This window comes from Pseudomonas sp. fls2-241-TYG-175, assembly GCF_030209155.1.
In the GTDB taxonomy this organism is placed as follows: domain Bacteria; phylum Pseudomonadota; class Gammaproteobacteria; order Pseudomonadales; family Pseudomonadaceae; genus Aquipseudomonas; species Aquipseudomonas viridiflava.
Genome location: NZ_JARVSO010000004.1, coordinates 1 through 343,331 on the forward strand (window position 1 = coordinate 1; position 343,331 = coordinate 343,331).

Sequence of the window (343,331 nt, forward strand, 5' to 3'; positions counted from 1 at the left end):
GCGTCACGGGAGGCATGCCCACGCGGAGCGATGGGCACGATCAGTGTCGAGGCAGGCCTTGCTGACAGCCATATGAATTGCGACACCTGCCATCACCGCACTATCATCGTCGGCTATCGACTCGAGAACCGCCATGCTCATCCCCTACGACCAGCTTGAACCCGATACCCTCACCCGCCTGATCGAAGACTTCGTCACCCGCGAAGGCACTGACAATGGCGACGAAACGCCATTGCAGACCCGCGTGCTGCGGGTGCGGCACGCGCTGACCAAGGGACAAGCGGTGATTTTCTTCGACCTGGAAAGCCAGCAATGTCAGTTGATGCTCAAGCACGACGTGCCCAAGGAATTCTTCGACTGAGTATCAGGCAGCGGGCGATCCCGGCTGCTGCTCTGCCAGCTTGTTGGCAATGCGACGAAACACCTCGGCGCGGTGGATCTTGATGTCCTTGGGTGCGTCGATACCCAGGCGGACCTGATTGCCATTCACACCCAGGATCTGCACGGTGATGTCATCACCGATCGAAAAGGTCTCGCCAATTTCCCGCGTCAGTACCAGCATTTTTCTACTCTCGTGTTGTTACAAAAGAGTCAGGGTGCAGGGCAGAATCGAGGGCTTCAATACGATGATGGCAAATCAGTAACGTCCTTCACGTGCGCCGGAGCGCACTGAAGGAAACGTCCTACCTACGGGTCAAAAAAGCTGAAAAACTCACGCTGAACAGTCGGACACCGTCAATTTGTCTGCCGTGCCTTGGCGCGCATCTTGCCGCACATGACCGTCATTTCCTCATACATGGCCTCGGGGTGTTTGCGCTTGAGCTCCCACGCCATGCGTCCTTCTTCGTGAGGCAGGATCATGAACTCGCCTTTGCCGACCTGCTCGAAGATGTGGTTGGCGATGTCGCTGGCCGTGATCGGGGATTTTTCCAGCAGCCTGCCGATCTGCGCCTTCATCGACGGTGTAGGTCCGCGAAAGGAATCCAGCAGGTTGGTCTGGAAGAACGATGGGCAGACGACATGCACACCGACCTCCTGATCACGCAGTTCAACCAGCAGACTTTCTGACAGGGCAACCACGCCCGCCTTGGCCACGTTGTAGTTGCTCATGGCCGGCGCCTGCATCAGCGCAGCCATTGAGGCGATGTTGATGATCTTGCCCTTGCTTGCCTGCAGCATCGGCAGGAACGCCTTGCAGCCCTTGACCACGCCCATGAGATTGATCGCGATCTGCCAGTCCCAGTCTTCCAGCGACAGCTCGTTGAAGAAACCGCCCGAGGCGACACCTGCATTATTGACGATGATGTCGATACCACCGAAACGCTCTTCGCACGCCTGAGCGAAGGCGGTCAACTGGCTGTAGTCGCGCACATCGCAGCGCTGAACGAAACCGTCACCGCCTGCTTCGCGTACCAGGCTCAGGGTTTCCTGCAAACCGGCGTCATTGACGTCCGACAGCGCCAGACGCCAGCCTTCGCGCGCCCAGCGCAGTGCAATTTCACGGCCCAGACCCGAACCGGCGCCAGTAATCATGATGCGGTTTTGCATAGCGGAATGCCTTGTGATGTGCAGGAATAGACGGAGTGTAATCACTGCCGGAGCCGGACAACCCCAACATCAGAACGCTGAATACCCGGAGCAAACCTGTGTGTTATCCGCGCCTGAACCTGCGCACGCCACGGACGAGCAATGCCCCGTATACCGATGCGTTGATCAGCAGAACGATACCGCCCAGCCAGAGCTGAATCTGTGGGGTCAGCCCTGCGGGATAGATCAGCGGGATCAGGTAATGCTCGATGAAACCGCCGTCGTAACCCTGATCGCCCGCTCTGCTGCGCAAGGCATTCTCCAGCGGCGTCAACGGGCAGTATAAATGCAGGAATTCGACTGCAGCCCCCCAGGTCATGGCAGGAAGGTGCAACAGCGCTGCCCACGGCCAACGCAGAACCAGCAAGCCGCCCAGCAGCACGAACAAAATGAACAGCAGGTGAAACGTGACAACTGCATCTGCAGCCAGGCGGAAGATCATCGGTACACCTTTGAAGTAGTGAATCGAGCGGGCGGATTTATAAACCGCCCGTTAGTTCAATCTTTTAACACCCTTTATTAATCCGTTTTGAACTATCAAATCCAAAAATAATCGACGCAACTCATTGTTTTTCATGACTTTTAAAAATTGTAAGATTTTATTCAACGACGATAGAACCTTTCATGAACGGCCAGAGTCGGATGTTTCAAGCAGCTAAAACTCAAGGCTTCAGAGCCAAGAGCTTTTAACTGCAGGAACTCTAACCGGAATTACAAGAAGGAACTCACGTCATGGGCATCGGCACTATTCTTATCATCGTTCTGATTCTGCTGCTGGTCGGCGGTCTGCCGGTCTTCCCGCACTCGCGCAGCTGGGGCTACGGTCCATCGGGCGTGATCGGTACGATCCTGGTCATTCTGCTGATTCTGGTATTGCTCGGCAGAATATAACGTTCCTGCCAAAGCCCCGCCCTCACCCGCGGGGCTTTTTATTGCACAAAAAAAGCAGCCCGAGGGCTGCTTTTTTCATGAAGCGTACTGCTTAGTGTGACACCGCACCGCTGGCACCCAAGCCAGTCTGCGAACGTACGAACTGCGGGAAGAACAAGGCGCGCTCGCCCTCTGCCGCTTTCGACTTGTCGGTGATGGAGAAGAACCAGATGCCCACGAATGCGATGGCGATGGAGAACAGCGCCGGGTATTCGTAAGGGAAGATGGCTTTCGGGTTGTGCAGGATCTGCACCCAAATGGTAGGACCCAGCACCATCAGCACGACCGCACTGATCAGACCCATCCAGCCGCCGATCATGGCGCCACGGGTGGTCAGGTTTTTCCAGTACATGGAAAGCAGCAGGATCGGGAAGTTGCAGCTTGCCGCTACCGAGAACGCCAGACCTACCATGAACGCGATGTTCTGGCTTTCGAAGGCGATACCCAACAGGATGGCCACGACCGCCAGCGCAATGGTGGTGATCTTAGAGATACGAATCTCGTCCTTCTCGTTGGCCTTGCCTGCCTTGATCACACTGGCGTACAGGTCATGAGACACCGCCGATGCACCGGCAAGGGTCAGACCGGCAACCACGGCCAGGATGGTGGCGAACGCAACCGCCGAGATGAAGCCCAGGAACAGACTGCCGCCCACTGCGTCGGCCAGATGCACCGCTGCCATGTTGTTACCGCCCAACAGAGCACCTGCCGCGTCCTTGAACATCGGGTTGGTGCTGACCAGCAGGATCGCGCCGAAACCAATGATGAAGGTCAGGATGTAGAAGTAGCCGATGAAACCGGTGGCGTAGAGCACCGACTTGCGGGCTTCCTTGGCGTCGCTCACGGTGAAGAAGCGCATCAGGATGTGAGGCAGGCCTGCAGTACCGAACATCAGGGCCAGACCCAGCGAGAACGCCGAGATAGGATCCTTCACCAGCCCGCCGGGGCTCATGATCGCTTCACCTTTGGGGTGAACCTTGATGGCCTCGGAGAACAGCATGTTGAAGTCGAAGTTGACGTGCTTCATCACCATCAGCGCCATGAACGAGGCACCGGACAGCAGCATCACCGCTTTGATGATCTGTACCCAGGTGGTGGCCAGCATGCCGCCAAACAGCACGTACAGGCACATCAGGATACCGACCAGCACCACGGCCACGGTGTAATCCAGACCGAACAGCAGCTGGATCAGCTTGCCGGCACCGACCATCTGGGCAATCAGGTAGAACGCAACCACGACCAGCGAACCGCAGGCCGACAGGGTACGAATCTCTTTCTGCTTGAGGCGGTAGGAAGCAACGTCAGCGAAGGTGTATTTGCCCAGGTTACGCAGGCGCTCGGCGATCAGGAACAGAATGATCGGCCAGCCCACCAGGAAGCCGATCGAGTAGATCAGGCCATCGTAGCCGGAGGTGTACACCAGTGCGGAAATACCCAGGAAGGACGCCGCCGACATGTAGTCGCCCGCGATGGCCAGACCGTTCTGAAAACCGGTGATCTTGCCGCCCGCCGAGTAGTAGTCCGACGCTGTCTTGTTTTTCTTCGAGGCCCAGTAGGTGATGTAGAGCGTAAAGCCCACGAATGCCAGGAACATCACGATCGCCGAGACGTTCAGGGGTTGTTTCTGTACCGCCCCGGTGAGGGCATCTGCCGCCATGAGGGCCGGCGCACAGATAGACAGGCCGATGGCCAGGGATAGACGACGGATCATTGCTGAGCCTCCTTGAGAATCGCATTGTTCAAGTCGTCGAATTCACCGTTGGCGCGGCGCACGTAGATGGCCGTCAAGACGAATGCCGAGACAATCAGGCCAACCCCGATCGGCATTCCCCAGGTAATAGAAGAGGTCGCGCTCAGTTTGGCACCCAGGATATGTGGCCCGTACGCAATCATCAGGATGAATGCGGCATAGAGCCCAAGCATGATCGCCGAGAGAATCCAGGCGAAACGCTCTCTCTTGGAAACCAGCTCCTTGAATCGCGGGCTGTTTTGAATCGAGAGGTAAATGCTGTCGTTCATTGTTTTTGTCCTCGCAGCACAGATGAGATGTCACGTATTCCACTTTAGTCAGGTCCGGCGCGCACTCCAGACGACCTTAGTATTAGAACGACATTAGTCGTAGATTCGTGATGCTGCTCTCAATCAGCAGGCGAAGACGCTCAAGGCGCTTGAAAACTTTATCGCGGGCAAACAAAAGGCCGTCTGACGAGAACGCCAGACGGCCTTGAAAGCATTGAAACAGAGGCCTTGCGGTTATTTACCTGTCCAGGCGGCAACACGATCCGGGTGTTTGGCGACCCAGTCCTTGGCAGCCGCTTCAGGCTTGGCGCCGTCCTGGATGGCCAGCATCACCTCGCCAATTTCGTCTTTCGACGCCCACTGGAATTTTTTCAGGAAGGCCACGGCGTCCGGTGCCTTTTTCTCGAGGCCCAGGCTTGCGACGTTGTCGACGGTTTCAGCCGCGCCGTAGACGCCCTTCGGGTCTTCCAGGAATCGCAGCTTCCATTTGGCGAACATCCAGTGCGGCACCCAGCCGGTCACGGCAATCGATTCCTTGCGCTCTTCGGCCCGGGTCAACGCGGAAATCATGCCCGCGCCGGAACTGGCCTGCAGCTTGTAACCTTCAAGCCCGTAGTCCTTGATGGCCTGATCGGTCTTGATCATCACGCCCGACCCTGCGTCGATACCCGTGATCTTCTTCTTGAAGGACTCATCGGTCTTGAGGTCTTCAATGCTCTTGGCCTTCACGTATTCCGGCACGATCAGGCCGATCTTGGCGTCCTTGAAGTTGGGGCCGTAGTTGACGACCTGATCCTTGTACTTGGCGTAATACTCCCCATGGGTGCTCGGCAGCCAGGCGGACAGGATCATGTCGAGCTTGTCGGTGGCCACCGCCTGCCACATGATTCCGGCCGCAACGGACTGCAGTTTGACGTCATAACCAAGCTTCTGCTTGAGCACTTCGGATGCCACGAAGGTGGTGGCTACGCTGTCGGACCAGCCTTCTACATAGCCAATGGTCAGCGTCTTGGTTTCAGCAAGGGCCAGCGTGGAGCTGACAGCAAGTACCAGCGCGGCACCCGCCCCCAGGATTTTTCGCATCTTCATCGTCACTTCCCCGGAAGTCCTGCGCCGACGGCTGTCGGACAGGGTTAACGTTGTTTTTCATGCCGCATGCCCACCCGAATCCGGAGCGAGCTGCGACCTGCACGTCTTGATCGCTCCTGCGCGCAACGCACGCACCGTAACGCACACTGATCATCGGCCTGCTCCGCGATCCGGCATGCTCTGCCTGCGACACCGGGACAACGGGAAACGACATCACACAGCCATCAGCGACACCACGTTCCGAAAAACGTCTTGACGAGGTTCACACCGGCATAGAAACAGGATGTGTTACCGAAGACTCACTTCCGAAAGCCTTTTCGGGTAACACGGAAACATTACCGCAAAAAGACAGGGCTTCGATTTGCACCTATTTTCAGCAAGTCATTGTTTTTTAATGACTTTAAAAAGTTGGCATGGCAACTGCTATCTCTCAGGCACAACAAAAACAAGAAATGTGCAGCAAACCAATAAAAACAAGACGTAACGGCTCTGACATAACAAGAACAACACGGACAGAGACGCAGCTAACAGATTTTTTTGGAGTGGATCAGCTTTACAGGGACTTCGCCTCGCGAGGCCCCGCAATCGGACAGAGAACAATAAAACTACCCTCAGGTAGCTCCAGAACCGGTTGGACCCCGATGTTGTGCAGACAAAGGGTTGAAGCGAGTCAGCGCTCAAAAAAATACGTTTGCTCTTGACCCCGCATGGGGGTCGCACTGAAACGCGGTAAAGGTCAGGTCACCAAAAACAACAACAGACCGCCTATAACAATAAGAAGAGCACGTGAAACACATTAGAAGGAGAGCCCCGGCTCTCCTTTGTGCTGTCTGGCATTCGGGATTTATTTTCCAGATCGTCGAATCTTTGCCCGTAACGGCCCTCAAACCCCCTCTGACAGGTCAGTCTGCCTCCTGAAACAGGGTGTCGGCATGCCGGACGTGAACCAAATTCGACTTGTTCGAAAAAAAAGCACAGATCTGCATTGCAAAATCCACAGACCGTGTATTGTTCCGTCAGGTTTACAAGGTTCGCACTCGCAATGCGGCACTTTGGCATTACGCCAGTTGTCATAGCCTGCGTACCTCATCAGCACTTCTTTCCCAAGGGATTTAGTCATGCTCCGTTTTCTGCGCTTCGCTACCGTTATTGGTGGCCTGTGTTTAAGTGCGTCCGCTCTGGCGACGAATGTCGACCCCGCCACTTATGGCTACCCGCTGACTAATCCGTTCGAAGCGACCATTGCTACAACACCTCCCGACCTGCGTCCCGACCTGCCCGATGACGAAGACATCGATCAGGATGTGTACACGCTCAATCTGCACCCTGAGCGAGAATTCACCCTGCCCGATAACTTCTGGGCGGTAAAAAAGCTTCACTATCGACTGGCCAAACAGGATCACGCCGCACCACTGATCTTCCTGATCGCGGGCACTGGCGCCCCCTACAACAGCACGATCAATGAATTCCTGAAGAAACTGTATTACGGCGCGGGTTATCACGTCGTTCAGTTGTCGTCGCCCACCAGCTACGACTTCATGAGTTCGGCTTCACGTTTCGCAACGCCTGGCATCTCCAAGGATGACGCCGAAGACCTGTACCGCGTGATGCAGGCCATTCGTGCACAACAGGCGCAACTTCCAGTGACAGACTACTACCTGACCGGCTACAGCCTCGGGGCACTGAACGCCGCGTTCGTCAGCCAACTGGATGAAACCCGTCGCAGCTTCAACTTCAAGAAAGTGCTGTTGCTCAATCCGCCGGTCAACCTTTACACCTCGATCACCAACCTCGACAAAATGGTCCAGACCAACGTCAAGGGCATCAACAACACCACCACGTTCTACGAACTGGTACTGGCCAAGTTGACGCGTTACTTCCGCCAGAAGGGTTACATCGACCTGAACGACGCCCTGCTTTTCGACTTCCAGCAGTCCAAGCAGCACCTGACCAATGAACAGATGGCGATGCTGATCGGCACCTCGTTCCGCTTCTCCTCGGCTGACATCGCGTTCACGTCCGACCTGATCAACCGTCGCGGTCTGATCACCCCACCGAAATTCCCGATCACTGAAGGCACCAGCCTGACGCCGTTTCTCAAGCGTGCCCTGCAGTGCGACTTCGACTGCTACCTGACCGAACAGGTCATCCCGATGTGGCGTGCCCGCACCGACGGTGGCAGCCTGCTGCAGCTGGTCGATCAGGTCAGCCTGTATGCACTGAAGGATTACCTGCACAACAGCAGCAAGATTTCAGTCATGCACAACGCAGACGACGTGATTCTGGGTTCGGGTGATCTGGGCTTTCTGCGCAAGACTTTCGGCGATCGCCTGACCGTTTATCCTTACGGCGGCCATTGCGGCAACATCAATTACCGCGTCAACAGCGACGCCATGCTGGAGTTCTTCCGTGGCTAAACGTCTTTTACTCCTTGCCGCCCTGCTCTGTGCCGGTACGGTTCACGCCGCTGACGCGGTCACCAGCAACAAGGCCGAGCACCCGGCGACCGTCCTGCGCCAGGTAGATGCGGATGGCTTCACCCAGCCGCTCAAGTCCCTGCAGTTCAACCCGGGCCTTGATCAGCGTGAGTTCGAGCGCGCCTCCATCAACGCGCTGGAAGTCTACGATCCGCTGGAGTCCTGGAACCGCCGGGTCTATCACTTCAACTACCGTTTCGACGAGTGGGTATTCCTGCCGGTCGTGAACGGCTATCGCTACATTACGCCTGGATTTGTGCGCAGTGGTGTGAGCAACTTCTTCAGCAACCTGGGCGACGTGCCCAACCTGCTGAACAGCCTGTTCCAGTTCAAGGGCCAGCGTTCGCTGGAAACCACCGGACGCCTGCTGCTCAACACCACCATCGGTGTCGCCGGCCTGTGGGATCCTGCCACCATGATGGGCCTGCCACGTCAGAGCGAAGACTTCGGTCAGACGCTGGGCTTCTACGGCGTGCCGGCAGGCCCGTATCTGGTGCTGCCACTGTTTGGTCCGTCCAACCTGCGTGATACCGGCGGGCTGGTGTTCGACTTCGCCGCCGAAATGCAGATCAACTTCCTCAACGTAGCCGACGTCAGTAATGACCATCCGGAAATCATGCTGTTGCGAGCCATTGACAGGCGTTATGTGACCAGCTTCCGATACGGCCAGCTGAACTCGCCGTTCGAATACGAGAAGGTGCGCTACGTCTACACCGAGTCGCGCAAGCTGCAGATCGCCGAATAAGCGAAACCTGTAGAAAAACGGCCAGCCCGAGTGATCGGGCTGGCCGTTTTTGTTTAAAACGTGTCTCGCATGGACCTGCACCCGGAGCACCCGGAGCACTCCAAACATCGATCAATTCGATTGATACACCCCACTATTCAAATCCATCCATCGATTGAACAGGCATACCATGCCGTCATTGTTACCTTACAAGAGTGCCTTTTTTCATGACTCAGTTTCGTAAAGTACTGGCGATCCAGGCAGGCCAGCCGACGTCGGATGGTGCCGGTGTGCGCCTGACCCGGGTATTTGGTGGTCAGGGTGTGGAGCAGTTCGATCCTTTTCTGATGCTCGACGAGTTTGGTTCGGACAAACCCGACGATTACATCGCAGGCTTCCCGCCACATCCGCACCGCGGCTTTGAAACCGTGACCTACATGCTCGAAGGCCGTATGCGCCACGAAGACCACATGGGTAACGTCGGCCTTCTGCAAGGCGGTGGCGTGCAGTGGATGACCGCAGCGCGCGGGATCATTCACAGCGAGATGCCAGAGCAGGAAGAAGGCGTGATGCGCGGTTTCCAGCTGTGGCTGAACCTGCCCGGCAAGAACAAACTGGCCGATGCCAGCTATCAGGACATTCAGCCGGAAAATATTCCGCACCTGACCACGCAGGAAGGCGTCGAGGTGGTGCTGATCGCCGGTCAGTTCGATGACGGCCGGATTCAACAGGTCGGTGCCGTACAGCGTCCTGACACCGAACCGTTGTATTTCGACTTCCATATGCCGACTGGCAGCCACATCAGCCCGCGTATCCCGCAAGGCCATCGTGCGCTGCTGTATGTGTACGAAGGCAGCATCGAGGTCGAAGGCTGCGCACAATCCATCGGCGCCAGCCGCATGGTGCGGCTGGGCGATGAAGGTGAGCTGCGGATCAAGAGCGCCGACGGCGCACGGGTATTGCTGATTGCCGGCAAACCCCTGCGTGAGCCGATCGTGCAGTACGGGCCATTCGTGATGAACACCCGTGAGGAAATCGAACAGGCATTGCGCGACTTCCGGGATGACCGTCTGACGGCATGATGCATCGCGCGTCCACGTGTACAGCGAAGCGTGGCTGCGCTGTACACGGAAGCGGCATTACACCAGAACCGGGTTTTGCTTCTGCGGGTTGATCTTGTAGCGTTCGATCGCCTCGGCTACCCGCGTGCGCTCGATTTTGCCGTCATCCGCGAGCGCCTTCAGGGCTGCCAAGGCCACGAAATAGCGATCGACCTCAAAGAAGTGCCTGAGCGATTCACGCGTATCGGACTGACCGAAGCCGTCAGTGCCTAGAGCCACGAAACGGCGCATCGGTACGAAAGGACGGATCTGGTCAGCAAAGATTTTCATGTAATCGGTCGCAACGATGACCGGCCCCTCCCTGTCCGCCAGACAGCTTTCCACGTAACTCATGCGCGGTTCCTGCGCAGGGTTCAACAGGTTCCAGCGCTCGACGTCCTGCCCTTCGCGGCGCAGTTCGGTGAGGCTGGTGACACTCCAGATTTCACTGCTCACACCGAAGTCTTCTTCAAGCAGCCTGGCTGCCGCAATGACTTCCAGCAGAATCGAACCGCATCCCATCAACTGCACATGTCGCCCAGCGTTGTTCGAAGCGCTGGCCTTCAGCGGGTACATGCCTTTGATGATGCCGGCCTCGGCGCCTTCGGGCAGATCGGGGTGCGGGTAGTTCTCGTTGAGCAGCGTGATGTAGTAGTAGATGTCTTCGTTTTCCGCAAACATGCGCCGCATGCCATCCTGAATGATGACCGCCAGTTCGAAGGCAAAGGTCGGGTCGTAGGACACGCAGCAAGGGATGGTCGAGGACATGACATGGCTGTGGCCGTCATCATGCTGCAGACCTTCGCCCATCAGGGTCGTACGTCCGGACGTGGCGCCCAGCAGGAACCCGCGCGCCCGGGCATCACCCGCCGCCCAGGCAAGATCGCCGACACGCTGGAAACCGAACATCGAATAGAAGATGTAAAACGGCACGGTCATCACGCCGTGGTTGGCGTACGACGTACTGGCTGCGATCCAGGAAGAGATGGCACCGGACTCGTTGAGCCCTTCCTGCATGATCTGCCCGTCCTTGCTTTCCTTGTAGTAGCTCAGTTGCCCGGCATCCTGCGGCGTGTACAACTGACCGACGTGGGAATGGATGCCGATCTGCCGAAACAGGTTTTCCATGCCGAACGTTCGCGACTCGTCAGGCACGATCGGCACGATGAGTTTGCCGATGTTCGGGTCCTTGAGCAGCGTCGACAGGATGCGCACGAATGCCATGGTCGTCGATATCTCGCGCTCACCCGTACCCTTGAGCTGAGTTTCCAGGGTTGAAAGTGGCGGGATCTGCAAGGTTTGTGCATCACTGAACCGGGCCGGTATGTAGCCGCCCAGTTGCGCGCGTCGGGCCTTGAGATACAACGCCTCCGTACTGCCTTCGGCGGGCTTGAGGTAAGGCAGATCGCCCAGTTGCTCGTCCGTGATCTCCAGCGAGAAGCGGTCACGGAATGCCTTGACGGCTTCTGCACCAAGCTTCTTCAACTGGTGATTGATGTTCTGCCCTTCACCCGCCTCGCCCATGCCGAATCCTTTGACGGTCTTAGCCAGAATCACCGTCGGTCCGCCCTTGTGCCGCATGGCGGCGGCGTAAGCGTTATGGACCTTCTCCGGGTCATGACCGCCACGGGAGAGCTTCCAGATTTCGTCGTCGGTCATGTCGCTGACCAGCTCCAGCAACTGCGGATATTTGCCGAAGAAGTGCTCGCGCACATAGGCGCCGTTCTGGGATTTGTAATTCTGATAGTCGCCGTCCACGCATTCCATCATGCGCTGACGCAACAGACCGCTCTTGTCCTTCTCAAGCAATGCATCCCAGCCACTGCCCCAGATAACCTTGATCACGTTCCAGCCGGCGGCGCGATACAGGCTTTCGAACTCCTGAATGACCTTGCTGTTACCGCGGACCGGGCCGTCCAGACGCTGCAGATTGCAGTTGACCACGAAGATGATGTTATCGAGCTTCTCACGCCCGGCCAGTGCGATGGCAGCCTGCGACTCGGGCTGATCCATCTCGCCGTCGCCCAGGAATGCCCAGACCTTGCGGCCCTGATGCTCCTTGAGACCACGGTTTTCAAGATAACGCATGAAGCGCGCCTGATACGCCGCCGTGATCGGGCCAAGCCCCATGGACACGGTCGGGAACTGCCAGAAGTCTGGCATCAGACGCGGGTGCGGGTAGGAGGAGATACCGTCGCGGTCGGTTTCACGACGGAAGTTGTCCAGTTGCTCCTCGCTCAGGCGGCCTTCCAGATACGCCCGGCCATAGATTCCCGGCGAAGAATGGCCCTGGATGTAAACCAGATCACCGGCAAACTGCTCGGTGCGACCACGAAAAAAATGGTCGAAACCCACGTCATAAAGCACCGCCGCCGAAGCGTAGGAGGCGATGTGTCCGCCCACACCCGAGTGCTTGCCAGCGCGCAGCACCATGGCCAGCGCGTTCCAGCGGATAAAGGCATTGATCCGTTTTTCGACCTGCAGATCGCCCGGGTAAGGCTGCTGGCGATCACTGGGGATGGTGTTGACGTAGGGCGTCGTGACCCGGCCGTAGAAGTCGCCGTGCTGCGCGACATCGAAATCCAGCAACTGATCGATCAGGTAATGCGCGCGCGAGCGCCCCTCGCTGTGAAGGACAGACTCAATCGATTCGATCCATTCGCGGGTTTCCTGCGGATCCTCGTCAAGATACCGGGGTTGCTGTGCCATCGTCGTCTCCTACTGGTGATGCGGCAGTGGGCGCCGGACCTTTCGGCGCCATGGCGAAGGGTCGCTGGATAAGCGCCCACTTCGAAAATCTGATTGCAATTGCAATCACATACCTGAATTTATCTCGTGCTCAGTTACAATTGCAACCCAATCAAATTTCAGCGAAAGGTGATTCATGTCGTCAGTCGAACCGGATACGTGGTTCAGATTCGTCAGGGCGCACCGCTGTCTGATTCGCGAAATCGAACGGCGCCTGGCTGCAGCCGAACTGCCTCCGTACGCGTGGTATGACGCGCTCTGGGGCGTGGAAAGCGGTGCCGAGGGCACGCGACGCATGCATGAACTGGCCGACGTCATGGCGATTGAGCGCTACAACCTGACGCGCCTGATCGACCGACTTGAAAGCGAAGGCTTGGTCGAACGCCATCGGTCCGACAGTGACGGCCGGGGTGCGGTCGCAACCATTACCGACAAAGGTCGGACGTTGCGTAAACGCATGTGGACGATCTACGAAGCGGCAGTTGATGAGTTGTTTCTGGCGCAGTTCGACACGCAACAGCGTCAGGTTTTCGCCGACGCACTGGAGCGCGCCGCACTGGCGGCCCGTCAAAGTGGCAAGGGCTGACATCAGGTCAGCCAGTAGCGTTGCAGGGCGCTTTTCACGAACCGGTAATCGATCTGCCCGCCTTGCGGAGACTTGCAGGTCAGGCGGTTGAAATAGCGGGTATTTCAACAGCAGGCACCCAACCTGCCGGGGAGCCACTCAAGGCAGTCGCAGAAACCGCTTCAACTCCGCCCCTTGTGCAATCGCGTCATGCCGTCCCAGTTCGATCAGTTCGCTGCAATAGCCCGATTCGAACAGCAGATAGCTCAAGACGCTGGCACCACTGGTCTTGGTTGCACCCGGTCCGCGCAGGAACGTGCGCAAGGCAGGTGGCAGCTCGCGGCGGTGACGGGCGGCGATTTCATCCAGCGGCCGGCTCGGGGAAATCACCAGCACCTCGACAGGAGCCAGTCCTGGCTGACTCCGGGCCTCCTCGTCCTTGATCAGCGAACTGGCCATGTTCAGCCGCTCGAGCAGTTCGATATCGCTTTCCAGATTGTCGATGAAGGTGCTGTTGAGCATGTGGCCGCTGATCTGCGCCATGCTGGGTTGCGCGCCACTGGTGGGACGCGGGGCCAGCTTCGTGGCGTGCAAGCCATGCGGATTGCCACTGACGCCGACCACCAGCACGCGATTGGCGCCCAGATGAAGCGCCGGACTGATCGGTGCCGACTGACGCACGGCACCATCACCGAAGTACTCATCCTCAAGCTTGATCGGCGCGAACAGCAGTGGAATGGCGGAGCTGGCCAGCAGGTGTTCGATCGTCAACCGAGTAGGCTTTCCAACGCGCCGGTGACGCAGCCAGGGCTCGATAGTGCCGCGCCCCTGATAGAACGTGACCGCCTGACCGGACTCGTAACCAAATGCGGTGACGGCGACCGCACGCAGGTGATGCGCTTCGATGGCCGCCTCGATTCCGCCAAGGTCCAGCCGTTCGGTCAACAGATCACGCAAAGGCGAGCTGTTGAGCAGCGCAACCGGAATGTTGCGACCCAGGCCAGTCATGCTGCGCCCAAAGAATCGTCCGGCCTGCCGAATCACCCCCGGCCAGTCGCTGCGCAGTACCTGATGGCTGCGAAACGACTGCCAGAACTCGGTCAGCTGATGGATGGCGATACGAAAGTGCAGCGCGCCGCTGGCCAGTTTCACGGCATTGATCGCGCCAGCCGACGTGCCGACGATAACGGGAAAGGGATTGGGTGAGCCGGGAGGCAACAGATCGGCAATGCCTGCCAGTACTCCCACCTGATACGCGGCACGTGCGCCGCCGCCTGAAAGAATGAGCCCGGTGACAGGCTCGACATCGTGTGCAGCAGGTGTCGCTACGGCGGATTCTGGCATCTACAACTGACCTCGGTGATCAACGACGCTTTTTATTTATGCTTCCTGTATAGCTTCGGTTCACCGGCTGGTCGACTCTTGAAGCGTCGATGGGCCCAAAGATATTGCGATGGGCATTCAGTGATAGCACTTTCTACCCATTGATTGATGCGCAGGCAATCGGCTTCGTCGCTCTCGCCGGGAAAATCCTGCATCGGCGGATGGATCACCAGCCGATAGCCACTGCCGTCCGCCAGACGCTGCTGAGTGAACGGTACGACTTGGGCGCGGCCCAGCTTGGCGAATTTGCTCGTCGCCGTCACAGTCGCGGCCTGGATGCCGAACAGCGGCACGAACACGCTCTGCTTGGCGCCATAGTCCTGATCCGGTGCATACCAGATCGCCCTGCCCGCACGCAGCAGTTTGAGCATGCCGCGCACGTCTTCGCGCTCGACCGCCAACGAATCCAGGTTGTGGCGCTCACGTCCGCGACGCTGGACGAAGTCGAACAACGGGTTGCGGTGTTCGCGGTACATGCCGTCGATGGTGTGTTGCTGACCGAGCAGCGCGGCGCCGATTTCCAGCGTCGTGAAATGCAAGGCCATCAGAATCACGCCCTCACCCTTCTGTTGCGCGTTCTGCAGGTGCTCCAGCCCTTCGACATGGGCCAGTCTGGCCAGTCGCTGTTTCGACCACCACCAGCTCATGGCCATTTCGAAGAAGGCGATGCCGGTGGAGGCAAAGTTTTCCTTGAGCAGGCGCTTGCGTTCAGCGGCGGACATCCGAGGGAAACACAGCTCCAGATTGCGCGAGGCAATATATTTTCGATCAGTGGCGACCCGGTACATGACCGCCCCAAGCAGCCGACCGATGACCAGCAGCACACGAAACGGCAGCTGCACGATCAGCCACAGAAGCCCCAGCCCCAGCCATAGCGGCCAGAAACGAGGGTGAAGGAAACGGGCGTTAAAGCGCGGGCGATCCATTTGGGCTTCCGTCAGAACAAAGGCCGCGCATTCTACATCGGTTCGACCGGCTTGCGGCCTGCGGGCGTTCTCGTTATAAGTCTCGGCACTTTTAGCGACAAGCTGTTGTGTAAGCCGACCATGAGCCAGATTGAATCGCAAAACCCGGAACCTGTATTTCAGCTCAAGGGCAGCATGCTTGCCATCACAGTGATGGAGCTGGCCCGAACCAATCTTGAAGCGCTTGACCGGCAACTGGCGGCCAAGGTCGCGCAGGCGCCCAACTTCTTCAGCAACACGCCGCTGATCCTGGCTCTGGACAAACTTGCGCCCAACGAGGGCTCGGTCGACCTGCCGGGGCTGGTGCGCATCTGTCGCCAGCATGGCTTGCGTACCCTGGCGATCCGCGCCAACCGCATCGAAGACATCGCCGCCGCCATCGCAGTCGATCTGCCGGTGCTGCCGCCGTCCGGTGCCCGTGAGCGCGTGCTGGACCCTGTCGAAGCCGAAGCGCCGAAAAAAATTCCGGAAAAACCGCCTGAACCGACCATCAAGCCAACCCGCGTAATCACGGCGCCGGTACGTGGTGGCCAGCAGATTTATGCCCAGGGTGGCGATCTGGTAGTGGTTGCTCCGGTCAGTCCCGGTGCGGAACTTCTGGCCGATGGAAACATCCATGTGTACGGCCCAATGCGCGGTAGAGCACTGGCAGGTATCAAGGGCGATACCAAGGCACGGATTTTCTGCCAGCAGTTGAGCGCTGAACTCATTTCAATCGCCGGGCAGTACAAGGTGTCTGAAGACCTGCGCAGGGACCCGCTTTGGGGCTCGCCGGTCCAGGTCAGCCTTTCCGGTGATGTGTTGAACATCATTCGGCTTTAACGGATACTGCCGCAATTTTCAAAGTATCCCTGATTCGTCGCGAAAACGTAGTAAAGGTTGTAGGAAATCCTGGGGAGCGCTGCTCTTCAGCCGGTAAATGAGTCGAAAGTTGCAGCGTCCAGCTCTCTTTCCAGGACCAGGCCATACGATTTCCTTGATTCTTCGACTGACGCCGCGTCAAGGGATGCTCTTCAGGGACCAAAAGTCCTTTTCCTCTAGGGGTGATTCACCTTGGCCAAGATTCTCGTTGTTACATCCGGCAAGGGTGGTGTGGGCAAGACCACCACCAGCGCCGCTATCGGTACAGGCCTCGCCATGCGCGGCCACAAGACTGTCATCGTCGACTTCGACGTCGGCCTGCGTAACCTCGACCTGATCATGGGTTGCGAACGTCGTGTCGTTTACGACTTCGTCAACGTGGTCAACGGCGAGGCCAATCTGCAGCAGGCGCTGATCAAGGACAAGAAGATCGAAGGTCTGTTCGTACTTGCAGCCAGCCAGACCCGTGACAAGGAAGCACTGACCAAGGAAGGCGTCGAAAGAGTCCTGATGGAACTCAAAGAAACGTTCGAATACATCGTCTGCGATTCTCCGGCAGGTATCGAAACCGGCGCGCACCTGGCGATGTACTTCGCCGACGAAGCGATCGTCGTGACCAACCCTGAAGTGTCGTCGGTCCGTGACTCCGATCGCATGCTGGGCCTGCTGGCCAGCAAATCCCGCCGCGCCGAGAACGGCGAAGACCCGATCAAGGAACACCTGCTGTTGACTCGCTACAACCCTGAGCGCGTCAGCAAGGGCGAGATGCTCGGTGTTGAAGACGTCAAGGAAATCCTTGCTGTCACGCTGCTGGGCGTCATTCCCGAGTCGCAAGCGGTACTCAAGGCCTCCAACCAGGGCGTGCCCGTTATCCTCGACGACCAGAGCGACGCAGGTCAGGCGTACAGTGACGCCGTTGACCGCCTGCTGGGCAAGACGGTGGACCACCGGTTCCTGGATATGAAGAAGAAAGGATTGTTTGAACGCCTGTTCGGGAGCAATTAATGAACATTTTTGACTTCTTTCGTGACCGCAAAAAAGAAAGCACGGCCTCGGTAGCGAAAGAGCGTCTGCAGATCATCGTTGCCCACGAACGTGGCCAGCGCAGCACACCGGACTACCTTCCTGCACTGCAGAAGGAACTGGTGGAAGTGATCCGCAAATACGTCAATATCGAGTCCGATCAGGTACAGGTCGCTCTGGAAAACCAGGGCAGTTGTTCGATTCTGGAACTCAATATCACTCTGCCCGATCGCTGATCAGGCAGTCGTCTTCGGCGGTATCGGTGCCCTCATCAAGAGGTAGCGCCTTTACCGCCGTTGGCGTTTCTCGCGTTTCGAGGCCGTTGCATGCCGTTGTCGAACATCCGCATCATTCATCAGGACGCCGCCGTTCTGGTGATCGATAAGCCTACCCTGCTGCTGTCCGTTCCCGGTCGTGCCGACGACAACAAGGACTGCCTGATTACCCGTCTGCAGGAAAACGGCTACCCCGAAGCCCGCATTGTCCATCGTCTGGACTGGGAAACCTCGGGCATCATTCTGCTGGCCCGCGATGCCGACACCCATCGCGAGCTGTCGCGTCAGTTTCATGACCGTGAAACCGAAAAGGCCTACACCGCGCTGTGCTGGGGTCAGCCTGCGCTGGACAGCGGCAGTATCGACCTGCCATTGCGCTACGATCCGCCGACCAAACCGCGTCACGTGGTGGACCACGAGGCGGGCAAGCACGCGCTGACGTTCTGGAAGATCATCGAGCGCTACGATACGCACTGCCGTGTCGAGCTGACACCGATCACCGGTCGCTCGCACCAGTTGCGGGTGCACATGCTGTCCATCGGGCACCCGCTGCTCGGCGACGGCCTGTATGCACATCCCGAGGCGCTGGCGGCATACCCGCGTCTGTGCCTGCATGCCAGCATGCTGAGTTTCACGCATCCGGTGACCGGCGAGCGTCTGACCTTTGAGTGCCCTGCTCCGTTTTGATGTCGACATTCGCAGACAAGCGTTCGCGTATAAAGCATTTAGCTCGCTGAACAAGCGCAGCTCTGGTGGGAGCGGAGGCAGCTTGCCGAAATCTCGTATGGCTGCGAGCGATAGCGGCGTTTCCCACGTACAGAGTTCGCGGCCAATGCGGTAAACTCGCGCCATTGCTGTCTGGAGCTAGTTATGCGCGAAGAGTTGAATAAAGGCCTGATCGATTTCCTCAAGGCCTCTCCTACACCGTTCCATGCCACCGCCACCCTCGTACAACACCTTGAAGCTGCCGGTTTTCAGCGTCTGGACGAGCGCGACACCTGGTCCATCGAGACCGGCGGGCGTTACTACGTCACGCGCAATGACTCCTCCATCGTCGCCGTCCGCATGGGCCGTCAGTCGCCACTGACCGGCGGTATCCGCATGGTCGGCGCGCACACCGACAGCCCGTGCCTGCGGGTCAAGCCGCAACCCGAGCTGCAACGTCAGGGTTTCTGGCAACTGGGCGTGGAAGTCTACGGCGGCGCACTGCTGGCCCCGTGGTTCGACCGCGACCTGTCGCTGGCCGGCCGTGTCACTTTCCGTCGTGACGGCAAGGTCGAAAGCCAGCTGATCGACTTCAAGTTGCCGATCGCGATCATTCCCAATCTGGCGATCCACCTGAACCGGACCGCCAACGAAGGCTGGGCGATCAATCCGCAGAACGAACTGCCACCGATCCTGGCCCAGGTGGCCGGTGACGAACGTGCAGACTTCCGCGCCCTGCTGACCGATCAACTGGCGCGCGAACATGGCCTGAACGCCGACGTGGTGCTGGATTACGAGTTGAGCTTCTACGACACCCAAAGCGCTGCAGTGGTCGGCCTGAACGGCGACTTCCTGGCCGGTGCGCGTCTGGACAACCTGTTGTCCTGTTTCGCCGGACTGCAGGCGCTGCTCAACAGCGACAGCGATGAAACCGCCCTGCTGGTGTGCACCGACCATGAAGAAGTCGGCTCGTCGTCAGCCTGCGGTGCGGACAGCGCGATGCTGGAACAGATCGTTCAGCGCCTGCTGCCTAGCAGCGAAGACTACGTGCGTACCATCCAGAGATCGCTGCTGATCTCGGCTGACAACGCCCACGGCATTCACCCCAACTATGCCGACAAGCACGACGCCAACCACGGACCGAAGCTCAACGCCGGGCCGGTGATCAAGGTCAACAGCAACCAGCGTTACGCCACCAACAGCGAAACCGCCGGTTTCTTCCGCCATCTGTGCATGGCCGAAGAAGTGCCGGTACAGAGTTTTGTGGTGCGCAGCGACATGGCGTGCGGCTCGACCATCGGACCGATCACCGCCAGCCATCTGGGTATCCGCACCGTCGACATCGGTCTGCCGACCTTCGCCATGCACTCGATTCGCGAACTGGCCGGCAGCCATGACCTCGCGCATCTGGTCAAGGTACTCACCGCCTTCTACGCCAGCCACGAGCTGCCGTAACCCCGCGCATGGTGTTCGCGGGCCTCGGCGGCCCGCGGACAACAGGCTTCATCCCTCAGATATCCCGCACCATTGCGCTCACGTGAATGGCATCGTGACGCCAGTACTCCAGGTCGCAATCGATCAGACGGCCCTGCTGGTCGTAATTGATCCGCGCAATGCGCAAACCCGGACTGCCGACAGATACTTTCAGAGCGGCTGCGGCTTCGGCGTGCAACGCGGTGGGCACCATCTCGAAGCGGACCTGCCCGTAACGCAGGTCGTACTGGCGGGCATACAGTTCGGTCAGTGACTGCTCCATGTCGAAATCCAGAATCCCCGGAAAGAACTCCGGCTTCAGGTAGTGCTCGACGTACAGCACCAACCGCTGATCGATGCGACGTGCGCGGCAGATCTGGATGACGCTGGACAACGCAGGCAACTCCAGCATGGCGCAGATCATTGCCGAGGCAGGCTGCAGACGTGCCGACAGGACCTGGGTGTGCGCCACTCGCCCCTGCGCCGAGACCATCGCGTGAAAGTGACTGCGACGAATCAGGTCATAGGCCAGTCGCGGAGGCGAGATGAACCAGCCACGACGTTCCTCGCGATACACCAGCCCCATGGCCTCCAGCTGTACAAGCGCCTCACGCAAGGTAATACGCGTGGTGTCGAACACCTCGCTGAGCTTGCGCTCGGCAGGCAATTTGCTGCCAGGCGGCAACAGGCCGTGCTCGATCTGCTCTTGCAGGGCGTGGCAAATGGTTGTTACCGCTCGTGGCACATCTTCGCGCATTCAGCTACCTGTCTGGACTAGACCAGCCCTGTCGTGGGGCACGCTTTCACCCCTGCCGTTGTCGTCAGCCGTGTTGCAGCAAGCCTAGGCCGGGTCTATGACCGTCCTGTGACACGTTGCTACAGGATCCATGCCAATCCCCGCTCAGACAGCCCTCAAGCCCTTGAACAGCAAGCACTTGAGTCTGGTCTACGCTTAGCGCCAGGCAGTGCCCGAATGCAGGCAATGTGGAATCAACCACGCGGCCCGACACGAAAATGTCATGCAACAGGCCTAACTTGGCTCAGGTATTGCTGATCTAGACCAAACCATCCGCAACGAACACTTCCAGTAAAGAAGTGCACTAGGAGCTTCGAATGAAACATCTTTTGTTGGCATCACTCCTCGGCTCGGCCATCGCCATGAGCGCGTCAGTCATGGCTGCGGACACAGACCTCAAGACCCTGGAAGCCGCAGCCAAGGCTGAAGGCGCCATCAACAGCCTCGGCATGCCGGATGACTGGGCGAACTGGGGCGGCATCTGGACCGATCTGGAAGCCAAATACGGTCTCAAGCACACCGACACCGACATGAGTTCGGCGCAGGAAGTGGCCAAGTTCGATGCGGAAAAAGACAACGCGAGCGGCGATATCGGTGACGTAGGCGCAGCCTTCGGCCCCATCGCTGTCGCCAAGGGCGTTACCCAGCCTTACAAACCAAGCACCTGGAACCAGATTCCAGACTGGGCCAAGGACAAGGAAGGCCACTGGGCATTGGCCTACACCGGCACCATTGCGTTCATTGTGAACAAGAACCTGCTGCACGGATCCGAAATCCCGAAAACCTGGGCCGACCTGAAAACTGGCAAATACAAAGTCTCCATCGGTGACGTGAGTTCTGCTGCCCAGGCGTCCAACGGTGTGCTGGCCGCCGCCTTCGCCATGAAAGGCGACGAGGCCAACATCGAACCAGGCCTGCAACTGTTCACCGAACTGGCCAAACAGAAGCGCCTGTCGCTCGCCAACCCGACCATCCAGACCATCGAAAAGGGTGAAGTCGAAGTGGGCGTGGTCTGGGACTTCAACGGCCTGAACTATCGCGCCAAGATGACCAAGCCTGATGATTACGTGGTGCTGATTCCATCGGACGGCTCGGTGATCTCCGGCTACACCACCATCATCAACAAATACGCCAAGCACCCGAACGCCGCCAAACTGGCGCGTGAGTACGTGTTCAGCGACGCGGGCCAGATCCAGCTGGCCAAAGGCAACGCACGTCCGATTCGTGCCGAGCACATCACCCTGCCTGAAGACGTGAAAGCCAAGCTGCTGCCAAACGAGCAGTACAAGAACGTCACGCCGATCAAGGACGCAGAAGCCTGGGAAAAGACCTCCAAGGCCCTGCCTCAGAAGTGGAACGAGCAAGTCATCATCGAGATGAACTGATGCTCTGCGCGACTCAAGGATGATGTCGCATCTCATGCACGGTCGAGTCCTCCTCGCCCGTGCCGGGTCATGCCATATCCGCACCCAAGCGAGTTGCCCATGAAACACAATGTCATCCTCATCGTGCTCGACGGCCTCAATTACGAAGTGGCACGGCATGCGATGGGCCATCTTCAGGCCTGGCACGCCGCCGGACGCGCAGCGCTGTACAAGCTGGAATGCGAACTGCCCGCGCTGTCACGCCCGCTCTACGAATGCATCCTGACCGGCGTCGCGCCCATCGAAAGCGGCATCGTGCACAACAACGTGTCGCGCCTGTCCCGTGAACGCAGCGTGTTTCACTATGCACGCGACGCCGGGCTGAGCACGGCGGCTGCGGCCTATCACTGGTTCAGCGAGCTGTACAACCGCACGCCGTTCGAGGCGGCACGCGACCGAAACACCGAGGCACCGGAGTTGCCGATTCAGCACGGGCTGTTCTACTGGGCAGACCATTATCCGGATTCACATCTGTTCGCCGACGCAGAAAGCCTGCGCCTGAAACACGCGCCGAATTTTCTGTTGATTCACCCCATGAACATCGACGACGCCGGGCACAAGCACGGCCTCGACACCCCGCAGTACCGCAACAGCGCGCGCAGCGCCGACATCATTCTGGCCGACTACCTGCAGGGCTGGCTGGACGCGGGCTATCAGGTGCTGATCACCGCAGACCACGGCATGAACAACGACCGCTCGCACAACGGCCTGCTGCCCGAAGAGCGCGAAGTACCGCTGTTCGTGCTGGGTGAGGCATTCAGCCTGGACCCAGACGCCAGACCGCGCCAGACCGATCTGTGCGGCACGATCTGCGAACTGCTCGGCGTGCCCCACGACAAACCCGTGTGCCGGGAGATCCTCAATTGACCACCTTTACCCGAGGCAAATGGCTGGCGCTGTTGTGCCTGGTGCCGTTTGCACTGTTCTTCATCGTGTTCCAGATCGCCCCGCTGTTCTGGGTGGCAATCCACAGCGTGCAGAGCGACAGCGGCTGGGGCCTGGAGAACTTCAGCAAGGCGTTCAATTCGCGCTTCTATCGCCAGGCCATGCAGTTCAGCCTGGAGATCAGTTTCTGGTCGAGCCTGTTCGGCATTCTGATTTCGATCCTCGGCGCCTATTCGTTGCGCAAGGTCGATTCGCGACTGCGGGACTTCGTCAATTCATTCGCCAACATGACCAGCAACTTCGCCGGTGTCCCGCTGGCATTCGCCTTCATCATCCTGTTGGGCTTCAACGGCGCGCTGACGTTGATCCTCAAGGACGCCGGGATCATCGATGACTTCAACCTGTACTCCAAGACCGGGCTGATCATCCTCTACACCTACTTCCAGATTCCGCTCGGCGTCCTGCTGTTGTACCCGGCGTTCGATGCCGTGCGCGAGGACTGGAACGAGTCGGCCGCCCTGCTGGGCGCCAGCAGCTTCCAGTTCTGGCGCTATATCGGCCTGCCCGTGCTGACACCTGCCCTGCTCGGCACCTTTGTCATCCTGCTGGCCAATGCCCTGGGTGCGTACGCTACGGTCTACGCGCTGACCACCGGCAACTTCAACGTACTGCCGATCCGCATCGCCGCCATGGTGGCGGGCGACATCACGCTCGACCCGAACATGGCCAGTGCGCTGGCGATGATTCTGGTAGGACTCATGACCCTGGTGACGGTCATCCATCAGTGGCTGTTGAAAAGGAGCTACCATGTCGCGCGTTGAAAAAGGGCCTGCCGGCGTCTACCACAAGACCGTGGTGTGCCTGCTGTTCCTCACTCTGCTGCTGCCCCTGGCGGGCACCTTTGTGTATTCGATATCGACCAGTTGGTCGGCAACCATTCTGCCCAGCGGACTGACCTTCAAGTGGTACGTGGCGCTGTGGAGCGATCCACGCTTTCTGGCTGCATTCAGCCAGTCACTGCTGGTCTGCGTCGGCGCGCTGATGCTGTCGGTGGTGCTGATTCTGCCGCTGCTGTTCGTGGTGCATTATCACTTTCCGCGCCTCGACGGACTGATGAACATCCTGATCCTGCTGCCCTTCGCCGTGCCGCCCGTGGTGTCGTCGGTGGGCCTGCTGCAGTTGTATGGTTCAGGCCCGATGGCGATGGTCGGTACGCCGTGGATTCTGATCGGCTGCTATTTCACCGTCGCCCTGCCCTTCATGTACCGCGCCATCACCAACAACCTGCAGGCAATCAACCTGACCGACCTGATGGACAGCGCGCAGCTGCTGGGTGCCAGCACCTGGCAGGCGGCCTTCATCGTGGTGCTGCCGAACCTGCGCAAGGGCCTGATGATCGCCCTGCTGCTGTCGTTCTCCTTCCTGTTCGGCGAGTTCGTGTTCGCCAACCTGCTGGTCGGCACGCGTTACGAAACCCTGCAGGTCTACCTCAACAACATGCGCAACAGCAGTGGCCACTTCAACAGCGCACTGGTGATTTCCTACTTCCTCTTCGTGCTGGTGCTGACCTGGGCCGCCAATCGACTGAACAAGGACAAAGACTGAGATGAGTTTTGTCAGCATTGAAAACCTGCAGAAGAGCTACGCCAGCACGGCGGTGTTCAGCGACATCAACTGCGCCATCGAAAAGGGCGAGTTCGTCACCCTGCTCGGCCCGTCCGGCTGCGGCAAGTCCACCCTGCTGCGCTGCATCGCGGGCCTGACGTCAGTGAACAGCGGCAGCATCCTGCTTGACGGTCAGAACCTGGTACCGCTGGCCCCGCAGAAGCGCAACATCGGCATGGTGTTCCAGAGTTACGCGCTGTTTCCCAACATGACGGTCGAGCAGAACGTCGCCTTCGGCCTGCGCATGCAGAAGGTCAGCCCTGACGACAGCCAGAAACGGGTCGCCGAGATTCTCAAGCTCGTCGAACTGCAGGACTACGCCAAGCGCTATCCGCATCAGATGTCCGGCGGTCAGTGCCAGCGCGTGGCGCTGGCCCGCTCGCTGGTGACACGTCCGCGACTGCTGCTGCTGGATGAGCCGCTGTCGGCACTGGATGCACGGATCCGCAAGCACCTGCGTGAACAGATCCGGGCGATCCAGCGCGAACTGGGCCTGACCACCATTTTCGTGACCCACGATCAGGAAGAGGCGCTGACCATGTCGGACCGCATCTTCCTGATGAACCAGGGTCGTATTGTGCAGAGCGGCGATGCGGAAACCCTCTACACCGCGCCAGTGGACGTGTTCGCGGCAGGCTTCATCGGCAACTACAACCTGCTGGAAGCCGACGACGCCAGCCGCCTGATGCAGCGCCCGATCAACAGCCGCATCGCGATTCGGCCTGAATCCATTCAACTGAGCCTCACCGGCGAACTGGAAGGCGAAGTGCGCAGTCACAGCCTGCTGGGCAACGTCATTCGCTACCGCGTGCAGGCGCGCGGCGTGGAATTGGTGGTCGACGTACTCAACCGCAGCGCGGATGATCTGCACCCTGACGGCCGCCGGGTGACGTTGAATATCGAGCCCTCGGCTCTGTGCCCGGTGGCTTGACCGACAAATGATTTAAGGATGCACGCAATGGCTTTAGCAATTTTCGACCTGGACGAAACCCTGATCGGCGGTGACTGCGCCACCCTGTGGAGCGAGCAGATGGGCCGCCTCGGCTGGGTCGATCCGGTTTCGTTCATGCAGCGCAACGACGAGCTGATGGCCGCCTACAGCGCCGGTGAGCTGGCGATGGAAGACTACATGGCGTTCAGCCTTGAACCGATGGCAGGTCGCACGCCGGAAGAAATCGATCACCTCGTAGGCCCGTGGGTGGAAGACGTGATCGAGCCGATCATCTACAGCGACGCCTGCAAATGCATCGCCCAGCATCGCGCCAAGGGTGACCGAATTCTGGTGATCTCTGCATCGGGCGTGCATCTGGTCAAGCCGATTGCCGAACGTCTTGGCATCGACGAAGTGCTGGGTATCGACCTGGACGTGCAACACGGTGTTTACAGCGGTGGCACGGTCGGTGTGATGACCTATCGCGAAGGCAAGATCACCCGACTGATGGACTGGCTGGATGCCGAAGGGGAAAACCTGGAGGGAGCGAGTTTCTATTCGGATTCGCGCAACGATTTGCCGTTGCTGCTCAAGGTTGACCACCCGAATGTGGTCAATCCGGATCCGGTGCTGCTGGAGCATGCGCAGAAGGCCGGATGGCCAGTGCACAGCTGGACCTGAAGCATTTCACCCGGGACTCAGCCTGCTGAAGAAACATTATCCATTGTGGGAGGCGCCACCACGTCTTCGACGTAGCGCTGTTGCGCCGCAAACACCGGACCGTGGGAGGCGGCTTGCCGGCGATGAACGATGACGCGATTTTCCTGACACACCGCGTCGAATGCATCGCCGGCAAGCCGCCTCCCACAGTCAGGTGGTTACCAACGCGCAACCCGTAAAGGCCGCGGTCATCACTTCAGACTTTCGTCGATCACCACCACGATCTTGCCGGAGACCTGATTGGTCGCCAGCTCTTCGAACGCGGCTTCTGCGTCGTTGATCGAAAAGGTTTTGGCCAGTTGCGGTTTCAGGCGACCTTCCGTGAACAGCGGCCAGACGAACTGCCCCAGATCACGCAGCAGATCGGCCTTGAACGTTTCATCACGGCTGCGCAGGGTCGAACCCATCAAATGGATACGCTTGCCCAGCACATGCGCCAGATCCACTTGTGCTTCGCGCCCGCCCATCGTGCCGATCAGCACCCAGCGGCTGTCCAGCCCCAGCAGCTTGACGTTCAGCTCGGCGTAGTTGCCGCCGACCGGATCAAGGATGACGTCGAATGGTGCGAAATCGCTCAAAGCCTCCAGACTTTCGCTGCGCACCACGCCGCCCTGCGCACCCAATTCGACGCAATACGCCAGCCGCTCGGCCGAGCCGACACTGACCCATACCGGGCTGCCGAACGCTTTGCAAAGCTGAATACCGGCTGAACCAACGCCACTTGCGCCCGCGTGCAGCAACACCTTTTCGCCAGGTTTGAGACCCGCGAGCTGAAACAGGTTCAGCCAGGCTGTGGCGTAAACCTCGGGGATCGCAGCGGCTTCGTGCAGCGACAGGCCTTCCGGCACCGGCAACACATGACGCGCATCGACCACCACTTCTTCGGCCATCGCCCCGCCTGCCAACAGCGCGCAGACGCGGTCTCCGACCAGCCAGGACGTACCCGGACCGACTTCGGCAATGACGCCGGAGCACTCCAGCCCCAGCACGGTGGTAACACCCGGCGGCGGCGGATATTTGCCCGCGCGCTGCAACAGATCGGCCCGATTCAAACCCGCCGCAGCGACTTTGATGCGAACCTGCCCCACATCGAGAGCCGGACTTGGCTCTTCGACCCATTCCACATGTCCTTCCACGCCTTGCAATGCCTTCACAGTGCCTCCATAGTGAGTCCAGACTGAGCCCGTGGCTGTTTGCCCGGGCTTTTGCATTATGCGGCCGGGTTCAAAGGAACCGGCGACCTCAAAGACGGCCTAATATGCGTTATCAATTGTCCTCGCGTCGAATCAGCATGAAGCAACTATTCCCTAGCACCGCCCTCGCCCTGTTTGTCGGCCTCAGCGTTCTGCCGATGTCAGCCAGCACTTTCGCCGCCAACAGCTGGGATAATCTTCAGCCGGACCGCGACGAAGTGGTCGCCAGCCTGAACGTGGTCGAACTGCTAAAGCGGCACCACTACAGCAAGCCGCCACTGGACGACAAACGTTCAGCGATCATCTACCAGAGCTACATCAAGCAACTGGACCCGTCGCGCAGCTATTTCATGGCCAGCGATATTGCCGAATTCGACAAATGGCAGTTCCAGTTCGACGACTTCCTTAAGAGTGGCGACCTGAACCCGGGGTTCACTATTTACAAACGCTATCTGGACCGCATCAAGGCGCGTCTGGACTTTGCGCTTGCAGAACTGGCCAAGGGTGTCGACAAGATCGACCTCACCACCAAGGAAACCCTGCTGGTGGACCGCAAGGACGCCGCATGGCCCAAGGACACCGCCGAACTCGACGACCTGTGGCGCAAACGCGTCAAGGATGAGGTTCTGCGTCTGAAGATTGCAGGCAAGGACCCGGCGAAAATCCAGGAAACCCTGACCAAGCGTTACAAGAATCAACTGGCACGTCTGGGCCAGACACGCGCCGAAGATGTCTTCCAGGCGTACATCAACACCTTCGCCATGTCCTACGATCCGCACACCAACTACCTGTCGCCCGACAGCGCGGAAAACTTCGACATCAACATGAGCCTGTCGCTGGAAGGCATCGGCGCCGTGTTGCAGAGCGACAACGACAACGTGAAGATCGTGCGTCTGGTGCCGGCAGGTCCTGCGGCCAAGACCAAGCAGGTCGCTCCGGCCGACAAGATCGTTTCGGTCGCTCAGGGCGACAAGGAGATGGTCGACGTCATCGGCTGGCGTCTGGATGAAGTGGTCAAGCTGATCCGTGGTCCGAAAGGCTCCGTGGTCCGCCTGGAAATCATTCCGGCCAGCAATGCGCCGAATGACCAGACCACCAAGATCGTAGCCATCACCCGTGAAGCGGTGAAGCTTGAAGAGCAGGCAGCGAAGAAGTCGATCCTGCACATCAAGCAGGATGGCAAGGATTACAAACTGGGCGTCATCGATATTCCCGCCTTCTACCTGGACTTCAAGGCCTACCGTGCCGGCGATCCTGAGTACAAGAGCACCACCCGTGACGTGAAGAAACTGCTGACCGAGCTGCAGGCCGAGAAGGTCGATGGCGTGGTGCTGGATCTGCGTAATAACGGCGGTGGTTCGCTGCAGGAAGCCACCGAGCTGACCAGCCTGTTCATCGACCGCGGCCCGACCGTGCTGGTGCGCAACGCGGACGGCAAGGTCGATGTGCTGGAAGACGAAGCCAAGGGCGCGTTCTATAAAGGTCCGATGGCGCTGCTGGTTAACCGCCTGTCTGCGTCGGCGTCGGAAATTTTCGCGGGCGCCATGCAGGACTACCATCGCGCGCTGGTGATTGGTGGACAGACCTTCGGCAAGGGCACCGTGCAGACCATTCAGCCGCTCAACCATGGCGAGCTGAAACTGACCCTGGCCAAGTTCTACCGGGTGTCCGGACAGAGCACCCAGCATCAGGGCGTCGTGCCGGACATCACCTATCCGTCGCTGATCGACACCAAGGAAATCGGCGAGAGCGCACTGCCTGAAGCCATGCCTTGGGACAGCATCAAGCCGGCGATCAAGCCTGCCATTGATCCGTTCAAGCCATTCCTGGCGCAACTTCAGGCACGGCATGAAGCGCGCTCTTCCAAGGATGCCGAGTTCGTGTTCATCGAGGATCGTCTGGCCCTGGCCAAGAAACTCATGAACGAGAAGACCGTCAGCCTCAACGAGGCAGACCGTCGTGCCGAGCACGCGTCCATCGAGAGCAAGCAGCTTGCGCTGGAAAACACCCGCCGCAAGGCCAAGGGTGAAGAGCCGCTCAAGGAACTGAAGAAAGAAGACGAAGACGCGTTGCCGGTGGAAGACGAGAAGACCAAGCCGGAAGACGATGCTTACCTGTCTGAAACCGGTCGCATTCTGATCGATTACCTCGGTCTGAGCGCTTCGGTTGCCAAGAAGTAAGCCGCAGATGACGGTTGATGGCCAATTAGCAGCAACGGTCATCAAACAGTCATGAATCTGTCGTGAAATGACGGGCTGAACGCTAACGCGTTCAGCCCTTTTTATTGCCATCGAGACCATCATGACTGTAACTGAACAGCTGGGCGCACTGAGTTCCATTCTGGCTCGCGGCGACTTGCACAGCCTGTTTCAGCCAATTGTCTCGCTCTCGGAGCGCAGCATTCTGGGTTACGAAGCGTTGACCCGCGGCCCGTCCAACAGCCCGCTGCATTCGCCTCTGAATCTGTTCGCGGTCGCCCGACAGGCCGGCCGTCTCAGTGAGCTGGAACTGACCTGCCGCGAAAGCGCCTGTCGCCGGTTCAGCCAGCAGCAGTTGCCCGGCAAGCTGTTTCTCAACGTGTCTCCGGAATCCCTGCTCGAAGCCTCGCACCCGCCGGGCCGCACGCTTGAAATGCTGCGTCGCTACAACATCGCGCCCAAGAATGTAGTGATCGAACTGACCGAGCAAATGCCAACCGACGATTTCGATTTGCTCTACAACGCACTGCATCACTATCGGGACATGGGTTTTTCCATTGCGCTGGACGATCTGGGCGCAGGCTATTCCAGTCTGCGACTGTGGTCAGAGCTGCGCCCGGATTACGTGAAGATCGACCGGCACTTCATCGACGGCATTCACCAGGACGCCGTGAAGCGAGAGTTTGTCGGTTCCATGCTGCAAATGGCCAGAGCGTCCAGAGCCATCGTGATCGCCGAAGGCATCGAGCTGCCCGAAGAACTCGCGGCCCTGACCGACATGGGCGTGGATCTGGTGCAGGGCTACCTGCTGGCACGTCCTCAGGAACGCCCGTCACGCGACACGCGCGCCATGCTGCCCAAGGCAGAAGCACCGCCACCGGCACTGAACGAAGACGCCGCCGACCTCTCTGCCCTGCTCAGTCCACAGCCTTCAGTGAGTCAGTCCACCCCGACGGCTGATGTACTGGAAGCCTTTCGCAAGCAGGCCAACCTCAACTCACTGGCGGTGCTGGACGACGACGCAAGGCCTTGCGGTATCGTCCATCGCCATTCGCTCTCAGAAGCCCTGCTGAAGCCGTTTGGCACCGAACTGTTCGCCCGCAAGCCGATCAGCCGTTTGATGAGCGATGATTTTTTGGCTGTGGAAGTCAGCCAGTCGCTGCAGCAGGTCAGCCGCCTGCTTACCAGTCGGGCGCGGCAGCGCATCGAAGAGGATTTCATCATCACCCTCAACGGCGCTTATCTGGGACTGGGCCGGGTAATCGACGTGCTCAAGCTGATCACCGAGATGAAGATCCAGCAGGCGCGCTACGCCAACCCACTGACCCTGCTGCCGGGCAACGTGCCGATTCAGCAGTGTCTGACACGCCTGTTGCAGCAAGGTCGCGAGTCGATGATCTGTTACGTGGACATCGACAGCTTCAAGCCCTTCAACGACATCTATGGCTATGCACGCGGTGATGAAGTGCTGCTGTGTCTGGCGCAATGCCTCAACGACCGGGTGGACCCGAGCAGGGACTTCGTCGGCCATATCGGCGGCGATGATTTTCTGATGGTGCTGGGTTTCGACGACTGGGAAAGGCGTCTGAACAACCTACTCGAGGACTTCCAGAACCAGTGCCGCCGCTTCTACCGGGCCGAACACCTGGAAGCCGGCTGCTTCGTCGCACTCAACCGTCAGGGACAGCGTCAGGAGTTTGCGCTGCTGTCACTGTCGATTGGCGTGGTGCACCTGCGGGAAGAGAGCTGCGCTCAGATCAACGCCAGCCAACTGGCCGACCTGGCCTCGCAAGCCAAGCACTTCGCCAAGGACGTGGCGGGCGCCAGCATTCATGTCATCGACTCGTCGCGACTGGATCTGCTGGTGGATGCATGAGGTATTAACAGGCGGGACGGGGAGCCTCGTCACATTTGGCACAGGCTAGAAGTCTGATGAACCCTGCGCTTGAAAGCTGCCAATCAAACGCTACCCGCCTGCACTTCCACTTCCGGATAGCTGTACTCGAATACCCGCACTACTTCGGCGGCGTGCCATGACGCGGCAGCCACTCCGTCGGACGGACCGGAGAAACGACCCAGTCGTTCGACGCATTCGAAGAAGCCGGGCCGCGGCAGGCGGCTCGCGCCCTGACTGATCACCAGTGAACTGCGCAGTGGCTGTTCGGCACGGGCATCCATGGCGGCCAGATGCTCGAGCGCTGCGGTCAGTGTCTGCATGGCCGGGCTTGGCAACTGCAAGCGCTCCAGCAAGGCACGGTAGGTCACCAGATGCCGTTGACGACGCGCATGGTTCAGTTCGTTCAACAATCCGTCCCAGTGCTGACGACTGATGCGCACGCTCATGACTCACCCCGCCAGCCCGGCACGCCCAGCTCCCAGGCAAGGCTGCGCTTGATGGCCGCGTCGGGTTCACGCGTGCCGTTTTCGATCAATTCCAGGTATGAAGGGCTGATACCGACCGCGCGTGCCAGCGTGGCGACTTCCAGGCCCTTGGCAGTGCGCAACGCACCCAACTGGTCGAACGCAGGATGTTCAGCAACTTCAGGTGCTGGCTGAGCAGTCTCAGGGCGGAGCTTTTCGGCAAAGCCAGCGGCTTTGAGCAGCGCCTGATATTGAGCCCAGGGGAGGACTGCGTACTCCGGCTCACCATCACGAGATATCACTTGAAGATCCATAGACTCCCCTTGCAGGAAAACGCCACAGGTTGGAAGGCCTGTTCCATAGGGTGGCATCTTAACAGCGGAACGCTACGGGTTGCTCAAACGCTTCACTCGATGCGTTTCTCTTTCTCCAGCAATGCCTGGGTTTCGGGCAGTCGCTCGACCACCACCAGTTTTTCAGGTGGCTGCTGATCACGCCAGGCGCGGAACGCGTCGAGTTCGTCGGTCAGGTGCTTCATCACCCAGGCCAGCACGGCGATGTCGTCGAACATCCCCAGCCCCGGAATCCAGTCAGGTATCGCATCCAGCGGACTGAGGAAGTACATCAGGCCCGCCACGATGGACAGAATGGCCTTGGGGCTGATGTCACGGTACTCACCGCGCCAGTAAGCCAGGCACAGGCTCTGGAGAAGGCGCAGGTCATCCTTGAGCTTGCCCAGGCGACTGCCTTCACTGTTGCCCTTGCGCGCCACGGCGAACAACAGCCCCGGCAGGCGCCCCGCCGCGAGAAGTCGGCGCGCTCCTGGCAGGTAACGGATCAGGTTCCACGGTGCTTTCATGTTCACTCCCGCTCAGAAAAGGTGACGGTGCACATCGGTTCGATAACCTGCCGGTGGGGATGCCGCAAGGTTATCCACATTTGTTGTGGATAACCTTGTGAACAGCCGCCCTTTTTTACCTTGAAGTCCCCGTTTTCAGGGGCTTTGGGTTAGATCGGGCGTTTTTTACTCACATAAAAAAACCCACGAATTCGTTGACTTGGAACACTGTTGAGGCTAGCCCATCAGGCAAAACGGACTGTCAGACAATATTCTTCTCACGATCATGATAGTGGGACTGTAAGCGCCGCCAAGCGTTCGGCAAATAACCCACACACAAAAACGCCCTGTCGAGACAGGGCGTTTTCAGTAGCCAGGTGTTGCGTTACTTCTTGGCGGGAGCAGCCGGTTTGGCCGGAGCCGCCTCTTCTTCATCTGCATCAGGCGCCTGAGCAGCTGCCGGATCCTTGATGCCCAGCAGTTCCAGGTCGAAGACCAGAACCGAGTTGGCAGGGATCAGCGGGCTCGGGCTCTGCGCACCGTAAGCCAGGTCGCTAGGGATGAAGAGTTTGATCTTCTCGCCTACGTGCATCAGTTGCAGGCCTTCAACCCAACCCGGGATCACACCGCCAACCGGCAGATCGATCGGGCTGCCGCGCTCGACGGAGCTGTCGAACACCTTGCCGTCAGTCAGCTTGCCTTCGTAATGAACGGTTACGACATCAGTCGGCTTGGGCTGAGCGCCATCACCCTTCTTGATGATCTGATACTGCAGACCCGAAGCGGTGGTGACGACACCTTCTTTCTTGCCATTTTCTTCGAGGAATTTCTTGCCGGCAGCTGCCGACTCTTCACTCATCTTGGCCATACGCTCTTCGGCACGCTTCTGCAGCGCGGCGAAAGCTTCAACCAGTTCTTCGTCTTTCAGTTTCTGATCTTTCTTGCCGACAGCGTCTTCGATACCCAGGGCCACAGCCTTGGAATCCAGATCATCCATGCCTTCCTGAGCCAGGCTTTTGCCCATGTTCAGACCGATGCCATAAGACGCTTTTTGTGCCGGAGTTTTCAGCTCGACAGTGCTGGCTTGCTTGTCACAACCTGCGAGTACCAGACCGACCAGGGCAATCGCCGCTGCCAACCGATGCTGTTTCATGCTAATTCCTTGTTCATGCGCCAAAAGGGCAAACGAGTAAAGCCGCGAGCTTATCAGGCCGCCGCGATCAATGGCTACCGGCATCAGAGAGACAAAAGGCCGATAAGTTCAGGTATCCAAAGGTTTTACCGCCCTGGCACATGACCGTTCAGTTGCAGTTCAGCTCTGGAACCTCCTGCATACCCGCTCATCGTTATACACAAGTCAGCCTCAACACTGATCGTGCCCATCGTTCCGCGTGGGCATGCCGCCCGTGACGCTCCGCGTCACACATGGCACAGACTGTGGATTCAGTGAGCCGAGCGCATGGCTCAGGTCACCTTTGCGCCCTTACGGCGCGCTCTGCGGTGTTCATGCCATCGCGCTACAAAAGCGCATCAGCGCTGCTGCCTCACTGGATAGCCAGATGACTTGTGCATAACGATGAGTGCATACCCGGGGTCGATGCAGATCGCGACGGGCTCGATGTGTGGCACGGGAACGTCGAGCTCATCGATGGAGCGCGCAGCGGCTTCCAATTGGTATCCCGACAACCAATTCATATGAAGGACGACATGAAATTAAAGATAATTTTTAACTTTACCGCGATGTGGTTCGATTCTTTGCGCGGGGCATCACTGCCCTGAACTGCCACGGCCATCGATCGACGCCCGAGGCTTCATGCAGTTTTCAGTTATCAGGTAGGCCATATGCAACATCAGCAATGCTCGACTTCCAAAGCCTCGGCTCGCTTATCTCGCAAACCCACATGCCAGTGGGCCGTTCTCGCTGCAGCGATCCTGCTGCCTATGAGTAGCGGAGCATTTGCCACCGCATCACCTGCACCGCCAGCGCAAGGCATCAAGGCCTTCAGGTTATGCACCGGTCCTGACAACCTGTCGCACGTTATCCAGGGAACGCTGGATCAGAGCGCAGTGGCGGATGTGAGCGCACTCAACTTCAAGGAAACGCCGGCGCATGCAACCTATGACTGGCACCCAGCGCCGCAGGAGCAGTACGTGATCACGCTGTCAGGCACGCTGGAGTTTTCCACCACCGGCGGCGAGAATTTCGTACTGCACCCCGGCGAAGTCTTGCTCGCACAGGACACCACGGGACTTGGCCATCGCTGGAAGCTCATCGACGATCAGCCATGGCGCCGCGCTTATATCCTTACAAAATCGAATGCCGCGAAAGCGTTCATTGCAAAACCAGGCAGCTATGACAAGGGCGGGTGTCAGGTCTGAGTTGATCGTTGCGCGACCGGCACAGGCTCGGACATCTGGATCAGGTTCAATCGGTGATGAAACAGTCAGATGATCCCGAGCTTGCGCCACTGCACCCGGGTATCAGCGTCAATGCCGTGCGCTTCCAGCACCGCATCCGTGTGTTCGCCGAGGGCCGGAGCCGCCGAGCGCACCTGGCCCGGCGTGTCCTGCAACTTGGGCAGGATGCCCGGCAGCGTTACAGGTGTGCCGTCGTCCAGGGTGCTTTGCAGCAGCATGTCCCGCTCCAGATAGTGCGGGTCGCTGGCGATGTCGGCGGCGTCGTAGATCTTGCCTGCCGGGATCCGCGCCTCATTCAAGGCATTGAGCACTTCGTCCAGCGAACGCTCGGCGGTCCATGTCGAGATCGCTGCATCGATACGCGCCACATGTCGGACCCGACCATCGTTGTGAGCAAGGTCGGGATCATTGGCGAGGTCCATGCGGCCAATCTTTTCCATCAGCCTTCTATAGATGCTGTCGCCATTGCCTGCCACGAGCGCGTATTTGCCGTCATTGCAGCGATAGGCATTGGTGGGGGCGATGCCAGGCATGCTGCTGCCAGCCGGCTCGCGAACGACGTTGAACACTGAATATTCGGGAATCAGGCTTTCCATCATGTTGAACACCGACTCGTACAGCGCAACGTCGATCTGCTGCCCTGCCCCGCCGTTCTGATCGCGATGGCGCAGAGCGAGCAGAATACCGATCACCCCGTGCAGCGCCGACAGCGAATCGCCAATCGACACACCGACCCGAACAGGCGTACGCCCTGCTTCGCCCGACAGATGCCGCAGACCGCCCATGGCTTCGCCTATCACCCCAAACCCCGGTCGGTCGCGGTAGGGGCCGGTCTGTCCGTAACCGGAAACCCTCAGCATGATCAGCCTTGGATTGAGCGCATGCAGTTCTTCCCAGCTCAGCCCCCAGCTTTCGAGGGTGCCAGGACGGAAGTTTTCGATGAGTACGTCGGCATCGCGAATCAGACGGCGAACCGCTTCCTGCGCCTGCGGCTGACGCAGATCGAGGGTGACCGACTTCTTGTTACGTGACTGCACCGCCCACCACACCGAAGTGCCGTTGTGCAGCAAACGCCATTTACGCAGCGGGTCGCCCGTCAGCGGCGGCTCGACCTTGATGACCTCCGCGCCGAACTCGCCGAGCATTTTCGCGGCAAACGGCCCGGCGATCAGTTGCCCCAGTTCTACGACCTTGATGCCCTGAAGAGGTAAGTTCATGACGCTTCCACTCTGGTTCGAGAACACCGGATGATCCGCGCAAATGCAAGGAATGAAAAGTCACTGATCAAAAGCAGGCAAAAAGCCCCGCAATGGCGGGGCTCCTGTTGCTCGCTTGACTTACTGAGTGCAGGCCAGTTGAAAACTCATGGCCGAATCACCAGCAGGTTCGTTCTTGCCCACCATAAGGCCCAGCACATTGACCTTTTCAGTTGTCGCCGCGCCGCCCAACTTGGCGTGACCGTATAACAGACGATCATAGTCGGAGGTATCAATCGAAGACACCGAGCAGAAACCAGGTGCCTGTTTGAACAGCCCTTCCGCGAACAGAACGTCATAAGTTGCGAAGTAATCTTTCTGATTGGTCAGCTTCACCGCCTTGATCCATGCAGAAGATTGCGCTACGACGCGACCTTGTTGATCAATGGTCGCCGTATGCAGCGCTGGAGAGGCCATGACACCGGCAGAAACCGCCATGGCGCACGAGACCAGTAGTCCTTTGATACAGTTATTCATATAAATCCCTTTATAGTTTCCAACGACATAAAATGTATTTTTTTACGAACCGATTATTTCCTATAAGACAATCGATCCATAGTCAGTGCCAGCCCTTGAAAGCGCCAGCCAACGCAATGCAGCTAATACCAGAGAAATGCGAAAATCAAGCTCAATACAGGCGCTTTAACTTATAACTAACCAATTACAAAACACCCGGACAATTCGTACAACACTCAGAATCGATAACTGACAGGATCGATAAACTTTAACCCGCATAAGAAAACCGTATTGATGAGGTCGTTGCTATCAGGAATTTCATCAAGACATGTCTATCTGCCATCGACAAACCTGCTATCTTCGCGGCGCGAATAACGGTTCCCGTCATTTCCTCGTCATTAACCGTCGGTAGGGTCTGCGCAAAATTGGAACCTTCCCATTCCAGCCTTTACCGAACGCACTGATGGAAACTCCTACGTGACAAACGTAAAACTGCTGCGCCGCGCGTTCCTGCTTCAAGCCTGTGCCATGACCACCGGTGTCGCACTTGCCGCTTCGCCTGCGTCGCCCCTGCTTACAATGCCGCAACACAAGGGCACCAGGCCCTCTGACGTCAATCGCAAATTCTTCGAGAACGGCAAGGCGCGGCCGTTCGCCGGGAATACGATCATCAGTCAGATTCCGTTGCGAACACCGCTGAGCGACGCGCTCACCACTGTCAGGAATACACTGGCCGCCCAGGAGTTCAGTCAGTGCCTGAGCCTGCTGCCGCCCTCCAGCTACCACATGACGGTCTTCGAAGGCGTGATCGACGAACAGCGCAAACCGCCGTTCTGGCCCGTTGAGGTCGCCAAAGACGGCAGTGTTCAAACCTGCACGGATTACTTCACCGAACGCTTGATTGACTTCGATCTCGACGATGAATTCGAGCTGCGGATGCAGGTAGACGACTTCAATGTTCACAAGGACAGCGGCGCTACGATTCGGCTTGTTCCGGCCAGCGTGCAGGAAAACAAAAAAATCCGTGACCTGCGTGATCGCCTGGCTCAGCGCCTGGGTATCCGCGCACCGGATCATGATCAGTACGGGTTTCACATCTCATTGGGCTATCTGGTGAAGTGGATGACCGACGCACAAACCCTTGAATATGCGGCCGTTCAGCAGAAATGCCTGACGTTCCTGCGCGAGACCCTCGAGGTGTTCGCGCTGGATGCACCCAGATTCTGCACCTTCAACGACATGCTGACGTTCGACGACAAGTTCGCCATTGGCAAGCAGCCTGAAACGATTTGAAACGGCGCCTTTTGAATGCGCCCCCCTCAAGCAGAACGCATCATCCACAGCAGCACCGTGCGTTGATTCATCGCAGTCCTGAAGATTCAGAGGCGGGAGATACCAGCACCCGCGACGTACCGTCAAAGTGAACTGGATGACCTGATTGATACCGATATCGCGACGATTGAAGCGGTACTTCAAGCCTTGCAAACAGTGCCAGCGGCGACCGAGAAAAAGCAGAAGCCCAAGCGCACTGAATTGCATTGCCAGCAGAGGTTCCACGCACGGTGATCAGAATGCTTAAATTGATGTCCGCAATTCACGTGGCGACAGGCCATAGTGTGAGCGAAAGCGCACCGCATCGGCGATGTAGTGACCGGGAAGGCCGGGGAAGTTTGAGATACCAAGCTCGCGCCCGGCCGGCATCAAAATCAGATGCTGCGGCCCTGCACGCATCTCCCGATCATCCCATTGCAACAGTTTTTCCCCCTGTCGCACTCGACACAGGGTGGTCACGAACACCGGTACCCTTGGCAGGGCAAGGGGCTGTCGCGCCCGTATGACACACGCATCGATAATGTTTTCCCGGTGCTGTATGCCGTCACAAGGGCGCATCGTTCTTAACGTCCGTAAGTTGAAGTAATGGTCGCTTTGGCCAGGGCGTTGGCATTGAGCATGAACCCAACCAAGGCGCCACTGGCCTCACCGTCGAGAGGTAGCTTATCTACTTTCAATGCCCATACGGTGAATTGATAGCGATGGGGTTTATCCCCTACAGGTGGGCAAACCCCGCCAAATCCCGGCAGGCCATAATCGGTTCGCCCTTGTACCGCACCGGCAGGCAGGTTCGCCCCCACGCCTCTTGGCAAACTATTGGTAGAAGCTGGAAGGTTAACCACCGTCCAATGCCACCAACCGCTACCGGTCGGTGCATCGCGATCGTAGACCGTGATCGCGTAGCTTTTAGTGCCTACGGGGGCGTTTGTCCAAGAAAGCTCAGGAGAAGTGTTTCCACCTTCGCAACCGAAGCCTTGGAACACTTCGCGATTGTTCAGCGAGCGGTTGTCAGCAATATCCCGGCTGGTCAGTGAGAAGTCGGCAGCGTATCCACTGAGTGCTACTGCCATGGAAAGTGCAGGCAGGATTAACCTGATGCTCATTGAGGCTCCATCCGAGTCTTAAAGTGAAGCCCGATTCTAGGTTGAATAAAGAGTAAGGACTGTGCCGAAATGCTCGACAACAGTGCCGAAACGCTCGATTGCTTCAGGCAAACTATTGACTCCCGACCTGTGTGGGCCAGACGCTTACCAAACAATGCGGGACGATAACTAAATAATAATTGAAGGCGCGTACAGGCTTAGAGAGTCGGAGGATGACCTGCCCCATAAACCTGCCACGCTCAGACCAGGGTTCACCGTGAGTGACTCACCAAAGCGCTAAATCATAGGTCAAATAAAGCCGGTTATCGTCATGATTGGCTGAGTAATCCGTACGAAATGTAGCCCCACGATATTCAAGACCGAGCCCTTTGAACGCTCCGCTCTGCACCACGTACCTCAGTGTAGAGTCACGTTCCCACTCACTGGCTGCGCGTTTTTTGTACTCTCCGCCACCGGCGGTGTAATACCGACTCATAAAGGAGAGCCCCGGAAATCCTAGCCCGACAAAGTCATAATCATAGCGAAGCATAGCGGTATGCTCGTTAGCCTGAACAAATTTACCGACGTTGGCATTAGTGAACGAGTAGACTGAACCGCCATTAATATAGGGCAATGATGTCTCGCCCGTTACTTTCTGATAACCCAGGCCGACGGCATGATTTCCATACCCCAGTGTCCATAACCCACTGAACATCGTAGCGTCGACATTTCCGGCCCAAGCGCTACCCGACTTGTCACTCGAAAAATATCGCAGATCCGACGTCAATGAAAGCGAACCAAAATTCAGCTTGTGATTCAGCCCCAAAAACGTCTGACTGTAGAAATCCTCCATCGTCCCGTAGTAATACGACAGACTGAGCTGCTTACCTAAACTGTACCGCCCCCCCGCAAAATCAAAATCGGCATCTTTGGCACCGCCATAACCAACGGGTGTAAAACCTTCATTATTAGAAGAGTTGCGCAGTTTTTCTTGATCCAGATGGCCGGCTTGAACATAGAGCCCCTCAATCCCCCTGTACTCAATCTGACTGCCAGTGACTGTTTGCGGCAGGATACGCCCGTCATTGGTTACCAACACGGGAATTTTAAGCTCCGATGTCCCCTGACTGAACAACGCATCCCGGTATCTTGCTTTACCGGTCAGGCCAACACTGGAGAACTCCGACACCGCATGCCCGTCAGAATTGACGGGCAGCAAACCTGTATTGGTGTGCGCCGGACTTGAATCCAGACGAAGGGCCGCCAACCCTTGACCTTCCAATGCAAAGCCAACCGTCCCAGGCGTAAAACCGGATTTTACATTCAATAACACCCCTTGCGCCCACTCACGGCGGTCATTGGCACCTTCATGATAGTCATCATTAAAATAATAGTTTCGAAACTGTACGTTTGCATGCGAGCTGTCTGAAAACCCTTCTGCATTACTTTTCGGAACCAGGCCAATCATTAATGACGCACACAGAAACCCACCACGTCTATAAACACAACGCATACGATCCTCCACGCTTTTTTGGATTTTTTTTAGCAGTCGGAGAGCCCGAGAAAAAAGCAAACCCTTTATTGTTTTTCTAGACACACGTTCGTCCAGACACGACACTATTAGGGAAATTACAAGCCCACAAGAGTATGAGTATCACGCATACATCTATGCGAATTTTCGCGAGGCCGAGTCAGCTACAACAATCGATGAAAGAGAGGAGTAGCAGCATGAACTTCAAGCAACTCGAAGCCCTTCAGGCAATCATCGCGACAGGCTCCACCACGGGAGCCGGCTCCAGAATGGGCCTATCACAATCTGCCGTCAGTCGGCTTCTAGGGCAGCTTGAGGAGTCTCTGGGAATAATCCTGTTCGCACGGAAGAAAGGACGCCTGATCGCGACACCCGAAGCTGCTGAACTACTGGCAGAAATAAGCAAGGTCGTGGATCAGATCCAGAGAGTCCAACGTCTGGCGGATGAGATTCGATTAGGAGGCGTGCGCAAGACGTTGATCAAAGTTGGGGTGCCCACGAGCATGGCCCAGCAGATGATGCCTCGTGTGGTGTCTGGTTTCCTGAAGCAGCATGAAGACTCTGTTGTGGAGATCGTATCGGGCTCCTACGAAACGATCGAGCGGGCCATTCTGGATCGCTCGGTCGACCTTGGAATTATTCGGATGCCCAGCGAGATAGCTGACTTCGAGATCGATTACACCGTCACCACGGAGGCCGTTTGTGTAATGCCTGCCGAGCACCCCCTGAGCAAGCAATCGTTTGTTTCAATCGAAGACCTGAGAAACACCCCCCTCGTCCTGCTGGGGCGACAACGCACACTGCGCACCGATTTAGACCTGGCCTTTCGCGCCGCCAATTTGAGACCACAGGTCAGAGTAGAGGTCCACTCGGCAGCTGTTGCCTGCGGGTTTGTAGCAGAGGGGTTAGGCGTATCGATCATCAACTCCCTGCTGGCGTCCCATTTCGAACAGCTTCCCATCGTATCTCGCCCGTTGAAACCATTGATTGAATATACATTTGGATTAGCCTTTCACCCCAGCCAGCCTCGTTCCACGGTGGTGGACGATTTTGCCAGGCACCTTATCGCCTACCTAAGCGACCGGAGCGCCACATAAAAAGCCATAAACGCATAAGGGTATCTCGATAAGTCATAATCTTGCGGACCCAAACAGTTGCTTGATAAGGTCAGTTTGAATCAAATCGATAACAGAAAAATAAAAAAGAGATCCCCTCATGAGCGTAAACATCGAGCACCTCATAACCCACAACAAGAAACAGTCGACTGACCCACACCCAGAAAAATAAACGGTACTTTTGCACCCACTGCCAATGAGCCAGAACCGTGTTCTGTTTTATAAAAGTTAGCGCCTGTGCGCGAGCAAGAGTGTTCTACCATGACAGTCATCACCCCACACAACACCCCTGTCGACGGGACCGTTTCTGACAACAAGCCCTCGACATCCAGCACGCAAATAAATCCGGCAGTTATTTTATTGGCCATCGTCTTCGTGGCTGTGCTGCTCACGTATATCGTCGATTCCGGGGAATACACGCGAAAAGGCGAGCTTGTATTACCTGGCACTTTCCAGTCGCTCGAAAAAAACAGTTCTCCCCTCCACCTGTTCAGCGTCGATGGCCGTAAGGAGACTGATGTCAAACCCGTTTCGATCATTGAGGGACTCATGGCAATCCCAAGGGGGCTGGTTAAGCAGTCCGGCTTGATTTTCATGGTCATCTTGATCGGCGGTATGTTTGGTGTGCTCAACAAGTCAGGGACAATAGATTCCGGCTTGACCCGCATGTTGGCCCTTGCCAGGGGAAATATATACCTATTGGTCCCCTCCATCATGCTGATACTTTCATTGGGCAGTTCGTGTCTCGGGATGGCCAAAGAATACGTCATGGTCGTCCCTCTGATGGTGGCCATGGCCCATAGAATGGGACTACCTACCATTATCGGACTGGCCATTGTGGTCATCTCGGTCAAGATTGGCTTTCTTTCATCCATTTCCAATCCCGTCGCGTTAGGCATTGCTCAACCTATTGTCGGCCTGCCCGTATTCAGCGGGATGGGAATGCGCGCGGCGACCTTCGTTGTATTCATGCTGGTGGGTACCGCGTTCGTCCTGATGTGCATTCGCCGCACGGGAGTCGACGTCAGAGCCCATGTCATCAATGACGACAAACGCCTTTCCGTTCGACATGTAGTCACCCTGATTGCCCTGCTGGCAGGCGTAAGTTTTCTCGTTTATGCCTCCAATACGTGGAAATGGAAATTCACTGAACTCAGTGCCTACTACATCGGGATGAGCATTGTTTTCGCGGCCATCAGTGGTATCGGCGCAACAGCGGCGGCAGATGCGTTCCTGAGCGGTATGAAGAAGGTCATGATGGCGGGCCTCCTGATTGGAATGGCCACTGCGGTAGAGGACGTTCTTTCCACCGGGAAGATTCTGGACTCCGTAGTGAATGGCCTGGCGGGCCTGATTGGTGGGCACAGCCCCGTTGTTTCAGCTTTCGGTATGTTTTTTTCCCAGCTGTTTCTCGATGTATTGATTCCGTCTACTTCGGGAGGCGCTGCAGTCACGATGCCCATTTTTGGTCCACTTGGCCAACTGACCGGTGTGACGGCTCAGACAAGCGTCTACGCGTTTTTACTGGGGCATGGGCTGACCAACATGATCACGCCGACATCCAGTGGCTTGCTGGTACTGCTCGCCACTGCGCAAGTAGGTTGGGGACAATGGGCGCGTTTTATTCTTCCACTGTTCGTTACTTTCTTCTGCATCGCACTCGTCATGCTCGCCATCGCGGTCTCCATTGGTTATTGATTAAGCCGCCGTGTTCTTCGAACAGGGCGCTTCAAAGGGTCTATTGATGAACACTACTTCCGTATCCGGTTTTGATGCGCTGGAGGTTCTGCACGATCAGCGGATAACCGTGCGCGACGGCATTGCCCTGGCAACGGATATCTATTTTCCTCGTGATCGAAGCGGCGCACTGCCGGTCATTATCGAACGCACCCCCTACGACAAAACCCGTCCGTCTCGATCGGAACTTAACATTGACGGACATTTGCTAACGCGTGAAGAAATGGCGGCCCGTTTTGCCGCCGCAGGGTTCATTACCGTGTTCCAGGATTGCCGAGGCCGATACGCATCAGAGGGAGAGTTCGTCAAATACTTGTCCGAAGGCGAGGATGGATTCGACACCTTGGTCTGGTTGCTTGAGCAGCCATGGTGTAACGGCAGGATTGGCAGCATGGGACTTTCTTATGCGGCACATACTCAGCTGGCAATGGCATGCCTGAATCCACCCGGGCTCATGACAATGGTGCTGGACTCCGGTGGTTTTTCCAACGCTTATCACTGTGGTATCCGACAAGGCGGCGCCTTCGAGCTCAAACAGGCAACCTGGGCTTATAAACAAGCGCTGCAAAGTCCAGCGGCGCTGGCAAACCCCGCTGTATTAAAAGCGCTCAAAGGGGAAGATATTCGGCACTGGTTTACACATATGCCATGGGTACGAGGTCAATCGCCGCTGCGCCACGTCCCGGAATATGAGGACTATTTGTTCGAGCAATGGGGCAAGGGAAGTTTCGGTCCTTATTGGGAGCAGATCGGGATCAACGCCGAGCACCATTACCACAATGTGCCGGATATCCCGATCCTGCACATGTCCAGTTGGTATGACGCCTATGTCGGCTCCACGCTGAAGAATCGAACCTCACTGAGTGAATCCAAACGCGCCCCACAACACTTGATAATGGGACCGTGGCTACACGGTGATCGCAACATCACTCACAGCGGCAACGTCGATTTCGGCCCATCTGCAGCGTTTGATGGCCAGGTAGACACTGACTGGTTGACCTGCCGTATACGCTGGTTCGAACAGTGGCTGACACCCAACGATGAACACCACTCCACTGCCGCTGTTCAAGTGTTCCTGATGGGGGGCGGCACCGGTCAGCGCGGTGAGGATGGGCGGCTGCAACACGGAGGCAATTGGTTGAGTGGCGAAACGTGGCCTCTGCAAGGCAGCCGGGAAAAGGTGCTTTACCTGCACCACAACCTCAGCCTGACATTGCAGTCGCCAACCGACACTGACGCGAGCATGAGTTACATATGCGACCCGGAACAGCCGGTTCCAACCATCGGCGGAGCCCTGACCTCCGGCGCCCCTGTGTTCTTTGGTGGGGCTTTTGATCAACGTGAAACGCCCGAGTTTTTCGCCAGCCAAGGCAACAATCTTCCGCTGTGCGCCAGACCGGACGTGCTGTCTTTTCAAACAGCGCCGCTGGAAGAAGATCTCATCGTGGCCGGTCCGCTGTCGATTGAACTCTGGGTGGAAAGCGATGGACTGGACACCGACTTCACCGCCAAGTTGGTCGATGTGTACCCTGCCTCTGCTGACTATCCACAGGGTTATGCCATGAATATTACCGATGGCATCTTGCGCTGCCGTTATCGGGACGACTGGTCGACCCCCTCACTGATGACGCCAGGGGAACGCGTAAACATTCGGATCGAACCGTTCGCGACCTGCAACCGATTTGCCAAGGGGCACAGGCTGCGACTGGATATCGCCAGCAGTAACTTCCCTCATTTTGACGTAAATCCCAACAGCGGTGAGCCTGAGGGCCAGGGCCTGCGAAAAATGAAAGTACTCAACACAGTGCACATGTCCAGGCACTGCCCTTCCCGCTTGATATTAACTGTTCTGGAGGGCCCTGAGCAGCTTCGATAACACCCCTGAACTGTTGGGTACATTTTAAGATTCCAATCACCTTTTCAACGACGCTCCTCTTCAACCAAGCCGTGTTTAACCGAGCTATGAAGAGCGCTCACACTCGCCTCGGAGTCAGCATGCGAACCGTGATAAACCAACTCAATACTATCTGCGAAGAACAGCCTTATATCACCGCCTGGTACTTCAAGAACCTGATCACCGGGGAAGTTGCACACCGATTCGGTCATATTCCATTCGTGGCGGGAAGTACGCGCAAGACGTCGATTTTGATGGCGGTACTTCGTGAAGTACACAGAGGACATCTCGATCTCAACGAACCCATACGGTATGAGGAGCGACTCCGTGAGGGCGTGATGTCCGGAACATTCAAATACCTGACACCGGGGTTCAGCATCAGCCTGCGAGATGCGCTGGTCCAGATGATTATCGTCAGCGACAACGTATGCACTCGCATGGTGTTGGAGCGTATCAGCCTCGCCCGGATCAACGACTTTTGCCAGTCATTGGATATGGGCAATACCTCCCATCGAAATACAATTCCTCGTCCCGACCTGGCCATCGACCACAAACTTGAAGAAGTCACCACTACGTCTGCCTTCGATCAAGGCCTGCTATACGACCTGATCCTCCAAGGCAGTGTGAACCCTGCAACTGCGACCTTGCTCGGTTGCTCGTCTGAACAATGCGCCTTCGCTCTGGATGTTCTCAGCTGGCAGAAGCTTCGTACCAAGATGGCCTCATTACTACCGGCGGATACGAAGATCGCACACAAGGGAGGGACCGGTAAGCGCGGTCGAATGGATGGCGGCATCGTCTTTCGTGACGGAGCTCCGCTGTTTATTTTCACGGGCTACACCGATCAGGTTCCGCTCGTCATGCCTGACGGATTGCCCGGCTATGCGTCAGCGTTCTCGACCTTGGGAAGATTGGCACGAACCTGTTGGGATTCCATCCCGGCAACCGGAGCACTGACGCATGGATAAGCAACTTGATAAAAGCGCAAACGCCAATAAAACGCCTGGAGAACTCTCATCCTCCTGGACTTCGGCCAATGTCGAAGAAGGCTTCACCTTGGTAGCAGTGGGCGACCTGATCATTTCCGATGCCATCCATGCGCGCGTGCACCGTCGCTCCCCGGATCTACTAAATGTGCTGAAAAACGCTGACGTGACCTTCGGTAATTTCGAAGGCACCGCCATTGATCTTCAGCAGTACTCAGGCTATCCATCGGCCTTGTCAGGGGGCTCTTGGTTGATCAGTACACCCGCTGTGGCCGAGGATCTGAAGACGATGGGCTTCAATCTGGTCAGCCGGGCAAACAATCACAGCACCGACTGGGGCGTTCAGGGTATGCGCAGCACAGACGAACTGTTTCGTCGTGCCGGCGTCGTGCAGGCAGGGACAGGGGAAACACTCGCCCAGGCCAGCGCACCCGCGATGTTGAACACCCCTGCCGGGCGAGTCTCACTGGTAGCCGCAGCCTCCCGCTTCGAGGCCGATGCTCGTGCCATCGATCCACTGGGTCAGATCCAGGGGCGGCCTGGCCTCAACGCTCTGCGTACCACCCGATTCGTGCTGGTCTCCGAAGAGCGCCTGCATCAACTGGCCGAACTGCGTGACTCTCTCCCTAAAGGGATGATGCGACGCTCAGTGCTGGCGAGCGATGCTAAAAACCAGCTCGTGACGCTGTTCGACACCAAGTATCGGGCCCGTACTCAACTGGATAAGGAGGTCGAGTTCTCTTTCACGCCGGATGAACGAGACAGGCTCCGTATCTTGCATAGCATCCGGCAGGCCAAACAGACGTCTGACTTCTCGGTGTTTTCGCTGCACACCCATGAGCCGGGCAACTATTGTGAAACACCACCTGACTTCATGCCGACCATCGCTCGCCAAGCTATTGATAACGGTGCCGATGCGGTGATTGGACATGGTCCGCATCAACTCCGGGGTATCGAAATCTACAAGGGGAAGCCTATCTATTATTCGTTGGGCAATTTCTTTTTCATGGAAAATCAACAATTCCCTATTACGCGGGATGAGTACGAAAAAGACCGTGTCGAGCCCGGTGCCATGACGGAAGCCGAATTCATGGAGCACCGTCGGGTACACGGTGTGTTCAAGGAGCAGATCTGGTACGAGAGCGTGATCGCGGTAAATAGATTCAGCTCGACCGGCACATTGCAAGAAGTGGTGCTGCACCCGGTGGAAATGCATTGGCAAGACGAGCGAGACGCGGATAGAGGCATTCCACGACTGGCTTATGGCGCTGATGCCCAGCGAATTCTGACACGTTTGCAGCGACTCTCTGCGGCCTACGGAACATCGCTCGAAATCGCGGGAGACCAGGGGGTTATCCGATTCTAAATGCCAGGTTGAAGGTGCCATTTCCGGGTGCCTCCAACTGCACAAAGCAACCTGGACGGCATAGGTACTCAGTTGGTTGGCATGCAGACGATATCCGCACCCTGCATGGCCAACAGCCGATAGACTTCCGGTAACCAGACGCCATAGTTGCGGCTCACCAACTCGGGTACTACAGCAATCTTCGCACCGGCGCCGGATGCTTCCTTGATCGAGCGCAGCGACACTTTCAGGGTTTCAGCCTTGTAGGCAACTCGTGGCTCCATTTGTAATGGCCGCCACCGTAGTGCTCGGAAATCTCTGGGGTTCATCAGAGGTTCGCGGCGCTGACATTTTATTTTTTCCAAAAAAAGCCCCCGAATGCGCATCTGTAGAAAAACCTGTTTCGCCGAAAAACTGAACAGGTTCCGACTACCCGAAACGCGCCTCTGTAATGTTCCTGTCACGAGTGATCAGTAGATTCACTAAAAATTAGAACGTTCTAATTTTAGAAAATATCTCAAGCTGTCAGTCCCCACGCACCAATGGAATTAGCCCGATGACGGACGTCAATACGTTTCGCCGTGTCTTTTTGCTGCAGGCCTGCACTCTGACTGCCAGTGCTGCATTTGCTGCATCCCCTGCGTCAACCATCCTCACAATGCCTCGGACCAAGGGCGACAAACCCTATGACGTCGACCGTAAATTTCATCCGGACGGGACGGCTCGTTCGTTCGCCGGAAATACCATCATCAGTCAAATACCCTTGCGCACTCCCATCAACGATGCGCTCACGGTAGTCAGAAATACCCTCGCGACCCACGGATTCAACCGGTGCCTGAGCCTGCTCCCCCCTTCCAGCTATCACATGACTGTATTTGAAGGGGTCATTGACGAACAACGCAAGGCACCGCTGTGGCCCACTGACGTTCCCCGCGACGCATCGGTGCAAACATGCACACAACACTTCACCGAACGCTTGAAGGACTTCGTGTTGGACGAGAACTTCCAGCTCCGGATGCAGATCGACGATTTCAATGTTTACAAAGACAGCGGTGCCACGGTGCGACTGGTTCCAGCCAACATGCACGAGCGCAATAAACTTCGTGATTTGCGAGATCGTTTAGCGCAATGCCTGGGCATTCGCTCCGCGGATCATGACAACTACGGATTCCACATCACACTGGGCTATCTAGTGCAGTGGATGGACGCTCGACAAACCCAAGACTATGCGACGGTTCAACACGATTGTCTGGCTTATCTGCACAAAACCCTCGGCGTGTTGGAGCTGGATGCGCCCCGCTTCTGCACCTTCAACGACATGCTGGCTTTCGATGACAAGTTCGCCATCGGTCAGCGCCCAGACACGCTTTGAACGCGCACACCCACGTCTCTACAGCGAGCATGCATATGCCATCGTTCAGTCCATGCCGGCGCCCCAGCCCGGATTATTATCAAGCGCCCATTGTGGCCAAGGCAGCGTTCGTCCTGGCGAATAACGAACCGACAAAACTATCAACGACGGTCGTGACGCACTACCACCGCAGGGAGATTTTGCTGTGTCTGCTGTTGGCGATGGCAGGCCACGGTTTAGTGGGATGGTTTTTGTTCCAAAGTCCTGCCGACAGTGAAGTCATCCCGGCACCGCTACCCGTGGTCATGCAATTAGTAGCGCCACCCATAGCGCCACCCATAAACGCATCAGCGCCAACTGAACCGGCGGCGGCCCCCCCGCCTCCCGAAGCGACACCGGCGGTCTCGACTCCGGCACCGCAACCCGCAAAACCGACGCCGAAGCCTGCCGCGAAAAAGCCCGCTGCAGCCAATAAAGCACCGCCACAAAGCCAGCACACAGAGCAGCCCGGCAAAGAGGTGGCGGCTCCGCAACAGACAGCCATCGCCAAGCCTCCCGCCCCCGCGCCGGAGCAGGCGCTGGTGGGGCCTTACGGACGCGCGGGTTACCTGAATAACCCACCACCGACTTATCCCCCCATTGCAGCTCGATTGCACCAGCAAGGTGTTGTGGTGCTGCGAGTTCATGTACGGGCCGACGGTCATCCTGAGCAAGTCCAGGTGTTCACATCGAGCGGATTCGACAGCCTGGATCAGGCGGCAATCAAGGCCGTCAATCAATGGACATTCATGCCCGCCAAGCGCGGAGAAGTCGCCACGGATGGCTGGGTCAACGTTCCTCTCGCCTTCAAACTTTCAAACTGAGGTTCCTTATGAATAACGCCTACGCCACCCTCATTACCCAGACATCCCTCGGGATCCTGCTGTTCTTCTCCGTGATCACCTGGCTATTGCTGATGCTCAAGGGCCTGAACCAATGGAAGCAAAGTCGAAAGAGCCGCGACTATATACGAGCGTTCAAAGCCGCCGGCAGCCTTGAAAACGCACTGAACCTAGAGCAGAACGGTAGTGCCGCCGCACGCTTGGGAACCACTGGCGCACAGGTGCTGACGACTCGACAAGGCATGAGCGAACTGGGTCACCCCTGGAATCGCCAGGACTTGCTGGAGCGTAATCTGCACCAATTGATTGTCGATGAACGACGAGAGATGGAAAGCGGCCTCGGCTGGCTGGCAAGCATTGGCAGCACCGCACCTTTTATCGGCTTGTTTGGTACGGTCTTCGGCATCATTCATGCGCTGAGCGCTATCAGCACGGCCAAGTCCGCGAGTATAGCGGTCGTCGCAGGGCCTATTGGCGAAGCCTTGATTGCCACCGGGGTCGGTATCGCCGTCGCGGTACCCGCAGTACTTGCGTACAACTTCTTCATGCGTCGCGTGAAACTGCTGGTTGCTGATCTGGATAAATTTGCGGTCGAGTTTCTCAATCTCTCACAGGTGCATGCATTTCAACTGCAGCGGCCAACCTCAATAAACCGCAGCACAGAAAACAGCGCATTAAGCGGGGTTATATAAAATGGCGTTTTCAAACAATCAAACTGACGATGTCATCAGTGATATCAATATCACTCCGCTGGTCGACGTCATGCTGGTCTTGCTGGTGACCTTTATCGTCACTGCCCCCCTGCTGACCAACGCTATTGCCTTGAACCTGCCAGAGACTGTCGCTACCGGGGAGGCGACGCAACAACATGCGGTCGCCGTTAGCGTGGATGCGACGGGCCAGGTATTTCTGGACGCAAACATTACGTCGATGGATCAGCTACCGGCGACATTGCTAAACCTGCATCAACAGGAGCCTGACATCGCGATCACCTTGCGCGCGGACCGCAGCGCTGAATATGGAAAGGTTGCCCAGGTATTAGCGGACGTTCGCAATGCCGGTATTACCCAGTTGTCGGTGATAACAGAAACACCCTGACGCCAACCCCAAGCCAGCACTTCGTCGCTGTCCAGCGACCTGAAAGGACACGAGTAACATGAATGTTAAACCGATGCTGAATTGGCAACGGCTACCCGCCGCTTGCCTGAAAATCGCCCTGATCCTGCCTATATTTCAAGTTAGCCATGTGAAAGCCGACGCCGTTGATACTGCGCAAGAGCCCGGCGCAACGGCCACTACCCTGGGCACCGTGTCGGTCATCGGCCAGGGCGAAACCCGTCAGGTTCATCGCGTCACTGAACAAGACACCAAAGCCTACGCGGCGGGCAGCAACCCAATGAAAGTGCTGCAACGCCTGCCGGGCGTCAACTTCCAATCCAGCGACCCACTGGGTCGAGAGTTGGGAAGTCAACGTATCAGTCTGCGCGGTTTCGACATGCATCACCTGGGCTACACACTAGATGGCGTGACCTTGGGTGATATGAGCTTTGGCAACTTCAACGGTCTGACGATCAACCGCGCAATCATTCCGGAAAACATCGCAAGTACCGAAGTTGCCGAAGGCACAGGGGCGTTAGGCACGGCCTCCAACAGCGATCTGGGCGGGACCCTGCAATTCACCAGTGCCAACCCTGATCAAACGCCGGGCCTGCGCTTGTCGCAAACCTTGGGCAGCTACGACACCACGCGTACTTTTCTGCGCGCCGATACGGGCCAGTACAAAGGCCTGGCCGCTTACGTTGCCGCCGAGAACTATGACGCCAACGCCTGGAAAGGTGACAGCCCACAACGCTCCAACGCACTGAACGCCAAATTCACCTACGACGTTGACGGTCACCATTTGAGTTTTTATCACAGCCGATCGGAATATAAAGAGTCCACGATTCCGTCGCTGTCAAAAAGTCAGATCGACAGACTCGGCTACAACTGGACCAACTACGCCCCCGATTGGCAGCGTGCGGTCAACGCGGCCAATGGCAAATTCAGCGGTGGCGTCACCAGTGTGAGCGATGCCTTGTACAACTCAAGCAACTTGCGAAATGACGAACTCGATATCCTCAGTGGCACGTTTACATTAAGCGACGCCCTGATACTGGATACGACCGTGTACCACCATCACGATTCGGGTGCCGGTAACTCCTACTACCCGTTTGTCTATACCAGCGGGTCGACCACGGTTCCCAGCAACTCAATCCGAAGCACTTTTTATGGCATCGACCGGACCGGCTTTCAAAGCGCCTTGTCTTACTACGTCGGAGAACACGTAGTACAAGCCGGAGTCTGGGTACAATCCAACAAGAACTCAGCCGACCGTTACTTGTTCGATACGACGGGCGCAGCCCCGCAGAGCGGTATTGTGGAAGTCACGGGCCTGCCCCTCGCAGCAACGATCCAGTCCCAAGACTATAACGACCTGACCCGTCAATTCTATATTCGTGACACCTGGACGCTACTGGACGACCGCCTCAAACTTGAATACGGCGCCAAACACGTTGTGACCCATTCAACGGTCAAAGGCTCGGGCACTTCGGCCAGCGGTTCGCTCCAGGCCAAGGACAATTTTCTTCCGCAGATCGGTGCCACCTACAAGCTTAATGATCAAGATGAAATATTCGCCTCCTATGCGCAAAACATGGCGGCCTTCCCCAGCGGTACATCCAGCCCGCTGTACACCAGCCAGACCACGTTGAATGCACTGAATGGCTTCAAGGACCTGAAACCGGAAACCTCGAAAACCGTCGAGTTGGGTATGCGCCGTAGCACCCCGCTCTACGCCGCTTCCGCCGCACTTTATGGGACCCGCTTCGATAACCGTTTACTGGCCATTGCCAACTGCACAGGTATCGTGATTTGCCAAAACGGCGTCGCCAACGTCGGTGCCGTCAGCAGCCGTGGTGTTGAACTCTCGCTGGCATTGACCCCCGACCCGAACTGGCGCTGGTCTAACACCATGACCTATAACCGTAGCCTTTATGAAGATAACTACAGCAGCAACGGCACGGTGGTCGCAGTCAAGGGCAAAGACGTGATCGACGCACCACGATGGATGCTCTCAAGTAGCCTTGACTGGCAATGGGATCGTTGGAACGCAGGGGTGCAAACCAATTACATGGACAAGCGCTATTACACCTATACCAACGACTCCAGCGTCGACGCCTATTGGGTCACCAACGCCAACATGGGGTATGACTTCGGCAGGTTCGGTGACTTGAAAGACACAACGCTGTCACTCAATCTCGTCAACCTCTTTGATCGTCGCTATATCTCGACGATCAATACCGACTCCAGCGCCGCCACCGACCCGGCCGGCAATCTACAGATTTTAAAAGTGGGCTCGCCGCGCAGTGCCTTCGTCACGTTGAGTACCCGCCTGTAACGCTGCTCCTGAGTACAGGTTGCACACAAGGCGTGCTTCGGTAGAATTGCGCCTTGCGTCAAGCCTGGCCGTTTAAGATCAGAGCCTCTGCCAAGACGGCGTCTACCAGGGAACAGCAATGCAAAGCAAAGTAAAAAGGATCACCATAAAGGACGTGGCGCAAGCAGCCGGGGTGAGCTTCCAGACCGTATCGCTGGTTATAAACCATCCTGAAAAAGTCGCCAAGAGAACCCTGGCAAAGGTTCAGGACGTGATCCGCGAATTGAATTTCGTACCCAGCGTGGCTGCTCGTTCCCTGAGAAATATTCCAATAAAAACGGTCGCATGTATATTTTTCGGCGAGCGCGCCGCCTATGACAATCGTTCGCCACAGATTCAGGACACCTACTGGAACAGCGTGATTCAGTCGCTTGGCCTGGCTGCGGACGAGGTGGGTTATTCGCTTCTGCAACGTAAACCCTCAGCACATCAAGCACCGGCAGTCGAAGAAATACTCGAGCTTTACCGTTCAGGCAGCATCGTCGGCATCGTTGCGGTGGTTGAGCAGCCCGATCATCCCGTTCTGATAGAACTCAGCCGCAACAATGTACCGATTGTTCTTTTTGGCACCATAGACCCGAACTTTATGTATGTTGCGCAGGCCAACAGGCTCGCCACTGCGCAACTCGTTGACCACCTTCACAGTGTTGGGTGTCGCAAGATCGCTTTCATCGCGGGTGAAAGAGAGGGTCACACCAATCAAGATATCGACGAACGCTATCTGGGTTATCAGGAGGGGGTGAGCAAACATAACCTGTTGGTAAACGAACACTGGAACATCGCCGGTGACTGGTCCATGGCCAGTGGACTTCGCGTAGCGCAACAGTTATGCGCGGGCATCACCCGTCCGGATGCAATGATTTTTGCCAGCGATCGTATGGCACTGGGGGCCCTCAAAGGCTTGTACGATTTAGGCCTGCGAGTCCCCCACGATATCTGCGTGGTCGGATTCGACAATATGCAATATGACGACTTCAGCATCCCCACCCTCACCAGCGTCGACTCGCCACTGTTTGAGATGGCCACGACAGCGATAGAACTTCTGCTTAAAACGCTTACCGGACTTTCCGTCAACGACTCCGCGCAGATGATTTTCCCGGCAAAAATCATCATCAGGGACAGCACACGACGTTTGATCGGCTGATTTTTAATAAAGACCAGCGTTTTGGAGCAGGTACCCGCATGCCGTTGCGCTCAGTTTTTCCTGAGCGTCACCACGAAAGCTGGCGATTAAAAATCGTTTCAAATATGTTGTTGGCGGTCCGTTAGACCTGCTGGTGAGCTTGGCTTGCTCAATCAAGAAATCATCTAAGATGATTGCGCCAGCGGTGTACTTGAAGGGGTACTTAAAAAACCGTGGACAGTGGAAAGACAGAAAGCAAAAAGCCCGCACTAGGCGGGCTTTCTGTTTGCTTCAAGGAGTTCAAGGGCCTTGAAGCGGAATATGGCGCAGCGGACGGGACTCGAACCCGCGACCCCCGGCGTGACAGGCCGGTATTCTAACCGACTGAACTACCGCTGCGCGTAACACTAAGAGAGAGTTTGGTGGGTGATGACGGGATCGAACCGCCGACCCGCTGCTTGTAAGGCAGCTGCTCTCCCAGCTGAGCTAATCACCCTTCACTCTCGGTGTGGCGCGCATTCTACGGAGCGACCCTAGGTCTGGCAAGTAATTTTTTAAATAATTTTTATAATCCTTCCAAAGGCTTACAAAGGCTCCGTGCAGGCTTGGCCCCGGAGGCAGAGCAGCGAATAATGCCCCCCTTTGTATGGAAGGAGAGATTCACCTCATGTGGTTCAAAAACCTGCTTGTCTATCGCCTGACCCAGGATCTGCCTTTTGACGCCGAGGCGCTGGAGACTGCACTGGCGACCAAACCGGCTCGCGCCTGTGCCAGCCAGGAGTTGACCACTTACGGTTTCGTCGCGCCATTCGGCAAGGGCGAAGAGGCTCCATTGGTACACGTCAGCCAGGACTTCCTGCTGATCGCTGCACGCAAGGAAGAACGCATTCTGCCGGGCAGCGTCGTACGTGACGCGCTCAAGGAAAAGGTCGAAGAGATCGAAGCCGAGCAGATGCGCAAGGTCTACAAGAAGGAACGTGATCAGCTCAAGGATGAAATCATCCAGGCTTTCCTGCCGCGCGCCTTTATTCGTCGCTCGGCTACCTTCGCCGCCATCGCGCCCAAGCAAGGCCTGATTCTGGTCAATGCTTCCAGCCCGAAACGCGCCGAAGACCTGCTGTCGACATTGCGCGAAGTCATCGGCTCGCTGCCGGTTCGCCCATTGACCGTCAAGGTATCGCCAAGCGCGACCATGACCGACTGGGTCAAAACCCAGAAAGCGGCCGACAACTTCTTCGTGCTGGACGAGTGCGAACTGCGCGACACCCACGAAGACGGCGGCATCGTGCGCTGCAAGCGTCAGGACCTGACTGGCGACGAAATCCAGCTGCACCTGAGCACTGGCAAGGTCGTCACTCAACTGTCGCTGGCCTGGCAGGACAAACTGTCGTTCGTGCTGGACGACAAAATGGTCGTCAAGCGTCTGAAGTTCGAAGATCTGTTGCAGGATCAGGCTGAACAGGACGGCGGCGACGAGGCACTGGGACAACTGGATGCCAGCTTCACCCTGATGATGCTGACCTTTGGCGAGTTCCTGCCAGAGCTGTTCGAAGCGCTGGGCGGCGAAGAAATACCTCAGGGTATCTGACACCTCCCGCGAATGAACCGAAGCACGGCGCCGTCTTGATAGACGGCGCATTCATTTGGCACTCATAAAAAGAAGGAGCAGACCATGCGCGCCCTCGCCGCCTTGAGTCGTTTTGTCGGTAACACCTTTGCGTACTGGGTGCTGCTGTTCGCCATTCTGGCGTTTGTGTTTCCTCAGGTATTCATCGGCCTCAAGGGCTGGATCGTCCCGTTATTGGGTCTGGTGATGTTCGGCATGGGTCTGACCCTGAAGCTCGAAGATTTCTCCGAAGTCGCCCGCAACCCTTGGCGCGTGGCGCTGGGTGTGGTCGCGCACTTTGTCATCATGCCCGGCGTGGCATGGCTGTTGTGCAAAGTGTTCCAGCTGCCGCCCGAAATCGCAGTCGGTGTGATTCTGGTGGGTTGCTGCCCGAGTGGCACATCGTCCAACGTCATGGCGTGGCTGGCCAGGGGTGACCTGGCGCTGGCGGTAGCCATTGCCGCTGTCACCACCCTGCTCGCCCCGCTGCTGACCCCAACGCTGATCTGGTTCCTGGCGTCTGCCTGGTTGCCGGTGTCCTTCATGGATATGTTCTGGTCGATCCTGCAACTGGTGATGCTGCCGATCGTGCTGGGTGTTCTGGCGCAGCGCCTGCTGGGCGCGCGGGTCAGCTACGCGGTGGACGTGCTGCCGCTGGTGTCGGTGGTGAGCATCGTGATGATCGTCTGCGCGGTGGTCGCCGCCAGTCAGGCGAAGATCGCCGAGTCAGGCCTGCTGATCATGGCTGTGGTGATTCTGCACAATACGTTCGGCTTTCTGCTGGGCTACTTCACCGGCAAGGTGTTCAAGCTGCCGTTGCCACAGCGCAAGTCGCTGGCGCTGGAAGTCGGCATGCAGAACTCAGGGCTCGGCGCCGCACTGGCCAGCGCCCACTTCTCGCCACTGGCGGCAGTGCCGAGCGCGCTGTTCAGCGTCTGGCACAACATTTCCGGTGCGTTGCTCTCGACGTATTTCAGGAAGATGCCGGAGGAAGAAAGCGAGGTGGTAGCGCGCAAAACGGGACCAAACGAAAGTGTCTGACTGAACACATACCTCTGTGGGAGGCGGCTTGCCGGCGATGCAGTCGACGCGGTGTATCAGGAAAATCGCGTCATCGTTCATCGCCGGCAAGCCGCCTCTTATCAAACAACCTGTAACCCACTGAAGGAACGCGATTTTGTGGGAGCGGACCGGGCGGCGTTCCGTTTGTCCGCGAATACTGTATTTCGGGCGATGAATATTCGTCGGATGTGCTGGCCTTTTCGCGGACAAGTCCGCTCCCACTGAGTTTGCTGCGCGACAGCGCTACGTCGAAGACGTGGTGGTGCCTCCCACAGTCCGTTAACGGACTGCAAACCCTACCGCTCCGCTCCTCTCAACGCCTTCACCTGCTCCCGCACATCCACCGGCGCGGCGGCATCTGCAGCGATAGGCGCACCGGCCACGAGCACGACGCGTGACCACAGACGGCGAAACACTCCCTTCTCCGGGTCGCGACTGAAGAAGCTGCCCCACAGTCCCTGAAGTGCCATCGGGATCACCGGCACCGACGTTTCCTGAAGAATGCGCGTCATGCCGCTCTTGAAGCCGCTGATTTCACCATCCGTGGTCAGCTTGCCTTCCGGGAAGATGCACACCAGTTCGCCTTCAGCCAGATACTGCGCAATGCGCTTGAAGGACTGCTCGTAGATTTCCATGTCTTCGTTACGACCGGCAATCGGAATGGTACCGGCCGTGCGGAAGATGAAGTTGAGCACCGGCAATTGATAGATTTTGTAGTACATGACGAAACGGATCGGCCGTCTGACCGACCCCGCGATCAACAGCGCATCGACAAATGAAACGTGGTTGCAGACCAGCAGCGCCGCGCCTTCATCGGGAATCAGGTTCAGGTTGCGGTGCTCGACCCGATACATCGAATGACCCAGCAGCCAGATCAGGAAGCGCATGGTGAACTCAGGCACGATCCTGAAGATGTAGACGTTGACCGCCACGTTCAGCAACGACACCACCAGAAACAGGTGTGGAATCGTCAGCTTGGCGAAGCTGAGCAACAGGATGGAGACAATCGCCGACACCACCATGAACAACGCGTTGAGAATATTGTTGGCCGCAATGACCCGTGAACGCTCTTTTTCCGGGGTGCGCGACTGAATCAGGGCATACAGCGGCACGATATAGAAACCGCCAAAAACGCCGATACCGAGGATGTCGAACAACACCCACCAGCCTTGCCCGTCACTCAGGATAGCCAGCCAGTCGTTAGCCTGTACGCTTTGCGGAAAGCCGCCCGAATGCCACCACAGCAGCAGACCGAAAATCGTGATCCCCATGGAGCCGAACGGCACCAGACCAATCTCGACCTTGTGCCCGGAAAGGCGCTCGCAGAGCAACGAACCCAGTGCGATGCCAACCGAGAAAACCGTCAGGATCAGCGTCACCACGGTTTCATCGCCGTACATCCATTCCTGGGCGTACGCCGGGATTTGCGTCAGGTAGATCGCCCCGACGAACCAAAACCATGAGTTGCCGACAATCGAGCGCGACACCGCAGGCGTCTGCCCCAATCCCATGCGCAACGTGGCCCAGGACTGGGTGAAGATATTCCAGTTGAGCTTCATTTCAGGCGAGGCAGCCGCCGCCTTCGGGATACCGAAACTGGCCAGAAAGCCCAGGCAGGCGATCAGCACGATGGCCGCCGAGACGATCCATGCGTAGTGCGTGGCAGACATCATCACCCCGGCACTGATCGTGCCTGCGAGAATCGCCAGGAAGGTGCCCATCTCCACCAGCGCGTTGCCGCCGACCAGCTCGGTCTCACGCAGGTGCTGCGGCAGAATCGAATACTTCACCGGGCCGAACAGCGCGGAATGCGTGCCCATCGCGAACAACGCCGCCAGCATCATCCACAGGTGATTGAACAGAAAGCCTGCGGCTCCCACCGCCATGATCACGATTTCACCGAACTTGATGATCCTGATCAGCGCGTCCTTCGGGTATTTTTCGCCGAATTGCCCGGCCAGCGCCGAGAACAGAAAGAACGGCAGAATGAACAGCAAGGCGCACAGATTGACGTAGATCGAACGATCACCGTCGATGGCCAGTTTGTAGAGAATGGCAAGGATCAATGACTGCTTGAACACATTGTCATTGAACGCCCCGAGGGACTGCGTAACGAAAAACGGCAGGAAGCGCCGTTTCCCTAGAAGGCTGAATTGTGACTGCTGGCTCATCGTCCGTGGTCCTGAGAGGCTTGGGCACACTGGCGTCGCCGCCAATCCGAGGCACATTGAAGACGCAACGCCTGAGAATGTCGATAGGATATTTCCTGCTTTGAAGCGCGCCGAGGCGATTGCCTCGGCTGCGACACCCCGCCACGCTCGACCTTGGTCGAGAAAGACGAAGTGCAGCCGTCGTGCGAGACTGCGTGCTGTCGATACATTCTGGAATCCGATATGTCGCTGTCCAGCGGGCTGATCGCCGCCGTTGCCCTGTCCTATATGGCAATCATGTTTGCCATTGCCTTCTATGGCGACCGCTACAGCGCATCGCTGCGCCCGACCATGCGTGCCTGGGTCTACAGCCTGTCGCTGGCGGTCTATTGCACCAGCTGGACGTTCTTTGGCGCCGTGGGTCAGGCAGCCGAACAGTTGTGGTCGTTCCTGCCGATTTACCTGGGTCCGATCGTGCTGATGGTGCTGGCGCCGTGGGTGCTGCAAAAGATGGTGCTGATCAGCAAACAGGAAAACATCACGTCGATTGCCGACTTCATTGCGGCGCGCTACGGCAAGTCCCAGTCGCTGGCAGTCATGGTCGCGCTGATCTGCCTGATCGGCATGCTGCCGTACATTGCGCTGCAGCTGAAAGGCATTGTGCTGGGGGTGAATATTCTGATCGGAGCCGTGGCCGACTCCACCGGCACCCGCGCACAGGACACGGCTCTGGTGGTTTCTCTGATTCTGGCGCTGTTCACCATCGTGTTCGGTGCACGCAATCTGGACGTGACCGAACACCATCGCGGCATGGTGCTGGCGATTGCCTTCGAGGCGCTGGTGAAACTGTTCGCGTTCATGGCCGTCGGAGTGTTCGTGACCTTCGGGCTGTACGACGGCTTCGATGACTTGTTCAACCAGGCCAAGCTGGCGCCGCGCCTTGAAGAATACTGGCAGGACACGATCAACTGGCCGTCGATGTTCGTGCAGACCGGCGTCGCGATGATGGCGATTGTCTGCCTGCCCCGGCAGTTTCACGTCACGGTGGTGGAGAACATCGAGCCGCAGGATCTGAATCTGGCCAAGTGGGTGTTTCCGGCCTATCTGGCGCTGGCCGCGCTGTTCGTGGTGCCTATCGCGCTGGCCGGGCAGATGCTGCTGCCTGACTCGATGCTGCCCGACTCCTTCGTGATCAGCCTGCCGCTGGCCCATGCACATCCTTCGCTGGCACTGCTGGCATTCATCGGCGGCGCGTCGGCTGCAACCGGCATGGTGATCGTGGCTTGCGTCGCCCTCTCGACCATGATTTCCAACGACATGCTGTTGCCATGGCTGCTACGCCGCAAGAATACCGAGCGACCGTTCGAAGCGTTCCGGCACTGGATGCTCTCGGTGCGCCGTATCAGCATCGTGATGATTCTGCTGCTCGCCTACGTCAGTTACCGGATGCTCGGCTCCACCGCCAGCCTGGCGACCATCGGCCAGATCGCCTTTGCGGCCATCACCCAGCTCGCGCCTGCGATGTTCGGCGCGCTGTACTGGAAGCAGGCCAACCGCCGCGGTGTGTTCGCGGGTCTGGCTGCCGGGATTTTCATCTGGTTCTATACGCTGGTCCTGCCGGTCGCTGCCCACGGTATGGGCTGGTCGCTGCACGCTTTTCCACTGCTGGCCTGGCTGCACAGCAACCCGCTGGATTTGCCGATCACGCCAATGACCCAGGGCGTACTGCTGTCGATGGCTGGCAACTGCACGCTGTTCGCCTGGGTGTCGATGCTGTCGCGCACGCGGGTGACCGAACACTGGCAGGCAGGTCGCTTCATCGGTCAGGAAACCCAGGGGCGCGCCTACATGCGGCCATTGCTGGCGGTGCAGATCGAGGACCTGCTCAGCCTGTCAGCACGCTTTGTCGGGGAAGAACGTGCCCGACAGAGCTTCACCCGTTTTGCCTACCGTCAGGGCAAGAGCTTCAACCCCAACCAGAACGCCACGGGCGACTGGATCGCCCACACCGAACGTCTGCTGGCCGGTGTGCTCGGCACCTCGTCGACCCGTGCGGTGGTCAAGGCAGCCATCGAAGGTCGGGACATGCAGCTCGAAGACGTGGTGCGCATCGCCGACGAAGCCTCCGAGGTACTGCAGTTCAACCGTGCTCTGCTGCAAGGCGCCATCGAGAACATTACCCAGGGCATCAGCGTGGTCGATCAGTCGCTGCGACTGGTGGCCTGGAATCATCGCTATCTGGAGCTGTTCAACTACCCGGAAGGCCTGATTGGCGTGGGCCGACCGATTGCCGACATCATCCGCTACAACGCCGAACGCGGGTTGTGCGGGCCGGGTGAGGCCGAAGTGCACGTGGCGCGGCGTCTGCACTGGATGCGTCAGGGTCGGGCGCACACGTCAGAGCGATTGTTCCCCAACGGACAGGTCATCGAGCTGATTGGCAATCCGATGCCCGGTGGCGGTTTTGTCATGAGCTTTACCGACATTACCGCGTTCCGCGCGGCCGAACAGGCGCTCAAGGGCGTCAATGAAAGCCTTGAGCAGCGAGTGACCGAACGTACTCAGGAACTCTCGCAATTGAACCAGGCACTGACCGAAGCAAAAGGCACGGCCGAAGCGGCCAACGAATCGAAGACCCGTTTTCTGGCAGCAGTCAGCCATGACCTGATGCAACCACTGAATGCCGCCCGCCTGTTCTCCGCCGCGCTCTCGCATCAGGAAGACGGCATTTCCAGCGACGCCCAGCAGTTGATCCAGCATCTGGACAGCTCGTTGCGTTCAGCCGAAGACCTGATCAGCGACCTGCTGGATATCTCGCGCATCGAAAACGGCAAGATCGCCCCGGACCGCCAGCCCTTCCCGCTCAACGCGCTGTTCGACACGCTCGGCGCGGAATTCAAGGCACTGGCGCAGGAGCAAGGCCTGAAGTTTCGGGTCAGGGGCAGTGCGTTGCGGGTGGACAGCGATATCAAGCTGCTGCGCCGCGTGCTGCAAAACTTCCTGACCAATGCATTTCGTTATGCCAGCGGGCCGATCCTGCTGGGTGTGAGGCGTCAGGGTGAACACCTGAGCCTGGAGGTATGGGATCGCGGACCGGGAATTCCCGAAGACAAGCGCCAGGTGATTTTCGAGGAGTTCAAGCGTCTGGACAGCCATCAGACTCACGCCGCCAAAGGCCTTGGGTTGGGCCTGGCGATTGCTGATGGCCTGTGTCGCATTCTCGAGCATCCGTTGCAGGTTCGTTCCTGGACCGGGAAAGGTAGCGTGTTCAGCGTGCAGGTGCCGCTCGCGTCGGCACAGACGCCGATGCCTGCAAAGCGGGTCGAGATCAATCGTCCGGCCTTGAATGGCACGCAGGTGCTCTGCGTCGATAACGAAGACAGCATCCTGATCGGCATGAACAGCCTGCTGTCACGCTGGGGCTGTCAGGTATGGACTGCGCGCAATCGTCAGGAATGTGAGGTCTTGCTGAACAACGGCGTCCATCCGCAGATCGCGCTGGTGGACTATCACCTGGACGACGGAGAAACCGGCACCGAGCTGATGGCCTGGCTGAGAACCCGCCTCGGCCAACCGGTGCCGGGCGTGTTGATCAGCGCCGACGGGCGCCCCGAACTGATCGCTCAGGTGCACGCCGCCGGGCTCGATTATCTGCCCAAGCCGGTCAAGCCTGCGGCATTGCGCGCGTTGTTGAGTCGGCATGTGAGCTTGAGTTGAGATCGAAAAGATGAATTGAGCCATGTGTTCGGCTCACTGATTACGGCATCTGTGCCATTTGTGACGCGGAGCGTCACGGGCGGCATGCCCACGCGGAGCGATGGGCACGATCAGTGTAGAGGCGGACTGATCACACCCATCAACTGCCGCTGCGCCGATCTGATCGTTCCCACGCTCTGGAATGCCTCCCAGGACGCTCCGCGTCCGCTCTCGAATGTGGCGCAGGGTCATGTCGGCAAACAGAAACGGTGCAAACTCTACGGGAAACACGTCCAGCGGACCGATGGAATACCAGGGCTCGGAAACCATTTCATCCTCCGGGGCGCGGGTTCCAGAATGCGCCGGAAGTGGACGTCGATCAGTGGGATTTCGTCGTCATCGTAGAGATCCGTCCCACCAGATACGCACCCTTGTTGCGGTAGAACACCGACGAGAACAGCTCGACGGTCAGCGCCGGGTCCTTGCACACCCAGTCCGGCAGGCTGGCATGCAACTGGGCATCGAGGCGCGGCAGATCGTTCGCGAGATCGGCATGGGTCTGAGGCTGCAACATGGAAGGACCTCCACATGAGCATCAATCTGTAACCCGCGCCGACCTCTGACTGGACAGGCGTTTTTTCAACCGAACAGCCAGTACCCCAACAAGGTCAGGACCAGCACCGCCAGCACAGGGCGCAGCACGCGGTAGGCCTTGGGGTTGCTGCGTTTGAACTGCTTGACCTTGCCACTGAAGCCATCGCTGAAACGCTTGCTGAACGCGTACGCCTGATTGATGCCACCAACGCGCTCGTCGTCCAGGTTCTGCGGTGCGGTGGCACGGCCCAGAAAGGCGCTGACGCTGCGGTTCAGGCGGGTCATCAGACGGTTGGTCAGCGGACGCTCAATGTCACAGAAAAGAATCACGCGGGTCTGGGTCGTTTCATTCTTGACCCAGTGCACGTAAGTCTCGTCGAACATGACGTCTTCGCCGTCACGCCACGAGTATTCCTTGCCATCAACGAAGATCCGGCAATCATCGGAGTTGGGCGTGGAAAGGCCCAGGTGATAGCGCAGGGAACCGGCAAACGGGTCGCGGTGTGGATTGAGGTGGCTGTCACCCGGCAACAGGGCAAACATCGCACCCTTGACGTTGGGAATGCTGTTGACCAGCGCAACGGTCTTCGGACACAGCGCTTCGGCCGAAGGCAGCGCCTTGTCGTACCATTTCAGGTAGAAACGCTTCCAGCCTTTCTTGAAGAACGAACCGAAACCGGCATCGTTGTTCTTCTCGGCGGCGCGGATATAGCCTTCGTCGAACAGATGCATCGCTTCATCACGGATGGTTTCCCAGTTGTCCTTGAGCACATCGAGCTCGGGAAACTTGCTGCGATCCAGGTATGGCTTGGACGGCACGCGGGAAAACAGGTACATCAGCGCGTTATAGGGCGCAAACAGCGCCGAATGGTTCACGAACTGACGCAGCAACGGCAACCGGGCCTGCCCGCGCAGATGCACGTACAGCGTGCTGCCCAGGAAAAGCATCAGGATCAATGCCTTGGCAGCAAATGAAAGGGTCATGAAACTCTCCTTGGAGCGGGCAGACAACGCTGAACGTAACGCCAACAGTCGGTCAATGTGAAGGACCAGAAACGCCAGATGACCTGTAACGATCATCTGGCGCTGAAAAGGTGGCCATCATAAACCCTTGAACCGTCCGCATGAAGCACGCACTGCCCAAGATGTGTTACTGCGACAGCTCCTGGTCAGTGAACAGGTCGCTGAACAGCATGCTCGACAGGTAGCGTTCGCCGGAATCCGGCAGGATCACCACGATGGTCTTGCCCTGCATTTCCGGTTTCTCGGCCAGACGCACGGCCGCGGCCATCGCCGCACCACAGGAAATACCGCACAGGATGCCTTCTTCCTGCATCAGGCGACGTGCCATGGCTTTGGACTCGTCATCGGTCACCCGTTCAACCCGGTCGACCAGTGACAGGTCGAGGTTTTTCGGGATGAAACCGGCACCGATGCCCTGAATCTTGTGCGGACTGGGCTTGATCTCCTCACCGGCCATGGCCTGGGTGATGATCGGCGAGCTGTCCGGCTCGACCGCCACCGACAGAATCGGCTTGCGTGCGGTGTGCTTGATGTAGCGCGACACGCCGGTGATCGTACCGCCCGTGCCCACGCCCGCCACCAGCACGTCGATCGCGCCGTCGGTGTCGTTCCAGATTTCAGGGCCGGTGGTCTTCTCGTGAATCGCCGGGTTGGCCGGGTTCTCGAACTGACCGGGCATGAAGTACTGCTCAGGGTTGCCAGCGAGCAGTTCCTCAGCCTTGGCGATGGCACCTTTCATGCCTTTGGCAGGCTCGGTCAGGACCAGTTCGGCACCCAGCGCCTTGAGCACCTTGCGACGCTCTATGCTCATGGAGGCAGGCATGGTCAGCATCAGCTTATAGCCCCGCGCCGCCGCGACGAACGCCAGACCAATACCGGTATTGCCAGAGGTTGGCTCGACGATGGTCATGCCCGGCTTGAGTTTGCCGCTGCTTTCAGCGTCCCAGATCATGTTGGCGCCGATGCGGCATTTTACCGAGTAGCCCGGATTACGCCCTTCGATCTTGGCCAGAATCGTGACACCGCGCGGTGCGATGCGGTTGATCTGCACCAGCGGCGTGTTACCGATGGAATGGGCGTTATCAGCGTAAATACGGCTCATGAAGATGTCCTTGTGCACATCGGTTAAATAAATAAAGCCTATGCCGCCAGCGGTTGGGCGTCCAGTATCACCGAACCGATGCTGCCGAACGCAGTCAACCCTTCACTGCAACCGGAGACTCGTGTCATGAAACGTCGCTACAGTTGGCCGCTATGGACGCTGGCCGCTCTGGTCATTCTGCTGATCGGGATCAACATTGCCCTGCCCTATCTGGTGCGTGACTACCTGAATGACAAACTCGCCGACATGGGTGATTACCGCGGTCAGGTCACTGACGTGGATCTGGCCCTTTGGCGGGGTGCGTATCGGATCAAAGGGCTGAACATCGTCAAAGTCGACGGCAAAGTGCCCGTGCCGTTCGTGAAAGCGCCGATCATCGAGCTGGCGGTCAGCTGGCATTCACTCTGGTACGACCACGCCGTCGTCGCCGAGGTTTTATTTATCGACCCGGAAATCAACTTCGTCGATGGCGGCAACAACAAGCAGGCGTCCCAGACCGGTCAGGGCACAGACTGGCGCACCCAGTTGAACAAGCTCCTGCCTGTAACCCTCAACGAAGTGCGCATTGGCAACGGACGGATTACCTTCAACAACTTCAACTCCACGCCCAAGGTGAAAATCGAGGCCGACCAGGTCAACGCCAGCTTCTATAACCTGACCAACGTGGTAGATGTCGAAGGCAATCGTGACGCCAGCTTCGAAGGCAAGGCGCGCCTGCTGGGGCACGCCAAGCTGGAAAGCACCGCCCGCTTCGACCCGTTCAACAACTTTCAGGATTTCGACTTTCGCCTCAGAGCGACCGGCATTCAGCTGAAAAGGCTCAACGACTTCTCATCGGCCTACGGCAAGTTCGACTTCAATGCGGGCAACGGTGACCTCGTGATTGAGGCTCAGGCCGACAAAGGCCAGTTGAGCGGCTACATCAAACCGCTGCTGCGCAACGTCGACGTGTTCAACTGGCACCAGGACGTCGAAGACAAGGACAAGGGCGTGTTTCGCTCGATCTGGGAAGCGCTGGTCGGTACCAGCGAAACCGTGCTGAAAAACCAGCGCCAGAACCAGTTCGCCACCCGTGTCGACCTGAGCGGCAGCGTCAACCAGCAGGACATCAGCGGCCTTCAGGCGTTCTGGCAGATTCTGCGTAACGCATTCGTACAGGCGTTCAATGCGCGTTATGAGAGCAGCAAGGATTCCTAGTCTTTCTTGTCCGCACGATAAACGCCTGTATTTTCGGCAGCCTTTGAGGGCTGCTGGAGCGCGTCCCATCCAAGGCATGCGAGCGCCAGTGTACGAGGTGTCGCTTCGCGCGCATTGCTGTAACGAGTGATGCTCCGCGTGCTGACACCCAGCGCTTGCGCGGCCTGCGACAAAGGCAAACCGGTACGCGCACGCCAGCCTATGAAAATTCGTGTGTTCTCATCAGTTGCAGCCTGCGCCTGAGCGTCAAGATACAAAGTATCCGCACCTATCTGGATGTCGGGCTCCGGCCACTCGACCGTCCAGCCATCATCGCCCACCTGCGCGCTGGCGAATGCATCGGGATCCTTCAAGAGATGAAGCCCTGGCCAGGCATGCAGGTCCTGACTCATATCGAGTATCAACTGCTGATCATTGATAAATGTCAGGGCAAGACGGTAATCGGGCAAGGCCTGAACATGTTTGAGACGGGGTCGTTTCATGGATGCCATCGTCTCCAGTCCTCCATCAGTGCTTCACGGTGAATACGTATCCATTCGAGCGCTTCCTTCAAAACAGCAGCCGGGGCGTGACCTTTAAGGACTTCTATCCTTTCCAGACCGATCAGTACATCCAGCCCACCTCCAGTCAAATGGACGTGCGGTGGCAAATGATCTTTCTCCCTGAGCTGAATTCTGTATTTATCCCTGAATCTGTGCTTGGTAGACATGCCGCATGGTATCGCCAAATTAGCGATACCTGAAGCCTGCGTTACAATTTTGCGCAGTCAAACCGTGACGCCCCATTCAAGAACTGAATGGGGCGTCTGCGTTCACAGGGGTCCGGTACGCACGTTATAGTCTGGGCATATTCGCCACTATTACAGCGTGCGGGCTCTTCGCCCCGCATGGCCTGCGAGAGGATTCATCGATGAAGTTTGAAGGCACCCCGGCATACGTCGCCACCGACGATCTGAAGCTTGCGGTCAACGCGGCGATTACTCTGGAGCGTCCGCTGCTGGTCAAGGGTGAGCCCGGCACCGGCAAGACCATGCTTGCCGAGCAACTGGCCGAGTCATTCGGTGCCCGGCTGATCACCTGGCACATCAAGTCGACCACCAAGGCCCATCAGGGGCTTTACGAATACGATGCCGTCAGCCGCCTGCGTGACTCGCAACTGGGCGTGGACAAGGTTCACGACGTGCGCAACTACTTGAAGAAGGGCAAGCTCTGGGAAGCCTTCGAGTCCGAAGAGCGCGTGATCCTGCTGATCGACGAAATCGACAAGGCCGACATCGAGTTTCCCAACGATCTGTTGCAGGAACTCGACAAGATGGAGTTCTACGTTTACGAAATCGACGAGACCATCAAGGCGAAGCAGCGCCCGATCATCATCATTACCTCGAACAACGAAAAAGAGCTGCCGGACGCCTTTCTGCGTCGCTGCTTCTTTCATTACATCGCCTTTCCGGACCGCGCAACGCTGCAGCGCATCGTCGATGTCCACTATCCCACTATCAAGAAAGACCTGGTCAGCGAAGCACTGGACGTGTTCTTCGACGTGCGCAAGGTGCCTGGCCTGAAGAAAAAGCCTTCGACCTCTGAACTGGTGGACTGGCTCAAGCTGCTGATGGCCGACAACATCGGCGAAGCGGTGCTGCGCGAGCGCGATCCGACCAAAGCCATTCCGCCGCTGGCCGGCGCCCTGGTCAAGAACGAACAGGACGTACAATTGCTGGAGCGACTGGCGTTCATGAGCCGTCGCGGCAATCGCTGATCCTCTTCATTTACCCTGCTACGAAAAAGGGCGACAGCCATGCTGCTCAACCTGTTCAACGAAATGCGTGCGGCCAAGGTGCCGGTGTCCCTGCGCGAGTTGCTGGACCTGATCAATGCGCTGAAACAGCGGGTCATTTTTGCCGACATTGACGAGTTCTACTTTCTGGCGCGCACGATTCTGGTCAAGGACGAGCGCCATTTCGACAAGTTCGACCGGGCGTTCGGTGCCTACTTCAATGGCCTGGAAAAGCTCGACGATCACTTGCAGGCGCTGATCCCTGAAGACTGGCTGCGCAAGGAGTTCGAGCGTTCTCTGAGCGAAGAAGAGCGGGCGCAAATCCAGTCACTGGGCGGCCTCGACAAGTTGATCGAAGAGTTCAAGAAACGTCTGGAAGAACAGAAGGAACGCCATGCCGGTGGCAATAAATGGATCGGCACCGGTGGCACCAGCCCGTTCGGCTCGGGCGGTTACAACCCTGAAGGCATCCGGGTCGGCGACGCTGGTGAACGCAAGGGCAAGGCCGTCAAGGTCTGGGACCAGCGCGAGTACAAGAACCTGGACGATCAGGTGGAACTGGGCACGCGCAATATCAAGGTTGCCTTGCGCCGCCTGCGCAAGTTCGCTCGTCAGGGCGCAGCGGACGAGCTGGACATCGACGGCACCATCGACCACACCGCCCGCGATGCCGGCCTGCTGAACATCCAGATGCGCCCCGAGCGGCGCAATACCATCAAGTTGCTGCTGCTGTTCGACATCGGCGGCTCGATGGACGCACACGTCAAGGTCTGCGAAGAGCTGTTCTCGGCCTGCAAGACCGAGTTCAAGCACATGGAGTATTTCTACTTCCACAATTTCGTGTACGAATCGGTGTGGAAGAACAACCTGCGCCGCGGCTCGGAGCGGACCTCGACCCAGGACCTGCTGCACAAGTACGGCGCGGACTACAAAGTGATCTTCATCGGCGACGCTTCGATGGCGCCTTACGAAATCACCCAGCCCGGCGGCAGTGTCGAGCACTGGAACGAAGAAGCAGGCTATGTGTGGATGCAGCGTTTCATGGCCAAATTCAAGAAGATCGTCTGGATCAATCCTTACCCGAAAGACACGTGGGGCTACACAGCCTCGACCCATATCGTCCGCGATCTGGTGGAAGACCACATGTATCCGCTGACACTCCGCGGCCTGGAAGAAAGCATGCGCTACCTGGCCAAATAAGCGGATGTCAGTGTAAAAAAGCCAGTCATCGACTGGCTTTTTTCAACCCGACCAACAGCACGTTCATTTTGTAACTTCGAACTACGCTCAGGTTTCTGACATCCATTCAGACGGTCATGTGCTGACTGAGTAAGTCGTTCTGCCGTTACTCCATCGTTTTGCCTGAGCAACCGTCGCGACTTCGCGGGTTACTTATGATTGAAACGCTCGGGATCATGCAACCTTATTTTTTTCCGTATATTGGTTACTTCCAGCTTATTGCCGCAGTGGAGCGCGGACTGGTCTTCGACATCGTCAAATACAAACGCAAGAGCTGGATGAACCGCAACCGGGTACTGGACGGCTACGGGGGGTGGCAGTACATAAAGGTCCCGGTCAGCGCCAGAGACGGGACGCTGATCAAGGACGCCACGATCACCGATTGCAGCGCCGCCCACACACGCATCAGAAACCAGCTGGAACACTATCGCTGCAAGGCGCCGTACTTCAGGCAGGTGATACAGTTGATCGACCTTACCTTCGACTCACCGGACATTACTCATATCAGCGATTTGAATACACGCTCATTGAAAGTGGTGTGTGATTATCTGGGTCTGCCGTTCAACTGGAAAGCCTGTTCCGAGATGAAGTTTGACTTGCCAGTCATTGAGCATGCAGGACAGTGGGCACTGGAAATCAGCACCTTGATGGAAGCTCGCCAATATATCAACGCCACGGGCGGCCGCGATATATTTGTTCCTGGCGAATGGCAGGAACGCAGTATCGAACTTCGCTTCCTGGAGCCCTCTTCACTCAGTTATAACGTGGTGGCACCTTTCGACTTTATCGAGAATCTTTCGATACTGGACGTTTTGATGTGGAACGATCCTGAAACAGTGCTGGCTTATATACGCAATGAAACAAGGGCCGCCCCATGATCGGCCCAGCAGCATCACCCATGTTTCATGTGTTTTACAGTTTGATGCGGTTCTGCTCAGCCGACGGCTCGCCAAGGGCTGCGCAGATACGCTGGACGCCGACATCACAGTTCAATAACAGGCTGCCCATGGGCTTTCTCCTGTTTGGGTGAGAACCAGACTGACGCCTAGCGCCAGTCCCTTTCCAGCTGCGGCTTGCGACGTCCGCCGTTCACGACCCAGCCGAGCAACAGCACAAGGCTTTCGATCATCAGCGCCAGCAGCAATGCGCTGATGATGCCCCAGGCGATGACTTCAGGGGCCAGCAGGACTTGCCAGGTGTAGCCGTTGAAGGTCTCGCGACGGATATCGGGATCGGACGAAGTGGCGACATAGAAGGCCCGCGAATACCACGGTCCCTGCAGCCCCAGCCACTGACGCTCCAGCACGTGGGTGCGGGTCAGCAAGGTCTCGATGTTATCGGCATCGCTACGAAACACCGGATCCTCACTGCTGCGGTAATGCTGAATCAGCGCCTGGATATCACCCTTGAAGAACTGCGCAGCGGTGTTGTTGTAGCCCTTGATCGCTTGCTGGGCTTCGATCAGGTGCGCTTCTACACGCTTGCTGTAGTCACTGATGAAGCCGGGCACTTGAACGCCGAACAGCAGACCCGCCGTGAACAGGACCAATCGCAGATAACTTCGCAGCATGAACATCCCTCTTGCGTTGAATTCCGTGTGACCGTGCGCTTATGGCATGACCGGTTCGGTCGAACCCTTGCAGACACATTCGCCCTTGCGCCACAGACTCCACTGGCCCGGCTCGTAAGCGTTCCAGTTTTCGTTCGCGGTCAACGGCTCGGTGGCAATGACTGTGACCACATCATGCGGCGTGGTTTCCGCCTGAAAATCGACAATCACGTCAACGTCCTTCAATCGGGCCGGACCGAAGGGTGCGCGTCGGGTGATCTGGACCAGTTTGGTGCTGCAGAAGCAGAACAGCCAGTCGCCGTCGCTCAACAGGCAATTGAACACGCCTTTGCTGCGGTATTCGGTGCAGGCCTGGATCAGCGTCGGCAGCAGTTGCTCGACTTCGACCGGCTCGGGAAACGCTTCACGCACACGGTTGAGCAGGTCGCAGAATGCCGCTTCGCTGTCAGTATCACCCACGGGTCGATAGAAGGTGACACTCGGACTGAATTCGGCCAATTGGCCGTTGTGAGCGAAACACCAGTTCCGGCCCCACAGCTCGCGCACGAAAGGATGCGTGTTGGACAGGCAGACCTTGCCGACGTTGGCCTGACGAATGTGGCCAATCACGACTTCGCTTTTGATGGGGTAACGTTGCACCAGTTGCGCGACTTCCGACTCGCAGCTGGCGGCCGGGTCCTGAAAAAGGCGCAGGCCTCGGCCTTCGTAGAAAGCAATGCCCCAGCCGTCACGATGCGGGCCGGTCTTGCCGCCCCGCTGCATCAGCCCGGTAAAGCTGAAAACGATGTCGGTCGGGACATTGGCGCTCATGCCCAGTAGTTCACACATGTTCAGGTTCTCGCTTCAGGACGTTTTGCAGCAGTCATGCGCTGCACGTTGCAGCGCAGGCCAACGAAGCGGGACGCTACAGACGCGGCTCGACCCGTGCGCCGCGTGCCGACGTGGCAGGAGACGGTGCAGCGGGCTTGCGAGCGTAACGCTCGTCACTGGCAAACGGATCGTCTTCGGCGTCTGTATCGACAGGTTCTGCAACCGGCGCGGGTTGACGCGCCTTGCGGCTTCTTTCGATCGGCCAGCGAATGAGCACGAACAGCAGGTAAGCACCGAAGGCGAACATGCCGTACATCGCCAGATCGGAAACGGCGGTCCAGACGTTACTGCCTACCTTGAACATCAGGTCCAGCGCAGTGATGGCAACTGCCGGAGCGTAAGCGTCCTTGAGAGGATCAACCAGCGTCGGTGTGAGCAGCAACACGGCGGCGATGACACGCAGCGGCTCCTTGAGGTAGCGCCACATCCAGCCGGTCATCAGAAACCATACCAACAGGCAGCCCAGCGCGGCGAAGGCGTAGAGGCTCCAGGCGATCAGATAGTCGTTCTCGGTCATGTCGTCCGTTGGCAAGGCAGGTAAAGAGGCGCTTATGATAACGGCTTTTCACTGGCCCGGCTTGCCTGGGTTGTTCAATCGGCGCAGCGTGTCTTCATAATTCATCTGATTGCCACTTTAAAAGAGAGCCCCGCATGTCCTTTTCGAATGCCACCTCACGCGCCCCGATCGCTCGCAAGGCCGAAGGCTCGGATCCCTACGCCTGGCTGCAGAACCGCGACACCGAAGAGGTGCTCGACTATCTGAAAGCTGAAAACCAGTACCAGGAAGAGCAACTGGCGGACCAGCGCGCGCTGCGTGAAACGCTGTTTCAGGAAATCAAAAGCCGGATTCTGGAAACCGACCTGTCACTGCCCTCGCCCTGGGGTCCGTATCTGTATTACACGCGCACCACAGAGGGCGACGAGTACGCACGCCACTACCGTTGCCCGCGTCCGGCGGACGACTCGAACACAGTCGACGAAAGTCGGGAAGAACTGCTGCTGGACCCCAACGTGCTGGCCGACGGCGGATTCTTTTCACTCGGCGCTTTCAGCATCAGCCCCGACCATCAGCGCCTCGCCTACAGCCTGGACACCAGTGGCGACGAGGTTTATCTGCTCTACGTCAAGGAACTGAGCAATGGCCAGGTCAGCAGCCTGCCGTTCGAGGATTGCGACGGCAGCATGACCTGGGCCAACGACAGCCAGACGCTGTTCTTTGGCGAGCTGGACGACACGCATCGTCCCCACAAGCTGTATCGCCACACACTCGGTAACGGGACCGCTGACCTGGTGTTCAGCGAGCCGGACGGCCGCTTCTTTCTGCACTGCTTCCGCACCAGTTCCGAACGTCAACTGGTGCTGCTGCTGAACAGCAAGACCACCAGCGAAGCCTGGGTGCTGGACGCCGAGCATCCCGAGCAGGCTTTCGTCTGCCTCGCGCCACGCGTCGAAGGCCATGAATACTTTCCTGATCACGGCCTGCTCGATGGCATCTGGAGCTGGTTCATTCGAAGCAACCAGAGCGGCATCAATTTCGCGCTGTACCACGCTCCCGAGAAGGCGACCGGCGTTCCGACCCGTGATGACTGGCAGACGCTCATCCCGCACAGCGATTCGGTGATGCTCGAAGGCGTCGGCCTCAACGCAAGAGGTCTCAGCCTGAGCTTGCGCGAAGGCGGCCTGCCGATCATCGAAATCCGCCCTCAGGATCTGCCCGCCTATCGGGTGCAACTGCCAGACGCGGCGTACAGCCTTTACGTGCAGGACTCGCTGGAGTTCGACAGCCCGCGGATTCGCCTGCGTTACCAGTCGCTGAACCGTCCGCCGCAGGTCCGGCAGCTGGAGCTGGCAACCGGCGAGCAGGTTGTGCTCAAGGAAACGCCGGTGCTGGGCACCTTCGATGCCGATGCCTACGTCAGCCAGCGCCTGTGGGCGACTGCTGCTGATGGAACCCAGGTGCCGATCAGTCTGGTGGTCAAACGCGAATTGGCCGGTCAGGCGACGCCGCTTTATCTGTACGGCTACGGTGCCTACGGCGAAAGTCTGGACCCATGGTTCTCCCACGCTCGCCTGAGCCTGCTGGACCGGGGCGTGGCGTTCGCCATCGCGCATGTGCGCGGCGGCGGAGAGTTGGGTGAAGCCTGGTATCGCAACGGCAAGCAGGAACACAAACAGAACACCTTCGGTGACTTCATTGCCTGTGCCGAACACCTGATTGCCGAGGGGCTGACCCGCTCCGAGCAACTGGTGATCAGTGGCGGCAGCGCGGGCGGCCTGTTGATGGGCGCGGTGCTCAATCAGCGTCCGGACCTGTTCAAGGCGGCGATTGCCGAAGTGCCGTTCGTGGACGTGCTCAACACCATGCTTGATCCCGAGTTGCCGCTGACCGTCACCGAATATGACGAATGGGGCAACCCGCAGGAGTCCGAGGTCTACGAGCGCATCAAGGCCTACGCGCCTTATGAAAATGTCAGCGCCCAGGCGTATCCGGCCATGCTGGTGATCGCCGGTTACAACGACAGCCGTGTGCAGTATTGGGAAGCGGCCAAGTGGGTCGCGAAATTGCGGGCCACGAAGACCGACGACAACCTCTTGCTGCTCAAAACCGAACTGGGTGCCGGGCACGGCGGGATGAGCGGCCGCTATCAAGGCTTGCGCGATGTGGCGCTGGAATACGGATTCATCTTCAAGGTATTGCAAACCGGCGAATGAACTTGGCATCCAACGCCTGTCTTACTAGCATCGGGGGCAAGGATCTGCCCCCCTCACTGAAGCCTGAACACAAGACCGAACCATGTCAGAACAACTGTCCAACCTGAACAACGCCATACGCGACATGCTGCTGGACTGCGGCCTGTTCGACACCCTGTTGCCGAGCGATTTCCTCGCCGTGGCGGGCTACTTCAGCATCACCGACATCGAAAAGGGCGAAGCAGTGTTTGCCGAAGGTGATGCCGGAACGTTCATGTGCATCATCCATCAAGGCACGGTGTCCGTGCAGAAGCTCAACAGTGAAGGCCAGCAGGTCGAAATCGCCACCCTGCGCCGTGGCCGGGCATTCGGCGAGATGGCGGTGCTGGACGGCGAACGTCGTTCGGCCAGCTGCATCGCGGCGACCAGTTGCCAGTTATTGAACCTGGGGCGCGACTCGTTGGACAAGATGCTCGATGAAGCACCGAAGATCGCCGCCAAGATCATTCGCGCCCTGGCCATTTCGCTGTCGCGACGTCTGCGCATGGTCGACGGCCAATTGCTCTCGCAACAGGTGTGAGTTTGTTCATCCGGCGCTAAACTTGCCGATATTCCGCTTTCAATGCGCACACGAACAGGTGACACCATGAGCACGGCCAACCCGCCTTCCAACACTGCCAAGCTGGACCGTATTCTGGCCGACGCCCAGCGCGACCGCGAAATGGGCTACCGCGACAAGGCCCTGCGCATGTATCCGCATGTCTGCGGGCGCTGTGCCCGTGAGTTCGCCGGCAAGCGCCTGAGCGAACTGACCGTTCACCACCGCGACCACAACCACGACAACAACCCGCAGGACGGCTCAAACTGGGAACTGCTCTGCCTGTACTGCCACGACAACGAACACTCCCGTTATACCGATCAGCAGTACTTCTCCGACAGCTCCCTCAGCTCGCCGAAAGCGTCCAAGGCGACGCACAACCCGTTTGCTGCGCTGGCAGGGTTGATGAAAAAGGACGAGTGACGGGAACGGCTGCCCTGGTCGTTCACAAAGCATCTGCGTCATCAGACCCATTTGGGACGCAGAGCGTCCTGGGATGCATGCCCACGCAGAGCGTAGGCACGATCATCGTCTATTCCTCGCACTGATCGTTCCCACGCGATGGCACGATCAGTGGTGAGGCGGATTTGACGTGGCGCAACCTGACTGAAATGTAATCCCCTCGCCTTCCGCCTTGTGGCATCTTTTCGCCAGATCCGCAGGCTGTCCGGCCTGCGCCGAACCGACCGAACGGATACGCCATCATGCTTCCCGGAACTTCAAGACGCACCTTCGTGAAAGGACTGACCGCAGGGGGTCTGCTGGGCGGGCTCGGGCTCTGGCGCAGTCCGGTCTGGGCCGCGCCGCGTCAAGGTGAATTGCTGGAACTGTCAGGCACTGAATTCGAGCTGCTCATCGGCGAAACTCCCGTCAACCTCACCGGCAGCCCGCGCACCGCCATGACCGTCAACGGCGGCCTACCCGGCCCTCTGCTGCGCTGGCGCGAAGGCGATACCGTCACGCTGCGGGTGAAGAACCGGCTCAAGGACAACACGTCCATTCACTGGCACGGCATCATCCTGCCCGCCAACATGGACGGCGTTCCCGGCCTGAGCTTTGACGGCATCGCCCCGGACGGCCTGTACGTTTACCGTTTCAAGGTCAGACAGAACGGCACCTACTGGTACCACAGTCACTCGGGCTTTCAGGAACAGGCCGGGGTCTACGGGCCGCTGATCATCGACGCCAAAGACCCGGAGCCGTTCAGCTACGAGCGCGAGCACGTCGTCATGCTCACCGACTGGACGGATGAAGACCCGACGCGCTTGATGAAAAAGCTCAAGAAGCAGTCCGACTACTACAACCAGAACAAGCGCACCGTGGGCGACTTCATCAACGATGTCAGCGACAAGGGCTGGAGCAAAACCGTTGCAGACCGTGCGATGTGGGCGCAGATGCAGATGGATCCGACCGATCTGGCTGACGTCAGCGGCGCCACTTACACCTACCTGATGAACGGCCAGGCGCCGGACATGAACTGGACGGGCCTTTTCAAACCGGGCGAGCGAATCCGTCTGCGCTTCATCAACGGCTCGTCCATGACCTACTTCGATGTGCGTATTCCCGGCCTGAAGATGACTGTCGTTGCCAGCGACGGCCAGCACGTCAAACCGGTGAGCGTCGACGAGTTACGCATCGCAGTGGCCGAAACCTTCGACGTGATCGTTGAACCTGCCGACGGCGCCTACACGCTATTCGCCCAGTCGATGGACCGCAGCGGTTTTGCGCGAGGCACACTCACCAGCAGGCCAGGCATGAAAGCAGATGTGCCGTCCCTCGACCCGCGCCCATTGTTGAGCATGGACGACATGGGCATGGGCGGCATGGATCATGGTGCAATAAACCACGGCAGCATGAATCACGACAGCATGCAGGGCATGGACCACAGCCAGATGGGTCACGACATGCAAGGCATGGATCACAACGCCATGCCCACGAACACCCCACAGTCGCACCCGGACAGCGAAACCGACAACCCGCTGGTCGACATGCAGGCCATGAGCACCTCACCCAAACTCGAAGATCCGGGTATCGGCCTGAGAAACAACGGCCGCAAGGTACTGACCTACGCCGACCTGTACAGCACGTTCGACGACCCGGACGGCCGCGAGCCGAGCCGCACGATCGAGTTGCACCTCACCGGTCACATGGAGAAATTCGCCTGGTCGTTCGACGGCGTGAAGTTCTCCGATGCAGCGCCCCTGAAACTCAAATATGGCGAACGAGTTCGTGTGGTGCTGGTCAACGACACGATGATGACGCATCCGATCCACCTGCACGGCATGTGGAGCGATCTGGAAGACGAGCACGGCAGGTTCAAGGTGCGCAAACACACCATCGACATGCCACCGGGCTCAAAACGCAGCTATCGCGTGACCGCCGATGCCCTCGGGCGCTGGGCGTATCACTGCCATATGCTTTATCACATGGAAATGGGCATGTTTCGCGAAGTGCGGGTAGAAGAATGAAGACTCAAATGTTGACCCAGGTTCCGGGCCACCCTCGCCTGCCGATGGTGCTGATGGGCCTCGGCATGATTCTAACGGCGCAGGCCAGCGCTGCCGACATGCAGGGCATGGACCACGGGATGGATCACTCCAGCCACGCCATGCCAGAGACAAAACCAGTGCAGTCCACGCCCGACCAGAGTCGAACGCCGATTCCGGCTATCACCGATGCAGACCGGGCGGCGCTCTATACCAGCCACGACGGGCATCAGGTACACGACGCAGCCATCAATTCCTACTTTCTGGCCGAGAAGCTGGAATGGCAGAACGCAAACGACGGCAGTGCGCTGGCCTGGGATCTGTCCGGCTGGATTGGTGGCGACATCGACAGGCTGGTGCTTCGCTCGGAGGGCGAACGCGTGAACGGCAAGACCGAGGAAGCGGAACTGCAGGCGCTATGGGGACACGCTGTCACCTCGTCGTGGGACGTGGTCGTCGGTGCGCGCCAGGATTTCAAACCAGGCGCTCCACAGAGCTGGGCGGCGTTTGGCGTGCAAGGCTCGGCGATTTCCGATCTCGACGTTCAGGCCACCGCCTTTCTCGGTGAAGCCGGCCAGAGCGCTGCACGGCTTGAGGGCGATTACGACCTGACGCTGACCAATCAACTGATCCTGCAGCCCACTGCCGAAATCAACGCCTATGGCAAGGACGATCCGCAGCGCGGCATCGGCTCCGGCCTGTCGAGCACTGAACTCGGGCTGCGGCTGCGCTACGAACTGCGTCCGGAGTTTGCGCCTTACATCGGCGTGACCTGGAATCGTACCTACGGTAAGACGGCCGACTATGCCCGAGAGGAGGGTGAGGACGTCAACGACGCGCGGCTGGTGGTTGGGGTACGCATGTGGTTCTGACGCCGGGCAGTCTTGTATAATCGGCGGTTTTCCCCAGAGCACCCTTCCTGTGGCCAACAAACGTTATGCCTGCATCGGTCTGTACAACCCCAAGTCCCCGGAAAACGTCGGCTCCGTGATGCGCGCCGCTGGCTGCTACGGCGTGGCTTCGGTGTTCTACACCGGCAAGCGTTACGAGCGGGCGCGGGACTTCATCACCGACACCAAGAAGATCCATCAGGACATCCCGCTGATCGGCATCGAAGACCTCAAGAGCATTCTGCCGCTGGGTTGCATCCCAGTGGCCGTCGAGCTGGTCGACGGTGCCAGGGCGCTGCCGGAATACACGCATCCTGACCGGGCGCTGTATATCTTCGGCCCGGAGGACGGTTCGCTGGATCAGGACATTCGTGACTGGTGCGAAGACGTGGTCTACATCCCCACCGAGGGTTGCATGAATCTGGCAGCCACGGTCAATGTCGTGCTGTACGACCGTATGGCAAAGGGTATCAATACCCGCTCCGGCCCGCAGTTCGGTCGTGAGAAGGTCGATCCGTCCAGCGAAGGTTGAAGCAAAAGCATTGAACCAGTCTCGCTGGCGGGCAGTCAGTTTCTCTGAACCGACTTACACCACTCTGGAGAGCCACCATGCGCGACACCCCGATTATCGAGCGTATCGACACACCCGAGCCGTTTCAGCCGCATCCCGATCAGAACGTCCAGGGCTGGGAGCGTATCGGCTCGCTGGCAGGCGGCGTCCTGATGATGGGTAAAGGCGTGCGTCGCGGCGGATTCCTGGGTCTGATTCAACTGGCCATTGGCGGCGCGGTTCTGGCACGCGGCATCACCGGTCACTGTTCGGCCAAGAGCCTGATGGAAAAAGGTCGCAGCGACCTGCAAAGCGCACGCTCCACCATCGAACGTGCCGGCGCAGAGCTGAGCGAGCTACAAGCCAATGCCGAGAAAGCCGTGAAAACCGCGACCGTCAACGGCATCGACGCACTCACCGAGCCCAAGTCCGGCGTCTGATCACTCAGCCCGCACGAAAGATCAGGTGATCCTCCCAGTCGTCCTCGGCCACGCTCAGCTCACTGAGCATGCGTCCTGACTGGGAGATACGCTCGTGATGTACCGCATCGCGATCACCGCATACCAAGTGATGCCAGAGCGGCAAGTCCTTGCCCTCGCTCACCAGCCGATAGCCACAGGTCGGCGGTAACCATTTGAATTCATCTGCCTGACCGGGCGTGAGCTGAATACAGTCCGGCACCGAAGCACGGCGGTTTTCGTAGTCCGAACACTGGCAGGTCTTCAGGTCCAGCAGCTTGCAGGCGATACGCGTGTAATACACGCTGTTGTCTTCTTCATCTTCCAGCTTTTGCAGGCAGCACAATCCGCAGCCATCGCACAACGACTCCCACTCGGTGCTGTCGAGCTGGTCGAGTGTCTTGCGGATCCAGAAGGGTTCAACTTTGGCGGCCATGGTTCGGACAACGGTATCGGCTGTGGAAAAGGCCGCCAGTCTAGTGGCACATCGAGTGCGGGCCAAGCACTTGCGACTGCCGGTAGCGAAGCCCTTGTCAGCAGGAAGGCAAAACAGTAGCGTTAGAGCGCTTTCAATGCGCCTACGCGATGCCTGCCGACAACGGCCCATCGAGTCACGCTCCCTTTGCCCTTCTCTTCTTCAGGACTCTCATGAGCACAAACTCTCGCGTCGCAGAACATGCCATCGACCCGCAATTCACCGAGCGCTGGTCGCCCCGCGCCTTTACCGGCGAAAGCATTCCCGAGGAAACCCTGCTGAGCTTTTTCGAAGCCGCACGCTGGGCACCTTCGGCCTACAACTCGCAGCCGTGGCGGTTTCTGTACGCGCGTCGCGATACGCCGAACTGGGAGCGTTTCCTGACCCTGCTGAACGAGTTCAACCGCGGCTGGGCACAGCATGCTTCGGCACTCGTGATTGTCATCTCCAAGACCACCTTTACCGCACCCGGCGCGACCGAAGAAGGCCCGGCGCTGTGGCACACCTTCGACACTGGTTCTGCGTGGGGTTATCTGGCGCTGCAGGCCAGCCTGAGCGGCTGGCATACCCACGGCATGGCCGGGTTTGATCAGGATCTGACCCGCAAGGAACTGAAAATACCCGAAGGCTATGCCCTGCATGCCGCCGTTGCAGTGGGCAAACTGGGCGACAAGTCGACCCTGCCTGAATACCTGCAAGGCCGCGAAGCCCCAAGCCCGCGCCTGCCGGTTGCACAGCTGGTGGCAGAAGGTGATTTTTCGCTGTAAGGGAATCTGGCGCCTCTGTCCTGGACGCGGAGCGTCCTTAGAGGCATTCCCACGCAGAGCGTGAGGAACGATCCTGGTCCGTATGCTGATCGTGCCGACGCTCTGCGTCGGCATGCAGCCCGGGACGCTCTGCGTCCCATCAATACCCGCGTGAAAAATCCACTTCCCCGCGCAACGCCTCACCGGCGTTGAACGCTTTCAGGTTTTCGACGAACAGGTCGGTCATGGCCACCGGTGATGTCGGTGCGGAGCTGTGTCCGGTCAACAGCAGGCCATAGGCCGTCCAGAACGGATGACGCTGGGGCAACGGCTCCTGCCGGCAGACGTCAATCACAGCCCCCGCCAGATGCCCTTCCTTCAGGGCTTCAACCAGATCGGCATCGACCACGGCTGCGCCACGTCCAACGTTGAGGAACAACGCTGTAGGCTTGAAGCTGGCAAACAGCTTGGCGTCATACAGGTCCTGAGTGTCAGGCGTATTGGGCAGCAGGTTGATGACGTAATCCATGTCGCCAACCAGATTGTCGATATCGGTCAGCGCCGACACCTCGACAAAAGGCGCCTGGGTACGCGCCTCGGAGGCCACACCGAACACCTGCACACCGAACGGCACCAGAAACTCGGCCACGCGCTGACCGATATCACCGGCACCGACGATCAGCGCCTTGCGTCCGGCCAGGCTCTGGCCCGGACGATTGTCCCACTTGCGTTCGACCTGACTCATCAGACGCGCCAGCACTTCACGCTCGTGACCGAGCATGTACGTCAGCACAAACTCAGCCATGACCTGCCCGAAGATCCCAACGGCACGGGTCAGGCGATAGTCACGGGAAAGGCCCGGGATCAGCAGCGGCGTGATGCCCGCCCAAGTGGATTGCAGCCACTGGGGTTTGTGCCCCTGGCGCAGCAGGTTGGCCATCAGATCGGGCTGTCCCAGCCAGACCGGACAGTCGCTGGCCATGCGGGACAGCTCAGCCGAATCGCCGCTGCTCAGGACTTCCAGATCAGGCGCAGCCTTGCGCAGCAACTGGGTGTAAAGGGGGTAATCGTGCTCGGCAATCAGGACGCGCATGCTTCAGAAACCTTAAAAACGGGACAGACGACCCACGCCAGACGCGGGCCGCTTCAAACGTGGAGACCGATCACATCGGATCGTTGCGACGCAGCAGCTCTTCGGGCAGATGCTCGATGTACTCATCTTCGGCCGGTGGCATCTGCAAGTGATAGCCCTGAGCGTCGAGGTTTTCCAGCACCTTGTGGATGTCCTCACGCGCCAGCGCCCGCTCGGGGCTGAGCACCAGATCGAACGCGTGATGCGGCGTGCCAAACGCGGCCAGCAGTTCTGGCGGTACACGCTTGAGCACGTCGCTTTTCAGGACATACAGGTACATTTCATTCTTTTTCGGACTGCGGTAGATCGAGCAGATACGCTTCAAGGCTGTTCTCCCGGCGTTGCCAGGCTGTCGAGCAGCGCCTGGCCCATCAGTTCGCGACGCCAGCCACGCAGCGAATCAGGCAATTGGTAAGGACCATCGGGGTAGCCGCTCTTGAGCAGGGCTTCGAGGGTCTTCTTGCGCAACATCAGCTCGGGCGCCATGTCCAGTCGTTCGGCGAACTCCTGGCCAATGGCACGCAGGCGCTTGAGCGAACCGGCAGCATCGACAGGCAGAGGCTCGGGCAACGCCGGTGGCCACTCTTCGGGCGGCACGCTGGCGGCGGTCTTGATCAGTTCGAGCAGGAATTCGCCATCCTGACGCACGGTGCGCGGGTGCATGTCTTCGATGCGGGCCAGCGCGCCGAGGTTATCCGGCTGGGTCTTGGCCAGCGGCCAGAGCGAGTGTTCACGCACGATGCGGTTGCGCGGCACGTTGCGGGCACGGGCCTGCACTTCGCGCCAGGCACACAAGCCACGCAATACTGCCAACTGGGCACGGGACAGCTTCCAGGCCAGCTTGGCTTCGCGATAGACCTCATAAGGATCGATTTCACGACGCAGGTTGGCAACCAGCTCCGCGCCATCCTCGAGCAGCCACGCGAACTTCTCGTCGGAAAGACGCGGACGCAGGATCGTGAACAGCTCGGCAAGATGCACCGCATCTTCGGCGGCATAACTGATCTGGGTCTCGGACAGCGGACGCTGCAGCCAGTCCGAACGGGTCTCGCCCTTGGGCAGGTCGATGTTGAGGACTTCCTGCACCAGACGCGAGTAGCCCATGGAAAACCCGAGGTTCAGGTAGGCGGCTGCCAGCTGGGTGTCGAACAGCGGAACCGGCAGGCTGCCGGTCAGGCGCAACAGCACCTCGAGGTCTTCGCTGCACGCGTGAACGACCTTGATGACGTCAGGGTTCTCAAGCAGCGCAGACAGCGGCGCCCAGTCGTTGATCAACAACGGATCAATCAGCCAGGCACGCGAGCCGTCGCCGATCTGCAGCAAGGCAGCGATGGGGTAAAAAGTGTCGACCCGCATGAATTCGGTGTCGAGCGCAACGAACGGCAGAGACTGCCACTGAGCGCAATGCAGGGCGAGGCTGTCGTCGTCGCGAATCCAGTGAATATCGATGGCCACACGGCTCTCCCTTGAACAATGGCGCGCAGTATATATCGCCGCCGGGTGTTATCGCGCATCTGTCGTCCCGGTCATGCGCATCTTGATGAAAATGATTGCAGTAATGCCGCAAACCCGAGGCTGACTGCGCAGTGATCGGCCTCATTGAGCGCTGGCTGCCACCTCGCTGCGGCAGCCGGCAAACAGGTCCAGCGCGGGGTTGTAGACCTTGGTGTCGACTTTCAACAGGCCCAACATGGAATGAAAGAGATTGTCCTGGCTGAGCGGCGTATTGCGTTCCTTGGCCAGGCATTGTGGCGTGACCGCGTAAGAACGCTGGTAGCTTTCCGACAGCCAGATGAGCATGGGCACATGTTTTTGCTGGTCAGGCGCCAGCAGATACGGCGTGCCGTGCAGAAACAGGTTGTATTCGCCCAGCGATTCGCCATGGTCGGACAGATAGATCATCGCGGTGTCGACCTTGTCCTGATGGGCGCGCAATACGTCGATCAATTTCGATAGCACGTGGTCGGTGTACAGCAGCGTGTTGTCGTAGCCGTTGACGATACTGTCGCGGCTGCAGTTGTTCAGCGCGTTGCTTTCACACACCGGCGTGAATTTTTCATATTCCTTCGGATAGCGCTTGTAGTATTCCGGCCCGTGACTGCCCATCTGGTGCAGGACCAGCACCGTATCCTTGTCCAGACTGTTGATGAAGCCTTCCAAACCCTGCAGCAGAATCTCGTCGCGGCATTCGTGGTTATTGCACAGCAGCGGGTCCTTCAGATTGCTGACATCCTGAAAGGCGACACGATCGCAGGTGCCTTTGCAGCCGGCCTGGTTGTCGCGCCACACCACTTGGATTCCGGCGCGCTGGAGCACATCCAGCAGCCCTTCCTGATTATGGGCCTTAGTGCCGTCGTAATCCTTGCGCCCCATGTTGGAAAACATGCACGGCACTGACACAGCCGTTTCGGTGCCGCACGAATACACGTCGGTAAACGCCACGAGGTCGCGCTCGTTGCTCAGGTTGGGTGTGGTATTTCGCCCATAACCCAGGATGCCGAAGTTTTCGGCCCTCGCACTTTCACCGACCACCAGTACGGTCAGTGACTTGCGGGTATGCGCGGCCATTTCTGCAGGGCGCTTCGCGTCCTCGCCGAGCTTGACGAACGGCCGTCGGGCAGACATGACCTGCTCATTCAGATAACCCACCGATGCGCCAATATAGTTGCTGGGCACCACCATCAGGCGAAGTTCATGGTGGTTGCGAAACAGTGAAGAAAGCCCTTGGTAGTTGGCCAGTGCAGCCCCCCCGATGGCGAGACTGCAAACGACGCCCACGACCAGTTTGCTGAACAGTTCACGGTGCCAGCGGCGGTAATTGATCGGGGTTTTCCACAATAGCAGGGACGGCAGGATGCCCAGTAAAAGGATGTAGCCAATCAGCTTGAGAGACAGCAGGCCCTGTACCTCGGTGACATTGGTTTCGGCAAAGTTGCGAAACATGCCTGCATCGATCATCACACCGTATTCGGTCATGAAATAGGCGACGCCTGCGCTGATCATGAACATCAGAATCAGCACGGGTTTCAAGACGCGTCTGAACGCCACCAGCGTCAGGCATATATTGAACACACAGAAGAGCATGACGACGAAGGCCACGCGCATTGCGATGCCTTTAGTGTCAGAGCTGGTGATTGCAATCAGATGCTGCCAGAGATTGAGATTGAAGAACGACAGTAAAAAAACGCTGGCCAGTAATGTGACGGCCTCTGGTCTGACACTTCTGATTTTCGACATCGCACTCTGCTTATCTGATTGATATGTACCGGGTGATACCTGAGCCCGCCAACTTCCCCGGTCGGGCGGACTGTAAGCAGCGCCCTATCAATTTTATGTGAAAAGTGTGCGAACGCCCGGTTGGATTAAGTTTATTTCACGGCGAGACAGGCAGGATTCAGGCAAACCGCTGATTACCCTCATAAAAAAACGCCCCCGCAAGCAGGCTTGCGGGGGCGTAGTTGACACCTTCCAGTCAATCAGACCGAACGGCGGCGATAGGCCCGGTAGTCCGGCAGCCAGAAGTTGCGTTCGATAGAGGCCAGCAACACCTCTTCGGTGGTTTCCAGCGCCAGCCCTTCAGCCTGAGCCTCTTTGGCGACTGCCAGCGCGATCTTGCGGCTGACCTGCTGGATTTCCTTGAGCGGCGGCAGCACCGCGTCGCCCTGCCCTGTCACCATCGGCGAGCATTCGGCCAATGCGTTGGACGCCGCCATCAACATGCGATCAGTGATGCGCGTGGCTTTACAGGCCACTACGCCCAGACCGATGCCAGGAAAGATGTAAGAGTTGTTGCACTGTGCGATATGCACGGTGCGTCCGTTGATCTCGACCGGAGCGAATGGACTGCCGGTGGCGACCAATGCGTTGCCGTCGGTCCAGCGCAGGATTTCTTCCGGCGTGGCTTCGACCTTGGAGGTCGGGTTCGACAGTGGCATCACCAGCGGTTTGGCGCAGTGCTTGTGTACTTCGCGAATGACCTGCTCGGTGAACAGACCCCGCTGGCCCGACACACCGATCAATACGGTGGCGCCAGCGTGGGTGACCACGTCGAGCAGCGTCGGGAACGCGTCGGAGCCCGAGATCCAGCCAGACACGTCGGCCGTCTTCTGCGCCAGACGTTTCTGGAAGTCCAACAGGTTGTCCATGCCATCGGTCAATAGGCCAAAGCGATCGACCATGAAGATGCGCTGACGGGCTTCGCTTTCGCTCAGGCCTTCGATCTGCATCGCCGCGATGATGTGCTCGGCGATCCCGCAACCGGCGGAACCTGCACCGACAAACACGACTTTCTGCTGCCCGAGGCTTTCACCCTTGGCCTTGCAGGCCGCCAGCAAGGTGCCCACGGCGACCGATGCGGTGCCCTGGATGTCGTCGTTGAAGCAGCAGAGCTCGTCACGGTATTTCTCCAGCAACGGCATCGCATTGGACTGGGCGAAGTCCTCGAACTGCAACAGTACGTCCGGCCAGCGACGCTGGACAGCATCGATGAACAGGGCGATGAAGTCTTCGTACTCCTTGCCCGACACGCGCTCGTGACGCCAGCCCATGTACATCGGGTCATCGAGCAGTTCGCGATTATTGGTGCCTACGTCGAGCACGATCGGCAGGGTGTAGGCCGGGCTTATGCCACCGCAGGCGGTGTATAGCGACAGCTTGCCAATCGGGATGCCCATGCCGCCGATACCCTGATCACCCAGGCCAAGAATGCGCTCGCTGTCGGTAACCACGATAATCTTGATGCGGTCCTTGGTGGCGCTGCGCAGGATATCGTCGATGCGGTCGCGTTCAGGGTAGGAGATGAACAGGCCGCGGTGCGTGCGGTAGATCTTGGAGAATTCCTGACAGGCCTGACCAACCGTCGGGGTGTAAATGATCGGCAGCATTTCGTCCAGATGCGAGTCCAGCAGCCGGAAAAACAACGTTTCGTTGTTGTCCTGAATCGAGCGCAGGTAGATATGTTTGTCCAGATCGGTCGCACATTGCTTGTACTGACTGTAGACCCGGGTGACTTGCTCTTCGATCGTCTCTACGTTCTGCGGCAGCAGCCCGATCAAATTGAATTCGACCCGCTCTTGCGGGGTAAAGGCACTGCCCTTGTTCAGCAGGGGCATTTCCAGCAGTGAAGGTCCTGCGTAGGAAATATACAAAGGTCGCGAAGTGTTGGTCATTTTTTCTAATCGCCTTTTTCGTCTACTCATTGATTCTGTGCGTCGACCGGGGCGGGCAGCCTGGCTTTTCTTCTTTTCTTTATGTGCCAGTTCTTTCAGGCCATACCGGACAGGATTCGGTGTTTTAAGTCAGGGCCACATCTTACTCGCCTGAAGGCCGATTGCGGCATTTTGTCACGCAGAGAATGGCAAGATGATGCTACCGGCTCAACAAACAGACATGCTTTCGCGCCTTGCGCAGAGATGGCGCTGCCGGGCATCTTTAACGCTCATTCGATGATTGCGAGACCAGCATGCCTGACCATAAACCCTTCGCCGCCTTTCTGTTCGACATGGACGGCACCCTGCTCAATTCCGTGATTGCCGCCGAGCGCGTGTGGGCGAAGTGGGCACAGAAACACGGGCTGGATGTGGACCGCTTCCTGCCGACGATTCACGGCGTAAGAAGCATCGACACGGTCCGCAAGCAGAACATTCCAGGGATCGACGTGCAGCAGGAAGCGGATGCCATTTCACAGGCCGAGATCGAAGATGTGGAAGGTGTGGTCGCCATAGAAGGCGTGGCTGATTTCCTGGCCTCGTTGCCCGCCGACCGCTGGGCAGTCGTCACCTCCGCCCCGCTCGCGCTGGCGCAAGCGCGCATGAAAGCTGCAGGTCTGGCACTGCCTGAAGTCGTCATCACCGCCGAGGATGTGACGCAGGGCAAACCTGCGCCGGATGGATTTCTGCTCGCAGCACAGCGGCTGGGCGTGGAACCCGCGCAATGCCTGGTGTTCGAGGACGCGCCGGCCGGTATCGCGGCGGGCAAGGCTGCGGGCGCGCGAGTGGTAGTGATCACGGCGGCTCATCTGCATCCCTACGAAGCACAGGACTGGAGCTTGCCCAATTATCTGGGCCTGCAGGTCAGTATCGAGAACGGACAACTCACTTTGATTTCCTGACGCGTGCAGCGGGTCGGCTCACTGATCGAAAATACTGAACCATGGTTTTCACTATCGGCTCAGAAATAGCGAATACGAGAGGTATCTGATTATTGGAGACAAGCATGTCCGACCCAACGAGTAACACATTCATGTCCAATCTCGCGTTCTTCGACCTCCTGCTTGAACAGTTCAGAGGTGCTGAAGGCGAGCTGCCGATGGCAACGGCCTATCTGAGCCAGGCGATTACTGAAGATGATCCTGTCCACAAGGCAGCGCTCATCCGGATCGCCAAGGAAAAGATCAAGAATGCACGGGTTCTTGCGTCGATTCTGCTGGAGCTGGCCAAAGGTCACACATCGAATCTTTCCGGTGGACCTGACAGCGCCGATTTCGGTGCCTTGCTCAAGGGCAAGGGGATTATCAGCAACCCACTGGAAGCGACTGAAGCTTCGGCAGAGCAGATGGACGACAATCCGCAGCAACCCTCAGACAAAGTTCCTGACGCCGCGCAGCTTGGTCACTATCTGCGCTCGAACATTGCCACAGAGGAAAAGCAGATAGCCGTGTATGAGCAACTCACGTCACTCACTTCAGACACACACTTCATCAGCGCCCTTAATCAAGCCAAACGGCGTCAGGTGAAGCACCTGAATGAATTCGAAGCGATGCTGAAAAAAATCAGACGCTGAGCGATCCATCACCAGAGGCCCCGGTATTACCGGGGCGTTGTGCACTGTCTGGAAACTCCCAAAAAGCGCTACTTCTTGGCGATCAGGCCGATGGTGAACCCATCTACCGCAGCAATCCTGCCACGCCACAGGACTCCGGATTCGCAAATCGGATTTCCGTCGCTTGAGTAGGTCTGGCAATCCTTGAGGTGAATAAAGTGAAAGGCGGGTGTGTCTTCGGAGGAGTCGCCAGGCTTGAACGAAAGGATCATTTCCTTCATCGAGGCGTCGGCACCGTTCGCAAACTGGCTAAACGGAGCGGAAATGTCCTCGGCCAATTGTTCGAAATAGGCATCATGGGAAATAAGATTACCTGACACAAGATTGCCACCGACCGTCAGGGTGACGCCCATTTCGACTTTGGTGTTGGCAACAAATTTGACCAGCCACTGCAGCAGCCAATCGATCTGCTTGCCCTGCCACTTGATCTGGGCAACGACATCGTCGTGGTTCTGGTTGGGAGAAGGTTGCGCTTGCTGGGTTTGATCGACGTCCGACATCTGAAAGCTCCTGGCTTCACATAACGTGAACCCAAGGTATAGATCACATCGGCTGAAAGCGAAACCCGGACAGCAGGTAATTCCTCTTTGCATCGCGATACATCACGCATCACTTGAACTGGCGAGTTGGGAAATTACATCAGGACAGTCTCGACACTCGATTTTCCTGCCATTGCACAACCGCGACTTCAGCCAAAACCTGTGAAAAATTAACTGCGACACAACGCCGCATTCGGGTATCGTTTGATAAATTGCAACAAATTGTATCAATACCCGCCAGGCAAGCCTTGGCCAGAACCCGTATAGAAACCGATTGATAAGGGGGGTCCGCGTTGGATCTGTCGTCTGCTGCCTGGGTGTTTCACGACACCCGTCTGATTGTCTGCTGCCTGATTGCAATCGCTACGATCATCGTGTTGATCAGTGCCACCAAACTCCCGCCTTTTCTGTCGATTCTGGTCGGTACGTTCATCGCCGGGATAGGCGCAGGGCTGCCCGCCGAAGCCGTCGCCAAAGCGTTCAGCAAGGGCGCGGGTGGTATTTTGGGCGAGGCCGGCATCATCATCGCCCTGGGTGCCATGCTCGGCGCACTGATGGCCGAGTCCGGGGCTGCGGACCGCATCGCATCTACCCTGCTCGGCCTGGGCAAGGGCAAGATGCTGCCGTGGGTCATGGCTGTGGTGGCGATGGTCATCGGCCTGCCGCTGTTCTTCGAAGTCGGCCTGGTGATGATGGTGCCGATCATCTTCGTCATGGCGCGCCAGTCGGGTCAGCCATTGCTGAAGATCGCCATCCCGGCGCTGGCCGGTATGACGACGCTGCACGCGCTGATGCCTCCCCATCCCGGTCCGCTGATCGCGGTCAGTGCGCTGCACGCCGATCTGGGGCTGACCATGCTGCTGGGGCTTTGCGTCGCGATTCCCGCAGTCATTCTTGCAGGGCCCCTTTACGGTAACTGGCTGTCAAAACGCATGCACATCGAAGAGCCTGCCGATCTGGGCAAGCTGTTCAGCGCCAAGCCTGACGTCAGCCGCCAGCCAGGCTTTGGCACGTCGTTGCTGATCATTCTGTTGCCGGTGATTCTGATGCTGGGCAGCACACTGGCCAAAGTGGCGATGGAGCCCGAAAGCAGCGTTGCGCTGACCTTGAAATTTCTCGGTGAACCGCTGGTTGCACTGAGCATCGCCGTGCTGGCGGCAACCGTGTGCCTGGGCTGGGCCAATGGTCTTTCTCGTGAACACGTCGGCGGCACCTTGCGCAAAAGCCTGGCGCCGATTGCCGTGTTGCTGCTGACCATCGGTGCCGGTGGAGGCCTGAAGCAAACGCTGCTGGATGCGGGTGTCAGCCAGACCATCAGCAAAGTGGCCGAAGGCGCGCACATGCCGTATCTGCTGCTGGCCTGGCTGATTGCCGTTGCGCTGCGCCAGGCCACCGGCTCCGCCACCGTGGCAACGACTACGACAGCAGGCATCCTGGCTCCGATGATGGCAGGTCTTGCCCCTGTCGAGGCCTCGCTGGTGGCGCTGGTGATCGGCGCAGGCTCGGTGTTCTTCTGCCACGTCAACGATGCAGGGTTCTGGATGGTCCGCGAATATTTCGGCCTGCAGCTGAAACAGACGCTGTGGGTCTGGTCGGTGCTGCAGACCATCGTCTCGGTGGTCGGACTGGTGGGCACGTCGCTGCTGTGGTATTGGCTGACGTAAGAGATGACGGTATGACCGCTCAGCTTGTGCCATGTCAGACGGACACCAGCCTTTCATTCCCACCCTGCTGATACTCCCTCGGCGTGCAGCCGAACTCGCGGCGGAACACGGTGTGCAGGTACTGCGCCGAGGTGAAGCCGCAATCGCGGGCAATGTCGGCAATGGCCGAATCGGTATTCTCCAGCCCGCTGGCCGCTGCGGCGAGCTTGAAGCGCAGGATTTCGTCGTGGACGCTGCAGCCCCGCACCTTGCGAAAGTGCGACTCCAGCGAAGAGCGCGAAATTCCGACATAGGCTGCCACCTGCGCAGTCTTGATGCCTTGGCACGCGTACTGGCGGATGAACAGCAGCGCCTGCATCACGTATGGATCGCCCAGAGGTTGGTGCAGGCTTGAAGCCTGAACGTTGATCGCATCGGGTGGTATCAGAATCTGCGTCCCGGCGGACGGCATGCCGTGCAGCATTTGATGCAGCAGGTGCGCAGCCGTCCGGCCCATGGTTTCGGTGCCCTGGATCACCGAACTCAGCGGCACTCGGGTCAGAGTGCGGGTCAGCGGGTCGTTGTCGATGCCGATCAGCGCCACCTGCTCCGGCACGGCAATGCCCGCTGTCAGGCAGGCTTGCAGCAACTGTCGGGCGCGGGCATCACTAACCGCGATGATGCCAATCGGCTTGGGCAGGCTTTGCAGCCAGGCGATCTGCTGCTCGACGGCGCTGTCCCAGAGCGGCGCGCTGGTGCCCATGCCACGATAGATATCGACGTGCAGCCCGTCGCGCTGCAGCAGCCTGCGAAACGCCTTCTCACGCTCCTGCGCCCAGCGATTGGCCTGTGACTCCGGCAGGCTGAAGCAGGCGAAACGGGTCAGCCCCGCTTCTATCAAGTGCTCGTACGCCAGCTTCATCAGCGCGTCATTGTCGGTCGCGACGTAAGGAATCCCCTTCGGATACGCTCTGGCGTCCTGATAACTGCCGCCCACGGCCACGACAGGCAACTTGATCCCGGCCAGCGCCTCGCCAATCAACGGATCGTCGAAGTCGGCAATGATCCCGTCACCCTGCCAGCGCTCGATACCACGCAACCGACAAAGGAAGTCCTCCTCAAGGAAAAGGTCCCAGGACGCACGGGTGCTGCTCAGGTAATTGCCGATGCCGCTGATGATGCCGCGGTCGTAGATCTTGCTGCCATTGAACAACAGGGCAATGCGGTGAACAGGAGGGACGGTCTTCATTGTTTTTATAGTGATCCGGTAGCGGAGCCATGAGCTGAGACTAGGCGCGTGGTCGCCATATCTCAACTCAAAATCGCACTGCCTGTTGGTGACTTTCATAATCCATGGCGACAGGGCCATTGCTAGTATCGGAAAACCGCCAAGAACAATAAGGAACACGCCCATGTCGTACTTCCCCACTGTCGACAGGATCGTTTATGAAGGTCCTGCCAGCGATTCGCCCTTTGCTTTCCAACACTACGACGCCGACAAGCTGATCCTCGGCAAACCCATGCGCGAGCACCTGCGCATGGCCGTCTGCTACTGGCATACCTTCGTCTGGCCAGGCTCGGACGTATTCGGTGCAAGCACCTTCAAGCGCCCCTGGCAGCACGCCGCAGGCCCGATGGAGCAAGCCATCGGCAAGGCTGAAGCGGCCTTCGAGTTCTTCTCCAAGCTGGGCATCGACTACTACTGTTTCCACGACACTGACGTGGCGCCGGAAGGCAGCTCGCTGAAGGAATACCGCAACAACTTCTCGCAGATGATCGATCACCTGGAGCGCCATCAGGAAGAGACCGGCATCAAACTGCTGTGGGGCACAGCCAACTGTTTCAGCAACCCGCGCTTTGCCGCCGGAGCCGCCAGCAACCCGGACCCTGAAGTGTTCGCCTTCGCCGCCGCTCAAGTGTTCAGCGCCATGAACGCCACCCAGCGCCTCAAAGGCTCGAACTACGTACTGTGGGGCGGCCGCGAAGGCTATGAAACCCTGCTCAACACCGACCTCAAACAGGAACGCGAACAACTGGGCCGCTTCATGCGCATGGTGGTCGAGCACAAGCACAAGATCGGTTTCAAGGGCGATCTGCTGATCGAACCCAAGCCGCAGGAGCCGACCAAGCATCAATACGATTACGACAGCGCCACGGTTTTCGGTTTCCTCCAGCAGTTCGGCCTGGAGAACGAGATCAAGGTCAACATCGAAGCCAACCACGCAACCCTCGCCGGGCATAGCTTCCACCACGAAATTGCCACGGCGGTCTCGCTCGGGATCTTCGGCAGCATCGACGCCAACCGCGGCGATCCGCAGAACGGTTGGGACACAGATCAGTTTCCAAACAGTGTCGAAGAAATGACCCTCGCCACGTACGAGATTCTGAAAGCAGGCGGCTTCAAGAATGGCGGCTTCAACTTCGACTCCAAGGTTCGTCGCCAGAGCCTGGATGAAGTTGATCTGTTCCACGGCCATATCGCGGCCATGGATGTCCTGGCCCTGTCACTGGAGCGTGCAGCCGCGATGGTGCAGAACGACCAGCTTCAGAAATTCAAGGATCAACGCTACGCAGGTTGGCAGCAGCCGTTTGGCAAAGCTGTGCTGGCGGGCGATTTCAGCCTGGAGTCGCTGGCGCAGAAAGCGTTCGCCGACGAACTGAATCCTCAGGCAGTCAGCGGTCGACAGGAGATGCTCGAAAACGTGGTCAATCGGTTCATCTACCGCTGATCAAACGCTGTAATGGCTAGACTTTGGAGAGAGCTGCAGGCCCGGCGCAGCGGTTACATTCTCGCGACAAATCTCTGCTCGCAGCGTCTCGCAACTCTCTACAGTTTTACCGGCAACCTGCTCCACGTCATGCAGTGTCTTTCAAACAACAATAAAAGGACGCACCACCATGAAAAAACTACGGCTCACGTTACTCGCCAGTGCGCTGGCCCTGCTCTCGCTTCCGGCCATGGCCGATTCCGCCAATCCGAAAATCGGTTTTTCCATCGACGACCTGCGCCTTGAACGCTGGTCCCGGGACCGTGACTATTTCGTCGCGGCAGCGGAAAAGATGAACGCCAAGGTCTATGTGCAATCCGCAGACGCCAATGAGCAGAAGCAGATTTCGCAGATTGAAAACCTCATTTCCCGCGGCGTCGATGTGATCGTCATCGTGCCCTTCAACGCCACCGTACTGACCAATGCCGTCGCCGAGGCCAAGAAAGCCGGGATCAAGGTGGTGTCCTACGACCGGCTGATCCTCAACGCCGACATCGACGCCTACATCTCCTTCGATAACGAAAAGGTCGGCGAGATGCAGGCCAACGGTGTGCTGCAAGCTGCGCCGAAGGGCAACTACTTCCTGCTCGGCGGCGCGCCCACCGACAACAACGCCAAGATCCTGCGCGAAGGCCAGATGAAAGTGCTGCAACCGGCCATCGACAAGGGCGACATCAAGATTGTCGGCCAGCAGTGGGTCAAGGAATGGAACCCGACCGAAGCCCTCGCCATCGTCGAAAACGCCCTGACCCGTAACAACAACAAGATCGACGGCATCGTCGCCTCCAACGATGCCACGGCAGGCGGCGCCATTCAGGCCCTTGCTGCGCAGAAACTGGCGGGCAAGGTACCTATCTCCGGTCAGGACGCCGACCTGGCAGCAGTCAAGCGCGTGATCGACGGCACCCAGACCATGACCGTCTACAAGCCGCTCAAACTGATCGCCTCGGAAGCCGCCAAACTCTCGGTGCAACTGGCACGCAATGAGAAGCCGACCTATAGCTCGCAGTACGACAACGGCAACAAGAAGGTCGACACCATCCTGCTCACGCCTACTCCGTTGACCAAGGACAACATCGACTTGCTGGAAAAGGACGGCTTCTACACCAAGGCGCAGATCGCCGGGCAATGACCGATCAGGCTCGCTTGAACGCCTGAGGATGAACCGCAGGACCGGATGAGACCTGTCCTGCGATACGTCTTGTGTTGCCTCTGTGTGAGTGCCTCGCCATGTCCGATTATCTGCTGCAAATGAACGGCATCGTCAAAACCTTCGACGGCGTCAAAGCCCTGAACGGCATCGACATCAAGGTCCGCGCCGGTGAGTGCGTCGGTCTGTGCGGCGAAAACGGTGCAGGTAAATCCACGCTGATGAAAGTCCTGTCAGCGGTTTATCCCTACGGCACCTGGGAAGGTGAAATCCTCTGGGACGGCCAGCCGCTCAAGGCGCAATCGATCAGCGAAACGGAAGCCGCAGGCATCGTCATCATCCATCAGGAACTGACGCTGGTGCCTGACCTGTCGGTGGCCGAAAACATCTTCATGGGCCACGAACTGACCCTGCGCGGTGGACGCATGAACTACCCGGCGATGATCCATCGCGCCGAAGCCCTGATGCGTGAACTGAAAGTGCCGGACATGAACGTCGCCCTGCCAGTGTCACAGTACGGTGGCGGCTACCAGCAACTGGTGGAGATCGCCAAGGCGCTGAACAAACAGGCGCGGCTGCTTATCCTGGACGAGCCCTCCTCGGCCCTGACACGCTCGGAAATCGACGTGCTGCTGGACATCATTCGCGACCTCAAGGCCAAGGGCGTGGCGTGCGTTTATATCTCCCATAAGCTCGATGAAGTCGCTGCGGTATGCGACACCATTTCGGTGATTCGCGACGGCAAACACATCGCCACCACCGCGATGGCCGACATGGACATCCCGAAGATCATCACCCAGATGGTCGGCCGGGAAATGAGCAACCTCTACCCCACCGAACCGCACGACGTGGGCGAAGTGATGTTCGAAGCGCGCCACTTCACTTGCTACGACGTCGACAACCCGAAGCGCAAACGTGTAGACGATATTTCATTCGAGCTCAAGCGCGGCGAGATTCTGGGCGTTGCCGGGCTGGTCGGTGCCGGACGCACGGAACTGGTCTCTGCGCTGTTCGGTGCCTATCCCGGTCGCTACGAAGGCGAGGTCTGGCTGGAGGGGCGGCAGATCGACACGCGCACGCCACTCAAATCGATTCGCGCCGGGCTGTGCATGGTCCCGGAAGACCGCAAGCGTCAGGGCATCATTCCGGACCTGGGCGTGGGCCAAAACATCACCCTCGCCGTGCTGGACAGCTACTCGAAGATGACCCGTATCGACGCTGAAGCCGAACTGGGCAGCATCGACCGGGAAATCTCGCGCATGCACCTCAAGACCGCGAGCCCGTTCCTGCCGATCACCAGCCTGTCCGGCGGTAATCAACAGAAGGCTGTTCTGGCCAAGATGCTGCTCACCAAGCCGCGCGTGCTGATCCTCGATGAGCCGACCCGAGGCGTCGATGTCGGAGCCAAATACGAGATCTACAAGCTGATGGGCGCGCTGGCAGCTGCTGGTGTGTCGATCATCATGGTGTCCTCGGAGCTGGCCGAAGTGCTGGGCGTCTCCGACCGCGTGCTGGTGATCGGCGAAGGTCAGTTGCGCGGCGACTTCATCAATCAGGATCTCACCCAGGAACAGGTGCTCGCCGCCGCGCTCAGCCATCCCGATGGCCATAACAATAATGATCGGAAGACCGCGTAGATGAATCAGGTCAAACAGCTCTTTTCCCGCTACAAAATGCTCGCACTGGTCATCGCCGTGGCGATCATCTGGCTGTTCTTCAGCTGGCAGACCGAAGGCGGCTTTCTGACCCCGCGCAACCTGTCCAACCTGCTGCGGCAAATGTCGATCACCGGCATCCTCGCCTGCGGTATGGTGCTGGTAATCATCAGCGGCGAGATCGACCTGTCGGTAGGCTCATTGCTCGGGCTGCTGGGCGGCCTGGCGGCGATTCTCGACGTGATCTATCACATACCGCTGCTCGCCAACCTGAGCATCGTTGCCTTGTGCGGACTGATGATCGGCCTGGCCAACGGCTACATGACCGCCTACCTGCGCATCCCGTCGTTCATCGTCGGCCTGGGCGGCATGCTGGCGTTCCGCGGCATTCTGCTGGGCATCACCGGCGGCACCACCATCGCGCCGGTCTCGCCGGAGTTGGTGTACGTCGGCCAGGGCTACCTGCCACATGCGGTCGGCACGGGCCTGGGCATCGTCCTCTTCGCCCTCACCTTGTTCCTCACCTGGCGACAACGCCGCAACCGCGCCCTGCACGGCCTGGCCGCCCACTCCATGGCTCGTGACGCCACCCGCGTCGTGCTGATCGGCGCCGTGGTGGCAGGCTTCGTCTACACCCTCAACAGCTACGACGGCATTCCGGTGCCCGTGCTGCTTCTGCTGGTCCTGCTGGGCGTATTCAGCTACGTCACCAGCCAGACCGTGTTCGGCCGCCGCGTCTACTCGGTGGGCAGCAACATGGAAGCCACACGCCTGTCCGGCATCAACGTACAAGCCGTCAAACTGTGGATCTTCGGCATCATGGGCGTCATGTGCGCCCTTGCCGGCATGGTCAACACCGCCCGCCTCGCGGCAGGCTCGCCGTCGGCCGGCAACATGGGCGAACTCGACGCCATCGCTGCCTGCTTCATCGGCGGCACCTCCATGCGCGGCGGCTCCGGCACAGTCTACGGCGCACTGCTGGGGGCACTGGTGATCACGAGTCTGGACAACGGCATGTCCATGCTGGATGTGGACAGTTACTGGCAGATGATCGTGAAGGGCAGCATTCTGGTGCTGGCGGTCTGGGTGGATGTGAGTACGCGGACGGGGCGGCGGTAGCCGGAGTTGGGGCTCTATGAAGGGCTAGGAATTAAAGCTTCGCAGTAGGCGTGGATTATGTTCCGACCCGAGCATCCACCTGCTGGTTGAATTTCACCATCTCTGCGCTGACCCGGGCAGATTCAGTGGCGTCCAGCACTACCTCACCACAGATCAGGCAGTGATTGCCTGAGACCGATGAGATGACCATCGATTCTGATTTATACGAGTGCGGGATGTTGCGGGTGCAAGACGTCAAGTCAGCGGTACGACACGTTGGACAGTTCATGTCATGGTTACTCGATAGGAGCAGTGAGCGTTATCTAAATCGGTAAGCGTCACGCAGGGTCGCTTTGATAGCAGCATCCTTACGCAGAATTGCCGAACTGAACAACATAAAATCACCTAAATGCTGGGTGATCATAAAAACCACTGTTGGCAATTGCAGCGTCTGGTAATCATGCACAGCGATGTTGCGAAACCCCACCATATTTTTCATCCTCGGCAGCAACAGTGCTTCCAGCCAGCCACCACGATGAAGCAATTCGAAAACATCGCGAGCGTCTTCCGGGACGCCAAGGCCTTCCCGTCGGATCAGATGCTGGCCCATGTCGAGAGCGGCCACGCAGGCACGTTGGATGTTGAAAATAGCGGCATCCTGGCGCGTGATGTCAGCTCCGAACGTACCGGGTTCTTTTTCGTATTCATCTCGTGCTCTTGATACAGAGCGCTCGATGGAGGCTGCTTTGAAGGTCAGCACATCATCGCTCATCACCAGTCCCTCTAGATTTTTTGAGCGCCCGTCAGCACAGCGTTTATTCAAAATTGCTCCCATATTGCTATCGCCCCTTCACTTAGCCCGACTCGCGGCACGAGCAATCCATCTGGCTTTGACCGATTCCAGATCGACTGTCCTATCTGCCTTGACTTCGGCAAGGCCCTCATCCGTGGCATTGAGATTGTGCGTTTCGACTTCAACGTAGCGAGACAGAGTTCGTCTCAAGTGGTGATGCCGATCACAACCTGTGGCGAAGGCCAGCTGGTCGAGCATTTCGACCAACTCATCTTCAACATGAATGACAAAACAGACAATTTAAGCAAAACCTCCAAGCCATCAAATTCATAAAAATCCCTGGCCTTAGAAGAATTGAAAGCCGGGTACGCGATCACATCAACCGTTTTTGTCCTTTTCTGTGGCCGCGTGCTCAGTCTGAACAATGGTCCATGCAAAACCTGGCTCATCGTTTGGCGGTGCATCTCGTCAAGAATGATCTTGCGCGCCCCTCAAGGTAATTTTTCTGAACGAGTCTGATACAGTCGTTTCCGTTAGATTCATCGACAAGGAGTCAAAAATGGCAAAGCCCGCTGCGCGTGTCACAGATCCGACCAGTTGCCCGATGCCTGGGCACGGTCCGCAATCTATAGCCTACGGATCTCCAGCTTGCGCCACAGGCGTTGTTCTGACAGGAAGCGGCATCACGACGAAGGGCGCTGCAACTACATTCGACGCAGAACTAGAGAAGCTGATCCATTGGTACTGACTTCTACGGAACGAGCGAGAATACAAATCGCGCTAGCAGAGGCTTTTGTAGACAACAATGTCGATTATGCGTCCATCGCGGAACGGGTCAGGGGTTACGATTCAGGGGTTATCGAAGAAATTTTGTATTCGGAAGTCGCACCGGTTTGCTTCAGCAACCTCGAAACGCCCGTACCTTCTGTTTGGACCGGATTCAAGGATGAGTGGTTATTGGATGAAATAGCCAAAGAGCTGAAGTCGCGCGAGAACAGCCGGCTACGGCGTAGCTTCGACTTGGTGAAGGTTAGATGGTTACGGTATAGCTACGGGTATATTTGGGAGGAAATTATGGCGTTTCGTCAGCTAGAGTGAACTGATTGCAGAAACTACGGGATACAGATATCCAGGGCCATAATTACTCAGCACGTGTACCGACGTGTGGGGGAAGTCGTAAATCCGACCAAATGAAGCAAGCACGCGGAAATGATCATTATTTTGACCACAAAAAAACCCGTAGCTGGATCAGCTACGGGTCTTTATTTGTATGGCGGAGAGATAGGGATTCGAACCCTAGGTACCGGTGAAGGTACAACGGATTTCGAATCCGTCCCATTCGGCCACTCTGGCATCTCTCCAACGGCGCGCATCATAACAGCATCGAGACGTAACGCGAAGCCCTAAGGCCATTTTTTTTCGTGCTATCAAACGCTTGCGTCGTTTTTTCAGCTTAAAGCGGTACGCCCAGACGGTTGGCGACTTCTTCGTAGGCTTCGATGACGTCACCGAGGCCCTGGCGGAAGCGGTCCTTGTCCATTTTCTTGCGGGTGTCCTTGTCCCACAGGCGGCAGCCGTCGGGGCTGAATTCGTCGCCCAGAACGATTTCGCCGTGGAACACACCGAATTCAAGCTTGAAGTCGACCAGCAGCAGGCCTGCGTCGTCGAACAGCTTCTTCAGAACTTCGTTGACCTTGAGCGACAGCTCTTTCATGCGGACCAGTTGCTCGGCGGTGCCCCAACCGAATGCCACAACGTGGGATTCGTTGATGAACGGGTCGCCCTTGGCGTCGTCCTTGAGGAACAGTTCGAAGGTGTACGGATCGAGCTTTGTACCCTCTTCGATGCCCAGGCGCTTGACCAGGCTGCCCGCGGCGTAGTTACGCACAACGCACTCGACCGGGATCATGTCCAGTTTCTTGACCAGGCACTCGTTGTCGCCCAGCAGCTTGTCGAATTGGGTCGGAACGCCCGCTTCTTCCAGCTTCTGCATGATGAAGGCGTTGAACTTGTTGTTCACCATGCCTTTGCGGTCCAGCTGTTCGATGCGCTTGCCGTCGAACGCCGAGGTGTCGTTACGGAACAGCAGGATCAAGCGGTCAGCGTCGTCGGTCTTGTAAACCGATTTGGCTTTGCCGCGGTAGAGTTCTTCACGTTTTTCCATGATGGGCTCCGCTTGCTAAGTAGTTGGGCTAGGCGATGTGTCGCCAGTCGAGCCCTGAATCTTGATCGGCCAGTTGCAGCCAGTCCGGGTCGCACCCAAGGGTGTCGACAAAACATTGCCGGGCCAGATGCGGCAGGTTGTTCTTGCTGCTGAGATGAGCCAGCACGAGGTGCTGCAAGCTTTGCCATCCCAGCTCGCTCACCAGGTTGGCGGCCTGATGGTTGTTCAAATGTCCTGTTTCACAGCCTACACGCTGCTTGAGAAAGACCGGGTAATGGCCTCGGGCAAGCATGTCGCGGCAGTGGTTGGCTTCGATCATCAAGGCATCCAGGCCGTGATAACGCTGCAGCACGTTCGGGCAATACGACCCCAGATCGGTCAACAGGCCAAAGCGGCGTCGCCCGTCATTGAAGACGAATTGCGTGGGTTCGAGCGCATCGTGCGAGACGGACACCACATCGATGTCCAGCGCGCCGACCTGCAATCGCTCGCCACCTGTGAGCAATCCGGCCGCCTCGACCGGCTTGCGCATCCCGCGCAAGGTGCCACCACTGAGGTAAACCGGCAAATTGTAACGCCGAGACAGCAAACCCACGCCATGCACGTGATCGGCATGTTCGTGGGTCACCAGAATTGCGCTCAGTTGCTCGCCCGCGACACCCAGGCGAGCCAGGCGTCGCTCGGTTTCCCGCAGGGAGAAACCGCAATCGACCAGCACGTACGTATCGTTGCTTGCGACCAGCGTGCCGTTGCCACGGCTGCCGCTGCCCAGAACCGCGAAGCGCACTTAACCCAGGTTGTCTTGAATAACGCTCAATACGCGGCGGGCAACATCTGCCGGCGCAACGGTATTGATGTTCTTCTCGACCGTGACCTGAACGTTGTCACCCACCTTGCTCAGGCGAACCTGATAGCGCTCGGCGCGTGCATCGATCTCTTCCTTGCTGCTCTTGCTGCCGAACATGCGGCCGAAGAAGCCAGGCTCGTTTTCAGGCTTCTGGGCCTTCTCTGCGAGGTTGATGTAGTACAGGCCCAGGCTGCGGTTGATGTCTTCGACACGCCAGTCACCCTGATCCAGCGCACGGCCAACACTCGACCATGCACGATCCAGATCGGCACCCAGGTTCAGGACCGGGTTGCCGCTGCCGTCTTCGCTCAGGGCGACACGGCTCGGGGTGTCGAAGTCACGCGCAGCCAGCAGGGAGATGGAACCGCCCTTCTCGGCGTTGCGGCTCATGCTGGCCAGCAGATCGTCGGTCAGCGCTGCGTCCAGACCCAGGTTGGTGGTGCGATTCGGGAACGCCACATCAGAAGTGCTGCCTGCAGGGCGTTCGACGCTGACCACATAGACTTCGCTGGTGTTGCGCTGTACGCCCGGTTCGATACGGACCCGCACGCGGGTTTCCGAGTCGGCCGACACGCCGCTTGCAGTCAGGCGTTTGGCCACCGAAGCGGACAGTTCGTCGAGGCGCTGCCAGGATGAGCTGAATTCACCGGTCTGCGGACGCTCTTCAGCGATGCGGAAACCGTTGTCTTCGAAGTACTGATGCGCAACCGGCCAGACTTCGGCAGGCTGGCGCTGAGCCAGAATCCAGTGAGCGTCACCGCTCTTCTGCAGACTGAAGTCGCTGGACTCGGAGGCGGTTCCCAGCGGCAACGGACGCGGAACGACGTATTCGCCGTCCTTCTGCGTGCTGTCGGCGACGTTGCGCGGGATCGGCAGCAGCGGGTCAAGGCGCTTGACGCCGGAGACGTCGGCAGGCACCTGCATCGGTGCTGTCTGGGACGCTTGAAGGTAATCACTGCCGCGATCACGGAAATAACCGTCTTCGCCCCAGAGCCAACCGCAACCGCTGGTGCTGGAGATAATCAAGGCAAGTGCAGAAAGTCCGGCCAATCGCTTCATTGCGTAGTACTTCCTCAATTAAACCAGGACGCCGGACTGGCGCATGGCCTGTCGCAGCGGTTCGTGACAGGCTTCGCTGAGCCAGGTGAGCGGCAGACGGATACCGTCCGGCATCAGACCCATTTCATGCAACGCCCACTTCACGGGGATAGGGTTGGATTCGATAAACAGTGTGTTGTTGAGCGGCATCAGCTTTTCGTGGATCGCACGGGCCGCTTCGGCATCGCCACGCATGGCCGCAGCGCACAGATCGCTCATGGCGCGCGGTGCAACGTTAGCGGTGACGGAGATATTGCCCTTTCCACCCAGCAGCATCAATTCGACGGCAGTGGCGTCGTCGCCGGAGTAGACCAGGAAGTCGCTGCTGACGCCTGCAAGGATGTCACGGGCGCGCTGCAGGTTACCGGTGGCTTCCTTGATGCCGATGATGTTCTTCACGGCAGACAGGCGCACCACGGTCTCTGGCAGCATGTCGCAGGCAGTACGGCCCGGCACGTTGTAGAGAATCTGCGGAATGTCGACCGCATTGGCGATATGGCTGAAATGCTGGAACAGGCCTTCCTGGGTCGGCTTGTTGTAGTAAGGCGTCACCAGCAGGCACGCGTCGGCACCTGCGGTCTTGGCGTTGGTGGTCAGTTCGACCGCTTCACGCGTCGAATTGGCGCCTGTGCCGGCAATCACCGGAATGCGTCCAGCCACCTGATCGACCACGCGACGGATGACTTCGATGTGTTCGTTCACATCAAGCGTCGCCGACTCGCCTGTGGTGCCGACGGCAACAATGGCGTTGGTGCCCTCTTGCAAGTGGAAGTCCACCAGTTTGCTCAGGCTGTCCCAGTCCAGACGACCTTGTGCATCCATGGGTGTGACCAGTGCCACCATACTGCCCGCAATCATGCAACCGCTCCTGCCGGAAAAAGAGAGCCGTAATGGTACTGGCGCTATCATGCTTGTACAAGCGAAGTACCGCGCTCTGAGCATTCCCCTGAGCGATGGTTTTCGCTACCCTTCGTCCTTTGATCGGTACTGGTCACCTGCGCACCTCGCTCAATCGGTCGAATTTGTCGCCAGAAGCCCCGCCCCAGCGCGTTCCAGCCCAGCCATGGCCAGGCCATGCACGCCAGACGCACCGGGGCTCAGGTCGGTGTCTCGCGCTCTCGATTGTCGAAAAAGCCCCGCAAGACCAAAAAAGTACCGACCGCTCATCGTCTAGGAATGCTGCATGTCGTCCACCCCCACAGTTCGCGAACAATTCCTTGTCATCAGTGCCCTTGGCGCAAACCCCATGGAGCTGACCAACGTCCTGTGCCGAGCCAGCCATGAAAATCGCTGCTCGGTGGTTACCTCGCGCCTGACCCGCCACGGCGAGTGCAGCGCACTGATCCTTCAGGTTGCAGGCAGCTGGGATGCCTTGGCGCGCCTTGAGACCGGTCTGCCGGGCCTTGCCAAGAAGCATGCGTTCACGATCAGCGTCGTGCGCAGTGCCACCTCCGAGAGCCGCCCGGAAGCCCTGCCCTACGTGGCCTACGTCAGCTCGGCGTACCGCCCGGACATCATCAATGAGCTGTGCCAGTTCTTCATCGACCATAACGTCGAACTGGAAAACCTGATCTGCGACACCTATCAGGCCCCGCAGACAGGCGGCACCATGCTCAACGCCACCTTCACCGTCACGTTGCCTGCCGGCACGCAAATCAGCTGGCTGCGTGATCAGTTCCTCGATTTTGCCGACGCACTGAATCTCGACGCGCTGATCGAACCCTGGCGCCCACAAGCCCCGATGTAAGGAATCCTCATGGCCGTTGCAGTAGATCAATCCGTTCCCGACTTCCAGGCAGCCGCCACCAGCGGCCAGACCGTCACCCTGTCAGAGCTCAAGGGCCAGCAGGTGGTGATCTATTTCTATCCGAAAGACAACACGCCGGGCTGCACCACGCAGGGCCAGGACTTTCGCGATCACATCGCGCAGTTCCAGGCTGCCAACACCGTCGTGCTGGGCGTGTCCCGCGACAGCCTGAAGACCCACGAGAATTTCAAGGCCAAGCAATCGTTCCCGTTCGAGCTGATTTCGGACAAGGACGAGGCGGTCTGCCAACTGTTCGACGTGATCAAGCTCAAGAAGCTGTACGGCAAGGAATACCTTGGCGTTGATCGCAGCACCTTCCTGATCGACAAGGAAGGCGTGCTGCGTCAGGAATGGCGTGGTGTGAAAGTGCCGGGCCACGTGGCCGAAGTGCTGGCCCAGGCTGAAGCCCTGAACAAGGCCTGATGTGACACATCGCTGCGGCGCGCAATGCACCGCAGCGACATTCGCCCGACGCTACAGCAGTGGGGCCACTGTCGGCTCATTGCGCGGCCAGGCATCGAGGACGGCCTTGAACAGGGTCGCCAGCGGAATCGCGAAGAAAATCCCCCAGAAGCCCCACAAACCGCCGAACAGCAATACGGCGCAGATGATTGCGACCGGATGCAGGTTGACCGCCTCGGAGAACAGCAGCGGCACCAACACGTTGCCATCCAGCGCCTGAATGATGCCGTGCACCATCATCAGGTAGATGAACTGATCACCCCAGCCCCACTGAAACAGACCGATCAGCGCAACAGGCACGGTCACCACCACCGCGCCCACATAAGGCACGACCACTGAAATACCGACCAGCATCGCCAGCAGCGCGGCGTAATTGAGCCCCAGCGCGACAAACGCGATGTAGGTCACGCCGCCACAGATGAAGATCTCGATCACCTTGCCACGGATATAGTTGGCGATCTGGCGATTCATTTCTTCGGCAACGCGAGTGAGCAGCGCCCGCTCGCGCGGCAGATAACCCCGCGCCCAACGCCCGATCATGCGGCGGTCCTTGAGAAAGAAGAACACCAGAATCGGCACCAGCACCAAGTAGATCATCAGGTTGACCACCAGCGGCAGACTCGACAGGGACAAGGTGACTGCCAGTTGGCCGAACTTGCCGATCTCGCCGCGCGCCACCTCGATGGCCTGCAGTACCTGCTCGTCGGACACCAGATGCGGGTAGCGCTCCGGCAGCAACAACAGGAGGGACTGCCATTTGGCAAGCATGCCCGGCAGTTCGTTGAACAGCGTGATGAGCTGGTGCCAGAGCAGTGGCACCAGCACCAGCAGGAACACCAGCAGTGCGCCGATGAACAGGGCGAACACGAACCCTACTGCGGCAACCTCCGGAATGCGAAAGCGCTCCAGAAAATTGACCACGCCCTGCATCAGGAACGCCAGGACCAGCCCGGCCAGGACTGGCGCCAGCATGCCGCCCAGCGTGAGCACCAGAGTGAACGCCAAGAACAAAAGAACAGCCAGCACCACGGCTTCTTCATCAGAGAAGTAGCGCTGCACCCAACCGCGAAGCACATTGAACATCAAACATCCTTTTCGAAAAAATCGCGGCAATCAGGCTTTGCGCAGCCAGTAACGATAGACACCCGCCTCCACTTCTTCATGCACAAGTTCATGGCCAGCCAGTCGGGCAAACGTACGGAAATCACGCTGGGAACCGGCATCGGTCGCGATGACTTTCAGCACGGCACCACTGGCCAGACGGTTGAGCTCCATCTTGGCCTTGAGCAGGGGCAACGGACAGTTGAGTCCGCTCGCATCAAGCTCGGCGTCACACGCCTCGGGGCGCGCTACTGGGTCAGACATCGTTTCTCTCCTAGCAGACACATCGAATTACAAAGCAGGCTGCGAAAGGCATCGCTGGCCAGCCAGCAAGAATACCTCACTCTGGTCAGCACGCCATTTAGCCAGCTACAGTACAGGCTCTTCAGAAAAGAGCTCCGTGCATGAATTTTTTGCGTCCTACACTGCTCACGCTCGCCTGCCTGTTTTCCGTACCGAGCATGGCCGATGACCTGCCATCCCTTGGCGACGCGAGTTCTTCCATCGTTTCTCCCGAGCAGGAACACAAACTGGGCCGTGCCTGGCTGGGCCTGCTGCGTGGCCAGGTCAGCCAACTGTCGGACCCGCAGCTCAAGGATTACGTCGAGACGACAGTCTATCGCCTGGCCGAAACCAGCCAAGTCCAGGACCGGCGCCTCGAATTCATTTTGATCAACAGCCCCCAGTTGAACGCCTTCGCCGCACCCGGCGGGATCATCGGCGTCAACGGCGGTCTGTTTCTCAATGCCCAGACCGAAGGCGAATACGCTTCGGTGCTCGCTCACGAACTCGCCCACTTGTCGCAGCGTCACTTTGCCCGAGGCATCGAAGCACAGCAGCGCATGCAGGTGCCGGTCATGGCCGCCATGCTGGCCGGTATCGTGATGGCTGCCGCAGGAGCCGGTGACGCAGGTATCGCCGCCATTGCAGGTTCACAAGCTGCCGCCATCCAGGAACAGCGCCGTTTCTCACGCCAGAACGAGCAGGAGGCCGACCGTATCGGCATTCTCAACCTGGAAAAGGCGGGTTATGACCCGCGCAACATGCCGACCATGTTCGAGCGCCTGATGCGTCAGTATCGGTTCGATGCCAGGCCGCCTGAGTTTCTGCTGACTCACCCGGTCAGTGAATCGCGGATTGCCGATACCCGCAACCGCGCCGAACAGGCCAAACCGGGCGGCAAGGAAGACAGCGTGCTGTATCAACTGATGCGGGCACGGGTTGCGTTGATCTATGAGGAAACACCCGGCATTGCCGCCAAACGCTTCCGCGCCCAGTTGGTTGAAAACCCGAAATCCGAAGCCGCGCGCTATGGCCTGGCCATCGCACAGATCAAGGGTGGCCAGCTCAATGAGGCCCGCGAGAGCCTCAAGCCACTGCTGGAGAAGTCACCGAATGACATCACCTACAACCTGACGCAGATCGAACTGGACATCACCAACAACCGCCTGCCCGACGCGCAGCAACGGGTCGACCGCATGCTGACGCTGTACCCGAACAACTACCCGCTCAACGATGTGCGTATCGACGTGTTGCTTAAGCAGAATCGCACCGCCGAAGCCGAAAAAAGCCTTGAGGCGCTGCTGAAGACGCGTCCCGATGATCCGGACATCTGGTATGTCGTGGCCGAAACACGTGGCCTGAATGGCAACACGGTCGGCCTGCATCAGGCTCGCGCCGAGTACTTCGCGCTGGTCGGTGACTTCCGTCAGGCCATTCAGCAACTCGATTTCGCCAAGCGTCGCTCGGCCAACAACTTTCAGCTGGCTTCACGCATCGATGCGCGGCAGAAGGACCTGATCGAGCAGGAACGCATGGTCAAGGAAATGATGAACTGACTGCGCTGTAACACCAGTACCGAAAACGAAAAGCCCGACAGTCGAGTCGGGCTTTTTGTTTGCGTTTGTCAGCCCTGTCAGGCATTGCCCGCCTGTCTCATGCGCGCTGCGTGAGTGAAATCCAGCATGCGCTGCAAAGGACGCACTGCATTGGGAATGACTGCAGGATCGACGAATATCTCGTTGGAGCCCTCTCTCAGGCACTGCAACGTGCGTTCAAGGGTGTTCATCGCCATCCACGGACAGTGCGCGCAACTGCGGCACGCCGCGCCATTACCGGCCGTTGGCGCTTCGATGAATATCTTGTCCGGGCACAGCTGCTGCATCTTGTAGAAGATGCCGCGGTCGGTGGCCACGATGAAGGTCTTGTTCGGCAAGCGTTGCGCGGCGGCGATCATCTGGCTGGTCGAGCCCACGACGTCAGCGAGTTCGATGACGGCTTCCGGCGACTCCGGGTGGACCAGAATCGCCGCCTCGGGATACAGCGCCTTCATGTCCTCGAGCTGCTTGGATTTGAATTCCTCGTGGACGATACAGGCTCCGTCCCAGAGCAGCATGTCGGCACCGGTTTCGCGCTGGATATAACGACCCAGGTGCTTGTCCGGTGCCCAGATGATCTTCTCGCCGTTGTCCATCAGGCTCTCGACGATTTCCAGAGCGCAGCCCGAGGTCACGACCCAGTCAGCGCGGGCTTTGACCGCTGCGGAGGTGTTGGCGTAGACGACAACAGTACGCTCCGGATGCTGATCGCAGAACGCCGAGAACTCGTCCACCGGGCAACCGACATCCAGCGAGCACGTCGCTTCCAGCGTCGGCATGAACACGCGCTTTTCCGGGTTGAGGATCTTGGCCGTCTCGCCCATGAAACGCACGCCAGCCACCAGCACGGTACTGGCTTTGTGATTGTTGCTGAAACGCGCCATTTCCAGCGAGTCAGCTACACAGCCGCCGGTTTCCTCGGCCAGCGCCTGAATCACTGGATCGCAGTAATAGTGAGCGACCAGCACCGCGTCCTGCTTCTTGAGCTCGGCTGCGATTTCGGCGCGGTAATGCGCCTGCTCTTCCGGGCTCAGCGTCTTGGGCTGCTTGGCATCAAGATGCGCTTGTACCAGAAAGCGTTCGGAAATCTGTGTCATGTTCGCGGGACCTGAGGGCGCTTGAGCGCGAAAGGCAAGTTTACACCCGAAAGACAGGCATTGAAAAAGCCGGCGGCGCTCATTGTGAGGAGGCCTTCCGGCTTTTGCGCAGGCGGCAGTCCTGCATGTGAAGGCGGGGCCGATTCTAACTTTAAAAAGCTGATTTAACAGCAGTTTTAAAAACAGCCCGAATGATGAGAATGACTCTCGTTTTTTTATTGCGGTATACCGATCATCACTGCGAATCGACTTTCTGGATGCGCGGTATAACAGCTTTGCAGTTACCCGTTATGTCCTCGCCTGAAAAAGCCTTGCGAACAAACTTCAGCGAATCGGCCAGCGAGCCATTTACCGTGCCCGAATGGTCTAACTGCGGATAAAAATGCCATTCGATTCGGCTGCCCGCTTTACAGGCATCAGCCACCAAAGCGGCCTGCTGGGCAACGGAGACTTCATGATCTCGCCCGCCTGTCCCAATAAAGATCGGAATGTCCGACCTCAGCGTCGGATAGGCTGACGCGAGGTTTATCCTGTCCAGAACAGACGCGGGTGAACGTTTGAAACTGTTGTCGAAGGTGAGATTATCCGAAATGACCCTGCGTTCAATGGCATGCAGACAGGCACTCTGGCTGAGTTCGAATGCGGGAATTGCGCGATCGCTCAAATAGTCGGTGGGTACGAAGGATGGGTCAAGCAGCACGCCGGTGCTGAGCCTCAACAGGTTATAGGAAAGTGTCGAAGGCGTTGACCCACCTGCCCCGCCAAGTCGTTTTTGCACGCCGGCGTAAGGCGTACCTGTCGCCACTACGCCGACGATCTTCAGCTCCGGCGCATACGTTCCGGCATAAACCGCGGTCGCGAAAGCCGCGCGGCCACCCTGCGATTGGCCGAACACGACAACCTGACCGGAAAGGTCGAAGCCGGAACTCATGACCGCTCGAATACTGTCAATGATATTGAACGCGAGGGGACGGCTAAGCCCGTAAGGATGGGGCCCAGGCGTGCCGAGCCCTTGATAGTCAGTCGCAACCACCGCGTAGCCTTGCGCAAGCCATTCATTCAAATAACGAATGTCACGCGGACTGCGCCCGGAGAAAGATGGAGCACAGAGATCAGCACTGCCCACCGTGCCATGCGCCCATGCCATCAGCGGCCAGCCATGCGGTGGCGGGCTTCCTGGGGGGATAAATAAGGCGGCGGAGACGACAACCTGCCTTGCGCTATCAAGGCCATCGGTCGAGGTGTACAGGAACCGAATGTTTATCACTGCATTGCCAAGGTTTTCTGCCATGGGCAATGGCTCGGATCGAAGCACCGTTCCCGGTACGTCTGGTACGCCGTCGGTCCATGTATAGAAGTCAGGAACCACAGCCCCGCCTGGAGGCATAACGGCTGCAACAGCACATCCGCCTTCCAGCGTCAGAAACAACACGAATAAAGCACTGATCGAGCGAAGGAGTAATAACCGAAAACGATGCATGGCCAATCCTCTAAATGCCCAAGCGTGGGCGTTTCGACGTCAGTTGAGGATTAATAATATTTAATGCCCTTCTCCTTTGATGAGTCGGCATCATGTCCGGCCCTGATTCCATGGCTATCCACATTTGCATGGACATCAAGCAACACCCGACTAACATCGCGATCTGGACGGGACACTCGACATGAAAAAGCGTATTTGTCTGCTCACCCTGCTACTTGCCTCCAGCGGTGCAATGGCCGGATCGACGTTGGACGAACAGAATATCGTTTCCTATATCGATAGCCGCAGTGCAGAACAGATAGCGCTACTTGAACAACTGGTGAACATCAACAGCGGCACCGACAACGCCGAGGGTGTCATTCGGGTCGGCAACATCATGAAGCAGAAACTCGAAGCCCTGGGTTTCGACACCCGTTGGCACGAACTTCCGGCGGAAATGAAACATGCGGGAAGCCTCGTCGCACTGCATGAAGGAAACAGGTCCGCCAAACGACTGTTACTGATCGGTCACCTGGATACCGTTTTCCCTGAAAACAGCAACTTTCAGACGTTCACCTACACCGAAGGCGGCAAAAAAGCCAAAGGCCCTGGCGTGATCGATGACAAAGGCGGCATGGTAACGATGCTCTATGCGCTGCAAGCCCTGAAGAGTACTGGCGCGCTCGACACCATGAACATTGCAGTCGTGCTGGTCGGCGACGAAGAGTTCGCCGCCAAGCCGACGTCCATCTCAAGAAGCGTCCTGATAGATGAAGCCAAAAAAAGCGATATTGCACTGGGTTTCGAATTCGCCCTGTCTCCCAACCAGTTGGTGACCGATCGCAGAGGCTTGAGCGAGTGGTTTCTGACCAGCACCGGTCTGGACAACCATTCCGCGACCATCTTTCAACCTAAAACCGGCTATGGCGCAGTGTACGAATCGGCTCGTGTGCTTGATGAGATCCGCTCGAAGCTTTCCGAAGAGGATGGTTTAACCATCAACCCCGGTCTGATTCTGGGTGGTTCCACCGCAAACGAGGACGTCGCAAGCGGGCAAGGCACGGCTTCCGGCAGAAAGACCACGGTGGCCAAATCAGTACTCGTGCATGGCGACCTGCGCTTCAAGACCGAAGAGCAACGACAATCGGCAGAAACCAGGCTGAAGGAAATCGTCAGCCGCCCATTGCCACAGACCAGCAGCGAAATCACGATCAAGGCGATAATGCCCGTCATGGCCGAGCGCGACAGCAACCTGAAGCTGCTGGCAGCCTACAGCCGCGTGAGTCGAGACCTGGACGGCCCGGCGCTGGAGTCCGCCCCGTCTGCTGATCGAGGTGGCGCAGACGTGTCCTATGTAAACCCTTACGTGAGTGCAAGTCTCGACGGACTGGGCGCATGGGGCACCGGCGCGCACAGCGAGAACGAAACGCTCGACGTGAGTTCTCTGCCAATCGCGACCAAACGGGCTGCGATTTTCATGAGCCGTTATTGAAGAGGCATGTGTGCAGCGTCAGCATCCGGTAGTTCAGCTGCACACCTATAGACTGCCGGCCTAGGCCGCTTTCGATTTAAGCGTAAACAGGCTGGCGCCAAGCAGCATGAAAGACGCTCCGAAGACTCGATTCATCTTTTGCATGCGCGCCGGCGAGTTCAGATACTTTTTGATGACCTGCGCAAACATGGCGTACAGGAAGTGGGAAGTCACAGCGCAGGCAGCGAACGTGGCGACCATCAAGGCAAGTTGACTGACGGCTGGGTCAGTGCCATGAATGAACTGCGGCAGAAAGGCGGCGAAGAACAGTATGGCTTTGGGATTGGTGATCGCCACGGACACGCCGTGCAGAATCAACTTGCCCACGGACGCCGTTTGTACCGCTTTTTTATCGATACCGTAATAAGCACTGTCGCGGTTGCGCCATTGCTTGATACCCAAAAAGACCAGGTACGCCGCGCCCGCCACTTTAAGCACCACGAATGCCGTTGCGGAGGCTGCCAGCAACGCTCCAAGCCCGGCGATTGTCGCGGTAGACACGACCAGCAATCCAAGAGCATTGCCCAGCGAACCAATCATCGCCCGACCAGGACCATAGGCCAGTGAATTGGAAAGCGCCATGATCACGGCAGGTCCGGGCGTCAAGGTGATCAACATCGCAACCAGCGTAAATACCAACCACTCATGCAGGGTCATGACGCAGTGCTCCAGATTTTTTTGAGGAGGTTAAAGCGGCTTTAAAACGTTGAAATCATAAGCTGCCACGTTGCCTACCTGCCACAACGCGGTCAACTGCTGTAAATTTTCACGGACAGCATTGACGGCGTCGATTTTCAGCGCTGGTTAATTCCTCTCCCAATGCAGCAGCCATGGAGTCAATAAGACACAACCCGATTGAGGACAGTCTTTATGACCTAGTCAAAAAGACCCGAAACGGTTCTGCACTCCCGTTTAACAAGCGCCATTTCAGTGGCATGCCTGTTGCTCTATACATGACATCATCCCATCGAAGCAGCCATCGAACGACAACTTTCAATGGCACCGACATCGGGATTCAGTGTGTGCAACGAAGCATAAGGCAGGTTAATCCATGTCACGAACAGGCTTATCGTCCCTGTTGGAAATCGAACATCCCATCATTCAGGCGCCCATGGTGGGCGTTTCGACGCCTGAGCTGGCTGCAGCCGTATCCAACGCAGGCGCTCTGGGTTCTATAGGCCTCGGAGCCAGTAACCCTGAGCAGGGGCGCGAGCTGATCAGACGGACAAGGGCACTCACCGCCAGACCTTTCAACGTCAACCTGTTCTGCCACACGCCGGCAGCGTTCGACGAGACAAGGAACCAGGCATGGTTGACGTACATGGCCGAAACGTTTGCCGAGTTTGACGCCAACCCACCACGCGCTTTAAAAGAGATTTACCAGAGCTTCGTCAATGATCGAGCGATGCTCGACATGCTGCTGGAGGAGCGTCCGCCGGTCGTCAGCTTCCACTTTGGCGTACCGCCAAAAGAATGGATCGCCGAACTCAAGATGGCCGGGATATTTACCCTGGGATGTGCAACAACATTGCTCGAAGCCAGACAGCTCGAGCAGGCGGGTATTCAGGCCATCGTTGCGCAGGGCTATGAGGCAGGCGGGCATCGTGGCGTTTTTGACGATGCACCCGGGCAGGATGACGAACTGGGATTATTCGCACTCTTGCGGATCATCCGCTCGTCAGTAGACCTGCCCGTTATTGCTGCCGGAGGCATCATGGACGGGGCCGGTATCAACGCAGCCATGGCGCTCGGGGCAAGCGGCTGCCAACTGGGCACCGCGTTTATCCTGTGCCCGGAATCATCAGCAACGCAGGAACATCGAGACGTACTCAAAACCGCCAAAGCCCATGAGACACGCGTTACCTGCTGTATTTCGGGACGGCCCGCCCGTGGGATCTCCAACCGTCTCTACCTGGAGGCGCTGGACGCCAACCTGCCCCGCCCGGCGGAATACCCACTCGCTTACGACCTCGCAAAGGCGTTGCACTCGGCCGCTGCAGCCAAGGGCTGTCATGATTTTGCTGCTCAATGGGCAGGACAAGGTGCACCGTTGGCCAGAGAGCTTTCCGCTGCAATGCTTATTCAGACGCTTGTTCAGGAAATGCTTGAACATCAAATCTCACACGCTGTTTAAAAGGTAGTCGACATGCCGCTGCTCAAAATCGATGTCATCCAAGGTCGCTCTGACGAAGCACTGGCGACGCTGCTGGACACCGTCCACAACGCGATGGTTGAAGCATTTCAGGTCCCTGTCAGGGATCGCTACCAGATCGTGACCGAGCATGCGCCGTCACGATTGATCGTTCAGGACACCGGGCTCGGGTTTGCCCGAACGCAGAATGTTGTCGTGATTACAGCGATCAGCAGACCACGCTCTGCCGAAATGAAGCAGACATTTTATAAGCTGGTCGCCGAGGGCCTGGAGGCAAACTGTGGAATATCACCGCAGGACTTGATGATCTCCATGGTCATCAACAGCGACGAGGACTGGAGCTTCGGGCTGGGCAGAGCACAGTTTCTGACTGGGGAGCTGTAAGCCAGGCACAGACAGCGCACGTAGTCGAAGTCCAGAGTGCTGCGCTGCCTGACCGGTGGAAAAAAACTTCACCTGTGGTCTGTGTCTGATTCTCTTAAACAAACATTCACCGCAAAACGACCCAAAAGCCTGCAACATGCCAGACAGGCTTGATATACATGCGGGCGAAGGTTGATGGCGAAGTGGATCAGCTGGTTGATGCTCCACTTCGACATCCCCTTTTTCCGAATGCCCTCCATAACGTTCCGACACGGTCGGCTCGCGCCGTCATGGCCGTGATGAGCTGCTGGCAGGTAAGAAATCAATCATCATGCGAAAAACAGTTCTGTTGGCCTTAACATCCTTCTTGCTGCCGGGATGTGCCGTTTCTGAAACCAAAGCACTGAATAATCCCTCCAGTCACCTTATAGCGACACCACAGCCTGTCAGTTTGAAACTGGATGATTACACCTCATCGAAAGTCGACACCGTCCTGAAGCATCAAACCAGCCCCATGGATACGGGTCAGAGAACCAACGCCATTTCAGCGTTTTTCATGGGTACGCCTTACCGTGCCAATATGCTGCGCGGCACGGACAGCATGGCAGAACAACTGGTCATTGATTTTAGAGGACTGGATTGTTTTACCTATCTCGAATATGTGGAAGCCCTGAGGAAATCGTCATCAGAATCCGATTTCGAGAAGAATCTGATCGAGACCCGTTATAAAAACGGCACCGTTGGTTTTTTGAACCGCAGGCATTTCTTCAGCGACTGGGCGAACGATAAAGACCACGCCCTGGCGGACGATTTTACGTCTCGGATAACCCCCCACGCGGTCAGCATTGAAAAGAACCTGAATGCAAAGAGCGATGGCACGGCCTACCTTCCCGGTTTGCCCACGGTCAGGCGTACCATTACGTATATCCCCAGCAAATTCGTCGACAAGGAAGTGGTCAGTCACTTGCAAACGGGCGACTACATCGGCCTCTACACGGAGCTTCCGGGGCTTGACGTGACCCACGTCGGTTTCTTCATAAGAACGGACAAAGGTCCGGTCTTGAGGCATGCATCGCTGAAAAAAGGAAAGGTTGTCGACCTGCCCTTTCTGGACTACGTGTCCCAGAAACCCGGAATCGTTGTTTACAGACCCAAAGCTCAAGCTTACCCATCACCTCCCCTCCCGACACATCCTCAACGGGATGGCGCAAGAAGTTTTCCTATCACGCCTTAACGTTCTTTCTATTAGAAATCTTCTCGAAGAAGGCTAATCTGGGTGAGCGTGGCGAAAGCCGTGTGGTTTTACCCTGATGATAAGAATGCGCTCAAACCTGCGTTGCGCGTTGTGAGACTGTCTCGCAGCAATCTGTTCACCGCAACGCAACGTATCCGTGGAGCTGGCCTGATCATTGATCAAGCGGCTGGCATGAACGCAGCGCCAATGAGTTCCATCCCTACTGTCTGAAGTCCCGCGAGTGGACCGGATGGCCGCACGCATTGACAAAAAGGTGTACCAAGCATGTCAACTGAATCGAAATGCCCCTTCAACCACGCTGCTGGCGGCGGCACCACCAACCGTGACTGGTGGCCCAAGCAGCTGAACCTGAAGATCCTGCATCAGCATTCCGCCCTCTCCGACCCGATGGGCGAGAGTTTCGACTATGCCAAAGAATTCAAAAGCCTCGACTTCGAAGCGGTCAAACAGGACCTGCGCGCGGTCATGACCCAGTCTCAGGACTGGTGGCCGGCAGACTTCGGCCATTACGGCCCGCTGTTCATTCGCATGGCCTGGCACAGCGCCGGGACTTACCGTACAGGTGACGGCCGTGGTGGTGCAGGTGCCGGTCAGCAACGCTTTGCGCCGCTCAACAGCTGGCCTGACAACGTCAGCCTGGACAAGGCGCGTCGCCTGATCTGGCCGGTCAAGCAAAAGTACGGCCGCAAGATTTCCTGGGCTGACCTGATCGTGCTGACCGGTAACGTCGCGCTGGAGTCGATGGGCTTCAAGACGTTCGGTTTCTCTGGCGGTCGCCCTGATGTATGGGAACCGGAAGAAGATGTGTACTGGGGCTCCGAAACCACCTGGCTGGGTGGTGAAGAGCGCTACGGCGCGCAGAAGAAAATGCAGCAGCCGGGCGACGGCACGTTGGTGGCCGAGCCGGAGAATCACGCTAACGAAGAAAGCCGCACCGATAAAGGCGAGCGAAATCTGGAAAACCCGCTGGCCGCCGTGCAGATGGGCTTGATCTACGTCAACCCTGAAGGCCCCGAAGGCGTTCCTGATCCGGTTGCGTCAGCGAAGGATATCCGTGAAACCTTCGGTCGCATGGCGATGAATGATGAAGAGACCGTGGCCCTGATCGCGGGCGGTCACGCCTTCGGCAAGACCCACGGTGCAGGCCCCGCCGACAACGTCGGTCCGGAGCCGGAAGCCGCAGGCCTTGAAGCGCAGGGCTTCGGCTGGAGCAACAAATTCGGCACAGGCAAAGGTGGCGACACCATTACCAGCGGCTTGGAAGTCACCTGGACATCGACGCCCACCAAGTGGAGCAACGAGTACCTCGAAAACCTGTTTGGCTTCGAATGGGAACTGACCAAGAGCCCGGCCGGCGCGCATCAATGGACGCCGAAGAACGGCGCAGGCGCTGGCAAGATTCCGGATGCCCACGACCCGGCCAAGCGTCATGCGCCCAGCATGCTGACGTCTGACCTGGCGCTGCGCTTCGACCCGGCCTACGAGCAGATCTCTCGCCGTTTCCTGGCCAATCCCGATCAACTGGCCGACGCGTTTGCCCGCGCCTGGTTCAAACTGACCCACCGCGACATGGGCCCGCTGGCCCGCTACCTCGGCCCGGAAATGCCGACCGAAGAATTGCTGTGGCAGGACCCGATTCCGAACGTTGATCACGCGCTTATAGACGATCAGGACGTCGCTGCCCTCAAGGCAAAGATTCTTGCTTCGGGCCTTTCGGTCTCGCAGCTGGTTTCGACTGCATGGGCTGCAGCCTCTACCTTCCGTGGTTCGGACAAACGCGGCGGTGCCAATGGCGGTCGTCTACGTCTCGCTCCGCAGAAGGATTGGGCGGTGAACCAGCCTGAGCATCTGGCGGGTGTTCTGAAGACGCTTGAGGGCATTCAGAGCGAATTCAACGCCGCCCAGTCGAGCGGCAAGAAGGTTTCAGTCGCCGACCTGATCGTCCTGGCTGGCAGTGCAGGCGTCGAACAGGCTGCGAAGAACGCAGGCCAGCACGTCACGGTTCCTTTCACACCGGGCCGCGCAGATGCGTCTCAGGAGCAGACCGACGTTGAATCGTTCAGCTTCCTTGAGCCGATTGCCGATGGCTTCCGCAACTACCAGAAGGGGCACTACAAAGTCTCGGCAGAGTCGTTGCTGGTCGACAAGGCGCAACTGCTGACCCTGACTGCACCGGAGATGAGTGTGCTGCTGGGCGGCCTGCGGGTCCTGAACATCAATGTCGGCCAGAGCACGCATGGCGTGTTCACTGACAAGCCAGGCACCTTGACCAACGACTTCTTCAAGAACCTGCTGGACATGGGCGTCGAGTGGAAAGCGACCTCGGGTGCCAACGACACCTTCGAGGCCCGTGATCGCAAGACCGGTGCCGTCAAATGGACCGGCACCCGTGTCGATCTGGTCTTCGGTTCCCACGCTCAACTGCGTGCGATTTCCGAGGTTTACGGCAGTGCGGATGCACAGGAGAAGTTTGTCAGAGACTTCGTGGCGGCGTGGACCAAGGTGATGAACCTGGATCGTTTCGATCTGGTTTGATGTATTGGGTACAACGTGACAAAAAACGCCTCCGTTAGTGGAGGCGTTTTTTTGGCTATCAGGTTTTGAGCACTGCCCATACCGTTTGCATATTGCGATCTGCAACGCAAAAAAAAATCTGGAAATCCGCATTTTCATGGGCCTTCCAGATTTTCGAAATGGTGGGTCGTGTGGGATTCGAACCTACGACCAATTGGTTAAAAGCCAACTGCTCTACCAACTGAGCTAACGACCCTCTGTTGTGTGGCGCGTATCTTACTGATTTTTATGAGTAATACAACACCTATTTTAAAAAAACTTAAAAATAACGCGTCGGGTCTGCTACGCCAGCAGCGGCGAAGCCTTCTGCACGCAGGCGGCAGCTGTCGCATTTGCCGCACGCACGGCCCTGATCGTCGGCCTGGTAGCAGGAAACCGTCAGCGCGTAATCGACGCCCAGCGCAGTGCCTGCCTTGACGATGTCGGATTTGCTCAGGTTCTGCAGCGGTGCGCGGATGGTGAAGCCCTGCCCTTCCACACCGGCCTTGGTCGCCAGATTCGCCATGCGCTCAAAAGACTCGACGAACTCGGGACGGCAATCCGGGTAGCCCGAATAATCCACAGCGTTCACGCCGATGAAGATGTCGCGTGCGCCCAGCACTTCTGCCCAGCCCAGGGCCAACGACAGGAAGACAGTGTTGCGGGCCGGCACGTACGTTACCGGAATGCCTTCAGAGGGCGTCTCAGGGACTGCAATGGAGCTGTCGGTCAACGCCGAGCCGCCAATGCCATTGAGATTCAAGCCGATCACCTTGTGCTCGATCGCACCGAGGTCGCGAGCTACCTGCGCGGCTGCGTCGAGCTCGGCGCGATGACGCTGACCGTAGTCGAAACTCATGGTGTAGCAGGCGTAGCCTTCAGCACGGGCCATGGCGACGACAGTTGCGGAGTCGAGGCCACCGGACAGCAGGATTACGGCTCTTTTCTCGGTCATGTTCAATTCAGTCATCTCAGCGCCCCGGCTCGTCGTCCCAAAGAAATTTATGCAGCTGCATCTGCAAGCGTACAGGCAGGTTGTCCGCCACTATCCAGTCGGCCAGATCACGGCCTTTCAGCTCATGATGACTGGCAGAGAACAGAACCTCGCCAGCACGGCGATCAAGCCCATACTGAATGAGCTTGGAAACCGCCCAGTCGTAATCCTCCCGCGAACAGATCACGAATTTGACCTGATCGTTGGGCGTGAGCAGCTCCATGTTTTCGTAGCGGTTGCGCGTGACCTCTTTCGACCCGGGGGTCTTGAGGTCAACGACTCGACTGACCCGGGGGTCGACCGCCGAGATATCCAGTGCGCCGCTGGTTTCCAGCGACACTTCATAACCCTCGTCACAGAGGCGCTTGAGCAATGGAATCGCATTGGGCTGGGCCAGTGGCTCGCCGCCGGTCACGCATACGTAGCGAGGACGATAGGTCGCGACCTGGCCCATGATGTCGTCGAGCGTATGGATGGTGCCGCCAGTGAATGCGTAGGCGCTGTCACAGTACTGGCAGCGCAAGGGGCAACCAGTGAGGCGTACAAATACTGTGGGTAGCCCAGCCGTACGGGTTTCACCCTGCAACGAGTGAAATATTTCGGTGATGCGTAATGTGTCTTGCATATCAGCCACGGGCGTAACAGCTAAACAGGCCGTCCGCCTCCGTCAGGCACTTCAAGGAACCCTGCACTCGCAGAATCCAGAGAAGCGTAATGTATGTACCGGAATTTCGGGTGCGAGATTCTAACGAAAAAAGCCGCGACGAGCGCGGCTTTCTTGATTTGCGAGTCAGGACATCAAAGTCGCTGAAGGTCTCGCTGCGCCAGCTGGGCGGCAGAGGTACCCGGATACTGGGCAACAACCTGCTGCAGAATGCCTTTTACCTTGTCATTGTGACCCAGGCGGCGCTCTACATCGGCCAGCTTGTACAGCGAATCAGGCACCTTGGCGTGCTTCGGGTATTGCTGACTCACCTTGGCGAATGCCTGACCTGCGCCTTGAAGATCGCCTTTGGCCAGATTCACTTCACCCAGCCAGTATTGGGCATTGCCCGCATACGAACTGTTGGGATACTTGCGCAGGAATGCGGTGAAGGCCTGACTGGCCTTGTCGAAATCCTTTGCCTTGATCAAATCGAAGGCTGCTTCGTAATAAAGCTTTTCCTTCGCCGGGTCAGGAGGCTCGGTGCCTGCTGCCGGTGCCTGAGCGGCTTGAGCCGACGGCGTCCCACTGGCGTCTACAGCGCCACCAGAAGGTTGTGAATTATTGGTAGCCGGAGCGGCTGCGCCACTGGCTATGCGCTGATCGAGTTCCTGATAACGCTCCAGAGCTTCCTGCTTCATGCGCTGGATATCGTTCTGCTGAACCTCGACAAGCCCGCGCAAACGCGCGATTTCTTCCTGCATTTGCTGCAACTGCATGAACAGCTGACCTTGTGCCGAGGGAGGAGGTGTTACCCCTCCCCCGGCATAGGCGCCGGACGTGCCATAACCCGCTGGCGGATAACTGCTGCTGCCAGAGCCAGAATTGTTATCGACCACAGGAGCCGCACCCAACGCTGAAAGCGGAAGGGCGAGGGCCAAAACGGTTAGAGCACGTCGGCACGTTCGCATGTCAAATTACTTACGCAGTTCGACGCGACGGTTCTGAGCCCACGACTGCTCGTCGTTGCCGGTAGCAACTGGACGCTCTTCGCCGTAGGAAACCAGTTCCAGCTGAGCTGGGGAAACACCTTGCAGTACCAGGTAACGCTGAACGGCTTTCGCACGACGCTCGCCCAGTGCCATGTTGTACTCACGAGTACCACGTTCGTCGGTGTTGCCTTCCAGAACAACGCGAGCGCCGTTGGATTTCAGGTCTTTAGCGTGCACGTCCAGGGAGCGCATGGCTTCTGGCTTCAGGTCCGAACTGTCGTATTCGAAGTAGAAGGTGGTGATTGCGCGCAGAGCAGCTTCTTCGCTCAGGGAACCGTCAACAGCACCAGTGTTGGCGCCGTAACCAGCGTTAGGGTCGACAGCGCCAGCACCGGCATTGTCGCCGCCTTTGGACGAGCAACCTACAGCTACAGCCATGGCCAGAGCCAGCGCAGCAAACTTACCAAACTTCAGCATTTCCATCTTGAAACTCCTAATGAACCCCAGTGTGTTAAGCAAATCGTGTAGCGCCGCGTCAGTTCAGGTAAGGGGACCAGGAAGGTTCTCTGACTTCGCCTTGAGCGGTAGGAAGCGGGAGCCTTACGCGTCCGTTAATGGACACGAGCATCAAGACTCCCCGGCCCTGCTGGCGGGTGGCGTAGATTACCATGGTGCCGTTGGGCGCAACAGTAGGCGACTCATCAAGGTTGCTATCTGTGAGGATTTTTACGCTTCCGCGGGCCAAATCCTGCACTGCGACCTTGAAATTAGTGAAGCCGTCCTGCCTGTGAATCATCACCAGCGTCTTTTCATCGGCTGACAATTTCGGATTGGCGTTGTAGTTACCCACGAACGTAACACGTTCGGCACCACCGCCGTTGATATTGGTTTTATAGATTTGCGGCTTTCCACCACGGTCCGACGTGAAGTAGATCGTCGAGCCATCCTTGCCGAAGAACGGTTCGGTGTCGATGGAAGAGTCATTGGTCACACGGCTCAACTGACGCGAAGCCAGGTTGATCACGTAGATCTCCGGGTTGCCGTCCTTGGACAGCACGAATGCCAGCTTGGTGCCATCCGGCGACCACGCAGGCGCGCCGTTCAGGCCTTCGAAGTTGGTGATCTGCTCACGACGACCGGTATCGATGTGTTGAACGAAGATGCGCGGACGCTTCTGTTCGAACGACACATAGGCAATACGCTTGCCGTCCGGCGCAAAGCGCGGCGACAGGATCGGCTCACGGGATTGCAACAGCGTTACCGCACGCGCACCGTCGTAGTCCGAACGTTGCAGGGTATAGCGCGTATTGTTTTCCGAGAAACGCTCTGCCGTGACGTACAGCATGCGCGTCGAGAACGCACCCTTGATGCCCACGAGCTTCTCGAACGACTGGTCTGCAATGTAGTGCGCCATGTCGCGCAGCTGGTCATTGGTACCGGATACGTTACCGGTCAGTACCTGTTGTTCGGTGGCTACGTTGAACAGCGCGTATTGAATCTGCAGACGACCGCCTGCAGGAACAATGTTGCCGACCATGACGTACTGGGCACCCAGCGCTTTCCAGTCACGGAAAATGACTTCGCTGGCCTGGGTCGGCAAGCTGATCATGTTCTGCTTCGGGATCGGCGAGTAGTAGCCGGAGTTGCGCAGGTCGTTGCCGATTATCTCCGCCATGTCTTCCGGCAGCACGTTGCCGCCCTGCCAGCCGAACGGCACGACAGCGATCGGTGTGGCACGGTCACTGCCGCTGGTGACCAGAATGTTCTTTTCTTCTGCGGCCGCCACTCCGGCTGCACAGCAGAGAACGAAAAGCAGTCCTCGAAAAAGGTTGATCACAAGGCTAGATCTCCAGGTGTGAATGTCATCTTGAATGAACGATAGGGAGCGAAGTCAGCGGGCTTCAGACCCTGCATTTCTGTCAAACGCCCAATGTTTTTCACCGCAGCAACCGCAGAGCTGTCAAATGGCCCGTCACCGCTGGACTTGGCAATCGACACGGAGGCGATTGTACCGTCCGGCAGCATGCCGATCTGCAACGTTACCGACATGTTGTTACGTGCCGATGGAGGACGACTCCAGCCTTCGGATGCACGCACGCGAATCAGATCGTCGAAGCTGCCAGCGGTTTCGTCGCCACGTTCGTCTGCCAGAGCCTGTTGCCGTTCCGGTTTATCGGACAGCAGATCGGCCAGTGCCTGCGCCTTCTTGTCTTCAGCAGATTTACGGGCAGCTTCCTGCGCTTTCTTGGCGGAGTCGGCAGCGGCTTTCTTCTTCGCGTCCTCGGCAGCCTTCTTCTTGGCGTCTTCTGCGGCCTTTTTCTTGGCCTCGTCAGCCGCCTGCTTCTTGGCTTCCTCGGCAGCAGCCTTCTTGGCGTCTTCCTCGGCTTTCTTCTTCGCTTCGTCTTCGGCTTTTTTCTTGGCTATGTCGGCCAGTTGTTTCTCTTCAGCCTTCTTGGCGTCGGCAACCTTCTTGGCCTCATCAGCTTTCTTGGCGTCGTCAGCCTTTTTGGCCTCTTCCGCTTTCTGCTCGGCCTTCTTGGCTTCGTCCGCCGCCTTTTGTTCTTCCGCTTTTTGAGCGGACTCTTCTTTCTTTTGTTCCGCAGCTTTAACAGCTTCCTGCTTCAACTGCTCGATTTTCTTCTGCTCCAACTGCTCGACTTCAGTCTGTCGTGCAGCCGTCTTTTTTGCCTCGCCAGCAATTTTCTGGTTGGTCTGGGTCGTCGCCTGACTCTTGGACTTGAGCTGATAGAGCGTTGCCTGAACGATAGGCTTGGCTTCAGGCAGATCGGGCGTCATCGCAAAGCTCACAAAGAGCATGCCGAAAATCAGGATGTGCAACGCCACAGCCCAGACACTGGGCCAGAAATAGCTTTCCGAGGCTGTCGGCTCTCGAATCGGCTGCATCAGGGGGCCTCGGTAATCAAGCCAACATTCCCGACCCCGGCTTTCTGCAACCCACCCATCGTGCCCATGACCGAACCGTAATCAACGGTCTTGTCACCACGGATGAACACCTGCGTCTGCTTGCCGGCATCACGCCCGGCAGCGACGATCTTGGTGACGGCGGCAGTCAGCTGCGGCAAGGTCATTGCCTTGTCCATCTGCTTGTCGGTATCGACTTCGCTGCCAAGGTTCCAGTAATAGGTCTTGTCAGCCTTGATCGAAATGGTCAGGACCTGATTGTTGTTGTCCTGCGGCAAAGCCTCGCTGGAGACCTTGGGCAAGTCGACCTTCACGCCCTGGTTGATCATGGGAGCCGTCACCATGAAAATCACGAGCAGCACCAGCATCACGTCGATGTAGGGCACTACGTTCATTTCGGCGACCGGCTTGCGTTTTCTGCGTCGATCTCGAGCGATTAAAGCCATGGGGAATTACCTGCTCACTCTTCGCTGGTGTGCACTTTACGGTGCAGGATGGCCTGGAACTCTTCAGCGAACGTGTAGTAACGGCTGATCAGAGTCTCGCTGCGCGCGGAGAAACGGTTGTAGGCAATAACGGCCGGGATTGCCGCGAACAGGCCAATGGCTGTTGCGATAAGGGCTTCGGCAATACCTGGCGCCACAGTGGCGAGAGTCGCCTGCTGAGCGGTTGCCAGACCACGGAAGGAGTTCATGATCCCCCAGACGGTACCGAACAGACCGACATACGGGCTGGTGGAACCCACGGTCGCCAGGAACGACAGACCGGACTCAAGTTTTTCTTCCTCACGGGAAATGGCAACACGCATGGCACGGGCCACACCTTCCATCACCGCATCAGGATCGACACCTGACTGCTGACGCAGACGGGAAAACTCCTTGAAGCCTGCACGGAAGATCTGCTCGACGCCCGAGTCAGGATCAGGATTGCTGCCTGCCTGACGGTACAGCTTGGACAAATCGATACCGGACCAGAAACGCTCTTCGAAGCTGTCCAGTGCACGCCGACCTGCACGCAGCATGTTGCTGCGCTGAAAAATCACGATCCATGAAGTGACCGAGGCGGCCACCAGAATCAGCATCACCAACTGAACAACAATGCTGGCATTGCTGACCAAACTCCACATGGAGGAATGGTCGACGACGTTAGCTTCCACGCTTTATCTCCTGCTCTGAATGTGTGCCCGCGCCGCTCTGATCGGCAAAGGCCGCTCGCAGAGCTTCGGGAATGGCCCGGGGTTTCAAACTATCGGCGCTTACACACGCCACCAAGAACTGCCCCTCGCAGAGCAGCGTTGCATCCGACGCCCGCCTGACTTGCTGTTGAAAGCGCAGGCTGACACGGTTCAATTCGGTTACCTGTGCACTGACGAGCAATTCGTCATCCAGCCGCGCCGGCTTGTGATAACGCGCCTCGCTGGAGTGCACGACAAACAGCAGGTTGTCCTGCGCCATTGCTGACTGGGCGAAACCAAGATCGCGCAGCCGCTCGGTACGAGCCCGTTCCATGAATTTCAGATAATTGACGTAGTAGACGATGCCGCCAGCATCGGTGTCCTCGTAATAAACGCGACAGCGATGTGCGAACGACTGAACCCCGTTTTGCGCGCGCATACTCTAGTGCTTACTCCTCACGTTGCCAATCGGGTCAGGCAACTGTTTTTCAACGATTTGCCGCTCGCCGCCTGTAACGCCGATGAGACTGGCAATGTGACACACAGACGGCGATTAAATTGCATGACGTCACATTTAATCAGCCGGATCATCGATAAATTCCTCGGCGGCCGGCAGCTCTCCCATCCGGGAAGGGATGTTGAGACCGAAGTGCAGATAGGCATGACGGGTCACGACCCTGCCGCGCGGTGTGCGCATCATATAGCCTTGCTGGATCAAATAGGGCTCCAGTACGTCTTCAATCGTATGGCGCTCTTCGCTGATGGCCGCCGCGAGGCTGTCGACACCCACCGGACCGCCATCGAACTTCTCGATCATGGTCAACAGCAGGCGCCTGTCCTGATGGTCGAAACCGTGCTCGTCAACGTCCAGAAGGTTCAGGGCCTTATCGGCGGTCTGCCGGGTAATCTGCCCGTTACCGCGCACTTCGGCGAAGTCACGCACACGGCGCAACAGGCGGTTGGCGATACGCGGGGTGCCACGGGCACGGCGTGCAATTTCAAACGCGCCTTCAGGCTCGATGACCAGCCCCAGAATGCCGGCTGAACGGGTCACAATCGTCGACAGATCGGCGATGCTGTAGAACTCCAGACGCTGGACGATACCGAAACGGTCACGCAACGGATTGGTCAGCATACCCGCACGGGTGGTCGCACCAACCAGCGTGAACGGCGGCAGGTCGAGCTTGATGGACCGTGCAGCAGGCCCCTCCCCGATCATGATGTCCAGCTGAAAGTCTTCCATCGCCGGGTACAGGACTTCTTCCACAATGGGCGACAGCCTGTGAATCTCGTCGATGAAAAGCACGTCGTTGGGTTCAAGATTGGTCAGAATTGCGGCCAGATCACCGGGCCTTTCGAGCACCGGCCCGGACGTGCTCTTGATCGAGACCCCCATTTCCTGAGCAATGATATTGGCCAGTGTGGTCTTGCCCAGACCCGGAGGCCCGAAGATCAGGGTGTGATCCAGAGATTCATTGCGCCCTCGTGCAGCCTGGATGAACAACTCCATCTGCTCGCGAACCGTTGGCTGACCAATGTAGTCGGCCAGGCTGAGCGGGCGAATCGCACGGTCCAGCTGTTCGTCGCGATCACGGCCGCCGGTAGCGGTTATCAAGCGGTCGGCATCTATCACTTAGCCCATCCCCTTCAATGCACGCCGGATGAGATCGGCACTGCTCAAATCTTTTTCCTTGATGGCGGAAACGGCCTTGCTTGCTTCCTGAGGTTTGTAGCCCAGCGATATCAACGCACTGACCGCATCGGACTCGGCCGACGCCACGGGTTCAGCCTGATTCGGACCACTGGAAACCAGTGTGAACGTGCCCGGCAGCGACTCCCAGGCCTTGAAGCGATCCTTGAGCTCAACCAGCAGACGCTCGGCGGTCTTCTTGCCGACACCAGGAATGCGGGTCAGCGCAGAGGTGTCCTGAGCCTGAACGCAGCGTACCAGCTCATCGACTTCAAGACCGGACATCAATGCCAGTGCCAACTTGGGGCCGACGCCATTGAGACGGATCAGCTCTCGAAACAGTTCGCGCTCGCGCTTTTCATAAAAGCCATACAGCAGGTGCGCGTCCTCTCGGACCACAAGATGCGTATGCAGGGTCACGGGTTCACCGACGTGGGGTAGCCGGTACAGCGTAGTCATCGGCACCTCCAGCTCATAACCGACGCCATTGACGTCCAGCACCAGATGCGGAGGCTGTTTTTCGGCGAGAAAGCCGCGTAAACGTCCAATCACGTTTCAGATCCTTTCGTGTTGCCTGTCGCTTGCGCGAAAAAGTTGGTAACAATCATCACAGAGCCAGCCAGCCCTGCAAGTAAAAAAATGCGTGCGAATGATGCAGTCACAGACGCAGCCTGCCGCCCCGGCTACGTGCCGTGCTCAAACCGTGAGGAAGAAGACTGGAACGGGTGTGCGCATGGCATAACGCAATGGCCAGCGCATCGGAAGCATCTATCTGTGGCTTCTGAGTCAGCTTGAGCAGGTGCATGACCATCATCATCACCTGCTCCTTATTGGCACCGCCGGTACCGGCCACAGCCTGCTTGACCTGGGTCGCCGTATATTCGGCAATCTCGAGTTCTTCTTCGGCTCCCGCCACGATGGCCGCGCCCCGGGCCTGGCCGAGCTTGAGCGCGGAATCAGCGTTTTTTGCCATGAAGACCTTTTCGATCCCCATCGTCACAGGGCCATAGGTCTTGATCACCTCGCGAACACCGCGATAGACGATTTGCAGACGTTCATGCAGCTCACCGCTGCCGGTGCGAATACAGCCCGACGCCACGTAGACGCAGCCGCGGCCGGTGTCACGCACCACGCCGTAGCCTGTGATTCGCGAACCGGGGTCAATACCAAGAATAAGAGTCATAACGCCTGCAGCAAGAAAAGATGACGCAACACAATGAGCGCAGCATAAAGGCAGAAGCCGGAGGCCGATAGCCGCAATCACTCACGGCTTCGTTCCCCCGGCTTCCAGTGCAGCTTGTCTGACGAGAGTCAGCCCAGTTGCTCCATGACCTCGTCCGGAATTTCTGCGTTCGAATAGACGTTCTGCACGTCATCCAGGTCTTCAAGCATGTCGATCAGCTTGAGCACCTTTTCGGCGGTTTCCAGATCAAGCACGGCACTGGTGGTCGGTAGCATGACGATTTCCGCATCCGACGCCTTGAAACCCGCCGCTTCCAGCGCGTTACGCACGGCATAGAACCCGGAAAAGGATGTGAAGACATCAATGGAGCCGTCTTCATTGGTCACGACGTCATCGGCATCCGCTTCCATTGCCGCTTCGATCAAGGCGTCTTCATCGACACCCGCAGCGAAGGATATCTGCCCCTTGCGGTCGAACAGGTAGGCAACGGAACCGTCGGTGCCCAGGTTGCCACCACATTTGGTAAACGCGTGACGCACAGCGGCGGCAGTCCGGTTGCGGTTGTCAGTCATGGTTTCGACCATGATCGCCACGCCGCCCGGACCGTAGCCCTCGTAACCCAGCTCTTCGACATCATCGCCATCGGAAGCGCCCACGCCACGCGCCACAGCACGATCAATGGTGTCACGGGTCATGTTCGCGCCAAGCGCCTTGTCCAGCGCCAGACGCAGACGCGGGTTGGAGCCAGGATCGCCGCCACCCTGACGAGCGGCAACGGTCAGCTCACGAATCCATTTGGTGAAGATCTTGCCTTTTTTGGCATCCTGACGCTCTTTGCGGTGCTTGATGTTCGCCCACTTAGAATGACCTGCCATTTCTCGCTCCAGATTCTTTTCGAAACACCTTCACCTTTCGCCCATGCAACAGGCAAAAAGTTTCACTCGATTCGGGCAATGCAGGGCGTACCCAGGATACGCCCTGCCCGGCATCACTCGGCCTTTGGCTGCTCGCGCAGGCGAATGTGCAGTTCACGCAGGGCCTTGGCGTCAACGACACCCGGCGCCTGGGTCATGACGTCCGCAGCGCTCTGGGTTTTCGGGAAGGCAATGACTTCACGAATCGACTGAGCGCCAGTCATCAGCATCACCAGACGATCCAGACCGAACGCCAGACCACCGTGCGGTGGCGCGCCGTATTTCAGAGCGTCCAGCAGGAAGCCGAACTTCTCCTGCTGCTCATCTTCGGCGATGCCCAGCAGACGGAATACCGCCTGTTGCATTTCCTTGCGATGAATACGGATCGAACCGCCACCCAGCTCGGTGCCGTTCAGAACCATGTCGTAGGCGCGGGACAACGCAGTGGCCGGGTTGGCTTCCAACTCTTCAGGCGTGCACTTGGGTGCAGTGAAGGGGTGGTGCAACGCGGTGAAACTGCCGTCGTCGTTCTCTTCGAACATCGGGAAGTCGACGACCCACATCGGAGCCCATTCGCAGGTGTGCAGCTTCAGATCGTTACCGACCTTGATGCGCAGTGCGCCCAGCGCTTCGCTGACGATCTTGGCCTTGTCAGCACCGAAGAACACGATATCGCCATCCACCGCACCTACGCGATCAAGGATCACGTTGAGGTTGGCTTCAGGGATGTTCTTGACGATCGGCGACTGCAGGCCGTCCACGCCATTGGCGCGCTCGTTGACCTTGATGTACGCCAGACCCTTGGCACCGTAGATGCCGACGAACTTGGTGTAATCGTCGATCTGCTTGCGCGGCATGCTCGCGCCGCCTGGAACACGCAGCGCAGCGATGCGGCACTTCGGATCGTTTGCCGGACCGCTGAATACCTTGAACTCGACTTCCTTGAGCTGATCGGCCACGTCGACCAGTTCCAGCGGGTTACGCAGGTCCGGCTTGTCGGAACCATAGCGACGCATGGCTTCTTCGAAGGTCATGTGCGGGAATTCGCCGAATTCCAGATCAAGGACTTCCTTGAACAGCTGACGAACCATCTTCTCGGTCAGACCGATGATGTCCTTCTCGTCGAGGAAGCTGGTCTCGATGTCGATCTGGGTGAATTCCGGCTGGCGGTCGGCACGCAGGTCTTCGTCGCGGAAGCACTTGGCAATCTGGTAGTAACGGTCGAAACCGGCAACCATCAGCAGTTGCTTGAACAACTGAGGCGATTGCGGCAACGCGAAGAAGCTGCCCGGGTGTGTGCGGCTCGGGACCAGATAGTCGCGAGCGCCTTCCGGCGTGGCACGCGTCAGGATCGGCGTCTCGACATCGAGGAAGCCGTTGTCATCCAGATAACGACGGATGCTGGTGGTGATGCGCGAACGCAGACGCAGCTTTTCAGCCATCTCCGGACGACGCAGGTCGATGAAGCGATACCGCAGGCGGGTTTCTTCGCCGACATCGGAGTATTCGTTCAGCGGGAACGGCGGGGTTTCCGACTCGTTCAGCACTTCCAGCTCATAGCCCAGCACTTCGATGGCACCCGAGGCCATGTTGGGGTTCACGGCACCGGCAGGACGCGCACGGACCTTGCCGACAACCTTGACCACATATTCGCTGCGAACACGGTCGGCAGCGGCGAAGGTGTCTGCACGATCAGGGTCGAACACCACTTGAGCCATGCCTTCACGGTCGCGGATATCGAGGAAGATAACGCCTCCATGGTCACGGCGACGGTGGACCCATCCGCAAAGGGTAATTTCCTGACCTTCCAGGCTCTCGTTCAGTTGGCCGCAATAATGGCTGCGCATCATGATGGTGGTTTCACTTCTCGTAATTCGAAAATTCGGTGGGGCTTTCGCTCCTGGCTTGCGCTCAATAGTGCAAGGCACCGGCACACAGTTCAAGCCAGCCCTCGCCCACGCAGAGTCATGCCCGTTAGCAAGGCGGAGGATTATATAGAGTTAATCGATGCCGTGCAGCCGAACGAACCTATCCCGCCAGGATAAGTTCGTGGCTGCCCCGTGCGCTGAAGCAGTTCGCTCGCGACACCGGGAAGGCGCGGCCCCGCCAGAGGCGAGCCCGCAGAATGAGGGGGTCAAGCTAGGCCTGGTAGATGCCCTGACGATCGGTCTTCAAGAGATGCGCCACACAGACGACGCGAATCAGACCGCTGAAATTCTTTACACCGCCATGGCGCAGATGAACCTCTCTATCAATATAGGAAAGCACGGCATTCACCGAGCAGTTATTGGAGTTCGCAATACCGGACAGTATGTTCCAGTACACGTTCTCGAGACGCAGACACGTTGCCAGACCGTTGAGCCGGACAGACTTGGAATGGGGTTGTGCCAGCGTCATGTTGAAATCCTCGACAAAAGGATCATCACGTATCGTCGCATGACGACTTAAATCCTTGACCTCGCGTTCGACACCGTGTGCCATCATCTTGATAACCTCTGTTAGTTAAATTCGGAACAGAAAAAGGGAAACATTTATAAACAAGTGACTACCTGACCTATAAAGCCCGATCCATGAATTTATATCCAGCAGCGGTTGTACTTGCTCACCGTAGGACATGACTACAAGAGACTAAGGAATATCAAGACGTGCAACAGCGATAACTCAAAACGCCACCTTGGACGCCCTTGATAGTTATATGACTGCAGGAAAAGAACGGAATCGGTCACACCGAAGGCAGGCGACCCAGACGCAGAGGAGGTAGCGCAGAGGGTGGTGCTGGCGAGCGGCACAGGGTGCCACCCGCCGATATCATTACTTCGACTCAAGCATCGAGCGCAACATCCATGCAGTTTTTTCATGAACCTGCATGCGCTGCGTCAACAGATCCGCAGTAGGTTCATCACTGACTTTATCCAACAACGGAAAAATACTACGTGCCGTGCGGACAACAGCCTCTTGACCCTGAACCAGACTTTTGATCATATCTTCAGCACTTGGCACGCCCTCTTCTTCCTTGATGGTAGAAAGACGCGCATAGGTCGAATAAGTACCCGGTGCAGGAAAACCCAACGCACGAATACGCTCGGCGATGGAGTCGACTGCCAGAGCCAGTTCGTTGTATTGCTCTTCAAACATCAGATGGAGCGTACGAAACATTGGCCCACTGACGTTCCAGTGAAAGTTGTGGGTCTTGAGATAGAGCACATAAGTATCCGAAAGCAGATGCGAAAGACCGTCAACGATCGATTTGCGATCTTCTTCACTGATACCAATATCGATTGCCATGTTTCATGTCCTTTTAGTGAGGATTGGAAAGCAGTAACAGCCGCTACTCTATCAAGAGAAGAGGAGCCGTGCAGCTTTCTGTCGACGTGCAGCCCGACGCTGACGTACGCGCAGGAGAAATACCGGTGGCGTCAGCCAGGCCTTTTCATGACACCCGCGAGGGCCGGAAGCGCCAAACCCGCCAGAAAGCCTTTCGAAGGCTCTGTTTCGGCACTTGCAGGAGGACTGATCATGCAGCTCACGCTGCGGCCCACACGCTGTTTTTGACTGCGTAAACGACTGATTTGAGTAGCATCGGGCTTTGCTGTTAAATACACCGCGTGTCGCTGAAGCGTTGTCATCCGGCTTGGCGCATAGGCTGGCCCATCGCTCGTGTATCACGCCTCCTCCTGTTCAGAAGCGTACCGGGCGTTACCCGCTATTTCTTGTAATCCTTCTTGACCTGTGAGCTTTTTAAAAATGTTGAAAATTGTCCACCTGGTAACGGGAGCAGCAGCTCTGTTGCTTTCTTTCATCCCCAGCCTGCGTAGCGAAGCGGTCGCTCCCTACCTGCAACAGCCTGACGCGCTTTTTCTGGCTTTTCTGGGGCTACTCAACCTGATTCTCGCTCCGGTAATTCCCTACTGGAATCGAGGCACCCGTCACACACTGCAAAATCTGGTCAGTGCATTGCTCGTTCTTGCCGTCGTGCTGCAAATCCTCACGCTACTTGTTCCGCTGCAATATATAGCAGGCCAGCCAGCGATCATTGCCGGCCTGGTAACCGCCATCGTAGCTGTCGCCCTGCATCTTGGGGTGAGCTTCTACAGACCGTCCCCTTCGCCCGCACCACAGAGCCATGACATGGGTAACCGTGATACCGGCACCGTAAAGTGGTTCAACACCTCGAAGGGCTTCGGTTTTATCTCGCGTGACTCCGGCGACGATATCTTTGTGCATTTTCGCGCCATTCGCGGTGAAGGTCATCGCGTGCTGGTCGAAGGTCAGCGCGTCGAGTTCTCGGTGATGAATCGAGACAAAGGCCTGCAAGCCGAAGACGTTATCGCAGCTCTGCCTCGCCGCTGATTTCTAACGGCGATAAAAAACCGCGACCTCCATGGGAGGCCGCGGTTTTTTTATGTCTGTCAGTAATGAGGTGGTGGCGCATCTTCCTCGAAGGTTTCGAACTGATTGCCCAACTCCTCCTGCCGCTTGAGCATAGCGGTCACCTGCAGTTGTAACTGGTCAAGCTCGCGTCGTTGAGCCACCAGCACGTCATTCAATGCCTGAATGGTATCGTCCTGAAAGGTCAGACGGCTCTCAAGCTCCATGACTCGCTCATCAAGGTTCATGATTATTCCCCCTCAAATCGGAAATCAGTCGTTAACACAGGCTTCAGCCTTTCACGAATGGCAGCAAACGCCTCATCCGTATAAGGAACCGCCTGATGCTTGCCCCACACCGGTGCAGGCCAGGCAGCGTCGTCGCGCTTACGCACGATTACATGCATATGGAGCTGGCTGACGACATTGCCAAGCGCTGCAACATTGAGCTTATCAGCGCTGAACAGATCCTTGAGAATCTTCGACAGAGTGGTGGTTTCCTGCCAGAGCTGCAGCTGATCCTGCGCGGAAAGCTCAAATACCTCACTGATGTCGGCGCGACGAGGCACAAGAATGAACCACGGGTAGTTCGAGTCATTGGAGAGCAAAAGCCGACATAGCGGAAAGTCGCCCAAGGGCCGGGTGTCTTGCAGCAGACGTGAATCCAGAACGAACACGATAAAAGCTCCTGATTGCCAGATTAGGTAGTCGCCCTGCCCTGTGACAGCAGGATGCCTGACGTTTTGAAAGGATACGCGTGATCGGGCAAGGCTTCACCCCGGGGCGGTCGCAGCATCTTACCGACGTAGTGAACAACGGCTGACCACGCCTCGGCCCCGCTCGCACCAGAATGCAGCTGAAATCCTTGAAACCGCACTGAATTGAACCGCGTGCGAGCCTCAGGAACAGCGCTGGGTGCAGGGATACCCATCACTTGAATTGCTTTGATCGCTCAAAAACCTGAATCCGGGTCATGAAAATGAAACAGGGTCTCGATCAACATGAACCGCGCACAAGCGTCGCTCCAGAGTCAGGCAGTCACATCGACCGGTGCCCCAAAACCACACACTGATGTTGCGTCGCCAACACTGAGGGTGCGCGATTTACACAAATACAGGTGGGAAACGGTAACAAATCCGGGGCCTGCGGCTAACCTGATACCTGCCGGGCATCGCATGTGAAAATTTTCTTATGGAAATTTTCACGTTAAAACAATCGGATACAGCGTAAAGTCGACGCTGATTCTGATTTTTCACAAATTTTTTTCATACGATGGAATTTTGTGCACGCTTGTTGCTATATCACCCATATGGTCACGCTGCTTCTGGCGGAAAACAGAAGCGAAAATGACCAAGGGAAAACAGTTCGTGCCGCGCAATGACGCTGTCGACCAGCCAGACCGCGCAGAGTCTCTCCCTGAGGCCTTTGCCTGGAACAGCCCGAAACAGCTCAAGCGAAGCACCAACAAGGATGACGCACTCAGCGACACCGCCGTAAAGATTCTGAAAGGATAGGGCTGCACCTATCGCAAGCATCGTCAGCGTGAGGTAGTTTTTCCGCCGACATAAAAATAGAAAAGGCCGCCCAGATAAAAAAACAGGTGGGACGGCTTGAGTACCTTCTAAAAACCAAAGGAGCAATCACGATGAGAGTGATGAAGTGGAGCGCAATCGCACTGGCCGTTACTGCAGCCAGCGCCCAACTGGCAACAGCGGCACCGTTCGTCAGTGATCAGGCTGAGGCCAAGGGTTTTGTTGAAGGCAGCACGCTTGACCTGAAGTTGCGCAATTATTATTTCAACCGCGACAACAAAGGCGACGGCAACCAGGATCAGCGTGACTGGACCCAAGGTTTGTGGACGAACTTCAGCTCTGGCTACACTCAGGGTACTGTCGGCGTAGGTGTGGAAGCGTTCGGCTATTTTGGGTTGAAGCTCTGGGGGCCAGACACTTATTCCGGATCCACCAACCTGGTTACCGACCGAAATGGCGGTAACGAAGATACGCTTGGCAAACTGGGCGGCGCAGTAAAATTCCGCGTATCTAAGACCGAGCTTAAAATCGGCGACATGCAGCCTACCAGCCCGGTATTTGCAGTCGGCGGATCTCGACTACTGCCACAGACAGCCAGCGGCATAAGCCTGCAAAGCAGTGAGATCAAAGGCCTTGATCTTGAGGGTGGTCACTTCTATTCCGGCACCAGTCAGAACGACACAAGTCATGACGGAAGCATCTGGGCGAACTACGCCGGGGTGCGGGCTAATAGTGCAGACTTCGCTGGCGGCAAATACGCAATTAACGACGCTCTGGGCGTTGCGTTCTATGCAGCCAAGCTTGAAGACGTGTGGAATCAGTACTACGGAAACGTTAACTACGCGCTTCCGCTGGGTAACGAGCAGTCTCTTGCTTTCGACGCCAACCTCTACCGCACTACGGATGAGGGCAGCGCAAAAGCAGGCTCGATCAGCAACACCACCTACTCCCTCTCCGCAGCCTACTCTTTTCTGGCTGCGCACACAGTTACCGTTGCCTTCCAAAAAGTTAACGGCGATACGCCTTTCGATTACATAGGCATTGGCGATAACAACCGCGGCGGCGACTCGATTTTCCTAGCGAACTCCGTCCAGTATTCTGACTTCAACGGTCCTGGGGAGAAGTCCTGGCAGGTGCGTTACGACCTGAACATGGCACCCTATGGCGTTCCTGGTCTGAGCTTCATGACGCGTTACCTCAATGGTGACAACATCGACGGCACCGGCCTGGCTGCAAACTCGACTTACCGCAAAAATGACGGCAGCCCAATTTATGGCGCTGACGGCAAACACCACGAGACCAACCTGGAAGCCAAGTACGTCGTACAGACAGGCCCTGCAAAAGACCTGTCCTTCCGCATGCGTCAAGCATGGCACCGTGGCAACGACGCTCAGGCTGACGGCGACGTCAACGAGTTCCGCCTGATCGTCGATTACCCTATTTCGATCCTGTAATCACGGTTCTGCACTCGGCAATACGAAAAGCCCGGCTCATGCCGGGCTTTTTCTTACCTGCGCGAAAGCTCGGCCGCACACCCCGAACGACCGCCCTGCCCTGTACGCCACCGGCACATCACCGTACAATCCCGAGTCATTTCCAGTCTCAGCAACCGACAACGGCCAACCATGCGCACCAGTCAATTTTTGCTCGCCACACAGAAAGAAACCCCTTCCGATGCGGTCGTGGTCAGCCATCAGCTGATGCTGCGCGCCGGCATGATCCGCAAGCTCGCCTCCGGCCTGTACACCTGGCTGCCGATGGGCCTTCGCGTGCTGCGCAAGGTAGAAGCCATCGTTCGCGAGGAGATGGACGCTGCAGGCGCACTCGAAATCCTGATGCCGGGTATTCAGCCCGCAGAACTATGGCAGGAGTCCGGCCGCTGGGTGCAGTACGGCCCTGAATTGATGCGTCTGGTCGACCGCCACCAACGTGATTTCTGCCTGGGCCCGACCCACGAAGAAGTCATCACCGATCTGGCCCGCAACGAGCTGAACAGCTACAAGCAGTTGCCGATTAATATGTACCAGATCCAGACCAAATTCCGTGACGAGATCCGCCCACGCTTCGGCCTGATGCGCGGTCGCGAGTTCGTCATGAAGGATGCCTACTCGTTCCACGCCGATCATGCTTCGTTGCAGGAAACCTACGACCGCATGCATCAGGCGTACAGCAATGTCTTTACCCGCCTGGGGCTGAAATTCCGCCCGGTCGAGGCAGATAACGGTTCGATAGGTGGTGCAGGCTCGCACGAGTTCCACGTACTGGCCGAATCCGGCGAAGACGACATCGTGTTCAGTGATGGTTCCGACTACGCCGCCAACATTGAAAAAGCCGAAGCGGTGCCACGCGAAACGTCGCGCCCTGCTCCGACCGAAGAGCTGCGTCTGGTCGACACACCGAACACCAAGACCATCGCGCAACTGGTCGAAGGCTTCGATCTGCCGATCGAAAAGACCGTCAAGACCCTGGTGGTGCATGCTGCCGAAGAAGGCAAGCTGGTTGCACTGATCATTCGTGGCGACCACGAACTCAACGAAATCAAGGCCACCAGACTGGAGCAGGTCGCAGACCCTCTGGTCATGGCGTCCGAAGCCGAACTGCGTGACGCCATCGGCGCAGGCGCAGGCTCACTGGGCCCGCTCAACCTGCCACTGCCTTGCATCATTGATCGCTCGGTCGCGCTGATGAGCGATTTCAGTGTCGGTGCCAACATCGACGACAAGCACTACTTCGGCGTCAACTGGGAGCGTGATCTGCCGGTTCCGGCCATTGCCGATCTGCGCAATGTGGTTGCTGGCGACCCAAGCCCCGATGGCAAGGGCACCCTGGAAATCAAGCGTGGCATCGAAGTCGGCCATATCTTCCAGCTGGGCACCAAGTACAGCGAAGCCATGAAGTGCCAGGTACTGGGCGAGAATGGCAAGCCGGTCAACCTGTCCATGGGTTGCTATGGCATCGGCGTGTCCCGCGTGGTTGCTGCGGCCATCGAACAGAACAGCGACGAGAACGGCATTATCTGGAACGATACACTGGCACCCTTCCAGATCGCCCTGATCCCGCTGCGCTACGAAACCGACGCCGTACGTGAAGCGACAGACAAACTGTACGCCGAGCTGAAAGCCGCCGGTTTTGAAGTGCTGCTCGATGACCGCGACAAGAAAACCAGCCCGGGCATCAAGTTCGCAGACATGGAACTGATCGGCATCCCGCATCGCATCGTGGTCAGTGATCGGGGTCTGGCCGAAGGGAATCTGGAATACAAGAGCCGTACCGAGTCGCAACCGCAAGCCCTTGCAGTTGCTGACGTGCTGTCGTTCATTCAGGGCCGCGTGAAACGCTGAGTCAAAAGGCGCATCGGCATCTGTCGATGCGCCACTCATCACAGGCCCCATCCGCATCAAGAGATCCCATGTTCAAACGAAGCACCTTAAGCCTCGGCAGCGCCGTTCTCTGCGGCACGTTCCTCGTCGGTGGCTGTGCCAATCAGTTGTCACAGCGCAGCGAACATGAGGAACGTGTCGAGCGAAAACTGCTTGAACACACCTTGCAGGTCGATATCGGCGAACCCAAGACACTGGAGTTGCCGCAACGACGTGTGCGCATCCACGAACACAAGTCGTTCGAGGTCACCGACTTCGAAGTCACACGTCACTACGACCGCTACACGCCCTATCAGCCCTGGCGGGAGATCTATGAAATACCGCTCGGTGCAGTCGCGGTCGTGGCTGGCGTAGGCGCCAACGTGGTCAATGTCTTCGCACTGGGCAGTCTGCCGGAAAGCGTGACCAAGGACTGGATCAGCTACGGCGTTGCCGGGATGAACCCGTTCATGAACGCGCCCTCGCATGGCCGCGCCGAGCAAAACCTGGCGGGTATCGATGAGGTTCAGAAAGACAAGCGCATCGAGAATTCCACCCTGCCGTGGAGCGAGCGCTCGGTCATGGTCAAGGCGGGTAACGACACCCACGAGATGACCACAGACCGCAACGGCGTACTGAGGCTCAATCTGCTGGACAGCCCGTTTGCAGAACAGGATCTGAGCCGTGTCACTCGTATCTACATCAATGTGGAAGACGAACAGGACAACGCACACGCCAATGAGAGCCTGCCAATCAGCCACTCACTGCGCGGCAAACTCCTGGAAGCACATGCGCTGATTTACGATGATCTGGAAGACGACGAAGTAAGCCAGTGGGTGCATCGAGTCAAGCGCCTGTCGGATCTTGGTCTTGAAGAAGAAGCCAGTGAACTGGAACAGAGCCTCATCGAACTGACGCGCAATGATCCACAGCTGCAGAACGAGTTTCTGAAGTCGCTGGCCAGGGATGCCGGTCGTCTGGTTGCGGTTCCTGCACAAGCGCAATGAACATTGGGCTCCGTGATCGCACGGAGCCGCCTGTTAGCGCGTGAACAATTCCAGTTGCTCGTGTGCCGCACGCAAGTCGTGCAGCCGCATCCCTACGCCCAATAACCGAACCGGCTTCCCACCCCGCGCGAAAGCCTGCGCCAGTAACTGCTCATAGCTGCCCAGATCCCTGCCTGCGCCGGTCTGTTCCAGCGTGGTCTGAGTGAAGTCATGGAATTTCACTTTGACGAAGGGTTTGCCCGGCCGGTACTGGCCTTCCATTCGCGCCATGCGGTGGGTCAGCGTCTCCAGCAAGGCAGGCAGCTTTTCCAGGCAACTGGCCAGATCAGGCAGATCCTTGTCGTAAGTATTCTCGACACTGACCGACTGACGCCGACTGTCATTCTGCACAGGCCGGTCATCGATGCCATGCGCAAGACTCCAGAGCCGTTCGCCGAAACTGCCGAACTCACGCACCAGCGCCAGCTTGCTACGGCTGCGCAGATCCGCACAGTCGACAATCCCCAGACGCCCCAGCTTGTCGGCCGTGACCTTGCCCACCCCGTGCAGCTTGTTGACAGGCAGCGATGCGACAAAGTCCTCGACCTGATCCGGGGTAATGACAAACAGCCCGTTCGGCTTTTTCCAGTCGCTGGCGATTTTGGCCAGAAACTTGTTGGGCGCAACGCCCGCCGATACGGTGATGTGCAGCTGATTCGAAACCCTGCGCCGGATATCCTGAGCAATGCGCGTCGCACTCCCCGAGAAGTGGCTCGCATCGGATACGTCCAGAAACGCCTCATCCAGAGACAGCGGCTCGATCAGGTCGGTGTAATCGCGAAATATCGTCTGGATTTCCTTCGATGCTTCTTTATAGGCATCCATACGCGGCTTGACGATGGTCAGGTCCGGACAGAGCTTGAGGGCATGTCGAGAGGACATGGCAGAACGCACACCGTACGCACGCGCCTCGTAGTTGCAGGTGGCGATAACCCCCCGCCGCTCTGCCGAGCCCCCTACTGCCAAAGGCTTGGCCGCCAGACTCGGGTCGTCGCGCATTTCGATGGCTGCGTAAAAGCAGTCACAGTCGATGTGGATGATTTTGCGCTGCGTCATGACCTGATGAGATTTTGATATCCATGGTCAGGCAGTATCTCACTGCTATCAACCCGTGACACGCACGTCCTGAAAATGCGCGATGAAAAGGCCGCATTTGCATCGCTGCTCGTAGGTAAACACCACCCGAAGCCCGGCGGGCCGGGCGTCAAAGGTCGTTCACACCCCCGCTTCGCCTCGCTAACCACTTGAAGGAGAAGCACTTTTTTGAAACTAATCATTGACACCCCGACAACTCTCTGTAGAATGCCGCCACACAGACGCGGGATGGAGCAGTCTGGTAGCTCGTCGGGCTCATAACCCGAAGGTCGTCGGTTCAAATCCGGCTCCCGCAACCAAACATCAAGAAAGGCTACTCGAAAGAGTGGCCTTTTTTGTGCGCGCTCATAAAGCGTCGCCTCCTGCTTCTATGTCGCCTCCTGCTTCTATGTCGCCTCCTGCTTCTATATAGAAGAGCTGGGCCAGCCCGGAACGCGTAGGTGGATCCAAGCATTAAGCGAGGTTATTTTCAGCTTTCGAGCATTAAGGGTTGACACTTTTGCGTTCGGCTGTAGAATGCCGCCACACAGACGCGGGATGGAGCAGTCTGGTAGCTCGTCGGGCTCATAACCCGAAGGTCGTCGGTTCAAATCCGGCTCCCGCAACCAAACATCGAAGAAGGCTGCTCGAAAGAGTGGCCTTTTTTGTGCCTGATGAAAACCCCCCTCCTCGATATCAGTAACTGTCTGACAAAAAAGACTATTTGCTCCAGACACTGAAGCCCTATCATCACGAACGTCACGTAATGTTTCCATTTACGACAGTTTTTTCACATGCGGCCGATAGGCTTATGGCTAAGCTGAATCAGACCTGAATCACGGCTGAACAGCATTGACCCGTTCTATTCGCTATTCGCTCGTTAGGCGTTGACGCGCTAACATCCTGAAATATTTTTTGCGTAGGGATTGGTAACTTGGCTGTATACCTCCATCCTGTCGCGCACGATCCAAGGAGTGATTGATGCGCGACAACACGTCAGATTCCAATGAAACAGTGAATGCCGACCAACCCGGCAAACCCGCACGCCTGCAGTGGCGCGAGTTGCTGAGCAAGTATCGCCAGCCTATCGGGCTGGCCGTGATGCTGCTGCTGTTCGGCCTGGCATTGATCGCCTGCCGGCACATGCTCATCGAGATGGACTGGTACGCGCTGCACGATTCCCTGTTCGCAGTGCCCCTGGCCTCTCTGGGCGGCGCGCTGCTGGCCGCGATAATCGGCTACGTCATCCTGATGGGTTACGAGCTGTCGGCCAGTCGCTACGCCAACGTCGACCTGCCGACCAAAACGCTGATCCTTGGTGGTTTCACGTCGTTTGCGATTGGCAATGCGGTAGGTCTGTCGATGCTGTCCGGCGGCTCGGTCCGTTATCGCCTGTACTCGCGACATGGTATCGGCGCGATTGAAATTGCCCGAATGACCGTGTTCGCCAGCCTCTCGCTGGGCTGTGCGCTGCCGCCACTCGCTGCGCTGGCGACCTTGAGCAACCTGTCCGGCGCATCGCTCGCATTGAAGCTTCCCGTCGAGATTCTCGCGGTCATTGCGACTGCGGTATTGGTCGGCAGCATTTTACTGGCGGTCGCCATCTATCGCCGTCGCCTGCCGGAACAGGATATCCCCCACAACATTCTGGTACGCCTTGGTCGCCGCACCCTGCGCCTTCCGAACCTGCGTCTGACCCTGATCCAACTGGTGATCACCGCGCTGGACGTGGCCGCCGCGGCTCTGGTGCTTTACCTACTGCTGCCCCAGGCGCCACCGCTGGGCGCATTCATGCTGATCTACCTGCTGGCGCTCGCCGCTGGCGTACTCAGTCATGTACCCGGTGGCGTCGGCGTCTTCGAAGCGATTCTGCTGGCTGCGTTTGCCAATGAGCTGGGCGCTGCGCCGCTGGCGGCCGCCCTGTTGCTGTATCGCCTGATCTACGTCGTGCTGCCGCTGCTGCTGGCATGCCTGACGTTGTTGTTCACCGAAGCCCAACGATTGCTTCCGACCCGACAGGCGATGCGCGTCGCGTCAGGTCTGGCAGCACCGATCCTGGCACTACTGGTTTTCTTGTCGGGGGTGGTGCTGCTCTTCTCTGGTGCCACCCCTGAAATCGATACCCGATTGGAAAACGTCGGCTTCATGATTCCCCATCGCCTGATCGATGCCTCGCACTTCGGTGCGAGCCTGGTCGGCGTACTCTGCCTGCTGCTGGCGCAAGGGCTGCGCCGACGACTGTCCGCTGCCTGGGTGCTCACCGTGATCCTGTTGCTGGTGGGTGCCGTGCTGTCGATGCTCAAGGGCTTCGACTGGGAAGAAGCCAGCCTTCTGCTGCTGACTGCGGTCCTGCTGATGACCTTCCGCCGCTCGTTCTATCGCCCAAGCCGCCTTCTGGAAGTGCCGTTTTCTCCGCTTTATCTGATCGCCAGCGTCTGCGTGGTCGGTGCGTCGATCTGGCTGCTGCTGTTTGCTTATCAGGACGTGCCTTACAGCCACCAGCTGTGGTGGCAGTTCACGCTGGACGCCGATGCTCCTCGCGGCCTGCGCTCGGCGCTGGGCAGCGCGGTTCTTCTGGTGGTGGTCTCCCTGACCTGGCTGCTGCGCACTGCACGTCCCGTGATCAAGCTGCCTGACGCAGCCGACCTGGACAAGGCGGCCGAGATTCTCAAAGCTTCCAGCCAGCCGGACGGCGGGCTGGTACTGACCGGCGACAAGGCCATTCTGTTTCATCCGGCCGGCAACGCTTTCCTGATGTATTCGCACCGCGGCCGCAGTCTCGTTGCGCTTTATGACCCTATCGGCCCGACACAACAGCGTGCCGAACTGATCTGGCAATTCCGTGACCTGTGCGATGTTCACCATGCACGTCCAGTGTTCTATCAGGTACGCGCTGAAAACCTGCCGTTCTACATGGACATTGGCCTGACCGCGATCAAGCTGGGCGAAGAAGCACGAGTCAACCTGCTGAAGTTCGATATCGAAGCCAAAGGCAAGGAGATGAAAGACCTGCGCTACACCTGGAACCGTGGTGGTCGTGATGGTCTTTCGCTGGAGATCTACGAGCAGGGCGAAGCGCCAATCGACGAACTCAAAGCGATCTCCGATGCCTGGCTGACCGGCAAGAATGTGCGAGAGAAAGGCTTTTCTCTGGGACGCTTCAACCCCGAATACCTCAAGTATTTCCGCATTGCGATCGTTCACTTCCAGGGCAAGCCGGTGGCGTTTTCCAACCTGCTGGAAACCACCAGCCACGAACTGGCCAGCCTCGACCTGATGCGCTCGCATCCGGACGCGCCCAAATTGACCATGGAATTCATGATGGTCGGGTTGATTCTGCATTATAAGGCGCAGGGCTATTCCCGCTTCAGCCTGGGTATGGTGCCGCTGTCCGGCCTGCAGCCGAGACGCGGCGCACCACTGACCCAGCGTCTGGGCTCGATGATCTTCCGCCGTGGAGAACAGCTCTACAACTTCCAGGGGCTGCGCCGCTTCAAGGACAAGTTCCAGCCCGACTGGGAACCTCGTTATATGGCCGTGCCTGCCGGACTCGATCCGCTCGTGGCACTGGCTGACACTGCCGCCCTGATTGCGGGCGGCCTGACTGGATTGGTGAAACGCTGATGATTCGACGCTCCTGGCGCCTTTTGCTCGCAGCTCTGGTAATTTTTCTTTTGGTCGCACTGGGAGTCTGGATCTGGAACCGCCCCGCTCCACCCGCCACACTTGAGCACTCGAATCTGGATGACGGGGCCGCGCTGACCAGCGTGACACCCGCCACCAGCATCAAGACCCGTATCGCACTGGCTGTCACTGCCGAGGAAATGCTCACCGACAAGCAATTGCTGGCCATCAGCAAAGACGCGTCGGCGCGCATCGTTCAGGTTGTTCTGCCGAAAGACGATTGCGTCATGCAGCAGAAGACGTTCCAGAGCGCCCTCGAAAAACTGGACGGCCCTGCACTGGTCGTCGGCGGCATAGGCCCCGGCGCAACGCTGGCCTGGCGCTGGCTGGCCGGACAGACTGACGACAAGGCTCAGGCCATCTCCGTGGGCTTCGCCCTTGAGCACGTGTCCAATCCGCCACCGGTGGTGGACGAAGGCGACACGCCGCCACGCATCTGTGACGTGCCGCTGCCGCAGAAAGCGCCGCACGGTCACTGGCTGGCGGCCTGGAATGACGCGCCGGATGACCCGAGCGCAGCGTTCGTAAGGGATCAGACCAACGCCGATACCAGCATCAGCGACTACGATATCCCGCTGCCACAGGTTCTGAACACCGAACTGCGTCATCTGCTGCTGGGTGAAAACGACAGCGGGGGTCTGGGTATTCCAGTCGTTGAAGTACCGGCCAGCCAACCATCCGACACCGTCACGCTGTTCATGTCCGGTGATGGCGGCTGGCGCGATCTGGACAAGGTTGTCGCAGGCGATATGGCGAAAATGGGCTATCCGGTGGTCGGCATCGACGTGCTGCGTTACTACTGGGAGCACAAGACGCCCGAGCAGACCGCCGTCGACCTCACCGACCTGATGAACCACTACCGTCAGAAATGGGGCACCAAGCGCTTCATTCTTGCCGGTTACTCGTTCGGCGCTGACGTCATGCCTGCGATCTACAACCGTCTGGCGACGGACGATCAGAACCGCGTAGACGCAATCATCCTGCTGGCATTCGCCCGCTCGGGCAGTTTCGAGATCCACGTGGATGGCTGGCTGGGCAACGCAGGCAAGGAAGCAACGACCGGACCTGAGATGGCCAAGCTGCCTGCCGCCAAGGTGTTCTGCGTCTATGGCATCGAAGAGAAGAAGGACAGCGGTTGCACCGACACCACAGCAGTGGGTGAAGCGGTCCAGTTGCCCGGCGGTCATCACTTCGATGAAGACTACCCCGCGCTGGCCAAACGCCTGATCGACGCCATCAACAAGCGTCAGGGCAAGACCGGCGCTCAATAACCGGTCAGTTGTCAGAGCCAAAAAAATCCCGGCACCGTAAGGTCGCCGGGATTTTTGTTTGCGGGCAGTATATTTGCCAGCTTACATCTCGACTTGCGTACCCAGCTCGATCACGCGGTTGAACGGCAGCTTGAAGAAGCGCAGGTTGCCGTTGGCGTTCTTGAGCATGAAGGCGAACAGTGCCTCGCGCCAGCGAGCCATGCCGACCATCTTCGACGGAATGACCGTCTCGCGACTCAGGAAGTAGGTGGTGCGCATCGGGCTGAAGTCCAGTTCGGCCAAGTGACACAGGGCGAGCGCAGCGGGCACGTCAGGCTCGTCGATGAACCCGAAGTGCAGAATCACGCGGTAGAACCCTTCTCCGTATGACTCGACCTCGAAACGCTGCTGAGCGGGAACCCTCGGAGTGTCCTCGTAGACAACCGTCAACAGCACGACCTGCTCGTGTAACACCTGGTTGTGCAGCATGTTGTGCAACAGCGCATGCGGCACGGCATCGGAACGGGCCGTCAGGAACACCGCCGTACCCTGCACACGATGTGGCGGCTGCACGCGAATGCTGCCGATGAAGATCGGCAGCGGTAGACCGCCTTCGTCGATACGCTCGGCGAGCAACTGCTTGCCGCGCTTCCAGGTGGTCATGAGGATGAACAGCACCGCGCCCGCCAGCACCGGAAAGGCACCGCCCTGAAAAATCTTCGGCACGTTGGCAGCAAAGAACAGACCGTCTACCAGCAACAGCCCTATCAATAGCGGAACGGCCAGCAATGGCGGCCATTTCCACAGCAGCAGCATCACCGAAGACACCAGAATCGTGGTGCAGAGCATGGTCCCGGTCACCGCCACGCCGTAGGCAGAAGCCAGCGCGCCGGAAGACTCGAAGCCGATCACCAGCATGATCACGCCCGCCATCAGTGCCCAGTTTACGGCGCCGATGTAAATCTGGCCCTGTGCATCACTGGAGGTGTGCTGGATGTACATGCGTGGGATGTAGCCAAGCTGGATGGCCTGCAGCGTCATGGAGAACGCACCGGAAATCACCGCTTGAGAGGCAATGATCGTCGCCATGGTCGACAGGCCGATCAGTGGCAGCAGCGCCCAACCCGGCGCCAGCAGATAAAACGGATTGCGCACGGTCTCGGGATTGCCCAGCACCAGCGCACCCTGACCGAAATAGTTGAGCAGCAACGCTGGCAACACGAGGATGAACCACGCCCGCGAAATCGGCTTGCGGCCGAAGTGCCCCATGTCTGCATACAGGGCTTCGGCGCCCGTCAACGCCAGCACCACTGCGCCAAGAATGGCGACACCGATGCCAGGGTGAATAATGAAAAAGTGCACGCCCCAGGCAGGATTCACCGCCTTGAGCACTTCCGGCGACTGCATGATGCCGTAGACACCCAGCGCCCCCAGCACCACAAACCAGGTGACCATCACCGGACCGAACAGCACACCGATGCGCGCCGTGCCGTGCCTCTGAATCAGGAACAGACCGATCAACACCACCAGCGCCATTGGCACGATCCAATGCTCCAGCCCGTCGAACGCCAGCTCGAGACCTTCCATCGCCGACAACACGGATACGGCAGGCGTGATCATGCTGTCTCCGTAAAACAGCGCCGCACCGAACAGGCCGAACACCACCATCAACATCTGCAGCCTGGGGTACTTGGCCGTAGCCCGTCGCGCCAGTGCCGTCAGGGCCATGATGCCGCCCTCGCCCTGGTTATCGGCACGCAGGATGAAGACCATGTACTTGAAGGACACCACCCAGATCAGCGACCAGAAAATCAGCGACAGAACGCCCAGAATCGCGTCATGCGTGACCTCGACCCCGTAGCCGCCCTGAAATACCTCCTTGAGCGTATACAGCGGGCTGGTACCGATATCGCCATACACCACGCCCACCGCTGCGATCAGCAGCCCAACAGGCCTGGCCGCCTTTCCAGAACCTTCATGACTGTTTGTTTGACTCATCCACTACTCCCGGAAACCAGACATGAGGTTCAAAGCACTATGAACTTCACAACGCGTAACAATTCAGATCCGCCCAGACATTGACATGCCGGGATGCGATGGCGCGAAGCATAACGCAGCGGTGGGTGTAATTCTCTTTCTACGATGGGCACATCATGTCAACGCCCAAGAAAAAGCCCACCGACAGATGGGCCTTAGACCTATTCAGTGCCTTTAAGCAAAGACAACCTCAACTCGCCCTTCACCACCACGCGAGCGCGGCGCTGTCTTTACAACTATCTGGACATCACGCCCAAGGCGAGAGAGGCAATCGATCATCTTGGACTCGCTGATACCTCTGAATTTTCCCCTGAGCATTTCCGACACCTTGGGTTGAGGCATCGCAAGGATTCGAGCAGCTTCGACCTGAGTAAGATGTCGAGCCTTGATAATGGCGCCTATCTTGGTGGCTAGTTGGGCCTTGATCAACATTTCTCTGGCGTCGCCTCGGCCGAGGTCTGCGTAGACATTGCCGCTACTTTCTTCGATATCAGTCATTTTTAGCCCCCTTGGCATGCTCTTCTGCTGCTTTGAGTCGAGATTTGATCAGATCAATGTCGTGCTGCGCCGTCTTGATGCCTGAGGTCGACTTCTTCTGAAAGCAATGCAAGGCATAGACCGCATTTCCAAACTTGACGGTATAAGCCGCCCGGTAAGTATCCCCGTCATAATCCTCAACAACCTCAAGCACACCAGCCCCGGAAAAGCCTTTCAAGGGTACGGCTTGAGTGTGCTTGTTTCCCTGCTGAGCCTGATGGAGCGCATACCCGAATACATCCTGCACATCCTCGGGCATCGCCAACAGGTCTTTCTTACTGCCAAACAACCAATACAATGGCTTCACTGCGAGATCGCCTATCCTTGCCAACACGGACAAAATATACCCGTTTGGGTATAGGATCAATTGACAATCCTGTTTCAAACCTTGAAGACGTTCCGCACTCGTCGTAAATCTCGCCCAGACACTGGTCATCACGCCCGCTCATCGCTAGAATTGCGCACTTTTTGATCAGAGGCGCAACCAAGCGCCCAATCGGTGCCTGCACGTAGTGTCCAGGCCCCATCACGCCGAGGTTCGCCATGTCCACCGTCACCACGCCATCCGCCCCCAAGGTTGGATTCGTCTCTCTGGGTTGTCCGAAAGCGCTCGTTGACTCCGAACGCATCCTGACTCAGCTGCGCATGGAAGGTTACGAAGTCGTTCCGACTTACGAAGACGCCGACGTGGTTGTCGTCAATACCTGCGGCTTCATTGACTCGGCCAAGGCTGAGTCGCTGGAAGTGATCGGTGAGGCACTGGCGGAAAACGGCAAGGTGATCGTGACCGGCTGCATGGGCGTGGATGAAAGCGTCATTCGCAAGGTCCACCCGAGCGTGTTGTCGGTGACCGGTCCTCAACAGTACGAGCAGGTCGTCAATGCCGTGCACGAAGTCGTGCCGCCTCGCCACGATCACAATCCGCTGATCGATCTGGTTCCGCCGCAAGGCATCAAGCTCACACCGCGTCACTACGCGTACCTGAAAATTTCCGAAGGCTGTAACCACAGCTGCAGCTTCTGCATCATTCCGTCGATGCGCGGCAAGCTGGTCAGCCGTCCGGTAGGCGATGTGCTCGACGAAGCCAAGCGTCTGGTCAAATCCGGCGTGAAGGAATTGCTGGTGATCTCGCAGGACACCAGTGCCTACGGCGTTGACGTCAAGTACCGCACCGGTTTCTGGGACGGCCAGCCAGTCAAGACCCGCATGACCGAGCTGTGTCAGGCGCTGGGTTCCATGGGCGTCTGGGTCCGCCTGCATTACGTTTATCCGTACCCGCACGTTGACGAGCTGATCCCGCTGATGGCGGCCGGCAAGATCCTGCCGTACCTGGACATCCCGTTCCAGCACGCCAGCCCCAAGGTCCTCAAGCTGATGAAGCGCCCTGCCTTCGAGGACAAGACCCTGGCCCGCATCAAGAACTGGCGCGAGCAGTGCCCTGACCTGATCATCCGCTCGACCTTTATCGTCGGCTTCCCTGGCGAAACCGAAGAAGACTTCCAGTACCTGCTGGACTGGCTGACCGATGCCCAACTGGACCGTGTCGGCTGCTTCCAGTACTCCCCGGTCGAAGGTGCGCCCGCGAACCTGCTGGACGCCGCCATTGTGCCGGATGATGTCAAACAGGACCGTTGGGACCGTTTCATGGCGCACCAGCAGGCCATCAGCGCCGCTCGTCTGCAGATGAAAATCGGTCGCGAGATCGAAGTGCTGATCGACGAAGTCGATGAACGCGGTGCGGTTGGCCGCTGCTTCTTCGATGCCCCTGAAATCGACGGTAATGTGTTCATCGGTCTGGAAGACGACAGCACGGTCAAGCCGGGTGACAAGATCATGTGCCGCGTGACCGACGCCGATGAATACGACCTATGGGCCGAAATCATCTGACGCTGGCTCCACCTGCCGGAAAAAGCCCTGCCCTTCAAAACGGCAGGGCTTTTTCGTTGAGTTTTGCGGTCTATGCACAGACTGGACACTGGGAGCGCTGGCCGATGGAATTCTACATTCCAGACAAGAACGACTACCCGGATTTGGTAGACCTGTGGGAGCGCTCGGTACGCGCCACTCATGACTTTCTGCCAGACGCCTACATCACGCTGTTGAAAGATCTGCTGCTCAGGCAATACCTGGACAGTGTGACCCTGTTCTGTACCCGTGACGCGCAACTGGACATCACCGGCTTCGCAGGCGTCAACCGGAGCAAACTCGACATGCTGTTCATCGACCCCGAGCACCGGGGAGAAGGACTGGGCTCACAGCTGCTGACCCATGCGATCTCACAATTCCACATCTACGAGCTGGATGTGAACGAACAGAATCCGCAGGCGCTGGGCTTTTACCTCAAGCACGGTTTCGAAGTGGTCAGCCGTTCCGAAGTCGATGGCCTGGGCAGCCCCTATCCAATGCTCAGGATGCATTTGAGCCGCCGCAATTGACGTGACTGAAGGCGCAATTGCAATGTTGCCGCGATTAACCCGGCGCAGGCGGTTACAATGGCGCCTTTCTCATCAGTAAACGGCTTCTTTCATGACAGACCCCATTCGCCTCTCCAAACGCCTCATCGACCTGGTCGGCTGCTCCCGCCGGGAGGCCGAACTGTTCATCGAGGGCGGCTGGGTCACCGTGGATGGCGTGGTGGTCGAAGAGCCGCAATTCAAGGTCGATAACCAGAAGGTCGAGCTGAGCCCTGATGCCAAGGCGGATTCACCGGAGCCGGTCACGATCATCTTTCACACGCCCGCCTCGGTGACTGCCGAAACCGCTCTGCAGATGATCACGCCGGGCACCCTGTCCGAAGAACACAGCTATGGCAAGCGCCCGCTCAAAGGGCACTTTCTGCGGCTTGAAGCGATCTCCAGCCTGCAGGCCAACGCCAGCGGCCTGATGGTGTTCAGCCAGGACTGGAAAATCCTGCGCAAACTCACCGACGACCGCAGCAAGATCGAGCAGGAGTACGTGGTGGAGATCTCCGGCGAGATAGTCCCTCATGGGCTGAACCGCCTGAACCACGGCCTGACCTACAAGGGCAAGGAGCTGCCGAAGGTCAAAGCCAGCTGGCAGAACGAGAACCGCCTGCGTTTCGCCATGAAGAATCCGCAGCCAGGCATCATCGCCCAGCTCTGCGAGGCCGTCGGCCTGAAAATCGTCTCCGTTCGCCGCATCCGCATTGGCGGCGTGTCCATGGGCAAGCTGCCCGAAGGGCAATGGCGCTACATGACAACCAAGGAAAAGTTCTAACTTCCCCTCATTACCGGGCGTATGCATTTGCTCGTGCGCCGTCAAAAGACTTACAGGACTCACCGCTCATGATGAACAACGATGTATTGCGCAGCGTGCGCTACATGCTCGATATCAGCGACAGCAAGATTGTCGAAATCACAAAGCTGACCGGTTTTGAGGTCTCCAAGAGCGACGTCATTGCGTTCATGAAGAAAGAGGAAGAAGAAGGCTATCTGGATTGCAGCGATGAGATCATGGCGCACTTCCTGGATGGTCTGGTCTACTTCAAGCGCGGCAAGGACGAGAGCCGCCCACCTCAAGCCATCGATCTGCCGATCACCAACAACATTGTGCTGAAAAAGCTGCGCGTGGCCTTCGAACTGAAAGAGGACGACATGCACGCAATCCTCAAGTCCGTCGACTTCCCGGTCTCCAAGCCGGAGCTGAGCGCGCTGTTTCGCAAGGTGGGTCATACCAATTACCGCGAATGCGGCGACCAGCTGCTGCGTAACTTCCTCAAGGGCCTGACCCTGCGCGTTCGCGGCTGAGTCGGCGGGCATGACCCATACCGTTTCACCGGTCGGCTACGTGCGCTCCTGCTTCAAGGAGAAGTTCGCCATTCCGCGTCAGCCACACCTGGCGCCAGCCGCGCGCGGCGTACTGGAACTGGTCGCCCCTTTCGATCAGGGCGATGCGGTACAGGGTCTGGAGCAGGTCAGCCATGTCTGGCTGCTGTTCCTGTTCCATCTGGCGCTTGAAGACAAGCCACGCTTGAAAGTGCGCCCGCCTCGCCTGGGCGGCAATCAATCGATGGGCGTGTTCGCCACTCGCGCGACTCATCGCCCCAACGGTATCGGTCAATCAGTGGTCAGGCTGGATAAAATCGAAGCCGGACGCCTCTGGTTGTCGGGTATCGACCTGCTTGACGGCACGCCGGTGCTGGACATCAAGCCCTACGTGCCATACGCCGACGCTGTCGAGAGCGCGACCAACTCGATGGCCAGCGCCGCACCCGAGCTGATTCCGGTGCACTGGCAGGACGCCGCGCTGGTTCAGGCGCACGAGCATGCGTTGAGACTGGGCGAACCGCTGGTGGAACTGATTGAGCAGTGCCTGGCTCAGGACCCCAGGCCTGCCTATCAGGTGCCCACGCCCGAACGTCGCTACGGTGCGCAGTTCTGGGATCTGGATGTTCGCTGGCATTACCCTCAGGCAGGCGTCATTTGCGTGCTGGAAGTGGTCCCGGCACAAGTTTCCGGCCAATAAAAAACCGCCTCATCCTGCGCAAGGGTGAGGCGGTTTTTTCAACCCGGCTTACTTCTCGACGAATGCACGCTCGATCAGGTAATCGCCAGGCTCACGCATGCGTGGGGACACGGTCAGGCCGAAGCTGTTGAGCACTTCGCTGGTCTCGTCCAGCATGCTCGGGCTGCCGCACAGCATGGCGCGGTCGTCCTGAGGATTGATCGGCGGCAGACCGATGTCGCTGAACAGCTTGCCGCTGCGCATCAGGTCAGTCAGGCGGCCTTCGTTCTCGAACGGCTCACGGGTTACGGTCGGGTAGTAGATCAGCTTGTCACGCAGCGCCTCACCGAAGAACTCGTTCTGCGGCAAGTGCTCGGTGATGAACTCGCGGTAGGCGACTTCGTTCACGTAACGCACGCCGTGGCACAGGATGACCTTTTCGAAACGCTCGTAGGTCTCGGGGTCCTGGATCACGCTCATGAACGGCGCCAGGCCTGTGCCAGTGCTGAGCAGATAAAGATGCTTGCCCGGCTTGAGGTCGTCCAGCACCAGCGTGCCTGTAGGCTTCTTGCTGATGATGATCTCGTCGCCTTCCTTGAGGTGCTGCAGCTGCGAGGTCAGCGGACCGTCAGGCACCTTGATGCTGAAAAACTCCAGATGCTCTTCCCAGTTAGGGCTGGCAATCGAATACGCACGCATGAGCGGACGACCGTTTGGCTGCTGCAGACCGATCATGACGAACTGACCGTTCTCGAAACGCAGACCAGGGTCGCGGGTGCACTTGAAACTGAAGAGGGTGTCGTTCCAGTGATGGACGCTGAGGACACGCTCGTGGTTCATGTTGCTCATGTACGTGGGAACTCCTGAAAATTTCGTGCGCGCAGGGGCACGGCGCTATTGCGCGACATTCTAGTGGCAGACACAATATCTGTTAAATGAATTATCAAGATATGGGTTATCGGTTATATAGATATGCGATTCACTCTTCGTCAACTTCAGGTCTTTGTCGCCGTCGCCCAGCAGGAAAGCGTCTCGCGCGCTGCCGTGCTGCTTTCACTCTCCCAGTCGGCTGCCAGTACATCGATCACCGAACTGGAGCGTCAGTCCAGCTGCCAGCTCTTCGACCGCGCCGGCAAACGACTGAGCCTCAATGCCACGGGACGCCAGTTGTTGCCCCAGGCGGTTGCCCTGCTCGATCAGGCCAAGGAAATCGAAGACCTGCTCAACGGCAAGTCAGGTTTCGGCTCGTTGGCCGTTGGCGCGACGCTGACCATCGGCAACTATCTGGCGACGCTGTTGATCGGTGGCTACATGCAGCGTCATCCGGAAAGCCAGGTGAAACTGCATGTGCAGAATACCGCGCACATCGTGCAACAGGTGGCGCATTACGAAATCGACCTGGGTTTGATCGAGGGCGATTGCAGCCACCCCGACATTGAAGTGCAATCCTGGGTCGAAGATGAACTGGTGGTGTTCTGTGCGCCGCAGCATCCGCTGGCCAAACGCGGCCAGGCCACACTGGAGGAACTGACGCGTGAAGCCTGGATTCTGCGCGAGCAGGGATCCGGCACTCGGCTGACGTTCGATCAGGCCATGCGTCATCACCGTAACGGTCTGAATGTGAAGCTGGAACTGGAGCACACCGAGGCCATAAAACGGGCGGTGGAATCGGGGCTCGGCATTGGCTGCATTTCCAGACTTGCACTGCGCGATGCGTTTCGTCGTGGCAATCTGGTGGAATTGACCACCCCGGATCTGGACCTGTCCCGGCAGTTCTACTTCATCTGGCACAAACAGAAGTACCAGACCTCCGCCATGCGCGAATTTCTCGACCTCTGCCGGGCATTTACCGCCGGCGTGCAGCGCAGCGACGAAATCGTGCTCCCGAGCCTGTACTGATCAACGATTCAGGTTCAGCCCAGCAGAACGATGCCCCACACCAGACCGATCATGGTCAAGGCAATGAACTGCGCAGCGCTGCCCATATCCTTGGCGTTCTTGGACAGCGGATGCAGGTCCAGCGAGATCCGGTCGATGGCCGCCTCGACAGCGGAGTTGAGCAACTCGACGATCAACGCCAACAGACAAACTGCAACCAGCAATGCGTGCTCGCCTTTACTGACCGTCAGAAAAAACGACAGCGGAATCAGCACCACATTGAGCAGCACCAACTGACGGAAAGCGGCTTCGCCCTTGAAAGCGGCGGTCAGGCCATCCAGGGAATAACCTGCGGCGTTAAGGATTCGTTTCAGACCGGTTTGGCCTTTGAAGGGCGACATAGAGAGGCTGCTGTACTGTAAGGAAGAGGAAAGCTAAGGGAACGCAGGTCAAAAAAGCGTGAACATTTCTGTGACTGGCGGTTAGCTGGCTGAGATGGATTCGAGTTGTTGCAGCAGCAACGCTGCCTGGGTCCGGGTGCGCACACCGAGCTTGCGGAAGATCGCCGTCACGTGAGCCTTGATGGTGGCTTCAGAGACGCTCAGCTCAAAAGCGATCTGCTTGTTCAACAGTCCCTCACACACCATGGTCAACACCCTGAACTGCTGCGGCGTCAGGCTGGCGAGCCCGGCACTGGCGGCTTTGGCCTCATCCGACACGCTGATGGTTTCGTTGACCTGCGGCGGCCACCACACGTCGCCCTCCAGAACGGTACGCACCGCATGCTGAATGGCCTCAAGCGAACTGGACTTGGGAATGAAACCGCTGGCACCGAATTCTCTGGAGCGAACAACGATGGACGCCTCTTCCTGCGCCGACACCATGACGACAGGGATCTGCGGGTATTGCCCCCGCAACAGCACAAGACCGGAAAAGCCATAGGCACCGGGCATGTTCAGATCAAGCAACACCAGGTCCCAGTCTGTCTTCTGCTCCAGATGTGATTCCAGTTGCGCGATGCTTTCTGCCTCGACCAGCCGTGCATCAGGCCCCAGACCGATGCTCAACGCCTGCCGCAGCGCACTGCGAAACAGAGGATGATCGTCGGCGATCAGGATGTCGTAGGTCATGTGTTGATCCTGTTTTCATAGTGAGGGCCAGCAACGCAGGCCGCTCGCCAGGGCATCCGGAAATGCCGGCAAATTCACGTTGCCCGACCGGGCAGGTGCAGCGCCAAACCCGGTGAATCGGCGTCCAAGCGGCGCCAAGCATGCCCAGCAACACCATGACGGTCAAGCATGAAGCGCCCCGGAGCCGAGGATAAGATGGCAATCAGCCAACCACCGAAGCAGTAAACGCCGGGCAGGCTATATAAAAGCCTTCAAATGGTTATGCGCTGCGTCGTCCGGATCAATCGGTCGCTGGTACTTGGCCCCCAGATAATGAGCGCTGAACACATCCAGATAAGCATCAAGCACGCCACTGGCGCTGACATCGTCGGCCAATTCCAGGCACAGCGCAGCCACTTCTGCCGTACAGAAATGGTCATCACGCCTGGACCGCCGCAGTCGGTAGCGGGATATCTGCTCGGGCTCCAGGCTCAGCACCGGAAACTTCTCCAGATACGGGCTTTTGCGAAACATCTTGCGTGCTTCGGTCCAGGTGGCGTCCAGCAGAATGAACAACGGCCGCTTGCCGTCTTCGCGTGACACCTGGGTCACTACCCGTTCCCTGGCGACGAACTCACCCGGGAACACGATGTACGGTTGCCACTGCGGATCATCCAGCAACGCCAGCAGTTGTTCGTCGACCTCGATGCGCGACCAGCCGAACGCGTGCGTGTCTTCGATGACATCGGCAATCAGCCAGCCGGTATTGGTCGGCTTCAACGGCTCGGTGTCGTACATCAGCAGGCACATGCCCGAATCAGCCGCGACCTTGGGTCGCCATGCACATAAACAGTAGCTGGAGATGACCCGGCAATCCGGGCAACGTGGCGCACGCGAGCCTCGGGCGATGAACGGTTTGGTACTGCGTGCCAGTCGCTCATCGCGCAGGCGGGAGACAGCGTGGCTCATTGCAGCACGCACCAACTGAGGGAATACATCGACACCACGAGAACTCGGCAGGAATAAAGTGTGCGCAGTTTATCAGAGCACTGACCGTTCAACCCTAGGCTGTGTGAAGAGTCCTGTCTTATACTGCTGCGCCATCCAGACCCGCAGTCGGCAGGTTATCCCGGAACGCACTTTGAAGTCGCTGGTCCAACGGCCAGCTACTTAATCAGGAGAGTTTAATGCTGCGCCTCATCGCCCCTACCCTTACGCTTTTGCTCGTTGCTCCGCTGTGCGCCCAGGCGGCGTCGAAGCAGGAGTTCGAACTCAGCAAGATGCTGGAAAAAGTCGCGAAGGAAAGCAGCGTCGGTACGCCTCGAGCGATCAACGAAGACATTCTGGATCAGGGCTACACCGTCGATGGTAACGCACTGATCAACCACCTGAGCGTACGTGAAGGCCAGGCGCAGCAAATGCGCGCCAACCCGGACGCCATGCGCAACCAACTGGGCAACAGCGTCTGCCATAACAATGGCTACCGTCAGTTGATGACCAAAGGTGCCGTGCTCAAGTATCAGTTCACCGAGTACAAGACTAACAAAGCGATCGCGACCCAGACCTTCCAGGCCTCGGACTGCACGGTCAAACCCAAGAAATAAGCCGCTCTGCCCTTCCAGTGCGCCTGCCCCTCAGGCGCACACTGTTCTCGTTTCGAGACATCCTGCAACGCCTCCAACCTGAAGACGAACCGAGAACCGATGGCCTTTTTGAAGGCTTCGGCACATCATCGATTCGACACACAAGCCAGACTGGCGCTATAAACTTCTGACAGCCAACCGGTACTTTCAGGCACGTGGACAACAGGAGCGACACGTTCATGTGCACCCATCGTTTCTTGTGAACCAGTGAAACAGACAGAATCCATACGATCCGGTATCGCTCAGCTCATCTTTTTGACGATCAGGCTGGAGCGGATCAAGGAAACTGCAGGAGGAGACATCTTGAATGCCGTATGTACCTAACGATCTTCTGTCCAGACACTTTCAAAGCAATGGCCTGGACCTGACCGGCAAGATTGAAGAACACATTCATCAGGTCGCCCCAGGCAGCCCCAATCTTGCGCTTTACCGAGACATGATGCTGACCGTGCTGCGCATGGCTCAGGATGATCGCAATCGCTGGAATGCCAAGATAACCCTGCAGACCCTGCGCGAGCTGGACAACGCCTTCCGAGTGCTTGAGCGATTCAAGGGTCGGCGCAAGGTAACAGTGTTCGGCTCGGCCCGAACGCCACTGGAACATCCTCTGTATGCGCAGGCCACGGACCTGGGCGCTAAACTGGCGCAGTCCGACATGATGGTGATCACCGGAGCAGGCGGCGGCATCATGGCTGCGGCTCATGCGGGAGCAGGCCTCAAGCACAGCCTGGGCTTCAACATCACCCTGCCCTTCGAGCAACATGCCAACGCAACGGTAGAGGGCACGGAAAACCTGCTGCCCTTCCACTTCTTCTTTACCCGCAAGCTGTTCTTCGTCAAGGAAGCCGACGCGCTGGTGCTGTGCCCGGGCGGTTTCGGCACGCTGGATGAAGCACTGGAAGTGCTCACGCTGGTTCAAACCGGGAAAAGCCCGCTGGTGCCTATCGTATTGCTGGATACGCCGGGCGGCAGCTTCTGGCAAAGCGCGCTGGACTTCATCAAGACGCAACTGGAAGACAATCACTACATTCTTCCCGCCGACATGAAGCTGATGCGCCTGGTGTATAGCACCGACGAAGCTGTGGATGAAATCAAACGGTTCTACAGCAACTACCACTCCAGCCGCTGGCTGAAGAGCAAGTTCGTGATTCGCATGCACCATGCGCTCAGCGAGCAGGCGCTTGCGCACATGCAGGAGACATTTGCCGACTTGTGTGTCAACGAGGGATTTCACCAGCACGGTTATCAGGGTGAGGAACACGATGAGGCTCAATTCAGCCATCTCACGCGGCTGGCTTTCACCTTTACCGGACGTAATCAGGGTCGGCTTCGAGAGCTGGTGGACTACATCAACTCGCCGGAGAACTGGTCGAAACCCTCAGGCGAACAACAGTCAGCGCATCAACGCGAACCGCTGAACGTCTGATATCAATCGTCCATGCCTCGGCCGCTCAACAGGCGGCCGATCATGTCCAGCGGATAGCCTCGGTAACTCAGGAAGCGACCCTGCTGAGCACGTTCACGCGCGTCAACAGGCATGCGCCCGGCAAACTTGCGCTGCCAGGTTTCCTGAAGCTTTTCCTGCCAGTCCACGCCGCACTCTTTCAGCGCCTGCTCGATATCGGCACGCTGCAAGCCGCGTTGGCTCAGCTCTTCACGGATACGCACAGGCCCGTAGCCCGAACGAGACCGATAGGAAACAAAGCTTTCAAGATAACGGGATTCAGAGAGCAGGCCTTCCTCGATCAGACGATCAAGAGCGGCTTCGATATGCTCAGGGGAGGCGCCGCGCTGACGCAGCTTTCGCGTCAGCTCGACTCGACCATGCTCGCGTCGCGCGAGCAGGTCCATTGCAGTTCGCCTGACGGCGACGGGCGTATCAAGCACGGCAGACATGGATATCAGCTATCGGCGTCTGCTTCAGCCATGTCGTCAGCCACTGCAGGCTCGCGGGAACCAACGGCTTTGGTATCAACGCCAGGCGTCAGCAGCTTGTCGCGAATCTGCTTCTCGAGGGCGTTACCGATTTCCGGGTTATCTGCCAGGAACTTGGCCGAGTTGGCCTTGCCCTGACCGATCTTGCTGCCCTGATAGCTGTACCAGGCACCGGACTTCTCGAGGAAACCGTGCAGTACGGCCAGATCGATGATTTCGCCGTTGAGGTAGATGCCCTTGCCGTAAAGGATCTGGAACTCGGCCTGACGGAACGGCGGAGCCACCTTGTTCTTGACGACCTTGACGCGGGTCTCGCTGCCGACCACTTCGTCGCCTTCTTTCACAGCACCAGTACGACGGATGTCCAGACGTACCGAGGCGTAGAATTTCAGTGCGTTACCACCGGTGGTGGTTTCCGGGCTACCGAACATCACACCGATCTTCATGCGGATCTGGTTGATGAAAATCACCAGGCAGTTGGCGTTCTTGATGTTACCGGTGATCTTGCGCAGCGCCTGAGACATCAGACGTGCCTGCAGACCCACGTGCATGTCACCCATCTCGCCTTCGATCTCGGCCTTCGGAACCAGAGCGGCAACGGAGTCGACCACGATCACGTCGATGGCGTTGGAGCGCACCAGCATGTCGGTGATTTCCAGAGCCTGTTCACCGGTGTCCGGCTGCGAGACCAACAGGTCGTCGACGTTGACGCCCAGCTTGCCTGCGTACTCGGGATCAAGTGCGTGTTCGGCATCGACGAATGCACAGGTCGCGCCCATTTTCTGGGCCTGAGCGATGACAGACAGTGTCAGCGTGGTTTTACCGGAAGACTCGGGACCGTAGATTTCAACGATCCGGCCTTTTGGCAGACCACCAATACCGAGTGCGATATCCAGACCGAGCGAACCGGTGGAAATGGCAGGAATCGCCTGACGGTCATGGTCGCCCATGCGCATCACGGCACCTTTACCGAACTGACGCTCGATCTGACCCAAGGCCGCAGCCAAGGCTTTCTTCTTGTTGTCGTCCATTGAAGTCCTCACGTAATCAAATTCAATTAGGGCCTTGATGGCCACAACACCTGTATAAGTAGACAGTATTATTCCACAGGGATCGACGCTCGCCTACCCCTGTTTTGGCATTTCTCCGCATGCGAGCGCGATGAGCCCCTCCAGCGCGGCTTTTACCGTTTGTCGGCGCACCTGCTCGCGGTCGCCAGCGAACCAGCGGCGCTGAGCGATGAGCCTGTCGCCGTCACCCCAGCAGATCCAGACCGTACCGACCGGCTTTTCGACCGAACCGCCGCCAGGTCCCGCCACGCCGCTGACCGCGACGCCGAACCTTGCACCGCTGTTGCGCTGAGCGCCGCGGGTCATGGCTTCGACGACAGCCTGGCTGACCGCGCCAACGCTGTCGAACAAGCCTTGCGGGACATCCAGCTGTCGCGTTTTCTGATTATTGGAATAAGTGACGTAGCCAGCCTCGAACCAGCCAGAGCTGCCGCCTATACGCGTGATCGCTTCGGCGATGCCGCCGCCCGTGCAGGACTCGGCAGTCGTGACCTGCGCACCTATCGTTTGCAGAAGCTCGCCAAGCGAGGCGGCAAGCCGGGTTAAGTCATCCACAGTATATTCCCCTTCAAATCTGCTGATCCTTGAAATCCGACCTGCTGAAACAAACGGCTTTATGGAAAGCCGCTTGCCCGATCATGTACGTTGCTTCTTTTTCGAAACAGGCTTTCTGACCGTTTCGACCGTCGTTTCCCTTGGCCTGCGTTTCGCCTCATCCAAGGGAATGAAGCGCCCGGTGACCGAATCCCTTGCTCGTTTAAGTGCCATATAAAAGTCCTTTTTCATAGCCACCACTCACAGACGGTGGTGGTTCCAGGAGTCTATACAGCAATCACGAAGCTGTGGGCCTGCGGAAACCCGGGGTCACGATTGAGCCTTCACCAAACCCGGGACTGCAGCCGCGCAACGTGCGTGATAACCTTGCGCCCATCGCAAACACTCGGCAGACATCCCTCGGTAAACGGAGGGATCACACGTCGCACCCCGAGGTTTACTCACTCTTCTCAAGAACTTGCCCAAACCACTGATGAATAAAGCAATTTCCGACCTCTCTTCGCACACTCCCATGATGCAGCAGTACTGGAAGCTGAAGAACCAGCATCTGGATCAGTTGATGTTCTATCGCATGGGCGACTTTTACGAGATCTTCTATGAAGACGCCAAAAAAGCCGCCAAGTTGCTGGATATTACGCTGACGGCACGCGGTCAGTCGGCGGGCCAGAGCATTCCCATGTGCGGCATCCCCTACCATGCGGCGGAAGGCTACCTGGCGAAGCTGGTGAAGCTGGGCGAGTCGGTGGTGATCTGCGAGCAGATCGGTGATCCGGCGACCAGCAAGGGGCCGGTTGATCGTCAAGTCGTGCGCATCATTACGCCGGGCACCATCAGCGACGAAGCCCTGCTCGACGAGCGGCGCGACAACCTGATCGCCGCCGTGCTCGGCGACGAACGTCTGTTCGGTCTTGCCGTGCTTGACATCACCAGCGGCAACTTCAGCGTGCTGGAGATCAAGGGCTGGGAGAACCTGCTGGCCGAGCTCGAACGCATCAATCCGGTCGAACTGCTCATCCCGGATGACTGGCCTCAGGGCCTGCCGGCTGAAAAACGTCGCGGCTCACGTCGTCGCGCCCCTTGGGATTTCGAGCGCGACTCGGCGCACAAAAGTCTGTGTCAGCAGTTCGCGACTCAGGACCTAAAGGGCTTTGGCTGTGAAATGCTGACCCTGGCGATCGGCGCGGCGGGCTGCCTGTTGAGCTATGCCAAGGAAACCCAGCGCACCGCCTTGCCGCACCTGCGCAGCCTGCGTCACGAGCGTCTGGACGATACCGTGATTCTGGACGGCGCGAGCCGCCGCAACCTGGAACTGGACACCAACCTGTCGGGCGGGCGCGACAACACGCTGCAATCGGTCATGGACCGCTGCCAGACAGCCATGGGCACGCGCCTGCTGACCCGCTGGCTGAATCGCCCGCTGCGCGACCTGACCATTCTGCAGGCGCGTCAGACATCGATTACCTGCTTTCTGGAACGCTACCGTTTCGAAAACCTGCAGCCGCAACTGAAAGAAATCGGTGACATCGAGCGGATCCTGGCCCGTATCGGCCTGCGCAATGCGCGTCCTCGTGACCTGGCACGCCTGCGCGACGCCTTGAGCGCACTGCCCGAATTGCAACAGGCGATGAGCGAGCTGGAAGCGCCACACCTGCAACAACTGGCGCGCACCGCCAGCACTTACCCTGAGCTGGCTGAACTGCTGCAGCGGGCAATCATCGATAACCCGCCTGCGGTGATTCGTGATGGCGGCGTACTCAAGACCGGTTACGACGCGGAGTTGGACGAGCTGCAATCGCTGAGCGAGAACGCCGGCCAGTTCCTGATTGATCTGGAAGCACGCGAGAAATCCCGAACCGGCCTGGCCAACCTGAAAGTTGGCTACAACCGGGTTCATGGCTACTTCATCGAGCTGCCCAGCAAACAGGCTGAACAGGCGCCCGCCGATTACATCCGCCGCCAGACCCTAAAGGGCGCCGAGCGCTTCATCACACCGGAACTCAAGGAGTTCGAAGACAAGGCGTTGTCGGCCAAAAGTCGCGCACTGGCTCGGGAGAAAATGCTTTACGAGGCATTGCTCGAAGACCTGATCGGCCATCTTGCCCCACTGCAGGATACGGCGGCTGCGCTGGCCGAGCTGGACGTGCTGAGCAACCTTGCCGAACGTGCACTGAATCTGGACCTCAATTGCCCGCGCTTTGTGGCAGAGCCCTGCATGCGCATCGAGCAGGGTCGTCACCCGGTGGTCGAGCAGGTGTTGTCGACACCGTTCGTGGCCAACGATCTGGCACTGGACGACAGCACCCGCATGCTGGTCATCACCGGTCCGAACATGGGCGGTAAATCGACTTACATGCGCCAGACGGCGCTGATTGTCCTGCTGGCGCACATCGGTAGCTTCGTGCCCGCCGCTCAATGCGAACTGTCGCTTGTCGACCGGATATTCACCCGGATCGGCTCCAGCGATGACCTGGCGGGTGGGCGCTCGACGTTCATGGTGGAAATGAGCGAAACAGCCAATATTCTGCACAACGCGACCGACCGCAGCCTGGTGCTGATGGACGAAGTCGGCCGCGGGACCAGCACCTTCGATGGTCTGTCCCTCGCCTGGGCTGCGGCAGAATGCCTCGCCCAACTGCGCGCCTACACCCTGTTCGCCACGCACTATTTCGAGCTGACCGTTCTGCCAGAAAGCGAACCTCTGGTCAGCAACGTGCATCTGAACGCTACCGAGCACAACGAGCGGATCGTATTCCTGCACCGTGTCCTGCCAGGGCCTGCCAGCCAGAGCTACGGCCTGGCGGTCGCCCAGTTGGCGGGGGTTCCGGGCAAGGTCATTACGCGTGCCAAAGAGCATTTGCAGCGCCTGGAGACCACCAGCCTGCCCCACGAGCAGCCGCGCACCAAACCGGGCAAACAGGCAGCGCCGATGCAGAGCGATCTGTTTGCCAGCTTGCCGCACCCGGTGCTTGATGAACTGTCGAAGGTCAAGGTCGACGATCTCACACCGCGTCAGGCACTGGATTTGCTATACACATTGCAAACTCGACTGTGACGTAAGCCGTTACATGCTGTTAGAATCCCGCGCGGTCTGGGATGCGCTCAGCTTTTAGCCTGGCTGAGCAGCCGTTCGAGCCGCGTGAAGACGCAGCGAACCAAGGGTGAGTGGCAGGCGATGCAGTCAAACTGCTTCAAGGCCTTCATCAAAAGCACGTGTTTTCATAGGGCCGGGAACCGTCCCGAACCTGGCAACCCTGTCTGGAAGGGCTCTGCCGCAGCCGCCTGAGGAGAGAATTAGAAATGACCTTCGTCGTCACCGACAACTGCATCAAGTGCAAGTACACCGACTGTGTGGAAGTCTGTCCGGTGGACTGCTTCTACGAGGGCCCGAACTTCCTGGTGATTCACCCGGACGAGTGCATCGACTGCGCACTGTGCGAGCCTGAGTGCCCTGCACAGGCCATTTTCTCCGAAGACGAGATTCCGGCCGGCATGGAAAACTTCATCGAGCTCAACGCAGAGCTTGCCGAGGTATGGCCGAATATCACAGAGAAAAAAGACGCACTGCCGGATGCGGCAGAGTGGGACGGCAAGAAAGACAAGATTGCAGATCTGGAACGCTAGAATCCAGACTCAAAAAAAAGGCCCTCTTGAGGGCCTTTTTTCATTCTGAATGAGATGAAGCTACTGAGCTGATGAAGTCTCGATAAAAAAGGGGCGGTATGACCCGCCCACATTTTTTCCTGATCCCTGTAATCCCTTTTCATCATCCTGATGAATCGCCTCATGCGATGTCCCTGACTTTCATCCTTGAAAGCCTGTACCGGTCCGTTGGTACAGCCCTGATAGTAGAGATTTGGCGCAGCACAGCAACCCGCCAAGCGCGCCAAAATATTTCCGCTTCTACCTTAATGATTTTATAAACTCATAGGGATCAAGGGGTTAAGAGGCATATCAATCGAATGTTTGGTAAATCTCACTTACAAAGCCTGGATAACTTACAGGTTGTGTACGCAATGACGTACATGGCATGTGTCTCATGGGGACGCTTTCGGGAACGGGGCTCCAGACTTTCGAGCAGTCTTTGAATGATGACGACCATATAAAAAGCCGACATGAACAGGTTGCTCAGGTCGGCTCTTGTAACGCGGCTGGAGTTTTTTACTGGAAGAGCGATTCGCTCGAAAGACCGTTTTTCTCGAGGATTTCACGAAGACGCTTGAGGCCCTCGACCTGGATCTGTCGAACACGCTCACGCGTGAGTCCGATTTCCAGACCTACATCTTCAAGCGTGCTGCTTTCATGTCCCCGCAGTCCGAAACGGCGTATGACAACTTCGCGCTGCTTTTCGGTCAGTTCGCACAGCCACTGATCAATACTTTGCGAAAGATCGACATCCTGCAGAAGCTCACAAGGGTCTGTAGGACGATCGTCCGTGAGCGTATCGAGCAACGTCTTGTCCGAATCCGGCCCAAGCGATACATCAACCGAAGATACCCGCTCGTTGAGACCCAGCATGCGCTTGACCTCGCCTACCGGTTTTTCCAGCAGGTTGGCGATCTCTTCAGGAGACGGTTCGTGGTCGAGCTTCTGAGTCAGCTCTCTGGCCGCACGCAAGTAGACGTTCAGTTCCTTGACGACATGAATCGGCAACCGGATGGTCCGGGTCTGATTCATGATGGCTCGTTCAATGGTCTGGCGAATCCACCACGTGGCGTAGGTAGAAAAACGGAAACCGCGTTCAGGATCGAATTTTTCGACAGCCCGGATCAGGCCCAGGTTGCCCTCTTCGATCAGATCAAGCAATGACAGACCACGATTGACGTAGCGTCGGGCGATTTTCACCACCAGCCGCAGATTGCTTTCAATCATGCGTTTGCGCCCAGCCGGATCCCCACGTTGCGACAAACGCGCAAAGTGAACTTCTTCTTCCGGAGACAACAGCGGAGAGAACCCTATTTCATTGAGATACAACTGGGTAGCGTCGAGCGCCCGAGTGTAATCAATATATTTGTGTTGTTTGAGCGATGACGACGGCTTGGCCTTCGCGCGACCCGAGGCGGCAGTAGACGGCTGCTTCTCGTTCGGCGATTGCTCCAGGACAATGCCAGCTTCCATGAGAAGCACGTCATCATCGATGTCAAACTCCGGCGCTTCGTTGCTAAGAGCCATTGTTATAGTCCTTTGGTGAGTTCGACCTCAAGCTCCAGCGACGCCTATATCCGTGGCAACGCTTGAGCCTGTTCCTTCTGCGTCAGGAACAGGCGGCAACAATCAACGACGTGGCAAAAATTCCAGTGGGTCTACAGGTTTACCTTGTCGGCGAATCTCAAAATGCAGTTTCACCCGGTCAGTTCCTGTTGACCCCATTTCGGCAATCGTCTGCCCAGCCTTGACCTGCTGTCCTTCCCGTACCAAAAGCCTGCGGTTGTGACCGTAGGCGCTGACGTAGGTATCGCTGTGTTTGATGATGATCAATTCGCCGTAGCCCCGTAATCCACTTCCGGCGTAAACAACTGAACCATCAGACGCTGCCAAAACAGGCTGTCCCAAATCACCGGCGATATCAATTCCTTTATTCAAACTACCGTTTGAAGAAAATTTTCCTATCAATATGCCACTCGAAGGCCAGGTCCAACCGCTGGGAGACTTGCCTGCAGGCCCCGTTGCAGTAGTTGCAGACGGCGGTATGACAACCGGTACAACCGCGACCGGCTTGGACATCACAGTCGTTTTCACCGATCCCGAATTGCTGGTCGTCGTTGAAGTACTGGTCACCGGACGACCCGATGCAGGTGCCGACGCTACGCTCTGCGTTGAAGAGGAGCGCCCGTCAAAGCGAATCGTCTGACCAGGTTTGATGGTGAACGGTTCGGGGATCTGGTTGCGGGCAGCCAGCGCTTTCCAGTCCCAGCCATAGCGGAACGCAATGGAAAACAGCGTATCGCCGCGTTTGACGACGTACTGACCGGTCGTGACCGTAGGACGCTGGGCCACAGCGTTGCCGTTGCGGTCGACCACGCGAACACCGCCTGAAGGCGAACTTGAGCAGCCGACCAAGAGGACACTGAGCGCAATGCCAATCAACAGACGCTGATAACTTCTCGAAGACCTGAGCTGCTGAATGACTGTGTGACTCACCCGCCACTCCCTTTACTGGTGACTGAATTCAAAGATGCCCATTGTGCCGCAAGAACGGCGGGCAGCCAGTGCTTAAAACGCATCAAAAACGGTGTAATGGAAGATCCGCCTCATGATTCGATGCAATTTTGCCATCGTTCTCATGAACAGACGGTTGTAGACCGATGACAGGCGCCAGAATTCACTCGTGACCTCTGGCGTTTTTCAGGCAAGAGGGCCGTTCAACAGCGGCACGAACCGCACGGCTCCCAATACGTGTCGGGAAAAGCCGTTTTCCTCTCGAATGATCAGCATCAATTGCTGGACCTCGCCCGCGCCGACCGGAATGACCAGCCGTCCACCGGGTGCCAGTTGATCAAGCAATGCCTGCGGCACGTCGGTGGCCACTGCCGTGACGATGATGCCATTGTATGGAGCCAGCGCCGGCCATCCTTCCCAGCCATCACCCCAGCGGAAAACCACGTTGCGCAGGTTGAGTTCCACCAGACGCTCCTTGGCACGGTCCTGCAGGACCTTGATGCGCTCGACCGAGAACACCCTCTCCACCAGTTGCGCCAGTACGGCAGTCTGGTAGCCCGAGCCGGTACCAATCTCCATCACCTTGTCCAGCGGCCCCGCCGCCAGCAGAAGCTCGCTCATGCGAGCCACCATGTAAGGCTGGGAAATCGTCTGGTTATGTCCGATGGGCAATGCAGTGTCTTCATAGGCGCGATGCGCCAGCGCTTCGTCGACGAACAGGTGACGTGGCGTCTTGCGGATCACATCCAGCACATGATTGTTCGACACACCTTCTTCGTACAGGCGTTGAATCAAGCGCTCGCGAGTACGTTGCGAGGTCATCCCGATCCCGCGACGTAACAGATCATCTTGCTCGCGTGACATCAGCGCAGTCCCTCCAGCCAGGTGTTCAGGCTGCTGAAACCATCCTGATAGGTACGGTCCAGTTGCAACGGCGTAATCGATACGTAGCCCTGCATGACCGCATGAAAGTCAGTCCCGGCGCCGCCATCCTCGGCATCGCCTGCGGCCGCTATCCAGTAACCGGCACGTCCGCGGGGATCAACGACCCTGATCGGCGCTGCGGCTCTGGCGCGATGGCCCAGCCTGGTCAATTGAATGCCGCGGATGTGCTCCAGCGGCAGATTCGGGATGTTCACGTTCAACACCGTACGCGGCGGAAGATCGAGTTGCTCGTGGGCCTCGACCAGCAGGCGTGCGTAATGCGCGGCCGTGGCGAGGTTGTCCGGCTGGCGCGACAGAAACGAGAAGGCGAACGACGGCCGTTGCAGAAAACGGCCTTCCAGTGCCGCGGCGACCGTACCTGAGTACAGCACATCATCGCCCAGGTTGGCGCCCAGATTGATCCCTGAAACCACCATGTCCGGTTCACGCTCCAACAGGCCGTTGAGCCCCAGATGCACGCAGTCGGTCGGCGTACCGTTCAGACTGATAAAACCATTGGCCAGCGTCTGCGGATGCAGAGGCCGGTCGAGTGTCAGCGAACTGCTGGCACCACTCTTGTCTTGATCGGGGGCAATCACCACGCATTCAGTGTAGTCCGCCAGCGCGCCATAGAGCGCCGCAAGGCCGGGCGCGCTGACCCCGTCATCGTTTGAAATCAGAATACGCATGGGCTGTCCGTCTGCCCAACCGGCACCAGATCGACAAGCTCGCGCACCAATACGGTGGCAAAGCATCCAGGCGGAAGGACGAATTCCAGTTGCAGAATGTCAGGCTCGGGATAATGCCACGTCAGCCGCCCAATGGGCAGCCGCAGGATGCGACGTTCGTGTTCCATTCCCGCCCTGATCAACCAGTCGCGAAGCGCCGGATGCTCAGCTGCGATAGCGTTTTCAAGCTCTGCAGTCTTGCCCAGCGCCGGAGAAGGACCTGCGCCCCACTGCGGGCCGGTCGGGTGCAGGTCCAGAATGGCCAGCCGCGGATCGCTGCACTCCTCGACACCCGCCGGGAAAAAGCTGCGGCTGTCGGTGAACGCCAGCAGATCACCGACCTGAGCGTGCTGCCAGTTGCCATCGGCAACGCGTGCGGCGAGAACCTGATTGAACAGGTAGCTGCGGGCCGTTGACAGCAGACGCGAGCGGACCGCGCGCTGCTCGGGCAGCGCCTGACGGGACGCGTAGTCGCGAGCCTCGCCCAGATTGCCACCCTGATAGCCGAAGCGCTGAGCGCCGAAGTAGTTGGGAATCCCGAGCCGGGCGATCGACTCGAGCCGCTGATTCAGCGCGTCCTTGTCAGCCGCCAATTGAGTCAGGCGCAAGGTGAAACCATTGGCTGCGTGCGCGCCACGCTGCAGTTTGCGCTTGTGGCGGCTCATCTTGAGGATCTGCAGCGTCTCGTCCTGCGCGGCGGACAGATCGGGGTCGGCCTTGCCGGGCAACTGAATACTGAACCATTGACGGGTGAGCGCCTGACGGTCTTTCAAACCGGCATAGCTGACCGTACGCAATTGAACACCGGCAGCCCGGGCCAGACGGCGTGCGGCTTCTTCGGTATTGAGGCCACGTTTCTCGACCCATAGCCATAGATGCTCGCCATCGCCCGAAAGCGGAATATCGAGCACTTCATCGACCTGAAAATCTTCGGCAGTTGCCTTGAGAACAGCGCTTCCCAGTGCCTTGCCCCAGGCCGTCGGGCCCAATAATTCAAGTTCGGTCATGCGCGCAGCAACAACGCGACGGCATGCACAGCGATGCCTTCTTCGCGGCCGGTGAAGCCGAGTTTTTCAGTGGTGGTGGCCTTGACGTTGACCTGATCCAGTTCGACCTGCAGGTCTTCGGCAATGAGCGCGCGCATGGCATCGATATGAGGCGCCATTTTAGGTGCCTGGGCGACGATGGTGGCATCGACGTTACCGACCTTCCAGCCCTTGGCCTGCACTTGCTTGAGCACGTGACGCAGCAGCACGCGGCTGTCCGCGCCCTTGAACTGCGGATCCGTGTCCGGAAAATGCTTGCCGATGTCGCCCAGCGCCGCAGCGCCCAGCAATGCGTCGCTCAGAGCGTGCAGCAAAACGTCGCCATCGGAGTGGGCCAGAAGACCGAAACCGTGCGCAATCCGCACACCGCCCAAGGTGATGAAGTCGCCTTCAGCGAAACGGTGCACATCATAGCCGTGGCCAATACGCATAAAAAAACGCCCTGAAAAAAGTCAGGGCGTGATTCTACCTGCTTTGGCACGGCTTGGGTTTGTCAGAGACGCCGCACATCAACAGGACGGCCAGTCAAACCCGCTCAGCTATCGAACAACGCGCGGGCATGATGGCGAAGGTGGTCTTCGATGAAGCTGGCGATGAAGAAATAACTGTGGTCATAACCGGGCTGCATCCTCAGTGTCAGAGACTGCTGTGCCGATTTGGCGGCCTGAACTAGTGTCTCGGGCTTGAGCTGATTGACGAGAAAATCATCCCGGTCGCCCTGGTCCACCAGAATCGGCAGTTTTTCCGTCGCCTCGGCCATCAGCACACTGGCATCCCACTCGCGCCAGCGTGAACGGTCTTCGCCCAGAAAACGGGAAAACGCTTTCTGCCCCCAGGGGCAATCCATCGGGTTGCTGATCGGCGAGAACGCCGAGATCGATTTGTAGCGACCCGGATTGCGCAAGGCACACACCAGCGCGCCGTGCCCGCCCATCGAATGACCGCTGATGCTGCGTGCCTGCGAAGCCGGGAAATGCGCTTCGATCAGCGCAGGCAGTTCGGTAACCACGTAATCATGCATCTGGTAATGACGGGCGTAGGGCTGTTCGGTGGCGTTGAGATAGAAGCCTGCGCCCAGACCGAAATCCCACGCACCGTCCGGATCGCCCGGCACGTCGGGGCCACGCGGACTGGTGTCCGGCGCGACGATGATGATGCCCAGTTCGGCGGCCACTCGCTGGGCCGCTGCCTTCTGCATGAAATTCTCGTCGGTACAGGTCAGGCCGGACAGCCAGTAAAGCACCGGCAGTTTGCTGCCCTGCTCTGCCTGCGGCGGCAGGTAGACGGCAAACACCATGTCGCAGCCCAGTACTTGAGAGTGATGCTTGTATCGCTTGTGCCAGCCGCCGAAGCTTTTCTGACAGGAAATGTTTTCCAGGCTCATGGTCGACTCCCAACGACGGGCAGCAGCCCTGATTGGCGCACGCTGCCCATCGTCACTGTTTAGAAGTGGATGACAGTACGAATGCTTTTGCCTTCGTGCATCAGGTCAAACGCCTTGTTGATGTCTTCCAGACCCATGGTGTGAGTGATGAAGGTGTCCAGCGGGATCTCACCGGTCTGAGCCATGTCGACATAGCTCGGCAACTCGGTACGACCCCGCACGCCGCCGAACGCCGAACCGCGCCAGACGCGACCGGTCACCAGCTGGAAAGGACGGGTGGAGATTTCCTGACCGGCGCCGGCCACGCCGATGACGACCGACTCGCCCCAGCCCTTGTGGCAGCACTCGAGTGCTGCACGCATCAGCTGCACGTTGCCAATGCACTCGAACGAAAAATCCACGCCGCCGTCGGTCATGTCGACGATGACTTCCTGGATCGGACGATCAAAGTCCTTCGGGTTCACGCATTCGGTGGCGCCCAACTGTTTGGCGATCTCGAACTTGGCCGGATTGATATCGATGGCGATGATCCGGGAAGCCTTGGCTTTCACCGCACCGATCACAGCCGACAGACCAATGCCGCCCAGGCCGAAGATGGCCACGGTGTCGCCTGGCTTGACCTTGGCGGTATTGAGCACTGCGCCGATACCGGTGGTGACGCCGCAACCGAGCAGGCAGACCTTTTCCAGCGGTGCCTGCTTGTCGATTTTGGCGACCGAGATTTCCGGCAGCACGGTGTATTCGGAGAAGGTCGAAGTGCCCATGTAATGGAAAATCGGCTCACCCTTGTAGGAGAAGCGAGTAGTGCCATCCGGCATCAAACCCTTGCCCTGCGTGGAGCGGATTGCCTGACACAGGTTGGTCTTGCCCGAGCGGCAGAATTTGCACTGGCGGCATTCTGGGGTGTAAAGCGGGATGACGTGATCACCGACCACGACAGAGGTGACACCCTCACCCACCGCTTCGACGATAGCCCCGCCTTCATGCCCCAGAATCGAAGGGAAGATCCCTTCAGGATCAGCACCGGATAGCGTGTAGGCGTCGGTATGGCAAACGCCGGACGCCACGACACGCAGCAGCACCTCGCCCGCCTTGGGCATGGCGACATCCACTTCCACGATTTCCAGTGGTTTCTTGGCCTCAAAGGCGACAGCAGCACGTGACTTGATCATCAATCTTCTCCGGCGAACTAAAACAAGGTGTGCAGTGTAGTACAGTGCCAAAAGGCGAGTAATAGAGCCAAAAGCAAAACATTAATGCTGTACAGGGATAATCGATGTACACCAATCGCTGGGAAGGCCTCGATGAGTTCGTTGCGGTGGCCGAATGTGGCCAGTTCACTGCGGCAGCGCAGCGTCTGGGGGTGTCCTCTTCACACGTCAGCCGTCAGATCGTCCGGCTTGAAGAACGACTGCAGACTCGCCTGCTGTACCGCAGCACACGCAAGGTGGCGTTGACTGAAGCCGGTCAGACGTTCCTGCATCATTGCCAGCGTCTGCAGGATGGACGCGAAGAAGCACTGCGCGCGGTGGGCGACCTCACCAGTGAACCCAAGGGACTGTTGCGCATGACCTGCGCCGTGGCTTACGGCGAGCGTTTCATCACGCCACTGGTGACTCGCTTCATGGACGTTTATCCGCATCTGCGGGTCGACATCGAGTTGAGCAACGACACACTCGATCTGGTCCACGAAGGCATGGACCTGGCGATACGGCTGGGACGCCTGCAGGACTCACGCATGGTGGCCACGCGCCTTGCACCCCGCCAGATGTACCTGTGCGCAGCACCGTCCTACATCGCACGCTACGGCCGTCCTCACAGCCTGTCGGAACTGAGTCGCCACAACTGCCTGATCGGCGGCAGCGATACCTGGTTGCTGCAACAGAACGGCCGGGAGTTCTCTCAGCGCGTGCAGGGCAATTGGCGGTGCAACAGCGGCCAGGCTGTACTCGATGCGGCGTTGCACGGCGTGGGTCTGTGCCAGCTTCCGGATTATTACGTGCAGAAACACCTTAAGAGCGGCGCGCTGATTTCGTTGCTGGAGATGCATCAGCCGCCCAACACGGCTGTCTGGGCGCTGTATCCACAGCAACGCCACCTTTCGCCCAAGGTGCGCAAGCTGGTGGACTATTTGAAGGAAGGTTTGTTGATGCGAGACGAATACCGGCAGTAGCCGGTGAGCCTCTCAGCGACCGAACTCACCCCGACGCAAACGCAGCCATTCGAGGTCTTCAGGTCGGGTGACCTTGATGTTGTCGGATCGTCCTTCGATCAGACGCGGCGACTGACCCGCCCACTCGATGGCTGAAGCCTCATCCGTGATGCTGACATCAGAGACCAGGCTGTCCGCCAGCGCGCGATGGAGCGCTCCAAGGCGGAACATCTGCGGCGTATAGGCCTGCCATATCATGCTGCGATCAACGGTTTCAGTTACGCGACCATGGCTGTCAGCGCGTTTGAGCGTGTCTCGCGCCGGAACGGCCAGCAGGCCTCCGACCGGGTCATCCGCCAGTTCGCTGAGCAGGTTGTCCAGGTCGCTACGGGCCAGATTCGGACGCGCCGCGTCGTGAACCAGCACCCAGTCATCATCACTGGCGCCCTGCGCATGCAGATGCAGCAAAGCGTTGAGTACCGAACCTGAGCGCTCCTTGCCACCGTCCACGCGCTGGATCCGGGAATCCAGCGCACAGGGCAAAGCGGGCCAGTAAGGGTCGTCCACGGCAAGGCTGATCACCAGACCCTTGAGACGGGGGTGATCCAGAAAACTTAACAGGCTGTGTTCGAGAATGGTCAGGCTGCCCAGTTGCAGGTACTGCTTGGGCCGATCTGCTGCCATGCGGGCGCCAATGCCCGCTGCAGGTATCACCGCCCAGAAGGCAGGGAGAAAGTCTTTCATGACACCTACTTTTTATTATTGCGCGAGCTGATAAAGGGTTTCGCCGTCCTTGACCATGCCCAGCTCATGGCGTGCACGTTCCTCGACGGTTTCAAGCCCTTTCTTCAATTCCATGACTTCAGCATCCAGCACGCGATTGCGCTCCAGCAACACCTGATTCTCGGCATGCTGATCCGCGATCTGCTGGTTCAGGCTGGCCACTTGCGCAAGGCTGCCATTACCCACCCACAGGCGATATTGCAGACCGGCAAGCAACAAAAGCAGGATGAGGAACAACCAGTTAGGACTGCGCATTGAAATATCAGGTACCCAGTAGAAAAGACGGCAGAGCCAACACAACAAACAAATGACTGAGGGCATTGAGCCTGACATAAGCCAGGCTCAATCACTCCAGGTTACAGCGGAGCGTCAGCATCGGCAGGGCGGGCGAAACCGGATGAACCGTTTTTCCCGCAACGCCCTGCGTCTTTTACCATCTATGGATCAACCGCGAAACTCGGCGCGGCCGTTATAAACGGCTTTGGAACCCAGTTGCTCTTCGATACGCAGCAGCTGGTTGTACTTGGATACACGATCGGAACGGCACAGCGAACCGGTCTTGATCTGGCCGGCAGACGTGCCCACGGCCAGATCGGCAATGGTCGAATCTTCGGTTTCACCGGAACGGTGCGAGATCACGGCAGTGTAACCGGCAGCCTTGGCCATCTGAATGGCTTCCAGCGTTTCGGTCAGTGTACCGATCTGGTTGAACTTGATCAGGATCGAGTTGGCGATCTTCTTGTCGATGCCTTCCTTCAGGATCTTGGTGTTGGTCACGAACAGGTCGTCACCCACCAGCTGGATCTTGTCGCCGATCTTGTCGGTGAGAATCTTCCAGCCTGCCCAGTCGGATTCGTCCAGACCGTCTTCGATAGAGATGATCGGGTGCTTGCTGACCAGATCAGCCAGATAGTCGGCGAAACCGGCAGAATCGTATTCGCCTTCTTCGCTGAGCTTGTACTTGCCGTCCTTGTAGAACTCGCTGGCCGCGCAATCCAGGGCCAGGGTCACATCGGTGCCCAGCTTGTAACCGGCGTTGGAAACGGCTTCGGCGATGGCGCTGAGCGCTTCTTCGTTGGAGGCCAGGTTAGGCGCAAAACCACCTTCGTCACCCACGGCGGTGTTCAGGCCACGGGCCTTCAGTACAGCCTTGAGGTGGTGAAAAATCTCGGTCCCCCAACGCAGGCCTTCAGCGAACGACTTGGCGCCCACCGGCTGAACCATGAATTCCTGAATGTCGATGTTGTTATCGGCGTGCTCGCCACCGTTGATGATGTTCATCATCGGGACTGGCATCGAGTAGACGCCCGGCGTGCCGTTCAGATTGGCGATGTGCGCGTACAGCGGCAGATCCTGATCCTGGGCAGCGGCCTTGGCGGCAGCCAGGGATACAGCGAGGATCGCGTTGGCGCCCAGGCTTGCCTTGTTCTCGGTCGCGTCCAGCGCGATCATCGCGTGGTCCAGCGCCTTCTGGTCTACCGGGTCCTTGCCCAGCAGCAGGTCGCGGATCGGACCGTTGATGTTGGCGACTGCCTTCAGAACGCCCTTGCCCATGTAACGGCTCTTGTCGCCATCACGCAGCTCCAGCGCTTCGCGCGAGCCGGTTGAAGCACCGGACGGCGCGCAGGCGCTGCCAATGATGCCGTTATCGAGGAGCACATCTGCTTCCACGGTGGGATTGCCACGGGAGTCGAGAACTTCACGACCTTTGATGTCGACGATTTTTGCCATTGTTGTAAACACTCCAAGATTGACGAAAACGACGCAGCTGGGAAACGATATTCGCAATCAGACGCAAAAAACGGCAGGCCTGAATGCGACAACCCCGTCACGAATGACGGGGAACGGCACTTTACCGGAGAACCCTGCTCAAGCGGTCTCTACGATCGGAAAACTTTTCACAAGTTCATCCAGCGACTTGAGCTGAGCCAGGAAGGGCTCCAGCTTGTCCAGGCGCAATGCGCAGGGACCGTCGCATTTGGCGTTGTCAGGATCCGGGTGGGCCTCGAGGAACAGACCGGCCAGATTCTGGCTGATACCGGCCTTGGCCAGGTCAAGCACTTGAGCGCGGCGACCGCCGGCGGAATCGGAGCGACCACCCGGCATTTGCAACGCGTGGGTCACGTCGAAAAGGATCGGGTACTCGAACTGCTTCATGATGCCGAAGCCGAGCATGTCCACCACCAGGTTGTTGTAACCGAAGCTGGAACCGCGCTCGCACAGGATCAACTGATCGTTCCCGGCTTCTTCGCACTTGGTCAGGATGTGTTTCATCTCCTGAGGCGCGAGAAACTGGGCCTTCTTGATGTTGATGACAGCACCGGTCTTCGCCATCGCGACCACCAGGTCGGTCTGGCGCGACAGGAAAGCCGGCAGCTGGATGATGTCGCACACTTCGGCAACCACAGCAGCCTGCTCGGGCTCATGCACATCAGTGATCAACGGCACGTTGAAGGTGCGCTTGATCTCTTCGAAAATGCGCATGCCCTCTTCCAGTCCGGGACCACGGTAGGAAGTCACCGAGGAACGGTTGGCCTTGTCGAAGCTGGCCTTGAACACGTAAGGGATACCAAGCTTTTCGGTAACCCGCACATATTCTTCGCAGACCTGCATGGCCATGTCGCGGGACTCCAGCACGTTCATGCCACCGAACAGAACCATTGGTTTGTCGTTGGCGATCTCGATGGAGCCGACGCGGATGATTTTCTGAGCCATGTGCTTATCTTCCCTGTCAGGCGTTCTTTTGGCGTTGAGCCAGTGCGGCTTTCACGAAACCGCTGAACAGCGGGTGACCGTCGCGCGGCGTCGAAGTGAACTCCGGGTGGAACTGGCAAGCCACGAACCATGGATGATCAGGCGCTTCGACCACTTCGACCAGCGCACCGTCGCCGGAGCGGCCGGAAATCTTGAGACCGGCTTCGATCAACTGCGGCAGCAGGTTGTTGTTCACTTCGTAGCGATGGCGATGACGCTCGACAATCACGTCATTCTGGTAGCAATCGTGAACCAGCGAGCCCGATTCCAGTTGGCATTCCTGTGCGCCGAGACGCATGGTGCCACCCAGATCGGAGCTCTCGGTGCGGGTTTCCACAGCGCCGGTCGCGTCTTCCCACTCGGTGATCAGGCCCACGACAGCGTGCGCGCTGGTGCGATCGAACTCGGTGGAGTTGGCGTCTTTCCAGCCCAGCACGTTACGGGCGAACTCGATGACCGCCACTTGCATGCCCAGGCAGATACCCAGGTACGGAACCTTGTTTTCACGAGCGAACTGAACAGCCGTGATCTTGCCTTCAACGCCGCGCAGGCCGAAACCGCCCGGAACCAGAATCGCGTCCACGCCTTCGAGCAGGCCAGTGCCCTGATTCTCGATGTCTTCGGAATCGATATAGCGCAGGTTGACCTTGGTGCGGTTGGTGATACCAGCGTGACTCATGGCTTCGATCAACGACTTATAGGCGTCGAGCAGTTCCATGTACTTGCCGACCATCGCGATGGTGACTTCGTGTTCAGGGTTGAGCTTGGCATCGACGACCTTGTCCCACTCGGACAGATCGGCGCCGCCACACTGAAGACCGAAACGCTCGACGACGAAATCGTCCAGACCCTGCGAATGCAGGATGCCAGGGATCTTGTAGATGGTGTCGGCGTCTTCCAGCGCAATGACTGCGCGCTCTTCAACGTTGGTGAACTGGGCAATCTTGCGACGCGACGAGGTGTCGATCGGGTGATCGGAGCGGCAGACCAGGACATCAGGCTGCAGGCCGATGGAACGCAGTTCCTTGACGGAGTGCTGGGTCGGCTTGGTCTTGGTTTCACCGGCGGTGGCGATGTACGGCACCAGTGTCAGGTGCATCAACATCGCGCGGCGTGCGCCGACTTCGAAGCGCAGCTGGCGAATGGCTTCGAGGAACGGTTGCGACTCGATGTCGCCGACCGTGCCGCCGATTTCGACCAATGCCACGTCGGCATCGCCTGCACCCTTGATGATGCGGCGCTTGATCTCGTCGGTGATGTGCGGAATGACCTGGATGGTCGCGCCCAGATAATCACCACGGCGCTCTTTGCGCAGGACGTGTTCGTACACACGGCCAGTGGTGAAGTTGTTGTTCTGGGTCATGGTGGTGCGGATGAACCGCTCGTAGTGACCCAGGTCCAGGTCGGTTTCAGCGCCGTCGTGGGTGACGAACACTTCACCGTGCTGGAACGGGCTCATGGTGCCTGGGTCCACGTTAATGTAGGGATCCAGTTTGAGCATGGTGACTTTAAGCCCCCTCGCCTCCAGGATGGCCGCCAATGAAGCCGAGGCAATGCCTTTCCCCAATGAAGAAACAACACCGCCCGTGACGAAGATGTAGCGCGTCATGAAAAACCCTAGAAGTCTGCGTTAAAGCGGTCAGAGCCGCCGGGGAAAGCGAAGGAAGGCCGAAGCCCCCGATTACCGACAAAATTCACGGTGCACTCCCGAAACTGCTGCGTTGAAACCGACCGGCCGAAAGCCTGCCTATTACGCGCTACATTTTAAGAAATCGCCCCGTAAATACGGGTTGGTAACCGGCAACTTGTGTTGTTTCAAAAGAACCAACAGAAGCTGTATCAAGAAGGGAGCGTAGTCTACCTGAAAGGCCCTTTCAGCTCAAACTTTGGTCGCTGGTCGGTGCTGCCCAGCGCAATTGCCAGCTTCCATTGGGTGAAGCGTCCAGTCCAGCCAGCCCGGCGACTGCCAGCAGCTGGTCATCGCAGTACAGCAGCGGCAATCTGCCGCGGACGAACGTAGGCACACCGTGCTCGTTGAACAGGCGCTTGAGATCGCGATGACCTCGCCGTGCCACTTGCATGACTTCGGATCCCTGACGATAACGCACCTCGAGCGGCCCTTGCGGCGCGTCGCCCTGTATCGAGATACGCCCGTTACCGGGAAGGCTCAACGGCTGGTGAGGATCAGGCCAGGTGAATACGCCTTCGACGGGGCGAAGCCAGGGCCCGGGCAGCCACCAGATATGCCCCTGAGTACGATGCAGTTCTCCATCGGCCAATCGCCAGACCGGCTGCGCACCCTCCACCGCATCCCGCAAGGTGTCCCAGCCCGCCCAGTGATCGGTATCAGGCAAGCGTGTCAGGGGCGCAAGCCAGTGACGCAGCGCGTTGCGTTGCCGAGTGACAGACAATCCCGCGAGAGCCCCGATAGCCAACACGGGAAGGCCGAGCCAGGCAAAAGGCGTAGTGGCTTGAGAGGCGGCCAGATCCTGCTCGGCAAGCTCGCCAAGGAGTTCCTGGGCTTCACCGAGATGACGGGCCGTGCGCGCCATGCTGGAAACAGCCTGCGGCCACCTGGAGTTCAGCAACGGCATGACCTGTGCGCGCAGGAAATTACGGGAAAAGCGGACATCGTCGTTGCTGGGGTCTTCGATCCAGCCAAGGCCGTGCTCGCGGGCGTAGCCTTCGAGTTCGCCACGCGAACAGTCAAGCAATGGCCTGACCAGATGCCCTTTTCCGAGCGCACGAGACTCCGGCATCGCCGCAAGCCCTCGAACACCTGCACCGCGCATCAGACGAAACAGCAATGTTTCAGCCTGATCGTCGCGGTGCTGCCCCGTCAGCAACACCTCACCCTCGCCCACCTGCGCCGAGAACGCTGCATACCGAGCCTCGCGTGCTGCCTGCTCGAGGCTGGCGCCTGACTCCACATTCACCCTGATCATCTGCAGCGGCATATCGAGCGCCTGACAGACCTGCCGACAATGCTCAGGCCAGTCATCGGCAGCAGCCTGCAGACCGTGATGAACATGAATCGCTTTAAGAGCGGGCAAACGTTCGCGCCTGGCCAGCTCAGCCAGAAGATGCAACAGAACAGTGGAATCGAGACCGCCGGAGAAACCGACGTGCCAGACAGGCGCATCGCGCCAGGGCGCCAGGGCTTGGAGCAGCCTGGCGGGGAGATCATGACCGCTATGGCTTGAATGGGTCATTGATAAGGCCATTAGACAAGTGTTGCTACAAACAGGAGACAGGTTGCGCTACCAAGGCCAACGCCAAATCCCTGAAGCGACAAAACTGTGGGAGGCGCCTCCCACAGTTTTGCGTTTGCCTAGAGGGGTGCGGCATCAGCAACACAGCGCCCTCTCCACGATCACCTTACAAGCCGTAGCTCATCAGACGATCGTAACGACGGGCCAGCAGCGCGTCGTTGTCGAACTTCTTGAGCATTGCCAACTGGCTGCTCAGCTCTTCACGAATCGAAGCCGAGGCCGCAACCGGGTCACGGTGCGCGCCGCCCAATGGCTCGGTGATCACCTTGTCGACGATGCCCAGGCCTTTCAGGCGCTCGGCGGTAATACCCATGGCTTCGGCGGCATCCGGCGCTTTCTCGGCGGTTTTCCACAGAATCGATGCGCAACCTTCCGGCGAGATCACCGCGTAAGTCGAGTATTGCAGCATGTTCAACTGGTCGCACACGCCGATGGCCAATGCGCCGCCCGAGCCGCCTTCGCCGATGACCGTGGCGATGATCGGGGTTTTCAGACGCGCCATGACACGCAGGTTCCAGGCAATCGCTTCACTCTGGTTGCGCTCTTCAGCGTCAATGCCAGGGTAGGCGCCCGGTGTGTCGATGAAGGTCAGGATCGGCATTTTGAAACGCTCGGCCATCTCCATCAGACGGCAGGCCTTGCGATAGCCTTCAGGACGCGGCATGCCGAAGTTACGACGTACCTTTTCGCGCACTTCACGACCTTTCTGATGACCGATCACCATCACAGGCTGACCTTCCAGACGCGCAACGCCGCCCACGATAGCCGCGTCGTCGGAGAAGTGACGATCACCGTGCAGCTCATCGAACTCGGTGAAAATGTTCTGGATGTAATCCAGTGTGTACGGGCGACGGGGATGACGCGCCATGCGCGCAATCTGCCAGCTGGTCAGGTTGCCGAAGATACTTTCGGTCAGAGTCCTGCTCTTGTCCTGCAACCGGGAGATCTCGTCACCGATGTTCAGCGAGTTATCGTTGCCCACCAGGCGCAGTTCTTCGATTTTGGCTTGCAAGTCAGCGATAGGCTGTTCGAAATCCAGAAAATTCGGGTTCATAGGCATCCGTCTTGGGTCGACGGCCAAGAGGCCGGCCGGTTGATCCGTCTGCGCCTTTCCCTCAGGGAACAGGCGCGGTCAGGTCGAAATTAAAATTCAGGGCTGAGCGCAGATCTAGCCTGCGGCCTTCAGCGATACTGGAGAAAGACGTTCTCACGTCCGAACTGGTCACGCAGCGCTTGAATCAAGCTGTCTGCGGGATCGATTCGCCATGCTTCTCCGAACTGCAGCAACGCTTTGGCATCCTTACCGGTGTAATCCACCGTGATCGGACAGGCGCCACGATGGCGCTTGCACAGATCGCCGAGCCAGCGCAGCCGGTCACCCTTGAGTGCATCGGCATGCACCGTCACTCGCAGGCTTTCGGCCAGATTGGTCCGCGCATCCTCGATGCTCATGACGCGCTTGGCACGCAGCCTCAAGCCGCCGGAGAAGTCATCATTACTTACTTCGCCTTCAACCACCACCATAGCATCGGTCTGCAACAGTGACTGAGCCGAATGGAAGGCTTCGGCAAACAGTGACGCTTCGATGCGCGCCGAGCGGTCATCCAGGGTAATGAACCCCATCTTGTCGCCCTTCTTGTTCTTCATCACCCGCAGGGCAATGATCAGACCTGCCACCGTCTGCGTGTCCCTCGCCGGTTTCAGGTCGATGATGCGCTGCCGGGCGAAACGACGAATCTCGCCTTCGTATTCATCAATCGGGTGCCCGGTCAGGTAGAGACCGAGGGTTTCCTTCTCGCCACGCAAACGATCCTTGAGGCTCAGCTCGCGGGTCTTGCGATGATTGGCGTAGACGTCTGCGTCTTCTTCGACGAACAGGCCACCAAACAGGTCCGAGTGACCGCTGTCGCGGCTGCGCGCAGTCTGCTCGGCGGCCTGAATGGCTTCTTCGAGGGCCGCAAGCAACACCGAACGGTTACGGTCGATGTTGGCCTGATAGGCCTTGGGCTCCAGTTCGAAGTACGGGCCGAGACGATCCAGCGCACCACTGCGGATCAGACCATCAAGGGTCCGCTTGTTCACACGCTTGAGATCGACACGGGCGCAGAAATCGAACAGGTCCTTGAAAGGCCCTTTCGAACGCGCCTCGGTGATTGCCTCGACCGGCCCCTCGCCCACGCCCTTGATCGCGCCCAGACCATACAGAATCCGGCCATCGTCGCTGACGGTGAACTTGAACTCGGACGTGTTCACGTCCGGCGCGTCGAGGCGCAGCTTCATGGTGCGCACTTCTTCGATCAAGGTCACGACCTTGTCGGTGTTGTGCATGTCCGCCGACAACACGGCGGCCATGAACGGCGCCGGGTAGTGGGTCTTCAGCCAGGCGGTCTGATACGACACCAGACCGTACGCGGCGGAGTGGGACTTGTTGAAGCCGTAACCGGCGAATTTTTCCACCAGGTCGAAAATGTTACCCGCCAGATCCGGGTCGATATTGTTGGTCTTGCAGCCATCGATGAAACCGCCGCGCTGCTTGGCCATTTCCTCGGGCTTTTTCTTACCCATCGCACGACGCAGCATGTCTGCACCGCCGAGGGTATAGCCGGCCATGACCTGCGCAATCTGCATCACCTGTTCCTGATACAGAATGATGCCGTAGGTCGGTGCCAGTACAGGCTTCAAGCCTTCGTACTGATAGTCGACGTGCGGATAGGACAGCTCGGCGCGACCGTGCTTACGGTTGATGAAGTCGTCCACCATGCCCGATTGCAGCGGCCCCGGACGGAACAGGGCCACCAGTGCGATGAGGTCTTCCAGGCAGTCGGGCTTGAGCTTTTTGATCAGCTCTTTCATGCCCCGCGACTCGAGCTGGAACACGGCCGTGGTCTCGGCGCGCTGCAACAGCTGATAGGTCGGCATGTCATCCAGCGGGATGAACGCGATGTCCAGCGGCGCTTCGTTGACCTTGGCGCGGTCGCGGTTGATGGTTTTCAGCGCCCAGTCGATGATGGTCAGGGTTCGCAGACCGAGGAAGTCGAACTTCACCAGACCTGCCGCCTCGACGTCATCCTTGTCGAACTGGGTTACCAGACCGTCACCGGCTTCGTCGCAATAGATCGGCGAGAAATCCGTCAGCTTGGTGGGCGCAATCACCACGCCCCCGGCGTGCTTGCCCACGTTACGCACGACGCCCTCGAGCTTGAGGGCCATCTCCCAGATTTCAGCCGCCTCTTCATCGACCTTTAGGAAGTCGCGCAGGATCTCTTCCTGCTCGTAGGCCTTCTCGAGTGTCATGCCGACTTCGAACGGGATCATTTTCGACAGGCGATCCGCAAGCCCGTAGGACTTGCCCTGGACCCGCGCCACGTCCCGCACCACCGCCTTGGCGGCCATGGAACCGAAGGTGATGATCTGGCTCACTGCGTTGCGGCCGTATTTCTCGGCCACATAGTCGATAACCCGATCACGACCGTCCATGCAGAAGTCGACGTCGAAGTCGGGCATCGAAACCCGCTCCGGGTTCAGGAAGCGTTCGAACAGCAGGTCGTATTCAAGCGGATCGAGGTCAGTAATCTTCTGTACGTACGCCACCAGCGAACCGGCACCCGATCCACGGCCGGGACCTACCGGCACGCCGTTGCTCTTGGCCCACTGGATAAAGTCCATCACGATCAGGAAGTAACCGGGGAACCCCATCTGGATGATGATATCCAGCTCGAAATTCAGCCGGTCGACATAGACCTGGCGCCTGGCTTCGTAATCTTCGGTGGTGTCCTTGGGCAGCAGGACCGACAGGCGCTCCTCCAGACCGTCGAAGGATACCTTGCGGAAATATTCATCGATGGTCATGCCATCGGGGATCGGGAAGTTGGGCAGAAAGTGCGTGCCCAGCTTCACGTCGATGTTGCAGCGCTTGGCGATTTCGACGCTGTTGGTCAGCGCCTCGGGCAGGTCGCTGAACAGCTCGGCCATTTCTTCCGGACTTTTCAGGTACTGCTGATCGCTGTAGTTGTGCGAACGCCGAGGGTCATCCAGTGCGCGACCTTCACCAATGCAGACGCGGGTTTCATGCGCCTCGAAATCGGTCTGCTTGATGAAACGCACATCGTTGGTCGCGACCAGCGGCGCGCCGTGGCGGTCAGCCAGGGCAACAGCGGCGTGCAGATGTTCTTCATCGTTGGCGCGGTTGGTGCGCTGCACTTCGATGTAGAAACGATCCGGAAAGACCGTCATCCACTCACGCAGCAGCTCGTCCGCCTCGCCCGGATTACCGCCGAGCAACGCCATGCCAATCTCGCCTTCTTTCGCTGCCGACAGAGCGATCAGACCATCACTGGCCTGAGCGACCCATTCACGCTGGATCACGATCTGGCCGTTGCGCTGCCCTTCGATGAAGCCGCGCGAGATAAGCTCTGTCAGGTTGCGATAGCCCTGGGCATTCATGACCAGCAGACTGATACGGCTGAGTGCTGCGTCCTGGTCTCGGCCCGCCAGCCAAAGGTCGGCGCCACAGATCGGCTTGATGCCTGCGCCCTGAGCTGCCTTGTAGAACTTGACCAGCGAGCACATGTTGTTCTGATCGGTCACCGCGACGGCAGGCATGTTCATGCCGGTCAGCGCCTTGATCAGCGGCTTGACCCGGACCAGACCGTCGACCAGAGAGTATTCGGTGTGCAGGCGTAGATGAACGAAAGAAGCCGGCATGGTGATCCTATAGCGCGAAAACTGAAAACGAGGGCGCGATTGTAGCGAGACCTGACTGAAACGTCAGTCCTGCAACAACCCGATCGACGATGAAACCTGCGCCATCATGATGGCCGCTCGCGCCTCATGAGCGGCACGGACCGGCGCGAAGGAGCGCCGATGAATGGGGGTTGGCCCCAGACGAGCCAGAGCTTCGAGGTGTACCGGCGTCGGATAGCCCTTGTGACCGCCCATGCCATACCCCGGATAAATGAGCTCGAACGCGGCCATTTCCCGGTCGCGGCTGACCTTGGCAAGGATCGAGGCTGCTGCAATCGCAGGCACTTTTGCGTCGCCCTGCACCACGGGCGCCGAAGGCACTGACAACTGCGGGCAACGATTACCGTCAATCAAGGCCAGTTTCGGGATGATGCTCAGGCCTTCGACAGCCCGTTTCATGGCAAGCATCGTGGCGTGCAGAATATTCAGCTCGTCGATTTCCTCGACTTCAGCCCGGGCGATGAACCAGCACAGGGCCTTTTCCTGAATTTCGTCGAACAGTTTCTCCCGGCGGGCTTCGGTCAGTTTCTTGGAGTCGTTGAGCCCCAGGATAGGCCTCGTCGGGTCCAGAATCACGGCAGCGGTGACCACAGCGCCGCACAGGGGGCCACGCCCCACTTCATCGACGCCTGCGACAAGGTCCTCGACCAGCGTGAAATCCAGACCTGTCTGTATCATCGGTTTACTCACAGTGAAGACGTTTGCCCAAGCAGACTCAGAACCGCATCGGCAGCCTGATTCGAGGCATCGCGGCGCAACGTCCGGTGAATCTCGTCGAAGCCCTGAGTCTGCTCCTGACCTTCATCGATCAGCGGCAGCAGCGTTTCTGCCAGCGCTTCGGGCGTGGCCGCATCCTGCAGCAGTTCCGGCACCAGCAGGCGCTGAGCCAGCAGGTTGGGCAACGACACATAGGGGCTTTTGACCAGTCGCTTGAGAATCCAGAAAGTAACCGGCGCCATACGATAGGCAACCACCATCGGTCGTTTGTAAAGCAGCGCTTCAAGCGTCGCCGTGCCGGAGGCTATCAAGACCGCATTGCACGCAGCGAGGGCCGTATGCGACCGACCGTCGAGCAGCGTGATCGGCAGGTCGCGCCCCTTCAGCAGTTCTTCAATCTGGGTCCGACGCTGGGGGCTGGCACAGGGGAGCACGAAACGCAGGGTCGGACGCTGGGCGAGAAGGCGCTCGGCGGCATCGAAGAACAAGCCTCCCAGACGCCCTACTTCGCCACCGCGGCTGCCTGGCATGAGGGCAACAACTGGCACATCACCCGCCAGACCAAGCTCGCCACGAGCAACTGCACGGTCAGACTCAAGAGGAATCGTGTCAGCAAGTGGATGCCCGACAAAGCGGACCGGCACGCCTTTCTCTTCATAGAATCGGGCTTCGAACGGCAGAAGGGTCAGCATCAGATCGCAACCTTCGCGAATCTTCAGGACACGCTTCTGACGCCACGCCCAGACCGAAGGACTGACGTAGTGGACCGTCTTGATCCCGGCACGGCGCAGTTGAAGTTCGATATTGAGGGTGAAATCCGGGGCATCGATACCGATGAAGACATCGGGCTTTTCATTGATCAGCGTCTGAACCAGCAGCTTGCGTCTGGCGAGCAACTCGCGCAATCGGCCGAGCACTTCGACCAGCCCCATGACCGACAGGCGCTCCATGGGAAAGTACGACTGCATGCCCTGCGCTTCCATGAGCGGGCCGCCTACACCGATGAACTCGGCATCGGGATGTCGCGCCTTGATGGCACGCATCAGGCCTGACCCGAGGATATCGCCGGAGGCCTCACCGGCCACCAGCGCGATACGCAATGGGTTCGCCATGGTCAGCGGGTAATGCCGCGGGTCGACGCCTGGATCGACTCGAGGAACACTGCCACTTCAGGGAAGAGCGCGGCAGGCTCGGCCAGATCGGCAACGGCCTGATCAATGGTCAGCCCCTGGCGGTAGACAGTCTTGTAGGCCCGGCGCAGCGCATGAATCGCCTCTTCGGAGAAACCCCGGCGGCGCATGCCTTCGAAGTTCATGCTGCGCGCTTCGGCAGGGTTGCCGAACACGGTCACGAACGCCGGAACGTCCTTGCCGATGGCGGTGCCCATGCCGGAAAAGCTGTGCGCGCCGATATGGCAGAACTGATGCACCAGGGTGAATCCCGAAAGAATCGCCCAGTCATCAACATGCACATGACCGGCCAGCGCGGTGTTGTTGACCAGAATCACATGATTGCCGATCACGCTGTCGTGACCGATGTGCGCGTACGCCATGATCAGATTGTGATCGCCCAGCGTGGTCTCGGCGCGATCCTGGACCGTACCGCGGTGAATCGTCACGCCTTCACGGATCACATTGTGATCCCCGATCACAAGGCGAGTCTCCTCGCCCTTGTACTTGAGGTCGGGTGTATCTTCGCCTACCGATGAGAACTGGTAGATGCGATTGTGCTTGCCGATCCGGGTCGGTCCCTTGAGGACGACATGAGGACCGACCACTGTACCCTCGCCAATTTCCACACCGGGTCCGATGATCGACCAGGGGCCGACCTCCACGTTGTCGGCCAGAACGGCCGTCGGATCGATGATTGCGCGAGGGTCAATCAAACTCATAGCTTGCGTTCCGCACAGATGATTTCAGCGGAGCATACCGCTTTACCGTCAACAGTGGCCTTGCATTCGAACTTCCAGATCTGGCGCTTGGAGCTCAGAAAGTTGGCTTCCAGAACCAGTTTGTCACCCGGCAGCACAGGCTGACGGAAGCGCAGCTTGTCCGAACCCACAAAGTAATAAAGGGTGCCGTCGGAAGGCTTCGCGTTCAACATCTTGAACGCCAGAATGCCTGCCGCCTGGGCCATGGCCTCAATGATCAGCACGCCCGGCATGATCGGATGCTGAGGAAAGTGGCCATTGAAAAAAGGCTCGTTGACGCTGACATTCTTGTAAGCGCGAATGGTCTTGTTCTCGATATCCAGTTCCGTGACGCGATCCACCAACAGGAACGGATAACGATGAGGCAGGTATTCGCGAATTTCTTTGATGTCCATCATTTCGAGGGGAAGCCTGTAGTAAAGATTAGGGGTGCTTCGCGATGGCGCAGCACCCCTCTACATCAAGGGGGCAGTTTATCGACTGTGCACGCTTGATATTAAAAAGGTATCAGCCATCAGATGGAGGATTACCGGCGCTGGTCACGGTCTCGACCATCTTTTCCAGTTTTTGCAGACGCCGGGCCATGTCATCGATCTTGCGCAGACGTGCCGCACTTTTGCGCCACTCGGCGGCCGGCTGCATTGCAGTGCCCGAAGAATAGGAGCCTGGTTCGGTGATGGAATGGGTCACCATCGTCATGCCCGTGATGAAAACACCATCACAGATCTCGATATGCCCCACCAGCCCCACGCCGCCGGCCAGCATGCAGTGCTTGCCGATCTTCGTGCTTCCGGAGATCCCTACGCAGGCCGCCATGGCCGTGTGATCACCGATCTGAACGTTGTGAGCGATCTGAATCTGGTTGTCCAGCTTGACCCCGTTACCGATCCGGGTGTCTGCCAGCGCACCACGGTCGATGGCGGTATTCACGCCGATCTCCACGTCGTCGCCAATGGAAACACCGCCGATCTGGGCAATCTTCTGCCAGACACCTTTCTCATTGGCAAAGCCGAAACCTTCTCCGCCCAGCACGGCCCCGGACTGAATGACCACACGCTTGCCAATGCGAACGTCGTGGTAAAGCGTCACACGGGGCGCCAGCCAGCCACCTTCGCCGATCTCGCAACGGGCACCGATGAAGCAATGAGCACCCACGGTGACCTGCGCAGCAATCCGTGCGCCGCTTTCGACGATGGCGAAAGCACCGATGCTGGCCGCAGGATCGACGACAGCATCGTCAGCGATGACCGCTGTCGGGTGGATACCGGCTGCAGCCTTCGGCTTGGGATCGAACAGATGGGAGATTCGGGCATACGCCAGATAAGGATCGGGCACCAACAGCGCGTCCCCGGCGAAACTGTCGGCATCTGCGGGCTTGAGCAGCACGGCAGCGGCCTGAGTGTCGATCAGGAATTTACGGTATTGGGGATTTGCCAAGAAGCTGATCTGATCAGGGCCGGCCTCTTGTAAAGTGGCCAGCCCATTGATGTCCTTGTCCTTGTCGCCACGTAGCGTGGCGCCCAGGAACTCGGCCAACTGGCCGAGCTTGATGGTCGCGCTCATATTACTTCAGCTGATTCATGCGCTCGATGACCTGGCGAGTAACGTCATACTGAGGTTTGACGTCAATCACCGCACCGCGCTCGAATACCAGGTCGAAACCACCTTTCTTGATGACTTCTTCAACGGCCTGATCCAGCTTCGGCTTGAGCTGCTTCAGCATTTCACGGTCAGCAACGGCCTTGGCTTCGTTCAGCTCCTTGGACTGGAACTGGAAATCACGTGCTTTCTGCTTGAATTCAAGCTCCAGACGCTCGCGCTCAGGCTGAGCCATCTTGTCGCCGCCGCTTACCAGACGATCCTGGATGCCCTTGGCGCTGCTTTCCAGGCTCTTCAGCTTGGTCAGTTGCGGACCGAATTTCTTCTCGGCATCAACCGCGTATTTCTTGGCGGCGTCAGACTCCAGCAGCGCCATCTGATAGTTCAGTACAGCGATCTTCATGTCAGCAAAAGCAGGGCTTGCAACCAGAACGGTGGCCAGCAGTACCAATTGAGTCAACTTACGCACAATACAACTCCTACAGAATTCGTTGCGTTATCAAAGATCAGGCGCTTAGAAGGTCTGACCCAGGGAGAATTGGAAAACCTGTGTTTCGGAATCGTCGTCCGGCTTCTTGATCGGCATCGCCAGGGCGAAGCTCAAAGGACCAAGAGCGGTGATCCAGGTCACGCCAACACCGACCGAACTGGCCATGCCGGACAAATCGACGTTGTTGCATTCGACACGCTGACCATTGCGCGTTCTGCTGGAATCGCAATTGCTGTCGAAAACGTTACCCACGTCCCAGAAAACCGAAGTGCGCAACGAACGCTGATCCTTGACGAACGGCAGCGGGAACATGACCTCTACGCCGCCCTGAACCAGTATGTTGCCGCCGAACGGCAGTGGATCCTGATCCGGGTCAGGTTGCGTGCCAGGATTGCGACCCGAACTCGGCGTACTGCGAGGACCCAGCGTGCTGTCCTTGAAACCACGGACCGAGTTGAAGCCACCGGCGTAGTAGTTTTCATAGAATGGCAGGCCCGAGGTCGAACCGTAACCGTCGCCATAACCCAGTTCGGTGTGCAGGCGCAGTGTGTAGTTGTCGGTGATCGGGTGGAAATACTGGGCACGGTAGTCAAGCTTGTAGAACGACAGGTCGCTTCCCGGCAGCGTGGTTTCGAACACCAGACTCTGGGAATGACCACGGGTCGGCAGTACGCCCTTGTTCAGGGTGGACTCGGACCAGCCGGCGGACGCCTTGAAGTTCAGGAACTTGTCGCCTTCGCGGTTAGTGAAATCGAAGATTTCGTCAACGGTGTACGTACCGGTCTTGATCTCGTCCTGCTGTACGGTCAGGCCGTAGGTCAGACGGGAAGTTTCGCTGATCGGATAACCCAGGCTCACACCGGCGCCAAGGCTGTCGACCGCATAGCTCGCAACGTCCACGTCGAGATCGTCGTAGTCGGTGGTGCGATAGAAGGCGTTGTAACCCAAGCTGACACCGTCCGGCGTGTAGTACGGATCGACGTAGCTGAAGTTGTAACGGCTCTGGTACTCGGAACGGGTCAGACCGATGCTGACCTTGTTGCCGGTACCCAGGAAGTTGTTCTGGCTGATCGAACCACCCAGAATCAGACCGGCACTCTGTGCAAAGCCGACGCTGGCGGTGATCGAACCGGACGCCTGCTCCTCGACCGCGTAGTTCACGTCCACCTGATCGTCGGTGCCCGGCACGGCCGGCGTTTCGACGTTGACTTCCTTGAAGAAGCCCAGACGATCCAGACGGGTCTTGGACTGATCGATCAGGTAAGTGGAAGCCCAACCGCCTTCCATCTGACGCATTTCACGACGCAGCACTTCGTCCGCAGACTTGGTGTTGCCGCGGAAGTTAATACGGTTCACATAGGCGCGCTTGCCGGGATCGACCACGAAAGTGATATCGACCGTGTGATCTTCGTTATTCGGCGTCGGCACGCCGTTCACGTTGGCGAAGGTGTAGCCTTCGTTACCCAGACGACGGGTAATCAGCTCGGAGGTCGTGGTCATGACCTTGCGCGAGAACACCTGACCTGGCTGAACCAGCATCAGGGACTTGACCTGATCTTCAGGGACTTTCAGGTCACCGCTGAGCTTGACCGACTTGACGCTGTATTTCTCGCCTTCGTTGACGTTCACAGTGATGTAGACGTTTTTCTTGTCAGGCGTGATCGAGACCTGGGTCGAGGCGATATCCATGTTGATATAGCCACGGTCGAGGTAGTACGAACGCAGACGTTCCAGGTCGCCGGAGAGCTTCTCACGGGCGTACTTGTCGTCGTTCTTGAAGAAGGACAGCCAGTTGGAGGTCTTGAGTTCGAACAGGTCGATCAGATCCTCGTCGGGGAACACGGTGTTGCCCACGACGTTGATGTGCTGAATGGAGGCGACGGTGCCTTCATTGATGTTGATCTTGAGGCCGACACGGTTGCGAGGTTGCGGCACGACTTCGGCGGCAACCTCGGCAGAGTATCGACCCTGGGCCACGTACTGACGCTGCAGTTCGTTACGCACGCCCTCGAGCGTGGCGCGCTGGAAAATTTCACCTTCAGCCAGACCCGATTGTTTGAGGCCTTTCATGAGGTCTTCGGTGGAGATCGCCTTGTTGCCTTCGATCTCGATGCTGGCAACAGAAGGACGCTCGACAACGGAGATGACGAGTACGTTGCCATCGCGACCCAGCTGGATATCTTGAAAGAAGCCGGTCTTGAACAACGCACGAGTGGCATCGACCAGACGACCGTCGTCCGCCTGCTCGCCCACGTTGAGCGGCAGTGCGCCAAAGACACTGCCGGCGGAAACCCGCTGGAGGCCGTTGACACGGATATCGGAGATGGTGAAGGACTCGGCGTGAACTTCAGCGATCATCAGTGCGGCAAGAACCGCAGTTAGCAGCAGACGTTTCATGAAGTCCTTTCTTATTCCAACTGGCAATAAACAAACTGCCGCAAAATGCGGCAGATTCGCAACTCGGCAACGCTTTACAGTCGACCCAGATCGTTGACCAGCGCGAGCAACATAACGCCCACAACCAGACTGATACCGATCTGCGCCCCCCAACCTTGAACCTTTTCCGAAAGGGGACGACCACGCGCCCACTCGATCAGATAAAACAGCAAATGCCCCCCGTCCAGGACGGGAATGGGCAGCAAATTCAGAACCCCGAGGCTTATGCTCAGATAAGCGAGGAAGTTCAGAAAGTCTCCGATACCCGACTGGGCCGAAGCGCCCGCCACTTTAGCAATGGTTATCGGTCCACTCAAGTTTTTTACCGAGAGCTCACCGAACAACATTTTCTTGAGTGAATCCAGCGTCAGCACGCTCATGGTCCAGGTACGCTTCACGCCCTCCGCCATGGCGGCGAAAGGACCGTAGCTGACCTCGCGGACCATTTCGGCTGGCCAGTCTACACCTTTGACGCCTGCACCCAGGTAACCGGCTGCCGCCTGACCTTCGCCACGCGCAGCCAGAGTGACAGGAATATCGAGTTGCGCACCATCACGCTCGATACGCAACGAAACCTTTGCCCCCGGACGCTCACGCACCCAGTCGACGACCTGCTGCCACTCATTGAGCGGCTGACCATCCACCGAGATCAGACGATCTCCCATTCTGAGACCCGCTGCCTGAGCGGGTCCCTTCGGATCAAGCTCTTCCAGCACCGGCGGCAAGGCAGGTCGCCATGGGCGAATACCCAGGGACTTGATCGGATCGGGCTCTTCCGCACCTTTCAACCAGTTATCCAGAACCAGCTCGCGGGAAGTATCGGCCGTGGAGCCAGGCTCCCGAAGAGTGACAGCGATCGTGCCGCTTTCGCCCAGCCGACGTACCAGCTGCAGATTGACCGCGGACCAACCCGAAACAGGCTCGCCGTCGATGGACATGATTTCCTGCCCTGCTGCCAGACCGGCGTGCTGGGCGATACTTCCGGCTTCAACTGCGCCGATCACAGGACGAACCTGCTGGGTGCCCAGCATCGCCAGGACCCAGAAGAACGCAATGGCCAGAAGGAAATTGGCAACAGGACCTGCCGCGACGATGGCGAAACGCTGATACACCGTCTTGCGGTTGAAGGACTGGTCGGCGAGCTCGGGCGGAACATTGCCTTCGCGCTCATCGAGCATCTTCACATAGCCGCCCAGAGGAATGGCCGCAACGACGTACTCGGTGCCCTGACGGTCGTGCCAGCGCACCAGCGGCGTGCCGAAGCCTACGGAAAACCGCAGAACCTTCACGCCACAGCGCCGCGCCACCCAGAAGTGACCGAACTCGTGAAAAGTGACCAGCACGCCCAGCGCAACCAGGGTGCCGACAATCATGTATAACGCACTCATCGACTTTCTCCGGGTACCGACTCATCGGCAAGTGTGTTTATCATCGCAGACCTTGGGACCTGCACGTGACGCACCACATCAATCCCTTCACTGATTCCTGCAGCTTCAACGACCGTGTCGTTCCAGCCACTGAGTGGCAAGCATTCGAGCCCGGCCATCTGCTGCGAATACCGCTTCGAGGTCTTCGACCTGAATGGCCGGCTCGAGATTCAACACATCCTCGATGATAGCGGCGATCTCCAGATAACGAATACGCCCGTCCAGAAACGCAGCCACCGCAACTTCGTTCGCCGCATTGAGCATCGCGGGAGCACTGCCGCCCGCCTCCGCCGCCTGACGAGCCAGTCGCAGGCACGGAAAACGCTCTTCATCGGGCTCCTGAAAGTCCAGTTGGCCGATGCGAAACAGATCCAGCGGCGCCACACCCGATTCTACACGCGCAGGCCAGGCCAGCGCATTGGCGATTGGCGTACGCATGTCAGGATTGCCAAGCTGGGCGAGCACCGAGCCGTCCACGTAGTCCACCAGCGAGTGGATCACACTCTGCGGATGAATCACGACTTCCACCTGAGAAGGACGAGCATCGAACAGCCAGCAGGCCTCGATGAGCTCAAGCCCCTTGTTCATCATGGTGGCGGAGTCGACGGAAATCTTGCGTCCCATGGACCACACCGGATGGGCGCACGCCTGATCGGGTGTCACATGGTGCAGTTGATCCAGAGGCGTCTGACGAAACGGGCCGCCCGAGGCAGTCAGCATGATGCGCCTGACACCGACCGCACCCAGACCGCGTGCAAAGTCCGCAGGCAGGCACTGAAAGATCGCATTGTGTTCGCTGTCGATGGGCAGCAGGACCGCTCCGCTGTGACGGACCGCCTGCATGAACAGCGCGCCGGACATGACCAGCGCCTCCTTGTTGGCCAGCAGCACCTTCTTGCCCGCCTCGACAGCCGCCAGTGTCGGGCGCAGACCTGCTGCACCGACAATGGCTGCCATGACCGCATCGACCTGAGGGTGAGCCGACACCTGGCAAAGCCCCTCCTCGCCCACCAGCACACGGGTATCGAGCCCGGCAGCAGCGAGATCATCCTGCAGCTTGCGCGCAGCAGCCTGCTCGGGCACCACGGCAAATTGCGGCGTATGCCTGATGCACAACGCCAGCAGCTCGCTCAGACGCGTGAAACCCGTCAGGGCAAACACCTGATAAAGCGAAGGATGACGAGCAACCACATCCAGCGTACTCAACCCGATGGAGCCGGTCGCACCCAGAACAGTGATCTGTTGCACACGACTCACATGACACCCCAGTCAGCAGCCCAGAGCAGCACTGCAAACACCGGGATGGCCGCGGTCAGACTGTCGATACGGTCCAGCACGCCGCCGTGACCCGGAAGCAGGTTGCTGCTGTCCTTCACGCCCGACTGACGCTTGAACATGCTCTCGGTCAGATCACCGATCACCGAAATGAACACCACAACGGCAGCGCCCAGCAGACCGCCAACGAACTGAGCGACCGTCCAGTCGCGGGAAATGCCTACTGCCGCTGTGATACCAAGACTGACTGCCAGGCCACCGTATACGCCTTCCCAGCTTTTACCCGGACTCACCTTGGGTGCCAGCTTGCGCTTGCCGAATGCCTTGCCCGAGAAATAGGCGCCGATATCGGCCGCCCATACCAGAACCATTACTGCAAGAATCAACCAATTGCCCAGCGGCCACTGTTTGATCAAGACCAACCCCTGCCAAGCAGGCAGCAGGATGAGAAGACCGATTACCAGCTTGCAGGCGGCACTGGCCCAGTGCTCGCTGGAGTCAGGGTAGGTCAGCACCAGGAATGTGGCTAACGCCCACCAGATGACAGCAGCAACCAGAACCCAGGGCTCAAGCCCAGGCAGCAGGTACATGAGAAAAAGCAGCACAGCCACCACGGCGGCGTAGCCGACGCGCATCGACTGAGCGGCAAAGCCTGCAAGTCGAGCCCATTCCCATGCGCCCAGCACGACCACGAAACCGATGAACAGCGCGAAGTACGCACCGGTCAGCAGAAAAAAGCCGCAAAGGGCGATCGGCAACAGAATGAGTGCCGTGATGATTCGTTGTTTCAGCATTAAGCCCGGGCTCCAGCTTCTACCTGTTCGCTCGTTTTACCGAAGCGACGTTGGCGGGAAGCGAAATCAGCCAGCGCAGCGCGCATGGCATCGTGTTTGAAGTCCGGCCAGAACAGGTCGGAGAAATACAGCTCGGCATACGCCAGCTGCCAAAGCAGAAAATTGCTGATGCGGTGTTCGCCGCCCGTGCGAATACACAGGTCCGGCAAAGGCAGATCGCCTGTCGCCAGGCAGGTCTGCAACAAATCCGGCGTGATGTCTTCCGGCTGCAGGTGACCAGCCTGAACTTCACGCGCCAGACGTTGAGCGGCCTGAGCTATATCCCACTGTCCGCCATAGTTGGCGGCGATCTGAAGAACAAAGCGGCTGTTACCGGCCGTCCGCAACTCCGCCTCACGCATTGCTGCCTGAAGCTCGGGATGAAAGCGCGAGCGATCGCCGATGATTCGCAGACTGATCTCGTTTTCGTTCAGGCGCTTGGTCTCACGGCGTAACGCCGTGAAGAACAGCTCCATCAGCGCCCCAACCTCATCGGCCGGACGCTGCCAGTTTTCACTGGAGAACGCGAACAGTGTCAGCACCTCGACCTTGGCTTCCGCACAGACCTCGATAACGGCACGCACGGCATCAACGCCCGCCTTGTGACCGGCAACACCCGGCAACAGGCGTTTCTTGGCCCAGCGATTATTGCCATCCATGATGATCGCAACGTGGCGCGGCACCGATGACGGCCCGGTCGGTTTTGTCTTTTCCATTAAAGCGCCCCGAACCTTATACGGCCATCAGGTCTGCTTCTTTTGTCTTGGTTGCAGCATCGATATCCGCTTCAGCCTTGTCGGTCAGCTTCTGGATATCGGCAGCGGCACGACGCTCTTCGTCTTCGCTGATTTCCTTATCCTTGACCAGCTTTTTCAGATCACCCAGCGCATCGCGGCGAATGTTGCGCACGGCAACGCGAGCATCTTCAGCAGCGCTGCGCGCCTGCTTGGTGAAGCCCTTGCGGGTCTCCTCGGTCAGGGCCGGCATGGAGATCAGCAGCATCTCACCGAGGTTGGTCGGATTGAGATTCAGACCCGCGCTCTGGATCGCCTTGTCGACGGCTGCCAGCATGTTGCGCTCGAAAGCCACGACCTGCAGGGTACGAGAGTCTTTCACAGTAACGTTGGCCACACCACTCAACGGGGTGTCGGCGCCGTAGTAAGGCACCATCACGCTACCCAGGATACTCGGGTGGGCCTTGCCGGTACGAATCTGGCCAAAGGCATGGCTCAGGGATTCGAGCGATTTCTGCATGCGCGCCTGAGCATCTTTCTTGATTTCGTTGATCATTGTTGAACTTCCTCGATCAGGGTTCCTTCGGCGCCACCGTGGACAATATTCAGGAGGGCACCGGGTTTGTTCATATTGAAAACGCGCAACGGCATCTTGTGGTCGCGGCACAGGCAGATTGCGGTGAGATCCATGACGCCCAGCTTTCGATCCAGCACTTCATCATAAGAGAGACGATCGAACTTCTCGGCATTGGGGTCTTTGAACGGATCTGCGGTATATACGCCGTCAACCTTGGTTGCCTTGAGCACCACGTCAGCGTCGATTTCGATAGCACGCAGACAAGCGGCCGAATCTGTCGTGAAGAACGGATTACCCGTACCCGCAGCGAAGATCACCACTTCCTTGGCGCTCAGGTGACGCATGGCCTTGCGGCGATCGTAATGATCCGTCACACCGACCATCGAGATGGCGGACATCACGATAGCAGTAATGTTAGCCCGCTCCAGCGCGTCGCGCATGGCCAGCGCGTTCATCACAGTGGCCAGCATGCCCATGTGATCGCCAGTGACGCGGTCCATGCCGGCAGCACTCAGTGCCGCGCCACGGAACAGGTTGCCCCCGCCAATGACCAGCCCGACCTGAACGCCAATACCGACCAGCTGGCCGACTTCCAGCGCCATGCGATCCAGCACCTTGGGGTCGATGCCGAACTCTTCCGACCCCATCAGGGCCTCGCCGCTGAGCTTGAGTAGAATGCGTTTATAGCGAGCCTGATAACCACTGCCCTGCTGAGCCATTGCGAATCTCTCCTGCGGCGTTTTCTGAAAAAAATCTGTGCGGGCTATATAGAGCCTGCGCTTACTCTAGCCTGACGCTCCGTGAGCGTCGGGAGAATGCAGCCTTGTGAGCCGATTCTCAAAGGAAATTATTCCTTTTCTCTTTCGACAAAGAGGCCGCACGCGTGAGCGGGCAGCCTCTTTGGGGCGACGTATGGAAAACCGTCTTACTTCTTGCTTGCAGCTACCTGGGCAGCTACTTCTTCAGCGAAGTTGTCGACTGGCTTCTCGATGCCTTCGCCTACCTTGTAGTAGGTGAACGATACGATTTCAGCGCCAGCTTTCTTCGCCAGAGCACCCACGGTCAGCTCAGGGTTCTTGACGAACGCCTGCTCTACCAGGCTTGCTTCAGCCAGGAACTTGGAGATACGACCGGCAACCATCTTCTCGACGATTTCATCAGGCTTGCCTTTGATCTTGTCTTCGTTCAGTTGCAGGAAGACGCCCTTCTCGCGCTCGATCGCTTCGGCCGAAACTTCCGAAGGCAGCAGGAATTCAGGGTTGCTGGCAGCAACGTGCATCGCGATGTCTTTGGCCAGTTCAGCGTCGCCGCCTTTCAGGACAACCACAACGCCGATCTTGTTACCGTGCAGGTAAGCATTGACCACGTCGCCTTCGATACGCGCCAGACGACGGATGTTGACGTTCTCACCAACCTTGGCAACCAGAGCGGTACGCTCGACTTCCTGAGCTTCGATCAGCGGAGCTGCGTCGGTCAGTTTGTCAGCGAATGCCTTCTCGATGCTGCTGGTCACGAAGTTCTTGAAGTCGTCCTGCAGAGCCAGGAAGTCGGTCTGCGAGTTCACTTCGATGATGACAGCGGACTTGTTGTCTTCAGCAACCTTGACAGCAATGGCGCCTTCAGCAGCAACGTTGCCTGCTTTCTTGGCGGCCTTGATCGCGCCGGAAGCACGCATGTCGTCGATTGCCTTTTCGATGTCGCCGCCAGCCTTGGTCAAGGCCTTTTTGCAATCCATCATGCCTTCGCCGGTACGCTCGCGCAGTTCTTTGACCAACGCTGCAGTAATCTCTGCCATTTCAAAATCCTCTTGGATAGGTCTTCAACCATTCCACCCGACTGAACGGGCGTGCAATTCTTGAAAATTCAGGGTGGCAGCGGCACATGACACTAAATCCATGCTCGCCCACCAACAAATCATTTCCTAGGTGGCAAAAAGGGGGCTAAGCCCCCTTTTCGCGTACTGAGTAAACGCCAGGCGTTTTTACTCAGCCTTCTACAGCTGCTGCAGCTGGAGCTTCTTCGACGAATACGTCGGTGCCGCCAGCAACATTGTTACGACCACGGATTACAGCGTCAGCCATCGAACCCATGTACAGCTGGATGGCGCGGATTGCGTCATCGTTGCCCGGGATGATGTAGTCAACGCCTTCAGGGCTGCTGTTGGTATCGACAACGCCGATGACCGGGATGCCCAGCTTGTTGGCTTCGGTGATCGCGATGCGCTCGTGATCAACGTCGATAACGAACAGAGCGTCTGGCAGACCGCCCATGTCCTTGATACCACCCAGGCTGCGATCCAGTTTTTCCAGATCACGGGTGCGCATCAGGGCTTCTTTCTTGGTCAGCTTGGCGAAAGTACCGTCTTCTGCCTGTACTTCCAGCTCGCGCAGACGCTTGATCGACTGACGGATGGTCTTGAAGTTGGTCAGCATGCCGCCCAACCAGCGATGGTCGACGTACGGCGAACCGCAACGTGCTGCTTCTTCAGCGACGATCTTGCCAGCGGAACGCTTGGTGCCGACGAATAGAATCTTGTTTTTGCCCGACGCCAGGCGCTCAACGAAAGTCAGAGCTTCGTTGAACATCGGCAGGGTTTTTTCAAGGTTGATGATGTGAATCTTGTTACGCGCACCGAAAATGTATTTACCCATTTTCGGGTTCCAGTAACGGGTTTGGTGACCGAAGTGGACGCCGCACTTCAGCATATCGCGCATGGTGACTTGGGACATGATAGTTCCTTGATAAGTCGGGTTAGGCCTCCACGTATCCCAATGACCAACCAGTGGCATGAGCCAAAGGCACCCAGGTCATCGTGTCGACACGTGTGTGGGTTTAAGCTTTCAGGACGGACCTTGGAAAGCGGCGCATTTTATATCACAAAAGGAAAGAGAACGGAACTCCAATCAAGTGCTTGTTTCGCCACGTCTTTGCCGCCGTCTCGCGTGCATATAAAGGAAGCGATGATCACTCGCCGCGCGGCGGTCTGGTAGAATCGCGCCTTTGCGCACAGAACGCGCACACGACATGCCGAGAGACCCTGTATGACTATTACCCTCAAAACCCCGGAAGACATCGAAAAGATGCGCATTGCCGGCCGTCTGGCCGCCGAGGTCCTGGAAATGATCGGCCCTCACGTCAAGCCCGGTGTCACTACTGAAGAGCTGGATCGCCTCTGCCACGACTATATCGTCAACGAGCAACAGGCCATCCCCGCCCCGCTGAACTACAAGGGCTTCCCCAAGTCGATCTGCACCTCGATCAATCAGGTGGTCTGCCACGGTATTCCCGGTGAAAAGCCGCTCAAGAACGGCGACACCCTGAACATCGACGTCACGGTCATCAAGGATGGCTATCACGGCGACACCAGCAAGATGTTTCATGTAGGCACCGTACCGGTATGGGCCGAGCGCCTCTCGCAGGTCACTCAGGAGTGCCTGTACAAGGCCATCGAGATCGTGCGCCCGGGCACCAAACTGGGTGACATCGGCGCAGTCATTCAGAAACACGCGGAAAAGAACGGCTTTTCGGTGGTTCGCGAGTTCTGCGGCCACGGCATCGGCAAGGTGTTTCATGAAGAGCCGCAGGTCATGCACTTCGGCGAAGCGGGCACCGGCATCGAGTTGCTTGAAGGCATGACCTTCACCATCGAGCCGATGATCAATCAGGGCAAGGCCGACACAAAAATTCTCGGCGATGGCTGGACGGCGATCACCAAGGACCGCAAGCTCTCTGCCCAGTGGGAGCACACGATTCTGGTGACTGCCGATGGATACGAGATTTTCACCCTGCGCAGCGACGACACCATCGCGCACAAATCGCCATGAGTGATCGATAGACCCGCCCAACCGTCCGACACGAGGAAACCCGCTCCATGCCGCAGGTAGATCCTGATTTGTTCGACCGCGGCCAGTTCCAGGCCGAACTGGCACTGAAGGCAAGCCCCATCGCTGCCTTCAAGAAAGTCATCCGCAACGCGCGCGACGTGCTGGACGCGCGCTTCAGGTCGGGACGCGACATTCGTCGCCTGATCGAGGATCGCGCCTGGTTCGTGGACAACATCCTGTGCCAGGCATGGGACCAGTTCGACTGGAGCGAAGACGCCGACATCGCGCTGCTGGCGGTCGGCGGTTATGGGCGGGGTGAGTTGCACCCCTATTCCGATATCGACCTGCTCATCCTGCTGGACAGCGCCGACCACGAAATCTTTCGCGAGCCCATCGAGCGGTTTCTGACCCTGCTGTGGGACATCGGCCTGGAAGTCGGACAAAGCGTGCGTTCGGTGGACGAATGCGCACAGGAAGGTCTGGCCGACCTGACCGTCATCACCAACCTGATGGAAAGCCGGACCATTGCCGGCCCCGAGCGCCTGCGCCAGCGCATGCTGGAAGTCACCAGCCCGCGCCACATGTGGCCCAGCAAGGATTTCTTTCTGGCCAAACGTGCCGAGCAGAAAAGCCGTCACCACAAATACAACGACACCGAATACAACCTTGAGCCGAACGTCAAAGGCTCGCCCGGTGGCCTGCGCGATATCCAGACCATCCTCTGGGTGGCCCGACGCCAATACGGCACCCTGAACCTGCATGCCCTGGCAGGCGAAGGCTTTCTGCTGGAGAGCGAGAACAACCTGCTGGCCTCTTCCCAGGAATTCCTGTGGAAGGTCCGCTATGCCCTGCACATGCTGGCCGGACGCTCCGAAGACCGCCTGCTGTTCGACTACCAGCGCAGCATTGCCAGCCTGCTGGGTTATGAAGACAGCGACGCCAAGCTCGCCATCGAACGCTTCATGCAGAAGTACTACCGCGTGGTCATGAGCATCGCCGAATTGAGCGACCTTATCATCCAGCACTTCGAAGAAGTCATCCTGTCGGACGACGACAGCGGTACGCCGCAGCCACTCAATTCCCGCTTCCAGCTGCACGACGGTTATATAGAAGCGACACACCCAAACGTATTCAAGCGCACCCCGTTCGCCATGATCGAGATTTTCGTGCTGATGGCCCAGCATCCGGAGATCAAGGGCGTGCGCGCCGACACCATTCGCCTGCTGCGCGAACACCGGCACCTGATCAACGACGACTTCCGCAACGATATTCGCAACACCAGCCTGTTCATCGAGCTGTTCAAGTGCGAAATCGGCATTCACCGCAATCTGCGTCGCATGAACCGCTACGGCATTCTGGGCCTGTACCTGCCGGAGTTCGGCCACATTGTCGGCCAGATGCAGCACGACCTGTTCCACATCTATACCGTCGATGCGCACACGCTGAACCTGATCAAGCACCTGCGCAAACTGCAGTACACCGAGGTGTCGGAGAAATTTCCGCTGGCCAGCAAGATCATGGGCCGCCTGCCAAAACCCGAACTGATCTACCTGGCCGGGCTGTATCACGACATCGGCAAGGGCCGTGGCGGCGATCACTCCGAACTGGGCGCGGTGGATGCCGAAGCCTTCGGCGTGCGTCACCACTTGCCGAACTGGGACACCCGCCTGATCGTCTGGCTGGTGAGCCATCACCTGGTGATGTCGACCACCGCGCAGCGCAAGGACTTGTCCGACCCGCAGGTCATCCACGATTTTGCCCAGTTCGTAGGCGACGAAGTACATCTGGACTATCTGTACGTGCTGACTGTCGCCGATATCAATGCGACCAATCCCACACTCTGGAACTCGTGGCGTGCCAGCCTGCTGCGCCAGCTGTACACCGAGACCAAACGTGCGCTGCGCCGTGGCCTCGAGAACCCGGTCGATCGCGAGGAACAGATCCGTCGCACGCAGATTGCAGCACTGGACATTCTGGTGCGCAACGGCACTGACCCCGATGACGTCGAGCAACTCTGGTCGGCACTGGGTGATGACTACTTCCTGCGCCATACCGCAGGCGACGTGGCCTGGCACAGCGATGCCATCCTGCAGCAACCCGCCGATGGCGGCCCGCTGGTGCTGATCAAGGAAACCACGCAGCGGGAATTCGAAGGCGGCACGCAGATCTTCATCTACGCACCGGACCAGCATGACTTCTTCGCCGTGACCGTGGCAGCGATGGATCAGTTGAACCTGAACATTCACGACGCACGCATTATTACCTCCAGCAGCAAGTTCACACTCGACACCTACATTGTGCTGGACAACGAAGGCGGTTCGATCGGCGACAATCCGGTACGCGTTCAGGAAATCCGTGAGGGCCTGACCGAAGCACTGCGCAATCCGGATGACTACCCGACCATCATCAAGCGGCGTGTGCCCAGGCAGCTCAAGCATTTCGCCTTTGCACCGCAGGTCACGATTCACAACGATGCACAGCGTCCGGTCACCGTGCTCGAACTGCTGGCCCCGGATCGTCCGGGCCTGCTGGCGCGCATCGGCAAGATTTTCCTGGAGTTCGACCTGTCGCTACAGAATGCCAAGATTGCGACACTGGGTGAGCGGGTGGAGGACGTGTTCTTTATCACGGATGCCGACAATCATCCGCTGTCCGATCCGCAACTGTGCAGCCGATTGCAGGAGGCGATCATCAAGCAACTGAGTGTCAATTCGCAGCCCAGCGGCGAGATGCGGCTCAGTATTTAACCTTCGACGCAGTCCTTGAGAGCCTTTACCTCATGAACAACGCCATGCAACTGCTTCAACCTTACCCGTTCGAGAAGCTCCGTGCCCTGCTCGGCGGCGTGACGCCCAACCCGGAAAAGCGTCCGGTTGCGCTGTCCATTGGTGAGCCCAAGCATCGCTCTCCCGATTTTGTCGCCAAAACCCTGGCCGACAACCTGGACCAGATGGCGGTCTATCCGACCACGCTCGGCATTCCGGCACTGCGCGAGGCGATTGCGGGCTGGTGCACGCGCAGGTTCGACCTGCCTGAAGGCTGGATGGACCCGGCGCGCAACGTTCTGCCGGTCAACGGCACTCGCGAGGCGCTGTTTGCCTTCACTCAGACCGTGGTCAACCGCAGCGACGATGGACTGGTCATCAGCCCAAACCCGTTCTATCAGATTTACGAAGGCGCAGCCTTTCTGGCGGGCGCACAGCCTTACTACCTGCCGTGCCTGAGCGAAAACGGTTTCAACCCGGATTTCGATGCGGTGACGCCGGATATATGGAAGCGCTGCCAGATTCTGTTTCTGTGCTCGCCGGGCAACCCGACCGGTGCATTGATTCCGGTGGACACCCTTAAGAAGCTGATCGCCCTGGCTGACGAACACGACTTCGTGATCGCCGCCGACGAATGCTACAGCGAACTGTACTTCGACGAGCAGACGCCGCCACCCGGTCTGCTCAGCGCCTGCGTGGAACTGGGTCGCAAGGATTTCAAACGCTGTGTGGTGTTCCACAGCCTGTCCAAGCGCTCCAACCTGCCAGGCCTGCGCTCGGGCTTCGTGGCGGGCGATGCGGACATTCTCAAGGCATTTCTGCTGTATCGCACCTACCACGGCTGCGCCATGCCGGTTCAAACCCAACTGGCCAGCATCGCAGCCTGGAACGACGAAGCGCATGTTCGTGCGAACCGCGACCTGTACCGTGAGAAGTTCGATGCCGTGCTGGACATCCTCGCACCCGTGCTGGATGTACAGCGCCCGGACGGCGGCTTCTATCTGTGGCCGAACGTCGGCACCGACGACGCTGCCTTTTGCCGCGACCTGTTCGTCGACCAGCATGTGACCGTTGTGCCCGGCTCGTACCTCTCGCGTGAAGTCGACGGCGTCAATCCGGGCGCCGGCAGGGTTCGTCTGGCGCTGGTTGCGCCGCTGGCCGAATGCATCGAGGCCGCCGAACGCATTCGTGATTTCGTGCGCAAATAAGCCAGCCACTGCGTCGCGCGCAATGCGCGGCGCAGTATTTACCTAATACCTGTACCGCCTTTCAGCTGTTTATCTTCGTGGTCCATTTATTACGCATCCCGACACGGATGCGCCTCACACGAAGATGACCCACATGATCGAATCACAGACCCGAGAAAACCTGCCACTGCTCTGTTCGATGCGCGACGCAGAGGACTATCAGGCGTCCTACGAGACAGCCATTCGCGAAAACCCGGCCAACGCTTCCATCACACCGACCTACGAATCGGAAACGGGTTACGCCTCGGACGTCACCGAGCGCGAACCACGCATTCTGGTTGCTTTCAACAAGTACTGGGCGCGTGGCAGAACCCTGAAGATCGAATTCCTCAAGAATCCACCCGCCCCGCTGACTCAGCCAATCATCGATGCAGCTCGCAAGTGGCTGCCGCACGTGAACCTGAAGTTCGAATTCGTCACCAGCGGCCCCAGCGACATTCGTATCGGTCTCAACACCCACCTGAACTGGAGCGAGCTGGGCACCGACGCCCTGCTGGTCGCGCAGGACAAGGCCACGATGGAATTCAATGTCGGGGAAATATTCGAAAGCGATCTACGGCCAAAAGCCGAACTGGAACGCATCGTCCTGCACGAGTTCGGACATGCGCTGGGCGCCGTTCATGAGCATCAGCATCCGGATGCGAGGATTCCGTGGAACGAACCGGTGTTGCGTCGCCTGCTGGCACAGGCAGGCTACAGCGATGAACTGGTGGCCAGAAATTTTCTCGATCAATACGAAGCGGCTGACTTTCACTATTCAGCCTATGACAAGGATTCGATCATGCACTTCGATGTTCCGAACGGCCTGACACTGGGCGATTTCGAAATCATCAATACCGGCAAGACACTGAGTGCAAAAGACATCGAGTTCATGCAGTCGATCTACCCTGACCGCAGCAATTCGAAATTTGAAAAGCCGTAACACAGCCTGACTCTGAGCTGATTGGCGCGTCGCCGCTTGCCCAAGGCTTACGTGACGCGCCTTTAAGAGAACGCCTAATCCCGAACCCTCAACGTTTCAGCAATCCATCCCACAGCCCAACTGACAGGATCATGAGACCGCATCGGCAACAGCGGTTTTCCTTCCCGCGCTGCCATCCGCCCTTCTATCTCGGCCTGGCTGTGTATCCAGATTGTGTTCTGCTTGAAGCCTTCCGCGCGTTGACGTTCCCTGTAATAACGTTGTCGGATAAGCGCCGCTTCCCTCTTCTTTTCCTGTTCAGACATAACGCACCCGATCTTACATGTGGTACATCATCATTACTCTTCACCGCCCATCGCTCAAGAGTAAGACGGGTGAAATGTTCTTCACCTAAAGTGGTCAGGGCGCCTGTGCCAGACAGCCAAAGCGCTAAATGCGCTGACGTGGCATAATCACCGGCCAAAATTCACGGGAGGCAACAGGGAACATCCGGCAACGCCCGTCTCCCTGCACAATTCAATGACTTACACCCTGTTCGGCATCAAAGCCTGCGACACCATGAAAAAAGCACGTACCTGGCTCGACGAGCATTCCGTCAGCTACGATTTTCATGATTACAAGACGCAAGGCATCGACCGCGAGCACCTGACCCAGTGGTGCAATGAGCATGGCTGGCAAGTGGTGCTGAACCGGGCGGGCACGACTTTCCGCAAGCTCGACGATGCGCAGAAAGCCGATATCGACCAGCCCAAGGCCATTGAATTGATGCTCGCCCAGCCGTCCATGATCAAGCGCCCTGTGCTTGATCTGGGCGACAAGACCCTGATTGGCTTCAAACCCGATTTGTATGCAGCGGCCGTTCAGTAAGCCGGGACGCTACTGACAGCCCTTAGATAAGTTACGAGGTATTCGCATGTCCACTACCCTGTTCAGCCTGGCCTTCGGCGTTGGCACTCAAAATCGCGAAGGCGCCTGGCTGGAAGTGTTCTACGCACAGCCTGTGATCAACCCTTCGGCCGAGCTGATTGCGGCCATCGCGCCGGCGCTGGGCTACACCGGCGGCAATCAGGCGATCACGTTCAATGTTGATCAGTCCTACAAGCTGGCCGATGCCGTCAAATCGATCGACGCCACCCAGGCTGCATTGCTCAACCGTCTGGCCGAGAGCCACAAGCCGCTGGTTGCCACGCTGCTGGCTGAAGATGCGCCGCTGACGTCGACCCCTGAGGCGTACCTCAAGCTGCACCTGCTGTCCCACCGTCTGGTCAAGCCGCACGGCCTGAACCTGACCGGCATTTTCCCGTTGTTGCCGAACGTGGCCTGGACCAGCCAGGGCGCTGTGGACCTGAGCGAACTGGCCGAGCGTCAGTTGGAAGCCCGCCTGAAAGGCGAACTGCTGGAAGTGTTCTCGGTGGACAAGTTCCCGAAAATGACCGACTACGTCGTGCCGAGCGGCGTTCGTATCGCTGACAGCGCACGTGTACGCCTGGGCGCCTACGTCGGCGAAGGCACTACCGTGATGCATGAAGGTTTCGTCAACTTCAACGGCGGCACCGAAGGTCCGGGCATGATCGAAGGTCGTGTGTCGGCTGGCGTCTTCGTCGGCAAGGGTTCCGACCTGGGCGGCGGCTGCTCCACCATGGGCACCCTGTCCGGCGGCGGCAACATTGTCATCAAGGTCGGCGAAGGCTGCCTGATCGGCGCCAACGCAGGTATCGGTATTCCGTTGGGCGATCGCAACACCGTGGAATCGGGTCTGTACGTGACGGCCGGTACCAAGGTTGCCCTGCTCGACGAGAACAACGAGCTGGTCAAAATCGTCAAGGCGCGTGAGCTGGCCGGTCAGAACGACCTGCTGTTTCGTCGCAACTCGCAGACCGGCGCTGTGGAATGCAAGACCCACAAGTCGGCCATTGAGCTGAACGAAGCCCTGCACGCTCACAACTGATGCCGTGTGCGGGTTCGGAACGCCGCGTTCCGAACCCGCTTCACCCAGCCGGATGAATCATGCCCCTCCTTTCCCCCTGGCGCGCTGACTTTCCTGCCATCGCCGCCCTGCAACGGCAAGGCCAGACCTATCTGGACAATGCCGCCACCACGCAAAAACCCCAGGCATTGATCGATGCCCTGACTCATTACTACGCCAACGGTGCCGCCAATGTGCATCGTGCGCAGCATCTGCCCGGCGCACACGCCACCCAGGCATTCGAAGACAGCCGCAGCAAGACGGCCCACTGGCTCAATGCGGGCGACTCGGGACAGATCATTTTTACCCACGGCGCGACCTCGGCGCTGAACCTGCTCGCTTACGGTCTGGCACACGAGTTCGCGGCGGGTGACGAAATTGTCATCAGTGCGCTGGAACATCACGCCAACCTGCTGCCCTGGCAGCAACTGACGCAACGCCTGGACCTCAAGCTGGTGGTTCTGCCGCTGGACACCAACGGGGTCATCGACTGCGTGGCCGCCGCTCACCTGATCGGGTCCCGCACGCGGCTGCTGGCGATCAGTCAGCTGTCCAATGTGCTCGGCACCTGGCAGCCACTGCAGCGGCTCATTACACTAGCCAAGGCACAGGGCGCCCTGACGGTCGTGGACGGTTCACAAGGCGTGGTCCATGGAAGCCATGACGTTCAGGCGCTGGGCTGCGACTTCTATGTGTTTTCGAGCCACAAGTTGTACGGCCCCGAAGGCCTCGGCGTGCTGTTCGGCCGCAACGACGCGCTGCCCAGCCTCGCGCACTGGCAGTACGGCGGCGAGATGGTGTTGACCGCCGATTATCATCATTCGAAGTTTCGCCCTGCCCCGCTGGGTTTCGAAGCCGGTACGCCGCCTATCGCCAGTGTGATCGGCCTCGGTGCGACGCTGGACTACCTCGACAGCCTGGACCATCAGGCGGTGGCAGAACATGAACTCAAACTGCATCGCCGCCTGCTCGAAGGTCTGCAACAACGTGACGGCATTCAAGTGCTCGGTTCCCCGGACCTGGCGCTGGTCAGCTTCGTGGTCGAAGGCGTGCACAATGCCGATCTGGCGCACCTGCTGACCGAACAGGGCATTGCCGTGCGTGCTGGTCATCACTGCGCCATGCCGTTGCTCAAGAGCCTGGGGCTGCCGGGCGCCATCCGGGCTTCGCTGGCGCTGTACAACGACTCCGATGACCTTGTTCATTTTTTCAATGCACTGGATCAGGCACTGGAGCTGCTCAGATGAGTCTTCCTCCGCTTGCCCGGACCGCACTCGATATCTTCAGCCAGCAGCAAGGCTGGGAGCAACGCGCGCGCCTGCTGATGCAGTGGGGCGACCAACTGCCGCCGTTGAGCGATGACGAAAAATCGGATGAGCATCTGGTGCATGGCTGTGAAAGCAGGGTCTGGTTGAACGGCGATGTCGACGCAGGACACTGGCAGTTCCGCGCCAGCAGCGATGCGCGCCTGATACGCGGTCTGGTTGCTCTGCTGCTGGCAAGAGTGAACGGCCTTTCGGCAGAGCAACTGCAGGCTGTTGACTTGCCGGACTGGTTCAGTCAGTTGGGGTTGAGCCGCCAGCTGTCACCCTCGCGCAGCAACGGCCTGAACGCCGTACTGCAGAAGATGCGAACGCTTACTCAAGCCTGATCGGAAACTGCCGCGGCAGGTTTGACCCGCTCTGAAGGGCGTCGTGTGCCCGCCACCAGCTTGTCGACCGCGCGCGTGGCGGCAATCATGCCGAACGATGCGGTGACCATCATCACTGCGCCAAAGCCGCCCGCGCAGTCCAGCTTGACCCCTTCGCCGACAAACTTCTTCTCAAGGCAAATGCTGCCATCCGGCTTCGGATAACGCAGTTGCTCGGTGGAGAACACGCACGGAACGCTGTAGTGGCGGTTCGGGGTTCGCGAAAAGCCATAGTCGCGGCGCAGGGTCGAACGCACCTTGGAAGCCAGCGGATCATTGAAGGTACGGTTCAGGTCGGCGATCTGGATCAGCGTCGGATCGATCTGCCCGCCTGCGCCACCGGTGGTGACCATCTGGATCTTGCGCCGTTTGCACCAGGAGATCAGCGCCGCCTTGGCGTTGACGCTGTCGATGCAATCGATGACGAAATCCAGCTCCGGCGTGATGCACTCGGCCATGGTATCGCGGGTCACGAAGTCAGCCACCGCATGCACCACGCAGTCTGGGTTGATGGATCGAATACGCTCGGCCATCACCTCGACCTTCGCACGACCCACGGTGCTGTCCAGCGCATGCAACTGGCGATTGGTGTTGCTCACGCAGACATCGTCCATGTCGAACAGCGAAATCTCGCCCACACCGCTGCGCGCCAGCGCTTCCGCCGCCCACGACCCCACGCCGCCGATACCGACCACCGCCACGTGCGCGGCACGCAGACGCTCCAGCCCCTCGATGCCGTACAACCGGGCGATGCCTGCGAAACGTGGATCTTCTGCGCTCATGACCAATACCTCAAAAACCGGCGCGCATTATAGGGGTTTGCGGGCCTGGCGCCACCTTCAACATCCCGGACGGTGATCAGCAAAAAGCTGCCTGAATCAAACAGACTAAAAAGTTACGCCGCCTCAACAAAATCTTCTGAATGCGAAAAACGACTTCACCTGTAAACCGCTAAAGTTAACCCAAGGACATGGAAACGCCGCATCAATAAGGACATTGCTGCATGGATCGCAACCCATCGCGCCCTACCAAAAGCATGGCGGCTCTTTTTTCAGCCCACCTGCTTAAAAAGAACTTACAGGGCATACCCGACTGGCCAACGAAGGTTTCCGGCTTTACATATGCGCCTTTTCGCCCCGGACAAAGCCCTTCCAGAAAGCGCTATCCGTCACGCGTCCAGATTGAGGAAGACCTTTTACTCATCAGGCCTTTCACTCGAAACGTACGCACTTACTCAGTCGAGGGCTCGCTGGCCTGGATTCCCGAAGTGGCTCAGACGCTGGGGATGACCGTCACGTTGGGCGCATGGATATCCCAGGATGAGAAACACAACGATGCAGAGCTGAACACGGCCATTGAGCTGGTCAGGCGTTATACCAATATTGATCGACTGTTGATTGGAAACGAGGCCCTCTATCGCGAAGATACTACGCTCGCCCGTTTGGTGGACTACATGACGTTAGCCAGGCGGCAGGTCAGCGTGCCAGTTTCCACCTCCGAAGCCTGGAGTACATGGGTATATATACCGGAACTGGCACGCCAGTCGGATTTCATAGCTGCCCATGTCTTACCGTTCTGGCAAACGATTACGGCAGAGTACGCAACCTCCGAGGTCATGGCGCGGGCAGAACAATTGCACCAGCTATTCCCGGACAAACCGATATTGCTGTCCGAGGTCGGCTGGCCCAGCAGAGGCAGCGCCACCAGAAGGACGTTCAGCTCTCGGGCCGAACAATCCGCTTGCGTGCGCAGCCAACTGCACGCGCTCAATCATCACGGATACGACTATTTTGTGGTTGAAGCATTCGATCAACCCTGGAAAACACACGAGGGACCACCAGGACCTCATTGGGGCCTATTTGATACCCAACGCAAGCTGAAGATCCAGCTCAATGGGCCGGTGCAAGAGTCGCTCGACTGGCGATTGGAATATCACCGCCTGATAGCCGCTCTGCGGCCCCGATCTCGGCACTGCGCCATCGCAGTGATTGCGCCGATTTACTGCATTCTGGTAGCGGCAGGCATGGCAGGCAGCACATCACTGCCCTCATGGGTCGCGCTACCGTTGAGCCTGAGCTGGGCTTGCTCACTGCTGATCAGTGTCGCGCTGGAGGTGCATGAATGGATGGAGGCGTGCTGGGGTTCGGAGCACAACCGGGTATTTCCTTCCAGGCTCATGCAGGACAGTTACTCGCCAAAGGTTTCGCTGCACGTTCCCTGCTACAACGAACCTTCAGACATGGTCATCCTGACGCTTGATGCGTTACAGCGCCTGGACTATCCAGACTTTGAAGTGCTGGTCATCGACAACAACACCCAGGATCCTGGGGTCTGGAAACCTGTCGAGCGACACTGCCATAAACTGGGTACTCATTTCAGATTCTTTCACGTTGACCCACTATCAGGGTTCAAGGCGGGGGCCTTGAATTACCTGCTGGACCGTACCGCCGCAGACGCCGAAATAATCGCCGTGATTGACGCGGACTACTGCGTCAATCGCCTATGGCTAAGGCACATGGTGCCGCACTTCGCAGACCCACGGATTGGCGTGATTCAGTCACCACAGGATTATCGCGACGGTGATGAGAGTTTTTTCAAACGCTGCTGCAAGGCCGAGTATCGGGGTTTCTTCAATATCGGCATGGTAATTCGCAACGACCACGACGCAATCATTCAGCACGGCACTATGACAATGATCAGGCGTTCGCTACTGCAACGACTGCGTTGGGCACATTGGTCAATCAGCGAGGATGCCGAACTGGGTCTGCGGATCATTGAAAATGACTTCTCCACCGGCTACAACGCTACCAGCTACGGCAAAGGACTTATTCCTGATACGTTCATTCACTTCAAGAAGCAGCGTTATCGCTGGGCCTACGGTGCGGTTCAGATACTCAAACACCACGCCAACAGCCTGATCACAGGCAACTGCAGCTCACTGAATGCCACACAGCGTTATTACTATCTTGCGGGGTGGGCTCCATGGGCTGCGGAGGGTATCAACTTCGTGCTGACGTTGATCGTCTTACCATGGACGATGGCGATGATTCTCGCACCCGAGCTGTTCGGTCCTTTGCCATGGATCTTTACTTCTACACTGCTGCTGATTTTCATTTTACGAAGCTTCAAGATCATATTGCTCTATCTGCGAGTGATCGGCTGCGATATCCAGGAGGCACTGGCATCAGCTCTGGCTGGTATGGCGCTGCATCCAACTATTGGAAAAGCGGTTATCTCAGGCATTTTCACCTCACGACTACCGTTTTTTCGAACCCCCAAACAGATCGCTGGCAGTCATTACACGCAGGCACTGTCCGAGGCGGGTAGCGACCTCGGAATACTATTGCTGTTCTGGATGACGGCAATCGGGCTTTGTTTCAGCGATGTACCTGGTGATGCCGACCTGTTGGCATGGATCGCAATACTGGCGGTGAAATCGCTGCCGTATCTGGCGGCGGTAGTGATGGCAGCGCTATCTGCTCACGCGCGTCGCACAACACACGCCGCAACGTGACATCTTCGATATGCATTGATAAACGACGGCCTCACACCGTCGTTTGATATAAGATAACGGCCTTTTCGCGCCCCCAGTCTTGCTACCGGAGTTCTGTACATGACGGCCCCTTCCGATCTTTCGCCTACCCTGCAGCTTGCCTGCGACCTGATCCGTCGACCGTCGGTCACACCAGTCGATGCCGACTGCCAGACCGTGATGATGCAGCGCCTGGGCGATGCCGGTTTCAAGCTTGAGCCGATGCGTATCGAAGACGTGGACAATTTCTGGGCGACCCATGGCAACCACGAAGGTCCGGTGCTGTGTTTTGCCGGTCACACCGATGTGGTGCCGACCGGCCCGGTCACGGCCTGGGAGAACGACCCGTTCGATGCGTTGATCGACGAGCACGGCATGCTGTGCGGACGTGGCGCAGCGGACATGAAGGGCAGTCTGGCGGCCATGCTAGTGGCGGCCGAGCGTTTCGTGGCTGACCATCCGGACCACCGTGGTTCGGTTGCATTTCTGATCACCAGCGATGAAGAGGGTCCGGCGCATCACGGCACCAAGGCGGTCGTCGAGCGTCTGGCGGCGCGCAAGGAGCGTCTGGACTGGTGCATCGTCGGCGAGCCGTCGAGCACCACGCTGGTGGGCGATGTGGTCAAGAACGGTCGTCGCGGTTCGCTGGGCGCCAAACTCACGGTGCGTGGCAAGCAGGGTCATGTTGCCTATCCGCATCTGGCGAAGAACCCGATTCACCTGACTGCAGGCGCGCTGGCCGAGCTGGCTGCCGAGCACTGGGATAACGGCAACGACTTCTTTCCACCGACCAGCTTCCAGATTTCCAACCTCAATTCTGGCACCGGCGCGACCAACGTGATTCCGGGCGATCTGGTGGCGGTGTTCAATTTCCGCTTCTCCACCGAGTCGACCGTCGAAGGACTGCAGCAACGGGTAGCCGACATTCTCGACAAGCATGAACTGGACTGGCACATCGATTGGGCGCTGTCCGGCCTGCCATTCCTGACCGAACCGGGTGCCCTGCTGGACGCTGTGTCTGCGAGCATCAAGAGCGTGACCGGCCGCGACACCAAGGCTTCGACCAGTGGCGGTACCTCCGATGGGCGCTTCATCGCGACGCTGGGCACTCAGGTCGTCGAACTGGGCCCGGTCAACGCGACGATCCATCAGGTCAACGAGCGCATTCTGGCCAGCGATCTTGATGTATTGACCGAGATCTACTACCAGACACTGGTCAAGTTGCTCGCCAGATGCTGACTTGTCCTATCTGCTCAGGGCCGCTCGCTTCGGCCGACAATGGCGTGGTCTGTCCCGCCAATCATCGCTTTGACCGTGCGCGGCAGGGTTATCTGAACCTGTTGCCGGTGCAGCACAAGAACAGCCGCGACCCTGGCGACAATCAGGCGATGGTCGAGGCGCGGCGTGATTTTCTCAACGCGGGCCATTACGCACCGGTAGCCCGCAGGCTCGCTGAACTCGCGGCTGAACGTATGCCCGCTCACTGGCTGGACATCGGCTGTGGCGAGGGTTATTACACCGCGCAAATTGCCGAAGCCCTGCCAAGGTCCGACGGGTATGCGCTGGATATCTCCCGCGAAGCCGTGAAGCGCGCCTGCCGTCGCGATCCGAAAGTGACGTGGATGGTGGCGAGCATGGCCCGCGTGCCGTTGCCGGACGCCAGTTGTCAGTTTCTGGCCAGCGTCTTCAGCCCGCTGGACTGGACAGAAGCCAAGCGCCTGTTGACACCCGGTGGCGGGCTGATGCGCGTCGGGCCGACCAACGACCACCTGATGGAGCTGCGCCAGCGTCTGTATGACGAAGTGCGCGATTACGCGGATGACAAACACTTGGCGCTGGTCCCCGAAGGCATGCAACTCCAGCACAGCGAAACGTTGCGCTATACCCTGAAGCTGATCGACGGTCAGTCACGCGCCGATCTGCTGGCCATGACGCCTCATGGCTGGCGCGCCAGTGCCGAACGTCGCACCGCTGTCATCGAACAGCCCGGACCATTCAAGGTCACCGTTTCCATGCGCTACGATTATTTCGTGCTGCAATAAGCATTCAAAAAGAGGCACCCATGCGCCAACCCGATATCGAGATTTATCTGAAAGACGAAGACGTCGACCACAAGGCCATCGCCCAGTGGCTCGGCGACGCCATTGGCCCCTGCAGCGAGTGGGCACAGAAAGGCCAGACCTGGAAGTGCAAGGCAGGCAACGTGCCTGTGACCTGGCTGCCGAAGGCCGTGGGCAAGTGGAACAGCCTGTACCTGGAAAGCGACCAGACGCCATGGGACGACGACATCGCCTGCGCCCGCGCCGCGTTTGCTGCGCTGAACGTGGAAGTGCGCTGCGCACCCGGGACATGGGTGGAAGAGGAAAGCGACGATACCGCCGATCGCTGGATGCGCATCAGCGCCGACGGTGAAGAGGAGATCACCTGGAAGACGTCGTAAGCGACAGGATTGCAGCGGACTCAACAACAGTCACAAACCCTGCCGAACTGATCATGCCGACGCATAGCGTTGACCTGCAGCCCGGACGCGGAGCGTCCTGAGAGGCGTTACCACGCTGGAGCGTGGGAACGATCAGGGATATCAAGCACACTGATCGTGCCCATCGCGTGGGCATTTAGCCCGTGAAGCTCTGCATCACTTCACCGCTTTTGCCCATAGTCTCCGGATGCGTCACACTGACGCCATCTCGGGCAGTCGCCCTTTATTCAGCAGAAGCCGTATGACCCGCTCTCCGTTCCGCCGTCTTGTATTCGGCACGCTGCGCCGTTTGCTGTACCTCTGGGTTCGCTCGGAAACCATCAATCAATCGTCTTTCACGCTCAATCTGGATCGCAGCCGGCCGGTGTTCTACGCCCTGCAATCGCCGTCGATCAGCGATCTGGCCGTGCTCGACACCGAATGCCGCAAGGCCGGTCTGCCTCGCCCGGTGTTGTCGGTGTCGGTCGGCGATCTGATGGAGCCTGCTGCGTTCTTCTACCTGACGCCCTCTCCCGACTGGCTAGGCCGTCACGACAAGCGCGGTGCGCCACCGACGCTGGAGCGGCTGGTGGCTGCGGTCGGTCAGAACCCGACCGAGGATGCGCAGATCATTCCAGTCAGCGTGTTCTGGGGCCAGTCGCCTGATCGCGAGTCGAGCGCCTGGAAGCTGCTGTTCGCCGACAGCTGGGCGGTCACAGGACGCCTGCGTCGTCTGGTGAGCATTCTGATTCTGGGCCGCAAGACCCGTGTGCAGTTTTCCGCCCCCATCCACCTGCGTGAGCTGGTCGACGAGAACAAGGGCTACGAGCTGACCCTGCGCATGACCCAACGTCTGCTGCGCGTGCACTTTCGCAACCTGAAGAGCGCAGTGATCGGACCCGACGTGTCGCACCGGCGCAACGTGGTCAAGGGGCTGCTGGACGAGCCGCTGGTCAAGCAGGCAATTCTTGAGGAAGCCCAGCGCGAAAAGATTTCCCAGGAAAAGGCTCGCGAGCTGGCACTGCGTTACGGCAACGAGATCGCTTCGGACTACACCTATTCGGCGATCCGTTTTCTGGAAGTGGTGCTGAGCTGGTTCTGGAACAAGATTTACGACGGCATCAAGGTCAGCCACATCGAAGGCGTGCAGGAAGTCGCGCCGGGTCATGAAGTGATTTATGTGCCTTGCCATCGCAGCCATATCGATTACCTGCTGCTCTCCTACCTGCTGTTTCGCAATGGTCTGACGCCCCCGCACATTGCTGCGGGCATCAACCTCAACATGCCGGTCATCGGCAGTCTGTTGCGGCGCGGCGGCGCGTTTTTCATGCGTCGCACGTTCAAGGGCAACCCGCTGTACACCGCAGTGTTCAATGAATACCTGCACACCCTGTTCACCAAGGGTTTCCCGGTCGAGTATTTCGTGGAAGGCGGCCGCTCGCGTACCGGGCGCATGCTGCAACCCAAGACTGGCATGCTGGCCATCACGATGCGCAGCTTCTTGCGCAATTCGCGCATGCCCATCGTGTTCATCCCGGTGTACATCGGTTACGAGCGCGTACTTGAAGGCCGTACGTACCTGGGCGAACTGCGCGGTGCGACCAAAAAGAAAGAATCGATCTTCGACATCTTCAAAGTCATCGGCGCGCTCAAGCAGCGCTTCGGTCAGGTGTCGGTGAACTTCGGCGAACCGATCAAGCTGGCAGAGTTTCTCGACTCCGAACAGCCGGACTGGCGTGAACAGGAGCTGGCCCCGCAATTCAAACCGGACTGGCTGAGCGGCACCACCCATCGTCTGGGTGAGCGCGTGGCTCAGCACTTGAACGAAGCGGCTGCCGTCAACCCGATGAATCTGGTAGCCGTGGCGTTGCTGTCGACGCATCGTCTGGCGCTGGATGACCAGGCCATGGAACGGGTGCTCGACCTGTACCTGACGCTGCTGCGCGCAGTCCCGTATTCCCCTCACACCACGCTGCCGGAAGGCGACGGCCGTGCGTTGATCGAGCACGTGAAAGGCATGGACCTGCTGGCCGAACAGAAGGATGCGCTGGGCAAGATCCTGTACCTGAACGAACAGAACGCGGTGCTGATGACCTACTACCGCAACAACGTGCTGCACATTTTTGCGCTGCCGTCGTTGCTGGCCAGTTTCTTCCAGAGTTCTTCGCGCATGAGCCGGGAGCTGGTCCTGCGCTACACACGGGCGCTGTATCCATACCTTCAATCCGAGCTGTTCATCCGCTGGCCGCTCAACGAGCTGGATGAGGTCGTGGATCAGTGGCTGGCCGCCTTTGTCGAGCAGGGCCTGCTGCGTCGCAAGGACGACGTGTACATCCGCCCGGAGCCAAGCTCGCGCGAGTTCGTGCTGTTGACCCTGCTGTCCCGCGCCATCGCCCAGACCCTGCAGCGCTTTTACATGGCCATCGCTCTGCTGCTCAACAGCGGTCAGAAAAGCCTGACTCCCGAAGAGCTGGAAGACCTGTGTACGGTCATGGCCCAGCGACTGTCGATTCTGCACGGCCTCAACGCGCCGGAATTCTTCGACAAGAGCCTGTTCCGCCACTTCATCCAGACCCTGCTCGACCTGGGCGTATTGCGCAAGGACACAGCGGGCAAGCTGAGTTACCACCCGCTGCTGGGTGAACTGGCTGAAGGCGCCGCGAAACGCGTATTGCCAGCCGAAATCAGGTTGTCGATCCGTCAGGTGGCATTGCATAGCGGTGAAGATGAGCAAAACATCAGCGCCGAGGAAGGAGCGGCGTAGTTCTCACTTGAAGAAGCCTGTGTCAGCGGGGCATTTTCGTGCCCCGCTGTCCGTCCAGCAGCCGTGCCCCCTCGCTCGCCCCATATAGGGTCCGCCTGATGCTCGTTTGAGCCTCGCTCATTTTCCCGGTGTCAAACACCCGCACCGACTTCCTGATACGCTCAATGCATACAGCGCCGATATCTGCCTCGACGCTGCTTCCAAGACCTCACCAAAAAGGATGCTGCCATGCTTCGCCCCACGTTTTCCTTTGCCGGCCTCTGTGCAGGCCTGCTGCTGTCGGCCAACGTCTTCGCCCTGTCGCTGGGTGATCTGTCGCAATCCGATGCTACGGGCGGCCTCAAGGATGCCCTGACCCAGGGCGCACAGGTTGCGGTCAAGCAACTGGGCGTGCCGGGTGGTTTCAGCAAGAACGAGGAAGTGCGTATCGAACTACCAGGCAAACTGGGTCAGGTCGCCAAGAAAATGAAAATGCTCGGCATGGGCACTCAGGTCGATCAGCTGGAAACCAGCATGAACCAGGCAGCAGAAGCTGCCGTCCCACAAGCCCAGGCGCTGCTGGTGGATGCGGTGAAGAAGATGAGCGTGACCGACGCCAAGTCGATTCTCAGCGGTGGCAAGGATTCGGCAACGCAATACTTGAGCAGTAGCAGCCGCGAGCAGATCCGTACCAAATTCCTGCCCATCGTCAAGAAAGCCACCGATCAGGTCGGTCTGGCGCAGAAGTACAACGCGTTCGCAGGCAAGGCGTCATCACTGGGCCTGCTGGACACCAAAAGCGCGAACATCGAAAGCTACGTGACAGAGCAGGCGCTCAATGGCCTGTTCGAGATGATCGCCAAGCAGGAAGAAAGCATCCGCGCCAACCCGGCCGCCGCCGCAACAGGACTGGCGAAGAAAGTGTTTGGCGCGTTGTAAGTACGTCGTCATGAACTCGTGGGAGGCGGGTTGCCGGCGATGAGGTCGACGCGGTATGCCAGAAAAAACGCGTCATCGTTCATCGCCGGCAAGCCGCCTCTTATCGAACAACCTGTAAGCCACTGAAGAAACTGGATTTTGTGGGAGCGGACCGGGCGGCGTTCCGTTTGTCCGCGAATGCTGCATTTCAGTCGCTGAACTTTCATCGGCTGTACCACCTCTTCGCGGACAAGTCCGCGCCCACAGTCCGGTGTTTGCTGCGCGGCAGCGCTACGTCGAAGACGTAGTGACGCCTCCCACGGCCCGATACTCGCCTCGATGTCAGCCGACTTACATGCCCTCAACCTTCTTCACCCTGAACCACGCCGCATACAGCGCGGGCAGAAACAGCAACGTCAGCGCAGTGGCGACGATCAGGCCGCCCATGATGGCCACGGCCATCGGGCCGAAGAACAGGCTGCGCGACAGCGGGATCATTGCCAGTACGGCCGCAAGAGCCGTCAATACAATGGGCCGGAAGCGACGCACTGTGGCTTCGATGATCGCGTACCACTGATCCAGGCCTGCGGCGATGTCCTGCTCGATCTGATCCACCAGAATCACCGAGTTGCGCATGATCATCCCCGACAGCGCAATGGTGCCCAGCATGGCCACGAAGCCGAACGGTTGATTGAAGATCAGCAGGAACAGCGTCACCCCGATCAGGCCAAGCGGTGCGGTCACGAACACCATGAGCATGCGTGAGAAGCTGCGCAACTGGATCATCAGCAGGGTCAACACGACCACGATGAACAAGGGAACGCCTGCGTTCACCGAGTTCTGTCCGCGTGCGGAATCCTCCACCGTACCGCCAACCTCCAGCAGATAACCGTCCGGCAACTCGGCGCGTACCCCATCCAGGGTCGGCATGATCTGCTTCACCAGCGTCGCCGGTTGATCCTTGCCATAGATGTCAGCACGCACGGTCACACTGGGCAGGCGGTTGCGGTGCCAGATCACGCCTTCTTCAAATCCGTACTCCAGCGTCGCCACCTGAGACAGCGCGACGCTGGCGCCGTTTTGCGTCGGAACGGCCAGACTGGACAGCGCTTCCAGCTGCTCGCGCTCATTGCGTGTGCCGCGCACCATGATGTCTACCAGTTCGTCGTCTTCGCGATACTGACTGACGGTTGAACCGGTGAGCGAGTTGCGCAGGAAGGCCGAGAGGTCGGCGGTGGTCACGCCCAGCGCCCGTGCGCGATCCTGATCGATGTTCAGGTGCACGACTTTGCTCGGCTCCTCCCAGTCCAGGTGGACATTGGACACATGAGGATTCTCGCGAACCTTGTCCTGCACCTTGCGCGCCAGCGCCCTGACCACTTCGATGTGCTCGCCAGTGACGCGAAACTGCACCGGATAGCCCACAGGCGGGCCGTTTTCCAGACGCGTCACCCTGGAGCGCAGGGTCGGAAACTGCTCATTGAGATGAGTGATCAACCAGCTGCGCAGCGCCTCGCGATCTTCGATGCTGCGGGTGAGCACCACGAACTGGGCGAAGCTGGGCGCAGGCAGTTGCTGGTCCAGTGGCAGGTAGAAACGCGGCGAGCCGGTGCCCACGTAAGCGACGTAATTGTCGATGCCTTCGTGGCCCTTGAGCATCTGTTCCAGACGCTTGACCTGCTCGCCGGTATTGACCAGCGACGAGCCTTCGGCCAGCTTCAGGTCCACCATCAGTTCCAGACGCCCGGAAGCCGGGAAGAACTGCTGCGGGACAAACTTGAACATCACCACCGACAGGACGAACAAACCGACCGTGGCGACAATAACGGTCTTGCGGCGCCGTACGCACCAGCCCACCAGTGCGCGGACACGTTTGTAGAACGGCGTCGCATAGGGATCGGGGGCATGGCTGCCATGCTTGGCTGCATGCCGCTTGGCGAGATCCGGCAACAGGCGGTCGCCCAGATAAGGCACGAACATGACTGCCGCGATCCACGAGGCGATGAGCGCGATGGTCACCACCTGAAAGATCGAACGTGTGTACTCACCGGTACTCGATTGCGCGGTGGCAATCGGCAAGAAGCCCGCTGCCGTGATCAGCGTGCCGGTCAGCATCGGGAATGCCGTACTGGTCCAGGCGAAGCTGGCGGCCTTGAGCCGGTCGTAGCCCTGCTCCATTTTGATCGCCATCATTTCCACGGCAATGATCGCGTCGTCCACCAACAGACCCAGGGCAAGCACCAGCGCCCCCAGCGAAATCTTGTGCAGGCCGATGCCCAGGTAATACATGGTCGCAAAGGTCATCGCCAGCACCAGCGGAATGGCCAGCGCGACGACCATGCCGGTGCGGACACCCAGCGAGAAGAAGCTCACAAGCAACACGATGATCAACGCTTCGGCCAGTACCTGAACGAACTCGCCGACACCGGTCTTCACCGCAGCTGGCTGATCGGACACCTTGCGCAACTGCATGCCGACCGGAAGGTTTTTCTGTAACCGGGCGAACTCGGTTTCCAGCGCTCGTCCCAGCACCAGAATGTCGCCGCCGTCCTTCATGGCCACTGCCAGACCAATCGCATCCTCGTCCATGAAGCGCATGCGCGGCGCAGGCGGGTCGTTGAAGCCACGGTGTACATCCGCCAGATCGCTGATTCGAAACGTGCGGTCGCCCACGCGGATCGGGAAGTTACGGATCTCGTCCACGCTTTGAAACTGCCCGCTGACCCGCAGCTGGATGCGTTCGCTGGAAGTCTCGAAGAAGCTTGCCGAGGACACCGCGTTCTGCGCCTGCAGTGCCTGTTGCACCTGCTGCAACGGCAAGCCCAGCGTGGCCAGCTTGACGTTGGACAGCTCGATCCAGATCTTCTCGTCCTGCAGGCCGATCAGCTCGACCTTGCCGACATCCTTGACCCGTTGCAGCTGAATCTGAATCCGGTCGGCGTAATCCTTGAGTACCGCGTAATCAAAACCCTGGCCGGTCAGCGCATAGATATTGCCGAAGGTCGTACCAAACTCATCGTTGAAAAACGGCCCCTGAACGTCGGGCGGCAGGCTCTGGCGAATATCACCGACCTTCTTGCGGATCTGATACCAGAGATCAGGCAGGTAGGCGGAAAAGATCGAGTCACGCGCCACGAAGGTGACGGTGGATTCTCCCGGCCGCGAGAACGACGCAATGCGCTCGTACTCACCGGTTTCCATCAGTTTCTTTTCGATGCGATCCGTGACCTGCCGCGCCACTTCTTCGGCGCTGGCGCCCGGCCACAAAGTGCGGATCACCATGGCCTTGAAGGTGAAGGGCGGGTCTTCGCTCTGTCCCAGTTTGGTGTAAGACAGCGCACCGACGATGGCCAGAACGATCATCAGGTACAGCACAACCTGGCGGTGACGCAGTGCCCATTCGGAAAGATTGAAGTGCATCGGGCCTACTCCTTGGCAGCCAGTTTCACGGCCCGATTGCTGCGATCCACCGGACGGACACGCTCACCCTCACGCAATACATGCCCACCCGCGGCCACGATCCAGTCGGTTTCCTGAACACCCTGAACGATTGGCACCGACTCCTGACCGTACGGGCCAACCTGGACCGGGACTCGCGTCACAGTGCTGTCAGGGCTGACACGCCAGACATACGTCGCTCCGTTCTCGGCGGTGACTGCCGAGAGCGGCACCGCCAGCGGCACGGCATGCTCGGCCGCAATGAATACCCGCGCGCTCTGGCCAAGCTCTGCGGGAACCTGCCCGCTGGCAAACGCCACCCGCGCCGCAAAGGTGCGCGAACGGGGATCAGCGGACGGTGACAGCTCACGAATACGGCCTGGGAAGCGCTGATCACGCAGTGTCCAGAGTTCGACAGAGACCGGCTGACCGACCTTGAAGCGGGCAAAATTCTGTTCCGGAAGGCTGATCAGCACTTCTCGCTCACCGTCGGTGGCCAGGGTGAAGACCGTCTGCCCTGCAGCAACCACCTGCCCGACCTCGACCGAGCGCCTGGCGATCACGCCGTCCTGAGACGCACGCAGCACGGCGTAAGCCGTCTGATTGTCAGCCACCGTCAGCTCGGCCTTGATCTGCTTGAGTCGGGCTTCGCCTGCGCGATAGAGGTTTTCGGCGTTGTCGTATTGCGAGCGGCTGACCATCTGCCGATCAAGCAGGGTCTTGTACCGATCCCGCTCGGAACGCACCAGTTGCAGGTTGGCTTCGGCGGCAGCGACCTGTGCACGAGTGGCGTCCAGTTGCAGGCGTACGTCCTGCGCATCCAGTTCGGCAAGGGGCTGGTTGGCCTTGACCCGCTGCCCCTCCTCGACCAGCCGCTTGCTGACCTTGCCGGCAATACGAAACGCCAGCTCAGGCTCAAAGCGGGCACGCACTTCGCCAGGGTAGCTGTCCATGGATTGAGCGGAAGGCAGCGGCTGCACCACCATCGCGGGGCGCACGAAAACCGGGGCGGTGGTTTCCTGACCGCACGCTGTCAGCAGCGAGACCAGACACAGTGGCACGAGAAGCGGCATGACATCGCGGAGCATGATGTAAACCTTCATCAAAACAGGCTTGGAATAATTGTACTGGCGAGTATATTAAAAATTATCAAACTCACCAGTACATTATTTGAACCTTATGCCTGATACCCCATCCAACAGCGGCCCCGGCCGTCCCAAGGACCTCGAGAAGCGCAAGGCCATTCTCGAATCCGCGAAGAATCTGTTTGTCAGCAATGGCTACGTGAACACCAGCATGGATGCGATCGCCAGCGAAGCCGGCGTCTCCAAACTCACGGTCTACAGCCATTTCACCGACAAGGAAACGCTGTTTTCAGCCGCCGTGGTGGCGCGTTGCGAAGAGCAGATGCCTGCCGCGCTGTTTCATCTGGCAGAAGGCGCGACGGTCGAGACAGCGCTGCTGAATATCGCCCGTGCCTTTCAGTGTCTGGTCAACAGCCCGGAATCCCTCGACCTGCATCGCTTGATGGTGACGCTGGGCACTCAGGACCCGCAGCTGTCGATGATCTTCTTCGAGGCCGGTCCGCAAAAGCTCGTCAGCGAGATGGAACGCGTGCTGGTCGAGATCGACGCAACCGGCAGCCTGCGCATCGAAAGCCCGCGCAGGGCTGCCGAGCACTTTCTGAACATGGTCAAAGGCATTCACAACTTCCGGCTGCTGGTGGGATGCAGCACACCGCCGGACGCGGATACCGCTGAGCGGCATGTGCAGGAAGTCGTGAAACTGTTCATGCGGGCCTATCAGCCTGAACAGTGACGGACAGGCACGACCGGGTTAATCCACAGCCTTGGGCTTGAGGGCTTTCTTCGGATAGATGTCATAACGGCTGGATTTGCCATCCAGCGCATAACCCGGCTTGGGCCCGTCGATGCAGGGCGCCTTGCGCGGACGCTTGACGACCACACGGTGACTGGCCAGTGCCAGCGCGGCTTCCAGCAAGGCAGGCGCGTCCATGTCATCGCCTACCAGCGGACGGAACAGGCGCATCTCTTTTTTGACCAGTGCGGTTTTTTCCCGGTGCGGGAACATCGGATCGAGGTAGATCACCTGCGGCGCCTCGCCCTGCCAGTCACGAATCAGCTCAATCGAGTTGCCGGTCAGCAAACGCATCTGACCGATGATCGAACCCACGTCGCGGTCATGGCGCCCGCGTGACAGCCCGTCTTCCAGCAACGCAGCGATAATCGGTTGCCGCTCGATCAGGCTCATCTCGCAGCCCAGGCTCGCCAGTACGAACGCATCCTTGCCCAGCCCCGCCGTGGCATCCAGCACGCTGGGGCGGATACCCGGCTGAATGCCGACAGCCTTGGCAATCATCTGCCCGGTGCCACCGCCGAACAGCCTGCGATGGGCCACCGCTCCTTCGACAAAATCGACCCGCACCGCGCCGGGCGCATCGTCACCCAGCTGTTGCAATTGCAGGCCATCGTCGGTCACCTGCAGCGCAAAATCAGCCTGTTCGTCCTGCAAGGGCAGGCCCAGACGCTCGGCCCATGTGGTCGCCTGATCCTGCCCGTCCGCTGTCAGGGCTTCGACCCGGATACGACTGCCTGCCTGCTGTTCACTCATTACGTCTACACACTCAAAAAATGTTAATGATCAGCAAAATCTGCCGATAACCAAGTATCCGGCATTTTGCCAGACCCAAGGCCAGTACTGATCGCTATGTCAGACATTGTTCAAACATCCATTGGCTATTTGTCGCACTCAGGCGACTTTAGCGTCCGTAACAGCCGCACCCTCGGTGGTGTCACGCAGTTGTGGTCGGATGCTTTTGCACGCGCGATGGCTGATCAGGTTGCCGACAGCACACCGATTCCCGTCCACCCAAGCAGTGTGGAAGTGGACGTCGAGACCGGCGAACCCGTCGCAGGCGCCAAGACCCTGAGCAAGATCGTCGAGCAGCGCGCCTGCCCGGTGGCCGACACCGAGGTCAAGCCGCCAGAGCCGCTGTTCCTGCCAATCGCCGAATTCGAACTCGACCTGCTGCCACCGCCAGCCGAGCCATTCAGCATTGCCGACATGATCGAGCAACAACGTCATCTGGAATTCGAAAGCAACTGGGTGCGCCCTACCGTCCTCAATGCTCACAGCGATGTGACACCTGGCCCGGCACCACAGACCCGTCCACTGCACCTGCCTATCGCAGAGCTCGAATGGGACCTGGCTGACAAGCCTGCCCTGCCCCTCGACGAAAAGACCATCGCCACCCAACAGCGCCAGTTCGATTACGAGAACGTCTGGGCTCGTCCGCTGATTCTGCAAAACCTGCGCATGGCAGCCTGATCAGCGACACACCTGCCAACGCCCCATGTCCACATGAAAATGATCCCGGTGCGCCGCGTTGTATTCCGGCCCCAGCACCGTGCTGAAACTCCTGCAGGCTCCGTCGCGAACCAGCCTCAGAAAACGCCCCTTGTCCCCTGCGTCATTCCAGTCCTTGAGCAGGTTGATGCGCTGACCATCCGCCAGACGAAAACCGGCGATGTCCAGCGCATTGGCCGTCGCATGCTGGCTGAGCCGGCTATTGGCGCGGTTATAGATATTGCGGCAGGCAAAACTGCCCAAGTGATCAATACGTGCAACGCGCTGACCGAACACTGTCTCGGCCGCCGGCTGCAGCGTGTGAATGTCGAACAGCACGTAGGCCACCGCCAGCGGACAACTGGCCAGAAAGCTGCTGCTCAGTGCCACATCGCCGCCCTGCACACGCAAGGTGTTCTCCAGCGGACATCGCGCCGACGCCGGGCTGTCCGCCTGCCGGCTGAAACGCAGACCCGACGCACTCAACACCTGATCACACAGCGCCGGATCATCCCGCAGGCGTGACAGCTTGAACGGCGTCAGCAGATTCGGTTCGGCGCGCACATCCAGCGGTGCCCAGGGATTCCATTGCGGCGGTACGTCGATCCAGCCACGCCAAACCGCAACCACTCCGACCGCACACAGAACCAGCAACAACAGAAACACACGCATGCTCAGCCCTTGAACAGATCGTTCAGTTGATCGAAGGGCAGCGCCTGTCCTGCGTAGTTAAAGGTGCCGTAGTTGCGGATTTCCTCGGCAGCGCGATAAAGGCCCCCAAATGCCGCACGGGCAAGCGAGGAGCCGACGCTGATGCGCTTGACGCCACACTCGCTCAGATCCGCCACGGAAAGTGTCACGCCGCCCAGCCCCATCAGGATATTCACAGGCCTGGGCGCTACAGCACGCACCACTGCGATGACTTCTTCACGGGTACGAAGGCCAGGAGCGTAAAGTACATCCGCCCCGGCTTCGGCGTAAGCCTCGAGCCTGCGAAGGGTGTCAGCGAAATCCATCCGACCGTTCAACAGGTTTTCGGCCCGCGCGGTGAGCATGAACGGGAACGGCAGGCTGCGCACCGCAGCGACCGAAGCCCGGACGCGTTCTACCGCCAGATCGAAGTCGTAAATCGGATGGTCTGCCCGCCCGCTGGCATCTTCGATGGAGCCACCCACGATTCCCGCCGCTGCCGCCTTGAGCAGCGTTTGCGCGCAGCCTTCGGGGCTGTCGGCGAAGCAGTTTTCCAGATCGGCAGCGACAGGAAGCGAGGTGGCCGCCACGATATCCGCCACGTTGGCGAGCGTGTCATCACGGCTTATCGCACCCTCGGCGTCCGGACGACCCAAGGTAAACGCGAGGCCCGCGCTGGTCGTCGCCAACGCTTCGAACCCCATCGAGGCCAGCAGTTTTGCCGAACCGGCATCCCAGGGATTGGGCATCACGAAGGCGCCACCGCGTTCATGCAAGGCCTTGAACGTCTGCGCTTTGAGAAGTTGTTGCGAGTCCATGTGCGTGCTCTCCGGGTGACGGGCTTCAATCAACCCACACCTATCGACCTCAGAGCAAGCCCAACTGCTCCACCTGCGGACCTCGATCCAGTTCAGGCAGCGGTGGCAGCCCTGGCAGGCGCACCCTCAATTGCTCATGAAAACGTCGCGCCAGCTCGGGCGCGCGCAGGTTGTCCGGTGTGTGCAGGAACACGTAAGGCACCCGCCCTTCTTCGATCCAGACCGCGACTTTTTCCACCCACTGCACCAGAAACGGGTCATTGGCCTCAAGCTCGGGGCGGCCAATGAATCGGACCTGAGGATGCTGAGTGAGCGCTGCCGGACGTGCAGGCACCTTGGGTTTCTTGGACTGCGCGTGCAGGACCGCGAGGTCGCTGGATACGCAACTGAACAAGGCACGCGAATCCAGACAGATGCGCTCGATACCGCGATCCAGCAGCAGACGATTGAGCATGCGCTCCTCATCGCCCTTCATGAAAAACGCCATGTTGCGGACTTCCACAGCAAGCGGCACATTCAGTTCATCAATGAAACCGACCAGTTCAGCCAGGCGTTGCGGCGTGAAACTGGCCGACAGTTGCAACCAGAACGGTGCAACTCGCTGACCCAGCGGAGCCATCAATTGAATGAACATCTCAGCAGCGGTTACTTGGGCGCGCAGGTCACCGTCGTGGCTGATGTCGCGGGGAAATTTAGCGGTGAAGCGAAAGTCTTCAGGCATCACTTCAGCCCAACGCTGCACGGTGGAGGCCGCGGGACGGGCATAGAAAGTGGTATTGCCTTCGACAACATTGAAAACCTGCGAGTACAGGCTCAGGAAATCAGTCGGGCGGGCGTCATCGGGATACAGCGAATCGCGCCAGGCGTTTTCGCTCCAGGACGGACAGCCGAGGTAATAAGGCAGGTCGGACACAATCAGACGTGAAGATCGAGCCCCGATACTTCAAGGTCCCAATCCACAAAGCTGGCCGTGGTCAGGTAACTGGCCAAGGCATTGGCGACACGAGAGCTCATGGAGCGGGGAAAGATGATGTCCTGAGGACGTGCAGGTACGTTGCCAGTACTGCCGATCGGACCCTGGTCAGCGTCGCGACGGGACGCGCGCGCAGGCACCGGCAGATCAATGTCGGTGGTGACTTCTTCGAAAGAACCCTCAACCGTCGAAGGCTGCTTCTGCGGCTTTCGCTTGATGGGGTAAGAACGTTGTGATGGTCCGTCGATGCGCATCAATATTTACTCGGCTTCTGTAGTGGCAATTTAACGTTACAGTCCGGATACTGGCAAACTCCCTAACGTTAACTAGACCACACATATTGCAAATTGTTTGAGCTCGAGCGTTTTAAGTCACACTAAAACGATAAACGGTAGATGGCGAATTGATACAACCGTTGCAATCGCCATAACTTGCGAGTTGCCGCGCGAGTACTAACGCGCCTTCGGCGTGGCAACCTTGTCACGCAGATACACCGGCTGCGCATCATCGGCCTGAACGGCTTCGCCGCGCTGCCAGGCAAAGGCGGCCAGTGTCAGCAGATCCTGTGCGTGAGGCAACAGGCTTGCATCATGCCCGGCCAACGCGACCGGGATACGCTCGGCGTAGCCCCACCCCGTACCGGCACCGAACCATTCACCCGTTATGTCAGCGGGCAATGCGGCCAGCTCCGGCGCCATCACCGCTTCGGCACCGACCAGACGCATCTCGCCTGCTGTTTCGCGATAACAGCCCCAATAGACTTCATCCATTCGCGCATCGATGGCGGCCGCCACCTGCGACACGCCCCGCTCGCGAAAGGCTCGCTGTGCCAGCACCGCCAGATTGGAGACCGGCAATACCGGACGCTCCAGCGCGAATGCCAGCCCCTGAACCACGCCAATAGCAATCCGTACGCCGGTGAATGCACCCGGACCACGGCCGAACGCAATGGCATCCAGCGCCGACATCGCAATACCTGCCTCGGCCAGAAGGTCCTTGATCATCGGCAACAGGCGCTGGGCATGCAGGCGCGGAATCACCTCGTAGTGGCTCAGTACCTTGCCGTCATGCAGCAAAGCGACCGAGCAGGCTTCAGTGGCGGTGTCCAGGGCCAGCAAGGTGGTCATCGGTTTGTCCGTCGTCGTTGAAAAGTGGCGCAGTATAAATGACAAATGGCCCGCAAGCGGGCCATTGTCGAGAAGCGATGTCGAATCAGCTCAGTGCATTCAGCACTTTGGCGGTGATCTCTTCGACAGTACCGACGCCAGGGATGTGGCTGCACTTTGGCTTGCCATTCTGAGCGCTCAGTTTGCTGTAGAACTCCACCAGCGGCTTGGTCTGCTCGTGGTAGACAGCAAGGCGATGACGCACGGTCTCTGCCACATCGTCAGGGCGCTGAACCAGATCTTCGCCAGTCGCATCGTCCTTGCCTTCAACCTTGGGCGGGTTGTAAACCAGATGATAGGTGCGACCGGATGCCGGGTGGACACGGCGACCGGACATACGCTGGACGATTTCTTCGTCATCAACAGCGATTTCCAGCACATGGTCGATTTCCAGACCGGCTTTCAGCAATGCCTCGGCCTGTGGAATGGTGCGCGGGAAGCCGTCGAACAGCACGCCGTTCTGGCAGTCCGGCTCAGCCAGACGGTCCTTGATCAGACCGATGATCAGATCATCGGAGACCAGACCGCCCGAATCCATGACGCTCTTGGCCTTGATGCCCAGTTCTGTACCGGCCTTGACCGCTGCGCGCAGCATGTCGCCTGTCGAAATTTGCGGGATGCCGAACTTTTCAGTGATGAATTTTGCCTGAGTACCTTTACCGGCCCCGGGAGCTCCCAGCAGAATCACGCGCATCGTCATGCTCCTCAAATTTTTTATATGGAAATCATCGGATTCGCCTCAGGGGCCAATCTAAAAAATGAATCAGGCCAATAGGCCAAAAGGCTGATCAAGATACACAGCAGACCGTAGCCGCACAAGCCGCCAAAAGTCGCAGTAACCGCAGGGGCACTGGCGTGCAGACCGAGGTCACTAAACGCTGCGACCTGCTGCAGCCCCTCCGGCAGGTTAGCCTTTAAACGCTTCACCTGCCGTGATCCTGATCAAACCCAGCGCCTGCCACTCGGGCCAAGCCGTCAGCCGGTGTTGCGCAGCCCGGCGGCAATTCCCGCCACAGACACCAGCAACGCCAGTTCCAGAGGGCTGTCCAGATGCGCCTCACGGTGGCGCGAGCGCGACAGCAGTTCAGCCTGAAGCAGATGCAACGGATCCAGATAGGTATTGCGCAGGCTGATGAACTCGAGAGTTTCGGGGCTGTGTGCCAGCAATTGCGTCTGCCCGGTCAGCCCCAGCACCACGTCGCACGCCTGCGACAATAGGTCGCGCAAATGTGAGCCTAAATGTTGCAGCTCTCCGCTGACCAGACGTTCGTCATATAGTCGCGCAATATCTGAATCTGCCTTGGCCAGTACCATTTCCAGCATGTCGATGCGGGTTCTGAAGAACGGCCAGCGCTCGCGCATCTGCGCCAGCACGTCGCCGTCGCCACGCTCCAGCGCCTTGGTCAGCGCCGCTTCCCAGCCCAGCCAGGCGGGCAGCATCAGGCGTGTCTGGGTCCAGGCGAAAATCCACGGGATGGCGCGCAGACTCTCCACACCGCCTTCGCGGCGTTTGGCTGGTCGGCTGCCCAACGGCAGGCGACCCAGTTCCTGCTCGGGCGTGGCCTGGCGGAAATACTCGACGAACTCCGGATTTTCCCTGACCACCGCACGATAGGCGCTGACGCCATCACTGGCCAACTGGTCCATCATCGTGCGCCACGCCGGCTCGGGCAGCGGCGGCGGCAACAGCGTCGCTTCCAGTACAGCAGCCAGATAAAGGTTGAGGTTCTGCTCGGCAATGTCCGGCAGGCCGAACTTGAAGCGGATCATCTCGCCCTGCTCGGTGGTGCGGAAACGCCCGGCCACCGAACCTGGCGGCTGCGACAGAATGGCCGCGTGCGCCGGGCCACCGCCGCGTCCGACCGTACCGCCACGGCCGTGGAACAGCAGCAGTTCGACCTGTTGATCGCGACAGATCTGCACCAGTTTTTCCTGCGCCCGGTACTGCGCCCAGGCCGCTGCAGTCGTGCCAGCGTCCTTGGCCGAGTCGGAATAACCGATCATCACTTCCTGAGGACCGTGCAGACGTGACCGATAACCCGGCAAACCCAGCAGTGTTTCGATGACCGGTCCGGCGTTGTCCAGATCCGCCAGTGTTTCGAACAACGGCACGACGCGCATGGGCCGTTGCAGCCCGGACTCTTTAAGCAGCAACTGCACCGCCAGCACATCCGACGCAGCGCCCGCCATGGAGATGACATAAGAGCCCAGCGATGCGGCCGGTGCCGCCGCCACTTCGCGACAGGTTGCCAATACTTCGGCTGTGTCTGCGGCGGGTTTGAAATAGCCGGGCAGCAGCGGACGACGGTTGTTCAGTTCACGCAGCAGAAACTCGATGCGGGTCTGCTCATCCCATTCCTCGTAACGGCCCAGCCCCAGGTAATCAGTGATTTCAGTCATGGCGGCGCAGTGGCGGCTGGAATCCTGACGCACGTCCAGACGCACCAGGAACAGACCGAAGGTCACGGCGCGACGCAGGCAATCCAGCAGCGGACCGTCAGCAATCACGCCCATGCCGCACTCATGCAGCGACTGGAAGCAGAGCATCAAGGGTTCGATCAGCTCGCGATTGTCATGCAGCACGGACTCAGGCGCAGGCTGAGTGATGGCCAGCGAAGCATTGGCCCAGTTGCGGGTCGCTCGCAGGCGTTCGCGCAGGCGCTTGAGTTCGGTGCGATAGGGCTCGGCACTGTCGCCGACACGGGCACGCAACGCATCGCTGGCCTGCTGCATCGACAGGTCGGCGGCCAGACTGTCCACATCGCGCAGATACAGGTCGGCCGCCATCCAGCGCGCCAGCAGCAATACTTCACGGGTGACAGCCGCCGTTACATTCGGGTTGCCGTCCCGGTCGCCGCCCATCCACGAGGCGAAGCGGATCGGCGCAGCTTCGAGGGGCAAGTGCAGACCGGTCGCAGCCTGCAGCGCCAGATCGGCCTTGCGCAGGTAGTTGGGAATGGCATGCCACAGCGAATGCTCGATGACCGCAAAGCCCCACTTGGCTTCATCGACCGGGGTCGGGCGGATACGACGGATCTCTTCGGTGTGCCAGGCTTCGGCGATCAACCGCTGCAGACGCGAGGTGATCTGTTCACGCTCCAGGCTGTTGAGATCACGATGATCCAGCGCGGCCAGCTGCGCGGCAATGGCGTCGTATTTCTGAATCAGTGTGCGTCGGGCCACTTCGGTGGGGTGCGCGGTGAGCACCAGCTCGATCTCCAGCTTGCCCAACTGTCTCGCCAGTGCATCAGGGGCATGACCTTCGGCCTTCAAGCGCTCCAGCAGTTCGGGCAGTACCCGGGATTCGAACGGTTGCGGCTGCGAGTCGTCGCGGCGATGCATGAGCTGGTATTGCTCGGCGATGTTCGCCAGGTTGAGGAACTGGTTGAACGCGCGCGCCACTGGCAGCAGCTCATCGTCTTCCAGGCCATCGACACTGGAGCTGAGGGCTTCGGCACCTTCAGCAGAGCCACGTCTGCCTGCCTTGGCGCTCTTGCGAATACGCTCGATCTTGTCGAGAAAATCAGCCCCGCGCTGTTCGCGAATCGTATTGCCCAGCAGCTCACCCAGCAGGTGAACGTCTTCGCGCAGTCGCGCATCGATATCGGCCATCGTTCCCTCTCCCGGTTTTTTATTGGGGCTTTTTGTCTGATCGCTTACCCGAACTGAACGGGTGTATTGAAATCCGCTTTGCCAACAGTGCATCAAAAGCGCGCTCGCCGACAAATCCTTGTGCATGAAATTATCTGTCCGTGCCACGAATGCCATACAGGCTAATCTCATGCATGAGCCACACAACGACTCCATCACGCAACAGACTCGCCACAAGCGAGCCCATCGAGAAGACAGTCAGGAGAAGTCACCATGAAAATCCGCGAACTGGCCCGCCACTGGGAAAATAATGCCAAGGGTCGCCTGACCAGGACCCGCTATGCGATTCATCTGGATATCGAATCCGCCGCGCGACTGGCCGCACTGTGCGAGATGTACCCCAAACATCACCCTGAAGAGTTGCTGGGCGAGCTGATCGGCGCGGCAATGGAAGAACTGGAAGCCAGCTTTCCTTACGTCAAAGGGCCGCATGTCGTGGCGACGGATGAGGAAGGCGACCCCCTTTATGAAGACATCGGCGCCACGCCCCGCTTCCTGGCACTGTCCAAACGTTACCTGCATGAACTGTCTGAGGAGCTGGACACACCAGTCGATGAACCCGGCCAGGTGTAACACCGCCGATTCTGCCAGGGCCCACGCCCGTAAAGGGCCGGGCCTGACGGCTCGCTCTGTATGCGCACCATATTCAGTACGACATATAAAACGTTCCCGCCCGCTCACGAAATATTTATGTGAACTATTCAAAAACCCCGCAGGTCCGAGCCATTAACCATTACAGGAAAGCCTGAAGAGCATCAGGTGGTTGCATGACCCGATGCCCGGCCTGAATAAAAACTGTCATGGATAACCACGTTCGGAGTCAGACAATGGAGTTGATCACCATGAACACCCCTACTGCCAATACCACGTTCAAAGGCCTGCGCGGGCTGAAACTCGCTGCGCTGGCGCTGGGTAGCACCTTCATCTTGGCCGGCTGTGCGGGCAACCCGCCGTCGGAGCAGTACGCGGTCTCTCAGTCGGCCGTCAACAGCGCAGTGAGCGCCGGCGGTACTGAGTTCGCAGCGGTGGAAATGAAGTCGGCTCAGGACAAGCTCAAAGAAGCTGACCTCGCCATGCAGGACAAAAAGTACGACGAAGCGCGCAAGCTGGCCGAACAGGCCGAGTGGGATGCCCGAGTGGCAGAGCGTAAGTCTCAGGCCGCCAAGGCTGCCAAAGCCGTGCAGGATGCTCGTCAGGGCGTCAACGAACTACGTGACGAAGGCATGCGCCAGGTGCAGTGAGCACCGCCATCAACCTTTGGTTTTCATGCATTCGTAATCGATTAAAGGACGACCCTAATTATGCGTAAACAATTGATGATCCCTGCCCTGCTGGCCATGAGTGTTGCACTGGCTGCCTGTGCCACCAAGCCGAACCCTAACCTGGAGCAGGCGCGTACCAACTTCACGTCGCTGCAGACCAACCCGGACGCCACCAAGGTTGCCGCGCTGGAAACCAAGGACGCGAGCGAATGGCTGGCCAAGGCTGAACAGGCGTTCCGTGATGACGCCGACGCCAAGAAAGTCGACCAGCTGTCTTACCTGACCAACCAGCGCGTTGAACTGGCCAAGCAGACCATCGCCCTGCGCAACTCCGAAGCCGCTCTGCAGAACGCTTCTGCCGACCGTGCCAAGGCTCGTCTGGAAGCGCGTGACGCACAGATCGCAGCACTGAAGAACAGCCTGAACGCCAAGCAGACCGAACGCGGTACTCTGGTGACTTTCGGTGACGTGCTGTTCGACTACAACAAGGCCGAGCTGAAGCCAGGCGCCCAGGGCGACATCGGCAAGCTGGCTGCTTTCCTTCAGGAAAACCCTGATCGCAAAGTGATCGTTGAAGGCTACACCGACAGCACCGGTTCGGCTTCCTACAACCAGTCGCTGTCCGAGCGCCGCGCCAATTCGGTTCGCATGGCGCTGACCCGCATGGGTGTAGATCCAACTCGCATCGTTGCGATGGGCTACGGCAAGGAATATCCGGTTGCTGACAACACCAGCAATTCGGGCCGTGCCATGAACCGTCGTGTGGAAGTGACCATTTCCAACGACAACCAGCCGGTTGCTCCACGCTCCTCGATGAAATAATCGACTGAGCGGCTGCACCGAAGCCCCGCCTGCGCATACAGGCGGGGCTTTTTCATGGGCGCTTCACGGGCGTGTCGACGCCTGCTTAGCAATACAGCGCACGGCCTGCCTGCGATCATCGACCAGCACGCCGGACAGCCCGGTGCGCGACGTGTCGAACAGCACCAATACCCCATTGACGCACTGCGCCACTTCTGCCGCAGGCGTGGCGGCGATCTTGTAGTCCTCTCCGGGTACGGTCTTGAGCAGCGTGAACTCGCTCAGTAACAGCGCATCCTCGGGTCTCGCGAAATGCAGGTAGCCGTAGTACCACAGGCAGCCGACCGTACCGATGATGCTCGCGATGCCGGTCAGGATCATGCCCCTGACGTTCCGCTCATCACTCATTCCTGCGTCTCGGGTTGCTTTGAGGTTACCGGGTAATTGGGTACTTCGGCGAGGCGGCGCAGCCCGTTGAAATGCTGTGGATCCTCCAGATAACGGAGCATGACCTGCCGCCATAACGGATCAGCGAAGGTCTGCACATGTCCGCCGCGGGTCAGTTGCAGCACACGAGGCGGCGGCGCGGCCTTGTAGACACTGATTCCGTTGACCAGCGGCACAAGGGTGTCATCCATGCTGTGAAAGATCAGCATCGGGGTGCCAGCCATCCTGGGCAGACCGTTGACGGCACTGTCGCCATCAGGAATGAACCAGGACAATGGCGTCCTGAACGGCAACGTCAGCCAGGAGTTGCTGAGTGAATTGCGCGCGACGTCTCTGTAGCTCGCAGGCACACCGTCGAGAACCAGCGCCTTGATTCTGGATCGCTCGTCGGGATGCTCCGCCAGGTAGTGCACAGCCAACGCGCCGCCGATGCTCTGACCCAGCACCACCAGCGGTTTGCCTTGCACCTCGGGCGCAGCTTTCAACCAGTCGAAGGCGGCCTGAATGTCCTGATAGATCGCCGGCAGGCTCGGCTCGCCCTGCGACTGGCCATAGCCGCGGTAGTCGAGCATCAGCACCTGATAGCCCTGTTCGGGCAGCCACCAGCTTCCGCCCAGATGCCAGGACATATTGCCGCCATTGCCATGCAGGTGCAGCACCGTGCCCTTGACCGGCACGCCCGCCTTCGCCGGGAGCCACCAGCCGTGCAGGCGGGTGCCGTCTGCAGCAGTCAGATTGACGTCGCGGTACTCCAGACGCGCCTTGTCCGGGGTGAACGGCAGACCCGGTTCCGGGTAGAACAGCATCGAACTGCAGCCGGCAAGACTGAGGAGCAAGGCAAGGATGCTGATCAGTTTCAAATGTGGGGTTCCTTGAGAGAGTCAAAATGGTGCCCGTGACGCCCTGCGTCACCTTCCAGAGCGGACGCGGAGCGTCCTGGGAGGCATTCCCACGCAGAGCGTGGGAACGATCATCAGGCCACATCACAGGGCTAAAGAATATTCGAGTAATCCGCTTCGATGCGATCCAGGCTCAGGTGGTTGAGGAAGTTGGAGAAGCACATCCAGGCTGACAGGGCGTTCATGTCTCGGAACTGCTCGGGCAGGTATTTGGGTGCGACCACCAGGCCTTCATCGACCAGTTGGCGAAGGGTGCGCATGTCTTCCAGCGTGGTCTTGCCGCAGAACAACAGGGGCACCTGTTCCAGCTTGCCCTTGCGCACGGCCAACTGAATGTAGTTGTAGACCATGATGAAGCCTTTCAGGTACGACAGGTCCTTGGTGAACGGCAGCCCGTTGGGCACCGAACCTCGGAACACCCGGCTGGCGTTGCCGTAGCTTTCCGGCATGCCGAAGCCCTGCTCGCGATAGAACTCGAACACCTGCAGAAAGTCCGCGCCCTCTTCGGCCATGTGAATGGCTCGCGTGCGGTTGGTGAGCTTGCGCAGACGGCTGGGGTAGGACGCGAAGGCGATGACTTCCATGAGAATCGCCAACCCTTCCTGAGTCACGGTCGATGACGGCGGGCCTTTGGAGAGGAAGGTGCAGATCGGCTGGTTCTGCCCGTTCAGCGTTGTGCCTACATGCACGAGGCCTTCATGGACTTCCAAAGCGCGCACATCGCGCTCGTTGAACATCGCGTCGCTGCGAATCTTGATGTAATCCGCGCCCGCCGCCGCGTCTGCCACGATGCCGTCGGACTCGAAGACACGAATGGTTTCCTCGGCCTCGCCGAACACCCGGTTCAGACGCGACTGCAGCAAGGCCACGGCGTCCTTGGCGGTCAGGGTCTTCGGTTCGTCCTTGAGATCGCCACGCCCGGCGATGTTATTCAAGTAATCGGACAGCATCAGCCCCAGATCGGCCAGTGTTGGATCGCCCGCGTGAAAGGCATCGGAGGCCGCACCATACAGTTCCTGGGAAATCAGCCCGAAGTCAGGTGTGCCCCGCGCTTCGAGCATGCGGATCACCATTCGGTATTCCCTGCACATCCGGCGCATGATCTGCCCGACCGGATTGAACTGGCCCAGCTGGCGCGTGACGTCGCGCTCGATGTTCTGGAATTCCTGCTTGAGGGCGCTTGAATCGAAGCCCAGCGGGCGATTCTCGTAATAGGCACGGTCCACGGCAGGCAGGGCCTTGCCCTTGGCGGCGAGGAAATCCCGGCGAACCGTGTCGTCCCACTTCACTGCATCCAGCACGCGAATCGGTGTCTGCGCGGCAACGATCCGATCCGATAAAACACGAATAGTCTGCTGGTACTCGTCCACCCGGTACTCCTTGGCTGGCGGGCTATCGCCCTGCTACTTGGCAACGCGCCTGTAACGCGCGACTTCCTGAAAAACATCTGAGTTGGCGGGATCGTCGAGGTACCCGAATACCTGCTCCAGAGGGCTGGTAATCAGGAGACCCTTGCCCGTTTCATTTTCGACCGGCTGACCGGCCAGACTGCCTTGCTCGACCCACTGACCGACGCGGTCCATGTCCAGACTATAGACAACCAGCTCACCGCTGCGGGTCAGCTCGAAACCTCCAATGCCATAGTCAGCGCCATATTTGGCCGGAAGCTTCGCCGAGAGGTACCAGCGACTGCCGTGGTGCGTCACCGTCACGGTGTACTCATCGCCGTGACGTCGGTCGCCCTTGCGGTAGCTGACGGCCTTGTAACGGTTGGCCCCGGCGCGCGTAATGTCCAGTTCCAGCGGCTCGCCCCAGGCGTTCTTGCTGGTCCACTGACCCAGCAAACCGGCGGGCGCAGCATCGCGGGGGGGTATCGGGTCCTTGAAGGTCACCAGACAACCGCTCAACAACAGCAACGACAGCGCCATTATCACGCGCCAGGTCTTCATGGGATTCTCCTGAACAGAGGCAGCGTCACCCTCGAACCGGTTGAGGGGTTCCCAGCACCAGACGCATCTGGCGGGTGAGCATACAGAGGATTTCTTCGTCCGCCTGACGCAGCGGGCCATGAAGCAGGCCCTGATATTCCATCCGGCGGATGAGCCCCGTCAACACTTGCGCGTCCTGATAGGGCTGCAACGAGCCAATCACCTGAAAAAACTGACAACTGCCCTGCAGCAGGATTTCCTGATGCGCCATGACCAGCGGGGTCAGACGCGGGTTGATCAGCGCCTCATGGTAGAACGCATGTTCGGCAATCAGGTAATCGCGCCGGGTCAGCAACTGGTGGCGAATGTGCTCCATCACCATTTTGGCAATGTCGTCGGCCAGCTTGAAACGGTCGCTGGGACTGCCGGAACTGCGGGCCATCATGTCGCGCAGGATGACTTCGGTGTTCTGCCACAACCTGGCCAGGTAGTCTGCGCTGCGCTGCACGTACTGGGCGAAGGCATCGGTGAGCAGGTCGTCGATGTCCTTGAAGTAATAGGTCGTCGCCGACAGCGGTACGCCCGCCTCCGCAGCCACGGCCCGGTGGCGCACGGCACGCACGCCGTCACGCACCACAATGCGCATGGCGGCATCGAGAATCACCTGCCTGCGCTGCTCGCTCCCCTCTCGACTGGCCTTGCGACCCTGATACTTGACACTTCTGGCCACCGCGCTCGCTACCCCGGCAGCCCCTTCTCTGGCAATCGTCACACTATCGTCCTTATAAACTCGTCCTGAAAAAGACCCAAAAAAAAGCCGCCCATTCGAGGCGGCTTTCTTTTTTTTCGTTACGCCTGCGGGCGCATGTGCGGAAACAGGATCACATCCCGGATCGACGGCGAGTTGGTGAGCAGCATCACCAGGCGGTCGATACCGATCCCCTCACCGGCTGTCGGCGGCATGCCGTACTCCAGCGCACGTACGAAATCGGCGTCATAGTGCATGGCCTCGTCGTCACCGGCGTCCTTGTCGGCAACCTGAGCCTGGAAGCGCTCGGCCTGGTCTTCCGCGTCATTGAGCTCGGAATAGGCGTTGGCGATTTCGCGGCCGCCGATGAACAGTTCGAAGCGGTCGGTGACGCTCGGATTGTCATCGTTGCGACGTGCCAGTGGCGAAACTTCGAACGGGTACTGGGTGATGAAGTGCGGCTGTTCCAGCTTGTGCTCGACCAGTTCTTCGAAAATCATCACCTGCAGCTTGCCCAAACCTTCGAAGCCCAGGACCTTGGCACCGGCCTTCTTGGCGATGGCGCGTGCCTTGTCGATGTCCTGCAGATCGGCTGCGGTCAGTTCAGGGTTGTACTTGAGGATCGAGTCGAACACCGACAGGCGCACGAACGGTTCGCCGAAGTGGAACACCTTGTCGCCATACGGCACATCGGTGGTGCCCAGAACCAGTTGAGCCAGTTCGCGGAACAGCTCCTCGGTCAGGTCCATGTTGTCTTCGTAATCGGCGTAGGCCTGGTAGAACTCGAGCATTGTGAACTCGGGGTTGTGCCGGGTCGAAACGCCTTCGTTACGGAAGTTGCGGTTGATCTCGAACACCTTCTCGAAGCCACCGACAACCAGACGCTTGAGGTACAGCTCAGGCGCGATACGCAGGAACATTTCCATGTCCAGCGCGTTGTGGTGGGTTTCGAACGGCTTGGCCGCCGCGCCACCAGGAATGGTCTGCAGCATCGGCGTTTCGACTTCGAGGAAGTCGCGCTTCATCAGGAAGCTGCGGATGTGGGCAATCACCTGCGAACGCACGCGGAAGGTCTCGCGCACGTCTTCGTTAACGATCAGGTCGACGTAACGCTGGCGATAGCGCTGTTCGGTGTCGGTCAGGCCGTGGTGTTTGTCAGGCAGCGGACGCAGCGACTTGGTCAGCAGGCGCACGGACGTCATTTCGACATACAGGTCGCCCTTTCCGGAACGGGCCAGGGTGCCTTCGGCGGCAATGATATCGCCCAGGTCCCAGGTCTTGACTTCGGCCAGGGTTTCTTCCGGCAGTGTCTTGCGGTTGACGTAGACCTGGATGCGACCGGTCATGTCCTGAATCACCATGAACGAGCCACGGTTGAGCATGATGCGACCGGCAACCTTGACCGGAATCGCTGCCGCAGCCAGATCTTCCTTGGTCTTGTCGACGTACTGTTTCTGCAGGTCGTTGCAGTAGCTGTCGCGGCGGAAGTCATTCGGGAAGGCCTGACCCTTGGCACGGCCGGCAGCAAGCTTTTCCTTGCGCAGGGCGATCAGGGTGTTTTCTTCCTGTTGCAGGGCTTGCGGGTCGAGTTGTTGGTCGCTCATGTCTTCAGTCATTCCATCACAGGTTCGTTGCCCCGGTTCATCCGGGTTCGCGGGCAAGGCGGATAGCCGTCCCGGACGCTTGCACAGGATCGCGCTCACGGCGCGAATCCTGCGAAGCGTGCATTACAGCCCTTGTTTGAGGCTTGCGATCAGATACTCGTCCAGATCACCGTCGAGCACCTTGTCGCAGTCGCTGCGCTCGATGTTGGTCCGCAGGTCCTTGATGCGCGAGGCATCCAGCACGTAGGAGCGAATCTGATGACCCCAGCCGATATCGGACTTGGTGTCTTCCAGCGCCTGGGACGCTGCATTGCGCTTCTGAACTTCCTGCTCATACAAACGGGCCCGCAGCATTTTCATGGCGGTGTCCTTGTTCGCATGCTGGGAACGTTCGTTCTGGCAGCTGACCACGGTGTTGGTCGGAACGTGGGTGATACGGACCGCCGAGTCGGTGGTGTTCACGTGCTGACCACCGGCACCGGAGGAGCGGTAGGTGTCGATCCGCAGGTCCGACGGGTTGATGTCGATTTCGATGTTGTCATCGATTTCCGGCGACACGAACACGGCCGAGAACGAGGTGTGACGACGGTTGCCGGAGTCGAACGGGCTCTTGCGCACCAGACGGTGTACGCCGATCTCGGTCCGCAGCCAGCCAAAGGCGTATTCGCCCTTGATGTGCACGGTCGCGCCCTTGATACCGGCGACTTCGCCAGCGGACAGCTCCATGATGGTGGCGTCGAAGCCGCGCTTGTCAGCCCAGCGCAGGTACATGCGCAGCAGGATGTTGGCCCAGTCTTGCGCCTCGGTACCGCCGGAGCCGGCCTGGATGTCCAGGTAGGCGTTGTTCTGGTCCATTTCGCCGCTGAACATGCGACGGAATTCCAGCTTTTCCAGGGACTCGCGAAGGCGCTCGACTTCGGCAGCGACGTCGTCGACGGCAGCCTGGTCTTCTTCTTCGGCGGACATCAGCAGCAGGTCCTTGGCATCGACCAGACCGGACGTCATTTCGTCCAGCGTGTCGACGATCTGCGCCAGCAAGGCACGCTCGCGGCCCAGGTTCTGTGCGTATTCGGGGTTGTTCCAGACGTTTGGATCTTCGAGCTCGCGATTGACTTCGGTCAGACGATCATGTTTGTGATCGTAGTCAAAGATACCCCCGAATAGTTTCGGAGCGCTCGGACAAATCCTTGATGCTGTTTAGGATCGGGTTGATTTCCATGGTGGGCAGCACTCGCAGGCGAAATTTTCAAAGCCGACGAGTATACCCCAGGCAACACCATGAAAGCAGCCCGTCGGGCAGGCCTTGTGCAGCCAATTTTATTGAATGGATGAGTTTCCGGTGGCAGATGCTTATTTGGCTCTGACATAACGCTATCTGGCAGCAAACTCTGACTGCGGGAGGCACCACCACGTCTTCGCCGTAGCGCTGTCGCGCGGCAAACATTTGACCGTGGGAGGCGGCTTGCCGGCGATGCAGGCGACGCGGTATGTCAGGAACACCGCGTTATCGTTCATCGCCGGCAAGCCGCCTCCCGCAAAAACATGTTCATTCAGCAGATGACGTGTTTTTTGACAAGAGCCCGCCTGGCAGCAACTCCGGCCAGCTCAGCCCACCGATACCTGATTGCGGCCATTGTGCTTGGCCACGTACAGCCCCTTGTCGGCATCAAGAATCAGCTGGCGACTGTGTGAGCCGACCTGTGGAGAAACTGTGGCCACGCCGATGCTGACGGTGAGGTGAGAGCCTTCGGCAGGCGCTACGTGGGGGATGTTCATGCCCACCACGCTCTGACGCAATTTTTCAGCGATCAGCCGCGCGCCACCCGGCGAGGTGTTGGGCAGCACCATCGCAAACTCTTCGCCACCATAGCGGGCGGGCAGATCCGAGGGCCGACTGCAGCTGTTGCGAATGGCCTTGGCCACTTGCCGCAGGGCCTCGTCGCCTTCCAGATGCCCGAAGCTGTCGTTGTAGGCCTTGAAGAAGTCGACATCGATCATCAGCAGCGACAGTTGGGTCTGGTCGCGGGTCGCGCGACGCCATTCCAGTTCCAGATACTCATCAAAATGACGGCGGTTCGACAGTCCGGTCAGGCCATCGGAGTTCATCAGGCGCTGCAGGACCAGATTGGTATCGAGCAATTGCTGCTGGCTGACACGCAGGGCGCGATAGGCCTCGTCACGTTGCAGCAGGGTCAGGTATGAGCGCGAGTGATACAGGATGCGGGCAACCAGTTCGATGTTGTCCGGCAGCTTGACCAGATAATCGTTGGCGCCGGCGGCGAACGCGGCGCTCTTGATCAGCGGATCTTCCTTGGTGGACAGCACGATGATCGGGATATCGCGGGTCAGCGGATTGCTACGGTATTCACGCACCAGCGTCAGACCGTCCAGGCCGGGCATGACCAGGTCCTGAAGAATGACCGTCGGCTTGATCTGCACAGCCTGGGAGATGGCCTGATGCGGATCGGCGCAGAAGTGGAAATCGATCGAGCTTTCGTTGGCCAGACCACGCCTGACCGCCTCGCCGATCATCGCCTGATCGTCGACCAGCAGCACCATCGCAGAGTTTTCATCCGGTGTTTTGATCTCGTCCATCTGCAGATCATGCATGAAGTTTCTCCTGGTGACCAAGCAGCGGTGATTTCATCTGGACAGTCATTGAGCGAACACCTCCACGAGCCGCGGAGCGATGGCGGTCAGTGGCCGAATCTCGACCGCCGCATCAATGGCCGCAGCCGCCTTGGGCATGCCGTACACCGCAGAACTGGCCTGATCCTGAGCGATGGTCAGGAATCCGCGCTCACGCATGGTCTTGAGCCCGGTGGCGCCGTCGCGCCCCATGCCTGTCAATAAAACGCCCACAGCATCTCCATTCCAATAACGAGCCACACTTTCGAAAAACACGTCGATCGAGGGCCTGTAGATTTCATTCACTGGCTCTGCCGTGTAGGCCAGCGTGCCGCCTTTCAACAGGCGGATGTGGTGGTTGGTGCCCGCCAGCAGAACCTTGCCACTCTGAGGCACCTGACCTTCGCGGGCCAGTAGCACAGGGATTCCTGATGCACTGGACAGCCACTCGGCCATACCGGCTGCGAAGACCTGATCCACGTGCTGTACCAGCACGACTGCCGCCGGAAAGTTCGAAGGCAGTGCCTTGAGCAGAATCTCCAGAGCAGCCGGCCCGCCCGCCGACGAACCGATGGCAACCAGACGGTCACGCCGGACAGACTCACGCAGCGGCGTGGCGACGGTCCGCTCATGGGTGTTGCGCTGCCCCATGAGCCATTCGATGTTCAGAATCTTGCGCAGCAGTGGTGCAGCCGCCTCTTTGGGATTGCCTGCGCCGATGGCGGGGGTGTCCACCACGTCCATCGCACCGTGCCCCATGGCCTCGAATACGCGATGCACGTTCTGCTCGCGATCCACGGTCACTATGACAATAGCGCACGGTGTGCTGGCCATGATCTGGCGAGTGGCTTCGACGCCGTCCATGACCGGCATGATCAAATCCATCAGGATCAGATCAGGCGTCTGTTCGGCACAGCAGCGCACCGCTTCGGCGCCGTTGCCGGCCACCCATATCACCTGATGCAATGGCTCGAACGCCAGCGCTCGACGCAGCGCTTCGACAGCCATGGGCATGTCATTGACAATAGCGATCTTCATGCCTGCGCATCCCCTATCAGCTCGACCACAGCGTCGAGCAAGGCATCATCATGGAAACTGGCCTTGGCCAGATAATAATCGGCGCCTGCATCCAGTCCGCGGCGTCGATCTTCCTCACGATCCTTGTAGGAAACCACCATTACAGGCAGTGATTGCAGCCGAGTATCCCGACGCAACAGGGTGACCAGCTCGATACCGTCCATGCGCGGCATGTCGATGTCGGTAATCAGCAGGTCAAAATCTTCGGAACGCAAGGCGTTCCAGCCGTCCATGCCATCCACGGCAACCGACACTTCGTAGCCGCGTCCGACCAGCAGCTTGCGTTCCAGCTCACGCACCGTCAACGAGTCATCGACTACCAGAACGCGTTTGCGCGATACGCTGTCTGCCTGACGGTTACGACGGTCGATGCGCTCCAGACGTCCGGTATTGAGCAGCTTCTCAACGGAGCGCAGCATGTCTTCGACGTCGATGATCAGCACCACCGAGCCATCGTCGAGCAGCGCACCCGCCGAAACATCCTGAACCTTGCCCAGCCGCGCATCCAGCGGCATCACCACCAGCGTGCGCTCACCGATGAAGCGCTCGACCGCAACGCCGTAGACCGCGTCGCGTTCGCGAATCACCACGACCTTGAGCGCCTCGCCAGTGTCCTGCGATGCCGGACGGTGCAACAACTGACTGGCCGACACCAGGCCGACATGACGTTCTTCGTCCCAGAAGTGCTGGCGTCCCTCGAGTTGCACAATCTCATCGGGCTGAAGATCGCGCATACGCTCGATGTGCGCCAGCGGGAAGGCGTAGGCTTCGCCGCCGACCTCGACCACCAGACTGCGCACCACGGACAGGGTCAACGGCAACTCGATTCTGAAGCGACTGCCCTCGCCTGCCCATTGCTGTAATTCGACACTGCCATGCATCTGGCGAACCATGTGTTGCACAGCGTCGAGCCCCACGCCACGTCCCGACACCTGTGTGACCTTGTCGCGCATGCTGAAACCGGGCAAAAACAGAAAACTCAGCAGTTCCTCTTCGCTCAACTGGGCGGCGGTAGCGGCAGGCGACAGGTTGCGCTGCACAATGTTCTGACGCAGACGCTCAAGGTCCACGCCGCCGCCATCATCACTGAGTTCCACCACCAGCAGACCGGCCTGGTGCGAAGCCTGCAGACGGATCAGCCCTTCCGGTTCCTTGCCGTGTGCCGCCCGCTTTTCAGGTGACTCGATGCCATGATCGACCGCATTGCGCAGCAGGTGCGTCAGCGGAGCCTCGAGTTTTTCCAGCACGTCGCGGTCGACCTGAGTCTTGTCACCTTCGATCTGCAGACGAACCTGCTTGCCCAGTTCGCGCCCCAGATCACGCACCATGCGTGCCTGCCCCGACAATACGTCGGCGAAGGGCCGCATGCGACAGGCCAGCGCAGTGTCATACAACAGCTGCGCTCGCTGCCCCGACTGCCAGCCGAACTCGTCCAGCTCGGCAGTCTGCTGAACCAGCATCTGCTGCGCCTGGGACAACAGGCTGCGGGCGTCTTCCAGCGCCTTTTGCGCATCGGCATTCAGACCGCCCTCGCCGACACTGACGCCCAGCGCTTCAAGCGCCCGGTCGGTGCTGCTCTGCAAGCGCTTGAGGCGCTGCATGCCGGCCAGCAGAGGCTTGAGGCGCTGGGTCTCGACGAGGGATTTGCTCGACATGTCGAGCAGACCGTTGAGTCGCTCGGCGGTGACCCGCAGCACCCGTTCGCCGCCCTCGGCCACCCGGCGATCCTTGAGTGGCGCAGCGGATGGCGTCTCGGGTTCGGCCCTGGGCGGAACGCTCGCTGGCTCCAGACGCAGATCGGCCGCCAGTGGATCGGCAGGCGACTCGCTCGGCGGCGCTGGCGTGGACGATGCTTCGAGCTGTTGCAAGGCGCTGGCCAGCAGCGGATCCGGCATGGGCATGCTGACTGTTCGTGCCGCCCCGGCGCCTGAAGCCAGCAACGTGTTCAGCCTTTCGACGTAAGCGTCGATATCGGGCTGGCCGACGCTGTTACCGCCCGGCGTCGCAATGCGCATCAGCAGATCGGTGCCGAACAACAGGGCGTCGATGTGATCAGGCTGGAGCAGCAGTCGCCCTTCCTGAGCACTGACCAGACAGTCCTCCATCACATGCGCAACGCTGACACCGAACTCGACGCCGACAATCTTTGCCGCGCCTTTGAGCGAGTGAGCGGCGCGCATGCAGGCTTCCAGTTGATCGGCCTGGGTCGGGTTACGCTCGAGCGCCAGCAGACCTGCACTCAGGACCTGGGTCTGCGCGTCGGCTTCCAGCGTGAACAATTCGAACAGCGAGGCGTCGCGCATTTCATCTGGCGTCATGTAAGGCTCCGGTGCACCGCCGACAGCAGCTGATCTTCATCGAGCCAACGCAGGCTTCGGTCTTTCCATTGCAGAACCCCTCGGGTAAAGCGCGCATTGGCGTGCGTGCCGGAGGCCGAGGCAGCTTCCAGTTCGCGTTCGTCAATGGCATGAATACCGTCGACTTCATCCACCGGCACAACAACAGGACCACCTTCCGCCGCCACGATCAGCATGCGCGGCACCGTTCGTGCGGACTGGGCAATCATCGGATTGCTGTCCAGCCCCAGCAACTCGACCAGCGAGATGCAGGCCACCAGAGCGCCGCGTACGTTGGCGACGCCCAGCAATGCGCGCGAGCGTTGATGTGGCAGGGAGTGGATCGTCTGCGCGGGGGCAACCTCCGACAGGCAGCGCGATGCCAGGCCCAGCCATTCCTCACCCAGGCGAAAGACCAGAATCGAGCGCGTCTTGATATCGCGCTGCAGGACAGAGCCATGAAACTGTTCGTGGTTTTCCTGAGCGTGTGAATAGCGGTCGAGCAGACGTGTGGCCGCTGCGGAATAGACCGCGCAATTGCGGCAGTGGATATGGTCTTCCAGCAACGGACAGGAACGATCGCCGTGAACGCCGATACGATTCCAGCAGTCGTCGATGTCCTGGGCCTGATCATGGGTAAGGCTTGAAAAACCGGACGGGCCCGTCATCAGTTGTTTCCTTGTTTATTCGCACCGCGCACAGCACGGTCCTGCAATCGGCGTGCACCGGCGCTGTCGCCTCTGGCCGCCAGCAACGCCGCCATCTGCGCCAATGATTCCGAATGCTGCGGCTGAAGGTAGAGCGCCTTGCGGTAAAACCCTTGAGCCTCCGCGACGCGACCCTCCACTTCACTGAGCAACCCCAGCCAGTAGAACACCTGAGCCACTGGCTCGTGCTGTTGCAGATAACGCTCGCAGGCGGCACGCGCCTCGACCGTTCTGCCCTCGTTGGCCAGACTGGCAATGGTAACCAGCAGCGCAGCACTGTCGGCGTTGCCGGTTGCTGCAGCCGGTTTGCCGGGGGCAAACGCCGTCGCGTTTCGCGATGCAGGCTGGGCGGCAGGCGTGCGTGGAGTTGGCTCGGGCGTCGGGCGTGCTATCGGTTTGTTTACCGGAGCAGGCGCAGTGGCTGTCGCAGCCGTTTCCCGAGGTGCATGACGAAAAACGAAGGATTGGGCGATGCCCAGCGAGCGCATGCCAATGGCGGACAACAGATTGCCCTCGGCCGGACCGATGAAGAGCACGCCGTCTTCACGGGTCAGCTGCTTGAGGACCTGAAAGACATGTTGCTGCGTCGGGCGGTCGAAATAGATCACCAGATTGCGGCAGAAGACGATGTCGTAGGCCACCTGGGTCGCCAGTTTGGGATCGAGCAGGTTGCCGGGCTGAAAATCGATGCAGCCACGAACCAGATCGGAAATCTCGAAGCTTTCGCCTACAGGAGTGAAAAAACGCTCGCGAAAGCTCAGGTCGCTGCCACGAAACGAGTTCTTGCCATATACGCCGTGCTTGGCGCGTGCAATCGAAACAGGACTGATATCGATGGCATCGACCTTGAACTGGCGGACGCCGATACCGGCATCGATCAACGCCATGGCAATCGAGTAAGGCTCTTCACCCGTCGAACACGGCAGGCTGAGAATGCGTAAAGGTCTTGCGCCATCCAGCGTAGTAATGCGCTCGCGAGCCAGTCTGCCCAGCGTCGCGAAGGATTCTGGATACCGAAAAAACCAGGTTTCCGGGACGATCACAGCCTCGATCAGCGCCTGCTGCTCCTGAGGCGATGTCACCAGCAATTGCCAGTACGCGTCGCTGTCCGGGCACTTTGCCGACGCCGCGCGCTGACGCAAGGCGCGCTCGATGATGGCCTCGCCCACCGAGGTCACGTCCAGGCCGATGCGTTCCTTGAGGAAACTGAAAAAGCGCGAATCATCACTCATGGCGCATCCTCGAGCGATTCCAGGTCCAGCGGCGGCACCGGATACAGCAACTCGCGCACCGGTTCGCTCAGCAATTCCTGAACGTGAATCCATTGCAACAGGCCCTGCTCGTCTTCACGGACCGGCCCCAGATAAGGTGACAGGCGATTGTCCAGCCCGTACTCCTTGAACTGCGAAACCGGGCAACGCAGGGTTTCGGTGGCCTGCTCAAGAATCAGCCCGAGCAACTGCGCAGGATGCTGGTCGTCGTGCCGGTAATGCACCAGCACCATACGCGTGCTGGTCCGCGCCCTGGCAGGCTGACCGGAGTTCAACGCGCTGATATCGATCACCGGCACGATCTCGCCCCGATGGGCAAAAATGCCTGCAACCCAATGCGGCGCCCGGGCAATCGCCTTGAGCTTCACACGCGGCAGAATCTCGGCGATTTCGGTCGCCTCCAGCGCATAGCGGTCTTCACCGATGCAGAACAGCAGAAACAGTTTGTTCGACGCGGGCAACGCGACGTTACGCCTGGGCGATTGATCCATCATTGGCGATGCTCAGACCTTGAATCGCGATACGCCACTGCGCAGCCCGACCGCCACCTGACTCAACTCGTCGATGGCGAAACTGGCTTGACGCAATGACTCAACCGTCTGGCTGCTGGCATCGGCCAACTGCACCAGCGCCTGATTGATCTGTTCGGCCCCCGTGGCCTGAGCCTGCATGCCTTCGTTGACCATCAGCACGCGTGGGGCCAGTGCCTGGACTTGATGAATGATCTGCGACAACTGTTCTCCGACCTGCGTGACTTCGTACATACCGCGTCGCACTTCCTCGGAGAACTTGTCCATGCCCATGACGCCCGCAGACACCGCCGACTGGATTTCCCGCACCATCTGCTCGATGTCGTAGGTGGCTACAGCGGTCTGATCGGCCAGACGACGCACTTCGGTGGCGACCACGGCGAAACCCCGGCCGTACTCGCCCGCCTTCTCGGCTTCGATGGCCGCGTTGAGCGACAGCAGGTTGGTCTGATCGGCAACCTTGACGATGGTCACCACCACCTGATTGATGTTGCCGGCCTTCTCGTTGAGGATCGCCAGCTTGGCGTTGACCAGATTGGCCGCGCCCATCACCTGATGCATGGTGTCTTCCATGCGCGCCAGACCCTGCTGGCCGGAGCCTGCCAGAATCGAAGCCTGATCGGCCGCCGAGGTGACCTCGGTCATGGTGCGCACCAGATCACGGGACGTCGCGGCGATTTCACGCGAGGTCGCACCGATTTCGGTGGTGGTTGCGGCGGTTTCCGTGGCGGTCGCCTGCTGCTGACGCGACGTGGCGGCAATTTCTGTGACCGAGGTGGTGACCTGCACCGACGAGCGCTGAGCCTGGGCAACCAGAGCGGTCAGCTCGACCATCATGTCGTTGAAGCCGGTTTCGACTACATTGAATTCGTCCTTGCGCGCCAGATTGAGGCGCGAACTCAGGTCGCCCGTGCGCATGGTTTCCAGAATCCGCACGATGAGCTGCATCGGTGCGATGATCGAGCGCATCAGCAGCAGCCCGCATGCAGCGGCGGCCATGACGGCAATAAACAGTGAAAAGACCATGCTGATCTTGGCACTCAGCACGGCATTGACGATGTTGTCGGTTGCGCGATCCGCCAACTGTTTGTTGGCCACGATCAGTTCATTGAGTTGTTTGCGACCATCCGTCCAGACCGGATTGGCCTCACCGTAAAACTCCGAACGAGCGCCCGCGTAGTCGCCGCGCTCGAACTTGGCATGCACCTCGGCGAGCAGCCGGGAATAAGTTTCGCGGCGCTTTTCAAAAACAGCGAAACTGGCTCTGTCGCTGTCATCGAAGATGGACTTCTTGTAGCCATCCATCTGAGTCTGCAACGCGTCATCAAAGCCCTGGAACTGGTCCTTTTCCTGCTTGGTCAGGGCACGCCCCTGGCCTTCGCCGATCAACTCGAGCGTGCGGATATAGCTCTCGCCCCAGGCGCTGCGCACCAGAGTGCTGTAGTAGACACCCGGTAAAGCGTCGAGACGCACCTGTTCTTCGCTGGACTCGATCGACAACAAGCGCGAGTAAGACAGAACGACCATCAACAGCATGATCGCAATAATGACGGCAAAACTCGCCAGAATGCGTTGGCGCAACGTCCAGTTCTTCACAGTCAGCCCTCAGGAGTTCAACGACGGCATCCGGCCGTGTTCAAGAAGCGGACCGACAGACGGTCCAAGCCGCGTGAGTATAGCCCAGCGTTTCAGCCATTAGCGGGTGATATGAAAATGAAATGACGGTCAGCAGATGTATGCCCGTATTCATGGGTTGAACACGGGGTAGGAGGAATTGCAAAACGGGGCTGAAAACAAAAGTTTCTGATTGAATGTCTACCTCACCGCGCCTTCGACGTAGCGCTGTCGCACAGCAAACACGGGACTGTGGGAGGCGGCTTGCCGGCGATGAACGATGACGCGATTTTCCTGACCTGCCGCGTCGACTGCATCGCCGGCAAGCCGCCTCCCACAAAAGCGTGTCCATTAAGCAGATTACGCGTTGTTCGATAAGAGGGGGCGGCGTGCTGCGCAAAGGTGTGCAATCTGTCGAAAACAGGCCAGGCGGGGCGTGTATTGAACCGGGCGGGTTCGTTAACTAAAACCCGGCCCGGGAAAACATACGTTGGCGACGATTTATTACGCGTCCCTGACCTGCCCTTCCAGCTCGGCCTTGAGTCCTGGATCAAGCTTCAACGCGCGAGCCAGTTCATCCAGATAAGCACGCTCCATGAAGTGTTCCTGATCCACCAGCATCACACTGGCGATGTACATTTCTGCCGCCATTTCAGGCGTGGTGGCTGCCCGCGCGACTTCGGCCGGGTCCAATGGCTTGTTCAACTCGGCATGCAGCCAGCTTTGCAAGGTCTGATCGGTGCTCAGCTTGCTGAATTCGCCTTCGATCAGCTCGCGTTCACGCTCGTCCACATGGCCATCGGCCTTGGCAGCCGCCACCAGCGCCCGCAGGATCGCCTGGCTGTGCAACTCGGCTTCCGAGTCCGGCAGGCGGTCGATGGTCTGCGGCTCACGCTGACCGGTCACGCCCTGACTGGCCTGCCAGTTGTTGTAGGCCTTGTAGGCCAGCACACCCAACGCCGCCAGACCGCCGTATTTCAGCGCCTTGCCGCCCATGCCTCGAGAGCCTTTGCCCCTGAGCAGGCTCATCGCACCCGCCGCCAGCGCGCCACCTCCCGCACCGGACAACAGGCCGCCGAGACCGCCCTGGCTGCTCTGGCCGCCGCTTTTATTACCGCCGAGAAGGCTGCCCAGTCCGTCCATCAATGAATCACTCCCTGAAGACGGCTTGCCGGACCTGGGCTTGCCGTTGACCTTGTCCTGCAACATGTTCTGACCAGACTTGAGCAACTGATCGAGTAAGCCACGCGTATTCACAGGGAACCTCCACAGGATTGTCAGATGAATCATTGACCAGCAGGTTAAACAGAAGTGACAAAACGCCAGAAACAGGTGTGCTTCCAGATGTTGCGGCTGGCCGCAGACCGGGCTCCGTTCAGACCGTGCCCAGTCTGCATCAGAAAAGACGCACCCCTGGAAATCGAAATGGTCGATTCATGTGGGCGTCGAAAAAGAGGACAATGCGAGCCACTTACCTGGATCGGACGTCGATGCAATCGACGCTCATCACTCCTCCATTACTGTCCAGCCGTCCATCGGGAGCTTGCTGAAGTGATATCACGAGTAGGCTTCCCTGCAGGCAGCAGCGAAGCAGCCGAGACAATCAGGACCAAAGACTGGAACCACACCTCGCTTGGTCCAGTGGACCAATGGCCTGTGGCGTTGAAGAATGCCCTCAACCTGATCCTCAACAGCCCCGAATCCATGTATCTGCTGTGGGGGCCCGAGCTGATTTTCTTCCACAACGATGCTTATGCGCCGATTCTCGGACCTCGCAAAGAGTGGGCCATCGGTGCTCTGATGCATGAGTTGTGGGCTGATGTCTGGGATCAGGTGCTTCCATTGGTCGAGGAAGCGTTGAACGGCCAGGCAGGCCGATGGCAGGACATGCCTTTGACCATGGCGCGCTTCGGTGAAATCGAGCAGACCTGGTGGTCGTTCTCCTTCTCGCCATTGATTGATGAACACGGCACCACCGTCGGCATGTTTTGCGCCACCAACGAAACCACCCAGCACGTGCTGGATCAACGAGCGCTTCAGGCCAGCGAAAGCAAACGCCGCGAGCTGATCGAAGAGTTGATCGAACACGAAAAGCAGCAGACCGCCAAGCTGGAACAGCGAACGCTGGAGCTGGACACGTTCTGGAAGATCTCACCCGATCCGCTGGCGATGCTCGACTTCAACGGTATTTTCCTGAGGGTCAACCCGGCCTGGGACGCCCTGCTCGGCCGCACAGAGCGTGAAATGATCGGCACCTCGATCCTGGACTTGCTTCACCCGGACGATGTCGCAAGCACACAAAAGGCTCTGACGCACACCATCAGCCATGTCCTGCCCTTGTTCGAAAACCGTTACAAACATGTCGACGGCACGTATCACTGGTTCGGCTGGACGGCCGCGCCGGGCAACGGCGTCATCTTCGCGCTGGGCAAGCACCTGACCAATGAGAAGCAGCGCATCGAAGCACTGCGCATTACTGAAGAAGCACTGCGTCAGTCACAGAAGATGGAAGCGGTCGGACAGCTCACCGGTGGCCTCGCGCATGACTTCAACAACCTGCTGATGGGCGTCACCGGCAACATGGAGTTGCTTCAATCGAGGGTGAAGCAAGGGCGTTTCGCAGAACTGGACCGTTACATTGGCTCGGCACTGGAAGGCTCAAGGCGTGCGGCCTCGCTGACGCATCGATTGCTGGCCTTTTCGCGACGACAGACGCTCGCCCCCAAGGCAACCGATGTCGACCAGTTGATCGCAGGTATGGATGAACTCATCAGACGTACCGTGGGGCCTGCCATCGACATGCAAGTGCGCCCCACACAGGGGTTGTGGTCGACCATGGTGGACCCGCACCAACTGGAAAACTCACTGCTGAACCTGTGCATCAATGCCAAGGACGCCATGCCGGACGGTGGCCAGTTGCTGATCGAGACCGGCAATCGCTATCTGGACAGCCCGACGGCAGCGAAACATGAGCTGACGGCGGGTCGCTATGTGGAACTGACGGTCAGCGACACGGGCACAGGAATGACCAAGGAAGTGATGGGACGGGCATTCGATCCGTTTTTCACCACCAAACCCATCGGTATGGGTACAGGCCTGGGACTGTCGATGATTTACGGCTTTGCCCGGCAATCCGGCGGAGGTGTCAGCATTTTTTCGGAGACAGGGGAAGGCGCGAAGCTCAGTATTCTCCTGCCGATGTTCGAAGGTCAGGCCGAACCCGTCCTGCATGACTGCGCTATACCGGTGCCTTCGCAGAACGCTGGCGGCGAAACCGTGATGGTTGTCGATGACGAGCCAACGGTACGTCTTTTGATCACCGAAGTGCTTGAGGATCTGGGGTATCTGGTGCTGCAGGCCGACCGAGGCTCTGCTGCGCTGGAAATCCTGCAATCGAAGGCGGCAATTGATCTGCTCGTGACCGATGTCGGCCTGCCCGGCGGCATGAACGGCCGTCAGGTTGCAGACGCGGCCAGAGCGGTGCGCCCCGATCTGAAAATCCTCTTCGTGACCGGTTACGCGGAAAACGCCGCGCTCGCACACGACACGCTGGAGCCCGGCATGTACGTGCTGCCCAAGCCTTTCTCCATCGCAGCACTGACCGGACGGGTGACCGAATTGCTGGACAGCGCGAATGAGCGGTTGTAGCGCTGTCGCTTAGAAGACTCAGGCCCGCGGGAGGCGCCACCACGTCTTCGACGTAGCGCTGTTGCGCAGCAAACTCCGGGCCGTGGGAGGCGGCTTGCCACCTCTCCCTAGCCTCACGATAAAGCCATCTGCCGAGCTGTCAGTCCCGCAGATCAGACTCGTGAATCGGCTGGTCGCGATGTGTCGCGCGCTGGTATTGCGCGGGCCAGGTGGCCAGTCGTCCGCCGAGATCGTCATCGGCATGCAGCGGCCAGTACGGATCACGCAGCAGCTCCCTGGCGAGCAGGATGATGTCGGCCTGACCGGTACGCAGGATGTGCTCTGCCTGTGCAGGATCGGTGATCATGCCGACTGTGCCGGTCGCGATGCCGGATTCCTTGCGCACGCGTTCAGCGAAGCGGGTCTGGTAGCCAGGACCGACCGGGATTTCCGCCTTGGCTGCGGTGCCGCCCGAGGACACGTCGATAAGGTCTGCACCCAGCGCCTTGAGGCGGCGTGCCAGTTCCACGGTCTCGTCAGGATTCCAGCCATCCTCTACCCAGTCGGTCGCCGATACGCGCACGAACAGCGGCAGTTCTTCCGGCCAGATCGCGCGGACCGCCTCGGTCACTTGCAGGGTCAGACGAATACGGTTTTCGAAAGAGCCACCGTATTCATCCGTGCGCTGATTGCTCAGCGGCGACAGGAACTGATGCAACAGGTAACCATGCGCCGCGTGGATTTCGACGACTTTGAAACCTGCCGTCAACGAACGGCGGGCCGCGTCCACGAATGCCTTGATCACTTCCTGAATCTGGATGTCGCTCAATTTCACCGGAGCGGTATGTTGCGGGTCGAAGGCAATCGCCGACGGGCCAACTGGGGTCCAGCCGCCTTCACTCTCGGGAATGCTGCCGTGTTTACCCAACCACGGACGCCAAGTGCTCGCCTTGCGTCCGGCATGTGCCAACTGGACACCTGCAACGGCGCCCTGCGCAGTGATGAAACGCGTGATGCGCTGCAACGGCTCAATCTGCTCGTCGTTCCACAGGCCAAGGTCTTCCGGGGTAATGCGACCATCCGGCGTCACCGCCATGGCTTCAGTGATAACGAGCCCCGCGCCACCGACGGCACGGCTGCCCAGGTGCACCAGATGCCAGTCATTGGCCAGACCATCGACACTTGAATACTGGCACATGGGCGACACAGCAATACGATTACGCAGCGTCAATTGGCGCAGGGTATAGGGCTCAAGCAGCAGGCTCATGGCAACCTCTCATAGTGAAAATTCGGGTGTCCCGGCTCGTGTTCAGCGAGCAGCTTTCAGAATACAGAGCCTAGTCGACAACCCATGAGCCTGAGGGGTTCCTGCTTATTCTCAGCGTGGCGCGATGTGCACCACCATCAGTTGCACGGTTTCGTTGCCACGGAACTCGTTCAGATCAAGCTTGTAAGCCAGCTCGACCCAGCGGATGTTCGGGTTGGGCCAGATGTCGCGATCCACACTGAACGCAATACCGTCCAGCTTGACGCTGCCGCACTCGGTCTTGAGCACCATCTTCAAATGCCGCTCACCGACCACGCGTTGCTCCACCAGCTGGAATACGCCATGAAACAGCGGCTCAGGGAAATGCTGTCCCCAGGGCCCTGCATTACGCAGCGCGCGGGCCAGTTCCAGATGAAACTCTTCGACTGCCAGCGAGCCGTCCGACAGCAAGCGTCCGGTCAGGTCCTGTTCATCAAGCTGACGCCGTACCTCCTGATCGAACGCCTCGGCGAACGCCGGAAAGTGCTCTTCGGGCAAGGACAGCCCCGCTGCCATGGCGTGCCCGCCGAACTTGCTGATCAGGTGCGGATGAGCCGCTGCCACTGCGTCCAGCGCGTCACGAATATGAAACCCCGGCACCGAGCGGGCCGAGCCCTTGAGCACGCCCTCCCCAGCGCTGGCAAACGCAATGGTCGGACGGTGATAACGCTCTTTCATGCGCGAGGCCAGAATGCCGATCACGCCCTGGTGCCAGTCAGACTCGAACAGGCACAAGCCGAACGGCATGGATTCGACCGGCAGGTCCTTGAGCTGGGCCAGTGCTTCACGCTGCATGCCCTGCTCGATGGATTTGCGGTCCTGATTCAGTTCATCCAGTTGCACGGCCATTTCACGCGCCAGCGTCGGGTCGTCACAGAGCAGGCACTCGATGCCCAGACTCATGTCATCCAGACGTCCCGCCGCGTTCAAACGCGGCCCGAGGATAAAACCCAGGTCGGTGGAAGTGATGCGCGACGGCTCGCGACGCGCCACTTCCAGAATCGCGCGCAAGCCAGGTCGTGCGCGACCGGCGCGTATGCGCATCAGACCCTGATGGACCAGAATGCGGTTGTTGGCGTCCAGCGGCACAACGTCCGCCACGCTGCCCAGCGCCACCAGATCCAGCAGTTCGCCCAGATTGGGCTGGGCGCGCTGATTGCGTTCGAACCAGCCGCTGTCACGCAGGCGCGCGCGCAACGCCATCAACACGTAAAAGATCACGCCGACGCCCGCCAGCGATTTGCTGGGGAACGTACAGCCGGGTTGATTGGGATTGACGATGGCATCGGCTGCCGGAAGCTCGTGACCCGGCAAGTGGTGATCGGTGACCAGCACCTGCAAACCGGCTGCCTTGGCCGCTGCCACGCCCTCGACGCTGGAAATGCCATTATCGACGGTGATCAGCAGTTGCGGCTTGCGCTGCAGCGCGACCTCGACGATTTCCGGCGTCAGGCCGTAGCCGTACTCGAAACGGTTCGGTACCAGATAGTCGACATGCTCGGCACCCAGCAGGCGCAGCCCCAGCACACCGACGGTACTGGCCGTTGCACCGTCGGCATCGAAGTCGCCGACGATCAGCATGCGCTGACGTTCATCCAGCGCGGTCACGAGCAAGTCGACGGCGGCATCGATGCCCTTGAGCTGTTGATACGGAATCAGTCGCGCCAGGCTCTTGTCCAGTTCGGCCTCACTCGCCACCCCCCTTGCCGCGTACAGGCGGGTGAGTAACGGAGGCAGATCGCCAAGGAAAGGCAGGGTGTCGGGCAACAGACGAGGTTCGATGCGCATGCGGGTCAGCTGATTCTCTTGATGTGTCGGTACAGGGTAAACAGTGCGGTATCAGCCGCGCTCGCCAGCGAGCCACTGCAGCTGGACTTCGTGCTGGCCACGGTCATCAGTAACGAACACAGTGCCTTCACTGATCATCACATCCCACTTGATGACACGTGGCATGTCTTTGGCCAGCACTTCGAGGACTTCCTGCGGAACGGCAGCGATATTCACGTTCTTCAGGTTTTTGATCGCCGGAATGACCTTGCCTTCCCAGACCCGCAGACTGCCGTAAGCCAGCAGACTGGTGCGCTCGGTACGACGCGAACACCAGGTCAGGCGGTCGGCATCGGGCTGGCCGACTTCGATCCAGTGCAGAACACGGTCATCCAGGCTTTTTTCCCACAGCGCCGGTTCGTCTACATCAGACAGACCGCGACCGAAGGCAAGCTGCTCGTTGTACCAGAAGGCATAGGCCAGCAGGCGCACGGTCATGCGCTCTTCGGTTTCCGAGGGGTGACGTGCGATGGTCTGCTTGACGCTTTCGTAAACACCCCGGTCGAGGTCGGTCAGGTTCAGTTCGAATTTGTAGGTCGTGGACGGCTGGGCCATGAACGGGCTTCTAGAGTCTGGAGGAAAGACGACAAGTCTAACCGATGCAGGGCTCCGCAAACGAATCGGTGCGTGGATCGGCTTGCCGGACAGCGAAAATCAGATAGCCTCATAAACGCAGAACCACCGTGATATGTGACGCCAGCGGCGCGGCGCGACTCAAAAGCCTGTTACTTGACACACTTGGCCTATGACATTTTCGAGGATGAGACAGACGAATGATTCTTCGTGCCTCGTACTGCGTAATGATTCGCCTGATGTTGGCGCTGTTGTGGCTAGCCGTGCCCGCGACGAGCCAGGCGCGGGAAACATTGACCTGGCTGTTGCGCGACCTGCCGCCCTCGACGATCTTTTCGGGGACCATGCAGGGCCAGGGCGCCATCGATCAACTCATGCCCCTGCTGACCGCCGGGATGCCCGAATACGATCACGTGGTGATGCACGTCAATAGGGCCAGAGCCATACAAACGCTCAACGACGGCACGAGCCTGAGCTGCGACCCGACCATGCTATGGACGCCCGAGCGCGCCAGAACCATTGTGTTCTCCATTCCGGTATTCGTTCTGTACAGCAGCGGACTTGTCGTGTTCAAGGACGACATGGCGAAGATCGAGCCCTTTGTCTCGCAAGGCAAAGTCGACCTCGACGCTCTGATGGCCAGTAATACCGTCAAGCTCGGCGCAGTTGCCGAACGCAGTTACGGAGGCGTCATCGACAAGACGCTCCAGGACAGCCATGAACAGACACTGAGCCTGCACTATGGCAGCGACGCGGTCGGGAGCCTGTTGCAAATGGTGCAGGCCGGACGCTTGCAGGGTCTGCTCGGTTTCTGGTTCGAAGCGCGCTATCAGGCGCTGCAACAGGGGATCAGTCCACAAGCGTTGATCTTCCTGCCCATCGTTGAAAATCCCGTGTACCAGTTGGCCTACATCGGTTGCAGCAATACACCCGAGGGCAGGCAGGCAATGCAACTGATCAATCGGGAAATGCGCACCCTGCGCGAAAGCAGCCTGATGGGGCTTTATGCACAATGGCTGGCCCCGGAACAGCGTGGCGATTATCTGCGCGACGTGAAGGCCATCTTCGACAAACACTGATCCGCAGAAAAGACAAACCCCGGGCAGAGTCACACTGCACGGGGTAATCGGATGCTTCGTCAGACGCTGATCAAGGGAGCGGCGGGCGTCCCTTGGTCTTCATTGCCATCAGGCGAATGTCGGAGCACCAACAAAGGCACGGCTCATCGCTGCGTTGCGCATGGCAGCAATGACACAGGGCTCGATCCTGCCTTCGGCAACCATCAAATCCCGATGAAGCCCGTCGACCACATCCGTCAGTTGACGTTTGTCACCCAATTGATCGGCAGTGAACATACGCTCGATCACACGGGCACCGGATGCATCTCTCAACGTCACAAGACGTTCGCCACGTGCGCCGGCCGGGCCGATGCTGGCCTTGTAGGGAGCCAGCGCTTCGCTTAGCAGTAAGCTGATATTTTCCATATGAACCACCACTCAACTGTTTGAATGCAAAGGTGCTAACCAATGACCGTCGGCGACGGCAGAAAGTTCTTTTCTGCGTTGCACTGCCGGCGACGTTCTCTGAATTCGAGCATGCCTGCTGAATGTGACAGGGAAAAAACCGGGGTTCGACAGGCCTCCCTCGACGTCTACCGGGTGGCTGTCGCCTGCTTACAATACAAATTGTTATTCGCTCTGTAGGAATTTTCAGCAAAGATAAGCGCCATCGCCTACAAACCAGCTCTCTCTGGCGCACCTTTGATAAACAACCGACTCAGATGAAATACCATTAGCCCCCCTCTGACGGAGCCGTGCCTTGAGCGCATCCACCGGTCACCCTTTGCGTATCATCCTGGCTGATGACCACCCCATTTTTCTGATCGGACTACGCGTCGTGCTTGAGCAAAACAACGCCGCAGCGGTGGTTGCGCAGGCGAGCAATCCCGACGAACTGCTGGCGGCGCTCAACGAACATGACTGTGATGTGCTGGTCACGGATTTCATGATGCCGGTCGAGCAGCAGAACGACGGTCTGCGGCTCCTGCAACGCATTCGGCGGGACTTTCCGGCGCTGCCTGTGGTGGTGGTGACAACCCTGAGCAACGCCGGACTGTTTCAGGCAATGCTGGATCTCAACGTTCAGGGCCTGTTGAGCAAAGCCAGCGTCGCCGGAGAGCTGCCCGTCGCCATCGAAAGCGTCCGCCGCGGACGGGTCTTTCTGGCCGATTCGGTGCGCAGGGTGCTGCAGGACGCTCAGCAGTTGGGGCCTGATTCACCGCTGGCGCTCGACCAGTTGTCGCCCAGAGAACTGGAAGTACTGCGCCTGCTGTCGGCCGGCCATGCGGTGGGCCGGATCGCGACTCAGCTCAACCGCAGCAAGCAGACCGTCAGCGCTCAGAAAGTAAGCGCCATGCGCAAGCTGGGTGTGGCGAATGACGCAGCGTTGTTCATGTATCTGCAGGAACATGGTCTGTCGTAAGTGCCGCGGCATGTACGTGGGAAACCGCGCTGCGTTCGAACAGCCATCGTGCCAGATCCACCGGGGCCATCGGCCGGGCAATGAAATAGCCCTGAATGGCCGGTGTGCCGAGCGCCAACACGCTGTGAAAATCATCCAGGGTTTCGACGCCCTCCACCACCACGTTCATGGACAAGCGCTGAGCCATGACCATCGCACCGGCAACGACGGCAGCCTTGCGAACATCATCCCCTATGCCTCGAACGAAATCGGTGGGAATCTTCAACTCGCTGAAAGGTAACTGCAGCAGGCGATCAATGTTCGAGGCCCCCATACCGAAGTCGTCGATCGACAATTTACAGCCCTGCATGCAAAGCCTTAACAGCTCTTCCAATTGCCAGTTCTGTGGCTGCTGCGCGTCCTGCTCAAGGATTTCCAGCGTCAGCACACTGGCTGGCAACTCATGACGCGCAAGCGCCTGCATGATCTGTTCAGCGAAATCCATCTGCTGGAGTATCTGCGGTGCAATATTCACCGATACCGGTAGCGCCCGCCCCCGCTCACGGTTCATCTGCGCCGAAAACGCCAGCGCCTGATCCAGCACGCGCCAGGTCAACGGCTCGATCAGTCCTTCGGCCTCGATGACCTCCATGAACTGGCCCGGTGTCAGCAGGCCGTACACCGGGTGCTGCCAGCGCACCAGCGCCTCGGCACCCAGAACATCACCGTCGAGACTGACCTTTGGCTGAAAGTGAGCGACCCATTGCGTGGCGCACGCTGCAGGCTCCATGGCGTCGCCGAACAACTGCAGAGCATTCAGCGCGCAGGGCGCTTGCCGCTTGGGAGCTGATTCTTCGACCTTGAGCGCAGGTGGCTGATAAGCCTTGAACAACTCGCTCAAGGCTGCGGCGGATGCAGGTTTGGACAGGCAACCCAGCACTTCCAGGCCCTGAGCAACGGCAAGACGGGCTACGCCTTCAAGTATCGAGGTGGCCGTACTGCTCAGGATGATCAGGGCATTGGCCATGTTTTCGGCAGCCAGATAACGAATCAGCTCCAGGCCATCCGGACCTTCCATCTGCAAGTCACAGATGGCGATATCGACAGGGCCACGGCTGTTCAGGGATTCACGGGCCGCTTCGACACTTTCAGCGGTTCGCACATCGAAAATCTGATTGGCGTTGAGCATCTGGTGCAACGCCATCAATTGAAAGGGGTGGTCTTCGAGAACCAGAACCTTGAGTGAACACACAATCATGCCTATCGGGGAAAAAGCCATCAGGCCCAGAGAGGCCGTACTCTAGAGGCTCGAGAAAGCGATCCCCATAGGACAAGTCTTAAAACGCTACACCCGGTCCCGGTGCGCAGTGTGTTCATCCAGGCTGAGGCGATATTTCGGGCAGCTCCACCAGATGCACTTCGATGTCCATGCGCAGACTGCCGATGGCCATCTCCAGTGCCGGCCAGCGTTCAAGCGTATCGGTGTCGGCCTCGCGCCGGGTGGCGTCATCCAGCGCCATGCATGCCCTGGCCAACGGCATGGCATCGATCAGGCTGGCGGCGCCCTTGAGGCGGTGCAGCGATGCTCCAAGTGTCGGCCAGTCCCGCGAATGCACGGCGGCTTCCAGCGCCGAGTGTTCATGCAGAAGGTTTTTCCAGAGTTCGGCCAGCAGACGCTGCATCTGTTGTTGATTGGCCTGGGTCATGCGCTGCAAGGTCTGAAGATCGAAGGTCGGCTCTCGGACCAGCTCTGCCAGTTCATGGGCCAGACGCTCCAGCGACAGGGGCTTTATCAGCAGGCCGTCCATGCCCGACGCTTCACAGCGCAGGTTTTCATCGCTCAGTGCATTGGCCGTGCAACCGATGACGGGGCATCGCTGGCGCCTCTCCTGCGCCTCGATACGCCTGATGGCTTCTGTCAGGGCATAGCCACTGATGCCTGGCATGTTGCAATCGGTGATAACGGCATCGAATTCGCCTTCACGCCAAACGTTCAGCGCAGTTTCGCCGCCGTCGACAGGCACCACCTGATGGCCGAGAAACTCGAGCTGACGGGTCAGCACCATACGATTGGCGGACAGATCATCGACCACCAGCAAATGCAGACTGCGCTGGTCTGCAGGCGTCGCGACGGATTCTCCATCCGGTGCGACGGCGTGCTGAACTCTGGCGAACGAGACGTCGATGGCAATCCGCGTCCCGTTACCCGGTTCACTGTGCAGGCTGATATCACCGCCCATCAGTTCCACCAGTTGGCGGGAGATACTCAGCCCGAGCCCGGTACCGCCGAAACGGGCGGCCGTGTCGTCGCTGGCCTGAATGAAAGGCTGAAATACCTGTTGCTGACGCTCCGGCTCGATACCAGGGCCGCTGTCCTCCACACCGATACGGATACGCGACTCCGTGGCGCCGTCAGCGGGCTGTGCCTCAAGTGTCTGTACAGTAATCACCACGGCGCCCTGGCCGGTGAACTTCAACGCATTACCCACCAGATTGTGCAGGACCTGACGCAGCCTCAACGGGTCCAGCCAGTAATCGCCTTTCACTCGCTCGTCGAGTTCAAGACGAAGCGCCAGCCCTTTCGCCTCGGCCTGAGCGGCGAACAGATGAACAACGCCCTCGAAGAAAGTCTGCAAGGAGGTGACTTCAAGGGACAACTTCATGCCCCCGGCTTCGATGCGGGCCAGATCCAGACTGTCGCCCACCAGCGCCACAAGCTCCTGAGCCGAGCGATGCGCCACCCGAATGGCCTGGGAAGGCTGATGCCCGAGACGCAGCGCCTGCGCGCACTCAAGCTCCAGCAGACCTATGATTGCGCCCATCGGGGTGCGAATTTCATGACTCATGGTAGCCAGAAATGCGCTTTTGGCCGCGTTCGCCTGATCCGCCTGGCGCAGCGCTTCTTCCAGCTGCTGCTCCAGCCGCTTGCGCTCGGTTATATCGATCCAGCCACCCAGCAACCCCTGTAACTGGCCGTCCGCGCCGAAGAAAGGCACCGTCCATTGCCAGGCATCCACACGCTTGCCGTAAAGCTCCATGGTGCGATCGGCAAAAATCGGCTGATGATCCTCCAGCAGTTTCACGTAATCGGCGTGCATCTGCTCGGCCACCGAGCGAGGTATCAGATCGACATCGGTCAGTCGTCGGCCATTCAGTTGCTCGAAACTGACGCCGAAGCTTTCTTCGTAACTCCGGTTACAGGAAATCAGCCGACCCTTGAGGTCGCGCACATAGATCGGGTTGGGAATGCCATCGAGCAATGCGCGCTTAAAGGCCAACTGGTCACTCAATTGCCTTTCCACCCGCAGACGCTGACGAATCTGCGCCTTCAGCCTGCTGCTCCAAAGCAGCGATACCAGACCGGTCAACAGCGCCAGGATCACCGCCCATATGACCCATTGCGGTATGCGGTTCCAGAGCGAAGGCTGGGGTAAGGTCGAGCCCAGCCACTTCACTCTGATGGAGCGCAGTTCGGCGACTGGGAACTCTTCCAGCGCCTTGTTGAGAATGCCCAGCAACTCGGGTTGCGACTTGACCACTGAAAACCGGTCCGGCGACCATTTTCCGTCAACGCTGCGGGCGACCTTCAGCTCGCCGGACGGAAACAGATAGGCGCCTGCCTCGTTCTGAATGGTTGCATCGGCAACACCGCTTTCCACCATCGACCGCGCCTGATCATAGGTGTTGGCAAGCTTTAGCTGAATCTGTGGATACTCGCGCCGTATCTGGTCTTCAAGGGCATGCCGGGCGGGCAAGGCAAGTACCCGCCCTTCCAGGCTTGCCAGCGAGACATTGGAAGAACTGTCGGAGCGCACGACGAAAACCCAGCTGTTGCCGCCGAAGGAATAGGTGAAATCCAGAAACCGCCGACGCTCCGGGTTTTCCGCAAGCGTGGTGTTCATGTCGGCCATGCCGGTGCGCAAGGCGTCTATGCTCTGCTGCGTGGAAGGCACTTCGCGGTGAATGAACTGCAGACCGGTCATGCGTGATATGCGCGCCAGTACATCGATATTGAGCCCCACCCACTGTCCATTCCGGTCCTTGTAGATATAGGGCGGGTGTTGGGTGGTGGATACCGTGACGCTGGGATGCTTGACGATCCAGCGCCGCTCTGCACCCGTCAGACTGATGCGTTGCCCTGCCAGATCTGCGCCCAGCCCCACCGTCCAGCGTCCGGTGACTTCGCGACAGACAGCGGGATCGATGCTGGCCAGCGCACGGTCGATCAGGCCCAACAATCGTTGTTCCTGTGCACGCACCGCGAATGCGAACCCCACCGGTGGCAGCACGCTTTCAAACTTGATTTGCAAGCCCAGATAGGGCCGTAGCGCGATGTACGAGCGAACGATGACCTCATTACCGATGAAGACGTCTGCCTCGCCCTGGCTCAAGGCCTCGAGCGCACTGTAGAGGTTGGGAGCGATGATGATCTCGCTCTGTGGATAGGCGCGGTGCACGACATCCGAATCTGCATAGCCGTCGAGCAAAACCACTTTCTTGCCCGCAAGACTGAGCGAAGGACTAAGGTCGTTGCCCCGCCCGACCACGATTGAGCGATCCGGCATGTATTCGGTGGAAAACGCCAGCCCCTTCACACCCCGTTCGAACCCATTGGCGCTGGTCAGTATGTCGATGCTGCCATTGCGCAGTGCGTCGATGGCTTCCTCGCGCTGGGCGAATCCGGTGACTTGCATGGATATGTTGAGCTGATCGCCGACCAGCCCCAGGTAGTCGGCACTGATGCCCTGATAGCGATTGCGGTCACTGGTGATATCGATGGGTTCGTAGTCGGCAATGGCGATACCGACGCGAAGCACCTTGCGCTGATCCAGCCACTGCCGGTCAGAGACTTCCAGCGGCAGGTCGGGAGAAGCCAGAAAGGGGGCTGTCAGGGTAAACGGCAGACTCTGTGCAGCGACCGCCGCCCGAGCAAAAACAAGAATCAGCAGAAAAGCCATCGCGTGCCAGATGCGATCAACCGTTACCTTGCCTGTCCCCCTGACAACACCTTGCATACTTGCTTGCTTCACAACGACCGACTCATCTGTATGAACTGAAAACCCCCGGAAGTTTGGCACGTAGAAACGAGAAGGCCCGCTGGTGGGCGGGCCTAAAGTTGTTACACAACGATTCCGTCAGAGCGGTTTTCCGCGGTTGCCATGCTGGCTGACGAAAGCCTGTATGGCTTTCAGGTCATTGGGCAGAACCGTGCAGCGTTCGTCACGCTCGAAAAGATCAGACATATGTGCAGGTAGCTCAAGTGCTTTTCCTACGCCCGCCTTCTCGACTGCCTCGGGGAACTTGACCGGATGCGCCGTGCCCAGGATCACCATCGGCGTGTCCAGGCTGCGGCGGCATTCGCGTGCCGCCCTGACACCGATTGCAGTATGCGGGTCCAGCAGTTCACCGGTCTTTGCAAACACATCGGCGATGGTTTCGCAGGTCTCTTCGTCACTGACCGCCAGAGAATCGAACAGCTTGCGGGTCTCGGTCCAGCGCTCTTCTTCGACGCTGAAACCGCCACCCTGCCTGAAGTTGCTCATCAGCTCGGCAATGGCCAGGCCGTTGCGACCGTGCATGTCGAAGAGCAGGCGTTCGAAGTTGGACGACACCATGATGTCCATCGACGGCGACAGCGTGGCGTGCAGGGTTTCCTTGACGTACTGGTTGCCGCTCATGAAGCGGTGCAGGATGTCGTTGCGGTTGGTGGCCACGATCAGTTGATTGATCGGCAGGCCCATGTTGCGGGCCAGGTAACCGGCGAAGATGTCGCCGAAGTTGCCGGTCGGTACCGAGAACGACACCGAGCGCGCAGGGCCGCCCAATTGCAGCGAGGCGTGGAAGTAGTAGACGATCTGGGCCATGATCCGCGCCCAGTTGATCGAGTTGACCGCGACCAGACGAGTACCTTTCAGGAAGCTCTGATCGGCGAAGCTGGCCTTGACCATCTCCTGGCAGTCGTCAAAGTTGCCTTCCACGGCGATGTTGTGGATGTTGTCACCGAAGATGGTGGTCATCTGGCGACGCTGAACATCCGACACGCGATTGTTCGGGTGCAGGATGAAGATATCGACGTTGTCACAGCGACGGCAGCCTTCAATGGCAGCCGAGCCGGTATCACCGGACGTGGCCCCCATGATGACGACGCGCTCGCCACGCTTGGCCAGCACGTAATCCAGCAGACGACCGAGCAGTTGCAGGGCGAAATCCTTGAACGCCAGCGTCGGGCCGTGGAACAGCTCCAGAACCCATTCGTTACCGTTCAACTGACGCAACGGTGCAATGGCGCTGTGGGAGAACACGCCGTAGGTTTCTTCGAGAATCTGCTTGAAGTCCGCGTCCGGAATGCTGCCGGTCACGAACGGACGCATCACCCGGAAAGCCAGTTCGTGGTAAGGCAGACCTGCCCAGGAAGCGATCTCTTCCTGGGTGAAGCGCGGCAGGTTTTCCGGCACATACAGGCCGCCATCGGTGGCCAGTCCGGCCAGCAGCACATCTTCGAAATTCAGCGCAGGCGCTTGGCCGCGAGTACTGATATAGCGCATGGGATCAAACCTTTGGTCTGAGCGTCGAGCCCGCAGGCTCGCCGCCTTGATTAATTCAGATGTTCAACACGGATGCGAACCACCGGGCCGACTACGTCCTGAAGGGCTTCCAGCGCTTCAATGGCGTCGTTGATACGCTGCTCGATCACTCGATGCGTCAGCAAAATCATCGGTACCAGACCGTCATGCTCTTCGACTTCCTTCTGCATGATCGACTCTATATTGATGCCGCGCTCGGACAGGATGCTCGCCACCTGAGCCAAGACGCCCGGATGATCCTTGGCCTGGATACGCAGGTAATAGGCGCTTTCACAGGCTTCGATCGGCAGGATCGGATGAGCCGACAGCGAATCGGGCTGGAAGGCCAGATGCGGTACGCGGTTCTCTGGATCGGAGGTCATGGCGCGCACGACATCCACCAGGTCGGCGATGACCGAGGAAGCGGTCGGCTCCATGCCTGCACCGGCACCGTAGAACAGCGTCGAACCGGATGCGTCACCGTTGACCATTACAGCATTCATCACACCGTTGACGTTGGCGATCAGACGGTCGGCGGGGATCAGGGTCGGATGCACGCGCAACTCGATGCCTTGCGCAGTGCTGCGCGCCACCCCCAGATGCTTGATGCGATAGCCCAGCGCTTCGGCGTAATTCACGTCAGCAGTGGTCAGCTTGGTGATGCCTTCGGTGTAAGCCTTGTCGAACTGCAACGGAATACCGAATGCAATGGATGCCAGGATGGTCAGCTTGTGAGCGGCGTCGATGCCCTCGACGTCGAACGTAGGGTCCGCTTCGGCATAGCCCAGCGCCTGCGCTTCAGCCAGCACGTCCGGGAAGGTGCGGCCCTTCTCGCGCATTTCGGTCAGGATGAAGTTGCCGGTACCGTTAATGATGCCGGCCACCCAGTTGATACGGTTTGCCGAGAGGCCTTCACGAATTGCCTTGATGACCGGGATGCCACCAGCGACCGCCGCTTCGAACGCAACGATGACGCCCTTCTCGCGAGCCTTGGCGAAGATTTCGTTGCCATGAACGGCAATCAGCGCCTTGTTGGCGGTGACCACGTGCTTGCCGTTTTCGATGGCCTTGAGCACCAGCTCGCGGGCGACCGTGTAGCCACCGATCAGCTCGATGATGATGTCGATTTCAGGGTTGCTGGCCACTGCGAACACATCGCTGGTGGTAGGCGTACCGGTAATCTGGCAGTTGGGGTTTGGCGTACGAACCGCAATTTGCGCAACTTCGATTCCACGCCCGGCGCGGCGGGCAATCTCCTCGGCGTTACGTTTGAGTACGTTGAAAGTACCGCCACCGACAGTACCCAGCCCACATATGCCTACTTTGACCGGTTTCACTGATGAACTCCCCGAAAAACAGCCGATCCTGAATCGGCTGTGAAAAACAGTCGCGTATCGCCACGCGACTACAATTTAGCGAGACGGCGGCAAGGCCGTTGTGTCACGACGCAGCGCCAGAACTGCGACAGGTATTACTTGGCACCCAGCGCCAGCTTGGCGACCTGGGCTGCAGGCTGATAGCCAGGGATGACCTGACCATCGGCCAGAACGATCGCCGGCGTGCCATTCACACCAATGGACTGGCCCAGTTCGTACTGTTTGGTGACCGGGTTGTCGCACTTGGCAGCCTTGATGTCCTTGCCGTCGACCATACGGTCCATGGCGCCCTTGCGGTCCTTGGAGCACCAGACGGCCTGCAACTGCTCGTCACCCGGAGAACCCAGCCCCTGACGCGGGAATGCGAGGTAGCGCACTTCGACGCCCATCTTGTTCAGCTCGCCGACTTCTTCATGAAGCTTGTGGCAATAAGGGCACGTGGTGTCGGTGAACACGGTGATGTGCGATTTGGTTTCACCCACGGCCGGGTAAACCACCATCTCGGCCGCCGGAATGGCATTGATGGTCTTGGAAATGGCCAGACGCTCGGTCTTCTCGGTCAGGTTGACCGGCTTGCCGTTCTGGACCTGAAACAGGTAACCCTGAACCACGAATTGCCCGTCGGCGCTGGCATACAGCACGCGGCCACCCTTGAGCTTGACCTCGTAAAGACCATTGAGCGGACTCGGTGCGATGCTTTCCACCGGAAGTTCCAGTTTGAGCGTATCGAGGGTCTTGCGAATGGCCTGCTCAGGAGCAGCATCGGCCAGGACAAACGTGCTGAACGTACCAGCCAGTGCAACAACGGCAGCAGCAAAAATCTGGGGCAAGCGCATGAAAACTCCTATCGACGGCGGACAGGACGACCACTGCGCAAACGTAGCAGGTCGGCCTGGTTCTGCGAAACCGGCAAAGCCTATCACATAAGGCCCGCGAGGCCGACTGGCTGTCATCAAAGCAGACAGTTTCCATGGCGACCTACCGATTTTTCCGGTCAAAGGATTGGAGAGCTTACCCTCGAAGAACACCTATCGTGGTTATGTTTACTCAGTAGACAGAGCCATCCGCTTTGTAACGTTCAAGTATTTTCAACTTCAGTACCGCGTCCTTACCATCACAATCCGTCATCCAGGCAAACCGCTCATCAGGCAAAGAACCTTTGGACGGAAACTCTTCCCGCTTGTAGGTTTGCATATTTTTATTGCTTCTCCACGACTTTAAATAAACACGCTGAATCTCTTTGCGTTCAATCGAAAAATCGCTCTTGTCTGCCATGACTATCGTGGCTAAATAAGCCAGCCCTCCATTCCTTGTTCTATGAACCCAACCACCCTCATTCACCGCCAGGTAAACGGGTCCGGCTTTCAAATCAGCCAAAGGTGAAGCATCCGTTTCGTTATAGTTAAGCAACTCGGGATCCCGATCCTCCCAAAGTGCTTTCTCATAAGCACTCTCTTCACTCACAGTTGGTACCTGAACACCACCGCCTGCGCTCGCAGAGCTTCCCGAACTTTCTTCGTTTTTACGAAATTCGTAATAGTCTCGATCAGACTCATCATGCTCAGGGACTGCCAGCCTACAAGACAAAATATAGGCGCCCTCACTATTAGGCTGAAAATGAACCTCAAGTGAATTGTCAAGCATCGAATTGGCACAAAGGTAATCGTGTGATTCAAGGCGGCGATTCTCTCCCTCTTGAACAATCTTGAAAAATCCTAATTGGGTTCCATCGACAAGCCCAAGACGAGCTAAAAACGAGCCTTCATAGTTTTGACTGGACATGACAATCTTCCTTGATAGCGGGCATCATCGCCCTGATCTTCAGAATAGTTGCCAAACAGTTGGATACCCCTTATGTCCAAAGATCGATTGAACATAACGAACTAGCCCTACAGCACACTAAATGCGGGCCAGACTTGGTTGCACGCCGACTACCCTCGCGGATGATGCCTTGCATGCAAATCCTGAAGCCTGGCACGTGCCACATGCGTATAGATTTGCGTCGTGGACAGGTCGCTGTGACCTAACAACATTTGCACAACGCGAAGATCGGCACCGTGGTTGAGCAGGTGCGTGGCAAACGCATGGCGCAGCGTATGCGGCGACAGGGATTTATCGATGCCCGCGACCATGGCCTGATGCTTGATCCGATGCCAGAAAGTCTGGCGGGTCATCTGTTCGCCACGCTGGCTGGGGAACAGCACATCACTGGGACGACCGTTCAACAGTTCGTCGCGGGCACCGCGCATGTACCGTTCGACCCAGACGATGGCTTCCTCACCCATCGGAACCAGACGCTCCTTGCTGCCCTTGCCCATCACCCGCAGCACGCCCTGACGCAGATTGACCTGCTCCAGCGTCAGACTGATCAGCTCGGTCACCCGCAGACCACAGGCATAAAGCACCTCCAGCATTGCCCGGTCCCGCTCGCCAATGGGCTCACTCAGGTCGGGCGCCGCCAGAAGCGCTTCGACGTCAGCTTCGGACAGCGACTTGGGCAGCGGCTTGCCCAGTTGCGGCATGTCGACCTGCAGGGTGGGATCGACAGCGATCAGCTTTTCGCGCAGCAGGTAACGATAGAAACCCCGGGCGCCAGACAGAAACCGCGCGGTCGAGCGCGGCTTGTAGGCTTGATCCACCCGCCAGGCCAGATGATCGAGAATGGCCTCGCGCCCGGCAGTGGCCAGATCCACGTTGCGTTCCTGCAGCCAGCCGTGAAACAGGGCCAGATCGCTGCGATAGGCGTCTCGGGTGTTGTCGGACAGGCCTTTCTCCAGCCAGAGGGCGTCGAGAAACTGGTCAATCAGCGGGTGGTCGATGGCAGGCATGGGTACTCGGGCTTATGCAGCAGGACGAAGATGCATCATTAAACACCAGACAATAAAAAAGCAGCCCGAAGGCTGCTTTTTTCATGCATCGAAAAACTGTATCAGGACAGTTTTTCCTTGATGCGAGCTGCTTTACCGGACAGGTCACGCAGGTAGTACAGTTTGGCCTTGCGAACGTCACCGCGACGTTTCACAGCCATGCTGTCGATTTGCGGGCTGTAGGTCTGGAAAGTACGCTCAACGCCAACACCGTTGGAGATTTTACGAACAGTGAAAGCACTGTTCACGCCACGGTTACGCTTGGCAATTACAACGCCTTCAAAGGCCTGCAGACGAGCGCGGTCGCCTTCCTTCACTTTCACCTGAACGACAACGGTGTCGCCCGGGGCAAAGGTAGGGATCTCTTTGGTCATCTGCTCTGCTTCGAGGGCAAGAATGATTTTGTTAGTCATGCTGGTGCTCCTAAGGTAATCCGTCTGGATCGACCATCGATACGTTAACTATCGTCCCGCTCGCGGATGTATTCCGCCAGCAGCTTCTTCTCTTCTCCAGAAAGCGAGCGGCTTTCCAGAAGATCAGCGCGTCGTTCATAGGTCCGCCCAAGGGACTGCTGTAAACGCCAACGCCGGATGTGCGCGTGATTGCCACTTAGCAACACGTCGGGAACACGCTGATCCGCATACACCTCAGGTCGGGTGTAATGCGGGCAATCCAGCAGACCGTCCGTGAAGGAATCTTCCTCCGCGGAGTCCACATGCCCTAAAGCTCCAGGCAGCAGCCGCGTAACCGCGTCAATCAGGACCATCGCCGGCAGCTCGCCACCGGAAAGAACATAGTCACCGATCGACCACTCTTCATCGACATGAGCCTCAATAAAGCGCTCGTCAATGCCTTCATAACGACCGGCGATGAGGATAATCGCGTCCTCCTGCGCCAGTTCGCGTACCGCAGACTGATCCAGCTTGCGGCCTTGTGGCGACAGGTAGATCACCTTCGCCGCATCCCCCGCCGCTTGCCTGGCCTGAACCAGAGCATCTTCAAGGGGCTTGATCTTCATCACCATGCCCGGACCACCGCCAAATGGGCGATCATCCACAGTGTGATGGCGATCAGTGGTGTAATCCCGCGGATTCCAACAGGTAAGCTGCAACAGCCCCTGTTTCACCGCACGGCCGGTAATGCCGTATTCGCTGATGGCGGAAAACATCTCGGGAAACAGACTGATGACTTCTATGCGTAGGCTAGCCATGGCACTCAGAAGTCCGCATCCCAATCCACCTTCATCTCGCCAGCACCCAGGTCGACTGCCAACACGCATTGCTCCGTATAGGGCAACAGGCGTTCACGATCATCCAGGCTGCCCGCGCAGGGCTTTACAACCATTACATCGTTCGAACCGGTTTCGAGCAGGTGATCGATTTTCCCGAGCAGTTGCCCGAGTTGGTCAATGACCTTGAGGCCTTCAAGCTGGTACCAGTAGTACTCGCCATCGTCCAGATCAGGGAACAGGTTACGCGGCACGCAGATTTCGTAACCGGAGAGAAGACGGGCTTCTTCACGATCATCGAGACCTTTGAGCTTTGCGACCAGAAACTTGCTCTGCAAGCGTCCGCTGACCAGCTCAACCTGCTTCTCAACGCTGCCTTCGCGCCGAAGCGTCCAGGTTTTGTAGTCCAACAGGTTTCCAATCGGATCAGTAAAGGAAAAAACCTTCACTTCGCCGCGAACGCCATGAACTGAGTAAATCTTGCCAATGACGATCAGATCGTCGGCAGGTGCAGGCGTCGCGTTCATAAGACTCAGGCCGCGGCCTTTGCCTTGTTGTGCTCTTTGAGCAGCTGTGCAACGCGCTCGGAAGTTTGTGCACCCACGCTCAACCAGTAGTTGACGCGTTCTTCGTTAACGGACAAACGGATTTCCTGACCACGGGCAACCGGGTTGAAGAAACCAACCTGTTCCTTGTGGGAACCGTCACGAGCGTTGCGGCTGTCGGTTACGGTCAAGTGGTAAAACGGGCGCTTTTTGGAGCCGCCAAGGGCAAGACGGATGGTTAGCATTGAACATCGTTCCTGTAGTCGGTGCTGCAAATCTAAGATGCACAGCGGGCATAGGTGCCCGAAAGGCCGCATATTCTAAGGAATATCCCGACTTTTGCAAATGTCTTTTTCCGGCGCCTATTGGCGTGCCGTCCAGATTTGCTGGAGCGCTGTCGGTATGACAGCACGTAGAAGCCCGCACAACGCGGGCTGAGCGGGGGTCGCCCCCCATGCGGGACGCGCGCAAGACACTACGCGCGCGCCACAATCACATCTTTGGCATGCCGCCGCCGGGGAACATTCCACCCATGCCGCGCATCATTTTCGCCATTCCGCCCTTGGCGGAGAACTTCTTCATCATCTTCTGCATCTGCTTATGCTGCTTGATCAGACGCCCGATGTCCTGAACCTGGGTACCCGAACCCATCGAAATGCGGCGCTTGCGCGAACCGCTGATCAGATCGGGATCACGGCGCTCGGCCGGCGTCATCGAGTTGATGATGGCTTCCATCTGCTTGAACTGCTTCTCGGCTGCACCCTGCGCGTTGCCCATCTGTGACAGGTTGACGCCGCCGATGCTCGGCAGTTTGTCCATCAGGCCGCCAAGGCCGCCCATGTTCTTCATCTGTTGCAGTTGATCGCGGAAGTCTTCGAGGTCGAAACCCTTGCCCTTCTTCAGCTTCTTGGCCAGTTTGTCGGCCTTGTCCTTGTCGAGGGTCTGTTCGGCCTGCTCGATCAGGCTGAGCACGTCGCCCATGCCGAGGATTCGCGAAGCGATACGGTCCGGGTGGAACGGCTCGAGCGCGTCGCTCTTCTCGCCCATACCGATGAACTTGATCGGCTTGCCGGTGATGGCCCGTACCGACAACGCGGCACCGCCACGAGCATCACCGTCGACCTTGGTCAGGATCACGCCGGTCAGCGGCAGCGCATCGCCGAATGCCTTGGCGGTGTTGGCAGCATCCTGGCCGGTCATGGCGTCAACGACGAACAGCGTCTCGGCCGGCTTGACCGCCGCGTGCAGCGACTGGATCTCGCCCATCATCTCGGCGTCGATGTGCAGACGGCCGGCGGTGTCGACGATCACCACATCAATGAATTTGAGCTTGGCTTCCTTAATAGCAGCCTGGGCGATGTCCACCGGCTTCTGGCTGATGTCGGACGCAAAGAACGTCACGCCGATATCGTTGGCCAGGGTTTCAAGCTGCTTGATGGCGGCGGGACGGTAAACGTCGACCGAAACCACCATCACGGTTTTCTTCTTGCGCTCTTTAAGGAAGCGCGCCAGCTTGCCGGCAGTCGTGGTTTTACCCGCACCCTGCAGACCGGCCATCAGCACGACGGCTGGCGGCGTGACGTTGAGCACCAGGTCTTCGTTGGCGGCGCCCATCAGGCTTTCAAGTTCGGCCTGGACGATCTTCACGAACGCCTGGCCCGGCGTCAGGCTGCGCGACACTTCGGTGCCGACCGCACGTTCCTTGACGTTGTTGACGAAGTCCTTCACCACCGGCAGCGCGACGTCGGCTTCGAGCAAGGCCATGCGCACTTCGCGCAGCGTGTCCTTGATATTGTCCTCGTTCAGCTTGGCCTTGCCAGTTACGTGGCGAAGCGTCTGCGAGAGGCGGTCTGTCAGATTTTCAAACATGGGCGATCCTTTCAGGCTCTCGTCGAACCCCGGTTGATGCGGCCCGGCCCGTGATGCAGAAATGGCGCTCGGCGAGCCTGCGGCTTGAGCAGGTGGCGGATTATAGCGAAGACTCCGCTGCACGGACACCACGCAGACTGCTTCTGTGGTCTTTCGTGATTTGCCGGTTCTATGCCAAACTCAGCGTCTTTTCAGGCCCGTCCATCAGGATCTATGTCCCCTTTGCCACCCAGCCTGCTCCCCAGCCTCGCCGCCGCCAGTCTTTACGCCGCTGCGACCGTCTATCAGGGTCTTCGTCTGAGCCAGAGCATCAGGCCTGACAAGCGGCTGCTGTACCTGCTCGGCACGCTTGCCGTGATCGCCCATGCCATCGGCCTGTTCTCGCAACTGGCACGCCCGGTCGGCCTTGGTCTGGACTTCTTCAACTCGGCCAGCCTGATTGCTGCGTCGGTGATTGTCGTGACCCTGATCGCCACCACCCGCATCCCGGTGGAAAACCTGCTTGTCCTGCTGTTCCCTCTCGGCATGATCACCGCCCTGCTCGCGCAGTTTGCGCCGAGTGGCACGGTGCAGCCGATCGACGAAGAGCCCGGCATTCTCAGCCATATTCTGCTGTCGCTGCTGGCCTATGGCATGTTTACCATCGCGGCATTCCAGTCCCTGCTGTTGCTGGTGCAGGATTACCAGCTCAAGCACAAGCATCCGCTGGGCCTGATCAAGAATTTCCCGCCCTTGCAGACGATGGAAAGCCTGTTGTTCGGGTTCCTGTGGGCAGGCTGGATACTGTTGTCGCTGTCGCTGATTTCCGGCTGGGTGTTCGTCGAAAACCTGTTCGCTCAGCATCTGGCGCACAAGACGCTGCTGGCCTGTCTGGCCTGGATCGTGTTCAGCGTGCTGCTGTGGGGCCGTAACCGCCTCGGCTGGCGTGGACACAAGGCCATCCGCTGGACGCTGGGTGGCTTCTGCCTGCTGATGCTGGCCTATTTCGGCAGCAAGCTGGTACGCGAATTCATTCTGCATATCTGACGGGCGACGATCATGGATAACCTGCCCATCGCCCCGCTACTTGGCGTTCTGGCGCTATTGATACTCTGGTCCGGCCTGTTCACGGCGGTGGAGAACGCCCACCAGCAACTCAAGATCATGCGCGCAGGCAGCCGTCCCGGTGACTCGACGCTGCCCGAACTGGCCTTCAACCTCAACAGCCTGATTCTCTGCAACACGCTGATCAGAGTGCTGATCACCGTGATTGCGACCTTGATTGCAGCCGATTACTGGTTCTACAACGGTCCGACCGTCGCCTGGCTGGGAACCGCTGGCGTGCTGCTGGTGTTTGGCGAGTACATGCCGCGTCGTCTGGCCAGTCGCTATCCCGTCTCGACACTGCACCTGGGCAACGGCCTGCTGCGCCTGCCGATGATGATCGTCCGACCGGTGACCTGGGTGTTCAATACCCTTGCGAAAACCCTGCTGCGTCCGGTTCTCAAGGGCAACGTGCAGGACCCTGGCCGGGAGTTCGACGAAGAAGCACAGCAAACCCCTCATCACGACGGCGTTCAGGAACATTACCCACGCGCCAACGTGCTGTCCGGCATTCATGCGCTGAACAGCATCACCGTGAATGACATTCTGATTCCGCGCAGCGAAGTGGACGGCGTCAACCTTGACGACTCCATCGAGCTGATCATCGAGCGCCTGATCATTTCCCGTCACACGCGCCTGCCGGTGTTTCACAACGACATCAATCAGGTGCAAGGCATCATCAACACCCGCGACATCAGCCACTTGCTGCCCAAGGGAACGCTGACCAAGGAACAGCTGCTGTCGGTCTGCTATGAACCGTACTTCGTTCCGGAAAGCACGCCGCTGCAACTGCAACTGCTCAACTTCCACAAGCAGCAGCGCCGCCTTGGTGTAGTGGTCGATGAGTATGGCGAAGTGCTGGGCATCGTCACGCTCGAGGACATTCTCGAGGAAATCGTCGGCGAATTCGAAAGCGAGCAGACGCTCGACAATCCGCACATCAAACGCCAAGAAGACGGCCGCCTGGAAGTGGAAGGCGCCGCCTCCATCCGTGATTTGAACAAGAGTCTGGGCTGGCACTTGCCGTCTGACGGCCCGAAAACCCTGAACGGACTGGTCACCGAGGCACTGGAGACCATTCCCGAAGCGCCGGTCTGCCTGAAGATTGGTCCATACCGACTGGAAATTCTGGAAACCGAAGACAACCGCGTCACGCGCGTCGCCATGTGGCAGAACGCGCCGAGCCTGGTGTTCAAGTAAGGAACGATTCAGCGCTGTGTAAGCACTTGTTTCAGATTCAGTCCGCTTCCTATAATCGAGACGCTTATCCAGCCCGGCCGTCGTTGTGCTACCCGCACGCCAGACGATAGGCCTGTAGCCTGAACGCTTCAATTTCTCTGGCTCGCGCACTTACCCATGAGCGCGGCCATTGCCCTCTCGCCCAACCGGGCTACGCTGCTCAGCGCTGCGCCATAATGACGTAACAACCACAATAACGAAGACTTGTCGTCGCGCACGCCCTGCCGACCGGCAAGATCACCGTCAGGGATAAACGCATGACCAGCACCTCAACCGCTCACGAAGACACCGCAGCTGCGCCGCCCGCCAACTCTGCGACCCGCGTCGCCACGGCCAGCTTCATCGGCACTGCCATCGAGTTCTATGATTTCTACGTTTACGCCACTGCCGCCGCGCTGGTGATCGGCCCAGTGTTCTTCCCTCAGACGTCCGGCACCGCACAGATGCTGTCGTCGTTTCTGACCTTCGGTATCGCCTTCCTCGCGCGCCCGCTGGGCTCAGCACTGTTCGGCCACTTTGGTGATCGCATCGGCCGCAAGTCAACGCTGGTAGCTTCGCTACTGCTGATGGGCATCTGCACCACACTCATTGGCGTATTGCCGGGCTACGCAACCATCGGGGCCTGGGCGCCGATCCTGCTATGCGTGCTGCGTTTCGGCCAGGGGCTTGGACTGGGTGGCGAATGGGGCGGCGCTGCGCTTCTGGCGACGGAAAACGCGCCCAAGGGCAAGCGCGCCTGGTTCGGCATGTTTCCGCAGCTAGGTCCTTCAATAGGCTTTCTTGCCGCCAATGGTCTGTTCCTGACTCTGGCGATGACCCTGAGCGACGAGCAGTTCCGTGCCTGGGGCTGGCGAATTCCGTTCCTGCTCAGCGCCTTGCTGGTCATGGTCGGGCTGTATGTACGCCTGAAACTGGAAGAGACCCCGGTTTTCGCCAAGGCCATGGCTCGTCATGAGCGGGTCAGAATGCCCATCGTGGAAACCTTCCGCGATCACTGGAAGCCGATGCTGCTGGGCGCCGCTTCGATGGTGGTGTGCTATGCGCTGTTCTATATCTCGACGGTGTTTTCCCTGAGCTACGGCGTCTCGACACTGGGCTATACGCGGGAAACCTTCCTGGGGCTGCTGTGCTTCGCCGTTCTGTTCATGGCAGCTGCCACGCCGCTGGCCGCGCTGGCGAGCGACCGTTTCGGACGCAAGCCGGTCCTGCTGGTCGGTGGCGTGCTGGCGATTCTGTCGGGCTTTGCCATGGAACCGCTCCTGACCCACGGCACCACATGGGGCGTGGCGCTGTTCCTGTGCATCGAACTGTTCCTGATGGGCGTCACCTTCGCACCGATGGGCGCATTGCTACCGGAGCTGTTTCCGACGCAAGTGCGTTACACCGGGGCATCGGCTGCCTACAACCTGGGGGGAATCGTCGGGGCTTCGGTCGCACCCTTCTTCGCCCAGAAACTGGTGGCAATGGGTGGTTTGAGCTGGGTCGGCGGGTATGTGTCGGCGGCGGCGCTGATCAGCGTGCTCGCAGTGCTGTGCCTGAAAGAGACACGCAATCAGGACTTGAATCAGGTGGGTTGAACACATCCCTGATCGTGCCCGCGGGCACGATCAGGGACAACGTTACAGCCCGACCTTGACCGCCTGCGATGCGCGGGTAGCTTTGGCGCGAGCAGCTTCAATGGATTCGTCACGCGCCAGGGCTACGCCCATACGGCGCTGACCGTTGACTTCCGGCTTACCGAACAGACGCAAGGCAGTGTCCGGCTCGGCCAATGCTGCACCGAGGTTGGAGAACGCGGTTTGCGTCGACTGGCCTTCGACCAGAATCACAGCCGAAGCCGACGGACCAAACTGGCGGATCAACGGAACCGGCAGGCCCAGAATGGCGCGGGCGTGCAAGGCGAACTGCGACAGGTCCTGGGAGATCAGTGTCACCAGACCGGTGTCATGCGGGCGCGGCGACACTTCGCTGAACCACACCTGATCGCCCTTGATGAACAGCTCCACACCGAAGATGCCGCGACCGCCCAGCGCCTCGGTCACCGCCTTGGCCACGCGCTCGGACTCTGCCAGCGCTGCCGGGCTCATGGCCTGTGGCTGCCAGGATTCCTGGTAATCGCCCTTCTCCTGCCGATGGCCGACCGGCGCACAGAATGTGGTGCCGCCGACATGACGCACGGTCAGCAGGGTGATTTCGTAATCGAAGTCGATGAACCCCTCGACGATCACACGGCCTTTACCGGCACGCCCGCCTTCCTGGGCGTAATCCCAGGCTTTCTGTACGTCGTCAGCGCTTTTGAGCAGGCTCTGGCCCTTGCCCGACGAACTCATGACCGGCTTGACCACACATGGGAAGCCCAAATCATCGACGGCCTTGCTGTAGGCCTCGAAGGTGTCGGCAAAGTGGTAAGGCGAAGTCGGCAGCTTCAGCTCTTCAGCGGCCAGACGACGGATGCCTTCGCGGTTCATGGTCAGCTGTGCAGCGCGAGCGGTCGGGATGACGGTGAAACCTTCGGCCTCCAGCTCTACCAGCGTGGCGGTGGCGATGGCCTCGATTTCCGGAACGATGAAATGCGGCTTCTCGGCCTCGATCACTGCGCGCAGCGCGGCGCCGTCGAGCATGTTGACCACGTGGCTGCGGTGCGCAACCTGCATGGCCGGGGCGTTGGCATAGCGGTCGACCGCAATCACTTCGACGCCCAGGCGTTGCAGCTCGATCACGACTTCCTTGCCCAGCTCGCCGCTGCCGCAGAACAGTACGCGCGTCGCGGTAGGCGACAGTGGAGTTCCGATTTGAGTCATCTCAGGTCCTCGTGGAGCAGATATCGAGGGCAGCCCGCCGTGTGCGAGCAACCGCTGTGGAGAAAGGCGCGCAATTTACCATGAAGCCCCGACAAATGGGGGCTCAACCCGGACAAGCGTTGTTGCGTGCCCGCCAGGCCATGATCATCCAGACAACGGTCACTCCGGCAAACTTGGAGAGCAGCGCGGTCAGAATCACGGGTGTTGTCAGGGCGTCGATCATGCCGAAGAAGATGAAGGTATCCAGCGGAATGCTCAGCGCCGAACTGATCCACAGACGGTCGCGCAGTGGTCGCCTGGTGATGCTGAACACCAGCCAGTCGATGCATTCGGATACCGCAAATGCTGTGGCACTGGCCAAGGCGATGGTCGGATCGCTGGTGACGTAGGACAGCACCAGCGCCGCCAGCATGGCGAGAATCGCGCCGTGGCCGAACCGGATCTGCACCATGTCGCGCAGCACGAACACCAGCCCGCCCCAGGCCGACCAGATGATATCCAGATGCGGTGCACTGGAAAACGCGAAGTTGATCAGCACGACGCTGCCGATGTAGGCGATCAGAAAAAGCATGGGCGGGTACTGTTGCCTGAAAAATGGGTGCCAATGGTAGCAGCAGGGAAAGCCGGGGTGGGAGCAACCAAAGCGCTGCTGGCTTGATCGGAAGCAAACGCTTGGGAACTTGTCCGCGAAAAGGCCAGTACATCCGACGAATATTCATCGCCTGAAACACAGTATTCGCGGACAAGTCCGCTCCCACAAAATCGCGCTTCTTCAGTAATTTACAGGTTGTTTGATAAGAGACGGCGCTATGATTCGACAGGGCTCAGCCCTTGCCACCCAGCATCCACATCATCCCGCTGGCCCTGGCCCGGTCATCACACAGGCCGAGCACAACACGGCGCTCGTCATTGCTCATGCGACTCCAGCGGGTGATTTCGCTGACGGTGCGCTGGCAGCCGGTGCAGATATCATCTTCGTCCAGCGCGCAAATGCTGACGCAGGGCGAACGGACCGGCTTTTCGACTATCGATTCAGTGCTCATCAATCTTCCTGCACCGCCAGGTCGCGGGCATAGCGTTGGGCGTTGTGGACGTAATGGGCAGCGCTGGCTTCGAGCATTTTCTTCTGCACATCGGTCAGCTCGCGGACGATTTTACCCGGCGAGCCCATCACCAGCGAGCCATCGGGAATGACCTTGCCTTCGCCAATCAGTGAATTGGCGCCAATGATGCAGTATTTCCCGATCTTTGCACCATTGAGAATGACCGCGTTGATACCGATCAGGCTGTAATCGTCAACACTGCAGCCATGCAGCATCGCGTTATGGCCAATGGTCACGCCCTTGCCGATGTTCAGCGGCGAGCCCATGTCGGTGTGCATTACCGTACCGTCCTGCACGTTACTGTTTTCGCCGATATGAATCAGTTCGTTATCGCCACGCAACACGGTGTTGAACCAGACACTGGCCCCTGCCTCCAGCCTGACCTTGCCGATCAGCACCGCATTGGGTGCGACCCAGCTTTGCGGATCGGTCTGGACGCGGGAATCTCCCAGTCGGTATTTCATGCGGTTTCCTCAGGCTGGCCATGCTCCTGGGCATGACGCTTTATGGATGACACGGTGTTCAACTGGTGGAGCGTTCGGGCGGATGATGCAGGCTGATCTGCGTGCCGTACATCACGTTGACCAGTTCGACGATCATGATTGCGGTCAGCCCCCAGATCTTGTACTCGCCATAACGGTAGCTGGGGACGTACCAACTGCGTCCTTCGTAGTCGATCCGGTGCGTGTGTTCGCGAGTGTCCTGACGAAAGAACTCCAGCGGCACGCTGAACACGGCGGCAATTTCACCATCATTGGGCCGGTACTCGACAAAGTCGGGAATCACGCCCACATACGGTGTGACCTTGATACCGTGCTTGGAGATCAGCGGGCTCAACGGGCCGATGATTTCCACCAGACCGGGTGGCAGGCCGATCTCTTCTTCGGCCTCGCGCAAGGCCGTGAAAATCAGGTCCGGGTCTTCGGGATCGCGCCGCCCGCCGGGGAAGGCGACTTCGCCGCCATGGGTCGAAAGCCCGCTGGCGCGCAGAGTCAGAATCAACTCCGGTTCGTCACTGCGAGTGACAGGCACCAGCACTGCGGCCTCGGGAAAGGAGCGATCCGTCTCAAGGGTGTCCGGCGTATGACTGACTACACGGCGAAGTAGCTCATCCAGCATGGCAAATCTCGATCTGTTGCTTACCGGCACTATGCACCAAAGCTGCGAAGTGCCCAAGCCCTTGTAGGACAAGTCGCCCCACATAGACGCTTGCTCATCGGCGGCGGGACAAGCCAAGATAGCGCCTGCATTCACTATCGACCGACACCATGAAATTTTGCAGCCAGTGTGGCAACCCCGTCATCCAGCGCATCCCCGAAGGCGACAGCCGCCTGCGGTATGTCTGCGAGCATTGCCACACCATTCATTATCAGAATCCCAACATCGTCGCCGGTTGTCTGGTGACGCTGGGCGACAAGGTGTTGCTGTGCCGTCGCGCCATCGAGCCGCGCCTGGGCTTCTGGACACTGCCAGCCGGATTCATGGAGAACGGCGAGACCATCGAACAGGCGGCACGGCGCGAGACAGTCGAAGAAGCCTGTGCCACCCTGAGCGAGCTGCATCTGTACTCAGTAATCGACGTGCCGCATATCAATCAGGTGCATGTGTTTTACCGCGCAGAAATGGCAACCGAGGACTTCGCTGCCGGTATTGAAAGCCTTGAAGTGCAATTATTCGAAGAAGCCGACATTCCGTGGCAAGACCTGGCTTTCATGACGGTCAGGCGTACCCTAGAATGCTTCTTCGCGGATCGGCGTCGGCAGGTTTACCCGGTTCATACCAGTGCCCTTCCCCCGTCACGTCCAATGCAGGTTTCTTAATTCGGCTTCGCAATCGAGATTGGCTCTCTTGAGCCCTCAGGGAAATGGTAATGCGCTGGTTGCTCGCTTTCGTCTGCATGTTGTTCGTCCCGCTGTCCCAGGCTGCTTTCACTCAAACCATCGTGCCCAAGGGCAGTGAACAGAAGATCATCAACCATAAGGTGATCAACACCGAAAGCATCGCCGACAAGAAAATCGACAAGGTGCTGGTGCTCAAGTCGGTGCGCCAGTTGCAACTGATCAGCGGCGGCGAAGCGCTTAAGACCTATCGGATTTCCCTGGGCAAGAACCCCAAGGGCACCAAACTTCAGGAAGGCGATCAGCGTACGCCTGAAGGTTTCTACTGGCTCGACTGGCGTCAGCCAAGTGGCAACTACAACCTCTCGATGCACATCTCCTACCCGAACATTTCGGACTCGGCGCGCGCACGGCGTGAGGGCGTGAAGCCGGGCAGCATGATCATGATTCACGGCACGCCGGTGGATGAGGAGTACCCGGAGTGGTATTTCCATACGCTCGACTGGACCAACGGCTGCATTGCGCTGAAGAACAACGACATGCGCGAGATTTGGGATCTGGTGAAAGACGGGACAATGATCGAGATAAGGCCTTAGTCGGGCCAGTCAGACTCGGTGTGATCTTGAGACCGGACGCGGAGCGTCCTGAGAGGCGTTACCACGCAGAGCGTGGGAACGATCAATATCCAGCCCAAAACGCTCACGACCTGCACACTGATCGTGCCCATGCTCCGCGTGGGTATGCAGCCCGGGACGCTCCGCGTCCCATTCGTGCTGACACACAAGCATTTCAACGACAGAACCTAGAACGCTTCCAGCCGCCACACTTCATAAGCCGGCGTTTCGTAGGGATGGCTCTGCTTGAGCGCTACCACTGCCTGCTGAATCAGCTCATCGGCCACAACCAGCTCGACCTTCCACTCTTCCACCTGCTCAACCACGCCGCCCTGCCCGATAAATGGCTGACTGCCATCCAGCGGGCGGAACTGACCGTAGCCGAGCACTTGCCAGCAACATTGGTCGTAAGCGCCGATCCGCCCTGCACCAGCAGCGAATACGGCATTCTTGACCTCGTCCACATGGCTCGGCGGAACAAAGAAGGCCAGCTTGTACATGTGCCGCCAGCCCGCCTTAGTTAACCCAGGCGCGGGCGTTGCGGAACATGCGCATCCAGGCGCCGTCTTCGTTCCAGTCCTCAGGACGCCACGAGTTCTGAACAGCGCGGAACACACGCTCAGGGTGCGGCATCATGATGGTGACGCGACCGTCGAGGGTTGTCAGACCGCCGATACCACGCGGCGAACCATTCGGGTTGGCCGGGTAGGTTTCGGTGACCTTGCCGTGGTTGTCCACGAAGCGCAGCGCGACCGTTCCGGATACGTCAGCTTCCAGCAGCGCATCAGCGTTGCGGAACTCTGCGTGGCCTTCGCCGTGAGCGATGGCGATCGGCATGCGCGAACCGGCCATGCCTTGCAGGAAGATCGACGGCGACTCCTGGATCTGCACCATCGCAACGCGGGCTTCGAACTGCTCGGAGCGGTTGCGTACGAAGTGTGGCCAGAACTCGCTGCCCGGAATCAGTTCGTGCAGGTTGGACAGCATCTGGCAACCGTTGCACACACCCAGGGTGAAGCTGTCGGTACGTTCGAAGAAGCCCTGGAACGCATCGCGGGCACGGCTGTTGAACAGCGCAGACTTGGCCCAGCCTTCACCGGCACCCAATACGTCGCCGTAAGAGAAGCCGCCACAGGCAACCATGCCCTTGAAGTCGTTCAGATCGACACGACCGGCCAGGATGTCGCTCATGTGCACGTCAATGGCGTTGAAGCCAGCGCGGTCGAATGCAGCAGCCATTTCAACCTGACCGTTGACGCCCTGCTCACGCAGCACAGCCACCTGAGGACGTACACCGGTCTTGATGTAAGGCGCGGCGATGTCATCGTTGACGTCGAAGCCCAGCTTGACGGTCAAGCCAGGGTTATCTTCTTCCAGCAGCGCGTCGAATTCCTGATCGGCGCATTCGGCGTTATCGCGCAGACGCTGGATCTGGTAGCTGGTTTCAGCCCACTGACGCTGCAGCAGACGACGCTGCCCGGTGAATACCGGCTCGCCCGCGAAGCTGATGACAACTTCATCGTTGTTCACCGGCTGACCGATGACCGACACACAATCTGCCAGACCGGCCGCGCTGAACTGAGCCAGCACCAGCGGCGTGGCGTCCTGACGAACCTGGATGACCGCACCCAGCTCTTCGTTGAACAGAATCTCGTTCAGTTCAGAAGCATTGTCAGCCAGACCGTCGAGGTGCAGCTTGAGGCCGCAATGACCGGCGAAGGCCATTTCCAGGGTGCTGACCAGCAAGCCACCGTCGGAACGGTCGTGGTAGGACAGGATGTGGCCGTCGGCATTCAGCCCCTGAACCACGGCGAAAAACGCCTTGAGGTCTTCAGCGTCATCCACGTCCGGAGCCAGGCGACCCAGCTTGCCGTGAGTCTGGGCAAGAATGGAGGCGCCCATACGGTTCTGGCCACGACCCAGATCGATCAGGATCAGGTCAGTGATGCCCTTGTCCATACGCAGCTCTGGGGTCAGGGTCTTGCGAATATCAACCACAGGCGCGAAGCCGGTCACGATCAGCGACAGCGGCGACGTCACACTCTTCTCTTCGCTGTCATCGCTCCAGCGGGTCTTCATGGACATGGAGTCCTTGCCCACCGGAATAGTCAGGCCCAGCTCAGGGCACAGTTCCATACCGACCGCTTTCACGGTGTCGTATAGACGGGCGTCTTCACCCGGGTGACCGGCGGCCGACATCCAGTTGGCCGACAGTTTGATGTCGGACAGCTTCTCGATGCGCGAGGCCGCGATGTTGGTCAGGGTTTCGCCGATGGCCATGCGACCCGATGCCGGGGCATCCAGCAGCGCCAGCGGAGTCCGCTCGCCCATGGCCATGGCTTCGCCAGTATTGACGTCGAAGCTGGTGGCCGTCACAGCGCAGTCAGCGACAGGCACCTGCCACGGACCGACCATCTGATCGCGGGCCACAAGGCCGGTAATGCTACGGTCGCCAATGGTGATCAAAAAGCTCTTGCTGGCAACCGCCGGGTGACGCAGCACGCGCTGAACGCTTTCTTCGATGTCCAGCGTGCTCGGATCGAAATCGTCGCCCATCTCGGCTTCACGCTCGACCGAACGGTGCATGCGCGGGGCCTTGCCCAGCAGCACTTCCAGCGGCATGTCCACCGGGTTGTTGCCGAAATGGCTGTCGGTCACGGTCAGTTGTGGCTCGGCAGTCGCCTCGCCCACCACAGCGAACGGGCAGCGCTCGCGCTCACAGATCGCCTTGAAGCGGTCGAAGTCTTCAACGCCCACCGCCAGAACGTAACGCTCCTGGGATTCGTTGCTCCAGATTTCCAGCGGGGCCATGCCCGGCTCGTCGTTTGGCACGTTACGCAGTTCGAAACGACCGCCACGACCGCCATCGTTGACCAGCTCAGGGAAAGCGTTGGACAGACCACCGGCACCCACGTCATGGATGAAGCTGATCGGGTTACGGTCGCCCAACTGCCAGCAACGGTCGATGACTTCCTGGCAACGACGCTCCATTTCAGGGTTTTCACGCTGAACCGAAGCAAAATCCAGATCCGCAGAACTGGTGCCGGTCGCCATCGATGAAGCAGCACCGCCGCCCAGACCGATCAGCATGGCCGGACCGCCCAGCACGATCAGCTTGGAACCGACAGTGATCTCGCCCTTCTGGACATGATCTTCGCGAATGTTGCCCATACCGCCAGCCAGCATGATCGGCTTGTGGTAACCGCGGACTTCGTCGCCATGCGGTGTGGTGATCGATTGCTCGAAGGTACGGAAGTAACCGGTCAACGCAGGACGGCCGAACTCGTTGTTGAACGCCGCGCCACCCAGCGGGCCTTCAATCATGATATCCAGCGCGGTCACGATGCGCTCGGGCTTGCCGTAAGGCTTCTCCCAGGGTTGCACGAACCCCGGAATCTGCAGATTGGAAACGGTGAAACCGGTGAGACCCGCCTTCGGCTTGGCGCCGCGACCGGTTGCACCTTCGTCGCGAATCTCACCACCGGAACCGGTCGATGCGCCCGGGAACGGAGCGATTGCGGTCGGGTGGTTGTGCGTCTCGACCTTCATCAGAATATGCACCGGTTCCTGCACCGCGCCGTACTGGCGGGTTTCCGGATCCGGGAAGAAGCGACCGGCGACATTGCCGACGATCACCGAAGCGTTGTCCTTATAAGCAGACAGAACGCCTTCGCTGTGCATCTGATAGGTGTTCTTGATCATGCCGAACAGGCTTTTTTCCTGGCTCTGGCCGTCAATATCCCAACTGGCGTTGAAAATCTTGTGGCGGCAGTGCTCGGAGTTGGCCTGGGCAAACATCATCAGTTCGATGTCGTGAGGGTTGCGACCCAGCCCATTGAAGCTGGTGACCAGATAGTCGATTTCGTCTTCGGCCAGAGCCAGACCCAATTCAACGTTGGCCTTTTCCAGCGCAGCGCGACCGCCACCCAGGATATCAATCGCCGTCAACGGCTTGGGCTGAGCGTGGCTGAACAGACCGGCAGCCTGCTCGTGGTCGCCCAGGACCAGTTGAGTCATGCGGTCGTGCAGGCTGTCGGCGATGGACTGAGCGTCGGCGTCGCTGAACTGGCCTTCTACATAGAAGGCGATCCCGCGTTCGATGCGTTGAATCTTCGCCAGACCGCAGTTGCGAGCGATGTCGCTGGCCTTGCTCGACCATGGCGAAATGGTGCCAAACCGTGGCAACACCAGAAACAGACGGCCACTCGGCTCTTGAACCGGCACGCTCGGGCCGTATTTCAGGAGACGGTCGAGAACCTGCTGTTCTTCGCTGGACAGAGCGTCAGTGACGTCGGCGAAGTGAGCGAATTCAGCGTACAAGCCACTGACAGCTGAAACGTTTTGTTTCAGTTGTTCTAGTAATTTGCTGTGGCGGAAGGCAGAAAGGGCAGGAGCACCGCGCAGGATCAACATCTTCGGGACAGCCTCGGGAAGGGGGTGTGCTTTGAGGCCGCGTATTCTAGCCTAAACTGGGACGTTGATCACCCAAAACGGCAGCATTCCATGCGCCCGAATGTCACTCCACCTTCGAAAACGCGACAAATGCTATCAAAATGCCGTTGCCTATCAGACGCAAGCATCGCTGTCGAGATATGGCGCCCGGTGCGCTTTGCGTATACTGCACCGATGTTCTTCAGACCCGATTTCCGCACTCGTTGCGCCAAGTGGCTCATCGCAACCGGACTCTTCCTGATGCTCAGCGCCTGTGTGGATAAACCCAACACACTGGAGCGGGTCAAGGAGGACGGCGTGCTGCGCGTGGTAACCCGCAACAGTCCGGCCACCTACTTTCAGGATCGCAACGGTGAAACCGGCTTCGAATACGAGCTGGTGAAGCGCTTTGCCGAAGATCTGGGCGTGGAACTGAAGATCGAAACCGCCGACAACCTGGACGATCTTTTCGACCAGATGAACAAGCCGGGAGGCCCGGTACTGGGTGCCGCCGGTCTGATCGACACGGAAAAGCGCAGGCAGCAGGCCCGCTTCTCCCACTCTTACCTCGAAGTCACGCCGCAGGTCGTCTATCGCAACGGCCAGTCACGCCCGACCGATGCGGGTGATCTGGTCGGCAAACGTATTGTCGTCCTCAAGGGCAGCAGCCACGCCGAACAGCTCGCCGCGCTGAAAGTGCAGAATCCCGGCATTGAATACGAAGAATCCGACGCGGTAGAAGTCGTCGACTTGCTGCGCATGGTCGATGAAGGCCAGATTGACCTCACGCTGGTCGATTCCAACGAACTGGCAATGAACCAGGTCTACTTCCCAAACGTACGCGTCGCCTTCGACCTGGGTGAAGCCCGCGAACAGCGCTGGGCTGTGGGGCCGGGCGAAGACAACAGCTTGCTCAACGAAATAAATGCCTATCTGGACAAGGTCGAGAAGAACGGCACCCTGCAGCGTCTTAAAGACCGTTACTACGGCCATGTCGACGTACTGGGTTATGTCGGCGCGTACACCTTCGCCCAGCATCTGCAGGAACGCCTGCCCAAATACGAGAAGCACTTCCAGTCGTCCGCCAAGAAAGAACAGGTGGACTGGCGTCTGCTGGCGGCCATCGGCTATCAGGAATCGATGTGGCAACCTGCAGTGACGTCCAAGACTGGCGTACGCGGCCTGATGATGCTGACCCAGAACACCGCGCAGGCCATGGGCGTCACCAATAGGCTGGACGCACGACAGAGCATTCAGGGCGGAGCCAAGTACTTTGCCTACGTAAAGGAACAGCTGGACGACAAGATAGAAGAGCCGGATCGCACTTGGTTGGCTCTTGCTTCCTACAACGTAGGCAGCGGCCATCTGGAAGATGCGCGCAAGCTGGCGGAAAGCGAGGGTTTGAACCCTAACAAATGGCTCGACGTGAAAAAAATGCTGCCGCGCCTTTCGCAGAAGAAGTGGTACAGCAAAACGCGTTATGGCTATGCCCGTGGCGGTGAGCCGGTGCATTTCGTTGCCAACATCCGTCGCTACTACGACATTCTGACCTGGGTCACGCAGCCGCAGCTCGAAGGCGATCAAGTCGCAGAGGGTAATCTGCATGTGCCCGGCGTCGACAAGACCAAACCGACATCAGACTCAACCCCCGAACCTGCCGCCAGCGACGACAAGAGCGCGCTCTAAGCCTTACCCTTCTCAGCATCCTTCGCCGCACGCCGCAACCTGAAGAATTCGCTCAGCATCCCACTGCACTCCTCCCCCAGCACGCCGCCTTCGAACAACACGCGATGGTTGAGAAACCCTTGGGTGAAGAACTGCCCCTGGCTCTGCACAATGCCCGCCTTGGGCTCTAACGCTCCGTAGACCACACGTGCCACACGGGAATGCACGATCAGGCCCGCGCACATACTGCACGGCTCAAGCGTCACATAGAGCGTGCTGCCGGGCAGACGATAATTGTCCACCGCCTTTGCAGCCTCCCTGATAGCAACCATCTCGGCATGGGCGCTGGGGTCGCTGCCACTGATCGGGCAGTTATAACCACGACCAATGATCTCGCCGTTCTGCACGACCACAGCGCCCACCGGCACCTCACCCAACAGCGCACCCTCGGCGGCCAGCGCCAGCGCCTCGCGCATGAAGTACTGATCGTTGCTGCGATCGATAATCGGTGGCTGGCGCATCACGACACCTCGATGGCGGCCATGAGACCGGTTTCCATGTGATCGATCACATGGCAGTGAAACATCCACACGCCAGGGTTATCGGCCACCAGCGCCACCCGCGCCCGCTCGTTACGACCCAGCAGAAAAGTATCGGTAAAGTACGGAATGATCTTGCGCCGATTGGATGCAATCACTTTGAAACTCATGCCGTGCAGGTGAATCGGGTGCTGGTACTGGGTCATGTTCTTCAATTCGAAAATGTAGCTCTGACCCAGCTTCAGCTTGGCAATCGGGCGATCCGCGCAGGTTTTGTCGGTGATGTCCCAGGCTTCGCCGTTGATCTGCCACAAGCTCGGCGGCTTGCCGTTATCGGTGTTGACCGACACAGACCCCACCCACTCGAAATTGAAATTGATCTTCTCGGCGCGCTCCAGATCCGGCTCGGCAACCGGGTTGGCCGGCAACTCCGGCGGCCATTCGCCCGGCGCGTCGTTGTTGGCGACCGAACGAAACGTGCCCAGCCGCACCGGACCGTTACGCAGCGAGATCTCCTCGCCCGCCGCCGGCGCCTTGATCGCCAGACAGATCCGCATGCCAGGCCCGAGCCAGTATTCATCACCAAACGGACGCGGCGTGACCGGATTGCCATCCAGCGCATAGATCTTCGCCTCGGCATCGGGCAGATTGAGGCGATAGGTCACGGTATTGTCGAGATTGAGCAGCCGCACACGGGTAATCTGCCCGGCAGGCAACTCGATGACCGCCTGCGCAATACCATTCAACGTCGAAAGCCGCCCCGCCGTACCCTCACGCGCCGCCTCGCGCAACACGCTGAACTCGGTGAACGCGCCCTCTTCGTCCACATGCCAGCTTTTCAGACTGACCGTGCGCTCATGCCTGAAGCCGGTCGGTTCGCGCTCCTCGACAATCAACGGCCCGACCAACCCACGCCCCAGCTCTTCGCTGCTGCTGACGTGCGGGTGGTACCAGTAGCTACCGGCGTCCGGCACCCGGAACTTGTAATCGAAATATTCACCCGGCTTGACCGGCAACTGCGAGACGTAAGGCACACCGTCCATCTCCAGCGGCAACCGAATGCCATGCCAGTGAATCGTCGTCTCGACCGGCAACTGATTGATAAACCGTAACCTCAGCCACTCCCCCTGCCGCACCCGCAACTCCGTCCCCGGCGCAGCACCTCCAAACGCCCAGGCAGGCGTCTTGTGGCCAGGAACCAACTCGACGTCCAGCGGTGCAGCGATCAGCACGAAATCCGAACCGGCTTCCGACGCCTTACGTCCCAGCCAATAACGCGAAGCACCACCCGCACCCAGGCCGACCACGGCAAGACCGGCGATGCCTGTAAGGATTTGGCGGCGGGTGAAGGACATAAAGCGAAGACCTCGAAACGACTGCGGGAGCGCGTCCGGAGGGCCGGTGCGCGGGGCGAATACGATACACCTGCATTTGGGGAAAGATAAGGGTAAAGAAGTAACGCGAACACTGAGCTGTTAAAAACAGAGAAGCAGCGACGCCCTGCCCCGTGTCGTTCAGCTCGATGACGGCAGGATAGACGCAAACAACATGGCAAAACGTTCAGGCAGGCGCCCTGATCTTCCTGAGTCCCTGAGAGCGGCTCTCGTGGTAAGCAGACACGCCCAGGTAGGCTGCAAGGGTGCGGGCGTGCTCACGGTCCTGCACCGTGTCGTGATGACAGGCCACCAACAGTTTTCCATTCTCGTAGACGATAAAGGTACGAAAACTGAGCACGCGGGAGAAATCGCAACTGATCACCACACGAAGCGGCGTCCGGTACGCGCGCTCAACGCCTGCGACCACAGCGTTACCTGACCGATCTACCGTGAGCGACGTACGCTGGTAGATGCCGACGATTACCCTCGATGCCATGAGCGTCATCACCACAGAGCCGAACATGACAACAACCCACTCTTTGCTCTGCTGATCCTGGGGTGACACCGCCATGAACAGCAGCAACATTGCGATCAACCCTAACGGCACCTGGCGTAAAAGCACCGGAAAGACCAGTCGCGGGAAACTCAGCTTCGGCCGCAGGACCGTATAGGCTGGAACCGGAGACGGCGGTGGCTCGGCGTTGAGGTAGGGTTCCAATACCCGGCTTGCCTTGGCGACCAACTGCGCATCAAGCTGCGCACTCGCGGGCTCGCTCTCAACGAGCAACATGATCCCCAGATAATGCTCCAGATGCAGGGTGATCACCCCGCCATCCACCGACAGATCCCAATAACGCTGATCCAGCCCATCCGCCTTTATCAGCCATTCGCCGCCCAGCTCCTGCTCCAGCGTCATCGCAATGGCATTGAACAGCGTCCAGTCAGAGACATCGCAAATGTGCAGTTCCATGGATGGCCTGTTTGGTTTGGCGGTTTGTCGTGGCGTCCAGCTATACGGATGAGGGCACTGACTTCCAAGGCACGCACAGGTGGGATACTGCGTCCTCTACCGACTATCAGGGTCTAGTATCAAGTGCCAGATCTACTCGCCAGACAGCTTTTTGCACGCTCAGTGCCGATTGGGCATCTTGCGCCGCCATCTCGTCGAACATTGATTTGACAGCGCCAACAGTGAGACCTCAGTTCTTTAACCACTACTTAGAACAGGGAAAGGCCTCGCATGCTTTATTATGAATACGGCTAATAAAACCCGAATACCTGACAGACCTTACTTGAGCTAATCCTGATTTTTAGAGGCAATGAAACAGGAGTAGAGAATATCGGCGAAATCATCCTCATTGATATCGTCAGTCACCAAATCCCTGACGGCATCCGCTAGCAAATCATTGTCCAGAGTAATCTCATAATCATTAAGCGAAAGATACTCCAAGCCGACCGCAAGCCCGGTTCGCTTGTTCGCGTCAGGCAGTGCGTGGCCTTGAGCGATGCTGGCGGTGTACTTGGCAGCAATTTCAAATATATCGTCAAGGCCGGTGTAGGCGATTGCATTGTCGACTCTGGCCAGCGCACCTTGCAAGATCGGGATATTTACCGCCCCTCTCATGCCGGGCTCGGTGGTCAGGATTTGAGTGTTTATCTCAATGACCCGCTCAAATGGAAAGAAGATCAATTCCATTACATATCAGCCAGCTTCTTAAAGGTGTTCTTGTGAGTTCTGAGAACCAGCTTGGTTTCTGAATAAACAATCTGCTTACCCTGATCGCCACCCAAGTCCAGCTTCTTGGTGGCTTTGATTTTAGGCCGCTCTATTATGGATACACCATAGGTGTTCAGCTTGTGATTCATGGCTTGGCTACCCTAAATTTTGATCAATTTCTGCCCACAAGGTAGCACACTGAGAAGCCAGACACACCGGGCTATGAACGGCGTAGGATTTAGATCGCCATCAGTGCGACACCAGCACGCAACTCAGCAACAACCACCGCTGAATGAAAAGGCATCTCCAGCGGTTGTACGTCGATCCAATCAACGCCAAATACAAAAAGCCCGCAACTCAGCGGGCTTTTTGTCAGTCAGCACAGGCCCGTTAGCGGGCTCACTCCCACTCAATCGTCGCAGGCGGCTTGCTCGACACATCATACGTCACACGGGAAATACCCTCGATCTCGTTGATGATGCGCCCACTCACGGTCTCCAGCAGCTCGTAAGGCAGGTGTGCCCAGCGTGCGGTCATGAAGTCGATGGTTTCTACGGCACGCAGTGCGACGACCCATGCGTAGCGGCGGCCGTCGCCGACGACGCCTACCGATTTGACGGGCTGGAACACGACGAAGGCCTGGCTGACTTTGTGGTACCAGTCGGCCTTGCGCAGTTCTTCGATGAAGATATGGTCGGCACGACGCAGCAGGTCGGCGTATTCCTTTTTCACTTCACCCAGAATACGCACGCCCAGGCCTGGGCCCGGGAATGGGTGGCGGTAGACCATGTCGTACGGCAGGCCGAGTTCGAGGCCCAGACGGCGGACTTCGTCCTTGAACAGTTCGCGCAGGGGCTCGACCAGTTTGAGGTTCATTTCTTCCGGCAGGCCGCCCACGTTGTGGTGCGACTTGATGACGTGCGCCTTGCCGCTTTTCGCGCCAGCCGACTCGATCACGTCCGGGTAGATGGTGCCCTGGGCCAGGTACTTGATGTTGTCCAGCTTGCAGGATTCGGCATCGAACACGTCGATGAAGGTACGGCCGATGATCTTGCGCTTCTTCTCTGGATCGCTCTCGCCTTCCAGATTGTTCAGGAACTGCTCTTCGGCGTTGGCACGGATGACCTTGACGCCCATGTTCTCGGCGAACATGGCCATGACCTGCTCGCCTTCGTGCAGACGCAGCAGGCCGTTGTCGACGAAGACGCAGGTCAGCTGGTCGCCGATGGCCTTGTGCAGCAGGGCTGCGACCACGGAGGAGTCAACACCGCCGGACAGGCCCAGCAGGACGTTGTCGGTGCCGACCTGGGCGCGAATGGTGGCGATGGCGTCGTCGGCGATGTGCGACGGCGTCCACAGGGCTTCGCAGCCGCAGATGTCGAGGATGAAGCGCGACAGGATGCGACCGCCCTGCTTGGTATGGGTCACTTCCGGGTGGAACTGCACGCCGTAGTAGCCACGGGTGTCGTCGGCCATGCCGGCGATCGGGCAGCTCGGGGTGCTGGCAAGGACGTGGAAGCCGTCCGGGATTTCGGTGACCTTGTCGCCGTGGCTCATCCAGACGTCGAGACCGAACACGCCATCAGCGTCGATGTGGTCTTCGATGCCGTCGAGGATGCGGCTCTTGCCGACGACGTCAACGCGGGCATAACCGAACTCGCGCAGGTCGGAACCGGCAACGCGGCCGCCCAGCTGTTCAGCCATGGTCTGCATGCCGTAGCAGATGCCGAAGATCGGGACGTTGAGGTCGAACACGGCCTGCGGTGCGCGCGGGCTGTTGGCTTCGTGCACGGATTCCGGGCCACCGGCGAGGATGATGCCGCGCGGGGCGAATTCGCGAATCGCTTCGTCGTCCATGTCGAACGGATGCAGTTCGCAGTACACGCCGATTTCACGCACGCGGCGGGCGATCAGCTGGGTGTACTGGGAACCGAAGTCGAGGATCAGGATACGGTGGGCGTGAATGTCGAGGGCCATGACTCAATCTCGTCAAAAAACAGAAACGACACGGGGCTGCGTCAACAGCCCCGGCTATGAAACTTGCTGGGCTGCATCGCGGCGTGAACCACGATGCAATCCGGATCAACCAACGCGATAGTTCGGCGCTTCCTTGGTGATCTGCACGTCGTGGACGTGGGATTCAGCCATGCCGGCACCGGTAATGCGCACGAACTCAGGCTTGGTGCGCATTTCTTCGATGGTGGCGCTTCCGGTGTACCCCATGGAGGAACGCAGACCGCCCATCAGTTGATGGATGATGGCGGACAGCGGGCCTTTGTAAGCAACACGACCTTCGATGCCTTCCGGCACCAGCTTTTCGGCACCGGCGGACGAGTCCTGGAAGTAGCGGTCGGACGAGCCTTGCGCCTGGGACATTGCACCCAGCGAACCCATGCCGCGATAGGCCTTGTAGGAGCGGCCCTGGAACAGTTCGATTTCGCCCGGCGCTTCTTCAGTACCGGCAAACATCGAACCCATCATCACGCAGGATGCGCCAGCCACGATGGCCTTGGACAGGTCACCGGAGAAGCGGATACCGCCGTCCGCGATCATCGGAACGCCGGTGCCTTCAAGGGCAGCGGAAACGTTGGCGATGGCGCTGATCTGTGGAACGCCGACACCGGCAACGATACGGGTGGTGCAGATCGAGCCAGGGCCGATACCGACCTTGACCGCGTCAGCGCCAGCGGCGACCAGCGCCTTGGCCGCTTCGCCGGTGGCGATGTTGCCGCCGATGACCTGCACTTCAGGGAAGTTGTCCTTGACCCAGCGAACGCGGTCGATCACGCCTTTGGAATGACCGTGCGCGGTGTCGACAACCACCACGTCAACGCCAGCGGCAACCAGCGCGGTAACGCGCTCGCCGGTGTCCTTGCCGGTGCCGACTGCAGCGCCGACACGCAGACGACCCTGGTCGTCCTTGCTGGCCAGCGGATAGGCCTTGGCTTTTTCGATGTCCTTGACGGTCATCATGCCCTTGAGCGCGAAATTCGCGTCAACGATCAGGACTTTTTCCAGACGGTGCTTGTGCAGCAGTTCACGCACTTCGTTCTTGTCTGCGCCTTCGCGCACGGTGACCAGACGTTCTTTGGGCGTCATCACTTCACGGACAGGGACATCAAGACGGTTTTCGAAACGTACGTCGCGGGACGTCACGATGCCGACCAGGTCGCCATCATGCAGCACGGGTACGCCGGAAATGTTGTGCATGCGGGTGAGTTCGAACAGATCGCGAACGGTGGCGTCGGCTTCGATCGTGATCGGGTCCTTGACGACACCGGCCTCGAACTTCTTGACCTTGCGCACTTCGGCAGCCTGCTGCTCGATGGTCATGTTCTTGTGGATGATACCGATACCGCCTTCCTGAGCCATGGCAATTGCCAGACGGGCCTCAGTGACGGTGTCCATTGCAGCGGAGACCAAAGGAATATTCAGCTCGATGCCACGGGTCAAACGGGTTTTCAGACTGACTTCGTTGGGCAGTACCTCGGAATAACCGGGCACAAGGAGAATGTCGTCGAATGTAAGGGCTTCTTGACTGATACGCAGCATCGCGGGGGCTCCCGGGCGGGAAAATTGGAAGCGCGCCATTATACCCACACACCCCGCCCGGCTCAATGTAAACCTCAGTCTATTATTGAAGCCGTTTATAGACGTACTTTTACGAAGGACACCGGGCGATCCAGACGTTCGGCGAAGTCGTCGAGAAAGGTCTGGGTGAAGGACGCGTCCAGCCAGTTGTTGAAGATGAATCCCAGGTTGGAAAAACCGCAGGCATCCAGAAACAGAAAGCCGTTGATGTCGTCTTCGTGGCGGCATTCAGGGCAGGTGAAGTTGTCGGTGTGGCCGGGCATCCAGTCTTCGAGACTATCGAACAGCGCCTCGCCGATCTCGCGACGGCATTCGGGGCAACCGGCTTCTTCGGCGAAGTTATCGAGGGGCGTGAAGATGCAGCGCTTGGTCACAATCTCCAGGCCGTTGACGACTTGCCCAAACGGCAACGCCTCCGGGTTCTGCACCACACGTCTGGCACCCGGGGCCACGGCATAGGCCATTTTGTTGCCAGCGCGTCCGCAGGTGGTCAGCTCCGGCTCGACCACGTTGAGCTTGATCAGCCAGCGCAGGATGAGGCGCGCCCTGGCTTCGTGGGCCGGGAAGGTGGAGATTTGCGGGACGATGATGCTTTGGGTGTTCATGACAGTGTGTCGCTTGAAACGGATTGAGGCCGCAGCTTAATCGGCCATGGTTTCAGGTCAAGCGTGAAATTCGCATTCAGCCCGCGATGTAGCGGCCAATCAGGGCGATGCCGCTGACCAGCACCAGCCACGTCACCAGACGTACGAAGGCTTCGCGGGACAAGCGTTTGGTCAGCGCCCTCCCCACCCAGGAGCCCGTCAGCATCGCGGGCAACAGGCAGACGCCGAGCACCAGCAGCGGGATGTCGGCGTAGACACCCGCGATCAGAAACAGGCTCAGGCGCACGATGGTGCTACAGCTGATCAGTGCACTTTGCGTGGCCCGCGCCTGTTCTTTGGACGTCAGGCGGCTGTTGAGGTAGATCGCATATAAAAAGCCGCCGCTGCCAAACAACGCACCGAACAGCCCGCCGAGGGTGCCCATGGGAACGGCCCAGCCTGCGGCCAGCTGGGTCGGCCGAACCTTGACTGCCAGACTGTACAGCGCGTAAGCCGTGACAAAGATACCCATTAATAGAAGCAGAAGATCGGACTTCAGATTGAGCAGAAATAGCACACCCAGCGTGCAACCCACTGCCATACAAGGAAGCAGGCGCAGCAGTTCGGATTTGACTACGGACTGGCGGGACGGCAACAGATTGCCGAAGGCGGCGAGGAAGTCGAGCATGACCAGCAGCGGAATGATGCGTGACAGCGGCATGAAGTGAATCAGGATGGGACCTGCCACCAGTGCCGTGCCAAAACCGGCGATGCCGAAGACGATATAAGCGGCGGCCACGCTGAGCTCGATGATCAGCCAGTCGAGCGGCGTGAATCCCAGTTGAGAGAATGCTGCGAACACCCCGATATCGCCCACGACGCTTCCTTTCTGGAGGGAATGAAGGGACTTTAGCAAAGACATCGACGTGGCGCCTTCACGTTCAGGGTTGCCTGAGAGAACGGACGCGGAGCGTCCTGGGCGGCATTCCCACGCAGAGCGTGCGGAACGATCAGCGTGAGGGGCGCAGAGGTGCGCTTAACCGACATTGCCTTTATGATGCCCGACATGATCAAAGACCCTTTCGCAAGACTCGGCCTCGACCGGGAAGTCCTTACTGTCAGCCAGCTCAACGGCCGTGCGCGGGTGTTGCTGGAGGATGTGTTCAGCAGCATCTGGGTCGAGGGCGAGATTTCCAACCTCTCGCGCCCCGCCTCGGGCCATGTGTACTTCACCCTGAAGGACTCGGGCGCGCAGGTGCGTTGCGCGCTGTTTCGCCAGAGTGCAGCGCGCGTGCGCCAGGCGCTCAAGGACGGTCTGCAGGTCAAGGTACGCGGCAAGGTGTCGCTGTTCGAAGGTCGTGGCGACTATCAGCTGATACTCGACACTGTGGAGCCTGCCGGTGACGGTGCGTTGCGTCTGGCGTTCGATGCGCTGAAAGCCAAGCTCAGCGATGAAGGCCTGTTCAGCGCCGAACGCAAGGTCGCCCTGCCCTTGCATCCGCAGCGTATCGGCATCATCAGTTCGCCGACCGGTGCCGTGATCCGCGACATCATCAGCGTGTTTCGCCGTCGGGCACCGCGGGTCGAACTGACTCTGATCCCGACTGCCGTTCAGGGCCGCGAAGCCATCAACCAGATCGTCCGTGCCATCAAGCTGGCTGACTCCCGTGGCTTCGACGCGCTGATTCTGGCCCGTGGCGGCGGATCGCTGGAAGACCTGTGGTGCTTCAACGAAGAAGCCGTGGCCCGCGCCATCGATGCCTGCGTAACGCCGATCGTCAGCGCAGTCGGACATGAGACCGACGTGTCGATCAGTGACTTCGTGGCTGACGTCCGTGCGCCGACGCCGTCCGCCGCAGCCGAACTGCTGGCTCCCGATTCCAGCGACCTGCATCGTCGCGTCGACAATCTGCATCGCCGACTCGTCAGCCGCATGCAGGATCGCCTGATGCGCGAACGCCTGCGCCTTGAAGGGATTTCCCGACGCCTTCGTCATCCCGGCGAACGTCTGCGACAGCAATCCCAGCGTCTCGATGACCTGGATATGCGCATGCGCCGCGCCTTCGAGCAAGGCATGCACAAGCGTCAGGTACGTCTGGCCCATATGGAAAGCCGTCTCGCCGCCCAGCATCCAGGGCGCACGCTGGCGTTTCTGCGCCAGCGTCTGGACGTGCTGGCCGAGCGCCTGCCCCGCGCCATCCGCGAACAGATCAAAGCCCGCAAGCTGCAGCTGCAGAGCCAGATGCAGACCCTGAACGTGGTCAGCCCGCTCGCGACGCTGGGTCGCGGCTACAGCATTCTGCTCGACGAACGCGGTCACGCGATCCGCAATGCCGCACAAACCCGACCCGGCCAACGCCTGACTGCAAAGCTCGGTGAAGGCGAGTTGCAGGTACGGGTCGAGGACAATCACCTGACGCCCGTGACCCTTTCCCTTCTGGACTGACTGCCTGATGCTACGTTTTATTGCCCCGCTGTTCGCTCTGCTGCTGTGCCTGCCCGCTCACGCCGACAGCTTCATTACCCGCGCGCTGAACAAGCCCGTTCCCGGCGGCGTCGCCGTCATCGATCTGGGCACTGGCGCACAGGCACCGACCGCGACCTATCAAGGCAAGCGCGTACTGGTGGTCAAGGAACAAGGCACACGCTGGCTGGCGATTGTCGGCATTCCGCTGACCGTCAAACCGGGTACCGAACAGATATCTTCGGGCGGCCGCTCGCTGAGCTTCACTGTCGGTAGCAAAAAGTACCCGGAGCAGCGCATCACCCTGAAGAACAAGCGTCAGGTCAATCCGAACCCTGAAGACAACAAGCGCATCGAGGGCGAACTGGCCGAACAGATCCGCGCTTACCGCAGTTTCAGTCCCGGCACACCGAGCAATCTGATTCTCGACAAGCCGGTCAACGGTCCGCTGTCGAGCAAGTTCGGGGTCCGCCGCTTCTTCAATGGCGAAGAACGCAACCCGCACGCCGGTCTGGACTTCGCGGTACCTGCGGGCACGCCGATCAAATCACCGGCTGCTGGCAAGGTCATCCTGATTGGCGATTACTTCTTCAATGGCAATACCGTGTTCGTCGATCACGGTCAGGGCTTTATCAGCATGTTCTGCCACATGTCGAAGATCAGCGTGAAACAGGGTGATCTCGTACCGCGTGGCGGTGTCGTTGGCGAAGTAGGCGCAACCGGCCGCGCAACAGGTCCGCACATGCACTGGAACGTCAGCCTGAACGATGCCCGCGTTGATCCGGCGATCTTTATCGGTGCGTTTCAACCCTGAACCGCAGAGAACAGATCTACGCCCTGCATAAGGCTGTAGGAGGCGCCACCACGTCTTCGACGTAGCGCTGTCGCGCAGCAAACCCGTGGGACTTGTCCGCGAATGCAGTATTTCAGCCACCGCATATGCGTCGGATGTACCGGCCTTTTCGCGGACAAACGGAACGCCGCTCGGCCCGCTCCCACGGCCGAAATAGTGCCCGCTCCAGATGCGCGTTGCGACTTGTGTATAACGATGAGAGCAAAGCTTGCGGCACCGTCAAAGCGGGTCATTGAGGATACTCGAGATATGTTGCTGGACGTCCTCACTGAAGCCCGCCATCTCCTGCTCGGTGACCAACTCTGCGTTCACCATTGCCAATAGAATGATATTGGCATTGGAGCGAGAGTGCCGGAGCGAATCAAAGGTGTATCTCACCTCTTCCAATCCCGCGTCGATAGCCTGCTTGGCACCGAATACTTTCTCACGTCCGGTTTTGTCATCCGCCTGAACGGCCATTTTCAGATTCTCGAATATGCGATCGTACAGCCGCTCTACTGCTGCCTCTCGCAACGCACTCAGGTGCTTCCAGTCTTTCTCGTTCATCATCCACCCCGATCTCAAAAGATGTGCACGCGCATCTTGCGCACTTCAATGTCCGGCAACAATAACTCAGATAAAAACACACTCAGTACGCGATAAAAAAGCCAAAAATCAAAGATAACAAGAATTTATCCCAATTATTTTCAAGTACTTGCCATCGTTGACCCCAATGGTTACGGTTGGCCTCATGAAAACCTCTCCAACCCTATTCCTGTTGCGCCAACATCGGTGCCTCAGCCTGGTCAGTGCACGACTGCCGGGCTTGATTGCAGTGCCTCGACCTTAGTTAGCGATAACGGTTGGCCGCCTCTTTCCGGCCTATAAGTACAAAGGACTATCCACATGACCATGCTCAAAGATCCCTCGAACAAGTACCGCGCGTTTGCGACCATTGATCTGCCTGACCGCACCTGGCCTTCGAAGACCATCACTGCGGCGCCGATCTGGTGCAGTTCCGACCTGCGTGACGGTAACCAGTCGCTGATCGAGCCTATGGATGCGGCCAAGAAGCTGCGCTTCTGGAAGACGTTGGTCAGCGTCGGCGTCAAGGAAATCGAAGCCTCGTTCCCGTCCGCTTCGCAGACTGATTTCGACTTCGTGCGCACCCTGATCGAAGATGGCCACATCCCGGATGACACCACCATTCAGGTGCTGACCCAGGCGCGTGAAGACCTGATCGCCCGTACGTTCGAATCGCTGCGCGGTGCCAAGAAGGCCATTGTTCACTTGTATAACGCGACCTGCCCGGCGTTCCGCCGCATTGTGTTCAACCAGGACAAGGCCGGCGTGAAGGACATCGCGGTCAATGCTGCCAAGCTGTTCGTCAAATACGCCGCTCAACAGCCTGAAACCCAGTGGACCTTCCAGTACTCGCCCGAAACGTTCAGCGCGACCGAACTGGAGTTCGCCAAGGAAGTCTGCGACGCGGTGATCGAAGTCTGGAACCCGACGCCTCAGAACAAGGTGATCCTGAACCTGCCTGCAACCGTTGAAGTAGCGACACCCAATATTTATGCCGACCAGATCGAGTGGTTTGGCCGTCATATCACGCGCCGTGACAGCGTACTGATCAGCCTCCATACCCACAATGACCGTGGCACCGGCGTCGCCGCTACCGAGCTGGGCCTGATGGCGGGCGCGGATCGTGTCGAAGGCTGCCTGTTCGGCAACGGCGAGCGTACCGGTAACGTCGATCTGGTCACCGTCGCCTTGAACCTCTACACCCAGGGCATCCACCCTGAGCTGGACTTCTCGGACATCGACGGTGTGCGCAAGGTCGTCGAAGAGTGCAACCAGATTCCGGTTCACCCGCGTCACCCCTACGTGGGCGACCTGGTTCACACCGCCTTCTCCGGCTCGCACCAGGATGCCATCCGCAAGGGCTTCACTCAGCAGAAGGAAGGCGAGTTGTGGGAAGTGCCTTACCTGCCGATCGACCCGGCCGATATCGGTCGCAGCTACGAGGCCGTGATTCGCGTCAACAGCCAGTCGGGCAAGGGTGGCATCACCTACCTGCTGGAACAGGAATACGGCATCTCGCTGCCACGTCGCATGCAGATCGAGTTCAGCCAGGTGGTTCAAGGTGAAACAGACCGTCTGGGCCTTGAGATGACTGCCGAGCAGATCCACTCGTTGCTGCGTCGTGAATACCTGCAGGCCAACACACCTTACGCGTTGATCAGCCACAAGCTGCAGGAAGAGAACGGCAACAGCTCGGTCGATGCCGAAGTGCATGTCGATGGTGAAACCCAGCACTGGCGCGGCAAGGGCAAAGGCGCTCTGGAAGCACTGGTGGCCGGTCTGCCGATTTCCGTGGAAATCATGGACTACAACGAACACGCCATCGGTTCCGGCACCACGGCCAAGGCCGCTGCCTATATCGAGCTGCGTGTGAATGGTGACAAGGCGGTACACGGCGTGGGCATCGATGAAAACATCACCACCGCCAGCTTCCGCGCACTGTTCAGCGCGCTGAACCGCTCGCTGAGCCAGGCGCAAGCCAAAGCAGCCTGAGTGAATGAACGTGGCAGCGGACACTGATCCGCTGCCCTTTCAACCCGACACCCCCTTCCCGCCTCTGCTACGCGCCCTCAAGGGCTATTCCATTGTGCGCATGACCCTGTCAGTTTCGGCATAATCTTTTTTTTCGACGCTGTGGTAGCATGCTGCCCTTGGCTTGGACCGGCCTGAATCGAACAGCCATTCATAGGCTGAAGATGCCCGTCCCAATTGACCTGCCCGCTCCACCTTCCTATAAAAACCAAGACGACTATTGCATTGTTTCCCCGACGAAGAAAATGCACGGGCAGACCTTCCGTGCATTGAAAACAGCTTTGGCGTCGTCAACGCCGAGCTGATCCAATCACATTTGGAGCGATTATGCCCAAGGCTTCCCATCAAGACCTGCGCCGCAGCTTTCGTGAGCTGACCTCGTCAAAATCCTGCTATCACACCGCTTCGGTATTCGACCCGATGTCTGCGCGCATCGCCGCCGACCTGGGCTTTGAAGTCGGCATCCTTGGCGGTTCGGTCGCTTCGCTGCAAGTACTGGCAGCGCCCGACTTCGCCCTGATCACGCTCAGCGAGTTCGTCGAACAGGCCACGCGCATCGGCCGTGTCGCACAGCTTCCCGTCATTGCAGACGCAGACCATGGTTACGGCAACGCCCTTAACGTCATGCGCACTGTCACTGAACTGGAACGTGCCGGCATCTCGGCGCTGACCATTGAAGACACCTTGCTGCCCGCGCAGTTTGGCCGTAAATCGACGGACCTGATTTCCACAGCAGAAGGTGTCGGCAAGATTCGCGCAGCGCTGGAAGCACGCGTCGATCCTGAAATGTCGATCTTCGCCCGCACCAACGCAGCGATCATTCCGGTTCAGGAAGCCATCAGCCGTGTGCAGCAGTACCAGGCCGCTGGCGCTGACGGCATCACCATCGTCGGCATCCGCGACTTTGATCACCTGGCGCAGATCTCCGAAGGCCTGACCGTGCCGCTGATGCTGGTCACCTATGGCAACCCGGAGCTGCATGACAATGACCGTCTGGCCGAGATGGGTGTGCGCGTCTGCGTGCATGGACATGCGGCGTACTTTGCGGCAATCAAGGCAACTTATGACTGCCTGCGCGAGCAGCGGCAGATTCTGGGCAGCACCTCGAACATGAGCGCGACCGAGCTGACCCACACTTACACCCAGCCTGAAGACTACGTCGAGTGGGCGAAGAAGTTCATGAACGTGAACGAGTAGGCGCCGTGGCGCTGAACTGAAAAAGCCTCCCTCTCGTTGAGAAAGGGAGGCTTTTTCATATGAGTTTCGTGGAATCGTCCACGAGACGCGCTTCAGACAGTGGTTTTCACGCCACCCTCAGTCTCAAGCTGCAACAACGCACCTTGAAGAGTCTGCAGGTTGGAGCTGGTCGCCATGATCTGCGTCTGGATAGCCATCGCCCTCATCGCCTTTTCGTCAGGCGTGCCTTGGCTGGCCTGAACAGCAGCCAGTTGAGCCTGCTGCTCAGCCAACTGCTTCTGAGCCAGCTTGATCATCTCTTTGATTTTGTCTTTGGTTGAATCGAGCGCACTTTTGCTTGACCCTCCAACGCTGCCGCCGTCGGACGCACTGTTTGCTTTGGCACCTTCCAGATTCACTTCCGTGGTCTTTTTATCATCGTCCGTGGTGGCAGTAGCAATAGCTGTCTGCGCGTCCTGATTCTTGACTGTTAACGACAGCGAGTTCGGGTAAGCGCTCAGCGTGGACGTATTGATGGTAACCATGGCGATCTCCTGATTGTCTGCGAACGGTATCGGCCGACTCGTAACATTCTGAAGCATTTAATTGATAATAAATGAATCAGCGTCCAATCCTGCCGGGAAACGCGTGCGATAGGCCTGAAGATCAGCCGCGTTGAGGGTTGCCTGGAACACCCCATCAGCCTCGCCAGCGCCGAGCAGACTCTCACCCTGGAAATCCAGGACCTGGCTGTCACCTGTGTAAGCGAAGCCCTTGCCGTCGGTGCCGATGCGATTGACGGCGGCCACATAACACAGGTTCTCAATCGCCCTGGCAGGCAGCAGCCGGTTCCAGTGCAATCGCCTGGCGCCCGGCCAGTTGGCGGTGTACAGCAGCAGATCGGTGTCCTGAGCGTCGCGGCTCCACACCGGGAAACGAAGGTCGTAGCAAATCAGCGGACGAATGCGCCATCCCTTGAGCTCGAACATCACCTGACGTTCGCCGGGCGTGTAATGTTCGTGCTCGCCTGCCATGCGGAACAGATGACGCTTGTCGTAATGCAGCAGCTCGCCATCCGGGCGCGCCCACAGCAGACGGTTGCGATGACTGCCATCGGCCGTACGAATGATCGCACTGCCAGTGACCACTGCATTGATTCGCCTGGCTTGCTGCAACAGCCACTCGGACGTCGGTCCCGCCTCGGGCTCCGCCAGCGCTTCGGACTCCATCGAGAAGCCGGTGGTGAACATCTCCGGCAGGATCACCAGATCGGCGCCCTTCGCCTGGCTGAGCAGCGATTCGAAGTGCTGGAGATTGGCGTCCCGGTCATGCCAGACCAGTGTGGTCTGGATCAAGGCAAGGCTCAGGTTCGGCAACTGACTCAGATCGCGCATAGTTTTTCCGCTGCCAGACGCAGCGTCTCCTCTTGCTTGGCGAAGCACAGGCGGATCAATCGCTGTCCTTCAGGCGGACGTTGATAGAACACGGAGATAGGGATGCTGGCCACGCCATGCTCGCGGGTCATCCACAACGCCATGTCGACATCATTGAGGTCCGGACGAATCTGCGAATAGTCCACCAACTGAAAATACGTACCGCCGACCGGCTTGAACGCGAAGCGTGATGCTTGCAGCTGATCGCAGAAATAGTCGCGCTTGGCCTGATAAAACGCTGGCAGTTCATCAACATGCTCAGGGTGTTCAGCCATGAAGTCGGCCAGCGCGAATTGCAGCGGGGTCACGCCGCAGAAGCTTACGTACTGATGGACCTTGCGCATCTCGGCGGTCAACGCAGGCGGCGCGACCACATAGCCGGTTTTCCAGCCAGTGACGTGATAGGTCTTGCCGAACGAACTCACAACGAACGCCCGCTGATACAGCTCCTCGTGATCCAGCACGCTCACGTGCCGCTGACCGTCGAAGACCAGATGTTCGTACACCTCGTCACTGAGCAGATAGATATCTCGCTCGGCAATCAGCGCTGCCAGCCGATCCAGCTCGGCACGACTGATCAACGCACCGCTTGGGTTGTGCGGGCTGTTGATGACGATCATTCGGGTGCGCGGGCTGAGCGCGTCGGTAAGTTTCTGCCAGTCGATGGAAAAATCATCAAGCCCCAACTGCACGTGGACGCAGCGCCCGCCCGCCAGTTCGACCGCAGGCTCGTAGCTGTCGTAGCACGGATCGAAAATGATCACTTCGTCGCCGGGACGGATGACCGTCTGGATCGCACAGAAAATACCCTGGGTCGCGCCGGGCGTGATGGTGATTTCAGTCTCCGGGCTGGCGGTGCGCCCATAGCTGCGGGCGATCTTGGCCGCGACCTGTTGACGAAGCGCGGGCAGACCGGTCATCGGTGAATACTGATTGTGACCCTGCATGACATGACGGCACACCGCATCGCGCAGCGCCTGCGGGCCATCGAAATCGGGAAAGCCCTGAGACAGGTTGATGGCGCCGGTTTCGGCAGCCAGTTGAGACATGACGGTGAAAATGGTGGTGCCCACATTAGGCAGCTTGCTGTCGATCATGGAGCCCTTTCCCTGCAATCCCCCGGCACCACGACGGCACGGGTCAGGCAGGATAGCCCATGGAGCGCGCATAAAAAAAGGCACCAGAGGTGCCTTTTTCGTACATTTCCTACAGACGATTCAACGCTTGTCGCGGCGCTTCTTGTCGGCTTTCTTGTGGTGCGACATCATCCGACGCTTCTTGTTGACCTGACGGTCAGTCAGCGTGTTCTTGTTGCCTTCGTACGGGTTCTCGCCGCCCTTGAACTCGATACGGATCGGCGTACCGACCAGCTTGAGCACACGACGATAGGTGTTTTCCAGGTAACGGACGTAGGATTTCGGGACCTTCTCGACCTGGTTACCGTGAATCACGATCAGCGGCGGGTTGGCGCCACCCAGGTGAGCGTAACGCAGCTTGATGCGGCGGCTGCCGACCATGGGCGGCGCGTGCTCGCTGACGGCGTCTTCGAGAATCTGGGTCAGGCGGCTCGTCGGCCAGCGGGTCACTGCCGACTTGAACGAGTTCTGTACCGACTGATACAGGTTGCCCACGCCCGTGCCGTGCAGGGCCGAGATGAAGTGAATGTCCGCGAAGTCGACGAAGAACAGACGACGTTCCAGCTCGACCTTCACGTAGTCACGCTCGCCCGGCGTCATGCCGTCCCACTTGTTCAGTGCGATGACCAGTGCCCGACCGGCTTCCAGCGCAAAGCCCAACAGGTTGAGGTCGTGATCGACGACACCCTCGCGGGCATCCATCACGAAGATCACCACGTTGGCGTCCTTGATGGCCTGCAGCGTCTTGACCACCGAGAACTTTTCAACTTCCTCGTGGATCTTGCCGCGCTTGCGCACACCGGCGGTGTCGATCAGCGTGTACTTCTCTTCGTTACGCTCGAAGGGAATGTAGATACTGTCACGCGTGGTGCCCGGCTCGTCGTAGACGATAACCCGGTCTTCACCCAGCATGCGGTTGACCAGCGTCGACTTGCCGACGTTGGGACGACCAATGATCGCGATCTTGATACCGTCTTTCTCGCTGGGGCCCGGAATGCGCTTGGCTTCCTGACCTTCGGCGACTTCTTCAACTTCGGCGTCTTCCTGATCGTCTTCATCGCGCGGGAATTCGCGCAGGGCGATTTCCAGCATCTGCGAGATGCCGCGGCCATGAGCACCGGCCACCGGAATGGCGTCACCCAGACCCATCGGGCTGAACTCGGCACGGGCCAGGTTCTCGTCGATGTTATCGATCTTGTTGGCGACCACGTAGGAACGCTTGTTACGTTTGCGCAGATGCTCGCCAATCATCTGATCGGCAGCGGTATAGCCTGCACGGGCGTCTACCAGAAACAGCACCACATCGGCTTCTTCAATGGCCAGCAGCGACTGCTCGGCCATCTTTTCGTCCATGCCATGCTCGTCACCGGAGATACCGCCGGTGTCGATCAGAATATAGGAGCGCCCCTGCCACTTCGCCTCTCCGTATTGGCGATCACGGGTAAGACCGGACAGATCGCCGACAATGGCGTCGCGGGTCCTGGTCAGGCGGTTGAACATGGTGGACTTGCCGACGTTCGGTCGACCCACCAGGGCGATTACGGGAACCATTAGGCTCTCCACTTCGTTATTTCAGAAAATACAAAAGCCGCTGCAGGGCAGCGGCCGGAGTTCGGAGCGGCGCCCGAGGGCACCGCAGCCTTGCCTGAGCAAGGTCGCCAGAGGCCTTGGGCCTCTGGCTTCGTCAATCATTACTTGATGGTCAGGGCTTCCAGTTTGCCGCTGTTGCCATACACGTAAATCATGTCACCAACCACCAGCGGACGAGCACGCAGGCCGTCGCTGTCGATACGCTGACGACCCACGAAACGACCATCTACCTGGCTCAACAGGTGGAGATAGCCTTCCATGTCGCCGACCGCGATGTAGCTGGAATACACTTCCGGCGCGCCCAGTTGACGGCGGGCCAGAGATTCGTTGCTCCACAGTGCGGAGGAAGAACGTTCGTCGATACCTTCGACGGTGCCGGAAGCCAGGGTGGCGTAAACGCTGCCAAAGCCCTGGGCAACGCCCGAGTAGCTCGACGCATCACGCTGCCAGAGCACACGACCGCTTTCCAGTTCCAGACCGGCAACACGACCCTGATAGGTCGCGACGTACAGTGTACCGCCAGACAGCAGCAGACCGCCGTCGATATCGACCACACGGTCCAGTTCCGAACGACCCTGTGGAACCGCTACACGCTGCTCCCAGATCGGCACGCCGTTGGTGATATCCAGCGCAACAACCTTGCCCGTGGACAGACCGGCCACCGCAAGACGGTTGGTCGCCAAAGGAGCGCCTGTACCGCGCAGGGTCAGTACCGCAGGCGTGCTTTCGTAGATCCAGAGCTGGGAACCGGTGGAGGCATCGAAGCCGACCACGCGATCATCCTGGGTCTGAACCACGACAACACTGCCGTTGGTGGCAGGCGGGGCCAGTACTTCGCTGCTTACGCGAGCGCGCCATTTCTCTTCGCCGGTGGTGGCGTCCATGGCAACGACTTCCCCCTTGAGGGTGCCGATCATCACCAGGCCGTAACCTACGCCCACCGCGCCGGAGACCGGCAGCTCGAGATCTTTCTTCCAGATCACGTCGCCGGTCAGGCGATCCAGCGAAACGATTTCGCCCGTGACGTCGGCCGCATAGATGCGATCGCCGTCGATGGCCGGAACCAGCATGTTGTACGTCTTGCCCTGACCGTCACCGATGGAGCGGCTCCACTGCTTTTGCAGGACCACTTCTTCTTTGAAGTCAGTCAGCTCGGCCGGCGGCAGTTCTTTCTTGCTGTTGCTGCTGCAACCCGCGGCCAGAATGGCCAGAGCCAGCAATGCTGCATGTTTCCAACGAATCACGTCACGCATCCCCTTTCGCCAGATCGTCGAGCTTCATTTGCAGACCACCGACCGCTGCCTCTTCAGACAGAGCGGATTTGGCCTTTTGGTATGCAGCATGTGCCTCGTCGGTACGACCCAGCTGAACCAGCAGGTCACCCTTGAGTTCTTCACGGCTGGCCAGGAACGACTTTTCAGCATCGCCGTCCAGCAGCTTCAGCGCATCATCAGCCTTGTTCTGTGCAGCCAGCACTCGTGCCAGACGCTGACGGGCAATTTCACCCAGCGTTTCGTTGGCAGGCTTGTCGGCAACCACTTTCAGCTCTGCTGCTGCGTCGTCGAGTTTACCGGTATCCACTGCCACCTTGGCGACGAAAAGACTGCCGTACTGCGCATAAGTGGTGCCGCCGTATTCGCTTTTCAGCTTGCCGGAGATTTCGGCGACACGCGTGGTGTCTGCCTGGCCACTTGGCGTCAGTGCGGTTTCGAGCAACTGCTGGTAGAGCATCGAGGCGCCTTGCGACTGATTAGCCTGATATCTCTGCCAGAACTGCCAGCCCAGGACCACGATCAGCGCCAGCAGGCCACCTGCAACCAGGGGTTTGCCGTTGCGCTGCCACCAGTCCTTGACTCCCGCCAGCTCATCATCTTCGGAACTCGACACCCCAATACTCCTATTCGCTAAAACGGCTGTTAATCAGCTTCAACCCTGCACGACGCAGGAGGCCAGGTGCTCTGACAGAGCGTCCCAAGCAATATTTTGTTGTTCACCCTGACCACGCAGGGGTTTGACGCCAATGATCTTCTGGCCGAGCTCTTCGTCGCCGAGGATCAGAGCATACAGCGCGCCGCTCTTGTCGGCTTTCTTGAACTGACTCTTGAAGCTACCGGCACCGGCATTGACCTGCAGACGCAGGTTCGGCAGACGGTCGCGCACCTGTTCGGCGAGCGTCAGACCGGCAAGCTCGGCAGCTTCACCGAACGCGCAAAGGTACACGTCGACCTGACGGGAGATCTCTTCCGGGATCTGCTCCAGGGTCTCCAGCAGCAGCACCAGACGCTCGATGCCCATTGCAAAGCCAACGCCCGCGGTCGGCTTGCCGCCCATCTGCTCGACCAGGCCGTCGTAACGACCGCCCGCACAGACAGTGCCCTGAGCACCCAGTTGATCGGTAACCCATTCGAAAACGGTCTTGCTGTAGTAATCCAGCCCGCGCACCAGCTTGGGATTGATCACGTAAGGAATACCGGCAGCGTCCAGACGGGCTTTCAGGCCTTCGAAGTGAACGCGGGATTCTTCATCGAGATAATCGGCCAGCTTCGGCGCATCCACCAACACGGCCTGAGTCTCGGGATGCTTGGTGTCGAGCACGCGCAGCGGATTGGTTTTCAGACGGCGCTGGCTGTCTTCATCCAGTTGGTCGAGACGCGCCGACAGAAACTCCACCAGCGCCTCGCGATAGCGTGCACGGGCTTCGCTGGTGCCCAGGCTGTTGAGCTCGAGCTTGACCGCGTTGCGAATACCCAGCATGCCCCACAGGCGCCAGGTCATGACGATCAGTTCGGCATCGATGTCCGGACCGTCAAGGTTGAAGACTTCCACGCCGATCTGGTGAAACTGGCGATACCGGCCTTTCTGCGGACGCTCGTGACGGAACATCGGGCCGATGTACCACAGCTTCTGCACCTGGCCGCCACCCGTGATGCCATGCTCGAGCACTGCGCGCACGCACGCCGCCGTGCCTTCAGGGCGCAGGGTCAGCGAGTCACCGTTGCGATCGGCAAAGGTGTACATCTCTTTCTCGACGATATCGGTGACTTCGCCGATCGAGCGCTTGAACAGGTCGGTAAATTCGACGATAGGCATGCGAATCTGGCGATAACCATAGTTATCGAGCAGGCGCGAGACAGTGCCTTCGAAGTGACGCCACAGCGGCGTCTGCTCAGGCAGGATGTCGTTCATGCCACGAATGGCTTGCAGAGACTTACTCACAAAAAATCCTTAGCAATACGGGTTAGCCGCGCACGATGACCGAGGCGTCGGCTTCGGCCTTTTCAGCCGCTTTCTCGCGAATCAAGCGTTCCAGCTCATCCACAAGATTGTCATTGGTCAGCTTCTGCGCAGGCTTGCCATCGATGTAGATCAGGTTCGGCGTACCGCCCGTGAGGCCGATATGCGCCTCCTTGGCTTCGCCAGGACCGTTGACCACACAACCGATGACCGCAACATCCAGCGGCACCAGCAAATCCTCGAGACGACCTTCCAGCTCGTTCATGGTCTTGACCACATCGAAGTTCTGCCGCGAGCAGCTCGGGCAGGCGATGAAGTTGATGCCACGGGAACGAAGGCGCAACGATTTGAGAATGTCGTAACCGACCTTAACCTCTTCGACCGGATCAGCGGCCAGCGAGATGCGGATAGTATCGCCAATTCCTTCGGCGAGCAGCATACCTAGGCCGACGGCCGATTTCACTGTGCCTGAACGCAATCCACCGGCTTCGGTGATGCCCAGGTGCAGTGGCTGGACAATTTCCTTGGCCAGGAGGCGATAGGCTTCGACGGCCATGAACACGTCCGAGGCCTTCACGCTGACCTTGAAGTCCGGGAAATTCAACCGTTCCAGGTGCTCGACGTGACGCAACGCGGACTCGACCAGCGCAGCGGGCGTGGGCTCGCCGTACTTCTTCTGCAGGTCTTTTTCGAGAGAACCGGCGTTCACGCCGATGCGGATCGGGATGCCACGGTCACGGGCGGCATCGACCACTGCACGCACACGGTCTTCACGACCGATGTTACCGGGATTGATGCGGAGGCAATCGACGCCCAGTTCGGCTACGCGCAATGCGATCCTGTAGTCGAAGTGGATGTCGGCCACCAGCGGGACTTTCACCAGCTGCTTGATACGGCCGAACGCTTCGGCCGCATCCATGTCCGGTACCGAGACCCGCACGATGTCGACACCGGCCGCTTCCAGCCGATTGATCTGTGCGACCGTGGCCGCCACATCGTTGGTGTCACTGTTGGTCATGCTCTGCACTGCAATCGGGGCATCGCCGCCGACAGGAACAGAACCAACCCATATTTTTCGGGATTCGCGACGCTTGATCGGGGATTCGCCGTGCATGACTTATTGACCTAGTTTCAGGCGAGCAGTCTCGCCGCTGGTAAAAGGTGCCACGTCTACAGGCTGACCGTTGTAGCTGACTTGCGCACCGCGGGCGAAGCCCAGGCGCAGGGTCAGCGGCGGCTTGCCGTTGACGTCAAGGCTTTCGCCCTTGCGCTTGAGACCGCTGACCAGCACCTTGCCATTACCGTCTGTCACCTGAGTCCAGCAATCGGCTGTGAACTGCACGTTGACCTGACCTGCACCGGGCATGACAGGAGCAATCTGCTCGGCAGCTGGGGTGGTCGGCATGGACGGAACGGATGGCGCAACTGCAGGCGCCTGAGCCGATGCGGCCGGCGGCGTTGCAGTGGCAGGTGCTTGCGTGTGCGCAGGCGCTGTAACGGCAGGAGCCGGGACTTCAGGCGCAGCGCTCTGGGTTTGCGTGGACGGCGTACCGGTATTCAACGGCAGCGATGTTTCGCCGGTTGAAGGGTTTTCAACGACCGCCTGGTCCTCGGGCTCGTCCAGCGGGTGAATCTGGGTGGTGCCGTCAGCGCTTTCGACTTCGACGTGCTCAAGGTTGAGCCCCGAAAGATCCTTGCCGCGCATCGAGGCCTGGTCCTGCCACCAGAAGAAACCGCCACCGATCAGCGCGATCAGCAGCAGCAGGCTGACGATACGCAGGATATTGTGCGACAGGCGCACCGGCTCTTCGATGCGACCCAGGGCGTGCACCGGGCTGCCCTTGCCGTCGGTGCCGGTGAACTGATCGAACTGCTCGACCATCGCGGCCTGATCCAGCTCCAGCAGTTTCGCGTAGGCACGTACATACCCCCGGGCGAAGGTGTGCCCAGGCAGCTTTTCAAAGTTCCCGTTCTCCAGATGACTCAGTGAAGTCACGGTGAGGTTCAGCCTCAAAGCCACATCTGGCAGCGACCAGTTTTTGCTCTCGCGAACCTGACGCAGGGTTTCTCCAGGATTCACGCGGGTGGTTGCTACAACTTCGGGATGCGCCGCTTTCATCATTGCTCCGACAGGTATTGCTGATATTCCGGCGTACCGGGATAGAGTCTTTTTAATTGCAGACCAAAACTGGCCGCCTTGTTGCGGTCTTCATATACTTTAGCCAACCGCGTACCGAGCAATAGACTACGTGCATTTTGCTCGCTCAGCTGGCTAAAACGGTCGTAATAGTCACGCGCCGGCACATAATGCCCGTCTTCGTAAGACAACTCAGCCATTTCCAGCAACGCACGTGGCTGCTGGTTGTCCAGCCGCAGGGCCTTGGTGAAATGCTCGCGGGCCTGCTCGCGATTGCCCAGTTTGATCGAGGTCATGCCCAGGCTTTCGAAAACCCGCGAACGCTCAGGATATAGGTTATCGGCAGCCGCCTGCTCGAAACGCTCGTAGGCTTCCTTGTAGCGCTTCTGCTCGTAGAGAAAACTGCCGTAATTGTTGACGATGCGTGTGTCGTTGCTGCTTGCCGACAGCGCCTTGCGAAAGTACTGGTCGGCGAGTTCAGGTTCCATTTCGGCCTGAAAGACCAGCGCCAATGCCGCGTTGGCTCCAGCGTCCGAACCGTCCAGCTCAAGCGCCTTCTTCAAGGGCACCTTGGCGCGTTCGGTCTGGCCTTGCTGCAGATAGCCGATTCCGAGCTGAACGTAGGCCTTGCGCGCTTCTTCACGTCCCTGGGAGGTCGAGAGCGGATTGACATTGCCGGTTGATACGCAGCCCACGAGCAACATGACAACACACAGCAGCAACGGGGCGCGCACAGACATGAAGTCCCTCTTGGTCAGTTTCGCGTTCGGTTGGGCAGTCAGGTTCGGGTCGCCGCGCCTGGCACTGAATCGGCCTCGACACTCAACTCTCGCACTGCGATATAGCGTTCACTACGACGCGTGCGATCCATCACCTGGCCGACCAACTGGCCGCAAGCGGCATCGATGTCTTCGCCACGCGTGGTACGCACAGTGACGTTATAGCCAGCCTGATGCAACAGGTCCTGGAAACGACGGATCGCGTTATTGCTCGGACGCTCGTAACCGGAGTGCGGGAAAGGGTTGAAAGGGATCAGGTTGATCTTGCAAGGCGTGTCCTTGAGCAACTCGATCATTTCAACGGCGTGCTCGACCTTGTCATTGATGTCCTTGAGCATGGTGTACTCGATGGTGAGCACACGCTTTTCACCCAGGTTCGACATGTAGCGACGGCAGGATTCGAGCAGCATTTTCAGCGGGTATTTCTTGTTGATCGGCACCAGCTGGTTGCGCAGCGCGTCATTGGGCGCATGCAGCGACAGGGCCAGCGATACATCGATGTGCTTGGACAGCTCGTCGATCATCGGCACCACGCCTGAGGTGGACAGGGTCACCCGGCGCTTGGAAATGCCATACCCCAGGTCATCCATCATCAGATGCATGGCGGCGATGACATTGTCGAAGTTCAGCAGTGGCTCACCCATGCCCATCATCACCACGTTGGTGATTGCACGGTCGACGGTTGCCGGGACACTGCCAAAGGATTTGTTGGCAATCCACACCTGACCGATAACTTCGGCGGCGGTGAGGTTGCTGTTGAAGCCTTGCTTGCCGGTGGAGCAGAAACTGCAATCCAGGGCACAGCCCGCCTGGGAAGACACGCACAGAGTGCCGCGCTTGCCTTGCGGAATATAGACGGTCTCGACGCAGCTGCCGGACTCGACGCGCACCACCCATTTACGGGTGCCATCGCTCGAAATGTCCTCGCTGACGACTTCAGGACCCCGAACTTCGGCACAGGCCTTGAGCTTTTCGCGCAAAGCCTTGCTGACGTTCGTCATGGCGTCGAAATCATCGACGCCAAAGTGGTGAATCCACTTCATGACCTGACCGGCACGGAAGCGCTTCTCCCCGATAGAGTCGAAGAATTTCTCCATTTCCAGCTGAGTCAGACCCAGCAGGTTGGTTTTACCAGTCGATGCAATCATGAATTCACCCTTCACTCGATAGTCGCAAGACTTAGCGAGCGGTTACCTCGGTAGCTGCGAAGAAGTACGAGATTTCACGAGCAGCGGCTGCTTCGGAATCGGAACCGTGAACAGCGTTGGCGTCGATGGAATCAGCGAAGTCAGCACGGATGGTGCCGGCAGCAGCTTCTTTAGGGTTGGTAGCGCCCATCAGCTCGCGGTTCAAAGCGATAGCGTTTTCGCCTTCCAGAACCTGAACGACAACCGGACCGGAGATCATGAAAGCAACCAGGTCGCCGAAGAAACCACGAGCGCTGTGCTCAGCGTAGAAACCTTCAGCTTCGGCCTTGGACAGCTGCTTCAGCTTGGAAGCAACAACGCGCAGACCGGCTTTTTCGAAACGAGTGGTGATCTCGCCGATTACGTTCTTTGCAACGGCGTCAGGCTTGATGATGGAGAAAGTACGTTGAACAGCCATGGTGAAACTCCAGAAACAGTGATTGAAGCGAAAAATTAAACCCGCGAATTATACGCGGGTTCTGAGGGTATTGCCTAAAAACATGCGTTACAGACTCAGTCGAGCTCTTCGATCCAAAGCCCCTGAATCGCTTCAAGGACCTTCTCGCCGCCACGATCCGGAATGTCATCGAATTCAGGCAGAGCCATGACCAGGCCGCGCAACTTGACGAAATTTACGGTCAACGGATTGATCTCCGGATGCGCTTCGGCCAGTTGAATGGCGATTTCCTGCACATCGACCCATTTGAGACTCATGAGCGTTCCTTGAATCAGTGCGGCGCTTCGGCAGCGTGGTTGAGCGAATACTTGGGTATTTCGACGGTCAGGTCTTCGGTGCCGACAATTGCCTGACAGGATAGACGCGATTGCGGCTCAAGGCCCCAGGCTTTGTCGAGCATGTCCTCTTCCAGCTCGTCGGCTTCATTCAGCGAGCTGAAGCCCTGGCGAATGACGCAATGACAGGTCGTGCAGGCACAGACGCCACCACAGGCGCTTTCGATCTCGATGTGATGCTCGTGAGCAAGCTCGAGGATGGAAATACCCGGTTCAACTTCTACAACCAGCCCGTCCGGGCAGTGCTCGGCGTGGGGCAGAAAAATCACCTGCGGCATCAGTTATTCCTCAATCTCATTCAGGTTGCGTCCGGCCAGTGCGGCTTTCACCGTCGAATCCAGGCGGCGGGCAGCAAATGCATCGGTCACTTGCGACAGACGCTTGGTCTGTTGCTCGATGGCGTGTCCATCGGTGCCTTTCATCAATTCGCGCAGCTCATCCATCTGCAGGCTGATGACCAAACGTTCTTCTTCATCGAGAAGACGCTCGCCATCGGCATCCAGCGCGCCCTGCACTGCTTCGAGCAGGCGCTCGGCATCAACCTGATGCTCGCGCAATACGCGGGCGACCTTGTCGTCACCGGCGTAGGCGAAGGAGTCCTTGAGCATGCGGGTGATTTCGCCGTCGGTCAGGCCATACGACGGCTTGACCTGAATGCTCGCTTCGATGCCCGAACCCAGTTCGCGCGCCGAAACACTCAGCAGACCATCGGCGTCCACCTGGAAGGTGACGCGGATCTTCGCCGCGCCCGCCACCATCGGTGGAATACCGCGCAGCTCGAAGCGCGCCAGAGAACGGCAATCGCTGATCAGCTCTCGCTCGCCCTGCAGCACATGAATCATCATGGCCGTCTGGCCATCTTTGTACGTGGTGAAGTCCTGACCGCGCGCCACAGGAATCGTGGTGTTGCGCGGAATGACCTTCTCCATCAGCCCGCCCATGGTTTCCAGCCCCAGCGAGAGCGGAATCACGTCGAGCAGCAGCAATTCTTCACCGTCGCGCTTGTTGCCTGCCAGTGTATCGGCCTGGATCGCGGCCCCGATGGCCACCACTTGATCCGGATCGATTTCGGTCAGCGGCTGACGACCAAACAGTTCGGCAACGGCTTCACGGACACGCGGCACACGCGTCGATCCGCCCACCATGACGACCGCTTCGACTTCTTCAAGCTCGATGCCGGTATCACGCACGGCGCGGCGGCATGCTTTCAGGCTGCGGGCAACCATTGGCTCGATCATCGCGTTCAGCGCTTCGCGAGTCAGCACGGCCTTCCAATCACCATACGCCACGTCGACGGCGTCGGCATCGGTCAGCGCTTCCTTGGCTGCGCATGCTGCCTGCAGCAGGCTGCGCTGGGCAGAAGGCGCAAGGTCGGCGGAAAGGCCGGCTTCGGCAACAATCCAGCTGGCAATCGCGTGATCGAAATCATCGCCGCCCAGCGCCGTGTCGCCGCCAGTTGCCAGCACCTCGAAGACGCCCCCCGTCAGACGTAGGATGGAGATATCAAACGTGCCGCCACCCAGGTCATAAATCGCGACCACGCCTTCGGCTTTCTGGTCCAGACCGTAGGCGACTGCAGCAGCCGTCGGCTCGTTGAGCAGGCGCAACACGTTCAGGCCTGCCAGCTTGGCAGCATCCTTGGTGGCCTGACGCTGAGCGTCGTCGAAATATGCAGGAACCGTGATTACCGCACCGACCAGCTCGCCGCCCAGCGCTTCTTCAGCACGCTGACGCAGCACCTTGAGAATGTCGGCAGAGACTTCCACCGGGCTTTTAGGCCCCTGGACGGTCTCAATGAACGGCATGTGCGACTCGCCGTCGACAAAGCGGTAAGGCAGCTGCTCACCCAGTTGCTTGACGTCGGTCAGCCCACGACCCATCAGCCGCTTGACCGAGAGCACAGTGTTGAACGGGTCCTGGGAAGCGGCGACTTTCGCCGACTGCCCCACTTCGACCCGATCGGCGTGATAGCGAACGGCAGAGGGCAGGATGACCTGACCTTCTGCGTCGGCCAGTGGCTCGGACAGGCCGCTGCGCACTGCAGCAACCAGAGAGTTGGTGGTGCCCAAGTCGATCCCCACAGCCAGACGGCGCTGATGCGGTTGAGGACTGAGGCCGGGTTCGGCGATCTGCAGTAAGGCCATGCGTATTCAGAATAATCACTGGGCGTGCGGCCAGGGCAGCACGGGGTTAATCGTCGAGGCGCTCTTCTAACTGGCGCACTTCGTGAGAAAGCTTGTCGAGAAACTGCATGCGCCGCATCAGCCTTTCGGCGTGCTCGCGCTGTGCAGCGTCATTCCAACAGGCAGCAAAGCTCTGATTCAGTTCATCCTGAGCCACCTTGAGCCGACGCTTGAACGTCGCGACCCCGGCGAGATCAGCTTCATCCTGCAGATCTTCTAGTTCTTCGCGCCACTGCATCTGCTGCAGAAGAAAGTCCGGATCGTGCACGGTGACCTCAAGCGGTACCTCGTTGCCATTCATGGCCAACAGGTAACGTGCTCTTTTCGGGGGGCTCTTGAGGGTCTGATAAGCTTCATTGAGACTGGCGGAACGCTCCAACGCCGTACGTTGCTCCCGCTCGGAAGCGTCGGCAAAACGGTCTGGATGGACGCCACGCGCCAATTCGCGATAACGCGTCGCCAACTGATCAAGATCAAGCTGAAAATCAGGCTTGAGCTCGAACAGGGCGAAGTGACAGGGAGTACCCACAATAAAAGCCTCAGACGTTGAAGCTTTCGCCGCAGCCGCACTCGCCGCGCGAATTGGGGTTGTTGAACTTGAAGCCTTCGTTCAACCCTTCCCGAACGAAGTCGAGCTCGGTGCCATCGAGATAGACCAGGCTTTTCGGGTCGATAATCACCTTAACGCCGTGCATCTCGAAGACGGTGTCTTCGCTGGCCGCCTCATCGACGAACTCGAGCACATAGGCAAGACCTGAACAGCCTGTGGTGCGAACACCCAGACGAACGCCATCACCCTTGCCACGCCCCTCAAGGGAACGTCGTACGTGGTTAGCGGCAGCTTCTGTCATGCTGATAGCCATCGGAACTCCTTACGCGTTTCTGAAAAAGGACTGCTTACAGCAGACCTTTCTTCTGCTTGTAATCGCGAACGGCCGCCTTGATGGCGTCTTCTGCGAGCACGGAGCAGTGAATCTTTACCGGAGGCAGTGCCAGCTCTTCAGCCAGCTGAGTGTTCTTGATGGTCTCTGCTTCATCCAGAGTCTTGCCTTTCATCCACTCGGTTGCCAGGGAGCTGGAAGCGATTGCCGAACCGCAGCCGTAGGTCTTGAACTTGGCGTCTTCGATAACGCCCTGCTCGTTGACCTTGATCTGCAGACGCATCACGTCGCCGCACGCCGGAGCGCCGACCATGCCAGTGCCAACATCAGGATCTTCCGCATTCATCTTGCCGACGTTGCGCGGATTCTCGTAGTGGTCGATGACCTTTTCGCTGTAAGCCATGATTCTATTCCTCTCACATCAGGGAGCCGCTCTTCAGGTCGTGCCGGCAGATGCCAACCACGACCTGTGTTGGAGGCGACTTTAAATTAGTGCGCCGCCCACTCGATCTTGGAGATATCGACGCCGTCTTTGAACATGTCCCACAGCGGCGAAAGCGTACGCAGCTTGGTAACGGCCTCGCAGACTTTCTGCGCGGCATAATCGATTTCTTCTTCGGTGGTGAACCGGCCGAAGGTGAAACGGATCGAGCTGTGTGCCAGTTCGTCGTTGCGGCCCAGAGCACGCAATACATACGAAGGCTCCAGCGATGCAGACGTACAGGCCGAACCGGACGATACCGCCAGATCCTTGAGCGCCATGATCAGCGACTCGCCTTCAACGTAGTTGAAGCTCAGGTTCAGGTTGTGCGGTACGCGGGCAGTCAGGCTGCCGTTCACGTAGAGCTCTTCCAGATTCTCGACCTGCTTGTAGAAACGGTCGCTCAGCGCTTTGATACGCACGTTTTCAGCGGCCATCTCTTCCTTGGCGATACGGAAGGCTTCGCCCATGCCAACGATCTGGTGGGTCGCCAGCGTACCGGAACGCATGCCACGCTCGTGACCGCCGCCGTGCATGGCAGCTTCCAGACGAACACGTGGCTTGCGGCTCACGTACAGCGCGCCAATACCTTTGGGACCGTAAGTCTTGTGGGCAGAGAACGACATGAGGTCAACCTTGAGGCTGGCCAGATCGATTTCAACCTTGCCGGTCGATTGCGCGCCGTCAACGTGGAACAACACGCCACGCGAACGGGTCAGCTCACCGATGGCAGCGATGTCGTTGATGGTGCCGATCTCGTTGTTCACGTGCATGATCGAAACCACGATGGTGTCGTCACGCAGTGCAGCTTCGATCATGGCAGGGGTGATCAGACCGTCTTCGCCTGGCTCGATGTAAGTCACTTCAAAACCTTCACGCTCCAGTTGGCGCGTGGTGTCCAGGACAGCCTTGTGCTCGACCTTGGAGGTGATGATGTGTTTGCCCTTGCTGGCGTAAAAGTGCGCAACGCCCTTGATCGCGAGGTTGTTGGACTCGGTGGCACCGGAGGTCCAGACGATTTCACGCGGATCGGCGTTGACCAGGTCGGCGACCTGACGGCGGGCATTCTCGACCGCTTCTTCGGCTTTCCAGCCAAAGACGTGGGAACGCGACGCCGGGTTGCCGAAGTTTCCTTCGACTGTCAGGCAATCGATCATTTTCTGCGCGACACGCGGATCGACCGGGGTCGTCGCGGAGTAATCGAGGTAAATCGGCAATTTCATTGAAGCTCTCCTATCAGGCAGGCGCACCGCTCATTCATCTGCGTTCATTCAACGGCGGACGTTTCAATCTTACCCAGTTGCGACGTATTGCAATGGCTACGGCGCATATCCTGGCGCTGGGCGACTTCTTGTACCTCACGGCGAGTGACAAGATCCGCCAAGCTGATACCGCTTAGAAATTCGTGAATCTGCTGGCTCAGGTCGCACCACAAATGGTGAGTGAGACAGGTGTCGCCAGCGTGGCAATCACCCAACCCCTGACAGCGCGTGGCATCGACCGACTCATTGACAGCATCGACGACCTGCGCCACCTGGATACCTTTCATGTCGCGAGAAAGCTGATAACCGCCACCAGGGCCACGGACACTGGAAACCAGATTGCCGCGGCGAAGCTTGGCGAACAGCTGCTCGAGATAAGACAGGGAAATGCCCTGTCGCTCGGAGATATCGGCCAGAGACACTGGCCCGTTCTGCGCGTGCAAGGCCAGGTCAAGCATGGCTGTTACAGCGTATCGGCCTTTTGTAGTCAGTCGCATGGCGTGTACCGCAGAGGATCGGAATGAGCGTGAGTATGCTATTCCCGAGTAAATGAGTCAACTATTAGACCGAGTAAAACAGTCGGGTTTAGCAAAAAGTGCGGGCTGCATCATAGCAAAGGTGCGGCGCAATGACACGTCCCAAACCCCTGCCCTGCCTAGCCGATCTTATTTTCCAGCGTCTCTTCGCGCTTATCCTTGACGCAGTCGAAGACCTCGTCGCGCAGCTCCGGAAGATCCTTGGCGCAGTAATCGCTACCCAGCCGACTGAGCGCGCCGCACATGTCTTCAAGACGACCGTCCACAGCCTGCAGGTGATCGAGCAACTGGCCGATGGCTCGTGCGACCGGGTCCGGCATATCGGCACTGACGCCATAGGCATCGAAGCCCAGCTTCTCGGCCATCGCCTTGCGCTTGGCTTCGGTCTCATCGTCGGACTTGACGATAATGCGCCCCGGGATGCCCACCGCCGTCGCGCCTGCTGGCACGGCCTTGGTCACGACCGCGTTGGAACCGATCTTGGCGCCGGCACCGACGGTGAACGGGCCGAGCACCTTGGCGCCCGCACCCACCACCACGCCATCTTCCAGCGTCGGGTGACGCTTGCCTGCGTTCCAGCTGGTGCCGCCCAGGGTGACGCCCTGATACAGCGTCACGTCATTGCCGATCTCGGCGGTTTCACCGATAACGATGCCCATGCCATGGTCGATGAAGAAGCGGCGACCGATGCGCGCCCCCGGATGAATTTCGATTCCGGTCATCCAGCGACCGAAATTGGAGACCACGCGAGCCGGCCATTTCCAGCCCTTGCCCCACAGAATGTGCGCGAAGCGGTGCAGCCAGATAGCGTGCATGCCCGGATAGCAGGTCAGCACATCGAACGCGTTGCGCGCGGCCGGGTCACGATGGAACACACTTTGAATATCTTCTCGCAGACGCTCGAACATCACTGATCCTTCCGCTTGTAGGGTTCACCGCGCGCAGCTTTCTGGGTTTCGGTCAGGATCCCGCGAAGGATGCTGAGCTCGGAATGCTCCACTTCGCTGCGGCCAAAAAGCCTGCGCAGGCGCGCCATCAGGTGACGCGGCTTTTCGGGATCAAGAAAACCGATCGCCACCAGCGTGGCTTCAAGATGGCCATAAAAGCCTTCCATTTCATCCATGGTCGCCAGCTCGGCGTTGTGCGCCATTTTCGAGGACTCGTCATGAGCGGGCTGCTCGGAAGCCGCCAGCCAGGACATACGCACTTCATAGCTGAGCACCTGCACGGCAGCAGCCAGGTTCAACGAGCTGAAGCCCGGGTCGGAAGGGATGTGCACATGGAAATGACAACGCTGCAGCTCTTCGTTGGTCAGGCCTGCGTGCTCGCGACCGAAGACCAGCGCCACCTCGGCGCCCTGCCCGGCCTGCTCGACAACCTTCACGCCTGAAGCGCGAGGGTCCAGCATTGGCCACGGCAGACTGCGATCACGGGCACTGGTGCCGAGCACCAGACGGCAACCCGTCAGCGCCTCTTCCAGCGTGGCGACCACCTGCGCGCCTTCCAGAATATCGGTGGCACCCGAGGCGCGGGCGTCGGCATCAGGTGAAGGGAAGATCCGCGGATCGACCAGCACCAGGCGCGAAAGCCCCATGTTTTTCATGGCGCGAGCAGCCCCGCCGATATTTCCGGGATGGGTAGTGCCGACCAGGACAACACGAATGTTCTGCAACAAAGCGAACGCTCACTGACGCGAATTAGGGGGGCAAATCTTACAGAAACGCCCGGACTAACGCTATGAACCTGTTCAAGCCGGGCGGCCCTTGAGCACACGTAGGCGTGATAAGTAATGGCCCTGCACCCGACAACCGTTACAACGCAAGGCTGGAAATAATTCGACGCACCCAATAGAATGGCCGGCTCTCTTTAACAACCTTAGGTGAATTGTCCATGCAGCCCATGCTGAATATCGCGCTGCGCGCCGCCCGCAGCGCCAGCGAATTGATTTTCCGCTCCATCGAGCGCTTGGATACCATCAAGGTCGACGAAAAAGAAGCCAAAGACTACGTCTCAGAGATCGACCGTGCTGCCGAGCAGAGCATCATCACCGCTCTGCGCAAAGCCTACCCGACCCACGGCATCCTGGGTGAAGAAAGCGGCATGCACGAAGGCAGCGGCGAAGGCACCGACTACCTGTGGATCATCGACCCACTGGACGGCACCACCAACTTCGTTCGCGGCATCCCGCACTTCGCGGTCAGCATCGCCTGCAAATACCGTGGTCGTCTCGAACACGCTGTCGTCCTTGATCCCGTCCGCCAGGAAGAATTCACCGCCAGCCGTGGCCGTGGCGCTGCCCTGAACGGTCGTCGTCTGCGTGTCAGCCAGCGCAAGAGCCTTGAAGGCGCACTGCTGGGCACCGGCTTCCCTTTCCGCGACAACCAGATGGACAATCTCGAAAACTACCTGGGCATGTTCCGCAGCCTGGTTGGCCAGACCGCAGGCATCCGCCGCGCAGGCGCCGCCAGCCTGGACCTCGCCTATGTCGCAGCCGGTCGTTTCGACGCATTCTGGGAGTCGGGTCTGTCCGAGTGGGACATCGCTGCAGGCGCCCTGCTGATTCAAGAAGCAGGCGGTCTGGTCAGCGACTTCACAGGCGGTCATGACTTCCTGGAAAAAGGCCACATCGTTGCTGGCAACACCAAGTGCTTCAAAGCCGTGCTGACTGCAATCGCACCGCACCTGCCGCCTTCGCTCAAGCGTTAAGCGACAGACGTAAAAAAACCGGCGAAAGCCGGTTTTTTTATGCCTTGCAGAAGCTCGGCTGACTTACTGGGCCTGACCCAGAATCAGCTGACCGTTCTTGTCGACAGGAATCTGATTGCCTGGATCACGCTCCATACGGACCTGACCCACTTTCTCATTCAACTTGTACTTCACGTTGTAGCCTACAACCTTGTCGCTCACGTCGTTGACTGTTGTGCAACGGTTCTGCGTCGTGGTGTAAGTGTCACGCTCCTGCATACCTTCCTGAACCTTGTTACCGGCATAACCACCACCGACCGCACCTGCAACGGTTGCGATCTTCTTGCCGTTACCACCACCGATCTGATTACCCAGCAAACCGCCGGCTACAGCACCGATGACGCTACCCACGATCTGGTGCTGGTCCTTGACCGGCGCCTGACGGGTAACGGTTACGTCCTTGCAAACTTCGCGGGGAGTTTTGATCTGCTGGTTGATCGGCTCTACAGCCAATACGTCCGCATACTCAGGACCACCCTTGACCAGGCTATAGGTGGCAACGGCACCGCCAGCAGTTACTACAGCAGCACCTAATACAACACCAACAAGCATAGACTTGTTCACGTGAACCTCCTGACCCAATCGAAACGCAGCATGACTGCGCAATGCCTAGCCTTGGAGCATAAAAAAAGGCGCGAGTTCATCACTCGCGCCTTTTTTATGACAACTGGCTATCAGGGCAGATCATCCGCCTTCTCGACCACGACCGGAGGAATGAGATCCTCGGTGGTCAGGTTCAGCCAGATCAGCACCACGTTGGCGATGTAGATCGACGAGTAGGTACCCGCCAGCACACCGATGAACAACGCGATGGAGAAGCCTTCCAGGCTGTCACCACCGAACACCCAAAGCGCAACGATTGCCAGCAGCGTGGATATCGATGTCGCCATGGTGCGCAGCAGCGTCTGGGTGGTGGAGATGTTGATGTTCTCGATCAACGACGCCTTGCGCAGCAGACGGAAGTTCTCGCGAACCCGGTCGAATACCACAATGGTGTCGTTCAACGAGTAGCCGATGATCGCCAGCACTGCCGCCAGCACCGTCAGGTCGAAGGTGATCTGGAAGAACGACAGGATACCCATCGTCACGACCACGTCGTGGATCAGCGAAACGATCGCACCGACCGCAAACTTCCACTGGAAGCGGAACGCCAGATAGATCAGTACGCCACCGAGCGCCAGCAGCATGCCGATACCGCCCTGGTCACGCAGCTCTTCACCGACCTGAGGACCGACGAACTCGACGCGCTTGACTACCGCCGGGTTGTCAGCACCCGACTTGCGCAGCGCCTCCGCTACCTGAGTGCCCAGCTGAGGGTCTTCACCCGGCATGCGCACCAGCAAGTCTGTGGTCGCACCAAAGCTCTGTACAACAGCTTCGTGATAACCGGCCTGGACCAGTTCCTGACGGACCTTGCCCAGATCGGCCGGACGCTCGTAGGTCAGCTCGATGAGCGTACCGCCGGTAAAATCCAGACCAAAGTTAAGCCCTTTATGGAACCAGCTGAACAACGCCAGTGCGGTAAGGAGCATGGTAATGGCGAACGCAACGTTGCGAACGCCCATGAAGTTGATGGTACGTTTCATGGCAGCCCCTTAAATCCACAACTTCTTGAAGTCACGACCGCCATAGATCAGGTTGACCATTGCGCGGGTCACCATGATGGCTGTGAACATCGAGGTAAAGATCCCGAGCGACATGGTCACCGCAAACCCTTTGACGGGACCGGTGCCCATCGCGAAGAGAATGCCGCCGACCAGCAGCGTCGTCAGGTTGGCGTCGAGGATCGCCGTGTAGGCACGATCGAAACCTTCGCTGATTGCGCGCTGAACCGTCATACCGTTGGCGATCTCTTCACGTATCCGCGAGAAGATCAGCACGTTGGCGTCCACCGCCATACCCATCGTCAATACGATACCGGCGATACCCGGCAGGGTCAGCGTTGCACCCAGCAGCGACATCAGTGCCAGCAGCATGACCATGTTGAAGGCCAGCGCTACGGTGGCGATCAGACCGAAGAAACGGTAGATGGCCATGATGAACAGCGACACGAACAACATGCCCCACAGGGAAGCATCGACACCCTTGGTGATGTTGTCAGCACCCAGGCTCGGACCGATGGTGCGCTCTTCAGCGAAGTACATCGGTGCCGCCAGACCACCGGCACGCAACAGCAGCGCCAGCTCGGACGATTCGCCCTGACCGTTCAGACCCGTGATACGGAACTGACTGCCCAGTGGCGACTGGATGGTCGCCAGGCTGATGATCTTCTTGTCTTCCTTGAACGTCTGGACCGGCACGTCTTTTTCGACGCCGTTGACCATCTGCCTGGTGAAAGTAGTGGTCGGACGCTGCTCGATGAAGATCACCGCCATGCTGCGACCCACGTTGCTGCGGGTTGCACGACTCATCAGCTCGCCACCGTGACCATCAAGGTTGATGTTCACTTGTGGACGACCGTGCTCGTCGAAGCTCGCCTTGGCGTCGGTTACCTGGTCACCGGTGATGATCAGGCCACGCTCCACCGCTGCTGCCGGACGTCCGCCTTCGCGGAATTCGAACATTTCGGTGGTGCCTTTCGAATCGTCGGGACCTGCGCCCAAACGGAACTCGAGGTTGGCGGTCTTGCCCAGAATACGCTTGGCTTCTGCAGTGTCCTGCACGCCCGGCAACTCGACAACGATGCGGTTGGCACCCTGACGCTGAACCAGCGGCTCGGCAACGCCCAGCTCGTTGACCCGGTTACGTACGGTGGTCAGGTTCTGCTTGATGGAGTATTCACGAATCTCGGCCAGCTTGGCCGGGGTCAGCGCCATGCGCAGCACGGGAATCCCGTTCAGCTCGGCAGGCGTGATTTCGAAATCGGTAAAGGTCTTGCGTACCAGCGCACGAGCCTGCTCGCGCTCTGCATCGTCACCAAAGCCCAGCTGAATCACGTTACCCAGCTGCGGCAGGCTGCGATAACGCACCTTTTCCTTGCGCAGCAGCGCCTTGACTTCGCCTTCGTAGACTTTCAGACGGGCATCGATTGCCTTGTCCATGTCGACTTCCAGCAGGAAGTGCACACCACCGGACAGGTCGAGGCCGAGTTTCATCGGAGTTGCGCCAATATTGCGCAGCCAGTTCGGCGTGGTGCGGGCCAGGTTCAGTGCGACGACATAGTCATCACCCAGCGCCTTGCGCACGACATCCTTGGCCGGCAACTGGTCTTCCTGCTTGCTCAGACGCAACAAACCGCCTTTGCCATTCTCAGCCAGAGAAGAAGCCTTGACCGGAATACCGGCATCGGTCAGCGCCTTGGCTGCACGATCCACATCTGCCTGGGTGACCTGCAACGCAGTACTTGCGCCACTGATCTGAATGGCCGAATCGTCAGGGTAGAGATTGGGTGCGGAATAAATAAAACCGACCACCAGCACCGCCAGGATCAGTACGTATTTCCACAGAGGGTATTTGTTCAGCATCACGCCGCCCGCTTAAAACGCGGGGCGCCTTGCGCGCCCCGTCGATGGGTAAAAGTTGGTACTCAGATCGCTTTCAGGGTGCCTTTTGGCAGAGTGGCTGCGATTGCGCCCTTCTGGATTTTCAACTCAACGGTGTCAGACACTTCGATCACGACAAAATCGTCGGTCACTTTGTTGATCTTGCCGGCGATGCCGCCGCTGGTCACAACTTCGTCGCCCTTCTGCAGGTTGCCCAGCAGGTTCTTCTGCTCTTTGGCGCGCTTGGCCTGTGGACGCCAGATCATCAGGTAGAAGATGACCAGAAAGCCAACCAGGAAGATCCACTCGAAACCGCTGCCCGCAGGACCGGCAGCCGGTGCAGCAGCATCCGCAAAAGCGGGAGAGATGAAAAAGCTCATGTGTCGCTCCAAGTTACATAATTAGTATAAAAAAGCAGGAAAACTCGTTCTGTTTCAACCCAGAGGCGGCGTGGGAATTCCGCGTTTGGCATAGAAGGCATCGACAAAGGCGGCCAATGTACCCTGTTGAATAGCCTCGCGCAAACCAGCCATAAGCAGCTGGTAGTGCCGCAAATTGTGGATCGTATTGAGCATGCTCCCCAGCATTTCGTTGCACTTGTCCAGGTGATGCAGATAAGCGCGCGAGAAGTTCTTGCAGGTGTAGCAGTCGCAGGTCGGATCCAGCGGCGAATTGTCATGCCGATGAAACGCGTTACGAATTTTCAGCACACCGGTATCAATGAACAAATGACCATTGCGGGCATTGCGGGTCGGCATCACGCAGTCGAACATGTCGACTCCGCGGCGAACACCTTCGACCAGATCTTCCGGCTTGCCTACTCCCATCAGGTAACGGGGTTTGTCAGCCGGCATCTGGCCCGGCAGATAATCCAGCACCTTGATCATCTCGTGCTTGGGCTCGCCCACCGACAGACCGCCAATGGCCAGTCCGTCGAAACCGATCTGGTCCAGGCCTTCCAGCGAGCGCATGCGCAGGCTTTCATGCATGCCGCCCTGAACGATGCCGAACAGCGCGGCGGTGTTCTCGCCGTGAGCGATCTTGGAACGCTTGGCCCAACGCAGCGACAGCTCCATGGAGATGCGCGCCACGTCCTCATCGGCCGGGTACGGCGTGCATTCGTCGAAGATCATGACGATGTCCGAACCCAGATCACGCTGAACCTGCATGGACTCTTCCGGCCCCATGAACACCTTGGCACCATCGACCGGCGAGGCGAAGGTCACGCCCTCCTCCTTGATCTTGCGCATCGCGCCCAGGCTGAACACCTGAAAACCGCCGGAGTCGGTCAGAATCGGACCCTGCCACTGCATGAAATCGTGCAGGTCGCCGTGGCCCTTGATGACCTCGGTGCCCGGACGCAGCCACAGGTGAAAGGTGTTGCCCAGAATGATCTGCGCGCCGGTGGCTTCGATGTCCCGTGGCAGCATGCCCTTGACCGTGCCGTAGGTGCCCACCGGCATGAACGCCGGGGTCTCGACCACGCCACGGGGAAAGGTCAGGCGACCGCGACGGGCCTTGCCGTCGGTGGCCAACAACTCGAAAGACATACGACAGGTGCGACTCATGCGTGATCCTCTGGTACCGATTCCTGTGGGGCCGTCGGCGCGGGATTGCGGGTGATGAACATCGCATCACCGTAACTGAAGAAGCGGTACCCGTGCTCGATGGCAGCCGCGTAGGCCGCCATGGTCTCGGGATAACCGGCGAACGCCGAAACCAGCATCAGCAGCGTGGATTCGGGCAAATGGAAATTGGTCACCAGGGCATCAACCACATGAAACGGTCGGCCTGGATAGATGAAGATATCGGTGTCGCCGCTGAACGGCTTCAGCACACCATCACGCGCCGCGCTTTCCAGCGAACGCACGCTGGTGGTCCCGACCGCGATCACCCGCCCGCCACGCGCACGGCACGCGGCCACGGCATCGACCACGTCCTGACCGACTTCAAGCCATTCGGTGTGCATGTGGTGGTCTTCGATCTGCTCGACGCGCACCGGCTGAAACGTGCCTGCGCCGACGTGCAGCGTGACGAACGTCGTCTCGACGCCCTTGGCGGCAATCGCCTCCAGCAGCGGCTGATCGAAATGCAGACCCGCCGTCGGCGCCGCCACAGCACCGGCGCGCTCAGCGTAAACAGTCTGATAGCGCTCACGGTCCGCGCCTTCGTCCGGGCGGTCTATATAAGGAGGCAACGGCATGTGCCCGACACGGTCGAGCAACGGCAACACTTCTTCGGCGAAACGCAACTCGAACAGCGCATCATGCCGCGCCACCATCTCGGCCTCCCCGCCGCCGTCGATCAGGATCGACGAGCCCGGCTTGGGCGACTTGCTGGCGCGCACATGCGCCAGCACGCGATGGCTGTCCAGCACGCGCTCGACCAGAATCTCCAGCTTGCCGCCAGAGGCTTTCTGCCCGAAAAGACGCGCAGGAATGACGCGGGTATTGTTGAACACCATCAAATCGCCCGGGCGCAAATGCTCAAGCAAATCAGTGAATTGACGATGTGCCAGCGCGCCGCTCACCCCGTCCAGGGTCAACAGACGACTACTGCGACGCTCGGCCAGCGGGTGACGAGCAATCAAGGAATCCGGGAGATCGAAGGTAAAGTCAGCGACGCGCATGATGGGGTTCGTTTAGCAGGGCCGGGAAGTTTATCCGGTTTGGCGGAATTAGTAAAAAACCACCGCAAATCCCTGTTGACCAACGGAAAACCGATCCCTATACTTCGCCGCCATTGAGCCCTGATGGCGGAATTGGTAGACGCGGCGGATTCAAAATCCGTTTTCGAAAGAAGTGGGAGTTCGATTCTCCCTCGGGGCACCAAAATTGAAAAAGACCTTGAAATTCAAGGTCTTTTTTTTCGCCTGGTGGAAAGTGGGCTTAATCGTCTCGACCCTTACTGCAACGACACGATAGCTATTTGCCTGCACCTGATTTAGAGCTATGTTGAGGTCTTTGACTCAGGGACACCTCATGGCTGCCAACCCCTCCTCTCATGCGCAAAAGCATTTGGCCGTTCTGATCGACGCGGACAATGCCCAATCGGCGATTGTCGAGGGTCTGTTCGAGGAGATCGCCAAGTACGGCGTCGCCAACGTCAAAAGAATCTATGGAGACTGGACCGGGCCGCAACTGGGTGGCTGGAAGAAGGTGCTTCTGGAAAACTCCATTCAGCCCATCCAGCAGTTCGCTTACACGAAAGGCAAGAATGCCACGGACAGTTCGCTGATCATTGACGCGATGGATCTGTTGTACACACGGCGCTTCGATGGTTTTTGTCTGGTGTCGAGCGATAGCGACTTCACCCGCCTCGCTTCGCGGCTGAGGGAAGAAGGTCTGACGGTCTACGGGTTTGGTGAGGAAAAGACGCCAAAGTCGTTCGTGTCCGCCTGCGATAAGTTTATCTACACAGAATTACTCAGGGCTGAGGTTCAAGCCGTCGTTGCCAACGGCGCTGATGCACGTGACACAGCCCAGCCTGCAATTGGGAAGGCAGAGGAAGTCGCGAACCCGCCTGAAGTCAAGAAAAGCAAACCCAAGGCCCCTGTCTCCTTTATCGCGAAAATACTGGATGACATAGCCGACGAAGATGGCTGGGTGCATCTGGGCGCGCTTGGCACGAACATCACCAAGCTGAGACCTGAATTTGATCCCCGTAGCCACGGTTATAAAAAACTGAGCGAGTTGATCAAAGGCTACCCGGAGTTATTTGAGCTGCAAGGAAGGGAAACGCCAGGTTCTGTTGGTCTGGCGCTGTATGCAAGGCGTAAAAAGGCGGCCAAATAATTTTCAGAGCTTTCCCCTCTATTAGTAAAGAGAATTAACGCGATATGGACATCAGACACGTTGTACTTCAATTACCCGAAGTCATTGGTGATCTTTGGAAATCACAGCAGGCACTGGCTGCTCATTATGCAAGCACAGGCTTGAAGTTCACGCTGGATGGACGTCTGGTGGGCGATATCGCAGAAGCATTGGCGTTGGAGCATTTCGATCTTCTGATACCTGAGAAACGCACAGGTGGGGTCGATGCGCTCACTCGGACCGGGAAAACCGTGCAAGTGAAAGCGACCGGCAGGGCAAGATCAGGCCCGTCCTTCACGCCCGGCAAAGGCTTTGCCGAATACCTGCTGTTTTTCAGGATCGACTTTGAATCTAATACCGCCATGGTTGCCTACAACGGACCCGAAGCTCCCGTGCGCAGATTGCTGCCGGAAAATGGATGGGCCGGCACCAAGGTGCTGAGTCTTGCCGCCATTCAACTGTTGGCGCTGGAAGTGAATCCGCTGGATCGCCTTCCACTGAAGGCCCATGCAAGCCTTCCAAATCCTGACATGACGCGCTGACCTGTCGCCCTGCCCAACCGCCCCGTTCTATTCATGACGTTGCCCATCGGTATAATCGCCGCAGAATGGACCTCAGGACAGCCCAGTGAACAAGATCGTTTATGTAAAAGCCCACTTCCGCCCTATCGGTGAAGAAGTCACCGTCAAAGTGCCCACGGGCGAGATGACGTGGGGGTTGTTCGGTACGAAAGAAGAGACTCGGAAAGAGAAACAATGGCAGCAAACCGGTTGGTCGGATTGCGAGGTTGATGGAGAGCGGCTGTCGAAAGATATCGAAGAAGCGGTGGCGCAGCTCAATGCTGACGGCTATGAAATTCAGACCATCTTGCCGATCCTGTCGGGTGCCTATAACTACGAATTCAAGTACGAAAACGTAAAATTCCCCGAACAAATAGGCGCTCCGGGCGGAGGCTGGGGGTATGGCTACGGGTATGGTTTCAGCTTCACCGAAGGCGTCACCTTGATCGCCAGGAAAATCCAGAATCCTTCCGCCTGACGGCCAGCCCATACAGTCTTGACTGCACGAAACGCGCTTACCCCGATCACTGGCAAGCGCAGTTCAGCCGTTAAATATCTGATCGCTTCAGGCGCAGTTCAACCAAACCCTTTCAAACGCCGAAAAGATCCGGATCACTATTTTTTCGCGTGCGGCGGTGCTCCGACGTTGTATTTGTCCGTGCTGTGGTCATTGTCCTGATCGGTGTCGTTGCCACCAAACGCGGCGTCGGTGCTGTGGTCGTTGTCCAGATCCTTGTCATTACCGCCAAACGACGCGTCGGTGCTGTTGTCGTTATCGAGGTCGCGGTCTGTGCCGCCAAATGAGGCGTCGGTTTTGTTGTCGTTGTCCATGTCCTTGTCATTGCCACCGAACCTTGCGTCGGTGACGTTATCGTTGTCGAGATCCTTGTCATTACCGCCACACGTGGCGTCGGTAATGTGGTCATTGTCGAGATCGCAATCGTTAGCCGCGAACGCGGGCAATGAAGTGCCTGCGATCAAGGACGCGAGCAGAAAACCGCCGATCTTTGCAGCCAGATTCTTACGCATGCGCATCAGGTTTTTTCCAAATGGATAAGGGGAAGTGGTACTGAGTCTGGTCCATTAACGTTGCATGTGGAGTGCAAATACCCCTTCCTGAATTTCCGTTTTTTAGCAGCTCATCAATTGCGCTGCGCCTTGCTGCCTACCTCTACTCACGTCGCTGTCTCTGAAAAACCGGTCACCGCTGTTTCGGGGAGTCGCGGACGATTTGACCGGCATTTCGGCGAATTGCTTGCGCGGCAGGTGATGAGTTTTCTATTGCATGGAGAACGAATCGATACATTTATCCACTTTCGCCTGGCGCTCTATAGAGCACCCAGTCCGCACGGCTGATCGGTAGGAAAGGCTTCTGGAGGAAGGCTTGCCGCCGCGTACCTGATCATTGCTGAGCAAATCTCATGTCTGCATGAGCTTTTGGGTGGGTAACCTTTTCGAGGAAAAGCCAGTAGCCTGCTCACATACTTGGCAACGGTCCAACGCATAGGCACCCAGTAAAGGATCAAGTATTCGACAGGCAACAAAGGTTCAGGCGTATGACTATCACCTCAATCAATACTCTGGAGATCAGTTTCCTGGAAAGTCCGAGACATGATGTCGAGGCATTGTTGCTCAAGCACATCGAGCAATTGAACAAGGCGCCGGGCTGTTTGAGCTATGCGCTGAGCAGGAGCACAAAGAGCACCGCCCGCTGGATCGTCAGCGGTTATTGGTCGAATGAAGGAGAAATGACTGATCATTTCTGTACGGCTGCAATGACCGAGTTCATTGATGAACTCATCGACGCCGAGGCCAATATCGCGTTCGCTCGCTTCGCAGCCAATATCGATATTACGGCCTGACGCCGTTATACCCGGCAACTTGAACAGCTCGACCGGGCTTTGACACGCCTGTCAGAAATGCACGCGCACGATTGAAAAGTTATTTCTCGCCACACCCACTCTTTTTATATAAAGGTTTAACATGAAGCTCTTGAAACTTGCAGCGTTCGTTGTAGCCATATCTGGCCTGGCTGGATGTGCAACTGCAACGCCTGTGCCTGACAAAGGTAATGCCATCGTTCATATTGAAGCTCAGGTGGGTGATGAGATGATCGCACGACGTCTTGATGCGACGCCTGCCGAAAGCCTGACTCATTTCAAAGTTTCGCCCGGCAGGCATTCAATGGAACTGGGTATTGTGGCGAGGGGTTATCAGAAGAGTCAGCGCCGTTGCGTGGCAACGCTTGAATACAGCGCGTTTGCCGCCGATGAGCTTTATACGTTGATCGAAAGCAGGTCGGGGGCCGAGGTCAAAGTCACGCTGTTCGATAGCAAGGGAAAGGCGCTGGCGCAGACGGACAAGGTGCCTTGCCTCTGATCTCATTCATTGTCACATCACAAGAATACGTCTCGCAGGGCTGGGCCATTTGCGAGGCGTATCCAGGCATCAAACTTCCCCTTCGCTAGACTAAAAAAACCTCTTCCTATCGGGCACATCCCTTTCCTACAAGACTCAGCGAATCAGCCTCTATTTTCAGGCAGGCAGACAGTTCAACCTGCTCGCCGTTCGCTGCCCCATCAGCAACCGGATTTGACGATCCGTTCTATCCAGGCGTATACGCTTTGCGCTGCATCAAGCCTTGCTTGATGTATGTGTTATGGCGGCTGTGCGTCGGAGGCCTTCGGGCCTGCCGGTTTCCTGGATACCGGTTCGTCAACCTTCGCACAGCTGCCACCCATTCGTTTGACGACGTTTGCTGGCAGTTCTCTATTCAGGAGCTGTACCCATGTTGAACGTTACCCCTTGCGTGCCCTGCACCGCTCATTTCGAAGCCATCCTTTTCTTTCGTCACCACCGCATGCTCCGGGCTGCCGTTTCTGAAGCGCAGGCCTGGTTCTGTCTGGCGGACCTTGCCCGTTTGATGGGCAAGGCGCTGGATGAGCGCGCCACCCTCAAGCTGGATGCCGATCAACGGCGTGTGGTCTGGCTGCAGGCCAATGGCGAGTGGTGCAGGCAGTTGATGGTCAGTGAGTCGGGCGTGTTCGCGCTGCTGGTTCATCACTATGTGCCTGAAAACCGGGCGCTGCGGCAATGGCTGACGCATGAGGTCCTGACCGTGCTTCGGGATCAGCACAACGTGACGCTGGATAACCCGAAGGTGAGCCAGCTGAAATGGCCGGGGACGTCCCTGAGCGTGCTGCACTGGCGAGACGAGTCATGGATCCGGTTGCGGGATATGCCGAATGTCCTACCCGAAGCGGCTCCGCGTTCGAAAAGAAGCCTTTGGACCCATGCATTCAGACGCCAGCCCTGAATGACTGACCGGTCACAAATTAAGCGAGCGTTAAGCGTCGTGCCGTAGGTTTGTGTCACGGCTTGTTACAACTACGTAGCGAGCCATTCACCCACCTCGGGCAGGAGTTTCGCCATGACCGGTCTCTTTGAAAAGAAATGGAAGTGCTTCAGAAGGACGCTGACCTACGTGGGTTGGTCGCTGTTATGGCTGTTGCTTTGGGACGTGGGCGTGACGATGGATTTCATGCTGATGGAAGGCATTGGCATCGATTTCCCGCTGATGCCACTGACGCTACTGTGTTCGGCGCTGATTGTGCTGATCAGTTTTCGTAACACCAGTGCCTATAACCGTTGGTGGGAAGCGCGCACCTTGTGGGGGGCGATGGTCAACAGTTCGCGCAGTTATGGCCGACAAGTGTTGACCCTGATCGATGGCGAAGGCCGCGCTCGGGAGAACCCGGTGAAGGGCGAGCTATTTCGTCGCCATGTGGCTTATCTGCGAGCGCTACGTGCGCACTTGAAGGGCGACGTCAGCGAAGCCCGACTCGACGGTCTGCTGCCTGCGTTCGAAATCGAACGGGCGCGTGACAGCAATAACTTTCCCAACGACATTCTGAGCGGCTCGGCGTCGATCATTGCCGACGAGTTCGCGCAAGGTCGGCTGGACAGCATCCGGTTTTCGCGGCTGGAAACGACGCTGGTGGACCTGTCCAACTGCCAGGGCGGCATGGAGCGTATTGCCAATACGCCACTGCCCTACCCGTATGTTTATTTTCCCCGACTGTTCAGTGCGTTGTTCTGCGTGATCATGCCGCTGAGCATGGTGACGACCCTGGGTTGGTTCACGCCGCTCATTTCGACGGTGGTGGGCTGCCTGTTGCTGGCCATGGAGCGGATCGGCACGGATCTGCAAGCGCCGTTCGGCAACAGCCAGCACCGGATCCGCATGGAAGAGCTGTGCCAGAACATCGAAAAGAACCTGTGCTCTATGTACAACGAGCCCGAACAGGGGCCGTTGCTGGCACACCTGAAAGCGATGATCGGGCCGATTGCGCCCTCGGTTCGTCAGCCGACGGCGTGACCTGATCGCAGGGTGGTTGTGCCCATAATCCTGTGAACGCTCCCCAAGCGCCCAGCTCTAACTAGCAACTCGGAAACGCGCTCAAGGAGAACACATGACCACTTCATTCAAGGTTGGCGATGCCGTGCGCTGGAACTCGGAGGCTGGCGAGATCCGGGGCAAGGTCACCAAGGTGCATGTAAAGGACGTGGAGTTCATGGGCAAGCATCGGCCCGCGTCGAAAGACAGTCCGCAATATGAAGTAAAGAGTGACAAGACCGGGCATCTGGCGATGCACCACGAGGATGCACTCCACAAAGTCTGACGCCCGGCTCAGAACACGAACCCGTGCCCCAATTCGTTTTCCATCCACTCCAGGAAACGCCTGACCCTTGGAAAGCTGGAGTGGGCCTTGGGAAACACCAAGTGGTGCGCCGCGACCGGTGAACTCAACAGGTGCGGCGCGACTTCCAGCAGCGCGCCGCTTTGCAGATACTTTTGCGCCAGCAATGTGCTTTCCAGCGCGAAGCCCAGGCCATGACTCGCAGCCTCGAGCGTCATGTAGGAACGGTCAAAACTCAGCGTGTAGGGCTTTTCAGGACGCGCGAGGCCGTGCTGGGCGAACAGCTCCGGCCATTTCAACAGCGTGGCTTCGGACAGAATCAGCTCGCCATTCAGCAGGTCCGCTGCGCTGTTGACCGGAGACCGCTCCAGCAGCTTCGGCGACGCCAGTACCGCGAAGGTCTCGTGGCGCACGGTGCGCACTTCGTAGCTCGGCCAGTTGGGTCGACCATGGCGGATATCGACGTCGATCTTGTCACGGCTGAAGTGCAGCGATTCGTAGGAGCACGACAGGTTGATCTGGATATCCGGATGGCTGATCCGAAACGCTTCCAGTCTTGGCATTAGCCACAACAGTCCAAAACTGGGAGACGAGTGCAGGCGCAGGCAGTCGAGGCTGACGTCGCTCGCAGCCCGCTCGGTCGCCACGGCCAGGCTGTGCAGCAACCCGGAAACCTCTTTCAGATACTGCTCGCCCACCGGCGTCAGGGTGACGCCGCGTGCCGCCCGCACGAACAGTTGCCGCCCGATCATCGCTTCCAGTTTGGCCAGTTGATGGCTGACCGCCGAAGGCGTCAGGTCCAGCACTTCGGCGGCGCGGGCCAGGTTGCCGAAACGTGCCGTCTGCTCGAAGGCCTGAATGGCTTTCAGGGGTGGCAGGTTCGAGTGGGGGTCGTCATCGGCACGCATGGTGGCTCCGAAGCATCAGGAAGAGTGGGCTTTTGGCATTCAAGCACTGCTCGGCGGAAATGACGAGAGGTGAATTTTTTTCATCGACCAGTGAGGGTAGCGTTATTGCTCGCAGGCAGGACCGGGAACACTCTGAGCGCATCGATCACTTGAATCGAACCCATAAAAACAATCAGAGGACTCCCTCATGCTGCTTCAAGGCAAAGTTGCAATCATCACCGGTGCTGCCTCCGAACGTGGAATCGGTCGTGCCACCGCTGTCACCTTCGCGCAACACGGCGCTCGCGTCGTGATCGTCGACCTCGATGAATCCGCCGCACGCGACGCTGCCGCCGCGCTGGGCGAAGGCCATCTGGGCCTGGCCGCCAACGTGGCCGACGAATCCCAGGTCAAACAGGCCGTTGCGAAGATCATCGAGCACTTCGGCCGTATCGACGTACTGGTCAACAACGCCGGTATCACCCAACCGATCAAGACACTGGATATCCGCCCGGGCGATTACGACAAGGTGCTGGACGTCAGCCTGCGCGGCACACTGTTGATGTCGCAGGCGGTCATTCCGACCATGCGCGCGCAGGGTTCGGGCAGCATCGTGTGCATGTCGTCGGTCTCGGCGCAGCGTGGCGGCGGCATCTTCGGCGGCCCGCATTACAGCGCTGCAAAAGCCGGCGTACTCGGCCTGGGCAAGGCCATGGCGCGGGAGTTCGGCCCGGACCAGATTCGTATCAACTCCATCGCACCGGGCCTGATTCATACCGATATCACCGGCGGGCTGATGCAGGACGAGCGACGCCACGCGATCATCGAAGGCATCCCGCTGGGTCGCCTGGGCGCGGCTCAGGACGTGGCCAATGCGGCGCTGTTTCTGGCCAGTGACCTGTCTTCCTACCTGACCGGCGTTACGCTGGATGTGAACGGCGGCATGCTGATTCACTGACAGCCCATCGGCGGGCCGATCAGACAGTGTGACGGCCCGTATTTGCTCTGGATCGATGACACGCCCGGCCGGTTTGCCTGGCGGTCTATAAAAACAAGAGATCAGACCATCATGATAACCACGATGCCCCTCGACGCGGTCTCGACCGCCCGTGCCAATGCCTACCGCAAGACCGCCTGGCGGTTGATGCCGTTCCTGATGCTGTGCTACCTGTGCGCCTATCTGGACCGGGTCAATGTCGGGTTTGCCAAGCTGACCATGATGAATGACCTGGCCTTCAGCGAAGCCGTCTACGGCCTCGGCGCCGGCATGTTCTTCATCGGTTATTTCCTCTGTGAAGTACCCAGTAACCTGATTCTGCATCGCGTCGGCGCACGCCGCTGGATCGCGCGCATCATGATTTCCTGGGGCATCATTTCCGCGCTGTTCGCCTTCGTCGAAACCGAGTGGCAGTTCTACGCCCTGCGCTTTTTGCTCGGTGTGGCCGAAGCCGGCCTGGCACCGGGTCTGCTGCTTTACCTCACCTACTGGTTCCCGTCCTACCGCCGTGCTCGCATGACGGTGCTGTGGTTCATCGCCATTCCGTTGTCCGGGATGATCGGCGGGCCGCTGTCGGGCTACATCATGGGCACCTTCGCAGGCTTTCATGGCTGGGCAGGCTGGCAGTGGATGTTTGTCATCGAGGCCATTCCCACGGTGATCGTCGGCCTGATGGTATTGGCGTACCTGAAAGACGGCGTGCATCAGGCAACCTGGCTCACCGATGACGAAAAAGAGCTGATCAAAAAGGAACTGGCCGAAGACAACAGCCAAAAGGTCGTGCACGCCTCGGTCGGTGAATTCGTTCGTGACCGCCGTTTGTGGCTGCTGGCCTGCATCTACTTCTGCGTGGTGATGGGTCAGTACGCAATCACCTTCTGGCTGCCGACGCTGATCCGCAACGCCGGGCTGGCCGATCCGCTGCACATCGGCCTGATGACCAGCGTGCCGTATCTGTGCGCCATCGTCGCCATGTTGTTGATGGGTCGTAGCGGCGACAAGCATCGCGAACGCCGCTGGCATCTGGTGCTGCCGATGATCGCCGGTGCGCTGGGCCTGAGCCTGGCGGCGGTCTTCGGCAACAGCCTACTGCTCTCGGTGTTGAGCCTGTGCCTGGCCGCAGCCGGCGTGCTTTCGGCGTCGTCCCTGTTCTGGATGCTGCCCACCACCCTGCTGGGCGGCGTGTCCGCAGCGGCGGGCATTGCCGGCATCAACAGCTTCGCCAACCTCGCGGGTTTCTGCTCGCCTTACCTGATCGGCTGGATCACGACCACCACCGGCTCCAGCGCCATCGGCATGTACCTGATCACCGGCGTGCTGTTCATCGGCGCGTTTCTGGTCCTGCGTATCCCTGCCGCCTCGGTCAATCGTTGAGTTCACGGAGTCATCACCATGACAACCCAAGCGTTATCTGCCACATCCACGTCGCTGGCACAGCGTGCCCACAACATTCGTCGCCATGCCTTGCGCATGGGTCAGGTTCAGGGTCAGGGCTATGTCGGCCAGGCGCTGGGCGCAGCCGACCTGCTGGCGGTGTCCTACTTCCATGCCATGAGCTACAAGCCTGAAGACCCGGAATGGGAACAGCGTGATCGCTTTTACCTGTCGATCGGTCACTACGCCATCGCGTTGTATGCGGCCTTGATCGAGGCTGAAATTATCCCGCTGGACGAGCTCGAAACCTACGGTTCGGACGACAGCCGTCTGCCCATGTCGGGGATGGCCGCCTACACGCCGGGCATGGAAATCACCGGCGGCTCGCTCGGCCACGGCCTGGGCATCGCGGTCGGCGCCTGCCTGGGCCTGAAGCGAAAGAATTCGGCGTCCTTCGTTTACAACCTGCTGTCGGATGGCGAACTGAACGAGGGGTCGACTTGGGAAGCGGCGATGTCGGCCTCCCATTGGAAGCTCGACAACCTGATCGCGATCATCGACGTGAACAACCAGCAGGCCGACGGCCATGCCAGCGAAGTGCTCGCTTTCGAGCCTATCGTGGATCGCTGGCAGGCCTTTGGCTGGTTCACGCAAAGGGTTGACGGCAACGACCTGCAAGCGCTGGTCGCCGCGTTCGACGCCGCCCGCCAGCATCCCGGCGCACAGCCTCGGGTGATCATCTGCGACACGAAAATGGGCAAGGGCGTGCCCTTTCTGGAAACCCGTGAGAAGACCCACTTCATCCGTGTCGACGAACACGAGTGGGACCTTGCACTGAACAACCTCGACGAGGGGAAAACCGTATGAGCACTGCCAACCAGAACCCTGCGGCGGCACCTGCCGTGAAGAAGAAGCTCACCACGTCGGCGATGATCGCCTCGATTGCTTCCGAAGGTCAGGCCACCCGTTCGGCACCGTTCGGTCATGCGCTGGCGGCACTGGCCGATCAGCGTTCGGACATCGTCGGGCTGTCGGCGGATCTGTCCAAGTACACCGACCTGCATATTTTCGCCAAGGCGCATCCCGAGCGTTTCTACCAGATGGGCATGGCCGAACAATTACTGATGAGCGCCGCTGCCGGGATGGCCCGTGAAGGCTGCGTGCCGTTCGCGACCACCTACGCGGTGTTCGCCTCGCGCCGCGCCTACGACTTCATCTGCATGGCGATTGCCGAGGAGAACCTCAACGTCAAGATCGTCTGCGGCCTGCCCGGCCTGACCACCGGCTACGGCCCGAGCCACCAGGCCACGGACGATCTGGCAATCTTCCGCGCCATGCCCAACCTGATGATCGTCGACCCGTGCGATGCGCTGGAAATCGAGCAGGCCGTGCCAGCCATCGCCGCGCATCAGGGGCCGGTGTACATGCGGTTGTTGCGCGGCAACGTTCCGCTGGTGCTCGACGAGTACGGCTATCAATTCGAGATCGGCAAGGCCAAGACCCTGCGCACCGGTAACGACGTGCTGATCATCTCCACCGGCCTGATGACCATGCGCTCGCTGGAAGCCGCCAAGGAACTGCAGGCAGATGGCGTCGATGTCGCGGTGTTGCACGTACCGACCATCAAGCCGCTGGACGAACAGACCATTCTCGCCGAAGCCAGAAAACCGGGGCGGCTGGTGGTGACGGCGGAAAACCATTCGATCATCGGTGGTCTGGGTGAAGCGGTTGCGACCGTGCTGCTGCGCAATGGCGTCACGCCGACCTTCAGACAGATCGCGCTGCCGGATGCGTTTCTCGATGCAGGTGCCCTGCCGACGCTGCACGATCGCTATGGCATTTCCACGCCAGCGGTCTGCGCGCAGATCAAGGCGTGGTTGTAGCGGTCGGATGGTGAAATGGCGCTGAGTTCTGCTTTTGCCCGCGGGGCGTTGGAGCTCTCGGAGGTTACGACGGCAGCGATGGGCTGCGCAGCGGCCCTTGGTTTTATCTGGCACACCGCATGCGCAGGCCTTGCTGCCGGTTCCCGGCAGATCGCCGGCAAGCCGCCTCTTATCAAACAACACGTAAGCTGCTGAATGAACACGTTCTTGTGGGAGGCGCCACCACGTCTTCGACGTAGCGCTGTCGCGCATCAAACACCGGG

General features: G+C 58.7%; 322 protein-coding genes, 7 tRNA genes and 4 pseudogenes. 130 read left to right on the forward strand and 203 right to left on the reverse strand.

Going from position 1 to position 343,331, the window contains the following annotated elements; genetic code table 11:
* Nucleotides 1–133 precede the first annotated feature (133 nt).
* Complete coding sequence (locus QRN20_RS03640) at nt 134–361, forward strand: YheU family protein (protein ID WP_004879420.1); 228 nt, start codon at nt 134–136, stop codon at nt 359–361.
* Between the two features lie 3 nt (nt 362–364).
* On the opposite strand, the gene csrA is transcribed toward QRN20_RS03640, so the two are convergent.
* The 3 genes from csrA to QRN20_RS03655 all read right to left on the reverse strand — a co-directional run bounded on the left by csrA (nt 365) and on the right by QRN20_RS03655 (nt 2,029).
* Nucleotides 365–562 (reverse strand): carbon storage regulator CsrA, encoded by a 198-nt coding sequence (csrA, locus tag QRN20_RS03645; RefSeq protein ID WP_004879419.1) that lies wholly within the window; start codon nt 560–562, stop codon nt 365–367.
* Nucleotides 563–735: 173 nt separating this feature from the next.
* Nucleotides 736–1,548 (reverse strand): SDR family oxidoreductase, encoded by an 813-nt coding sequence (locus QRN20_RS03650; protein ID WP_029241926.1) that lies wholly within the window; start codon nt 1,546–1,548, stop codon nt 736–738.
* Nucleotides 1,549–1,651: 103 nt separating this feature from the next.
* Nucleotides 1,652–2,029 (reverse strand): DUF2784 domain-containing protein, encoded by a 378-nt coding sequence (locus QRN20_RS03655; protein ID WP_029241927.1) that lies wholly within the window; start codon nt 2,027–2,029, stop codon nt 1,652–1,654.
* A 290-nt stretch (nt 2,030–2,319) separates the two neighbouring features.
* On the opposite strand from QRN20_RS03655, the gene QRN20_RS03660 reads away from it, so the two are divergent.
* Complete coding sequence (locus tag QRN20_RS03660) at nt 2,320–2,478, forward strand: DUF3309 family protein (RefSeq protein WP_004879412.1); 159 nt, start codon at nt 2,320–2,322, stop codon at nt 2,476–2,478.
* Nucleotides 2,479–2,569: 91 nt separating this feature from the next.
* Here QRN20_RS03660 and QRN20_RS03665 read toward each other — a convergent pair whose 3' ends face one another.
* From QRN20_RS03665 to QRN20_RS03675, 3 genes are all read right to left on the reverse strand, one after another.
* On the reverse strand, nt 2,570–4,228 hold the full coding sequence (locus tag QRN20_RS03665; RefSeq protein ID WP_025992966.1) for a cation acetate symporter: 1,659 nt from the start codon (nt 4,226–4,228) through the stop codon (nt 2,570–2,572).
* Nucleotides 4,225–4,536 (reverse strand): DUF485 domain-containing protein, encoded by a 312-nt coding sequence (locus tag QRN20_RS03670; RefSeq protein WP_004879410.1) that lies wholly within the window; start codon nt 4,534–4,536, stop codon nt 4,225–4,227. Before QRN20_RS03670 ends, QRN20_RS03665 begins: the two co-directional genes overlap by 4 nt.
* Before the next feature lie 234 nt (nt 4,537–4,770).
* Entirely contained in the window at nt 4,771–5,625 is an 855-nt protein-coding gene (locus QRN20_RS03675; protein WP_122466428.1) for a glycine betaine ABC transporter substrate-binding protein, read from the reverse strand.
* Between the two features lie 1,118 nt (nt 5,626–6,743).
* Here QRN20_RS03675 and mlaY point away from each other — a divergent pair.
* From mlaY to QRN20_RS03690, 3 genes are all read left to right on the forward strand, one after another.
* Complete coding sequence (mlaY, locus tag QRN20_RS03680; protein WP_004879401.1) at nt 6,744–8,042, forward strand: lipid asymmetry maintenance lipase MlaY; 1,299 nt, start codon at nt 6,744–6,746, stop codon at nt 8,040–8,042.
* Entirely contained in the window at nt 8,035–8,847 is an 813-nt protein-coding gene (locus QRN20_RS03685; RefSeq protein ID WP_043304726.1) for an MlaA family lipoprotein, read from the forward strand. The genes mlaY and QRN20_RS03685 overlap by 8 nt, the downstream gene beginning before the upstream one ends.
* Nucleotides 8,848–9,053: 206 nt before the next feature.
* Nucleotides 9,054–9,908, forward strand: a complete 855-nt coding sequence (locus QRN20_RS03690; RefSeq protein ID WP_058431944.1) for a pirin family protein — start codon at nt 9,054–9,056, stop codon at nt 9,906–9,908.
* A gap of 57 nt (nt 9,909–9,965) precedes the next feature.
* Here the strand turns inward: QRN20_RS03690 and aceE are convergent, their stop codons facing one another.
* A complete protein-coding gene (gene aceE / locus QRN20_RS03695; protein WP_088235752.1) occupies nt 9,966–12,635 on the reverse strand; it encodes a pyruvate dehydrogenase (acetyl-transferring), homodimeric type in 2,670 nt (889 codons plus the stop codon).
* 175 nt (nt 12,636–12,810) lie between these two features.
* Between aceE and QRN20_RS03700 the strand changes: the two genes are divergently transcribed.
* The gene (locus tag QRN20_RS03700) at nt 12,811–13,260 is read left to right on the forward strand and encodes a MarR family winged helix-turn-helix transcriptional regulator (protein ID WP_096766554.1); all 450 of its coding nucleotides are present in this window, start codon (nt 12,811–12,813) and stop codon (nt 13,258–13,260) included.
* 138 nt (nt 13,261–13,398) lie between these two features.
* On the opposite strand, the gene QRN20_RS03705 is transcribed toward QRN20_RS03700, so the two are convergent.
* Nucleotides 13,399–14,583, reverse strand: coding sequence for a patatin-like phospholipase family protein (locus QRN20_RS03705; RefSeq protein WP_122613875.1), 1,185 nt, complete (start codon nt 14,581–14,583; stop codon nt 13,399–13,401).
* 32 nt (nt 14,584–14,615) lie between these two features.
* Nucleotides 14,616–15,548 (reverse strand): lipid A biosynthesis lauroyl acyltransferase, encoded by a 933-nt coding sequence (locus QRN20_RS03710; RefSeq protein ID WP_029241934.1) that lies wholly within the window; start codon nt 15,546–15,548, stop codon nt 14,616–14,618.
* A 120-nt stretch (nt 15,549–15,668) separates the two neighbouring features.
* On the opposite strand from QRN20_RS03710, the gene minC reads away from it, so the two are divergent.
* The 5 genes from minC (at nt 15,669) to QRN20_RS03735 (ending at nt 19,906) form a co-directional block, all read left to right on the forward strand.
* Complete coding sequence (gene minC, locus QRN20_RS03715; RefSeq protein ID WP_004879392.1) at nt 15,669–16,409, forward strand: septum site-determining protein MinC; 741 nt, start codon at nt 15,669–15,671, stop codon at nt 16,407–16,409.
* Nucleotides 16,410–16,640: 231 nt separating this feature from the next.
* Entirely contained in the window at nt 16,641–17,453 is an 813-nt protein-coding gene (gene minD, locus QRN20_RS03720) for a septum site-determining protein MinD (RefSeq protein WP_043304722.1), read from the forward strand.
* On the forward strand, nt 17,453–17,707 hold the full coding sequence (gene minE, locus QRN20_RS03725; RefSeq protein ID WP_004879390.1) for a cell division topological specificity factor MinE: 255 nt from the start codon (nt 17,453–17,455) through the stop codon (nt 17,705–17,707). The genes minD and minE overlap by 1 nt, the downstream gene beginning before the upstream one ends.
* Before the next feature lie 90 nt (nt 17,708–17,797).
* A complete protein-coding gene (locus QRN20_RS03730; protein ID WP_004879389.1) occupies nt 17,798–18,433 on the forward strand; it encodes an RluA family pseudouridine synthase in 636 nt (211 codons plus the stop codon).
* A 183-nt stretch (nt 18,434–18,616) separates the two neighbouring features.
* Nucleotides 18,617–19,906 carry a M18 family aminopeptidase gene (locus tag QRN20_RS03735; protein ID WP_029241936.1) on the forward strand — a complete coding sequence of 430 codons (1,290 nt, stop codon included), beginning with the start codon at nt 18,617–18,619 and terminating at the stop codon, nt 19,904–19,906.
* A 55-nt stretch (nt 19,907–19,961) separates the two neighbouring features.
* Here QRN20_RS03735 and QRN20_RS03740 read toward each other — a convergent pair whose 3' ends face one another.
* Nucleotides 19,962–20,681: a UTRA domain-containing protein gene (locus QRN20_RS03740; RefSeq protein WP_029241937.1), complete on the reverse strand. Its 720-nt coding sequence runs from the start codon at nt 20,679–20,681 to the stop codon at nt 19,962–19,964.
* Nucleotides 20,682–21,037: 356 nt separating this feature from the next.
* Here QRN20_RS03740 and QRN20_RS03745 point away from each other — a divergent pair, with 356 nt between their 5' ends.
* From QRN20_RS03745 to QRN20_RS03770, 6 genes are all read left to right on the forward strand, one after another.
* Nucleotides 21,038–22,105 carry an ABC transporter substrate-binding protein gene (locus tag QRN20_RS03745; RefSeq protein WP_043304718.1) on the forward strand — a complete coding sequence of 356 codons (1,068 nt, stop codon included), beginning with the start codon at nt 21,038–21,040 and terminating at the stop codon, nt 22,103–22,105.
* A gap of 99 nt (nt 22,106–22,204) precedes the next feature.
* Nucleotides 22,205–23,011, forward strand: coding sequence for an alkaline phosphatase family protein (locus QRN20_RS03750; protein ID WP_285360008.1), 807 nt, complete (start codon nt 22,205–22,207; stop codon nt 23,009–23,011).
* On the forward strand, nt 23,008–23,850 hold the full coding sequence (locus QRN20_RS03755; RefSeq protein WP_025995137.1) for an ABC transporter permease: 843 nt from the start codon (nt 23,008–23,010) through the stop codon (nt 23,848–23,850). Before QRN20_RS03750 ends, QRN20_RS03755 begins: the two co-directional genes overlap by 4 nt.
* A complete protein-coding gene (locus QRN20_RS03760) occupies nt 23,837–24,634 on the forward strand; it encodes an ABC transporter permease (RefSeq protein WP_058431938.1) in 798 nt (265 codons plus the stop codon). Before QRN20_RS03755 ends, QRN20_RS03760 begins: the two co-directional genes overlap by 14 nt.
* 1 nt (nt 24,635) lies before the next feature.
* Complete coding sequence (locus tag QRN20_RS03765; protein ID WP_029241942.1) at nt 24,636–25,625, forward strand: ABC transporter ATP-binding protein; 990 nt, start codon at nt 24,636–24,638, stop codon at nt 25,623–25,625.
* Between the two features lie 27 nt (nt 25,626–25,652).
* Entirely contained in the window at nt 25,653–26,306 is a 654-nt protein-coding gene (locus QRN20_RS03770) for an HAD family hydrolase (RefSeq protein WP_029241943.1), read from the forward strand.
* A gap of 230 nt (nt 26,307–26,536) precedes the next feature.
* On the opposite strand, the gene QRN20_RS03775 is transcribed toward QRN20_RS03770, so the two are convergent.
* On the reverse strand, nt 26,537–27,499 hold the full coding sequence (locus QRN20_RS03775) for an NAD(P)H-quinone oxidoreductase (protein WP_088235757.1): 963 nt from the start codon (nt 27,497–27,499) through the stop codon (nt 26,537–26,539).
* Nucleotides 27,500–27,636: 137 nt separating this feature from the next.
* Between QRN20_RS03775 and QRN20_RS03780 the strand changes: the two genes are divergently transcribed.
* Together QRN20_RS03780 and QRN20_RS03785 are read left to right on the forward strand one after the other, a co-directional pair.
* Entirely contained in the window at nt 27,637–29,718 is a 2,082-nt protein-coding gene (locus QRN20_RS03780) for a carboxy terminal-processing peptidase (protein WP_172669391.1), read from the forward strand.
* Nucleotides 29,719–29,839: 121 nt separating this feature from the next.
* A complete protein-coding gene (locus QRN20_RS03785; RefSeq protein ID WP_004879370.1) occupies nt 29,840–31,612 on the forward strand; it encodes a bifunctional diguanylate cyclase/phosphodiesterase in 1,773 nt (590 codons plus the stop codon).
* An 83-nt stretch (nt 31,613–31,695) separates the two neighbouring features.
* Here QRN20_RS03785 and QRN20_RS03790 read toward each other — a convergent pair whose 3' ends face one another.
* From QRN20_RS03790 to bamJ, 4 genes are all read right to left on the reverse strand, one after another.
* The gene (locus QRN20_RS03790) at nt 31,696–32,079 is read right to left on the reverse strand and encodes a hypothetical protein (RefSeq protein WP_058431936.1); all 384 of its coding nucleotides are present in this window, start codon (nt 32,077–32,079) and stop codon (nt 31,696–31,698) included.
* Nucleotides 32,076–32,411 (reverse strand): helix-turn-helix domain-containing protein, encoded by a 336-nt coding sequence (locus QRN20_RS03795; RefSeq protein WP_025995143.1) that lies wholly within the window; start codon nt 32,409–32,411, stop codon nt 32,076–32,078. Before QRN20_RS03795 ends, QRN20_RS03790 begins: the two co-directional genes overlap by 4 nt.
* A 92-nt stretch (nt 32,412–32,503) precedes the next feature.
* Nucleotides 32,504–32,956: a YkvA family protein gene (locus QRN20_RS03800; RefSeq protein WP_004879364.1), complete on the reverse strand. Its 453-nt coding sequence runs from the start codon at nt 32,954–32,956 to the stop codon at nt 32,504–32,506.
* Between the two features lie 364 nt (nt 32,957–33,320).
* A complete protein-coding gene (gene bamJ / locus QRN20_RS03805; protein ID WP_004879361.1) occupies nt 33,321–34,088 on the reverse strand; it encodes a BamJ family beta-barrel-assembly machinery protein in 768 nt (255 codons plus the stop codon).
* A gap of 689 nt (nt 34,089–34,777) precedes the next feature.
* On the opposite strand from bamJ, the gene QRN20_RS03810 reads away from it, so the two are divergent.
* Nucleotides 34,778–35,314, forward strand: a complete 537-nt coding sequence (locus QRN20_RS03810; protein ID WP_029241946.1) for a cupin domain-containing protein — start codon at nt 34,778–34,780, stop codon at nt 35,312–35,314.
* A gap of 65 nt (nt 35,315–35,379) precedes the next feature.
* Here QRN20_RS03810 and QRN20_RS03815 read toward each other — a convergent pair whose 3' ends face one another.
* Complete coding sequence (locus QRN20_RS03815; RefSeq protein ID WP_122491015.1) at nt 35,380–36,570, reverse strand: CaiB/BaiF CoA transferase family protein; 1,191 nt, start codon at nt 36,568–36,570, stop codon at nt 35,380–35,382.
* Nucleotides 36,571–36,690: 120 nt separating this feature from the next.
* The gene (locus QRN20_RS03820) at nt 36,691–37,047 is read right to left on the reverse strand and encodes a hypothetical protein (protein WP_371306663.1); all 357 of its coding nucleotides are present in this window, start codon (nt 37,045–37,047) and stop codon (nt 36,691–36,693) included.
* A 495-nt stretch (nt 37,048–37,542) separates the two neighbouring features.
* On the opposite strand from QRN20_RS03820, the gene QRN20_RS03825 reads away from it, so the two are divergent.
* On the forward strand, nt 37,543–38,358 hold the full coding sequence (locus tag QRN20_RS03825) for a DUF1868 domain-containing protein (RefSeq protein ID WP_029241949.1): 816 nt from the start codon (nt 37,543–37,545) through the stop codon (nt 38,356–38,358).
* 330 nt (nt 38,359–38,688) lie between these two features.
* On the opposite strand, the pseudogene QRN20_RS03830 reads toward QRN20_RS03825, so the two are convergent.
* The 3 genes and pseudogenes from QRN20_RS03830 to QRN20_RS03840 all read right to left on the reverse strand — a co-directional run.
* Nucleotides 38,689–38,955, reverse strand: a pseudogene (locus QRN20_RS03830) (helix-turn-helix transcriptional regulator); the annotation flags it as partial.
* A 5-nt stretch (nt 38,956–38,960) separates the two neighbouring features.
* Nucleotides 38,961–39,500: a YbhB/YbcL family Raf kinase inhibitor-like protein gene (locus QRN20_RS03835; protein ID WP_285360009.1), complete on the reverse strand. Its 540-nt coding sequence runs from the start codon at nt 39,498–39,500 to the stop codon at nt 38,961–38,963.
* A gap of 265 nt (nt 39,501–39,765) precedes the next feature.
* The gene (locus tag QRN20_RS03840; protein ID WP_058431929.1) at nt 39,766–40,992 is read right to left on the reverse strand and encodes an OprD family outer membrane porin; all 1,227 of its coding nucleotides are present in this window, start codon (nt 40,990–40,992) and stop codon (nt 39,766–39,768) included.
* Nucleotides 40,993–41,207: 215 nt separating this feature from the next.
* Here QRN20_RS03840 and QRN20_RS03845 point away from each other — a divergent pair, with 215 nt between their 5' ends.
* The 5 genes from QRN20_RS03845 to QRN20_RS03865 all read left to right on the forward strand — a co-directional run bounded on the left by QRN20_RS03845 (nt 41,208) and on the right by QRN20_RS03865 (nt 48,108).
* Nucleotides 41,208–42,107 carry a LysR family transcriptional regulator gene (locus tag QRN20_RS03845; RefSeq protein ID WP_029241951.1) on the forward strand — a complete coding sequence of 300 codons (900 nt, stop codon included), beginning with the start codon at nt 41,208–41,210 and terminating at the stop codon, nt 42,105–42,107.
* A gap of 279 nt (nt 42,108–42,386) precedes the next feature.
* On the forward strand, nt 42,387–43,823 hold the full coding sequence (locus tag QRN20_RS03850) for a YfcC family protein (protein WP_217670464.1): 1,437 nt from the start codon (nt 42,387–42,389) through the stop codon (nt 43,821–43,823).
* A gap of 46 nt (nt 43,824–43,869) precedes the next feature.
* The gene (locus tag QRN20_RS03855; RefSeq protein WP_032663763.1) at nt 43,870–45,738 is read left to right on the forward strand and encodes a CocE/NonD family hydrolase; all 1,869 of its coding nucleotides are present in this window, start codon (nt 43,870–43,872) and stop codon (nt 45,736–45,738) included.
* Between the two features lie 119 nt (nt 45,739–45,857).
* Entirely contained in the window at nt 45,858–46,724 is an 867-nt protein-coding gene (locus QRN20_RS03860) for a serine hydrolase (protein WP_029241954.1), read from the forward strand.
* A complete protein-coding gene (locus QRN20_RS03865) occupies nt 46,717–48,108 on the forward strand; it encodes a CapA family protein (RefSeq protein WP_058431926.1) in 1,392 nt (463 codons plus the stop codon). The genes QRN20_RS03860 and QRN20_RS03865 overlap by 8 nt, the downstream gene beginning before the upstream one ends.
* A gap of 68 nt (nt 48,109–48,176) precedes the next feature.
* Here the strand turns inward: QRN20_RS03865 and QRN20_RS03870 are convergent, their stop codons facing one another.
* On the reverse strand, nt 48,177–48,371 hold the full coding sequence (locus tag QRN20_RS03870) for a hypothetical protein (RefSeq protein WP_029241956.1): 195 nt from the start codon (nt 48,369–48,371) through the stop codon (nt 48,177–48,179).
* 272 nt (nt 48,372–48,643) lie between these two features.
* Between QRN20_RS03870 and QRN20_RS03875 the strand changes: the two genes are divergently transcribed.
* From QRN20_RS03875 to QRN20_RS03900, 6 genes are all read left to right on the forward strand, one after another.
* Nucleotides 48,644–49,459, forward strand: a complete 816-nt coding sequence (locus QRN20_RS03875; RefSeq protein WP_029241957.1) for a DUF1868 domain-containing protein — start codon at nt 48,644–48,646, stop codon at nt 49,457–49,459.
* A 35-nt stretch (nt 49,460–49,494) separates the two neighbouring features.
* Nucleotides 49,495–50,301: an energy transducer TonB gene (locus tag QRN20_RS03880; protein WP_080665186.1), complete on the forward strand. Its 807-nt coding sequence runs from the start codon at nt 49,495–49,497 to the stop codon at nt 50,299–50,301.
* A gap of 8 nt (nt 50,302–50,309) precedes the next feature.
* Entirely contained in the window at nt 50,310–51,011 is a 702-nt protein-coding gene (locus QRN20_RS03885; RefSeq protein ID WP_217670462.1) for a MotA/TolQ/ExbB proton channel family protein, read from the forward strand.
* A gap of 1 nt (nt 51,012) precedes the next feature.
* On the forward strand, nt 51,013–51,417 hold the full coding sequence (locus QRN20_RS03890; protein ID WP_004879328.1) for an ExbD/TolR family protein: 405 nt from the start codon (nt 51,013–51,015) through the stop codon (nt 51,415–51,417).
* 58 nt (nt 51,418–51,475) lie between these two features.
* Nucleotides 51,476–53,755: a TonB-dependent receptor family protein gene (locus QRN20_RS03895; RefSeq protein ID WP_029241959.1), complete on the forward strand. Its 2,280-nt coding sequence runs from the start codon at nt 51,476–51,478 to the stop codon at nt 53,753–53,755.
* 118 nt (nt 53,756–53,873) lie between these two features.
* Nucleotides 53,874–54,938, forward strand: coding sequence for a LacI family DNA-binding transcriptional regulator (locus tag QRN20_RS03900; RefSeq protein WP_029241960.1), 1,065 nt, complete (start codon nt 53,874–53,876; stop codon nt 54,936–54,938).
* Nucleotides 54,939–55,239: 301 nt separating this feature from the next.
* On the opposite strand, the gene QRN20_RS03905 is transcribed toward QRN20_RS03900, so the two are convergent.
* Both QRN20_RS03905 and QRN20_RS03910 read right to left on the reverse strand, forming a co-directional pair.
* Nucleotides 55,240–55,316, reverse strand: a tRNA-Asp gene (locus QRN20_RS03905).
* Nucleotides 55,317–55,337: 21 nt separating this feature from the next.
* Nucleotides 55,338–55,413: transfer RNA gene (locus tag QRN20_RS03910), tRNA-Val, on the reverse strand.
* A 171-nt stretch (nt 55,414–55,584) separates the two neighbouring features.
* Between QRN20_RS03910 and rdgC the strand changes: the two genes are divergently transcribed.
* Together rdgC and QRN20_RS03920 are read left to right on the forward strand one after the other, a co-directional pair.
* Nucleotides 55,585–56,505 (forward strand): recombination-associated protein RdgC, encoded by a 921-nt coding sequence (rdgC, locus tag QRN20_RS03915; protein ID WP_004879325.1) that lies wholly within the window; start codon nt 55,585–55,587, stop codon nt 56,503–56,505.
* Nucleotides 56,506–56,589: 84 nt separating this feature from the next.
* A complete protein-coding gene (locus tag QRN20_RS03920) occupies nt 56,590–57,564 on the forward strand; it encodes a bile acid:sodium symporter family protein (protein WP_285360010.1) in 975 nt (324 codons plus the stop codon).
* 317 nt (nt 57,565–57,881) lie between these two features.
* Here QRN20_RS03920 and QRN20_RS03925 read toward each other — a convergent pair whose 3' ends face one another.
* A complete protein-coding gene (locus QRN20_RS03925; RefSeq protein ID WP_285360011.1) occupies nt 57,882–59,756 on the reverse strand; it encodes an MFS transporter in 1,875 nt (624 codons plus the stop codon).
* 222 nt (nt 59,757–59,978) lie between these two features.
* Here QRN20_RS03925 and QRN20_RS03930 point away from each other — a divergent pair, with 222 nt between their 5' ends.
* Nucleotides 59,979–63,452 carry a hybrid sensor histidine kinase/response regulator gene (locus tag QRN20_RS03930; RefSeq protein ID WP_285360012.1) on the forward strand — a complete coding sequence of 1,158 codons (3,474 nt, stop codon included), beginning with the start codon at nt 59,979–59,981 and terminating at the stop codon, nt 63,450–63,452.
* Between the two features lie 379 nt (nt 63,453–63,831).
* Here the strand turns inward: QRN20_RS03930 and QRN20_RS03935 are convergent.
* The 3 genes and pseudogenes from QRN20_RS03935 to cysK form a co-directional block, all read right to left on the reverse strand.
* Nucleotides 63,832–63,993 (reverse strand): annotated as a pseudogene (locus tag QRN20_RS03935) (isocitrate dehydrogenase kinase/phosphatase AceK regulatory subunit); the annotation flags it as partial.
* A 77-nt stretch (nt 63,994–64,070) separates the two neighbouring features.
* Nucleotides 64,071–65,009: an aspartyl/asparaginyl beta-hydroxylase domain-containing protein gene (locus QRN20_RS03940; RefSeq protein WP_088235764.1), complete on the reverse strand. Its 939-nt coding sequence runs from the start codon at nt 65,007–65,009 to the stop codon at nt 64,071–64,073.
* A 166-nt stretch (nt 65,010–65,175) separates the two neighbouring features.
* Nucleotides 65,176–66,150: a cysteine synthase A gene (cysK, locus tag QRN20_RS03945; protein WP_029241642.1), complete on the reverse strand. Its 975-nt coding sequence runs from the start codon at nt 66,148–66,150 to the stop codon at nt 65,176–65,178.
* Between the two features lie 126 nt (nt 66,151–66,276).
* On the opposite strand from cysK, the gene QRN20_RS03950 reads away from it, so the two are divergent.
* Nucleotides 66,277–67,347: an AsmA family protein gene (locus tag QRN20_RS03950; RefSeq protein ID WP_025994940.1), complete on the forward strand. Its 1,071-nt coding sequence runs from the start codon at nt 66,277–66,279 to the stop codon at nt 67,345–67,347.
* On the opposite strand, the gene QRN20_RS03955 is transcribed toward QRN20_RS03950, so the two are convergent.
* Both QRN20_RS03955 and QRN20_RS03960 read right to left on the reverse strand, forming a co-directional pair.
* On the reverse strand, nt 67,344–67,829 hold the full coding sequence (locus QRN20_RS03955) for a DUF2442 domain-containing protein (protein WP_162864838.1): 486 nt from the start codon (nt 67,827–67,829) through the stop codon (nt 67,344–67,346). The genes QRN20_RS03950 and QRN20_RS03955 overlap by 4 nt on opposite strands.
* The gene (locus QRN20_RS03960; RefSeq protein WP_080665171.1) at nt 67,826–68,056 is read right to left on the reverse strand and encodes a DUF4160 domain-containing protein; all 231 of its coding nucleotides are present in this window, start codon (nt 68,054–68,056) and stop codon (nt 67,826–67,828) included. Before QRN20_RS03960 ends, QRN20_RS03955 begins: the two co-directional genes overlap by 4 nt.
* Nucleotides 68,057–68,256: 200 nt before the next feature.
* On the opposite strand from QRN20_RS03960, the gene QRN20_RS03965 reads away from it, so the two are divergent.
* The 3 genes from QRN20_RS03965 (at nt 68,257) to QRN20_RS03975 (ending at nt 71,237) form a co-directional block, all read left to right on the forward strand.
* On the forward strand, nt 68,257–69,102 hold the full coding sequence (locus QRN20_RS03965; RefSeq protein WP_004879284.1) for an AAA family ATPase: 846 nt from the start codon (nt 68,257–68,259) through the stop codon (nt 69,100–69,102).
* A 39-nt stretch (nt 69,103–69,141) separates the two neighbouring features.
* A complete protein-coding gene (locus QRN20_RS03970; protein ID WP_004879282.1) occupies nt 69,142–70,320 on the forward strand; it encodes a vWA domain-containing protein in 1,179 nt (392 codons plus the stop codon).
* 194 nt (nt 70,321–70,514) lie between these two features.
* Nucleotides 70,515–71,237: a WbqC family protein gene (locus QRN20_RS03975; protein WP_162999625.1), complete on the forward strand. Its 723-nt coding sequence runs from the start codon at nt 70,515–70,517 to the stop codon at nt 71,235–71,237.
* A gap of 167 nt (nt 71,238–71,404) precedes the next feature.
* Here the strand turns inward: QRN20_RS03975 and QRN20_RS03980 are convergent, their stop codons facing one another.
* From QRN20_RS03980 to QRN20_RS03990, 3 genes are all read right to left on the reverse strand, one after another.
* Nucleotides 71,405–71,929, reverse strand: coding sequence for a DUF2937 family protein (locus tag QRN20_RS03980; protein WP_043305119.1), 525 nt, complete (start codon nt 71,927–71,929; stop codon nt 71,405–71,407).
* 39 nt (nt 71,930–71,968) lie between these two features.
* Nucleotides 71,969–72,757, reverse strand: a complete 789-nt coding sequence (locus QRN20_RS03985) for a class II glutamine amidotransferase (RefSeq protein ID WP_025994934.1) — start codon at nt 72,755–72,757, stop codon at nt 71,969–71,971.
* Nucleotides 72,758–72,833: 76 nt separating this feature from the next.
* Nucleotides 72,834–73,316, reverse strand: coding sequence for a hypothetical protein (locus QRN20_RS03990; protein ID WP_004879273.1), 483 nt, complete (start codon nt 73,314–73,316; stop codon nt 72,834–72,836).
* 134 nt (nt 73,317–73,450) lie between these two features.
* On the opposite strand from QRN20_RS03990, the gene QRN20_RS03995 reads away from it, so the two are divergent.
* The 7 genes from QRN20_RS03995 to QRN20_RS04025 all read left to right on the forward strand — a co-directional run bounded on the left by QRN20_RS03995 (nt 73,451) and on the right by QRN20_RS04025 (nt 80,454).
* Entirely contained in the window at nt 73,451–75,511 is a 2,061-nt protein-coding gene (locus QRN20_RS03995; RefSeq protein ID WP_058432582.1) for a S9 family peptidase, read from the forward strand.
* Between the two features lie 82 nt (nt 75,512–75,593).
* Nucleotides 75,594–76,070, forward strand: a complete 477-nt coding sequence (locus QRN20_RS04000) for a cyclic nucleotide-binding domain-containing protein (RefSeq protein ID WP_029241650.1) — start codon at nt 75,594–75,596, stop codon at nt 76,068–76,070.
* 66 nt (nt 76,071–76,136) lie between these two features.
* Complete coding sequence (locus QRN20_RS04005; protein WP_024686287.1) at nt 76,137–76,511, forward strand: YajD family HNH nuclease; 375 nt, start codon at nt 76,137–76,139, stop codon at nt 76,509–76,511.
* 281 nt (nt 76,512–76,792) lie between these two features.
* Nucleotides 76,793–78,556: a copper resistance system multicopper oxidase gene (locus QRN20_RS04010; protein ID WP_122518851.1), complete on the forward strand. Its 1,764-nt coding sequence runs from the start codon at nt 76,793–76,795 to the stop codon at nt 78,554–78,556.
* Nucleotides 78,553–79,446, forward strand: coding sequence for a copper resistance protein B (locus QRN20_RS04015; RefSeq protein WP_421668903.1), 894 nt, complete (start codon nt 78,553–78,555; stop codon nt 79,444–79,446). The genes QRN20_RS04010 and QRN20_RS04015 overlap by 4 nt, the downstream gene beginning before the upstream one ends.
* 49 nt (nt 79,447–79,495) lie before the next feature.
* Nucleotides 79,496–79,996 (forward strand): RNA methyltransferase, encoded by a 501-nt coding sequence (locus QRN20_RS04020; RefSeq protein WP_025994929.1) that lies wholly within the window; start codon nt 79,496–79,498, stop codon nt 79,994–79,996.
* 77 nt (nt 79,997–80,073) lie between these two features.
* Nucleotides 80,074–80,454 (forward strand): YgaP family membrane protein, encoded by a 381-nt coding sequence (locus QRN20_RS04025; RefSeq protein WP_004879258.1) that lies wholly within the window; start codon nt 80,074–80,076, stop codon nt 80,452–80,454.
* 4 nt (nt 80,455–80,458) lie between these two features.
* On the opposite strand, the gene QRN20_RS04030 is transcribed toward QRN20_RS04025, so the two are convergent.
* Nucleotides 80,459–80,908: a YcgN family cysteine cluster protein gene (locus QRN20_RS04030; RefSeq protein WP_004879255.1), complete on the reverse strand. Its 450-nt coding sequence runs from the start codon at nt 80,906–80,908 to the stop codon at nt 80,459–80,461.
* Between the two features lie 212 nt (nt 80,909–81,120).
* On the opposite strand from QRN20_RS04030, the gene QRN20_RS04035 reads away from it, so the two are divergent.
* On the forward strand, nt 81,121–81,714 hold the full coding sequence (locus QRN20_RS04035; RefSeq protein ID WP_025994928.1) for a nitroreductase family protein: 594 nt from the start codon (nt 81,121–81,123) through the stop codon (nt 81,712–81,714).
* Nucleotides 81,715–81,853: 139 nt separating this feature from the next.
* Here QRN20_RS04035 and QRN20_RS04040 read toward each other — a convergent pair whose 3' ends face one another.
* The 5 genes from QRN20_RS04040 to QRN20_RS04060 all read right to left on the reverse strand — a co-directional run bounded on the left by QRN20_RS04040 (nt 81,854) and on the right by QRN20_RS04060 (nt 87,993).
* Complete coding sequence (locus QRN20_RS04040; RefSeq protein ID WP_025994927.1) at nt 81,854–82,786, reverse strand: D-2-hydroxyacid dehydrogenase; 933 nt, start codon at nt 82,784–82,786, stop codon at nt 81,854–81,856.
* 70 nt (nt 82,787–82,856) lie between these two features.
* A complete protein-coding gene (locus tag QRN20_RS04045) occupies nt 82,857–83,150 on the reverse strand; it encodes a YcgL domain-containing protein (RefSeq protein ID WP_025994926.1) in 294 nt (97 codons plus the stop codon).
* Entirely contained in the window at nt 83,147–84,280 is a 1,134-nt protein-coding gene (gene rnd / locus QRN20_RS04050) for a ribonuclease D (protein ID WP_088235772.1), read from the reverse strand. Before rnd ends, QRN20_RS04045 begins: the two co-directional genes overlap by 4 nt.
* Before the next feature lie 141 nt (nt 84,281–84,421).
* The gene (locus QRN20_RS04055) at nt 84,422–86,062 is read right to left on the reverse strand and encodes a phosphoethanolamine transferase (RefSeq protein ID WP_029241655.1); all 1,641 of its coding nucleotides are present in this window, start codon (nt 86,060–86,062) and stop codon (nt 84,422–84,424) included.
* A 239-nt stretch (nt 86,063–86,301) separates the two neighbouring features.
* Nucleotides 86,302–87,993: an NAD-dependent malic enzyme gene (locus QRN20_RS04060; protein ID WP_057410772.1), complete on the reverse strand. Its 1,692-nt coding sequence runs from the start codon at nt 87,991–87,993 to the stop codon at nt 86,302–86,304.
* Nucleotides 87,994–88,286: 293 nt separating this feature from the next.
* Between QRN20_RS04060 and QRN20_RS04065 the strand changes: the two genes are divergently transcribed.
* Nucleotides 88,287–88,934 (forward strand): HAD-IA family hydrolase, encoded by a 648-nt coding sequence (locus QRN20_RS04065; protein ID WP_122417853.1) that lies wholly within the window; start codon nt 88,287–88,289, stop codon nt 88,932–88,934.
* A gap of 104 nt (nt 88,935–89,038) precedes the next feature.
* Nucleotides 89,039–89,605 carry a manganese catalase family protein gene (locus QRN20_RS04070; RefSeq protein ID WP_096766574.1) on the forward strand — a complete coding sequence of 189 codons (567 nt, stop codon included), beginning with the start codon at nt 89,039–89,041 and terminating at the stop codon, nt 89,603–89,605.
* A 68-nt stretch (nt 89,606–89,673) separates the two neighbouring features.
* Here the strand turns inward: QRN20_RS04070 and gvpU are convergent, their stop codons facing one another.
* Nucleotides 89,674–90,144 carry a gas vesicle accessory protein GvpU gene (gene gvpU / locus QRN20_RS04075; RefSeq protein WP_025994920.1) on the reverse strand — a complete coding sequence of 157 codons (471 nt, stop codon included), beginning with the start codon at nt 90,142–90,144 and terminating at the stop codon, nt 89,674–89,676.
* Between the two features lie 332 nt (nt 90,145–90,476).
* Here gvpU and QRN20_RS04080 point away from each other — a divergent pair, with 332 nt between their 5' ends.
* A complete protein-coding gene (locus QRN20_RS04080) occupies nt 90,477–91,847 on the forward strand; it encodes a GntT/GntP/DsdX family permease (RefSeq protein WP_043305432.1) in 1,371 nt (456 codons plus the stop codon).
* Nucleotides 91,848–91,881: 34 nt separating this feature from the next.
* Here the strand turns inward: QRN20_RS04080 and QRN20_RS04085 are convergent, their stop codons facing one another.
* Nucleotides 91,882–93,075 carry a XylR family transcriptional regulator gene (locus QRN20_RS04085; RefSeq protein WP_122408856.1) on the reverse strand — a complete coding sequence of 398 codons (1,194 nt, stop codon included), beginning with the start codon at nt 93,073–93,075 and terminating at the stop codon, nt 91,882–91,884.
* A gap of 163 nt (nt 93,076–93,238) precedes the next feature.
* Here QRN20_RS04085 and xylA point away from each other — a divergent pair, with 163 nt between their 5' ends.
* From xylA to QRN20_RS04105, 4 genes are all read left to right on the forward strand, one after another.
* Nucleotides 93,239–94,555, forward strand: coding sequence for a xylose isomerase (gene xylA, locus QRN20_RS04090; RefSeq protein WP_122417854.1), 1,317 nt, complete (start codon nt 93,239–93,241; stop codon nt 94,553–94,555).
* Nucleotides 94,556–94,724: 169 nt separating this feature from the next.
* Nucleotides 94,725–95,726, forward strand: coding sequence for a D-xylose ABC transporter substrate-binding protein (gene xylF, locus QRN20_RS04095; protein ID WP_025994916.1), 1,002 nt, complete (start codon nt 94,725–94,727; stop codon nt 95,724–95,726).
* A 98-nt stretch (nt 95,727–95,824) separates the two neighbouring features.
* Nucleotides 95,825–97,381 (forward strand): D-xylose ABC transporter ATP-binding protein, encoded by a 1,557-nt coding sequence (gene xylG / locus QRN20_RS04100; protein WP_122417855.1) that lies wholly within the window; start codon nt 95,825–95,827, stop codon nt 97,379–97,381.
* Complete coding sequence (locus tag QRN20_RS04105) at nt 97,382–98,518, forward strand: sugar ABC transporter permease (protein WP_058432013.1); 1,137 nt, start codon at nt 97,382–97,384, stop codon at nt 98,516–98,518.
* A gap of 55 nt (nt 98,519–98,573) precedes the next feature.
* On the opposite strand, the gene QRN20_RS26660 is transcribed toward QRN20_RS04105, so the two are convergent.
* Both QRN20_RS26660 and hepT read right to left on the reverse strand, forming a co-directional pair.
* Entirely contained in the window at nt 98,574–98,786 is a 213-nt protein-coding gene (locus QRN20_RS26660) for a type II toxin-antitoxin system MqsA family antitoxin (protein WP_080597865.1), read from the reverse strand.
* Nucleotides 98,787–98,816: 30 nt separating this feature from the next.
* The gene (gene hepT, locus QRN20_RS04110; protein ID WP_122412811.1) at nt 98,817–99,269 is read right to left on the reverse strand and encodes a type VII toxin-antitoxin system HepT family RNase toxin; all 453 of its coding nucleotides are present in this window, start codon (nt 99,267–99,269) and stop codon (nt 98,817–98,819) included.
* Between the two features lie 580 nt (nt 99,270–99,849).
* Here hepT and QRN20_RS26775 point away from each other — a divergent pair.
* A pseudogene (locus QRN20_RS26775) lies at nt 99,850–99,936 on the forward strand (PAAR domain-containing protein); the annotation flags it as partial.
* 92 nt (nt 99,937–100,028) lie between these two features.
* Entirely contained in the window at nt 100,029–100,388 is a 360-nt protein-coding gene (locus tag QRN20_RS26780) for a DUF7079 family protein (RefSeq protein ID WP_420902403.1), read from the forward strand.
* Nucleotides 100,389–100,561: 173 nt separating this feature from the next.
* Here QRN20_RS26780 and QRN20_RS04125 read toward each other — a convergent pair.
* The 5 genes from QRN20_RS04125 to dapA all read right to left on the reverse strand — a co-directional run bounded on the left by QRN20_RS04125 (nt 100,562) and on the right by dapA (nt 104,257).
* A tRNA-Ser gene (locus QRN20_RS04125) sits at nt 100,562–100,651 on the reverse strand.
* Nucleotides 100,652–100,743: 92 nt separating this feature from the next.
* On the reverse strand, nt 100,744–101,454 hold the full coding sequence (gene purC / locus QRN20_RS04130) for a phosphoribosylaminoimidazolesuccinocarboxamide synthase (RefSeq protein ID WP_004879213.1): 711 nt from the start codon (nt 101,452–101,454) through the stop codon (nt 100,744–100,746).
* Between the two features lie 28 nt (nt 101,455–101,482).
* Complete coding sequence (locus QRN20_RS04135) at nt 101,483–102,241, reverse strand: MBL fold metallo-hydrolase (protein ID WP_004879212.1); 759 nt, start codon at nt 102,239–102,241, stop codon at nt 101,483–101,485.
* Complete coding sequence (bamC, locus tag QRN20_RS04140) at nt 102,242–103,360, reverse strand: NlpB/DapX family lipoprotein (protein ID WP_004879210.1); 1,119 nt, start codon at nt 103,358–103,360, stop codon at nt 102,242–102,244.
* A gap of 18 nt (nt 103,361–103,378) precedes the next feature.
* Nucleotides 103,379–104,257, reverse strand: coding sequence for a 4-hydroxy-tetrahydrodipicolinate synthase (dapA, locus tag QRN20_RS04145; RefSeq protein ID WP_004879206.1), 879 nt, complete (start codon nt 104,255–104,257; stop codon nt 103,379–103,381).
* A 325-nt stretch (nt 104,258–104,582) separates the two neighbouring features.
* Here dapA and QRN20_RS04150 point away from each other — a divergent pair, with 325 nt between their 5' ends.
* Nucleotides 104,583–105,146: a glycine cleavage system transcriptional repressor gene (locus tag QRN20_RS04150; protein ID WP_004879204.1), complete on the forward strand. Its 564-nt coding sequence runs from the start codon at nt 104,583–104,585 to the stop codon at nt 105,144–105,146.
* Nucleotides 105,147–105,155: 9 nt separating this feature from the next.
* A complete protein-coding gene (locus QRN20_RS04155) occupies nt 105,156–105,629 on the forward strand; it encodes a peroxiredoxin (RefSeq protein ID WP_025994437.1) in 474 nt (157 codons plus the stop codon).
* Nucleotides 105,630–105,680: 51 nt separating this feature from the next.
* On the opposite strand, the gene QRN20_RS04160 is transcribed toward QRN20_RS04155, so the two are convergent.
* Together QRN20_RS04160 and QRN20_RS04165 are read right to left on the reverse strand one after the other, a co-directional pair.
* Nucleotides 105,681–106,751 (reverse strand): AI-2E family transporter, encoded by a 1,071-nt coding sequence (locus QRN20_RS04160; RefSeq protein ID WP_069143922.1) that lies wholly within the window; start codon nt 106,749–106,751, stop codon nt 105,681–105,683.
* A 30-nt stretch (nt 106,752–106,781) separates the two neighbouring features.
* On the reverse strand, nt 106,782–107,033 hold the full coding sequence (locus QRN20_RS04165; RefSeq protein WP_004879200.1) for a sulfurtransferase TusA family protein: 252 nt from the start codon (nt 107,031–107,033) through the stop codon (nt 106,782–106,784).
* A 140-nt stretch (nt 107,034–107,173) separates the two neighbouring features.
* Here QRN20_RS04165 and QRN20_RS04170 point away from each other — a divergent pair, with 140 nt between their 5' ends.
* Complete coding sequence (locus QRN20_RS04170; RefSeq protein ID WP_004879198.1) at nt 107,174–108,607, forward strand: M48 family metalloprotease; 1,434 nt, start codon at nt 107,174–107,176, stop codon at nt 108,605–108,607.
* Between the two features lie 77 nt (nt 108,608–108,684).
* On the opposite strand, the gene nadA is transcribed toward QRN20_RS04170, so the two are convergent.
* Together nadA and QRN20_RS04180 are read right to left on the reverse strand one after the other, a co-directional pair.
* Nucleotides 108,685–109,743, reverse strand: coding sequence for a quinolinate synthase NadA (gene nadA / locus QRN20_RS04175; protein WP_029241668.1), 1,059 nt, complete (start codon nt 109,741–109,743; stop codon nt 108,685–108,687).
* 235 nt (nt 109,744–109,978) lie between these two features.
* Nucleotides 109,979–111,223 (reverse strand): alpha/beta fold hydrolase, encoded by a 1,245-nt coding sequence (locus QRN20_RS04180; protein ID WP_058432009.1) that lies wholly within the window; start codon nt 111,221–111,223, stop codon nt 109,979–109,981.
* 181 nt (nt 111,224–111,404) lie between these two features.
* On the opposite strand from QRN20_RS04180, the gene QRN20_RS04185 reads away from it, so the two are divergent.
* Nucleotides 111,405–112,694, forward strand: coding sequence for a M20 family metallopeptidase (locus tag QRN20_RS04185; RefSeq protein ID WP_025994441.1), 1,290 nt, complete (start codon nt 111,405–111,407; stop codon nt 112,692–112,694).
* Between the two features lie 60 nt (nt 112,695–112,754).
* Here QRN20_RS04185 and QRN20_RS04190 read toward each other — a convergent pair whose 3' ends face one another.
* A complete protein-coding gene (locus tag QRN20_RS04190; protein ID WP_029241670.1) occupies nt 112,755–113,390 on the reverse strand; it encodes a LysE family translocator in 636 nt (211 codons plus the stop codon).
* Nucleotides 113,391–113,784: 394 nt separating this feature from the next.
* Here QRN20_RS04190 and QRN20_RS04195 point away from each other — a divergent pair, with 394 nt between their 5' ends.
* From QRN20_RS04195 to katG, 4 genes are all read left to right on the forward strand, one after another.
* A complete protein-coding gene (locus QRN20_RS04195; protein WP_122418098.1) occupies nt 113,785–114,867 on the forward strand; it encodes an NAD(P)H-dependent flavin oxidoreductase in 1,083 nt (360 codons plus the stop codon).
* 12 nt (nt 114,868–114,879) lie between these two features.
* Nucleotides 114,880–115,269: a tautomerase family protein gene (locus QRN20_RS04200; protein ID WP_029241672.1), complete on the forward strand. Its 390-nt coding sequence runs from the start codon at nt 114,880–114,882 to the stop codon at nt 115,267–115,269.
* 310 nt (nt 115,270–115,579) lie between these two features.
* On the forward strand, nt 115,580–116,482 hold the full coding sequence (locus QRN20_RS04205; RefSeq protein ID WP_032663654.1) for a DUF1460 domain-containing protein: 903 nt from the start codon (nt 115,580–115,582) through the stop codon (nt 116,480–116,482).
* Between the two features lie 285 nt (nt 116,483–116,767).
* Complete coding sequence (katG, locus tag QRN20_RS04210) at nt 116,768–119,038, forward strand: catalase/peroxidase HPI (RefSeq protein ID WP_122500785.1); 2,271 nt, start codon at nt 116,768–116,770, stop codon at nt 119,036–119,038.
* 159 nt (nt 119,039–119,197) lie between these two features.
* On the opposite strand, the gene QRN20_RS04215 is transcribed toward katG, so the two are convergent.
* The 17 genes from QRN20_RS04215 to QRN20_RS04295 form a co-directional block, all read right to left on the reverse strand.
* A tRNA-Lys gene (locus QRN20_RS04215) sits at nt 119,198–119,273 on the reverse strand.
* Between the two features lie 63 nt (nt 119,274–119,336).
* Entirely contained in the window at nt 119,337–120,011 is a 675-nt protein-coding gene (gene queC / locus QRN20_RS04220) for a 7-cyano-7-deazaguanine synthase QueC (RefSeq protein ID WP_032663662.1), read from the reverse strand.
* A 16-nt stretch (nt 120,012–120,027) separates the two neighbouring features.
* The gene (gene queE / locus QRN20_RS04225; RefSeq protein WP_029241676.1) at nt 120,028–120,675 is read right to left on the reverse strand and encodes a 7-carboxy-7-deazaguanine synthase QueE; all 648 of its coding nucleotides are present in this window, start codon (nt 120,673–120,675) and stop codon (nt 120,028–120,030) included.
* Nucleotides 120,676–120,848: 173 nt separating this feature from the next.
* The gene (ybgF, locus tag QRN20_RS04230; RefSeq protein WP_054998489.1) at nt 120,849–121,664 is read right to left on the reverse strand and encodes a tol-pal system protein YbgF; all 816 of its coding nucleotides are present in this window, start codon (nt 121,662–121,664) and stop codon (nt 120,849–120,851) included.
* 6 nt (nt 121,665–121,670) lie between these two features.
* The gene (gene pal, locus QRN20_RS04235) at nt 121,671–122,168 is read right to left on the reverse strand and encodes a peptidoglycan-associated lipoprotein Pal (RefSeq protein WP_025994450.1); all 498 of its coding nucleotides are present in this window, start codon (nt 122,166–122,168) and stop codon (nt 121,671–121,673) included.
* Between the two features lie 52 nt (nt 122,169–122,220).
* Nucleotides 122,221–123,522: a Tol-Pal system beta propeller repeat protein TolB gene (gene tolB / locus QRN20_RS04240; protein ID WP_004879154.1), complete on the reverse strand. Its 1,302-nt coding sequence runs from the start codon at nt 123,520–123,522 to the stop codon at nt 122,221–122,223.
* Complete coding sequence (tolA, locus tag QRN20_RS04245) at nt 123,519–124,589, reverse strand: cell envelope integrity protein TolA (protein WP_004879153.1); 1,071 nt, start codon at nt 124,587–124,589, stop codon at nt 123,519–123,521. The genes tolB and tolA overlap by 4 nt, the downstream gene beginning before the upstream one ends.
* Nucleotides 124,589–125,053, reverse strand: coding sequence for a protein TolR (tolR, locus tag QRN20_RS04250; RefSeq protein WP_002554654.1), 465 nt, complete (start codon nt 125,051–125,053; stop codon nt 124,589–124,591). Before tolR ends, tolA begins: the two co-directional genes overlap by 1 nt.
* A 14-nt stretch (nt 125,054–125,067) precedes the next feature.
* The gene (tolQ, locus tag QRN20_RS04255; RefSeq protein ID WP_004879148.1) at nt 125,068–125,763 is read right to left on the reverse strand and encodes a protein TolQ; all 696 of its coding nucleotides are present in this window, start codon (nt 125,761–125,763) and stop codon (nt 125,068–125,070) included.
* Nucleotides 125,753–126,220, reverse strand: a complete 468-nt coding sequence (gene ybgC / locus QRN20_RS04260) for a tol-pal system-associated acyl-CoA thioesterase (protein ID WP_004879146.1) — start codon at nt 126,218–126,220, stop codon at nt 125,753–125,755. Before ybgC ends, tolQ begins: the two co-directional genes overlap by 11 nt.
* Before the next feature lie 135 nt (nt 126,221–126,355).
* Nucleotides 126,356–127,414 carry a Holliday junction branch migration DNA helicase RuvB gene (gene ruvB / locus QRN20_RS04265; RefSeq protein ID WP_029241678.1) on the reverse strand — a complete coding sequence of 353 codons (1,059 nt, stop codon included), beginning with the start codon at nt 127,412–127,414 and terminating at the stop codon, nt 126,356–126,358.
* Nucleotides 127,415–128,023 (reverse strand): Holliday junction branch migration protein RuvA, encoded by a 609-nt coding sequence (ruvA, locus tag QRN20_RS04270; RefSeq protein WP_004879141.1) that lies wholly within the window; start codon nt 128,021–128,023, stop codon nt 127,415–127,417.
* A 106-nt stretch (nt 128,024–128,129) separates the two neighbouring features.
* Nucleotides 128,130–128,654 carry a crossover junction endodeoxyribonuclease RuvC gene (gene ruvC, locus QRN20_RS04275; RefSeq protein ID WP_004879140.1) on the reverse strand — a complete coding sequence of 175 codons (525 nt, stop codon included), beginning with the start codon at nt 128,652–128,654 and terminating at the stop codon, nt 128,130–128,132.
* Nucleotides 128,655–128,782: 128 nt separating this feature from the next.
* Nucleotides 128,783–129,529, reverse strand: coding sequence for a YebC/PmpR family DNA-binding transcriptional regulator (locus QRN20_RS04280; protein ID WP_004879139.1), 747 nt, complete (start codon nt 129,527–129,529; stop codon nt 128,783–128,785).
* 113 nt (nt 129,530–129,642) lie between these two features.
* Nucleotides 129,643–131,418 (reverse strand): aspartate--tRNA ligase, encoded by a 1,776-nt coding sequence (gene aspS, locus QRN20_RS04285; protein ID WP_025994454.1) that lies wholly within the window; start codon nt 131,416–131,418, stop codon nt 129,643–129,645.
* A 289-nt stretch (nt 131,419–131,707) separates the two neighbouring features.
* The gene (locus QRN20_RS04290) at nt 131,708–132,052 is read right to left on the reverse strand and encodes a ribbon-helix-helix domain-containing protein (RefSeq protein ID WP_057408873.1); all 345 of its coding nucleotides are present in this window, start codon (nt 132,050–132,052) and stop codon (nt 131,708–131,710) included.
* A gap of 327 nt (nt 132,053–132,379) precedes the next feature.
* Nucleotides 132,380–132,853 carry a Dps family protein gene (locus QRN20_RS04295; protein ID WP_004879132.1) on the reverse strand — a complete coding sequence of 158 codons (474 nt, stop codon included), beginning with the start codon at nt 132,851–132,853 and terminating at the stop codon, nt 132,380–132,382.
* Between the two features lie 459 nt (nt 132,854–133,312).
* Between QRN20_RS04295 and QRN20_RS04300 the strand changes: the two genes are divergently transcribed.
* The gene (locus QRN20_RS04300) at nt 133,313–133,918 is read left to right on the forward strand and encodes a cold-shock protein (protein ID WP_122500773.1); all 606 of its coding nucleotides are present in this window, start codon (nt 133,313–133,315) and stop codon (nt 133,916–133,918) included.
* Nucleotides 133,919–133,977: 59 nt separating this feature from the next.
* On the opposite strand, the gene QRN20_RS04305 is transcribed toward QRN20_RS04300, so the two are convergent.
* Together QRN20_RS04305 and QRN20_RS04310 are read right to left on the reverse strand one after the other, a co-directional pair.
* A complete protein-coding gene (locus tag QRN20_RS04305; RefSeq protein WP_029241681.1) occupies nt 133,978–134,184 on the reverse strand; it encodes a SlyX family protein in 207 nt (68 codons plus the stop codon).
* A 2-nt stretch (nt 134,185–134,186) separates the two neighbouring features.
* Entirely contained in the window at nt 134,187–134,612 is a 426-nt protein-coding gene (locus QRN20_RS04310) for an HIT domain-containing protein (protein ID WP_004879130.1), read from the reverse strand.
* Between the two features lie 669 nt (nt 134,613–135,281).
* On the opposite strand from QRN20_RS04310, the gene QRN20_RS04315 reads away from it, so the two are divergent.
* From QRN20_RS04315 to QRN20_RS04330, 4 genes are all read left to right on the forward strand, one after another.
* Entirely contained in the window at nt 135,282–135,449 is a 168-nt protein-coding gene (locus QRN20_RS04315; RefSeq protein WP_162876943.1) for a hypothetical protein, read from the forward strand.
* Nucleotides 135,450–135,580: 131 nt separating this feature from the next.
* Nucleotides 135,581–136,921 (forward strand): OprD family porin, encoded by a 1,341-nt coding sequence (locus QRN20_RS04320; RefSeq protein WP_004879128.1) that lies wholly within the window; start codon nt 135,581–135,583, stop codon nt 136,919–136,921.
* A 171-nt stretch (nt 136,922–137,092) separates the two neighbouring features.
* A complete protein-coding gene (locus tag QRN20_RS04325) occupies nt 137,093–138,808 on the forward strand; it encodes a proline--tRNA ligase (RefSeq protein WP_043305408.1) in 1,716 nt (571 codons plus the stop codon).
* A 68-nt stretch (nt 138,809–138,876) separates the two neighbouring features.
* Entirely contained in the window at nt 138,877–139,833 is a 957-nt protein-coding gene (locus QRN20_RS04330) for a hypothetical protein (protein WP_096766594.1), read from the forward strand.
* 33 nt (nt 139,834–139,866) lie between these two features.
* Here QRN20_RS04330 and dinB read toward each other — a convergent pair whose 3' ends face one another.
* The gene (dinB, locus tag QRN20_RS04335) at nt 139,867–140,928 is read right to left on the reverse strand and encodes a DNA polymerase IV (protein WP_004879122.1); all 1,062 of its coding nucleotides are present in this window, start codon (nt 140,926–140,928) and stop codon (nt 139,867–139,869) included.
* A 261-nt stretch (nt 140,929–141,189) separates the two neighbouring features.
* On the opposite strand from dinB, the gene QRN20_RS04340 reads away from it, so the two are divergent.
* The 4 genes from QRN20_RS04340 (at nt 141,190) to QRN20_RS04355 (ending at nt 145,901) form a co-directional block, all read left to right on the forward strand.
* Nucleotides 141,190–141,266: transfer RNA gene (locus QRN20_RS04340), tRNA-Met, on the forward strand.
* A gap of 232 nt (nt 141,267–141,498) precedes the next feature.
* Nucleotides 141,499–141,575: transfer RNA gene (locus tag QRN20_RS04345), tRNA-Met, on the forward strand.
* A 352-nt stretch (nt 141,576–141,927) separates the two neighbouring features.
* Complete coding sequence (gene mprF / locus QRN20_RS04350; protein WP_122433933.1) at nt 141,928–144,570, forward strand: bifunctional lysylphosphatidylglycerol flippase/synthetase MprF; 2,643 nt, start codon at nt 141,928–141,930, stop codon at nt 144,568–144,570.
* On the forward strand, nt 144,570–145,901 hold the full coding sequence (locus QRN20_RS04355) for a virulence factor family protein (protein ID WP_122500772.1): 1,332 nt from the start codon (nt 144,570–144,572) through the stop codon (nt 145,899–145,901). Before mprF ends, QRN20_RS04355 begins: the two co-directional genes overlap by 1 nt.
* An 81-nt stretch (nt 145,902–145,982) precedes the next feature.
* Here the strand turns inward: QRN20_RS04355 and QRN20_RS04360 are convergent, their stop codons facing one another.
* The 3 genes from QRN20_RS04360 to QRN20_RS04370 form a co-directional block, all read right to left on the reverse strand.
* Nucleotides 145,983–147,878: a potassium transporter Kup gene (locus QRN20_RS04360; protein ID WP_029241686.1), complete on the reverse strand. Its 1,896-nt coding sequence runs from the start codon at nt 147,876–147,878 to the stop codon at nt 145,983–145,985.
* A 213-nt stretch (nt 147,879–148,091) separates the two neighbouring features.
* The gene (locus QRN20_RS04365) at nt 148,092–148,415 is read right to left on the reverse strand and encodes a helix-turn-helix domain-containing protein (protein ID WP_058431995.1); all 324 of its coding nucleotides are present in this window, start codon (nt 148,413–148,415) and stop codon (nt 148,092–148,094) included.
* Nucleotides 148,408–148,719, reverse strand: coding sequence for a type II toxin-antitoxin system RelE/ParE family toxin (locus QRN20_RS04370; protein WP_257118409.1), 312 nt, complete (start codon nt 148,717–148,719; stop codon nt 148,408–148,410). The genes QRN20_RS04365 and QRN20_RS04370 overlap by 8 nt, the downstream gene beginning before the upstream one ends.
* Nucleotides 148,720–148,997: 278 nt before the next feature.
* On the opposite strand from QRN20_RS04370, the gene rimO reads away from it, so the two are divergent.
* The 5 genes from rimO to tsaA all read left to right on the forward strand — a co-directional run bounded on the left by rimO (nt 148,998) and on the right by tsaA (nt 152,939).
* The gene (gene rimO, locus QRN20_RS04375; protein ID WP_058431994.1) at nt 148,998–150,341 is read left to right on the forward strand and encodes a 30S ribosomal protein S12 methylthiotransferase RimO; all 1,344 of its coding nucleotides are present in this window, start codon (nt 148,998–149,000) and stop codon (nt 150,339–150,341) included.
* Nucleotides 150,342–150,445: 104 nt separating this feature from the next.
* Nucleotides 150,446–150,889 (forward strand): GNAT family N-acetyltransferase, encoded by a 444-nt coding sequence (locus QRN20_RS04380; RefSeq protein ID WP_058432018.1) that lies wholly within the window; start codon nt 150,446–150,448, stop codon nt 150,887–150,889.
* A 91-nt stretch (nt 150,890–150,980) separates the two neighbouring features.
* Nucleotides 150,981–151,691: an rRNA pseudouridine synthase gene (locus QRN20_RS04385; protein ID WP_122500771.1), complete on the forward strand. Its 711-nt coding sequence runs from the start codon at nt 150,981–150,983 to the stop codon at nt 151,689–151,691.
* Nucleotides 151,692–151,759: 68 nt separating this feature from the next.
* On the forward strand, nt 151,760–152,221 hold the full coding sequence (locus QRN20_RS04390) for a YehS family protein (protein WP_004879103.1): 462 nt from the start codon (nt 151,760–151,762) through the stop codon (nt 152,219–152,221).
* A 10-nt stretch (nt 152,222–152,231) separates the two neighbouring features.
* Nucleotides 152,232–152,939, forward strand: coding sequence for a tRNA (N6-threonylcarbamoyladenosine(37)-N6)-methyltransferase TrmO (gene tsaA / locus QRN20_RS04395; RefSeq protein ID WP_122500770.1), 708 nt, complete (start codon nt 152,232–152,234; stop codon nt 152,937–152,939).
* 48 nt (nt 152,940–152,987) lie between these two features.
* Here tsaA and fpr read toward each other — a convergent pair whose 3' ends face one another.
* Nucleotides 152,988–153,767 carry a ferredoxin-NADP reductase gene (gene fpr, locus QRN20_RS04400; protein ID WP_002554680.1) on the reverse strand — a complete coding sequence of 260 codons (780 nt, stop codon included), beginning with the start codon at nt 153,765–153,767 and terminating at the stop codon, nt 152,988–152,990.
* Between the two features lie 123 nt (nt 153,768–153,890).
* Here fpr and QRN20_RS04405 point away from each other — a divergent pair, with 123 nt between their 5' ends.
* Nucleotides 153,891–154,817, forward strand: a complete 927-nt coding sequence (locus tag QRN20_RS04405) for a LysR family transcriptional regulator (RefSeq protein ID WP_004879099.1) — start codon at nt 153,891–153,893, stop codon at nt 154,815–154,817.
* A 14-nt stretch (nt 154,818–154,831) separates the two neighbouring features.
* On the opposite strand, the gene QRN20_RS04410 is transcribed toward QRN20_RS04405, so the two are convergent.
* The 3 genes from QRN20_RS04410 to QRN20_RS04420 form a co-directional block, all read right to left on the reverse strand.
* Nucleotides 154,832–155,197 (reverse strand): diacylglycerol kinase, encoded by a 366-nt coding sequence (locus QRN20_RS04410; RefSeq protein ID WP_004879098.1) that lies wholly within the window; start codon nt 155,195–155,197, stop codon nt 154,832–154,834.
* Nucleotides 155,198–155,278: 81 nt separating this feature from the next.
* The gene (gene erdR / locus QRN20_RS04415) at nt 155,279–155,926 is read right to left on the reverse strand and encodes a response regulator transcription factor ErdR (RefSeq protein ID WP_004879097.1); all 648 of its coding nucleotides are present in this window, start codon (nt 155,924–155,926) and stop codon (nt 155,279–155,281) included.
* 237 nt (nt 155,927–156,163) lie between these two features.
* Nucleotides 156,164–156,874: a tRNA-uridine aminocarboxypropyltransferase gene (locus QRN20_RS04420; RefSeq protein ID WP_025994468.1), complete on the reverse strand. Its 711-nt coding sequence runs from the start codon at nt 156,872–156,874 to the stop codon at nt 156,164–156,166.
* 218 nt (nt 156,875–157,092) lie between these two features.
* Here QRN20_RS04420 and QRN20_RS04425 point away from each other — a divergent pair, with 218 nt between their 5' ends.
* Both QRN20_RS04425 and QRN20_RS04430 read left to right on the forward strand, forming a co-directional pair.
* Nucleotides 157,093–157,509 (forward strand): quorum-sensing-regulated virulence factor family protein, encoded by a 417-nt coding sequence (locus QRN20_RS04425; protein WP_029241694.1) that lies wholly within the window; start codon nt 157,093–157,095, stop codon nt 157,507–157,509.
* 346 nt (nt 157,510–157,855) lie between these two features.
* A complete protein-coding gene (locus QRN20_RS04430; RefSeq protein WP_122428926.1) occupies nt 157,856–158,974 on the forward strand; it encodes an LOG family protein in 1,119 nt (372 codons plus the stop codon).
* 2 nt (nt 158,975–158,976) lie between these two features.
* On the opposite strand, the gene recX is transcribed toward QRN20_RS04430, so the two are convergent.
* From recX to QRN20_RS04445, 3 genes are all read right to left on the reverse strand, one after another.
* Nucleotides 158,977–159,444: a recombination regulator RecX gene (gene recX / locus QRN20_RS04435; RefSeq protein WP_122415444.1), complete on the reverse strand. Its 468-nt coding sequence runs from the start codon at nt 159,442–159,444 to the stop codon at nt 158,977–158,979.
* Between the two features lie 5 nt (nt 159,445–159,449).
* Nucleotides 159,450–160,514 (reverse strand): recombinase RecA, encoded by a 1,065-nt coding sequence (gene recA, locus QRN20_RS04440; protein WP_004879084.1) that lies wholly within the window; start codon nt 160,512–160,514, stop codon nt 159,450–159,452.
* A 93-nt stretch (nt 160,515–160,607) separates the two neighbouring features.
* Nucleotides 160,608–161,108, reverse strand: coding sequence for a CinA family protein (locus tag QRN20_RS04445; RefSeq protein WP_122500769.1), 501 nt, complete (start codon nt 161,106–161,108; stop codon nt 160,608–160,610).
* A gap of 484 nt (nt 161,109–161,592) precedes the next feature.
* On the opposite strand from QRN20_RS04445, the gene mutS reads away from it, so the two are divergent.
* Both mutS and fdxA read left to right on the forward strand, forming a co-directional pair.
* Nucleotides 161,593–164,160, forward strand: a complete 2,568-nt coding sequence (gene mutS / locus QRN20_RS04450; RefSeq protein ID WP_163009461.1) for a DNA mismatch repair protein MutS — start codon at nt 161,593–161,595, stop codon at nt 164,158–164,160.
* A gap of 245 nt (nt 164,161–164,405) precedes the next feature.
* On the forward strand, nt 164,406–164,729 hold the full coding sequence (gene fdxA, locus QRN20_RS04455) for a ferredoxin FdxA (protein WP_043305397.1): 324 nt from the start codon (nt 164,406–164,408) through the stop codon (nt 164,727–164,729).
* Between the two features lie 537 nt (nt 164,730–165,266).
* Here the strand turns inward: fdxA and rpoS are convergent.
* The 8 genes from rpoS to QRN20_RS04495 form a co-directional block, all read right to left on the reverse strand.
* Nucleotides 165,267–166,277, reverse strand: coding sequence for an RNA polymerase sigma factor RpoS (gene rpoS / locus QRN20_RS04460; protein WP_004879076.1), 1,011 nt, complete (start codon nt 166,275–166,277; stop codon nt 165,267–165,269).
* Nucleotides 166,278–166,379: 102 nt separating this feature from the next.
* Complete coding sequence (locus tag QRN20_RS04465) at nt 166,380–167,246, reverse strand: peptidoglycan DD-metalloendopeptidase family protein (RefSeq protein WP_004879073.1); 867 nt, start codon at nt 167,244–167,246, stop codon at nt 166,380–166,382.
* A 204-nt stretch (nt 167,247–167,450) separates the two neighbouring features.
* Nucleotides 167,451–168,086 (reverse strand): protein-L-isoaspartate(D-aspartate) O-methyltransferase, encoded by a 636-nt coding sequence (locus QRN20_RS04470; protein ID WP_004879071.1) that lies wholly within the window; start codon nt 168,084–168,086, stop codon nt 167,451–167,453.
* A 41-nt stretch (nt 168,087–168,127) separates the two neighbouring features.
* On the reverse strand, nt 168,128–168,877 hold the full coding sequence (gene surE / locus QRN20_RS04475) for a 5'/3'-nucleotidase SurE (protein WP_004879068.1): 750 nt from the start codon (nt 168,875–168,877) through the stop codon (nt 168,128–168,130).
* Nucleotides 168,865–169,923: a tRNA pseudouridine(13) synthase TruD gene (gene truD / locus QRN20_RS04480; RefSeq protein ID WP_029241700.1), complete on the reverse strand. Its 1,059-nt coding sequence runs from the start codon at nt 169,921–169,923 to the stop codon at nt 168,865–168,867. The genes surE and truD overlap by 13 nt, the downstream gene beginning before the upstream one ends.
* Nucleotides 169,920–170,393 carry a 2-C-methyl-D-erythritol 2,4-cyclodiphosphate synthase gene (gene ispF / locus QRN20_RS04485; protein WP_004879063.1) on the reverse strand — a complete coding sequence of 158 codons (474 nt, stop codon included), beginning with the start codon at nt 170,391–170,393 and terminating at the stop codon, nt 169,920–169,922. The genes truD and ispF overlap by 4 nt, the downstream gene beginning before the upstream one ends.
* Before the next feature lie 104 nt (nt 170,394–170,497).
* A complete protein-coding gene (gene fghA / locus QRN20_RS04490; protein ID WP_122491003.1) occupies nt 170,498–171,346 on the reverse strand; it encodes an S-formylglutathione hydrolase in 849 nt (282 codons plus the stop codon).
* 59 nt (nt 171,347–171,405) lie between these two features.
* Nucleotides 171,406–172,518, reverse strand: coding sequence for an S-(hydroxymethyl)glutathione dehydrogenase/class III alcohol dehydrogenase (locus QRN20_RS04495; RefSeq protein ID WP_004879060.1), 1,113 nt, complete (start codon nt 172,516–172,518; stop codon nt 171,406–171,408).
* 104 nt (nt 172,519–172,622) lie between these two features.
* On the opposite strand from QRN20_RS04495, the gene QRN20_RS04500 reads away from it, so the two are divergent.
* On the forward strand, nt 172,623–173,519 hold the full coding sequence (locus tag QRN20_RS04500) for a LysR family transcriptional regulator (protein ID WP_025994477.1): 897 nt from the start codon (nt 172,623–172,625) through the stop codon (nt 173,517–173,519).
* A 12-nt stretch (nt 173,520–173,531) separates the two neighbouring features.
* Here QRN20_RS04500 and ispD read toward each other — a convergent pair whose 3' ends face one another.
* The 23 genes from ispD to rpsB form a co-directional block, all read right to left on the reverse strand.
* A complete protein-coding gene (gene ispD, locus QRN20_RS04505) occupies nt 173,532–174,242 on the reverse strand; it encodes a 2-C-methyl-D-erythritol 4-phosphate cytidylyltransferase (RefSeq protein ID WP_025994478.1) in 711 nt (236 codons plus the stop codon).
* A 15-nt stretch (nt 174,243–174,257) separates the two neighbouring features.
* The gene (gene ftsB / locus QRN20_RS04510; protein ID WP_004879054.1) at nt 174,258–174,536 is read right to left on the reverse strand and encodes a cell division protein FtsB; all 279 of its coding nucleotides are present in this window, start codon (nt 174,534–174,536) and stop codon (nt 174,258–174,260) included.
* Nucleotides 174,537–174,725: 189 nt separating this feature from the next.
* Entirely contained in the window at nt 174,726–176,012 is a 1,287-nt protein-coding gene (eno, locus tag QRN20_RS04515) for a phosphopyruvate hydratase (protein WP_004879053.1), read from the reverse strand.
* 138 nt (nt 176,013–176,150) lie between these two features.
* Nucleotides 176,151–176,996, reverse strand: coding sequence for a 3-deoxy-8-phosphooctulonate synthase (gene kdsA / locus QRN20_RS04520; protein ID WP_029241703.1), 846 nt, complete (start codon nt 176,994–176,996; stop codon nt 176,151–176,153).
* Between the two features lie 16 nt (nt 176,997–177,012).
* Nucleotides 177,013–178,644 (reverse strand): CTP synthase, encoded by a 1,632-nt coding sequence (gene pyrG / locus QRN20_RS04525; RefSeq protein ID WP_004879049.1) that lies wholly within the window; start codon nt 178,642–178,644, stop codon nt 177,013–177,015.
* Nucleotides 178,645–178,909: 265 nt separating this feature from the next.
* A complete protein-coding gene (gene tilS / locus QRN20_RS04530) occupies nt 178,910–180,247 on the reverse strand; it encodes a tRNA lysidine(34) synthetase TilS (protein ID WP_122434963.1) in 1,338 nt (445 codons plus the stop codon).
* 166 nt (nt 180,248–180,413) lie between these two features.
* Entirely contained in the window at nt 180,414–181,361 is a 948-nt protein-coding gene (locus QRN20_RS04535; RefSeq protein ID WP_004879043.1) for an acetyl-CoA carboxylase carboxyltransferase subunit alpha, read from the reverse strand.
* A 128-nt stretch (nt 181,362–181,489) separates the two neighbouring features.
* Complete coding sequence (dnaE, locus tag QRN20_RS04540; RefSeq protein WP_004879041.1) at nt 181,490–185,011, reverse strand: DNA polymerase III subunit alpha; 3,522 nt, start codon at nt 185,009–185,011, stop codon at nt 181,490–181,492.
* Nucleotides 185,012–185,074: 63 nt separating this feature from the next.
* Nucleotides 185,075–185,725, reverse strand: coding sequence for a ribonuclease HII (gene rnhB, locus QRN20_RS04545; protein ID WP_025994483.1), 651 nt, complete (start codon nt 185,723–185,725; stop codon nt 185,075–185,077).
* Nucleotides 185,726–185,736: 11 nt separating this feature from the next.
* Nucleotides 185,737–186,879, reverse strand: coding sequence for a lipid-A-disaccharide synthase (lpxB, locus tag QRN20_RS04550; protein WP_122518860.1), 1,143 nt, complete (start codon nt 186,877–186,879; stop codon nt 185,737–185,739).
* 2 nt (nt 186,880–186,881) lie between these two features.
* Nucleotides 186,882–187,658: an acyl-ACP--UDP-N-acetylglucosamine O-acyltransferase gene (gene lpxA, locus QRN20_RS04555; RefSeq protein WP_004879036.1), complete on the reverse strand. Its 777-nt coding sequence runs from the start codon at nt 187,656–187,658 to the stop codon at nt 186,882–186,884.
* On the reverse strand, nt 187,655–188,095 hold the full coding sequence (gene fabZ / locus QRN20_RS04560; RefSeq protein ID WP_004879034.1) for a 3-hydroxyacyl-ACP dehydratase FabZ: 441 nt from the start codon (nt 188,093–188,095) through the stop codon (nt 187,655–187,657). Before fabZ ends, lpxA begins: the two co-directional genes overlap by 4 nt.
* A 109-nt stretch (nt 188,096–188,204) precedes the next feature.
* Nucleotides 188,205–189,260, reverse strand: coding sequence for a UDP-3-O-(3-hydroxymyristoyl)glucosamine N-acyltransferase (gene lpxD / locus QRN20_RS04565; RefSeq protein ID WP_025994486.1), 1,056 nt, complete (start codon nt 189,258–189,260; stop codon nt 188,205–188,207).
* A gap of 1 nt (nt 189,261) precedes the next feature.
* Nucleotides 189,262–189,765, reverse strand: a complete 504-nt coding sequence (locus QRN20_RS04570) for an OmpH/Skp family outer membrane protein (RefSeq protein WP_002554721.1) — start codon at nt 189,763–189,765, stop codon at nt 189,262–189,264.
* Nucleotides 189,766–189,810: 45 nt separating this feature from the next.
* Nucleotides 189,811–192,183, reverse strand: a complete 2,373-nt coding sequence (bamA, locus tag QRN20_RS04575) for an outer membrane protein assembly factor BamA (protein ID WP_004879031.1) — start codon at nt 192,181–192,183, stop codon at nt 189,811–189,813.
* A 74-nt stretch (nt 192,184–192,257) separates the two neighbouring features.
* Nucleotides 192,258–193,610, reverse strand: a complete 1,353-nt coding sequence (gene rseP, locus QRN20_RS04580) for a sigma E protease regulator RseP (RefSeq protein WP_096766609.1) — start codon at nt 193,608–193,610, stop codon at nt 192,258–192,260.
* 105 nt (nt 193,611–193,715) lie between these two features.
* Complete coding sequence (ispC, locus tag QRN20_RS04585; protein WP_043305389.1) at nt 193,716–194,906, reverse strand: 1-deoxy-D-xylulose-5-phosphate reductoisomerase; 1,191 nt, start codon at nt 194,904–194,906, stop codon at nt 193,716–193,718.
* Entirely contained in the window at nt 194,903–195,718 is an 816-nt protein-coding gene (locus QRN20_RS04590; RefSeq protein WP_088235802.1) for a phosphatidate cytidylyltransferase, read from the reverse strand. Before QRN20_RS04590 ends, ispC begins: the two co-directional genes overlap by 4 nt.
* Entirely contained in the window at nt 195,718–196,473 is a 756-nt protein-coding gene (uppS, locus tag QRN20_RS04595) for a polyprenyl diphosphate synthase (protein WP_029241711.1), read from the reverse strand. The genes QRN20_RS04590 and uppS overlap by 1 nt, the downstream gene beginning before the upstream one ends.
* Nucleotides 196,474–196,489: 16 nt before the next feature.
* Nucleotides 196,490–197,047 carry a ribosome recycling factor gene (gene frr, locus QRN20_RS04600; RefSeq protein WP_024686173.1) on the reverse strand — a complete coding sequence of 186 codons (558 nt, stop codon included), beginning with the start codon at nt 197,045–197,047 and terminating at the stop codon, nt 196,490–196,492.
* Complete coding sequence (gene pyrH / locus QRN20_RS04605; RefSeq protein ID WP_004879021.1) at nt 197,044–197,787, reverse strand: UMP kinase; 744 nt, start codon at nt 197,785–197,787, stop codon at nt 197,044–197,046. Before pyrH ends, frr begins: the two co-directional genes overlap by 4 nt.
* Nucleotides 197,788–197,993: 206 nt before the next feature.
* Nucleotides 197,994–198,863 (reverse strand): translation elongation factor Ts, encoded by an 870-nt coding sequence (gene tsf, locus QRN20_RS04610; protein ID WP_058431979.1) that lies wholly within the window; start codon nt 198,861–198,863, stop codon nt 197,994–197,996.
* A 190-nt stretch (nt 198,864–199,053) separates the two neighbouring features.
* Nucleotides 199,054–199,797, reverse strand: coding sequence for a 30S ribosomal protein S2 (rpsB, locus tag QRN20_RS04615; protein ID WP_004879016.1), 744 nt, complete (start codon nt 199,795–199,797; stop codon nt 199,054–199,056).
* Nucleotides 199,798–200,109: 312 nt separating this feature from the next.
* Here rpsB and map point away from each other — a divergent pair, with 312 nt between their 5' ends.
* From map to QRN20_RS04635, 4 genes are all read left to right on the forward strand, one after another.
* A complete protein-coding gene (map, locus tag QRN20_RS04620; protein ID WP_029241713.1) occupies nt 200,110–200,892 on the forward strand; it encodes a type I methionyl aminopeptidase in 783 nt (260 codons plus the stop codon).
* Nucleotides 200,893–200,939: 47 nt separating this feature from the next.
* Nucleotides 200,940–203,639: a [protein-PII] uridylyltransferase gene (locus QRN20_RS04625; protein WP_122606630.1), complete on the forward strand. Its 2,700-nt coding sequence runs from the start codon at nt 200,940–200,942 to the stop codon at nt 203,637–203,639.
* A 32-nt stretch (nt 203,640–203,671) separates the two neighbouring features.
* Nucleotides 203,672–204,865, forward strand: coding sequence for a succinyldiaminopimelate transaminase (dapC, locus tag QRN20_RS04630; protein WP_057408654.1), 1,194 nt, complete (start codon nt 203,672–203,674; stop codon nt 204,863–204,865).
* 133 nt (nt 204,866–204,998) lie between these two features.
* A complete protein-coding gene (locus QRN20_RS04635; RefSeq protein WP_122408773.1) occupies nt 204,999–205,826 on the forward strand; it encodes a matrixin family metalloprotease in 828 nt (275 codons plus the stop codon).
* 74 nt (nt 205,827–205,900) lie between these two features.
* Here the strand turns inward: QRN20_RS04635 and QRN20_RS04640 are convergent, their stop codons facing one another.
* A complete protein-coding gene (locus tag QRN20_RS04640) occupies nt 205,901–206,131 on the reverse strand; it encodes a hypothetical protein (RefSeq protein WP_004879005.1) in 231 nt (76 codons plus the stop codon).
* Between the two features lie 214 nt (nt 206,132–206,345).
* On the opposite strand from QRN20_RS04640, the gene QRN20_RS04645 reads away from it, so the two are divergent.
* From QRN20_RS04645 to QRN20_RS04660, 4 genes are read left to right on the forward strand one after another with little or no spacing between them, the layout of a single operon-like run.
* Complete coding sequence (locus tag QRN20_RS04645) at nt 206,346–206,693, forward strand: ArsC family reductase (RefSeq protein WP_029241717.1); 348 nt, start codon at nt 206,346–206,348, stop codon at nt 206,691–206,693.
* Between the two features lie 46 nt (nt 206,694–206,739).
* On the forward strand, nt 206,740–207,774 hold the full coding sequence (gene dapD, locus QRN20_RS04650; RefSeq protein WP_004879000.1) for a 2,3,4,5-tetrahydropyridine-2,6-dicarboxylate N-succinyltransferase: 1,035 nt from the start codon (nt 206,740–206,742) through the stop codon (nt 207,772–207,774).
* Nucleotides 207,775–207,833: 59 nt separating this feature from the next.
* Nucleotides 207,834–209,039 (forward strand): aminotransferase class V-fold PLP-dependent enzyme, encoded by a 1,206-nt coding sequence (locus tag QRN20_RS04655; protein ID WP_122606632.1) that lies wholly within the window; start codon nt 207,834–207,836, stop codon nt 209,037–209,039.
* Nucleotides 209,036–209,443 (forward strand): SufE family protein, encoded by a 408-nt coding sequence (locus QRN20_RS04660; RefSeq protein ID WP_122434964.1) that lies wholly within the window; start codon nt 209,036–209,038, stop codon nt 209,441–209,443. The genes QRN20_RS04655 and QRN20_RS04660 overlap by 4 nt, the downstream gene beginning before the upstream one ends.
* Here the strand turns inward: QRN20_RS04660 and tcdA are convergent.
* Nucleotides 209,434–210,264 carry a tRNA cyclic N6-threonylcarbamoyladenosine(37) synthase TcdA gene (gene tcdA / locus QRN20_RS04665; protein ID WP_058431976.1) on the reverse strand — a complete coding sequence of 277 codons (831 nt, stop codon included), beginning with the start codon at nt 210,262–210,264 and terminating at the stop codon, nt 209,434–209,436. The genes QRN20_RS04660 and tcdA overlap by 10 nt on opposite strands.
* A 221-nt stretch (nt 210,265–210,485) precedes the next feature.
* Between tcdA and QRN20_RS04670 the strand changes: the two genes are divergently transcribed.
* The 6 genes from QRN20_RS04670 to QRN20_RS04695 all read left to right on the forward strand — a co-directional run bounded on the left by QRN20_RS04670 (nt 210,486) and on the right by QRN20_RS04695 (nt 219,154).
* A complete protein-coding gene (locus tag QRN20_RS04670) occupies nt 210,486–212,996 on the forward strand; it encodes a glycosyltransferase family 2 protein (RefSeq protein ID WP_285360013.1) in 2,511 nt (836 codons plus the stop codon).
* A gap of 99 nt (nt 212,997–213,095) precedes the next feature.
* A complete protein-coding gene (gene dapE, locus QRN20_RS04675) occupies nt 213,096–214,253 on the forward strand; it encodes a succinyl-diaminopimelate desuccinylase (RefSeq protein WP_058431974.1) in 1,158 nt (385 codons plus the stop codon).
* Nucleotides 214,247–215,056, forward strand: coding sequence for a putative RNA methyltransferase (locus tag QRN20_RS04680; RefSeq protein ID WP_122424230.1), 810 nt, complete (start codon nt 214,247–214,249; stop codon nt 215,054–215,056). Before dapE ends, QRN20_RS04680 begins: the two co-directional genes overlap by 7 nt.
* Before the next feature lie 20 nt (nt 215,057–215,076).
* Nucleotides 215,077–215,454: a hypothetical protein gene (locus QRN20_RS04685; RefSeq protein ID WP_122433918.1), complete on the forward strand. Its 378-nt coding sequence runs from the start codon at nt 215,077–215,079 to the stop codon at nt 215,452–215,454.
* A 280-nt stretch (nt 215,455–215,734) separates the two neighbouring features.
* Complete coding sequence (gene plsB, locus QRN20_RS04690; RefSeq protein ID WP_122434965.1) at nt 215,735–218,236, forward strand: glycerol-3-phosphate 1-O-acyltransferase PlsB; 2,502 nt, start codon at nt 215,735–215,737, stop codon at nt 218,234–218,236.
* Between the two features lie 228 nt (nt 218,237–218,464).
* Nucleotides 218,465–219,154, forward strand: a complete 690-nt coding sequence (locus QRN20_RS04695; protein WP_004878979.1) for a DUF4197 domain-containing protein — start codon at nt 218,465–218,467, stop codon at nt 219,152–219,154.
* 330 nt (nt 219,155–219,484) lie between these two features.
* Here QRN20_RS04695 and QRN20_RS04700 read toward each other — a convergent pair whose 3' ends face one another.
* Nucleotides 219,485–222,553, reverse strand: coding sequence for an efflux RND transporter permease subunit (locus tag QRN20_RS04700; protein ID WP_285360014.1), 3,069 nt, complete (start codon nt 222,551–222,553; stop codon nt 219,485–219,487).
* A gap of 5 nt (nt 222,554–222,558) precedes the next feature.
* On the reverse strand, nt 222,559–223,659 hold the full coding sequence (locus QRN20_RS04705) for an efflux RND transporter periplasmic adaptor subunit (RefSeq protein ID WP_122455653.1): 1,101 nt from the start codon (nt 223,657–223,659) through the stop codon (nt 222,559–222,561).
* 91 nt (nt 223,660–223,750) lie between these two features.
* Here QRN20_RS04705 and QRN20_RS04710 point away from each other — a divergent pair, with 91 nt between their 5' ends.
* Complete coding sequence (locus QRN20_RS04710; RefSeq protein WP_057408665.1) at nt 223,751–224,389, forward strand: TetR/AcrR family transcriptional regulator; 639 nt, start codon at nt 223,751–223,753, stop codon at nt 224,387–224,389.
* 18 nt (nt 224,390–224,407) lie between these two features.
* On the opposite strand, the gene QRN20_RS04715 is transcribed toward QRN20_RS04710, so the two are convergent.
* On the reverse strand, nt 224,408–225,202 hold the full coding sequence (locus tag QRN20_RS04715; RefSeq protein WP_122412781.1) for a class I SAM-dependent methyltransferase: 795 nt from the start codon (nt 225,200–225,202) through the stop codon (nt 224,408–224,410).
* A gap of 96 nt (nt 225,203–225,298) precedes the next feature.
* Between QRN20_RS04715 and QRN20_RS04720 the strand changes: the two genes are divergently transcribed.
* Nucleotides 225,299–225,919, forward strand: a complete 621-nt coding sequence (locus QRN20_RS04720; RefSeq protein ID WP_004878953.1) for a hypothetical protein — start codon at nt 225,299–225,301, stop codon at nt 225,917–225,919.
* On the opposite strand, the gene QRN20_RS04725 is transcribed toward QRN20_RS04720, so the two are convergent.
* From QRN20_RS04725 to ppc, 7 genes are all read right to left on the reverse strand, one after another.
* On the reverse strand, nt 225,920–226,609 hold the full coding sequence (locus tag QRN20_RS04725; protein WP_088235809.1) for an extensin-like domain-containing protein: 690 nt from the start codon (nt 226,607–226,609) through the stop codon (nt 225,920–225,922).
* A 2-nt stretch (nt 226,610–226,611) separates the two neighbouring features.
* Nucleotides 226,612–227,445 carry an isocitrate lyase/PEP mutase family protein gene (locus QRN20_RS04730; RefSeq protein WP_029241809.1) on the reverse strand — a complete coding sequence of 278 codons (834 nt, stop codon included), beginning with the start codon at nt 227,443–227,445 and terminating at the stop codon, nt 226,612–226,614.
* Nucleotides 227,446–227,494: 49 nt separating this feature from the next.
* Nucleotides 227,495–228,358, reverse strand: a complete 864-nt coding sequence (locus QRN20_RS04735) for a DUF72 domain-containing protein (RefSeq protein ID WP_163005638.1) — start codon at nt 228,356–228,358, stop codon at nt 227,495–227,497.
* A gap of 2 nt (nt 228,359–228,360) precedes the next feature.
* Entirely contained in the window at nt 228,361–228,672 is a 312-nt protein-coding gene (locus QRN20_RS04740) for a hypothetical protein (protein WP_025994515.1), read from the reverse strand.
* Nucleotides 228,673–228,870: 198 nt separating this feature from the next.
* Nucleotides 228,871–229,545, reverse strand: a complete 675-nt coding sequence (gene tsaB, locus QRN20_RS04745; protein ID WP_029241807.1) for a tRNA (adenosine(37)-N6)-threonylcarbamoyltransferase complex dimerization subunit type 1 TsaB — start codon at nt 229,543–229,545, stop codon at nt 228,871–228,873.
* Nucleotides 229,546–229,630: 85 nt separating this feature from the next.
* Nucleotides 229,631–230,278, reverse strand: a complete 648-nt coding sequence (gene adk, locus QRN20_RS04750; RefSeq protein WP_122517053.1) for an adenylate kinase — start codon at nt 230,276–230,278, stop codon at nt 229,631–229,633.
* A gap of 281 nt (nt 230,279–230,559) precedes the next feature.
* Nucleotides 230,560–233,196 carry a phosphoenolpyruvate carboxylase gene (gene ppc / locus QRN20_RS04755; protein ID WP_088235811.1) on the reverse strand — a complete coding sequence of 879 codons (2,637 nt, stop codon included), beginning with the start codon at nt 233,194–233,196 and terminating at the stop codon, nt 230,560–230,562.
* Between the two features lie 252 nt (nt 233,197–233,448).
* Here ppc and QRN20_RS04760 point away from each other — a divergent pair, with 252 nt between their 5' ends.
* The 3 genes from QRN20_RS04760 to lptF all read left to right on the forward strand — a co-directional run bounded on the left by QRN20_RS04760 (nt 233,449) and on the right by lptF (nt 235,319).
* Nucleotides 233,449–233,808, forward strand: a complete 360-nt coding sequence (locus tag QRN20_RS04760) for a hypothetical protein (RefSeq protein ID WP_025994519.1) — start codon at nt 233,449–233,451, stop codon at nt 233,806–233,808.
* Nucleotides 233,809–234,062: 254 nt separating this feature from the next.
* Nucleotides 234,063–234,476, forward strand: a complete 414-nt coding sequence (locus QRN20_RS04765; RefSeq protein WP_004878933.1) for a DUF4398 domain-containing protein — start codon at nt 234,063–234,065, stop codon at nt 234,474–234,476.
* Nucleotides 234,477–234,536: 60 nt separating this feature from the next.
* The gene (lptF, locus tag QRN20_RS04770) at nt 234,537–235,319 is read left to right on the forward strand and encodes a lipotoxin F family OmpA-related lipoprotein LptF (RefSeq protein ID WP_004878931.1); all 783 of its coding nucleotides are present in this window, start codon (nt 234,537–234,539) and stop codon (nt 235,317–235,319) included.
* A gap of 63 nt (nt 235,320–235,382) precedes the next feature.
* Here lptF and QRN20_RS04775 read toward each other — a convergent pair whose 3' ends face one another.
* From QRN20_RS04775 to QRN20_RS04845, 15 genes are all read right to left on the reverse strand, one after another.
* A complete protein-coding gene (locus QRN20_RS04775; protein ID WP_029241805.1) occupies nt 235,383–235,706 on the reverse strand; it encodes a PA3694 family proteiin in 324 nt (107 codons plus the stop codon).
* The gene (locus QRN20_RS04780) at nt 235,703–236,605 is read right to left on the reverse strand and encodes an alpha/beta hydrolase (RefSeq protein WP_122412777.1); all 903 of its coding nucleotides are present in this window, start codon (nt 236,603–236,605) and stop codon (nt 235,703–235,705) included. The genes QRN20_RS04775 and QRN20_RS04780 overlap by 4 nt, the downstream gene beginning before the upstream one ends.
* A 131-nt stretch (nt 236,606–236,736) precedes the next feature.
* Nucleotides 236,737–238,014 (reverse strand): flavohemoglobin expression-modulating QEGLA motif protein, encoded by a 1,278-nt coding sequence (locus tag QRN20_RS04785; RefSeq protein WP_029241803.1) that lies wholly within the window; start codon nt 238,012–238,014, stop codon nt 236,737–236,739.
* 33 nt (nt 238,015–238,047) lie between these two features.
* Nucleotides 238,048–238,593, reverse strand: a complete 546-nt coding sequence (locus QRN20_RS04790; protein ID WP_029241802.1) for a hypothetical protein — start codon at nt 238,591–238,593, stop codon at nt 238,048–238,050.
* Between the two features lie 25 nt (nt 238,594–238,618).
* Nucleotides 238,619–239,344 (reverse strand): TetR/AcrR family transcriptional regulator, encoded by a 726-nt coding sequence (locus QRN20_RS04795; protein ID WP_029241801.1) that lies wholly within the window; start codon nt 239,342–239,344, stop codon nt 238,619–238,621.
* A 77-nt stretch (nt 239,345–239,421) separates the two neighbouring features.
* Nucleotides 239,422–240,924 carry a lysine--tRNA ligase gene (lysS, locus tag QRN20_RS04800; protein WP_004878920.1) on the reverse strand — a complete coding sequence of 501 codons (1,503 nt, stop codon included), beginning with the start codon at nt 240,922–240,924 and terminating at the stop codon, nt 239,422–239,424.
* Between the two features lie 123 nt (nt 240,925–241,047).
* Nucleotides 241,048–242,143 (reverse strand): peptide chain release factor 2 gene (gene prfB / locus QRN20_RS04805; protein ID WP_096766619.1). Its coding sequence is split into 2 segments (ribosomal slippage): nt 241,048–242,070 and nt 242,072–242,143, totalling 1,095 coding nucleotides; the frame shifts between segments, so codons are not numbered across the junction.
* Nucleotides 242,144–242,529: 386 nt separating this feature from the next.
* A complete protein-coding gene (locus QRN20_RS04810; RefSeq protein WP_029241800.1) occupies nt 242,530–243,534 on the reverse strand; it encodes a response regulator in 1,005 nt (334 codons plus the stop codon).
* A gap of 45 nt (nt 243,535–243,579) precedes the next feature.
* Nucleotides 243,580–244,590: a chemotaxis response regulator protein-glutamate methylesterase gene (locus QRN20_RS04815; protein ID WP_004878914.1), complete on the reverse strand. Its 1,011-nt coding sequence runs from the start codon at nt 244,588–244,590 to the stop codon at nt 243,580–243,582.
* On the reverse strand, nt 244,587–246,947 hold the full coding sequence (locus QRN20_RS04820) for a hybrid sensor histidine kinase/response regulator (protein ID WP_217670420.1): 2,361 nt from the start codon (nt 246,945–246,947) through the stop codon (nt 244,587–244,589). Before QRN20_RS04820 ends, QRN20_RS04815 begins: the two co-directional genes overlap by 4 nt.
* On the reverse strand, nt 246,944–247,633 hold the full coding sequence (locus QRN20_RS04825) for a chemotaxis protein CheW (protein ID WP_249582557.1): 690 nt from the start codon (nt 247,631–247,633) through the stop codon (nt 246,944–246,946). The genes QRN20_RS04820 and QRN20_RS04825 overlap by 4 nt, the downstream gene beginning before the upstream one ends.
* Complete coding sequence (locus QRN20_RS04830) at nt 247,633–248,904, reverse strand: CheR family methyltransferase (protein WP_285360015.1); 1,272 nt, start codon at nt 248,902–248,904, stop codon at nt 247,633–247,635. The genes QRN20_RS04825 and QRN20_RS04830 overlap by 1 nt, the downstream gene beginning before the upstream one ends.
* Nucleotides 248,901–249,437, reverse strand: coding sequence for a chemotaxis protein CheW (locus tag QRN20_RS04835; protein WP_004878906.1), 537 nt, complete (start codon nt 249,435–249,437; stop codon nt 248,901–248,903). The genes QRN20_RS04830 and QRN20_RS04835 overlap by 4 nt, the downstream gene beginning before the upstream one ends.
* A 9-nt stretch (nt 249,438–249,446) precedes the next feature.
* Nucleotides 249,447–251,069 (reverse strand): methyl-accepting chemotaxis protein, encoded by a 1,623-nt coding sequence (locus QRN20_RS04840; protein ID WP_122466360.1) that lies wholly within the window; start codon nt 251,067–251,069, stop codon nt 249,447–249,449.
* A gap of 522 nt (nt 251,070–251,591) precedes the next feature.
* Complete coding sequence (locus QRN20_RS04845; RefSeq protein ID WP_029241795.1) at nt 251,592–252,344, reverse strand: tellurite resistance TerB family protein; 753 nt, start codon at nt 252,342–252,344, stop codon at nt 251,592–251,594.
* A gap of 294 nt (nt 252,345–252,638) precedes the next feature.
* Here QRN20_RS04845 and QRN20_RS04850 point away from each other — a divergent pair, with 294 nt between their 5' ends.
* Nucleotides 252,639–254,735, forward strand: coding sequence for a hybrid sensor histidine kinase/response regulator (locus tag QRN20_RS04850; RefSeq protein WP_285360016.1), 2,097 nt, complete (start codon nt 252,639–252,641; stop codon nt 254,733–254,735).
* A gap of 139 nt (nt 254,736–254,874) precedes the next feature.
* On the opposite strand, the gene QRN20_RS04855 is transcribed toward QRN20_RS04850, so the two are convergent.
* The 3 genes from QRN20_RS04855 to QRN20_RS04865 form a co-directional block, all read right to left on the reverse strand.
* A complete protein-coding gene (locus QRN20_RS04855) occupies nt 254,875–255,981 on the reverse strand; it encodes an NADH:flavin oxidoreductase/NADH oxidase (RefSeq protein WP_004878898.1) in 1,107 nt (368 codons plus the stop codon).
* Between the two features lie 111 nt (nt 255,982–256,092).
* Nucleotides 256,093–257,808, reverse strand: coding sequence for a single-stranded-DNA-specific exonuclease RecJ (recJ, locus tag QRN20_RS04860; RefSeq protein ID WP_029241792.1), 1,716 nt, complete (start codon nt 257,806–257,808; stop codon nt 256,093–256,095).
* Between the two features lie 51 nt (nt 257,809–257,859).
* Nucleotides 257,860–258,402, reverse strand: a complete 543-nt coding sequence (locus QRN20_RS04865) for a YaeQ family protein (RefSeq protein WP_004878894.1) — start codon at nt 258,400–258,402, stop codon at nt 257,860–257,862.
* A gap of 257 nt (nt 258,403–258,659) precedes the next feature.
* Between QRN20_RS04865 and QRN20_RS04870 the strand changes: the two genes are divergently transcribed.
* Complete coding sequence (locus tag QRN20_RS04870; RefSeq protein WP_163003913.1) at nt 258,660–259,499, forward strand: TIGR02285 family protein; 840 nt, start codon at nt 258,660–258,662, stop codon at nt 259,497–259,499.
* A gap of 108 nt (nt 259,500–259,607) precedes the next feature.
* Here the strand turns inward: QRN20_RS04870 and QRN20_RS04875 are convergent, their stop codons facing one another.
* Entirely contained in the window at nt 259,608–259,904 is a 297-nt protein-coding gene (locus QRN20_RS04875; RefSeq protein WP_058431956.1) for a DUF3509 domain-containing protein, read from the reverse strand.
* A gap of 334 nt (nt 259,905–260,238) precedes the next feature.
* On the opposite strand from QRN20_RS04875, the gene QRN20_RS04880 reads away from it, so the two are divergent.
* Nucleotides 260,239–260,901, forward strand: coding sequence for a response regulator (locus tag QRN20_RS04880; RefSeq protein ID WP_285360017.1), 663 nt, complete (start codon nt 260,239–260,241; stop codon nt 260,899–260,901).
* Here QRN20_RS04880 and QRN20_RS04885 read toward each other — a convergent pair.
* From QRN20_RS04885 to ffh, 12 genes are all read right to left on the reverse strand, one after another.
* On the reverse strand, nt 260,870–262,132 hold the full coding sequence (locus QRN20_RS04885) for an EAL domain-containing response regulator (RefSeq protein WP_502942064.1): 1,263 nt from the start codon (nt 262,130–262,132) through the stop codon (nt 260,870–260,872). The genes QRN20_RS04880 and QRN20_RS04885 overlap by 32 nt on opposite strands.
* Nucleotides 262,133–262,253: 121 nt before the next feature.
* On the reverse strand, nt 262,254–265,838 hold the full coding sequence (locus QRN20_RS04890) for an ATP-binding protein (protein WP_285360024.1): 3,585 nt from the start codon (nt 265,836–265,838) through the stop codon (nt 262,254–262,256).
* Between the two features lie 177 nt (nt 265,839–266,015).
* The gene (gene thrC, locus QRN20_RS04895; protein ID WP_025995102.1) at nt 266,016–267,425 is read right to left on the reverse strand and encodes a threonine synthase; all 1,410 of its coding nucleotides are present in this window, start codon (nt 267,423–267,425) and stop codon (nt 266,016–266,018) included.
* A gap of 50 nt (nt 267,426–267,475) precedes the next feature.
* Nucleotides 267,476–268,780, reverse strand: a complete 1,305-nt coding sequence (locus QRN20_RS04900; protein WP_004878879.1) for a homoserine dehydrogenase — start codon at nt 268,778–268,780, stop codon at nt 267,476–267,478.
* 134 nt (nt 268,781–268,914) lie between these two features.
* On the reverse strand, nt 268,915–269,655 hold the full coding sequence (dsbC, locus tag QRN20_RS04905; RefSeq protein WP_004878878.1) for a bifunctional protein-disulfide isomerase/oxidoreductase DsbC: 741 nt from the start codon (nt 269,653–269,655) through the stop codon (nt 268,915–268,917).
* Between the two features lie 211 nt (nt 269,656–269,866).
* Nucleotides 269,867–270,601 carry a hypothetical protein gene (locus QRN20_RS04910; RefSeq protein WP_063625691.1) on the reverse strand — a complete coding sequence of 245 codons (735 nt, stop codon included), beginning with the start codon at nt 270,599–270,601 and terminating at the stop codon, nt 269,867–269,869.
* A 149-nt stretch (nt 270,602–270,750) separates the two neighbouring features.
* Nucleotides 270,751–271,647 (reverse strand): site-specific tyrosine recombinase XerD, encoded by an 897-nt coding sequence (gene xerD / locus QRN20_RS04915; protein ID WP_029241785.1) that lies wholly within the window; start codon nt 271,645–271,647, stop codon nt 270,751–270,753.
* A 101-nt stretch (nt 271,648–271,748) separates the two neighbouring features.
* Nucleotides 271,749–272,099, reverse strand: coding sequence for a 50S ribosomal protein L19 (gene rplS, locus QRN20_RS04920; RefSeq protein ID WP_004878874.1), 351 nt, complete (start codon nt 272,097–272,099; stop codon nt 271,749–271,751).
* A 44-nt stretch (nt 272,100–272,143) separates the two neighbouring features.
* Complete coding sequence (gene trmD / locus QRN20_RS04925) at nt 272,144–272,896, reverse strand: tRNA (guanosine(37)-N1)-methyltransferase TrmD (RefSeq protein ID WP_096766629.1); 753 nt, start codon at nt 272,894–272,896, stop codon at nt 272,144–272,146.
* A 5-nt stretch (nt 272,897–272,901) separates the two neighbouring features.
* On the reverse strand, nt 272,902–273,441 hold the full coding sequence (gene rimM, locus QRN20_RS04930; RefSeq protein ID WP_004878870.1) for a ribosome maturation factor RimM: 540 nt from the start codon (nt 273,439–273,441) through the stop codon (nt 272,902–272,904).
* 5 nt (nt 273,442–273,446) lie between these two features.
* Nucleotides 273,447–273,704, reverse strand: a complete 258-nt coding sequence (gene rpsP, locus QRN20_RS04935; protein WP_024685933.1) for a 30S ribosomal protein S16 — start codon at nt 273,702–273,704, stop codon at nt 273,447–273,449.
* 247 nt (nt 273,705–273,951) lie between these two features.
* On the reverse strand, nt 273,952–275,328 hold the full coding sequence (gene ffh, locus QRN20_RS04940) for a signal recognition particle protein (protein WP_004878868.1): 1,377 nt from the start codon (nt 275,326–275,328) through the stop codon (nt 273,952–273,954).
* A 213-nt stretch (nt 275,329–275,541) separates the two neighbouring features.
* Here ffh and QRN20_RS04945 point away from each other — a divergent pair, with 213 nt between their 5' ends.
* The 3 genes from QRN20_RS04945 to QRN20_RS04955 all read left to right on the forward strand — a co-directional run bounded on the left by QRN20_RS04945 (nt 275,542) and on the right by QRN20_RS04955 (nt 279,227).
* Entirely contained in the window at nt 275,542–276,354 is an 813-nt protein-coding gene (locus QRN20_RS04945; RefSeq protein ID WP_025995099.1) for a cytochrome C assembly family protein, read from the forward strand.
* 12 nt (nt 276,355–276,366) lie between these two features.
* A complete protein-coding gene (locus tag QRN20_RS04950; RefSeq protein ID WP_043303220.1) occupies nt 276,367–277,611 on the forward strand; it encodes a transporter associated domain-containing protein in 1,245 nt (414 codons plus the stop codon).
* A gap of 296 nt (nt 277,612–277,907) precedes the next feature.
* Complete coding sequence (locus tag QRN20_RS04955) at nt 277,908–279,227, forward strand: MFS transporter (RefSeq protein ID WP_122710605.1); 1,320 nt, start codon at nt 277,908–277,910, stop codon at nt 279,225–279,227.
* A gap of 42 nt (nt 279,228–279,269) precedes the next feature.
* Here the strand turns inward: QRN20_RS04955 and purT are convergent, their stop codons facing one another.
* The 5 genes from purT to QRN20_RS04980 all read right to left on the reverse strand — a co-directional run bounded on the left by purT (nt 279,270) and on the right by QRN20_RS04980 (nt 282,673).
* Nucleotides 279,270–280,451 carry a formate-dependent phosphoribosylglycinamide formyltransferase gene (gene purT / locus QRN20_RS04960; RefSeq protein WP_122710606.1) on the reverse strand — a complete coding sequence of 394 codons (1,182 nt, stop codon included), beginning with the start codon at nt 280,449–280,451 and terminating at the stop codon, nt 279,270–279,272.
* A 103-nt stretch (nt 280,452–280,554) separates the two neighbouring features.
* The gene (locus QRN20_RS04965) at nt 280,555–281,022 is read right to left on the reverse strand and encodes a VUT family protein (RefSeq protein ID WP_004878860.1); all 468 of its coding nucleotides are present in this window, start codon (nt 281,020–281,022) and stop codon (nt 280,555–280,557) included.
* 253 nt (nt 281,023–281,275) lie between these two features.
* On the reverse strand, nt 281,276–281,494 hold the full coding sequence (locus QRN20_RS04970; protein ID WP_285360019.1) for a DUF1289 domain-containing protein: 219 nt from the start codon (nt 281,492–281,494) through the stop codon (nt 281,276–281,278).
* On the reverse strand, nt 281,494–282,018 hold the full coding sequence (locus QRN20_RS04975; RefSeq protein WP_029241778.1) for a gamma carbonic anhydrase family protein: 525 nt from the start codon (nt 282,016–282,018) through the stop codon (nt 281,494–281,496). The genes QRN20_RS04970 and QRN20_RS04975 overlap by 1 nt, the downstream gene beginning before the upstream one ends.
* 58 nt (nt 282,019–282,076) lie before the next feature.
* The gene (locus QRN20_RS04980) at nt 282,077–282,673 is read right to left on the reverse strand and encodes a CoA pyrophosphatase (RefSeq protein WP_043303218.1); all 597 of its coding nucleotides are present in this window, start codon (nt 282,671–282,673) and stop codon (nt 282,077–282,079) included.
* Between the two features lie 149 nt (nt 282,674–282,822).
* On the opposite strand from QRN20_RS04980, the gene QRN20_RS04985 reads away from it, so the two are divergent.
* Both QRN20_RS04985 and QRN20_RS04990 read left to right on the forward strand, forming a co-directional pair.
* Nucleotides 282,823–283,374: an NUDIX hydrolase gene (locus QRN20_RS04985; protein ID WP_029241776.1), complete on the forward strand. Its 552-nt coding sequence runs from the start codon at nt 282,823–282,825 to the stop codon at nt 283,372–283,374.
* 191 nt (nt 283,375–283,565) lie between these two features.
* A pseudogene (locus QRN20_RS04990) lies at nt 283,566–283,988 on the forward strand (L,D-transpeptidase family protein); the annotation flags it as partial.
* A gap of 206 nt (nt 283,989–284,194) precedes the next feature.
* Here QRN20_RS04990 and QRN20_RS04995 read toward each other — a convergent pair.
* Both QRN20_RS04995 and purL read right to left on the reverse strand, forming a co-directional pair.
* Entirely contained in the window at nt 284,195–284,506 is a 312-nt protein-coding gene (locus QRN20_RS04995) for a YqfO family protein (protein ID WP_058431949.1), read from the reverse strand.
* A gap of 16 nt (nt 284,507–284,522) precedes the next feature.
* A complete protein-coding gene (gene purL, locus QRN20_RS05000; RefSeq protein WP_285360020.1) occupies nt 284,523–288,419 on the reverse strand; it encodes a phosphoribosylformylglycinamidine synthase in 3,897 nt (1,298 codons plus the stop codon).
* A 213-nt stretch (nt 288,420–288,632) separates the two neighbouring features.
* Between purL and mltF the strand changes: the two genes are divergently transcribed.
* Nucleotides 288,633–290,123 carry a membrane-bound lytic murein transglycosylase MltF gene (gene mltF / locus QRN20_RS05005; RefSeq protein ID WP_080597859.1) on the forward strand — a complete coding sequence of 497 codons (1,491 nt, stop codon included), beginning with the start codon at nt 288,633–288,635 and terminating at the stop codon, nt 290,121–290,123.
* Here the strand turns inward: mltF and tadA are convergent.
* The 9 genes from tadA to QRN20_RS05050 form a co-directional block, all read right to left on the reverse strand.
* On the reverse strand, nt 290,120–290,623 hold the full coding sequence (tadA, locus tag QRN20_RS05010; protein WP_088235823.1) for a tRNA adenosine(34) deaminase TadA: 504 nt from the start codon (nt 290,621–290,623) through the stop codon (nt 290,120–290,122). The genes mltF and tadA overlap by 4 nt on opposite strands.
* A complete protein-coding gene (locus QRN20_RS05015; protein ID WP_285360021.1) occupies nt 290,623–291,996 on the reverse strand; it encodes a multicopper oxidase family protein in 1,374 nt (457 codons plus the stop codon). The genes tadA and QRN20_RS05015 overlap by 1 nt, the downstream gene beginning before the upstream one ends.
* Before the next feature lie 205 nt (nt 291,997–292,201).
* Complete coding sequence (locus QRN20_RS05020; protein WP_205858422.1) at nt 292,202–292,987, reverse strand: hypothetical protein; 786 nt, start codon at nt 292,985–292,987, stop codon at nt 292,202–292,204.
* Nucleotides 292,988–293,314: 327 nt separating this feature from the next.
* Nucleotides 293,315–293,713: a type II toxin-antitoxin system death-on-curing family toxin gene (locus QRN20_RS05025; RefSeq protein WP_122466348.1), complete on the reverse strand. Its 399-nt coding sequence runs from the start codon at nt 293,711–293,713 to the stop codon at nt 293,315–293,317.
* Entirely contained in the window at nt 293,713–293,883 is a 171-nt protein-coding gene (locus tag QRN20_RS05030) for an acetyltransferase (RefSeq protein ID WP_122466347.1), read from the reverse strand. Before QRN20_RS05030 ends, QRN20_RS05025 begins: the two co-directional genes overlap by 1 nt.
* Before the next feature lie 250 nt (nt 293,884–294,133).
* A complete protein-coding gene (guaA, locus tag QRN20_RS05035) occupies nt 294,134–295,711 on the reverse strand; it encodes a glutamine-hydrolyzing GMP synthase (RefSeq protein ID WP_004878783.1) in 1,578 nt (525 codons plus the stop codon).
* A 105-nt stretch (nt 295,712–295,816) separates the two neighbouring features.
* Complete coding sequence (gene guaB, locus QRN20_RS05040) at nt 295,817–297,286, reverse strand: IMP dehydrogenase (protein WP_004878782.1); 1,470 nt, start codon at nt 297,284–297,286, stop codon at nt 295,817–295,819.
* A 95-nt stretch (nt 297,287–297,381) separates the two neighbouring features.
* A complete protein-coding gene (locus QRN20_RS05045; protein ID WP_058431922.1) occupies nt 297,382–297,930 on the reverse strand; it encodes a hypothetical protein in 549 nt (182 codons plus the stop codon).
* Between the two features lie 76 nt (nt 297,931–298,006).
* Nucleotides 298,007–298,786, reverse strand: coding sequence for a sulfite exporter TauE/SafE family protein (locus QRN20_RS05050; protein ID WP_122524721.1), 780 nt, complete (start codon nt 298,784–298,786; stop codon nt 298,007–298,009).
* A gap of 189 nt (nt 298,787–298,975) precedes the next feature.
* On the opposite strand from QRN20_RS05050, the gene xseA reads away from it, so the two are divergent.
* Nucleotides 298,976–300,355, forward strand: coding sequence for an exodeoxyribonuclease VII large subunit (gene xseA / locus QRN20_RS05055; protein ID WP_162864117.1), 1,380 nt, complete (start codon nt 298,976–298,978; stop codon nt 300,353–300,355).
* A gap of 7 nt (nt 300,356–300,362) precedes the next feature.
* Nucleotides 300,363–301,187: a peptidoglycan DD-metalloendopeptidase family protein gene (locus tag QRN20_RS05060; RefSeq protein WP_122417732.1), complete on the forward strand. Its 825-nt coding sequence runs from the start codon at nt 300,363–300,365 to the stop codon at nt 301,185–301,187.
* 258 nt (nt 301,188–301,445) lie between these two features.
* Here QRN20_RS05060 and QRN20_RS05065 read toward each other — a convergent pair whose 3' ends face one another.
* Nucleotides 301,446–301,772 carry a hypothetical protein gene (locus QRN20_RS05065; protein WP_134723978.1) on the reverse strand — a complete coding sequence of 109 codons (327 nt, stop codon included), beginning with the start codon at nt 301,770–301,772 and terminating at the stop codon, nt 301,446–301,448.
* 339 nt (nt 301,773–302,111) lie between these two features.
* On the opposite strand from QRN20_RS05065, the gene leuA reads away from it, so the two are divergent.
* Both leuA and QRN20_RS05075 read left to right on the forward strand, forming a co-directional pair.
* On the forward strand, nt 302,112–303,782 hold the full coding sequence (gene leuA, locus QRN20_RS05070; protein WP_029241766.1) for a 2-isopropylmalate synthase: 1,671 nt from the start codon (nt 302,112–302,114) through the stop codon (nt 303,780–303,782).
* Nucleotides 303,783–304,148: 366 nt separating this feature from the next.
* The gene (locus QRN20_RS05075) at nt 304,149–305,018 is read left to right on the forward strand and encodes an oxaloacetate decarboxylase (protein ID WP_004878768.1); all 870 of its coding nucleotides are present in this window, start codon (nt 304,149–304,151) and stop codon (nt 305,016–305,018) included.
* Between the two features lie 92 nt (nt 305,019–305,110).
* On the opposite strand, the gene QRN20_RS05080 is transcribed toward QRN20_RS05075, so the two are convergent.
* The 22 genes from QRN20_RS05080 to trmJ all read right to left on the reverse strand — a co-directional run bounded on the left by QRN20_RS05080 (nt 305,111) and on the right by trmJ (nt 324,303).
* A complete protein-coding gene (locus QRN20_RS05080) occupies nt 305,111–305,542 on the reverse strand; it encodes a hypothetical protein (protein WP_029241765.1) in 432 nt (143 codons plus the stop codon).
* Between the two features lie 57 nt (nt 305,543–305,599).
* On the reverse strand, nt 305,600–306,391 hold the full coding sequence (locus tag QRN20_RS05085; RefSeq protein WP_029241764.1) for an amidohydrolase: 792 nt from the start codon (nt 306,389–306,391) through the stop codon (nt 305,600–305,602).
* A complete protein-coding gene (locus QRN20_RS05090) occupies nt 306,379–307,527 on the reverse strand; it encodes a pyridoxal phosphate-dependent aminotransferase (protein ID WP_029241763.1) in 1,149 nt (382 codons plus the stop codon). The genes QRN20_RS05085 and QRN20_RS05090 overlap by 13 nt, the downstream gene beginning before the upstream one ends.
* Nucleotides 307,528–307,647: 120 nt before the next feature.
* Entirely contained in the window at nt 307,648–309,117 is a 1,470-nt protein-coding gene (gene der / locus QRN20_RS05095) for a ribosome biogenesis GTPase Der (protein WP_004878760.1), read from the reverse strand.
* Nucleotides 309,118–309,257: 140 nt separating this feature from the next.
* Entirely contained in the window at nt 309,258–310,409 is a 1,152-nt protein-coding gene (bamB, locus tag QRN20_RS05100; RefSeq protein WP_025995079.1) for an outer membrane protein assembly factor BamB, read from the reverse strand.
* On the reverse strand, nt 310,402–311,043 hold the full coding sequence (locus tag QRN20_RS05105) for a tetratricopeptide repeat protein (protein ID WP_004878756.1): 642 nt from the start codon (nt 311,041–311,043) through the stop codon (nt 310,402–310,404). Before QRN20_RS05105 ends, bamB begins: the two co-directional genes overlap by 8 nt.
* Before the next feature lie 39 nt (nt 311,044–311,082).
* Entirely contained in the window at nt 311,083–312,372 is a 1,290-nt protein-coding gene (hisS, locus tag QRN20_RS05110) for a histidine--tRNA ligase (protein ID WP_025995077.1), read from the reverse strand.
* Nucleotides 312,373–312,394: 22 nt separating this feature from the next.
* Entirely contained in the window at nt 312,395–313,504 is a 1,110-nt protein-coding gene (ispG, locus tag QRN20_RS05115; RefSeq protein WP_025995076.1) for a flavodoxin-dependent (E)-4-hydroxy-3-methylbut-2-enyl-diphosphate synthase, read from the reverse strand.
* 3 nt (nt 313,505–313,507) lie between these two features.
* A complete protein-coding gene (locus tag QRN20_RS05120) occupies nt 313,508–314,509 on the reverse strand; it encodes a RodZ domain-containing protein (protein ID WP_025995075.1) in 1,002 nt (333 codons plus the stop codon).
* Entirely contained in the window at nt 314,509–315,267 is a 759-nt protein-coding gene (pilW, locus tag QRN20_RS05125) for a type IV pilus biogenesis/stability protein PilW (RefSeq protein ID WP_285360022.1), read from the reverse strand. The genes QRN20_RS05120 and pilW overlap by 1 nt, the downstream gene beginning before the upstream one ends.
* A gap of 38 nt (nt 315,268–315,305) precedes the next feature.
* A complete protein-coding gene (rlmN, locus tag QRN20_RS05130; protein ID WP_004878747.1) occupies nt 315,306–316,454 on the reverse strand; it encodes a dual-specificity RNA methyltransferase RlmN in 1,149 nt (382 codons plus the stop codon).
* A 31-nt stretch (nt 316,455–316,485) separates the two neighbouring features.
* Entirely contained in the window at nt 316,486–316,911 is a 426-nt protein-coding gene (gene ndk / locus QRN20_RS05135; protein WP_002552482.1) for a nucleoside-diphosphate kinase, read from the reverse strand.
* A gap of 95 nt (nt 316,912–317,006) precedes the next feature.
* Nucleotides 317,007–317,207 carry a Fe-S cluster assembly protein IscX gene (iscX, locus tag QRN20_RS05140; protein ID WP_029241761.1) on the reverse strand — a complete coding sequence of 67 codons (201 nt, stop codon included), beginning with the start codon at nt 317,205–317,207 and terminating at the stop codon, nt 317,007–317,009.
* A gap of 14 nt (nt 317,208–317,221) precedes the next feature.
* A complete protein-coding gene (gene fdx, locus QRN20_RS05145; protein WP_058431916.1) occupies nt 317,222–317,563 on the reverse strand; it encodes an ISC system 2Fe-2S type ferredoxin in 342 nt (113 codons plus the stop codon).
* A 3-nt stretch (nt 317,564–317,566) separates the two neighbouring features.
* A complete protein-coding gene (gene hscA / locus QRN20_RS05150; RefSeq protein ID WP_285360023.1) occupies nt 317,567–319,429 on the reverse strand; it encodes a Fe-S protein assembly chaperone HscA in 1,863 nt (620 codons plus the stop codon).
* A 46-nt stretch (nt 319,430–319,475) separates the two neighbouring features.
* A complete protein-coding gene (hscB, locus tag QRN20_RS05155; RefSeq protein WP_004878740.1) occupies nt 319,476–319,997 on the reverse strand; it encodes a co-chaperone HscB in 522 nt (173 codons plus the stop codon).
* A 10-nt stretch (nt 319,998–320,007) separates the two neighbouring features.
* Nucleotides 320,008–320,331, reverse strand: a complete 324-nt coding sequence (gene iscA, locus QRN20_RS05160; protein WP_003365093.1) for an iron-sulfur cluster assembly protein IscA — start codon at nt 320,329–320,331, stop codon at nt 320,008–320,010.
* Nucleotides 320,332–320,365: 34 nt separating this feature from the next.
* Nucleotides 320,366–320,752, reverse strand: coding sequence for a Fe-S cluster assembly scaffold IscU (gene iscU, locus QRN20_RS05165; RefSeq protein ID WP_002552476.1), 387 nt, complete (start codon nt 320,750–320,752; stop codon nt 320,366–320,368).
* 86 nt (nt 320,753–320,838) lie between these two features.
* Nucleotides 320,839–322,053: an IscS subfamily cysteine desulfurase gene (locus tag QRN20_RS05170; RefSeq protein ID WP_004878736.1), complete on the reverse strand. Its 1,215-nt coding sequence runs from the start codon at nt 322,051–322,053 to the stop codon at nt 320,839–320,841.
* A gap of 44 nt (nt 322,054–322,097) precedes the next feature.
* Nucleotides 322,098–322,589 carry a Fe-S cluster assembly transcriptional regulator IscR gene (gene iscR, locus QRN20_RS05175; RefSeq protein WP_004878734.1) on the reverse strand — a complete coding sequence of 164 codons (492 nt, stop codon included), beginning with the start codon at nt 322,587–322,589 and terminating at the stop codon, nt 322,098–322,100.
* Between the two features lie 158 nt (nt 322,590–322,747).
* Entirely contained in the window at nt 322,748–323,536 is a 789-nt protein-coding gene (cysE, locus tag QRN20_RS05180) for a serine O-acetyltransferase (RefSeq protein WP_029241759.1), read from the reverse strand.
* A complete protein-coding gene (trmJ, locus tag QRN20_RS05185) occupies nt 323,536–324,303 on the reverse strand; it encodes a tRNA (cytosine(32)/uridine(32)-2'-O)-methyltransferase TrmJ (protein WP_029241758.1) in 768 nt (255 codons plus the stop codon). Before trmJ ends, cysE begins: the two co-directional genes overlap by 1 nt.
* Nucleotides 324,304–324,518: 215 nt before the next feature.
* Here trmJ and suhB point away from each other — a divergent pair, with 215 nt between their 5' ends.
* The gene (suhB, locus tag QRN20_RS05190; RefSeq protein ID WP_004878727.1) at nt 324,519–325,334 is read left to right on the forward strand and encodes a type III secretion system regulator SuhB; all 816 of its coding nucleotides are present in this window, start codon (nt 324,519–324,521) and stop codon (nt 325,332–325,334) included.
* 63 nt (nt 325,335–325,397) lie between these two features.
* On the opposite strand, the gene QRN20_RS05195 is transcribed toward suhB, so the two are convergent.
* The 6 genes from QRN20_RS05195 to queA all read right to left on the reverse strand — a co-directional run bounded on the left by QRN20_RS05195 (nt 325,398) and on the right by queA (nt 331,484).
* The gene (locus QRN20_RS05195) at nt 325,398–325,937 is read right to left on the reverse strand and encodes a glycine zipper 2TM domain-containing protein (RefSeq protein WP_004878725.1); all 540 of its coding nucleotides are present in this window, start codon (nt 325,935–325,937) and stop codon (nt 325,398–325,400) included.
* Between the two features lie 110 nt (nt 325,938–326,047).
* Nucleotides 326,048–326,959, reverse strand: a complete 912-nt coding sequence (gene secF / locus QRN20_RS05200) for a protein translocase subunit SecF (RefSeq protein WP_004878723.1) — start codon at nt 326,957–326,959, stop codon at nt 326,048–326,050.
* Nucleotides 326,960–326,968: 9 nt separating this feature from the next.
* The gene (gene secD, locus QRN20_RS05205) at nt 326,969–328,837 is read right to left on the reverse strand and encodes a protein translocase subunit SecD (protein ID WP_096766640.1); all 1,869 of its coding nucleotides are present in this window, start codon (nt 328,835–328,837) and stop codon (nt 326,969–326,971) included.
* Between the two features lie 62 nt (nt 328,838–328,899).
* A complete protein-coding gene (gene yajC, locus QRN20_RS05210; protein WP_002552468.1) occupies nt 328,900–329,235 on the reverse strand; it encodes a preprotein translocase subunit YajC in 336 nt (111 codons plus the stop codon).
* A gap of 54 nt (nt 329,236–329,289) precedes the next feature.
* Complete coding sequence (gene tgt, locus QRN20_RS05215) at nt 329,290–330,405, reverse strand: tRNA guanosine(34) transglycosylase Tgt (RefSeq protein WP_004878719.1); 1,116 nt, start codon at nt 330,403–330,405, stop codon at nt 329,290–329,292.
* Between the two features lie 14 nt (nt 330,406–330,419).
* Nucleotides 330,420–331,484, reverse strand: coding sequence for a tRNA preQ1(34) S-adenosylmethionine ribosyltransferase-isomerase QueA (gene queA, locus QRN20_RS05220; protein ID WP_122517072.1), 1,065 nt, complete (start codon nt 331,482–331,484; stop codon nt 330,420–330,422).
* 117 nt (nt 331,485–331,601) lie between these two features.
* Here queA and QRN20_RS05225 point away from each other — a divergent pair.
* The 4 genes from QRN20_RS05225 (at nt 331,602) to QRN20_RS05240 (ending at nt 333,705) form a co-directional block, all read left to right on the forward strand.
* Nucleotides 331,602–331,686, forward strand: a tRNA-Leu gene (locus QRN20_RS05225).
* A 150-nt stretch (nt 331,687–331,836) separates the two neighbouring features.
* Nucleotides 331,837–332,649: an NYN domain-containing protein gene (locus QRN20_RS05230; RefSeq protein ID WP_058431913.1), complete on the forward strand. Its 813-nt coding sequence runs from the start codon at nt 331,837–331,839 to the stop codon at nt 332,647–332,649.
* 44 nt (nt 332,650–332,693) lie between these two features.
* Entirely contained in the window at nt 332,694–333,209 is a 516-nt protein-coding gene (locus QRN20_RS05235; protein ID WP_058431912.1) for a DUF6998 domain-containing protein, read from the forward strand.
* An 85-nt stretch (nt 333,210–333,294) separates the two neighbouring features.
* On the forward strand, nt 333,295–333,705 hold the full coding sequence (locus tag QRN20_RS05240) for a hypothetical protein (RefSeq protein WP_122417738.1): 411 nt from the start codon (nt 333,295–333,297) through the stop codon (nt 333,703–333,705).
* Between the two features lie 137 nt (nt 333,706–333,842).
* Here QRN20_RS05240 and QRN20_RS05245 read toward each other — a convergent pair whose 3' ends face one another.
* Nucleotides 333,843–334,262, reverse strand: coding sequence for an ethanolamine utilization protein (locus tag QRN20_RS05245; protein ID WP_122429862.1), 420 nt, complete (start codon nt 334,260–334,262; stop codon nt 333,843–333,845).
* Nucleotides 334,263–334,783: 521 nt separating this feature from the next.
* Between QRN20_RS05245 and QRN20_RS05250 the strand changes: the two genes are divergently transcribed.
* The 5 genes from QRN20_RS05250 (at nt 334,784) to QRN20_RS05270 (ending at nt 337,909) form a co-directional block, all read left to right on the forward strand.
* Nucleotides 334,784–335,089: an antibiotic biosynthesis monooxygenase family protein gene (locus QRN20_RS05250; protein WP_122434162.1), complete on the forward strand. Its 306-nt coding sequence runs from the start codon at nt 334,784–334,786 to the stop codon at nt 335,087–335,089.
* Between the two features lie 121 nt (nt 335,090–335,210).
* On the forward strand, nt 335,211–335,606 hold the full coding sequence (locus QRN20_RS05255; RefSeq protein ID WP_240996903.1) for a PA0061/PA0062 family lipoprotein: 396 nt from the start codon (nt 335,211–335,213) through the stop codon (nt 335,604–335,606).
* A 409-nt stretch (nt 335,607–336,015) separates the two neighbouring features.
* A complete protein-coding gene (locus tag QRN20_RS05260) occupies nt 336,016–336,543 on the forward strand; it encodes a BRO-N domain-containing protein (RefSeq protein WP_069143770.1) in 528 nt (175 codons plus the stop codon).
* Between the two features lie 114 nt (nt 336,544–336,657).
* A complete protein-coding gene (locus QRN20_RS05265; RefSeq protein WP_043303165.1) occupies nt 336,658–337,605 on the forward strand; it encodes a bestrophin family protein in 948 nt (315 codons plus the stop codon).
* A 94-nt stretch (nt 337,606–337,699) separates the two neighbouring features.
* Entirely contained in the window at nt 337,700–337,909 is a 210-nt protein-coding gene (locus QRN20_RS05270; protein ID WP_029241748.1) for a hypervirulence associated TUDOR domain-containing protein, read from the forward strand.
* An 8-nt stretch (nt 337,910–337,917) separates the two neighbouring features.
* On the opposite strand, the gene QRN20_RS05275 is transcribed toward QRN20_RS05270, so the two are convergent.
* A complete protein-coding gene (locus tag QRN20_RS05275) occupies nt 337,918–338,835 on the reverse strand; it encodes a LysR substrate-binding domain-containing protein (protein ID WP_043303163.1) in 918 nt (305 codons plus the stop codon).
* A gap of 187 nt (nt 338,836–339,022) precedes the next feature.
* Between QRN20_RS05275 and QRN20_RS05280 the strand changes: the two genes are divergently transcribed.
* From QRN20_RS05280 to QRN20_RS05295, 4 genes are all read left to right on the forward strand, one after another.
* The gene (locus QRN20_RS05280; protein WP_122434161.1) at nt 339,023–339,772 is read left to right on the forward strand and encodes an SDR family NAD(P)-dependent oxidoreductase; all 750 of its coding nucleotides are present in this window, start codon (nt 339,023–339,025) and stop codon (nt 339,770–339,772) included.
* 111 nt (nt 339,773–339,883) lie between these two features.
* The gene (locus QRN20_RS05285) at nt 339,884–341,185 is read left to right on the forward strand and encodes an MFS transporter (protein ID WP_025995056.1); all 1,302 of its coding nucleotides are present in this window, start codon (nt 339,884–339,886) and stop codon (nt 341,183–341,185) included.
* 18 nt (nt 341,186–341,203) lie between these two features.
* Entirely contained in the window at nt 341,204–342,052 is an 849-nt protein-coding gene (locus tag QRN20_RS05290; protein ID WP_122434160.1) for a transketolase, read from the forward strand.
* Nucleotides 342,049–343,068, forward strand: coding sequence for a transketolase family protein (locus QRN20_RS05295; protein ID WP_004878682.1), 1,020 nt, complete (start codon nt 342,049–342,051; stop codon nt 343,066–343,068). The genes QRN20_RS05290 and QRN20_RS05295 overlap by 4 nt, the downstream gene beginning before the upstream one ends.
* Nucleotides 343,069–343,331: the final 263 nt, after the last annotated feature.

Coding starts and splice junctions, on each gene's coding strand:
- QRN20_RS03920 (WP_285360010.1), top strand. CDS start 56,590: ATGCGCGCCCTCGCCGCCTTGAGTCGTTTTGTCGGTAACACCTTTGCG.
- QRN20_RS04855 (WP_004878898.1), bottom strand. CDS start 255,981: ATGAGCCTGCTGCTTGAGCCCTATACCCTGCGCCAATTGACGCTGCGT.
- QRN20_RS03925 (WP_285360011.1), bottom strand. CDS start 59,756: ATGAGCCAGCAGTCACAATTCAGCCTTCTAGGGAAACGGCGCTTCCTG.
- xylF (WP_025994916.1), top strand. CDS start 94,725: ATGAAAAAACTACGGCTCACGTTACTCGCCAGTGCGCTGGCCCTGCTC.
- tcdA (WP_058431976.1), bottom strand. CDS start 210,264: ATGAGCGCAGAAGATCCACGTTTCGCAGGCATCGCCCGGTTGTACGGC.
- plsB (WP_122434965.1), top strand. CDS start 215,735: ATGACCCGCTCTCCGTTCCGCCGTCTTGTATTCGGCACGCTGCGCCGT.
- QRN20_RS03990 (WP_004879273.1), bottom strand. CDS start 73,316: ATGACCGAGAACGACTATCTGATCGCCTGGAGCCTCTACGCCTTCGCC.
- gvpU (WP_025994920.1), bottom strand. CDS start 90,144: ATGTCGGACGTCGATCAAACCCAGCAAGCGCAACCTTCTCCCAACCAG.
- QRN20_RS04715 (WP_122412781.1), bottom strand. CDS start 225,202: ATGAGTGAACAGCAGGCAGGCAGTCGTATCCGGGTCGAAGCCCTGACA.
- QRN20_RS04030 (WP_004879255.1), bottom strand. CDS start 80,908: ATGGCCGCCAAAGTTGAACCCTTCTGGATCCGCAAGACACTCGACCAG.
- recX (WP_122415444.1), bottom strand. CDS start 159,444: ATGTCTGCCGTGCTTGATACGCCCGTCGCCGTCAGGCGAACTGCAATG.
- queC (WP_032663662.1), bottom strand. CDS start 120,011: ATGACCGAGAAAAGAGCCGTAATCCTGCTGTCCGGTGGCCTCGACTCC.
- fdxA (WP_043305397.1), top strand. CDS start 164,406: ATGACCTTCGTCGTCACCGACAACTGCATCAAGTGCAAGTACACCGAC.
- xerD (WP_029241785.1), bottom strand. CDS start 271,647: ATGCCTGCCATCGACCACCCGCTGATTGACCAGTTTCTCGACGCCCTC.
- QRN20_RS04025 (WP_004879258.1), top strand. CDS start 80,074: ATGCGCGACACCCCGATTATCGAGCGTATCGACACACCCGAGCCGTTT.
- QRN20_RS05245 (WP_122429862.1), bottom strand. CDS start 334,262: ATGCGCATGCGTAAGAATCTGGCTGCAAAGATCGGCGGTTTTCTGCTC.
- QRN20_RS05250 (WP_122434162.1), top strand. CDS start 334,784: ATGACTATCACCTCAATCAATACTCTGGAGATCAGTTTCCTGGAAAGT.
- QRN20_RS03735 (WP_029241936.1), top strand. CDS start 18,617: ATGCGCGAAGAGTTGAATAAAGGCCTGATCGATTTCCTCAAGGCCTCT.
- pyrG (WP_004879049.1), bottom strand. CDS start 178,644: ATGACGCGCTACATCTTCGTCACGGGCGGTGTTGTTTCTTCATTGGGG.
- QRN20_RS04640 (WP_004879005.1), bottom strand. CDS start 206,131: ATGTCTGAACAGGAAAAGAAGAGGGAAGCGGCGCTTATCCGACAACGT.
- QRN20_RS04185 (WP_025994441.1), top strand. CDS start 111,405: ATGAAAAAGCGTATTTGTCTGCTCACCCTGCTACTTGCCTCCAGCGGT.
- iscR (WP_004878734.1), bottom strand. CDS start 322,589: ATGCGACTGACTACAAAAGGCCGATACGCTGTAACAGCCATGCTTGAC.
- iscX (WP_029241761.1), bottom strand. CDS start 317,207: ATGAGTCTCAAATGGGTCGATGTGCAGGAAATCGCCATTCAACTGGCC.
- QRN20_RS04070 (WP_096766574.1), top strand. CDS start 89,039: ATGTCCGACCCAACGAGTAACACATTCATGTCCAATCTCGCGTTCTTC.
- QRN20_RS05280 (WP_122434161.1), top strand. CDS start 339,023: ATGCTGCTTCAAGGCAAAGTTGCAATCATCACCGGTGCTGCCTCCGAA.
- QRN20_RS03965 (WP_004879284.1), top strand. CDS start 68,257: ATGAAGTTTGAAGGCACCCCGGCATACGTCGCCACCGACGATCTGAAG.
- ispG (WP_025995076.1), bottom strand. CDS start 313,504: ATGCACGGCGAATCCCCGATCAAGCGTCGCGAATCCCGAAAAATATGG.
- QRN20_RS05235 (WP_058431912.1), top strand. CDS start 332,694: ATGGACATCAGACACGTTGTACTTCAATTACCCGAAGTCATTGGTGAT.
- ppc (WP_088235811.1), bottom strand. CDS start 233,196: ATGGCCGATATCGATGCGCGACTGCGCGAAGACGTTCACCTGCTGGGT.
- QRN20_RS03960 (WP_080665171.1), bottom strand. CDS start 68,056: ATGTCTACCAAGCACAGATTCAGGGATAAATACAGAATTCAGCTCAGG.
- pal (WP_025994450.1), bottom strand. CDS start 122,168: ATGGAAATGCTGAAGTTTGGTAAGTTTGCTGCGCTGGCTCTGGCCATG.
- iscU (WP_002552476.1), bottom strand. CDS start 320,752: ATGGCTTACAGCGAAAAGGTCATCGACCACTACGAGAATCCGCGCAAC.
- queE (WP_029241676.1), bottom strand. CDS start 120,675: ATGCAAGACACATTACGCATCACCGAAATATTTCACTCGTTGCAGGGT.
- QRN20_RS04000 (WP_029241650.1), top strand. CDS start 75,594: ATGTCAGAACAACTGTCCAACCTGAACAACGCCATACGCGACATGCTG.
- QRN20_RS04385 (WP_122500771.1), top strand. CDS start 150,981: ATGACAGACCCCATTCGCCTCTCCAAACGCCTCATCGACCTGGTCGGC.
- QRN20_RS04695 (WP_004878979.1), top strand. CDS start 218,465: ATGCTTCGCCCCACGTTTTCCTTTGCCGGCCTCTGTGCAGGCCTGCTG.
- QRN20_RS04155 (WP_025994437.1), top strand. CDS start 105,156: ATGGCCGTTGCAGTAGATCAATCCGTTCCCGACTTCCAGGCAGCCGCC.
- QRN20_RS05285 (WP_025995056.1), top strand. CDS start 339,884: ATGATAACCACGATGCCCCTCGACGCGGTCTCGACCGCCCGTGCCAAT.
- rimM (WP_004878870.1), bottom strand. CDS start 273,441: ATGAACGCGACGCCTGCACCTGCCGACGATCTGATCGTCATTGGCAAG.
- QRN20_RS04355 (WP_122500772.1), top strand. CDS start 144,570: ATGATTCGACGCTCCTGGCGCCTTTTGCTCGCAGCTCTGGTAATTTTT.
- QRN20_RS04430 (WP_122428926.1), top strand. CDS start 157,856: ATGCCGTATGTACCTAACGATCTTCTGTCCAGACACTTTCAAAGCAAT.
- QRN20_RS04330 (WP_096766594.1), top strand. CDS start 138,877: ATGTTCAAACGAAGCACCTTAAGCCTCGGCAGCGCCGTTCTCTGCGGC.
- QRN20_RS03985 (WP_025994934.1), bottom strand. CDS start 72,757: ATGTGTGAACTACTGGGCATGAGCGCCAATGTCCCGACCGACATCGTT.
- secD (WP_096766640.1), bottom strand. CDS start 328,837: ATGCTGAACAAATACCCTCTGTGGAAATACGTACTGATCCTGGCGGTG.
- QRN20_RS03790 (WP_058431936.1), bottom strand. CDS start 32,079: ATGAGCGTGCGCATCAGTCGTCAGCACTGGGACGGATTGTTGAACGAA.
- QRN20_RS03820 (WP_371306663.1), bottom strand. CDS start 37,047: ATGGCGGTTTCTGCCGGTGTCATGGCCTCTCCAGCGCTGCATACGGCG.
- QRN20_RS04635 (WP_122408773.1), top strand. CDS start 204,999: ATGATCGAATCACAGACCCGAGAAAACCTGCCACTGCTCTGTTCGATG.
- QRN20_RS04405 (WP_004879099.1), top strand. CDS start 153,891: ATGCGATTCACTCTTCGTCAACTTCAGGTCTTTGTCGCCGTCGCCCAG.
- QRN20_RS03860 (WP_029241954.1), top strand. CDS start 45,858: ATGCGAACCGTGATAAACCAACTCAATACTATCTGCGAAGAACAGCCT.
- lpxA (WP_004879036.1), bottom strand. CDS start 187,658: ATGAGTTTGATTGACCCTCGCGCAATCATCGATCCGACGGCCGTTCTG.
- QRN20_RS04975 (WP_029241778.1), bottom strand. CDS start 282,018: ATGAAATACCGACTGGGAGATTCCCGCGTCCAGACCGATCCGCAAAGC.
- QRN20_RS04835 (WP_004878906.1), bottom strand. CDS start 249,437: ATGATGGATCAATCGCCCAGGCGTAACGTCGCGTTGCCCGCGTCGAAC.
- recA (WP_004879084.1), bottom strand. CDS start 160,514: ATGGACGACAACAAGAAGAAAGCCTTGGCTGCGGCCTTGGGTCAGATC.
- QRN20_RS04180 (WP_058432009.1), bottom strand. CDS start 111,223: ATGCATCGTTTTCGGTTATTACTCCTTCGCTCGATCAGTGCTTTATTC.
- QRN20_RS04170 (WP_004879198.1), top strand. CDS start 107,174: ATGAATTTTTTGCGTCCTACACTGCTCACGCTCGCCTGCCTGTTTTCC.
- QRN20_RS03890 (WP_004879328.1), top strand. CDS start 51,013: ATGGCGTTTTCAAACAATCAAACTGACGATGTCATCAGTGATATCAAT.
- QRN20_RS03835 (WP_285360009.1), bottom strand. CDS start 39,500: ATGAGCATCAGGTTAATCCTGCCTGCACTTTCCATGGCAGTAGCACTC.
- dinB (WP_004879122.1), bottom strand. CDS start 140,928: ATGACGCAGCGCAAAATCATCCACATCGACTGTGACTGCTTTTACGCA.
- QRN20_RS04955 (WP_122710605.1), top strand. CDS start 277,908: ATGACCAGCACCTCAACCGCTCACGAAGACACCGCAGCTGCGCCGCCC.
- QRN20_RS04645 (WP_029241717.1), top strand. CDS start 206,346: ATGACTTACACCCTGTTCGGCATCAAAGCCTGCGACACCATGAAAAAA.
- QRN20_RS03870 (WP_029241956.1), bottom strand. CDS start 48,371: ATGGAGCCACGAGTTGCCTACAAGGCTGAAACCCTGAAAGTGTCGCTG.
- QRN20_RS04950 (WP_043303220.1), top strand. CDS start 276,367: ATGGATAACCTGCCCATCGCCCCGCTACTTGGCGTTCTGGCGCTATTG.
- QRN20_RS04190 (WP_029241670.1), bottom strand. CDS start 113,390: ATGACCCTGCATGAGTGGTTGGTATTTACGCTGGTTGCGATGTTGATC.
- QRN20_RS05265 (WP_043303165.1), top strand. CDS start 336,658: ATGACCGGTCTCTTTGAAAAGAAATGGAAGTGCTTCAGAAGGACGCTG.
- QRN20_RS04865 (WP_004878894.1), bottom strand. CDS start 258,402: ATGGCCCAGCCGTCCACGACCTACAAATTCGAACTGAACCTGACCGAC.
- QRN20_RS03655 (WP_029241927.1), bottom strand. CDS start 2,029: ATGATCTTCCGCCTGGCTGCAGATGCAGTTGTCACGTTTCACCTGCTG.
- QRN20_RS04165 (WP_004879200.1), bottom strand. CDS start 107,033: ATGTCTGACCCAGTAGCGCGCCCCGAGGCGTGTGACGCCGAGCTTGAT.
- QRN20_RS03815 (WP_122491015.1), bottom strand. CDS start 36,570: ATGAACTTACCTCTTCAGGGCATCAAGGTCGTAGAACTGGGGCAACTG.
- QRN20_RS04830 (WP_285360015.1), bottom strand. CDS start 248,904: ATGAGTGATGATTCGCGCTTTTTCAGTTTCCTCAAGGAACGCATCGGC.
- pilW (WP_285360022.1), bottom strand. CDS start 315,267: ATGTCTGTGCGCGCCCCGTTGCTGCTGTGTGTTGTCATGTTGCTCGTG.
- ybgF (WP_054998489.1), bottom strand. CDS start 121,664: ATGCGAACGTGCCGACGTGCTCTAACCGTTTTGGCCCTCGCCCTTCCG.
- QRN20_RS03770 (WP_029241943.1), top strand. CDS start 25,653: ATGGCTTTAGCAATTTTCGACCTGGACGAAACCCTGATCGGCGGTGAC.
- QRN20_RS05275 (WP_043303163.1), bottom strand. CDS start 338,835: ATGCGTGCCGATGACGACCCCCACTCGAACCTGCCACCCCTGAAAGCC.
- QRN20_RS04535 (WP_004879043.1), bottom strand. CDS start 181,361: ATGAACCCGAATTTTCTGGATTTCGAACAGCCTATCGCTGACTTGCAA.
- QRN20_RS03880 (WP_080665186.1), top strand. CDS start 49,495: ATGCCATCGTTCAGTCCATGCCGGCGCCCCAGCCCGGATTATTATCAA.
- eno (WP_004879053.1), bottom strand. CDS start 176,012: ATGGCAAAAATCGTCGACATCAAAGGTCGTGAAGTTCTCGACTCCCGT.
- recJ (WP_029241792.1), bottom strand. CDS start 257,808: ATGCGCATCGAACCTCGTCTGTTGCCCGACACCCTGCCTTTCCTTGGC.
- bamB (WP_025995079.1), bottom strand. CDS start 310,409: ATGCGTGACGTGATTCGTTGGAAACATGCAGCATTGCTGGCTCTGGCC.
- QRN20_RS03950 (WP_025994940.1), top strand. CDS start 66,277: ATGAAACGTCGCTACAGTTGGCCGCTATGGACGCTGGCCGCTCTGGTC.
- cysE (WP_029241759.1), bottom strand. CDS start 323,536: ATGTTCGAGCGTCTGCGAGAAGATATTCAAAGTGTGTTCCATCGTGAC.
- QRN20_RS03745 (WP_043304718.1), top strand. CDS start 21,038: ATGAAACATCTTTTGTTGGCATCACTCCTCGGCTCGGCCATCGCCATG.
- QRN20_RS04365 (WP_058431995.1), bottom strand. CDS start 148,415: ATGACTGATATCGAAGAAAGTAGCGGCAATGTCTACGCAGACCTCGGC.
- QRN20_RS04670 (WP_285360013.1), top strand. CDS start 210,486: ATGGATCGCAACCCATCGCGCCCTACCAAAAGCATGGCGGCTCTTTTT.
- QRN20_RS05020 (WP_205858422.1), bottom strand. CDS start 292,987: ATGGAACTGCACATTTGCGATGTCTCTGACTGGACGCTGTTCAATGCC.
- QRN20_RS04205 (WP_032663654.1), top strand. CDS start 115,580: ATGCGAAAAACAGTTCTGTTGGCCTTAACATCCTTCTTGCTGCCGGGA.
- QRN20_RS05295 (WP_004878682.1), top strand. CDS start 342,049: ATGAGCACTGCCAACCAGAACCCTGCGGCGGCACCTGCCGTGAAGAAG.
- QRN20_RS04890 (WP_285360024.1), bottom strand. CDS start 265,838: ATGGCTTTTCTGCTGATTCTTGTTTTTGCTCGGGCGGCGGTCGCTGCA.
- rplS (WP_004878874.1), bottom strand. CDS start 272,099: ATGACTAACAAAATCATTCTTGCCCTCGAAGCAGAGCAGATGACCAAA.
- QRN20_RS04040 (WP_025994927.1), bottom strand. CDS start 82,786: ATGCGCGTCCTGATTGCCGAGCACGATTACCCCCTTTACACCCAGTTG.
- QRN20_RS04160 (WP_069143922.1), bottom strand. CDS start 106,751: ATGTTCAATGTGCTTCGCGGTTGGGTGCAGCGCTACTTCTCTGATGAA.
- QRN20_RS04360 (WP_029241686.1), bottom strand. CDS start 147,878: ATGAGTCAAACAAACAGTCATGAAGGTTCTGGAAAGGCGGCCAGGCCT.
- QRN20_RS04195 (WP_122418098.1), top strand. CDS start 113,785: ATGTCACGAACAGGCTTATCGTCCCTGTTGGAAATCGAACATCCCATC.
- QRN20_RS05080 (WP_029241765.1), bottom strand. CDS start 305,542: ATGGTTACCATCAATACGTCCACGCTGAGCGCTTACCCGAACTCGCTG.
- rdgC (WP_004879325.1), top strand. CDS start 55,585: ATGTGGTTCAAAAACCTGCTTGTCTATCGCCTGACCCAGGATCTGCCT.
- QRN20_RS03780 (WP_172669391.1), top strand. CDS start 27,637: ATGAAGCAACTATTCCCTAGCACCGCCCTCGCCCTGTTTGTCGGCCTC.
- guaB (WP_004878782.1), bottom strand. CDS start 297,286: ATGCTGCGTATCAGTCAAGAAGCCCTTACATTCGACGACATTCTCCTT.
- lysS (WP_004878920.1), bottom strand. CDS start 240,924: ATGAGCGACCAACAACTCGACCCGCAAGCCCTGCAACAGGAAGAAAAC.
- QRN20_RS03895 (WP_029241959.1), top strand. CDS start 51,476: ATGAATGTTAAACCGATGCTGAATTGGCAACGGCTACCCGCCGCTTGC.
- tsf (WP_058431979.1), bottom strand. CDS start 198,863: ATGGCAGAGATTACTGCAGCGTTGGTCAAAGAACTGCGCGAGCGTACC.
- QRN20_RS03940 (WP_088235764.1), bottom strand. CDS start 65,009: ATGACCCTTTCATTTGCTGCCAAGGCATTGATCCTGATGCTTTTCCTG.
- lptF (WP_004878931.1), top strand. CDS start 234,537: ATGCGTAAACAATTGATGATCCCTGCCCTGCTGGCCATGAGTGTTGCA.
- trmD (WP_096766629.1), bottom strand. CDS start 272,896: ATGGCTAGCCTACGCATAGAAGTCATCAGTCTGTTTCCCGAGATGTTT.
- QRN20_RS03995 (WP_058432582.1), top strand. CDS start 73,451: ATGTCCTTTTCGAATGCCACCTCACGCGCCCCGATCGCTCGCAAGGCC.
- QRN20_RS04015 (WP_421668903.1), top strand. CDS start 78,553: ATGAAGACTCAAATGTTGACCCAGGTTCCGGGCCACCCTCGCCTGCCG.
- QRN20_RS04065 (WP_122417853.1), top strand. CDS start 88,287: ATGCCTGACCATAAACCCTTCGCCGCCTTTCTGTTCGACATGGACGGC.
- QRN20_RS03810 (WP_029241946.1), top strand. CDS start 34,778: ATGCAACATCAGCAATGCTCGACTTCCAAAGCCTCGGCTCGCTTATCT.
- QRN20_RS04105 (WP_058432013.1), top strand. CDS start 97,382: ATGAATCAGGTCAAACAGCTCTTTTCCCGCTACAAAATGCTCGCACTG.
- QRN20_RS04280 (WP_004879139.1), bottom strand. CDS start 129,529: ATGGCAGGTCATTCTAAGTGGGCGAACATCAAGCACCGCAAAGAGCGT.
- dapC (WP_057408654.1), top strand. CDS start 203,672: ATGAACAACGCCATGCAACTGCTTCAACCTTACCCGTTCGAGAAGCTC.
- ispD (WP_025994478.1), bottom strand. CDS start 174,242: ATGAAAGACTTTCTCCCTGCCTTCTGGGCGGTGATACCTGCAGCGGGC.
- dapD (WP_004879000.1), top strand. CDS start 206,740: ATGTCCACTACCCTGTTCAGCCTGGCCTTCGGCGTTGGCACTCAAAAT.
- rimO (WP_058431994.1), top strand. CDS start 148,998: ATGTCCACCGTCACCACGCCATCCGCCCCCAAGGTTGGATTCGTCTCT.
- QRN20_RS04760 (WP_025994519.1), top strand. CDS start 233,449: ATGAAAATCCGCGAACTGGCCCGCCACTGGGAAAATAATGCCAAGGGT.
- QRN20_RS05065 (WP_134723978.1), bottom strand. CDS start 301,772: ATGAACGAGAAAGACTGGAAGCACCTGAGTGCGTTGCGAGAGGCAGCA.
- QRN20_RS05170 (WP_004878736.1), bottom strand. CDS start 322,053: ATGAAATTGCCGATTTACCTCGATTACTCCGCGACGACCCCGGTCGAT.
- QRN20_RS04305 (WP_029241681.1), bottom strand. CDS start 134,184: ATGAACCTTGATGAGCGAGTCATGGAGCTTGAGAGCCGTCTGACCTTT.
- katG (WP_122500785.1), top strand. CDS start 116,768: ATGTCAACTGAATCGAAATGCCCCTTCAACCACGCTGCTGGCGGCGGC.
- QRN20_RS04820 (WP_217670420.1), bottom strand. CDS start 246,947: ATGACGCCAGATGAAATGCGCGACGCCTCGCTGTTCGAATTGTTCACG.
- ispF (WP_004879063.1), bottom strand. CDS start 170,393: ATGCGTATTGGCCACGGCTATGATGTGCACCGTTTCGCTGAAGGCGAC.
- purC (WP_004879213.1), bottom strand. CDS start 101,454: ATGGAAAAACGTGAAGAACTCTACCGCGGCAAAGCCAAATCGGTTTAC.
- QRN20_RS03670 (WP_004879410.1), bottom strand. CDS start 4,536: ATGAACGACAGCATTTACCTCTCGATTCAAAACAGCCCGCGATTCAAG.
- rpoS (WP_004879076.1), bottom strand. CDS start 166,277: ATGGCTCTTAGCAACGAAGCGCCGGAGTTTGACATCGATGATGACGTG.
- mlaY (WP_004879401.1), top strand. CDS start 6,744: ATGCTCCGTTTTCTGCGCTTCGCTACCGTTATTGGTGGCCTGTGTTTA.
- fghA (WP_122491003.1), bottom strand. CDS start 171,346: ATGAGCCTGGAAAACATTTCCTGTCAGAAAAGCTTCGGCGGCTGGCAC.
- QRN20_RS04730 (WP_029241809.1), bottom strand. CDS start 227,445: ATGGACTCGCAACAACTTCTCAAAGCGCAGACGTTCAAGGCCTTGCAT.
- QRN20_RS04010 (WP_122518851.1), top strand. CDS start 76,793: ATGCTTCCCGGAACTTCAAGACGCACCTTCGTGAAAGGACTGACCGCA.
- yajC (WP_002552468.1), bottom strand. CDS start 329,235: ATGAGCTTTTTCATCTCTCCCGCTTTTGCGGATGCTGCTGCACCGGCT.
- QRN20_RS03840 (WP_058431929.1), bottom strand. CDS start 40,992: ATGCGTTGTGTTTATAGACGTGGTGGGTTTCTGTGTGCGTCATTAATG.
- QRN20_RS04945 (WP_025995099.1), top strand. CDS start 275,542: ATGTCCCCTTTGCCACCCAGCCTGCTCCCCAGCCTCGCCGCCGCCAGT.
- QRN20_RS04290 (WP_057408873.1), bottom strand. CDS start 132,052: ATGATGGCACACGGTGTCGAACGCGAGGTCAAGGATTTAAGTCGTCAT.
- pyrH (WP_004879021.1), bottom strand. CDS start 197,787: ATGGCTCAGCAGGGCAGTGGTTATCAGGCTCGCTATAAACGCATTCTA.
- QRN20_RS04425 (WP_029241694.1), top strand. CDS start 157,093: ATGCTGCGCCTCATCGCCCCTACCCTTACGCTTTTGCTCGTTGCTCCG.
- QRN20_RS03640 (WP_004879420.1), top strand. CDS start 134: ATGCTCATCCCCTACGACCAGCTTGAACCCGATACCCTCACCCGCCTG.
- QRN20_RS03730 (WP_004879389.1), top strand. CDS start 17,798: ATGCCGTTGTCGAACATCCGCATCATTCATCAGGACGCCGCCGTTCTG.
- QRN20_RS04985 (WP_029241776.1), top strand. CDS start 282,823: ATGAAATTTTGCAGCCAGTGTGGCAACCCCGTCATCCAGCGCATCCCC.
- QRN20_RS04420 (WP_025994468.1), bottom strand. CDS start 156,874: ATGAGCCACGCTGTCTCCCGCCTGCGCGATGAGCGACTGGCACGCAGT.
- QRN20_RS05120 (WP_025995075.1), bottom strand. CDS start 314,509: ATGAAAGCGGCGCATCCCGAAGTTGTAGCAACCACCCGCGTGAATCCT.
- QRN20_RS04725 (WP_088235809.1), bottom strand. CDS start 226,609: ATGCGTGTGTTTCTGTTGTTGCTGGTTCTGTGTGCGGTCGGAGTGGTT.
- QRN20_RS03855 (WP_032663763.1), top strand. CDS start 43,870: ATGAACACTACTTCCGTATCCGGTTTTGATGCGCTGGAGGTTCTGCAC.
- QRN20_RS03865 (WP_058431926.1), top strand. CDS start 46,717: ATGGATAAGCAACTTGATAAAAGCGCAAACGCCAATAAAACGCCTGGA.
- QRN20_RS03710 (WP_029241934.1), bottom strand. CDS start 15,548: ATGGATCGCCCGCGCTTTAACGCCCGTTTCCTTCACCCTCGTTTCTGG.
- QRN20_RS03785 (WP_004879370.1), top strand. CDS start 29,840: ATGACTGTAACTGAACAGCTGGGCGCACTGAGTTCCATTCTGGCTCGC.
- QRN20_RS04875 (WP_058431956.1), bottom strand. CDS start 259,904: ATGGAAAATATCAGCTTACTGCTAAGCGAAGCGCTGGCTCCCTACAAG.
- QRN20_RS04765 (WP_004878933.1), top strand. CDS start 234,063: ATGGAGTTGATCACCATGAACACCCCTACTGCCAATACCACGTTCAAA.
- adk (WP_122517053.1), bottom strand. CDS start 230,278: ATGCGCGTGATTCTGCTGGGAGCTCCCGGGGCCGGTAAAGGTACTCAG.
- QRN20_RS04775 (WP_029241805.1), bottom strand. CDS start 235,706: ATGAGTGATGAGCGGAACGTCAGGGGCATGATCCTGACCGGCATCGCG.
- dapA (WP_004879206.1), bottom strand. CDS start 104,257: ATGATTGCGGGCAGTATGGTGGCACTGGTCACACCCATGGATGCACAA.
- QRN20_RS03740 (WP_029241937.1), bottom strand. CDS start 20,681: ATGCGCGAAGATGTGCCACGAGCGGTAACAACCATTTGCCACGCCCTG.
- aspS (WP_025994454.1), bottom strand. CDS start 131,418: ATGATGCGCAGCCATTATTGCGGCCAACTGAACGAGAGCCTGGAAGGT.
- tsaB (WP_029241807.1), bottom strand. CDS start 229,545: ATGACCACCTTGCTGGCCCTGGACACCGCCACTGAAGCCTGCTCGGTC.
- xseA (WP_162864117.1), top strand. CDS start 298,976: ATGATCAAAGACCCTTTCGCAAGACTCGGCCTCGACCGGGAAGTCCTT.
- QRN20_RS04150 (WP_004879204.1), top strand. CDS start 104,583: ATGTCGTCCACCCCCACAGTTCGCGAACAATTCCTTGTCATCAGTGCC.
- surE (WP_004879068.1), bottom strand. CDS start 168,877: ATGCGTATTCTGATTTCAAACGATGACGGGGTCAGCGCGCCCGGCCTT.
- tgt (WP_004878719.1), bottom strand. CDS start 330,405: ATGTCTTTCGAGTTGTTGGCCACCGACGGCAAGGCCCGTCGCGGTCGC.
- QRN20_RS03975 (WP_162999625.1), top strand. CDS start 70,515: ATGATTGAAACGCTCGGGATCATGCAACCTTATTTTTTTCCGTATATT.
- QRN20_RS03675 (WP_122466428.1), bottom strand. CDS start 5,625: ATGAAGATGCGAAAAATCCTGGGGGCGGGTGCCGCGCTGGTACTTGCT.
- QRN20_RS04660 (WP_122434964.1), top strand. CDS start 209,036: ATGAGTCTTCCTCCGCTTGCCCGGACCGCACTCGATATCTTCAGCCAG.
- ndk (WP_002552482.1), bottom strand. CDS start 316,911: ATGGCTGTTCAACGTACTTTCTCCATCATCAAGCCTGACGCCGTTGCA.
- QRN20_RS03665 (WP_025992966.1), bottom strand. CDS start 4,228: ATGATCCGTCGTCTATCCCTGGCCATCGGCCTGTCTATCTGTGCGCCG.
- erdR (WP_004879097.1), bottom strand. CDS start 155,926: ATGACCTACGACATCCTGATCGCCGACGATCATCCTCTGTTTCGCAGT.
- queA (WP_122517072.1), bottom strand. CDS start 331,484: ATGCGCGTCGCTGACTTTACCTTCGATCTCCCGGATTCCTTGATTGCT.
- QRN20_RS04035 (WP_025994928.1), top strand. CDS start 81,121: ATGAGCACAAACTCTCGCGTCGCAGAACATGCCATCGACCCGCAATTC.
- QRN20_RS04380 (WP_058432018.1), top strand. CDS start 150,446: ATGGAATTCTACATTCCAGACAAGAACGACTACCCGGATTTGGTAGAC.
- purL (WP_285360020.1), bottom strand. CDS start 288,419: ATGTTGATCCTGCGCGGTGCTCCTGCCCTTTCTGCCTTCCGCCACAGC.
- QRN20_RS05255 (WP_240996903.1), top strand. CDS start 335,211: ATGAAGCTCTTGAAACTTGCAGCGTTCGTTGTAGCCATATCTGGCCTG.
- QRN20_RS03690 (WP_058431944.1), top strand. CDS start 9,054: ATGACTCAGTTTCGTAAAGTACTGGCGATCCAGGCAGGCCAGCCGACG.
- QRN20_RS05260 (WP_069143770.1), top strand. CDS start 336,016: ATGTTGAACGTTACCCCTTGCGTGCCCTGCACCGCTCATTTCGAAGCC.
- cysK (WP_029241642.1), bottom strand. CDS start 66,150: ATGAGCCGTATTTACGCTGATAACGCCCATTCCATCGGTAACACGCCG.
- QRN20_RS03970 (WP_004879282.1), top strand. CDS start 69,142: ATGCTGCTCAACCTGTTCAACGAAATGCGTGCGGCCAAGGTGCCGGTG.
- QRN20_RS04470 (WP_004879071.1), bottom strand. CDS start 168,086: ATGACCTCGCAACGTACTCGCGAGCGCTTGATTCAACGCCTGTACGAA.
- QRN20_RS26660 (WP_080597865.1), bottom strand. CDS start 98,786: ATGAACTGTCCAACGTGTCGTACCGCTGACTTGACGTCTTGCACCCGC.
- secF (WP_004878723.1), bottom strand. CDS start 326,959: ATGAAACGTACCATCAACTTCATGGGCGTTCGCAACGTTGCGTTCGCC.
- rpsP (WP_024685933.1), bottom strand. CDS start 273,704: ATGCTAACCATCCGTCTTGCCCTTGGCGGCTCCAAAAAGCGCCCGTTT.
- tsaA (WP_122500770.1), top strand. CDS start 152,232: ATGACCCATACCGTTTCACCGGTCGGCTACGTGCGCTCCTGCTTCAAG.
- QRN20_RS04500 (WP_025994477.1), top strand. CDS start 172,623: ATGTACACCAATCGCTGGGAAGGCCTCGATGAGTTCGTTGCGGTGGCC.
- ruvC (WP_004879140.1), bottom strand. CDS start 128,654: ATGACTCTTATTCTTGGTATTGACCCCGGTTCGCGAATCACAGGCTAC.
- QRN20_RS03760 (WP_058431938.1), top strand. CDS start 23,837: ATGTCGCGCGTTGAAAAAGGGCCTGCCGGCGTCTACCACAAGACCGTG.
- QRN20_RS03980 (WP_043305119.1), bottom strand. CDS start 71,929: ATGCTGCGAAGTTATCTGCGATTGGTCCTGTTCACGGCGGGTCTGCTG.
- bamJ (WP_004879361.1), bottom strand. CDS start 34,088: ATGAAACAGCATCGGTTGGCAGCGGCGATTGCCCTGGTCGGTCTGGTA.
- QRN20_RS03800 (WP_004879364.1), bottom strand. CDS start 32,956: ATGAAAGCACCGTGGAACCTGATCCGTTACCTGCCAGGAGCGCGCCGA.
- QRN20_RS04815 (WP_004878914.1), bottom strand. CDS start 244,590: ATGAAGATCGCTATTGTCAATGACATGCCCATGGCTGTCGAAGCGCTG.
- truD (WP_029241700.1), bottom strand. CDS start 169,923: ATGACCGAACTTGAATTATTGGGCCCGACGGCCTGGGGCAAGGCACTG.
- QRN20_RS04700 (WP_285360014.1), bottom strand. CDS start 222,553: ATGCACTTCAATCTTTCCGAATGGGCACTGCGTCACCGCCAGGTTGTG.
- tilS (WP_122434963.1), bottom strand. CDS start 180,247: ATGACCCATTCAAGCCATAGCGGTCATGATCTCCCCGCCAGGCTGCTC.
- QRN20_RS03750 (WP_285360008.1), top strand. CDS start 22,205: ATGAAACACAATGTCATCCTCATCGTGCTCGACGGCCTCAATTACGAA.
- QRN20_RS04720 (WP_004878953.1), top strand. CDS start 225,299: ATGTCAGACATTGTTCAAACATCCATTGGCTATTTGTCGCACTCAGGC.
- QRN20_RS05060 (WP_122417732.1), top strand. CDS start 300,363: ATGCTACGTTTTATTGCCCCGCTGTTCGCTCTGCTGCTGTGCCTGCCC.
- QRN20_RS03660 (WP_004879412.1), top strand. CDS start 2,320: ATGGGCATCGGCACTATTCTTATCATCGTTCTGATTCTGCTGCTGGTC.
- QRN20_RS05075 (WP_004878768.1), top strand. CDS start 304,149: ATGCCCAAGGCTTCCCATCAAGACCTGCGCCGCAGCTTTCGTGAGCTG.
- QRN20_RS04790 (WP_029241802.1), bottom strand. CDS start 238,593: ATGAAGACCTGGCGCGTGATAATGGCGCTGTCGTTGCTGTTGTTGAGC.
- minC (WP_004879392.1), top strand. CDS start 15,669: ATGAGCCAGATTGAATCGCAAAACCCGGAACCTGTATTTCAGCTCAAG.
- tolR (WP_002554654.1), bottom strand. CDS start 125,053: ATGGCTTTAATCGCTCGAGATCGACGCAGAAAACGCAAGCCGGTCGCC.
- minE (WP_004879390.1), top strand. CDS start 17,453: ATGAACATTTTTGACTTCTTTCGTGACCGCAAAAAAGAAAGCACGGCC.
- QRN20_RS04680 (WP_122424230.1), top strand. CDS start 214,247: ATGCTGACTTGTCCTATCTGCTCAGGGCCGCTCGCTTCGGCCGACAAT.
- QRN20_RS05015 (WP_285360021.1), bottom strand. CDS start 291,996: ATGTCCTTCACCCGCCGCCAAATCCTTACAGGCATCGCCGGTCTTGCC.
- QRN20_RS04995 (WP_058431949.1), bottom strand. CDS start 284,506: ATGTACAAGCTGGCCTTCTTTGTTCCGCCGAGCCATGTGGACGAGGTC.
- ybgC (WP_004879146.1), bottom strand. CDS start 126,220: ATGCGCGCGCAAAACGGGGTTCAGTCGTTCGCACATCGCTGTCGCGTT.
- QRN20_RS04740 (WP_025994515.1), bottom strand. CDS start 228,672: ATGCGCATCGACGGACCATCACAACGTTCTTACCCCATCAAGCGAAAG.
- bamC (WP_004879210.1), bottom strand. CDS start 103,360: ATGAAGCGATTGGCCGGACTTTCTGCACTTGCCTTGATTATCTCCAGC.
- kdsA (WP_029241703.1), bottom strand. CDS start 176,996: ATGGCTCAGAAAATCATCCGCGTCGGCTCCATCGAGATCGCCAACGAC.
- QRN20_RS04810 (WP_029241800.1), bottom strand. CDS start 243,534: ATGCATGATCTGCAGATGGACGAGATCAAAACACCGGATGAAAACTCT.
- hscA (WP_285360023.1), bottom strand. CDS start 319,429: ATGGCCTTACTGCAGATCGCCGAACCCGGCCTCAGTCCTCAACCGCAT.
- dnaE (WP_004879041.1), bottom strand. CDS start 185,011: ATGCCGGCTTCTTTCGTTCATCTACGCCTGCACACCGAATACTCTCTG.
- QRN20_RS04495 (WP_004879060.1), bottom strand. CDS start 172,518: ATGATCAAGTCACGTGCTGCTGTCGCCTTTGAGGCCAAGAAACCACTG.
- fdx (WP_058431916.1), bottom strand. CDS start 317,563: ATGCCGCAGGTGATTTTTCTGCCCCACGCCGAGCACTGCCCGGACGGG.
- QRN20_RS03930 (WP_285360012.1), top strand. CDS start 59,979: ATGTCGCTGTCCAGCGGGCTGATCGCCGCCGTTGCCCTGTCCTATATG.
- QRN20_RS04965 (WP_004878860.1), bottom strand. CDS start 281,022: ATGCTTTTTCTGATCGCCTACATCGGCAGCGTCGTGCTGATCAACTTC.
- thrC (WP_025995102.1), bottom strand. CDS start 267,425: ATGCGCTATATCAGTACTCGCGGCCAAGCGCCTGCGCTGAATTTCGAA.
- QRN20_RS04320 (WP_004879128.1), top strand. CDS start 135,581: ATGAGAGTGATGAAGTGGAGCGCAATCGCACTGGCCGTTACTGCAGCC.
- QRN20_RS05090 (WP_029241763.1), bottom strand. CDS start 307,527: ATGATCGACAGCAAGCTGCCTAATGTGGGCACCACCATTTTCACCGTC.
- suhB (WP_004878727.1), top strand. CDS start 324,519: ATGCAGCCCATGCTGAATATCGCGCTGCGCGCCGCCCGCAGCGCCAGC.
- QRN20_RS05025 (WP_122466348.1), bottom strand. CDS start 293,713: ATGGAATTGATCTTCTTTCCATTTGAGCGGGTCATTGAGATAAACACT.
- QRN20_RS04655 (WP_122606632.1), top strand. CDS start 207,834: ATGCCCCTCCTTTCCCCCTGGCGCGCTGACTTTCCTGCCATCGCCGCC.
- bamA (WP_004879031.1), bottom strand. CDS start 192,183: ATGAAACGTCTGCTGCTAACTGCGGTTCTTGCCGCACTGATGATCGCT.
- rpsB (WP_004879016.1), bottom strand. CDS start 199,797: ATGTCCCAAGTCACCATGCGCGATATGCTGAAGTGCGGCGTCCACTTC.
- ftsB (WP_004879054.1), bottom strand. CDS start 174,536: ATGCGCAGTCCTAACTGGTTGTTCCTCATCCTGCTTTTGTTGCTTGCC.
- QRN20_RS03850 (WP_217670464.1), top strand. CDS start 42,387: ATGACAGTCATCACCCCACACAACACCCCTGTCGACGGGACCGTTTCT.
- QRN20_RS03900 (WP_029241960.1), top strand. CDS start 53,874: ATGCAAAGCAAAGTAAAAAGGATCACCATAAAGGACGTGGCGCAAGCA.
- der (WP_004878760.1), bottom strand. CDS start 309,117: ATGGTTCCCGTAATCGCCCTGGTGGGTCGACCGAACGTCGGCAAGTCC.
- QRN20_RS04970 (WP_285360019.1), bottom strand. CDS start 281,494: ATGAGCACTGAATCGATAGTCGAAAAGCCGGTCCGTTCGCCCTGCGTC.
- QRN20_RS03955 (WP_162864838.1), bottom strand. CDS start 67,829: ATGAAACGACCCCGTCTCAAACATGTTCAGGCCTTGCCCGATTACCGT.
- QRN20_RS04005 (WP_024686287.1), top strand. CDS start 76,137: ATGAGCACGGCCAACCCGCCTTCCAACACTGCCAAGCTGGACCGTATT.
- QRN20_RS03875 (WP_029241957.1), top strand. CDS start 48,644: ATGACGGACGTCAATACGTTTCGCCGTGTCTTTTTGCTGCAGGCCTGC.
- leuA (WP_029241766.1), top strand. CDS start 302,112: ATGACCATGCTCAAAGATCCCTCGAACAAGTACCGCGCGTTTGCGACC.
- rlmN (WP_004878747.1), bottom strand. CDS start 316,454: ATGATTGCATCGACTGGTAAAACCAACCTGCTGGGTCTGACTCAGCTG.
- fpr (WP_002554680.1), bottom strand. CDS start 153,767: ATGAGCAACATGAACCACGAGCGTGTCCTCAGCGTCCATCACTGGAAC.
- fabZ (WP_004879034.1), bottom strand. CDS start 188,095: ATGATGGACATCAAAGAAATTCGCGAATACCTGCCTCATCGTTATCCG.
- dsbC (WP_004878878.1), bottom strand. CDS start 269,655: ATGCGCTTGCCCCAGATTTTTGCTGCTGCCGTTGTTGCACTGGCTGGT.
- QRN20_RS04410 (WP_004879098.1), bottom strand. CDS start 155,197: ATGTCGCCCTTCAAAGGCCAAACCGGTCTGAAACGAATCCTTAACGCC.
- frr (WP_024686173.1), bottom strand. CDS start 197,047: ATGATCAACGAAATCAAGAAAGATGCTCAGGCGCGCATGCAGAAATCG.
- uppS (WP_029241711.1), bottom strand. CDS start 196,473: ATGGAAAAGACAAAACCGACCGGGCCGTCATCGGTGCCGCGCCACGTT.
- xylG (WP_122417855.1), top strand. CDS start 95,825: ATGTCCGATTATCTGCTGCAAATGAACGGCATCGTCAAAACCTTCGAC.
- QRN20_RS04590 (WP_088235802.1), bottom strand. CDS start 195,718: ATGCTGAAACAACGAATCATCACGGCACTCATTCTGTTGCCGATCGCC.
- QRN20_RS04390 (WP_004879103.1), top strand. CDS start 151,760: ATGATGAACAACGATGTATTGCGCAGCGTGCGCTACATGCTCGATATC.
- map (WP_029241713.1), top strand. CDS start 200,110: ATGACTATTACCCTCAAAACCCCGGAAGACATCGAAAAGATGCGCATT.
- QRN20_RS04055 (WP_029241655.1), bottom strand. CDS start 86,062: ATGTCGAAAATCAGAAGTGTCAGACCAGAGGCCGTCACATTACTGGCC.
- QRN20_RS04300 (WP_122500773.1), top strand. CDS start 133,313: ATGTTGAAAATTGTCCACCTGGTAACGGGAGCAGCAGCTCTGTTGCTT.
- aceE (WP_088235752.1), bottom strand. CDS start 12,635: ATGGCACAGCAACCCCGGTATCTTGACGAGGATCCGCAGGAAACCCGC.
- QRN20_RS04705 (WP_122455653.1), bottom strand. CDS start 223,659: ATGCTCCGCGATGTCATGCCGCTTCTCGTGCCACTGTGTCTGGTCTCG.
- csrA (WP_004879419.1), bottom strand. CDS start 562: ATGCTGGTACTGACGCGGGAAATTGGCGAGACCTTTTCGATCGGTGAT.
- QRN20_RS03650 (WP_029241926.1), bottom strand. CDS start 1,548: ATGCAAAACCGCATCATGATTACTGGCGCCGGTTCGGGTCTGGGCCGT.
- QRN20_RS04870 (WP_163003913.1), top strand. CDS start 258,660: ATGTTGGCGCTGTTGTGGCTAGCCGTGCCCGCGACGAGCCAGGCGCGG.
- QRN20_RS04980 (WP_043303218.1), bottom strand. CDS start 282,673: ATGCTGGATGAGCTACTTCGCCGTGTAGTCAGTCATACGCCGGACACC.
- purT (WP_122710606.1), bottom strand. CDS start 280,451: ATGACTCAAATCGGAACTCCACTGTCGCCTACCGCGACGCGCGTACTG.
- mltF (WP_080597859.1), top strand. CDS start 288,633: ATGTTCTTCAGACCCGATTTCCGCACTCGTTGCGCCAAGTGGCTCATC.
- ffh (WP_004878868.1), bottom strand. CDS start 275,328: ATGTTTGAAAATCTGACAGACCGCCTCTCGCAGACGCTTCGCCACGTA.
- QRN20_RS03700 (WP_096766554.1), top strand. CDS start 12,811: ATGTCGTCAGTCGAACCGGATACGTGGTTCAGATTCGTCAGGGCGCAC.
- QRN20_RS04060 (WP_057410772.1), bottom strand. CDS start 87,993: ATGACCAACACTTCGCGACCTTTGTATATTTCCTACGCAGGACCTTCA.
- nadA (WP_029241668.1), bottom strand. CDS start 109,743: ATGACACAGATTTCCGAACGCTTTCTGGTACAAGCGCATCTTGATGCC.
- QRN20_RS04295 (WP_004879132.1), bottom strand. CDS start 132,853: ATGGCAATCGATATTGGTATCAGTGAAGAAGATCGCAAATCGATCGTT.
- lpxD (WP_025994486.1), bottom strand. CDS start 189,260: ATGAGCGCGACCATCAAGCTCGGCCAGTTGGCCGAGTTCCTGGGCGCC.
- QRN20_RS05230 (WP_058431913.1), top strand. CDS start 331,837: ATGGCTGCCAACCCCTCCTCTCATGCGCAAAAGCATTTGGCCGTTCTG.
- guaA (WP_004878783.1), bottom strand. CDS start 295,711: ATGGCCCTCGACATTCACGCCCACCGTATCCTGATCCTCGACTTCGGT.
- mprF (WP_122433933.1), top strand. CDS start 141,928: ATGCGCGACAACACGTCAGATTCCAATGAAACAGTGAATGCCGACCAA.
- QRN20_RS04625 (WP_122606630.1), top strand. CDS start 200,940: ATGCCGCAGGTAGATCCTGATTTGTTCGACCGCGGCCAGTTCCAGGCC.
- hepT (WP_122412811.1), bottom strand. CDS start 99,269: ATGAGCGATGATGTGCTGACCTTCAAAGCAGCCTCCATCGAGCGCTCT.
- QRN20_RS05290 (WP_122434160.1), top strand. CDS start 341,204: ATGACAACCCAAGCGTTATCTGCCACATCCACGTCGCTGGCACAGCGT.
- QRN20_RS04825 (WP_249582557.1), bottom strand. CDS start 247,633: ATGACGGGCCCGTCCGGTTTTTCAAGCCTTACCCATGATCAGGCCCAG.
- xylA (WP_122417854.1), top strand. CDS start 93,239: ATGTCGTACTTCCCCACTGTCGACAGGATCGTTTATGAAGGTCCTGCC.
- rseP (WP_096766609.1), bottom strand. CDS start 193,610: ATGAGTGCGTTATACATGATTGTCGGCACCCTGGTTGCGCTGGGCGTG.
- QRN20_RS05085 (WP_029241764.1), bottom strand. CDS start 306,391: ATGCGCGATCTGAGTCAGTTGCCGAACCTGAGCCTTGCCTTGATCCAG.
- QRN20_RS05030 (WP_122466347.1), bottom strand. CDS start 293,883: ATGAATCACAAGCTGAACACCTATGGTGTATCCATAATAGAGCGGCCT.
- lpxB (WP_122518860.1), bottom strand. CDS start 186,879: ATGGCGAACCCATTGCGTATCGCGCTGGTGGCCGGTGAGGCCTCCGGC.
- QRN20_RS03765 (WP_029241942.1), top strand. CDS start 24,636: ATGAGTTTTGTCAGCATTGAAAACCTGCAGAAGAGCTACGCCAGCACG.
- QRN20_RS04315 (WP_162876943.1), top strand. CDS start 135,282: ATGACCAAGGGAAAACAGTTCGTGCCGCGCAATGACGCTGTCGACCAG.
- QRN20_RS03705 (WP_122613875.1), bottom strand. CDS start 14,583: ATGCCAGAATCCGCCGTAGCGACACCTGCTGCACACGATGTCGAGCCT.
- dapE (WP_058431974.1), top strand. CDS start 213,096: ATGACGGCCCCTTCCGATCTTTCGCCTACCCTGCAGCTTGCCTGCGAC.
- QRN20_RS03795 (WP_025995143.1), bottom strand. CDS start 32,411: ATGGATCTTCAAGTGATATCTCGTGATGGTGAGCCGGAGTACGCAGTC.
- QRN20_RS04325 (WP_043305408.1), top strand. CDS start 137,093: ATGCGCACCAGTCAATTTTTGCTCGCCACACAGAAAGAAACCCCTTCC.
- QRN20_RS03845 (WP_029241951.1), top strand. CDS start 41,208: ATGAACTTCAAGCAACTCGAAGCCCTTCAGGCAATCATCGCGACAGGC.
- QRN20_RS04200 (WP_029241672.1), top strand. CDS start 114,880: ATGCCGCTGCTCAAAATCGATGTCATCCAAGGTCGCTCTGACGAAGCA.
- QRN20_RS04910 (WP_063625691.1), bottom strand. CDS start 270,601: ATGTCCAGTCAAAACTATGAAGGCTCGTTTTTAGCTCGTCTTGGGCTT.
- tadA (WP_088235823.1), bottom strand. CDS start 290,623: ATGCGCCAGCCACCGATTATCGATCGCAGCAACGATCAGTACTTCATG.
- QRN20_RS04685 (WP_122433918.1), top strand. CDS start 215,077: ATGCGCCAACCCGATATCGAGATTTATCTGAAAGACGAAGACGTCGAC.
- QRN20_RS04710 (WP_057408665.1), top strand. CDS start 223,751: ATGCCTGATACCCCATCCAACAGCGGCCCCGGCCGTCCCAAGGACCTC.
- QRN20_RS05045 (WP_058431922.1), bottom strand. CDS start 297,930: ATGAACACCCAAAGCATCATCGTCCCGCAAATCTCCACCTTCCCGGCC.
- QRN20_RS05270 (WP_029241748.1), top strand. CDS start 337,700: ATGACCACTTCATTCAAGGTTGGCGATGCCGTGCGCTGGAACTCGGAG.
- QRN20_RS04085 (WP_122408856.1), bottom strand. CDS start 93,075: ATGAAGACCGTCCCTCCTGTTCACCGCATTGCCCTGTTGTTCAATGGC.
- iscA (WP_003365093.1), bottom strand. CDS start 320,331: ATGGCTATCAGCATGACAGAAGCTGCCGCTAACCACGTACGACGTTCC.
- QRN20_RS03885 (WP_217670462.1), top strand. CDS start 50,310: ATGAATAACGCCTACGCCACCCTCATTACCCAGACATCCCTCGGGATC.
- tolA (WP_004879153.1), bottom strand. CDS start 124,589: ATGCAGCCGATTCGAGAGCCGACAGCCTCGGAAAGCTATTTCTGGCCC.